The sequence below is a fragment of the Rhodococcus sp. CH91 genome (assembly GCF_022554085.1).
Classification (GTDB): Bacteria; Actinomycetota; Actinomycetes; order Mycobacteriales; family Mycobacteriaceae; genus Rhodococcus.
The window spans coordinates 1-417,221 of the sequence record NZ_JAKFYR010000004.1; the positions used below are offsets into that span (position 1 = coordinate 1).

General features: G+C 68.5%; 379 protein-coding genes, 3 tRNA genes and 3 pseudogenes. 167 read left to right on the forward strand and 218 right to left on the reverse strand.

Going from position 1 to position 417,221, the window contains the following annotated elements; genetic code table 11:
- Positions 1 to 1,006, reverse strand: a 1,006-nt coding sequence (locus MOM01_RS09275; protein WP_241385138.1) for a cbb3-type cytochrome c oxidase subunit I, incomplete at its 3' end; no start/stop codon positions are given.
- 293 nt (positions 1,007 to 1,299) lie between these two features.
- Here MOM01_RS09275 and MOM01_RS09280 point away from each other — a divergent pair.
- Genes MOM01_RS09280 through fadD1 form a run of 3 tightly spaced genes read left to right on the forward strand, consistent with a single transcriptional unit; the run spans position 1,300 to position 5,187 of the window.
- Entirely contained in the window at positions 1,300 to 2,643 is a 1,344-nt protein-coding gene (locus MOM01_RS09280; protein WP_241385139.1) for a flavin-containing monooxygenase, read from the forward strand.
- Positions 2,640 to 3,575, forward strand: a complete 936-nt coding sequence (locus MOM01_RS09285) for an alpha/beta hydrolase (RefSeq protein WP_241385140.1) — start codon at positions 2,640 to 2,642, stop codon at positions 3,573 to 3,575. Before MOM01_RS09280 ends, MOM01_RS09285 begins: the two co-directional genes overlap by 4 nt.
- A 43-nt stretch (positions 3,576 to 3,618) precedes the next feature.
- Positions 3,619 to 5,187 carry a fatty-acid--CoA ligase FadD1 gene (fadD1, locus tag MOM01_RS09290; protein WP_241385141.1) on the forward strand — a complete coding sequence of 523 codons (1,569 nt, stop codon included), beginning with the start codon at positions 3,619 to 3,621 and terminating at the stop codon, positions 5,185 to 5,187.
- A 57-nt stretch (positions 5,188 to 5,244) separates the two neighbouring features.
- Here fadD1 and MOM01_RS09295 read toward each other — a convergent pair whose 3' ends face one another.
- From MOM01_RS09295 to MOM01_RS09320, 6 genes are all read right to left on the reverse strand, one after another.
- Positions 5,245 to 6,228 (reverse strand): TauD/TfdA dioxygenase family protein, encoded by a 984-nt coding sequence (locus tag MOM01_RS09295; protein ID WP_241385142.1) that lies wholly within the window; start codon positions 6,226 to 6,228, stop codon positions 5,245 to 5,247.
- Positions 6,229 to 6,369: 141 nt separating this feature from the next.
- Positions 6,370 to 7,092 (reverse strand): hypothetical protein, encoded by a 723-nt coding sequence (locus MOM01_RS09300; RefSeq protein ID WP_241385143.1) that lies wholly within the window; start codon positions 7,090 to 7,092, stop codon positions 6,370 to 6,372.
- Positions 7,093 to 7,209: 117 nt separating this feature from the next.
- Entirely contained in the window at positions 7,210 to 7,731 is a 522-nt protein-coding gene (locus tag MOM01_RS09305; RefSeq protein WP_241385144.1) for a hypothetical protein, read from the reverse strand.
- Positions 7,728 to 8,585, reverse strand: a complete 858-nt coding sequence (locus tag MOM01_RS09310) for a ParA family protein (RefSeq protein WP_241385145.1) — start codon at positions 8,583 to 8,585, stop codon at positions 7,728 to 7,730. The genes MOM01_RS09305 and MOM01_RS09310 overlap by 4 nt, the downstream gene beginning before the upstream one ends.
- Before the next feature lie 79 nt (positions 8,586 to 8,664).
- Entirely contained in the window at positions 8,665 to 9,039 is a 375-nt protein-coding gene (locus MOM01_RS09315) for a hypothetical protein (protein ID WP_241385146.1), read from the reverse strand.
- Positions 9,040 to 9,283: 244 nt separating this feature from the next.
- A complete protein-coding gene (locus tag MOM01_RS09320) occupies positions 9,284 to 10,468 on the reverse strand; it encodes a hypothetical protein (RefSeq protein ID WP_241385147.1) in 1,185 nt (394 codons plus the stop codon).
- A 787-nt stretch (positions 10,469 to 11,255) separates the two neighbouring features.
- On the opposite strand from MOM01_RS09320, the gene MOM01_RS09325 reads away from it, so the two are divergent.
- The 3 genes from MOM01_RS09325 (at position 11,256) to MOM01_RS09335 (ending at position 17,939) form a co-directional block, all read left to right on the forward strand.
- Positions 11,256 to 16,733 carry an ATP-binding protein gene (locus MOM01_RS09325; RefSeq protein WP_241385485.1) on the forward strand — a complete coding sequence of 1,826 codons (5,478 nt, stop codon included), beginning with the start codon at positions 11,256 to 11,258 and terminating at the stop codon, positions 16,731 to 16,733.
- A gap of 187 nt (positions 16,734 to 16,920) precedes the next feature.
- Entirely contained in the window at positions 16,921 to 17,376 is a 456-nt protein-coding gene (locus MOM01_RS09330; RefSeq protein WP_241385148.1) for a hypothetical protein, read from the forward strand.
- Between the two features lie 182 nt (positions 17,377 to 17,558).
- Positions 17,559 to 17,939 carry an excalibur calcium-binding domain-containing protein gene (locus MOM01_RS09335; RefSeq protein WP_241385149.1) on the forward strand — a complete coding sequence of 127 codons (381 nt, stop codon included), beginning with the start codon at positions 17,559 to 17,561 and terminating at the stop codon, positions 17,937 to 17,939.
- Between the two features lie 200 nt (positions 17,940 to 18,139).
- On the opposite strand, the gene MOM01_RS09340 is transcribed toward MOM01_RS09335, so the two are convergent.
- From MOM01_RS09340 to MOM01_RS09355, 4 genes are read right to left on the reverse strand one after another with little or no spacing between them, the layout of a single operon-like run.
- A complete protein-coding gene (locus MOM01_RS09340; protein WP_241385150.1) occupies positions 18,140 to 18,853 on the reverse strand; it encodes a maleylpyruvate isomerase family mycothiol-dependent enzyme in 714 nt (237 codons plus the stop codon).
- A 13-nt stretch (positions 18,854 to 18,866) separates the two neighbouring features.
- Positions 18,867 to 19,688 (reverse strand): fumarylacetoacetate hydrolase family protein, encoded by an 822-nt coding sequence (locus tag MOM01_RS09345; RefSeq protein WP_241385151.1) that lies wholly within the window; start codon positions 19,686 to 19,688, stop codon positions 18,867 to 18,869.
- Between the two features lie 2 nt (positions 19,689 to 19,690).
- Positions 19,691 to 20,761, reverse strand: coding sequence for a cupin domain-containing protein (locus MOM01_RS09350; protein WP_241385152.1), 1,071 nt, complete (start codon positions 20,759 to 20,761; stop codon positions 19,691 to 19,693).
- Positions 20,762 to 20,820: 59 nt separating this feature from the next.
- Positions 20,821 to 21,678 carry an IclR family transcriptional regulator gene (locus MOM01_RS09355; RefSeq protein WP_241385153.1) on the reverse strand — a complete coding sequence of 286 codons (858 nt, stop codon included), beginning with the start codon at positions 21,676 to 21,678 and terminating at the stop codon, positions 20,821 to 20,823.
- 48 nt (positions 21,679 to 21,726) lie between these two features.
- Here MOM01_RS09355 and MOM01_RS09360 point away from each other — a divergent pair, with 48 nt between their 5' ends.
- The 6 genes from MOM01_RS09360 to MOM01_RS09385 all read left to right on the forward strand — a co-directional run bounded on the left by MOM01_RS09360 (position 21,727) and on the right by MOM01_RS09385 (position 27,566).
- A complete protein-coding gene (locus MOM01_RS09360; protein WP_241385154.1) occupies positions 21,727 to 22,986 on the forward strand; it encodes an MFS transporter in 1,260 nt (419 codons plus the stop codon).
- 91 nt (positions 22,987 to 23,077) lie between these two features.
- The gene (locus MOM01_RS09365) at positions 23,078 to 24,274 is read left to right on the forward strand and encodes an FAD-dependent monooxygenase (protein WP_241385155.1); all 1,197 of its coding nucleotides are present in this window, start codon (positions 23,078 to 23,080) and stop codon (positions 24,272 to 24,274) included.
- 152 nt (positions 24,275 to 24,426) lie between these two features.
- Complete coding sequence (locus MOM01_RS09370; RefSeq protein WP_241385156.1) at positions 24,427 to 25,086, forward strand: SDR family oxidoreductase; 660 nt, start codon at positions 24,427 to 24,429, stop codon at positions 25,084 to 25,086.
- Between the two features lie 80 nt (positions 25,087 to 25,166).
- On the forward strand, positions 25,167 to 25,736 hold the full coding sequence (locus MOM01_RS09375; RefSeq protein WP_241385157.1) for a DUF1772 domain-containing protein: 570 nt from the start codon (positions 25,167 to 25,169) through the stop codon (positions 25,734 to 25,736).
- A 10-nt stretch (positions 25,737 to 25,746) separates the two neighbouring features.
- Complete coding sequence (locus MOM01_RS23320) at positions 25,747 to 26,910, forward strand: sensor histidine kinase (protein WP_241385158.1); 1,164 nt, start codon at positions 25,747 to 25,749, stop codon at positions 26,908 to 26,910.
- Entirely contained in the window at positions 26,907 to 27,566 is a 660-nt protein-coding gene (locus MOM01_RS09385) for a response regulator transcription factor (protein WP_308196976.1), read from the forward strand. The genes MOM01_RS23320 and MOM01_RS09385 overlap by 4 nt, the downstream gene beginning before the upstream one ends.
- 59 nt (positions 27,567 to 27,625) lie before the next feature.
- On the opposite strand, the gene MOM01_RS09390 is transcribed toward MOM01_RS09385, so the two are convergent.
- The 6 genes from MOM01_RS09390 to MOM01_RS09415 all read right to left on the reverse strand — a co-directional run bounded on the left by MOM01_RS09390 (position 27,626) and on the right by MOM01_RS09415 (position 35,388).
- On the reverse strand, positions 27,626 to 29,524 hold the full coding sequence (locus MOM01_RS09390; RefSeq protein WP_241385487.1) for an FAD-dependent monooxygenase: 1,899 nt from the start codon (positions 29,522 to 29,524) through the stop codon (positions 27,626 to 27,628).
- A 2-nt stretch (positions 29,525 to 29,526) separates the two neighbouring features.
- A complete protein-coding gene (locus tag MOM01_RS09395; RefSeq protein WP_241385159.1) occupies positions 29,527 to 30,870 on the reverse strand; it encodes an MFS transporter in 1,344 nt (447 codons plus the stop codon).
- 151 nt (positions 30,871 to 31,021) lie between these two features.
- A complete protein-coding gene (locus tag MOM01_RS09400) occupies positions 31,022 to 31,954 on the reverse strand; it encodes a LysR family transcriptional regulator (protein ID WP_241385160.1) in 933 nt (310 codons plus the stop codon).
- A 56-nt stretch (positions 31,955 to 32,010) separates the two neighbouring features.
- Positions 32,011 to 32,901 carry a hypothetical protein gene (locus tag MOM01_RS09405; protein ID WP_241385161.1) on the reverse strand — a complete coding sequence of 297 codons (891 nt, stop codon included), beginning with the start codon at positions 32,899 to 32,901 and terminating at the stop codon, positions 32,011 to 32,013.
- Between the two features lie 60 nt (positions 32,902 to 32,961).
- On the reverse strand, positions 32,962 to 35,037 hold the full coding sequence (locus MOM01_RS09410) for a hypothetical protein (protein WP_241385162.1): 2,076 nt from the start codon (positions 35,035 to 35,037) through the stop codon (positions 32,962 to 32,964).
- A 153-nt stretch (positions 35,038 to 35,190) separates the two neighbouring features.
- Positions 35,191 to 35,388 carry a hypothetical protein gene (locus MOM01_RS09415; RefSeq protein ID WP_241385163.1) on the reverse strand — a complete coding sequence of 66 codons (198 nt, stop codon included), beginning with the start codon at positions 35,386 to 35,388 and terminating at the stop codon, positions 35,191 to 35,193.
- Between the two features lie 184 nt (positions 35,389 to 35,572).
- Here MOM01_RS09415 and MOM01_RS09420 point away from each other — a divergent pair, with 184 nt between their 5' ends.
- Both MOM01_RS09420 and MOM01_RS09425 read left to right on the forward strand, forming a co-directional pair.
- Positions 35,573 to 36,514, forward strand: a complete 942-nt coding sequence (locus MOM01_RS09420; protein ID WP_241385164.1) for a hydroxymethylglutaryl-CoA lyase — start codon at positions 35,573 to 35,575, stop codon at positions 36,512 to 36,514.
- On the forward strand, positions 36,511 to 37,470 hold the full coding sequence (locus MOM01_RS09425; RefSeq protein WP_241385165.1) for a glycerate kinase: 960 nt from the start codon (positions 36,511 to 36,513) through the stop codon (positions 37,468 to 37,470). Before MOM01_RS09420 ends, MOM01_RS09425 begins: the two co-directional genes overlap by 4 nt.
- 26 nt (positions 37,471 to 37,496) lie before the next feature.
- Here MOM01_RS09425 and MOM01_RS09430 read toward each other — a convergent pair whose 3' ends face one another.
- From MOM01_RS09430 to MOM01_RS09455, 6 genes are all read right to left on the reverse strand, one after another.
- Positions 37,497 to 38,507: a hypothetical protein gene (locus tag MOM01_RS09430; protein ID WP_241385166.1), complete on the reverse strand. Its 1,011-nt coding sequence runs from the start codon at positions 38,505 to 38,507 to the stop codon at positions 37,497 to 37,499.
- 83 nt (positions 38,508 to 38,590) lie between these two features.
- Entirely contained in the window at positions 38,591 to 39,073 is a 483-nt protein-coding gene (locus MOM01_RS09435; protein ID WP_241385488.1) for an LppA family lipoprotein, read from the reverse strand.
- A 5-nt stretch (positions 39,074 to 39,078) separates the two neighbouring features.
- Positions 39,079 to 40,698, reverse strand: coding sequence for an alpha/beta hydrolase (locus tag MOM01_RS09440; RefSeq protein ID WP_241385167.1), 1,620 nt, complete (start codon positions 40,696 to 40,698; stop codon positions 39,079 to 39,081).
- A 104-nt stretch (positions 40,699 to 40,802) separates the two neighbouring features.
- Positions 40,803 to 43,322, reverse strand: a complete 2,520-nt coding sequence (locus tag MOM01_RS09445) for an ABC transporter permease (RefSeq protein ID WP_241385168.1) — start codon at positions 43,320 to 43,322, stop codon at positions 40,803 to 40,805.
- Between the two features lie 11 nt (positions 43,323 to 43,333).
- Positions 43,334 to 44,095, reverse strand: coding sequence for an ABC transporter ATP-binding protein (locus MOM01_RS09450; RefSeq protein WP_241385169.1), 762 nt, complete (start codon positions 44,093 to 44,095; stop codon positions 43,334 to 43,336).
- A 145-nt stretch (positions 44,096 to 44,240) separates the two neighbouring features.
- Positions 44,241 to 45,002 carry an SDR family NAD(P)-dependent oxidoreductase gene (locus MOM01_RS09455; RefSeq protein ID WP_241385170.1) on the reverse strand — a complete coding sequence of 254 codons (762 nt, stop codon included), beginning with the start codon at positions 45,000 to 45,002 and terminating at the stop codon, positions 44,241 to 44,243.
- 134 nt (positions 45,003 to 45,136) lie between these two features.
- Between MOM01_RS09455 and MOM01_RS09460 the strand changes: the two genes are divergently transcribed.
- A complete protein-coding gene (locus MOM01_RS09460; protein WP_241385171.1) occupies positions 45,137 to 45,907 on the forward strand; it encodes a deoxyribonuclease IV in 771 nt (256 codons plus the stop codon).
- Between the two features lie 14 nt (positions 45,908 to 45,921).
- Here MOM01_RS09460 and MOM01_RS09465 read toward each other — a convergent pair whose 3' ends face one another.
- The 3 genes from MOM01_RS09465 to MOM01_RS09475 are packed head-to-tail and all read right to left on the reverse strand — an operon-like array spanning position 45,922 to position 48,016.
- Complete coding sequence (locus tag MOM01_RS09465; RefSeq protein WP_241385172.1) at positions 45,922 to 46,533, reverse strand: TetR/AcrR family transcriptional regulator; 612 nt, start codon at positions 46,531 to 46,533, stop codon at positions 45,922 to 45,924.
- On the reverse strand, positions 46,530 to 47,285 hold the full coding sequence (locus MOM01_RS09470; RefSeq protein WP_241385489.1) for an ABC transporter permease: 756 nt from the start codon (positions 47,283 to 47,285) through the stop codon (positions 46,530 to 46,532). Before MOM01_RS09470 ends, MOM01_RS09465 begins: the two co-directional genes overlap by 4 nt.
- 2 nt (positions 47,286 to 47,287) lie before the next feature.
- Entirely contained in the window at positions 47,288 to 48,016 is a 729-nt protein-coding gene (locus MOM01_RS09475; RefSeq protein WP_241385173.1) for an ABC transporter ATP-binding protein, read from the reverse strand.
- A 124-nt stretch (positions 48,017 to 48,140) separates the two neighbouring features.
- Here MOM01_RS09475 and MOM01_RS09480 point away from each other — a divergent pair, with 124 nt between their 5' ends.
- Both MOM01_RS09480 and MOM01_RS09485 read left to right on the forward strand, forming a co-directional pair.
- The gene (locus MOM01_RS09480; protein ID WP_241385174.1) at positions 48,141 to 48,731 is read left to right on the forward strand and encodes an AMIN-like domain-containing (lipo)protein; all 591 of its coding nucleotides are present in this window, start codon (positions 48,141 to 48,143) and stop codon (positions 48,729 to 48,731) included.
- Positions 48,732 to 48,817: 86 nt separating this feature from the next.
- Entirely contained in the window at positions 48,818 to 50,719 is a 1,902-nt protein-coding gene (locus MOM01_RS09485; protein WP_241385175.1) for an ABC transporter ATP-binding protein, read from the forward strand.
- A 90-nt stretch (positions 50,720 to 50,809) separates the two neighbouring features.
- Here the strand turns inward: MOM01_RS09485 and MOM01_RS09490 are convergent, their stop codons facing one another.
- Positions 50,810 to 52,687, reverse strand: coding sequence for a DEAD/DEAH box helicase (locus MOM01_RS09490; protein ID WP_241385176.1), 1,878 nt, complete (start codon positions 52,685 to 52,687; stop codon positions 50,810 to 50,812).
- Positions 52,688 to 52,844: 157 nt separating this feature from the next.
- Between MOM01_RS09490 and MOM01_RS09495 the strand changes: the two genes are divergently transcribed.
- The 3 genes from MOM01_RS09495 to MOM01_RS09505 all read left to right on the forward strand — a co-directional run bounded on the left by MOM01_RS09495 (position 52,845) and on the right by MOM01_RS09505 (position 56,881).
- Entirely contained in the window at positions 52,845 to 54,161 is a 1,317-nt protein-coding gene (locus MOM01_RS09495; protein ID WP_241385177.1) for a TrpB-like pyridoxal phosphate-dependent enzyme, read from the forward strand.
- A gap of 66 nt (positions 54,162 to 54,227) precedes the next feature.
- Positions 54,228 to 54,926 carry a phosphoribosyltransferase gene (locus MOM01_RS09500; protein WP_241385178.1) on the forward strand — a complete coding sequence of 233 codons (699 nt, stop codon included), beginning with the start codon at positions 54,228 to 54,230 and terminating at the stop codon, positions 54,924 to 54,926.
- A 152-nt stretch (positions 54,927 to 55,078) separates the two neighbouring features.
- Positions 55,079 to 56,881 carry an AMP-dependent synthetase/ligase gene (locus MOM01_RS09505; protein WP_241385179.1) on the forward strand — a complete coding sequence of 601 codons (1,803 nt, stop codon included), beginning with the start codon at positions 55,079 to 55,081 and terminating at the stop codon, positions 56,879 to 56,881.
- 70 nt (positions 56,882 to 56,951) lie between these two features.
- Here MOM01_RS09505 and MOM01_RS09510 read toward each other — a convergent pair whose 3' ends face one another.
- From MOM01_RS09510 to MOM01_RS09520, 3 genes are read right to left on the reverse strand one after another with little or no spacing between them, the layout of a single operon-like run.
- A complete protein-coding gene (locus MOM01_RS09510) occupies positions 56,952 to 57,575 on the reverse strand; it encodes an alpha/beta hydrolase (RefSeq protein WP_241385180.1) in 624 nt (207 codons plus the stop codon).
- A 27-nt stretch (positions 57,576 to 57,602) separates the two neighbouring features.
- Positions 57,603 to 58,796: an amino acid deaminase/aldolase gene (locus MOM01_RS09515; RefSeq protein ID WP_241385181.1), complete on the reverse strand. Its 1,194-nt coding sequence runs from the start codon at positions 58,794 to 58,796 to the stop codon at positions 57,603 to 57,605.
- Positions 58,797 to 58,822: 26 nt separating this feature from the next.
- Positions 58,823 to 59,467, reverse strand: a complete 645-nt coding sequence (locus tag MOM01_RS09520) for a TetR/AcrR family transcriptional regulator (protein WP_241385182.1) — start codon at positions 59,465 to 59,467, stop codon at positions 58,823 to 58,825.
- 76 nt (positions 59,468 to 59,543) lie between these two features.
- Here MOM01_RS09520 and MOM01_RS09525 point away from each other — a divergent pair, with 76 nt between their 5' ends.
- Positions 59,544 to 60,851 (forward strand): D-arabinono-1,4-lactone oxidase, encoded by a 1,308-nt coding sequence (locus tag MOM01_RS09525; protein ID WP_241385183.1) that lies wholly within the window; start codon positions 59,544 to 59,546, stop codon positions 60,849 to 60,851.
- A 12-nt stretch (positions 60,852 to 60,863) separates the two neighbouring features.
- On the opposite strand, the gene MOM01_RS09530 is transcribed toward MOM01_RS09525, so the two are convergent.
- The 4 genes from MOM01_RS09530 to MOM01_RS09545 form a co-directional block, all read right to left on the reverse strand.
- A complete protein-coding gene (locus tag MOM01_RS09530) occupies positions 60,864 to 61,796 on the reverse strand; it encodes an adenosine deaminase (protein ID WP_241385184.1) in 933 nt (310 codons plus the stop codon).
- Positions 61,797 to 61,890: 94 nt separating this feature from the next.
- Positions 61,891 to 62,652, reverse strand: a complete 762-nt coding sequence (locus MOM01_RS09535) for a crotonase/enoyl-CoA hydratase family protein (RefSeq protein ID WP_241385185.1) — start codon at positions 62,650 to 62,652, stop codon at positions 61,891 to 61,893.
- A gap of 75 nt (positions 62,653 to 62,727) precedes the next feature.
- A complete protein-coding gene (locus tag MOM01_RS09540; protein WP_241385186.1) occupies positions 62,728 to 63,786 on the reverse strand; it encodes a class I adenylate-forming enzyme family protein in 1,059 nt (352 codons plus the stop codon).
- 121 nt (positions 63,787 to 63,907) lie between these two features.
- Positions 63,908 to 65,374 (reverse strand): DHA2 family efflux MFS transporter permease subunit, encoded by a 1,467-nt coding sequence (locus MOM01_RS09545; RefSeq protein WP_241385490.1) that lies wholly within the window; start codon positions 65,372 to 65,374, stop codon positions 63,908 to 63,910.
- A gap of 98 nt (positions 65,375 to 65,472) precedes the next feature.
- Here MOM01_RS09545 and MOM01_RS09550 point away from each other — a divergent pair, with 98 nt between their 5' ends.
- Both MOM01_RS09550 and MOM01_RS09555 read left to right on the forward strand, forming a co-directional pair.
- A complete protein-coding gene (locus tag MOM01_RS09550) occupies positions 65,473 to 66,174 on the forward strand; it encodes a GNAT family N-acetyltransferase (protein WP_241385187.1) in 702 nt (233 codons plus the stop codon).
- 55 nt (positions 66,175 to 66,229) lie between these two features.
- Positions 66,230 to 67,255 (forward strand): glutathione S-transferase family protein, encoded by a 1,026-nt coding sequence (locus MOM01_RS09555; RefSeq protein WP_241385188.1) that lies wholly within the window; start codon positions 66,230 to 66,232, stop codon positions 67,253 to 67,255.
- Positions 67,256 to 67,260: 5 nt separating this feature from the next.
- Here MOM01_RS09555 and MOM01_RS09560 read toward each other — a convergent pair whose 3' ends face one another.
- Together MOM01_RS09560 and MOM01_RS09565 are read right to left on the reverse strand one after the other, a co-directional pair.
- Complete coding sequence (locus tag MOM01_RS09560) at positions 67,261 to 67,725, reverse strand: VOC family protein (RefSeq protein ID WP_241385189.1); 465 nt, start codon at positions 67,723 to 67,725, stop codon at positions 67,261 to 67,263.
- Positions 67,726 to 67,750: 25 nt separating this feature from the next.
- Entirely contained in the window at positions 67,751 to 68,581 is an 831-nt protein-coding gene (locus MOM01_RS09565; protein ID WP_241385190.1) for a helix-turn-helix domain-containing protein, read from the reverse strand.
- A 57-nt stretch (positions 68,582 to 68,638) separates the two neighbouring features.
- Between MOM01_RS09565 and MOM01_RS09570 the strand changes: the two genes are divergently transcribed.
- From MOM01_RS09570 to MOM01_RS09600, 7 genes are all read left to right on the forward strand, one after another.
- Positions 68,639 to 69,373 carry a hypothetical protein gene (locus MOM01_RS09570; protein ID WP_241385191.1) on the forward strand — a complete coding sequence of 245 codons (735 nt, stop codon included), beginning with the start codon at positions 68,639 to 68,641 and terminating at the stop codon, positions 69,371 to 69,373.
- Positions 69,374 to 69,375: 2 nt separating this feature from the next.
- Entirely contained in the window at positions 69,376 to 70,182 is an 807-nt protein-coding gene (locus tag MOM01_RS09575) for an alpha/beta fold hydrolase (protein WP_241385192.1), read from the forward strand.
- Between the two features lie 232 nt (positions 70,183 to 70,414).
- Complete coding sequence (locus tag MOM01_RS09580; RefSeq protein WP_441347289.1) at positions 70,415 to 71,461, forward strand: ATP-binding cassette domain-containing protein; 1,047 nt, start codon at positions 70,415 to 70,417, stop codon at positions 71,459 to 71,461.
- Positions 71,458 to 72,237, forward strand: a complete 780-nt coding sequence (locus MOM01_RS09585) for an ABC transporter permease (protein WP_241385193.1) — start codon at positions 71,458 to 71,460, stop codon at positions 72,235 to 72,237. Before MOM01_RS09580 ends, MOM01_RS09585 begins: the two co-directional genes overlap by 4 nt.
- A gap of 75 nt (positions 72,238 to 72,312) precedes the next feature.
- Positions 72,313 to 76,137: an ABC transporter ATP-binding protein gene (locus tag MOM01_RS09590; RefSeq protein ID WP_241385194.1), complete on the forward strand. Its 3,825-nt coding sequence runs from the start codon at positions 72,313 to 72,315 to the stop codon at positions 76,135 to 76,137.
- 257 nt (positions 76,138 to 76,394) lie between these two features.
- The gene (locus MOM01_RS09595) at positions 76,395 to 80,126 is read left to right on the forward strand and encodes a multifunctional oxoglutarate decarboxylase/oxoglutarate dehydrogenase thiamine pyrophosphate-binding subunit/dihydrolipoyllysine-residue succinyltransferase subunit (RefSeq protein WP_441347290.1); all 3,732 of its coding nucleotides are present in this window, start codon (positions 76,395 to 76,397) and stop codon (positions 80,124 to 80,126) included.
- 180 nt (positions 80,127 to 80,306) lie between these two features.
- On the forward strand, positions 80,307 to 82,100 hold the full coding sequence (locus MOM01_RS09600; protein WP_241385196.1) for a thiamine pyrophosphate-requiring protein: 1,794 nt from the start codon (positions 80,307 to 80,309) through the stop codon (positions 82,098 to 82,100).
- Here MOM01_RS09600 and MOM01_RS09605 read toward each other — a convergent pair.
- Positions 82,057 to 82,719: a TetR/AcrR family transcriptional regulator gene (locus MOM01_RS09605; protein WP_241385197.1), complete on the reverse strand. Its 663-nt coding sequence runs from the start codon at positions 82,717 to 82,719 to the stop codon at positions 82,057 to 82,059. The two genes, MOM01_RS09600 and MOM01_RS09605, sit on opposite strands and share 44 nt — an antisense overlap.
- Positions 82,720 to 82,797: 78 nt before the next feature.
- Between MOM01_RS09605 and MOM01_RS09610 the strand changes: the two genes are divergently transcribed.
- Genes MOM01_RS09610 through MOM01_RS09620 form a run of 3 tightly spaced genes read left to right on the forward strand, consistent with a single transcriptional unit; the run spans position 82,798 to position 86,126 of the window.
- Positions 82,798 to 84,360: a flavin-containing monooxygenase gene (locus MOM01_RS09610; protein ID WP_241385198.1), complete on the forward strand. Its 1,563-nt coding sequence runs from the start codon at positions 82,798 to 82,800 to the stop codon at positions 84,358 to 84,360.
- The gene (locus MOM01_RS09615) at positions 84,357 to 85,190 is read left to right on the forward strand and encodes an SDR family NAD(P)-dependent oxidoreductase (protein ID WP_241385199.1); all 834 of its coding nucleotides are present in this window, start codon (positions 84,357 to 84,359) and stop codon (positions 85,188 to 85,190) included. The genes MOM01_RS09610 and MOM01_RS09615 overlap by 4 nt, the downstream gene beginning before the upstream one ends.
- Before the next feature lie 18 nt (positions 85,191 to 85,208).
- On the forward strand, positions 85,209 to 86,126 hold the full coding sequence (locus MOM01_RS09620) for an alpha/beta hydrolase (protein WP_241385200.1): 918 nt from the start codon (positions 85,209 to 85,211) through the stop codon (positions 86,124 to 86,126).
- Between the two features lie 21 nt (positions 86,127 to 86,147).
- Here the strand turns inward: MOM01_RS09620 and MOM01_RS09625 are convergent, their stop codons facing one another.
- The 4 genes from MOM01_RS09625 to MOM01_RS09640 form a co-directional block, all read right to left on the reverse strand.
- Positions 86,148 to 87,098: a glycine betaine ABC transporter substrate-binding protein gene (locus MOM01_RS09625; RefSeq protein ID WP_241385201.1), complete on the reverse strand. Its 951-nt coding sequence runs from the start codon at positions 87,096 to 87,098 to the stop codon at positions 86,148 to 86,150.
- A gap of 122 nt (positions 87,099 to 87,220) precedes the next feature.
- Entirely contained in the window at positions 87,221 to 88,414 is a 1,194-nt protein-coding gene (locus MOM01_RS09630) for an NAD(P)-dependent malic enzyme (RefSeq protein ID WP_241385202.1), read from the reverse strand.
- A 465-nt stretch (positions 88,415 to 88,879) separates the two neighbouring features.
- Positions 88,880 to 89,302 carry a hypothetical protein gene (locus MOM01_RS09635; RefSeq protein ID WP_241385203.1) on the reverse strand — a complete coding sequence of 141 codons (423 nt, stop codon included), beginning with the start codon at positions 89,300 to 89,302 and terminating at the stop codon, positions 88,880 to 88,882.
- Positions 89,299 to 90,153, reverse strand: a complete 855-nt coding sequence (locus MOM01_RS09640) for a PHP domain-containing protein (RefSeq protein WP_241385204.1) — start codon at positions 90,151 to 90,153, stop codon at positions 89,299 to 89,301. The genes MOM01_RS09635 and MOM01_RS09640 overlap by 4 nt, the downstream gene beginning before the upstream one ends.
- A gap of 70 nt (positions 90,154 to 90,223) precedes the next feature.
- Between MOM01_RS09640 and MOM01_RS09645 the strand changes: the two genes are divergently transcribed.
- Together MOM01_RS09645 and MOM01_RS09650 are read left to right on the forward strand one after the other, a co-directional pair.
- Positions 90,224 to 91,309: a magnesium and cobalt transport protein CorA gene (locus MOM01_RS09645; protein ID WP_241385205.1), complete on the forward strand. Its 1,086-nt coding sequence runs from the start codon at positions 90,224 to 90,226 to the stop codon at positions 91,307 to 91,309.
- Complete coding sequence (locus tag MOM01_RS09650) at positions 91,306 to 93,114, forward strand: hypothetical protein (RefSeq protein WP_241385206.1); 1,809 nt, start codon at positions 91,306 to 91,308, stop codon at positions 93,112 to 93,114. Before MOM01_RS09645 ends, MOM01_RS09650 begins: the two co-directional genes overlap by 4 nt.
- Before the next feature lie 16 nt (positions 93,115 to 93,130).
- On the opposite strand, the gene MOM01_RS09655 is transcribed toward MOM01_RS09650, so the two are convergent.
- Positions 93,131 to 94,243, reverse strand: a complete 1,113-nt coding sequence (locus MOM01_RS09655) for a winged helix DNA-binding domain-containing protein (protein ID WP_241385207.1) — start codon at positions 94,241 to 94,243, stop codon at positions 93,131 to 93,133.
- Between the two features lie 31 nt (positions 94,244 to 94,274).
- Positions 94,275 to 94,865, reverse strand: coding sequence for a suppressor of fused domain protein (locus MOM01_RS09660; protein ID WP_241385208.1), 591 nt, complete (start codon positions 94,863 to 94,865; stop codon positions 94,275 to 94,277).
- A gap of 73 nt (positions 94,866 to 94,938) precedes the next feature.
- Between MOM01_RS09660 and MOM01_RS09665 the strand changes: the two genes are divergently transcribed.
- Positions 94,939 to 95,784, forward strand: coding sequence for a chromosome partitioning protein ParB (locus tag MOM01_RS09665; protein WP_241385209.1), 846 nt, complete (start codon positions 94,939 to 94,941; stop codon positions 95,782 to 95,784).
- 14 nt (positions 95,785 to 95,798) lie between these two features.
- On the opposite strand, the gene MOM01_RS09670 is transcribed toward MOM01_RS09665, so the two are convergent.
- From MOM01_RS09670 to MOM01_RS09690, 5 genes are all read right to left on the reverse strand, one after another.
- Positions 95,799 to 96,965, reverse strand: coding sequence for an ABC transporter ATP-binding protein (locus MOM01_RS09670; protein ID WP_241385492.1), 1,167 nt, complete (start codon positions 96,963 to 96,965; stop codon positions 95,799 to 95,801).
- A 5-nt stretch (positions 96,966 to 96,970) separates the two neighbouring features.
- Complete coding sequence (locus MOM01_RS09675; RefSeq protein WP_241385210.1) at positions 96,971 to 97,801, reverse strand: carbohydrate ABC transporter permease; 831 nt, start codon at positions 97,799 to 97,801, stop codon at positions 96,971 to 96,973.
- A complete protein-coding gene (locus MOM01_RS09680; protein ID WP_374112287.1) occupies positions 97,801 to 98,748 on the reverse strand; it encodes a carbohydrate ABC transporter permease in 948 nt (315 codons plus the stop codon). Before MOM01_RS09680 ends, MOM01_RS09675 begins: the two co-directional genes overlap by 1 nt.
- Positions 98,745 to 100,088, reverse strand: a complete 1,344-nt coding sequence (locus tag MOM01_RS09685; protein WP_374112288.1) for an ABC transporter substrate-binding protein — start codon at positions 100,086 to 100,088, stop codon at positions 98,745 to 98,747. The genes MOM01_RS09680 and MOM01_RS09685 overlap by 4 nt, the downstream gene beginning before the upstream one ends.
- Before the next feature lie 129 nt (positions 100,089 to 100,217).
- Complete coding sequence (locus MOM01_RS09690) at positions 100,218 to 101,447, reverse strand: GNAT family N-acetyltransferase (RefSeq protein ID WP_241385211.1); 1,230 nt, start codon at positions 101,445 to 101,447, stop codon at positions 100,218 to 100,220.
- 89 nt (positions 101,448 to 101,536) lie between these two features.
- Between MOM01_RS09690 and MOM01_RS09695 the strand changes: the two genes are divergently transcribed.
- Entirely contained in the window at positions 101,537 to 101,968 is a 432-nt protein-coding gene (locus tag MOM01_RS09695; protein WP_241385212.1) for a protein-tyrosine phosphatase family protein, read from the forward strand.
- 4 nt (positions 101,969 to 101,972) lie between these two features.
- On the opposite strand, the gene MOM01_RS09700 is transcribed toward MOM01_RS09695, so the two are convergent.
- The 3 genes from MOM01_RS09700 to MOM01_RS09710 form a co-directional block, all read right to left on the reverse strand.
- Positions 101,973 to 102,869: a hypothetical protein gene (locus MOM01_RS09700; protein WP_241385213.1), complete on the reverse strand. Its 897-nt coding sequence runs from the start codon at positions 102,867 to 102,869 to the stop codon at positions 101,973 to 101,975.
- Positions 102,870 to 102,955: 86 nt separating this feature from the next.
- Complete coding sequence (locus MOM01_RS09705; protein ID WP_241385214.1) at positions 102,956 to 103,441, reverse strand: general stress protein; 486 nt, start codon at positions 103,439 to 103,441, stop codon at positions 102,956 to 102,958.
- Between the two features lie 122 nt (positions 103,442 to 103,563).
- A complete protein-coding gene (locus MOM01_RS09710; protein ID WP_241385215.1) occupies positions 103,564 to 104,523 on the reverse strand; it encodes an HpcH/HpaI aldolase/citrate lyase family protein in 960 nt (319 codons plus the stop codon).
- 58 nt (positions 104,524 to 104,581) lie between these two features.
- On the opposite strand from MOM01_RS09710, the gene MOM01_RS09715 reads away from it, so the two are divergent.
- The 5 genes from MOM01_RS09715 (at position 104,582) to MOM01_RS09735 (ending at position 109,647) form a co-directional block, all read left to right on the forward strand.
- Positions 104,582 to 105,856 carry a magnesium transporter MgtE N-terminal domain-containing protein gene (locus MOM01_RS09715; RefSeq protein ID WP_241385216.1) on the forward strand — a complete coding sequence of 425 codons (1,275 nt, stop codon included), beginning with the start codon at positions 104,582 to 104,584 and terminating at the stop codon, positions 105,854 to 105,856.
- Positions 105,849 to 106,370 carry a DUF1003 domain-containing protein gene (locus tag MOM01_RS09720; protein ID WP_241385217.1) on the forward strand — a complete coding sequence of 174 codons (522 nt, stop codon included), beginning with the start codon at positions 105,849 to 105,851 and terminating at the stop codon, positions 106,368 to 106,370. Before MOM01_RS09715 ends, MOM01_RS09720 begins: the two co-directional genes overlap by 8 nt.
- A 104-nt stretch (positions 106,371 to 106,474) precedes the next feature.
- Entirely contained in the window at positions 106,475 to 107,398 is a 924-nt protein-coding gene (locus MOM01_RS09725; RefSeq protein ID WP_241385218.1) for a lytic transglycosylase domain-containing protein, read from the forward strand.
- A gap of 219 nt (positions 107,399 to 107,617) precedes the next feature.
- Complete coding sequence (locus MOM01_RS09730; RefSeq protein WP_241385219.1) at positions 107,618 to 108,484, forward strand: lytic transglycosylase domain-containing protein; 867 nt, start codon at positions 107,618 to 107,620, stop codon at positions 108,482 to 108,484.
- Between the two features lie 29 nt (positions 108,485 to 108,513).
- The gene (locus tag MOM01_RS09735; protein ID WP_374112289.1) at positions 108,514 to 109,647 is read left to right on the forward strand and encodes an Mrp/NBP35 family ATP-binding protein; all 1,134 of its coding nucleotides are present in this window, start codon (positions 108,514 to 108,516) and stop codon (positions 109,645 to 109,647) included.
- A gap of 75 nt (positions 109,648 to 109,722) precedes the next feature.
- Here MOM01_RS09735 and tatB read toward each other — a convergent pair whose 3' ends face one another.
- From tatB to sigE, 4 genes are all read right to left on the reverse strand, one after another.
- Positions 109,723 to 110,127, reverse strand: coding sequence for a Sec-independent protein translocase protein TatB (gene tatB, locus MOM01_RS09740; RefSeq protein ID WP_241385221.1), 405 nt, complete (start codon positions 110,125 to 110,127; stop codon positions 109,723 to 109,725).
- Between the two features lie 69 nt (positions 110,128 to 110,196).
- Entirely contained in the window at positions 110,197 to 111,762 is a 1,566-nt protein-coding gene (locus MOM01_RS09745) for a S1C family serine protease (protein ID WP_374112290.1), read from the reverse strand.
- Between the two features lie 82 nt (positions 111,763 to 111,844).
- On the reverse strand, positions 111,845 to 112,174 hold the full coding sequence (locus MOM01_RS09750; protein ID WP_241385222.1) for an anti-sigma factor family protein: 330 nt from the start codon (positions 112,172 to 112,174) through the stop codon (positions 111,845 to 111,847).
- Between the two features lie 16 nt (positions 112,175 to 112,190).
- Positions 112,191 to 112,826, reverse strand: coding sequence for an RNA polymerase sigma factor SigE (gene sigE, locus MOM01_RS09755; protein WP_241385223.1), 636 nt, complete (start codon positions 112,824 to 112,826; stop codon positions 112,191 to 112,193).
- Between the two features lie 316 nt (positions 112,827 to 113,142).
- On the opposite strand from sigE, the gene MOM01_RS09760 reads away from it, so the two are divergent.
- Positions 113,143 to 113,778: an O-methyltransferase gene (locus MOM01_RS09760; protein WP_241385224.1), complete on the forward strand. Its 636-nt coding sequence runs from the start codon at positions 113,143 to 113,145 to the stop codon at positions 113,776 to 113,778.
- 27 nt (positions 113,779 to 113,805) lie between these two features.
- On the opposite strand, the gene glgC is transcribed toward MOM01_RS09760, so the two are convergent.
- Positions 113,806 to 115,020, reverse strand: coding sequence for a glucose-1-phosphate adenylyltransferase (gene glgC, locus MOM01_RS09765; RefSeq protein ID WP_241385225.1), 1,215 nt, complete (start codon positions 115,018 to 115,020; stop codon positions 113,806 to 113,808).
- A 113-nt stretch (positions 115,021 to 115,133) separates the two neighbouring features.
- Between glgC and glgA the strand changes: the two genes are divergently transcribed.
- Positions 115,134 to 116,306, forward strand: coding sequence for a glycogen synthase (gene glgA / locus MOM01_RS09770; protein WP_241385226.1), 1,173 nt, complete (start codon positions 115,134 to 115,136; stop codon positions 116,304 to 116,306).
- Between the two features lie 6 nt (positions 116,307 to 116,312).
- On the opposite strand, the gene MOM01_RS09775 is transcribed toward glgA, so the two are convergent.
- From MOM01_RS09775 to dapE, 10 genes are all read right to left on the reverse strand, one after another.
- Positions 116,313 to 117,185: a putative RNA methyltransferase gene (locus MOM01_RS09775; protein WP_241385227.1), complete on the reverse strand. Its 873-nt coding sequence runs from the start codon at positions 117,183 to 117,185 to the stop codon at positions 116,313 to 116,315.
- A gap of 114 nt (positions 117,186 to 117,299) precedes the next feature.
- Positions 117,300 to 117,467 carry a DUF3117 domain-containing protein gene (locus MOM01_RS09780; RefSeq protein WP_006554284.1) on the reverse strand — a complete coding sequence of 56 codons (168 nt, stop codon included), beginning with the start codon at positions 117,465 to 117,467 and terminating at the stop codon, positions 117,300 to 117,302.
- A 106-nt stretch (positions 117,468 to 117,573) separates the two neighbouring features.
- Positions 117,574 to 118,188 carry a DNA-3-methyladenine glycosylase I gene (locus MOM01_RS09785; RefSeq protein WP_241385228.1) on the reverse strand — a complete coding sequence of 205 codons (615 nt, stop codon included), beginning with the start codon at positions 118,186 to 118,188 and terminating at the stop codon, positions 117,574 to 117,576.
- Positions 118,185 to 118,619, reverse strand: a complete 435-nt coding sequence (locus tag MOM01_RS09790; protein ID WP_241385229.1) for a DivIVA domain-containing protein — start codon at positions 118,617 to 118,619, stop codon at positions 118,185 to 118,187. The genes MOM01_RS09785 and MOM01_RS09790 overlap by 4 nt, the downstream gene beginning before the upstream one ends.
- Before the next feature lie 47 nt (positions 118,620 to 118,666).
- Positions 118,667 to 119,584, reverse strand: coding sequence for a glucosyl-3-phosphoglycerate synthase (locus MOM01_RS09795; protein WP_241385230.1), 918 nt, complete (start codon positions 119,582 to 119,584; stop codon positions 118,667 to 118,669).
- Positions 119,581 to 120,501 carry a dihydropteroate synthase gene (gene folP / locus MOM01_RS09800; RefSeq protein ID WP_241385231.1) on the reverse strand — a complete coding sequence of 307 codons (921 nt, stop codon included), beginning with the start codon at positions 120,499 to 120,501 and terminating at the stop codon, positions 119,581 to 119,583. Before folP ends, MOM01_RS09795 begins: the two co-directional genes overlap by 4 nt.
- 18 nt (positions 120,502 to 120,519) lie before the next feature.
- On the reverse strand, positions 120,520 to 122,271 hold the full coding sequence (locus tag MOM01_RS09805; RefSeq protein ID WP_308196982.1) for a long-chain-acyl-CoA synthetase: 1,752 nt from the start codon (positions 122,269 to 122,271) through the stop codon (positions 120,520 to 120,522).
- A gap of 142 nt (positions 122,272 to 122,413) precedes the next feature.
- Entirely contained in the window at positions 122,414 to 122,974 is a 561-nt protein-coding gene (locus MOM01_RS09810; RefSeq protein ID WP_241385232.1) for a TIGR00730 family Rossman fold protein, read from the reverse strand.
- Positions 122,968 to 123,768 (reverse strand): TIGR00730 family Rossman fold protein, encoded by an 801-nt coding sequence (locus tag MOM01_RS09815; protein WP_241385233.1) that lies wholly within the window; start codon positions 123,766 to 123,768, stop codon positions 122,968 to 122,970. The genes MOM01_RS09810 and MOM01_RS09815 overlap by 7 nt, the downstream gene beginning before the upstream one ends.
- A gap of 10 nt (positions 123,769 to 123,778) precedes the next feature.
- Positions 123,779 to 124,855 carry a succinyl-diaminopimelate desuccinylase gene (gene dapE / locus MOM01_RS09820; RefSeq protein ID WP_241385234.1) on the reverse strand — a complete coding sequence of 359 codons (1,077 nt, stop codon included), beginning with the start codon at positions 124,853 to 124,855 and terminating at the stop codon, positions 123,779 to 123,781.
- A gap of 98 nt (positions 124,856 to 124,953) precedes the next feature.
- Between dapE and dapD the strand changes: the two genes are divergently transcribed.
- The gene (dapD, locus tag MOM01_RS09825) at positions 124,954 to 125,907 is read left to right on the forward strand and encodes a 2,3,4,5-tetrahydropyridine-2,6-dicarboxylate N-succinyltransferase (RefSeq protein ID WP_241385235.1); all 954 of its coding nucleotides are present in this window, start codon (positions 124,954 to 124,956) and stop codon (positions 125,905 to 125,907) included.
- A 107-nt stretch (positions 125,908 to 126,014) separates the two neighbouring features.
- The gene (locus tag MOM01_RS09830; protein WP_241385497.1) at positions 126,015 to 127,346 is read left to right on the forward strand and encodes an amino acid permease; all 1,332 of its coding nucleotides are present in this window, start codon (positions 126,015 to 126,017) and stop codon (positions 127,344 to 127,346) included.
- On the opposite strand, the gene MOM01_RS09835 is transcribed toward MOM01_RS09830, so the two are convergent.
- The 8 genes from MOM01_RS09835 to MOM01_RS09870 all read right to left on the reverse strand — a co-directional run bounded on the left by MOM01_RS09835 (position 127,315) and on the right by MOM01_RS09870 (position 137,188).
- The gene (locus MOM01_RS09835) at positions 127,315 to 128,967 is read right to left on the reverse strand and encodes a substrate-binding domain-containing protein (protein ID WP_241385236.1); all 1,653 of its coding nucleotides are present in this window, start codon (positions 128,965 to 128,967) and stop codon (positions 127,315 to 127,317) included. The genes MOM01_RS09830 and MOM01_RS09835 overlap by 32 nt on opposite strands.
- 96 nt (positions 128,968 to 129,063) lie before the next feature.
- Positions 129,064 to 130,341, reverse strand: a complete 1,278-nt coding sequence (locus MOM01_RS09840) for a PucR family transcriptional regulator (protein WP_241385237.1) — start codon at positions 130,339 to 130,341, stop codon at positions 129,064 to 129,066.
- A gap of 146 nt (positions 130,342 to 130,487) precedes the next feature.
- Positions 130,488 to 131,918, reverse strand: coding sequence for an acyl-CoA synthetase (locus MOM01_RS09845; RefSeq protein ID WP_241385238.1), 1,431 nt, complete (start codon positions 131,916 to 131,918; stop codon positions 130,488 to 130,490).
- 43 nt (positions 131,919 to 131,961) lie between these two features.
- The gene (locus MOM01_RS09850; RefSeq protein WP_241385239.1) at positions 131,962 to 132,666 is read right to left on the reverse strand and encodes a rhomboid family intramembrane serine protease; all 705 of its coding nucleotides are present in this window, start codon (positions 132,664 to 132,666) and stop codon (positions 131,962 to 131,964) included.
- A 52-nt stretch (positions 132,667 to 132,718) separates the two neighbouring features.
- Complete coding sequence (gene dapC / locus MOM01_RS09855) at positions 132,719 to 133,828, reverse strand: succinyldiaminopimelate transaminase (RefSeq protein WP_241385240.1); 1,110 nt, start codon at positions 133,826 to 133,828, stop codon at positions 132,719 to 132,721.
- A gap of 32 nt (positions 133,829 to 133,860) precedes the next feature.
- On the reverse strand, positions 133,861 to 134,184 hold the full coding sequence (fdxA, locus tag MOM01_RS09860; protein WP_006550573.1) for a ferredoxin: 324 nt from the start codon (positions 134,182 to 134,184) through the stop codon (positions 133,861 to 133,863).
- 151 nt (positions 134,185 to 134,335) lie between these two features.
- Positions 134,336 to 136,945: a bifunctional FO biosynthesis protein CofGH gene (locus MOM01_RS09865; RefSeq protein WP_241385241.1), complete on the reverse strand. Its 2,610-nt coding sequence runs from the start codon at positions 136,943 to 136,945 to the stop codon at positions 134,336 to 134,338.
- A 45-nt stretch (positions 136,946 to 136,990) separates the two neighbouring features.
- Positions 136,991 to 137,188 (reverse strand): hypothetical protein, encoded by a 198-nt coding sequence (locus tag MOM01_RS09870; RefSeq protein WP_241385242.1) that lies wholly within the window; start codon positions 137,186 to 137,188, stop codon positions 136,991 to 136,993.
- A gap of 118 nt (positions 137,189 to 137,306) precedes the next feature.
- Between MOM01_RS09870 and MOM01_RS09875 the strand changes: the two genes are divergently transcribed.
- The 3 genes from MOM01_RS09875 to MOM01_RS09885 are packed head-to-tail and all read left to right on the forward strand — an operon-like array spanning position 137,307 to position 140,142.
- Positions 137,307 to 137,840, forward strand: coding sequence for a PH domain-containing protein (locus tag MOM01_RS09875; protein WP_241385243.1), 534 nt, complete (start codon positions 137,307 to 137,309; stop codon positions 137,838 to 137,840).
- Positions 137,837 to 139,348 carry a PH domain-containing protein gene (locus MOM01_RS09880; protein WP_241385244.1) on the forward strand — a complete coding sequence of 504 codons (1,512 nt, stop codon included), beginning with the start codon at positions 137,837 to 137,839 and terminating at the stop codon, positions 139,346 to 139,348. Before MOM01_RS09875 ends, MOM01_RS09880 begins: the two co-directional genes overlap by 4 nt.
- A complete protein-coding gene (locus MOM01_RS09885) occupies positions 139,345 to 140,142 on the forward strand; it encodes a uracil-DNA glycosylase (RefSeq protein ID WP_241385245.1) in 798 nt (265 codons plus the stop codon). Before MOM01_RS09880 ends, MOM01_RS09885 begins: the two co-directional genes overlap by 4 nt.
- On the opposite strand, the gene MOM01_RS09890 is transcribed toward MOM01_RS09885, so the two are convergent.
- From MOM01_RS09890 to typA, 5 genes are all read right to left on the reverse strand, one after another.
- The gene (locus MOM01_RS09890; RefSeq protein ID WP_241385246.1) at positions 140,075 to 140,539 is read right to left on the reverse strand and encodes a hypothetical protein; all 465 of its coding nucleotides are present in this window, start codon (positions 140,537 to 140,539) and stop codon (positions 140,075 to 140,077) included. The genes MOM01_RS09885 and MOM01_RS09890 overlap by 68 nt on opposite strands.
- Positions 140,540 to 140,640: 101 nt before the next feature.
- Entirely contained in the window at positions 140,641 to 140,799 is a 159-nt protein-coding gene (locus MOM01_RS09895; RefSeq protein WP_241385247.1) for a hypothetical protein, read from the reverse strand.
- Positions 140,800 to 140,856: 57 nt separating this feature from the next.
- On the reverse strand, positions 140,857 to 141,780 hold the full coding sequence (gene mshB, locus MOM01_RS09900; RefSeq protein WP_308196978.1) for an N-acetyl-1-D-myo-inositol-2-amino-2-deoxy-alpha-D-glucopyranoside deacetylase: 924 nt from the start codon (positions 141,778 to 141,780) through the stop codon (positions 140,857 to 140,859).
- The gene (locus tag MOM01_RS09905; RefSeq protein WP_241385249.1) at positions 141,759 to 143,726 is read right to left on the reverse strand and encodes an ABC transporter family substrate-binding protein; all 1,968 of its coding nucleotides are present in this window, start codon (positions 143,724 to 143,726) and stop codon (positions 141,759 to 141,761) included. Before MOM01_RS09905 ends, mshB begins: the two co-directional genes overlap by 22 nt.
- A 79-nt stretch (positions 143,727 to 143,805) precedes the next feature.
- Positions 143,806 to 145,692 (reverse strand): translational GTPase TypA, encoded by a 1,887-nt coding sequence (typA, locus tag MOM01_RS09910; protein ID WP_241385250.1) that lies wholly within the window; start codon positions 145,690 to 145,692, stop codon positions 143,806 to 143,808.
- Between the two features lie 360 nt (positions 145,693 to 146,052).
- On the opposite strand from typA, the gene MOM01_RS09915 reads away from it, so the two are divergent.
- Positions 146,053 to 146,229 carry a hypothetical protein gene (locus MOM01_RS09915; protein WP_241385251.1) on the forward strand — a complete coding sequence of 59 codons (177 nt, stop codon included), beginning with the start codon at positions 146,053 to 146,055 and terminating at the stop codon, positions 146,227 to 146,229.
- An 8-nt stretch (positions 146,230 to 146,237) separates the two neighbouring features.
- Here the strand turns inward: MOM01_RS09915 and MOM01_RS09920 are convergent, their stop codons facing one another.
- Positions 146,238 to 146,660: a (deoxy)nucleoside triphosphate pyrophosphohydrolase gene (locus MOM01_RS09920; protein ID WP_241385252.1), complete on the reverse strand. Its 423-nt coding sequence runs from the start codon at positions 146,658 to 146,660 to the stop codon at positions 146,238 to 146,240.
- Between the two features lie 25 nt (positions 146,661 to 146,685).
- On the opposite strand from MOM01_RS09920, the gene MOM01_RS09925 reads away from it, so the two are divergent.
- Positions 146,686 to 146,982, forward strand: coding sequence for a 4a-hydroxytetrahydrobiopterin dehydratase (locus MOM01_RS09925; protein WP_241385253.1), 297 nt, complete (start codon positions 146,686 to 146,688; stop codon positions 146,980 to 146,982).
- Here the strand turns inward: MOM01_RS09925 and MOM01_RS09930 are convergent.
- Positions 146,918 to 148,165, reverse strand: a complete 1,248-nt coding sequence (locus MOM01_RS09930; protein WP_241385254.1) for a mannosyltransferase — start codon at positions 148,163 to 148,165, stop codon at positions 146,918 to 146,920. The genes MOM01_RS09925 and MOM01_RS09930 overlap by 65 nt on opposite strands.
- Positions 148,166 to 148,543: 378 nt before the next feature.
- Here MOM01_RS09930 and MOM01_RS09935 point away from each other — a divergent pair, with 378 nt between their 5' ends.
- From MOM01_RS09935 to MOM01_RS09945, 3 genes are all read left to right on the forward strand, one after another.
- Positions 148,544 to 149,377 (forward strand): Rv1157c family protein, encoded by an 834-nt coding sequence (locus MOM01_RS09935; RefSeq protein ID WP_241385498.1) that lies wholly within the window; start codon positions 148,544 to 148,546, stop codon positions 149,375 to 149,377.
- A 101-nt stretch (positions 149,378 to 149,478) separates the two neighbouring features.
- A complete protein-coding gene (locus MOM01_RS09940; protein ID WP_241385255.1) occupies positions 149,479 to 149,811 on the forward strand; it encodes a hypothetical protein in 333 nt (110 codons plus the stop codon).
- A 154-nt stretch (positions 149,812 to 149,965) separates the two neighbouring features.
- On the forward strand, positions 149,966 to 151,420 hold the full coding sequence (locus tag MOM01_RS09945) for an MFS transporter (protein ID WP_241385256.1): 1,455 nt from the start codon (positions 149,966 to 149,968) through the stop codon (positions 151,418 to 151,420).
- On the opposite strand, the gene MOM01_RS09950 is transcribed toward MOM01_RS09945, so the two are convergent.
- Both MOM01_RS09950 and MOM01_RS09955 read right to left on the reverse strand, forming a co-directional pair.
- The gene (locus MOM01_RS09950) at positions 151,417 to 152,145 is read right to left on the reverse strand and encodes a DUF1906 domain-containing protein (protein WP_241385257.1); all 729 of its coding nucleotides are present in this window, start codon (positions 152,143 to 152,145) and stop codon (positions 151,417 to 151,419) included. The two genes, MOM01_RS09945 and MOM01_RS09950, sit on opposite strands and share 4 nt — an antisense overlap.
- A 133-nt stretch (positions 152,146 to 152,278) precedes the next feature.
- A complete protein-coding gene (locus MOM01_RS09955; RefSeq protein ID WP_241385258.1) occupies positions 152,279 to 153,217 on the reverse strand; it encodes a winged helix-turn-helix domain-containing protein in 939 nt (312 codons plus the stop codon).
- A 189-nt stretch (positions 153,218 to 153,406) separates the two neighbouring features.
- Here MOM01_RS09955 and MOM01_RS09960 point away from each other — a divergent pair, with 189 nt between their 5' ends.
- Both MOM01_RS09960 and mug read left to right on the forward strand, forming a co-directional pair.
- Positions 153,407 to 154,792, forward strand: a complete 1,386-nt coding sequence (locus MOM01_RS09960) for a carotenoid oxygenase family protein (protein WP_241385259.1) — start codon at positions 153,407 to 153,409, stop codon at positions 154,790 to 154,792.
- Between the two features lie 25 nt (positions 154,793 to 154,817).
- Positions 154,818 to 155,384, forward strand: a complete 567-nt coding sequence (gene mug / locus MOM01_RS09965; protein WP_241385260.1) for a G/U mismatch-specific DNA glycosylase — start codon at positions 154,818 to 154,820, stop codon at positions 155,382 to 155,384.
- A 4-nt stretch (positions 155,385 to 155,388) separates the two neighbouring features.
- On the opposite strand, the gene MOM01_RS09970 is transcribed toward mug, so the two are convergent.
- The gene (locus MOM01_RS09970; RefSeq protein ID WP_241385261.1) at positions 155,389 to 155,730 is read right to left on the reverse strand and encodes a DUF1330 domain-containing protein; all 342 of its coding nucleotides are present in this window, start codon (positions 155,728 to 155,730) and stop codon (positions 155,389 to 155,391) included.
- An 86-nt stretch (positions 155,731 to 155,816) separates the two neighbouring features.
- Between MOM01_RS09970 and MOM01_RS09975 the strand changes: the two genes are divergently transcribed.
- Together MOM01_RS09975 and MOM01_RS09980 are read left to right on the forward strand one after the other, a co-directional pair.
- Entirely contained in the window at positions 155,817 to 156,635 is an 819-nt protein-coding gene (locus MOM01_RS09975) for a helix-turn-helix domain-containing protein (protein ID WP_241385262.1), read from the forward strand.
- A gap of 47 nt (positions 156,636 to 156,682) precedes the next feature.
- Positions 156,683 to 156,898, forward strand: a complete 216-nt coding sequence (locus MOM01_RS09980) for a maltose regulon activator MalT (RefSeq protein WP_241385263.1) — start codon at positions 156,683 to 156,685, stop codon at positions 156,896 to 156,898.
- 16 nt (positions 156,899 to 156,914) lie between these two features.
- Here the strand turns inward: MOM01_RS09980 and MOM01_RS09985 are convergent, their stop codons facing one another.
- Together MOM01_RS09985 and MOM01_RS09990 are read right to left on the reverse strand one after the other, a co-directional pair.
- Positions 156,915 to 157,439, reverse strand: coding sequence for a 2'-5' RNA ligase family protein (locus MOM01_RS09985; protein WP_241385264.1), 525 nt, complete (start codon positions 157,437 to 157,439; stop codon positions 156,915 to 156,917).
- Entirely contained in the window at positions 157,439 to 158,155 is a 717-nt protein-coding gene (locus MOM01_RS09990; RefSeq protein ID WP_241385499.1) for a CPBP family intramembrane glutamic endopeptidase, read from the reverse strand. Before MOM01_RS09990 ends, MOM01_RS09985 begins: the two co-directional genes overlap by 1 nt.
- A gap of 318 nt (positions 158,156 to 158,473) precedes the next feature.
- Here MOM01_RS09990 and MOM01_RS09995 point away from each other — a divergent pair, with 318 nt between their 5' ends.
- A complete protein-coding gene (locus MOM01_RS09995; protein WP_241385265.1) occupies positions 158,474 to 160,171 on the forward strand; it encodes a fumarate hydratase in 1,698 nt (565 codons plus the stop codon).
- Positions 160,172 to 160,238: 67 nt separating this feature from the next.
- Here MOM01_RS09995 and MOM01_RS10000 read toward each other — a convergent pair whose 3' ends face one another.
- Positions 160,239 to 160,700, reverse strand: a complete 462-nt coding sequence (locus MOM01_RS10000) for a carboxymuconolactone decarboxylase family protein (protein ID WP_241385266.1) — start codon at positions 160,698 to 160,700, stop codon at positions 160,239 to 160,241.
- A 75-nt stretch (positions 160,701 to 160,775) separates the two neighbouring features.
- Here MOM01_RS10000 and MOM01_RS10005 point away from each other — a divergent pair, with 75 nt between their 5' ends.
- Complete coding sequence (locus MOM01_RS10005; protein ID WP_241385267.1) at positions 160,776 to 161,675, forward strand: sigma-70 family RNA polymerase sigma factor; 900 nt, start codon at positions 160,776 to 160,778, stop codon at positions 161,673 to 161,675.
- A 60-nt stretch (positions 161,676 to 161,735) separates the two neighbouring features.
- Here MOM01_RS10005 and MOM01_RS10010 read toward each other — a convergent pair whose 3' ends face one another.
- Positions 161,736 to 162,128, reverse strand: a complete 393-nt coding sequence (locus tag MOM01_RS10010) for a hypothetical protein (protein ID WP_241385268.1) — start codon at positions 162,126 to 162,128, stop codon at positions 161,736 to 161,738.
- Positions 162,129 to 162,273: 145 nt separating this feature from the next.
- On the opposite strand from MOM01_RS10010, the gene MOM01_RS10015 reads away from it, so the two are divergent.
- From MOM01_RS10015 to pucL, 6 genes are all read left to right on the forward strand, one after another.
- Positions 162,274 to 163,557 (forward strand): competence/damage-inducible protein A, encoded by a 1,284-nt coding sequence (locus MOM01_RS10015; protein ID WP_241385269.1) that lies wholly within the window; start codon positions 162,274 to 162,276, stop codon positions 163,555 to 163,557.
- A gap of 86 nt (positions 163,558 to 163,643) precedes the next feature.
- Positions 163,644 to 164,402, forward strand: a complete 759-nt coding sequence (locus tag MOM01_RS10020) for a cutinase family protein (RefSeq protein WP_241385270.1) — start codon at positions 163,644 to 163,646, stop codon at positions 164,400 to 164,402.
- A 116-nt stretch (positions 164,403 to 164,518) separates the two neighbouring features.
- Complete coding sequence (locus tag MOM01_RS10025) at positions 164,519 to 166,726, forward strand: molybdopterin-dependent oxidoreductase (protein ID WP_241385271.1); 2,208 nt, start codon at positions 164,519 to 164,521, stop codon at positions 166,724 to 166,726.
- Between the two features lie 157 nt (positions 166,727 to 166,883).
- Positions 166,884 to 167,381, forward strand: coding sequence for a 2-oxo-4-hydroxy-4-carboxy-5-ureidoimidazoline decarboxylase (gene uraD, locus MOM01_RS10030; RefSeq protein ID WP_241385272.1), 498 nt, complete (start codon positions 166,884 to 166,886; stop codon positions 167,379 to 167,381).
- Positions 167,378 to 167,701 (forward strand): hydroxyisourate hydrolase, encoded by a 324-nt coding sequence (gene uraH / locus MOM01_RS10035; protein WP_241385273.1) that lies wholly within the window; start codon positions 167,378 to 167,380, stop codon positions 167,699 to 167,701. Before uraD ends, uraH begins: the two co-directional genes overlap by 4 nt.
- A 4-nt stretch (positions 167,702 to 167,705) precedes the next feature.
- Positions 167,706 to 168,626: a factor-independent urate hydroxylase gene (pucL, locus tag MOM01_RS10040; RefSeq protein ID WP_241385274.1), complete on the forward strand. Its 921-nt coding sequence runs from the start codon at positions 167,706 to 167,708 to the stop codon at positions 168,624 to 168,626.
- Positions 168,627 to 168,630: 4 nt separating this feature from the next.
- Here the strand turns inward: pucL and MOM01_RS10045 are convergent, their stop codons facing one another.
- Positions 168,631 to 170,112, reverse strand: coding sequence for a PucR family transcriptional regulator (locus MOM01_RS10045; RefSeq protein WP_241385275.1), 1,482 nt, complete (start codon positions 170,110 to 170,112; stop codon positions 168,631 to 168,633).
- A 142-nt stretch (positions 170,113 to 170,254) separates the two neighbouring features.
- Here MOM01_RS10045 and MOM01_RS10050 point away from each other — a divergent pair, with 142 nt between their 5' ends.
- From MOM01_RS10050 to MOM01_RS10095, 11 genes are all read left to right on the forward strand, one after another.
- Entirely contained in the window at positions 170,255 to 171,628 is a 1,374-nt protein-coding gene (locus MOM01_RS10050) for an 8-oxoguanine deaminase (protein WP_241385276.1), read from the forward strand.
- Positions 171,629 to 171,631: 3 nt separating this feature from the next.
- Complete coding sequence (locus MOM01_RS10055; protein WP_241385277.1) at positions 171,632 to 172,474, forward strand: FAD binding domain-containing protein; 843 nt, start codon at positions 171,632 to 171,634, stop codon at positions 172,472 to 172,474.
- Entirely contained in the window at positions 172,471 to 175,170 is a 2,700-nt protein-coding gene (locus MOM01_RS10060) for a molybdopterin-dependent oxidoreductase (RefSeq protein WP_241385278.1), read from the forward strand. Before MOM01_RS10055 ends, MOM01_RS10060 begins: the two co-directional genes overlap by 4 nt.
- A gap of 292 nt (positions 175,171 to 175,462) precedes the next feature.
- Positions 175,463 to 175,594, forward strand: a complete 132-nt coding sequence (locus tag MOM01_RS23075) for a hypothetical protein (RefSeq protein ID WP_277609495.1) — start codon at positions 175,463 to 175,465, stop codon at positions 175,592 to 175,594.
- The gene (locus MOM01_RS10065) at positions 175,591 to 176,232 is read left to right on the forward strand and encodes a Rieske (2Fe-2S) protein (RefSeq protein ID WP_241385279.1); all 642 of its coding nucleotides are present in this window, start codon (positions 175,591 to 175,593) and stop codon (positions 176,230 to 176,232) included. The genes MOM01_RS23075 and MOM01_RS10065 overlap by 4 nt, the downstream gene beginning before the upstream one ends.
- Positions 176,229 to 176,816: a glutathione S-transferase family protein gene (locus MOM01_RS10070; protein WP_241385280.1), complete on the forward strand. Its 588-nt coding sequence runs from the start codon at positions 176,229 to 176,231 to the stop codon at positions 176,814 to 176,816. Before MOM01_RS10065 ends, MOM01_RS10070 begins: the two co-directional genes overlap by 4 nt.
- A gap of 33 nt (positions 176,817 to 176,849) precedes the next feature.
- Positions 176,850 to 177,350: a thiamine pyrophosphate-binding protein gene (locus tag MOM01_RS10075; RefSeq protein ID WP_241385281.1), complete on the forward strand. Its 501-nt coding sequence runs from the start codon at positions 176,850 to 176,852 to the stop codon at positions 177,348 to 177,350.
- Between the two features lie 5 nt (positions 177,351 to 177,355).
- The gene (locus MOM01_RS10080; protein ID WP_241385500.1) at positions 177,356 to 177,970 is read left to right on the forward strand and encodes a thiamine pyrophosphate-dependent enzyme; all 615 of its coding nucleotides are present in this window, start codon (positions 177,356 to 177,358) and stop codon (positions 177,968 to 177,970) included.
- Positions 177,957 to 179,522 carry a GMC family oxidoreductase gene (locus tag MOM01_RS23325; RefSeq protein WP_241385282.1) on the forward strand — a complete coding sequence of 522 codons (1,566 nt, stop codon included), beginning with the start codon at positions 177,957 to 177,959 and terminating at the stop codon, positions 179,520 to 179,522. The genes MOM01_RS10080 and MOM01_RS23325 overlap by 14 nt, the downstream gene beginning before the upstream one ends.
- A complete protein-coding gene (locus MOM01_RS10090; protein ID WP_241385283.1) occupies positions 179,519 to 180,406 on the forward strand; it encodes an aromatic ring-hydroxylating oxygenase subunit alpha in 888 nt (295 codons plus the stop codon). The genes MOM01_RS23325 and MOM01_RS10090 overlap by 4 nt, the downstream gene beginning before the upstream one ends.
- On the forward strand, positions 180,403 to 181,896 hold the full coding sequence (locus tag MOM01_RS10095; RefSeq protein ID WP_241385284.1) for an aldehyde dehydrogenase family protein: 1,494 nt from the start codon (positions 180,403 to 180,405) through the stop codon (positions 181,894 to 181,896). The genes MOM01_RS10090 and MOM01_RS10095 overlap by 4 nt, the downstream gene beginning before the upstream one ends.
- Here the strand turns inward: MOM01_RS10095 and MOM01_RS10100 are convergent.
- Positions 181,860 to 182,852, reverse strand: coding sequence for an isopenicillin N synthase family dioxygenase (locus MOM01_RS10100; RefSeq protein ID WP_241385285.1), 993 nt, complete (start codon positions 182,850 to 182,852; stop codon positions 181,860 to 181,862). The two genes, MOM01_RS10095 and MOM01_RS10100, sit on opposite strands and share 37 nt — an antisense overlap.
- 103 nt (positions 182,853 to 182,955) lie before the next feature.
- The gene (locus tag MOM01_RS10105) at positions 182,956 to 183,540 is read right to left on the reverse strand and encodes a helix-turn-helix domain-containing protein (protein WP_241385286.1); all 585 of its coding nucleotides are present in this window, start codon (positions 183,538 to 183,540) and stop codon (positions 182,956 to 182,958) included.
- A gap of 269 nt (positions 183,541 to 183,809) precedes the next feature.
- Here MOM01_RS10105 and MOM01_RS23510 point away from each other — a divergent pair.
- The 5 genes and pseudogenes from MOM01_RS23510 to MOM01_RS10125 all read left to right on the forward strand — a co-directional run.
- Positions 183,810 to 184,220 (forward strand): annotated as a pseudogene (locus MOM01_RS23510) (ATP-binding cassette domain-containing protein); the annotation flags it as partial.
- Entirely contained in the window at positions 184,194 to 185,249 is a 1,056-nt protein-coding gene (locus MOM01_RS10110) for an ATP-binding cassette domain-containing protein (protein WP_441347291.1), read from the forward strand. The pseudogene MOM01_RS23510 and the gene MOM01_RS10110, both read left to right, overlap by 27 nt.
- Positions 185,246 to 186,319 carry an ABC transporter permease gene (locus MOM01_RS10115; RefSeq protein ID WP_241385288.1) on the forward strand — a complete coding sequence of 358 codons (1,074 nt, stop codon included), beginning with the start codon at positions 185,246 to 185,248 and terminating at the stop codon, positions 186,317 to 186,319. Before MOM01_RS10110 ends, MOM01_RS10115 begins: the two co-directional genes overlap by 4 nt.
- Positions 186,316 to 187,278, forward strand: a complete 963-nt coding sequence (locus tag MOM01_RS10120; RefSeq protein ID WP_241385289.1) for an ABC transporter permease — start codon at positions 186,316 to 186,318, stop codon at positions 187,276 to 187,278. The genes MOM01_RS10115 and MOM01_RS10120 overlap by 4 nt, the downstream gene beginning before the upstream one ends.
- A 52-nt stretch (positions 187,279 to 187,330) precedes the next feature.
- The gene (locus MOM01_RS10125; RefSeq protein WP_241385290.1) at positions 187,331 to 188,356 is read left to right on the forward strand and encodes a BMP family protein; all 1,026 of its coding nucleotides are present in this window, start codon (positions 187,331 to 187,333) and stop codon (positions 188,354 to 188,356) included.
- A gap of 99 nt (positions 188,357 to 188,455) precedes the next feature.
- On the opposite strand, the gene MOM01_RS10130 is transcribed toward MOM01_RS10125, so the two are convergent.
- The 6 genes from MOM01_RS10130 to MOM01_RS10155 all read right to left on the reverse strand — a co-directional run bounded on the left by MOM01_RS10130 (position 188,456) and on the right by MOM01_RS10155 (position 195,377).
- Positions 188,456 to 189,202 (reverse strand): alpha/beta fold hydrolase, encoded by a 747-nt coding sequence (locus MOM01_RS10130; RefSeq protein ID WP_241385291.1) that lies wholly within the window; start codon positions 189,200 to 189,202, stop codon positions 188,456 to 188,458.
- On the reverse strand, positions 189,199 to 190,254 hold the full coding sequence (locus MOM01_RS10135) for an isopenicillin N synthase family dioxygenase (protein WP_241385292.1): 1,056 nt from the start codon (positions 190,252 to 190,254) through the stop codon (positions 189,199 to 189,201). The genes MOM01_RS10130 and MOM01_RS10135 overlap by 4 nt, the downstream gene beginning before the upstream one ends.
- Entirely contained in the window at positions 190,235 to 191,632 is a 1,398-nt protein-coding gene (locus MOM01_RS10140; RefSeq protein ID WP_241385293.1) for a uracil-xanthine permease family protein, read from the reverse strand. Before MOM01_RS10140 ends, MOM01_RS10135 begins: the two co-directional genes overlap by 20 nt.
- 126 nt (positions 191,633 to 191,758) lie before the next feature.
- Entirely contained in the window at positions 191,759 to 192,727 is a 969-nt protein-coding gene (gene alc, locus MOM01_RS10145; protein WP_241385294.1) for an allantoicase, read from the reverse strand.
- Positions 192,724 to 194,106, reverse strand: coding sequence for an allantoinase AllB (gene allB / locus MOM01_RS10150; protein WP_241385295.1), 1,383 nt, complete (start codon positions 194,104 to 194,106; stop codon positions 192,724 to 192,726). Before allB ends, alc begins: the two co-directional genes overlap by 4 nt.
- Entirely contained in the window at positions 194,103 to 195,377 is a 1,275-nt protein-coding gene (locus MOM01_RS10155) for a DUF6986 family protein (RefSeq protein ID WP_241385296.1), read from the reverse strand. The genes allB and MOM01_RS10155 overlap by 4 nt, the downstream gene beginning before the upstream one ends.
- 166 nt (positions 195,378 to 195,543) lie before the next feature.
- On the opposite strand from MOM01_RS10155, the gene MOM01_RS10160 reads away from it, so the two are divergent.
- On the forward strand, positions 195,544 to 195,927 hold the full coding sequence (locus MOM01_RS10160) for a helix-turn-helix domain-containing protein (RefSeq protein ID WP_241385297.1): 384 nt from the start codon (positions 195,544 to 195,546) through the stop codon (positions 195,925 to 195,927).
- Between the two features lie 3 nt (positions 195,928 to 195,930).
- On the opposite strand, the gene MOM01_RS10165 is transcribed toward MOM01_RS10160, so the two are convergent.
- The 3 genes from MOM01_RS10165 to MOM01_RS10175 all read right to left on the reverse strand — a co-directional run bounded on the left by MOM01_RS10165 (position 195,931) and on the right by MOM01_RS10175 (position 197,627).
- Entirely contained in the window at positions 195,931 to 196,524 is a 594-nt protein-coding gene (locus MOM01_RS10165; RefSeq protein WP_241385298.1) for an ATP-dependent Clp protease proteolytic subunit, read from the reverse strand.
- Positions 196,521 to 197,129 (reverse strand): ClpP family protease, encoded by a 609-nt coding sequence (locus MOM01_RS10170; protein WP_241385299.1) that lies wholly within the window; start codon positions 197,127 to 197,129, stop codon positions 196,521 to 196,523. The genes MOM01_RS10165 and MOM01_RS10170 overlap by 4 nt, the downstream gene beginning before the upstream one ends.
- Positions 197,130 to 197,207: 78 nt before the next feature.
- Positions 197,208 to 197,627, reverse strand: coding sequence for a hypothetical protein (locus tag MOM01_RS10175; protein ID WP_241385300.1), 420 nt, complete (start codon positions 197,625 to 197,627; stop codon positions 197,208 to 197,210).
- Positions 197,628 to 198,150: 523 nt separating this feature from the next.
- On the opposite strand from MOM01_RS10175, the gene MOM01_RS10180 reads away from it, so the two are divergent.
- Positions 198,151 to 199,677: an acyl--CoA ligase family protein gene (locus MOM01_RS10180; protein WP_241385301.1), complete on the forward strand. Its 1,527-nt coding sequence runs from the start codon at positions 198,151 to 198,153 to the stop codon at positions 199,675 to 199,677.
- Between the two features lie 24 nt (positions 199,678 to 199,701).
- Here MOM01_RS10180 and MOM01_RS10185 read toward each other — a convergent pair whose 3' ends face one another.
- Positions 199,702 to 201,018: an MFS transporter gene (locus MOM01_RS10185; protein WP_241385302.1), complete on the reverse strand. Its 1,317-nt coding sequence runs from the start codon at positions 201,016 to 201,018 to the stop codon at positions 199,702 to 199,704.
- A 34-nt stretch (positions 201,019 to 201,052) separates the two neighbouring features.
- The gene (locus MOM01_RS10190) at positions 201,053 to 201,526 is read right to left on the reverse strand and encodes a VOC family protein (protein ID WP_241385303.1); all 474 of its coding nucleotides are present in this window, start codon (positions 201,524 to 201,526) and stop codon (positions 201,053 to 201,055) included.
- Positions 201,527 to 201,617: 91 nt separating this feature from the next.
- Between MOM01_RS10190 and MOM01_RS10195 the strand changes: the two genes are divergently transcribed.
- The 3 genes from MOM01_RS10195 (at position 201,618) to MOM01_RS10205 (ending at position 203,745) form a co-directional block, all read left to right on the forward strand.
- On the forward strand, positions 201,618 to 202,136 hold the full coding sequence (locus tag MOM01_RS10195) for a phosphatase domain-containing protein (RefSeq protein ID WP_241385304.1): 519 nt from the start codon (positions 201,618 to 201,620) through the stop codon (positions 202,134 to 202,136).
- 277 nt (positions 202,137 to 202,413) lie between these two features.
- On the forward strand, positions 202,414 to 202,974 hold the full coding sequence (locus tag MOM01_RS10200) for a CGNR zinc finger domain-containing protein (RefSeq protein WP_241385305.1): 561 nt from the start codon (positions 202,414 to 202,416) through the stop codon (positions 202,972 to 202,974).
- Positions 202,975 to 203,076: 102 nt separating this feature from the next.
- On the forward strand, positions 203,077 to 203,745 hold the full coding sequence (locus MOM01_RS10205) for a pentapeptide repeat-containing protein (protein ID WP_241385306.1): 669 nt from the start codon (positions 203,077 to 203,079) through the stop codon (positions 203,743 to 203,745).
- Positions 203,746 to 203,760: 15 nt separating this feature from the next.
- Here MOM01_RS10205 and MOM01_RS10210 read toward each other — a convergent pair whose 3' ends face one another.
- Together MOM01_RS10210 and MOM01_RS10215 are read right to left on the reverse strand one after the other, a co-directional pair.
- Positions 203,761 to 205,248: a flavin-containing monooxygenase gene (locus tag MOM01_RS10210; RefSeq protein WP_241385307.1), complete on the reverse strand. Its 1,488-nt coding sequence runs from the start codon at positions 205,246 to 205,248 to the stop codon at positions 203,761 to 203,763.
- 32 nt (positions 205,249 to 205,280) lie between these two features.
- Complete coding sequence (locus MOM01_RS10215) at positions 205,281 to 206,459, reverse strand: MFS transporter (RefSeq protein ID WP_241385308.1); 1,179 nt, start codon at positions 206,457 to 206,459, stop codon at positions 205,281 to 205,283.
- Between the two features lie 105 nt (positions 206,460 to 206,564).
- On the opposite strand from MOM01_RS10215, the gene MOM01_RS10220 reads away from it, so the two are divergent.
- The 3 genes from MOM01_RS10220 to MOM01_RS10230 all read left to right on the forward strand — a co-directional run bounded on the left by MOM01_RS10220 (position 206,565) and on the right by MOM01_RS10230 (position 208,848).
- Positions 206,565 to 207,443, forward strand: a complete 879-nt coding sequence (locus tag MOM01_RS10220) for a LysR family transcriptional regulator (RefSeq protein ID WP_241385309.1) — start codon at positions 206,565 to 206,567, stop codon at positions 207,441 to 207,443.
- Between the two features lie 205 nt (positions 207,444 to 207,648).
- Positions 207,649 to 208,203: a sugar O-acetyltransferase gene (locus MOM01_RS10225; protein WP_241385310.1), complete on the forward strand. Its 555-nt coding sequence runs from the start codon at positions 207,649 to 207,651 to the stop codon at positions 208,201 to 208,203.
- A gap of 51 nt (positions 208,204 to 208,254) precedes the next feature.
- Positions 208,255 to 208,848 (forward strand): hypothetical protein, encoded by a 594-nt coding sequence (locus MOM01_RS10230; RefSeq protein WP_241385311.1) that lies wholly within the window; start codon positions 208,255 to 208,257, stop codon positions 208,846 to 208,848.
- 19 nt (positions 208,849 to 208,867) lie between these two features.
- On the opposite strand, the gene MOM01_RS10235 is transcribed toward MOM01_RS10230, so the two are convergent.
- The 5 genes from MOM01_RS10235 to MOM01_RS10255 form a co-directional block, all read right to left on the reverse strand.
- Positions 208,868 to 210,301, reverse strand: coding sequence for a lipase maturation factor family protein (locus MOM01_RS10235; protein WP_241385312.1), 1,434 nt, complete (start codon positions 210,299 to 210,301; stop codon positions 208,868 to 208,870).
- A gap of 78 nt (positions 210,302 to 210,379) precedes the next feature.
- Positions 210,380 to 212,269: an exodeoxyribonuclease V subunit alpha gene (gene recD / locus MOM01_RS10240; RefSeq protein WP_241385313.1), complete on the reverse strand. Its 1,890-nt coding sequence runs from the start codon at positions 212,267 to 212,269 to the stop codon at positions 210,380 to 210,382.
- Positions 212,266 to 215,598 carry a UvrD-helicase domain-containing protein gene (locus tag MOM01_RS10245; RefSeq protein ID WP_241385314.1) on the reverse strand — a complete coding sequence of 1,111 codons (3,333 nt, stop codon included), beginning with the start codon at positions 215,596 to 215,598 and terminating at the stop codon, positions 212,266 to 212,268. Before MOM01_RS10245 ends, recD begins: the two co-directional genes overlap by 4 nt.
- 14 nt (positions 215,599 to 215,612) lie before the next feature.
- Complete coding sequence (recC, locus tag MOM01_RS10250) at positions 215,613 to 218,906, reverse strand: exodeoxyribonuclease V subunit gamma (protein WP_241385315.1); 3,294 nt, start codon at positions 218,904 to 218,906, stop codon at positions 215,613 to 215,615.
- Between the two features lie 116 nt (positions 218,907 to 219,022).
- Positions 219,023 to 219,382, reverse strand: a complete 360-nt coding sequence (locus MOM01_RS10255) for a hypothetical protein (protein WP_241385316.1) — start codon at positions 219,380 to 219,382, stop codon at positions 219,023 to 219,025.
- Between the two features lie 339 nt (positions 219,383 to 219,721).
- Here MOM01_RS10255 and MOM01_RS10260 point away from each other — a divergent pair, with 339 nt between their 5' ends.
- On the forward strand, positions 219,722 to 220,681 hold the full coding sequence (locus MOM01_RS10260; RefSeq protein WP_241385317.1) for a ferritin-like domain-containing protein: 960 nt from the start codon (positions 219,722 to 219,724) through the stop codon (positions 220,679 to 220,681).
- A gap of 138 nt (positions 220,682 to 220,819) precedes the next feature.
- Positions 220,820 to 221,533: a type 1 glutamine amidotransferase domain-containing protein gene (locus MOM01_RS10265; protein ID WP_241385318.1), complete on the forward strand. Its 714-nt coding sequence runs from the start codon at positions 220,820 to 220,822 to the stop codon at positions 221,531 to 221,533.
- On the opposite strand, the gene MOM01_RS10270 is transcribed toward MOM01_RS10265, so the two are convergent.
- The 4 genes and pseudogenes from MOM01_RS10270 to MOM01_RS10280 form a co-directional block, all read right to left on the reverse strand.
- Positions 221,523 to 222,542, reverse strand: coding sequence for an alpha/beta hydrolase (locus MOM01_RS10270; protein ID WP_241385319.1), 1,020 nt, complete (start codon positions 222,540 to 222,542; stop codon positions 221,523 to 221,525). The two genes, MOM01_RS10265 and MOM01_RS10270, sit on opposite strands and share 11 nt — an antisense overlap.
- Positions 222,543 to 222,628: 86 nt before the next feature.
- The gene (locus MOM01_RS23090) at positions 222,629 to 223,807 is read right to left on the reverse strand and encodes a cation:proton antiporter domain-containing protein (RefSeq protein ID WP_308196979.1); all 1,179 of its coding nucleotides are present in this window, start codon (positions 223,805 to 223,807) and stop codon (positions 222,629 to 222,631) included.
- 23 nt (positions 223,808 to 223,830) lie between these two features.
- A pseudogene (locus tag MOM01_RS23095) lies at positions 223,831 to 224,337 on the reverse strand (cation:proton antiporter domain-containing protein); the annotation flags it as partial.
- A 225-nt stretch (positions 224,338 to 224,562) separates the two neighbouring features.
- Positions 224,563 to 225,453 (reverse strand): class I SAM-dependent methyltransferase, encoded by an 891-nt coding sequence (locus tag MOM01_RS10280; protein WP_241385320.1) that lies wholly within the window; start codon positions 225,451 to 225,453, stop codon positions 224,563 to 224,565.
- A gap of 48 nt (positions 225,454 to 225,501) precedes the next feature.
- Between MOM01_RS10280 and MOM01_RS10285 the strand changes: the two genes are divergently transcribed.
- A complete protein-coding gene (locus MOM01_RS10285; RefSeq protein WP_241385321.1) occupies positions 225,502 to 226,086 on the forward strand; it encodes a helix-turn-helix domain-containing protein in 585 nt (194 codons plus the stop codon).
- 14 nt (positions 226,087 to 226,100) lie between these two features.
- Here MOM01_RS10285 and MOM01_RS10290 read toward each other — a convergent pair whose 3' ends face one another.
- The 4 genes from MOM01_RS10290 to map form a co-directional block, all read right to left on the reverse strand.
- Positions 226,101 to 226,589: an FBP domain-containing protein gene (locus MOM01_RS10290; protein ID WP_241385322.1), complete on the reverse strand. Its 489-nt coding sequence runs from the start codon at positions 226,587 to 226,589 to the stop codon at positions 226,101 to 226,103.
- A gap of 87 nt (positions 226,590 to 226,676) precedes the next feature.
- On the reverse strand, positions 226,677 to 227,930 hold the full coding sequence (fmdA, locus tag MOM01_RS10295) for a formamidase (RefSeq protein ID WP_241385323.1): 1,254 nt from the start codon (positions 227,928 to 227,930) through the stop codon (positions 226,677 to 226,679).
- A gap of 25 nt (positions 227,931 to 227,955) precedes the next feature.
- The gene (locus MOM01_RS10300) at positions 227,956 to 228,252 is read right to left on the reverse strand and encodes an FmdB family zinc ribbon protein (RefSeq protein WP_308196980.1); all 297 of its coding nucleotides are present in this window, start codon (positions 228,250 to 228,252) and stop codon (positions 227,956 to 227,958) included.
- Positions 228,253 to 228,311: 59 nt separating this feature from the next.
- Positions 228,312 to 229,091, reverse strand: a complete 780-nt coding sequence (map, locus tag MOM01_RS10305; RefSeq protein ID WP_241385324.1) for a type I methionyl aminopeptidase — start codon at positions 229,089 to 229,091, stop codon at positions 228,312 to 228,314.
- Between the two features lie 93 nt (positions 229,092 to 229,184).
- Here map and MOM01_RS10310 point away from each other — a divergent pair, with 93 nt between their 5' ends.
- Together MOM01_RS10310 and MOM01_RS10315 are read left to right on the forward strand one after the other, a co-directional pair.
- The gene (locus tag MOM01_RS10310) at positions 229,185 to 229,451 is read left to right on the forward strand and encodes a helix-turn-helix domain-containing protein (protein ID WP_241385325.1); all 267 of its coding nucleotides are present in this window, start codon (positions 229,185 to 229,187) and stop codon (positions 229,449 to 229,451) included.
- Positions 229,452 to 229,529: 78 nt separating this feature from the next.
- The gene (locus MOM01_RS10315) at positions 229,530 to 230,408 is read left to right on the forward strand and encodes a hypothetical protein (RefSeq protein WP_241385326.1); all 879 of its coding nucleotides are present in this window, start codon (positions 229,530 to 229,532) and stop codon (positions 230,406 to 230,408) included.
- 9 nt (positions 230,409 to 230,417) lie between these two features.
- Here MOM01_RS10315 and MOM01_RS10320 read toward each other — a convergent pair whose 3' ends face one another.
- Complete coding sequence (locus tag MOM01_RS10320) at positions 230,418 to 231,683, reverse strand: MFS transporter (RefSeq protein WP_241385327.1); 1,266 nt, start codon at positions 231,681 to 231,683, stop codon at positions 230,418 to 230,420.
- A gap of 69 nt (positions 231,684 to 231,752) precedes the next feature.
- On the opposite strand from MOM01_RS10320, the gene MOM01_RS10325 reads away from it, so the two are divergent.
- A complete protein-coding gene (locus MOM01_RS10325; protein WP_241385328.1) occupies positions 231,753 to 232,757 on the forward strand; it encodes a pseudouridine synthase in 1,005 nt (334 codons plus the stop codon).
- A gap of 75 nt (positions 232,758 to 232,832) precedes the next feature.
- Entirely contained in the window at positions 232,833 to 233,633 is an 801-nt protein-coding gene (locus MOM01_RS10330) for a hypothetical protein (protein WP_241385329.1), read from the forward strand.
- 168 nt (positions 233,634 to 233,801) lie between these two features.
- Here the strand turns inward: MOM01_RS10330 and MOM01_RS10335 are convergent, their stop codons facing one another.
- Complete coding sequence (locus MOM01_RS10335; RefSeq protein WP_241385330.1) at positions 233,802 to 234,812, reverse strand: ABC transporter permease; 1,011 nt, start codon at positions 234,810 to 234,812, stop codon at positions 233,802 to 233,804.
- Between the two features lie 215 nt (positions 234,813 to 235,027).
- Between MOM01_RS10335 and MOM01_RS10340 the strand changes: the two genes are divergently transcribed.
- Both MOM01_RS10340 and MOM01_RS10345 read left to right on the forward strand, forming a co-directional pair.
- Entirely contained in the window at positions 235,028 to 235,585 is a 558-nt protein-coding gene (locus tag MOM01_RS10340) for a TetR/AcrR family transcriptional regulator (protein WP_241385331.1), read from the forward strand.
- Positions 235,586 to 235,645: 60 nt separating this feature from the next.
- A complete protein-coding gene (locus MOM01_RS10345; RefSeq protein WP_241385332.1) occupies positions 235,646 to 236,029 on the forward strand; it encodes a hypothetical protein in 384 nt (127 codons plus the stop codon).
- Between the two features lie 14 nt (positions 236,030 to 236,043).
- On the opposite strand, the gene MOM01_RS10350 is transcribed toward MOM01_RS10345, so the two are convergent.
- The 4 genes from MOM01_RS10350 to MOM01_RS10365 all read right to left on the reverse strand — a co-directional run bounded on the left by MOM01_RS10350 (position 236,044) and on the right by MOM01_RS10365 (position 239,678).
- Positions 236,044 to 237,309: an alpha/beta hydrolase gene (locus MOM01_RS10350; protein WP_241385333.1), complete on the reverse strand. Its 1,266-nt coding sequence runs from the start codon at positions 237,307 to 237,309 to the stop codon at positions 236,044 to 236,046.
- A gap of 136 nt (positions 237,310 to 237,445) precedes the next feature.
- On the reverse strand, positions 237,446 to 237,799 hold the full coding sequence (locus MOM01_RS10355; protein WP_241385334.1) for a DUF1801 domain-containing protein: 354 nt from the start codon (positions 237,797 to 237,799) through the stop codon (positions 237,446 to 237,448).
- A 289-nt stretch (positions 237,800 to 238,088) separates the two neighbouring features.
- Positions 238,089 to 239,168, reverse strand: a complete 1,080-nt coding sequence (gene ychF, locus MOM01_RS10360) for a redox-regulated ATPase YchF (RefSeq protein ID WP_241385335.1) — start codon at positions 239,166 to 239,168, stop codon at positions 238,089 to 238,091.
- A gap of 36 nt (positions 239,169 to 239,204) precedes the next feature.
- Positions 239,205 to 239,678: a hypothetical protein gene (locus MOM01_RS10365; RefSeq protein WP_241385336.1), complete on the reverse strand. Its 474-nt coding sequence runs from the start codon at positions 239,676 to 239,678 to the stop codon at positions 239,205 to 239,207.
- Positions 239,679 to 239,813: 135 nt separating this feature from the next.
- On the opposite strand from MOM01_RS10365, the gene MOM01_RS10370 reads away from it, so the two are divergent.
- Entirely contained in the window at positions 239,814 to 241,040 is a 1,227-nt protein-coding gene (locus MOM01_RS10370) for an AI-2E family transporter (protein WP_374112291.1), read from the forward strand.
- A gap of 7 nt (positions 241,041 to 241,047) precedes the next feature.
- Here the strand turns inward: MOM01_RS10370 and MOM01_RS10375 are convergent, their stop codons facing one another.
- Positions 241,048 to 244,026, reverse strand: a complete 2,979-nt coding sequence (locus MOM01_RS10375) for an AAA family ATPase (protein WP_241385338.1) — start codon at positions 244,024 to 244,026, stop codon at positions 241,048 to 241,050.
- Positions 244,023 to 245,207 carry an exonuclease SbcCD subunit D gene (locus tag MOM01_RS10380; RefSeq protein ID WP_241385339.1) on the reverse strand — a complete coding sequence of 395 codons (1,185 nt, stop codon included), beginning with the start codon at positions 245,205 to 245,207 and terminating at the stop codon, positions 244,023 to 244,025. Before MOM01_RS10380 ends, MOM01_RS10375 begins: the two co-directional genes overlap by 4 nt.
- A gap of 77 nt (positions 245,208 to 245,284) precedes the next feature.
- Between MOM01_RS10380 and MOM01_RS10385 the strand changes: the two genes are divergently transcribed.
- Together MOM01_RS10385 and MOM01_RS10390 are read left to right on the forward strand one after the other, a co-directional pair.
- Positions 245,285 to 246,448 (forward strand): DNA recombination protein RmuC, encoded by a 1,164-nt coding sequence (locus MOM01_RS10385; protein ID WP_241385340.1) that lies wholly within the window; start codon positions 245,285 to 245,287, stop codon positions 246,446 to 246,448.
- A 24-nt stretch (positions 246,449 to 246,472) separates the two neighbouring features.
- Positions 246,473 to 247,336, forward strand: coding sequence for a DUF6542 domain-containing protein (locus MOM01_RS10390; protein ID WP_441347288.1), 864 nt, complete (start codon positions 246,473 to 246,475; stop codon positions 247,334 to 247,336).
- 24 nt (positions 247,337 to 247,360) lie between these two features.
- On the opposite strand, the gene MOM01_RS10395 is transcribed toward MOM01_RS10390, so the two are convergent.
- Positions 247,361 to 248,362, reverse strand: coding sequence for a 4-hydroxy-3-methylbut-2-enyl diphosphate reductase (locus MOM01_RS10395; RefSeq protein ID WP_241385341.1), 1,002 nt, complete (start codon positions 248,360 to 248,362; stop codon positions 247,361 to 247,363).
- Between the two features lie 100 nt (positions 248,363 to 248,462).
- On the opposite strand from MOM01_RS10395, the gene MOM01_RS10400 reads away from it, so the two are divergent.
- Genes MOM01_RS10400 through MOM01_RS10410 form a run of 3 tightly spaced genes read left to right on the forward strand, consistent with a single transcriptional unit; the run spans position 248,463 to position 250,617 of the window.
- Positions 248,463 to 249,104, forward strand: a complete 642-nt coding sequence (locus tag MOM01_RS10400) for a lipid droplet-associated protein (protein ID WP_241385342.1) — start codon at positions 248,463 to 248,465, stop codon at positions 249,102 to 249,104.
- Positions 249,101 to 250,348 carry an exodeoxyribonuclease VII large subunit gene (xseA, locus tag MOM01_RS10405; protein WP_241385343.1) on the forward strand — a complete coding sequence of 416 codons (1,248 nt, stop codon included), beginning with the start codon at positions 249,101 to 249,103 and terminating at the stop codon, positions 250,346 to 250,348. The genes MOM01_RS10400 and xseA overlap by 4 nt, the downstream gene beginning before the upstream one ends.
- An 11-nt stretch (positions 250,349 to 250,359) precedes the next feature.
- Positions 250,360 to 250,617, forward strand: coding sequence for an exodeoxyribonuclease VII small subunit (locus MOM01_RS10410; protein ID WP_241385344.1), 258 nt, complete (start codon positions 250,360 to 250,362; stop codon positions 250,615 to 250,617).
- A 6-nt stretch (positions 250,618 to 250,623) separates the two neighbouring features.
- Here the strand turns inward: MOM01_RS10410 and MOM01_RS10415 are convergent, their stop codons facing one another.
- Positions 250,624 to 251,193: a DUF4245 domain-containing protein gene (locus tag MOM01_RS10415; RefSeq protein WP_241385345.1), complete on the reverse strand. Its 570-nt coding sequence runs from the start codon at positions 251,191 to 251,193 to the stop codon at positions 250,624 to 250,626.
- A 181-nt stretch (positions 251,194 to 251,374) separates the two neighbouring features.
- Between MOM01_RS10415 and glpX the strand changes: the two genes are divergently transcribed.
- Both glpX and MOM01_RS10425 read left to right on the forward strand, forming a co-directional pair.
- Positions 251,375 to 252,409: a class II fructose-bisphosphatase gene (glpX, locus tag MOM01_RS10420; RefSeq protein WP_241385346.1), complete on the forward strand. Its 1,035-nt coding sequence runs from the start codon at positions 251,375 to 251,377 to the stop codon at positions 252,407 to 252,409.
- 89 nt (positions 252,410 to 252,498) lie between these two features.
- Entirely contained in the window at positions 252,499 to 253,914 is a 1,416-nt protein-coding gene (locus tag MOM01_RS10425) for a class II fumarate hydratase (RefSeq protein WP_241385347.1), read from the forward strand.
- 39 nt (positions 253,915 to 253,953) lie between these two features.
- On the opposite strand, the gene MOM01_RS10430 is transcribed toward MOM01_RS10425, so the two are convergent.
- Complete coding sequence (locus MOM01_RS10430) at positions 253,954 to 254,544, reverse strand: LGFP repeat-containing protein (protein ID WP_241385348.1); 591 nt, start codon at positions 254,542 to 254,544, stop codon at positions 253,954 to 253,956.
- 161 nt (positions 254,545 to 254,705) lie between these two features.
- On the opposite strand from MOM01_RS10430, the gene MOM01_RS10435 reads away from it, so the two are divergent.
- Positions 254,706 to 255,128: a limonene-1,2-epoxide hydrolase family protein gene (locus MOM01_RS10435; protein WP_241385349.1), complete on the forward strand. Its 423-nt coding sequence runs from the start codon at positions 254,706 to 254,708 to the stop codon at positions 255,126 to 255,128.
- Between the two features lie 75 nt (positions 255,129 to 255,203).
- Positions 255,204 to 255,623, forward strand: coding sequence for a carboxymuconolactone decarboxylase family protein (locus MOM01_RS10440; RefSeq protein ID WP_241385350.1), 420 nt, complete (start codon positions 255,204 to 255,206; stop codon positions 255,621 to 255,623).
- Between the two features lie 57 nt (positions 255,624 to 255,680).
- On the opposite strand, the gene MOM01_RS10445 is transcribed toward MOM01_RS10440, so the two are convergent.
- From MOM01_RS10445 to MOM01_RS10460, 4 genes are all read right to left on the reverse strand, one after another.
- Positions 255,681 to 257,033, reverse strand: a complete 1,353-nt coding sequence (locus tag MOM01_RS10445) for a PhoH family protein (RefSeq protein ID WP_241385351.1) — start codon at positions 257,031 to 257,033, stop codon at positions 255,681 to 255,683.
- 284 nt (positions 257,034 to 257,317) lie between these two features.
- Positions 257,318 to 258,004, reverse strand: a complete 687-nt coding sequence (locus MOM01_RS10450) for an isochorismatase family protein (protein WP_241385352.1) — start codon at positions 258,002 to 258,004, stop codon at positions 257,318 to 257,320.
- 166 nt (positions 258,005 to 258,170) lie between these two features.
- Positions 258,171 to 259,466 (reverse strand): serine hydroxymethyltransferase, encoded by a 1,296-nt coding sequence (gene glyA, locus MOM01_RS10455; RefSeq protein ID WP_241385353.1) that lies wholly within the window; start codon positions 259,464 to 259,466, stop codon positions 258,171 to 258,173.
- A 108-nt stretch (positions 259,467 to 259,574) separates the two neighbouring features.
- Complete coding sequence (locus MOM01_RS10460) at positions 259,575 to 260,765, reverse strand: DUF885 domain-containing protein (protein WP_241385354.1); 1,191 nt, start codon at positions 260,763 to 260,765, stop codon at positions 259,575 to 259,577.
- A gap of 198 nt (positions 260,766 to 260,963) precedes the next feature.
- Between MOM01_RS10460 and coaA the strand changes: the two genes are divergently transcribed.
- The gene (gene coaA, locus MOM01_RS10465; RefSeq protein WP_241385355.1) at positions 260,964 to 261,896 is read left to right on the forward strand and encodes a type I pantothenate kinase; all 933 of its coding nucleotides are present in this window, start codon (positions 260,964 to 260,966) and stop codon (positions 261,894 to 261,896) included.
- Between the two features lie 68 nt (positions 261,897 to 261,964).
- On the opposite strand, the gene MOM01_RS10470 is transcribed toward coaA, so the two are convergent.
- Positions 261,965 to 262,732, reverse strand: coding sequence for an isoprenyl transferase (locus tag MOM01_RS10470; protein ID WP_241385356.1), 768 nt, complete (start codon positions 262,730 to 262,732; stop codon positions 261,965 to 261,967).
- 159 nt (positions 262,733 to 262,891) lie between these two features.
- Here MOM01_RS10470 and trhA point away from each other — a divergent pair, with 159 nt between their 5' ends.
- Both trhA and MOM01_RS10480 read left to right on the forward strand, forming a co-directional pair.
- A complete protein-coding gene (trhA, locus tag MOM01_RS10475; protein WP_241385357.1) occupies positions 262,892 to 263,560 on the forward strand; it encodes a PAQR family membrane homeostasis protein TrhA in 669 nt (222 codons plus the stop codon).
- Positions 263,561 to 263,634: 74 nt separating this feature from the next.
- A complete protein-coding gene (locus tag MOM01_RS10480) occupies positions 263,635 to 264,552 on the forward strand; it encodes a mechanosensitive ion channel family protein (protein ID WP_241385358.1) in 918 nt (305 codons plus the stop codon).
- On the opposite strand, the gene MOM01_RS10485 is transcribed toward MOM01_RS10480, so the two are convergent.
- Positions 264,549 to 266,642: an ABC transporter permease gene (locus MOM01_RS10485; protein WP_241385359.1), complete on the reverse strand. Its 2,094-nt coding sequence runs from the start codon at positions 266,640 to 266,642 to the stop codon at positions 264,549 to 264,551. The genes MOM01_RS10480 and MOM01_RS10485 overlap by 4 nt on opposite strands.
- 197 nt (positions 266,643 to 266,839) lie before the next feature.
- On the opposite strand from MOM01_RS10485, the gene MOM01_RS10490 reads away from it, so the two are divergent.
- Positions 266,840 to 267,502, forward strand: a complete 663-nt coding sequence (locus tag MOM01_RS10490; protein WP_241385360.1) for a TetR/AcrR family transcriptional regulator — start codon at positions 266,840 to 266,842, stop codon at positions 267,500 to 267,502.
- A gap of 4 nt (positions 267,503 to 267,506) precedes the next feature.
- Here MOM01_RS10490 and MOM01_RS10495 read toward each other — a convergent pair whose 3' ends face one another.
- The 3 genes from MOM01_RS10495 to mca are packed head-to-tail and all read right to left on the reverse strand — an operon-like array spanning position 267,507 to position 270,716.
- Positions 267,507 to 269,501 carry a thioredoxin domain-containing protein gene (locus MOM01_RS10495; RefSeq protein WP_241385361.1) on the reverse strand — a complete coding sequence of 665 codons (1,995 nt, stop codon included), beginning with the start codon at positions 269,499 to 269,501 and terminating at the stop codon, positions 267,507 to 267,509.
- Between the two features lie 43 nt (positions 269,502 to 269,544).
- Positions 269,545 to 269,859, reverse strand: coding sequence for a hypothetical protein (locus tag MOM01_RS10500; protein WP_241385362.1), 315 nt, complete (start codon positions 269,857 to 269,859; stop codon positions 269,545 to 269,547).
- Entirely contained in the window at positions 269,856 to 270,716 is an 861-nt protein-coding gene (mca, locus tag MOM01_RS10505) for a mycothiol conjugate amidase Mca (protein WP_241385503.1), read from the reverse strand. Before mca ends, MOM01_RS10500 begins: the two co-directional genes overlap by 4 nt.
- Before the next feature lie 180 nt (positions 270,717 to 270,896).
- On the opposite strand from mca, the gene MOM01_RS10510 reads away from it, so the two are divergent.
- Positions 270,897 to 271,325, forward strand: a complete 429-nt coding sequence (locus tag MOM01_RS10510) for a DUF4307 domain-containing protein (protein WP_241385363.1) — start codon at positions 270,897 to 270,899, stop codon at positions 271,323 to 271,325.
- Positions 271,326 to 271,570: 245 nt separating this feature from the next.
- On the forward strand, positions 271,571 to 272,065 hold the full coding sequence (gene greA, locus MOM01_RS10515) for a transcription elongation factor GreA (protein ID WP_241385364.1): 495 nt from the start codon (positions 271,571 to 271,573) through the stop codon (positions 272,063 to 272,065).
- A gap of 135 nt (positions 272,066 to 272,200) precedes the next feature.
- On the opposite strand, the gene MOM01_RS10520 is transcribed toward greA, so the two are convergent.
- The 8 genes from MOM01_RS10520 to MOM01_RS10555 all read right to left on the reverse strand — a co-directional run bounded on the left by MOM01_RS10520 (position 272,201) and on the right by MOM01_RS10555 (position 281,756).
- Positions 272,201 to 273,571 carry a bifunctional lytic transglycosylase/C40 family peptidase gene (locus MOM01_RS10520; RefSeq protein ID WP_241385365.1) on the reverse strand — a complete coding sequence of 457 codons (1,371 nt, stop codon included), beginning with the start codon at positions 273,569 to 273,571 and terminating at the stop codon, positions 272,201 to 272,203.
- Between the two features lie 149 nt (positions 273,572 to 273,720).
- Entirely contained in the window at positions 273,721 to 275,628 is a 1,908-nt protein-coding gene (locus MOM01_RS10525; RefSeq protein WP_241385366.1) for an SEC-C domain-containing protein, read from the reverse strand.
- Between the two features lie 48 nt (positions 275,629 to 275,676).
- On the reverse strand, positions 275,677 to 276,552 hold the full coding sequence (locus MOM01_RS10530; protein WP_241385367.1) for an NAD(P)H-binding protein: 876 nt from the start codon (positions 276,550 to 276,552) through the stop codon (positions 275,677 to 275,679).
- Positions 276,553 to 276,666: 114 nt separating this feature from the next.
- The gene (locus MOM01_RS10535) at positions 276,667 to 277,818 is read right to left on the reverse strand and encodes a cystathionine gamma-synthase (protein ID WP_241385368.1); all 1,152 of its coding nucleotides are present in this window, start codon (positions 277,816 to 277,818) and stop codon (positions 276,667 to 276,669) included.
- A 12-nt stretch (positions 277,819 to 277,830) separates the two neighbouring features.
- Positions 277,831 to 279,216: a cystathionine beta-synthase gene (locus tag MOM01_RS10540; protein WP_241385369.1), complete on the reverse strand. Its 1,386-nt coding sequence runs from the start codon at positions 279,214 to 279,216 to the stop codon at positions 277,831 to 277,833.
- 109 nt (positions 279,217 to 279,325) lie between these two features.
- Positions 279,326 to 280,168, reverse strand: coding sequence for a Bax inhibitor-1/YccA family protein (locus MOM01_RS10545; protein WP_241385370.1), 843 nt, complete (start codon positions 280,166 to 280,168; stop codon positions 279,326 to 279,328).
- A 96-nt stretch (positions 280,169 to 280,264) separates the two neighbouring features.
- Entirely contained in the window at positions 280,265 to 281,386 is a 1,122-nt protein-coding gene (locus MOM01_RS10550) for a class I SAM-dependent methyltransferase (protein ID WP_241385371.1), read from the reverse strand.
- A gap of 13 nt (positions 281,387 to 281,399) precedes the next feature.
- Entirely contained in the window at positions 281,400 to 281,756 is a 357-nt protein-coding gene (locus tag MOM01_RS10555) for a hypothetical protein (RefSeq protein ID WP_241385372.1), read from the reverse strand.
- A 155-nt stretch (positions 281,757 to 281,911) separates the two neighbouring features.
- Here MOM01_RS10555 and MOM01_RS10560 point away from each other — a divergent pair, with 155 nt between their 5' ends.
- Together MOM01_RS10560 and MOM01_RS10565 are read left to right on the forward strand one after the other, a co-directional pair.
- Positions 281,912 to 285,394, forward strand: a complete 3,483-nt coding sequence (locus tag MOM01_RS10560; RefSeq protein ID WP_241385373.1) for a serine/threonine-protein kinase — start codon at positions 281,912 to 281,914, stop codon at positions 285,392 to 285,394.
- Positions 285,395 to 285,423: 29 nt separating this feature from the next.
- Positions 285,424 to 286,446 (forward strand): magnesium transporter CorA family protein, encoded by a 1,023-nt coding sequence (locus MOM01_RS10565; RefSeq protein ID WP_241385374.1) that lies wholly within the window; start codon positions 285,424 to 285,426, stop codon positions 286,444 to 286,446.
- A gap of 15 nt (positions 286,447 to 286,461) precedes the next feature.
- Here the strand turns inward: MOM01_RS10565 and MOM01_RS10570 are convergent, their stop codons facing one another.
- Positions 286,462 to 286,638, reverse strand: a complete 177-nt coding sequence (locus tag MOM01_RS10570) for a hypothetical protein (protein WP_241385375.1) — start codon at positions 286,636 to 286,638, stop codon at positions 286,462 to 286,464.
- A gap of 126 nt (positions 286,639 to 286,764) precedes the next feature.
- Between MOM01_RS10570 and MOM01_RS10575 the strand changes: the two genes are divergently transcribed.
- Positions 286,765 to 286,962, forward strand: coding sequence for a CsbD family protein (locus tag MOM01_RS10575; protein ID WP_241385376.1), 198 nt, complete (start codon positions 286,765 to 286,767; stop codon positions 286,960 to 286,962).
- Positions 286,963 to 287,019: 57 nt separating this feature from the next.
- On the opposite strand, the gene MOM01_RS10580 is transcribed toward MOM01_RS10575, so the two are convergent.
- Complete coding sequence (locus MOM01_RS10580) at positions 287,020 to 287,214, reverse strand: hypothetical protein (protein ID WP_241385377.1); 195 nt, start codon at positions 287,212 to 287,214, stop codon at positions 287,020 to 287,022.
- Between the two features lie 224 nt (positions 287,215 to 287,438).
- On the opposite strand from MOM01_RS10580, the gene MOM01_RS10585 reads away from it, so the two are divergent.
- Positions 287,439 to 287,585 carry a hypothetical protein gene (locus MOM01_RS10585; protein WP_241385378.1) on the forward strand — a complete coding sequence of 49 codons (147 nt, stop codon included), beginning with the start codon at positions 287,439 to 287,441 and terminating at the stop codon, positions 287,583 to 287,585.
- 21 nt (positions 287,586 to 287,606) lie between these two features.
- Here MOM01_RS10585 and MOM01_RS10590 read toward each other — a convergent pair whose 3' ends face one another.
- The gene (locus MOM01_RS10590) at positions 287,607 to 289,292 is read right to left on the reverse strand and encodes a hypothetical protein (RefSeq protein ID WP_241385379.1); all 1,686 of its coding nucleotides are present in this window, start codon (positions 289,290 to 289,292) and stop codon (positions 287,607 to 287,609) included.
- 88 nt (positions 289,293 to 289,380) lie between these two features.
- Positions 289,381 to 289,454 (reverse strand) — tRNA-Leu (locus MOM01_RS10595).
- Positions 289,455 to 289,658: 204 nt separating this feature from the next.
- Between MOM01_RS10595 and MOM01_RS10600 the strand changes: the two genes are divergently transcribed.
- Positions 289,659 to 290,912 carry a lipase family protein gene (locus MOM01_RS10600; RefSeq protein WP_241385380.1) on the forward strand — a complete coding sequence of 418 codons (1,254 nt, stop codon included), beginning with the start codon at positions 289,659 to 289,661 and terminating at the stop codon, positions 290,910 to 290,912.
- A 122-nt stretch (positions 290,913 to 291,034) separates the two neighbouring features.
- On the opposite strand, the gene MOM01_RS10605 is transcribed toward MOM01_RS10600, so the two are convergent.
- From MOM01_RS10605 to MOM01_RS10645, 9 genes are all read right to left on the reverse strand, one after another.
- Positions 291,035 to 291,238, reverse strand: coding sequence for a cold-shock protein (locus MOM01_RS10605; RefSeq protein WP_241385381.1), 204 nt, complete (start codon positions 291,236 to 291,238; stop codon positions 291,035 to 291,037).
- A 269-nt stretch (positions 291,239 to 291,507) separates the two neighbouring features.
- A complete protein-coding gene (locus MOM01_RS10610; protein WP_241385382.1) occupies positions 291,508 to 292,452 on the reverse strand; it encodes a Ppx/GppA phosphatase family protein in 945 nt (314 codons plus the stop codon).
- Positions 292,449 to 292,976, reverse strand: coding sequence for a DUF501 domain-containing protein (locus MOM01_RS10615; RefSeq protein ID WP_241385383.1), 528 nt, complete (start codon positions 292,974 to 292,976; stop codon positions 292,449 to 292,451). The genes MOM01_RS10610 and MOM01_RS10615 overlap by 4 nt, the downstream gene beginning before the upstream one ends.
- Entirely contained in the window at positions 292,973 to 293,458 is a 486-nt protein-coding gene (locus MOM01_RS10620; RefSeq protein WP_241385384.1) for an FtsB family cell division protein, read from the reverse strand. Before MOM01_RS10620 ends, MOM01_RS10615 begins: the two co-directional genes overlap by 4 nt.
- A 230-nt stretch (positions 293,459 to 293,688) precedes the next feature.
- Positions 293,689 to 294,975 carry a phosphopyruvate hydratase gene (eno, locus tag MOM01_RS10625; protein WP_241385385.1) on the reverse strand — a complete coding sequence of 429 codons (1,287 nt, stop codon included), beginning with the start codon at positions 294,973 to 294,975 and terminating at the stop codon, positions 293,689 to 293,691.
- A 128-nt stretch (positions 294,976 to 295,103) separates the two neighbouring features.
- Positions 295,104 to 295,865: a lytic transglycosylase domain-containing protein gene (locus MOM01_RS10630; protein WP_241385386.1), complete on the reverse strand. Its 762-nt coding sequence runs from the start codon at positions 295,863 to 295,865 to the stop codon at positions 295,104 to 295,106.
- 81 nt (positions 295,866 to 295,946) lie between these two features.
- The gene (locus tag MOM01_RS10635; RefSeq protein WP_241385387.1) at positions 295,947 to 297,800 is read right to left on the reverse strand and encodes a putative bifunctional diguanylate cyclase/phosphodiesterase; all 1,854 of its coding nucleotides are present in this window, start codon (positions 297,798 to 297,800) and stop codon (positions 295,947 to 295,949) included.
- Positions 297,801 to 298,010: 210 nt separating this feature from the next.
- The gene (locus MOM01_RS10640) at positions 298,011 to 298,439 is read right to left on the reverse strand and encodes a hypothetical protein (protein ID WP_241385388.1); all 429 of its coding nucleotides are present in this window, start codon (positions 298,437 to 298,439) and stop codon (positions 298,011 to 298,013) included.
- Positions 298,439 to 298,915: a GyrI-like domain-containing protein gene (locus MOM01_RS10645; protein WP_241385389.1), complete on the reverse strand. Its 477-nt coding sequence runs from the start codon at positions 298,913 to 298,915 to the stop codon at positions 298,439 to 298,441. The genes MOM01_RS10640 and MOM01_RS10645 overlap by 1 nt, the downstream gene beginning before the upstream one ends.
- A 233-nt stretch (positions 298,916 to 299,148) precedes the next feature.
- Here MOM01_RS10645 and MOM01_RS10650 point away from each other — a divergent pair, with 233 nt between their 5' ends.
- From MOM01_RS10650 to MOM01_RS10705, 12 genes are all read left to right on the forward strand, one after another.
- Positions 299,149 to 300,360, forward strand: coding sequence for a class I SAM-dependent methyltransferase (locus MOM01_RS10650; RefSeq protein ID WP_241385390.1), 1,212 nt, complete (start codon positions 299,149 to 299,151; stop codon positions 300,358 to 300,360).
- Between the two features lie 145 nt (positions 300,361 to 300,505).
- Positions 300,506 to 301,300, forward strand: coding sequence for a glycosyltransferase family 2 protein (locus MOM01_RS10655; RefSeq protein ID WP_241385504.1), 795 nt, complete (start codon positions 300,506 to 300,508; stop codon positions 301,298 to 301,300).
- Positions 301,297 to 302,688, forward strand: a complete 1,392-nt coding sequence (locus MOM01_RS10660; RefSeq protein ID WP_241385391.1) for a glycosyltransferase — start codon at positions 301,297 to 301,299, stop codon at positions 302,686 to 302,688. Before MOM01_RS10655 ends, MOM01_RS10660 begins: the two co-directional genes overlap by 4 nt.
- Complete coding sequence (locus MOM01_RS10665; RefSeq protein ID WP_241385392.1) at positions 302,685 to 307,934, forward strand: glycosyltransferase; 5,250 nt, start codon at positions 302,685 to 302,687, stop codon at positions 307,932 to 307,934. The genes MOM01_RS10660 and MOM01_RS10665 overlap by 4 nt, the downstream gene beginning before the upstream one ends.
- Positions 307,931 to 308,371 (forward strand): DUF1616 domain-containing protein, encoded by a 441-nt coding sequence (locus MOM01_RS10670; protein ID WP_241385393.1) that lies wholly within the window; start codon positions 307,931 to 307,933, stop codon positions 308,369 to 308,371. Before MOM01_RS10665 ends, MOM01_RS10670 begins: the two co-directional genes overlap by 4 nt.
- Positions 308,368 to 309,213, forward strand: a complete 846-nt coding sequence (locus MOM01_RS10675) for a polysaccharide deacetylase family protein (RefSeq protein ID WP_241385394.1) — start codon at positions 308,368 to 308,370, stop codon at positions 309,211 to 309,213. The genes MOM01_RS10670 and MOM01_RS10675 overlap by 4 nt, the downstream gene beginning before the upstream one ends.
- Before the next feature lie 2 nt (positions 309,214 to 309,215).
- Positions 309,216 to 310,211 carry an NAD-dependent epimerase/dehydratase family protein gene (locus MOM01_RS10680; protein ID WP_241385505.1) on the forward strand — a complete coding sequence of 332 codons (996 nt, stop codon included), beginning with the start codon at positions 309,216 to 309,218 and terminating at the stop codon, positions 310,209 to 310,211.
- Positions 310,208 to 311,290 carry a GNAT family N-acetyltransferase gene (locus tag MOM01_RS23330; protein ID WP_241385395.1) on the forward strand — a complete coding sequence of 361 codons (1,083 nt, stop codon included), beginning with the start codon at positions 310,208 to 310,210 and terminating at the stop codon, positions 311,288 to 311,290. The genes MOM01_RS10680 and MOM01_RS23330 overlap by 4 nt, the downstream gene beginning before the upstream one ends.
- Positions 311,280 to 312,290, forward strand: a complete 1,011-nt coding sequence (locus MOM01_RS10690; RefSeq protein ID WP_241385396.1) for a YncE family protein — start codon at positions 311,280 to 311,282, stop codon at positions 312,288 to 312,290. Before MOM01_RS23330 ends, MOM01_RS10690 begins: the two co-directional genes overlap by 11 nt.
- Positions 312,291 to 312,301: 11 nt before the next feature.
- Positions 312,302 to 313,225, forward strand: coding sequence for a glycoside hydrolase family 16 protein (locus tag MOM01_RS10695; protein WP_241385397.1), 924 nt, complete (start codon positions 312,302 to 312,304; stop codon positions 313,223 to 313,225).
- Entirely contained in the window at positions 313,222 to 314,424 is a 1,203-nt protein-coding gene (locus MOM01_RS23335; RefSeq protein WP_241385398.1) for a GNAT family N-acetyltransferase, read from the forward strand. The genes MOM01_RS10695 and MOM01_RS23335 overlap by 4 nt, the downstream gene beginning before the upstream one ends.
- Positions 314,414 to 317,116 carry an HAD hydrolase family protein gene (locus tag MOM01_RS10705; RefSeq protein WP_241385399.1) on the forward strand — a complete coding sequence of 901 codons (2,703 nt, stop codon included), beginning with the start codon at positions 314,414 to 314,416 and terminating at the stop codon, positions 317,114 to 317,116. The genes MOM01_RS23335 and MOM01_RS10705 overlap by 11 nt, the downstream gene beginning before the upstream one ends.
- On the opposite strand, the gene MOM01_RS10710 is transcribed toward MOM01_RS10705, so the two are convergent.
- The 6 genes from MOM01_RS10710 to MOM01_RS10735 all read right to left on the reverse strand — a co-directional run bounded on the left by MOM01_RS10710 (position 317,105) and on the right by MOM01_RS10735 (position 323,811).
- Complete coding sequence (locus MOM01_RS10710) at positions 317,105 to 317,773, reverse strand: MazG family protein (RefSeq protein WP_241385400.1); 669 nt, start codon at positions 317,771 to 317,773, stop codon at positions 317,105 to 317,107. The genes MOM01_RS10705 and MOM01_RS10710 overlap by 12 nt on opposite strands.
- Entirely contained in the window at positions 317,770 to 321,423 is a 3,654-nt protein-coding gene (mfd, locus tag MOM01_RS10715; protein ID WP_241385401.1) for a transcription-repair coupling factor, read from the reverse strand. Before mfd ends, MOM01_RS10710 begins: the two co-directional genes overlap by 4 nt.
- A 112-nt stretch (positions 321,424 to 321,535) precedes the next feature.
- Positions 321,536 to 322,114: a PIN domain-containing protein gene (locus MOM01_RS10720; RefSeq protein WP_241385402.1), complete on the reverse strand. Its 579-nt coding sequence runs from the start codon at positions 322,112 to 322,114 to the stop codon at positions 321,536 to 321,538.
- A gap of 39 nt (positions 322,115 to 322,153) precedes the next feature.
- Positions 322,154 to 322,483, reverse strand: coding sequence for a helix-turn-helix domain-containing protein (locus MOM01_RS10725; RefSeq protein WP_241385403.1), 330 nt, complete (start codon positions 322,481 to 322,483; stop codon positions 322,154 to 322,156).
- Entirely contained in the window at positions 322,480 to 323,121 is a 642-nt protein-coding gene (locus tag MOM01_RS10730) for a ScbR family autoregulator-binding transcription factor (protein WP_308196983.1), read from the reverse strand. The genes MOM01_RS10725 and MOM01_RS10730 overlap by 4 nt, the downstream gene beginning before the upstream one ends.
- Before the next feature lie 84 nt (positions 323,122 to 323,205).
- Positions 323,206 to 323,811 carry a TetR/AcrR family transcriptional regulator gene (locus tag MOM01_RS10735; RefSeq protein ID WP_241385507.1) on the reverse strand — a complete coding sequence of 202 codons (606 nt, stop codon included), beginning with the start codon at positions 323,809 to 323,811 and terminating at the stop codon, positions 323,206 to 323,208.
- 214 nt (positions 323,812 to 324,025) lie between these two features.
- Here MOM01_RS10735 and MOM01_RS10740 point away from each other — a divergent pair.
- The 6 genes from MOM01_RS10740 to MOM01_RS10765 all read left to right on the forward strand — a co-directional run bounded on the left by MOM01_RS10740 (position 324,026) and on the right by MOM01_RS10765 (position 330,919).
- A tRNA-Gln gene (locus tag MOM01_RS10740) sits at positions 324,026 to 324,097 on the forward strand.
- 83 nt (positions 324,098 to 324,180) lie between these two features.
- Positions 324,181 to 325,656 (forward strand): bifunctional UDP-N-acetylglucosamine diphosphorylase/glucosamine-1-phosphate N-acetyltransferase GlmU, encoded by a 1,476-nt coding sequence (gene glmU / locus MOM01_RS10745; protein WP_241385404.1) that lies wholly within the window; start codon positions 324,181 to 324,183, stop codon positions 325,654 to 325,656.
- The gene (locus MOM01_RS10750; RefSeq protein ID WP_308196981.1) at positions 325,653 to 326,630 is read left to right on the forward strand and encodes a ribose-phosphate diphosphokinase; all 978 of its coding nucleotides are present in this window, start codon (positions 325,653 to 325,655) and stop codon (positions 326,628 to 326,630) included. Before glmU ends, MOM01_RS10750 begins: the two co-directional genes overlap by 4 nt.
- 32 nt (positions 326,631 to 326,662) lie before the next feature.
- Complete coding sequence (locus MOM01_RS10755; RefSeq protein ID WP_241385405.1) at positions 326,663 to 327,292, forward strand: DUF2461 domain-containing protein; 630 nt, start codon at positions 326,663 to 326,665, stop codon at positions 327,290 to 327,292.
- Between the two features lie 158 nt (positions 327,293 to 327,450).
- Positions 327,451 to 328,134 carry a hypothetical protein gene (locus MOM01_RS10760; RefSeq protein ID WP_241385406.1) on the forward strand — a complete coding sequence of 228 codons (684 nt, stop codon included), beginning with the start codon at positions 327,451 to 327,453 and terminating at the stop codon, positions 328,132 to 328,134.
- Between the two features lie 205 nt (positions 328,135 to 328,339).
- Positions 328,340 to 330,919 carry a helix-turn-helix transcriptional regulator gene (locus MOM01_RS10765; protein ID WP_241385407.1) on the forward strand — a complete coding sequence of 860 codons (2,580 nt, stop codon included), beginning with the start codon at positions 328,340 to 328,342 and terminating at the stop codon, positions 330,917 to 330,919.
- Here MOM01_RS10765 and MOM01_RS10770 read toward each other — a convergent pair.
- From MOM01_RS10770 to egtA, 5 genes are all read right to left on the reverse strand, one after another.
- On the reverse strand, positions 330,888 to 332,114 hold the full coding sequence (locus MOM01_RS10770; RefSeq protein ID WP_241385408.1) for an MFS transporter: 1,227 nt from the start codon (positions 332,112 to 332,114) through the stop codon (positions 330,888 to 330,890). The two genes, MOM01_RS10765 and MOM01_RS10770, sit on opposite strands and share 32 nt — an antisense overlap.
- Positions 332,115 to 332,259: 145 nt before the next feature.
- The gene (gene egtD, locus MOM01_RS10775) at positions 332,260 to 333,216 is read right to left on the reverse strand and encodes an L-histidine N(alpha)-methyltransferase (RefSeq protein ID WP_241385409.1); all 957 of its coding nucleotides are present in this window, start codon (positions 333,214 to 333,216) and stop codon (positions 332,260 to 332,262) included.
- Positions 333,213 to 333,962 carry an ergothioneine biosynthesis protein EgtC gene (egtC, locus tag MOM01_RS10780; RefSeq protein ID WP_241385410.1) on the reverse strand — a complete coding sequence of 250 codons (750 nt, stop codon included), beginning with the start codon at positions 333,960 to 333,962 and terminating at the stop codon, positions 333,213 to 333,215. Before egtC ends, egtD begins: the two co-directional genes overlap by 4 nt.
- Positions 333,955 to 335,286, reverse strand: a complete 1,332-nt coding sequence (gene egtB, locus MOM01_RS10785) for an ergothioneine biosynthesis protein EgtB (RefSeq protein ID WP_277609502.1) — start codon at positions 335,284 to 335,286, stop codon at positions 333,955 to 333,957. The genes egtC and egtB overlap by 8 nt, the downstream gene beginning before the upstream one ends.
- The gene (gene egtA, locus MOM01_RS10790) at positions 335,247 to 336,476 is read right to left on the reverse strand and encodes an ergothioneine biosynthesis glutamate--cysteine ligase EgtA (RefSeq protein ID WP_241385412.1); all 1,230 of its coding nucleotides are present in this window, start codon (positions 336,474 to 336,476) and stop codon (positions 335,247 to 335,249) included. The genes egtB and egtA overlap by 40 nt, the downstream gene beginning before the upstream one ends.
- A 151-nt stretch (positions 336,477 to 336,627) precedes the next feature.
- Between egtA and MOM01_RS10795 the strand changes: the two genes are divergently transcribed.
- The 3 genes from MOM01_RS10795 to pth all read left to right on the forward strand — a co-directional run bounded on the left by MOM01_RS10795 (position 336,628) and on the right by pth (position 339,327).
- Complete coding sequence (locus MOM01_RS10795) at positions 336,628 to 337,806, forward strand: aminotransferase class V-fold PLP-dependent enzyme (RefSeq protein ID WP_241385413.1); 1,179 nt, start codon at positions 336,628 to 336,630, stop codon at positions 337,804 to 337,806.
- 229 nt (positions 337,807 to 338,035) lie between these two features.
- The gene (locus MOM01_RS10800; RefSeq protein WP_241385414.1) at positions 338,036 to 338,641 is read left to right on the forward strand and encodes a 50S ribosomal protein L25/general stress protein Ctc; all 606 of its coding nucleotides are present in this window, start codon (positions 338,036 to 338,038) and stop codon (positions 338,639 to 338,641) included.
- A gap of 113 nt (positions 338,642 to 338,754) precedes the next feature.
- Complete coding sequence (gene pth, locus MOM01_RS10805; RefSeq protein ID WP_241385415.1) at positions 338,755 to 339,327, forward strand: aminoacyl-tRNA hydrolase; 573 nt, start codon at positions 338,755 to 338,757, stop codon at positions 339,325 to 339,327.
- A gap of 11 nt (positions 339,328 to 339,338) precedes the next feature.
- Here pth and MOM01_RS10810 read toward each other — a convergent pair whose 3' ends face one another.
- The gene (locus MOM01_RS10810) at positions 339,339 to 340,976 is read right to left on the reverse strand and encodes a fatty acyl-AMP ligase (protein ID WP_241385416.1); all 1,638 of its coding nucleotides are present in this window, start codon (positions 340,974 to 340,976) and stop codon (positions 339,339 to 339,341) included.
- 191 nt (positions 340,977 to 341,167) lie between these two features.
- On the opposite strand from MOM01_RS10810, the gene MOM01_RS10815 reads away from it, so the two are divergent.
- A complete protein-coding gene (locus MOM01_RS10815) occupies positions 341,168 to 342,877 on the forward strand; it encodes a peptide chain release factor 3 (RefSeq protein WP_277609503.1) in 1,710 nt (569 codons plus the stop codon).
- A gap of 101 nt (positions 342,878 to 342,978) precedes the next feature.
- Positions 342,979 to 343,596 carry a hypothetical protein gene (locus tag MOM01_RS10820; RefSeq protein WP_277609504.1) on the forward strand — a complete coding sequence of 206 codons (618 nt, stop codon included), beginning with the start codon at positions 342,979 to 342,981 and terminating at the stop codon, positions 343,594 to 343,596.
- Positions 343,597 to 343,636: 40 nt separating this feature from the next.
- Here the strand turns inward: MOM01_RS10820 and MOM01_RS10825 are convergent, their stop codons facing one another.
- From MOM01_RS10825 to MOM01_RS10845, 5 genes are all read right to left on the reverse strand, one after another.
- Positions 343,637 to 344,674, reverse strand: a complete 1,038-nt coding sequence (locus MOM01_RS10825) for an enoyl-CoA hydratase/isomerase family protein (protein ID WP_241385418.1) — start codon at positions 344,672 to 344,674, stop codon at positions 343,637 to 343,639.
- A gap of 48 nt (positions 344,675 to 344,722) precedes the next feature.
- Positions 344,723 to 345,394 (reverse strand): pyridoxine/pyridoxamine 5'-phosphate oxidase, encoded by a 672-nt coding sequence (locus tag MOM01_RS10830; RefSeq protein WP_241385419.1) that lies wholly within the window; start codon positions 345,392 to 345,394, stop codon positions 344,723 to 344,725.
- A 36-nt stretch (positions 345,395 to 345,430) separates the two neighbouring features.
- A complete protein-coding gene (locus MOM01_RS10835) occupies positions 345,431 to 345,862 on the reverse strand; it encodes a VOC family protein (RefSeq protein WP_241385420.1) in 432 nt (143 codons plus the stop codon).
- Between the two features lie 15 nt (positions 345,863 to 345,877).
- On the reverse strand, positions 345,878 to 346,360 hold the full coding sequence (locus MOM01_RS10840) for a nuclear transport factor 2 family protein (protein WP_241385421.1): 483 nt from the start codon (positions 346,358 to 346,360) through the stop codon (positions 345,878 to 345,880).
- 113 nt (positions 346,361 to 346,473) lie between these two features.
- A complete protein-coding gene (locus tag MOM01_RS10845) occupies positions 346,474 to 347,076 on the reverse strand; it encodes a TetR-like C-terminal domain-containing protein (RefSeq protein WP_241385422.1) in 603 nt (200 codons plus the stop codon).
- Between the two features lie 100 nt (positions 347,077 to 347,176).
- Between MOM01_RS10845 and MOM01_RS10850 the strand changes: the two genes are divergently transcribed.
- The 3 genes from MOM01_RS10850 to MOM01_RS10860 are packed head-to-tail and all read left to right on the forward strand — an operon-like array spanning position 347,177 to position 350,639.
- Positions 347,177 to 348,691 carry an acetyl-CoA acetyltransferase gene (locus MOM01_RS10850; protein ID WP_241385423.1) on the forward strand — a complete coding sequence of 505 codons (1,515 nt, stop codon included), beginning with the start codon at positions 347,177 to 347,179 and terminating at the stop codon, positions 348,689 to 348,691.
- Positions 348,688 to 349,482, forward strand: a complete 795-nt coding sequence (locus tag MOM01_RS10855) for an enoyl-CoA hydratase-related protein (protein ID WP_241385424.1) — start codon at positions 348,688 to 348,690, stop codon at positions 349,480 to 349,482. The genes MOM01_RS10850 and MOM01_RS10855 overlap by 4 nt, the downstream gene beginning before the upstream one ends.
- Positions 349,483 to 349,484: 2 nt before the next feature.
- Complete coding sequence (locus MOM01_RS10860) at positions 349,485 to 350,639, forward strand: acyl-CoA dehydrogenase family protein (protein WP_241385425.1); 1,155 nt, start codon at positions 349,485 to 349,487, stop codon at positions 350,637 to 350,639.
- Positions 350,640 to 350,715: 76 nt separating this feature from the next.
- On the opposite strand, the gene MOM01_RS10865 is transcribed toward MOM01_RS10860, so the two are convergent.
- From MOM01_RS10865 to MOM01_RS10900, 8 genes are all read right to left on the reverse strand, one after another.
- Entirely contained in the window at positions 350,716 to 351,153 is a 438-nt protein-coding gene (locus MOM01_RS10865) for a DUF6069 family protein (protein WP_241385426.1), read from the reverse strand.
- A gap of 73 nt (positions 351,154 to 351,226) precedes the next feature.
- Complete coding sequence (locus tag MOM01_RS10870) at positions 351,227 to 353,020, reverse strand: ABC-F family ATP-binding cassette domain-containing protein (protein ID WP_241385427.1); 1,794 nt, start codon at positions 353,018 to 353,020, stop codon at positions 351,227 to 351,229.
- A gap of 52 nt (positions 353,021 to 353,072) precedes the next feature.
- A complete protein-coding gene (locus MOM01_RS10875) occupies positions 353,073 to 354,008 on the reverse strand; it encodes a 4-(cytidine 5'-diphospho)-2-C-methyl-D-erythritol kinase (protein WP_241385428.1) in 936 nt (311 codons plus the stop codon).
- A gap of 136 nt (positions 354,009 to 354,144) precedes the next feature.
- Positions 354,145 to 354,351 (reverse strand): cold-shock protein, encoded by a 207-nt coding sequence (locus MOM01_RS10880; RefSeq protein ID WP_006553820.1) that lies wholly within the window; start codon positions 354,349 to 354,351, stop codon positions 354,145 to 354,147.
- A 226-nt stretch (positions 354,352 to 354,577) separates the two neighbouring features.
- Entirely contained in the window at positions 354,578 to 355,486 is a 909-nt protein-coding gene (gene rsmA / locus MOM01_RS10885; RefSeq protein ID WP_241385429.1) for a 16S rRNA (adenine(1518)-N(6)/adenine(1519)-N(6))-dimethyltransferase RsmA, read from the reverse strand.
- A gap of 53 nt (positions 355,487 to 355,539) precedes the next feature.
- A complete protein-coding gene (locus MOM01_RS10890; protein WP_241385430.1) occupies positions 355,540 to 356,667 on the reverse strand; it encodes a transglycosylase family protein in 1,128 nt (375 codons plus the stop codon).
- Between the two features lie 316 nt (positions 356,668 to 356,983).
- Positions 356,984 to 358,060, reverse strand: a complete 1,077-nt coding sequence (locus MOM01_RS10895) for a maleylacetate reductase (RefSeq protein WP_241385431.1) — start codon at positions 358,058 to 358,060, stop codon at positions 356,984 to 356,986.
- Positions 358,061 to 358,100: 40 nt separating this feature from the next.
- Entirely contained in the window at positions 358,101 to 358,931 is an 831-nt protein-coding gene (locus MOM01_RS10900) for a TatD family hydrolase (protein ID WP_241385432.1), read from the reverse strand.
- A 22-nt stretch (positions 358,932 to 358,953) separates the two neighbouring features.
- Here MOM01_RS10900 and metG point away from each other — a divergent pair, with 22 nt between their 5' ends.
- The 5 genes from metG (at position 358,954) to MOM01_RS10925 (ending at position 365,160) form a co-directional block, all read left to right on the forward strand.
- Positions 358,954 to 360,510, forward strand: a complete 1,557-nt coding sequence (gene metG / locus MOM01_RS10905; RefSeq protein ID WP_241385433.1) for a methionine--tRNA ligase — start codon at positions 358,954 to 358,956, stop codon at positions 360,508 to 360,510.
- 80 nt (positions 360,511 to 360,590) lie between these two features.
- Positions 360,591 to 361,730: a DUF2786 domain-containing protein gene (locus MOM01_RS10910; protein ID WP_241385434.1), complete on the forward strand. Its 1,140-nt coding sequence runs from the start codon at positions 360,591 to 360,593 to the stop codon at positions 361,728 to 361,730.
- An 89-nt stretch (positions 361,731 to 361,819) separates the two neighbouring features.
- Complete coding sequence (locus tag MOM01_RS10915) at positions 361,820 to 362,971, forward strand: NAD(P)/FAD-dependent oxidoreductase (protein ID WP_241385435.1); 1,152 nt, start codon at positions 361,820 to 361,822, stop codon at positions 362,969 to 362,971.
- On the forward strand, positions 362,968 to 363,849 hold the full coding sequence (locus MOM01_RS10920) for an RNA polymerase sigma-70 factor (RefSeq protein WP_241385436.1): 882 nt from the start codon (positions 362,968 to 362,970) through the stop codon (positions 363,847 to 363,849). Before MOM01_RS10915 ends, MOM01_RS10920 begins: the two co-directional genes overlap by 4 nt.
- 12 nt (positions 363,850 to 363,861) lie before the next feature.
- The gene (locus MOM01_RS10925; protein WP_241385437.1) at positions 363,862 to 365,160 is read left to right on the forward strand and encodes an aminodeoxychorismate synthase component I; all 1,299 of its coding nucleotides are present in this window, start codon (positions 363,862 to 363,864) and stop codon (positions 365,158 to 365,160) included.
- Here the strand turns inward: MOM01_RS10925 and MOM01_RS10930 are convergent.
- The 3 genes from MOM01_RS10930 to rsmI form a co-directional block, all read right to left on the reverse strand.
- Complete coding sequence (locus MOM01_RS10930; RefSeq protein WP_241385438.1) at positions 365,124 to 369,098, reverse strand: WD40 repeat domain-containing protein; 3,975 nt, start codon at positions 369,096 to 369,098, stop codon at positions 365,124 to 365,126. The genes MOM01_RS10925 and MOM01_RS10930 overlap by 37 nt on opposite strands.
- Before the next feature lie 293 nt (positions 369,099 to 369,391).
- Positions 369,392 to 370,801 carry an alanine/glycine:cation symporter family protein gene (locus tag MOM01_RS10935; protein ID WP_241385439.1) on the reverse strand — a complete coding sequence of 470 codons (1,410 nt, stop codon included), beginning with the start codon at positions 370,799 to 370,801 and terminating at the stop codon, positions 369,392 to 369,394.
- Between the two features lie 145 nt (positions 370,802 to 370,946).
- The gene (rsmI, locus tag MOM01_RS10940; RefSeq protein ID WP_241385440.1) at positions 370,947 to 371,834 is read right to left on the reverse strand and encodes a 16S rRNA (cytidine(1402)-2'-O)-methyltransferase; all 888 of its coding nucleotides are present in this window, start codon (positions 371,832 to 371,834) and stop codon (positions 370,947 to 370,949) included.
- Positions 371,835 to 371,857: 23 nt separating this feature from the next.
- Here rsmI and MOM01_RS10945 point away from each other — a divergent pair, with 23 nt between their 5' ends.
- Positions 371,858 to 373,411 carry a dolichyl-phosphate-mannose--protein mannosyltransferase gene (locus MOM01_RS10945; RefSeq protein WP_241385441.1) on the forward strand — a complete coding sequence of 518 codons (1,554 nt, stop codon included), beginning with the start codon at positions 371,858 to 371,860 and terminating at the stop codon, positions 373,409 to 373,411.
- Positions 373,412 to 373,418: 7 nt separating this feature from the next.
- Here MOM01_RS10945 and MOM01_RS10950 read toward each other — a convergent pair whose 3' ends face one another.
- From MOM01_RS10950 to mscL, 5 genes are all read right to left on the reverse strand, one after another.
- Positions 373,419 to 374,243, reverse strand: a complete 825-nt coding sequence (locus MOM01_RS10950; protein ID WP_241385442.1) for a T3SS (YopN, CesT) and YbjN peptide-binding chaperone 1 — start codon at positions 374,241 to 374,243, stop codon at positions 373,419 to 373,421.
- Positions 374,244 to 374,305: 62 nt separating this feature from the next.
- On the reverse strand, positions 374,306 to 374,770 hold the full coding sequence (locus MOM01_RS10955; protein ID WP_241385443.1) for a hypothetical protein: 465 nt from the start codon (positions 374,768 to 374,770) through the stop codon (positions 374,306 to 374,308).
- Positions 374,767 to 376,368, reverse strand: coding sequence for a BCCT family transporter (locus MOM01_RS10960; RefSeq protein ID WP_241385444.1), 1,602 nt, complete (start codon positions 376,366 to 376,368; stop codon positions 374,767 to 374,769). The genes MOM01_RS10955 and MOM01_RS10960 overlap by 4 nt, the downstream gene beginning before the upstream one ends.
- Positions 376,369 to 376,493: 125 nt before the next feature.
- Entirely contained in the window at positions 376,494 to 376,856 is a 363-nt protein-coding gene (locus tag MOM01_RS10965) for a GntR family transcriptional regulator (protein ID WP_241385445.1), read from the reverse strand.
- A gap of 12 nt (positions 376,857 to 376,868) precedes the next feature.
- A complete protein-coding gene (gene mscL, locus MOM01_RS10970; protein WP_241385446.1) occupies positions 376,869 to 377,321 on the reverse strand; it encodes a large conductance mechanosensitive channel protein MscL in 453 nt (150 codons plus the stop codon).
- Positions 377,322 to 377,466: 145 nt separating this feature from the next.
- On the opposite strand from mscL, the gene arsC reads away from it, so the two are divergent.
- Positions 377,467 to 377,814: an arsenate reductase (glutaredoxin) gene (gene arsC / locus MOM01_RS10975; protein ID WP_241385447.1), complete on the forward strand. Its 348-nt coding sequence runs from the start codon at positions 377,467 to 377,469 to the stop codon at positions 377,812 to 377,814.
- 14 nt (positions 377,815 to 377,828) lie between these two features.
- On the opposite strand, the gene arcA is transcribed toward arsC, so the two are convergent.
- Positions 377,829 to 379,040: an arginine deiminase gene (arcA, locus tag MOM01_RS10980; protein WP_241385448.1), complete on the reverse strand. Its 1,212-nt coding sequence runs from the start codon at positions 379,038 to 379,040 to the stop codon at positions 377,829 to 377,831.
- A gap of 108 nt (positions 379,041 to 379,148) precedes the next feature.
- On the opposite strand from arcA, the gene MOM01_RS10985 reads away from it, so the two are divergent.
- On the forward strand, positions 379,149 to 379,616 hold the full coding sequence (locus tag MOM01_RS10985) for an FABP family protein (RefSeq protein WP_241385449.1): 468 nt from the start codon (positions 379,149 to 379,151) through the stop codon (positions 379,614 to 379,616).
- Here the strand turns inward: MOM01_RS10985 and MOM01_RS10990 are convergent.
- The 7 genes from MOM01_RS10990 to MOM01_RS11020 form a co-directional block, all read right to left on the reverse strand.
- Complete coding sequence (locus tag MOM01_RS10990) at positions 379,613 to 380,464, reverse strand: SDR family oxidoreductase (protein WP_241385450.1); 852 nt, start codon at positions 380,462 to 380,464, stop codon at positions 379,613 to 379,615. The genes MOM01_RS10985 and MOM01_RS10990 overlap by 4 nt on opposite strands.
- Positions 380,465 to 380,574: 110 nt before the next feature.
- Positions 380,575 to 380,718 (reverse strand): hypothetical protein, encoded by a 144-nt coding sequence (locus tag MOM01_RS10995; RefSeq protein ID WP_241385451.1) that lies wholly within the window; start codon positions 380,716 to 380,718, stop codon positions 380,575 to 380,577.
- Positions 380,719 to 380,848: 130 nt separating this feature from the next.
- Positions 380,849 to 380,921, reverse strand: a tRNA-Ala gene (locus MOM01_RS11000).
- 174 nt (positions 380,922 to 381,095) lie between these two features.
- Positions 381,096 to 381,911 (reverse strand): divisome protein SepX/GlpR, encoded by an 816-nt coding sequence (gene sepX, locus MOM01_RS11005; protein ID WP_241385452.1) that lies wholly within the window; start codon positions 381,909 to 381,911, stop codon positions 381,096 to 381,098.
- Between the two features lie 255 nt (positions 381,912 to 382,166).
- On the reverse strand, positions 382,167 to 382,802 hold the full coding sequence (locus MOM01_RS11010; RefSeq protein ID WP_241385453.1) for a GNAT family N-acetyltransferase: 636 nt from the start codon (positions 382,800 to 382,802) through the stop codon (positions 382,167 to 382,169).
- Positions 382,802 to 384,067 carry a molybdotransferase-like divisome protein Glp gene (gene glp, locus MOM01_RS11015; RefSeq protein WP_241385454.1) on the reverse strand — a complete coding sequence of 422 codons (1,266 nt, stop codon included), beginning with the start codon at positions 384,065 to 384,067 and terminating at the stop codon, positions 382,802 to 382,804. Before glp ends, MOM01_RS11010 begins: the two co-directional genes overlap by 1 nt.
- Before the next feature lie 30 nt (positions 384,068 to 384,097).
- Positions 384,098 to 385,009: a UTP--glucose-1-phosphate uridylyltransferase gene (locus MOM01_RS11020; protein WP_241385455.1), complete on the reverse strand. Its 912-nt coding sequence runs from the start codon at positions 385,007 to 385,009 to the stop codon at positions 384,098 to 384,100.
- Positions 385,010 to 385,069: 60 nt separating this feature from the next.
- Between MOM01_RS11020 and MOM01_RS11025 the strand changes: the two genes are divergently transcribed.
- The 3 genes from MOM01_RS11025 (at position 385,070) to cpaB (ending at position 386,961) form a co-directional block, all read left to right on the forward strand.
- Positions 385,070 to 385,672, forward strand: a complete 603-nt coding sequence (locus MOM01_RS11025) for a 5-formyltetrahydrofolate cyclo-ligase (RefSeq protein WP_241385456.1) — start codon at positions 385,070 to 385,072, stop codon at positions 385,670 to 385,672.
- An 83-nt stretch (positions 385,673 to 385,755) separates the two neighbouring features.
- Complete coding sequence (locus MOM01_RS11030) at positions 385,756 to 386,052, forward strand: FmdB family zinc ribbon protein (protein ID WP_241385457.1); 297 nt, start codon at positions 385,756 to 385,758, stop codon at positions 386,050 to 386,052.
- Positions 386,053 to 386,154: 102 nt separating this feature from the next.
- The gene (gene cpaB, locus MOM01_RS11035) at positions 386,155 to 386,961 is read left to right on the forward strand and encodes a Flp pilus assembly protein CpaB (RefSeq protein ID WP_241385458.1); all 807 of its coding nucleotides are present in this window, start codon (positions 386,155 to 386,157) and stop codon (positions 386,959 to 386,961) included.
- A gap of 211 nt (positions 386,962 to 387,172) precedes the next feature.
- On the opposite strand, the gene MOM01_RS11040 is transcribed toward cpaB, so the two are convergent.
- The 7 genes from MOM01_RS11040 to MOM01_RS11070 all read right to left on the reverse strand — a co-directional run bounded on the left by MOM01_RS11040 (position 387,173) and on the right by MOM01_RS11070 (position 393,445).
- Complete coding sequence (locus MOM01_RS11040) at positions 387,173 to 387,805, reverse strand: MspA family porin (RefSeq protein ID WP_241385459.1); 633 nt, start codon at positions 387,803 to 387,805, stop codon at positions 387,173 to 387,175.
- Positions 387,806 to 387,857: 52 nt separating this feature from the next.
- The gene (locus MOM01_RS11045; protein WP_241385460.1) at positions 387,858 to 388,571 is read right to left on the reverse strand and encodes an MspA family porin; all 714 of its coding nucleotides are present in this window, start codon (positions 388,569 to 388,571) and stop codon (positions 387,858 to 387,860) included.
- Between the two features lie 575 nt (positions 388,572 to 389,146).
- Positions 389,147 to 389,353, reverse strand: a complete 207-nt coding sequence (locus MOM01_RS11050; protein WP_241385461.1) for a hypothetical protein — start codon at positions 389,351 to 389,353, stop codon at positions 389,147 to 389,149.
- 4 nt (positions 389,354 to 389,357) lie between these two features.
- A complete protein-coding gene (locus MOM01_RS11055; RefSeq protein ID WP_241385462.1) occupies positions 389,358 to 389,855 on the reverse strand; it encodes a MogA/MoaB family molybdenum cofactor biosynthesis protein in 498 nt (165 codons plus the stop codon).
- 74 nt (positions 389,856 to 389,929) lie between these two features.
- Positions 389,930 to 391,147: a S1C family serine protease gene (locus MOM01_RS11060; RefSeq protein WP_241385463.1), complete on the reverse strand. Its 1,218-nt coding sequence runs from the start codon at positions 391,145 to 391,147 to the stop codon at positions 389,930 to 389,932.
- A gap of 197 nt (positions 391,148 to 391,344) precedes the next feature.
- Complete coding sequence (locus tag MOM01_RS11065; protein ID WP_241385464.1) at positions 391,345 to 392,748, reverse strand: HAMP domain-containing sensor histidine kinase; 1,404 nt, start codon at positions 392,746 to 392,748, stop codon at positions 391,345 to 391,347.
- 7 nt (positions 392,749 to 392,755) lie between these two features.
- Positions 392,756 to 393,445, reverse strand: coding sequence for a response regulator transcription factor (locus MOM01_RS11070; RefSeq protein WP_241385465.1), 690 nt, complete (start codon positions 393,443 to 393,445; stop codon positions 392,756 to 392,758).
- A 39-nt stretch (positions 393,446 to 393,484) separates the two neighbouring features.
- On the opposite strand from MOM01_RS11070, the pseudogene MOM01_RS11075 reads away from it, so the two are divergent.
- The 5 genes and pseudogenes from MOM01_RS11075 to MOM01_RS11095 all read left to right on the forward strand — a co-directional run.
- Positions 393,485 to 393,657: pseudogene (locus tag MOM01_RS11075) on the forward strand (30S ribosomal protein S14); the annotation flags it as partial.
- A gap of 10 nt (positions 393,658 to 393,667) precedes the next feature.
- The gene (gene rpsR, locus MOM01_RS11080; protein ID WP_006553776.1) at positions 393,668 to 393,925 is read left to right on the forward strand and encodes a 30S ribosomal protein S18; all 258 of its coding nucleotides are present in this window, start codon (positions 393,668 to 393,670) and stop codon (positions 393,923 to 393,925) included.
- 108 nt (positions 393,926 to 394,033) lie between these two features.
- Positions 394,034 to 394,963: an AEC family transporter gene (locus MOM01_RS11085; protein ID WP_241385466.1), complete on the forward strand. Its 930-nt coding sequence runs from the start codon at positions 394,034 to 394,036 to the stop codon at positions 394,961 to 394,963.
- Between the two features lie 32 nt (positions 394,964 to 394,995).
- Positions 394,996 to 395,412 carry a hypothetical protein gene (locus MOM01_RS11090; protein WP_241385467.1) on the forward strand — a complete coding sequence of 139 codons (417 nt, stop codon included), beginning with the start codon at positions 394,996 to 394,998 and terminating at the stop codon, positions 395,410 to 395,412.
- A 3-nt stretch (positions 395,413 to 395,415) separates the two neighbouring features.
- Positions 395,416 to 396,588, forward strand: a complete 1,173-nt coding sequence (locus MOM01_RS11095; RefSeq protein ID WP_241385468.1) for an MFS transporter — start codon at positions 395,416 to 395,418, stop codon at positions 396,586 to 396,588.
- Here MOM01_RS11095 and MOM01_RS11100 read toward each other — a convergent pair.
- Positions 396,585 to 398,522 carry a vWA domain-containing protein gene (locus MOM01_RS11100; RefSeq protein ID WP_241385469.1) on the reverse strand — a complete coding sequence of 646 codons (1,938 nt, stop codon included), beginning with the start codon at positions 398,520 to 398,522 and terminating at the stop codon, positions 396,585 to 396,587. The two genes, MOM01_RS11095 and MOM01_RS11100, sit on opposite strands and share 4 nt — an antisense overlap.
- Positions 398,519 to 399,907, reverse strand: a complete 1,389-nt coding sequence (locus MOM01_RS11105; protein ID WP_241385470.1) for an ATP-binding protein — start codon at positions 399,905 to 399,907, stop codon at positions 398,519 to 398,521. The genes MOM01_RS11100 and MOM01_RS11105 overlap by 4 nt, the downstream gene beginning before the upstream one ends.
- Positions 399,908 to 400,060: 153 nt before the next feature.
- Between MOM01_RS11105 and MOM01_RS11110 the strand changes: the two genes are divergently transcribed.
- Positions 400,061 to 401,026: an alpha/beta hydrolase gene (locus MOM01_RS11110; RefSeq protein ID WP_241385471.1), complete on the forward strand. Its 966-nt coding sequence runs from the start codon at positions 400,061 to 400,063 to the stop codon at positions 401,024 to 401,026.
- Here MOM01_RS11110 and MOM01_RS11115 read toward each other — a convergent pair.
- Positions 400,951 to 401,682 (reverse strand): hypothetical protein, encoded by a 732-nt coding sequence (locus MOM01_RS11115; protein ID WP_241385472.1) that lies wholly within the window; start codon positions 401,680 to 401,682, stop codon positions 400,951 to 400,953. The genes MOM01_RS11110 and MOM01_RS11115 overlap by 76 nt on opposite strands.
- Entirely contained in the window at positions 401,679 to 402,494 is an 816-nt protein-coding gene (locus MOM01_RS11120; protein WP_241385473.1) for a MerR family transcriptional regulator, read from the reverse strand. The genes MOM01_RS11115 and MOM01_RS11120 overlap by 4 nt, the downstream gene beginning before the upstream one ends.
- A gap of 356 nt (positions 402,495 to 402,850) precedes the next feature.
- Here MOM01_RS11120 and MOM01_RS11125 point away from each other — a divergent pair, with 356 nt between their 5' ends.
- A complete protein-coding gene (locus MOM01_RS11125; RefSeq protein ID WP_241385474.1) occupies positions 402,851 to 403,093 on the forward strand; it encodes a DUF1186 family protein in 243 nt (80 codons plus the stop codon).
- Between the two features lie 57 nt (positions 403,094 to 403,150).
- Here MOM01_RS11125 and purH read toward each other — a convergent pair whose 3' ends face one another.
- The 4 genes from purH to MOM01_RS11145 are packed head-to-tail and all read right to left on the reverse strand — an operon-like array spanning position 403,151 to position 408,229.
- Positions 403,151 to 404,713, reverse strand: coding sequence for a bifunctional phosphoribosylaminoimidazolecarboxamide formyltransferase/IMP cyclohydrolase (gene purH / locus MOM01_RS11130; RefSeq protein WP_241385475.1), 1,563 nt, complete (start codon positions 404,711 to 404,713; stop codon positions 403,151 to 403,153).
- Positions 404,700 to 405,347 (reverse strand): phosphoribosylglycinamide formyltransferase, encoded by a 648-nt coding sequence (purN, locus tag MOM01_RS11135; RefSeq protein ID WP_241385510.1) that lies wholly within the window; start codon positions 405,345 to 405,347, stop codon positions 404,700 to 404,702. The genes purH and purN overlap by 14 nt, the downstream gene beginning before the upstream one ends.
- Positions 405,348 to 405,402: 55 nt before the next feature.
- Positions 405,403 to 407,079, reverse strand: coding sequence for a cell division protein PerM (locus MOM01_RS11140; RefSeq protein WP_241385476.1), 1,677 nt, complete (start codon positions 407,077 to 407,079; stop codon positions 405,403 to 405,405).
- 49 nt (positions 407,080 to 407,128) lie between these two features.
- Positions 407,129 to 408,229, reverse strand: a complete 1,101-nt coding sequence (locus tag MOM01_RS11145) for a DUF5336 domain-containing protein (RefSeq protein ID WP_241385477.1) — start codon at positions 408,227 to 408,229, stop codon at positions 407,129 to 407,131.
- 86 nt (positions 408,230 to 408,315) lie between these two features.
- Here MOM01_RS11145 and MOM01_RS11150 point away from each other — a divergent pair, with 86 nt between their 5' ends.
- Positions 408,316 to 408,939, forward strand: coding sequence for an IMPACT family protein (locus MOM01_RS11150; RefSeq protein WP_241385478.1), 624 nt, complete (start codon positions 408,316 to 408,318; stop codon positions 408,937 to 408,939).
- A gap of 63 nt (positions 408,940 to 409,002) precedes the next feature.
- Here MOM01_RS11150 and sucD read toward each other — a convergent pair whose 3' ends face one another.
- Positions 409,003 to 409,905, reverse strand: a complete 903-nt coding sequence (gene sucD / locus MOM01_RS11155; protein WP_241385479.1) for a succinate--CoA ligase subunit alpha — start codon at positions 409,903 to 409,905, stop codon at positions 409,003 to 409,005.
- 16 nt (positions 409,906 to 409,921) lie between these two features.
- Entirely contained in the window at positions 409,922 to 411,091 is a 1,170-nt protein-coding gene (gene sucC, locus MOM01_RS11160) for an ADP-forming succinate--CoA ligase subunit beta (protein WP_241385480.1), read from the reverse strand.
- A 451-nt stretch (positions 411,092 to 411,542) separates the two neighbouring features.
- Between sucC and MOM01_RS11165 the strand changes: the two genes are divergently transcribed.
- Positions 411,543 to 412,523, forward strand: a complete 981-nt coding sequence (locus tag MOM01_RS11165) for a M23 family metallopeptidase (RefSeq protein WP_241385481.1) — start codon at positions 411,543 to 411,545, stop codon at positions 412,521 to 412,523.
- 88 nt (positions 412,524 to 412,611) lie between these two features.
- Here MOM01_RS11165 and pcrA read toward each other — a convergent pair whose 3' ends face one another.
- Positions 412,612 to 414,999 (reverse strand): DNA helicase PcrA, encoded by a 2,388-nt coding sequence (pcrA, locus tag MOM01_RS11170; RefSeq protein ID WP_241385482.1) that lies wholly within the window; start codon positions 414,997 to 414,999, stop codon positions 412,612 to 412,614.
- 231 nt (positions 415,000 to 415,230) lie between these two features.
- On the opposite strand from pcrA, the gene MOM01_RS11175 reads away from it, so the two are divergent.
- Positions 415,231 to 415,539, forward strand: coding sequence for a chorismate mutase (locus MOM01_RS11175; protein ID WP_241385483.1), 309 nt, complete (start codon positions 415,231 to 415,233; stop codon positions 415,537 to 415,539).
- A gap of 60 nt (positions 415,540 to 415,599) precedes the next feature.
- On the opposite strand, the gene MOM01_RS11180 is transcribed toward MOM01_RS11175, so the two are convergent.
- Positions 415,600 to 417,051, reverse strand: coding sequence for an NAD-dependent succinate-semialdehyde dehydrogenase (locus tag MOM01_RS11180; protein WP_241385484.1), 1,452 nt, complete (start codon positions 417,049 to 417,051; stop codon positions 415,600 to 415,602).
- Positions 417,052 to 417,221: the final 170 nt, after the last annotated feature.

Sequence of the window (417,221 nt, forward strand, 5' to 3'; positions counted from 1 at the left end):
CACCGGTCGGGACCGCGATCAGGAAGGTCATGAAGGCGAAGAAGGGCAGCAGCACGGCGCCGGTGGCGTACATGTGGTGCGCCCATACCGCGATCGACAGCGCCGCGATGGCGATGGTGGCGTAGACCAGACCGCTGTAACCGAAGATCGGCTTCCGGGAGAAGACCGGGAAGATCTCCGAGACGATGCCGAAGAACGGCAGCGCGATGATGTAGACCTCGGGGTGACCGAAGAACCAGAACAGGTGCTGCCACAGGAGCTCACCACCGGTGGCCGGATCGTAGATGTTGCCGTTGAGCACGCGGTCGACGATGGCGCCCATGAACGCCGCTGCGAGTAGCGGGAACACGAGCAGCACGAGGATCATCGTGATGAAGATGTTCCACGTGAAGATGGGCATCCGGAACATCGTCATGCCCGGTGCGCGCATGCACACCACGGTCGTGATCATGTTGACGGCACCGAGGATGGTGCCCAGACCCATGATGGCCAGACCGAGGAACCACAGATTGCCGCCCACACCGGGAGAGTGGATTTCGTCGGAGAGAGGCATGTAGGACGTCCACCCGAAGTCCGCGGGCCCACCGGGCGTGATGAAACCGTAGGCGACCACGAGAGCGCCGAACAGGAACAGCCAGTAACTGAAGGCGTTCAGACGCGGGAACGCGACATCGGGAGCACCGATCTGCAGCGGCAGGATGTAGTTCGCGAAACCGAAGACGACCGGCGTCGCGTACATCAGCAGCATGATGCCGCCGTGATTCGTGAACAGCTGGTTGTACTGCTCGTTCGACAGGAACTGCAGTCCGGGGCGGGCGAGCTCGGCGCGGATGAGCAGTGCCAGCAGACCGCCGAAGAGGAAGAACGAGAAGGACGTGAAGATGTACATCAACCCGAGCTTCTTCGGGTCGGTGGTGGTGATCAGGTCGTGGATCACCGCGCCTTTGGACTTGCGCCGCGGCGGATAGGGGCGCGTGGCCTTGACGGGAGCGACAACCGCGTTCATCGGTCCTCCTCGAGCCGCCCGAGGCGGCAACGGCGCGGTGCGGACGGGAGTCGATGTCCGTGCGAGGCACGGCGATCACCACCCGCGATGCATGCAGGTGCACCCAGACTAGGCGCTCGACTTCGCCCGTGCACCCGACTTCGGGGGCCGATTTCGGAGCTTCTCGTGCGCGCCGGCGGATCGCCGGTATCCGACATGTACAGAGAGGAGAACGTGTTCTACATTGTGACGGTCATCACTGCCCGGCGTGCGCCCCGAGCCCATCCCGTGGCCACACCTCCGAAAGGACGTACATGTCGTCGGCACCCACCACCGCGGTCATCGGCGCAGGTATCAGCGGGTTGACCGCCTCGAAGATGCTCTGCGACTACGGGGTGCCCTACGTCTGCTTCGAGAGCTCCGACCGAGTGGGAGGGAACTGGGCCTTCGGCAATCCCAACGGCCACAGCAGTGCTTATCGCTCCCTGCACATCGACACGTCCAAGCACCAGCTGTCGTTCAAGGACTATCCGATGCCGGAGTCCTATCCCGACTTTCCGCACCACACGCAGATCAAGCAGTATCTCGACGGCTACACCGACGCCTTCGGCCTGCGCGAGAACATCGAGTTCCGCAACGGGGTGCGGCACGCGCAGCGCCGTCCCGAGGGCGGATGGCAACTCGACCTCGAGGACGGGAGCACCCGCGAATTCGAGTTCCTCGTCGTCGCCAACGGGCACCACTGGGACCCGCGCATCCCCGAGTTCCCGGGGCGATTCGCCGGCGAGTCGCTCCACTCCCACCACTACATCGACCCTCGCACCCCGATCGAGTTCGCGGGCAGACGCATCCTCGTGGTGGGCATCGGCAACAGCGCCGCCGACATCGCCGTGGAACTGTCGTCGAAGTCGCTGCAGACGGAGGTGACGCTCTCCACGCGCTCGAGCGCGTGGATCGTCCCGAAGTACATCGCCGGCCGGCCCGCCGACAAGTTCTACCGCACCCTCCCCTACATCCCCATGTCGTGGCAACGGAAGGTCGCTCAGATGGGTCAGCCACTGTTGTCGGGGCGCCCCGAGCGGTACGGACTGCCCACACCGAACCACAAGTTCTTCGAAGCGCACCCCACGCAGTCCGTCGAACTCCCGCTGCGGCTCGGTTCGGGCGACATCGTGCCGAAACCCGACATCGAGCGGTTCGACGATCGCACCGTCCACTTCGTCGACGGAACGTCGAGCGAGTTCGACGTGGTCATCTACGCGACCGGCTACAACATCACCTTCCCGTTCTTCGACCCGGAGTTCATCAGCGCTCCCGACAATCACATCTCTCTGTACAAGCGGATCTTCGCCCCGGGCGTCCCGGATCTCGCATTCGCGGGGTTCGCGCAGGCCACGCCCACACTCTTCCCCTTCGTCGAATGCCAGGCACGACTGATCGCCACCTACGCGATCGGCCGTTATGCCCTTCCACCGGAAGACGAGATGCGACGGACCATCGTCGAGGATCAGCGCCGGTACACCGGGCACATGCTCGACCGCCCCCGGCACACGCAGCAACTGGACTACTTCGCCTACGAGTTCGACATCCGGACCCGGGAGCTGCCGAACGGGATCGCACGAGCCACCGCCCCGGCGTCCGAGGCAGTCGGGCGATGACGGGCGGCAGGGACGGCGACATCGCGCCTGGGCGTTCTCTGATCTTCCGATCGGGTGGCGAGACCGTGCACGCCTGGCATTTCTCCCCCGGCAGCGATGCCCTCGACGTCGACGGGACGGCACCGGTCGTGGTTATGGCCCACGGGCTGGGCGGTACCAAGGACTCCGGGCTCGCCCCCTTCGCCGAGTGTTTCGCGGCTGCCGGCATGCACGTACTGGCCTTCGACTACCGCGGGTTCGGCGAGTCTGGGGGCACCGTCCGCCAGCGTGTCGACATCGACGGGCAGATCTCCGACTACCGGGCCGCGCTGGAGGCCGCACGACATCTCGACGGCGTGGATCCTCGCCGGACGGCCCTGTGGGGAGCCTCGTTGTCCGGCGGACACGTCCTGACGGTGGCGGCCGGGGAACGAGAGGTCGCGGCCGTCGTATCGCTGACCCCGATCACCGACGGCCTCGCCGCAGGTGCCCTGGCTCTCCGGCAGCACCCACCGTCGACCCTCCTGCGATCGACGGCCGCGGGCGTCCGCAGCCGGATAGGGTCTGCGGCACGGCGCGATCCCACCACCATTCCGATCGTGGGACCACCCGGAAGTGTGGCCGCACTGTCGCTCGACGGCTATCACGAGGACTATCTCTCCCTGGCCGGACCGACCTGGCGCAACGAGATCGACGCCGACATCGTCCTGTCACTCGGCGCCTACCGCCCGTCCCGGTATGCCTCGTCGATCGAGTGCCCCGTCCTCGTGCAGATCGCGGATTTCGATCGGAGCGCTCCGCCGCACTCCGCCGCGCGGGCGGCCTTCCGCGCCCGCGCCGAAGTACGGCACTATCCGTGCGACCACTTCGACGTCTGGCCGGGCAAGGACTGGTTCGATCCTGCCGTACGACATCAGATCTCTTTCCTGACACGGCATCTCGACCATCGCTGAGCCCACTTCGAACCCGCTCACCCTTCGAGACCGCGAGGTGTACATGGCAGATACAGTCCAGCAGGCGCTACGCGAACTGGTCGAGAACGACACCACCGCCATCGTTCACGACAGCGGCACCTGGACCTGGCGCGAGCACCTGGCGGAGGCGTCCGCTCAGGCCTCCGCGCTGTTGTCCGCGATGGACCACGCCGAACCGGTGCACGTGGGCACACTCCTCGGCAACACACCCGCGATGCTGCACGCGATCGCCGCGGCCGGGCTCGCAGGCTTCCCCTTGGTCGGCATCAACGACACCCGCCGCGGCGACGGGCTCGCGCAGGACATCCTCCGGGCGGACTGCCGGATCCTGCTGACCGACGCCGAGCACGCTCCCCTGCTCGAGGGCCTGGACCTCGACGGTGTCACCGTCTTCGACGTCACGAGCCCGCACTGGCGCGCCCTGGTCGACGGCGCCGGACCACTCGAGCCCTATCGCGAAGCCGGTCCGGCCGATCCGTTCATGTTGATCTTCACCTCGGGCACCAGCGGGGACCCCAAGCCCGTGATGCTCGCGCACATGATGGTGCTGTTCTCCGGCAGCACCCTCGTCCCGCGATTCTCGATCACGAGTGACGACGTCGTCTACCTGTCGATGCCGCTGTTCCACTCCAACGCGATCCTCGGCGGGTGGTGCGTGTCGCTGTGCAGTGGCGCGGCGATGGCTCCCGCGAGTTTCTCTGCCTCGCGCTTTCTCGACGACGTGCGCCGCTACGGTGCGACCTACATGAACTACGTGGGCAAGCCCCTCGCGTACATCCTCGCGACGGTGGAGCGCCCCGACGACACCGACAACCCGTTACGCGTGGCGTTCGGCAACGAGGCCACCGATCGGGATATCGAGGAGTTCGGACGGCGCTTCGACTGCACCGTGTGGGACGGTTTCGGGTCGACGGAGGCCGCGGTGATCATCACCCGCGACGAGGGCACCCCACCGGGATCCATCGGCCGGGGCCTGCCGGGTGTGGACGTCTACGATCCCGACACGGTGACGCCCTGCCCGGCAGCAGAATTCGACGCCCATGGTGCATTGGTCAACGCCGACAAGGCCATCGGGGAACTGGTGAACACCCAGGGAGCCGGGTTCTTCACCGGCTACTACAACGACCCGGTGGCGACGGACGAGCGCCTGCGGGCCGGCATGTTCTGGTCGGGCGATCTCGCCTACAGGGATGCCGACGGCTGGATCTACCTCGCCGGTCGCACCGCCGACTGGATGCGGGTGGACGGTGAGAACTTCGCCGCCGCTCCCCTCGAGCGGATCCTGCAGCGACTGCCCCAGGCGAGCCGGGTCGCCGTGTACGGCGTACCGGACGAACATGTCGGCGACCAGATCATGACCGCCGTGGTGTTGCGGGACGAAACATCACTTGCACCGGAGGAATTCGCAGAATTCCTCTCGAAGCAGGCCGACCTCTCGCCGAAGGCGTGGCCGAAGTTCGTGCGGGTCGCCGCGGACCTGCCGTCGACCGCGACCAACAAGATCCTCAAACGCGCCCTGAAGAACGAAGGCGCCACCGCAGGCGACGGGGTGCTGTGGGTGCGTGAGGGACGGAGGTACGTCGCGGCCTGAGACGAGCGCGAACGGCCGGCGGATCGAACCTCCCCCCGGCCGTTTCGCGCACCGCCGTCAGGCGGCGCCGAAACCCGGCAACCGTGAAGGGGTCTCCACCACCGAGTACTCGCTCGCATCGCCCTGCACGACCCGGCTCGACGCGCCGTCCACACCGACGGGGATGTCACCGGCGAGGGTGATGCGGTGCAGGCGACGGGTGTGCGCACCGAAGTCGGCGATCCCGTAATGCTGCGTCGCCCTGTTGTCCCAGATGGCAACGTCCCCGTCGGCCCAGGACCACCGGAAAGTGTTCTCCAGTTTGGTGATTCTGTTCTGGAGCAGCTGGAACAGGGCAGAGGTCTCCGACGTCTTCAGCCCGACGAACTCCTTCACGAAGTGACCGAGCAGCAGGGAACGATCCCCCGTCTCCGGGTGCACGCGCACGACGGGATGGACCGTCTCGTAGGTATTGCGGCGGAACTCTTCCTGGTACAGCCGCCGCTCCTCGGTCAGAGCCGGATCGGAATCGCCGGCGTCGAGCTTCTCGGCGTAGTCGTAGAGGTTGGTGTGCACTGCCCACAGCGTGTCGACGAGCGCCCGGAGCGCGTCCGGCAGCTGCTCGTACGCGGCGGTGGTGGACGCCCACGTCGTCGCACCGCCGTAGGGAGGCAACGTCACCGCACGCAGGATCGAGGCCTTCGGAATGCGATCGACGAAGCTGACATCGGTGTGCCAGCTGTTGGCGGCACCTTCGATGGGCAACAGCCGCTTACCCTTCGAATGGACGGTGGGGTGCGACTGGGTCGGCGTGCCGAGCAGAGCCGCGAACGCCCACTGCTCCTCGTCGTCGAGATGTTCCTGTCCCCGGAACACGATCACCTTGTGCACCGCGAGTGCGTAGCGGACGGCCTCGATCGTCTCGGTGGACGACGATCCCGACAGGCGCACCCCGTCGATGCGGGCACCGATGTGTTCCCCCAGCCTGGTGACCGCGAGTCCCCCGGCAGCATAGATGTTCTCGGCGACGGCCGTGTCACGTTCGATGTCGATGATGGTCATGCGACTTCCCTTCGATGATCCGGATCGGGCGGTGGTTCCTGCGCCTGATCAGTTCATCGCCATCCGTCGTCCGAGTCGACGGTTGCGGTCACCGAGATCGGAATCGGGCGGGGGCCTCGTCTCCTCCGGGATCCCGTGCGCTCAACCGAGGACTTCGCTCCGCCAGAAGGTGTCGCAGTCGGGCTCGGTCTCGTGGTCGTCGAAGAAGGTGACGAGGGCGCGCGCCGCCGCTGTGGGGTCGGGAAAACGTCTCCCCTCCATCGGACCTCGGGTGATCTCGAGTGTGCCGGTCACGGGATCGACGCGCCCCTGCACCCGATACCCGCCGATGTCGGCCGTCACAACGAGGCGGTCGTCGACGATCTCGGGGGCGGTGGTCCGCGCGACCGGGCGCCCCACCCGCGTAGCCACGACCGGCGTCGCCGTCGTGCCGTGCGCCGGATCCCTGACCGCGTCGAGTGCGAGCAGATCCCACCGGTCGTGCCCGTGGACGACGTTGCTGCGGGCGATCGGGTGGCTGCCCGTCGGTGTCCGTCCCGGACGGTCGGCGAGCCAGAGCGCGACCTCCTCCTCGATCCCCGCTTCGATCTCAGCCGAGTCGACCACGTAGAACTCCGGCGAGGTCGGTGCGAGGTCGACGAACACCCAGTACGCGACCCCTGCTCCGTCGGCGGAGGGAACCCCGTCCTGACGCCTCGCGAGCCAGCCGTCGTTCATCGTCGGACACACGCGTACCACCCGTTCGGACCCGTCGGACCCGCACACCCGCACGTCCCGTCGTCCGGGGATCGGCTCGGCGCGACCACCACGCGACCGCACCTCGGCCACGAACGCCGCTACACCCTGCCGGGCGATGTCACCCATGTCGACTCCTCCTTCTCCGTGCACACATCGAGCGGTGGAGCGAGGATCGCAGCACGACTCCGAGGTCTCAAGCGACCATACGTGGATACAGCCGGAAGAGAAATGGATTGTGATGCGTCACCGGAAGGCATCACCCTTGGTGGTGAGGGCCTTGACCCGTTCGACGATGCGATCGTGCAGTTTGGACGGAGTCCTCCAGCGCATCGCGAGCTTGTCGTAGTCCATGGCGTGCTCGGCGATGATGTCCTTGAGCTGTTCGACCTCGAGAGCCGACAGTTTCTCCCGCAGGGCTACCTCTCCGTGTTCGCGATACACCGCGAACGGATCGAATGCGCCGGCGGCGCGCCGGCTCCGGCGTACCGCCGGCTTCCGCACCCCGGGCAGCACAGGCGAGAGCGCGGGGGTGTCGGCAACCGGAGCGGGCGGGGTCGCCGGGGTGGTGTCCAGCGCGGCGCCCAGCGCCTTCGCGAAACGTGGCGTGCGGGCGGCCTCGTCGGCGATCACCTGGACGAGCGCCACGAGCGTGCTCGCGGTCCCCGGCGCCGCCTCGTCGAGCCGGAACAGCGCCGCACTCGCCTCGCCGATACGCACGCGCAGACGCGCCCGTGCCATGTCCACGTCGGTCTCCGGGCCCGTCACAGGTACACCTGCGCATTCATCATGATCGTCTCGGTGAGGATGCGGAGCGCGTCGTACTGACCGGTGTTGCCGTACTTGCGCTTGAGCGTGCCGTAGGGCACGAATTCGGCGGACGCCGCGATCTGGTTGGCCTCGGGCACCCAGGCGGGGACGACGTTCGCGATCCGTTCGTCGCGCTGCAACTGCTCGATGATGCTGCGGTGGAGATTCGAGGCACTGCGGTACTTCGTGATGACGAGACCGATCTCGCGCACCGCATGCCCGGATCGCTGCGCGAACTCCTGAACCTTCTTCTGCAGCTGCGGAATCCCGTAGGTGGACAGGATGTCGGGAATCGTGGGGACGAGATATCCGTCGGCGAGTCGCAAGCCGTTGAGGGTGAGCATGCCGAGATTGGGCGGGCAGTCGACGAGGATGTAATCGTATCGATCGGCGACCGGCTCGACCGCCGAGAGAAGAACTTCGACGGGACGGTGCGAACCCGGGTCGGCGTACTGCTGATGACTCAGACCTTCCTGGATCTCCATGAGATCCAGGGACGAGGCGAGCAGATCGAGACCGCGCACCGCGCGCACAGGCGAGACATCGTGCTGGATCGCCTTCTCGATGTCGAAGTCGCCGGCATCGGGATCGATCGCTGTGCGGAACAGCGCCGCGAGAGTGCGGTCGAGCTCGTTGAGTTCCTTCCACCGCTCCTCACCGACCATCATCGTGGTGAGATTGGTCTGCGGGTCGAGGTCTATCAGGAGGACCCGCTGCCCGAACTCCGCCGCCATGAATTCGCCCAGGGCGGCCGTCGTCGTGGTCTTGCCGACGCCACCTTTCAGGTTGATCGTCGCGATTACCCGTGCCACCCCACACCTCTTCGGGAAAGAACTCGTCACTCGTTTCCCGAGCAAAACTACCCGAAGGTGGACATTCAGGGCATCCGGGTCAGCGACCCATGGATTCGACGGCGAGACGGGGAATGCCGGCGAGCGAATCCGCGGTCACGCTCGAGTCGGATGTCGCGAAGCCACTCAGGTACAGCGGCGGTTCACGGTCGGCGACCGCACGGACGACCTCCCCCTCCGAGAGGAACACGATCAGCCCTTCGGCGTCGGATCCCGGCAGATTACGCCAGGTCACGCCCGGGGTCTGCATCATCCGGTTGAGTTCGCTCATCAGCACCGGCACCCGGAAGTAGTACATCCTGTCCCACGATTCGACTCCGGCCGCAGCGGCGATCTCGCCGAGCGTGCGAGCCTCACCGGAGACGAGGACGGATTCGAACTCCGCTTCGAGACGAGGGTCGTCGATGACCGACACGTTCGTCCCACCGCCGCACCCTGACGCACCGAGAACTGCTGCGAAACCCAGCGCAACGCCCACTCGCACAAGCCGCGATGCCACGGCGCCCCCCTGTAGATCGACCCCCGACCGGACCCGAGGAAGCTACCACCGGATCGGACAAATGCACCAGTGAAGCCGGTCACATTTTCGGGAACTCGGGCCACCCTCTCGTTCGCGGGGCCCGCCGATGTGAGGGATGACAGGTACCGCACCTCGTTCCTTATTCCTTCGAGGTGAGTTCCGCGATATCCGCCCCGAGATCGCCCCGGAGAGCACTCATGAGCGCGGCCGCGGCGCCGAACTGGTCTCCGACGAGATCCGTGTTCTCGGTGGACAATTCGCGCGCACCCGACCTTCCGATGAGATCGTCGATCCGCCGGTCGAGACTCGCTGTGCGCTCGGCGATCCGAGCGAGATGCAGGTGCTCCTCGGCCCGGGTGAGCAGGTCGCCGATGCGGGCGAGCGCGGTGACCCGCGCGAGGATCTGATCCCAGACCGGTCCGAGTGCCGACACCCGGGCTTCGAGACTCGACCGCGCTCCCGGCGCTGTCCGGATCGCCGCGTGCAGTTCGTCGAGCAGGCCGCGCAACGCCACGGCGTCCACCGCGATCTGCGTGACCTCCTCCGCGAGATCCAGCTGGGAGCGCTGGACCTCGAAGTACTCCGACCGCCACGCAGCCGAGGCCTCGATGCGGTCGTAGAGCGATCCTGCGAGGAACATCAGGGTGTCGTAACGGTCGACGAAGTGATCGTCGCCGTCCGGCGCCTCGCGGGCGATGCGCTGCGCCACGCGACGACCCGTCTCGGCGAGCGGGGTGCGTTCCGACCAGCGCGTCACGCGGTCGACCGCGACATCGACCAGCGCGCCTCGCGCCTGGTCGACCGGAGCAACGGGAAGGGGCGCGGGGGTGTGCTGCAGGGCGGCGAACAGCGCTTCGCGCTGCTCGATCTCGAGGTGCAGTCCGTCGCGCCGGTCGCGGCGTACAGCGCGGACCCCCTGCGCATAATGCATCGACGAGTGGACGAAGGCCTGCCGGGCGTCCCGGATGCGTTTGGCCAGTTCGTTGGCCCGGTACTCGAGGGCGAGTCGTGCGGCACCGGGGCGCTGACCGGCTGCGCGCTCCCGCAGGCGGGCGTATTCGTCGGAGAGCAACCGCAGCTCGCCGAAACCGCCGGCTGCGGGCAACCGCCGCCCGGCCCGCCGGCGATTCGCCAGCACCGCCCGCGCGGGTTCGTCGAGTCGGCCTGCGGCGAGCGCGACCGCCGCAGCGTCCGAGAGCGGGGCATGCCTGCCCTCGATGCTCCGGTTCTCGCACCACCGGCGCACCCGTTCGGCGATACGCGTCCGCCGCTCCGCCGTCACCTCGTCTTCGTGCTGCGTGTGGGGTCGATCGGGTTCGGGCACGGGTCCTCCTCGCAGCTCGTCCACGGTGCTCTTTCCACTGTTCCAGATCCCGCGATCGTCCGGAGACCTGCGCAGGCACCGGCGGGCGCGGCACCCTTCTTCCCCCGGAGCCGGTCGCCGTGCGGACGCCGCCGTCCGGTTCGGTTGAGACCTTCGCGTTTTCGCACTTCGTGATGGATGTCACAGAAGATCGACACCGGCTGCCGGGCTTGTCCGGATCCCTCGACGCGCCTGCGAACATCACCGTGAAAACCGGTGCGTACCAGCGAAAACTGGACCCGGACCGAGGGGCGTACGAGGGGCCTCCTCAAGTTACCGATGGGTGTTACTGCGCAGTACCCGGCCCGCACCCCCGGTGGACCCACCGCCGGTGGACGCGCCTCCGGGCGAAAATTGCTGGGCGCGAGAGACACTCGGACGAGAGGCAGTCGCGAGGTGCACGCCGATGCCACTCACGGGAACGAAACGTGACAAAGCCTCATGTTTCGTCCATGCTGTAATCCGAACGGAGCCTTCGCCCTGGGGGACGTGCCCGTCGGGAACGGCGGTCGTATCTGCGGAGACCTGTTCGAACGGTCCTTCGGACACCGCGGACGTTGCCCGGTGGACCGATGGCGAACACGCATGCCCATACCAACCACGAGGAGCCGACCGCTACATGTTCCCGCTCGCGTCACCATCACGAGACGTGGGACGTACGACCGGTTAGTTTTGTCCTCCTCATTGGGGTGGAGCTTCGAGACGCGCGCGACGCGCGCACAAACCATGGAGAACGGTGGCAACGAGTATGTTCAAGCGGATCGCAGTGGTCAATCGAGGTGAGGCGGCGGTCCGTCTCATCCGGGCAGTCCGGGAGCTCAACTCCGAGCACGGCTACGACATCAGGACGATCGCTCTGCACACCGAGGCCGAACGACGGGCGATGTTCGTCCGGCAGGCCGACGAAGGAGTGACCCTCCGCCCGTCGACCACGGCGGCGACCCCCTATCTCGACCACGCCGAACTCGAGCGCGCACTTCTCGAAGCCGAGGCGGACGCCGTATGGGTCGGCTGGGGATTCGTCGCCGAGGACCCTGCCTTCGCCGAGCTGTGCGCCCGCCTGGGCATCACCTTCATCGGCCCCTCCGCCGACGCCATGCGTCTGCTCGGCGACAAGGTCGAGGCGAAGATCCTCGCGGAGAAGGTCGGTGTCCCGGTCGCTCCGTGGTCCGGCGGTCCGGTCGACTCCCGGGCCGATGCCCGCCGTCACGCGCAGGCGATCGGCTACCCGCTCATCATCAAGGCCCGCTCCGGGGGCGGCGGCCGGGGTATCCGCAAGGTCTACGCGGAGGACGAACTCGAACTCGCCCTCGAACGCACCCAGGGCGAAGCCGAACGCTCCTTCGGCGATCCCGTGGTCTTCATCGAACGGCTCGTCACCGATGCTCGCCATGTCGAGGTCCAGGTCATCGCCGACACGCACGGTAACGTCTGGGCTCCGGGCGTGCGCGACTGCTCCATCCAGCGCAAGAACCAGAAGGTCATCGAGGAGTCCGCCTCTCCCCTGCTCACCCGGGAGCAGGCCGATGAGCTCCGCAAGGTGTCGGCCGATCTCGTCCGCGCAGCGGGCTATGCCGGTGCCGGCACCGTCGAGTATCTCTACCAGCCGGACCTGAAGATCTTCACCTTCCTCGAAGTGAACACCCGACTGCAGGTCGAGCACCCCATCACCGAGGCCACCACCGGCATCGATCTCGTGAAGCTGCAGATCCTCGTCGCCTCCGGGGAGAAACTGCCCGGCGAGTGCCCCGGTGAATTCGGTCATGCCGTCGAGGCGCGCCTGAACGCCGAGGACGCCGCGAACGGTTTCGCGCCGGCCCCCGGCACCGTGGAACTGCTGAAGTTCCCCCTCGGATCCGGGCTGCGCGTCGACACCGGCATCGCCCAGGGCGACGTCATCCCGCCCGATTACGACTCGATGGTCGCCAAGATCATCGCGTGGGGCCGCGACCGTGACGAGGCACTCGCCCGTCTGCGGACCGCCCTGCGGGAAACCACCGTCGTGCTCGACGGCGGCACCACCACCAAATCGTTCCTGCTCGACCTGCTCGACCGCCCCGAGGTGATCGACGCCTCCGCCGACACCGGCTGGCTCGACCGCACCGGCGCCGGAACCGAGACCGGGCCGTCGAAGGTCGCCGACATCGCTCTCATCGCGACGGCCGTGGACGTCTACGACACCGACGAGGCCCGCGAACGCGCGGCATTCCTCCTCGCGGCCCGTGGCGGGCGCCCGCGCGCCCGGCACGCCGTCGGCCGCAAGGTCGAGCTGAGTTATCAGGGCCAGTCGTACGAACTGCTCGTCGGGCAGGTCGGCCCGCATCGCTACCGGGTCGACACCGGTACCGCCGAATTCGACGTCGAGATCGAGCGGCTGAGCGACTACGAGTCGCGCCTGACCCTCGACGGCCGCCGCCACAACGTGGTCTCGATCGCCGGGCCGGCGCATTTCCTCGTCGAGGTCGACGGCATCAGCCACCAGATCAGCCAGGACGAGGCCGGCGTGGTGCGCACACCCGCCCCGGCCGTGGTCGTCGCGGTTCCCGTCGCCGTGGGCGACGAGGTCGAGGCAGGCCAGACACTCGTCGTGCTCGAGTCGATGAAGATGGAGACCGCGGTCCGCGCTCCCTTCGCCGGCAAGGTCCGCGAGATTCTCGCCGTCGTCAACGCGCAGGTCGACGCAGGTGCGCCGCTCCTGCGTGTGGACCGGATCGCCGAGGAGGTCGTGACCGAGACGGTCGAGCGCGTGGAGTTCGTCGCACCGGCACCCTCGGTCAGCGACGACGTCGCGGTCGACGCGCTCGCGCGGCTCGACTCGCTCGCGGCCCTGGTCACCGGTTACGACGTATCCGCCAAGCGCACGGCGGCCCTGCTCGCCGAGTACGAAAGCCTTTCCGCCGCAGTCGACTCGTGCGCGCTCGTACGTGCCGAACTCGCCCTGCTCACCACCTTCGCGGACGTGTGCGAGCTCTCCCGCAACCGTCCCACCGAGGACGAGAAGAACAGCGACGACCGGGTGCACAGCCCCCGCGAGTTCTTCCACGGCTATCTGCAGTCGCTCGACGTCGAGGTGGGCGGCCTGCCCGACAGCTTCCGAGCCCGGCTCGCGCGCGCCCTGAGGCACTACGACGTCCTCGAACTCGATCGCACACCGGAACTCGAGGAAGCCGTCTACCGCTTGTTCCTCGCACTCGAACGCATCGAGGCCCACGTCCCGGTGGTGACCTCGCTGCTCGACCGATGGGTCGAGCGCGACGACACCGAGGTGGGGATCTCCCACGAGCTCAACGAGGTTCTCGACCGTTTGATCGTCGCGACCCAGGTGCGCTTCCCCGTCATCGGCGATACCGCGCGCAATCTGCGCTACCGCTACTTCGAGGAGCCGGTGATCCGCAAGGCCCGGGAACAGGCGTACGACGGGGTCCGCGGCTCCCTCGCCTACCTCGCCGAGCACCCGCAGGCCGCCGACTACACGCAGCGCATCGATTCGCTCGTCGCCACGCCCGAACCGCTGATCGACCTTCTCGCGCAGCAGATCACGCGTCCCGAGACGGTTCCGGGCCCGCTGCTCGAGGTGATCACGCGGCGTGCCTACAAGATCCGCACGCTCGAGGACGTCCGTTCGTGCACGGTCGGCGGCCACCAGTTCGTGACCGGCAACTTCGATCTCCGCGGTACGCGTCTGTACCTGATCTCCGCCGAAGCGCCGCACGCGGAGTTCGCCTCGCTGCTCGACGCGGTGGAGGAGTCCGCCCGCACCGTTCCGGACACCGCCGAGCTGGTGATCGACCTGTACCTCGCGTGGGACGATGCTCCCGCCGATGCGGACGCACAGGCCGAGTCGCTGCGGCAGGTACTCGCCGACAGAACGGTGACGGGCACCGCCCGTCGCGTCACCGTGACGGTGTGCCACACGGACACGGCCGAGGAGCACGTGTTCACCTTCCGGCCGCACGAGACCGGATGCGCGGAGGAGGCCAACATCCGCGACATCCATCCGCTCACCGGTCAGCGCCTGGACCTGTGGCGGCTGAAGAACTTCGACGGCACCCGCCTGCCCGCGAATCCGGATACCTACCTGTATCACCTCGTCTCACAGGACAATCCGTCCGACGAGCGGTTCATCGCGCTCGCCGAGGTGCGGGACCTGACGCCGCAGCGCGACGAGTCCGGCAGGATCGTCGGGCTCCCGGCCTTCGAACGGGCCCTTGCCGGTTCGCTCGACGGCATGCGCCGGGCCCAGGCCGCACGCGGCGGGCGTCGCCTCGACGCGAACCGCGTGGTGCTGTATGTCTGGCCGGTCGTGGATCTCGGTATGGAGGATCTGCGTCGCATCGGCCGCAATGCCGCGCCGCTCACCGTGGGAGCGGGACTCGAGGAGATCACCGTCATCGGTTCGTGGCGCGACGATCCGGACGCTCCCCCTCGCGAGGTGGCTCTGCGCTTCTCGTACCGGTCGGGCGCCGGCGTCATCGTGCGGGCCACCGAGCCTCCGAAGGAGCCGCTGCAGCCGCTCGACGAGTACACCCAGAAGGTCCAGCGTTCTCGATCCCGCGGCACCGTCTACCCCTACGAACTGATCCCGTTGCTCACGGGCAGCGAGGGCACCTTCGTCGAGTACGACCTCGACGAGCAGGGCGCGCTCGTGCCCGTCGACCGTCCGTACGGCCGTAACACCGCGGGTGTGATCGTCGGCGTCGTCGACACCCCGACTTCCCGATACCCCGAGGGCATGAAGCGCGTCGCGTTGTTCGGCGATCCGACCAAGGCGCTCGGCACCGTGGCCGAGGCGGAATGCTCCCGCCTGGTCGCCGCGATCGATCTCGCCGAGAGCCTCGGTGCGCCGGTCGAGTGGTTCGCACTGTCGTCGGGTGCAACGATCTCGATGGACTCGGGTACCGAGAACATGGACTGGGTGTCGCGAGGCCTGCGCCGCATCATCACGTTCACCCAGAGCGGCGGGGAGATCAACGTGGTGGTCACCGGCATCAATGTCGGCGCTCAGCCGTACTGGAACGCCGAGGCGACGATGCTCATGCACACCAAGGGCATTCTCGTCATGACCCCGGACAGCGCCATGGTGCTCACGGGCAAGCAGTCGCTCGACTATTCGGGCGGCGTGTCGGCCGAGGACAACTTCGGTATCGGTGGCTACGACCGCGTGATGGGCCCCAACGGCCAGGCGCAGTACTGGGCACCGAATCTCAGCGCAGCCATCGAGACCCTGTTCGCCCACTACGCCCACGCCTATGTGGCGCCGGGAGAACGATTCCCGCGCACGGCCGAATCGGCCGACCCGGTGGACCGGGACGTGCGCGTGTACCCGCACATGCATCCGTCCAGCGACTTCACCACGGTCGGTGACATCTTCTCGCCCGAGACCAACCCGGATCGCAAGAAGCCGTTCGACATCCGCACGGTGATGCGCGCCGTGGTCGATCAGGACCACGCGGTCCTCGAGCGCTGGGCCGACATGGCCGACGCGGACACCTCGGTCGTGTTCGACGCGCACCTGGGCGGGAACCCGGTGACGGTGATCGGCATCGAATCCCGCGCGATCCCGCGGAAGGGCTGGTTCCCGACCGACGGCCCGGACCAGTGGACGTCGGGCACGCTGTTCCCGAAGTCGTCGAAGAAGACGGCGCGGGCGATCAACGCGGCGAGCGGCAACCGTCCGCTCGTGGTGCTGGCCAATCTGTCCGGCTTCGACGGGTCGCCGGAGTCGTTGCGCAATCTGCAGCTCGAATACGGGGCCGAGATCGGCCGGGCCATCGTCAATTTCGACGGTCCCATCGTGTTCGTCGTGGTCTCGCGCTATCACGGCGGCGCCTTCGTGGTGTTCTCCGGAGCGTTGAACGAGAACATGGAAGTTCTCGCGGTCGAGGGTTCGTTCGCCTCGGTGCTCGGTGGCGCCCCCGCCGCCGCGGTGGTCTTCACCCGGGACGTCAACAAGCGCACCGCGAGCGATCCGCGGGTGGTGGAACTCGAGACGCAGATGCGGGCGGCCGAGGACGGTGAGAAGGCGCGTCTCGGTGTCGAACTCACCGCTCTGCGTACCGCGGTACGGTCGGAGAAACTCGGTGAGGTGGCGGCGGAGTTCGAAGCGATCCACAACATCCAGCGCGCCCAGCGGGTGGGCTCGGTGCATCGGATCGTTCCGGCCGCCGAACTGCGACCGCAGATCATCGCTGCCGTGCAGCGCGGGATGGCCAGGTCGCTCGCATAACTCCGGCCCGGACACGAGGCCCGCACCGACCGGTGCGGGCCTCGCCCCGTTGTGGCACCGGACACAGAAGCGATGCGGCAGAACCGATCCGAAATACACGCTGATTCCTCACTCCGTTCTCAGGAAGGTTTCATCGGCGGCTCCTACCGTCGGTAGTGCGGATCGGTAAGGAAAGGGGTGCGGAACAATGCGCATCGACAAGCGCTGGCTCATCGCGGGTGTCGCGGCAGCGGCCGTGACGGCCGGTTCGGTGGGAATCGCAACCGCAGTGGCCACGAACGAGCCCGCAGGACCGGACGAGGTGGTCGCACACAGCCAGGACGACACACAGGAAGCAGAAGACGGCCGGGAGACCGACGACTTCACCGAGCGGAGGCACGAGCGCCCCGACTCGGTGACGGCTCCGGACGCGCAGCACGACGGCGAACACGGGCCGGGCGAGCCTCCGGGCGACCGCGGAAGTGACGCCGACGATCCACGCGGACCACGTACGGACGGTGAGACCGAGGAAGGCGACATGCCCATGCCACCCCGGGACGCGCGCGGGCCGGGCATCCACCATCGTGACAGCGACCGGCAGCATCACGCTCCGCAGGACACCGGGGAGCAGAACTCCCAGGAGCAGGACGGAACCGGCATCTGATCCGCCGCCCCTCCGGCCGAGGGCCCTTTCCGCACCGCGGGAGGGGCCCTCCGCTGTGGAGGAATGCTCACGACGGTTGCCTCTCGACGCACTCGCCGGGCCTGTAACGCAGGAGGGTCGTGGAGCGACACGGTTGACGAGTCCGGACATTTCGGGCGATCGAGTTCACCGGAAAGGCAACCATGAAGATTCGTCGTCTCACTGCCGCTGTTCTGAGCTGCGCGGCATTGACCGTGGCGGCTCCGGCCACAGCCAACGCGTTCACTCCGACCGAACTGCTCCCGGTGGGGATCGCGGATCTCGTCCCCAGCGGTTCATGGAATCCGTTCGCTCCCCCCGCCCCGCCCGCACCCGCGCCCCCGCAGTCGGCGCCCGCGCCTCGACCCGCGCCCCCGCAGTCGGCCCCTGCTCCCGCACCTCGTCCCGCACCCAGCGGAGGCTTCGCGAACTGCACCGAGGCATGGAACGCCGGGGCCGCACCCGTGCACCGGGGCGATCCCGGCTACGCGCCGCGCCTCGACCGCGACAACGACGGTATCGGTTGCGAGCAGGATCCTCGCTGATCTCGTTCCCGATACGACGAAGGCTCTTCCGTCCTCGGACGGAAGAGCCTTCGTGTTCATCGTGCAGATTTCACAGCCGGCACGACGGCGGAGACGTCACAGCCACCACGACGGCGGAGACGTCACAGCCATCACGACGGCGGAGACGTCACAGCCATCACGACGGCGGAGACGTCACAGCCATCACGACGGCGGAGACGTCATAGCCATCGTGGAGGTGCCGTCTCGCCGCCGGTGACCCCGACGGCTCCGCGGCCGGCTGCCCAGCGGACGACTCCGGGCAGGTCGCCCCGCACCACCTGGGTGGTCTCGGCGTCGTCCTTCACGAGGATCGGGTCGCGTCCCTCGACCTCGAGGGCGAGTCCCGCGCCGAGATCCTTCTTGCGCCACATGCCGACGATGTCGTCGAGCAGCGACTCGAGCACGACCGCCGGGAAGTCCCCGAACCGGCCGCCGTTGTCGAGATCGACTGCGTGGATCCACACTTCGCGCGTGCGCATCCATGCGGTCTCCTCGGCGGGGACGAGTCGTCCCTGTGCCGTGCGGACCTGCGCCTGCCAGGCCGACGCCGGGAGATGACGCCACTTCTCGTCGAGTCGGGCAACGGTGTGGGAGAACAGGTTCCGCAGTGCGGCAGGATTCAGAGTCGCGCCTTCGGCGATCTCCTGCGCCCGCTGCTCGGTGGACGAGTACATCGGTGTCTCGACACCGGTCGCCGCCCAGTCCATGAGCCGGCACAGCGCGGCGGCGTTGTATCCGATGTGCGCGACCAGATGCCGCCGCGTCCACCCTTCGAGCAGGGTGGGACCGTCGAGTTCGTCGTCGGTCAGCTCGGCGAGGCGCTGCGAGAGGTACGCGGTGCCCCGCCGGGCGATCAGGAGACGCTCGGACAGGTCGAGATCGTTGAATCCCACGGTTCGGCTTCTCCTACTTGATGATCGTCTTGTTCTTGACGGTGCCGAGACCCTCGATTGTGACCTCGCAGACCTCGCCGTTCTGGATGTAGCGCGCGGGCTTGCGGGCGTGGCCGACGCCACCGGTGGTGCCGGTGATGATGACGTCGCCGGGCTGCAGGGTGACGATGTGCGAGATGTAGTCGACGAGCTTGGCGGGCGTGAACACGAGGTCGCTGGTGTTCGACGACTGCATGACCTCACCCTCGAGACGCGTCTCGATGGCGGTGCCGAGCTGGTAGTCGGTGTCGAGGAAGGGACCGAAACCGCTGGTCTTCTCGAAGGTCTTGCCCTGATCCCACTGCAGCGTGCGGTACTGGTAGTCGCGCATCGTGTAGTCGTTGATGACCGAGTAACCGGCGATGTACTCGGCGGCGTCGGCCTCGGAGACCTGGTAGGCCTGCTTGCCGATGACGACGGCGAGCTCGGCTTCCCAGTCGAGCTGCGATCCGGCGTAGGCGGGGACGACGACGTCGTCGTAGGGGCCGGTGAGGGCTTCCTTGAACTTCGAGAACAGCGTCGGGTACTCGGGGAGGTCGCGGCCCATCTCCTTGATGTGGGTCGCGTAGTTCAGCCCGACGCACACGATCTTGCCCGGCGACGGGACGACGGGTGCGTAGTCGGCGGAAGCGAGGTCGACGGTCTTGCCCGAAGCCTGCTCGGCCACGGACTTCCAGTTCGGGTCGGCGAGCAGCGCGGACAGGTCGTCGTAGCCGTCGATGACGGTGGCACTGGCATCGCTGTCTACTCGCACGGCGGCGGTGCCGCCGTCGAGACGGAGAGTGGCGAGACGCATGGTCAGGCTCCTTCGGAGATCATGGTGCGGTTGAAATGCAGACGTTCGACGATCGGCGCGTCGGAGAAGGCGAACAGGTCGATCCCGTTGTCGGTCTCCAGGGACCACTCGATCCAGGACGGCACGACGATCATGTCGCCCTTGCCGACGTCGTGGCTCTTGTCCGCGAGGTGGAAGCGCCCCTCCCCCTCGAAGACCTGGAAGACGACGGATCCGACGTCCCGGCGTGCCCGGGTGTGCGCTCCGGCACGGAGACGGTGGAACTCGGCACGGATCGTCGGCATGACGTCCCCACCGGTGGTGGGGTTGGTGTAGCGGACGGCGGCGTGCCCCGGCTCCGGGGTGGCCGCGTAGCCCTCGTCCTCGAGGGCGAGCTGCTCGTTCAGCGCGCGATCGGTGTGCACCCAGCGGTAGCACGCGATCGGCGAGCTGGTCTTGCGGTCGAGGCCGACGAGCGGCCGCAGGCCCGGGTGTACCCACAGTCGCTCGGAACGGGAGAGGTCCGGGGTGCTCTCGTCGGTGACGCCGTCCGAACCGAACTCGAAGAAGCCGGTGTCGGTGTAGTGCACGAACGGGATGTCGAGGCCGTCGATCCAGGCCATCGGCTGGTCGGTCTCGTTGTGGTGGCCGTGGAAGTTCCAGCCCGGGGTGAGCAGGAAGTCGCCGCGGCGCATGGCGACCGGGTCGCCGTTGACCACGGTCCACACGCCCTCACCCTCGACGACGAAGCGGAAGGCGTTCTGCGAGTGCCGGTGTTCGGGCGCGGTTTCCTTGGGGCCGAGGTACTGGATGGCCGCCCACAGCGTGGGGGTGACGTACGGGACACCGCCCAGGCCCGGATTGGCGAGGGCGATGGCACGACGCTCACCGCCGCGGCCGACCGGCACGAGGTCGCCGGCGCGCTGTGCCAGCGGGTACAGGGTCGACCACTTCCAGACGAAGGGCACCGCCTTGGAGGTCGGGACCATCGGCATCAGGTCGCCGAGCTGGGTCCACAACGGGTTGAGGTGCTCCGTCTCGAAGTCGTCGTACAGCTTCTGGAGCTCGGGATCGACGGGCTCGGTGGCAGTCATGAAATCTCCTTGTCCGGCGTTGCCCTCCAACCTAGGGGCGCCGGATCTCCGGAGGCCAACTATTTCTGCTGGGTGGAATTCGGCGCGTCCGAACCGTCGATATGAGCGATATCGACCTCGATGCCGCGCACCGCGGCCTGCATCTGCGCGACGAGACGCCCGCGCAGATGCTGGCGGTAGCGCGTCACCGGCACCGCCGCGGTGAGGGCACCGATCGCGGTACCGCGTCCGTTGCGGATCGCCACTCCGATCGCTGCCACCCCTTCCTCCGTCTGCTCGACGTTGACCGCGAAGCCCAGCTTCCGCGCGGCCTCGAGTTCGTGGGCGAACTCCTCGAACTCTCCGACGGCCATACGGCGGTCGGTCTCGTAGGCCGGGGTGGGCCCCTGCGCGATGTTGGGTTCGTCCGCGGGGCGCAGATACAACTGTTCGAGCACCGCCCGCGGGAGTTCGGCGAGCAGGATCCGTCCACCCGCTGTGAGCTCGGCAGGAAGCACCTGACCTCGGCGATCACCCACACGCAGGATCGAGGCCGCCTCCGCGGACCACAGGAATCGAGCCTGTGATCCCACCCGGATCACGAGGTTGATCGTCTCGTCGGCGAGCGCCGCGAGTGCTTCCATGTGGGGGCGGCAGAGATCGGTGAAATCCCGCGTCCAGCCCTGCCGGGCCGGACCGACACCCAGCGCCGGGCCCGGGTGGTACATGCGTTTCTCGTCCTGCACCGCGAACCCGCGGTAGACGAGCATGGCGAGCAAACGGTGCGCCGTCGACGGCGCGGTGCCGAGTTCGGCGGCCGCGTCCTTGAGCCGGATGGCGCCCGCGTCGCGGAGCAATTGGAGCAACCGCAGCGCGTTGTCGACCGACTCGAGCATGTAGGTCGGCTTCCGGATCGTACCTCTCGGCTTGTTCTGCATAGCAGAACTTTATTGCATCGCAGCGTGGTGCGCACCCACCGTTGAAGAATGCACTCCCCGAACGAGGTCTCACCGGCGCGGGCAGGGCGCAGCATTTCCCTGCCCCGTGCGCACGTCATCGCGGTGATCGTCTGCTGGCTCTTCGTCGTCTTCGACGGCTACGACCTCATCGTCTACGGCAATGTGATCTCGAGCCTGCAGGACGAGTGGGGTATCAGCTCGTCCACGGCAGGCACCCTGGGAAGCCTGGCGTTCGTCGGCATGATGATCGGCGCGGTACTCGCCGGCAGGATGTCCGATGCGATCGGACGGAAGAACGCCGTCATCGGTTGTGTGGTCGTCCTCTCGGTCTTCACCACCCTGTGCGCGGTGGCACCCGGACCCGTGATCTTCGGCATCTTCCGGCTGATCGCGGGCATCGGACTCGGCGGGCTCGTGCCGACCTCGAACGCGCTGGCCGCAGAGCTCGTGCCGGACAGGTGGCGTGCCGCCGTCGCGACCATGATGATGTCGGGCGTTCCGATCGGTGGCTCGATCGCGGCCCTGGTCGGCATCCCCGTGATTCCCAACTGGGGATGGCGTCCGATGTTCGCCTTCGCCCTGATCCCCCTCGTGGTCCTCGTTCCGCTGGCCTTCAAAGTCCTGCCGAACCACTCCGCGCTGAGCAGCCATCCGGACAACTCCGCGGGTGGCTTCAAGGAACTGCTCGGTGATCGCTTCCGCACCATCAGCATCATGTTCGCCGCCGTCACCGTCGTGACACTGCTGGCCTGGTACGGCCTCGGCACGTGGCTGCCCAAGCTCATGCAGGGCGAAGGAACCGATCTGGGCAACGCCCTGACCTTCTCGCTCGCCCTGAATCTCGGCGCGGTCGCCGGCTCGTTCATCACCGCGTGGGGCGGTGTGCGCTGGGGTTCGGTTCCGACCAGCATCGTCGCTGCGCTGCTCGCCGGCGTCGCACTGCTGACCCTGCTGCTCGACCCGCCGGTCGCCGCGGTGTACCTGATCTTCGTGCTCGCCGGCGTCGGTACCCACGGCACCCAGGCCCTGATCATCGCCGCGGTCGCCTCGTACTATCCCGACCACCTGCGCGGCACCGCGCTCGGCTGGGCACTCGGCGTCGGACGCATCGGTGCCGTCGCCGCCCCGCAAATCGGCGGCTGGCTGCTCGCCGCCGGTCTCGGTGCCGACTCGAACTTCGTCCTCTTCGGTATCAGCGCACTGATCTCGTCTCTGCTGCTGATGGTGATCTGGAAGAAGTTCCCCGCACGCCACGACTCCCTCCGCGGGCCGGTCTCGGCGCAGTGATCCACAGGCGCACCGATCCGCACCCGCGGTGCCGGCGCCGACAGCCCACCCGGCCCTCCCGGCCCCGCTTCACACGATTCGAAGGAGTGTCATGTCCGACCTGAAGGACGCACGAGTTCTCATTGCCGGTGGCGGCATCGGCGGTGTCGCCAACGCCCTCGCTCTCGCGCAGAAGGGTGCTCAGGTCACGCTCTTCGAGCGCGCCGCCGAGTTCGGCGAGGTGGGCGCGGGCCTCCAGATCGGCCCGCACGGATCGCGCATCCTGCAGTCGCTCGGTGTCTACGACGAGGTCATCGCCAAGGGCGTGCTGCCGAAGAATCTCGTCTTCCGTGACGCCGTGACCGCCGAGGTCCTCACGAAGGTCGATCTCGGGCGCGACTACCAGCAGCATTACGGTGGCGTGTACTTCGTGGTGCACCGCTCCGATCTGCACTCCGTGCTCGTCGACGCGGCCCGGCGGGCCGGCGCCGACCTGCGTACGAACTCCACGGTCACCGATGTGATCACCGAGGGCGACACCGTCCGGGTCGTGCTCGAGAACGGCGAGGAGCACGTCGGTGACGTCGCGCTCGGCATGGACGGATTGCACTCGCGCCTGCGTCCGAAGCTCTCCGACGACAAGCCGGTCGGATCGGGTTATGTCGCCTTCCGCGGCACCTTCCCGATGAACGAGGTCCCGCTCGAGGAGGACATCGAGGACGTCGTCGGGTACATCGGGCCGCGCTGCCACTTCATCCAGTACCCGTTGCGCCAGGGCGAGATGCTCAACCAGGTTGCCGTCTTCCAGTCGCCCGCCTTCCTGCGCGGCGAGGAGAAGTGGGGAAGCCCCGAAGAGCTCGAGCACGCCTACGAGCACTGCCACGAGAGCGTCCGCTCGGCTCTGAAGTACCTGTGGACCGACCGCTGGTGGCCCATGTTCGACCGCAACCCGATCGACAACTGGGTCGACGGCCGCATGATCCTGCTCGGTGACGCCGCCCATCCGCCGCTGCAGTACCTCGCCTCCGGCGCCGTCATGGCGCTCGAGGACGCCAAGTGCCTCGCCGATTATGCCGCCGAGGACCTGCGGGGAGACACGAAGAACTGGCCGAAGATCCTGCAGGACGTCAACGCCGAACGGGCACCGCGCTGCAACCGGATCCTCACCACCGGCCGGATGTGGGGCGATCTGTGGCATCTCGACGGTGCCGGCCGTGAGGCCCGCAACGAACTGTTCCGCATCCGCGACACCTCGAGCTACAAGTACACCGACTGGCTGTGGGGCTACAGCTCCGACCGCAACCGCTGAGGTCGTCTCCTCCGCACCGAATGCCGCCCCCGATCACGCCGATCGGGGGCGGCATTCGCCGTATGCGGGTCGCGCCCCTCGCGGCGCACGGTTCACCGCCGGTCGTTCGGGGCATGCTGCAGGGGTACCGCACATCATCGTCAGGAGGGCCCATGGCACGAATCGCACTCTTCGGAGGACACGGCAAGGTCGCCTTGCATCTCGAGCGGTTGCTGGCCGACGCCGGTCACGAGACCAGTGCGTTCATCCGCAATCCCGACCACGCCGACGACATACGCGCAGCCGGCGCCACACCCGTGGTGGCCGATGTCGAGAAACTCGGCATCGCCGAGATCACCGATCTGGTACGCGGCCACGACGCGGTCGTCTGGTCGGCAGGAGCGGGTGGAGGGGATCCGGCTCGCACCTACGCGGTCGACCGCGATGCGGCGATAGCATCGATGACCGCAGCGCAGGAGGCCGGTGTACGCCGGTACGTGATGGTGTCGTATTTCGGATCCCGTCCCGATCACGGAGTCCCCGAGGACAACCCCTTCCATGCCTACGCCGAAGCGAAGGCTGCCGCGGACACCCATCTGCGCGGGACCGATCTCGAGTGGACGATCCTCGGCCCCAGCGCGCTGACCCTCGACCCGCCCACCGGCCGGATCGAGATCGAGGGATACGGGGCGAGCGAGGGGAGCCAGGTCTCGCGCGCCGATGTCGCCGCCGTCATCGCGGCCGTGCTCGAGCGCCCGGAAACGGCAGGTCGCACGATCGAGTTCAACAACGGGGACGTCCCCATCGACGACGCGCTCGATGCCCTCCGGTAGAGCGGATACGTCGGAAGTCGTACACCGATCACGATCTCGGGTGGACGACCGCGACCCGCTCGGCTCCTAGCGTCGATCCCATGACCACACTTCCCGCGGTGAACCCCCGTATCGCGCTGAGCGCAGCCTATTCCTGCGTCGCGCTCATCGCGTTCGGGGGCATTCTCGCCGAGACGATCATCCTGTATCCCAACATCTTCCACGACCCGCCGGGATCTCTCGATCAGGCGGTCCGGTTCTTCTCGCAGACCGGCCCGGCCGATTTCTTCCCACCCATGGGGGCGCTCACCGTCGGCCTCGGTCTGGCCGCCCTCGTCGCCGTCCGCCGCGACCGGGTGGCACGCAGATGGATCACGGCGAGCGTGACCGTCCTGCTGCTGGGGGAATTCGCCTTCTCCGCCCTCTACTTCTGGCCCCGCAACACGATCATGTTCGACGAGGGAATCGCGGTGCATTCCGCGGAGACACTGCGCCGGGTGGCGGTCGAGTTCGAAACCGGACACCTGGTCCGGCTCGCGATGAGCGGGGTCACCGCCGCGCTCGCGTTCGGCGGCCTGTACCGGGTGCTCACCTCCGCTGCACCCGCCGGCACCGGAAAGCCGGCCACCGGAGGCGGCGTTCGGATCGCCCGTCCCACTGCCGAGCGGTAACGTCGCCGACGTGAGGTCTGCGCACGCGCAGGATCGTGGAGCGGCGGCGGTGGTCGACGCGCTCCTCGCAGCAGCGGTCTTCGTCGTCCTCGTCGGTGCGATCGTCGCCGATCTCGGAGGCGATCCCACCGCACCGGTGCCGCTCGCCTACGGCCTCGCCGCACTCGTCGCCGGTGCGATCCTGTTCCGCCGGAGGTATCCGGTCGCGGTGCTGCTCTTCACCGCCGTCGTGCTCGTCGGGTATTACAGCCTGTCGCTGCCACCCATCGGTCTGGCCGTTCCGCTCGCGGTGGCGTTGTACTCCGCCGCGGAACGGGAACACGTGCGCTGGGCCGTGGCGGTCGCCGTCACGCTGATCGTGCTGTCGACGAGTGTGCGGTGGGCGCAGGGCGACGACCCCGCCTATCTCCTCGGCTTCGAGGTGGGAGGACAGGCCGGTCTGATGGTCGCGGTGATCGCACTGGGCGACGGTGTCCGCGCGCGACGGGCCCTCCGCGCGGAGATGGTGCGGCGGGAACACGCGGCACGACTCGAACGCGAGCACGAGACCGCGCGGCGGGTCGAGCGGGAGCGGGTGGAGATCGCCCGCGACCTGCACGACCTGCTGGCACACACGGTCTCGGTGATCTCGCTGCACGCCGGTGTCGCGGCGGAGGCGATGGAGGACGATCCGCTTCTGGCCCGGCGGTCGCTGGTCGCGGTACGCACCTGTTGTTCGCGTGCCGTGGACGAACTCCACGCCACGGTCGAGGCTCTCCGCTCCCCCGACGATTCCCGTCGCACCCCGACGCCTTCGCTCGCACAACTTCCCCACCTTCTCGACACGGTGGCCGCTGCGGGGGTCGATGTGCGCCTCGAACGCGACCACCCGGCCGACGACCTTCCCTCGGTCGTCGCCGCGACCGCCTATCGTGTGGTGCAGGAAGCGCTGAGCAACGTCCTCAGACATGCCGATGCCACGAAAGCTGTTGTAGGACTGTCTCTTCGGGACGACGTTCTCACCGTGAGCGTGGAGGACGACGGTCGCGGACCGGGTGAGGACGGCTCGACCGGCTGGGGACTCGCCGGTATGCGGGAACGCGTCGGCCTGCTCGGCGGGACGATCGAGACCGGACGGGCCGACCGCGGGGGTTTTCTCGTGGCCGCGCGGATCCCGGCGGGGGGCCGGTCGTGATCAGGGTGGTGATCGTCGACGATCAGGCCCTCGTCCGGGAAGGGCTGCGTGCGCTGCTCGATCGCGCCGCCGATATCGAGGTGGTGGGTGAGGCTGCCGACGGGGACGACGCGGTGCGGGTGGTCGCGCGTACGGCACCGGATGTGGTGCTCATGGACATCCGGATGCCGGGAGCCGACGGGATCACCGCCACGCGGCGGATCGTCGGCGCCGCCTCGTCGGCCGGGACACGAGTGGTCGTGCTGACCACCTTCGACAGCGAGGACAACATTCTCGACGCGATCGGCGCGGGTGCCGTCGGATTCCTCGTGAAGAACTCCGCCCCCGAGGAACTCCGCGCCGCGGTCCGCACCGTCGCGGACGGCGACGCGATGCTCTCCCCGACGGTCACCCGCCGGGTCATGCAGGCGGCTGCGCGCAGTCCCCGGGTACGGGACACGCGGGCACTGGACGTGCTCACCGAGCGTGAACGCGAGATCCTCGCGGAGATCGGCTCGGGTCTGTCGAACGACGAGATCGGGCGCAAGTTGTTCATCAGTCCTGCGACCGTGCGGACCCATGTCACCCGGATCCTCGCGAAACTCCGGGCACGGGACCGGGCCAATCTCGTCGCACTCGCCTTCCGCACCGGGCTGGTCTCCCCGACCGATCCGTGAGAGCCGTTCGCCCCGGCGGCCAGTGGCCGCCGGGGCGAACGATCGGGACGAACGGCCGGTCAGGCCTGCGGCGCGAGTTCCTCCACGCGCAGCGGCGAGGTGTCGGCAGCGGCCGCAATGGCCTCCTCGAACTGCCGGCGGTCCACCTGCGAGCCGAGCACCAGAGCGAGTCGCGTCAGGAAACCCTCACGGTCGTTCTCCGCGGCCTGGTCCAGGGCTGTGGACAGGCCGAGCCACACGTTCTCGCGACGCTGTTCGTCCGCCGTGACCTGCTCGGCCGGCCTGGCCGGCAGCTGCGCTCCGGCCGGGGCGGAACCGGACCGCAGGGAGTCGGCGACCCCGCGCAGGTCCACGACCGGCACGCGGCACAGCAGCAGACCGTCGGGGCGGATGACGAAGGCTTCACCGGCCGTCGCACCCAGCGCGTCGGCGAGATCGGGCGCCTCGAGAAGAGTCACGCCGTCCACGGCAGCACTGCCGACGGCGAGAGCTCGCACGCCCTCGGGTGCGAGCGCGTGCGCCAGTTCGGTCGCGGCGGCGGCGAGTGCGGCGCTGCCTGCCTCGTCGAGGCCCACGCCGAGCACGGCGAATCCGGTGCCGCGAGCGTTGTTCAGCGAGGTCTCCTCCCCCGCGATGCGGATCCGGCGGTCCTCGACGGGGTCGCCGGGCAGCACACCCTCGGTCCCGGGGGCGACCGACCAGGTGAGCGGGGACAGCCGGGCGTGCGTGGCACTCGACTGGCGCGGATTGATCAGGTGCCCGAACTCGGGGCGGCCCACGGCGAGCGCAAGGATCGCGTCGCGCGTGGTGCGGTAGCCGTGGCTGCCGGGGCTCATGATGAGGGTCGACTTCCCGGCGTTGGCGACGTTCTGCTCCCACGCGTTGTGGCGTTCGAACGAGTAGGCCTGCAGGAGAGCCGGTTCGGCATTGCCGTTCACGACCGCGGCGAGCTGCCACGCGAGGGTCTCGGCGTCCTCCATGCCCGAATTGAGCCCGCGCACACCGAAGATCGGCACGAGATGCGCTGCGTCACCGGCGAAGAGCAGGCGATCGTGGGTGAACTCGTCGAGGGCGAGCGCGCGGGCGCTGTAGAAGCCCTTCCACTCCAGGGTCCACGGCAGGTCGTTCTGCAGCCAGTCGAGATGCTTGGCGATCCGGGCGCGGATCGCGTCCTCCTGCGTCTCGATCTCGGCGTCCTCCGAGGGATCGAGCTGGTAGTCGATCCGCCAGATGTTGCCGGGCTGCTTGTGCATGATGATCGTCGAGCCGGGGTTGCTCGGCGGGTCGAACCAGACCATGCGCTCCGCGGGGAGATCGGACTCCCAGTGGATGTCGGCGATGACGTAGCGGCCCTCGTAGCTGGTGCCCTGCAGACGCAGTCCGGCCAGTTCACGCATGCGGCTGCGGCCACCGTCGGCGGCGACGACCCACTGCGCGCGCAGATGGCGCTTGCCCGCTGCGGTGTCGACTTCGAGGGTGACCTCGTCGTCGCCACGCAGGATTCCGGCGATCGGCGCCTGCCAGTGCAGCGTGATGAGCGGGTTCTGCTCGATCGTGTCGACCATGATCTGCTCGAACTCCGACTGGGAGACGTTGATCATGGGCGGGCGGACGTCGAAATCACGGTGCGGCATCTCGAAGTGCAGCACCTGCCGGTCGCGGTAGAAGCTGCGGCCACCGACCCACGGCAGCACGATCTTCTCGAGTTCCTCACCGAAACCGAGTCGCGCTGCGGCTTCCAGGCTGTGCCGGGAGATACAGATTGCACGCGAACCGAAGGACACCTGATCCGCGGCCTCGAGGATCGTGACGGGCACGCCGCGCTGGGCCAGGCCGAGTGCGACGGCCATACCGACCGGACCGGCACCGACCACGACGACGGGCAGTGCCTCGTCGGTGGGTGCCATCGAGTCGAACTCCGACGCGGGGTACTTCGGCGGCTGGTAGTAGGTCGACATGCTCATGCACCTTCCTCGGGAGAGCGGCGGGAATCGGCGGTATCGGCGGTGTGCCCGGCGGAGGGCACGCGCAGCAGGAGGATGCTCGCGAGGCTGACGAGTGCGATCAGCACGAAGTAGCCCGTGATGGACATCGAGGTGCCGGTGGCGGCGAACAGGGAGGTCGCGATCATCGGTGCGAGACCGCCACCGAGGATGGCGCCGATCTGGTAACCGAGCGAGGCACCGCTGTAGCGGATCTTGGCCGGGAACAGTTCGGCGAACAGTGCGGACTGCGGACCGGCGCAGCAGCCGAGGGTGAACCCGAGACCCACCATCGCGACGAACATGACCGGAAGGAGCGCGGTGTCCATCAGCGGGAAGAACAGTGCCGCCGCGACCACGAGTGCCGCCGACGACCTGATGTAGATGGTGCGGCGTCCCACGAGGTCGGAGCGCCAGGCCGCGAAAGCCATGCCGGCCATCCAGAACGGGCAGGAGGCGATGAGCAGCGCGAGCATCGTGGTCTTGCTGAAGCCGAGCGTGGTTTCGCCGTACTTGAGGACGTAGACCATGTAGGCGTAGGCGATGCCGTTCGTGGCGATGAAGGTTCCGCCGGCCAGCAGCACCGTCTTCCAGTGCTTCGTGACGACCTCGAGGATCGGCAGCTTCTCGTCGGCGGGAGCCGGGGCGTCCTTCGCCGCGGTGAACTCCGCGCTCTCCTCGAGACCCAGACGGATCCACATGGCGACGAAGACGAGCACCGCCGAGGCGAGGAACGGGATACGCCAGCCCCACGAGGAGAACGCCTCTTCGCTGAGGAAGGCGGTCAGCGGCAGGTACACCAGATTCGCGAGGAGGACACCCGCCGGAACACCCAGCTGCGGTGCCGCACCGTAGAGGCCGCGCTTACCGGCCGGGGCGTTCTCGGTGGCGACGAGAACGGCGCCACCCCATTCGCCGCCCACGCCGAGTCCCTGCACGAAGCGCAGGGCGACGAGCAGGATCGGGGCCGCGACACCGATGGACGCGTAGTTCGGGAGCAGACCGATGGCCACGGTCGCGAAGCCCATCAGCAGCAGCGAGACGACCAGCATGGACTTGCGGCCGACCCGGTCACCGAAGTGCCCCATCACGATGCCGCCGATGGGCCGGGCGATGAACCCGACCGCGAGGGTGGCGAAGGCCGCCAGGGTGCCGGCCACATCGGACGACCCGGGGAAGAACTGGGGTCCGAGCACGAGCGCTGCAGCCGTGCCGTAGATGAAGAAGTCGTACCACTCGATGGCGGTGCCGACGAAACTGCCGAGCGCAGCTTTGCGCGCGGCTCTTGCCGACGACTTCGGCGTCGCGTCAAGGACGGTCATGTTCGTGCCCTCCGGCGGTCGATCTGAGGACGTCCGATTAACGAGCGTTCGGACGCAGTGGACCAATAATGAGAGGGGTCACATCGTTTGGAAAGCGCACAAAGCCGGTGAATATTCGCGGAAAAACCGTGAATTGGGACGTTCGGCCATGTCAGAGGGCTCGAGTGGTCCTCGCCACGTCGATCACGAAGTCCGTGAAAGTTTGGGCAACCCGGCTCGGGAGGGCGTCCTTACGCCATGCGAGCACGACCCGAACGGGTTCCGGCGAGGGGTCGACGACGGGAAGCAGGACGAGTGTGCGGCCCTCGTAGGTGACGTCCACCGCCGGCCGCTGCACGAGAAGCGTCCACCCCAGCCCGCGGCCCACGAAGGAGCGCGCCGTCTCGAACGTCTGGGTGCGGTAGGCGACGGCAGGGGTGAAGCCCGCCTCGGCGCACACCCGCAGGGCATGCCCCGAACTCGGCGGAGCATCGAGCAGGACCATCGGTTCGTCGGCGAGATCACGCAAGCGGATCTGCGAGGCACCCGCGAGAGGGTGTTCTGCCGAGATCAGCACCATCGGTTCCCGCTTGTCGAGAGTAACCGTCTCGAGGCCCGGTTCGAGATCCAGGTCGTAGAGGAACGCCACGTCGAGCTCGTGGGAGTCGAGCAGCATCCGCAGACGATTCTGCGTGTCCTCGCGGAAATCCACATCGGCGCGGGGATGGGCGCGCGTGAAGTCGGCGATGATCGCGGGCAGCAGCGTCGGCGCCAGCGAGAGGTAGCATCCCACCGCCACCGGCCCGACGACGTCTCCCGCCTCCGAGCGCGCATCACTTTCGAGTTCACTCGCGTGATGGAGCAACATCTTGGCCCGCTCGAGCACCGCGTGACCGGTCGGTGTCAATTTGACCCCGCGCGCCCGTTGCCGGACCAGGAGCTTGACCGCGAGCGCCTTCTCCAGGTCGGTGATCGCGGACGACAGTGCCGAGTGCGACATGTGCATGGCGTCGGCCGCCGCGGTGATCGTTCCCCACTCGGCGACGGCGACGAACGCCGCGAGTTGCCTGATCGTGTAGGTGGGCACCGAGTCCGTCCTCGCCATGCTCCTACCGTAGCCCCGGGCCGGACACGCTCATACGCACCGGAGGAGCGGCACGATCACCGTTCGTCGGCTGCCGGGCGAGGTTCCGGATCGTCCGAACGAGCCCACGTCTCCGTCACCCGCGCCCGCCCACGTTCGAATACCTCACCGAGCGCGCCCCCGACCGCCTTGAGCGGGCTGTCCATCGAGTCCAGCGCCTCGGCGACCACCGGATCCTCGTCCGCGAGCCAGCCGGCCTCGTCGGCACGGCACGCCCAGCGGAAGTCCTCGAAATCCTGTCGCAGTCCGGTGAGCACCTTCGTCGTCCGCCCCGACGACAGCCGGCGTACGACCTCGATCGGGGTGCCCTCCGCGAATCGGGCCAGCGCGGCCCGTGCACGTCGCAACAGGGAGGCGTCCTGGACGAAATGGTCGGCGAGCGCCTGCCGCGCCGCTGCGAGCGCCGCCGCGGCCTCGTCCTCGCGGGCGCGCGCCAGACGGACGCGATGCCAGAGGAACAGGCAGTCCTCGACGATCACGAGCAGCTGCAGGGTCTCCCCCAGCGCGCCGTCGACCGCGACCTTCTGCAGTAGTTCGACGTGCTCCCCCACCGTCACGTCGCGACCGAGACCGTCGAGAGACGACGAGGCGTGCTCGCGAAGCAGTGTCACCGTCTCGGTGAAGGCCGGCCCGGACCCGGCGATCGGCACCCACTCCCGATCGGGCAGGCCGCCGGTGTGCTCGACGATGGAGGCGGCTCGCGTCAGCGAGTTGTGGGTCGCGACGATGTCGCCCGCCCGGGGCGCACCGGCGAGGTCGAGAACGCGATCGACCGTGCCCGGGGCCGCCTCCTCGCCTTCGAGCCGCACCACGGCGGCCTCCACCGACGCGATCGCTCCTCGCAACGCCTCGACGACCGCGTCGGGGGCGAGGGGGACTGCGGCGGTGCGCTTCGGCATGTCGACCATCCCTCAATCGTGCTACGTCCGGGAGCGGGGTGCACCACCTCCCGCCGAAAGCCGGCCGGCTCAGTTCGGTACGCGGACCCAAGCCTGTTCGAGCAGCGCCACCACCTCGGTCTCACGGCGGGCACGGTACGCCGAGAGGATCCGGCGCGGTCGCGATTCCCCGTCGAGACCGAGAGCCGACGCGAGCGCCGACGCGATCCGCTCCTCGGGGACGGTCTCCGGCTCGGTGTGGCCGATGAGCGAGAGCGCCTTGCGCAAGGGTTCGGCGTTGTCGGCGACGGTGCGCAGCGGCAGAACGTCGAAGCGACCGTCCGCACGCACCTCGAGCAGCAACTCGTTGTCCTCCTCGACACCGATGTCCTCGAGGAACCGGCGGACGGAGGAGAGCCGGGGAACCGGGCCCGTCCACCGCAGGGTGTGCCCGCCCAGCCGTGACGGGAACACCACCGTTCCTCCGGGCGCGCACCCGGCGATCGTCGCGACCGCGGAAGGAACGGTGAACTCGGCGCCGCGCAGATGGTCGCGCGTCGCGGGAAGGCGCAACCGCCAGGCATCCCCCAGCCGGTACAGGCGACGGGTGCGTTCCGGTGCGGCGACCGGCACGTGCGAACGCGGACGGCGCCGCACGCGGCCGTCGACGACCTCGAATTCGCCTCCCGCCGCGAATGTTCGGGCCGAGTCCTCGGAGATGCCGAATCGGGCGACCAGCGCGGGAACCACCACCGCCAGATCGGCACTTCCCCCGCGGGCGTCGACCAATCGCGCGATGCGGTTGCGAACGGCGGTGACCACATCCGCTTCCCAGTCGGCCAGCGCCCATCGGTCACCGTCGAGGGTGAAGCGCTCGTCGTCACCCAGCTCGGCGACGAGCGTGTGGACGTCGGCGTTGACACCCATGCGGGCGACGAGGGTGTCGGCGGTCAGCGGGTCGCCGAGCACCTCGAGGACCTGGGCCGCTCGCCCCGCGAGCCCGTCGGGCGGAGACAGCAGACGACCCTCGAAGATCGTGGTTCCGCAATACTGCGTCCATGCCTCGAACTCACCGTCGGGCAGGGACCACACCGCCTTCACGGCGGCGGGTTCGACCACCCCGTTTGGCGATTCGAATTCCGAGAGCAGGCCGCGCATCTGTTTCTCGGCGTCGGGAAGATCGGGTACCGCGACCCATCCGTCCGCGACCTCGAAGCGATCGTCGAGCCGGTGCAGTACGCGCCAGAGGGGCACGTCGAAACCCGGCACGGTCCGGTTCAGCACCGGATACGCACGCGCGATCCGGTCGAAGGCCGCGACAGGACACACCTCGGCGCGCAGCGATGCGAGCAGGTCACCCACGGCCGTCCCGAAGGGAAAGCTGGACGGACCGGCGGGATCGCCGAGGTCGTCGCGCACCCGGCGTCGCAGTTCCTCCCGCTCCGCATCGGGGAGGCCCTGGAGGTAACCGGCGAGTTCGGCGATCGGGTCGGCGGGCGCGGGCAGCGGCAGATCCCGTGCCGTGAGGGCGCGCAGCCGGGCCGCGGCGTCCTGGATCTCCTCGGGAGCGCCGTCACCCGGCTCGGCCTGCAGTAACGGCGCGTCGTCCCGGCCGCACACCCGGCGCCATCGCGCCAGCGCCGCGAGGTCCTCGAGGAGCAACGCCACGGCCGGCACCCGTGCGGCACGCGGCTCGGCCTCCAGGGTGGACGGTTCGCGCAGGGCCGTCGCGACCAGCGCGGCACAGACGATCTCCTCCACGGACTCGCGGTCGGCTCCGCGCACCCCGAGCAGGTCGGCCGGACTGCGGCTGAACAGCTCGGCGGTGGTGGGCGCGTGCGGAAGCCGCGCGACGACGGTCGCGGCCGCCGGACCGAGATCGAGTGCGACGACGGGCACTTCACCTTCACGCAGCAGACCGTCCGCGAACCGGAGTTCCGGATGATCGGTGACGTAGATGTGGGCGAGTTCGGCGCACAGCCCCGCGATGTCGGTGTGCGCACCGGTATCGGCCGGAGACTCGTTCTCCCACCACCTGGGAGCCGACACCAGCGCGCCGAGAGCAGCGGTGCGCGCCGAACCGTACCGGTCGAGCCAGGGCATCAGATCCACCCAACGGCGGGTGTCGAGTTCGTCCACCGACAAGGCACGAGACCACAGCGACACTGACCGTTGCTCCTCTTCCACGCCCGGCGGGCGGCCCGCGGGCCCCTCTCCGGCGCCGATGCCGCGCTCGTGCGGCGCGTATGCGCCCGGCGCCCGATTCGGACGCCGTTTCTCACCCTACAGTCCGGGCGAGGCGCCGGCAGGTCAGGCAGCTCAGGTCAGAGCGATGTCGGCATCGGTCCCCTCACGCGACTCCGGCCGCAGCCGCAGTAACACCAGCCCCGCCACCGACGCGACGATGAGCGACGCCACCGCCCCGTTCACGTGAAGGGAGTACACGGCGATCACCGCCCCGGCGAGTCCCCCCAGCAGAGCGATCCAGAGCAGTACTTTTCCCAGGACCGAAGCCATTTCTCCGCACCTTCCGGCAAGTCACGATTCGAACGCCGAGAATAGTGTCATCTGTCACAGTCCCACCGAAAGCCCTCCGGTGTGTCGACGGATCGTGTGGGTTCGTTGCCCCAGGCATACTGGTGCGGTTCGCGTCGGGCGAACGGCGCAACTGGGTACCGCGAGGCACCGGGGAGGCGGAGAAATGACGGAACCGGCGAGCGACACGGCAGGCACGGATGTGATCCTGCGGGACGTGACCCTGCGCGACGGACTGCAGTTGACCAGCAAACTGCTGCCCACCGAGCGCAAGGTGGAGATCGTGCGGAGCCTGCTCGCGGCAGGAGTTCCCGAACTCGAGATCGGATCCCTGGCCCGCGCCGACCTGGTGCCCCCGATGGCGAACAGCCTCGACCTCGTCGCGGCGCTGACCGAGGAAGAACTCGACCGGTGCTGGATCTGGGTGGCCACCCCCCGCCACGTGGAGAAGGCGATCGCGGCCGGCGCCCGCCGGTTCCAGTACTGCTTCTCGGTCTCGGACGCCCACAACCGTGCCAACATCGGCCGCGACACCGAGGACAGCCTCGCGGCGATGCCGTCGGCGATCGAACGCGCCCACGCCGCGGGCGGCAGTATCCAGTTGTGCCTGGCGACCTCCTTCACGTGCCCGTTCGACGGGCCGGTCGATCCCGACCGGGTCGTGGAGATCGCGAACGATCCGCGGACCGACGGGGCCGCGGACATCGTCGTCGCCGACACCCTGGGCCAGGCCGTGCCGGGGCAGGTGTCCTCGCTGGTCGCGCGGCTGGCGGCCGAGTCCCCCGCTCGGCGGATCGTGTACCACGGGCACGACACCTGGGGGCTGGGGGTCTCCGACAGCCTCGCCGCGATCGCCGCCGGGGCGAGCGTCGTCGACGGCGCGCTCGCCGGCCTCGGCGGATGCCCGTTCGCCCCCGGGGCGAGCGGCAACACCGCGAGCGAGGACCTGCTGTTCGCGACGCGCCCGTCCTGGCTCGACCCGGACGTCTTCGGAGCTCTCGTCCGCCTCGGCGAGGACATCGTGACCGAACTGGGCGAACCGAACCGGTCGCGCGCCCGTCAGGGCGCCCGGTCCGAAGCCGACGCCTTCGACTGGGTGCTGCGGTGACGCGGATCCTGATCGCCCCGGACAGTTTCAAAGGCACCTATTCGGCCACGGAGGTCGCCGACGCGATCGCCGCCGGCGCCGAGAGCGCCGGGCACACCGCGATCCGGATGCCCGTCGCGGACGGCGGCGAGGGCACTCTCGAGGCGCTCACCGAACCTCTCGGACTCGATCGGATCGAGGTCGACGCCGTGAATCCGTGGCGCGCACCGTGTCGCGGCCTGCTCGGCATGTCCCCGGACGGGACGGCGGTCGTCGAACTCGCCACCGCGAGCGGCATCACCACCCCGCACGCCGGTCCCCGCGACGCCGTCACGGCCGACACCTACGGCACCGGCCTCGTCATGGCGGAAGCCGTCCGGCGCGGCGCACGGCACATCGTCGTCGCCGCGGGTGGATCGGCGACGACCGACGGCGGTGCGGGTGCGATCGCCGCGATCGAGGAACGAGGCGGGCTCGGCGACGCGCGGGTCACCGTGCTCTCCGACGTCACGACCCGCTACACCGATGCGGCACGGATCTTCGGGCCACAGAAGGGTGCCGATCCTGCTGCCGTCGACCTGCTCACGCGGCGGCTCGAAGCGACGGCGCGGACCCTGCCGCGTGATCCACGACAGGTGGACGGCACGGGTGCGGCCGGTGGGTTCTCCGGCGGCATGTGGTCGAGGTTCGGTGCCGAACTGCGTTCGGGTGCCGACTTCGTGCTCGACGCAGTGGGATTCGACGACGCCGTGCGCACCGCCGATCTCGTGGTCGTCGGCGAAGGACGCCTCGACGGCCAGTCGCGGGCGGGCAAGATCGTCTCGGCGATCCTCGCGCGGTGCGACGACCTACCGGTGGTGGCGGTGGTCGGCTCGGTCGGCGAGGATCTCGGCGATTTCCGCGCTCGCTTCACGGATGTCGTCGTGGCCTCCGATGCCGCGGCCCTGACCCGTGCAGGGCACGAGCTGCGGGTGTGACCCTCACGACCGCAGTGATGCTGCGGTCACGGCGTGCTGGGTGGCGTGCCCTCGCACGGCGGCGCCGCCGGCACCGTCTCCTCCGGGGACGGCACCTGTCCGGCATCCGGATCGGAGGCGCGGGCCGGCCACGAGGCCGGCCGCACGTCGGAACACGGATCCTCGACGAGCGGGCGATCGGGCTGGGGAACCGGCGAAGGCGGTGGTGCGACCGCGGTTTGCAGACCCGGAGCGGATCGGCCCGGCTGCGTGCCACCGCCCACCGCGACGGCCAGTCCCCCACCCAGCAGAGCGACGAGGAGGACGAGCGTGGCCAGCAGGACGGTTCCGCGACGACGCCCGGCGGGCGCCGCGGCGACGGGCGGGACGCGACGTTCGGCGGCGACGAGCGCCGCCCCGGTCGCGCGGTGCCACGGCACTCCGTGCGGAGTGACGAAGGGAACGCCGAGAACGGTCGAGAGCTCTCGTGCGGGCGCGGCGTCGCCGGGCCGAAGATCGAGGAAGACCACGGCGGCAGGGGACGTCCCGGCGCGGGCGATCGCCTCGTCCATCGCCTCGGGCAGCGACTGTGTGTGGGGGCCGAATTCGTCGCCCTCGGGGCTGACCGTGGACAGCACCGTCCGTGACGGGACGTCGACGACGGAGGCGGATTCCACCCCGAAAGTGCGGGTGTGCAAGGCCAGTACCGGCAGGTCCGACAACTCCGGCGCCCCGGCGAGGAAGGCCAGACGCGCGTCGTCGAGCACGACGACGTCGACGTCGAGGCCGAGGACGGCCCGCACCGCCTCGGCGACCGGCTCCGCGTCCTGATCGTTCTCCTGACCCGTCACCACCGCTGCCGCGACGAGATTCAGAGATGCCGACGCCGCACGTTCGGCCATGACGGTGGCGGCGGCAGCGGCCGCGTCCGCCGGGTCGGCTCCGGGTGCGCCGAAGCCCCGCTGGGAGTCGAACGGGCCGAGAGCCGGCACGTCGGCGTCCACGAGGACCGCGCACACCTCACCGTCGTCCAAAGAGATGCCGAGCATCGGGCGCATCTGTCCGTCCCTCCACGGCTGCCTGCACGATTCGCGACGCCCTGCACGGCGGTCGCCCGAACGAGCCTAACCGACACGTGCGGTCACTTCCGGTAACAACCGACCGTGAGTCCGACGACCGCGGCGGTGTAACTCCCGAAGGTGATGTACGAACCGTCGGCCGCGAACATCCGCAGCGTGAAGCCGGTGTCGGGCGGGAGCACGAGGCGACCGTGGAAACCCGCCCGCGATGCGGTCTCCTCGAAGAGTTCAGCGGCGCGGTCGAGTTCGTCCACCGGCACCGGACGGCTCGATCCGTGGATCGGAAGGTGCACCGTCACACCGCGCGTACCGTCGCGCAGGACACATCCGGCGGTCGTGCCGTCGTATCTCGGTTCGAATCGAACTCCGGGGAACTCGGCGGACAGCACCGTCAGGACGTCGCGCTGGACAGCGGTGTAGAACTCCACGGCACCCGCGCTGGTCGTGGCGACCGGTTCGGGCATCGGAACGGGCGTCACCGTGGTCGTGCACGCCGCGACGAAGGGGAACAGCAGGGCGACGAGCACACGGGCGAGCCGCGGCATGGCGGTCACGACGTACTCCGTTCTGCGGTGCCGGTGACGACGCCCGCGATGTGATGGGAACTCGACGTTCCGGGATCGAGATAGGAACTGTGGCCGGTGATGCCGGCGAGCGGGACACCCGTCGCGGTCGTGCCCGGCCCGGTAGGAAGATGGGTGAGCCCGTCGAGGAAACTCGGGTCGCCGCCGAAGGTGCCGGCGTCGGCGACGAAGTCGCGGTCGGCCTCTGCGAGATAGGCGGATCCGGGTGGGATCCGCAACTCACCGATGTCGTCGGTCCCGATTCCCGGGGCACCGAGGAAGACGGCGGCATCGGCCGCGCCGGTGTCCTTCAGCGCCATGCCCGTGACGAGCGCGCCGTACGAGTGCCCGACCGCGGTGACCCGCGGATCGTCGGGGCGGGAGGCGGCGATCCCGTCGAGGAAATCCGTGAGCCGAGGCGCGGCGATCTGCGCGGCGAGATCGGAGACGGGGCTGCGCTCGGTGAAGGCGAGCCCCCACCCCCAATGGGGCGCTTGATAGTTCATCCAGGTGACGGCGGCCACCGAGGTTTCGCTCTCGGGGCCACCGAGGTGGAGCCGGGCAGTCTCGCGCAGTGCCGCGACCTGGGTGTCGTAACCCTCGAGATTGCCCTGCACGGTCGACCCCGCACCCGGAACGAAGACGGCCACGTGGGCGGCGGTGTCGACGTCCCCGACCGCCACGGCCGCCATCGCTTCACGCCCGGACAGATCGAGGGCGAGAAGGTGCCGGTCGCTGTGGGCGAGAGTCGCCTCGATCGCGTCGAGCGCCTCGAGTTTCTTCCGCGTCTGTTCCAGATCCGCGTCGGCGTCGGTGAACAGACCGGTGACTCCGCTCCGGCCGAGTGCCGTCCCGCCCAGGAACATCGCATCGAGCCGGTCCTGCAGATGTGCCGCCGCCGCCTCGAGGCGGTGGCGTTCACTGTCGAGCAGTGCACGATTGGCGAGATCTCGGGTGGCAGCGGGAATTCCGTCGAGTGCGCCGATGCGCTCGGGACGCTCGGCCGCCAGCGCGGTCCGGGTCGTGTCGTCGAGTCCGCTCCACCATCGCGCGACCTCGCCGGGATCGGCGCCCGCATCCGGGAGAACGGGCAGCGGTGACGGGCCGGAGCGTGGGAATGCCGCGTACATCCGGCCGCCGTCGGCGAACGCTGCTGCGGCCGAGTCGGGTTCACCGGACAGGTGAACCCACGCCTCACGGTCGAGAGCGTCCGCACGGGCGAGCACGGAGTCCAGCGGCACCTTCAGCAGATCGTCGTCCTGGACGGCGAAACCACGTTCCGCGGCCCGGGCACGCAGCTCGTCCAGCTCGGTCCGCAGCGCCCGCAGGCGCGGCGCGACGAATCGCGCGCACCGCGCCACCCGCCGGAACGAATCCGACTGCGCGTCGAGATCGACACTGTGCGAGGACAACCCGGCGAAGGCTCCGTCGTACGCCGCGCCTCGCCAGGTGCTGCCGAAGGAAGCCCGCCGCAGCACATCGCCTGCGACGACGTCGAGCGCGTCGGCGCACCGCCCCAGTTCGGCCCCCACCTGCTCGAGCGCATCGGGATCCCAGCCCGCCAGTTCGTCCACCCGCACGACCACCACCCCCTGCCGCGGGAGCATAGGGGGCAGATACGGCTACCGGCCCGCGGAATACTCCGACGGGCCGGCAACTGTGGACAACTTTCCTCGCTGTGGAATCTCCATGACGCCACGGTGGTGGAGAACTACATGTCACTGATCGCTTCGAGAGGCGGTGTCTTCGCCGCACGCTGGCCCGGCCACAACGCCGCGATCACACCGATGATCCCGGATGCGACGAGCATGCCCACGACCTGCGACCACGGCACGGAGATGATGTCGAGCCCCTGATCGGCGAGCGTGCGGACGAACGCCCACCCGAAGGCGAGACCGAGCACGACACCCACCACGGCACCGAAGACCGCGATGAGCAGCGATTCGAGATAGATCGTGCGGCGCACCTGCGACCGCTGCATGCCGACCGCACGGAGCATGCCGATCTCCCGTCGCCGCTCCACCACGGACAGGGCGAGAGTGTTGACGATGCCGAGGATGGCGATGACCACCGCGAGCGCGAGCAGGCCGTACAGGATCGCGAGCAGCATGTCGATCTGCTGGGCCTGCTGCCCCTTGAACTGTTCGCGGTCGAGGACCTGGACGACGACGAATTCCTTGACGGCATCCTGGATCGACGTGCGCACGGCCTCGGACTCGTCGACGGTGTTCATGAGAACCACGAGCGCGGTGCGGGAGGTGGGCGGGGTGAACTGCTCGAACAACTGCTGCGAGATCACCCACGGACCGATCAGCTGGTTGTCCTCGAAGATTCCGGCGACGGTGGTCTCGACGGTGTCCCCGTCCCGGCTGGTGAGCGGCACGGTGGCCCCCACCTCCCAGCCACGCTCGGCGGCCGCACTCGCCGAGACCAGGATCTGATCGCCCGTCACGTCGACCGTGCCCGCGGTGATCGCGAGGTCCAGAACGTCCTGCAGCGGCCCACCGGCAGCAGCGCCGAACTCGAAGTCCTGGTCGATCTTGGCCTGCACCCCGTAGACCGGTACGACCTCCTCGACACCGTCGACGGTGCGCACGGCCTCCGCAGCCGGAGCGGGGACGCCGAACATCTGGGGTCCGGTCAGCATGAAGTCCGCCTCGACGCCGTTGTCGACGAGCGCGTCGACACTGGCCTTCGCCGACGACCCGAACACGCCGATCACGGAGACGAGCATCAACCCCAGCGTGAGGGCGAAGGCGGTCGCCGCGGTCCGGCGGGGATTGCGGGTCGCGTTGGTGCGGGCGAGCCGTCCGATCGCCCCGAAGGGACGGGCGAACACCGCACCGAGGGCATTGACGACGGGCCGGGAGAGCGCCGGGGCGGCGAACAGGACCGCGAGGATCAGCAGGAGCGCACCGATCCCGACGGTGGCAGCGGCACCGCCACCGACTCCCTGTGCGCCGACCACGACGAGGACCACACCGGCGACCGCGCAGAGCACACCGACGATCGTGCGGACACGCAGAGAGTCGACGGTCGCGGTCGACTCCTCACGCATCGCGGCGACCGGCGGAACGCGGGTCGCCCGGCGGGCCGGAGCGTAGGCACTGATCATCGTCACGATCACACCCACGAGCAGCGCCACGATCACGGTGCGCGGGGACAACTGCAGCGGCCCGGACGGCAGTCCCAGGTCTGCGGCGTTGAGGGCTGCGCGCAGACCGTACGCGAGGGCGACACCCGCGGCGATGCCGAGAATGCTGCCGATCAGACCGACGACGAAGGCCTCGAGCGTGACCGACCGGCCGACCTGCTTACGGCTCGCGCCGATCGCGCGGAGCAGGGCGAGTTCGCGAAGACGCTGGGCGACGATCATCGAGAAGGTGTTGTAGATGATGAAGGTGCCGACGAGCAGAGCGATCGCGCCGAACGCGAGCAGGAAGTAGTTGAGGAAGTTCAGCGCCTCCGAAACCTGCGATTTGGTCTCCTCGGTGACTTCGGCACCGGTCTGGACCTTCAGGTCCGGGAGCGCTGCGGCGATCTCGTCGCGCAACTGGTCGGGCGAGAGCGAGCCGTCGCTTGCGACGTCGAGGAAATTGACGTGCCGGCCGTCGGTGAACAGCTGGGAGGCCTGCTGTTCGGTGAACATCGCCCCGAGATAGCCGCCGGTGTCGGTCTCGAGCTGATAGACCCCGCTGATCGTCACGGGCATCGTGCCCTGGGTGACGGTCAGTACCGTCGTCCGGTCACCGACGGCGAGCGAGCCACGTTCGGCCGCGCTCTCGTTGAGGGCGATCTGTCCGCTCTCCGCGGGCGGGCCGCCGGTCACGAAGGTCTGGGGGTCACCGACGAGCTGGTCCGGTGGGATGTAGGCGAAGCCCTCGGCGGGCGCGCCGCCGGTCTGGATGGCGGCTCCCGCGGAGTCGAGGACGATGACTCCTCCGGCGATCGACGGGGAGACCCGTTCGACGCCGGGAAGTGCGGTCACCGTGTCGATGTCCTCGACCGGCACGCCGCTGGTGCCGTTCTCGGCGGTGCTGACCCGGACATCGACACCTTTCGCGACATCACCGAAGATTCCGTCGAAGGTGCGCTGCAGCGTGTCGGTGAACACGAACGAACCGGTGATGAAGGCCGTGCCGAGCACCACCGAGAGCACGGTCAGGGCGAGCCGCACCTTGTGGGCGGCGAGGTTGCGCAGGGCAACTCTGCGGATGGGATTTCCACTCATCGCGGCGTCTCCTATTCCGCTACGGGCGCCGCGGAGGCGGGATCGAACTGCTTCATCCGGTCGAGCACGCGGTCGGCCGTGGGTTCGCGCATCTCGTCGACGATGCGGCCGTCGGCGAGGAAGACCACGCGGTCGGCGTAACCGGCGGCCCGCGGGTCGTGGGTGACGATCACGACGGTCTGGTCGAACTCGTCCACGGCGGCCCGGAGGATGGACAGCACCTCACCCGAGGAGCGGGAGTCGAGATTGCCCGTCGGCTCGTCGCCGAAGATGATCTCGGGCCGTCCCGCGAGCGCACGCGCACACGCGACGCGCTGCTGCTGGCCACCGGACAGTTCGCCGGGACGGTGCCCGAGGCGATCGGTGAGACCGAGGCGCGTGACGACGGTGTCGATCCATTCCTGGTCGACCTTGCGACCCGCGATGTCCACCGGGAGGGTGATGTTCTCGAGCGCGGTGAGTGTCGGGACGAGGTTGAAGGCCTGGAAGACGAAGCCGATGCGGTCGCGCCGCAACTGCGTCATCGCCTTGTCGGACAGGGTGGTCAGGTCGGTGTCGCCGATGAAGACCGCTCCGGACGTCGCGCTGTCGAGACCCGCGAGGCAGTGCATGAGGGTCGACTTGCCCGATCCGGAGGGGCCCATGATCGCGGTGAACTCACCGGCGGCGAAGTCCGCGGTCACGCCGTCGAGGGCGTGCACCGCGGTTTCTCCGGTTCCGTAGATCTTCTTCAGGTCCTGGGCGCGGGCTGCTGGGGCCGTATGCGATCGCATGGAACCCATCTTCCCGGTGCGGCGCCTCCGGCACCATCGGGGAGTTCCCCGATCTTCGATCCGGGGCTGCGGAGGACTCGCCACCGCGGCTCCTCCCCTGCGGCGAGCAGGTGTTCCGGGCGGGCCGGTCCCACCCGGCCGGACCTCATGCCCAGCGTGCCTGCCCTCCGTCCAGAGGAATCGTCGCGCCGGTCAGATACCGCGCGTCGTCGCTCACGATCCACGCCACGGCACGTCCGATGTCCTGTTCGGGGTCTCCGATGCGCCGGAGCGGGATCGACTTCACGAACGCGTCGGCCTCGTCGGGGTTGGTCTCGGTCCACCACTTCAGTCCGGGCGACAGGGCGTGCGGGGCGACGGCGTTGACCCGGATGCCGTCGACACCCCACTCGGATGCCGCGGTGCGGGTCAGCGAGCGCAGGGCCTCCTTCGTCGAGGCGTATCCGCCGTACCCGCTCGTGTCCCAGCGCACCGCGGCGGAGGTGACCATGTTGACGATCGAACCACCCCCGCGAGCCTTCATGATCGGATGGACGAGTTGCATCGCGTGCAGTGCGGACAGCGGACCGGAACGGTACGCCTTCTCCAGGACCGCGGGTTTCAGGTCGAGCAGCGGCCCGAGCGGGTTGAAGCTCGCGTTGTTGACGAGGATGTCGACGCCGCCGAGCAGCTCGACCGTCCGTTCCACGGCTGCGGTGACCTCTGCCGGATCGGCGATGTCGCACACGATCGGCTCCGCGGTGCCTCCGAGAGCGCGGATCTGCTCGACGGTGTCCACCAGTTTCGATTCGGTCCGGCCGGTGACCGCGATCGCCGCGCCGTCACGGGCGAGCGCGAAGGCGACACCCTGACCGATTCCCTGCCCCGCTCCGGTGATCAACGCGATCCTGCCGTCGAGTGTGCCCATGCGTCGTCCGTCCCTCGTTGTTCGTCGATACTGCCGACCCGTCGTTTCCCTCGAACGCGACGAGTCGAGCAGATTCCGGGCAGGCCCGTGCGTCGAGGTCCCGGTCGCCGGGACACTCCCCTACCCTGTGGGGTATGCGGATAGGTGCACACGTCCGGCAGGACGACGATCCCGTCGGACAGGCCGGGCGGCTGGGCGCCGATCTGGTCCAGGTGTTCCTGTCGGACCCCCAGAAGTGGACGAAACCCGGCGTGCATCCGCGCACCGACCAGATTCTCGCGTCGGACGTCGAGGTGGTGGTGCACTCGCCGTACGTGATCAATGTGGCGAGCCTGAACAACCGGGTGCGGATGCCGTCACGGAAGGCCGTGGCCGATCACGCCGAGGCAGCCGCCCGGATCGGCGCGTTCGGACTGGTCGTCCACGGCGGCCATGTACGGGAGGGCGAGGACGTGGCCGCCGGAGTCGAGAACTGGCGCAAGCTGTTCGAACGCCAGGAGGACAAGGGTGGTTTCGGAGTGCCGATCCTCGTGGAGAACACGGCGGGCGGCGACTTCGCGATGGCGCGTTACATCGACGCGATCGGGCGTCTGTGGGATGCGATCGGAGACTACGGGCCGGGCTTCTGTCTCGACACCTGCCATGCCTGGGCCGCCGGGGAGGACCTCGTCGATGTCGTCGAACGCGTGCGGGCCGTCACGGGCCGCATCGATCTGGTGCATCTGAACAATTCCCGCGACGAGTTCGATTCGGCTCGCGACCGGCACGCCAATCTCACCGACGGACGGATCGATCCGCAGTTGCTGGTGGAGATCGCCGGCGAGGCCGACGCCCCGATCGTGCTCGAGACACCGGCCGACGGGCTCGCCGACGACATCGCCTTCCTCCGTGAGCACGCGAGCTGACGACGCCCGAGCGGTCAGTGCCCGGGCAGCTCGCCGGTGAGATAGCGCTGCAGGGTGGGTGCGACGATGTCGACGAGTTGCTCCGACGACAGCGACGCGAGCGGTTCGAAGCCGAGAATGTAACGCACGAGCATGATTCCGGTCATCTGCGTCGCCACGAGTTCGGCGCGCAGGCGGCCGGTTCCCGCAGGCCGATCGATCCGGTCGAGCATCGGTTCGAGTGCGACCTCGAGCAGGAAGGTACGGATCAGCCCACTGTCGCCGGCCGCGATCTGTGCCCGGAACATCGCGACCGCCGCATCCCGGTGCTCGGAATCCCAGACGCCGAGCAGAGCGGTCGCGAGGGCGCGACCGAGATCTTCGTCGGACGCCGTGTAGACGGGCGCGAGGACGTCACGGGGATCGACGGGCAGCGCGATCGCCTCGGTGAACAACCGCGTCTTGTTCCCGAAGTAGTGATGTACGAGCGCCGCGTCCACCTCGGCGGCGGCCGCGACCGCCCGCATGGTCGTCCGATCGAATCCGTTGGCCGCGAACGACTCCCGTGCGCATGCCAGGATCCGATCCCGCGCGCCCGAGGTTCCCGGGCGCCGGCCGGGCCGGCGCGCGCCGGGGACGGCGGTCACGGGGTGCGCCGACGCAGTGTCGCCGCGCCGAGCGCGAGAGCCGCGGCGGCGAATGCCGCGACGACGAGGAGGTCGCGCACCATGAGCGCCGTGGTCCCCGGATCGTGGGTGATCTGCTGCAGGGCCTCGACGGCGTAGCTGAGCGGCAGCGCATTGCTGATCCAGCGCAACCAGTCGGGCAGTTGCTCCCGCGGGACGAGCAGGCCGCACAGCAGGAACTGCGGTATGACCAGGACCGGCATGAACTGCACAGCCTGGAATTCGGTGCGCGCGAAGGCGCTGCACAGCAGTCCGAGCGAGACGCCGAGCACGGCGACGAGCACCGCCACGACGAGCACCCAGAGCACCGAACCCTCGCTGGTGACGCCGAGCAGCCCGAAGGAGACCGCGCATGCGAGCGCGGCCTGGACCGCGGCGGCGAGGGAGAACGCACTGCCGTAGCCACCGAGCAGGGCGGTCTTCGTGAGGGGGGTGGTGAGCAGTCGTTCGAGGGTGCCCGAGCTGCGTTCGCGCTGCATCGCGATGGAGGTCACGAGGAACATGACGACGAACGGCAGGATGCCGAGCATCGTGACGGCGATGCGGTCGAAGAGCGAGACCCCACCCGGCCCGGTGGGCGTGTTCTGGTACATGAAGTACAGCAATGTCATCAGCAGGCTGGGGACCAGCACGATCATCGCGACCGTGCGGTGATCTGCACGCAGCTGCCGCAGGACGCGGGTGGTCGTGGCGGTGTAGGCGACGGCGTTCATCGTCATGCTCCTGCGGGCGTACGGATCAGGTGGAGGAAGGCGTTCTCGAGTCCGTCCTCTCCGGTGCGTTCACGCAGTTCGGACGGGGTCGTCCGGGCGACCAGCCGGCCTTCGCGCAGCAGGACGAGCCCGTCGCACCGGTCGGCCTCGTCCATGACGTGACTCGACACGACGAGCGTGGTGCCCCGGGCGGCCAGCGACCGGAAGTGTTCCCACAGTTCGGTGCGCAGAACGGGATCCAGGCCGACCGTCGGCTCGTCGAGAACCAGCAGTTCGGGATCGCTCACGAGTGCGCATGCGAGCGAGAGCCTTCCGAGTTGCCCACCCGAGAGGGCGTTCGACCGGTTGCGGGCGTGGTCCGTGAGCCCGACGGCCGCGATCGTCTCGGCGACCGCGCGGCCCTTCTTTCCGTAGAGGGACGCGAAATAGGAGACGTTGTCGGTGACGGTCAGATCGGGATACACGCTCGGCGCTTGGGTGACGTACCCGACCCGGCGGCGCAGGGCTGCGGAGCCCGCCGGTTCGCCGAGCACCGTCACACTGCCGGAACCGATGATCTGGGTGCCGACGATCGCACGCATCAGCGTGGTCTTGCCGCATCCGGACGGTCCGAGCAGGCCGGTGATCGAGCCGTAGGGGATCTGCACGCTCACGTCGTCGAGCGCTCGGTGGGAACCGCGCCGGACGTGCAGGTTGCGGATGTCGACGGCGTCGGAAGAGGTTGGGGACATGATGCACCCGATTCGTCGAGTGAAGAACTCATCGTCTGTTGAATTGTGCGCCCGACGTCTCGATCCGGTCAACCCCCTCGCGCGTCACGGAGACCTCCTCCGTCCGCGACGTACCATGAGCCCCATGGTTCGCACCCGTATCGCCCTGGCCGTCACCGCTACCGCGCTGGTTCTCGGGGGGTGCTCGGCCGGCGCCGACGAACCCGCGCCGTCGCCCGCCGCCTCCGTCGACACCCCGACGTCCTCCGCCGCGCCCACCACGACCTCCGCGAACACTCCCCGCGATGCGAGGGACAAGGTCTCGGCGGCCGAGGCCGACGCGAAACTCACCGTCGTCGACATCCGCACCGGACGTCACGACGGCTTCGACCGCGTCGTCTACGAACTCGGCGGAGAAGGAATGCCGGGATGGCGCGTCGGATACGTCGACGAGGCGATCCAGGACGGCAGCGGCAATCCGGTCGCCGTCGCCGGCGATGCCGTTCTGCAGGTCCTCATCGACGGTTCGGCCTATCCGTTCGACAGCGGCGTCGAGCAGTACGACGGCCCGAACCCGGTCCTCGCCGAGCCCGGCGGATCGGTCGTGGAGGTCAACGGGTCCGGGGTCTTCGAAGGCGTCACCCAGTCGTTCGTCGGCATCGCCGAGGCCGGCACCCCGTTCTCGGTGTACTCGCTCACCGGCCCGACGCGAGTCGTGATCGACGTGGCGCGCTGAGCGTTCGGGTCGGTCCCCGGTCCTAGGCTTGACCTCGAGCACACTCGAGGTCCTAACCTCGGCTGCGACCCCGAGGAGGCCGACCCATGAGCATGGAAGTCACGGCGTGGAACGCGATGTACAACGCGATGCACGCCGAGAGCGATCGCCGACCGTTCTCCCGCGCGAGTCTGCGGCGGATCGCCGTGTTCGCCCGCCCGCACCGCCGGAACATCACGTTCTACCTCGTTCTGAGCGTGATCATCGCAGCACTCGGAGTCGCCACACCGGTCCTCGCGGGCCGGGTGATCGACGCGATCGTCGACGACGACGCAGTGTCGGTCGTCGTCCTGCTCGCGGTGGTGATCGCCGCGATCGCGCTGATCGAGGCCGGGCTCGCGATCGTCAACCGCTGGCTGTCCGCGAGCATCGGTGAGGATCTCATCCTCGACCTGCGCACCACGGTGTTCGATCACGTCCAGCGCATGCCCGTCGCCTTCTTCACCAGGACCCGCACCGGCGCACTCGTCTCGCGATTGAACAACGATGTGATCGGTGCGCAGCGCGCGTTCAGCGACACCCTCTCCGGTGTGGTCGGCAACATCGTCACGCTCGCCATCACGTTGGTCGTGATGATCGGGATCTCCTGGCAGATCACCCTTCTCGCTCTGCTGCTGCTCCCGATCTTCGTGATCCCCGCACGACACATGGGAGCCCGGCTCGCACAGCTCAGCCGTGAAGCCGCCAACCACAATTCGGTGATGAACACCCAGATGACCGAGCGGTTCTCCGCGCCGGGCGCCACCCTCGTCAAGCTGTTCGGCCGTCCCGCGCAGGAGTCGAGGGAATTCGCCGTGCGGGCCCGGCGGGTCCGCGACATCGGGGTGCGCACCGCGATGCTCCAGAGCGTGTTCGTCACCGCCCTGACCCTCGTGTCGGCGCTGGCGCTCGCCCTGGTCTACGGACTCGGCGGCTTCTACGCACTGCGCGACCGGCTCGATCCCGGTTCGGTGGTCGCGATGGCGATGCTCCTGACGCGGCTCTACTCACCGCTGACGGCGCTGGCCAGCGCGAGAATGGACGTGATGAGCGCGATGGTGAGCTTCGAGCGGGTGTTCGAGATCCTCGATCTGAAGCCGCTGATCGCCGAGGCCCCGGACGCCGGGCCCGTCCCGGCCGGGCCGGTGTCGGTGGAGTTCCGTGATGCCGGTTTCGCATATCCGTCCGCGGACAAGGTCTCACTCGCCTCGCTCGAGGAGGTCGCGGTACTCGACTCCCGGGGCGGCGAGACCGTCCTGCACGACGTGTCGTTCCGCGTCGAACCGGGGCGGATGGTCGCGCTGGTCGGCTCGTCCGGCGCCGGAAAATCGACCATCGCCCAACTGATTCCGAGACTGTACGACGTCGACTCCGGCGCCGTGCTGCTCGGTGGGGTGGACGTCCGGAAGCTGACCACCGACTCGATCCGGGAAACGGTCGGGCTCGTCACCCAGGACGGGCACCTGTTCCACGAGACGGTCCGCGCCAACCTGCTGCTCGCCCGTCCGGATGCTTCCGAGGCCGACCTGTGGGACGCCCTGCGGCGCGCACGCCTCGACGAGCTGATCGAATCGCTGCCGAACGGGCTCGAGACCGTCGTCGGTGAGCGTGGCTACCGGCTCTCCGGTGGCGAACGTCAGCGGCTGACGATCGCCCGCCTGCTACTGGCCCAGCCGCGGGTGGTGATCCTGGACGAAGCCACCGCGCACCTGGATTCGACGTCGGAAGCCGCCGTGCAGGAGGCGTTGACCGAGGCCCTCGCCGGCCGCACGTCGGTGGTCATCGCACACCGGCTGTCGACGATCCGCGCGGCCGACGAGATCCTGGTGGTCGAAGGCGGGCGCATCGTCGAACGCGGAAGCCACGACGAACTGCTCGCGACCGGCGGCCGCTACGCGGAGCTCTACCGCACGCAGTTCGCCGATTCGGGGCCGAGGATGCCGGCAGGAGTGCCCGCACTCGAGGCATGAGCGCCCCGGATGCGGACTGCCGGCATCATCCGCGAATCGGTCGCCGGCGTCACCGCCGACGACCCGACCGAACGGACGAACCGACGGAGATCAGTCCCGGTAACCGCCGCGACCACCGCGGTCGCTGCGCTCACTGCGATGCGTGAAGTCGCCGGACCGGCCACGGCTGTCGCCGTACTCCCGCCGGCTTCCGCGATCACGCTTGCCCTGATCGCGCCGGTCTCCCCCACGGCGATCGTCACCTCGGCGGTCGTCGCGCCCACGGTACGAGCTGGGACGGCCGGAGGGCGCACCGGAATCGGGCTGCAGCTGGATCAGCACGCCGGAGATCCGCGTGGCCCGCAGCGCCTCGAGGGTCTGCGGCGACAGATCCTTCGGCAGCTCCACGAGGCTGTGATCGGCCCGGATGCTGATGTGACCGAAATCGCCGCGACGCAGTCCGCCCTCGTTGGCGATGGCACCGACGATCGCGCCGGGCTGCACGCGGTGACGCTTGCCGACGGCGATGCGGTAGGTGGTCATCTCCTGGCCGTCGCGCCCGACCTTCGGCCCCTCGTCGAAGCGACGCGGGGGCCGCTCGCGCGGTTCGCGATCGCGGCGCGGGGGCGCGACCGGCTCCGGTTCGGCCTCCATCAGGAACGACTCGCCGTCGCGCGAGAGCACCGCCAGCGCAGCGGCGATGTCCGCGAGCGGCACGTCGTGCTCACGCTCGTAGTCCTCGATGAACGTGCGGAAGAGCTGCAGATGATCGGAAGCGAGCGCTTCGGTGATCGAGTCGTTGAACTTCGAGACACGCTGAGCGTTGACGTCGTCGACCGTGGGCAGCTGCATCTCGGCGAGCGGCTGACGGGTGGCCCGTTCGATCGCCTTGAGCAGGTGCCGTTCCCGCGGTGCCACGAACAGCAGCGCATCGCCGGTGCGGCCGGCCCGGCCCGTACGGCCGATGCGGTGCACGTAGGACTCGGTGTCGTGCGGGATGTCGTAGTTCACGACATGGCTGATGCGCTCGACGTCGAGACCACGCGCGGCGACGTCGGTCGCGACGAGGATGTCGAGCGTGCCGTTCTTGAGCTGGTTGATGGTGCGCTCGCGCTGAGCCTGCACGATGTCGCCGTTGATCGCGGCAGCGGAGAAGCCGCGTGCCCGCAGTCGCTCGGCCAGATCCTCGGTGGCCTGCTTCGTGCGCACGAAGATGATCATCGCCTCGAAGGTCTCGACCTCGAGGATGCGGGTGAGGGCGTCGAGCTTGCGCTGATGGGACACGAGGACCCAACGCTGGGAGATGTTCGCCGACGTCGTCGTCTTCGACTTGACGGTGATCTCCTGCGGATCCTTGAGGTACTGCTTCGACAGCCGGCGGATCGCGCCCGGCATGGTCGCCGAGAACAGCGCGACCTGCTTGGTGTCGGGGGTGTCGGCGAGGATGCGCTCGACGTCCTCCTGGAAGCCCATGGTGAGCATCTCGTCGGCCTCGTCGAGGACGAGGAACTCGAGCTCGGAGATGTCGAGGGTGCCCTTGGCGAGGTGATCGATCACACGTCCGGGGGTGCCGACGATCACCTGGGCGCCGCGACGGAGGCCGGCCAGCTGCACGCCGTATGCCTGGCCGCCGTAGATGGGCAGAACGCTCAGGCCCGGGATGTGCACGGAGTACTTACCGAAAGCCTCCGCGACCTGCAGTGCGAGTTCGCGGGTGGGCGCCAGCACCAGCGCCTGGGGCCGCTTCACGGAGGTGTCGATGCGCGAGAGGATCGGCACCGCGAAGGCGGCGGTCTTGCCGGTGCCGGTCTGAGCGAGACCGACAACGTCCCGTCCCTCCAGCAGCGGTGGGATGGTCGCCGCCTGAATCGGCGACGGGGACTCGTAACCCACGTCCGAAAGAGCTTGCAGCACACGGGAGTCGATGTCGAGATCGGCAAACGTGAGAGCTGCGGTCTCCTGATCGGGGGCGTCTTGAATTTCACTCATTTGACCAGCAGTTTATCGGATGGACCTGTCCCTTCGCGCCCGACCCGTCTCCGACCTGGGCTCGAGGGCCCGGATGATGACACACCCCACCTCCTCGCGAACCGCCGGGGCGCGTCACACTGGGCGAGTCTCCGTCCACGATTCGAAGGATTCCACAGTGACCGCCTCCCCCTCCGCGCGCGGTTCCGAAGCACCCGCGCCCGTCTCGGATTCCGGGATCCCGACGCACTGGTACAACATCGTCGGCGACCTCGAGATCGCCCCGCCCCCGCACCTGCATCCCGGCACCCGTGAGCCGATCACCGCAGAGGATCTCGCACCGCTGTTCGCCTCGGGGCTGATCGAGCAGGAGCTGTCGACCGAGACCGACATCGAGATCCCGGAGGCCGTGCGCGAGGTCTACGCCGGTTACCGCACCACGCCCCTCTTCCGTGCCCGTTCGTTCGAGAAGGCACTCGGGACCCCCGCCCGTATCTACGTCAAGTACGAGGGCGTGAGCCCGGTCGGCAGCCACAAGGTGAACTCGGCCGTCGCGCAGGCCTACTACAACTCGCTCGACGGAGTCACCCGCCTCACCACCGAGACGGGAGCCGGGCAGTGGGGCTCGGCACTGTCGTTCGCATGCGCCAAGTTCGGGATCGACCTCGAGGTCTGGCAGGTCCGCTCCTCCTACGATTCGAAGCCGTATCGTCGCTTCCTCATCGAGACCTACGGAGGCACCGTCCATCCGAGCCCGTCGGATCTGACCGACGCCGGTCGCGACGTCCTGGCCCGGTATCCCGACACTCCGGGTTCCCTCGGTATCGCGGTGTCCGAGGCCGTGGAGGTCGCGGTGAAGGATCCGCTGGCCCGCTACACGCTGGGCAGCGTGCTCAACCACGTGGTGCTGCACCAGACGGTCATCGGACTCGAGGCCGTGCAGCAGTTGCACGCGGCGGGCGAGGACGAGGCCGACGTGGTCTTCGGCTGCGCCGGCGGCGGGTCGAATCTCGCCGGCCTGGCCTTCCCCTTCCTGCGCGAGGTGCTGCACGACCGGGCGAAGACGCGCATCGTCGCCGTCGAGCCCGCGGCCTGCCCGTCCATCACCCGCGGCGAATACCGCTACGACCACGGCGACATCGCGAGTCTGACGCCGCTGCTGAAGATGCACACCCTGGGTCAGGACTTCATCCCGGACCCCATCCACGCCGGTGGACTGCGGTACCACGGGATGGCACCCCTGCTCAGCCACACCGTCGAACTCGGTTACGTCGAGGGCCGGGCCGTGGGTCAGACGGACGCCTTCGCCGCAGCGGTGCTCTTCGCCCGCAACGAGGGCATCGTGCCGACACCCGAGTCGTCGCACGCGATCGCGGCGGCCGCGGAGTACGCGCGCGGGCTGACCGAACCCGAGGTGATCGTGATCGGACTGTCCGGCCACGGCCAGCTCGACCTGCCGGCCTACCACGCCTACCTGTCGGGCGAACTGGACTGAGCCCCACCGGCCCGGCCGGGTGGGGAATGCCCGCCCGGACGGACGGACCGGTTCCATACTGGAAGCGTGCGCTACGCCACGCGCGAGGAGGCAGGCCGGCACCTCGCTCGGTCTGCCGGGCACCTGCGTGACACCGATCCGGTGGTGCTCGCGCTGCCACGGGGCGGCATTCCCGTCGCCCGTGAGCTCGCCGTCGCGCTCGGCGCGCCGCTGGACGTCCTCGTCGTCCGCAAGCTGGGCGTGCCCTGGCATCCCGAACTCGCGATGGGAGCGATCGCGGAGGGCTCTGCCGGCGAGGACGGTCCCGACCAGGCCGTCTACCGCATCCTCAACGAGGATGTGATCCGCCGGGGGCGGATATCCCCCGAATCGGTGGCGAGCATCGAGGAGCGTGAACGCGCCGAACTCGCCCGCCGCGCCGAGTTCCTGCGCGCCGGTCGCGCGCGCGTATCCCTGACGGGCCGCACCGCGGTCGTCGTCGACGACGGCGTGGCGACGGGCGCGACGGCCACGGTGGCCTGCCTCGCGGCACGTGCGTCCGGAGCCGCGCGTGTGGTGCTGGCGGTTCCGGTGGCGTCGCCGGAGGCACTGCGCCGGGTGGCCCGGGCGGCCGACGAGGTGATCTGCCCGTGGGTGCCGACGGATACGGACAGCGTCGGGGCGGCCTACACGGACTTCCATCAGCTCGGCGATGCGGAGGCGGTGACGCTTCTCCGCGATCCCGGTACCTCGGGTACCGGTAAATCCGGTGAGCCTATCGAATGATGGTAATCCACGTTACCAACGGGTAGCATTGTTACGTAGATCACTACTTATCGGACTGTAAAAACTACGCAAACCGCCCGGAGGGGTAATGCAATCCCCAACGAGATGTGATGCAATGCACATCGACAGTATCTAACGATGGAGGGGTCACAGTGAGTGAGATTGCCGTGCCACAGTCGTTCTCGATCCCCGAGAACACGTCGATGGCCGACAGCGTCTTCCGGCACGAGAAGGAATCGCCGGAGTTCGTGCCGTTCGAGCGACTGGTCGACGGCAAGTGGGTTCCGGTCACCGCGCGTCAGTTCGCGTCCGAGGTCCGCGCCGTGGCCAAGGGCCTGATCGCCTCCGGTATCGAGCTGGGCGACCGCGTGGCCGTCCTGTCCGCCACCCGCTACGAATGGGTCCTGCTGGACTACGCGATCTGGACCGCGGGCGGCGCCACCGTCGCGATCTACGAGACGTCCTCGGCCGACCAGGCCCAGTGGATCCTCGAGGACTCCGGCACCAAGCTCCTCATCGTCGAGAACTCCGATCACGTCGAGACCGTGCGCGAGGTCGCCGAGGGCGCCCCCACCGTGCGCGAGGTGCTGCAGATCGAGCCCGCACCCGGCGGCAAGAGCGCCGTCGACGAGCTCGTCGCGCGCGGCGCCGCCGTGACCGACGAGCAGGTCGAGGAACGCCGGCACCAGGTCACGGCCGAATCCGCAGCGACCCTCATCTACACCTCCGGCACCACGGGACGGCCGAAGGGTGTGCAGCTCAAGCACCGCCACTTCGCGTCCGAGTCCGCGGCCTGCGCCCTCGCACTGCCCGATTCGATGCACGAGGGTCAGCGCACGCTGCTGTTCATCCCGATGGCGCACGTCTTCGCGCGCCTGATCTCGTTCGCCGCCTTCGACAGCAAGGTCACGGTGGGTCACACCTCCGACCTCACGACGCTGCTCGATCAGTTCGCGGTCTTCAAGCCGAACTTCATCCTGTCGGTGCCCCGCGTGTTCGAGAAGGTCTACAACTCGGCCAAGCAGAAGGCCTACGACGGCGGCAAGGGCAAGATCTTCGAGAAGGCCTCCGACGTCGCGATCGAGTACAGCAAGGCGCTCGAGAACGGCGGCCCCGGGCTGGGCCTGAAGATCAAGCACTTCGTGTTCGACAAGCTCGTCTACGGCAAGCTCAAGGCAGCGCTCGGCGGCAACGTCACCAAGGCCGTGTCCGGCGGCGCCGCACTCGGCGCACGTCTCGGCCACTTCTTCCGCGGTGTCGGCGTCACCATCTACGAGGGCTACGGCCTCACGGAGACCACCGGCGGCATCATCATGAACACCCCGGCCGCCCAGAAGATCGGCACCGTCGGCACGCCGTTCAACGGGTGCGCGGCGAAGATCGCCGAGGACGGCGAGCTGCTCCTCAAGGGTCCCCAGGTGTTCGACGGCTACTGGCAGAACGAGAAGGCCACCGAGGAAGCCATCCGCGACGGCTGGTTCCACACCGGCGACATCGGCACGATCGACGAGGACGGTTTCATCTCGATCACCGGCCGCAAGAAGGAACTCATCGTCACTGCGGGCGGTAAGAACGTGGCTCCGGCGATCCTCGAGGATTCGCTGCGTGCCCACCCGTTGATCAGCCAGGTCATCGTCGTCGGCGATTCCAAGCCGTTCATCGGCGCCCTGATCACCCTCGACCCGGAGGCCCTGCCGGGCTGGCTCGACCGCCACGGCCTGCCGGCCGGTACCACGGTCGCGGAACTGATCAAGAACCCCGACCTGATCGCCGAGATCGACACCGCGGTCGAGGAGACCAACAAGAAGGTCTCGAAGGCCGAGTCGATCCGGAAGTACCGCATCCTCGACACCGACTTCAGCATCGAGAGCGGCGAGCTCACCCCGACGCTCAAGCTCAAGCGCAACATCATCCACGAGAAGCACGGCGCCGAGATCGCCGCGATCTACAACTGACGCCCGGCACACGGCCGCGCCCCTCGCCGACGTGAGGGGCGCGGCCGTCGTCGTTCCCGGGGGTGGAAGGTCAGCCGCGCGGATCGAGCACGAAGTCGGCGACGTCCGAGGTCACCCGGCGGTGCACGGGTTCGTGCAGCAGGTCGTGCCCGGCATCCTCGTACTCGTTCAGGCGCGCCCGCGGTACCGACGCCGCCCACCGGCGTACCGGATCGAGAGGGGCGAGCCGGTCGTCGACACCGTGGACCAGCAGAACCGGCAGGTCGGCCGCGCGGAGCGAGTCGGCCGTCGCGGGGAGGGCCGCGGTGCGCGGTGTGCCGCACAGTACGACACCACCGAACGGACGGCCGCCGGTCTGCAGCGTGGCCAGGACCGTCGCCGCCCCCAGCGAGTGCCCCATCGCCACGAGGGGAAGTCCGGATCCGGCTGCCAGTCCGGTGAGTGCGGCGAAGTCCTCCGCATGGTCCGTCACCTGCCCCGGGGTGCCGGGCTCTCCCTCGGAGAGACCGTGCCCGGCGAGGTCGAGCCCCCACAACGCGATGCCGTGGGCGGCGAGACCGGCGGCGAAGCGGTGGTAGTGCCCGGTGTGCTGATTGAACCCGTGGGCGAAGACCACCGCGGCGCGCGCGTCGTCGACGGGCCAGCAGCGCCAATGGACCCGGCCCACGGCACCCGGGAAGAAGGTCAACGGCATGGGATCATTCTCGCGGGAAGCCGGAGGTCACCAGCATCCGCCTTCCCCGCGGTAGGTGGGCACCTCGGTTCGACCGTTCTCGTCCACGAGATACACCCGGTCGAATCGTTCGCACAGTTCGCCGGCCTTCGCATGCCGGAACCAGACCCGCCCGCCGATCCCGATGCCGGCAGCAGCCCGTCCCGTGACGGGGGTCTGGACCTCTCCGGCGCCTTCGGTGCGCAACAACGTCAGTCCCGCGGGGCGCACGGGCCGCGGTATCCGGGACGCACCCGCCGGGCCGGAGGCGATGTATCCCCCGCCGAACAGCGTCGTGACGGACGGCGTGGGTTTCCGGACCGCCGGAAGCGCGAAGAACATCGCCGGATGCGGAGTGAAGGCGCGGTAGCCGTCGAAGAGGGTCGGGACGTACAGGCCCGACCCCGCGGTGGCCTCGGTGACGACAGGATCGGCGGTGGTCACCTCGAGCGACCCGGTTCCGCCGCCGTTGACGAGTTCGAGATCTCCCACGACCGAACGCACGGCGTCGACCACGGCACGACGCCGCGACGCGAGTTCCCGCGCCGACGCGCGCTTGACCAGACGGACCGGAAACGACGAGTCCGCGAGGCCCGCGATCTGCGCCTCGTAGAACATCACGCCCACGACGGCGAAGCCGTCCTCGTCCGCTCGTCTCGCCAGGAGGGCGGCATCCTCGGGCGAGCGCACGGGAGAGCGCCGCACGCCCACATGGACCGGGCCGATCCGGAGCGAGGCGTCGACATCCAGGCAGACTCGCGGACGGATGTCGCTGCCGCCCGTCGCCTCCCGCACGATCCGCAGTTGCTCCGGTGAATCCACCATGAGGGTCACCGCTGCGAGTGCCTCCGGACGGGCACCGAACTCGGCGAGGGCGGCGCGATCGACCGTCGGATAGCCCAGGAGGATGTCGCGCGCATCGTGGTCGAGGAGCCACAGCGCTTCGCGCAGCGAATACGCCATGATGCCGCGAAAGCCTTCGCGCGCAGTCAGTTCCGAGCCGAGCACCTCCTCGAGCACGGCGCGGCAGCGCACCGACTTGCTCGCGACGCGCACCGGTACACCCGCTGCACGACGGATCAGGTCGTCGGCGTTGCGCCGCAGGGTGGGCAGATCCAGTGCGGCGAACGGCGGGTCCAGATCGGCGGTCGCGGCGTCCACCCGGTCGAGGGCGTCGTCGTGGGTGGAGGCGGCACGGAGCACGGTCGATTCCTTCGTGAGCGGTCGGTTCAGGAACGTTCTACGGCACGGTCCGCGATGATGTCGGCGACGACTCCCAGTTCCGCTGCCACGGCGTCGCTGTCGCGGTCCACGAGCCATCGCAGCACGAGGCCGTCGAGCAATGCCAGCGACAGTCGCGCGAGCGTCGCGGTGGGCAACGTCCATTCGACGCCGCACCGAGCGGCGCAACTGTCGAGGAACAGGTGGGCCTGCTCGTCCATCAGCGTGTACTGCTGCACGGCGATGTCGCCGCTGGTGGGAGCACCGCTCGTCCGTTGCCGCACAGAGTAGGTCGTGATCTCGTAGGTGAGGGTCTGGAGTCCGGGGGTGGACTCGATCGCGGACCACACGGCGTGCAGACCGGCTCGGAGCATGGAGCGCAGGCAGTCGACACCGCCGGACTGCTGCTCGCCCACCGGTACGTCGAACGCCCCGTGCATGGCACCGGCGAGTTGTTCGACGACGGAGTTCGCCATCGCCACGACGAGGGCTTCCTTGCTGTCGAAACAGTAGTGGACCACGCCCAGCGACACCCCGGCCTTCTCGGCGACGGCGCGCACCGTGACGGCTCCGACTCCCCCGCCTGCGGCGAGTTCCAGTGCGGCGGCCACGAGTTGCGTGCGGCGCTCGTCGGCAGGCAACCGATTCGACATGCCCCGATGGTAGAGGCCCGGCACGATTCCGGGACAGGTGTTGACCTGGACGCTCGTCCAGGTCGATGATGGGGCCATGGCCACCTGGCACAACTGGGCGCGTACCGAGGTCGCGTCACCCCGGCACTTCGATACCCCGGGGACGGTCGACGACCTCGCGCGCGTCGTCGCGGCAGCCTCCGACCGCGGCGAACGCGTCAAAGCCGTCGGCGCCGGGCACTCCTTCACCGGCGTGGCCGTCACCGACGGCACGCTGATCTCCCTCGACCGCATGTCGGGGATCGCGGCCGTGGAGCCGACACCGACCGGCGCCCGGGTCGCCGTGCAGGCCGGAACACGTCTCCGCGATCTGGGCGACATGCTGTGGGCGCAGGGCCTCGCCGTACCCAACCTCGGGGACATCGACGTCCAGTCGCTCGCCGGGGCGATCTCCACCGGCACCCACGGCACCGGCGGGGCGTTCCCCGGACTGGCCGGCGCGGTGTGCGCGACGACGATCGTGCTCGCGGACGGCCGGGTCGTCGACTGCTCCCCCGATCACGAATCCGAGCTGTTCGAGGCGTCGCGGCTCGGGCTCGGCGCCCTCGGCGTCCTTGCGACCGTGACGCTCGAGTGCGTTCCGGCATTCCGGTTGCGCGCCGAGGAAGCACCCTCGTCGCTGCAGACGACCCTCGATGCTCTCGACGAACTACGCAGCGGGACAGACCATTTCGAATTCTACTGGTTTCCGCACACGGACGGGGTCCTCGTCAAGCGCAACACCCGGCTTCCGGGCACGACACCGGTGCGGCCCGTCGGGCGGATCCGCGGCCTCGTCGACGACGAGGTGCTCTCCAACGGGGTGTTCGCGCTCTTCCAGGAAGCCGGAACGCGCCGCCCCGGCACCATCCCGGCACTCAACCGCGTGGCGTCGCGGGCGTTGTCGCCGCGCACCTTCGTCGACCGCAGCTACCGGGTCTTCGCGTCCGCGCGCCGGGTGCGGTTCCGCGAGATGGAGTACGCGCTCCCCGTCGAGCACCTTCCGGAAGTCCTCCGCGAGATCGACGAATGGTTGCAGCGCAACGACACACGCGTCGGTTTCCCGGTCGAGGTGCGATTCGCGCCGGCCGACGACGTGTGGCTGTCCACCGCGCACGGCCGTGATACCGCGTACGTGGCGGTGCACCAATACCATCGGCGCGACCACCGCCCGTTCTTCGACGGTGTGGAGCCGATCCTGCGTGCCGCGCAAGGCCGTCCGCACTGGGGCAAACTCCATTCCCTCACCGCCCTCGAACTGCGGGAGATCTACCCGCGATTCGACGACTTCCTCGCCGTGCGCGATCGCGTGGATCCGGGCCGCACCTTCGGCAATCCGTACCTGCGCAGGGTTCTGGGAGACTGACGAAACGTCGACTCAGAGGAAGGCGGCGTCCCACGAATTACGCCGCAGCACCTCACGCTCGGCTTCGGTGAGACCGAGCGCGTCTGTCAGGCCCACGAGATTGTCGTCGACGTATCCGCCGAAATAGGCGGGATCGTCCGAGTGCACACTCACCGCCAGGCCCTCCGCGAGCATCCGGCGGAGAGGGTGTTCGGCGAGCGAATCCACCGCGCGCAGGCGGACATTCGAGAACGGGCACACCGTGAGGGGGATGCGTTCGTCGACCAGGCGGGCGACCAGTGCGGGATCCTCCAGCGAGCGGATCCCGTGGTCGATACGTTCGGCGCCCAGCAGGTCGAGTGCCTGCCACACGTACTCCGGCGGCCCCTCCTCCCCCGCATGGGCCGTCACGTGCAGACCCTCGGCCCGCGCCCGGGCGAAGACGTCCTCGAACAGCGAGGGGGGATAACCGACCTCCGCGGAGTCCAGACCGAGACCGATGATCGGCGCACCGAGCCGCAACAGTTCGCCGAACACCTCGTGAGCCTCGGGTACGGGACGATCACGCACGATCGACGCGATCATCGCCGCATCGATACCGAACTCGCGGCGGGCACCGGCGACCGCATCCGACAGCCCCGCCACCACCTCGTGCACGGCGACACCGCGCGCGGTGTGGGCCTGAGGGTCGAAGAAGAATTCCGCACGGGTGACTCCCGCCCGCGCCGCGCGAGCGAAATAGGCGCGGGCGAGGTCCGCGAAATCTTCGGCCGTGCGGAGGACCGCCATGTTGGCGTAGTAGAGATCGAGGAACGACTGCAGGTCGTCGAATGCGTAACGACTGCGCAGGTCGTCGAGATCGCGATAGGGCAGTGCGATCCCGTTGCGTTCGGCGAGGATGAATATCAGTTCGGGTTCGAGCGTGCCCTCGATGTGCACGTGCAGTTCTGCGAGGCCCTCGGGCACCTGATCTTCACCTGTTCCTTCGTCGCGGGTCGCGACCGTCCATTGCGGCCGCGGGTCGCGACCGTCCGTCACGGTCGCGGGGCGCGACCGTCGCTCAGCGGCCCTTCCACACGGGAGGCCGCTTCTCGGCGAAAGCAGTGGCTCCCTCGCGCGCGTCCTCCGACGTGAAGATGGGCGCCATGATCTCCATCTGCTTCGCGAACGCCTCCTCGCGCGACCAATCACCGGATCGGACGATGATCTCCTTGGTCGCCGCGACAGCGAGCGGACCGTTCGCAGTGATGCGCTCGGCCAGCTCGAAGGCGCCCTCGAGCGCCCCGCCGGGTTCGGTGAGGCTGTTGACGAAACCATAGCCGTAGGCTTCTTCGGCGGTGAAGGCGTCCCCGGTGAGCGCCAGCTCGAGCGCCTTCTGATAGGGAATTCGCGAGGGCAGCCGCAGCAGGCCGCCGGCACCGGCGACCAGACCCCGCTTGACCTCCGGAATACCGAACTTCGCGTTCTTCGCCGCGACCACGAGGTCCGTGGCGAGTACGAGTTCGGTTCCTCCTGCGAGAGCGAATCCCTCGACGGCGGAGATCAACGGCTTACGGGGCGGTGCCTCGGTGAATCCGAGACCCTTGCCCGGAACCACCACGTTCTCTCCCGCGACGAACGCCTTCAGGTCCATGCCGGCACAGAAGGTGCCGCCGGCACCCGTGAGCACACCCACGGAGAGCGAATCGTCGGCGTCGAGTTCGTCGACGGCGTCGGCGAGCGCGTGGCTGACCGCGGCGTTGACCGCGTTGCGCGCCTCGGGCCGGTTGATCGTGATGACGAGAACACGATCGCGGCGTTCGAGCAGGACTTCGTCGGACATGGACACACCTCTCCGCTTCGGATGGCCGGGCTCCCGGCTACAGGCTGTATACCCGATGGGAACCTGTTCCAGGAGTCACGACACCCGAACGGCGATCTGATCGACGAAGCCGTCGCCGTCGATGCGTACCTGATCCCCCGTGCGGAACCAGCCCTCGTCCGTGAAGGCACCTGCGGTGGCGGACGGATCGCGCCAGTACCGCCTGGCCACACTCGGGCCGCGGCACAGCAATTCACCGACGCCCTGCTCGGCGTCGGGTCCGAGCAGGGCGACCTCGATCCCCCCGAACGGCACCCCGACGCTGCGTGGATGGCGGGGACGATGCTCCGAGGGCAACAGCAGACCGATTCCCCCGGTTTCGGCGACGCCCCACCCCCGCACACATCGCGATGCGGGGAAGGCGGCCCGGAGATGGCGCCAGGGTGCGCGGATCACCCGCGAGCCCGCGACGGCCACCGTCCCCCCGAACGCGAGGGTGGGCAGCAACTGCACACTGCATCCGACCGCGGTGGCCAGCGGGGCCGTCAGCACCGTGCGAACACCCCCGCCCTCGAGGTCCATCGCGTGGGCGACGGCTTCGATGGTGGACAGCACGTTGGTATTGGTGAGTTCGACTCCGCGCAGGCCACCACCGGCGACACGCACGTAGTAGAGCAGTGCGAGTTCGTCCGGAGCGGCCCCACCGTCGAGGAAGGCCACGCCATCGGGCAGGTCACCGTCGAGGGTCAGTACGGCGCCGCTGTGGGCCTCGACCTCCGCGACCTCCTCGGGTGTGCAGCTCGGATCGGGTAGCACCGGGACCCCGCCGGCCAGCACGATTCCCAGGAACCCGACGAGCCAGAGGAAGCCGTTGGGGCGATCGAGCACGACACGGTCGGCGGGGCCGACTCCCTGATCGAGCAGCCCACCGGCGACGCGTGCGGCGGAGGCCCACAATTCGCGGTAGGTCAGCACACGCCCGGAGCGGTCGACCACCGCGGCACGATTGGCGAAGCGCAACGCGCTGCGGTCGAGAAGCTCGGCGAGACAGGGTTCCAGACAGTCGTACTCCAGGAGGCCGTCCTCACGGCGGATGACTCTGTCGTCCTTGAGCCACCGACCCCCCACAGGGACTTTCACCACAGCCAACGACATGCCACCTCCCACCCGGCGCGCGTGCCTGAACTATATGGTGTGGATCACAACCCTGTGAGCAAAACTCCGCGTCACGGGTACTTCCGGAACGGAAGGATGTGCGCGGATCAGCGTCGGCGGATCAGGCCGTCGACGCCGGTGAGCGGACTCCTGTGCTGCGCAGGCCTTCCTGGCTCGCGGGTCGTTCGAACGCCAGTACGGCCACGAGCCCGATCGTCAGGACCGCGACGGGCAACCACAGTGATTCCGCCATGGCGGCAGCGAACGGCGCACGCAGCGCGTCCGGCAGTACGGTCGCGTCCATCTCCGACGAACCCCCGGCGGTGATTCCGTTCGCCGACAGCCGGGTGGCCATCATCGCTCCGAGAGCGGCGCTGCCGAGTACCGCGCCCACCTGGCGCATCGTGTTGTACACACCGGAACCCGCTCCGGCCCGGTTCAGGGCGAGCCGGTCGGTCGCGGTGGCGGACAGAGGGGACCAGATCCCGGCGTTCGCGATACCGATCAGGGCGATCGGCAGCAGCAACTGCCAGACCTCCGTGTCCGGGGTCATCACGAGCGCGAGCCATCCCAATCCCACGATGAGCAAGGTGAATCCGGTACCGGCGATCACCCGCGGGTGGATACGGTCGACGAGTCTTCCGACCACGGGTGCCAGTGCCCCGCTGAAGACCGCCATGGGAACCATGAGCATCGCGGCGCCGGTCGGGCTCAGACCGCGCACCGACTGGGCGTAGAACATGATCGGCAACATCACGCCGGTGATGGCGAAGCCCATCGTCGCGATCCCGATGTTGGCCAGACCGAAATTGCGGTCCCGGAACAGGGACAACGGTACGAGCGGTTCCCCGCGGGTGCGCGCCTGCTGCACGACGAAGACGCCCAGCAGCGCGGCGCCGGTGACGATGAGCACCCACACGCGGGTCGTCCACTGGAACGAATTGCCTTCCTGGATGCCGAAAACGAGACAGAACATGCCCGCGCCGCTGAGCAGCATCCCGAGCATGTCGAAACGGTGGGGGTTCGTGGACAACACGGGTACGTACTTGACGGCCAGCGCGAACCCGATCACCCCCACGGGCACGTTCACGAAGAAGATCCACTCCCAGCCCAGGCCGTCCACCAGCACGCCACCGGCCAGCGGACCGACCAGCGTCGCGACACCGGCCACCGCACCCCACAGACCCATGGCGACCCCCCGGCGCTCACGAGGGAAGATGCGAGTGACCACGGCCATCGTCTGCGGCGACATGAGCGCCGCGCCGAAGCCCTGGAACACCCTCGCGACGATGAGCATCTCGATCGTGGACGACATCCCGCACCACAGCGATGCGATCGTGAACAGCACCAGTCCGACGAGATAGACCCTCCGCTGGCCGAATCGGTCGCCGAGACGGCCTGTCACCAGCAGCGGCACGGCATACGCGAGCAGATACGCGCTCGTGACCCACACGACCGCGTTGATCTCCGCGCCGAAGGTCCGCATGATCGCAGGATTGGCGACCGCGACGATCGTGCTGTCCACCAGGATCATGAAGAAGCCGAGGCACAACGCTCCCAGCGCCGCCCATCGGGCACTCTCCGGCATCTCGCTCGCCGCCGCGTCGGACCCGCGCACGGTCGTGTCCCCCCTACTGCTGTCGCTCACCAAGATCACTCCCCTCGTAGGGGGTCTACGGTAATCGGGTGGACCCACATATCTCGAGCATCGCCGCGCTCGGCTGGTGTCGCGCTCTGGGCCTACCCGACGACGCCCTCACCGAGCCCGGCCGCGTCACACGGATCGACGACTCCGTTCGCGACGTCCGGCTGCTCACCGTCGGCCGCAGCACGGCGATCGTGGGGCCGGCCGAGGCGGTCTCGCGTCTCGAGGGCGAACCGGAGCCGGCGGAACTCGACGCACCCCGCCTCGAAACAGTCGTCGCAGGTCACGCGGGACGCACCGAGATCCTCGGTCTGTGCACCGACTGGATCGATGCGACACGCGTGGAGAATCCGCTGGTCTCCCACGACCCGGCGGATCTGGAGGAGCTGCTGCGGCGCTGCCCGCCCGACGACGTCGCCGAGGCCGAACTGGCCCCGGCCGGATCGTCCGGGCTGTTCGTCCTGCTCGACGACGATCACCGTCCGTTCGCCGGGGCGGCGTACCGGGAAGTCGGGTCGTTGCTGGCCGACATCCGGGTGATGACGGCACCCGAGACGCGCCGACGGGGCATGGCCTCGACGGCCGCGACTCTCGCCACCCACGACGCGCTCGACGCCGGGCTCGTTCCGCTCGCCCGGACCCGCCGCGACAACCGTGGAGCCCGCACCGTCGCGGCGGTGTCGGGTTACGAGATGTGGGGAACCCTGGTCACGGTCCGGGTCCCGCCGGGCGGCCGGCCGTGAAATCCGGGAGACCGCGCACTCGGGAAGACAGGAAACACCGGGAAGGGATGCACAGGTGACCGAGAACAAGTACGTCGAGCCGGGCGCGGAGTTCACGCGCGACACCCACTACATCGCGACCCGCATCACCGCCGACGGACGTGACGGTTATCCCGTCGAGGCGGGCCGCTACCGGCTCGTGGCTGCCCGGGCGTGCCCGTGGGCGAACCGTGCCCTGATCGTGCGGCGGCTGCTGGGACTCGAGGACGCACTGTCGCTCGGACTGTGCGGACCGACACACGACGAACGCAGCTGGACGTTCGATCTCGACCCCGGCGGAATCGATCCGGTCCTGAGGATCCCGAGACTGCAGGACGCCTATTTCGCCCGCTTCCCCGGATACGACCGCGGTATCACGGTTCCGGCCGTCGTCGACGTCCCGACCGGGCAGGTCGTGACGAACGACTACGCACAGATGACCCTCGACTTCTCGACCGAGTGGACTCGGTTCCATCGCGAGGGCGCGCCGGACCTGTATCCCGAACCGCTGCGGGACGAGATCGACGAGGTGGCCGAGGTCGTCTACCGGGACGTCAACAACGGGGTGTACCGGTGCGGTTTCGCCGGCTCACAGGAGTCCTACGACACCGCCTTCGACCGGCTCTTCGCACGCCTCGACTGGCTCGAGGAACGCCTCGGAGCGAGGCGCTATCTCGTGGGCGAGACGATCACCGAGGCGGACGTGCGCCTGTTCACCACGCTCGTGCGTTTCGATCCCGTCTACCACGGCCACTTCAAGTGCAACCGGAACCAGTTGTCGGCCTTCCCCGCACTGTGGGCCTACGCGCGCGATCTGTTCCAGACACCCGGCTTCGGGGACACCGTCGACTTCGTCCAGATCAAACAGCACTACTACCTGGTGCACACCGACATCAACCCGACGGGAATCGTGCCGAAGGGACCGGGACTGTCGAACTGGCTCGAACCGCACGGGCGCGAGGCGCTCGGCGGGCGGCCGTTCGGGGACGGCACACCACCGCCCCCGCCGCCCGCCGGCGAGATCGTCCCCGAATCGCACGGCCCCGTGACCCGGTCCCGGTAGACCCCCTATACCCGGCTGGGCCGGTAGGTGCCGATACTCCAGTACACGCCCTGCGGGTCGCGGCAGGTGAAGCCGTGCGATCCGTAGTCCTCGTCACGGAGTTCGATCGTCACGCTCGCGCGGCGGGCCGCATCCTCGTCGTCGGCGGACGCGAGGACCCTCTCGTACAGGGCGTCGACGGCCTTCTCGTCGGAGAGCACGAGATAGACCGTGCCCTTGTCGGCGTGCTGGTCGAGCGGTGACTCGCGGCCGGCCGAACCGAGCATGACGCCACCCCCGTACGGCCAGTGCAGGGCTGCGTGGTCGACGCGGTCTCCCTCCCCGTAGATCTCCGAGGCGACGAACCCGAGAGTGTCCAACAGGAAGCGGATCGCACCGCGGGCGTCGGTGTAGGCGAGGCACGGCCACACGGTGTCGGCAGTGGGCGTGCCGGTCACGGACTGTTGCGTGAAGTTCGCTGTGTTCGTCATGGCTTCGAGTGTCGCGACCGTTGTCTCAGTCGTCTTGGACGAATGGGAACACTTCGTCCTCGAGCCAGCGGGAGGGCGGCAGGCCGGCCAGATCACGCCAGTCGCGGGCGAGATGCGCCTGGTCGTAGAAGCCGCAGTCCGCCGCGATGTCCGACAGGCGCCGACGTGGGTCGGCCCGCAGCATCTTCCGCGACCGGTCGAATCTGGCCACCCGTGCCACGTCCTTGGGTGACAGACCGAACTCGGCTGCACATCGGCCGGCGAGATACCGCCGGCTCCACCCGAGTTCGTCGGCGACGGCGCGCACCGGGAGGGTGGGATCGGACACCAGCAGGCGCCAGGCGTGAGCGAGGCTCCGCTCCGGTCCCGTCGAGCGCGCCGCGATCAGCCGCCGGGTGAGAATCCGGTCGAGGACGGAGAAGCGTTCCTGCCAGGAGCCGGCCGCGGCGATCCGGTCGGACAACTCGCGAGTGTCCGCGCCGATGACGTCCTCCAGATCGACCGCCCACGGGCCGAGCGCGGCGGCCGGCACGCCCAGCAGGGCACGCGCGCCCGCCGGGCTGAGCGCGAGCTGGATTCCGTGCTGGCGGCCGTGGTGGACCACCGGCACCGGCCGGGTCGACAGTCCGCCCGCGAGAGAGTCGAATCGGTCGGGAGACCGTCCGTCCTCGCGACCGAGTTCGACGGGTTCGGAGATCGTGAGGATTACGGTGACGTCCGGAGAGGGCATACCCAGATGGGTCCCTGCCGGGAAACCGTCGAGCCGGTACCCCTCGTACGAGCGTACGTAGGGTGTCAGCAAGGGCAGCGGACGCCCTCGGGCGCCGTCCGACACTCCGCTTGCGGACTCGGTCATGGACCCAGCGTAGTGAGAGCGGACCGGATGACAAGAGCACCGGAGAACAGGGGCATGATGAGCAGGAAAGCAGGCGTCGCGGAGGCTTTTGTCGTCAAGATGCTGGACAACGGCTCGAGGCTGCAGGGGCCTGCCGTGGCGAAGTACGTCGAGCTCCTCCGCCGGGCGAATCCCGACGAGTCCCCGGCGCAGATCATCGAGAGGCTCGAGAAACAGTTCCTCCTCAGCGTCACCGGGAGCGGGTCGGCGGCCGGGGCGACCGCGGCTCTGCCCGGGGTCGGGACCATCGCCGCGATCGGGGCGGTGGGCGCCGAGACGGCCTTCTTCTTCGAAGCCTCCGCACTGCTCACCCTGGCCATCGCGTCGGTGCACGGAATCGAGCCCCACGATCACGAGCAGCGCCGGGCCCTGGTCCTCGCGGTCTCGCTCGGCGATGCGGGCCGGGAGATCGTCGCGGCCGCGACGGGTACGTCCTTGCGCAACTGGCCGAAGGCCCTGACCACCCAGGCGGGCGGCAGTCAGCTGAAGACGCTGAACAACTCGCTGCTCAAGCGGTTCATCCGCCGATATCTCGCCAAGCGCAGCCCGCTGTTGATCGGCAAACTGGTGCCCGCCGGTATCGGCGCCGCGATCGGCGGTGTGGGCAACCGTGCTCTGGGCAAACGCACGATCCAGAACGCCCGCGACGCCTTCGGCCCGCCCCCGGCGGCATGGCCGTCCACGACTCCCGTCCTCCCGCAGAACGGAGTGGCGCCCGTCGTCGAGACCGGCGTCCCGGTATCGAAGGACTGATCGTGCCCGCGTCCGGGAAGGTCCACGTGCACGAGTCCGGCGCCGGAGATCGCACCGTCCTGTTGCTGCACGGGTTCTCCGATCACGGCGGCACATGGTGCAAGGTCGCCCCCGGCATCGCCGAGCACCACCGGGTGCTCACGGTGGACCTTCCCGGTTTCGGACGTAGCGCGCAGCACTGGCGGACGCCCGTACTGGACCACTACGTCGACGTCGTGGCCGATCTCGTCGCCGATCTCTCCCAGCCGGTGTCCCTGGTGGGGAACTCGCTCGGCGCGGTGACGGCACTCGTGTTCGCGTCGGTTCATCCCTCGCGCGTCGACCGGGTGGTGCTCGCCGACATGCCGGGACTGGCGGGGATCCCGCGGCTCTGGACACGGGGAGCCCGGGTGCCCGTCGAACTGTCGCGGGCGCTGTTGCGTCCGCTTCCCGCCCCGGTCGTGCAGCGGGCCGTGGGCGCCCTGTACGCGCGGGCGGCGGTGCACCGACGCGGCACCTTCGACCCGGCGGTGCGTACGGCTTTCGCTGCGAACTACGCGACGCGCGGCCAGGTCGACACGCTGCTGTCGGTGGGCCGGCATGCGATCGGGGAGCTCGGCCGCCTCCCCATCCCGGAGATGGTGCACGCACTGGACATGCCCGCTCTGTTGCTGTGGGGCGCACGGGACCGCCTGACACCCGCTCGTGCAGCACGACGGGTGAACGTCGGCGATCGGCGGCGCGTGGTGATCCTTCCCGATGCCGGACACTGCCCCCAGCTCGACGCGCCGCGCGAATTCCTCGACGCCGTCCTGCCCTTCCTGGCGTGACCCGTAAGCTCACGGCGACCGCGGCACGAGGTCGCGGCAGATCTCGACGAAGCGGGGGTTCGCATCTGTGACTGCACCGTCAGCGCCACCGCCCTACGGCACATCCGACCCGCGCTCCCTCCGGACGGTGCCGACCCGCGCCTCCCAGTCGGTGTCGCCCACGGGTATCGCCGTGGACGGACTGACCAAGACCTTCGGCGAGCACACGGTCGTGGCCGACATGCGGTTCACCGTGCCGCCGGGGTCGATCACCGCCTTCCTCGGTCCCAACGGGTCGGGCAAGACCACCACACTCGGCATGATGCTGGGGCTGATCCGGCCGAGCGCCGGGGATGCCTTCGTCGACGGTGTGAGGTTCACGGAACTGCAGCATCCGGCCCAGGTCGTCGGGGCGGTACTGGACGCTCGCAGCGCCCACCCGAGGCACACGGCACTGACACACCTGCAGGTCTACTGCGCCGCGATCGGCGTGCCCGACGAGCGCGCGATGCGGATGCTCGACCTCGTCGGCCTGGGGTCGGTCGCGAAACGTCGCCTGGGTGAGTTCTCCCTCGGGATGCGTCAACGACTCGCCCTGGCCACGGCACTGATCGGGCAACCGCGTTATCTGGTGCTGGACGAACCCGCGAACGGACTCGTCCCCGAAGGCATGGCCTGGTTGCGCGACTTCCTGCGCGCCTTCGCCCACAACGGCGGGACGGTGCTGATCTCGAGCCACATCCTGCGGGAGATCGAACAGATGGCCGACCGCCTCGTCGTCATCGCGAACGGAAGCCTGGTCATGGAGAGCACCATGGCCGCCCTCCGTGCGGCCTACCGGTCGCGGGTGTTCGTCGCATGCTCGGCTCCGGCGCGGCTCGCGACCGCGCTGGCCGCCGCGGGACATCCCGATGCGCAGATCCAGCAGGACGGGCGTCTCGCCGTGGCCGGTGTCGACCCCGACCGCATCGCCGAGATCGCGGCGGCGGTGGGTGTGGAGTTGTTCGGTACGAGTGTCGAGCACGTCGATCTGGAGCAGGTCTATCTGGCGATGACGGCCGGTCGCTACGCCGCGGCGCCGGTCTCGCAGTATCCGCACGATCCCGGTGCCCAGCAGTACCCGCACGCCCAGCAGTACCCGCAGGCCCAGCAGTACCCGCAGCCACACTGGGGGCAGCAGCAGTGGGAACAGCACCGACAGTGGGGGCAGCCTTCCCACGGCTCCCCGGCCGCCGGTCCTCCCCCGCAACCTCCGTCACCGAACCGTCCACCGACCACACCCGGAGAGCCGACCCCGTGACCGCGCTTCTGACCGCCGAATTCCGCAAGGTCGTGAGTCTGCGCTACTGGTGGATCCTCGGCCTCGCTCCCCTGCTCGTCGGCCTGTTCTGCGGCGCACTGACCCTGCCGGTCGCGCGCCGGCTCGAATTCGGCTTCGGTGACGGATTCGCCGAAGCCGTCGCCGCCGCGGTGGGCATCTCGCTGGCCCTGTCGCTGGTGTTCCTGTTCGCGGCGGTCTTCGGCGCAGTCGAGACCAGCAGTGAGTTCACGCACCGGACGATCGTGACGACCTTTCTCACCACGCGCGGACGCGATCGGGTGCTCGCCGCGAAGTTCGCGATCGTCGCCGCGATCGGACTGCTCTACTGCATCGTCGCGGAAGTCGCCGCAGCCGCGACGCTCGTGTTGTTCGGGGGAGGATTCGACGGTGCCGACCTCGGTTCGGTCGCCAAGGTCCTGGCCATCGGGTTGTTCTGCGCCCTGATGTGGTCGCTGATCGGGGCAGGCCTCGGATTGCTCACCCGGTCCACGGCGGGAAGCGTCCTCGCGATCTGCGCCTGGGTACCGTTCGGTGAGTCCGTGGTCTCGCTGGTTCTGCACGGCCTCGGTCTCGGCGCGCTCGCGTCGTATCTGCCGGCACAGGCCACCTGGTACACCCTGTTCTCGTCCGTGTCGATGCCCGACGACGTCGTGCTGGAGATGACCTGGCCGCAGGCCCCGCTCGTGCTGGTCTTCTGGACGGTGCTGCTGTGCGGACTCGGATGGTGGCGGACCCGCAGCCGGGACATCACCTGACCGTTCGCCCAGGCACGGGCGGGTGCCTCGCCGCACGACTCCGGTCTGTCGTCTCACGGCGCTAGTGTCGATTCGGTGGCACACGACCCGACTCCACACGCGCAGGGATGGATTTCCCGGCTCGTCGCCGAAGCTCTGCGTCACCGCACCACGGCGCTCGGGGCGCTCGCCGTCACCGTCGTCGCCGCCCTGATCGACATCACGTTCCCGCTGTTGACGAAGGTCGCGGTGGACAGTGCGACCGGTCAGGGAAGTGTGCCCGCGGACGATCTGCGTCTGATCGGTCTCGCAGCCGGTGCGATCGCGTTCGGCGCGGTGGTCCGGTTCGGGTGCCAGTACGGCCGGCGCATGCTCGCCGGCCGCCTGTCGCTCGACGTACAGCACGGCCTGCGGCTGCGTCTGCTCGGCTCGTTGCAACGTCTCGACGGGCCCGGACAGGACCGGATCCGAACCGGTCAGGTGGTCTCTCGCTCGATCACCGACCTGCAGCTCCTCCAGGGACTACTGGCGATGGTGCCGATGTCCGCGGGGGCATTGCTGCAGTTCGTGCTCGCGCTGGTGATCATGACGACGCTCTCTCCGCTGCTCACGCTCGTCGCGGTGGCCACGGTCCCGATCATCGTCGTGATCGTCCGGGTGGTGCGTCCGAAACTGTTCGCCGCGACCTGGTCGGCGCAGCAACGGGCAGCCGACCTCGCCCAGCACGTCGAGGAGACGGTCACCGGGGTCCGTGTGGTCAAGGGATTCGGCCAGGAATCCCACGCCGTCGACCAGCTCGAGGAGCACGGTCGCAGGCTGTACGCCGAGCGTCTGCGCGCGGCCCGGATCAACTCGTGGTTCTCGGCACCGCTGGGCGCGGTGCCGCAGTTCGGGCTCGTCGCCACCATCGCTGTCGGAGGGCTGCTCGCGCTGGACAGCAGGATCACCGTCGGAACGTTCGTGGCCTTCACGGCCTATGTGGCCACGATGACCGCCACCACCCGCACGCTCTCGCAGGTCGTGATCATGGCCCAGTTGTCGCGGGCGGCGGTCGAGCGGGTGTACGAGGTGATCGACACCGAGCCCGAGGTCGCCGATCCGCCGAACCCCGCTCCGCTGCCCGACGGCCCACTCGGCGTCCACTTCCGGGACGTGACGTTCGGCTTCGACGACCGGGATGTGCTGCGCGGACTCGACCTCGAGATCGCGCCGGGCGAGACCGTCGCGATCGTCGGGCCTGCGGGTTCGGGCAAGACCGTCCTGTCGCTGCTGCTTCCCCGGTTCTACGCGCCGCACAGCGGTGCGGTGTGCCTGACCTCGGACGGCCAGGACATCGATATCGCCTCGCTCCGGGCCGACGACCTGCGCGGAGCGGTCGGTCTCGTCTTCGACGAGCCGTTCCTGTTCTCCGATACGGTCGCGGCCAACATCGCGCTCGGCAGGCCCGATGCGACGGACGACCGGATCCGGGCCGCAGCGGTAGCGGCACGTGCGGACGAGTTCGTCGACGCGCTCCCCGAGGGCTACGACACCGTCGTCGGCGAACGGGGGCTGACCCTGTCCGGTGGACAGCGCCAGCGCGTCGCGCTGGCACGGGCTCTGCTCGTCGATCCGCGAGTGTTGATCCTCGACGACGCCACATCCGCGGTCGACGCCGAGACGGAGGCCGCGATCTACGGCGCCCTGCGGGCGGGCCGGCGCCGCACGACGCTCGTGCTCGCCCATCGCCGCTCGACGCTCGCGCTCGCCGACCGGGTAGCCGTCCTCGACGAGGGCCGCATCGTCGACATCGGGACGGTCGACGAACTCGACGAGCGCAGTCCCGTCTTCCGGCGCCTGCTGTCGGCCGACGACGAGGACGCCCCCGGCCCGCAGCGACCTGCCGTGGCCGGGGAATTGTGGCCGGAGGAACCCGATGACGACGCGGTCGACAGCGCCCGTGGTGTGCCGGCGGCTGCCGGTGGACCGCGCGGGGGCGGTCACGGCGGGCCGATGTCCGGTGCGTTCGGTGAGGTGGCTCCGACTCCGGAACTACGCGCCGCCGTCGCCGCCCTTCCACCTGCCACCGAGACTCCGGGACACGCCCCGGCGCTGCAGTCCGCCGCCTTGCGTCTGCCCGACCCGCACTTCCGCCTGCGGACGACGCTGCGGCCGGTACGGCTGTTGCTCGCTGCCGTCGTGCTGTGTCTGGCGGTGGAGTCGTTGACGAACATCGCCTTCCCGTCGCTCGTACGGTTCGCCGTGGACCGCGGCGTCACGCCGGGCGATCCGGCCCGGCTGTGGCAGGCCGCGGCCGCCGGCGTCGCCCTCGCGCTGCTGGGGTGGATCGCGGTCGCGGTGCTGACCGTGCTCACCGCACGGGCCGGAGAGCGGGTGCTGTTCGCGTTGCGGGTGCGCTCCTACGCGCACCTGCAACGCCTCGGTCTCGACTACTACGAGCGCGAACTGTCGGGCCGGATCATGACCCGGATGACGACCGACGTCGACGCGCTGTCGCAGTTCATCCAGACCGGACTGTCCACTGCGGTGGTGGCGGTACTGACCCTCACCGGGATCTCGGTGGCGCTGATCGTGACGGACGTGTCGCTGGCTCTGGTGGTGCTCGCCGTGCTGCCGGTGCTGGCGATCGCGACGCTGTGGTTCCGCAAGGTGTCGGGGAGGGTGTACGCGCAGTCGCGGGAGCGCATCTCCCTGGTGAACGCGGATTTCCAGGAGAACGTCACGGGCCTGCGCGCCGCGCAGGCGTACCGCCGGGAGGAGGTGGCAGCGCGACGTTTCGCCGAGCGCGCGGAGGCCTATCGGCGCAGCCGCCTGCGGTCGCAGCGGGCGATCTCGCTGTACTTCCCGTTCATCACCTTCCTGTCCGACCTGGCGCTCGCCGCTGTCGTCTTCGCCGGCGCGCGGGAGGTCGCGTCGGGGGCGATCGGTCCGGGTGTGCTCATCGCGTTCGTGCTGTACCTGAACCTGCTGTTCGCTCCCATCCAGCAGTTGTCGCAGGTCTTCGACGGTTACCAGCAGGCCCGTGTGGGACTGCGGCGGATCGGTGAGCTGCTGCGCACGCCGAGTTCGCTCGAATCGGGTGCCGAGGGAACGGTCACCGTCGAGGGGCACCTCCGGGGCGAGGTGGAACTGCGCGGGGTGAGCTTCCGGTACCGCGAGGCCGAACGCGAGGCGCTGTCGGATGTGGATCTGACGATCCCGGCGGGTTCGACGGTCGCGCTGGTCGGCCGCACCGGTGCCGGGAAGTCGACCGTCGTCAAACTGCTCGCCCGGTTCTACGACCCGACCTCGGGTTCGGTGCGGGTGGACGACACCGACCTGCGGCAGTACCGCCTGCGCGACTATCGCGGCCGGCTCGGTGTGGTGCCGCAGGAAGCGCATCTGTTCACCGGGACGGTGGCGACCAACATCGCGTACGGCCGGCCCGACGCGTCGCGCGAGCAGATCGAGTCGGCCGCGCGGGCAGTCGGGGCCCTGGACATGATCGCCGGTCTGTCCGGCGGGATGAACCATCCCGTCGGCGAGCGCGGTCAGGGCCTGTCCGCGGGTCAGCGCCAGCTCATCGCGCTCGCGCGCGCCGAACTGGTGGACCCCGACCTGCTGTTGCTCGACGAGGCCACCGCGACGCTCGATCCGGCGACGGAGCGGGCGGTGCTCGAAGCGGGGGCGACCGTCACCCGTGCCCGGACCGCGGTGATCGTCGCTCACCGGCTCGCGACTGCCGCCCGCGCAGACCTCGTGGTGGTCGTCGACGACGGCCGGATCGTCGAGTGCGGACCGCACGAAGAGCTTCGCCGGGCAGGCGGTCTGTACACCACTTTGTGGCAACTCGCCACCGGCGGTCTCGTTCCCGAAACGACCGAAGCCCTGCTCGTCGCCGTTCCGGCAGAATCGAATATGAGACCGTCCTCACGTTTGTAACGGGGCGCGCGCTGCACCGATGCCCCATAGAGGGAATAATCGGCTGTCGAGAACCGTCATCGATGGAGACCCCATCGCACCAGATTGTGAGGTAGCCCACCGTCATGCGCGGCCGGTTCGGATCGTCACATGCTACGGGCTAGCCTCATATTCACAGGCGCTCCGATCGGGTACCGAAGAAAGAAACGAGGCGAACAACTGCCGTGAGCAGCAGCTCTACATCACAGTTCGGACAAAACCAGTGGTTGGTTGACGAGATGTACCAGCGCTTCCAGGACGACCCTTCGTCCGTGGACGCCAGCTGGCACGAATTCCTCACCGACTATTCGCCGGAAGCCGCGGTGGCCGGAGGTACCAACGGCTCCGGCACCGCCACGACCGAGAAGCCCGCGCCGAGCTCGAAGCCTGCGCCGAGTTCCTCCGCTTCTTCCGCCCCCGCGACGAAGGCTGCACCTTCCAGTACTGCGTCGAAGGCCACCCCCTCCACCCCCGCAGCGAAGGCCGCGCCCTCCGCCCCCGCAGCCAAGGCTGCGCCGAAGGCCGCACCCCAGCCCAAGGCCGAGTCCGCACCCGCGAAGCCGGCCCCGAAGCCCGCAGCCTCCCCGACGGGTCAGGCCACCGAGGAGAAGAAGGTTCTGCGCGGCGCCGCTGCTGCCGTTGCGAAGAACATGAACGCCTCGCTGTCGATCCCGACGGCAACCAGTGTTCGCGCGGTGCCCGCGAAGTTGATGTTCGACAACCGCATCGTCATCAACAACCATCTCGCCCGCACCCGGGGCGGCAAGGTCTCGTTCACCCACATCCTCGGTTACGCGATCGTCCAGGCGGTCAAGTCGTACCCGAATATGAACAACCACTTCGCCGAGATCGACGGCAAGCCGAACCTCGTGGTTCCGCAGCACACCAATCTCGGTCTCGCGATCGATCTGCCGGGCAAGAACGGGCAGCGCTCGCTGGTCGTGGCGGCCATCAAGAACTGCGAGACGATGAACTTCGCGCAGTTCTACTCCGCCTACGAGGACATCGTGCGCCGTGCCCGCGACGGCAAGCTCACCGGCGAGGACTTCTCCGGCGTCACCATCTCGCTGACGAATCCGGGCGGCATCGGCACCGTGCATTCGGTCCCGCGCCTGATGCAGGGCCAGGGCGCCATCATCGGCGCCGGCGCGATGGAGTACCCCGCGGAGTTCCAGGGCGCGTCCGACGAGCGGATCGCCGAGATGGGCATCGGCAAGCTGCTGACGCTCACGTCCACCTACGACCACCGTGTGATCCAGGGTGCGGAGTCGGGTGAGTTCCTCAAGCGGATCCACGAGCTGCTCATCAGCGACGACTTCTACGACGGCATCTTCCACACCCTGCACATCCCCTACGAGCCGGTCCGCTGGCGCAAGGACGTGCCGGAAGGCCTCGTCGACAAGCACACCCGTGTGCTCGAGCTCATCGCCGCCTACCGCAGCCGCGGCCACCTCATGGCCGACACCGATCCGTTGCAGTTCGTGCGCGACAAGTTCCGTTCGCACCCCGACCTCGACGTGACGACCCACGACCTGACGCTGTGGGATCTCGACCGCGAGTTCAACGTCGGCGGCTTCCACGGCCGGCAGAAGATGAAGCTGCGCGACGTGCTGTCGGTGCTGCGCGACGCCTACTGCCGCCACGTCGGTGTCGAGTACACCCACATCCTCGAGCCGGAGCAGCAGCAGTGGCTGCAGGAGCGGGTCGAGGCCCACCACGTCAAGCCGACTGTCGCCCAGCAGAAGTACATCCTGAGCCGCCTCAACGCCGCCGAGGCGTTCGAGACGTTCCTGCAGACCAAGTACGTGGGCCAGAAGCGCTTCTCGCTCGAGGGTGCCGAGTCGGTCATCCCGATGATGGACGCGATCATCGACCAGGCCGCCGAGCACGCGCTCGACGAGGTCGCGATCGCGATGCCGCACCGTGGCCGTCTCAACGTGCTCGCGAACATCGTGGGCAAGCCGTACTCGCAGATCTTCTCCGAGTTCGAGGGCAACCTGAACCCGTCCGCCGCTCACGGTTCCGGCGACGTGAAGTACCACCTCGGCGCCGAGGGCACCTACATCCAGATGTTCGGCGACAACGACATCAAGGTCTCGCTCACCGCGAACCCCTCGCACCTCGAGGCGGTCAACCCGGTGCTCGAGGGCCTCGTCCGCGCCAAGCAGGACATCCTGGACAAGGGCGAGGACGGCTTCACCGTCCTTCCTCTGCTGCTGCACGGCGATGCGGCCTTCGCCGGTCAGGGCGTCGTGGCGGAGACCCTCAACCTCGCGCTGCTGCGTGGCTACCGCACCGGTGGCACCGTGCACATCGTCGTCAACAACCAGGTCGGTTTCACCACCGCGCCGGAGCACTCGCGTTCGTCCGAGTACTGCACCGACGTGGCGAAGATGATCGGTGCGCCGATCTTCCACGTCAACGGTGACGATCCCGAGGCCTGCGTGTGGGTCGCGCAGCTGGCCGTGGACTTCCGCGAGAAGTTCCACAAGGACGTCGTGATCGACATGATCTGCTACCGCCGCCGCGGTCACAACGAGGGCGACGACCCGTCGATGACCCAGCCGGCCATGTACGACGTGATCGACACCAAGCGCAGCGTACGCAAGAGTTACACCGAGGCCCTGATCGGTCGCGGCGACATCTCGCTCAAGGAAGCGGAAGACGCCCTGCGCGATTACCAGGGCCAGCTCGAGCGTGTCTTCAACGAAGTGCGTGAACTCGAGAAGTACCCGCCGGAGCCGTCGGAGTCGGTCGAGCTCGACCAGACCCCGCCGAAGCGCCTCGACACCTCGGTCGACCGTTCGGTACTCGAGCGGATCGGTGATGCCTTCGCCGAGGCTCCCGAGGGCTTCACGGTCCACCCGCGCGTCAAGCCGGTGCTCGAGAAGCGGCGCGAGATGTCCCGCAACGGCAAGATCGACTGGGCCTTCGCGGAGCTGCTCGCGTTCGGTTCGCTGGCCGAGGAGGGCGCCCTGGTGCGTCTGGCCGGTCAGGACTCGCGTCGCGGCACGTTCACGCAGCGTCACTCGGTCATCATCGACCGCAAGACCGGCGACGAGTACAACCCGATCGCGACGCTGGCCACGCAGGCCGGCAACGGCGGCCGCTTCATGGTCTACGACTCGGCACTGACCGAGTTCGCGGGTCTGGGCTTCGAGTACGGCTACTCAGTGGGCAACCCCGACGCGCTGGTGCTGTGGGAGGCGCAGTTCGGCGACTTCGTCAACGGTGCGCAGTCGATCATCGACGAATTCATCTCGTCGGGTGAGGCCAAGTGGGGTCAGCTCTCCGACGTCGTGCTGCTGCTGCCGCACGGCCACGAGGGCCAGGGTCCCGACCACACCTCGGGCCGTATCGAGCGCTGGCTGCAGCTGTGCGCCGAGGGCTCGATGACGGTCGCGGTTCCGTCGACCCCGGCGAGCTACTTCCACCTGCTGCGTCGCCACCACCTCGACGGCATCCGCCGCCCGCTCGTGGTGTTCACGCCGAAGTCGATGCTGCGCAACAAGGCCGCGGTCAGCAATGTCGAGGACTTCACGCAGGGCAAGTTCCGCTCGCTGCTCGAAGAGGTTCCCTACGAGGAGGGCACGGCCGACCGGTCGAAGGCCACTCGTGTGCTGCTGACCTCCGGCAAGATCTACTGGGAACTGCTGGCGAAGAAGCAGAAGGAAGGTCGTGACGACGTCGCGATCGTGCGCATCGAGCAGCTGTACCCGGTGCCGCGTCGTCGCATCGCCGAGACCCTCGAGCAGTACCCGAACGCCACCGAGTTCTTCTGGGTCCAGGAGGAGCCGGCGAACCAGGGTGCGTGGCCGTTCCTCGGCCTCGCGCTGCCGGAACTGCTGCCCGAGAAGCTCAGCGGGATCAAGCGCGTGTCGCGTCGTGCGATGTCGGCACCGTCGTCCGGTTCGAGCAAGGTCCATGCTGTCGAGCAGCAGGAGATCATCGAGAAGGCCTTCGGTCGCTAGAAGCTCCGTTTCGGACCCTTCGGGCCCTTGACGGTTCTCATGTGAGCCGGGTCGGTTCGTCCCACGAGGACGATCGACCCGGCTCACGCCTTTTCACGGCCCGCAGGTTCGCGGGTGTTTCGGGTCCGACCTGACGGGCACCCTCCGGACGACACCCGAGCCGTCCTGCGAGGAGATCCGATGGCGAATCCGACAGTGGCCGACTTCCTGTTGCAGCGTCTGCGTGCATGGGAGGTCGACTACGTCTTCGGCTATCCCGGTGACGGCATCAACGGGATCCTCGCGGCCTGGACACGCGCGGGCAACGATCCGGTCTTCGTGCAGTCGCGTCACGAGGAGATGAGCGCGTTCGAGGCCGTCGGCTACGCGAAGTTCACGGGAAAGCCGGGGGTGTGCACGGCGACGTCCGGCCCCGGCGCGATCCATCTGCTCAACGGCCTGTACGACGCGAAACTCGATCACGTCCCGGTGGTCGCGATCGTGGGCCAGACCGACAGGTCGGCGATGGGCGGGTCGTATCAGCAGGAAGTGGACCTGCACACGCTGTACAAGGACGTCGCGTCGGCGTTCGTGGAGACCGTCACGGTGCCCGAACAGTTGCCGAACGTCCTCGACCGGGCGATGCGCACCGCGATCGCGTATCGCACGCCGACGGCGGTGATCATCCACGGCGACGTGCAGGAACTCGAATACTCACCGCCCGCCCACGAGTTCAAGATGGTGCCGTCGAGCATCGGTTTCGATCGTCCCCGCATCGCTCCCGACGACGAGGCGATCGCACGCGCCGCCGACGTACTCAACGCGGGGAACAAGGTCGCGATGCTCGTCGGCAGCGGTGCTCGCGGCGCCCGGCCGCAACTCGAGCAGGTCGCGGATCTGCTCGGCGCCGGGGCCGCGAAGGCGTTGCTGGGCAAGGACGTGCTGCCCGACGACCTGCCCTGGGTCACCGGATCGATCGGGCTGCTGGGAACCCGCCCCACCCACGAGATGATGACGGAGTGCGACACGCTGCTGATCGTCGGCTCGAGTCTCCCCTACAGCCAGTTCCTTCCGGAATACGAGCAGGCACGCAGCGTGCAGATCGACATCGACGCGCGCATGATCGGGATGCGCTATCCGAACGAGGTCAACCTCATGGCGGACGCCGCTGCGGCGCTCGACGCGCTCATCCCCCTGCTGCAACGCAAGCAGGACCGCTCGTGGCGGGAGGGCATCGAGAAGAACGTCGAACGCTGGTGGCGGACCATGCAGCAGCAGGCCGAGGTGGAGACGGAGTTCGTCAACCCCCTGCGGATGTTCGCAGAGGCATCGCCGCGTCTTCCCGAGGACGCGATCGTCACCGCCGATTCGGGGTCGGCTGCCAACTGGTACGCGCGGCAACTGCGGTTCCGCGGGGATATGCGCGGTTCCCTGTCGGGCACTCTCGCCACGATGGGGCCGGCCGTGCCGTACGGGATCGGTGCGAAGTTCGGGAATCCGGGTCGTCCGGTGATCGCCTTCGCCGGTGACGGCGCGATGCAGATGAACGGGATGGCCGAACTCATCACGATCCAGCGGTACTGGCAGCACTGGGCCGATCCCCGGCTGGTGGTCGCGATCCTCCACAACAACGACCTCAACCAGGTGACCTGGGAGATGCGCGCGATGGGTGGAGCCCCGAAGTTCGCCGAATCCCAGACACTTCCGGACGTCGACTACGCCGCCTTCGCGCGGAGCCTCGGACTCGGAGGCGAAACGGTCCGGGACACCGGAGAATTGGGGCCCGCCTGGGAGCGCGCCTTGGCGGCGGATCGGCCGACGGTGCTGGACGTGTACACCGACCCGGACATGCCGCCGATTCCCCCGCACGCGACCTGGGAACAATTCACCGATGTCGCCAAGGCCGTACTCGCAGGCGACGAGAACCGTTGGGGCTTCGTGAAACAGGGCGTCAAGACGAAACTGCAGGAATATCTGCCGGGCGACCGCCGGTGACGTCCTCGCCCGCGGCGAGGGAATGCGCCGCCGTCGCGACGCCGGACAGTGCCGCGACCGCGAGGTCGATGAACTCGTCGCGGGTGAGTTCCGGTGCGCGCAGCCAGGCGATCGTGGTGTCCTCCACGAACGCGATCCATCCACGCACCGCGAGGCGGACGGCCGGGGTGGGCTCGATACCGATGGCGGGCAGGTGCGCGACCGTGCGTTCGACCATGGCCGTGCGCGTGTCCTCGAAGACGGCGCGCATGTCGGGGTCGCCGCTGGTCGCGCCGCGCAGGATCGACACGTACATGTCGCGGCGTTGCGTGACGTAGTCGACGTACGCGACGAGCGTGCCCCGTAGCATCTCGAACGGCTCGAGGTCCTCGTCCGGCTCGGTGTACTCGACGAGATCCCGGCCGACGCACCGCACCAGTTCGACGTGATAGTCGTGCTTCGAGGCGAAGTAGTGGAACAGCAGCCCCCGCGAGACACCGGCACGTTCGGCGACCTCCTCCACGGAGATCTGTTCCAGCGGACGATCGGTGAGCAGGTCGAGTCCGCGATCGATCAGCTGGGCTCGGCGCTGCTCGGGATCGAGGCGGGTCCGGCGGGGTTCGGAACTGTCGTCTGCCACGACCCCATGCAAACACTCCTATTGAATTAGGGTCAACAACTGTTGACCAGGTCACGATGAGGCTCTAGCCTCAAATACATGAGTCTTCCGGTTACAGATACCGTCGCCGACGCGGAGATCCGTCAGGTCGACACCCTGATCATCGGCAGCGGGTTCGCCGGACTCGGCGCCGCCATCCGCCTGTCGCAGGAGGGAAAGGACTTCCTCGTCCTCGAACGCGCGTCCGAGGTGGGCGGCACCTGGCGCGACAACACCTATCCCGGCGCCGCGTGCGACGTGCCGTCCAACCTGTACTCGTACTCCTTCGCCCTCAATCCGGGGTGGACACGCTCGTTCTCCCCGCAACCCGAGATCCAGGCGTACATCCGCTCGGTGGCCGACCGGTACGACGTGCGACGCCGCACCGTCTTCGGCTGCGACGTGCAGTCCGCCCGATGGAACACCACGACCCATCGCTGGGACGTGACCGGCACGCGCGGCAGCTACAGTGCCCGCATCCTGATCTCGGCGGTCGGGGCCCTGTGCGAGCCGTCGTTGCCCGACATCGAGGGCATCACCGGATTCGAAGGCGAGATATTCCACTCCGCACGGTGGAACCACGACGCCGATCTCGCCGGCAAGCGGGTCGCCGTGATCGGCACCGGCGCCTCGGCCATCCAGATCGTGCCCGCCATCGCCGGCACCGTCGGCCGTCTCGACGTCTACCAGCGCACGGCACCGTGGGTGCTCCCCCGCTTCGATCGCGAGTACACCGCCGTCGAGAAGTTCGCCTTCCGCTACATCCCGGGCTTCCAGCGACTCTCGCGCGCCCTGCAGTACACCGCCCGTGAGACGCAGGTCGTCGGCCTCGCCAAGGCGCAGATCTTCATGAAGCCTCTCGAACTCGCGGCACGCTTCCAGGTGCGCCGGCAGATCTCCGACAAGGCCCTGCGGCGCAAGGTCACCCCGAACTACGGAATCGGCTGCAAGCGCATGCTGATCTCGAACAACTACTATCCGGCGCTGGACCGGCCGAACGTCGATCTCGTCACGGACGGCATCGCCCGGGTCACGCCGCGCGGCATCGTCACGAAGGACGGCACCGAGCGTGAGGTCGACGCGATCGTCGTCGCGACCGGCTTCCACGTCACCGACTCGCCCACCTTCGCCGGCATCTTCGGCAAGGACGGCCGCTCGCTGGCAGAGGTCTTCGACGAGACGGGCATGCAGGGTTACAAGGGCAGCACCGTCGCAGGATTCCCGAACCTGTTCTTCCTCGTGGGACCGAACACCGGGCTCGGCCACACCTCGATGGTGTACATGATCGAGTCGCAACTCGAATACGTCGTCGACGCGATCCGCACGATCGACCGCAACCGCATCGGCACGGTCGAGATCCGCGAGGACGTCCAGGACGAGTACAACCGCACCCTGCAGCGCGCCCTGCGTTCGAGTGTGTGGAGCAACGGTGGCTGCGCGAGTTGGTATCTCGACAAGCACGGCAACAACACCACGCTCTGGCCGGGTTTCACCTTCGAATTCCGCCGCATCACCCGGAACTTCGACCTCGACGCATACCGTAGCGTCGCCGAAGCGGATCTCCCCGTGACCACCGAACTTCCCGCGCACGAGCGCACCTCCCGAGAGGCAGCAGTCCGATGAGTGATGTCACTGGCCGAGTCGTCGTCGTCACGGGCGCGGGTTCCGGTATCGGGCGGGCTCTCGTGCTCGCCCTCGCGGCCGCGGGAGCCCGCCTGGCGATCTCGGATGTCGACACGGCCGGTCTCGAGGAGACGGCACGTCGTGCACGGGATCTCGGCGCCGAGGTGAGGGCCGATCATCTCGACGTCACCCAGCGCGAGAAGGTCCTCGAGTACGCCGAACAGATCGCCACCCACTTCGGTGCCGTCCACCAGGTGTACAACAACGCGGGTATCGCCTATCACGGCGACCTCGAACGCACCGAGTTCAAGGACATCGAACGGGTCATGGACGTCGACTTCTGGGGAGTCGTCAACGGCACCAAGGCGTTTCTGCCCTATCTCATCGCGTCCGGCGACGGTCACCTGATCAACGTCTCGAGTCTGTTCGGGCTGCTCAGCATCCCGGGTCAGGCCGCCTACAACTCGGCGAAGTTCGCGGTGCGCGGTTTCACCGAGGCCGTGCGCCAGGAGATGCTCGTCGCAGGGCATCCCGTGCAGGTCACCTGCGTCCACCCCGGGGGAATCAAGACCGCGATCGCCCGCAACGCCGCCGTTCCCGACGGGGAGGATCAGGCCACCTTCGCGGAGTTCTTCGACCGCAAGCTCGCGCGCACGACCCCGGAGAACGCGGCGAAGACCATCCTCACCGGTGTCCGCAAGAACAAGCCGCGGGTCCTGATCGGTGCCGATGCGAAACTGCTCGATGCCTTCGTGCGCATCGCCGGCCCGGCCTATCAGGGCGTCGTGGCGCGGGTGACCGGCCGCATCGTGCCCCGGAGCCGGGGATGACATGGGTTAGGCTGCGGCATGCCTGAGCTTCCGACCCCGCAGTTGTCGCCGCGGGTGGCGCGAACCGCCCTGCGTCCGCTCTTCCGCGTCATCCTGTCACCCCGATGGCCGTACACGACGCAGCGCCGCCTGCTCGAACTCGCCGCTCCGCTGCAGCGCCTCCCGAAGGACACGGTTGTACGCGACGTCCGTCTCGCGGGGCGGCCCGCCGAACGGGTCACCGTGGGAGCCACCGAACGGTCCACCGCGATCCTGTACCTGCACGGCGGTGCGTACACCGCCGGATCGCCGGCCACGCACCGTTCGCTCGCGGCCTATCTCGCCGCGGCAGCGGAATCCGTCGTGTACGTCCTCGACTATCGCCTCGCCCCGGAGCATCCCTATCCGGCGGCGCTCGACGACGCCGAGGCCGCCTATCTCGAACTCGTGAGCGAGCACGGATTCGAGGTCGGCGGCACCGCGATCGCCGGCGACTCGGCCGGTGGCGGGCTCACCGCCGCGACCGCGCACCGGCTCCGCACCCGACACGCGATCACCCCGCCCGCCCTCGGGCTACTGTCTCCGTGGACCGATCCGGCCTCCCGCGAGCTGCCCGACGTGAACGACGTCGTCATCAACAAGGGATGGGTCTACTCGTCGGCCGAGGCGTATCGGGGTCGGGCCGACCCCGCCGATCCCGGTTACGCACCCATGCACGCCGATCCCACCGGCCTGCCGCCGACCCTGATCCAGGTGGGTACCGAGGAGATGCTCTACCCGCAGGTGCGGCAGTACGCCGGGAAACTCCGAGCTGCGGGCGTGGATGTCACGCTCGTGGAGCAACCCGAACTGTGGCATGTCGCGCCGCTGCAGGCCTCCCTCGTTCCCGAGGCCGCGGCGGCGATCGACGACTTCGGTGGCTTCCTCCGGGCACACATGGGTGCCCACGCGGACTGAGTGAGGCCTCCCGGTCTCCGGTCAGGCGTGTTCGTCGATCCAGTCGCGAGCCACGGATCCGGGATCCTCACCCTCGTCGAGGCGTACCCGCAGTTCGGCGAGGTCGCTCGTGGTCAGTTCGCCCGCGATCGTCCGCAGGGCGTCGAGTTGAGCGTCGCCGAGCACGTTCTTGCGGAAGACCGGCACGACGTTCTGGGCCGGCAACACCGGCGCCGCCCGCTCGTCCCCGGCCTCCTCGTCCCGCTCGGTCCGGTCGGGAGCGTCCGCCACGGGGCTCACCGGCGATTGCGCGTCGGGATCCGCCAGTGCGGGGGAAGTCGTGGTGGCCCCGACGACGGTGCCGGGCTCCGATGCGGTGGCCGTGGCCCGCGCGTCGTCGATGCGCCGCACCTCGCGGGGACGGCAATCGGCGCGCTCGAGTGCGTCGAGCCCACCGGCGGATTCGAAACCGGGTGTGACTGCGACCGTGAGGTCGGCACAGTGCGGTACGAGATCGTCGACCTGCGTCGCCGACCACTCGTCGAGCAGGCTGCGGTCGGCGAGCAGCACAGCGCGGTTCTGCGCGGAGGCGTAGTCGGAGATGGTCAGCTCGTCGGGCAGCGCCCGCGCCAGAGCCGCGAAGACGTCCCCGGCGTCGGTCTGCTCGGCACCCGGGTCGTAGTACGCGAGGAGCCGGCCTGTGAAGCCGGGGATCAGGGTGACCTCGGCGGCGTCGAGGGCTGCGGACGGGTCGGCGATGCCGGACCGGACCTGCACGTCGATACCGGTGCCGCGCAGGACCTCCGCGTACAACCGGGCGAGCAGTTCCTCCTCGGGCTGCACCCCCGCCCCCACGACCACCGCCGACGACGGCGCCGCGTCGTCGAGGACCGGTGACGCACAGGCCTGGAGCAGACCCGAGGCCACGCATACGGTGAACACTGCCGCCACGACCGACCGGTTCCGTCCTGCTTCGTTCACCACGGCGGTCATTGTCGCCTACCCCTCGCGACAGCGGGCACCCGCCCACCACCGACATGCCGAACGCCCCGATCCGGAACCCTCGTGCGGTTCGGAGCGGGGCGCTCGGTGCGATCTCGCCGGGAGATACCTCCCTATGCCGTGACACCTTCCGCCCTCGCCGCGGCCGCGACGGCCTCGGCGACAGCAGGTGCGACGCGCGGATCGAGCGGGCTCGGGACGATCCTGTCCGCGGCCAATTCGTCACCGACGACCGAGAGGATGGCCTCGGCGGCGGCGAGTTTCATGCCCTCGGTGATCCGGCGGGCACCGGCATCGAGTGCCCCCTTGAACACACCGGGGAACGCCAGCACGTTGTTGATCTGGTTCGGGAAGTCGCTGCGGCCGGTCGCGACGATCGCGGCGTGCTTGTGGGCGATATCGGGGTGGATCTCCGGATCCGGGTTGGACATCGCGAAAATGACGGCGTTGTCGGCCATGGTCGCCACGATCTCCTCGGGAACGGTGCCCGAGGACACGCCGAGATAGACGTCGGCACCGTCGAGGGCTTCGGCGATGCCGCCCTTGCGCCCTGCGGGATTGGTGCGGGCCGCGAGGTCGGACTTGATGTCGCCGAGATCGGAACGGTCGGCGGAGATGATGCCCTTGGAATCGAGCACCACCACGTCCTGTGCGCCCGCGGCGAGCAGGATGTTAGTGCAGGCCACGCCCGCGGCGCCCGCACCGGAGATCACGATGCGGAGGTCGGCGATCTCACGCTGCTGCACCTTCAGCGCGCCCTTGAGCGCGGCGAGGGCGACGATGGCGGTGCCGTGCTGGTCGTCGTGCATGACGGGGCAGTCGAGCGCCTCGACGACCCGCTTCTCGATCTCGAAGCAGCGCGGGGCGGAGATGTCCTCGAGGTTGACCGCGCCGAAGGAGGGGCGCAGCCGGATCAGGGTCTCGACGATCTCGTCGGGATCGGTGGTGTCGAGGACCAGCGGAATGGAGTTCAGGCCCGCGAACTTCTTGAACAGCGCGGACTTGCCTTCCATGACCGGAAGCGAGGCGCGCGGCCCGATGTCGCCGAGGCCGAGCACGGCCGTTCCGTCGGACACCACGACGACGAGGCGGTTGGTCCAGGTGTAGCGATCGACGAGGGTCTCGTCGGAGGCGATGGCACGGCAGACCTGGGCGACGCCGGGGGTGTACGCGATGGACAGATCACGCTGGGTCTCGAGCGGGGACGTGAGCTCTACGGACAGCTTGCCGTCCTGATGGCTCTGGAAGATCTCCTCGTCCGTCAACTCGACCTTCTGAGGGGTAGGTGCATCAGACACAATTGACACGATGACACTCCTGCGTGTTCCGAGCCGGCATTCGGACTCGGTTGCTGCGAAGTGACTGCAGTTCAATAACTTTCGTACGCACGCGTATCGATCTGCAGCGCTTCGCCAAGGACATTGGGGTGAAGCTTCCGGGCGCGATCACGGTTACCGCTGTACTACGTTGTACGACTTCCGGAACGTGATGGAGCCGGGGCGGGTGGCCCTGGCGTCGAGCCCTGGGTGATCGAGCCCTGGGTGGGTCTGCCATCCTTCGTCCGACCCGGGGGTACTCCGGCTTCGGATTGCCGCAAGTTTGCCACCTTCGCAGACGAACAATCAAATCGGTATCGATTGCGAAGGTCTCACCGTTTTGTTGCCTCACCTGTGAGTTTACGTGTCACGACCGGTGCACGATCGTGTCGTCCGCGGAATCTCTGCAGTTACACGACGGCTACCGACGGGTAGCCCCGGCGTCGCCCGGGACCGTCATCCCCACCACTGCGTGAGCATCAGAATCGATGCAGTGAAGATCACCACAGTGCTCGACAGGAGCGCGGTGGCGCCGTACCGGCGATCGGCGGTGATCTGGGCGGCCACCGCCACGAGCGCCGCCACCACGTGCGAGGCCACCGAGGTCGTGCCCGGCCCGGGAAAGCCCCGATCTCCCGCGAGATACTGGGCGACGCACACCACGACCGTCAGGACGATCACCGCCGCGCAGACGACCCCCGAGACCGCCCGGCCGATCCGTACCGTCACACCCGCACGACGCGGTGCGGAGGCGTGCGGATCCGTGTAGTAGTAGTCCTCGTCGTCGTACGATGCGTCGTAGTACTCACTGCTGTAGTAGCTTTCGCCGTTCCGGGGTCCGTACTGCCCATCCGGATACTGCGCTCCCCACCGCCTCATCCCGCGACCACCTCCACGCCGGTCGCCCGGTCGAGCAGCGCCTCGTAGGCCGACGGAGCGGTGGTGAACCGGCCGAGCGGCACGTCCTTGTTGCCACCGTGATAGTCGGAGGACCCCGTGACGATCACCCCGAGACTCAATGCGAGATCCTTCATCGTCCGCGCGTCCTCCTCGCTGTGGTCGGGGTGATCGGCCTCGACTCCCCCGAGCCCGAGCTCGGCGAGCTCCTCGATGTGATCGAGGGCGAGGATCCGGCCACGTGCCCGCGCCCGGGCGTGCGCCACCACCGTCACGCCTCCGGCGGCCGTCACCATCTTCACGGCATCGGCGAGCGGCGTGTCGGCCTTCGGAACGTAGTAGCGGCCACGTGGGGACAACAGGTCCGTGAAGGCATCACCCACCGTGGGGACCACCCCGGCCGTGACGAGCGCCCGCGCCAGGTGCGGGCGTCCCGCGGCCGGGCCCGCCGAAGCGAGCACCGCGTCGACGTCGATGGGCAGACCGTCCTCGGCCATCCGCCGGCCCATCGCGCGGATCCGGGACACCCGTTCGCCCCGCAGACGCTCGAGTTCGGCGACGAAGACCGGATCGTGCGGATCGAACAGATAGGCCAGCAGGTGCACCGCCACCGGCGCTCCGTCCTCGCCGCGCCCGGTGCAGGACATCTCCATCCCTCGCACGAGCCGCAAGCCGGACGGCAGGGCGGCGACGGCCTCGCCCCATCCCGCGGTCGTGTCGTGGTCGGTCAGGGCCACCACGTCCAGACCTGCCGCGGCGGCGGCACGGACGAGTTCCGCAGGGCCGTCGGTACCGTCCGATGCGGTCGAATGGGTGTGGAGATCGATGCGCACGCTCCCCAGTCTGTCAGGTCGACGGGCTAGCATGGCGAAGCTACCCGGGGCGTCTCGAGGAAGGGAGAACATGCCGCATATGCCCTCCCGAGCCACCCGTCGCGCGTCCGCGGCAGGTCGCCCGGATGCTGCTCCTCCGATCCGCCCGTCCTCGGCCGAGAGTGCCGTCGTCGATTGCGCGGTCTACGTCGACGGGCGGCGACTTCCCGGCCCGTTCACCCACGAGGACGCCCTCGCCGAGGTACGCCGGCGTGGCTCCGGTTTCGTGTGGCTCGGCCTGCACCACCCCGACGAGCACCAGATGGCGAGCGTCGCACGCACCTTCGGCCTGCACGAATTGATGGTCGAGGACGCCGTCCACGCCCACCAGCGCCCGAAACTCGAACGCTACGACAACGTGCTGTTCCTGGTGCTGCGGACCGTCAGCTATGTCGAGCACGAGTCGGTCACCACCACCAAGGACATCGTCGAGACCGGCGAGATCATGTTGTTCACCGGCCCCGACTTCGTCGTCAGCGTGCGCCACGGCGATCACTCCGCCCTGGCGGAGGTCCGCAAGCGCCTCGAGGACGACCCGGAGCACCTCGTGCGAGGGCCCGCCACGGTGCTCCACGCGATCGCCGACCACGTCGTCGACTCGTATCTCGCGGTCACCACGGCCGTCCAGCCGGACGTCGACGATCTGGAAGAGCTCGTGTTCACACCGAGCACCCGTATCGCGGTCGAGCAGATCTACATGCTCAAGCGGGAGATCGTGGAACTGCGCCGCGCGGTGCTGCCGCTCGCCGAGCCGTTGCAGCAGTTGATCCGCTCCCCCGGCAACCCGGTCCCCAAGGACATCCGGCGCTACTTCCGCGACGTCGCGGACCACCACACGACGGTCTCCGATCGCATCGCCGCCTTCGACGAGACGCTCAGCACGCTCCTCGACGCCGCGATCGCGAAGATCACCGTGCAGCAGAACACCGACATGCGCCGGATCTCGGCGTGGGTCGCCATCGCCGCGGTCCCCACGATGATCGCCGGCATCTACGGCATGAACTTCGAGCGCATGCCGGAACTGCAATGGGAATACGGCTATTACGTCGTGATCGGCGCCATCCTGGCGATCACCGTCGCGCTGTTCGTCACCTTCCGTCGCAACAAGTGGCTGTGACCACCGGACTCGCAGAACACCTCTCCTCGACCGCGCCCTCGGCCCGGGCGCGCCGTCGCGTGCTCGTCGTGGCCCTCGTCCTCGTGCTGATCCAGACGGCCGTCCGTGCAGCAGTGGTCTTCACGGGCGAGTTCTACTGGGACGATCTCATTCTCGCCGGACGCGCGGGATCGTACCCGTTGTTCTCGGACGCCTTCCTGCGCTACGACCACGACGGGCACTTCATGCCCGCGGCCTTCCTCGTGGCGGGCATCGCCACGGCGATCGCGCCGCTGGAGTGGTGGCCCGCCGCGATCTCGCTCGTGCTCGGGCAGCTGCTGGCATCGCTCGCGGTGGTGCGGGTGCTGTGGTTGCTGCTCGGACCACGCCGCGCCCTGTGGGGTCCGTTGCTGTTCTACCTCCTCACCCCGCTGACGCTGCCCGCCTTCGCGTGGTGGGCGGCCGGCCTGAACGCCCTGCCGCTGCAGGCGGCACTGGCCTGGGTCGCCGGGGATGCCCTGCAGTACGGCCGGACCGGGCGCCGGCGTCACCTCGTGAGCGCGGTCGTCGTCACGGCGGTGGCACTGGCGTTCTTCGAGAAGTCGGTCGTCGTACCGTTCGTGGCGTTCGCGACGGTCGCGCTCGTCTCCCACGTCGACGGCATCCGACGTCCGATCCGTCACGCATGGAGGCAGGCCCGCCCGCTGTGGATCTCCTCGGCGGCGGTACTGCTCGTGTGGGCGGCCGGGTACGCAGCGGTGGTCACGTCGCGGTTCGGGGTGCCGCCGTGGTCCATGGTGGCCGGGCTGACGCACCACGGTCTGTCCTACGGCTTCGTCCCCTCCCTCCTGGGCGGACCGTGGCTGTGGGAGCGCTGGAACCCCAGCCCGCCGTGGGCCGACCCCCCGCTCGTACTCGTCGTCGTCTCCTGGCTCGTCCTGGTGCTCGCGGCGGTGTGGACCCTGCGCCGCAGGGAACGCACCGGGCCGGTGTGGATCGCGATGAGCGCGTACGTGCTGGCCTCGCTCGTAGCGATGATCAGCACCCGTTTCGGCCCGGACACCACCTACGAACTCGCCCGGACGCTGCGGTACTTCGCCGACTCGGCCGTCGTCGTCGCGATCGCGGCCGCCGTGGTGCTGCGCGCCCCGGAACGCGGAGCGCCGTTGCGTGCCCGGCACGTCCGCGCAGCGGCGACGCTGACGTGTACGGCGATCTTCACCGCCGGCTCGCTGTGGTCGACGCTGACGTTCGCGCGCAGCTGGTCGGACAACCCGACCGGCGACTATCTGGCAGCGGCGAAGACGGCACTCACCGCGCGACCCGACGACGCCGTGCTCGACCATCCGGTATCGGTGTGGGTGCTGCTGCCGGTCACCTACCCGCACAATCTGGTGGGATCGGTCTTCTCGGCGCTGCCCGGCCGCTCCGAGATCGGTGATCACACCACCGACCTGTGGGTGCTCGACGATCACGGAGACCGGGCGGACGCCGCTCTTCTGCCGTTGCGGGCCGTACTGCCGGGAACGGTCCCGGACTGTGGTCACCGCGTCACGAGCGAGAGCGTCACCGCCCTTCCACTCGACTCCCCGGCGGGCGACTGGGAGTGGACCGTCCAGGTGAACTACCGGTCCTCCGCGGACGACACCCTCGAGATCGGTTTCCCCGGCCACGAGAGCGCCACCGTCCCCGTCACGGAGGGACTGGGCACGGTGTACGTCCGGCTCTCGGGCGACGGACCGGCCCTGCAGGCCCGTGCGTCCACGGCTGGCACCACCGTATGTCTCGGGGGCGGAGCACTCGGGGTCGTCGTACCCGAGGGCTGATCACCGTCGGATTCCGTCAGGAAGGCGGAGCGAAGTGGACGCGGTGGTCCCCGGCCCCGGGCGCGGCAAAGTCCAGCAGCCGCATTCCCTCGGCTTCGAGCGCCGAGCGATCGGACGCGATGATCGTCCGCCAGGATGTCACCTCGACGGTGCCGGTCTTCTCGTCGGTGGTCACTCGTGCGCTGCCGGCGACCGTCCCGTCGACGAGAACCGCCGCCGGGACGATACCGTTCTTCGACACGATGCGCGTGCGGTGTTCCTCGGCGACGAATCGGGTGCGGTCGGCATGCGAGAGCAAGACGTTGTCGAACGGTGCGAGGATCCGCACGGGTGCGGGAGTCGACGGGTCGGGGCGCGGGGCGTCCGGCAGGTCGAACAGTTCCACACCGCGTTCGTCACGGAAGGTCGCCAGTCGCGGCCGGAGACGCTCGAAGATCTCCGTGAGCCGGGTCAGGCCGCACCAGGCCTGCGCGTCCCGGACGCTCGCAGGACCGAACGCCGCGAGGTACCGCAGGACGAACGTCTCGGGAGTGACGAGACCGTCCGGTGGCGGACCCACCCACACGTCGAGGTGAGCCAGACGTGGCCGGCCCGAGCGACCCCACAGGCCTCGCGGGGGCACCTGCACGAGGGGAAGCAGGCATCGCGCCGCGCGGGCGAGCGCTGCGGGATCGTGCCCGGGAAATCGCTCGGCGAGCAGTCGTCCGAGGTCTGCCGGACTCTCCGCTCGCGCCGCGAGGATCTCACCCACGCTCGCCTCGAACTCGGCGCGATCGAGGCCCCGCTCACCGGAAGAACCGGCCGGGCCGGTGCCGGCATAGCGGTCGAGCACCGGTTGCACCCACGATCGCAGTGCGTGAGCATCGGCCGCGGACACCGCGAAGACGGTGCCGCGCATCAGTGCGATCCGGACGACGGCGCGCGATTCCACCAGCGCGGCGAGCATGTCCGGACGGAAGTCGCGAAGGCGGGTCCACAGCGCGTAGTAGGGCGGCAGTGGTGCCTGTGCCTGAAGGCCCACCAGGTGCTCGATCATGGTGGAGGGGTCCACGTCGCTGCGGCGCAACAGGTGCTGGCGCGCGAGCGTCGCGCGTCCGAGTGCGCGATCCGTCAGGCTCCCGGTGGTCACACCGCACGATCGCACGATGCGCGTGAGATCGCTACAGCCGCGCCTGCGCCCGTCGCGGGTCGGACAGGTCGATGCCCGCTTCCTGCCAGGCCTCCCGCAGCGCGTCGGTGCCCTTCAGTCTCTTCCACGCCGCCTCGGTGCCGGTGATCGGGCGGGCCTCGAAGAAGCGCACCGGATCGGACGGCTCGGGCAACTCCAGCTCCGGGACCTCGGCCGCTTCGAGCAGTACCGCGGTGAACGGGGCGCCGTCCCACAGCGGTTCACCGAGATCGAGCAGGGCGTCGTCGGTGAGGACGACACCCTCCACCGCGGGCAACGCCGCGAGCACCGCGAGAGTGCGGTGGACGCCGGCCGTGATGCCCTCGTTGTCGCGCAGGCTCAGAAGCAGTTCCGCCCGCGGTCCCCGCGTCGGATCCGCGACCATGTCCGTCGGATCACCCATCGGATGCCGCGAACACCCGAGCGTCGCGTACCGCAGGAACTCGCCTCCGCGGAAGCGGAGGACCTCGATCGGTTCGAGGCCGAGGAAAGTCACCGAGGCAGACTCCGGATCCGGACCACCCGGCACGGACAGGTGTTCGGTGAGGTGGGCGCGAACTGCGGACAGGACTGCATCGGTCACCCCTGCAATGTAGCGCCCGGCTCCCACATGCGGTTCCCACCCGGACGTCCGCGGCGCCCGGTACCGTCGAAGCGTGGTTCGTGACACCGGTTTTCCGGTCTCCGACGCCGGCGACGATTTCGCCCGACAGCGCCGGCGCGCCGAATACGCCCGGCTGATCGCGTGGCTGCGCCGCGAACCCTCCGACGTCAACACCGTGCTGCCCTTCGACGACGTCGTCGCCGCACTCGGCCGGGTCGGGGAACGCCGTCTCGGGCTCCGGATCATCGAGGTCGCCTCGATCGTCGGCAGCGTCGACCGCAGCGAGGACTTCGACCGGCGGTTCCGGCCCACCTCCTCCCGTCTGCGCGCACGGTGGGAGCGCATCGCTACCGCGCGTCGCCGCGGTGAGCCGATGCCTCCGATCTCCGTGTACCGGGTCGGGTCGATGCACTTCGTGCAGGACGGGCACCACCGGGTCTCGATCGCATACGCGCAGGGCGACCGCACCATCGACGCGTACGTCACCGAGATCGTCACGAAGGTACCGGCAGAGGGCATCACCGGCCGGCCGGATCTCGTGCACAAGGACCACTTCCGGATGTTCCTCGCCAGGGTTCCCCTGCACGGCCCCGCTCAGGACGCGATCCGTGTCTCCGACCCGTGGGGATACGCCGAACTGGCCGAGGCCGTCGAGGCGTGGGGTTTCCGGCTCATCCAGGAACTCGGGGTCCATCTCACCCGCGAGGACGTCGCGCGCCGCTGGTACGAGGAGGAGTTCGTCCCCGTCGTCGCCATGGCACGCACCGCCGGCATACTGCCCTCGCGCACCGACGCCGAGGTGTATCTGTGGATCGCCGGCGAACGGTACCGTCTGGTGCGGCGCCACGTGTGGAACGAGGAGATCGTCGACGAACTCCGGGGGCGCGCGCCCCGCTGAGGCGTACCGGCCGATCAGAGTGTCACGTTCGTACCCGTCTCCTGATCGAAGATCGCGACCTTCGCGGGGTCGAACCACAACTGCACGGTTGCGCCCTGGGCCGCCTTCGACTCCACCGGCAACCTGGCGACCAGGGAATCGGCCGACAGGTCGGCGCCCGAGTCTGCGGCGAGTTCGTCGAGATCCTTGGACTGCACGCCGGGCCCCTCGGCCGTGAAGTACGCGAACTTGTCCGATCCCATCGACTCGAGCACGTCCACCACTGCGGAGAACGTCACACCCGCTTCGCGCTGCGCGGGATCGAGCAGGTCGGCGTCCTCGAGGTGCTCCGGGCGGATACCGACGACGACCTCCCGTGAAGGATTGTGGCGGCGTACCACCTCCCAGCGATCGTCGGGCAGCCGGAACTCCCCGAAGGGAGCGCGTATCGCACCGTTCTCGAGGTGCGCGGGGACGAAGTTCATCGACGGTGAGCCGATGAAACCTGCGACGAACAGATTGCGCGGATGATCGTAGAGTTCCTGCGGGGCGCCGACCTGCTGGACGAACCCGCCCCGCATCACGACCACACGGTCGCCGAGCGTCATCGCTTCGGTCTGATCGTGGGTGACATAGACCGTCGTGGTGCCGAGCCGCTTCTGCAGTCTCGCGATCTCGGTCCGCATCTGTACCCGCAGCTTGGCATCGAGGTTGGACAGCGGTTCGTCCATCAGGAATGCCTTGGGGCTGCGCACGATTGCGCGGCCCATCGCCACGCGCTGCCGCTGACCGCCGGACAGATTGCCCGGCTTGCGGTCGAGATGCTGTGTCAGGTCGAGGATTCGGGCCGCCTCCTCCACCTTCCGCGCGATCTCGTCCTTGGGCATCTTCGCGAGCGTCAAGGGGAACGCGATGTTGTCGCGCACCGACATGTGCGGATACAGGGCATACGACTGGAACACCATCGCGATGTCGCGATCCTTGGGAGCACGTTCGTTGACGCGCTCGCCTCCGATACGCAGTTCTCCGTCGGAGATGTCCTCGAGACCGGCGATCATGTTGAGAGTCGTGGACTTTCCACAGCCCGACGGGCCGACGAGGATGACGAACTCGCCGTCGGCGATCTCGAGGTCCACGTCGCTGACGGCCTTCGCCCCGTCGGGATATTCCTTGGTCACCCTGTCGAGCACGATCTCTGCCACGACACTCACCCCTTCACTGCACCGGAGGTCAGACCGGCGACGATTCGACGTTGGAAGATCAGGACGAACACGATGATGGGGATCGTGATGACCACTGCGGCGGCCGCGATCGATCCGGTCGGTTCCTCGAACTGCGAGGCACCCGTGAAGTTCGCGATCGCCGCGGGTGCAGTGATGGACCGTTCCGTGGACGTGAGGGAGATCGCGAACAGCAGGTCGTTCCAGCAGAAGATGAACACGAGGATGGCGGCGGTGATGATGCCGGGAGCGGCGAGCGGAGCGACGACCTTGCGGAATGCCTGCCCTGGTGTGGCCCCGTCCATCTTCGCGGCCTTCTCGAGTTCCCAGGGGATCTCCTTGAAGAAGGCCGAGAGCGTGTAGATCGCGAGCGGCAGCGAGAACGTGATGTAGGGAATGATCAGTGCCGCCCAGGTATCGAACAACCCGAGCCCGCGCATGATCTCGAACAGCGGGCTCACGAGCGAGATCTGGGGGAACATCGCGATGAGCAGGGCCACCCCCACCAAAATCTTCTTACCCGGGAAGTCGAGCCTGGCGATCGCGTAGGCCGCCATCGTGCCGAGAACCACCGCGATGAAGGTCGCGATCAGCCCGATACCGATCGAATTGAACAGGGCGCTGGTGAAGGCATCGGTGCGGAAGATCCCGCGATAGTTGTCCAGCGTCCACTGCTGCGGGATGAAGTTGCCGTCCTGGATGGTGCCCGGTGGCTTGAACGACAGGCTGGCGATCCACAGCACCGGCACGAGCGCGTAGAGCAGCACGAGCAGGTTCACCGCCGACCACGAGAGGGTCCGTTTCCTGGTCTCGGCCATCACCGTCCCCCTTCCGAGCCGGGCGCGGACGCACCGAACAACTTGATGAACACGAACGCGATGATCGCCACGCACAGGAAGATCAGGACACTGATCGCCGATCCGATACCGAGATTGAAGGCGCGGAACAGATTGTCGTAGCCGAGGATCGACAACGATGCGGTGCCGTTGGAACCACGCGTGAGGACGTAGATGTTGTCGAAGATGCGGAACGCGTCGAGGGTGCGGAAGAGCAACGCGACGAGGATCGCCGGCTTCATCAGCGGCACGATGATACGTATCAGCCGCGTCCAGGCGCCGGCGCCGTCCACCTGTGCCGCCTTGAGCAGGTCGTCGGGGACGAGTGCGAGACCGGCGAGCAGCAGCAGAGCCATGAAGGGCGTGGTCTTCCAGACCTCGGCGAGCACGATGATCGCGAGGGACGGGAGCTGGTCGGTGAGCGGGGCACTGCCCTGGGGCAGAAGGTTCGCCAGATACCCGGTGCCGGGCGTCCACGCGTAGTACCAGCTGTACGCGGCGGCGACGGTGACGATGCCGTAGGGAATCAGCACCACCGTCCGCACGATCCCCTTGCCGACGATGGTGCGATGCATGACCAGCGCGATCGCCAGTCCGAGCACGAACTCGATCGCGACGGAGACCACCGTGATGATCGAGGTGACGAAGAATGCCTGCCACCAGAATCCGTCCGTGAGCACCGCGACGTAGTTGGACAGCCCGACGAACCGCCGCTCGTCGGGGAACCGCAGATCGTAGCGTTGCAGGCTCAGCCAGACGGCATATCCCACCGGATATGCCGTCACCGCGAGCATCACGAAGGCTGCGGGTGCGATGAGCAGCAGACCCAATCGCCTTTCGGCCTTCTTGCCTTCGGACAGCGCCACTTTCGCCCTGCCCGACGACTCCGGCGGTGTCCGGTCGGTACTTTTCGGTTCGACGGCGGTCACGGGATCAGTCCTTCCGAGTTGACCGCCTTACGGACCTGTTCGGCGAGTTCCTCGACCGTGCGAGGCGGATCGATCCGATCGACCGGGTTGAGGGTGGCGGTCACCAGAGTCGAAATACTCTGATAAGCAGGCGAAGCGGGTCGTACGGCGGCATTCTCGAGCCCGGCGCGCACTTCACGCCAGGCCGGATAGGCCTCCTGGAAGGCGGGATCGTCGTACAACGACGCGAGTGTGGGCGGTACGCCCCCGCCGATGGCATTGTTGCGCTGGTTCTCCTCGTTGCGCAGGCACTGCATCGCCTCGAACGCGAGGTCCGGATACTTGCTCGTGCGGGCCACTCCGATGTTGAAACCGCCGATGGTGACCTGGGCCGGCTCTCCCGGTATCACCGAAGGATACGGTGCAGGAAGGAAGTTCTGCTCACCGTCGACGGTCAGGACCGTGTTCCCGGTGTTCTCGGAGGTGACGTTCCCGTTCTCGTCGATGAAGGGAAGAGCGGCCTCGTTCTCGAGGATGCCCGGGAGCACGAACGGCCAATTGACCTGGAATGCGGTGCGCCCGCTCTCCATCCCGAGTCGCACGGCGGCTTCGTCGGCCTGGTTCAGGGAAGGATCGGCACCCGGTGCCGTGGCGACGCTCTTCATGATGTCGAGGGCGGTCACCGCCGCGTCGCCGTCGGTAAGGGTGACGGTGACGCCGTCCTCACCGACGACGGAACCTCCGGCACTCGCGAGAAGGGTGTTGAACCACACCATCAATCCCTCGTACTGCCGTCCCTGCACACCGATCCACGACGGCCGGCCCTCCTCGGCCAGAGCACTCGCGATCTCGATCATCTCGTCCCAGGTCTGTGGGGGCCGACCATCCGGCATGAGATCTGCTCGATACCACAGCAATTGGGTGTTCGTGTTGAGCGGCGCGGCGTACAACCGGTCCTGCCAGGTCGCGGATTCGAGCGGCCCTTCGAGGGTGCCCTCGGACACCGCGGCGGCCACATCGTCGGGCAGCGGCAACGCCCATCCCGCCTCCGCGAACTCCGCGGTCCACACCACGTCGAGGGTCATGAGGTCGAGTCCCGGATCGCCTCCGGTCAACCGTCTGGCCAACTGCAGTCGCTGGTCGTCGGCGTTCTTCGGCAACGTCTGCTGCACCACCCGGTATCGGCCTCCGGCCTCCTCGGTGCACACTTCGGCGGCCTGCGCGTACTGCTCGGCGCCATCGGCTGCGGTGTAGAAATTGAGGACGATGCCCTCGTCGCCGCTACCGCACGCGGCCAGACCCGACGCCAGGAGCACCGCGGCCGCGGACGCCGCGACCCCGTGACTCATCCTCCGTCTCATGCGTCCCTCCGCTCGAACCGGGGACCTCGTGTGATCCGACGATAACGCCCGTACCGGCCAGGCGGAGCAAAACGAGCAGGGCATCCCGGCGCAGGCCTGCCGGGGCGACGGCACCGACGGATCGTCGCCTCAGAAGGACGTTCCCGCGAAAGGAACACACGGCCAGGAGAAGAGGAGATCGGCCGTGTCCACCGCCTCGGGGCGGTGCACGCGGACACGCCCCGCGGCGGCCATACGCTGCCAGCTCACCCCTCCGAGCAGGAGCGCGCCGAGGTCGGCGACGTCGACCGAGAGGTCTGCTTCCGTGCCGGCGGAGCACCGTCTCACCCCGTCCGGCGAGATCTCGAACGTCCCCGAATTGTCGCGGAACAGGGAGTCCGTGACCTCCACCCCGACGGAGCCCGATCCGCGCCAGGTGCGTGCCGCGAGTGCGCGCTCGAGGTCCAGGATGCGCAACCACGTCTCGTCGGAGACCGAGCGGATCTCCGCGGCCCGCGGGTCGCGCAGCAACAGGGCGAGCGTGTCGTCCTCCGGCAGCGCCGCGAACCGCAACTTCTCGACCAGGTCGAGACCGAGCAGGAACCGCAGGAGACCCGCGTGTGCCTCGGGCGACGGGGCGAAGAAGTCGTCGACGGCGACCGTGCGACCGGTGAACCACCGCTGGGTGTCGAGGGGGCGGTAGCAGGCGAAACCGTTCTCCTGTCCCGGTTCGCCGTGCACCACGACGTACATCGGTTCCGTGATCGAGTCCGCGCGCCGCCGCTGCGAGTTCCACCAGTAGCCGGACCGGTCGATCGTGCCCGGACGCGACGGCAGATGGCGGGAATGGATCTCGGCCAGTACCTCCCACCTGTCGGGGCGTGTCAGCAACCGCACCGGCCCGGACTCGGGGACGTCGGGACGCAGCGCAGCTCGGCGCACGTCGACCTCGACGGACACGGAGGTGGACGCGACGCCGTAACCGAACCGGCCGTAGATCGTCGCTTCGGACGCGCGCAGGGTCGCGACGAGCTCACCGCGATCCCGGGCATCACTCAGCTGCCGCCGCACGAGCCCGGAGACCACTCCGCGCCGCGTGTGCGTCGGCAGCACGCCGACGTGGGTGACCGCAGCATGAGGTATCCGTGCGCCGCCCGGCAGGGTCAACCTTCCGCTCGTCGCGTCGACGGTGCCGACGAGCATGCCGTCGAGGAAGGAACCCCACGTGCGACCGGGCTCGAGAAACCGGCTCGCGGCCCCCTCCGGGAGCTCCCACCACGACGGCAGAGCCACCATCGCCGTGCGGAACAGCGCCGCCGCCTCCCCCAGTTCGGCCTCCGATTCGAGGATCCTGATCTCCGGCTCCACGCGCTCACCCATGGCGGCGACACTATCGGCACCCGAACTCGGCTCACGGACGAACGGCCACGCCGTTCGATGCGGAGCCGCCGGGCGGGTAGGTTGCCACCGTGCGACGCGAGTGGGATCCAGCAGATACCGGGGTGTTGCAGCTGCCGTCCGGCCGGCTGGTGCGGGGACGCGGGATGCACCGGGACGCACCGGACGAACCGCTTCCCGATTTCGGGGTGTACCTGCTGTCGCGCCCGCCGCTTCCGTTCGAGTGGGAGTCGCGCTGGATCCGCTGGCCCGATTTCCGGACGCCGCACGATCCCGAGGACGCGCACGCCGTTCTGTACGAGGCCTGGGTCCGGTCGGGGCGGCAACGGGTGGAGATCGCCTGCGGTCGGGGACGTGGCCGGACGGGAACCGCGCTCGCGTGCCTCGCCGTCCTCGATGGGCTCTCCCCCGATGAAGCCGTCGAGTTCGTGCGGCGGCACTATCATCCGCGCGCGGTCGAGACACCCTGGCAACGCCGGTTCGTCGCGCGATCGCAGACCTGACCGGTCAGTTCTTCGTGCGCGCCAGATGCGCCTCGGCCGCCGAGACGGCACGTTCGGCTGCCACCGCCCGCTTCTTCGCCTCGGCGGCGGCGCGCCGCGCGAAGGTGCGCTGGTGCTCGGCGTGTTCGAGAGCGGCTCGCAGGTCGGCGACCTCGGCCTCGTGACGGTCGAGCTCCCGTTCCGCTGTCGTCGCGGCTTCGCGGGCCTCCTGCGCCGCGTCGTGTGCGGAGTCCAGTGCGGCGGCAGCCTCGTCGATCGCTGCTTCGCGCGCCGCGCGCGCGGTCGCGGCGCGGGCCGATTCGGTGCGTTGATTCCTGCTCGGCGCTGCGCCGGTGGTGCCCGCCCGCTCGGCGACGCATCCGTGCTTCTCCGGTTCCGCCGCGTCGTCCTCCGCATCGGGCACGACGGTGAGCGGCATCGCGGACAGATCCCCGAAGCCGTCGGCCTCGACGACCGCATCGAGGTGCCCTCGGCGTACCCGCTCACCGATCTCGGGATCGGCGAGCGCGGCATTGAGGGTGCGTCCCACCTCGCGCACTGCGCCCTCCGAGACGGTGCGCCCGCGTTCGGCGGCGAGCGCGCCCGCTTCGCGCTCGAGCGCGGCCACCACCCGGCGACGCTGTTCCGAGAGCTTCCGCAGGTCGCTGCCCGACAGTCGGCGTTGGGCGGTCCGCAGCGCGGAACCGATGTCGAACAGCGCCGCGAGTTCGTCGCCCCGCTCGCGGGCGAGGAGGTTGACCATCCAGGCCGCGACCGTCGGCTTGCGCAGCCGGCCGATGGCCGCCGTCAGTTCCCGGTCCCCCGCGTCACGGGCCCGGGCCGCGAACTCGGATCGGGCAGCCACGAAGTCGCCTGGGTCGAGGCCGTAGAGCGTGTCGGCCACCGAATCGAGGTCGGGCATGTCCTCGACACTAGTGGCGCGAGGCGCCTCGCGACGAGTGACGACTCACGAGGTCTGCCCCCGGCGGTCGCCGCGCCGCCGGACGATCAGATCGCGAGCTTGGCGAGGATGTCGCGTGCCTGTTCGGCGTTACGCGGCTGGCACAGCACGTCGTACCTGCCCGCGACCAGCTGCATGGTCGACGAGAAGTCGCGCTGACCACGGGTCGCGGCATAGGGAATGGTGGCGGAGATGAGGCCGAAGACGATGCCGCCGACGAGACCGACGAGCAGCGGGCCCAGGAAGTCGGTCGAGAAGATCCCGAGCAGCAGGCCGAAGAACACGCCGAGCCACGCACCGGAGACGATGCCGCCACCGATCACCTTGGGCCATGTGAGCCGGCCGGTGACCCTCTCGACCTGCATGAGATCGACACCGACGATCGTCACGTCCTCGACGGCGAAGTTCTGGTCGGCCAGATGGTCCACCGCGCGCTGCGCTTCGGCGTAGGTCGGGTACGAACCGACCGGCCAGCCCGTGGGAGGAGTCGGCAGACCGGGTACCTGACGACCGGGTCCGAGGGGATTCGTCATCTGATGTTCGGCTCCTTCGCGATACGCGCCGACCGTCGCGGCGTGTCGTTCCCCATTCTGCCCCGAAGTACGGCACCGCCGCCGCGACTACCCGTCCGATATGTACTCTTCTTCTCTCCTCGCTACCGCGTCGGCGGTTCGAAGGTCTGCGTTCGCTGCAGTCCGGCCGCGCGGCCCTTCGCCGAGATCACCAGAGCCATCTTCCGACTCGCCTCGTCGATCATCTCGTCGCCGAGCATGGCCGCGCCACGGGCGCCGCCCTCCGCCGAGGTGTGCCATTCGTAGGCGTCGAGGATGAGTTCGGCCTTGTCGTAGTCCTCCTGGCGGGGACTGAAGACCTCGTTCGCCGCGTCGATCTGGCTGGGATGCAGGACCCACTTGCCGTCGAAGCCGAGAGCCGCGGTGCGCTGCGCCGACCGGCGGAAGGCGTCGACGTCGCGGATCTGGAGATAGGGCCCGTCGATGGCCTGCAGGCCGTGCGCCCGCGCCGCCATCAGGATCGTCATGAGGATGTGGTGGTAGGCGTCGCCGCGGTCGTACCCCTCGGGCTGCTCGCCGACGACGAGAGTGCGCATGTTGATGCTGGCCATGAAGTCCGCGGGACCGAAGACGAGCGTCTGCACCCGCGGACTCGCGGTCGCGATCTCGTCGATCCTGGTCAGCCCCATCGCGTTCTCGATCTGAGGTTCGATACCGATGCGTCCCACCTCGAGACCGTGTGCCTTCTCGACCTGCGTGAGGAGCAGATCGAGCGCCTTCACGTGACTCGCGTCGGGGACCTTCGGCAGCAGGACGGCGTCGAGGTTCGCCCCCGCACCCCCGACCACCGTCGCCACGTCGAGATAGGTCGCGTCCGTGGTCCAGTCGTTGACCCGCACGACCTTGATCTGGTCGCCCCAGCCGTCCTCGTTCAGCGCTTCGACGATCGTCGTGCGCGCCTGCTCCTTCGCCAGCGGTGAGACGGCGTCCTCGAGATCGAGGAAGATCTCGTCGGCGGGAAGGCCCTTGGCCTTGTCGATCATCTTCCGGCTGCTGCCGGGAACCGCGAGCACCGACCGCCGTGGCCTGAACGAAAACGACATGACCTGACCAGACCTCCGAGTTCCGGGAACAGCGTGGGCACGCTCTAGCCTGGCAATCATGGCAGCAGTGAGCAAGGTCTTCGTCGCGCGGCTCGCCGGACTGGTCGTACTCGGCCCCGACGGTGAGTCCGTCGGACGTGTCCGCGACGTCGTGCTGACCATCCGGGTCGGACGTCAGGCACCCCGCGCGCTGGGGCTCGTCGTCGAACTACCGACCCGCAAGCGGATCTTCGTGCCGATGCTGCGGGTGACGGCGATCGAACCGGGTGCGGTCACCCTCGTCACCGGCAACGTGAGTCTGCGCCGGTTCACTCAGCGGCCGTCGGAGGTACTCGCTCTCGGCCAGGTCCTCGATTCCCGCGTGCGCGTCGACGATCCGGAGCTTCCCGACCTGATGGGTGTCGATTCGGTGGTCGTGGATCTGGGGCTCGAGCTGATGCGCACGCGCGACTGGGTGGTCGCCCGCGTCGCGGTGCGCCGTCATCGCGGCCGGCTCGCACGCCGCTCCCCCATCCACATCGTGGAATGGCCGCACGTACACGGACTGACCCAGCAGGCCCTGTCGATGCCGGGACAGGGTGTCGCGCAATTGCTCCTGCAGTTCGAGGACATGCGACCGGCCGACGTCGCAAACGCGCTGCGGGATCTGCCGGTGAAGAGGCGCACGGAGGTCGCCGTGGCCCTCGACGACGAACGTCTCGCAGACATCGTGCAGGAGTTGCCTTCCGACGATCAGACCGAGCTGCTCACCCGGCTCGGCCTCGATCGCGCGGTCGCGGTGCTCGAGGCGATGGATCCCGACGATGCCGCCGACCTACTCGGTGAGTTGCCCGCCACGGATGCGGAATCGTTCCTGCAGCGGATGGATCCCGAGGATTCCGAGCCGGTCCGACGCCTGCTCGAACACTCCCCCGACACCGCCGGTGGTCTGATGACGCCCGAGCCGGTCGTCCTGACTCCGGCTACCACGGTTGCGGAAGCCCTTGCGCGGGCGCGCAATCCGGATCTGAGTCCGGCCCTGGCGTCGATGGTGTTCGTCGTCCGGCCGCCCACCGCGACACCCACCGGCAAGTACCTCGGCTGCGTCCATCTGCAACGATTACTGCGGGAACCGCCCGCAAGCCTGGTGGGTGGGGTCGTCGACGACGATCTGCCGCGCCTGGCTCCCGACGACGCGCTGACCACCGTCACCCGCTATTTCGCGACCTACAACCTGGTCTGCGGTCCGGTGGTGGACGACGAAGGACACCTGCTCGGCGCGGTGAGTGTCGACGACGTGCTCGACCATCTGCTGCCCGAGGACTGGCGCGAGGAGGACATCGAGGATGAGTGACCGCAGCACGCAGGGCCGCTCGCGCCTCGAGACCCCTCAGGCGTCGCGGTTCCGGTTCAACTTCGACGCCGAGGCGGTCGGGCGCGTCAGCGAATCGATCGCCCGGTTCCTCGGGACGGGCCGGTATCTCGCCATCCAGACGATCGTCGTGATCGTCTGGATCCTGCTCAACGTCGCCGCGGTCGGGCTCCAGTGGGATCCCTATCCGTTCATCCTTCTCAACCTGGCCTTCTCCACGCAGGCGGCCTATGCGGCACCGCTGATCCTGCTGGCGCAGAACCGGCAGGAGAACCGGGACCGGGTGTCGCTCGAGGAGGACCGTGCCCGCGCCGAGCAGACCAAGGCGGACACCGAATTCCTGGCACGGGAGCTGGCGGCCCTGCGGCTTGCGGTGGGCGAGGTCGCCACACGCGACTATCTGCGCCGTGAACTCGACGACCTGCGTGCGCTGCTGGTGGACGACGAGACCGAGGACGATCCCGCGAGCCCTCGCCCGCGCGCGCCCCGGCGGTGATCCGGACAATCCGGCCGCCTCGGGACCACGCCTGCACACCCGCGCGCATTCTTCTGTAACCTTCGTCACAGCACCCGGACGGTGGAGAGAAGGATGGTGATCGCGTGCGGTGGAGGGTCGTGCTGACGATGCCGATGATCGTCGCTGCGGGACTCGCGGCGACCGCGTCCTCGGTTACTGTCGTCGCGGAGACCTCGGCCACCGAGCCGGCCCCGGCTGTCGGCGCGACCGGCGTCGGCCTGCTTCCCGGCGAAGTGCGTGAGAGACAACCCTTCCGCAGCCCGGCCGGCGAACCGAGCGAGCCGCTCGCCCAGCTTCCCCCCGCGATCGGAGTGCCCGCCGGCGACCAGGGGGTCCTCGGGGAAGGCCCCCTCGCGATCCCCGAACTCGTGTTCTACGCCTACCGCGCCGCCGAGATGCAGCTGGCCATCGACGCCCCCGAGTGCGGCCTGCCCTGGAATCTGCTCGCCGCGATCGGGCGCCTGAGTTCCGGACACGCCGACGGGGGACGCACCGACATCCTGGGGACGCTGACGACACCGGTGGTCACGCCCGAGGGATCGCTCGGCCCGATGCGCCTCGCTCCGGCGACCTGGGAACGGTATTCCGCCGACGGTAACGCCGACGGCACCGCCGATCCTCAGAACGTCTTCGACGCGACGCTCGCGGCAGGAGCACGGATGTGCGCCGAGGGCGGGAACCTGCGCGAACCCGACGGTGTGGCACGTGCCGTGGCCCTGTTCGATCCGTCTCCGGACTATCTGGCGAACGTGCGGACGTGGTCCGATTCCTACGCGAAGGCCGCCGAGGTCGCCCCTGCCGATCTCGCTCCCGTCCCGGCGCGTCCGGTTCCCGGCGCGGCAGATGTGGCCGCACCCGTGCCGGCTCAGGCGGTCACGGCCCCGACGACCGGGCCGGTGGATCCTCCGGCCGGTGAAAGCATCATCGACATTCCGGATCTTCCGGCGCTGCCTCCCCTGCCGGAGCTGCCCGAAATCCCCTGTCTCGTGCCCGCATTCTGCGAGTAGCCGAGTAGCGAGACCTTCCGCCGACACGCGCGACGCGCGGGTCGGCGGATTTTCGCCGGAACCGAACCGGCGGCCGCCGACCAGCACCGACGTGTCACGTCCGTGCCCGCACTCCCGCGTTACATCACGTTTGAGTAACGGAACAGCATCGAATGCTGTAGCCTCAGCCCGGCATGTAACGAAGGTGTCTCATCAAAGGCACCCGAGGGAGGTTAACCATTGGGCCGGCACGCCAAACCGTCGGATTCGAAGCTTCGGCGTAATTCCGTGATCGCGATGACCGGACTGGTTCCGGTGGGACTGGTCGCCGCAGCGGCGACCACCGCGGGAGCGTCACCGCGGGCCCTGATGGGGGCCGCACAGCACGAGGCCGAACCGACGGCCGCCTCCGCAGGTAGCGCCGGGCTCGCCGAGGCCGTCCCCGCAGGGGTCGCAGCGGTGCAGACCATCATGCTCGAGCCGGAACCCGCGCCCGTGCGCACGTTCAAGGCGGCTCCCGAGCCGGCACCGGAACCCGAGGTCCTCCGCGAAGGCCCCCTGGGCATCCCCGGCATCAACTTCGCCGCCTACCGCAATGCCGAGCGCATCCTCTCCGAGGAGAACCCCTCCTGCGGCATGCACTGGACCCTTCTCGCCGGCATCGGCCGCGTCGAGTCCGGGCACGCCAACGGCGGACGCGCCGACGACAAGGGCAACCTGCTCGAACCCGTCATCGGTCTGCCGCTCGACGGCAGCCTGCCGGGCCAGGCCACGATCTACGACACCGACGGCGGCGCGCTCGACGGCGACACCGTCTACGACCGGGCCGTCGGGCCGATGCAGTTCATCCCCACCACATGGACGCAGTACGCGGGCGACGGCAACGGCGACGGCGTCGCCGATCCGCAGAATCTCTACGATTCGACGCTCACCACCGCGAAGTACCTGTGCGACGGCGGCCTCGACATGCGCAATCTGGCGCACTCGACGAAGGCGATCCACCGCTACAACAACTCCATGGCCTACGTGGCGAACGTCCTCGCCTGGTCGACCGCCTACTCCACCGGCGTCGACCCGAGCCCGGCCGACCTGCCCCGTATCCACTGACGACCGGCCGGGCACCTACCATGGGCCTCATGGCAGTCAGTGAATCCGACGTCCGCAGTGCGCTCGCACGGGTACAGGACCCGGAGATCCGCAAGCCCATCACCGATCTCGGGATGGTCAAGAGCATCGAGATCGGCACCGACGGCAGTGTCGACGTCGCCATCTACCTGACCACCGCCGGGTGCCCCATGCGCACCGAGATCTCCGATCGCGTGACCAAGGCCGTCGCCGACGTCGCCGGAGTCGGCGAAGTTCGCGTGACGCTCGACGTCATGAGCGACGAGCAGCGCACCGAGCTGCGCAAGTCGCTGCGCGGCGACTCCACCGAACCCGTCATCCCCTTCGCCCAGCCGGGTTCGCTGACGCGCGTGTACGCCGTCGCGTCCGGTAAGGGTGGCGTCGGCAAATCGTCGGTGACGGTCAACCTCGCCGCGGCGTTGGCCGCCCGCGGACTGTCCGTGGGTGTTCTCGACGCCGACATCTACGGCCATTCCATCCCCCGGATGCTCGGTACATCGGCGAAACCCACGCAGGTCGAGCGGATGATCATGCCGCCGGTCGCGCACGACGTGAAGATGATCTCGATCGCCCAGTTCACCGAGGGCAACACCCCTGTGGTCTGGCGCGGCCCGATGCTGCACCGTGCCCTGCAGCAGTTCCTCGCCGACGTCTTCTGGGGCGATCTCGACGTTCTGCTGCTCGACCTCCCGCCGGGCACGGGCGACGTCGCGATCTCCGTGGCGCAGTTGATTCCCAACGCGGAGATCCTCGTCGTGACCACGCCGCAGCAGGCGGCGGCCGAGGTCGCCGAGCGTGCCGGTTCGATCGCGCTGCAGACCCGTCAGCGCATCGCCGGCGTGGTCGAGAACATGTCGTGGCTCGAATTGCCCGACGGCACCCGCATGGACGTCTTCGGCACCGGTGGCGGCCAGGCCGTCGCCGAACGCCTCACGCGGGCGGTGGGCGCCACGGTGCCTCTGCTGGGCCAGATCCCGCTCGACCCGGCCATCCGGGAGGCGGGCGACGCAGGCATTCCGATCGTGCTCGGTTCTCCCGACTCGCCACCGGCGGTCGCGATGAAGGAGATCGCGGACAAGCTCGCGGTGCGCAAGCGCGGTCTCGCCGGCATGTCCCTCGGCATCGACACGACGCGCCATCTCTAGGACGGTCCCGATACGACGACGTCCCCGCCGTGCAGCGGGGACGTGTCGTCGAGGATCGGCGGGGCGCCGGAACGATCAGGTGGCGTCGGGGTCGATCGGGGGCTTCTCGTCGGGCGCGAGCGGTTTCGACAGATTCGGCCGTGCGGAGCCGTTCACCGGGGTGCCCGGCTGCGAGGCGGACGCCTTGTCGAAATCACCCGTGAAGATCGAGTCGTCGCCGTCCAGCAGATGCTTGGTGATGACGGCCTTGGGTGTCATGCCGCGCAGTTCGTTGAGTTCGGACAGCGGCTGACGCAGGTCGTCGAACTCGGGGCCGAGTTCCTGCTTGAGCTGGTCGCGCGCACCCGAGGCGTAGTCGCGCACCTGACGCAGCGACTTGGCCACCCACGAGACGGCACCGGGCAGCCTCTCCGGACCGAGCACCACGAGGGCCGCCACGATGAGTACCAGGAACTCGCCCCAACCGATGTTGCCGAACACGCATCCAGGGTACGTGCTCACGCGCGAAATGCAGCACCTACCGGAAAGGTCACATCAGGGGGTGGATGCTCAATCCGAGACGGGCGTGACCTCGACATCCACGAGACGACCGCTGCGCACCAGCTGAACGGTCACCGGTTCGTCGATCTGCTGCTGCTGAACCGCCACGACGAGTTCGTCGGCGCTGGTGACTTCCCGGTCCCCCACCTTGACGATCACGTCGCCCTCGACGATCCCCGCGCGCTGCGCGGGGCTGTCCTGCCGGACATTGGCGACCTCCGCACCGCTCGCGACGTCGTTGACGACCGAACGGGCATTGACCCCGATGTCCGGATGCCGCATCTCGCCGTTGCGGATCAGCTCCTGCGCGACCGCGGTGACGTCGTCGATGGGAATCGCGAAGCCCAGACCCACCGAACCGCCGGTCTCGGACTTGATCGCGGAGTTGATACCGATCACCCGGCCCTCCATGTCGATGAGAGGTCCACCGGAATTACCCGGGTTGATCGAGGCGTCGGTCTGCACGGCGTCGATCACCGCATCGGTGTCGGTGCCCTGCCCGCTCAACCGCATCGGCCGGTTCAGAGCACTGACGATGCCACGCGTGACCGTCTTGCTGAGTCCGAGCGGCGAGCCCACCGCGACGACGTCCTCGCCGACCTGGACGTCCTCGGAGCGGCCCAGCTCCGCGACGACCAGATTGTCGACGTCCTCCACCGCGAGCACGGCCAGATCGGTCTTGATGTCGCGGCCGACGATCGAGGCGGGCACCTTGGTGCCGTCGTCGAAGGTGACCTGCACCTTGGCATCGGGGTTTCCGGCGGCCATCGAGATCACGTGGTTGTTGGTGACGATGTAACCGGCGCCGTCGATCACGACACCCGATCCCGTCCCCGCGTCTCCCCCGACGGTGACCTGGATCGACACGACCGCAGGTAGGACCGTGTCGGCGACCCGCGCGACCGCCCCGCTCGGGAGCTCCTCGTCGTCTCCGGACTGGCTCAGCGTCACCCCCCGACTGGTCAGCGACCCGTTGTCGGCGGTTGCCAGAGCCACCACGAGTCCGCCGACCATGCCGATGACGACGGCGACTGCGGCGAGGGTCGCGAGCGCGCGCGGTTGCACGCGACGATCGAACAACACCTCACGCACGGTGAGTCCGGGCGCCGGCGGAAGCTGCTGCTCCTGCGTCTGCCCGGACAGCGGCGGACCGAGCCGCACCGCGGATTCGGGATCGCGCCACGGATCGGCTTCGATGTCGTCCTCCGGTTCGGCCACCTGCTCGGTGGGAGGACGCTGCAGTGTCTCCTCGGCGTGGGCGGGCCGTCCGTAGGCCTCAGCGAGTATCGCGTCGGTCGGAGGTACGTGCCGGATGCTCGGGTCGGTGACGCGCGGATGGTCCACGGAGCCGAAGGGGCCCTCGGCACCCTCGGGGCGCCCGAAGACGCGAGCCGAAGCAGGATCGACCGCGGGGCGGTAGACCGGCCGGGGTTCGAGACGGGGAGCGTCCGCAGGACGGGTGATCGCTTCGCCGGCAGTCCCGGGACGGCCCGACGACGCGTCCGGCGACTCGCCGTCGCGACGAGGTTCGTTGCCTTCCCCTCGTCCGGTGTGCTGCGCAGATTCCGCCGTCACGCGTGCCCGTCTCCCCCGTGTAGGTCCGTCACGCAGCCCAGTATCACCGATGGCATCGGATCACTCGTTACCGACCGTCCGGTCACCGGCGACGGAGAATCGACCACCGCCGCGCGGCCCACCGATCGTCCGCCTGCGTCTGCGGGGGATCGCAGAGATGCGAGGGAATGTTGCTCAACGTCCCCAGCAGCGAACTCGGCATGCGGGGCACGTGATCGGCAGCGGAACGGAGTGCGTGCCGGGCCTGCTGCTGGGCTTCGACCTCTGCGGCACACTCGGGGCAGATCGACAGATGCTGGGCGGCCCTCAGATATGCCGCCATGCGCAGTTCGCCGTCGACGAATGCGGCAACTGCCTCGCTGGCGAGGTGTTCGGTGGAACCGAACCTGCGAGGTGGTTGCACCATCGTCATCACTACCTCCCGGCGGCTACTCCGCATCGACGCGACCGTCTTCGACCTTTCCATGCTCGCGCAGGTACTCGCGGAGTGCCTGGCGGCCTCGGTGGATACGACTACGCACCGTACCGAGTTTCACCCCCAGTGTGGCACCGATCTCCTCGTAGGACAGACCTTCGATGTCACAGAGCACCACTGCGGCACGATACTCGGGCCCCAGCGAGTCCAGGGCGGACTGCAGGTCGGGGCCGAGACGCGCGTCGTGGTAGATCTGCTCGGGGTTCGGCCCGGGGGCCGGTACCCGATCGTAGTCCTCGGGCAGCGCTTCCATCCGGATGCGGTTCCGGCGGCGCACCATGTCGAGGAACAGATTCGTGGTGATGCGGTGCAGCCAGCCCTCGAAAGTGCCCGGCTGGTAGTTCTGCAACGACCGGAAGACGCGGATGAAGGTTTCCTGGGTGAGGTCCTCGGCGTCCTGGGCGTTGCCGGACAGGCGATAGGCCAGGCGATAGACGCGGTCGCCGTGTTCACGGACGAGTTCGTCCCATGACGGCATGACCGCGCGGTCCCCGGTTGCATCGAACGCTGCGGTGCCGCTCTGATCCGCCTCGAAGGCGTCGTCGAGCACCGGGGCGTCGAGTACGGGAACTGTCTGGGGTCGGGTCATGTGGATCGCTCGATCCTCCTCGTCGGGACCGCTGTGGACTCGTGCTTCGGATACAACAGCCGACCTGCGGGGAAATGTTCCTCGGAGGAACCTTCCGCGAGGCGGGGGCCGTTCCCGAAGCCGGGAACCGGGGCGATCGTCTACTTCGTCGTCTGTGAGTCTTCCCTGCGGCGATGTGGTCGTCGTATGAGTAACCTGAAACGACGCTGAGAAAACCGGTGCGGAGTCGACCGCTCGCCGGGATCCCGCGACTCTCGGAGGCGTTGCTGTGCGCGCCTGCCTGCGCGAAGTTATCCCTGAGGATAGCCTCATTGAGGTGCAGACCAACGCCGATCGCATATTGACCCACGCGGAGACCGTCGTCGTCGAAGACGAGGAACTCGCCGCTGCGCGTGACCGTGCCGAAGATCTGGGCGCAGACCCGGTATCTCCCTCCGTCGGGGCCGTCCTGGCGATGTTCGCCCGCATGCTCGATGCCAGGACGGTGGTGGAGATCGGCACGGGCGCGGGTGTGAGCGGCCTGTGGTTGCTGCACGGCCTGCGTGAGGACGGCGTCCTCACCACGATCGACAGCGAGCCCGAACATCAGCGGGCGGCGAAGATCGCCTTCCGCGAGGCCGGAATCGTGGCCTCGCGCACACGGCTCATCAACGGCCGGGCGCTGGATGTCCTGCCGCGGCTCGCGGACTCCGGATACGACATGGTGTTCGTCGACGCGACCCCGGCCGACCACCCGCACTTCGTGCGCGAAGGGGTGCGCCTGCTCCGGCCGGGTGGCGTGATCGTGCTGCACAACGCACTGCTCGACGGGCGGGTCGCCGATCCTGCCGCTCGCGACGCGACGGTGCTCGCCGTCCGCGACGCCACGCGTGCCGTGTCCTCCGACGAACGTCTCGCACCGGTGGTCCTGCCGCTCGGGGACGGCCTTCTCTGCGCGGTGCGCCTCAGCTGAGAGCGGGCCGTCGGCGGGCGCGTCTCCTCAGATCCAGATGCCCTTGCCGATGGCGACGACACCACCGTTGCTGACCGCGAACCGGTGCCGGTCGCGCTCGAGGTCCACGCCGATGATCTCGCCGTCGCCGACCACGACGTTCTTGTCGAGGATGGCGCGGCGTACGACCGCCCCCTTGCCGATCCGGACACCGGGCATGAGCACACTGCCCTCGACGGTCGCCCCGTCCTCGACCATGACGTTGGAGCTCAGCACCGAGTTCCGGACGGTCGCGGCGGACAGGATGCTGCCGGCCCCGACGATCGATTCCTGAGCCAGGCCGCCCTGCACGAATTTCGCGGGCGGGAGGTTCTCGGCCGCGCCGCGGATGGGCCACCGGCGGTTGTAGAGGTTGAAGATCGGGTGGACCGAGACGAGATCCATGTGGGCGTCGTAGAAGGCGTCGAGGGTGCCCACGTCGCGCCAGTACGCGCGGTCGCGTTCGGTCGCGCCGGGCACCACGTTGTCGTTGAAGTCGTAGACGTGCGCTTCGCCCTGCTCGACGAGCGCGGGAATGATGTCGCCACCCATGTCGTGATCGGAGTCGGGATTCTCCGAGTCGGCCCGCAGTGCCTCGACCAGGACCTTGGTCGTGAACACGTAGTTGCCCATGGAGGCGAAGGTGACATTGGGGTCGTCGGGGGTGCCGGGTGGGTGCGCGGGCTTCTCGAGGAACTGTGTGATCCGGCCGCTCTCGTCGCTGTCTATGCACCCGAACGCGAACGCCTCGCTGCGCGGGACGCGGATACCGGCCACCGTGACGCCGGCTCCCGACTCGATGTGCTGCCGCACCATCTGCTCGGGATCCATGCGGTACACGTGATCGGCGCCGAAGACCACGATGTACTCGGGGTCCTCGTCGTAGACGAGATTGAGGGACTGCAGGATCGCGTCGGCGCTGCCGGTGTACCAGCGTGGCCCGAGGCGCTGCTGGGCCGGTACGGGCGTGATGTACTCGCCCGTGAAACCGGACAACCGCCAGGTCTGCGAGATGTGGCGGTCCAGAGAATGCGACTTGTACTGCGTGAGAACGCAGATACGCAGGTAGCCGGCGTTCACCAGATTGCTGAGTACGAAGTCGATCAGGCGGTATGCGCCCCCGAACGGCACTGCCGGCTTGGCTCTGTCCGCCGTCAGCGGATACAGACGTTTGCCCTCGCCGCCGGCGAGAACGATTCCAAGCACATGGGGCTGGCTCCTCACACGCTCAACCTATCCCCCGCCCCAGGCTGCCGCCAGTGAAGTGCGATCTCGATACCGGATCGCCGCCCGCGGGCCGGGTGGCCGGAACCTCGGCGGACCGCTAGTTTGAGGCGGTGAGGGTGGCAATGATGACGCGGGAGTACCCGCCCGAGGTTTACGGCGGTGCCGGCGTCCACGTCACCGAACTCGTCGAGCAGCTCCGCCGGCTGGTCGAGGTCGACGTGCACTGCACGGGCACGCCGCGCGACACGGCGTTCGTCCACTCCCCCGATCCCGCACTGCGCGACGCCAACCCCGCCCTGACGACCCTGTCCGCCGGGCTGCGCATGGCGCACGCCGCGGCCGGAGTCGACGTGGTGCACTCCCACACCTGGTACACGGGTCTGGCCGGCCATCTCGCGGCCGAACTGCACGACATCCCGCACGTCCTCACCGCGCATTCCCTCGAACCGCGACGACCCTGGAAGGCCGAGCAACTCGGGGGTGGCTACCGCATCTCGTCCTGGTCCGAACGCAACGCGGTCCGGTACGCCGACGCGATCATCGCGGTCAGCGACGGAATGCGCCTCGATGTGCTCGACGCCTATCCCTTCGTCGACCCGGCCCGGGTACATGTGGTGCGCAACGGTATCGACACCGCCGTCTGGCATCCGGGGCCGGCAGCGGACGGGCACGACTCCGTCGTCACACGGATCGGTCTCGACCCGGACCGCCCGATCGTCGTGTTCGTCGGCCGCATCACCCGCCAGAAGGGCGTGGGCCATCTCATCGCCGCGGCACATCACCTCGATCCCGACATTCAGCTCGTGCTGTGCGCGGGCGCGCCCGACACACCCGAGATCGCGGCCGAGACCGAGCGCGCGGTGGCCGCTCTCCAGGACGCACGCGACGGTGTGCACTGGGTACGGGAGATGCTGCCCACCGAGTCGATTCGTGAGCTGCTCTCGGCAGCAACGGTGTTCGTGTGTCCTTCGATCTACGAGCCGCTGGGGATCGTCAACCTCGAGGCCATGGCGTGCGAAACGGCGGTCGTGGCGTCGGACGTGGGCGGAATCCCGGAGGTCGTCCAGGACGGGGTGACCGGTCGTCTCGTCCACTACGACGCCTTCGACTCCGAGGCCTACGAACGCGCCCTCGCCGAGGCGATCGACGAAGTCGCCAAGGATGTCGAACGGGCCGCGCGCTGGGGTCGCGCCGGTCGCGACCGCGCGATCTCCGAGTTCTCGTGGGCGCAGATCGCCCGGCAGACCGTAGCCGTCTACCAGGGCGTCATCACGGGGCACTGACCCGCGTCATCCCTCGTCGGGTGCGTGCGCAGAGACCGTGTCGTCGCGTTTCCAGACCGAGACCGACACCGAGACCGTCACCTCGAACGGATCCGGCAGGTCGGCGAGCAACTGCGCCCGCCGGTCGGACGCCAGGTGATGGGCCGACGGACCCATCCCGGCGACGAGAGCCAGCGCGTCGCGCGGCAGCACTGCCGTGTACCGCACATCCGCCCTTCCGGCGCGGTCGAACCGGCCGGACAGCGCCGAGGACAGACGTTCGGTCTTCCGGTCGTCCACGCTCACCATTCCGGGCAGCGAGACCAGCTCCCGGAGATGCTCCTGACCGGGTGTGACGACGACGAGCACACCTCCCGGCACGAGGACGCGGTGACTCTCGGCCGCGTTGCGGGGCGCGAAGACCGACAGCACATGCGTCAGGGACCCCGAGCGCACGGGCAGTCGCTGCCACGCATCGGCGAGGATCGCGCCCGCACGGGGATGACTGCGAGCGATACGGCGCACCGCCGGTTTGGAGACGTCGAGACCGATGCCCCGCGCCGCCGGGATCGCGTCGAGCACGGAGGCGAGATACTGCCCGGTGCCCGCACCGACTTCGAGAATGCGCGCGGACGGACCGGAGACGGTGTCCGCACACGCGTCGGCCACGGCACGGCGGATGGGGTCGTAGTGTCCGGCACCGAGGAATTCGGCGCGGGCAGCGATCATCTCGGCGGTGTCCCCGGTGAACGGGGTCGAACCGCCGGCGAGCAGTGAGACATAACCCTGGCGTGCGACGTCGAAGCTGTGCCCGCGGTCGCACATCACGACCCGGTCGTCGAGGTCGAGGGAGGACTCGCAATGAGGGCACGCGAGCAGATCGATCACGTCCGCGAGCATCGCGCCTCCCCCGGAGTATGTGGCAGGCGGTGTCCGGGCCGCTGCGCACTCAGGACGGCACCGGGCCCCGCGCACCGGAGAGCGCGGGGCCCGGAGTGCCCTGAGAGGGGCCGATCAGCTGGTGACACTCTTGAGTTCGTCGCCGAGTGCCGCAGCCTCTTCCGGCGTGAGCTCGACGACCAGACGTCCGCCGCCCTCGAGTGGAACCCTCATGACGATTCCTCGTCCCTCTTTGGTTGCTTCGAGGGGACCGTCCCCGGTCCGGGGCTTCATGGCCGCCATCCTCTGCTCCCTCCAAATCTGCACCCGACCGCCGGGCGCGTGGGTTACCGTGTGGTTGCATCGCCGTTCGCGGCGACGCGCACCGTCTCATTCTTCCCTATCCGGATTACGGCCGCGTAGCTGACTCCTGGGTAAGGGCCTGCTCCGGGCCGTCCGACACGGGCGGAACCCAGCACGAGGCCAGGTGATCGTCGACCATTCCGGTGGCCTGCATCAGCGCATATGCAGTGGTAGGGCCCACAAATCGGAAGCCGAGCCGCTTGAGCTCACGTGCCATCGACGTGGACTCCTGCGTCACCGCAGGAACCGACTCGACGGTCTCCCGGCGTTGCGCGCGTCGTGGGGGTGCGAACGACCACAACAGGCTGTCGAGGTCGGTGGGGAGCGCGAGCACGGCCCGCGCGTTCGCGATCACCGCGTCGATCTTGCGGCGGTTGCGCACGATGCCGGCGTCGGTGAGCAAACGCTCGACGTCGGCCTCCGTGAAGCGGGCCACCGCGTCCACGTCGAACCCGCGGAAGGCTGCCCGGAAGGCGTCCCGCTTGCGCAGGATCGTCAGCCACGACAGGCCCGACTGGAATGCTTCGAGGGACAGTCGCTCGAACATCTCGTCGCGCCCGTGCAGCGGGCGCCCCCACTCGTAATCGTGATAGCCGCGGTAGAGCGACGAGCCGGGACCGTCCACCGCCCACGGGCACCGCACACGGCCGTCGTCGGTCATCGGGGCTCCCCACCGGTGCCGGACGGATCCGCCGAGGCGGGGCCCGGGACGTCCCGCGTCTCGAATCTCTCGGTCGGCGGCTCACCGGCGGGGTGCGCTCCCGCCGGATCTCCGGCGGCCCGCGCCGCGGCCGGCTCGCCGGTGGCCTGAGCTTCGGCCTCGGCGAGCCGGCCGCGCAGATCGTCGACCTCGCGAGCGAGACGATCGAGCGCCCAGTCGACCTCGCTCATCTTGTAACCCCGCCAGGTCTGCTGGAATCGCAGGTCGCGGATGTCCGTTCCCGTGACGTCCGAGGCGGGCAACACCGTGACCGTGGTCCCCGGCGGCAGCGGTGCCAAGGTCTCACCACGTCCGAAGACGGCGCTCGCGACGAAGAACAGCACGGCGGCGACAGCCGCCATCACGAGCACGTACAGCAGAACCGTGAGCATGCTCCGATCTTGGCACGGATCACCGACACCGGGGCCGGTGAGCAGCCTCAGCCGGTGACGGTCACCATCGGCGGACGGTCCGTGAGGTCGACGGCGGTGTCGAACGGAACGAACGCATCGCCGTCCACCAGGAACTGGGTCAGCGGGGCCCCGGAATCGGGAATCCCGCAGCGGGCCAGCATCGTGCCCACGATCTGCCGGCTCATGGCACCGAGTTCGGACAGCGGGCGGTTGCGATGCTTGCGGACACCGAGATTGACCTGAGCGATCGCATGGAGACCGAACCGCTCGTAGGTGTCGAGCAGCAAGCCGATCTCCACCCCGTAACCGGGAGCGAACGGAACGGACTGCAGCAGTTCCCGGGTACCCGCGTACTCACCGCCGAGCGGTTGCAGAACGCACGTCAACTCCGGTCGCAACGCCGCGAGCAGAGGGCGCGCGACGAGTTCGGTGACCCGTCCGCCGCCGTGCGCGTCCTCGCTGCCGGCGGTACGCAACGGACGGCGGTAGTAACCCTTGACGAGGTGGACCCCGTCGCCGAGCAGCAACGGCCCGAGCAGTTTCGGCACGAATGCCGGATCCGGGTCGATGAGATCGGAGTCGACGAACGCGATGAGGTCTCCGGAGGTCGCCGCGAGCGACCGCCACAGCACCTCCCCCTTGCCGGGGACCGGCTCGATCCCCGGGACCGCCTCCTCACGGGAGAGGACACGCGCCCCGGCCGCATGCGCCCGCGCCGCGGTGTCGTCGGTCGATCCCGAGTCGAGCACCACGAGTTCGTCCACGAGACCACCGAGCAGGGGCCGGATCGTGTCGATCACTCCCGCGACGGTGCCCTCCTCGTTCAGGGCGGGAAGCACGACGGTCACGGTGCGACCGGCCTTCGCCCGCTCGAGTTCGCCGATCGTCCAGGACGGCCGATCCCAGCTGTTCGCCTCGCTCCAGGTGCGGGCCGGTGCGCTCATGCCAGCCCCCTCACGGTGCGGGCGGGCGGGCGGGTGCCCGCGATCGCCGCCACCATGTCGACCACCCGACGAGTGGCCGCCACCTCGTGTACCCGGAACATCCGTGCGCCCGCCGCTGCGGCCAATGCTGTCGCTGCCAATGTGCCCTCCAACCGGTCGGCGAGTTCGACCCCCAGAGTCTCACCCACGAAGTCCTTGTTGCTCAGCGCCATCAGCACAGGCCACCCGCTTTTTACAAGAACGTCCACGTGCCGCAACAGAGCGAGCCCGTGATGGGTGTTCTTTCCGAAATCGTGGGTCGGATCGATGAGGATCGAGTCGCTCGCCACCCCGGCGCGCGCCGCGGCATCGGCAGCCGCGACGACCTCCTCCACGACGTCGTCGACGATGTTCCGGTAGCGCACCCGATGCGGCCGGGTACGGGGGACGGCACCTCCGGTGTGGGAGCAGACGATGCCCGCGCCGAGTTCGGCGGCGACCGCGACGAGGCCGGGATCGGCACCGGCCCACGTGTCGTTGATCAGATCGGCGCCTTCACCCACCGCGCGCCGGGCGACCTCGCTGCGCCAGGTGTCCACGCTGACGAGAACGTCCGGATACCGCTCCCGGATGGCCGCGACGAACGGCACGACACGGCGGATCTCCTCGTCACTGTCGACCACCTCGCCGGGACCGGCCTTCACCCCGCCGATGTCCACGATGTCCGCACCCTCGGCCACCGCACGGTCGACCGCGGCGAGTGCGGCGGCGTCCTCGAAGGTCGCGCCCCGGTCGTAGAACGAGTCGGGTGTGCGGTTGACGATGGCCATGACGAGCGCCCGGTCGGTCGCGACGGGACGTCCGCACAGCGTGGACGGTGCCGGACCCGGACGGGTCACAGGGGTGGGCTCGTGGACGTCGGTCGCGGGGCCGCTCATGGTCCCATCCTGACATGTTCAGCGGCCGGGCAATTCACCCCGCGCGACGCCGTCGACGTATCCGTCGAAGATCGGCCGGTAACCTTCGCCGCGACTCGCGAGTACGTACAGGTCGTCCTCACCGGTCTCGGAGTATCCCTGCTTGCGCAGTTCGACTTTCCGGCTCTTGAAGGTCGTCGTGTACTCGAGCTCCTCGACGATGCGGACGAAGAGCGGTACGGCGTAGTCGGGCAACGCGCTGTGCAGGGTCTTCGCCAGTGCCGCGCCGTCGAGTTCGACACCCTCCTTCAGCGTGACCGCGGCCATCCCGGCACGCCCGTCGGCGCCCTCGATCTCGACGCCGTAGACGACGACCTCGGCGACCGTCTCGTGCGACGAGACAGCGGCCTCGACCTGCGTGGTGGCGACGTTTTCTCCCTTCCAGCGGAAGGTGTCGCCGAGACGGTCGACGAAGGCGACATGCATGTAGCCCTGGTGGCGGACGAGGTCGCCGGTGTCGAACCACACGTCCCCGTCGGAGAACGCATCGCGCAGCAACTTCTTCTCCGTCGCCTCGGGATCTGTGTAACCGTCGAAGGGCGCGCGGGAGGTGACCTTCGCGAGCAGCAGGCCCACCTCGCCGCGACGGACCTTGCGCAATCGGCCGTCCTCGCCCCGGACGGCCTGCCCGGAGTCCGGGTCGTATTCGACGACGGCGTAGGGCAGCGGGCAGATCCCGGCCGTGCGCTTCTGGTCGAGCGCGTTGATGAAGGCGATGTTGCACTCGCTGGCGCCGTAGAACTCCGCGACGCGGTCGATACCGAAACGTTCGGTGAATTCGTCCCACAGTTCGGCGCGCAGACCGTTGCCCACGGCGAGACGGATGCCGCGGCGGTCGTCGTCCTCGCGTACCGGCTGGTTGAGCAGATAACGGCAGATCTCGCCGATGTAGATGAATGCGGTCGCGCCGTTGTTCTGCGCATCGTCCCAGAAGTTGGATGCCGAGAACTTCCGGCCGAGCGCGAAGCCGGCGCCCGCGGCGAGCACGGACGACAACGCGACCGTGAGGGCGTTGTTGTGGTAGAGCGGCAGGCAGCAGTACAGGACGTCGTCGCGACGTAGGCGCACGCCGAGGCTGCCGAGTCCCGACATGGACTTCAGCCACCGGAAGTGGGTCATCCGGCTGGCCTTCGGCAGGCCCGTCGTGCCGGACGTGAAGATGTAGTAGGCGGTCTCGGAGGCCCGCAGTTCCGCAGTGACGGCGGGATCCGACGAGTCGGCGTCACGGGCGAGGGCGTCGAGTTCCTCGAGGCGCAGTACCGTTCCCGCCTGCGGTTCTCCACCGAGGGATCGGACCGCGTCCTCGCATTCCTCCCCGACCACCAGAACGGTGCTGTCCAGCAGCGACAGGCTGTGTTCGAGTACCTCGCCGCGCTGGTTGACGTTGAGCATTCCGGCTGCCGCGCCGAGTTTGACCGTTGCCAGTGCGAGCAGCAGCGTCTCGGGCCTGTTGCCCATGAGGATGCCGACGACGTCGCCGGTCCGCACGCCCCGATCGGCGAGCACCGAGGCGTACCGGTTGACCCGGGCGTTGGCCTCGCCGTAACTCAGGGAATCGCCGTCGAAGCGCAGGAAGAGCCGCTCGGGATGCCGTTCGGCGAGCTTTTGGAAGACCGATCCGATCGTCTCGCGAGCGTGCGGCTTCCTGGTCATCCCGGCCGCACCGCGCAGCACGATGGGGAGGTCGGCAGCCATCCGGGGCAGTTTCGACACGAGCCCGGGCAGGGACACGACGGGGGCACTGTCTCGAGTGGATCGAGTGGTCACTTCGGCTTCCTCACGGCGACGTCGGGGAACGGCGGGTTCGGCGAAACCCACGGTGTTCCCCCGAACTTACCGAAGAGTAGATAAGACTGCGGTAAAAGCGGAACCCTCAGACCTTTGCATACGGCGCGGCGCAGCGGTCGAGTGCGGCGCCGAGCTCGGTGGTGACCGCGAGACCGTCGAGCGCGCGGCGCGCCACGAAGCCCGTGTCGACCATCGACTCGAGCCACGCGAGCAGACCGTCGAAGTGACCGACCGGGTCGAGCAGCACGACGGGCTTCTCATGCATACCGAGATACCCCGCGGTCCACGTCTCGAACAACTCCTCGAGAGTTCCGATTCCACCGGGCAGTGTGAGGAACGCGTCGGCGCGATCCTCCATGATGCGCTTGCGCTCGCGCATGGTCTCCGTGACGATCAGCTCGTCGGCGTCGACGTCCGCGACCTCCCGGTGCACGAGTGCCTTGGGGATGACACCGATCGTGCGCGCGCCGGCCGCCCGGGCCGCCTCGGCGATCGCACCCATCATCGACACGTTGCCGCCACCGGAGACCAGCTGCCAGCCCCGTCGGCCGATCTCGGTGCCCACCGCGGACGCGAGTTCGAGGAACTGTGCCTCCACAGGACCCGACGCGCAGTACACACACACCGTCAGCGGTTCGGTCACCATCCACCCTCCTGGCCGTACAGTTCGTTCTCGTCTTCGCCCCGATGAGCCTCGAGGATGATGTCCACGGTCTCCTCGACGCTGTCGGTGACGAACAGCAGATCCAGATCGCCGGGCGAGATCTTGCCGCCCCGGACGAGGGTGTCGCGCAGCCATCCCACCAGGCCGCTCCAGTACTCGGAACCGAACAGCACGATCGGGAACTGCGTGATCTTCCGGGTCTGCACGAGGGTCAAGGCTTCGAACAACTCGTCGAGAGTACCGAAACCACCCGGCAGGCAGACGAACGCCTGCGAGTACTTCACGAACATCGTCTTGCGCGCGAAGAAGTACCGGAAGTTGAGTCCCAGATCGACCCACTCGTTGAGCCCCTGTTCGAGCGGCAGCTCGATCCCCAGACCCACCGAGAATCCCCCGGCCTCGCTCGCGCCCCGGTTCGCCGCCTCCATCGCGCCCGGACCACCACCGGTGACGACGGCATAACCGGCGGCGACGAGCGCGGCCCCGAGTTCGCGGCCGATCTCGTATTCGGGATCACCGGCCGGAGTGCGCGCCGACCCGAAGACCGCCACCGCGCGGGGCATCTCGGCGAGAGCACCGAAACCTTCGACGAACTCGCTCTGGATCCGGAGGACCCGCCACGGATCGGTGTGCACCCAGTCGGACGGCCCACGACGATCGAGCAACCGCTGATCCATCGTCGTCACCTCACGGGCCAGCTCACCGCGCAGCTGCACCGGTCCGCGCTGCACGATCTCGCGGCGGGAACCGCCGTCGGAGGACTTCTCGCCGGACATGGCGGTCAGGCTAGCGGGTGAGATAGGTGCGCAGGACGGAGGTCACCTCGGTGATACGCCCGACCTCGACGTGCTCGTCACGCTTGTGGGCGAGATTCGGATCACCCGGTCCGTAATTGACCGCCGGAATACCCAGGGCCGCGAATCGCGAGACGTCGGTCCAGCCGTACTTGGCGCGGAATCGCCCGCCTGCGGCCTCGACGAGCGCGGCCGCCGCCGGGTTGGACAGTCCCGGGAGCGCGCCCGGCGACATGTCGGTGAGCTCCATCGAGATCCCGAGCCCGTCGAAGACCTCCCGGACGTGTGCGAGCGCCTCGTCGGGACTGCGATCGGGAGCGAACCGGAAGTTCACGTCGATCGCCGCCGCGTCCGGCACGACGTTCCCCGCGATGCCACCCTCGATGCGGACGGCGGACAGGCCTTCCCGATAGACACAGCCGTCGATGTCGACCGATCGGGCCTCGTACCGCGACAGTCGTTCGAGGACCGGTGCGAGTTTGTGGATCGCGTTGTCGCCGAGCCAGGAGCGCGCCGAGTGTGCCCGCACCCCGTCGGTGGTGATCCGTACCCGCAGCGTGCCCTGGCATCCCGCTTCGATCTCGCCCGCGGTGGGCTCGCCCAGGATCGCGACGTCCGCGTCGAGCCAGTCGCGCAGCTCGGTCTCGATACGTCCGAGCCCGTTGAACGACGCGGCGATCTCCTCGCAGTCGTACATCACGATCGTCAGATCGTGGGCCGGGTCGGTGACGGTCGCGGCGAGGTGGAGGAACACCGCGTCGCCGGCCTTCATGTCGGAGGTACCGCACCCCCACAGCAGGTCGCCCTCGCGCCGGGAGGGCACATTGTCGGCGATCGGCACCGTGTCGAGATGCCCGGCGAGCAGTACGCGGCTGCCGAGGCCCCGGTTCGTCCGCGCGAGGACACAGTTGCCGGAGCGCACGATCTCGAAACCGTCGGTCTGCTCCCGCAAGGCAGTTTCCACGGCGTCGGCGATGAGCGCCTCGTCCTGGGACACACTCGGGATGTCGACGAGCGCGGCGGTCAGTTCGACGGGGTCGGCGTGCAGGTCCAGCTGCGGTACGGGCATATGTGCACGATACGAAACCGGTGGCCACCGCAGACCGCACCCACGATTTTTTCAGGGCGGAGACAGGCTCGAGAGCGGCTCGCGTACGCTTCTCACCCGTGAGTGCACACGGAGCATCGGCAGTAGGCATCGCGAACATCACGGAGGACGGCACCGTCCTCGACACGTGGTATCCCGCCCCCACCCTCGGCGACCGGAGCGAGACCGGAACGACCCGCCTCGAGGGCACCGACATCCCGTCCGACCTGGCCCTCCTCGCCGGCACCGACGAAGCCCGTGAGGTCGAGCAGGTCGTGGTCCGCACCGACATCGCCGACCTGTCGAAGCCCCCGGTCGACACCCACGACGCGTACCTGCGCCTCCACCTGCTGTCGCACCGGCTCGTCCGCCCGCACGGCCTCAACCTGGACGGCATCTTCGGCCTGCTCGCCAATGTCGTGTGGACCAACTACGGCCCGTGCGCGGTCGACAACTTCGAGACCGTGCGCTCGCGTCTGCGCATCCGCGGGCCGGTCACCGTCTTCGGGGTCGACAAGTTCCCGCGCATGGTCGACTACGTCGTCCCCTCGGGTGTCCGCATCGCCGACGCCGACCGGGTGCGGCTCGGCGCGCACCTCGCATCCGGCACCACCGTGATGCACGAGGGCTTCGTCAACTTCAATGCCGGCACGCTCGGCAGCTCGATGGTCGAGGGCCGCATCTCTGCAGGTGTCGTCGTCGACGACGGCTCCGACGTCGGTGGTGGCGCATCCATCATGGGCACCCTGTCCGGTGGCGGCAAGGAGGTCATCTCCGTGGGCAAGCGCTGCCTGCTCGGCGCGAACGCCGGCGTGGGGATCTCCCTCGGCGACGACTGCATCGTCGAGGCCGGCCTGTACGTGACCGCAGGCACCAAGGTCACCGGCCCGGACGGCACGGTGGTCAAGGCCGCGACCCTCAGCGGAGCCTCCAACCTGCTGCTGCGCCGTAATTCCGTGAGCGGCGCGGTCGAGGTCGTGCCGAACAAGGGCAGCGGAGTCGAGCTGAACGCGGCTCTGCACGCCAACGACTAGACCCCACGCCGACGACTGGAAACCGAGAACCCGTGAGTGAAGCCCAGCAGCCCGCCCCCGACGTCGAGCACCTCGGGAGCGGCCTGAAGGTACGCCATCTGACCATGATGGGACTCGGGTCCGCCATCGGCGCGGGCCTGTTCCTCGGTTCCGGTGTGGGTATCGCCGCGGCCGGTCCGGCGATCATCGTGTCGTATCTGCTCGCCGGCGTCATGATCATCTTCGTCATGCGCATGCTCGGCGAGATGGGCGCGGCGCTGCCGGTCAGCGGGTCGTTCTCGCACTACGCGCGCATCGGCATCGGGCGCTGGGCCGGCTTCTCGATGGGCTGGCTCTACTGGTTCATGCTGATCATGGTGCTCGGTGTCGAGATCACCGGCGCCTCCGCGATCGTCCAGTCGTGGCTACCGGGCGTACCGCAATGGGTGGTCGCGCTGGTCTTCGTCACCTTCTTCGCGATCGTCAACCTGGCGCGGGTGGCCAATTTCGGCGAGTTCGAATTCTGGTTCGCGGCCCTGAAGGTCGCGGTCATCGTCGCCTTCCTGGTGATCGGCGTCCTGCTCGTCTTCGGCCTGCTGCCCGGAACCGAACCCGTCGGCACCACCCATCTGCTCGGTGACGGCGACGGATTCGCTCCCAACGGCCTCGCCGGCATCGCGGCGGGCCTGCTCGCGGTGGCCTTCGCGTTCGGTGGCATCGAGATCGTCACGATCGCCGCGGCCGAATCGAAGGATCCGGAACGGTCCATCGCCACCGCGGTGCGCAGCGTCGTCTGGCGCATCTCGATCTTCTACCTCGGCTCGATCTCGATCATGGTGCTCGTGCTGCCGTGGACCGCAGCGAGCGGAGACACGTCACCCTTCGTCTCGGTTCTCGACATCGCCGGCCTCCCCTATGTCTCCGGCTTCATGGAACTCGTCGTGGTGATCGCGCTGCTGTCGGCGTTCAACGCCAACGTCTACGGCACCTCGCGCATGGCCTATTCACTGGCACGCGGGGGCGACGGCCCCGCATGGCTGAGCAAGCTCACACACCACGGTGTGCCCCGCAACGCCGTGCTCGTCTCGGTGTTCTTCGGCTTCGTGAGCGTGTGGCTCAACTGGCTGCTGCCCGACACGATCCTCGGCATCCTGCTCAATGCCGTCGGTTCCGCGCTGATCGCGATCTGGCTGTTCATCGTCGTCTCGCACCTGCGGCTGCGCCGCAGATTCGAGCAGGAGGGCACCCTGCGCCTGCGCATGTGGCTGTTCCCCTATCTCAGCTGGTTCACGCTCGCGCTGCTCATCGGTTTCATCGCCTTGATGCTCTCCGACAGCGCGGCCCGGGTACAGCTCGCCTCGACCTTCGTGTTGTTCGTGATCATCACTCTGCTGGGGGTGCTCTGGCACCGGACCCACGATCCGGTCGTCAGCGGCCGGTCCGGTCAGCAAGTGCCGTGAGCACGAGATTCGTGATGTCGAGCGGGTCGCTCGTCCGGTAGGCGGTCCCTCCGGTCACCGCTGCGATCTGCTCGAGTGTCGCGGAGTCGACGTTCTCACCGAGCGCGATCGTGACCACCCGTACCGGCCGGGACGGGTCCGCCTCGGTCCTCAGCGTCTCGAGCAGTTCTTCCTTCGAGATCTCCGAGCCGGTGTCGGTACCGTCCGTCACCACGACCACGCTGTGGGCCGCCCGCGGGTCGTAACCGTTCTGTACGTGCCGGAAGGCGGCCAGGGTCGTGTCGTAGAGCTCCGTGTTCTCGTCGTTCGTCCCGGCCGTGCTCGCGAGCAGCGAAGTGAGTTCGTTGCGGTGGGTGCGCCCCTCGGCCGTCGAGTCGAAGCGTCGTATCGGTGCCGCCTCGACATGCTCCTCGCCACCCACTCCCCCGCCGAAGAACCACAGGCCGGCCGCCATGCTCTCCGGGAGAACGTCGTTGGCGGCCAGCGTGGCGCGCCGGACCAGGTCGATACGGCTCGCATCCCCGACGTCGCGGTTCATCGACGCAGAGACGTCCACCGCGAAGAGGGTGCGGACGGACAGCGCCTGCAGGGCCCACACATCCATCGCCTCCCTGTGGACACTCTCGTCCTGCAGGGCCAGGACGGGGACGGGACCCACGCCGCGATCGTCGGGGAGCGCCCGCCCGCCCCCGTCCCGGAATCCGTGCCGCGCCAGCCGGTCGAGTCCCCGGCCGGCGTGCAGAGCCTCCGTGAGGACCGCCGCAGCGGCGGACGCCTGATCGTGCCGCTCCCCTCGGGCCGTCACGACGAGTGGATAGTCCACGAGCAGCGTGCCGGTGGCGGGCACTGCGGTACCGAGATCGTCCTCGCGGATCCGGCGGAAGGTGTCGACCTGCTGTTCTGTGCTCACGGCCGTCCCGCCACTCGCGGAGATCTGTTCGAGCAAGTGTGAACCGACCGGCACTTCCTCCTCCCGGAGCCGCTCCTGTTCGGCCAGGGGTGCCATGATCGGGCGCACCGTGCCGATCGCGACGGGGTCGTCGGCAGCCTCGGCCAGGACGGCCCGGATGGCGCCTGCCGGAGGACCGGATCTGAGGGGATTCCCGAAGACGAGATCGGGGACGGACAGCGCCGCCCGCCAGTCGGACACCGGTTCGACATCTCCCGACACGCCCGCGAGCACGAGCGGCGTCGTGGCGAGAGGCGTCGACACCGTGCGGACGGGACCGGTCGCGGTCCTGCCCGCCCACGAAGCCCACCAGCCACCAGCGGGGATCCAGAGATCCGGCACGTGGTCGGCTCCGAGCCGTGCCGACACCTCCCCCGGTTCCTGTTCGACCACCTCGAAGGCGACACATCCGATGCCGCCGGCGATCTCCGAGATCACCGGTGCGAAATCGGAGGACACCGCCACGGTGTAGCGCTCGACTCCGTCGCAGTCGTTCCGCTCTTCCATGACGAGAAAAACGGCCGACGCCGATGCGAGAACGAGAACGAGAACGGCCGCCGCGACGAACCAGCGCGCGACGCGGCCCTGTTGCACACCGGACGGTTCGCCCCGCCGGGCCGCCCCCTCACGGTTCGGCGGACCCGATTCGGACGTCCCGGACTCCCCCGCCATGCGCCGGTCCCCTCGCACTCGCCCTGGTGACGCCGTCGACGCCCACGACCGATGATATCGGCCGCGTGCCCGACGGAGGACGAATCCGCCGTGATGTCAGGCGTGTTCGACGCTCTCCTGCTCGAGCCGGCGTGCGATGAGCGCGGCTTGCAGTTGCCGCAGTCCCGACGGCCGGGTCGGATCGAATCCGGTGAGCTGCGCGACCCGCTTGAGCCGGTAGTCGACCGTGTTCGCGTGGACGTGCAGGGTGCGGGCCGTGAGCTGACGGCTGAGGTCGTGGGCGATGTGGGTTTCGAGCGTCTCGACGAGTTCGGGCGAATCGTCGAGCGGATCGAGCACGCGCGCGAGATGACGACGAGCAGGTCCGGGGCGGGTGAGCTGGTATTCGAGCGCGAGGTCCTGCATACCGTACGCACCGACCGGGCGGCCGAGGCGCCGCACGAGATCGAGCAGCTCGTGGGCCTGCTTCGCCGCGGCGGGCACCTCCCGCACGGGAGCGTGCACGAGTGCGATCGCGAGGGAGACCCCCGCGACGGTCTCGAGACGCTGCCGGAAGTTCTCGATCGCCTCCGTGCCGGGCGAGTCGGGCAGCAGCACGGTCCCCCCTTCGGGCCCGAGCATCGCGAGGTGGCGTCCCTCGCAGATCGCCTCGAGTTCGGTCTCGACGCGGCGAAGCGTACGACGCGCGACGACCTCCGGACGCACGTGTGGGTTGCGTTCGTCGGGGTGACGCGTCAGCGAGACCGCGAGCACCGTGTACGTGTCGGCGAGTACGAGACCCGAGCGTTGCGCGACCGCGGCCGCGTCGTGGCCGCTGAGCATCGCGGTGACCAGTTCCTGCGCCGCGACGTCGCGTTCGCGCCGGATGGCATCGAGTTCGGCGACGAAACCGGTGGTCGCGGCGACGGTGACCTTCTCGAGCAGGGCCATCCACAGACGTGAGGCGTCGGAGACGGAGACGACGTCGCCCTCGCGGGCCCGGTCGGTGACGAGTTCCCAGCCGAGTCTGATGCCCTCGTGGTAGATGCGGAGCATGTACTCGAGGCGGAAGCCCGCGCGGGCCCACTGGGCGGCGCTGCTGCGCAGGTCGGCGAGTTCGGCGTCGGAGGGCAGTTCCCCCGAATCGAGAAGATGGATCGCGATGCGCAGGCATCGCACGGTCACCTCGGTGACGTCACCGCGCAGCGACTCCCCCGGCCGGAGCGAGCACGGAGCCACGTTGTCGGCGAAATGCGCGACGAGTTTACGAGCGACTGCCGGCAGGTCCCGCAGCGGAACGGACGCGGGTTTCCCGTCCACGAGGAACAGCGGTGCGCGATCACCGTCCCCCCGGCGATCGTGCCCGGCTACCCGGATCTGATCCGTTACAGACATCCCTCGAACCCCCATCGAAGTAAGTAGATCTACACGCAGTGCTGTAGAGAATCCGCCTCGCAGTGTGACACATGCAACCCCTCCGGCCGATTTTCCGTGAAGTTCGCGTAACACGAACCCGTCGCCGGCGGTCGCAGCCCGTCCCGTCAGCTCAGCTGCTTCTTCTGCACCTTGCCCATCGCGTTGCGCGGGAGAGCCCCCACCACACGCACCTCCCGGGGGCGCTTGTGCACCGACAGTTGTTGCGCGACAAGATTGATCAACTCGTCCTCGTCGATCCGCAGATCGGCCGCAGACGGCACCACGAAGGCTGCGATCCGCTGCCCGAGATCGTCGTCCGGCAGGCCCACCACGGCCACCTCCCGCACCGAGGGATGTCCGAGCAGCACGGTTTCGATCTCTCCCGCACCCACCCGGAAGCCGCCCGTCTTGATCAGATCGGTCGATTCCCGGCCCACGATGCGGTGGAATCCGTCCTCGTCGATCACGGCCACGTCGCCGGTGACGAACCACCCGTCCTCCGTCCACGCCGCAGCGGTCGCCTCCGGCCTGTTCAGATATCCGTCGAACAACATCGGCCCGCGGACCTGCAACACCCCGATGCTCTCCCCGTCGTGGGGTACCTCGCGTCCCTGCTCGTCGCGCAACCGGGTCTCGACTCCCGCCACAGGCGTGCCGACCCAGCCGGGCCGGCGCTCACCGTCGACCCTGGTACTGAGGGTGAGCATCGTCTCGCTCATGCCGTAGCGCTCGATCGGCACCAGGCCCGTCAGTTCACGCAACCGCTCGAAGACCGGCACGGGCAGCGGTGCACTGCCCGAGACGAGCAACCTCGCGCCGCTCAGTGCGCGCGCCGACTCCTCGTCCTCGGCGATGCGGGCCCACACGGTCGGCACCCCGAAGTACAGAGAGCCCCCGGCTTCCGCATATGCCTGCGGCGTCGGCCTGCCGGTGTGGACCAGCCTGCTCCCGACCCGCAGCGCGCCGACCACCCCGAGCACCAGCCCGTGGACGTGGAAGAGCGGAAGACCATGCACCAGCGTGTCGCGCGAGGTCCACTCCCACGCCTCGGCGAGGGCATCGATACCTGCGGCGATCGCCCGCCGGCTGAGCAACACCCCCTTGGGAGCCCCGGTGGTGCCGGAGGTGTAGAGCACGAACGCGATGCCCGACGGATGCGGTTCGGGCAGATGGTGCCAGTCGCGGGCGTGCAACCGGACCGGAATGCTCGGCAGCTCGGGCACATCGGGATGCTGCACCCCGGGAATCGGGCCGAGCCAGGCCTGCGCACCCGAATCCTTCAGGATGTGGGCGAGTTCGGCGGGTCCCGAGTCGGGCGGCACCGGCACCACCGTCGTCCCGGCCAGCAGTGCGCCCACCACGGCCACGAGGGTGGTCGCGCTCGGCGTCGCGAGGACGGCCACCCGATCCGCCCGCGCCACCCGCGCCGCGACCGCGGTGGCAGCGCCGAGCAGATCGCTGCAGGAGAGGGTCCGGCCGTCGATGCGGACGGCGTCCGGGAGATCGTCACCACGGGCGACGGCCAGCGGGTTCAGCGAACGAAGCAGTGCAGACACAGCAGACACGATCCCATATCGCCGTCGCACCGCTGACGAGGCGTCAGGTCCGGATGTCGCTGGGCGCTGCGGATCCCGCCGTTCGTGCGAGTCCCGCCGGGGGGAGCACGGTGGCCAGAACCGCGCCGAGCAGCATGCCGATCAGGATCGCCACACCGTGTGCGTCGTCGAGGACCACGAGCACCACGCCGAGGACGAATGTCGCGGCGGCCGCGACGAGCGACCCTCGTGACGCTCCGACCACCGGCCACAATCCCGCGAGGGTCGCGGCGGCCGCGAGTGTCGCCCCCGTCGTCCCCGCTCCGGTCGACGGGAAGACGAAGGTCGTGAACAGTCCCCAGAGAATCTGACCGAGCACGAACAGCCCGATCGCGCGGTGCCACCCCCACACCCGGACGATCGCCACGGCGACCACCGCGAGCAGGACGAGATTCACCGCGGTGAGCAGCACCCCGCCGTCCTCGATCAAGCCGGCGGTGAGGACGCGCCACCACTCCCCCGCGTCGCGCGTGCGCACCGGTTGCCGCCGGAAGGTATCGAGCAGGCCGGGGAAGATCAGCCGGGCCAGCGACGCCGTCGCGACCACCGCCCACAGCACGGTCGCCGCGACGGGCGGAGGCCACCAGAACGACCGGGCCGCCGCACGCGTACCGCTCCCTGCGTACGAGCGCGACGCGCTCACCGCGGCGATCGCCACCGCGGCGACGTAGAGCACCCACAGACGCGGATCCTCACCGGACGAACTCACGGGGCCAATCTACCGGCGTGGGGGCCGGAGATCGGCCCGACCGCGCATGCGATCAGGTCAACCGTGCGGCGGCAGCAGCGATGTCGGCGTCGCTCGCGGTGAGCGCGATCCGGACGTGCTGGACTCCACCGGGACCGTAGAACTCACCGGGAGCCACGAGGATCCCGCGGTCGGCGAACCAGTCGACGGTCGCCCGGCACTCCTCGCCGCGCGTCGCCCACAGATAGAGCCCCGCTCCCGAATGGTCGACGGTGAAGCCCGCTCCGCGGACCGCTGCGAGCAGCACCTCACGCCGCTTGCGGTATTTCTCCCGCTGGGCGTTCTCGTGCTCGTCGTCGTTCAGGGCCGCGGTCATCGCCGCCTGGATCGGCAACGGCAGCATCATGCCGGCATGCTTGCGGACCTCGAGCAGGTCGGTCACGAGGTCGGCATCGCCGGTGACGAAACCGGCCCGGTAGCTCGCCAGGTTCGAGGTCTTCGACAACGAGTGCACGGCGAGCAGGTTGGTGTGGTCGCCGTCGCACACGCTCGGGTGCAGGATCGACAGCGCCTCACCTTCCCAGGTGAGACCGAGATAGCACTCGTCGGAGACGACGATCGTGTCCCGGCTGCGGGCCCACTCGACGACCTTGCGCAGGTGGTCGAGCCCGAGCACCTTGCCGGTCGGATTGGACGGCGAGTTCACGAAGACCAGAGCGGCGCCCTCCGGTCCGAGGCGGGTGAGCCCGTCGGCGCGGATGATGCGGGTACCGGCGAGCAGGCCGCCCACCTCGTAGGTGGGGTACGCGAGTTCGGGGATGACGACGAGATCGTCGGCACCGAGACCGAGCAGAGACGGCAGCCAGGCGACCATCTCCTTCGTGCCGATGGCCGGCAGGATCGCCGATTCGTCCAGCCCGGTGATGCCGTAGCGGCGCTCGAGCGCACCGACTGCTGCACGCCGGAGTTCGACGGTTCCGTGCGTGGCCGGGTAACCGGGTTCCTCGGCGACCGACACGAGCGCCTCGCGGATGACGGGCGCGACCGGGTCGACCGGGGTGCCCACCGAGAGGTTGACGAGTCCGTCGGGATGCGCCGCGGCCTTGGCCTTGGCGGCGGTCAGGGAATCCCACGGGAAGTCCGGCAGGTTCTTCGCCACCGAACGGCGAACACGTGTGGTCACGACTGCTCCACCAGTCCCATCGCCACCGGTGTCTATTCCTCGCCCATCGGCGGGAGGTTCTTGACGAAGGGCGGGTCGTAGTCGACCTTGCCGAGCTTCGCGGCACCGCCGGGCGAGCCGAGATCGTTGAAGAAGTCGACGTTCGCCTTGACGTACTCGGACCACTCGTCCGGAACGTCGTCCTCGTAGAAGATCGCTTCGACGGGGCACACGGGCTCGCACGCACCGCAGTCGACGCACTCGTCGGGGTGGATGTACAGCATGCGACCGCCCTCGTAGATGCAGTCGACGGGGCATTCCTCGATGCATGCCTTGTCCAACACGTCCACGCACGGTTCCGCAATCGTGTACGTCACTGCTGTTCTCCCTGCCTCTCTGTCAGCCCGCCGACCTGCGCGGCCTCGCCGAAGGGACGTTCTCGACGCCCACGGTCCTCCAGTATCCCCCGACCCTCCGCAACGCTTCGGAGTAAGGGTCCCCTACCACGCTCGGGTTCGTGGCCCGAGGTCAGCGCGAGGTCAACGGGATCTCCATGGGTGTGTACGCCGTGGTCCGCTGACGGGCGGGCCGGCCGATGCCCTCGGCGATCGCGACGAGTTCGGCGACGGTCTTCTCCGATCCGTGCTGCGAACCGGCCATCCGCGAGATGGTCTCCTCCATCAGGGTGCCACCGAGGTCGTTGGCCCCGCCCTCGAGCATGGCCCGCGTACCCGCGACACCCAGCTTGACCCAGCTGGTCTGGATGTTGTCGATCCGGCCGTGCAGCATGACCCGGGCGAGCGCGTGCGCGGCACGGTTGTCGCGCATGGTCGGCCCCGGACGCGACGCACCGGCGAGATACAGCGGCGACGACTGGTGGACGAACGGCAGCAGCACGAACTCGGTGAAACCGCCCGTACGATCCTGGATCCCCCGGAGCACGTTCAGATGACCGACCCAGTGGTGCGGCTGATCGACGTGCCCGTACATCATCGTCGAACTCGACCGCACACCCACTTCGTGCGCCGTGGTGATCACCTCGACCCACTCCGCGGTGGGAAGTTTGCCCTTGGTCAGTACCCAGCGCACCTCGTCGTCGAGGATCTCGGCCGCGGTGCCGGGAATCGTGTCCAGTCCTGCCGCACGGAGTTCGACGAGCCAGTCGCGGATGGACGTCCCGCTGCGTGCCACGCCGTTGACGATCTCCATCGGGGAGAAGGCGTGGACGTGCATGGACGGCACCCGGGCCTTGACCGCACGCACGAGGTCGGCATAACCCGTCACCGGCAGTTCCGGATCGATACCGCCCTGCATGCACACCTCGGTCGCGCCGGCCACATGGGCCTCCCACGCCCGGTCGGCGACTTCGCTCGTCGACAGCGTGAACGCGTCGGCGTCGCCCTTGCGCTGCGCGAATGCGCAGAACCGGCAGCCGGTGTAACAGATGTTGGTGAAGTTGATGTTCCGATTGACGACGTAGGTGACGTCGTCGCCGACGGTGTCGCGGCGCAACTGGTCGGCGAGCGCCACGAGGGCTTCGAGTCCGGCACCGTCGGCGTTCGCGAGCGCGATGTACTCGGCATCGGAGCACCCCCCGGGATCGCGTTCGGCGGATCGCAGCGCCGAGAGCACGTCGCTGTCGAGTCGCACCGGCGCGGAGGTACCGAGCGCGAGCACCTGTTCGCGCACGGTCTCCCAGTCGCCGAAGGCACTTCCCAGATCGGACCGGTGGGCGGTGTTCCGCCCGGTCACGTCGATCTCGGAGTTCAGGTCGATGCGGCCCGAGGACTCCCAGTCGATGTCGGGTTCCTGCCAGGGCAGCCCGGACGGGATCACCTCCCGCGCGAGACCGGTCTGCGGGTCCGCGAGAGCGTGCACGTGGGCGGTGATGCGCGGATCGATCCACGGCTGCCCGGCCAGCACGTATTTCGGCTGCGCCGCGATACGTTCGGTGAGTTCGAAACCGGCCTCCGCGCTCAGGCGCGCGAGCGTGTCGAGATTCGGCCAGGGGCGTTCGGGGTTGACGTGATCGGGTGTCAGCGGCGAGACGCCGCCCCAATCGTCGACGCCGGCGCCGAGCAGAGCACGGCACTCGTCGAGCGAGACGAGGTTCGGCGGGGCCTGGATGCGCATGTCGGGTCCGAGGATCAGCCGGGCGACGGCGATCGTCGCGAGGAACTCGTCGAGATCCGCGTCGTCGACGTCGCGCATCGCGGTGTCGTCCTTCGCCCGGAAGTTCTGGACGATCACTTCCTGGATGTGACCGAATGCCTTGTGCGACTTGCGGATCGCATGAATCGATTCGGCACGCTCGGTGACGTTCTCGCCGATCCCGACGAGGATCCCCGTGGTGAACGGCACCGCGAGACGGCCTGCGTCGGTGAGCACCCGCAGGCGCACCGACGGCTCCTTGTCGGGGCTGCCGTGATGGCACTGCCCCTTCTCGGTGAACAGTCGCTCGGAGGTCGTCTCCAGCATCATGCCCATCGACGGCGCCACCGGCTTCAACCGGGAGATCTCGGCCCAGCTCATCACCCCGGGATTGAGATGCGGCAGCAGGCCGGTCTCTTCGAGGACACGGATCGCCATCGCGCGCACATAGTCGAGCGTCGAGTCGTATCCGCGCTCGGTGAGCCACTGCCGGGCTTCCGGCCAGCGATCCTCGGGCCGGTCGCCGAGCGTGAACAAGGCCTCCTTGCAACCGAGTTCCGCTCCCTGCCGGGCGATGTCGAGGATCTCGTCCGGTTCGAGATACATGCCGCGCCCCTCGGCACGGAGCTTGCCCGGCACGGTCACGAAGGTGCAGTAGTGGCAGCGGTCCCGGCACAGCCGGGTGATCGGAACGAAGACCTTCCGCGAGTAGGTGACCGTGCCGGGGCGCCCCTCGGCGGCCAGTCCGGCATCACGTACCCGCGCTGCCGACGCGCAGAGATCCTCGAGATCGGCCCCCCGCGCCTGCAACAGGACCGCTGCCTCGTCGACGTTCAGAGAAACTCCGTCGCGAGCACGACGCAGCGCACGACGCATGCCCGAAGGTGTCGCCGGGACCGGTGCCGCGGAGCGCGAGGCGGTCCCGGGACGGACGGCGGGGGTCGGGAGCATCGCGGACTGCGGGGTGTCGTCTGCGGGATCGGTCATGCGCCCGATCATGCGCCTAACCCCACCCCCATGCCACCTCGGGGTCTATTCGTGCGGGTAGTCGTCGTCGACGGGGATTTCGCGGTGCTGCTCGTAGGCGTCGGCGGGGTCGGCCTCGAGCGGCACGTCCGCCGGCAGGGCATCGGCAGGATCGTCGTAGACGGGGATGGCCTGTTCGAGCCGGTCGGCCTCGGAATCGTTGTCGGACTGGATCTCGATGTCGAGTGCATTCGACTCCGTCATGGCGATCTCCTCCTGTGGACGGTCCGATCCGAACCCTCGGAAGCGACGAGTCCGGCCGAGCTTACGGGACCAGCCTAGCGTGGAACCGGACGTGGGTCCGTGTCGAGCAGGAGGTGCGGTGGAAGGCGACGAAGTGACGGTCGGTGGCGGGCCTGCGACGAGGCCGGTCGTGACGGTGCGGGAGCCTGCCTGGCGCCCGAGCCCGAAGGCACGGCTGCTGTGGGCCGCGAGCGCGGCCCTGGCGTGGATCCCGCCGATCGTCGCGCAGGGGGTGTGGGTGCTCGTCGCGCCCGGCGCACCCCTGTGGCACATCGCTGCGGCAGCAGCCACCCTCGTTCTCGGTGGGCTGCACGTCGTGGTGGTACCGATCTGGCGGTTCCGCGTGCATCGCTGGGAAATGGACGACACCGCGGTCTACACCCGTTCGGGCTGGTGGACGCAGGAACGCCGGGTCGCGCCGATCTCCCGGATCCAGACCGTCGACACCGAACGTGGGCCCCTGGATCGCCGGCTCGGTCTCGCCACCGTCACCGTCACCACCGCCTCCGCGGCGGGAGCGGTGGAGATCGCCGCGCTCGACAGCACCGTGGCCGACGAGACGGTCGCTCGCCTGACCGCTCTCGCGGCCGGTACCGAGACGGACGCGACATGAGCGAGACGACCACCTCCGACGCCCCGGCGGACGAACAGCTGCCGTGGTCGCGCCTCGACCGCCGCATGCTGCTGATCCACCCGATCGAGGAGATCCTGCGACTGCTGCCGGTCCTCGCGGGATCCTTGATCATCGGTACCACCAGCGGAAACCCGGTCTGGGGATTTGCCACGGCCGCCGCACTCGTCCTCGTCGGCATGCTGCGCTGGTTCACCACCACCTACCGGGTCGGGCCCGTCCACGTGGAACTGCGCCGCGGCCTGCTGCACCGTCGCGAACTGTCGATCCCCCGCAGCCGCATCCGCTCGGTGGACGTCGAACAGCGAGTTCTGCACCGCCTGCTCGGGCTCGCCGTCGTGAAGATCGGCACGGGTCAGAGCTCGGGAGGCGACCGCAATCGCTTCGAGCTCAACGGCCTGCCGATGACCGCGGTCCCCGACCTGAGGGCAGCGCTCCTCGCGACCGGGCAGCACCCCACATCCTCCGAGAGGGAGCCGGCCTCTCCCGTCCCGAGCGCGCGAGAAGTGGCGCGATTCGATGTGAGCTGGGTGCGCTATGCGCCGTTCTCCACGACCGGTCTGCTCGCCGTCGCGGCCGTCGTCGGTGCCGCATTCCAGTTCGGCATCGGCCGGCAGATCGCCGACACGCACCTCGTCCGCCGGGCGGTCGAGACCGCGGAGGATCTCGGCCTGCTCGTGGCACTGGCGGCCCTCGTGCTGGCCCTTCTCCTCCTTGCGAGCGCCGCCGCGTGCGTGCGGTACCTGCTGGTCTACGGCGACCTGCGAGTGACCGACGACCACCGGGTCCTGCGCATCGCGCACGGGCTGCTCACGACACGCCACACCACCCTCGACCGGGCGAGATTGCGCGGCGTCGCCGTGCGCGAGCCGCTCGCGCTGCGGCTCGTCGGCGCCGCGCGTCTCGATGCGGTCATGACGGGCGTGACGGCACAACAGGGCGGTTCGTCCCTCGTCATGCCTTCGGCACCCGCCGAGGAGGTACGGCGGGTCGCGGCGGAGGTGCTCACCGACCCGCGACCACTGGACGTACCGCTGCGGCCGCACGGCCCCCGGGACCGTCGCCGGCGTTACGTGCGGACCCTCGTACCGGCGGGGACCGTCGTCGTCGCAGCCCTCGTCGCACTCGTCGTCACGGACCGGCAGATGCCGGTGCCGGCACTCGCCGCGGTGAGCGCGGTGGCCGTCGTGGGAGCCTGCACGCTGGCCGAGGACCGATATCGAGGCCTCGGGCACGCGGTCGTGGCGGGCCATCTCGTCACCCGCAGCGGATCGATCGACCGGCAGCGCATCTGCCTCGATGCCGACGGTGTGATCGGATGGACGGTGAAGCAGAGTTTCTTCCAGCGCCGGGCCGGACTCGCGACCGTCGTCGCGGCCACACCGGCCGGATCGGGACACTACGAGGTGACCGACCTCCCCGCGGACGACGCGTGGGCACTCGTCGCGGAGGTCACCCCGGACATGGCAGGCAGGTGGTTGCAGGAATGACGGATCCGCAGCGGACGGGACGCACCGGGCGGGGCCCGCTCCCGGGCACTCCTCCCGCGAGTACGGCCGAACTCGACGAGGCGCTCGTCGATTGTCGTGCGTGCCCCCGCCTGGTGGCGTGGAGGGAACAGGTCGCGCGGGAGAAGCGCGCTGCCTTCCGGGACGAGGAGTACTGGGGCCGGCCCGTCCCGGGTTTCGGTCCACCCGATGCGGCACTGCTGATCGTCGGGCTGGCGCCCGCGGCGCACGGCGGGAACCGCACGGGGCGCATGTTCACGGGCGACCGGTCGGGGGACGTGCTGTATGCCGCCCTCTACGAGGCGGGTCTGGCGTCGCAGCCGACCGCAACGCACATCGGGGACGGGCTCGAGCTGTACGGCACGCGCATCACCTCACCGGTGCACTGCGCACCACCGGCCAATCGCCCCACCGTCGCCGAACGCGATACCTGCCGCCGGTGGCTCGAACAGGAGCTGGACCTGCTCGCCCCCACCCTGCGTTCGGTCGTCGTGCTCGGCGGATTCGGCTGGCAGGCGCTACTACCCGTCCTGTCGGCCGCGGGGTGGACGATTCCCGTGCCGCGCCCGAAATTCGGGCACGGCGCGCACACCGTGCTCGAACCCGGCCCGACGCGGAAACATCCGCTGCATCTCTTCGGCTGCTATCACGTCAGCCAGCAGAACACCTTCACCGGGCGGCTGACACGCCAGATGGTGACCGCGGTACTCACGGACGCGGCCCGGGCAGCGGGCCTGCCGGCGGAGCCTGCCCCGCCCCGGCGCCCGCCTGAGTGATCTCCTTGATGCGGGCCGAGAACAGGTAACCACCGGCCGGCGCGAGAGCCGCGATCGGCAGCAGGAGGGTGCGCCAGTCGCCGAGTACGAGCTGGTCGCCGCCCGGGCCGCCGACGAGACAGACGAGGAACACGACGACCCAGGCCAGCAGCGGCAGGGTCGCCGTCCGCATCGACCCGGTCTCGGCACGCACGGCCATCACCAGGAGCAGGTTGGCGGCGCCGGCCAGGATGATCGTGACGGGGAAGGGCACCCCGGCGATGTACACACCCAGGAAGAAGACCGACAGCAGGGCACACAGTCCACCGTCGAGCACGAGCAGCGCGACGAGACCGCGGCGCGGTGGCGCCTCGGCCTGCGACGCGGCGGGTTCGGCGGTTGCTGGATCGACCGTCATGATTCGATGGTGCGCTACCGGGCTCGGGACGGCGCAACCGGGGGTCCGCGGGATCCTCCCCCCCGGGGCCTCCGAGCGGCTGCGGCGGTCCGGGCGCCCTCTCAGGGCACCGGCGGGTATCCCAGCATGGTGAGCAGCGCGCTCTGCTGATCGGCGAAGGCGTACAGCGCGTGCCAGTAGTCGACCCGGATCTGGTCGGCATACGGTCTCAACGAATCCACGAACGCCACGATCTGGTTCTGGACGGACCAGTTGTACATCGGCAACCCCCTGCGTGACGCACGCCACTCGCACGCGCCCGGATGATGCAGATCACATTATCCGATACCGGAGAAGAGGTCGTCCTCTCGTCCCGCCGAATCCGTCAGGCCGAGTCTGCCCCGCACGAGCACGAAGTGTTCGTGGTCGAAGACGGGCTGTGCAACGAAGTTGGACAGAGCGAACTGTTCGCCACCCGGAGCAACGAGCACCTGGGTCGCGTGCGCCGCCATCGCGGTGCGCTTCGCGTCGATGACCGAGCGGACGTCGACGGTAGTGGTCACCTCGCCGTCCGGCACGCTCGGCAACTCGCCCGCCTCCGGGCGACGCCATCCCTCGGGCAGTCCGTCCATCTCGGCGATCCCCCGCTCGAGTGCGGATCGTTCGGTGACGGTCCAGTACACCTTCGCGGGTGTCCAGGCGGCGCCGGCCGCCGGGTACTCCTCGGTTCCGGCCGCTTCCACCGCTGCGGTCACCCGATCGTGCACCGCGATGTGATCGGGGTGGCCGTAGCCGCCGTAGGGATCGTAGGTGACGACCACGTGAGGACGCGTCTCGCGGATCACGGCGACGAGCGCCTCGACGGCCTCATCGCGGTCGGCGTTGACCCAGGCCCGGGGATTCTCCGCGGACGGAGTGCCGGCCATTCCCGAATCACGCCAGTGCCCGGCACCACCGAGGAACCTCGGTCCGTCGATACCGAGCGCCCGCAGCGCGCGTGTGAGTTCGAGGATGCGATAGCCCCCGAGCTGGTCGGCGCGATCCGCGGCGAGCTGCGCCCACTCGTCGCCGATGACCTCGCCTTCCTCACCGAGGGTGCAGGTCACGACCGTGACCTCGGCGCCTTCGGAGACATATCGCGCGATGGTTCCGCCGGTGGTGAGACTCTCGTCGTCCGGATGCGCGTGGACGAGCAGCAGTCGGCGATCCGCAACGTTGGGGACGGCCCCGGGAGTGTCGGTCACGGTGTGGTCCTTCCCCACAGATGGGCGTCGCCCAGGATACCGGTGGTCACAGGGGCTGTCAGCGAGACGTTCTCGACTCCCGGCCCCGCGGCGACGACGGCTCTGTCCTGCATGATCGGCAGATTCACGGCGAGGTCCCAGAGCCGCGGCTGCGCACCGGCGAGCACCTCCTTCGCATCGGCGCTCCCACCGAGAGCGGCCAGCAGTTCCGGTTCGAGACCCGGATCGCACGCGCCCGACAGGTTGCTCGGAGCTTCGAGTTGTGCCGCGGCGGCGTCCTCCCGTTCCTCCACCTCGTCTTCGTCGAGGGTGGTCGTCGCAGGATCGGTGGGTCGGTCGACTGCCGTGTCCGGGGAGGCGGATTCGGGCGATTGCGGGGCGGAAGTCGCCGGCACGTCCTCTCCGCCGACCGCGGGTTCGACCGCCACCGGCACACATCCGAATCGGGACAACGCTGCGGTGGCCGGATCGCCGCCGGCACGCATCCAGCCCACGATCGCATGCACGGTGCCCTCCACCAGCGCTTCGCCGTACAGCTCGTCGGGAGGCAGTTCGTCGACCGAGGCGTCGATTCCGGCTCCACGCCACAGGTCGACGGCGGTGCGCGCGACGGCCCGGGCGATGTCGTCTCCTTCCGGCACGGCAAGCACCAGAGCCAGCGGCTCCCCGTCGCGGGCGAGTGTGCCCTCGGGCAGCACCGGGCCGTCGGTGGCGGGCGTATCGGGAGCGTCGGTCGTCGTCGGGCTCTCGATCTCCGAGCCGGGGGCAGGGGTGCCGGCCTCCGGGGGCGTGGGAGGCACGGGACCGGGCACCGCCGTGTATCCGGCCTCGGCGAGAAGTCCGAGCGCTTCCTCGCGGGGCAGACGCGGCGGCATCGTGTCCGTGTATCCCGGATCGGACGGTGCGAGCACCTGGGCCCGGGCGGGCACGAGCCCGGTGCGGCTTCCGGTGGCGACCAGCGCCAGCAGGTCGGGATCGAGCAGGGCGAGCGCTGCTCTCCGGATGCGGGGATCCGCGAGTTCGGGCGTGCGCGAATTGAGGGTCAGCTCGAGTGTGCGCGGCTGGAGCTGGACACCGGTACGCAGCCCCGGAACGGCGGCGAGCTGCGCTTCGAGCGCGACCCCACCTGCACTCTGCACCACCTGGGCGTCGTCGCTGCGCATGGATTCGGCCACCTGCGCATTCGTGCCTCCGCGGCGCATCAGCAGCTCGTCGGGCCCGGCCGGGGTGCCCCAGAATCTGTCGTTGCGTTCGAGCAGCACCTCCGCGCGCCCGCGGTCGACGCTGTCGACGTGGAACCGCCCACCGGAGACGGGGATGGTCTCGGACAGCCCGGTCGAGAAACCACCCGGAGTGTCCTTGATCAGGTGTGCGGGCAGGAGGTCGGTGAACAATTCCCGCCACGCGGGGTAGGGCTCGCGCAGGGTGACCGTGACGGTCTTGCCGCCGCCGGACGAGCGGACATCGTCGATGAGCCGATAGCCGGCGGGATCGACCACACCGGGCTGGGTGACCATCTGCCGCCAGAGGTACCGGAAGTCCTCCGCCGCGATCGGCGCTCCGTCGGACCACTGCGCCTCGTCGCGCAACCGATAGGTGATCGTGAACGGGCTCTCGTCGGTGACTTCGGCGGAGAGCAACAGCGCATCGTCGGGAACCCACAGGGTGACAGCGGGGTTCCCGGGGTCGGGGACGGCCCGGAAGGCGCTCGGGAGCACGAGTTCGGCGACCGCGTTGGCGACCGGCGACTGGTCCGCGAGCAGATGCGGATTGAACCCCGAGCCGACGTCGTCGATCGCGACGACCACCGTGCTGCGCTGCGGTGTCGGTGCGGGAGTCGTGGTCGGCTCGGCCTGTTCGATCGGCGGAGGCGGGTCGGCGGTGCAGGCGGTCAGGACCAGCGCAGCCACGGCCAGGCCGGCCGTCGCCCCGATCAGTCGGCGGCGAGCGCGCGTACGCGACACTCGGGCTCCTTCCGTAAGGCAGGTGGTACGTGGGTGGCCCCGGCCAGCACGCGCTCGCCGGGGCCACCCCACACCTGGACTACTTGTTGCGGGCCTTCTCCCGCGACCGCGCCCGCGCACGGTCGGTCTGCGACAGGTGCAGCTTCCGCACACGCACGATCTCGGGCGTGACCTCGACGCATTCGTCGGCCGCACAGAACTCCATGGCCGCCTCGAGGGTGAGCTCGATGGGCTTGGCGAGCGTCTCCATCACGTCGGCGGTGGAGGAGCGCATGTTGGTGAGCTTCTTCTCGCGGGTGACGTTGATGTCGAGGTCCTCGGCGCGGGGGTTGATCCCGACGACGTGTCCCTCGTAGGTGTCGCTGCCCGGCTCGACGAAGAAGGTGCCGCGGTCGGCGAGCTGGATCATCGCGAACGGCGTGACCGTGCCCGACCGGTCGGACACCAGCGAACCGGTGTGGCGGGCGCGGATCTCACCGGCCCACGGGGCGTACCCGTGGAAGACGGCGTTGGCGATGCCGGTGCCGCGGGTCTCGGTGAGGAAGTCGGTGCGGAAACCGATCAGGCCACGCGACGGCACGATGAACTCCATACGGACCCAGCCGGTGCCGTGGTTGGTCATCTGGACCATCTTGCCCTTGCGGGCGGCGAGCAGCTGCGTGATCGCCCCGAGGTACTCCTCGGGCGAGTCGATCGTGAGCTCCTCGTAGGGCTCGTGCACCTTGCCGTCGACCTGCTTGGTGACCACCTGCGGCTTGCCCACGGTGAGCTCGAAACCTTCGCGGCGCATCTGCTCGACGAGGATCGCGAGCGCGAGCTCGCCTCGGCCCTGGACCTCCCACGCGTCGGGACGGCCGATGTCGAGCACGCGCAGCGACACGTTGCCGATGAGCTCGGAGTCGAGGCGGGACTTGACCATGCGAGCGGTGAGCTTGTGGCCCTGCACGCGGCCCACGAGCGGCGAGGTGTTGGTGCCGATGGTCACCGAGATCGCCGGCTCGTCGACGGTGATGCGCGGGAGCGCGACCGGGTTCTCCGGATCGGCAAGGGTGTCGCCGATCATGATCTCCGGGATACCGGCGACGGCGACGATGTCACCGGCCACCGCGACGTCGCCGGGCTGCCGCTCGACACCGACGGTCTTGAGCAGCTCGGTGATCTTGACGTTCTTGACGCCGTCGGCGTGCATCCACGCGACGGTCTGACCCTTGCGCAGCTCACCCTGATGGATGCGCAGCAGGGCGAGGCGGCCGAGGAACTCGGATGCGTCGAGGTTGGTGACGTGGGCCTGCAGCGGCGCCGAGGCGTCACCCTTGGGTGCGGGGATGCACTCCATGAGGACCTCGAAGAGCTCGTCGAGGTTCTCGGCGTCGGGAACCTGCCCGTTCTCGGGCTGCTTCCGCGATGCCTTGCCCTCGCGCCCGGAGGCGTAGAGGACCGGCAGTTCGAGTGCGAGCTCGGCGGCCTCGGCGGCCTCGTCGTCGAGGTCGGACGCGAGGTCGAGCAGCAGGGTCTGGCTCTCCTCGACGACCTCGGCGATCCGGGCGTCGGGACGGTCGGTCTTGTTGACCACGAGGATCACCGGCAGCGACGCGGCGAGGGCCTTGCGCAGCACGAAACGGGTCTGCGGCAGCGGCCCCTCGGAGGAGTCGATGAGCAGGACGACACCGTCGACCATCGACAGGCCGCGCTCGACCTCACCACCGAAGTCGGCGTGGCCGGGGGTGTCGATGACGTTGATGACCGTGACGGTGCCGTCGGCGTTGTGACGATGTACAGCGGTGTTCTTCGCGAGAATGGTGATGCCCTTCTCGCGTTCGAGGTCTCCCGAGTCCATGACACGGTCGACGAGTTCCGCACGTTCGGCGAACGCGCCCGACTGGCGCAACATGGCGTCGACGAGAGTGGTCTTTCCGTGGTCGACGTGCGCCACGATGGCGACGTTCCGAAAATCAGCGGTGCTCACGCGATAGCTCTCCTGGCTGTAGTCCGGCCACACGGCACTGGACCCGGTCGGCACCTCGCCCGTACGGCGTTCGTCTCGATGGCCGCGACGCGAGATTGCGAGCTACCTGCCATGACCGATTCCGGCCCGCGCAGGTACTGCGGCCACAAGTACTTTACAGGTCGACCGTCGGGTGCCGCGTGTCCCTCGTCCGATCATCGCAGGTCGGCGACATCCGGGGTGACGTTCGACACTCCACGAACCCTCCCGGCCGCCGAAACGAGCGCGGGACGACCCCTTGGCCGGCAAGTAAGGGAATGCTAACCTCCATCGCGCGGGCGATCGTGCTCGGCACAGGTCCGGGGAAGGCAGGCGGGACGTATGGGGAAGGTCAAGGCGCGCGAGGTCGCAGGCCTGAAACCGAAGAAGAAGTGCTGCCGCAAGAAGACGCGGTGCCTCAAATGCCCCGTGGTCGTCATGCGCATGAAGAAGGTCGAGAACGACGGCCTGAGCAAGAAGGAACTGCGCAAATATCTCGACAAGGCCCGCGCCGCCTGACGTCTCCCTCAGCGCCGCAACTGTCGCCGGAGATCGGGAATCCACGCGCGATCCGCCGGCACCAGATCCATCTCGTCGAGTTCGTCGGCGGTCACCCACCGCAACGCTGCGTGGTCGAGCGGCTCGGGTACGCCCGAGACGAGTTCGACACGGTACGCACACAATTCCAGGCCGCCGGCCAGCGGCACGGCCGGACCGATCCGCTCCGCCCCTCTGACCTCGACGCCGAGTTCTTCCCTCAGTTCCCGCACCAGCGCGGCTTCCGCGCTCTCCCCCGTTTCGACCTTGCCGCCGGGCAGCTCCCACAGACCCGCGAGATCGGCCGGCCGGGTGCGCTGAGCGAGCAGCACGCGCCCCTCCCGGATGACAGCGCCCGCCACGACGTGGCCCGGGGGCGCCGGTGTGTTCGGGGCCGGTGTGCTTGCAGACATGGCCTGCATCGTCTCAGAATGGAGCATGCCCCCACTGCTGACCGACGGTGAGATCGACGCGGCACTGGCCGAGCTGCCACATTGGCGGCGCACCGGGCAATCCCTGGTCCGCACGATCGAAGCGCCGACCTTTCCCGACGCGATCGCTCTCGTGGACAGGGTCGCCGTCGTCGCCGAAGAGGCGGATCACCATCCCGACATCGACATCAGATGGCGCAAGGTGATCTTTGCCGCGAGCACGCATTCCGCCGGCGGGATCACGGAGTCGGATCTGGTGCTTGCGCGCCGGATCGACGAGGAGGCTCGACGCGCCGGTCTGTAACCGGGCCCGCGAGGCGCTCCCGGCGTCCGACGACGATCACGAGAACGTAGACGACCAGTACGCCCACGACGTTGACCGCGCCCAGCCAGGCGAGCGGGGCCGGCCGTTCCACCTCCCAGATGGAGTCCTGAGCCGTACTGAGCAACCACGGGACCCCGACGAGGGTGACCGCGGCCCAGCACCCGGCGACCAGCCGCGCGCCGAGATTCCGTGCCAGGGGTCCGTAGACCAGCCACAGCAGCAACGGAATCACCCATACCCAGTGGTGGACCCACGAGATCGGTGACATCAGCAGGCCGAACAACTGGACGATCAGGAGCGTGCCGAGCCGGTCGTCGGTGCCGTCCGGGAGGGGCACGAGCGACCGCCACGCCGCGAACGCGAGGACGGCGCACACCGCGCCGGCGAGCAGCCACACCGGGCCGAGGCCGACATCTTCACCCATGATCCGGCTCAACGCTCCGCGCAACGACTGGTTCCACACCGAGACGACGGGGCCGATCCGGTCGGCGTCCCCGAAGAGCGACGTGAAGTAGGTGGCCGCCTGCGGTCCGAGTGCCAGCAGGCTCACCAGGACGGTCGCGGCGAACGCGATCGCGGAGAAGACCGCCTCCCGCCATCGCCGCTGCGCGAGGAAGTACAGCCCGCTGATCGCCGGCGTGAGCTTGATTCCGGCGAGCACCCCGACGATTCCGCCCGACCACCACCATCGGGTGCTGCGTACCGCGAGCATGACGCCGAGGACGAGGAAGACGTTGATCTGCCCGTAGTCGAGGGTGGTGCGTACCGGTTCCGTCCAGATCCCCACCGCCGTCCACACCATGGCGACACCGGTCCACGAGCGACTCCGGGCCCGCGGACCGACGACGAATTCGAGGCCGATCCGCACCACGGCGAAGAGCGCCGCGACGGTGAGCAGCTGCCACACCACGCCCAGGAGATCGAACGGCAACAGGTGCAGCGGAAGGAAGACGAGCGCGGCGAAGGGTGGATACGTGAAGGGCAGGGGGAAGTCCGGGGTGTCCTCCGAGTACGTGAAGTCGTACAGCTTTCCCTGCAACAGCGAGGCCGAGCCGTCCACGTAGACGTGCAGATCGACGAGATTCATGCCGTTGGGGGTGAGAAGGCCCCACGCGAGTCGCGCGAGGACGGACAGCACCAGCAACGCCGCGCACCACCACATCCGGTGCGAAGGAAACCCTCGTGGCACTGCGGTGCGGCCTCTCCCGTCGTCGTCCGTCCGGAAGAACCGGACCCGGCGAAAGAGATTACCGCTCCGAGGCGGAACCGGCCGAACCGGAGTTCACTGCTGTAACGATTTCATCTAGAGTCACAATCTTCTCACCTCGGGCGCGTTATCTTCGACAGGATCCGAAGAACGGGACATCCGCTGGCTACACTCCCGAGCGAACGACAGGCACGCCGTTCCGGAACGGCAGGCTTGTCCTGCGCACGGGGGCTCCATAGAGTGTCACCTCGAGCCGTCAGCGCCCGCCCGTTCGTCCAGAACGGGCGGGTGCTTCAACGACAAGGATGGGGAACAGTGCTTCGTACTCGAGGAATGCGACGGGCGCTCACGCTGTGCGCACTCGCCGCCACCGCGGGACTGGCCGTGCCTACGCACGCCGTCGCGCAACCGGCACCACCCGCGTTGCCCGAGCTGGCAGGACTTGTCGAGCTGCCTCAGTTCGAGATTCCCGCGGATCTGTCCGTCGAGTCGTTGACGGATCTGCTCGCCGGCGTCCGCGCCGACACCGAGCAGGTCGAGGCACTGGCTTCCCTCGCCCCCGCGATCATCGGTGCTGCGGCCGGGCCTGCCGATGTCGCCGACGGCAAGAACGATCTCCTCGCCCAGGCGAAGGAGCTGCTGGCGAACTCCGAGCTTCCCGAGTCGGTGAAGGGCACGCTCCAGCGGGTCATCACCTTCCTCGACGGCAGCGGTGGCGGCGGACCGGCCATCCCGGAGCCCGGCGCCGTGGCGATCTCGCAGTTCCTGTACCCGACGATCGGTCAGGACTGCATCGGCGACGGCCAGGATTCGGTGGGTACCGCTCTTGCGGTCGCGGGCCCGTCCAAGCTTCCCCCGCCCGGGCCGGCCGCAGGCCAGACCGGCTTCGTGTTCACCGCGCTCGGCACCGCTCCCGCAGCAGCCGATCAGGAGCGGCCGCTCACCCTGAGCTGGATCAACGTGTCCAACGGCCGCACCGGATCGCAGCCGCTCACCAACGACGCGAAGATCAACCCCGACGGCCCGACCACGTTGAGCGCGATCGCCGACACGGGTTCGGGCCAGGTCGTCGCCGTGATCTCCGGCGGAGTCACGACGCAGGAGGAAGGCGCCGAGGCACGCTCGTGCACTTTCCTCCCCACCGTGGGTCTCGTCGCCGTTCCCTGATCCACCGAGAACATGTCGTAGAAGGCCGCCGGGAAGGCATCCCGGCGGCCTTCGCCGTCCGGTCACTTCCCTCCTCACCGTCGCTCGTGATAGACCGGATCATGGCCTTCCCCGCGTCTCGCACCTCGTCGAAGTCCGTGCTGTCCCATCGCTCGATCCTCTCGATCGCGTCCGAACGCTCGATCCTGTCGATCGGTTCCTCGTATTCCGTTCTGTCGATCGGCAGTTGCGGGTCGATCCTGTCGATCGGTTCGGTGGGGTCGGCCGGTTCCGCACTGTCCTCTCTCTCCTTCGCCAGCCTCGGTTCCGCCCTGTCGGGGTTGTCACGGTGGTCGCTGCTGTCGTGGCGCGGTGTCCATTCCGCCCCGGACGAACGTCCGCCGTTCTCGATCGCCGTCGACGAATCCGAACCCGAGCGACGCTGCCAGTGCTGAAGTGGAGAGCGCGCTGAAGTAGGAGGAGGCGTCCGACCGAGCGGAATGCGTTAGGCGTCAACGGCCTTGCCGTGTTAGACACGAGAGCAACGTCGTTCGTATTGCGCACAAATTTTCGTCGGCCGCGTCATCCGGCCCCGGACCGAGGAGCCGCATGGCCGTCGAGACCCCCATCTCCACTCGCGAGGCCTCCGCCCCGCGCGGCCTGGTACCGGTGCTCGCGACCGTCGGCATCAGTGTCGCCCTCATGCAGACCCTGATCGTGCCGATCCTCCCCCAGCTCCCGGTACTGGTCGGAGCGACACCGCAGAACACGTCCTGGGCGGTCACCGCGACCCTGCTCACCGGCGCAGTCGTCACCCCCATCAGCGGTCGTCTCGGCGACATGTTCGGCAAACGCAGGATGCTGCTCGTCTCGCTCGCCATGATGGTGATCGGCTCGGCGGTCTGCGCTCTCTCGTCGACCCTGATCCCACTCGTACTCGGCCGCGCGCTTCAGGGCGCAGCGATGGGCGCCATCCCCCTGGGCATCGCGATTCTGCGCGACGAACTACCACCTCGCCGACTGCCGAGCGCCATGGCCACGATCAGCGCGACCATGGGAGTCGGCGGTGCGATCGGACTGCCGGTCGCGGCCTTCGTTGCGCAGGCGACCGACTGGCACATGCTGTTCGGCGCTTCCCTCCTGCTCGGCTGTGTCGGGATCGCGGCCGTGCTGCTGATCGTCCCCGAGTCGCCGAGAGGCAATCCGGGCCGCTTCGACTTCGCCGGTGCGGCACTGCTCTCCGTCGCCCTCGTACTGCTGCTGCTTCCGATCACCAAGGGCAACGAGTGGGGCTGGACGTCCCCGAGCACACTCGGCATGTTCGCCGGCACGGTCCTGATCTTCCTCGGCTGGGGCCTGTACGAACTCCGTGTGCCCCGGCCTCTCGTGGATCTGCGCGTGTCCGCACGCCGTCCTGTGCTCACGACCAACCTCGCGTCGGTGGCTCTGGGGTTCGCGATGTACTCGAACGTGCTGGCCTTCCCGCAACTGCTCATGGCACCGCCGGAGACGGGCTACGGGTTCGGGCAGACGATGGTCGCCGCCGGTATCGCCCTCGCGCCGTCGGGCCTGGTGATGATGGCACTGTCCCCCGTCTCGGCGCGTATCACGACGCGCTTCGGTGCACGGGTCACGCTGGCCTGCGGTGCCACCCTCGTCGGACTCGGCTACCTCATGGCCTATCTGCTCCATCAGGAGCTCTGGCACATCATCGGCGCCTCCATGTTCATCGGCGCCGGAGTCGGATTGGCCTACGCCGCGATGCCCGCCCTCATCATGGGCGCCGTGCCGCTGCACCAGTCGGCCGCGGCCAACAGCCTGAACGCCCTGATGCGGTCGATCGGCACCACGAGTGCCGCCGCGGTGGTCGGGGTCATGCTCGCCGCGATGACGCAGCGCGTCGGCGACTCCGTCGTGCCCGCCCTCGAAGGATTCCGGGCCAGCTTCCTGGTCGCCGTCGGCGCCGCGGTCGTGGCGCTGGTGTTCACCGCACTCATCCCCTCGCCGGGCCGGACCCTCCGGCGCGCGGACCCGGACACGTCCGCTGACGCCGCGGACCGTTAAGCCGCACCCGCAACCAGGGACCACTGGCCGTAATCGGCGGTGAGCACATGGTTGACGTCGATGCCGATTCCGTCGATCTCTCCACCGCTCACCTGGTGCAGGTCGGCGCGCGGATGCACATGTCCCTTGGGAGTCCCCCAGTTGTGCTGCCAGTAGAAGGCGCCCAGTGAGATCGCCGACGCCCAGTCGAGGGTCGGCGAGTTCGCGTACACACCCAGATTCGCGGGACCGATCACTTCTTGCCAGCCGAGCAGATACGGCACGATGCGGGTCGTGAACTGCTCGAATGTCGGATTGTCGTCGATCGAGGCGTAGATGGGCCGGTTCTCCGGCCCGCCCGCGGCCCGGTGCAGTTCGAGACCCCGCCGGGCATGGTTCAGACCCGCCTCGTACCCGCCGAGCCAGTCGGCGGTCTCGGCCCTGCCGAACTGGTAGCACGAGACGACCTCGAGACCGCTGTCGATCAGCGCATCGGCCTCCGGGCCGGTGAGCGGCTTGGCGCGCATCCATGCGGCGTCGGGTCGCGGATCGGAGACGTACCGGATGGCACCGATGTGGCCGGCGGCACGGATCGAGGCAGGTGAGGGCACGGCAGCCGAGTAGTCGACGATGGTGCCGAGCACCTCGCGGCCCTGCGCCACGCCGGGTGCCCCGAGCGCAGAAACCAGCGCGACACCCGATCCGAGCGCCGCGTACCGCAACATGTCCCGCCGTGAGTGGGTCATCGGAACCTGTCCTCCGTGTCGCCGTAAGTGCAGTGTCGCCGTAAGTGCATCTGCCGTATTGCACCACACACACAGGCGTCCCACCGGCCACACGGGAAACTCGGGTGGGCCTGTCGGCAGGTCCGCCAGGTGCTCAGCGGCCGGAGAGTTCGGCGAAGAAGGCGGGAACCAGAGCGACGTCCTCGACGGTCCGCACGGTCGAGCGGACCCCGAGTCCGTGTTCCTTGAGCAGGTCGCACAATCCGTCGCCGTCGACGAGATCGATCGGCGGGGCACCGTGCCGGTGTGCTTCGGCCCGAGCGTCGTCGGTGAACGATCCCGTGGCGACGAGCAGACCCTTCTCCCCCCGTCCGACCATCGCCGCGCGGAACTCGCGGACCACGTCGGCACCGGCCCGCTCGGGTGCTCGTACGAAACGGAAGAAGACCGAGAAGCTCAGCAGCGACACGCGCAGGACACCCGTGCCCTCGACGTGGCCGGCGCCCTCGGGAGTGTGGGATCCGCCTGGTGCGGGGATCGTCAGCGTCGTGAATCCGGCCGCGCGCAGTACCGCTGTGACGAGGCGTTCGAAACCGTCCTCCGGCAGGTCGGCGACGGCACCGAGGACCGGCTCGCGCCACAGCTCGGGATCCTCGGGTGCTGCTGCGAGCGGCACGACCTGCGCGCCCTGCGAGACGTTGCGCACCAGCCGCTTGCGGCGCTTCTCCGCCGTGTACGCGACCTGCATGGGTTTGATCTCCGACTCGCGTACGGCGCGGCCACGATCGGTCACGCTCCACACACCCCGGCGGGTGTTCGACAGCAGTCCCATGCCCTTGAGATAGGTGCGGGCCCAGGCCAGGCGATATTCGATCTCCGTGCCGGGACCGTCACCGTGGAGCACGGCCTGCGCCGCCTCGGACAGTCCCGTCCTGGTGATGACGGCGGAATCGATCTCCTCGATGACCCCGGATCCGCCGAGCTCGATCACCGCCTGCACGGTCGGCCAGAGGAGATCCGTGTACGGGGGCAACGTGGCCTCGCCACCTCCGGTGTTCCGGACGGAATTTCCGATCGCGTTCCGGCGCTGCACACCTTCCCCTAACGTCGCGGCCGTACGCCGCGGTGTCGGTCCTACACGTAGGCAACAACCCTATCCGATGTGCCGAAGCTGCCGGTGAGCGCCGGATCGTGTCGTCCGCGCGGAAATCGCGGACCGAGTGCGCGCCGGAGATCTACGATTCCCCCACGGAGCTTTTCCGCATCACCGAAACGAGTCGCCATGCATCCTCCGGCGCCCGTCGACCCGGCACACAACCCGCATCTCACCGGCCTGTTCGCACCTCAGCGCGAAGAGGTCGACGTCCACGATCTCGAAGTCCACGGGGAACTGCCCGCCGACCTGCACGGCAGTTACCTCCGCAACGGACCCAATCCCCGCTTCGACCCGATCGGCCATTACGTCTACCCGATCGACGGGGACGGCATGGTGCATCGTGTCGAGATCACCGAGGGCGGCGCCCGCTACACGAATCGTTTCGTGCGGACGCCGCAGGTGGTCGCCGAGGAGAAGGCCGGTCGCGCCCTGTGGGCGGGCATCACCGATCCGTATTTCCCTCCGGAGAAGGAGGTCGGGCCGGATCTGGCGAACACCATGCGCGAGCTGCCCGACATCAACATCGTCCGGCACGGCGGCCGGTTGCTGGCGATGGCCGAAGCGGCACCGCCCTACGCGCTGGGATCCGAGTTGGAGACGCTCGGCCGCGAGACCTTCGGCGGAACCCTCCCGGCAGGGTTGACCGCACATCCGAAGATCGATCCGCACAGCGGGGAGATGATCGCGTTCTGCTATGTGCTCGACGCGCCGTATCTGACCTGGTCGGTGATCGCACCGGACGGAAGGGTGACGCGCGCGGCGACGCCTGTCGACGGGGCCGACCGGCCGTTGATGATCCACGACATGGCGCTGACCCCGACGTACATCGTCCTGATCCTCGCTCCGCTCGTGTTCGACCTCTCGCAGATCTTCTCCGGTGGGTCTCCTCTCGACTGGAAGCCGGATCTCGGGGTGCGGGTCGCGCTCATCCCGCGTGACGGCAGCGCGGTGCGCTGGTTCTCGACCGACGCCTTCTGGATGTGGCACACCGCGAACGCGTTCGACCTGCCCGGCGGGGACGTCGCCCTCGACTACGTGGAATGGCGTTATCCGGGGGCGTTGACCGAGAAGAGCGGCCCGAATCGGTCCGCGCTGCGTCGTGCCGTGATCGGGCGGAACGGCGTGACCCGGACGACCCTGTACGAACGCGACATCGAGTTCCCCCGCATCGACGACAGGACGACGACCCTCGCTCACCGTGTCGTCGCGACCATCGGACGCAGCGGATCACAGAAACTTCCCACGGGAGCTGCGGATTCGCTGTTCTGGTTCGATGTGGCGTCCGGGACGGAATCGGTCTGGGCACACGAGACCCTCGCTCCCGGGGAGCCGGTCCATCTGACCGGCGACTCGGCGGGTTACTGGGGCGCGATCGCGACCGACCGTGCCGACCTGACGAGCTGGTTCCTCGTCTTTCCCGAGGCCGATCCGGCATCGGGCCCGCTCGCGCGGGTACGTCTGCCCATCCGGGTACCGGCCGGCCTGCACGGAGCGTGGCTCACGTCGACGTGAGTGCCGTTCCGGCTAGTTTGGGAGGATGGGTTTCACACGAGCCGAACTCGAGTCCTTCCGCGGCGCGGTGATCCCCGATCTCGTCGCACCGGGCTGCCGCCTGCTGTTCGTCGGGATCAATCCGGGTCTGTGGACCGCAGCGACGGGAGCCCATTTCGCCCGTCCCGGGAACCGCTTCTATCCCGCCCTGTTCGAGGCGGGCATCGTCGACCGGCTCATCGACGCCTCGTCCGGCATGAGTGAGGCCGACCGCGATCACCTGCTCGAACGGGGGGTCGGCATCACGAATCTGGCACCGCGAGCGACGGCCCGCGCCGACGAACTCACCGACGAGGAACTCCGCGAGGGTGGACGACATCTGGCGAAGGTGGTGGCCGAATACCGTCCGCACGCGCTCGCGGTCGCGGGAATCACCGCCTACCGCGCGGCCTTCGGCCGGCGCAAGGCGAAGGCCGGGCGGCAGGAGGAGAGCATCGAGGACGTGCCGGTGTGGGTGGTGCCCAATCCGAGCGGACTGAACGCCCACGAGACCGTCGGGTCGTTGGCGCGGGCCTATGCCGAACCGGCGCGCGCGGCCGGCATCCTGCCCTGAGCGGTCACGAGCGGGTGCCGAACACCTTGGCCAGGAAGTCCGTCGCGCGGTAGCCGGGTGGGGTGCCCTGTACGAGGATCGCCGATCCGTCCGAGTTCTCGGTGCGGAGCGGAAGGATCGCCTGGTATTCGGCACTGTGGTACCAGGCTCGTGCTCGTTCCATGTCGGGGAATTCGACGACGACGAGGTTGCCGGGGAACGGCCCTTCCATCACCTCGGGCTCGACGCCGTGGACGAGGAATCTCCCGCCGTACGGCACGAGCGTATCGTCGATCGTTTCGATGTACCGGACGATGTCGTCGCCCAGGTCGACGGTGCGAAGGTGGGCCACTGCGTATGCGTTCACGGACACGACGGTGCTCTCTCCCCCGCCGGGAGTCGATTACCCGGGAAGTAATGGTGGCCGTTCCGTCTTCGCTCTACGGTCGGGGCATGACCACGACAGCTGTACCCCGCGCAGGTGCCTTGCTGCGGACCTGGCGCGAACGGCGCGGATGGAGCCAGCTCGCCCTGGCCGGGGCCGCGGGGATCTCGGCGCGGCATCTGAGCTTCGTCGAGACGGGCCGGTCCCGACCGTCCCGCAGAACGGTGCTCACGTTGAGCGAACAGCTGGAGATCCCGCTGCGGGAGCGCAATGCGATTCTGATGGCGGCAGGTCTGGCACCGGCTTATCCCGAACACGGTCTCGGCGATCTTCCGATGGCTGCCGTCTCCGATGCGATCACCCGGATTCTCACTCTGCACAATCCTTTTCCGGCGCTGGTCGTCGACCGGCACTGGACGATGATCGATGCGAACGACGCTGTACTCGGCCTCGTGGAAGGGTGTGCGCCGGAATTGCTCGAACCTCCCGTGAACGTGCTGCGGCTGACATTGCATCCCGGCGGGCTCGCACCGCGGATCGCCGATTCGGGGCAGTGGCGTGCCCATCTTCTGGCCCGGTTGCAGCATCAGATCGGTGCGACCGGCGACCCGGAACTGAAGCGGCTCTTCGACGAGCTCACCGGTTATCCCTGCGACGATCCGGTTCCTGCGGATGTCCCGCACGCCCTCGTGGTGCCGTTCCGGCTGCGAACCGAGCGCGGCGAGTTGTCCTTCCTCAGTACGACCACACTGTTCGGCACGCCCCTGGATGTCACGGTCTCGGAACTGGCGATCGAAGCCTTCTATCCCGCCGACGCCGCCACCTCGGAGGCGCTCGTCCGCGGTTCGCACCTCGATCCGTCCTCGTACGTGAAGGTTCCGCGCTAACGTGAAAGGTGCGCTTCTGCCGAGCGGATCATGCGGAGGACACCGACATGAGCACTTCGAAATGGTGGGTTCTCGACGAGCGGGACTCGGGCTTCGCCCTCGAACATCGCCCCACCGGAGACGTCGTCCTGACGAACAGCGGAACCTCGGAAGAACACATCCTGCACGGCTACGTGTGGAAGCACTCTCCGCATTTCGGCCTGCAGATCCGGAGCGAGGGTCCCCCGCCCTACGGCCCGTGGGTCCCGAACCCGGAGGATTGAATCCGTCCCTCCCCTGTCACGGCATCGTGCGCAAGGGCGTGCGTTCGCCGGTCGTGGTCTCGATCAGCACGGCTCGGGTGAGAGTCGCTTCGATCGGCAGCACGTCGTACACGACGGCGCCGAGACGATCGAGTTCCTCCCGCTTGGTTCGCGGACTGAGCGAACAGTGCGGAGTCCAGCGCCCGGGGCGGTAGTAGCGGTGCAGTTCCGACCCCGCCGCCTCGAGGGCGCGCGCGACGCCCGCCTGGCGCTGCACGAGATCCACCGACGGGGCGGGGACGAGCGATGCGCGCCCGCGGCGGAACAGTCCGAGCGAGTCGATGTAGACCGGCACGGGGCCGGCGTCCGGCATCGATTCGAGAGCGGAGACGATCGCCGGCGTCCGGCAGGTCCGCAGCACTGCATACGACAGGTGCGGGACGTGCCTGCGATGTGTATGGGTGAGCAGAGTGGCGATGCCGGTGTCCTCGAGCCTGCCCCACAATCGCCGGATCACGCGATCGCTGCCGGGGTCGAACAGGAGGCAGACGGCCAGCGCCATCAGGTGAGGGTCACCTGCCAGACGAGTGCGGCCGCGAGTGCCCCGGCGCCGTTGATCGACCAGTGCAGGGCGATCGGCGCGAGAATGCTGCCGCTGCGACGGCGCAACCACGTGAAGACGAAACCGGCCGCAGCCGTAGCGATCACCGCGCCGACGATGCCGGCGATCTGCGCGAGCAGGCCGGCGCCGAGAAAGGCACTCAACCCGGCATTGCCCGCGGTCAGCCCGAACGACGAGGCGATGTGCCAGAGGCCGAACAGCAAGGATCCCGCCGCGAAGACGCCGCGCGCTCCCCACACCCTCTCGAGGGTTCCGTGGAGCACTCCCCGGAAGGCCAGTTCCTCCGGGATCACCGTCTGCAACGGGATGATGATCATGGATGCGACGAGGGCGCCGGAGAGCGTGGCATAACGTTCCGAAAGGAAGAACTGCCTGGTGAAGGGCAGCGCGATTCCGATCGCGACCACCAGCAGGACCAGCCCGACCGCGGCCACCGAGTACAGCGTGCCCCGCTTCCAGTGCCGCGGCGACAGGCCCAGTTCCGACCAGCGCATCCCTCGCCTGCGCATCATCACGACGAGCACGCAGGCCGCGATCGGCACGGTCGCGATGGACGCCCACGTGGTGGTGAAGTGGGCGATGAGATTGGTGGCGACGAGCACTGTGACGACCACGGCGAGGTCGATCCAGGCGTGGAAGCGGGACAGCCATCCCATCGAGGGCAGACGTGCGGCTTCCGGCGAGGGCAACCGTTCGATGTCCACGGTCACGGGCGTTCCCTCCGGCAATTCTCGAGCATCCGGTCAAGTGTACGGATCGGGGTCCACCCGAGCCATGACGACGCTCACGTCGACCTCGATCCTCTCCGGAGGGATTCCCGCCGCCGGCCGCGATGAACACATCACCCAGGAAATCTGCGAGACACAGGTCACAGACCGGGCACAGGACGAGTCCGTCACACGCCCCGTTGTCAAGCCCTTGCGTCCTCGCCGCTAACGTGTACGACGATCATCAGCCCTCTTCCAGGAGACACAATGGCCGACTTCCTCTACGAGGACCTGCTGCCGATCGGGGAAGACCCCACCGAGTATCGGCTGCTGACCACCGAGGGGGTGTCCACCGTCGAAGGACCCGACGGCCGCACCTTCCTGAAGGTGGAACCCGAGGCCCTGCGCCTGCTCACCGAGACCGCGCTGCACGACATCTCCCATTACCTGCGCACGGATCACCTGAAGCAGCTCGCGAGCATCCTCGACGACCCCGAGGCGTCGAACAACGACAAGTTCGTCGCGCTCGATCTCCTGAAGAACGCGAACATCTCGGCTGCGGGCGTCCTGCCCATGTGCCAGGACACCGGCACAGCCATCGTCATGGGCAAGCGCGGCCAGCAGGTCCTCACCCCCGGTGACGACGAGGAGTCGATCGCGCGTGGCGTCTACGACGCGTACACCCGCCTGAATCTGCGCTACTCGCAGAACGCTCCGCTCACCATGTGGGAGGAGAAGAACACCGGCAACAATCTGCCCGCACAGATCGAGCTCTACGCCGACACCGCGAAGGGCCACGAGAACTCCTACAAGTTCCTCTTCATGGCGAAGGGTGGCGGATCGGCCAACAAGTCGTTCCTGTACCAGGAGACCAAGGCCATCCTGAACCCGGACTCGATGATGCAGTTCCTCGAGGCCAAGATCCGCTCGCTCGGCACCGCGGCATGCCCGCCCTACCACCTCGCCATCGTCGTCGGCGGCACCTCGGCGGAGTTCGCCCTCAAGACGGCCAAGTACGCATCGGCGCACTACCTCGACGAGCTGCCCACCGAGGGTGCGATGACCGGTCGCGGCTTCCGCGATCACGAGCTCGAGAAGAAGGTCTTCGAGCTGACCCAGAAGATCGGCATCGGCGCGCAGTTCGGCGGCAAGTACTTCTGCCACGACGTCCGCGTGATCCGGCTGCCCCGTCACGGCGCCTCGCTGCCGGTCGCGATCGCCGTCTCGTGCTCGGCCGACCGCCAGGCCAAGGCCAAGATCACCCCCGAGGGCGTCTTCCTCGAGCAGCTCGAGTTCGAGCCCGGTCGTTTCCTGCCCGAGGTCACCGACTCCCAGCTCGACGCCGAGACCGACGGCATCTCCGGCACCGGCAAGGGCGCGGCGGTCAAGATCGACCTCACCCGCCCGATGCCGGAGATCCTCGCGGAGCTGTCCAAGCATCCCGTCAAGACCCGCCTGTCGCTCACCGGCCCGCTGGTCGTCGCCCGCGACATCGCGCACGCGAAGATCAAGGAGCGCCTCGACGCCGGCGAGGAGATGCCCCAGTATCTGAAGGATCACCCCGTCTACTACGCCGGACCGGCGAAGACCCCCGAAGGCCTCGCCTCGGGTTCGTTCGGCCCGACGACGGCCGGCCGCATGGACTCCTACGTCGACCAGTTCCAGGCGGCCGGTGGCTCGATGGTGATGCTCGCGAAGGGCAACCGTTCCAAGCAGGTCACCGACGCATGCCACAAGTACGGCGGCTTCTACCTGGGTTCGATCGGCGGCCCGGCTGCGCGCCTGGCGCTCGACTGCATCAAGAACGTCGAGGTCGTCGAGTACGAGGAACTCGGTATGGAAGCGGTGTGGAAGATCGAGGTCGAGGACTTCCCCGCCTTCATCGTCGTCGACGACAAGGGCAACGACTTCTTCGCCCACACCGGCGAGGTCACGCTCACGGTCGGCAAGCGCCCGGGCCTGTAGATCCGGTCTGCTGAAGACCCGACACTCCGAACGGCCCGGCAGGATTCCTGCCGGGCCGTTCGCCGTCTCAGCTCCGGGGCGCCGCTCCGGCCGGCTGCCGGACAGTGGCGTTGATCCGGTTCCACATGTTGATCGTCGCGATCTGCATGACCAGCGCGGCGAGCTGCTTCTCGTCGTAGCAGCCGGCGGCGGCGTCCCACACGTCGTCGGGGACGGCGTCGGGCCGGTCGGCCAGACGGGTGACGGCCTCGGTGAGCGCGAGGGCGGCGCGCTCGGCATCGGTGAACCGCCGCGACTCGCGCCAGGCCGCGACCGCAGTGAGCCGCTCGACGCTCTCCCCGTCGTCCAGCGCTTCGCGGGTGTGCATCTCCACGCAGAAGCTGCAGCCGTTGATCTGGCTCGCACGCAGGTGCACCAGGTGCACCGTGAGGGCCGGGAGCCCGGTGTTCTCCAGGGTCCGCCCCACGGCCTGCAGGGCGTCGAGGGTCCCCGGCAGCACCATCACGGGATTGTTCATTCGTGCCTTCATCGTCTGCTCCTGTCACATCGGTTCTTCCGTATCCGTCATCCTCATGACGGATCCCGGCGGAAGAATGTGACGGCGATGAACGAGGAATTTCTGGCGAGGGAGTTCGATGCGCACCGCGAGCGCTTGCGCGCCGTCGGTTTCCGGATGCTGGGTTCGGCTGCGGAAGCGGACGACGCGGTGCAGGAGACGTGGTTGAAGGCCGCTCGCGCCGACACCGGCGCCGTGGAGAATCTCGGCGGCTGGCTGACCACCGTGATGAGCCGCGTGTGCCTCGACATGCTGCGCGCACGGATGGCGCGTCACGAGGTCTCCCTCGGCGAACCCGTCGAACCGCCGCGACGGGACGACGACTCCGGCACTCCGGAAGACCAAGCTGTACTTGCGGATTCGATCGGTATCGCGATGATGGTGGTCCTCGACGCGCTCGGCCCCGCCGAACGGCTCGCCTTCGTGCTGCACGACATGTTCGGTATGCCCTTCGGCGAGATCGCGCCCCTCGTGGGGCGCTCCCCCGCAGCGACACGTCAGCTCACCAGCCGTGCCCGCAGACGGGTACGCGGTGCGCGAGCGGACTCATCGGGCACCGGGGATCCGCGCCGGGTCGTCGACGCATTCCTCGTCGCCGCCCGCGAAGGCCGATTCGAGGATCTGCTCGAGGTGCTCGATCCCGAGGTCGTGCTGCATGCCGATCCGGTGGCGGCAGCGAACGCCGAGACGGGCCGGCTGCACGGGGGCCCCGCGCTCGAGCCCGAATTGCGCGGCGCAGAGGCGGTCGCGCGGGCCTTCCACGGGCGCGCGCGGGGCGCGGTGGCCGCCACGATCGACGGACGCCCCGGGGCGGCGTGGGCGCCGGGCGGTGTCGTACGGTCGGTGTTCCGCTTCGCCGTCGAGAACGGCCGCATCACGACGCTCGAGGTGATCGCGGACCCGGCCGTGATCGCCACGCTCGGGACAGCCCTTCTCCGGCACCCCTGACCCGGCACGGGCCGGGCCCGGCGGGAGTGATCCCGCCGGGCCCGGACTGCCGACTTCCCGTCAGGCGGCGCAGGTATGCGTCCGCGCGAGCACCGCAGGCGACTGCACGACGACCTGCTGCAGGAATTCGAGGACGAGAGCCGGCGAGGGTTCCGCACCGGGGGCAAGCACCGCGCACAGGGCCCGGATCTGGGCGTCGCTCATCACGGGCGCGATCCGGAAGTGCGTCGTCATCGAGAGGGTGAAATCGATCCCGAAGCCGTCGGCGCGGACCTGCAGTTCCGGGCCGTGCTCGCCCGCGATCAGGCAGATGTCGAAGACGGCACGTCCGGCCGCGTGCCGGAAGGATGCAGCAGGCACGCGGTTGCGGACCATCTGACGGTAGAGAGGCCGCAGCCCGCCGAGCACGACCGGCGGCAGCGTCACGGCCCGAGAACGGTCGGCGGTGAACATTCGATCACTCCTTCAACCCGGCGGTCCCGTCCGGGCCGCTCTCTTTTCTGGAACAGTTCTAATAATTGGAACTATTCCAGAAAAAGGATCACCGTGCAACCGTCTCTCCCTGCCCGGAGAGGGGCTGCCGACTAGGCTCGACGCCGTGAGCGTGCGCGCAGGAATCATCGTGACCGGAACCGAGGTACTCACGGGCAGGATCGCCGATCGGAACGGACCGTGGTTGTCCGGTCGGCTCGTGGAACTGGGGGTCGACGTCGCCCACATCACGATCTGCGGGGACCGGCCCGCCGACCTGCTCGCACAACTGCGCTTCCTCACCGACCAGGGCGTCGACCTCGTCGTCACCAGCGGTGGTCTCGGCCCCACCGCCGACGACCTCACCGTCGCGACCGTCGCCGAGTTCTGCCGTCGCGAACTGCTGCTCGATCCCGAACTCGAAGAACACATCGCAGGCATCATCCGCCGCTACCGCCCCGGCACCCCCGACCTCGACGCCGGACCGACGCGTATCGGGATCCGCAAGCAGGCACAGGTCCCCGCCGGCGCCACCGTTCTCCCGCCGAGCGGCACGGCACCGGGCGTGGTCATCCCCGCGGTAGCCGGCGACCGGCAGGTCCCGACCGTCGTCATCCTCCCCGGGCCGCCCGGAGAGCTGCAGGCGATGTGGCCCAGCGCGATCAGCTCCCCCGCGGTCGCCGAGGTGCTGGCCCGCGCCGACGACCTGCAGCAGGAAACCGTGCGCGCCTACGGATTGCACGAGGCGCAACTCGCCGAGACCCTGCGCCGGGCCGAAGCAGAGATCCCCGGTCTCGACCGACTCGAGATCACGACCTGTCTTCGGCACGGTGAACTCGACATGGTCACCCGATTCGTCTCCGGTGACGCGGACGTCTATCGACGTCTTCTCGATGTCCTCACCGAACATCATGGACACCAGATCTTCTCGACCGACGGCTCCACCATCGACGACCAGCTGATCGGCGCCCTCGACGGCAGGTCGATCGCGACCGCGGAATCGTGCACCGGCGGGCTCGTCGCCGCGCGCCTCACCGACCGCCCGGGGTCGTCGGCCTATGTCACGGGCGGCGTCGTCTCGTACTCCAACGATGCGAAGTCCGATCTGATCGACGTACCGGCCGAGATGATCGCCGCACACGGTGCGGTCAGCGAACAGGTCGCCGCGGCGATGGCCGAAGGCGCCCGGCGCCGGCTCGGAGCCGACGTCGCGGTCTCCACCACCGGGATCGCCGGTCCCGGTGGTGGCACCGAGGCCAAACCGGTGGGCACCGTCTGCTTCGGCGTCGCTGTCGACGGCCGGCCGACGTACACCGTTACCCGCCGCTTCCCCGGGGACCGTGAACGGGTCCGAACCCTCGCCACCACGGCTGCCCTGCATCTGGTTGTGGCGCAACTCGAACGAGGGTGACCGAAAGTACACATCGTGAACGAACAGAACATGGGTAACATCTGCTTCGATCACCGCCTGTCGGGGGCTCACGAGGAGAATCGCGCATGCCCCGAATCACGCGCCGGCACCCCCGCACCGGCTGCCTGCTCGCCGCAGCTATGCTCACCGCAGGACTGAGCGTCACCGGGACGGTCGGCACCGCATCCGCCGACCCGGTCCGCACCTGCCCCGAACGCTACATCCTCGCCGTCGACGGCACCCGCGGCTTCGCCACCCTCGACTCGATCGACCCGGACTCTCCCCTGGCGAAGATCTCCGCTCGCTATCGGGGCCCCGGCACCGTCGTCGAGCACATCCGTTATCCCGCAGTGGTCGTACCGATGCCCGGCACCGGATCGCACGACGACGGCGACGGCATCGCCGACGACGGCGCCATCGCATACGACAGATCGAAACAGATCGGGCATCAGCGGCTCCGCCAGACCATCACCGTCCGTCACAGCACATGCCCCGACGCCGATCTGGTGGTTCTCGGCTACTCGCAGGGCGCCTCGATCGCGGGCGATGTTCTCGCCGAGATCGCAGCCGACGGCTCCGTTCCCCCCGAGCGGATCAGCGGCATTCTCTATTCGGATCCCCGCGACACCAGCGGCGTCGAGACCCTGTTCCCAGGCCCCGTCCTTCCCGGCGTGACGCTCGACGGTGCCCGCGACGAATTCGGCCGGATCCCGGTCGAACGAATCTGCATCGAAGGCGACGCGGTCTGCGACGGGCGCACTCCCGCCGACGGCAAGAACTGGCTCCGGGAGAGCGTGCGGGGATATCTCGAACTGCACACGAAGTACCCCGACTATCACCCCTGAGCGAACGGCGCCGGAGAGCGCTGCGCCCCGAGTGGGAAGACCGGCACGTCAGCGGGACGGTCCGACCTCGGCTGCGATCGCGCACGAGCGGCTCGCGACAGTGCTAGGTTGCGCACATGACCGCGGAGGGGGCCGCCGTGTCCACACGAACCGTCGCTCGCCAGTGCACCCTGTGCGAGGCGCACTGCGGAATCCTCGTCACCGTCGACCACGACAAGGTCACCCATATCCAGGGGGATCCCGAGGACGTGCTCTCGCACGGCTACATCTGCCCGAAAGCCACCGCCCTCGCCGGTCTGCATCACGACCCGGAGCGGCTGCGCCGCCCGATGCGGCGTGTCGGCGACAGCTTCGAGGAGATCGGCTGGGACGAGGCATTCGCCCTCGCCGGGACCCGGCTGCGCGCCGTCCGGCGACGGCACGGTCGCGACGCGATCGCGATGTACCTGGGCAACCCGGCCGCACACAGCTCCTCGGTCGTGTACGGCATCGCGCTGCGTCTCGCCCTCCTCACCCGGAAGTTCTACTCGGCGTCCTCGATCGATCAGTTCCCGCAGGAATTCGCGGCGTGGAAGATGTTCGGCTCGAACGTGCTGATGCCGATCGCGGACATCGACCGCACCGACCGGCTGCTGATCCTCGGAGCCAATCCCGCCGTGTCCAACGGCTCGGTCACCACGATGCCCGACGCCCGCAGACGCATCACCGCGATCCGTCGCCGCGGCGGCTCGGTGGTCGTCGTCGACCCGCGGCGCACCGAGACGGCGCGGCTGGCGGACGAACACGTCGCGGTGCGTCCGGGTGGCGATCCGTACCTGCTGCTCGGCATGCTGCACACCATCCTCGCCGAGGGCGTTCGCCGGGCGCCCGGAAGCATCCCTCTGGCCGGCACGGAGGAGCTCGCCGGCGTGGTCGCGGCCTGCACACCGGAGGAGATGGCGCCGCGCGCCGGGGTGGACGCGGACACGATCCGGCGACTGGCGCGCGACCACGCCGCAGCACGATCCGCGGTCGCGTATGCCCGCATCGGGGTCTGCCATCAGGTCACCGGCACCCTCACCCACTGGCTGGTGAACACTCTCAACGCCGTGACCGGCAATCTCGACCGGCCGGGCGGCCAGATGTTCTCGACGCCCCCGATCGACGCGGCCCGTCTCCTGCGGCGACTCGGTTCCGGATACGGCATGTGGAGCAGCCGCACCGGCGAGCACGCCTCGTTCCGCACGGAACTGCCGGTGGTGGGGATGGCAGACGAGATTCTCGGCGACGGAAAGGGTTCCGTCGGCCCGGTCCGTGCGCTGATCACCTATGCCGGTAACCCGGTGCTGTCCACCCCGCAGAGCGGCCGTCTCGACGACGCCCTCGACAGCCTCGACTTCTTCGTCGCGGTCGACATGTACATCACCGAGACGTCCCGGCACGCCGACCTCATCCTTCCGCCGGTCTCCCACCTCGAACGGGAGGAATTCGATTTCCTGTTCCCGGTCTTCTCCGTTCGTAACAACGCACGGTTCAACGCCCGCGTGTTCGAGCCTGCGGCCGGTGCGCTCGAGGACTGGCAGATCATGTCGCGCCTGACCCTCGAGGTACTTCCACTTCCGTTCCGGAGACAGTCGACAGGTCTTTTCCGCGCCCTGCTCGATCGGCTCGGCCCACTGCGGCTGGCCGCGCTCGGCGTCCTCATCGGACCACACGGAGCACTGCGCCGCGGACGTCGAGGATTGACACTCGGACGGATCCGTCGCACGCGTGGGGGAATCGACCTCGGGCCACTGCGGCCGCGGCTGCAATCCCTGGTGGCCACCCGTGATCGCCGCGTGCACCTGGCGCCGCCGGAGTTCGTCGAGGAGACCCGTCGTCTGCTCACCGAGACCGAGAACGACACCGGAGAGCAGGAATTCGATCTCCGGCTGATCGGACGCCGCCATCTGCGTTCGAACAACTCGTGGCTGCACAACATCCCGACCATGGTCAAGGGCCGGGACCGGTGCACGGTCCTGATGCATCCCGACGACGCGGCGGCCCGCTCACTCGTGCACGGCCGGCCGGTGACCGTACGCTCCCGAATCGGCAGCATCGTGGTGCCCGTCGAGGTCAGCGACGAGATCCGGGCCGGCACCGTCGCGATCCCGCACGGCTGGGGTCACGACGAGAAGGGGGTCGGCTGGTCCACCGCAGCCGCGCATCCCGGCGCCAACGTCAACCTGCTGCACGATCCGGCGGTCACCGACACCTTCACCGGCAATGCCGCGGTGAATGCGACGATGGTGAACGTGGCCGCGACGAGCGAGCCGTCCATGCCCGAGGCCACGATCACCCGGTAGCCCGCAGGGTTCGCCCTGCTGTGCCCGGTTCCCCGCGAACGTGTTGGCCGATCCTCCAAACGCCCGGCGCCGCCGAGCAGCGAACGCTGTAGTCGCTGTGCCTCCCGGCCCGAGCGGCCCCCGGACAGGATGGTGGATACCGACGAAGGGAGATCCCGTGCAGTGCACGACGGACCGGTTCGACGCGATGTCCGAGAAGGACGCGGTCGCGCTGTTGCTCGAATGCTGTTCGAGTCGGGCATGGGCGTATTCCGTCGCGGCCGCTCGTCCCTTCGGCACACGCACCGCTCTGCTCGCCACGGCCGAGGCCGCTGCCGAGAACCTCGACGGCGACGATCTCGCCGAGGCCCTCGCCGGCCATCCCCGCATCGGGGAACGCGCCGAGCATCCCGCGTCTCGGCGCGAGCAGGCTTCGGTCGCGGAGGCCGACGCCGACGTCCTGGCCCGGCTCGCAGCGGGCAATCGGATGTACGAGGAGAAATTCGGGCACGTCTATCTCGTGCGCGCTGCCGGGCGCACCGCAACGGAACTCCTCGACATCCTGGAACGACGACTCGGCAACGATCCGCTCACCGAGGAGCGCGACATGCGTTCCGCGCTCGCCGAGATCACTCGGCTCCGACTGGAACGCCTGATCATCGAGGACGGCGAATGAACAGTCTGAGCACCCACGTACTCGACGCCACCTCCGGCTCCCCCGCCGCGGGGATGAGGATCACGCTCAGCGACACGGACGGCACGAGCCTGGGCGCCGGCGTCACCGACAGGGACGGGCGGCTGCGCGACATCACCGGTCCGCTGCCCGAGGGTGTCTACCGCCTCGTCTTCGCGACCGCCGAGTGGTTCGCGTCCCGCGCGATCGAGTCGTTCTACCCGGAGGTGACCGTGACCTTCCGAATCCCTCCGGGAGACGGCCATTTCCACGTCCCCCTCCTCTTGTCCCCCTATGCGTACTCCACCTACCGCGGGAGCTGAAGCCATGACCGAACTGACCGGCAAGATCGTCCTCGGACCACACCGCTACGGCAAGGCGGAGAACCGCGTCGTACGTATCGTGCGCGACACCGACCGGCACGAGATCCGGGACCTCAACGTCTCGACTTGTCTACGAGGAGATTTCGACGCCGCGCACCTCGAGGGCGATCAGGGAACCGTGCTGCCGACCGACAGCCAGAAGCAGACCGTCTACTCGTACGCGAAGGAGAAGGGCGTCGAGTTCGTGGAGGACTACGGGCTCGCCCTCGCCCGCCACTTCGTCGACGACATCGAACCCGTGCGCTCTGCGCGCGTGGAGATCGAGGAGTACGCCTGGGAGCGTGTCGTGATCGACGGTACCGCCCACGACCACACCTGGACCCGTAAAGGATCCGAGATCCGTACCGCTGCGATCACCGTCTCCGGGCGCGGATCCGATCGGCGCGAGTGGGTGATCGGTGGCCTGAAGGATCTCGTGGTGCTCAAATCCACCGGTTCGGAGTTCCAGGGTTTCCTCACCGACCCCTACACCGTCCTCGAACCCGCGACCGACCGCATCATGGCCACAAGCCTGGTCGCGCAGTGGCGGTTCACCACCGCGGACGTCGACTGGGACGCCACCTACACGGGCATCAGATCCACCCTCCTCGAGGTCTTCGCGGAGCTGCACTCGAAAGCACTGCAGCAGAGCCTGTTCGAGATGGGAAAGGCGGTCCTCGAACGCTATCCGTTCGTCGCGGAGATCCGGTTGTCCGCTCCCAACAAGCATCACTTCGCCTACGATCTCGCCCGGTTCGGTGTCGAGAACGCCGGTGAGGTCTTCCACGCCGACGACCGGCCCTACGGGCTGATCCAGGCGAGTGTGCTGCGTGAGGACGCACCGGACGCCGGTATCGCGTGGGAGCCTTACACCGGGGCGATGTAGTCGCTCACGACGCGAGCCGATCCAGGGACCGGAGTGCCAGATACAGGTCGAGGCGGTCGCCGGTGCGGCCGAGGCTGCGCCCGGTGAGCGCCTCGACCCGCCCGATCCGGTACCGCACCGTGTTCAGGTGCACGTGCAGCCGGTCGGCGGTGCGTCGCCAGGAGCCGTCGCAGTCCAGGAACGTCTCGAGGGTCGTGATGAGACCGGCCTCGGTGCGCCGATCGTGTTCGACCACGTCGCCGAGCAACCGGTCGGCATACGAACGGCGCAGCTCGTCGGGCAGCGCTGCCAGTAGCCCTATCGCGGAGTCGAGTTCGGCTCGGCGCACGCAGACAGCTCCCCGGTCGTTGCGCGCCGCCGCGGCGGCCGCCGTCGCCGAGCGCACCGCACCTTCGAGGTTGTCGTCGGTGCATCCACCACCGACACCGACGAACAGGCGGCTCCGTCGCAGCACCGGGCGCAACCGGCTCAGACGACGTCGCAGACGATCGGTGATCTCCGCGTCCTCGCCGGGGGTCACCGCCACGATCCGCCCTTCCGCATCGACGGAGGTGACGGCCTCGCCCAGGACGTCGGCGACGACGGCGCGGAGCACATCGGTCGCAACATCCCCGTCCGCTTCTGCGACCACCACCACACCCGCGTCGACGTGGGCGCGTCCCAGTGGTCCGGTCCGGTCGGTGATCTCCCAGCCCGCACTGCGCCGCTCGTCGCGCCGGACGCGGTCCAGGGCGACGACCGCGGCCAGTTCGTCGAATGCCTCCACACACTCCGCGCTCACCGCACCGGTCTCGCCGGCACGACCGAGCACCAGATACCAGCAGTCGAGGCGCCCACCGAGACCGCTGCCCACCGACAGGACGGTGTAGCCGCCGGACGCCTCGACGGGAAACCGGGCCGTGCTCGCGGCGGCAGCCGTGATCCGGTCGAGCGCATCCTCGTCGGGGGCGGACGAACCCGCCACGAGCACGCCGGTCGCGGTGGTCAACCACGCCCGCACCCCGAACTGCTGCGCGAGTCCCTCGAGCAGATCGTCGATTCTGCGACCGTCCGCGACCGCGGCGAGCCATTGCCGCTGGCGTGCGAGTCCCGTCTGCAGCCGGTCCACGCGCGCACTCGCCATCGCGCCCGTCATGTACTCGATGACCCGGCTGAAGGGCACGTCGTCGGGGACCACCAGCAGCGGCAGACGGTGCCGGACACACGCTTCGATCACGTCCTCGGGCACGCGGCCGTACAGTGCCTCCCCCGCTGCGAGGGCGGATACACCGACCCCGGCGAGCCGTTTGACGAACAGATCGGAATCCTCCGCGGAGCGCCTCCACACCAGACCCGAGAACACCAGCGAACCCGCCGATACATAGCGGGTGGGGTCGGGCATGTCGGTCGTGCAGGCTCGGAGCACGGGGCGGGCGAGAGCTTCCGCATCGCCGTGCAACACCCGGATTCCGAGTTCCCGGACGTCCACAACATCGGAAAGAAGCACGATGTTCACCTCCTGGTGATCGCATTGGACGATCGCACAGTAGGAGGCCGGTATTTCCGGCGCGTTTCGTGCGTGCTGCCTTGGAGTTGTACTTTTCCGACGCAGTTGACTGGAGGCTCCGACGAATCCCGAGGAGCCGCCGATGTCCCCGCAGCCCGATGCCCTGCCCCTCGTGATCCGCGGCGCGCATGTGGTGACCATGGACGGCACCCGGTCCGAGCACCGCGACGGGCACGTCGTCGTCGAGGGCAACCGGATCGTGACGGTCGGCGACGGGATGCCGGCCGGATACGACGACGCCCGCGTCGTGGACGGAACCGGCTGTGTGCTCACCCCCGGCCTCATCAACACCCACCACCACCTGTACCAGTGGATCACCCGCGGACTCGCCGTCGACCACACTCTGTTCGAATGGCTCACCACGCTGTACCCGATCTGGGGTGGGATCGACGCCGACGCGGTGCACGTCGCGGCAAAGGGCGGACTGGCGCATCTCGCCCGCACCGGCTGCACGACCACCACCGATCATCATTACGTCGTGCCCCGCGAGGGAGGCGACGTGTTCGGCGCCGAGATCGCCGCCGCGGTGGAGGTCGGCATGCGGTTCCATCCGTGCCGGGGTTCGATGGATCTCGGGGCGAGCGCCGGCGGGCTGCCACCCGATCACATCGTCGAGGACCTCGACGCGATCCTCGACGGCAGTCGCGAGGCGGTCGAGCGCTGGCACGATCCCTCGTTCGATTCGATGCTGCGTATCGCGCTCGCACCGTGCTCCCCCTTCTCGGTGACCGGTGAGCTCCTGAAGCAGTCGGCCCTGCTGGCCCGCGATCTCGGGGTGCGGATGCACACGCACCTCGCCGAGACCCTCGACGAGGAGGAGTTCTGCCTCGAGAAGTTCGGATGCAAACCGGTGCAGTACATGGAGTCGCTGGGCTGGACCGGACCGGACGTCTGGTACGCGCACGCCGTGCATCTCGACGATCGTGACATCGGGGTGCTCGCCGCATCGGGCACCGGTGCGGCGCACTGCCCGACGTCCAACGCCCGGCTGGGCGCCGGGATCGCGCGAGCCGCCGACCTCTATGCCGCGGGCGTACCACTCGGGCTCGGGGTCGACGGGGCCGCGAGCAACGAGTCGTGCTGCATGCTCGAAGAGGCGCACCACGCAGCGCTGTTCGCGCGGGCACGCAGCGGACCCCGTGCCATGACGGTGCGTCAGAGCCTCGAACTCGCCACCATCGGAGGCGCACGAGTGCTCGGCCGCGAGAACGAGATCGGTTCCATCGAGACCGGCAAGCTCGCCGACCTCGCATTGTGGCGGATCGACGGCCTCGCCCACTCCGGCATCACCGATCCGGTCGCCGCACTCGTCCTCGGCAGCATGCCTCCGCTCGAACTGTTGCTGATCGACGGACGCCGAGTGGTCGAGTCCGGTGAGGTGCGGACCGTCGACGAGGAGGTCGTGGCCCGGCAGGTCGCCGCGGAACACGCCACGCTCGTCGCGAAAGCGGGGTGACCCGTGGATCTGCACACCGTCACCGCCTACGACATCGCCTACAGCCGCGCCGATCTCGCACTCGGGCCCGGTGACGCCCTCGTAGGCGGCGGAACCTGGCTGTTCTCCGAACCACAGCCGCACCTGCACCGCCTGGTGGATCTGTCCGGACTGGGCTGGGATCCGATCACCCTGGGGCCGGACACCGTCGACATCTCGGCCACGTGCACGATCGAACGACTCTCCTGGCTGTCCGACCGCCACGACTGGGCATCGGCACCGCTGTTCCGGCAGTGCGCCGAGGCACTGGCGGCATCGTGGAAGATCTGGAAGCGCGCGACGGTCGGCGGGAACATCTGTCTGTCCTTCCCCGCCGGATCGATGATCTCGCTCGCCGTCGCTCTCGAGGCGGAGGCCGTGATCTGGACACCCGACGGCGACGAACGGCACCTGCCCGTCGCCGACTTCGTCACCGGAGTCGCGTCGAACCTTCTGGTGGCCGGTGAAGTGCTGCGCAGCATCCGGATTCCGGTGGAGGCCCTGCACTGCCGCACGGCCTTCCGGAAGATCGCCCTGTCACCCCTGGGCCGGTCCGGCAGCGTCGTCATCGGTCGCTGCGACGGCAATGCGAGTTTCACCCTCTCGGTGACCGCCGCGACCACGCGTCCCCACGTGCTGCGCTTCGCCCGGTTCCCCACGGCACGCGCGTTGTCCTCCGCCCTGGACGAGCTCGTCCCCGCCGAGGACTTCCACACCGACGCGCACGGCGCGGCGGACTGGCGCCGCGCGGTCACCGCAGTGCTCGCGGAGGAGGTACGGGCCGAACTGTCGGCCGGGGAAGCGTCCGAGAAGGAGGGCCGACCGTGAAACTCGTCGTCAACGGTAGTGAACTCGACACCGAACCCCGCCCCGGCCAGTGCCTGCGCACCCTGCTGCGCGAGCACGAGCACTTCGAGGTCAAGAAGGGGTGCGACGCCGGCGACTGCGGTGCCTGTTCGGTGTTGCTCGACGGCGAGCCGGTGCATTCCTGCGTGGTTCCCGCCGTTCGCGCAGCCGGACGGCAGGTCACGACGGTGGCGGGATTCGGCACACCGTCCGATCTCCACCCCCTGCAACGACGATTCGTCGACGCGGCCGGATTCCAATGCGGATTTTGCACCGCCGGCATGATCGTCACCGCCTCGACGTTCACCGACGACGACCTCGACGAGCTGCCGAACCGGCTGAAGGGCAATCTGTGCCGGTGTACCGGTTACCGGTCGATCGAGGACGCCGTGCACGGGCGGGTCAACGTGTCGGATGCGCACGGCCCGTCGTGCGGGCACTCGCAGCGTGCTCCCGCCGCGACCCGGGTGGTGACCGGCACCGAACCGTACACACTCGACACCTCGATCGACGGACTGCTGCACATCGCCGTACTCGGCAGCCCGTACCCGCATGCACGCATCGTGTCCGTCGATGTCTCCGAGGCCGAGGCGCTGCCCGGCGTCCATGCGGTGCTCTACCACCGCGATGCCCCCGGCATCGCGTATTCGACGGCGCGCCACGAGAACCGCACCGACGACCCCGACGACACCCGTCTGTTCGACCGGGTCGTGCGGTTCCGCGGACAGCGGGTTGCGGCGGTCGTCGCCGAAAGCCCTGCGCTCGCGCAACGGGCACTCGGGTCGATCCGCGTCGAGTACGAGGAGTTGCCCTTCGTCCTCGATCCGGATCGGGCCCGGCGGCCGGGTGCTCCGCTGCTGCACTCCGACAAGACCGCCGAGGCGCGCATCGCAGATCCGTACCGCAACGTCGTCGCCGAACTCCACGGCGGCAGCGGTGACGTCGACGCCGCGGTCGCGTCCGCCGCAGCGGTCGTGCGGGGCCGCTGGCAGACGCAACGCGTCCAGCACGCACATCTCGAAACCCATGGCGCCATCGGCCTTCTCGATGACACCGGGCGCCTCGTCATCCGCAGTTCCACGCAGGTTCCCTTTCTCGTGCGCGACGAGTTGTGCCACATCTTCGGACTCGATCGGGACCGCGTCCGGGTCCACGCCGCACGCGTCGGCGGCGGATTCGGCGCCAAGCAGGAGATGCTGGTCGAGGACGTGGTCGCGGCAGCGGTCCTGAAGACCGGACGTCCTGTGCAATGGGAGTTCAGCCGTTCCGACCAGCTGACGGTCGCGCCGTGCCGGCATCCCATGCGGGTCGACGTGACACTCGCCGCCGACGCAGACGGCATCCTCACCGCACTGGCGATCGATGTGCTCGCCGATGCCGGCGCCTACGGCAACCACAGTCCCGGCGTCATGTTCCACGGCTGCACCGAATCGATCGCGGTGTACCGGTGCCCGAACAAACGCGTCGACGCCGAATCCGTGTACACCAACAACCGGCCGTCCGGTGCCTTCCGCGGCTACGGTCTCGGCCAGGTGATCTTCGCCGTCGAATCCGCGATGGACGAACTCGCCGTCGAGCTCGGTCTCGATCCCTACGAATTCCGCAGGCGCAATGTCGTGGTACCGGGCGACCCACTGGTCGCCGCGCATCCCGAAGGTGCCGACCTGATGTACGGCAGCTACGGCCTCGACCAGTGCCTCGGCCTGGCGCAACGGGCGATGTCCCGCAGCGGCGGGCGTCCCGCGCCGGCCGGCGACCACTGGCGCGTCGGTGAGGGCATGGCGCTGGCGATGATCGCCACCAATCCCCCGAACGGCCACATCTCCGACGCGTCGATCGAACTGTGTGCTGACGGGCGGTATCTCGCCCGCGTCGGCACCGCAGAGTTCGGCAACGGCACCACCACCGTGCACACCCAGATCGCCGCGACCGCACTCGGCACCACGCCCGACCGTGTCGTCGTGCACCAGTCCGACACGGACGTCACGACACACGACACCGGCGCGTTCGGCTCCTCGGGCACGGTGGTCGCGTCGAAGGCATTGCTGGCCGCATCGCAGGAGTTGCGAAGCAGGATGGCGAAGGTCGCCGCGGAGATCACCGGGACGGATCCCGATCGAGCGGAACTGAGGCCTGACGGTGTCCGATGCGGTGATCGCCTCGTCTCCGCGGCCGAGCTGCTGGAGGCCGGTGGTGGCGGGCGGTTACGTGCCGAAGGCAGGCATGGTGGCCTGCCGCGTTCGCTGTCGTTCAACGTGCAGGCTTTCCGTGTCGCCGTCGACATCCGCACAGGTGAGGTGCAGATCCTCCGGTCGATCCAGGCCGCCGACGCCGGTACCGTCCTCAATCCCGAACAGTGCCGCGGGCAGATCGAAGGAGGCGCGGCACAGGCACTCGGGGCATCGATGTACGAGGAGATCCTCACCGACGACGAAGGCCGCGTGACGACGGATGTGCTGCGCAACTATCACATTCCGCAGTACGCCGACGTGCCGCGCACCGAGGTCTATTTCGCCGACACCTACGACGAACTCGGTCCGATGGGAGCGAAGTCGATGAGTGAGGCACCGTTCAACCCCGTCGCCCCGGCCCTCGCGAACGCGGTCCGCAACGCGATCGGTGCGCGGCCGCACGAGTTGCCGCTCTCGCGCGACCGCATCTGGCGTCTGCTGCAGTAGACCGTGGCCGCCGGGAGCCGTGCGGCCTGCAACGCAGTCGTTACGCGAAGTTGATGCGGGAGAATCGCATCCGTCCGTGCGATGTGTACAGTACTGAACCACATCGGGAATCGAACCGATGATGTCCGCCCGGCTCTGCCGGTGAACGATCCGGAGCTCCCCTCCGGAGGAGGACCCTCCGGTGACGGGCGCGAGGGCCGTCGCAGACGAAGCACCCCACGTCCCCGGAGGTTTGCCATGCGATGTTCCCCGATACCGAACACCTTCCACGGCCGGCGCACCCGCTGCTGACATGAGCGGCACGATCTCGTCCACCCTCACGCTGGTAGGACGATTCGATCCGGGAGCCGTGGCGCACTTCGTCTCCCCCGGCTCCGACGTCGTCCTCGATCTCACTTCGACCGAGAGGAACCCGGACCGATGACCGTCTGGACTCCCGTCGCCCTCGCCCGCGACATCGAAACCGGCACCGCGAGCGGCACCACCGTCGACGGGCAATCCGTCGCACTGTGGCGCGGGACCGACGACGCCGTGCACGCGTGGGCCGACCGGTGCCCGCACCGCGGCATGCGCCTGTCCTTCGGATTCGTCCGCGAGGATCGCCTCGTATGCCTCTATCACGGTTGGCAATTCGACGGTGCCGGTGCGTGCCGGCACGTCCCCGCCCACCCGCGAATGGAACCGCCGAAAACTGTGACACCGCACCGGTATCGAGCCGTCGAGAGCGCCGGGCTCGTGTGGGTGGCATCCACCGATGCCGAGGGCGCACCCGACGTTCCCGATACGGCGATCACCCCGGTGCGATCGGTGTGGATCGACGGCGATCGGGACACCGCCTTCTCCCTCCTCGGCCCGGACGGAATCGACGCGGGCGCAGTCGTCACCGGCACGCTCGACGGAACCGACGTGATCGCCGGAATCCAGACGATCGACGCACAGACCACGGCCGTGCACGTCGTCGCCGCCGGCGTCGTGCCGGCCGCCACCGTGAACGCCCTCGTCCTCCGACTGCACGAACTCCGTGACTCCGTGTCGCCCACACGAGAGGTGACGACCGCGTGAACGTTCCCGTCCTGCACGACTTCCCGCTCGACCCACGGTGCTACTCGGTGCGGCTGGCCCTGGCACTGCTCCACATCGAGCACGAGGTACGACCGGTCGACGTGATGCCGGGCCGCGAGCATCTCACCGGCATCTACCGTGACCTCACCCCGACCGGGTCGCTTCCTGTCTTCGAGACCGGAACGACGGCACTCGTCGGATCGGTCGACGTTCTCGTCCATCTCGCCGACGGAACCGAATGGGCAGCACCGACCACAGACTGGATCGACTTCGCGACCGGACCGCTCGAGGAGTTCTACTCCTGCCGGGAACAAGCGCTGTACACAACGGATCCCGTCGATGTCACGGCTGCTCGCGCAGCGATGCGAACTCTCGACGACCTGCTCGCCTGCCGCACGACGGACGAAGCGTGGGTGGCCACCGACCGGCCGACCGTCGCCGATCTCGCGCTGTTCCCCGCCGCCGCTCTGAGCCGGGACATCGGGATCGACCACGACCGCTACCCGGCTCTGCGCAGCTGGATCCGGCGCATCAAGCAGCGTTCCGGCTTCGTGGAGATGCCCGGTATCCCCGTCTTTCCCTGATCTTTCCGACTGCCCGTTCCGAAAGGACGCACCATGCAACAGTCCACCGTCGACGCGGTGATCCGTGGCCTCGAGAAGGCCGGCGTCACCACCGTGTGCTACCTGCCCGACTCCTTGTTCAAGGAGCTCTACCCCGCCCTCGACGCCCACCCCACGATCCGCACCATCCAGGTCACCAACGAGGGTGAGGGCGCCGCGATCTGCGGCGGAATCTTCCTGTCCGGCACGCGCGCCGCGCTCATCATGGAGAACTCCGGTCTGCGCGCCTCCGTCGAACCCCTCGCCCGCATGGGCCTGGGAGCAGGCATCCCGGTGATCATGCTCATGAGCTATCGCGGCGAACTCGGTGAGAACAACTGGTGGGCCGTGCCGCACGGCATCACGATGGAGCCGATCCTCGACGCTCTGCGCATCCCGTACCGCATCGTGCGGGAGGAGGACGCGATCGAACGCGCCATCCGCGACGCCTTCGCGTGGTCCTACTCCGCCTACCACCATTCCGCCATCGCCCTCGGAGGAGGACTCGTCCGTTGACCACCATGCGCATGACCCGATTCGAGTGCATGCAGGCACTCGCCGCCCGGCTCGAGAACGAACTCGTCATCCTCTCCCTCGGCGCGAGCGTCGACGAGTGGTACAACGCCGCCCCGCACATGCGTGAGGCCAGCCTGTTCCAGCAGCAACTCGGCTGCGTGACCCCGCAGGCGTTCGGCCTCGCGGTGGGCCTGCCGCACCGCCGCATCGTCTCGCTCGACACCGACGGCGGCATGCTGTTCAACCTCGGCATCCTCGCGACCCTCGCCAACGAGCAGCCCCGCAACCTGTTCACGGTGGTGTGGGACAACGAGTGCTATCAGTCCATCGGCGGCCCGCCGACCCACACCGCGAAGGGCAAGGTCGACATCGCCGCGATCGCCCGCGGCGCCGGAATCGAGAAGGCCTACACCGCAGAAACCCTCGAGGAGTTCGACAAGCACTGCGTGGCGGGACTGTCCGCCGACGAACCGTACGTACTCGTCGCGAAGGTCTCGAGTGTCGTGCAGCCGGGCATCAAGCGCAAGCACAGCGACGGCCGGGAAGACAAGTACATCTTCGTTCGCCACGTGGAGGCGACGGAGGGCATCACCATCATGGGGCCCAGTGAACACAACTGACGGATTCGACTACGTCGTCGTCGGTGGCGGGTCGGCGGGGTGTGTCCTCGCCGCCCGTCTGACCGAGAATCCCGACACGTCCGTGCTGCTCCTCGAGGCAGGGCCGGACCACGCCGGCCTCCCGCCGATCGACGCGCCCGCGACCTGGGCGGGACTGCTCGGCGGCGACTACGACTGGGGGCACAGCTACGCCCCCAGCCCGTTGCTCGGCGGTCGCGCCGTGCCGATCCCGCGGGGCCGGGTTCTCGGCGGATCGAGCAGCATCAACGCGATGCTCTGGTATCGCGGGCACCCGTCGGACTACGACGCGTGGGAGACCGCCGGGGCGAAGGGCTGGAACTTCGCGTCGCTGCTCCCCTACTTCCGCCGCGCCGAGGACTGGGAGGGCGGCGCCACCGCCTTCCGCGGTGCCGGAGGTCCGGTGCGCATCACCCGGCCCACCGACCCGCACCCGATCGCCACCGGATTGCTCGACGCCGCATCCGAACTCGGCATGCCGGTACTCGACGACTGCAACGGGCCGGAGATCGAGGGCGCCGCCCTGGCGAACCTCACGATCGACGACGGTCACCGCGTCAGCACGGCTCGCGCCTATCTCGATCCGGCGCGGACCCGGCCCAACCTCACGGTCCGCACCGACGTCACCGTGTCGGAGTTGATCTTCGACGGCCACCGGTGCGTGGGTGTGCGGTACCGCCGCCCCGGCACGGACAGCGCAGGCACGGACATCGTGGTCCGTGCCGACGCCGAGGTGCTGCTCTGCGCCGGTGCGATCTCGAGCCCGCACCTGCTGCTGCTCTCGGGGATCGGCGACCCTGCACACCTGCGGGAACACGGCCTCCCCGTGCACACCGCGCTGCCCGGCGTCGGACGCAACCTCCAGGACCACCCCCTCCTCATGGGCGTGAACTTCCGGTCCCGCGGCCCACTCGGCCCGGTACGCGACAACGGCGGTGGCGCGATCCTGAACTGGCGTTCGGACCCCTCACTGGATATGCCCGACCTGCACGCCTTCGTCGTCCAGGGTGCGCACGCCACCCCGGAGGTCGCCGCACGCTACGACGTCACCGGCGACGTCTTCGCGATCTCCCCCGGTCTCATGCGTTCGTACAGCGTCGGACAGCTGACCCTGCGATCCGCGGATCCGGGCACGGCACCGATCGTCGACCCACGCTATCTGTCCGATCCTCGCGACCTCGACGCTCTCGTCGCCGGCCTCGGCCGCATCTTCGACCTCGCAACGACGTCCGCTCTGCAACGCCTCGTGGAGGCACCCGCCGCGCCCGACCGCCGGCCGACGCGCACCGAAGCCGAAGCCTTCGTCCGCACGAGCTGCGCGACCTTCTTCCACACCGCCGGCACCTGCGCGATGGGCGTGGGCCCGGATTCGGTCGTCGACCCGGACCTGCGTGTGTACGGCGTGGACGGGCTCCGCGTGGTGGACGCGTCCGTCATCCCCGTGCTCCCGTCGTGCAACACCAACGCCCCCGTGATCGCGCTGGCCGAACGCGCGGCCGCGTCGATCACCGGAACCGAGAGGAAACTGCCGTGACGACCAGCACCACCACACGCTGCGACGACCCCGTCGTGCTGAACCAGTGGTATCCGGTCTGTTCCGAACAGGAGGTCGCCGAGGCGGCCGTGTACACCCGCCTCCTCGGCGCCGACGTCGAATGCACCGTCGACGCCGACGGTGTGCCGACGGTGCGCGACGGGGACGACACTCTTCCGGTGCGACGCAGATACGGTTTCGTGTGGACCACTCTCGGCACTCCCGAGAAGGACGTCTTCACCATCGACGAGGCCGACGAGGCCGACCGGCGCTACGTGCCGTGCGGATGGATGACGCTCCGCTCGTCTCCCGGCCGGGTGGTGGAGAACTTCCTGGACATGGCGCACTTCCCGTTCGTGCACACAGGAATTCTCGGCGGCGAGGCGGCCACGGAGGTCGCGCGGTACACATGGGAGATCCGGCGGGAGACCGACGAGGTGTGGGCCACCGACTGCACCTTCTTCCAGCCGCAGATGTCCGCAGCCTCCGAGGGGTCGTTCGCGCACCTGACCTATCGGGTTCCGAACCCGTATCAGGTGATGCTGTACCGGATTTCGCCTGCAGACCCCACCCGTCTCGACGCGATCGCCCTGTTCGTCCAGCCGATCGACGAAACAGTTTGCCGCGCACAGCCGGTGATGTATCTCGTCGACCCGGATTCCTCGCACACCGAGCTGGTCCAGTTCGAGCAGGTGATCTTCCTGCAGGACCGCATCATCGTCGAGAATCAGCGGCCGCTGCTGCTCCCCCTCGATCCGCGCGACGAGATCCCGACCCGCGCCGACGCCTCCTCGGTCACCTACCGACGCTGGCTCAAGGCCAAAGGCCTGCGCTGGGGCGCCGTGCCGCTCCTGCCCGCCGGTACCCGAGGAGCAGACGCGTGACCACCGCAGCACTCCCCCGCCACTGCGCCGGCTTCCTCCGCACCGGGACGAAATCCCTGCTCGTCGACGGCCGCTGGATCCCCGGCTCGGGAGTCCCCTTCGAGACGGTCGATCCGGCGACCGACCTGCCGCTCGCCACACTCGCCTCGGCGGGACCGGACGAGGTGGATGCCGCTGTCACCGCGGCCCGCGGGGCCCTGCGGCAGGAGTGGGCGTCGTGCACTCCCGCGGCCCGGGCACGCGTGTTGTGGCGGATCGCGGAGGTGATCGACGCACACGCCGACGAACTCGCCGAACTCGAGAGCCTCGACCAGGGCAAGACCTGGGCCACCGCACGATTCGCGGAAATACCCTCGGCAGCAGAGCAGTTCCGCTACTACGCGGGCTGGGCGACGAAGATCACCGGCATCACCGTGACACCGTCGATCACCTACGCGCCACCCGGGAAGAAGGTCCTCGCGCACACTGTCCGGGAACCGGTCGGTGTGGTGGCGGCGATCGTGCCCTGGAACTCCCCGTTGCTCATGGCGGCGATGAAGCTCGCCCCGGCACTCGCCGCCGGATGCACCGTCGTCCTCAAACCGGCCGAGGACACCTCCCTCACCGCGCTTCGGCTCGGTGAACTGCTCGCGGAGACCGGGATCCCCGCCGGGGTCGTGAACATCGTGACCGGCGGCGGTGCGGTCGGACGCATGCTGGCCGAGCATCCCGGCGTGGACAAGGTGACGTTCACCGGATCCACGGAGGTCGGCAGGAAGCTCGTCGCGTCGGCGGGAGCGGGCCGTCTCGCGCGACTGACCCTCGAACTCGGCGGAAAGTCACCGGCCGTCGTGTTCGGCGACACCGATCTGCCCACGACGATCCCCGGCCTGGCCCGCGGCATCTTCGCCAACTGCGGACAGGTGTGCGTCGCCGGTTCGCGTGTCTATGCCGAGCGGCGCGTCTACGAGCAGGTGGTGGACGGCCTGGCCGCGGCGGCGAAGTCCTTGCGGCTCGGGCACGGTCTGGACGAGGACACCGATCAAGGTCCGCTGGTGAGCCGAAGGCACCGAGCGAGAGTGGCGTCCTACGTCGACGACGGTGCACGAGCGGGTGCGAGCATCGTGACCGGGGGCCGCATGGTGGGCGAGACGGGTAGCTTCTACGAGCCGACCGTCGTGGTCGACGCGGCGCCCGATCTGCCTCTGATGCGCGAGGAGATCTTCGGCCCGGTCGTGACCGTGACTCCCTTCGACGACCCCGGCGAAGTGATCGCGTGGGCGAACGACACCGACTACGGTCTCGCCGCGAGCGTGTGGACGTCGGATCTGTCGCGGGCCCACCGGGTGTCCGGCGCGATCCGCGCCGGCACCGTGTGGATCAACTGCCACTCGTACTTTTCTCCGGAGTTGGTCAAGGGTGGCCACAAGCAGTCGGGCTGGGGATACGAGAACGGTGCTGCGGGCCTGGAGAACTATCTCGAGACCAAGACCGTGTGCATGTCGGTCTGAGGGCCGGTGGGTGCCCCCAGATAGGCGTGCGTCGCACCGAACCGCGAGAGCATGTACTCCCCGGCACCGATCGGCGGGTAGATCGCATCCGTACCCGGCTCGACACAGCTGGGGATCGCCTCGATCACCGCACGGAAATTCGGGGCGACGAAGTACGGCAGCGAATATCTGTGTCCGGAGGTGGGATTGAGAACCCGGTGACGAGTGGAGACGTACCGGTGGTTGGTCCAGCGGGCGATCATGTCCCCGAGATTGACGACCAGGGCGTCGGGCGGGGTCACGACATCGATCCATCCGCCCTGCCGCGCGGCGACCTGCAACCCACCGATGTCGTCCTGGGCGAGCAACGTCAACGAGCCGTAATCGGTGTGGGCCGCGGCGCCCGGTGTGGTGTCGCCCTCGGGAACAGGCGGATAGTGCAGCATGCGCAGTGACGCGAGCGGGTCGGTGAACATCGGCACGAAGGCGTCGTCCTCGAGGCAGAGCGCACGCGCGAGACCGCGCATGATGTGGGCGTTGATGTCCAGGCATGCTCTCGCGTAGTCGTCGGCAACGCTCCGGAAGTCGGGCATGAGCGAGGCCGGCCACTGCGTCGGGCCGTGCAGCGGGGTGCCCGCGACGACCTCGGGGTGATCGGCGGCACGGTCTCGGGTGATGTCGAGGGCCTCCTTGCCGTCCGCGCCTGCGGTGGGGTCGAGGATTTCGGTCTTCGGCGGCACGTAACCGCTGTGACAGGACGACTTCGCGATGGCGATCTCCATCTTCTCCTCGAAGGGGAGGGCGAAGAACCGGCGGGCCTGCTCCATCGTCGCGGCACGGAGATCGGGATCGAGCCCGTGCCCGGTCACGACGAAGAAACCGAGGTCGGTACAGGCGGCGTCGAGCGCGTCGGCGACCGTGCGGGGATCGCTTCCGTCGCGCAACGGACGCAGATCGATGAGGGGCAGGGATTCCATGCTGACTCCTGGGCGAGACGGGCGATGTGATCGCTATAAGTTCATTCCTGCGATGCTGCCCGTCCGTCTCGATCACATGAGAACCGTGTTACGGGTTCGCCGGTCACCTGTTCTCCGGGCCCCGTTCCGTGCGCGCACCGACGCACAGCACCAGGCGCGCCGGATCCGGACCACGATGGCACCACTGCATCTCGGTTCCTGCGGCCGCGAACAGGCAGTCGCCCTCCCCGAGGCCGATCGGGGCCCGGCCCCGCACCTGCACCTCGAGGCGGCCGCCGATCATCACCATCACGAGATCGTCGGACCGCCGGAACCACCCGCCGACATCGTCGCCGGCTTCGATGACGTACTGGTACACCTCGGTGATCGCACCGTTCCCCCGAGCCATCCACGTCACCGGAGCAGCCGGAGTCCCCGTCACCGCCCGCGCGACGCGCCCTTCCGCACGCACCACGAGTACGTCGGCCTCCGGCGCCGGATCCAGGAAATCGGAGGGTGAGCACCCGAGCGCATCCGCGATCTTGTACAGCGTCGCGAGCGAGGGCGCGTTGAGCCCGCGCTCGACCTGGCTCAGAAACGCCTGGCTGACCCCGGATCGCATCGCCAGCGATCGGGCGGTGAGCCCCTGCTGCCGCCGGACGTCGCGAATGGCACGGCCCACTCGCGCGACCCGATCCTGTTCCGGCACTGCATTCTCCGTCCGCATCTCGGATCCCATCCCTCCTGCCCGGCCCGAAACACAAACGTCACGGATCCGACACGGCCGCTCAATTATGACCCTGGATCGTCTCGCGTTAACACATAGCGATTACTCGGAAGGTCCACCGTATGGTGACAGCAACTTCGCACACGGGCAGCACCATCGGCTCGGCATCCGCAACACACGGCCCCGCCGAGGGCGTCGTGATGCGCGGTATCCACCGGTCGTTCGGAGACAACCACGTCCTCCGCGACGTCTCGCTGCACGTCCGGCCCGGCGAGGTCTACGCCCTGCTCGGAGAGAACGGTGCCGGCAAGTCGACGCTGATGCGCATCCTCACCGGCCTGCTCCCCCCGGACTCCGGCTCCGTGGAGGTCGACGGGAATACGCTCGCCGAGGGGGGAAACGACCGGATCGCCATGGTTCATCAGCATTTCATGCTCGTGCCCGGCATGACGGTCGCCGAGAACTTCCTGCTGGGTCGCACTCGCGGAGTCGTCGGGCGAAAGCAATTGCGGCGCACCGAATCGGAAATCTCCGCGCTTGCGGACGAGACCGGGCTCGCGTGCGATCCGGCAGCACGGGTGGAGACTCTGTCGGTGGGCGAGCAACAGCGGGTCGAGATCCTGCGCGCCCTGCATCTGGGCGCCGGATATCTACTGCTCGACGAACCCACCGCGAACCTCGCTCCCGCAGAGGTCCACTCCCTCCTCGCGCGGATCCGCAGCCTCGCCGCGGACCGCGGCGTCGGAATCGTGCTCATCACCCACCACCTCGAGGAGGTCCTCGAAGCCGCCGACCGGGTCGGTGTGCTGCGAGGCGGACAGCTCGTCGCCGAGAAGCCGATCCGGGACAGCGGAACCCCCGTCACCACTGCCGAACTCGCGCGCGACATGGTCGGACGCGATGTGGGACTGGGAATCCGCCGGGCCGCAACCGAACCACCCGGCGCCCGCATGCTCGAACTCGTCGGGGTGTCGGTACCCGGACAACTGCACGATGTGACCTTGCGCGTCGCAGCCGGGCAGCTCGTCGCGGTCGCCGGCGTGGAGGGCAACGGCCAGTCCGCGCTCGAGGACGTGCTCTCCGGCCTCGCCCCCGACGCCACCGGCGCGGTCTGCGTGGCCGAACGCGAGATCGACGCCTCCACACCGCGCGCCGTGCGGGAGGTGGGGGTCGGCATCGTCCCTGCGGATCGCTATTCCCGCGGACTCGTCAAGTCGCTGGCGATCGACACCAATCTCGCCGTCGACAGCTACACCACCGCGCCGCTGGCACGCCGCTGGGGACGTTTGTCACGCAGCGCGATCCGCGCACGTGCCGAACGCATCATCGAGGCCCTTGCGGTGAAGGCACAGAGTCCGCGCACGCTCGCCGGAACCCTGTCCGGAGGTCATGCCCAGCGCGTGGTCCTCGGCCGTGTGCTCGACGGTGCCCCCCGCGTCCTCGTCGTCGCACAACCGACCCGCGGTCTCGACATCGGTGCGACCGAGTTCGTGTGGGACACCCTCGTCGAACACCGCTCACGGGGCGCCGCGATCCTGCTCGTCTCGTCCGATCTCGACGAGATCTGCAGTCTCGCCGACCGGGTCGTGGTGCTCTACCGCGGGCGTGTCGTCGCCGAGTTCGACGAGGGCCCGTTCGACCGGGAAGCCATCGGTTCTGCGATGGGTGGATTCCAGGAGGCCGCGGCATGAGCACGGGCACCCTCATGCCCGCGACCACACCGGCCCCCGACCCCGTCGCACCGCCGAGGTTGCGGCACGCCGCCGCCCTGGGAGTTCCCCTGCTCGCGGTGTTCGTCGGCCTCGCTGTCGGCGCCGTACTCATCCTGCTGGCCGGAGGCGATCCCGGACAGGCGTACGCGACCATGCTGAACGCCGCTCTCGGCGGCGACACGCAACTCGGACGGCTGCTCACCGGGATGACCCCCCTGGTGCTCATGGGTCTGGGCTACGCGATCGCGTACCGGACCGGCTTCATCACCATCGGCGCGCAGGGGCACTACGACGTCGGCGCGATCACGGCCGCCGCCGTCGTGCTCAGCATGCCGCTGGGAACCGGCTGGGTCGCGATACCGGTCGTGGCGGTGACCGCCGCCGCGGCCGGCGCCTGCATCGGTGGCATCGCGGGTGTGCTGAAGGCACGGCTCGGGGTGAACGAGATCATCTCCTCGTTGATGCTCAACTACCTCGTCTTCTACGCACTGGCGTGGGCCGTGCGCAAACCCCTCGCCAATCCCAACGGCTTCACCCCGGAATCCGAGCGGATTCCGGACTGGGCCGTGCTCGCGACGATCCCCGGCACCCGCATCCACATCGGTGTGTTCGTGGCCGTTGCCGCCGTGCCGCTCGTCTGGTGGCTCATGCGCTCCACCCGGTTCGGCTTCGCCTCGCAGATCGTCGGGGAAAGCCCCACCGTCGCAGCGGCGAACGGCATCTCCGTCGGCCGCACCATCGTCACCTCGGCGCTCGTCAGCGGTGCCCTGGGCGGCATCGCCGGTGCCATCATGCTGGTGGGCAGTGAGTTCCGCCTCTCCCTCGCGGTGTCCTCCGGGATCGGCTTCACCGCCATCGTGGTGGCACTGCTCGGGAGGCGTAATCCGTTCGGCATCGTGCTCGCCGCAGCCCTGGTCTCCGGTCTGACGCTCGGCAGCCAGGCCGTCCAGCGCACCCAGGAGATCCCCGCATCCATCGGCACCGTCGTGCAGGCCGTGATGATCCTGACGGTGCTGCTCGCCAACCGATTCGTGGAGCGTGCGCGATGAACTGGTCCGACGTCCTGGGCGTGAGCGCACTCGTTCCCTTGCTCACCGCAGCCCTTCGCCTCGCCGTTCCGATCATCCTCGCCGCGGCCGGCGCCTGCCTCGCCGAACGATCCGGTCTGATGAACCTCGGCATCGAGGGCCAGATGATGGTGGGCGCGGTCACGGCGTTCGTGACCGTCCACGCCACCGGGCAACCGATGCTCGGCGCGCTCGCCGGCGCCGCTGCGGGCCTGGCGACCGCCGCCGTCGTCGGCTACCTGACGATCACGATGGCCGTCGATCAGATCATCACCGGAATCTCGGTGGTCATCCTCGGCACCGGTCTCGCATCCTTCCTGTATCTGCAGGTCTTCGGCCTGACCGGGACTCCTCCGCGAATCCAGGGCAGTACGCCGCTCGACATCCCGGTGCTGTCCGACATCCCGGTGCTGGGACCGATCCTGTTCTCCCAGTCCCCACTCGTCTATCTGGCCCTGGCATCGGTCGTCGCCCTGTGGTGGATCCTGTCCCGCACGGCCTTCGGCCTGTCGATCCGGGCGGCCGGCGAGAGCCCGGACGCCGCCGACTCCGTCGGCGTCTCCGTTCCCCGGACCCGGTGGCTCACCCTGCTGATCTCCGGCGCCGCGGCCGGTGCGGCCGGTGCGCTCGTCATCGACGGTCTGGGCTTCTTCCAGGACGGCATCACCGGGGGTCGCGGTTGGATCGCGCTCGGCGTCGTGATCCTGGCACGCTGGAATCCTCTCGGCGCCGTGGCCGGTGGTTTCATGTTCGGACTCGTCGACGCCTTCCAGCTGCGCGTGCAGGCGGCCTCGGGCGGCCAGGCCACCTCGGTGCCGTACGAGCTGTTCCAGGCGATGCCCTACGTCGTGACCCTGCTCGCCGTGGTCGCGACCACCGTGTGGTTCTCCCGCAACACCGCCCCCACGGCGCTGGGCGTCCCCTTCGTTCCCGCCAAATAGCTGTTCCCACTCGGGGCTCGCACGTGCGAGCCGTCTCTCGGAGGAGAAATACGTGAAGAAATCGGTTACCGCTGTCGCAGCAGCCGCAGTCGTGGGTGTCGCACTCACGGGGTGTTCGAGCTCCGGCTCCGACGGGGACCCGTCGTCCGACGGCGTGGTCAAGGCCGCGATCGTCACCTCGGGCCCGGTCAACGACCTCGGCTGGAACCAGGGCATGGTCGAGGGCGCCGAGAAACTCGAGGCCGAGGGCCTGATCGACCTCACGGTGGTGCAACAGGATTCCGGTGCGACCTCGGAGCAGATCGCCCAGATCGTGACCGACCTCGCGGAGGACGGCAACCAGCTCATCGTGGGGCACTCGTTCAACTACGGCGAACCGATCAAGGGCGTCATCGCGGACTATCCCGACGTGCTGTTCGCCTATGCCGGCGGCTTCGGCGACATCACCGCCAACCTCGCCGACTACAGTCAGCCCTTCTACCAGGGTTCCTTCCTCACCGGAATCCTCGCCGGCGACCTCACCGAGACCGGAATCCTCGCCGGCACCGCCGGATTCGAGATCCCGGTGTGCAAGGCACAGATCGAGGCCTTCGCCGACGGGGCGCGCCTGACCTACAAGGGCCCCGGCGAGATCCAGTTGCGCCCGGCCTACATCGGCGGATGGTCCGACGCTGCTGCCCAGACCCTCGAGGCCGTCAACGCGCTCGTCGACCAGGGCGCCGACCAGTTCTCCACCTGCGGCGTCGACGCGGCCACCATCGAAGGCGCCAAACAGCGCGGAGTAGGAGTCGCGGGCTACACCATGGATCAGACCCCTCTCGCCCCCGAGAACGTCGTGTCCTCCGTGGTGTGGAATCTCGACGAGGTGCTCCGCGCCATGGTCGCCGACGTGGAGGCCGGGACGATCGACCCGGCGAAGTACTACGAGGTGGACTTCACCGAAGGCGGTCTCGACGTCGTCGTCAATCCGGCGTTCGCCGACAAGATCTCCCCCGAGGCGATGGCACTGTTCGAGGAATACCGCGAGAAGATCGAATCGGGCGAGTTCGAGGTCCAGTACAAGGGCGGCAGCGAGTAACCCCGGCGGATCGAACCCCGGCGAGGCCGGTGCGGTGCGCGGATCCGGAAGGATCGCACGCCGCACCGGCCTCGTTCGTTCGGTTGCCGAGGTGCGCGCCTATCCGGCCCGCGCCCGGTTCCGTTCCGAGCACCACGGCACCAATGCCGCTGCGAGTGCATCAGGGGCGGACAACTGCGGGGCGTGATCGGCGATCAGCGAGACGACCGCCGCGCCCGGCGTCAGCTGCTGCATCCGCCGCTGCGCCGCGAGCGGAATCGAACGGTCCAGCGTCGCTTCGATGTACAACCTCGGAACGCGTCCGAAACGCTCCGGCGTCCAGACGGGAGCCATGAGACGGGCCGTCTCCAGTTGCGGCGCGAGTCTGCGCGCGGCACCGATCGCGTGCGCGGCGTCCGCTTCGTGGAAGAACACCGCTGCAGCAGCTTCCGGCGGTACGACCGTGCCGCGACCGTCCGGAGTGGAGAGCAGCCACCGCGAGATACCCACCGGTTGTTCGAGACCGATACCGTCGCAGAGCATTCCGAAATCGACCCCGGACGGGAGCATCATCCCCGCCGGATAGGCGACCCCGGCGACACACTCCGGGAGCATCTCCGCGACCTGCGTGACGACGATGCCCCCACCGGAGTGTCCGACGAGGATCACCGGACCGTCGAGTCCGGCGATGTGATCGGCCACGAGTACGGCGACGTCGTCGAGCGTGACATCACCTGCGCCCCACGCTCCCACCCCCGGCAGGGAGAGTGCATGCGGGGTGTGGCCCGCCTGCCGGAGAGGTTCGAGCATCGTGTCCCACACCCAGTTTCCGGCCCATGCGCCGTGTACGAGTACGACGTGACTCACCCTCGGAGTTCCTCCGCGGCGGCCAGCACACGGGCTGCTTCGCGCACTGCGGCGGTGTTCACCTTGCCGTGGCGGGAGCCGGCGAGTTTCGCCTTGATGTGGTCCCGAACGACGATCGGCTCGTACGGTTCCGGCCCCGCGTACCCGGGCAGTGTGGAGATCACGGCGTCGACATTGCCGTCGTGGAAGAACGCCACGGAACGACGGCGGCGGATCCGCCCGTCGACGATCGGTGGCTTGACCCGGTGCAGAGTGGACATCCACCGATCGTCCGTGATGCGGGCGGTGAGATCGCCGAGGTTGACCAGCAGGGCGCCGGGCAGAGGTTCGACGTCGTGCCACACCCCGTCGGATCCGAGCACCTGCAGACCCGCGACCCGGTCGGCCCACAGGACCGTGACGATTCCGAAGTCGGTGTGCTCCCCCATACCGGTGAGATCGCCGTCCAGATCGACGGTGCCCTCGGGCAATGCGTAGTTGTTCATGCGCAGTACATCGATCGAGTGGTCGGTGAGCCGCTCGAAGTAGTCCGGATCCTGACCGAGCGCGTCGGCGAAGATCCGGGTGAGAGTGCGTGCCACCCGCGCGGCCTCCGCGTAGTAGGCCTGCACCCTCTCCTCGAAGTTCGGGACGTCGGGCCAGAGGTTGAGCCCGTAATCGTCCTCGGACAGCTCCACGTGTGTGAACGACCGCGCTTCCACACCGATGTTGAACGCTTCGAAGAAGTCGTTCATGCGACTCGCGGCTTCGACCCCGAGACTCAGGCTCAGCGACTCGCTCTTCGGCGGGCTGTATCCGCGGTTGGCGCCGTCGACGCGGTAACGCACCTTGTCCTCCAGCGGCAGACCGAAGAAGTCGTCGAGTGCGGAGGCGAGCCCGTCGACCACCTCCCCGGGGACACCGTGACCGAGAATCTGGACGAACCCCACCCGGGTGCAGGCATCGTCGATCTCCCTCGCCACGCGGGCACGTTCGGTGTCGCCCTCGCCCCGCACGTACGGACCGATGTCGACGGCGGGAACGACGAAGGTGTCAGACGACGGCAGGTTCATGAACGGCTCCTGGAGTAACGGGCGCGGCGGAGGAGGTGGCCGGGGCCGGTGTGCTCGGCCGCGAGGCAGCCCGCGCCACGGCGCCGAGCTTGGTGTGGTTGAACAGCAGGTTCAAGGAGAACGCCGTGATCGCGGCGAGAGTGATCCCGCTGCCGAGCAGGATCTGTGCGGAGGACGGGAACTTCTCGAACATCCCCTCGGCGAGTTCGGGCAGCAGGCCCACGCCGACGGCGACAGCCGCGATCGTGGAGTTGATGCGGTCGGACAGGTCCACCGAGCGCAGCGTGTTGATGCCCACCAGCGCGACCGTCGCGAACAGGATCAGGCCCACACCACCGACCACCGGTTTCGGCAACGTCGCGACCACCGCGCTCACCTTGGGAAGGGCACCGAGAACCACGAGTATCGCGCCCGAGGTGGCGGTGACGTACCGGCTGTACACACGGGTGGTGGCGACGGCACCGACGTTCTGCGTGAAGACGGTGTCGACGAAGGCGTTGAAGACGCCGCCGAGCACGGCCGAGGCACCGTCACCGGCGAGCCCACGCGCGATGTCGCCCTTGGTGACGCGCTTTCCGGTGATCTCGGAGACAGCGAGCATGCTCGCGGTCGATTCGGCGAACACCACGGCCATCACGATGCTCATGGCGACCACGGCGGTGACCGGGAACTCGGGTGCACCGAAGTGGAAGGGTGCGGGCAGGCCCACCCACGACGAACCGGCGACCCCGCCGAGATCGATCAGGCCGAGCGGTATCGCGACGACCGTGCCGGCGGCAAGGGCGATCAGGACGCCGAGCTGTGCCCAGATTCCGCGTCCGAGGCACAGGAAACCGATGGCCACGAGGATGACGAGCACCGCCAACCCGATGTCGACGGGGGAGGCGAAGGAGGGCGAGGTGGGGTCGTTGCCGACGATCAGTCCACCGGCCACGCCGATGAGGGAGATGCCGACGACGGTGAGCACCGCGCCGGTGACGAGTGGTGGGAAGAACCGGATGATCCTGGCGAACGGCCACGCCAGCGCCAGACCGATGATGCCGCCCACCAGCATGGACCCGTAGACGGCCTGCAGCCCGTATTCGTTCGCGATGAGGATCATCGGCGTGAGACCGGCGAAGGTCGCACCGCACACGATGGGCAGACGGACACCGGCGAGTTTGCCGACGCCGAGGCTCTGGACGATCGTGATCAGACCGGCGATCAGCAGGTCGGCGCTGATGAGCATGGCGATGGTGTCGCGGTCGAGCCCTACGGCCGCGCCGAACACCAGCGGAACGGTGATGCATCCGGTGTACATGATCAGGACGTGCTGGAGGCCGAACGCGAACTGCCGGGCGAACGGCAGTCTCGTGTCGACGGGGTGCGGTGAGGTCATGTGATCGCTCCCATTCGGATGCGCGGCTGTATACGGTGCGGAATACAGCTTGGTATCCGAAGTTTTCGCGCTCGAGTCATCGTGTTTCGCGCGGGTAAGGAACAACTCACCGACCCCGCGTCCGCCCTATTCCAGCCGTCCGTGCACGCGCAGACGGGCGATCCCCCCGTCGGGGTAGACATCGAGCCGCACGAACTCCACGGGGATCGGAGAGTCCACCCGGAAGCGGTGGCGGCAGTCCGGCAGCAGAGTGGTGCGCGGCACCAGTTCGACCCACGACGATTCGTCGGAAATCCCTTCCGCCGTCGATATTCCGATCAATCGCGCTGCGCCCGGTGCATTGCCGACGAAATAGGAGGTGTCGATCTCGACATGATCGACGCACCCCCGCCCCGCCAGGCGGATCACGACGTGATCGTTGCCGTCGTCGCGTCGGCGGGCGTTCTCCCAACCCTCTCCCATGTGACGGGAACGGCCGGGAGCGATGATGTTGCGCGGCGACGAATAGAACCGGTTCGAACATGCGACGACGTCACCACCGTTCTCGAGGGCCGCGAGGTCGATCGTTCCGGTGAGGAAGGCCGGATCCGGGCGCGGATGCCCGTGCACGCGGAACCGCGCCACGCCTCCGTCCGGAAAGATGTTCAGACGCAGGTGCGTCCAGCGCCTGCCCCCGTCCACTACGAAGGTGTTCGCGGAATCGCCCCGTAGAGCGACCCGGTCGATTATCGGTTCCCAGGGCGCGTCCAGCAGCTCCTCCTCCGACGGATGACCGTCGATGTCCACTCCGTCGACGGACGCGAAGGGCGGGTAGTTCCCGGTGAACCAGGCCGTATCGATCACGATCCCCTCGACGACACCGGGAACCCCGAGCCGGACCAGCGCGACATCGTGTCCGGACTCGCGTCGACGCCGAGTCTCCCAGCCGTCGTAGACCTTTCCCTTGTGACCGAACTCCGCGGGGTCGAAGGCCGGAGCACCGGGTGAGATCAGGTTCTCCCGGCTCGCGAAGAACTCGTCGTTCGCGTACACCACGGCGCCGCCCAGCGTGCGAAGAGCGAGATCGGGCAGTTGCGTGAAATCCGCCTCGGTCAAAGGCTTTCCTTTCGGCGTAGGAGCGCACCGCGAGGTGCGGGATCGCGAGCGGCATCGAGAGTCACTGCGAGGGGACGGCCCGCGAGCCAGGTCTGCCGGACGACTCCGGCCAGCGCTCGCTCCGCGTAGGGCGTGACGGCGTTGCGATGGTGCAGTCGTTCCGGGAACACCACGAAGGCGTCGTCGGGAGCGAAGACGGACAGATCGGCGACGTTGCCCACTGCGATGGATCCCCGGTCCCCGAGTCCCACGAGTTCGGCGGTGCGCCCGGCCATCCAGCGCACCATGTCGACGAGTCCGTGGCCCCGCTTGCGCGCCTCGGACCACACGACGGGCAGGCCCAGTTGCAACGAGGAGATGCCACCCCACGCCTCTCCGAAATCCCCGCTGGAGAACTTCTTCAGCTCGGGCAGGCAGGGCGAGTGGTCGGAGACGATGCAGTCGAGGGTGCCGTCGGCGAGTCCGCGCCACAGCGCTTCGCGGTTGCGGGCCTCGCGTATCGGCGGGCAGCACTTGAAATGGGTGGAACCGTCGAGGATCTCCTCGCTGAACAGTGACAGATAGTGCGGGCAGGTCTCGGCGGTGAGAGGCAGTCCCTCGGCCTTCGCCTCCGCGACGAGCGCCAGGCTCTCCGCGTCCGACAGGTGCAGGATGTGCGCGCGGCAACCGGTTCTGCGTACACCGTCGACGACCTGAGCGACTGCACGAGACTCCGCGACCGGTGGCCGGGAGTGCAGGAAGTCGTCGTATCGCGGCCCTGCGGGCCGGGTGCGCGCATCGAGGGTCGGCCCGTCCTCTGCGTGCACGATCAGCAGGCCGCCGAATCCGGCGATCGTCCGCATCGCGTCGACCATCTGTTCCCGGTCGAGCGGTGGGTACTCGTCGAGACCCGAATGTGCCAGGAAGCACTTGAATCCGAACACTCCGTCGTTCCAGAGCGGTTCGAGCTCTGCGAGATTCCCGGGTATCGCACCGCCCCAGAATCCGACGTCGACCGTGACCTGCTCCGACGCGACCTTCCGTTTCACCTCGAGCGCCGCGACGTCGACGGTGGACGGGATGGAGTTGAGCGGCATGTCGACGATCGTGGTCACCCCACCCGCTGCGGCGGCCCGGGTGGCGGTCGCGAATCCCTCCCACTGGGTACGGCCGGGCTCGTTGACGTGCACATGGGTGTCCACCAGCCCCGGAAGAAGGACTTCGTCGGCGGCGAGGACGACCTCGCGTGCCCCCTCCGGAGCCGACGCGTCGTAGTTCTCGACAGCGGAGATGCGACCGTCGCGCAGAAACACCGCGCACGCCCGCTCACGCTCACCCACGACCGCACGGAGTGCGCGGATCACGATATCGGACAGCTCGTCTCCGTTCGGGACGGTCACAGGGTCACCTCCGTCGGACGGCCGGCGAGCCGGGCCAGATGGTCGAGGTCCGTGCCGGTACGCTCGCGCACTTCGTCCTCGGTGAGGGCGCCACAGCTCACTCCGCGCAGGAGGAAGGACGCGAGGGCGCGTGCGGTGGCCGGTTCGTCGAGATAGCCGGACGACAGTCCCGGATCGATGTACGCCGCGAGACGTGACGCGGCGGTGGGCAGCGACCTCCGGTAGAAGGCGAAGGTCGCGGCGTAGCGGGTCGGCAGTTGTGCAGGGTGCAGATCCCAGCCCTGGTAGAAGCCGCGCCGCAACGACCGGTCGACCAGGCGGGCGTGTACCGCCCACGCTTCGCGGATCTCGTCCCGCGTCCCGACGGGAAGGCGATTGGTCGAGCCGTCGGACAGCCGGACCCCGGTACCGGCCGCCGCGACCTGCATGGTGGCCTTGGCGTGGTCGGCGACAGGATGATCCATCGCCTGGTATTCGGCGGCGATATCGCAGGCGGCCGAATAGTCGTAGGTGCCGTAGTGCAGTCCCGAACAGCGTCCCTGCGCCGCCCTGATCATGGCGGCGACCGCGGCGGTTCCGTCGGGTCCACAGATCGCCTGCGGCGTCTCGATCTGGATCTCGAAGCGCAGCGGCGCCGGAAGCGAGTAGGCCTCCTCGAGATACTCGCAGGTGCGCACCATGGCTGCGACCTGTTCGGGCGCAACCACCTTGGGAAGAGTGACGACGAATCCGTCAGGGAACGCGCCCTTCCCGGAGAGCGCGGCAACGAATCCGTCGAGCGTGCGCACACCGCGGTGCCGACTGCCGGCCTCGAAGGACTTGAACCGCAGGCCGACGAAGGGCGTGGCCGCAGGGTCGGCGGCGAGCACGGCGGCAGCGCGAGCGACGTGGAAGTCCTCGTCCGCGTCGCGCTCGCGTTCCGGCACGCCGGGGCGGGTGAACCCGTCCTCGAAGTCGATGCGCAGATCCTCGATCGGCTCGCGCCGCAGTTTGTCGTGCACGAGCGGGAGGACGGCCTCTGCCAGGGCGGGCTCGATACCGGTGACCGCGGCCAGGTCGGCAGGACCGTCGATATGGGATCCGAGGACCTCGAGGGCCTGAGCGCCCCAGTTCGGCACCGTATCGGCCTCGTATCGATCGGCCGGAAGGTAGACGGTGTGCACAGGCTGCCTGGCACCGTCGTTCCCCGGATAGGTCGCGGCATATGCGGTGTCGATCTCCGCGAGATCCTCGTCGAGAGCGGCGATGAGCCTGTCCAGTCCTGGCGGCACCCGAACTCCTGTCCTGTATCCACGCCCGTATACGTCGTGACTGCGGCGACGTTATCGGCGTCAGGTCATGCGCTCGGTTAACTGCGGTTACAGGCCCGTTACATATGCACCGGGCAGTGTTCGTCCTGGGCTGAATCCGACGCGCAAGCCTCGGAGCACCGGCACAATGGCCGGCATGGAGCCGAAGCAGGGCCGCGTGATCGATATCGCCGCCGCCGCAGGCGCGCGGAGGCCGCGAGCCTCCCTGGGTAAGGCCGAGGAGACCCCACCCAGGTTGCTACGCCAGATCTACGGGGAGGTCCTGCGGGACGAACGTCGCGATCAGGACCGCAGCCTCGAGGACGTCGCCCGTACCGTCGGGATGTCGAAGCAGTATCTGTCGGAGATCGAACGTGGACGCAAGGAGCCGTCCTCCGAGATCCTGCGCTCCGTGTGCGAGGCACTGGAACTTCCGATGGAGCACCTGCTGGCCCGAGGGATCCGCCGGATGACCGCGCACCGCACCGTGCGGACCATCGGAAGTCCCGGCGTCGAGTTGCGCGCGGCGTGACTCTCATCCGTCCCGGTCGACGATGACATGGTCGGCGAGGCCGTAGGACACCGCCTCGGCCGGCGAGAAGATCCTGTCCCGGTCGGTGTCGCGGCGCAGTTGCCCGATGTCGCGTCCGGTGTGCGCGGCCAGGATCTCCTCGGTCTGGGCCCGCACCCTCATCACCTCCGCCGCCTGCAGTGCCAGATCGGAAATGGTGCCCTGCCCCTGCGCCGACGGCTGGTGCAGCAGCACTCGCGAATGCGCGAGCACGTGCCGGCGCCCCGGCGCCCCGGCCGCGAGCAGGACCGCGGCCGCCGAGGCGGCCTGCCCCATGCAGTAGGTCGCAACCTTCGCCCGGAGGAACTGCATGGTGTCGTAGATCGCGAGCATCGCGGTGGACGATCCACCGGGTGAGTTGATGTAGAGACCGACCTCCTGATCGGGAGATTCGGCCTCGAGGTGCAGCATCTGGGCCATGACGACGTTGGCGACCCCGTCGTCGATCTCGGTTCCGAGGAAGATGATGCGTTCGTTCAGCAGGCGGCTGAAGACGTCGAACGACCGCTCCCCCGCCGGTGTGCGTTCGATGACGTTGGGAATCGTGTAGGTGCTCATCGTCCCAGTCCCATCTGTCGTCCCGAGGCGAACGGCGCCAGTTCGGCAAGTGACCCGACGACGGCGTCGACGATGCCGTATTCGCGTGCCTGGCCGGGGGTGAACCAGCGGTCGCGGTCACTGTCGCGTTCGATATCGTCGAGCGATCGTCCGGTGGCGGCCGCGAGAATCTGCTGCGACTGCAATTTCATGTACTCGAGATTCTCGGCCTGGATGGCGATGTCGACGGCCGTCCCGGCGAATCCGGCCGACGGTTGGTGCATCATGATCCGGCTGTGCTCGAGGCTCGCGCGTTTACCCTTGGTTCCGGCCGCGAGCAGGACCTGCCCCATACTGGCAGCGAATCCGACTGCGACGGTGACGATGTCGTTGGGGACGAGTTGCATGGTGTCGTAGATCGCGAGACCCGCGAGTACGGATCCGCCGGGCGAGTTGATGTGCAGGACGATGTCGCGCCGGTCGTCGGCGGAGGCGAGCAGAACGAGTTCCGAGCACACACGCTCGGCCATCTCGTCGTCCACCTCCCCGGTCAGTCGCAGGATGCGTTGACGGAAGAGTCTGTCGGCCAATTGGTCCCGGTACGAAAGCGATTCGGTGGTCGTCATGCGTCGAGCGTGATCGAGAACGGGCACGAACGGGCGCTCCGTCTGCTCACGGCAGACGGAACCGAACCTCACGCCGGGTCAGTCGCCGGATCGGATCGCGCCGATCACCGCGGCCACCAGGAGCGCCAGCAGCAGGACCACGAGCAGCACCGGTCCGAGAAGAAGCGTCAGCGCGATCAGGACGGCGAGACCGATCTTGACCTTGGTGCTCAGTCCGGAGATCAGTCCTCCGAGTGCGGCGAGGACGGGATTACGGCCCTTCAGTGCTGCCCGGATGCCGGAGAGTACCGCTCGCCGGCCGGCACTGCCCCGGGTGGCGTCTTCGAGGAGCGAATCCACCCATCCTCGAATCCGCCGGCTCAGCCTGTCACCGAGACCACCGAGAGCGTCCACACCCCTGTCCACGCAGGTTTTCAGCAGTTTCTCGGCGGCGGCGCCGAGCAATGCCGTGGGCGAGGGTGCGGACGGGTCGGCCTTGTGGGTCCGAGTGTCGTGCACGGGACGCCGGGAGCGATGTGTGTCCTTCGACGGAGTGGCTTTCACCCGCGAACGCGGCGGCGCGTCGGCCCGGGGAGATCTCCGGGTTGCGGTCCGGGTGCTCGATCGGTGATCCCGCGACGCGCTCGATCGCGTCCGGGTCCGTCGTGTCGCTGCGCCCGTGTCCGCAGATCGCCGACCGCGCGAGCGCGTCGGTTCCGCCGGGGCCCGCGCCTTCGTCCGCGTCGCAGTCGAGCGTCTCGTCGGCCGAGAGGTTCGGCGGGCTTCGTTCTGCGGAGCACTCATACCGCTCGCCTTCTCTCGTGGAGGGGCACGATATCCATCAGTCAACGCCGGATTCCGTCTTCGGTCAACGCGCCGGCGGTCCCCCGCACCGAATCGCCGGACGGAGCGGACCCTGTTCAAGATCGGCAAGAACTCTTGGGAGAATGGTCGTTGCCCTCACAGCACACGGGGAGGTGTGCGCTGCATCGTTCGCGATGCGGAGTGCGCGCGCGACGAATTCCGAAGGAGCACCGACAACGTGACCGAGCAATTCAGTTACGAAACACTCACCCCCACAGCTTTTCTCGATCGTTCTGCCCGGGTCTTCCGTGACGACCTCGCGGTGGTGGACGGAGATGTGCGCCGCACCTATGCCGAGCTACGGGACCGGTGCCTGCGACAGTCCGGCATGCTGCACGAGCTCGGCATCGAGCCCGGCGATCGCGTCGCAGTGCTCTCGCCGAACACGTCGCTGATGCTCGAAGCGCACTACGGTGTGCTCTACGCGGGCGCAGTCCTGGTCTCTCTCAACACTCGCCTGACCGCCCCGGAGCTCCGGTTCATCCTCGAGCACTCGGGCAGCCGCATCCTGCTCGTCGAGGAGTCGCTGGCCGACCTCGCACGCGAAGCGACGGCCGACCTGCCGTCGATCACCGTCGTCGGAGACGACTACGAGGACAAGCTCGCCGCTGCCCGCCATCGATACGTGCCGCTCACCGACGAGCGCTCGATGATCGCCCTGAACTACACCTCCGGCACCACGGGTGATCCCAAGGGCGTGATGTACCACGCACGCGGCGCCTATCTGCAGGCACTGGCGATGGTCGCGCACTTCGGGCTGACGAGCAGTTCCACCTATCTGTGGACGCTGCCGATGTTCCATTGCAACGGCTGGACGTTCACCTGGGCGGTCACTGCGGCCGGCGGCACCCACGTGTGCCTGCCCAAGGTCGACCCCGAACGGATCTGGGATCTGGTGCGCACGGAGAACGTCACGCACCTGTGCGGAGCGCCGACCGTGCTCGCGTCCCTGGTCGATGCACCGAACGCCGGCGGTATCGACCATCGCGTCGTCGCCGCCATCGGTGGCGCACCGCCGGCGCCTGCCCTCATCGAGCGATGCACCGCCCTGGGCCTCGACATCACGCACCTGTACGGCCTCACCGAGACGTACGGCCCGGCGGCGATCTGCGAGTGGCGTTCCGAGTGGGACGCCCTCCCCGACGACGAGAAGGCACGCCTGCGATCCCGGCAGGGGGTGGGCAACGTCGTGGCCGGTGAGCTGCGCATCGTCGACGCCATGGGATCCGATGTTCCGGCCGACGGTGAGACGACCGGCGAGATCGCACTTCGCGGGAACAACGTGATGCTCGGTTACTACAACAATCCGGACGCGACCTCGCGCGCGGTGCCGGACGGCTGGTTCCGTACCGGCGACATCGGTGTCATGCACCCGGACGGCTACATCGAGATCCGCGACCGTGCGAAGGATGTCATCATCTCCGGTGGCGAGAACATCTCGTCGGTCGAGGTCGAGTCGGCGTTGATCAGCCATCCGGCCGTGCTCGAGGCCGCCGTCGTCGCGGCGCCGAGCGAGAAGTGGGGCGAACGTCCCGTCGCGTATGTGGCACTGCGCAGCGGTGCGAGTGCCGACGAGGCGGAGTTGCGGGCGCACGTGCGTTCGCAGCTGGCCGGTTTCAAGGTTCCCGACAGCATCGTCTTCGGTGCGCTGCCGAAGACGGCTTCCGGCAAGATCCGCAAGGTCGAACTGCGCGAGCGGCTCTGAGCGTCCGCCGGGACGGTTCCGGCCTCACTTCTCGTCGAGGACCGTCCCGGCCCGCTCGGGCAGGGTGAACGCCGCGAGCGCGGCGACCACGAACGCCGCTGCGAACGCCCCGAAGACGAGGCCGTTGCCGCCCCCGTCGAGGAGGATCGGTACCAGCAGGGGCGCGATGATGGACGCGAGCCGGCCGAAGGCGGCCGCCGAGCCGGTGCCGGTGCCACGGACCGGCGTGGGATACAGCTCGGGGCCGATCGCGTACAGCGCGCCCCATGCTCCGAGATTGAAGAACGACAGCGCCATGCCCGCCGCGACGATCGTTCCCGGGGACTCGGCGAGACCGAACAATCCCGCCGACACCGCCGAACCCGCCAGGAAGACCCCCAGGGTGAGGCGGCGTCCCCACACCTCGATCAGCCAGGCGGCGACGCCGTAGCCGGGTAGCTGGGCGAGTGTGATGACCAGGGTGTATCCGAACGAGGTCACCAGGTCGAAGCCTTGGGCGACGAGCAGGCTCGGCAACCAGATGAACGCACCGTAGTACGAGAAGTTGATGCCGAACCACACGATCCACAGTGCGGCGGTGCGCTTGCGCAGGTGCGGCGCCCACACCGAGCCCGGCGGTGTGGGCTCGGCCGCGGCCACGGTGTCGTCGTCGCCATCCGGGACGTAGGCGACTCCGGCCGATCGTTCGTAGTCGCGCACGATCGATTCGGCTTCGGCGTACCGGCCCCGGCTTTCGAGAAAGCGCACCGATTCGGGCAGACCGAACCGCACGACGAGCGCGTAGGCCGCCGGGACGAGGCCGACGGCCAGCGCCCACCGCCATCCGTCGTCACCCGACGGTACGACGAAGTAGCCGATCAATGCCGCGAGCAGCCAGCCGACGGCCCAGAAGGCTTCGAGTGCCACGACCACGCGGCCGCGCACCTTGCGCGGCGCGAACTCGCTGACCAAGGTCGAGGCCACCGGAAGTTCCGCACCGAGACCGAGGCCGACGACGAACCGCAGGACGATCAGCATCGCCACCGAGGTCGACAGTGCGGCCGCACCCGTGGCGAGCCCGTAGACCAGCAGGGTCGCGGCGAACACCTGGCGGCGTCCGATGCGGTCGGCGAGCAGACCACCGAGCGAGGCACCGATCGCCATGCCGACGAAGCCGATCGACCCGATCCAGGACAGCTGCGTCGACGACAGATCCCACTGCACGGCCAGCGCCGCCATGACGAACGAGATCAACCCGACGTCCATGGCGTCGAGTGCCCAGCCCACGCCGGAGCCGGTCAGCAGGCGGCGGTGTCTGCCGGTGAACGGCAGCTCGTCGAGCCGCTGGGTACGAGTGGTCATGCACCGAAACGTACCCGCAGCGGTCGGGCGCCGATCAGCCGCGTGCAGCCGCCTCGAGCGCAGCCGTGTCGATCTTCTGCATGGTCATAAGCGCGTCGCTCGCACGACTCGCGGCCTCGCGATCGGGTCCTTCGAGCAGTTCGATGAGCCTGCGCGGCACGACCTGCCAGGACAGCCCGTACCGGTCCTTCATCCAGCCGCACTGCGACTCTTCCCCACCGTCGGCGAGAAGTGCGTCCCAGTAGTAGTCCACCTCGTCCTGATCGCCGCAGTCGATCTGCAACGACACCGCCTCGGTGAAGGGGAACTGCGGGCCGCCGTTGAGGGCGATGAAACGGCGGCCGTCGAGTTCGAACTCGACGGTCAGGACAGTTCCTGCAGGCACGGGAGCGTTCTCGGGATAGTAGGAGGTGTCGAGGACCTTCGAATTCGGGAAGACCTTCGTGTAGAACTCCACTGCTTCCTGGGCATTCATGTCGTACCACAGGCAGGGCGTGATCTCGGGCATCGCCGGACTCCTCACATGTCGTATTCCGGGGTCACCATGACTGACCCGGGCCCACGCACGGAGTCATCGCACACCGGGTATACGAGCCTTCGTGACGAAGAAGACGCACCACCGCGGGAACCGATCGCGAGGCCGGCACCGGCCACCGAGTACCGCCCCCGCACCGCCGGCGCGGTACGTCGAGGATCCGGGCCTGCCCGCGGCATGGCTCGTCGATATCGACGGCACCCTCGCGCACATGAGCGACCGGAGCCCGTACCACTGGCAGCGGGTGGGTGAAGACGCCGTCTCCCCGGCCGTCCTGGCTGCGGTGAAGGCGTTCGCCGCGGCACCCGACGACGCCGCGATCGTGCTGCTGTCCGGGCGTGACAGCGTCTGCCGACCGGAAACCGAGGAGTGGCTCGCGAGACACGAGGTGCCGTACGACGAGCTCTACATGCGTCCGGAGGGTGACAACCGGAAGGACTCGATCGTCAAGACCGAGCTGTTCGACCGTCATATCCGGCACCGCTACCGCATCCTCGCCGTGCTCGACGACCGCGATCAGGTGGTGCGCATGTGGCGGCGGATGGGATTGGTGTGTTTCCAGGTCGCCGAGGGTGATTTCTGAACGGGAACCGCGTTTCCGGCCGGGCGCTGCACACGGCTCGCCCGTTCGGAAGGCAGCTCCGTACTCAGCGAGCTCGGTGGAACGAACGGGGCCACCCCGAGATCGACACGTCGTGTCCCGCATCCGACGCAGCGCACGTACAGCACCTGTCCGATCGAGGTGGCATGGCTCGACTCCACGCTCCACGCATGTTCGTGGGGGGATACCCGAACGGGGCGGGCTCGAGGGTCCTGCGCTTCGGTGGTGGTCATACCCACCACGATGATGTAATGCCCTTATGCATCTCAACCCTTACGGAGAATATGCGGTCCTCCTCGCGGCATCGCTCGCCGGAGACTGGCCCGCCGATCGCTCCGGCATCGTGTCGCGCACCCGCGAAGTGGGGATGACCATGGACTTTCCGTCCGCGCCCGACGACCACCTGCGCACCCGTGAGGTCATCGACGACTGGCTGGCGATCGTCGACGCCTCCGATCCTCGGCAACGCGCTCGCCTGCTCAATGCGCAGATGGCCACCGCCGCGGCGTATCCCCGGCTGACCGACCACGACGGTGAGGGATGGCACCTGCACTATCGCGACGAGGTCCAGCCGCTCCCCGACGTCATGCGTGCGGTGATCAGCGTCGGCACAGCACTGCACCTCACCACGCGCGGAATGCACCGCCTGCACCGGTGTGCCGCGATGGACATGCCGAGCAATCCGTGTTCGGCCGTGGTTGTCGATGTCACCCGCAACGGCCGGCAGCAATACTGCTCCGTGCGGTGCGCGAATCGCGCCGCGGTCCGCCGGCACCGGGAGAGAGCGGCTCGGCATCGCCTACCCGCACAGCGCGAGTAGCACATCACCGCACACTCGATTCGCCCTCCCCGCGTCCCCCCGAGCCGGGCGGGTTGGGAAGCTGGACGGGCGATATCCCACCGACCCGGAGGCTCGACACCCATGGCTGCTCGCTCCACCACCCACCCGCCGAAGGTAGAGGCCCCGAAACTCGGTGGGCTCACCGACTCCGACGACGGCGAGCTGCACGCGCACGGAACGTTCGAGAACACCTCCTACACGAACACCGACCTGTCCGGACAGGATCTGACAGGGATCGTTGTCGCCGAATGCGCTTTCACCGCACCTGTTGTCGCCGACAGCGACCTCACGAGTGCCCGATTTCGCGACACCCGGCTCGACCGCATGCAAGCACCGAACTTCTTCGCGCCCCGCAGCAGCCTTCACCGTGTGGGCATCCGCGACAGCCGGATCGGCGCCCTGGATCTCTTCGATGCGGACCTGCGCAGTGTCACTGTCGCCGAGTCGAAACTGGGACTGGTCAATCTTCGCGCCGCCACCGTCCGTGACGTGATCTTCCGTGATTGCATCCTCGACGAATTGGATCTGGGAGACGGCACTTTCACGCGCGTCGCCTTCGAGAACTGCTCCGTCGGCGTTCTCGATGTCCACCGCGCGAAGCTCGACCACGTCGACCTCCGCGGTCTACGGATCGACTCGATCCGCAACATGGGCGGATTGAAGGGCGCGACGATCAGCGCTCACCAGGTCGTCACTCTGGCAGGACAGTTCGCCGCCCATCTCGGCCTCCGCATCGAGGATCCCTCATGAGGACCACACCGCCGGTCACACTCGCGTGGGCGGGAGTTGTGAGACGTCGAAGGCCGTCTCCTCGAAACTCGACAACTCGCGCAGCATCCGATCCGTGGACCACGGCCAGTTGAAACTGTTGCGGCCGTTGACATCGAAAAAGTAGCTGCGGCAACCACCGGAGTTGTACACCGTTCCACCCAGCGCTTCCTGGACCCGCTCGTTGAACGAATCCTGCACGGCACGAAGCGGTTCCATCCGTGTCCATCCCTGCTGCCGGGCGCGGGCCAACGCCTGCATCACGTATCCCAGTTGCGCTTCCAGGATCGTGAAGGCGGAAGTGTGCCCGGTACCGAGCGAGGGGCCGAGCAGAACGAAGGCATTCGGGAATCCGGCAACCGCGGTTCCGAGATACGCCTGGGGGCTGCCGTTCCAGTGCTCGCCGAGGCTGCGCCCCTGTGCGTCGAAGATCCGCTCGGCAATCGGCATGTCCAGGATGTGGAAGCCGGTACCGAAGACGATGGCATCCACCTCACGTTCGACACCGTCGGCGCCGGTCACCACATTCCCCCGCACGGACGCCACCGCGGCCGGATGCACCTCGACGTTCGACCGGGTCAGCGACCGGTAATAGGTGTTGGAGAACAGCAGGCGCTTACACCCCAGGATGTACGTCGGGGTGAGGATGTCGCGGAGTCGCCGGTCGGGCACCTGCAGACGCAACCACGCCCGGCCGACCTGCTGAAGAACCTTCATGAACGCCGGTTTCCGGAAGCCCAGCCCCAGTGTTTCCATGATCGCGTACTCGGATCGCCGTAACGCTTCGTGCGCCCACGGCACGCGATGCAGGACGGCGCGTTCGAGACGCCGGAGCGGGTAGTCGGGTTTGGGCAGCACCCACTGGGCGGTGCGCTGGTACAGATGCAGCTCAGCGACGTCCGGTTGGATCTCGGGAACGAACTGCACGGCGGACGCGCCTGTTCCGACCACCGCGACACGCTTTCCGGTCAGGTCGTAACGGTGGTTCCATCGCGAGGAATGGAACACTTCGCCGGGGAAGGTGTCGAGCCCGGGGATGTCGGGGACGAGCGGTTCGTTCCAGGGACCCGCGGCCGCGACGATGAAACCCGCCGTGACCACACCGGTGGATGTCTCCAGGATCCACCGGTGTGCCTGTTCGTCCCACCGCGCGCGCTGCATCTCGGTGCCGAACCGGATGTGCGGGAGCACTCCGTTCGTCTCGGCCACCTCTTCGATGTAGCGCCGGATCTCCGCTTGCCCGGCGAACAAGCGGGACCACTCCCGATTGGGTGCGAACGAATAGGAATAGAGCGCCGACGGCACATCGCACGCACAACCGGGATAGGTGTTGTCCCGCCATGTTCCCGCGACGGCGTCGGCCTTCTCGAGGACGACGAAGTTGTCGATCCCGTGCCGGAGCACTTGGACGGCGGCACCGAGACCGGAGATGCCGGCGCCGACGATCACCACATCGTAGTGGAAATACGTGTTACCCGTCGTCATATCAACACGCTAACAGGTGATCCGCCCGGAAATCACCCTTCGCTCTCGTTCACCGACTCCGCTCGGGCCCGCCACATCTCCCGGATCCAGAGCACGACACCGCACGCGGGAAAGACGGCACCCAGCGCACACACCGCCGTCCAGCCTCCACCGAAGTACACGAGAGTGGACAGCACACTCCCGAGCGATCCTGCAAGGAAATAGCAGGTCATGTAGGCGGTGTTGAGACGGCTCCGAGCGTCGGACCGAAGCGGATAGATCAGACTCTGGTTGCTGATGTGCGTTCCCTGGATCCCCAGATCCAGCAGGGCGACCCCGATCGCCAGCGCGACAACATGACTCTCCCCTACGGCGAGCAGGGCGAAACTGGCTGCGGTAACGGCGACGAAGAATCCGGTCTGGCGACGTGCATACCCCCGGTCGGCGAGAGCACCCGCCACCCGCGCCGCCAACGCACCGGCGACGCCGAAGAGGGTGAAGATCCCGATACGCGCGTCGGACCATCCGTATCCCGGACCGGCGAGGAGGAAGCCCACACTCGTCCAGAAGACCCCGAACGACGCATAGGTCAGGGCGCCGTACGCAATTCGTTGCCGCAGCACCGATTCGGTGGCCACCAAGCGGATCACCGAGGCCAGCACGGCACGGTATCCCGCATCGGTGGTGGGGACCGACACGGGCAGGGTGCGGATCAACAGCACGGTGATCAGCATCAACGCCGCTGCGCACACGAACACCGCCCGCCAGCCCGCCACCTCGGCGATCAGCCCTGCCACTACGCGGGACAGCAGAATGCCCAGCAACAGCCCGGTCATCACATTGCCGATGACCCGTCCGCGTTCGTCGTCACGGGCAAGACTCGCCGCGAAAGGCACCAGAACCTGACCCACGACCGACCCCGTGCCGACCAGGACCGCACACGCCGCCAGGATGCACCAGTCCGGCGCCCACGCCATGACCAGCAACCCCGCGGCGGTGACGAGAAGCATCCAGCGCAGGAGAGTCCGCCGTTCGACCATGTCCCCGGCCGGGACGAGGAAGGCCAGCCCGAGTGCGTACCCGACCTGTCCGGCCGTGACGACGAGACCGACCTCTGCAGTGGAGGCGTCGAAGGTGTCGGCGATGGCGCCGACCAGCGGCTGCGCGTAGTAGCTGTTGGCCACCACCAACCCCGAGGCGAGGGCCATCACCGCCACGAGGCGGCGATCCATGCGAGGCGGCGAAACATCCGTGCGCGACATGGATTCGATCGTCGGATGCCCGAACTGATCTGTCCAATGGGATAAATCGATCGAGTCGAGAAGTAGAATCGATCAATGGAGCTTCGTCAACTCCGCCACTTCATGGCGGTCGTCGAGCACGGCCACTTCACCCGTGCCGCCGAATCCGTGCACCTGTCCCAGTCGGCGCTCAGCGCCTCGGTTCGCGCCTTGGAAAACGAACTGGGAACAGCATTGTTCGAACGCACCACACGCTCCGTGATTCCGACGGACGCGGGCACAGTGCTCTACCCCTACGCACAGAGGATGCTCGGCGAAGCACAGGACGCCGTGGCCGCGGTAGGGCGCGTACGAACCGGAGAACTGGGCACATTGGCGCTGGGGACGGTGCAGACCTTCACCGCAGTGGACCTCCCTGCGTTGCTCGCGCACCTTCACGGGAGATATCCGGGAATCGGAGTGACCCTGAAGGAGGCGACCACGGACGAACTCTTCGATGCCGTGACCACAGCCGAACTCGACCTGGCGTTCGTCGCGCTCGATGCACGCCCGCTCCCCGCGGGGCTGATTGCGCTCCGGACCTACCGTGAGGAACTGACCGTGGTCGTGGCCCCGGACCATCCGCTCGCAGCCGTGACGGAAATCGACATGCACGCCCTGCAGTCCTGTTCGTTCGTCGACTTCCAGGCGGGCACCGGTCTGCAGACCACGATCGAGTCGTTGTTCGCGGCTGCGGGAGTACACCGGCACATCACGTTCCGGGTCGGCGACATGGACCGCGTGCTCGATCTGGTGCGTTACGGTCTCGGCGTGGCGGTCGTGCCCGAACCCATCGCAGAACGCAGCGGCCTCCGGAAGATTCGCATGCGGCCGGGGAACCCCTCGCGCACCCTCGCACTCGTCGGACGCACCCACGCATTCCACAGCAAGGCCGCGGGGCTCTTCCTCGACCTGCTCACCGAGACGACCGCATGACGTCGCACACGACGACCCGGCCGGATGTTCGGGGTCGAGCCTCACTGTCGAGATCTTCTACTGCCGGGCAACGGATTCCGAAACCGGATCCCGGTCGGTCCCGAGCACAGTGGTGATGCACCACGTGTGCACGAGCAGGTACGGTGCCCTTGTGCCCACCGGCAGTGGAGAGCCGAGTGCGTGACCGACGACCGAAGGGACCCCCGTGGGCGAGCAGAAGGAACGGATGCTGGCCGGCGAGCTGTACATCGCCGACGACCCCGAACTCGCCGCCGACGCGCTGCGTGCAGCCCTGCTGACCGAGAAGTACAACGCCTCGAGCGCAGCCGACCCCGGCGCCCGGCGAACGATCCTGCACGAACTGTTCGGGGCGGTCGGCGACGCCGTCGAGGTCCGCCCACCGCTGCAGGTGGACTACGGATACCGGATCACCGTGGGTGCGGGGACATTCGTCAACTTCGGCGCGATCATGCTCGATGTCGCGCCCATCACGATCGGGTCCGACGTGCAGATGGGCCCGAACGTCCAGCTCCTCACTCCGACCCATCCCCTCGATCCCGAACTGCGCCGCGCCAAGTGGGAGTCGGCCGAACCGATCACCATCGGCGACAACGTCTGGCTGGGCGGCGGGGTGATCGTCGGCCCGGGAGTGACGATCGGTGAGAACACGGTCGTCGGGGCCGGCGCCGTGGTCACCCGCGACTTGCCTGCGAACGTCCTGGCGATGGGCGTTCCGGCACGGGTGACGCGCCGCATCTGAGCGGGCGGAGCCACGCTTGCGTCGATCTTGGTCCTCGCTATGCTGCCCCGCATGATCAGTCGCCGGGAAACCCTCTCCGTAACCGTCCTCACCGCGTGCGCGGCGCTTCTCACGGCTGCCTGCTCGAACACCGTCGAGGGCGAAGCGACCGCGGCCGGGACGTCCGGCGCTCCCACTCCGTCGTCCGCGTCCACGTCGACCTCGGCACCGGCGACCACCACGACCACGACCACCCCTGCCGTATCACCGGCCGACCCCGACGAGTACGCCGGCAACGCCGAGGGTGTGTACTACTTCGCCTCGGTGAGCGGCGGGCTCGGGTGCGCGATCCTGGTCCATACCACTCCGCTCGTGGGATGCCAGGGCGATCTGCCGCCGGACGCTCCGCAGGTGCCCGGCAACGGCGCGTCACAGGCCCTCGTGCCCGCCAACGCACTGATGCTCGAGGCCGACGGCCCCGGAGAATGGGTCAGCATCGGCGACATCGCGTTCATGGATCTCGGTGGCGCCCCGAAGACCCTGCCCTACGGCCGCACATTGACCGTCGAACCGTTCACCTGTGTCATCGACGAGGCGACCGGCATCACATGCAAAACGGACGAGCACGGCTTCACGGTGTCGGATACCGACGGTGAGGTGTGGTGAGCGACGACCGGACCGGCCGTCAGGGCAGATCCTGCCGCGACATCGGCAGCATGAAATCTCCGATCTCCTCCCGCATCCACCACTGCCCCGTCGCCCGCCGTTCCGTCCGGCTCGCGAAACGGTAGCGGAACAACCTGGCCCGCACCAGCCGCGGCGGATCGTCCGGAAAAGGATTGTGCCGGAGGAGTTTCACCGTGTCCGGATCGTTCTCCAGCAGCTTTCCCACGAACCGCGGGAACCACCCCGCGGCGTAGTCCCGGGAGATCGCCGCGAACCACATCAACCAGTCCAGGCGCAGGTGGTACGGCGCGTACTGGGGAGGGCGACGCCGCACGTCGCCCGGTTTGCCCTTGAACTCGTACTCGTACTCGTGCCACACCGTCGCCGACGTCTCGACCGCATCGGTCGTCCCCTCGACGATCACTTCCCGCCGCGTGCGGGTGACGGCGCCGAACGCACCGTAGGTGTTCACGAAATGCCATCTGTTGAAGGAGGCGTTCATCGCCTGCCGACGTGACAGCATGTTCGCCACCGGCCAGTAGCTGAGCACGGCGACCACCGCGGTCACGGCGATCACCGCGGCCGTGAACACCACCGGGACCGGCCCGTAGGCCGCGACCGGCTCGCCCAGCGGTGCGTAGAAGCTGTCGGGCACCACGGACAGCGCGATGACGATGGTGATCCAGTTGAGCCACGCGAAGTTCCCGCTGGCGACGAGCCACAGCTGTGTCACGATCATGATCAGTGCGGCGGCACCCGCGACCGGCTGCGGCAGGAACAACCCGAACGGCACGACGAGCTGGGTGACATGGTTCCCCGCGACCTCCACCCGGTGCAGTGGTCGCGGCAGCAGATGGAAGGCGCGGCTGAGCGGGCCGGGCATCGGTTGCGTTTCGTGGTGGTAGTACAGGCACGTCAGATCGCGCCAGCACCTGTCGCCCCGCATCTTGATCAGCCCGGCCCCGAATTCGAGCCGGAACAGCAGCCAGCGCAGCAGGATCAGCACGAGAAGCGGCGGCGCGGTCTCGGCGTTGCCGAGGAAGATCGCGAGCGCGCCCGCCTCGAGGAGCAGCGACTCCCAGCCGAACGAATACCAGACCTGCCCCACATTGACGATCGACAGGTACAGCAACCACATCACGAACCACACGACCATGCACGCCACCAGCGGCAGCCGTTCGGTGACACCGAGAAGTGTCAGGGCCGCCGGCACCGCCCCACCGATCGCGACCGCCGCGAACAGGCGGTCGGACCACCGCAGGTGGAACAGGCTCGGCGACCGGCGGAACGACGTCCGCGCGAGGAACTGCGGGGCGGGCAGGATCCCGTGCTCCCCGATCAGCGCCCGGAACTGCATCAGCGCGGCGAGGAAGGCCACGAGATACAGGGCGGCGAGGCCGCGGGTGACCAGCAGCCGTCCGATCGTGTATCCGTCCGCGTCCCACCAGTCCATGCCCGGCCGATTCCGTCGCGCTTCACGTTCCGGGGTCGAGCATGACACGTCCGGAGCGGGAAGATCCGGTGGTTCGGTTCAGGACCGGATGTTCCGCCGCAACCCGCTCGCCCGGAGCACCTGGCGGGCTACGCCGGAGCGCACCGCGTCCTCGGTACCGATGATGCGCACGTGCGACCGTGCCCGGGTGATCGCCGTGTACAGCAGTTCCCGGGTGAGCAACGCAGACCCTGCGTCGGGAAGCACCACTGAGACGGTGCCGTACTGACTGCCCTGACTGCGGTGGATCGTCATCGCGTAGACCGTGCTCACCGCAGGCAACTGACTCGGCCGCAGCTCGAAGGGCGTCTCGCCCCGGGCGAAGGCCGCGACGAGTTCGTCGCCGCGCCGTACCACCACACCGGTGTCACCGTTGTAGATCTGCATGTCGTGATCGTTCGCGGTGACCAGCAGGGGCTGACCGGGATACCACCCCTCGGGGTCGAGTCGCCGGCCCGCCGTCTCCCCGATCCACTCGGCGGCCTGCCGCGCCCACCACTGCACACCGGCCGGACCGTCGCGGTGCGCACACAGCAAGCGGTGGGCTTCGAACCGCTCGAGAGCCGTCTCGACGTCGCCCGCCTCGGCGGCCTTGGTCACCTCTTCGGCGGATCGGACGACGTCCTCGCGCAGCGCCCCGAGGTCGTGCGGTCCCACGAACGAGACCTGCGGATCACCACTGCGCAGGATCTCGAGCACGTCGTCGCCGTCGCCCTTCCTGACGGCCACTGCCAGATTCGCGATGGCACCGCCGAAGCGCCGGCCCCGGCTGAGGCGGACGACGCCACCACCGAGCCGGGCACGTTCGCCCTCGCTGAAGGCGGCCTCCGCGGGATCGCCGGCGGCTGCGAGATCGCGCGCGACCACCCTCTCGAGGAGCGGATCGACCGTGCCACTCACGGGACGTCCCACCAGATCCGCCAGCACCGCGCCCGCGTCGACCGAGGCGAGCTGATCGGGATCGCCCACGAGCACCAGTCGCGTGTCGGGCCGAAGTGCCTCGAGCAGCCGGCACATCATGGTCAGCGACACCATCGACGTCTCGTCGACCACGATCACGTCGTACGGCAGGTGATTGCCCGAGTGGTAGCGGAAGCGCGTGCGGCCGCGCTGCCAGCCGAGCATCCGGTGCAAGGTCATGGCGACGAGGTTCGCCGGCAGCCCCAGGGTGGTCTCCTGTTCGCGCACCGACTCCTGCAGACGCGCGGCGGCCTTCCCGGTGGGAGCGGCGAGCCCGATGCGCAGGTCGTGTCCGTACAGGCTCGTCAGCAACGCCAGAATCCGCGCGACCGTGTGCGTCTTGCCCGTGCCCGGCCCGCCCGCGATCACCGTCGTCGGGCGTGTGGCGGCGAGCGCCGCCGCGACACGCTGGCGGTCGGGCGCCGACGAGGGGCGGCCGGGGTCGTCCGGATCCCGGAACAGCCGGTCGAGAGCGGCGACGAGTTGCTGCTCGTCGAGTTCGGGGAAGCCACCCGTTCGCTCGGCGAGCACCCTGCGGATCGTCTGTTCCTGCCGGAAGTAGCGGTCGAGATACAGCAGCGGGCCTTCGTCGGTGTCGACGAGACGCAGGGGACGCAGCGGACCGCGGTCGCCACCGACCACGAGCGGGCTGCGCCGCAAGGCGGCGAGCACGTCCTCGTCGCGGGGCCACGGCAGTTCCGCCGGGTCGACGACGGGATGCCCGTCCTCGTCCTCCTCTACGGTGACCTCGCGAATCCGCGTGAGATCGAGACACACCGATCCCGACCGCACCGCACGGACGGCGAGCGCGGTCGCCAGATGCACGTCGGGGTCGTCCTCTCCGCCGAGCGTCGCGAGTCGCAACGCCACATGCACGTCGGCGGCACTCAGGGCGCCCACCTCGTTGAATTCGCGGAGAGCACCCTTGCCGCGCTGGGCGATCCGGACGTCCGTCGTCGAATCGATCACGAGATCACGGCCTTTCCGGCGAGAAGATCGGACAGGTCCGTCACGAGATCGGCCGGAGGGTTCCAATCGAACACTCCGCTACCGGGCGGGCTGTCCGGACCGGCCATACCGCGCACGAACAGGTACTGCACACCGCCGAGATGACGGTGCGGATCGTATCCGGGCATCCGCCAGCGCAGGTAGCGGTGCAGCGCAACCGAATACAACAGCGCCTGCATCGGATAGTGGGCCCGGAGCATCTCCGCCGCCATCGCCTCACGGGTGTAGTGGGCCGTGGTCAGCTCGTCGACGGGTGCGAGCCTGTTGGTCTTGTAGTCGACGACGACGAATGCCGGTCCCTCCGTGCGCAGTACCGCGTCGATACTGCCGGTGAGATAGCCGCGCAAGGGGACGGGTTCGAGGATGCGGACGAGATCGGCGTAAGGCAGCATCGGATCGTCCGGCGGCAGGTGCCGGCGCAGCAGCGCGCCGACCGCGTCGAGAGTGACGGTCACGGGCACCGGCGTGTCGCCTCCGGTCAGCGGCAATTCGAAGTCGAGTTCGGACAGGCGGTCGGCCGGTGCGAAGTCGGCGAGCGTCCGGCCGAGAGGCCCGAGCGGGGTGCGCAGCACCGGGAGCAGGGCCGCTGCGAGTTGTTCCGGGTCGATGGGAGACAGCTGCCGGGCCACCACGTCGCGGCAGCACTCGAGCAACTCGGCACCGAGATCGGCGGCGGAGGTGTCGACGACTTCGAGCACGGCGTGCACGAGGGTCCCGAACACCGTGCCGCCGGGGAGCCCGTTCATCGGTGACGGTATGCCCTCGCGCACCGGCTCCACGCTGCTCATCGGCGGTTCGTCCGGTTCGTCGTCCGTCGTGGTGTCCTCCACCTCGCTGCCCACTCCGGGGCTGTCGTGCACCGAGGCGGTGAGGGCCGAATACGACGTCCGGCGCCAGTTCTCGTCGACGACCCGGTCGAATCGGGCGGCGGCGAGCGGTCCGTTCTCCCCGCGGGGGCGGGTCCACCGCACTACCGGGATCCGGTGGGCTCCCACGGCTTCGGCGGCGATGACCCCGCCCGCTCGCGCGGCCCACCTGGCGAACTCCTCGGCCATCGCCTCGTCGTGGGAGATCCGTCCTTCCGGCGCGACCTCCGCCGAACCGGGTTCCCGGGCGAACAGCAACCGGTGCAGTGGCGAGCGGGAGGTGGGTGTGGACGGCGCCCACCACAGGGTGAGTGCGCACTGCGCACGGGTCACCGCCACGTACAGCAGCCGCAGTTCCTCCCCCGCCTCCTCGAGTTCGTGCTGCCGCCGGCGCGCCACGTAACCCGGACCGTTCTTGCCACCGACGTCGAGGATGCGCCGCCCGTCCTCGTGCAGCAGCAGTTTGTCCGGCTCCGGATTCTTCGCGGCATCCCATCCGTACGGAACGTGGACGACGGGGAATTCGAGCCCTTTGCTGCCGTGGACGGTGAGGATCTGCACTGCCGCAGCATCACTGTCGAGACGGCGGATCCGTTCGGCCCCACCGCGATCGGGGTCGGCGATACGGTCCTCGAGCCAGCGGGTGAGGGCCGCCGGGCCCAGCGACTGCGCCGACGAGACGTCCTCGAGCAGCTGCGCGACGTGCCGGAGATCGGTGAGCGTGCGCTCCCCCGACGGCTCGTCGAGGAGCCGGGCCTCGAGCGAACCGTAGGAGGCGAGACGTTCGAAGACCGCGGCGAAACCGGTGCGCGCGTACACGGAGGTCAGGTCGCGCAGCAGCCCACCGATCTCCACGACGAGTGCTTCACCGTCCGTATCGATGTCGGTGATCGTGCGACCGAGCAGAGGCGTCAGTGCCGCGAGCCGAACCCGATCGGCCCGATGGGGTTGTTCCAGCGCGTGGAGCACCCGGAGCCAGTCCTGCGCGGACGGAGTGGCGAACACGCTCGTGCCGCCCGCGACGACAGAGGGCACGTTCGCCTTCGTCAATGCGTCGTGGACGAGGGCCACCTGCTTGTGCTTGCGGACGAGGACGGCGATGTGCCCCGGCTGCACGCGTTCGGGACCGTCGCCGAGATCGACGGTGACGTTCTCGTCGTCGAGCAAGCGCACGATGTCCGCCGCGACATCCCGGGCGACGCGGGCACGCAGACCGTCGAGATTCTGCGGGAAACCCCAGTCGTTGAGCGGCCCCGCGCCGGCGCGGGGCAGGTGACGCAGGCGCAACGGCGCGACACCCGTCAGCCGGGACTCCGCCGCGGCGGGGTTCACCGGGTTCACCACGATCCGCGGATCGCCGAGTGCGGCACCGAGATGGACATGTTCGAGGGCCCGGACCAGATTCCCGTCGCTGCGCCAGTTCGTGGTCAGTTCGCAGTAGGTGTCGGATTCGGAGACCGCGTCGAGGTAACTGAGCACCTCTGCGCCGCGGAACGCGTAGATGGCCTGCTTCGGGTCGCCGACGAGCACGAGTGTGGTGTGCCCGTGGAACGCCCGGCGCAGAATCTCCCACTGCTTCGGATCGGTGTCCTGGAACTCGTCGACCAGTACGACGGAGAAACGAGCGCGCACCCGGCGGCATGCGTCGTCGCCGTGCTCGGGATCGCCGAGCACGGCGTGCAGCAGGGAGAGCTGGTCGTCGAAGTCGCGCAGGCCCAGTCGCCGCTTGCGTCGTTCGACCTCCTCGCGGACCGCGCGCGCGAACTCCACCCGTTCGCCGGCCGCGGTGCCGGCTGCATCGTTCGGAGCGAGGTCGGCCTGCGGATCGAAGACGGCTTCCTTGGCGGCCACGGCCGCTTCGGCGTACGTGATGGGCGCGTCTCCCCTCCCGTACCGGCGCAAGTAGAGATCGTCGACGACTTCCGCCCGCAGATCGTCGACATTCTCCACGACGGTCACGTCCGGTTCACGCTCCCCGGCGATGCCGAGTTCGTCGAGCATGCGACGACAGAAGCCGTGGGTGGTGGAGATGGTGCCGGAATCGAAGTCCGACAAGGCCTGCCGCAACCGGGTCCGGCGCGCTTCGACGTCGTCGCTTGCGAGGTGACGGATCAGATCGTCGCTGCTGCTGCGTGCGCTGCCGGGATCGGCGAGGGCCGTGGCGACCTGGGCGAACCGGTTGCGGGTACGTTCGCGTAGTTCCTGCGTCGCAGCGCGGCTGAAGGTGACGAGCAGCAGATCCGACAGGCGGGCATGCCCTTCGGCGACGAATCGGGTGGCGAGCCCGACGATCGCGTACGTCTTCCCCGTCCCGGCGCTCGCCTCGAGCACTGTCGTGCCGGTCGGGAGCGGTGCGAGCAGATCGAATCCTGCCGGAGGCGAACCGGTGACGGCCCGCGGATCGGTGGTGGCGGTGTCGGGCACGCTGTGTCCTTCTCTCACGGGCGGCCCTGACTCTCGGCGGCGAGCAGGGGTTCCCACAACCGGCGCGCGAGCACACCGAACCGACTCGGGTCGTCGAACCAGGAGGCCTCGGCACTCTGCGGGGTGTCGGCGGTGAGCCACCCGAACGTGACGCCCTGCCCGTACAGGTACGTCACGTGCCGGTCCTTCCCGTCGCCGAACGAGCCCCCGAACGCTTTCGCGGCGGCAGACAGCGCCATCTCCACCGAATCTCCGCGGTAGCGCCGGTCTGCGTACTCGGCCGATGCTCCCGTGACCAGCGGCAACGGGCGGCACAACCCTCGGTCGCGCAGATCGACGAGTGCGGCGAGCACACCGGCGGCGTCGGCCGGGGGTTTCAGGGTCGAGCGCCAGGCCGGCAAGGACCGCGAGCGGCTGCGCCCCGTGGTCACCGCACGCCATTCACCCGGATGGCCCGAGGCAGCAACGGCGAGCAATCGCACCCACGCCTCGAGGCGATGTTTCGGTGACAACCGGGAGTAGGTGCTCCGGGCCAGTACCTCCCCGTACACGCCTCCCACGGTGCCGGTGAGCCGGCGTCCGCCTCCGAGATCCACCCGGATGTCGACGGTGCGGGCCCGGCCCACATGAACCCCGGCGCAGGCGTGCACCAGACGTTCGACGTTGTCGCTCACGGCGTCGAGCGCCTTCCTGCCGAGCGCGAACGGCGGAAGCGTGCCGCGACGCCATTCCGCGTCCTGGAAGGCGCCCGCGGACATTCCCGCCAGGCGTGCTTCGAGCATGCGGTCGCCGAGCTGCCACTGGGCGAGACCGTCGAGTTCGATGTCGAGCGCGTCGGAGATGCCTTCATCGGTGTCGGGGATACGCAATCCGAGACGCTGCCGGAGGAATCCCTGGGTCGGATGCGTCAGGAAGGCGACGAGTTCGTCGAGATCGACATCCTTGCGCTCCGGATCCGGAAGATCCTCCGTGACGAGCAGGCGCGATCGTTCACTTTTCGCCGAGCCCGCCTGCCCCGCACGGGCTCCCGCGAGCGCGGCGGTATCGAAGCCGAACGGAGCGTCGGCACGGAAGTTGCGAGGGTCGAACGGCTGTAACGGATGTCGCCGTACGATCCGGTCGTCGGCGACGTCGGCGCCGGTCATCGTCGCCACCACGTCGCGCACCTCGGTGAGCGGGATCGCAGGGGGGCGCGCCGCGCCGGTGACGGTATCGGCGCCGGTGTAGAACAACAGCACCCGCTCCTCCGCCGCCATCAGGGCATCGAGAAGTAGCTGTCGGTCCTCGCTGCGCGGATCCCTCTCGCCCACACAGGGATTCTGCGTCAGGACGTCGTCGCCGTCGACGTGCGCGGTACGCGGGAAGACATCGTCGTCCAGCCCGAGGAGCACCACCACACGGTGCGGCACCGACCGCATCGGCACCATGGTGGACACCGTGAGTTCTCCGGTCCGGAAGTTCGATCGCGTGGGGCGCCCGGCGAGCCTCGAGGCGAGCATGGAACGGACATCGCTCAGGGACAACCGGGTGTCGCCACCGTGCTCCACCGCCTCTCCGATCTCCCGGCGTGCACGGGTGAGCTGCCAGGCGTCCGCCGGGGCGACATCGGTGAGCAGGTCGATTCCGTAGGCGAGTTCGTCCGACCACCGCGCGGCGGGGAGCGGTCCGCGCAGTCTGAGCAGAACGACCGTCAGGCGGTCGATGTACTCGGCGAATCGGCCGGCGAGGTCGATGTCGTTGCTGTCGACGTCGTCGAGCGGCAGCGACAAGGACAGCCATTCACCGTCCGTTCCGTCGGCGGCCACGCCGAGCAGGATGCGGTCGAGCGCCGCACCGAAGGTGTTCTGCATGAAGTCGCCGAGGCCGAAGTTCTTCCGCTGCCACGAACCGAGTCCCCAGCGCGCACCCGTCTCCGCCGTCCACTCCTGCAGGCGTTCGAGGGCGTCGTCGTCGAATCCGAACTTCCGGCGCACCGGTGCGGAGGCGGCAAGATCGAGTACCTCGCTGGCAGTGACCCGCCCGTCGGCGAGAGCGAGCAACTCGGCGACCACCGCGAGCACCGGGTCGGTGCGACGCAGGCCGCGATCGGCGAGGCGGACGCGGAGAGTGTGCCCCGGGTGCGTGCCTACCTCGGCTCCGAAGGCTGCATGCACGAGCGGGGCGTAGGCCTCGATGTCCGGGCACATGACGATGACATCGCGGGGCTCGAGGGTCGGATCGTCGCGGAACAGGTGCAGCAGGCATTCGCGGAGGACCTCGACCTGCCGGGTGGGGCCGTGGCACGCGTGGATCTCGACGGTCCCGTCCGGTTCGGCCGATGCCGGCTCCGGTGCCCGGTCGTCGCGCAGATCCGCCTGCAACCGGCCGAGGAGGGTCTCCGGTGTCTGCGGCGACGAGTGGACGACGTCCGTGTACTCGAGCCCGGAGAGCCGGATCTGGAGTTCGCGTACGTCGCGGCCGAGCGCGGCGAGCAGCGGATGCCGCACGGCGAGTGCGCTGTGATCGTCGGCGCGTCGCGGCGACGCGGGGGGTTCGGCCAGGTCGCGCCACATCGCCGGACTCGGATGCGGAAGCCAGATGTGCACGTCGCGGTGGTGCGCGAGCGCGGAGAGCACCTCGAGGCGGACGGTGGCGAGGCGGGTGGGGCCGAAGACCGAAAACCGCTCGGGCAGGTCGACGACGTCCGGATCACTCCGCAGGCGGGCGCACAACTCCCCGAGTCGCTGGGAGGGGCCGTCGACGCCGATACGTGCCCGCAGGCGCCGCCACAATTCCGCCTGCCAGCGCAGATGACCGGCGAGTGGCGCCCCGGTACCGTCTGCGTCGTCGCCCGCAGCCCAGCGAGCGATCATCCCGGGACGTTCGAGTCCGTAACGACGCAGCAGTTCGGTGAGATGCGCCGCCGTGGCGTATCGGCGACCCACCCGGTGATCATCGACTCCGTGCCCGAGATGCCGGGCCAGAGTCGCGCACCAGGGTTCGCCCACACTCTCGTCGATCACCTCGAGCAGCGTCCACAGCATCCGGGAGGGATGCCAGGGGTCGTCTTCGGGGGTGATTCCCGAGGCAGCGGCGAGCGCCTCGTCGACGAGGCGGGAGGGAGACGGGAAATCGATGTTCGCTGCCACCCCGTCGCCCGCGGCGGAGCCGAGCATCCCCGACAACCGCTGGGTCAGCCATCGTTCGATGCCTCGTGCGGGCACCGCGACGACCTCCCGCGCGAAGGGATCGTCGAGGGGTTTCGAGAGCACCTCGGCAAGCGCATCCGCCAGGATGCCGGTGCGCTCGGCACGGTGCAGTATCAGCACGCGTCGATCTCCCTCGTCGTCGCTCGTTTCGTCCGGTACGGCTTATCACACCGTCCGGACAGGCGACTGCACCGCAGGTCGCGAGCGTTCCGGGAGCGTCCGCGTGAACAAGGGGGCTAGAGGGCAGCGACGAGAACGGCCGTCACTCCCCCGACCACCCCGGCAAGTGCGAGGCCTGCCACGAACGAGCCGGCGACCGCTCCCGCGACGACGCAACCGAGCAGGGCGAGGACGACGAACACCACCGTGCCCGCGACAGGATGCTCGAGCAGAGCAGGAATCTCCACATCGGCCGGGGCGGAACTCTCGTCCACCGCCGGGACGGCGGGCGCCCGAACGGTGGGGGCCGGGGCGGCGGTGGCCACTGCCGGGGGCGGAGTAGGTGCTGGGGTGGGAGTGGGTACGGATACCGGGGCCGGAGGCGCCACCGGTGCGGAAGTCACTGTCGGGGCCATGACGGGTGCTGCCGTGGTCATCGTGTCGTCCCCGCTTTCGTCTTGCTGATGAACGGCCGTCTCCTGGTCGCGGATCCCGGGGAATACCCGCGGACCGCACGCCTCGGCCTCGATCTCTCACAGTCGATGTGTGCTCCGAATGTTTCCCCGTGAGTAACCGGTCCAAACCGGTACCGAAGGGACTGGTGTGCGTCGGGTGATCACTACAGCATCGAACCCGACCGACTAGTGTGTTGTGAGTCACATCAACGTTAGCAGCTCCGGGGGCCGGGTAGCCGACAGTTGTCACGTCGTCTTCCGATCGATGTGCATTCGTCGGTAGATCACCGACTCTTCCAGTGCGAAGGAGGCGAACGCACGATGACCGAGAACCGTACGCCCGCGTTGCTCACCCAGTTGCGCACACTCCACGAACTGACCCACGCCGAGACCCAGGTCGCCGAGACCCGCGTCGCTCAGGCACGCACCGAAGCGGTGCGGAAGGAGCTGACCGAGAACGCCGAGAACTGCCGCATCCGTGCGGTCGCCATCGAGGAAGCGATCCGCGAACTCGGCGGGCTACCCGATGTCGTCGGGCCGTTCATCGGCCGAGCGGCAATCATGGTGAAGACCCTCACCGAGCAGGCACAGCCGTTCGACGAAGCACTGCTGTCCGATCTGGCCCTCGAGCACCAGCTGCTCGACCGTGCCCGATATGTGAAGGCACTGGCCACCGCGGGCGGGCACAAGTCCGTCGTGTCGCTGGCGGACCGCTTGATCACCGCGCACACCGCCACGGTGGAATGGCTCACCACCGTCATCGCGGAGGAAGCCCTCGGGGGCCCCGCCGCACTGCGCCGGACACCGCTGCAGGCCGCAGCCGGCGCTGCGGTGCGACTGGTCAACACGCCCGTCACCTGGTCGACGCGCGGAATCGACCGTGCGATCGATGTCGCCCGGTCAACGCGTCCCCGGATCGAATCGTTGCTCTCGCGCGGCGCCCACGCCGGTGATGTGGCGGCCAAGACGATCGGTGCCTCGCGCGACGCGGCACTCGAGACCGCCGAACGTGTGACCCGCCGCGAAGGTGCGGACGGCGCTGCCGAGGCCCTGCACAAGGCGCGCAGCGCCTCGGGGATCCTCACCTCGGAGGAACTGCCGATCCGCGATTACGACGAGCTCACCGTCCCGAAGGCCGTGGCGGCGGTCAAGGACCTGACCGAACCGGCGGACATCCGCGCGATCGTCGCCTACGAGGAGGCGCACAAGGCACGGCACGGCGTGATCTCCGCCGCCCAGACCCGTCTGGCGGCCATCGCCCAGGATGTGGTCGGCGTCTGACAGGCCGTCCGGTCACCGATACATCCGTCACATGATCGCCGGGTCCGTCACAGGGCCCGGCGATCGTCGTCCGAACACCCGTGTCGGCCCTACCCCTAACGGGTACGCGATCCGTACGTTCCCCGGAAGGAGACATCCATGACCCGTGTCCTGTTCGTCGTCAGCGCCGCCGACCATTGGACGCTGCAGGACGGAACCCGCCATCCCACCGGATTCTGGGCGGAGGAGCTCGTCGAGCCCTACACCGTCTTCGACGAGGCCGGCTACGAGATCACCGTCGCCAGTCCCGGCGGCCGTACGCCTGTGGTGGATCAGGCCAGCCTCGAACCGGATGCCGCAGGGGGCGAGGACCGCGCAGCCGCTCTGAAGGATTCCCTCGAGAAGCTGCAGCCGGTACTGGCCGGAGCCGCAGTCCTCGAAGACCAGCGCGCCGACGATTTCGACCTGCTGTTCACCCCCGGTGGCCACGCCCCGATGGAGGATCTCGCCGTCGACGAACGTTTCGGTGAGCTCGTCCGGCACTTCGTCGAGGCCGGTAAGCCGGTCGCGATGGTGTGCCACGCCCCCGCGGCGCTGCTGCCGGCCTTCGACTCCGGTGGTCGCTGGTTGTTCGAGGGGTACCGGCTGACGGCCTTCACGAACATCGAGGAGGTACAGGCAGGACTGGCCGACAAGGCTCCCTGGCTGCTGCAGGACCGCCTCCAGGAGGCGGGAGCGGTCTTCCTGTCCGCCGACGCCTGGGAACCCCACGTGGTGTCCGACCGCGTCCTGTACACGGGCCAGAATCCGGCGTCCTCCCGTCCACTGGCCGAACTCGTCGTCGCCGAACTGCCTGCGAGTTCTACGTCGTGACCTTGCGGACGAAGTCGATCGTCCGGTCGAGGGCGGCCCGCGCAGCGACGGTCGACAGGTCGAACTGGTACTCGTGTCCCAGTTCGGGTTCGTAGTCGTCCGGATAGAAGATCAGGTCCACGTCCACCCCGAGACCCACCAGCTTCTGTGCCAGGCGCCGCGACTGGGTGGCCGTCAGTGGGTCGCCGTTACCTCCGGTGATGCACGTGGCGGGAAAGTTCTCGGTGACCGAATGCAGGACCGACATCTGCCGGGCAGCCTCGGAGGCGGCGTAGTTCCGGGCACCGGTGTACGCCCACATGGCCTGCTCGATACCCCAGCCGATCAAACCCTGCCCACCTTCGAGGGCCGCGACGTCGTACAGCCCGCAGTCGAGAACCACCCCGCGGACCTGCTGCGCGTCCAGCGGCGGGTCGATCCCGATCGCCGACGCGTAATCCGCATCGGTGATCGCGAGGGCCATCTGTGCGGTCAGCTGCGCACCGGCCGAATCACCGGCGAGCACGATCCGCCCGGGATCGATGTGCAGCTCTTCGGCGTGTTCGAGCAGAAAGGCGTGGGCGGCGGCACTCTGCTGCACCGGAGTCGGGTATCGGCGGCCGGGCGCGAGCGAGTAGCCCAGGGAGACCACGGTGAATCCCGCCGATGCCAGCCGGCGGTAGTAGCCCGCATAGTTCGTGCGGTGACCCGACAGCCAGGCACCGCCGTGGGTCCACACGATCGTCGGCAGGGCCCCGGTCGTACCGGGCGGGGTGTACACGTCGAGGAAGGCATCGCGGTCTCCGGGCCGGTACGGGATATCTGCGACGAGGTCGGTCCGGGGCGCGTGCGCGGCGAGTTCCTTCGTCTGCCGTCGCGCGTCGCGGTCGAACACCCGTCGCACCACCAGTGCCCCGGGCACCGGCGTGAAGACGAACGCGGCCACCTCCACGACGATCCCGACGGCGAAGGCCAGTAGGCCCCACCGTCGGATGCGCAGTCGCGGCTTGTCCGTATCGCGCTCCGACACCTTCGACTCCTACCCGCTCACGTACCCGATGAGTCCGGATCGGACGATCATGTCAGACGACACCGCAGGATGTGGCCCGTCGGACCTCACCGCTCCTCGCTCAGTGCCTGAAATCTGGCCTCCTCCAGATCCAGGCGTCGCTGAGCCGCACCGAGGGTCTGCGAACTGTAGGTACCGCGTGACCGTGCGTCGAGCAGCGCCTCGCGTTCGGCGGCGATGGTGAGCAAGCGCAACCGGATGTACTGCTCGCGTTGTTCGTCGTGTTCCGGATCCGGCGACGACCCGATCTCCTCGTGCGTGCCGATCAGGCTGTCCGACCGGACACGCTCCACCACGTCGGGTTCCGCCTCCGGGGCCGCAGCGGTGAGGGCCTTGTCCCCCGATTCGGCCAGCACCGAAAGCAGATTGCCGTATTCGGAACGCAGGCGCTCCTCGTCGTCACCGGGGATCCTCACGAGTCGGATCACCATCGGCAGGGTCGCCCCCTGAAGAACGAGGGTGGTCATGGCCACGACGAACGCGATGAGGATCAGCTCGGCGCGATAGGGAGTGTCGACCGGCAGGGATTGGGCTGCTGCGAGGGTGATGGCACCGCGCATACCGGACCACGCGAGCACCACTCCCCCGCGCCATCCGAGGGTCTCCGTGACCAGGAAATCGGCGTCTGCAGCGGCCCGGTCGAACCGCCGGCGGATGTGTGCCCTGCGTCGGTGAGAAACCTTCACGTGGGCGTAGTGCCGCGCGAGCTTCTCCCTGCGGCGCGCGAGCACGGGCCGTATCTCGGCCGCTCTCCGTTCGTCCCGCTCGAGGACGGCGACGAGCGGCACCACGAACAGCATGCGCACCACGATGACGAACGCGCTTGCCATGAGGCCGATCGCCAGACCGTGCCCGCTCGGGAGCCCTGCCTCGTCGACCTCGTCGAGCAGGTGTTCGAGGCTCAACCCCATGAGCAGGAAGATGGCGGATTCGAGCAGGAAGGACACAGTCCGCCAGTTGAGTGCTTCGGTGACACGATCGACGGCACGCAGATGTCTCGGACTGAGATGCCCGGTGACCACGCCGGTGACCACGCCGGTGACCACCACGGCCAGCACGCCGGACGCTCCGAACTCCTCCGCCGGTACGAAAGCGACGAACGGGAGAATGAACGAGACTGCGGTGTTGAACACGCTGTCCTCGAACAATCCTCGAATCCGGACGTTGACGATGCCGATGACGGTGGCACCACCACCGAGAAGAGGAAGTCGCCGGCCACGTGCCACAGCGATACCGCTCCCGCCATCGCAGCGATCGCCGAGCGCAGCAGGACCAGCGCCGACGCATCGTTGACGAGCCCTTCACCCTCGAGCACGGTCAGCAACCGTGACGGCAGACCGAGCCTACGGCCCACCGAGGTGGCCGCGACGGCATCGGTCGGGCTGACGACGGCACCGAGCGCGAAACAGGCGGCCCATCCCAGATCGGGGATGAGCAGGTGGAACAGGGCGGCCGCGCCGGCCGTGGTCACCACGACGAGAAGGACCGCGAGTCCGCCGATGGCTTTGACGTTCCGCCGGAAATCCTGGGCGGGCATGTTCAGGGCCGCCGAGTACAGCAGTGGCGGGAGGATGACGGTCAGGATCAGCTCCGGCTCGATCTCGACATCGGGGACACTCGGGACGAAACTCAGTGCCGCTCCGACCACTACGAGGCCGAGCGGTGCCGCCAATCCGAGTCGTTGCGAGAACGCCGCCACGCTCACGATGCCCGCGATACCGACCACTGCCACGAGAGTCGGATCCATTCGGGTCATTGTGCTCGCTCGGCGCCGTCCTATCCGGTGAAGGCGAGTCCCCGCTCGGCGAGTACTTCCTCCAGGATGCGCACTGTTTTCGGGCCGACCCCGTGCAACGCCGCGACCTCCCGTTTCGTCCGCCGGGCAAGCTCGTCGAGTGTCTCGATCCCTCACCGTGCAGCGCGCGTGTCGCGGGTGCACCGATGGATGCGGGCAGATCGCCCGGTGCCGGAGACGAGGAGGTCATGGTCGGATCACAGAGCCGTGTGTCATCACAGAGCCGTGTGTCTTCGCCGCTCGTGCGATCCACACCGTGCGGTCTCCGCGGACCACCAGATCCGTTCGGTGCAGCACCGATTCGGGTCCGTGACCGGTGAGCAGGTCCAGCGTGTCGCGGTCTTCGCCGGACAGCGCCGGTTCGAACCCGGCGCGCATCCGGCCCAGTACCGCGTGGGCGTAACGCCGTGCGGTGTCGTCCACGTCGACACCGAGCTCGTCGTGTCGCTTCTCCACCATCTCGAAGCCGGCGCGGAGAAGGGTGTCGCTCCAGTCCGGGTAGCGGTTCCATCCGCGCGAAGCGGCGGCAGCGTGACACCTCGCTTCCAGGCCCGGTGTGCCGATCCCGATGTCGTCCGGCAGGAATCGTGGCTGCGACTCCATCTCGGTGATCACCACCGTCCCGCCGGGTTCCATCACCTCGAACAACTGCCGCAGCAGGGCATCGGGATCCTCGACGTGGTGCAGCGACAGCGCCGCCCAGGCGAGGTCGATCGGATCGACGGTCGGCAGCCCCGCGTCGAGATCGGCCTCGACGGTGTGCACGCGGTCGCCGAAACCGTTGCGCTCGGACGCCTTCCGGATCCGGGCGAGCATCTCGGGCGCTCGGTCGACGGCAACGACCTCCGCGTGGGGGAACCGGCGTGCCAGAGCGAGTGTGCCCGCCCCCGTCCCGGCACCGATGTCGAGGACGGTGCGCGGTTCCCGCGCGAGTTGCCGGGCGATCCCGCCCAGCAACTGTTCGACATAACCCTTGTGCATCTCCGCGTCGAGGTCCAGCACCTCCGCCATCGATTCGCCGTCCGGTCGATGGTCGTGAGGGTGGTGGCGCGGGGCGTGGTGAGTGTGATGGTGCATGCTTCCACGCTAAGCGCGATCATTCGATTCCGGCATATACTTTTGCCTATGGAGCAAGAATCGTCGGATCTCGACCAGCTCATCCGGCAACGCATCCGCAGCCTGCGCCTCGCGCGGGGCTGGACTCTCGACGCCCTCGCCGCCCGGTGCCACATCAGCCCGTCCAATCTGAGCCGCATCGAGACGGGCCGGCGCAGGATCGCCCTCGACCAGCTCGTCCCCATCGCGAGGGCGCTCGACACGACGATCGACCAGCTGGTCGAATCCGGCGGCGATCAGGACGTGGTGATCCGGCCGCAAGCGTGCGACACGCCGGGTTACACGACCTGGCTGCTGTCGAGGGAGCGCTCACTGGGTGGCGTCACCATCGCCAAGATGCGGATCGCACGGCAGGACGCGATGCCGGCAGACGCGCTCCCCGTCCACCCGGGGCACGAATGGTTCACCGTGCTCTCCGGAACGGCGCGACTCCAGCTCGGCGAGCGCACGATCCTCATCCACGAGGGCAATGCCGCGGAGTTCTCGACGATGACGCCGCACGCGATCACCGCACACGAGGGCGTGGTGGAGATCCTCACGATTCTCGACCACAACGGAGAGCGCGCCCACCTGCGCAACACCGGCGCGCGCTGACCTCCCCGAATCGCTCAGGCGTACAACCGGTCGACGAAGGCACCGAGATTGACACGGACGCGTTCGGCCTTCCCGTCGGCGTCGAGATCCTCGCGGTACCGGCTTCCCAGCGCGGGTTTCTTCTTGCCGCGCGCGTACAGCGAACAGGCCAGGTCGATGCACATGTAGGTCCCGACCGCGTTGCCGGCTCGCCCCGATTCGCCCACCTTGTTCGCCGTCATCAGTGCGATGCCGCCCTTGGTGTGCGTGGTCAGACAGACCGTGCACATCTGCGACTTTCCGGAGCCCTGCTGCTCGAATCGCAGGGCGATACCCACGAGGTCGTCGCCGCGCGGGACGACGATGTAGCCGCGGCCCGGGAAGGACGGGTCGGTCCAGCCGAGGAAGTCGAGATCGTCCCAGGGCCGCTCGTCGAGGTCGCGAGGAACCGGCAACCGCTTCGCGTCACCCTTGGAGCAGTTGACGAACGACGCTCTGATATCCCGTTCGGTGATGGGGTCCATGTCCGGGCGACCTTTCGTGAGCACATGCAACAGACTCACGGACAGTACGCCCACCCGCCGCATCGGACAATCGATTTTCCCCGGTGCTCACGCCGAGGAGCGCGGTGCTCCGATACCCGGATCGATCTGCACCGGACCGGCCGCGGTGGGTGTGACGGGGAAATCGAAGATCGCCGTCGGAAGATACACCGTGGCACAGGAATTCGGGATGTCGACGACGCCGGACAGCCGGCCCTCGATCGGCGCGGCACCGAGCAGGAGATAGGCCTGCTCGGGGCTGTAACCGAATTTCGTCAGATAATCGATGGCGTGCAGGCAGGCCCGCTGGTACGCCAATTGCGAATCCAGATAACGCTGTTCGCCGTCGAGCGTCACCGAGGTACCCGAGAACGCGAGCCACTCGGAGTACTGCGGGTCGGTGTTGCCGGGCATGAAGATCGCGTTCTCGGTGACTCCGTAGGTCTCCATCCCGCCGGGGATCAACTCGACCCGCAGATCGATGAAACCGCCCATCTCGATGGCGCCGCAGAAGGTGATCTCACCGTCGCCCTGGGAGAAGTGCAGGTCGCCGACCGACAGGTTCGCCCCGTCGACGAAGACCGGATAGAAGATGCGGCTGCCCTTGGTGAGATTCTTGATGTCCTGGTTGCCACCGTTCTCCCGCGGTGGGGCGGTTCGCGCGCCCTCGGCGGCGACCCGGTCGAAATCGGGCCCGGACAGACTGCCGAGAATGGCACCGTTCGGTTCGGGCGGCAGGGCGAGCGCCGGCTCGCGATCGGGGTCGGTCGCGATCAGGGCGGCCTCGCGCGTGTTCCAGGTGGACAGCAACCGGTGCGACGGCGCCGTGCCCATCAGCCCGGGATGCACGATCCCTGTGAACGAGACGTGCGGAACGTGCCGGCTCGTCGCCTTCTGACCGGAGAAGTCCCAGATCGCCTTGTAGGCGTCGGGGAACTGGTCGGTGAGGAAGCCCCCGCCGTTCGTCTTCGCGAAGATGCCCGTATATCCCCATCCCTGCCCGGCGAGCGGACCGGAATCCTCCTGCGGGATCGCGCCGATGTCGAGGATGTCGACGATCAGCAGATCGCCGGGCTTGGCTCCCTCCACCGCGAACGGTCCCGACAGCGCGTGCACGATGTGCAACGGGGCGTTGCGGATGTCGTCGGCGGAATCGTCGTTGTGGATCTCTCCGTCGAACCATTCGCGGCAGTGGACCCGGAACGAGTCACCCGGTTTCACGGTCGCGACGGGCGGGATGTCGGGATGCCAGCGGTTGTGCCCGATCTTCTCCTGATCGGTGAACCGGCGGGTCGAATCGAGGGGGAACACGACGTCGGGCACGGAGGACCTCCTGGGAAGCGTCGGATCAGGGTCGGGGTAACGATCGGTGCCGAGGGTCGGTCGTGACGGGCCGCGACGGGCGTCGCGGCGCACCGGGCAGGGCACCCGAGACGAGGCCGGGCTCGGAGGCGGTACGTGCCGTCGCGTCGTGCAGGCGCGCCGCCGTCGAACCGCCCCGTCCGAGGCGGGGCGGAGTGAGTGCCCGGCGGGCCGGCTGCGCGCAGCTCGGGCACGGTGCCGCGGCGGAGACCTCGCTCATGGGCAGGGAGACGTCGAAGGGACCGCATTCGTCACACCGGAACTCGTACAGCGGCATCGGCATCGCCCTTCACGCGTCGGTGTCTCGACCCTAACCGACCTTCGCACGCTCCGTGGGGTGAGTCATGCGGTCACGCGCTCCCGGCTCGTCAGCACCAGTGGTGCGTCCTCGGTGATCGCGATCGTGTGTTCGCTGTGCGCCGTACGTGATCCGTCCGCCGAACGGATGGTCCAGCCGTCTGGGTCGTAGACGATCCTGTCCGTTCCCGCCGCGAGCCACGGTTCGAGTGCGAGCGTCAGTCCGGGGCGCAGCACGAGGCCCCGGCCCGCGCGCCCCGTGTTCGGCACGTGCGGGTCCTCGTGCATGGTGCGGCCGAGCCCGTGCCCTCCGAACTCGGTGTTGACGGGATAGCCGTAGTCGTGCGCGACAGCACCGATCGCCGCGGAGATGTCGCCCAGCCGGTTGCCGGGAAGAGCCGCGGCGATACCTGCCGCCAGCGCGACTTCGGTCGCTTCGACGAGACGCCTGTCCTCGGGACGTTCGGCGCCGACGATGATGCTGCGGGCCGAGTCCGCGACCCATCCGTCGATCGAGACGGCGATGTCCATGCTGAGCAGATCTCCGTCGCGGAGCACGTAGTCGTGCGGGAGTCCGTGCAGCACCGCATCGTTGACCGACAGGCAGATGACGTTGCGGAACGGGCCGCGCCCGAAGGAGGGTGCGTAGTCCAGATAGCACGACACGGCACCGCGCTCGGCGATCAGCTCCCGCGCGCGCCCCTCCAGGTCGAGCAGATTCACGCCCGGCCGGGCGCGACCGGCGAGGTCGTCGAGCAGTTCCGCGACGAACGTGCCGGTCACGTCCATCGCCGCGATCTCCGAGCGGGTCTTCAGTTCCAGCACAGGTGCACTCCTACGAATCATCGAACGGTATTTAAATACCACCCTAACGCAGAGGTCGGTATTTTCATACCGAGACCGGATAGACTGCTCGTCATGGTGCGACTCCCCCTGACCCCCGAACAGCTCGCTGCCGGAAAGCGCCTCGGACGACGGCTGCGCGAGGCGCGAGGAAGCCGCACGCTCGCCGAAGTGGCGCAGGCGGCGGAGATCTCACCCGAAACCCTCCGCAAGATCGAGACCGGGCGCCTGGCGACCCCGGCATTCACGATCGTCGCCGCCCTCGCACGAGTACTGCCCGTCTCTCTCGACGAACTCGCCGAGCTGTCCCTCCCCCGGACGGACCTACAGCACACCGGGTAGCCGACCCGCACGTGCCGTAACGGCCGGAGGCGCCGACAGCGATATCCCTTCGAAATGCCGCGACAGGAAGGGACCGGGATGTCCATGCAGCCCCCGCCGGGCGGATACGGTCCCGGCACTCCGCCCCCGTGGCCCGCCCCTCCGCCGCGCCGGCCGTTATGGCCGTGGCTCGTGGGAGGCGCACTTCTCGTGGCCGTCCTCGCCGCAGTCGCCGCTCTGATCATCGTCCTGACCCGTTCGTCCGATCCGGGCCCGGGGGACCCCGTCGCTGCGAGCCCCTCCGCGTCGACCGTCACCGTCACCGCGACACCTCCCGGATCTGCGGCACCGCAACCGCAGACGAGCGCTCCGGCAGCTCCGAGCGGATTCCCGACCGACGGGACCCTGAAGGTCGGCGTGGACATCGACCCCGGCGAGTACGCGATACGTCCGACGAGTTCGGTCGGTGGATACTGGGAACGCTTGTCGTGCCTGACAGGCGACTTCGCGTGCATCATCGCCAACAGCGTCGTGCAAGGCACCGGCTACGTGACGATCCTGCCCGGCGATGTGGCACTGCGGATCGAGGATCTCGAACTGACGGCCACCGGCAATCCTGCACCGGCCCCACCGGCAAGACCCGCACCGACCACGCCGGTCTCCGGCGACACGGACGCCCAGGGTTTCGTCGGCGTGCCCGCGGCGCGCTGCAACCACACGAACCCGGCGGTCGTCATCGGACGGACCACCGCGTCGCTCGTCGTGGTGTGCGAGACCGGAGCCGGACGGTATTACTACAAGGGCGTGCGCCCCGAGGACGGAGCGGCGATCGAGATCGACGACCCCGCACCCTCGGGCGACGGCTTCGCTGCGACGAACGCGGGAGTGCAGTACCGCATTTCGCCGAGCTCGCTCGTCATCACCGAGGGGTCCACGCTGCTCGCCGAGGAGCCGATGCTGCAGTACTGGTCGCGCTGAGCGCCGGGATCATCCGGCCTGGAGTTCTCGTCCGGGTGTGGCCCAGACCGTGCGGACACCACTCGGTCCGGCTCCGCGATCGACAACCGCCAGCAGTACGGCACATCCGATGCCCGACAACACGAGGCTCGTGCCGAACAGCGCGGGATAACCGAACACCTCGCCGACGACCCCCGCAGTGAACCCGGCCACCCCCTGCACCACGACGATCGCGCACGCGAGCAGGGTGTAATCGCTGCCCGCATGGTCCTTGTCCGCGGCATCCATCATGAGGGTGAACACCGCGACGGTCGCGGCACCACCGAGGACGTGTTCGGCGAGACTCGCGGAGACGATGAGCCCGAATCCGCCGTATCCGAGCGAGGCGATCACGTACAGCGCGAGGCTCGCGGTCTGGGTGGCGCCGCCGATCAGCAGGGCCTGGCGACGGCCGCGACGAAAGCACAGCCACCCGCCCAGCGCCGCTCCCCCCAGTGCGCCCACCGAGGACAGCACCCCCTTGACGAGCGCGATCTGCCCGAGGGTGAGCCCCGAGTCGGACATGAACGGGCCCACCATCGACGACGCCATCGAATCGCCGAACTTGAATCCGCCGATGAGCAGGATGAACGCGAGCATCCCGGGCCGGCGCAGACGCACCCACCATCCCGCCGCCATCCGCGCCGCCTTCCGCGGCGCCCGCGGCGGCGCATCCCGCCTCTCCGTTCGCGGCAGCCACCACACCGGAATCGTGGTCAGCACCAGCAAGATCGCCATCGCGAGGAACAGGCTGCGCCAACCGGCGAGGGAGAAGACCCACAGCAATGCTCCACCACCGACGATCATCCCGATGCGGTAGGCGCCGACCTGGATACCGTTGCCCAGCCCGCGCTGCTTCGGTGAGAGCAGCTGCACGGCCAGACCGTCGGTCGCGACGTCCTGGGTCGCAGACAATGCATTGATCACTGCGATGCCGACGAGCAACCACCGCAGTGTCGACGACAGGTCGAGACACGCCAGCCCCAGCGACACCGCCGATGCCGCGAGTTGGAGCGAGAGCAACCATCGCCGCCTGGTCCCGTAGTGATCGACATAGGGCGCCCACAGGAACTTCAGGGCCCACGGTGCGAAGAGCACACCCGTCGCGCTGATCGCGATCAACGAGAAACCGGACTCGCGGAGCACCACCGGAAGTGCTTGGGTGAAGAACCCGTACGGCAGACCCTGGGCGAAGTACAAGGCCGTCAGCAAGGCCAGGGTGCCGGACGGGATGCCCAACCGGGCGGCGACGCTCATGCGGACATCGTGGCAGACCACCTGCCTGCCGGCTCACCCCGCGGGGCGGCGCCGAGGACGGCCGATGGGATGATGGTGCCCGTGCCGATGCCCTCACCGTTGCCCGTGAAGAACGGGGTCGGACCCACGCGACTGCGCGTTCCGACGTCCGGTCCGTGGGCCACGATCGCCGAGTTCGTCGTCGCGAGGTTCGACCATCTGGATTCCGACGATCTCTACCGCCGGTTCGACGACGGAGAGATCGTGGATATCGACGGCCGGCCGGTCGGCCGCGGCACCGCGCTCGGCGCGCACACCTTCGTCTGGTACTACCGCGATCTGCCGGTGGAGGAACCGGTGCCCTTCCACGAGGAGATCCTGTACGTCGACGACGATCTCGTCGTGATCGACAAACCGCACTTCCTCCCCACGACCCCGGGCGGACGATATCTGCGCGAGTCCGCCCTCGTCCGGTTGCGGACGCGCCTCGACAATCCTGATCTGACGCCGATCCATCGGCTCGATCGCGCGACCGCCGGCCTGGTGATGTTCTCGGCCCGTCCCGCGACGCGGGGTGCATACCAGTCGCTGTTCGAGAAGCGTCGGGTCACCAAGGTGTACGAGGCGGTATCGGCACGGCCGCCCGAGTGGGACCCGGCGGCACCGGAACTCGCCGGACACCCGGTGCCCGTCCGCTACCGCAATCACATCGAGGCGCGACGCGGTGAGTTGCGTGTGGTCGTCGACGACACCCGAGAACCCAACTCCGAGACGGAGGTCGAGGTCCTCGGTGCCGGCGTGAGCGGATCCGGACGTGCCGTGCTGCACACCCTGCTGCGTCCGCACACCGGACGAATGCACCAGCTGCGAGTACACCTGGCAGCGCTCGGTATCGGGATCCTCGGCGACCGCTGGTATCCCGAGCTGCTCCCCGAGGCACCGGACGACCACTCCCTCCCCCTGCAACTACTGGCGCGGCAACTGGAATTCACCGATCCGTTGTCGGGACGGACACGGCGGTTCACCACCCGCCGGATCCTGTCCGAGGCGCCTGTCCCGGACGTCCTCACGTCCGGTGAAAGAACCTCGCAATAGCGCGTTTTCACGCTGGAACCACGAGTTCGGCCACCGAATCCGTACAACCCCCGTCGCGCGCAATACGCTGGGTGAATGAGGAAAGTCGTCGACGGCTACCTCCGGTCGCCGTTTTCGGGCATCGCGCCGTGGATCCTCATGTCCGTTCTGTCGTCACCGGGACGATTCGAGGAAGCGGTGTGCTTCGCGCTCGGTCTGGTCCTCATGACGATGTGGGTGGGTTCGCGTCGCGGCATCACGATCCACGTCCTGGACATCTTCGGCGCATCCTTCTTCGTCGTACTGGCAGGAGTGGGATTGTTCGCCCCCGACGGTGTCATCGCCTGGATGGAGACCTGGGCCGGTGAACTCACCAATATCGCTCTGGCGTTGTTCGTCGTCGGCACGTTGATCGCCCGCAGGCCGTTCACGCTTCCGTATGCGAAGGAGGACACCCCCGAGGAGTACTGGACGTCGTCTCTGTTCATGAAGATCAACTACGTGATTTCCGCAGTCTGGGCGGGGGCGTTCACATTTTCTGCGATCGTCGGCGCGATCGGTATCGCCGTGACGGACGACCCGAACGATTTCTGGACCGGTTGGATCCTCCAGCTGGCCGCGATCTTCTTCGCGGTCGCCTTCACCGAGTTCTACCCCGACTACGCCCCCGCGAAGGAATCTGCAGCGCAGGGCAGTCCCGAGGCCGGCCCGTCGTTTCTGGAACTCGTCGACTGGCTGCCCACCTTCGTCCTGGTCGTCGGAATCTTCGGGTGGGTCACCGATGCACTACCCGCCGGCCTCGGAGTCGGAATGATCGCCGCGGGCATCCTCGGGAACGCAGTGATGCACAATCTCACACCGAGCGCCCGCGAGGGCCCCGTCGTGAACGAGGGGTGACGGCGGGGTACCGACGGCGGATACTGCGGGGCATGACTACCGAGGATCACGACCGGCCACAGCACGGATCCGACGCAGGTGGGACGGGCGACGCACCGGTGAACCGGCGAGAACACAAGACGCGTGTCGCGGCTGCGGCGAAACGGGTCGCGGCAGCTTCCGCCGAACTCAATCGGCGGCTCGCTGCCGAACATCACCGGTGACCGGAAGCGTCGTCGGGGTCGAGGCATCTCGGTCGGACGAGGGATCGTCCGTTGTGCCCGCCGCTCGCGCACGTCGCATACCGACCGCGTACAGCAGGAGCCCGACGACGATCCAGGTGACGAGCGTCAGCAGCGCGACGAGTCCGCCTGCGCCGTCGAAGTAGGCGGCCGAACGCACGAGGGTTCCTGCCGCACCGGGGGGAAGGATCTGCCCGAACACGCCGAGCCCGGACGGAAGCCATGCCGATGTCGTGGAGATACCGGCGAGAGGATTACCGAGGAACATCATGGCCATCGCGCCGAGGGTGAAGCCCTTGGTGCCGAAGGCCTTCTGGAGACCGGCGAGGGGAAGGGCCAGCGCCGCGATCCCCAGGGCCATCGCCGCCGCGACCGGCAGGAAGGCCGATTCGATACTGCCGAAGACGAACATGAGGACCGAAGCCACCACGAGCCCCCCGACCGCAGCGAAGACGAGCAGTCCGGTCAGGTATCCGGCGTCACTGCGCGGCAGCACCTTACGGAAGGCGACGACCGGCACGATCCCGCCGAACACCAGGGGGAAGGCCAGCCCTCCGATACCGATGCCCGTGGGGTCGGATTCCGGCAGCGGTACGACGTCCTCGACCGACACCCCCGCCCCGATCACCCGGCCGACGGCCTCGGCGGTCCCGGTGAGCGCGCCGGAGATGGCGGTCGAGCCGGCCCCGGCGACCAGCGTGCGAATGCCCGTCTCGTCGACGACGAACCCTCCGACGACGTCGCGGTCGCCGATCGCCTCCTTCAGTTCCTCTTCCGAGCCGAAGCGCTGCGGCGTGTAGGAATCGGGCGCAGCCGACTCGAGTTCGTCCTCGAATCCGTCTGCTGCCGAACCGATTCCGACGACTCCCACCGCCAGATCGTGTGGTCCGCTCTTCAGCGACGGCATGATGAAGACCAACAGCAACAGGACCAGGATCACCCCCAACCCCAAGGTCATCCCGGCCACCGAGAGTGCGGGATGAAGCGGGCGAGCGGTGGCCCGCCCACTCGCGTCGGGAATTGCCGTTCTACTGGCGCCTGCCATCGATACTGTCCTTATCCGAATCGACTAAATGGATAATTTTCCTCCACTTATACCGGAGTATATTCCTCCGGTTAATATGATGGTGTCAAGCGAAGTTCCTCACACCCGCGACCGGAAGGAGGCGACCGATGCGCTCCGATGCCGCGAAACGTCGTCAGCTGATCATTCAGGAGGCACGTCGGCTGTTCGCCGCTCACGGAAGCAACGTCGCGCTCGAAGCCGTCGCCGAGGCCGCCGGGGTGGGGATCGCGACCCTCTACCGGAACTTCGACTCCCGAGCCGCACTGGCGGACGAGGTCGCGCTGGCCATCCTCGCCGACATGCGACGTGCGTGCGCCGACGCACTGGACACCGTGGGGTCGTCGCCCGAAGCCGCATGGGCGGGCTACGTGCAGCGACTGGTCGACCTCGATCTGGGTGCCCTGTCCGCCACCCTCGCAGAGTTCGTGACGGACGAGATCTCCGGGACGGTGCGAGATGCCCAAGCCCGGACGCTCGCCGGTGTCGAAGAGCTGCTCGACGCGGTTCGGTCCGCCGGAATCGTGCGCGCCGACATCGACGCGCTGGAACTGATCCTCACGATCGGATTGATCACCCGCCCCCTCCCGGACGCGATCCGCGCAGCTACCCCGCATCTGGTCCCGCGAATGGTGTCGATCGTCCTGGCGGGGATGCGCCCTGCGTGATCCGAACACGTGAGCGGGACAGCCTTGCGGACCTACCCGGCGCGTGTTCGAATCGGCGCCGTGAACACCGTCGCGCGCCTCTCACCGCTCCTACTCGTCACGATGTCGGCGTTCCAGGCGGCGCTGGCCGCCGGCGCGCCGTGGGGGCGCGCGTCGTACAGCGGCAAGCACAGCGGTACGTTGCCGGGACGGTTGCGCGTCGCGAGCGCAGCAGCGTCGCTCACGTACGCCGCCGGCGCCGCGACCCTCGCCTCACACCGCACCCACCCTCGCGTCAGGCGAGCGATCGGCCGCGGGTGCGTCGCGATCGGCATCCTCGGAACCGCAGCGAATGCACTCTCACCGTCGCGCCCCGAGCGGATGTGGAGCGCCTGGTCGTTCGCACTTGCCGTGAGCGCGTGGCAGGACCTCGCCGCCGCCTCGGAAAAGCCCGACCGGACGTAGATCGCACCACCGCGTCACGCGTGTTCGCGAAACGGAAGCCGGGACACCACTGCGGCAGCCCACCGTCCGAGGAGGACCGCCGCGACGATCGCCCGTCGCATGATGTTGGCGACTCCCCGGCGGGGTAGCTCGGCGATATGGGGCTCCGCGATCTCCGGAGGGCAGAAACCGTTGTGCACCATCATTTTCACCACGTACACCGCCGCGAGCTGATGAGCGTCGAGCACACTGTGCCCCATCCTGTGGACGGAGATCAGCACCGCGTCCGGGATGAGATCCACGATCTTCTCTGCGATGGGGGGCGGCGTCCGTAGATCGCGATCACCGGAGATCACCGCGGTGGGCCACGAGAATTGCGTTATCTGCGAGGGAAAGTCGAACGGTTCCGCCACGAAGTCCGGATTACGTGCAGCGGCCTCCACGAACAACTCCTGCGGGTCGAGCAACCCGCCATCGGGCGGCAGCCCGTATCCGAGCTCGCGGAACGCGATTCGCGCAACGAGATCGGGTTCGAAGAAGAAGGGTGTCCCCCCATCGTCCGTCACGACCGCGCCCGACTTCGCGAGCTTGTTCCAGATCCGCCGTAACCGTCCGTTGCTCCGGCCGACGAGCAACTGTCGGAGAACGTCGGCACCCGCATACTCGTATGCGATCTGCACGACCGCGCCGACCTCCCTCGACGGCACACCGCGTGCGAGCGCGGTACGCACGGCATCGGCGACCGGTGCCAGCTCACGATCGGTACCGTCGAGGAACAGACCCCGCCGGTATGCGCGCGACAACTCGTGATCGTCCCGGACGGACAGCATCGGCGAATCGAGGATCATGCCCGCGACCCGATGCGGATGACGCACCCCGAAGGCCTGCGCGAGATAGGTCCCGTAGGACGACCCGAAGACGACCACACGCTCGATACCGGCATCGTCGAGAACCGCGACGAGATCGTCGACGACCTTGCCGATCGTGAAGGCTTCGCTCGGCAGATCGTCACCGTGCTCGTCGCGGCGCGACAATCCGACACCGCGATGCTCCACCATCACGATGTCGAGCCCCTCACGGCTCGTGCGACGCCGCAGGTCGACATAGGGCAGCACGGAAGCAAGGCCCGGACCGCCCGGCAGGACGAGAACAGGCACTCCCCCGCGTGGCCCGGTCCGGACATAGGTGAGGAGGAACTGTCCGCCGGTGTCGTCACCGATGGGTCGCCTCACCGCGTGACCGTGACGGCCTGCGGCCCGGCGCGCCACCACCCGGAACCCGGCTGCCAGGAGCGAAGCCATACCTCCACTCAACCACGACAGACCGTCGTGGGAGCAGCTGTGCCGGGAATCGAGACTCGGCACGTCCGACGCGGCGCGGAAGCCGAGCCGACCCTCCGGAACATCCGCCTGCGGGTCAAGGAGGGGCGCGACCGAACTACTCGACCACCGAACGAACGATCTCGGCGATGCGTTTCTCGGTGTCGTCGTCGACGGTCTCGAGGTACCACGCCGCGGGCATCAGTGCCCCGTCCGCCCCGCCTGCAGGTCGGAAATCGGCCTTCTCGGTGATCGCGAGGTTCACGCGTTCGTCGTTGCGCAGCGTCAGGAGCGCGGGGGCACCGGCGGACTTCGCGTAGGCGGGCATTCCGTACCAGATCCGCGGCTTCAGGGTGGGCGCCGCAGCCATGATGATGTCGTGCACACGCTGCATGATCGCCCGCCGCGGCTCGTCCGTCTTCGAAATCTTGTCGAGCACCTGCGCCAGGTTCTTCTCGTCCTTCGACGGCATGTCATGTCCTTTCCTCGGCCGATGCCGGGCATCAGCGGAATGAAGTGGCGTATCGAAACGCCGCACTCCATCGGGACATGTCCTGACTGCTCAGGCCTCTCCGCAATGATTCACGTGGTCGTCACGTGGAAGCGCAGTCGGTGGCGTGTACCACCGCAATCAGGATACCTGTCGCACAGGCGGATACCGCCGAAACCGCAGATTCCCGCCACACGGAGCCGACCCGAACGATTCCGGAAACGCTCGGTGCACGGGTCCCGAATGACACGCAGGTCCGAGGGATCGGTCACTACACGTTGAAGCGGAACTCCACCACGTCGCCGTCGGCCATGACGTAGTCCTTGCCCTCCATGCGGACCTTGCCCCGGGCCTTCGCCTCGGCCATGGAACCGGCCGCGTCGAGATCCTCGAACGACACGATCTCGGCCTTGATGAAGCCGCGCTCGAAGTCGGTGTGGATCACGCCGGCCGCCTTGGGTGCGGTGTCGCCCTTGCGGATCGTCCACGCGCGGGATTCCTTCGGACCTGCCGTGAGGTAGGTCTGCAGGCCGAGGGTGTGGAAGCCGGCGCGCGCGAGCTGCTCGAGACCGGCTTCGGTCTGGCCGATGGATTCGAGCAGTTCCATCGCCTCGTCCTTGTCGAGTTCGAGAAGCTCCGATTCGACCTTGGCATCGAGGAAGACGGCGTCCGCAGGAGCGACGGCCTGACGCAGTTCCTCCTTGCGCTCCTCGTTCGTCAGAACCGCCTCGTCGGAGTTGAACACGTAGAGGAACGGCTTGGCGGTGAGCAGGTGCAGGTCGCGCAACAGTTCACCCTTGACCTCGGCCTGGGCGGAGAAGATGGTGCGGCCGTCCTCGAGGATCGCCTGCGCCTTCTTGGTCTCTTCGAGCTGCGCGACGAGCTCCTTGTTCTTCCGGGACTCCTTCTCGAGTCGCGGCAGGGCCCGCTCGATGGTCTCCAGGTCGGCGAGAATCAGCTCGGTCGCGATGACCTCGATGTCGGCCATCGGATCGACCTTGCCCTCGACGTGGACGACGTCCGGGTCGTCGAACACGCGCACGACCTGGCAGATGGCGTCGGCCTCGCGGATGTTGGCGAGGAACTTGTTGCCCATGCCCTCCCCGGCGGACGCGCCCTTCACGATGCCGGCGATGTCGACGAAGGAGACGGTCGCCGGGAGGATGCGCTCGGAACCGAAGATCTCGGCGAGCCGGTTCAGCCGCGGATCGGGCAGTTCGACGACACCGACGTTGGGCTCGATGGTGGCGAACGGATAGTTCGCGGCCAGCACATCGTTCTTGGTCAGCGCATTGAACAGCGTCGACTTGCCGACGTTGGGAAGACCGACGATTCCGAGGGTAAGGCTCACGGAATCGGTAGTCTACGCGGCCACTGCGGGCTCACTTCATCCGCACGCCACGCGCACCAGTTGGGCGATGCGCGCAGCCTGATCCTCGTCCGGCACGGTCGACCCGTTGGCCGCCACTTCCGCCACCTTCGCGTTCACTTCCCGATCGCTCGCGTCCCCGTCGATCAACGGGCACGTCTCGCTGACGATGGCCTCGATCGACTGCGTTTCCCGGTCGGCCGACAGCGAGGGGAAGCCGGCACGGAAGGCAGCGACGAAGACGTCGATCTTCGCCTCGTCGAAGATGTCGCCGGCCCGATCGGCGGCGCTCGAGGCGATGCTCTGCACGGACGAGGCCGCGCCCTCCGCCTGGTCCTGGACGCTCGTGACGGCGACGTCCGCCGACGACCGCACATCCTCCTCGCTCGGGGTGTCCTCGGCGCTGCACGCGGCGAGGACGACGGCGGCCGCGATCGCCGTCGCAGCCGAGAGAAGACGCACACGTCCGGTCGCACTCGTTCGATTCGTCACGTTTCGAGAATGCCACGAAAGGGGACTCTTCACCGCCGTACCCGCGTGTCGTCGGGACCACGCACGGCGCTCGGTCACCGTAGATTGACGACTATCGATCGGTATCGAGCTCGATACATGTCGGAAGGACCGTCGTTGACCGAATCGAAGACCGCGCCCGGTGGCGGCAGCGGCGACAAGCCGGGGAGACCCGACCGGGCGAAGCTGCTGGGTGCCGGCGGGATATGGCTCGCCAAGTGGTCGGCCTGCCTCGTCGTCATCGCTGCCGGTGCCGTGGTGCTCGGCTGGATCATCGCGAAGATGTGGGTGATCGTCCTCCCGGTCGCCCTCGCCATCGTGGTCTCGACCATCCTGTGGCCACCGACCCGGGGCATGACCAAGCGCGGGGTACCACCGGCAGCCGCTGCCGGACTCACCCTGGTCATGTTCTTCGCCGTCGTCGGTGGCATCATCGCCGGAATCGTGCCGTCGGTGATCGATCAGGTACCAGATCTGGCCAACAAGGCGACCCAGGGCATCAACACCGTGCAGGAATGGGTGAAGGGGCCGCCGATCAATCTGCGCGACGAGCAACTCGACAACGCGGTCAACGCTGTCGTCGAACGGGTGCAGGGTAGTGCCGCGACCATCGCCGGTGGTGTCTTCACCGGAGTGAGCACAGCGGGTTCACTGCTCGTGACGCTCGGTCTGGTGCTCGTGCTGACGTTCTTCTTCATCAAGGACGGTCCGCGATTCCTCCCGTGGCTGCACCGTGTCAGTGGTGGCCGCGCCGGACGTCACCTCGAAGCGGTGCTCGGCCGCATGTGGGACACGCTGGGCGGGTTCATCCGTACTCAGGCCCTGGTGAGTTTCATCGACGCCCTCTTCATCGGTATCGGCCTGCTGATCCTCGGAGTCCCGCTCGCACCCGTGCTGGCGATCCTCACCTTCATCGGCGGGTTCATTCCCATCGTCGGTGCGTTCGTCGCAGGTGCGCTGGCCGTCCTGGTGGCGTTGGTCGCCAACGGCTTCACGACCGCGCTCATCGTCCTGGTCCTCATCATCGCGGTTCAGCAGATCGAGGGGAACGTGCTGCAGCCCGTGCTGCAGTCGCGTTCGATGAATCTGCACGCGGCCGTGGTGCTGCTCGCCGTCACCGCGGGAGCGTCGTTGTTCGGCATCGTCGGCGCGTTCCTGGCCGTGCCCGTCGCAGCAGTGGCTGCGGTCGCCATCCGTTACATCGGTGAGCAGATCGACGAGCGCGCCAGCGAAGGCCAGGAGGAGACGAAGGCGCTCCCGGCCCCGGGCGACACCTCGGTCCCCGACCCGAAGACCTCCTCACCGCAGCCCTCCTCGCCGGAGGCTTCTCCCCCGGAAGAGTGAGGGCAGCTCAGCTCGCCATGCGAACGGTGGATCCCGAGCGGCCACGGATCACGTGCAGCCTGCTCGGAATCCGCTGTCGCATCTCGTCGACGTGACTGACCACGCCCACCACGCGACCGCCCGCCCGCAGTTCGTCGAGCACACCCATCACGGCTTCGAGTGAGTCGGCGTCGAGCGTGCCGAAGCCCTCGTCGATGAACATCGTGTCGAGCACGAGCCCCCCGGCTTCGGCGGCGACGACGTCGGCGAGGCCCAGGGCGAGGGCGAGGGACGCCTGAAAGGACTCCCCTCCCGAGAGGGTCTTGGTGGAGCGCACGACCCCGGTGTACTCGTCGTGGATGTCGAGTCCGAGACCACCGCGGCGTCCCCTGCTCTCCGCAGCGTCGGAGTGCACGAATTCGTATCGCCCGCCGGACATTCTGCGGAGCCGCACCGACGCCGCGTCGGCGACCTCCTCGAGTCGCGCGGCGAGCACGTACGAGCGCAGCGACATCTTCTTGGCGTTCGAGCCCATGCCGGCCACGACGTCGGCGAGCGCGGACAGTTCGGCGTGTTCGTCGAGCAGCGGAGCAAGTTCGGCGCAGGCCTCCTCGAGGCGCTTCGTATAGGCCTCGATATCGAGATGGCGGCGTTCGGCCTCGGTGGCCGCGCTCAGGGCCGTCTCGACTGCGGCGGCACTCTCCTCCACCACGGCACGGGCCGCCGCCTCGTCGGCGACCTCGTTCCCGGTGAGGGCGGCGACCGCGGGGTCCTCGAGGGTGGAGGTCGCTACCGCTCGCCGGTCGTCGGCCTCGCGCAGGACACGGTCGATCTCGGCGAGCCGCTCGGGTGACCGGACAGCGGCACGAGCACTGTCGAGGTCGGTGAAGCCGGCCTCGACGGCCGCGGACCGGGCGTCGGCGGCACGTTCCTCGGCGACCGTCCGGGCGTTCAGGGCAGCCGAACGGGCGTCGAGCAGTGCGGTCCCGGCGGCGGACAGGGCAGCGACCTGCGCGCGTCGCGGCGCGAGCCTGTCGAGGTCGCCGACGGCGTCGACGATGCGATTGCGGATCTCGGTGATCTCCGCCGCACGTACCGCGTCCTCGCGTGCGAGTTCGGTCAGTTCGGCGTCGAGTCGCTTCTCCTGCTCCTCGAAGACCGTGTCGAGCTTGCGGAGATCTTCGACCACTGCACGGAGCCGGTCGAGACGTCCGGCGGTCGCGGCGGCCCGGTCGTGGATGCGAACAGCCTCGGCGTGGGCCACAGCGAGGTCGTCCGCCTCCGCTCCCCCGCACCGCTGCCGGAGAACGGCGACGGTACCGGAGAGATCGGTGACGGCCTCGCGGGCCTGCGCCAGTGCAGCGGCGGCGCGTTCCTCGACGAGGCGAGCACGTTCTTCGTCGGCCTCGGTCGCGGTGCCGGGGGCCGGGCGGGCGGGGGCAGGGTGTTCGGTGGCTCCGCACACCACGCAGGGATCCCCGTCGACGAGCCGCGCCGCGAGTTCGGCCGCCATTCCGTCGATGCGCCTCTGCCGGACATCGAGATGGGCTTCGCGCGCATCGTTGAACTCGGAATGCAGCTGCACGACGCGACCTTCGAGACGATCGAGTTCGGTTCGGTGAGAAGCAAGCTCGTTAGCGGCATCGAGCGCGTCGGCGGCCCGGTCGCGAGCCTCCGACAGGCCGGGCAGCGTCGCTGCCGCTCGCTCGGCCTCGGCGACCGCAGCGACGGCGGCGGCCGAGCGCTCGGGGAGCGCTGCGCGGTCGTCGATCACCTGCTGCCGCTCGTCGGTGAGAGCGCGCCGGCGAGCGGCGAGGCGGTCGCGGTCGGCCTCGAGTTCGGCCAGTCGCCGACGACGGTCGAGCAGGACGTCGAGACGCGCTGCCTCCGAAGACCATTCCTCGCATCGCGGACGGATGATGTCGCGGTCGGATCCGGCGGGCGTCGGCCCGATCCCGGCGAGCAGTGCGCGGCCTTCGTCGTCGCCTTCGAGCGGCGCCGTGGCCGCTGCTGCCCGGGCGGCCGCGGTGTCGGCATCCTGCGCGAGGCGGTTCGCCTCCCGGTCGAGCACGGCCACGCCGACCGCACGATGCGCGGCGTCGCGTTCGGCCCTCATGACGGCGCGGCGGGCCTGCGTCTGCTCGAGCTCGGCGAGGACGTCCAGAGCATCGCGACGGCGGCGGAGCCGGTCGGCGAGAGCCGTGGTCTCGTCGAGCTTGCGCCGAGTGGCCTCGTCCACCCTGCGGGCACGCCCGAGGGCCGCCGCAGCGGCCTCGCGGTTCTCCGCGGCATCGGCGAGCAGCCGATGTGCCCACTCGACGGGGTCGGCGTCGGCACCGGCCTCGATACCTGCGGACGCTGCCACCTTCGCCGCGAGCACCTCGACCTTCTTCTGCTGCTCGGCAAGGAGTTTCGTGCCCGCCCCGCGGCGGTCGCGGAACCACTGCTCGACGTCACCGAAGCGGGTGGTGTCGAACAGTCGCTCGAGCAACCTGCCCCGTTCTTCGCTACCGGCGCGCAGGAATCGGGCGAAATCACCCTGCGGAAGAAGGACCACCTGGAAGAACTGTTCGGCACTCATCCCGAGCAGCGACTTGACGACGTCGCCGATGTCGGGGATGCGTGACAGGTTCTCCCCCGACCCGTCGAGCCAGATCAGATTCGCCTTCGCCTGCTGTTTGACGGTGCCCGTGCCGCGCAGCTTCGGACGCTCGAATTCGGGGCTGCGCTCGATGCGCAGGCGACGACCGGCGATGGTCGCCTCGAGCCGGACCCTCGGCACCGCACCGGCGGGCGCGTGGTCGGACAACAACCGGCGACCGTCGGCGCGCGCGCCGGGCACGGTGCCGTAGAGCGCGAATGCCACGGCGTCGAGGATCGAGGTCTTGCCCGCACCCGTCTGCCCGTGCAGCAGGAACAGTCCGTCGGCTCCGAGTTCGTCGAAGTCGATCTCGACCGTGTCGGCGAACGGCCCGAAAGCAATGATCTCGAGGGAATGCAGTCTCATGCCGGCACATCCGATCGCCACGGCAGGTCGGTCTCCGTCACCTCACCGATCCCGCGCCGGCGGTCGACTTCCCGCAGGGCTTCGTCGACCCAGCCGACCTCACGCTCCGACGGTTCGGAGCGCACGTCGGCGAGGAACGCAGATGCGATGTCGCGGTCGCTGCGCCCGCGCACCTTGTCGCGGTAGCTGCCCTCCGTGCTCCCGGCCGGGCGCTGCCATTCGACGTGCACGGCGAAGGCGAAACGTTCCTGCAGCCGGCGCATGGCTTCGAGCGGACGGACCGCGTCGGTCAGGATCGCGGAGACGTAGTGATCCTCGACCGCGGCGTGTGCGGGATCGGCCAGCAGGTCGTCGAGATCGCCTTCGAGCCGGGTGAGTTCGCGGACCACCGGTAGGTCGACACGCTCGATCTCCGCAACGCCGGACTCATCGAGATCGACCACGAACACCGCCTTGCGATGCGTGCGCTCACCGAAGGAATAGGGCAACGGCGAACCCGAATAGCGGACCGTCTCGCTCACCGTCTGCGGTGAGTGCAGATGCCCCAGCGCGACGTAGTGCGCACCCTCGAAGGACGTCGCGGCGACCGTCTCGACACCTCCGACCGAGATGGATCGTTCGGAGTCGCTGGCCTGGCCTCCGACGACGAAGGCGTGCGCGAGGACGACGGTGCGGGCGCCGCGGCCCGCGGCATCGGCCCGCACCCTCTCCATGGCGGCGTCGAGGATCTGCTGGTGCGAGCGCGCCTCGGGCACACCGAGCGCGGCCCGGGTGATCTCCGGTTCGAGGTACGGGATGCCGTAGAAGCAGACCTCGCCGTGCTCGTCGTGCAGGACGACAGGAGTGTCGATCTGCGACACGCGGGTGATCAGATGCAGACCGCCGTGCGCCGCGAAGGCTGCACCGGCACCGAGCCGGACCGGGGAATCGTGATTACCCGAGGTGGCCACGATGACCGCTCCGGCCTCGCGGATGGCCTCGAGCCCGGCGTTGCAGACGGCCACGGCATCGGAACTCGGGATGGACCGGTCGTACACGTCGCCCGGCACCACCACCACGTCGATCCCGCGTTCGGCCACCAGGTCCGCGATCGCGCGAAGGGCACGCGCCTGGTCGGCGAGCAGGTCGACCCCGTGGAAAGTGCGGCCGATATGCCAATCGGAGGTGTGCAGGATCCGCATGGGACAGACGGTAGAGGAACAGGCCGACATCTCCGGATGCCGGGTGAATGTCGGATCGATGGGGCACGATCGGCCCCATGACGGCACTCACGGCCCTCGGCTTGCTCGTTGCGCTCGCTCTCGGCGTGGCGCTCGGCTGGCTGTTGCGCGCCTCCCGGGACGGTGAACGGGCAGCCCACGCCGAGGCCCGGCTCGCGGCCCTGCGCGACAACGAGGAGCAGTTGCGTCAGTCGCTCGCGGCGGTGAGCGAGGATGCCGCCCGCCGGCAGTCCGGTGCCATCGGAGACCAGGTGTCGCGGCTCGTCGGGCCGTTGAACGAGGCCGTGGGGGCGCTCGCACGGCAGGTCGAGCACGTCGAACGTAGCCGTGTCCATGCCTACGCGGGTCTGAGCGAACAGGTCGAGGGCATGCACCGCGCATCCCAGCTGCTGTCCACCCGCACCCAGCAGCTGGTCACGGCTCTGCGCGCGCCCCAGATCCGCGGTCGCTGGGGCGAGATCCAGCTCGAGCGCGTCGTCGAGCTCGCCGGGATGGTGCGCCACTGCGATTTCGACACCCAGGTCGGCAAGGACGGCGTGAGGCCGGATCTGCTGGTCTACCTCGCCGGCGGCAAACAGATCGTCGTCGACGCGAAGGTGCCCTTCGCCGCGTACCTGGACGCCGCCGAGGCCGAGGATCCCGTCGAGCGCGACCGCCATCTGACCCGCCACGCACGGCAGCTGCGCACCCACGTCGACCAGTTGTCCGCGAAGGCCTATTGGGAGTCCTTCGATCCGACGCCGGAGTTCGTCGTGCTGTTCGTGCCGGGCGATCCGTTCCTCGACGCCGCGCTGGGCGCCGACCCCGACCTGCTCGAGCACGCTTTCGCCCGCAATGTCATCCTGGCGACCCCGACCACGCTCGTGGCGCTGTTGCGCACCATCGCCCACACCTGGCGGCAGGAGGCGCTCTCCCGGGACGCCGCGACCATCCATCGGCTCGGCCGTGAGCTGTATCAACGGCTCGGGGTCGTCGGTTCGCATCTCGACCGGCTCGGCAACCGGCTCGGCCAGGCCGTCGATTCGTTCAACCTCACGGTCTCGTCGATGGACACCCGGGTGGGGGTAACGGCCCGCAAGCTCCACGACCTGGAGATCTTCGACGGTGAGGTGCCGGAGGTGCATCGGGTGGACACGTGGCCGCGGCGCAGCACTCTCGCGGAAAGGTCACCGGCGGACGGTCCTGTCGACGAAGCCGGCTGACATCCTCACGCTAATGTCTAGGTTGTGTCTGCAACCCAACGTGCACGCTCGGCGGTGCCGCTCGACATGCGGTCGTTGGTACCCACAGTGCCCGGCGTGCCCTGGTGGGCTGCCGTCGCGATCGCAGCGGGAACCACGCTCGTCGGTGTGTTGCTCGACAGCGCACGAGGGAACGAGCTGACCGCCGCGTTCACCGCGTTCTACGTGCTCGGCTGCGTCGCAGCGGTGGTGGCGGTGCGTTATCGCGGACTGTTCACCGCGATGGCCCAGCCGCCTCTGCTGCTGTTCGTGGCCGTTCCGATCGGTCAGCAGTTCGTCTCCTCCGAGAGCATGAGCGGCCTCCAGGATCTCGCGCTGAACATCGCCTATCCGCTGGTCAACCGATTCCCGGCGATGCTGCTGGCGACGGTGCTGGCGCTCGCCGTCGGCGGCTTCCGGATCTACGTGGCCCGGCAGGCGACCGGAGTGCGAGCCGCCCGGGCCCCGCGCGAGCGTGCGCGCCCCCGCGCGGCGAAGGCGAAGACCGCGGCGCCGGGCGACCGTCCGGCGCGGCGCGCGGCCCGGGGGCGGCCGTCGGCCGCGACTGCCACCCGCGGCGGCACCGCCGTGCGGACGCCGAGCGAGAAGGCCTCGGTCCGCGACGTCACCGATACCCGCCCGCGGCGGCGTGTCCGCGCCGAGCGCGCGGTGGACGAGCATCCCGTTCCGCGGCGTACGCGCGCTCCCCGCCCCGCCGACCCCGTGCCGGCGGAAGATCGCCGCCCACGGCGTCGCCCGGTGGCGCCGGAGCCGGAGGTCGGGCGTCCGGCCGCAGCCCCGACACAGGCCGCCCCGACACAGGCCTACGACGCGCCGCGCGTGCGCTATCGCGACCGCTACGAGGACTGAGCCCGCGTCCCGGGCCGGGGACGATCAGGGACGACGCGAGGGCCGCAGTTCGCGCGGCAGCGCAAACACGAGTGTCTCGTTGGCGGTCGTCACCGGCCGGACGTCGTGGAAGCCGTGCTCGTCGAGGAACTCGACGACACCCTGCACGAGGATCTCGGGCACCGATGCGCCCGAGGTGATACCGACGGTCTCGACCCCCTCGAGCCATGCCGGATCGATCTCCCGCGCGTAGTCCACGAGGTGCGCTGCCCTCGCGCCCGCACCCAGGGCGACCTCGACGAGCCGCACCGAGTTCGACGAGTTCCGCGACCCCACGACGATCACCAGGTCGCATTCCGGTGCCATCGCCTTCACCGCGACCTGGCGGTTCTGGGTGGCGTAGCAGATGTCGTCGCTCGGCGGATCCTGCAGTTGCGGGAACTTCTCGCGGAGCCGTTCCACCGTCTGCATGGTCTCGTCGACGCTGAGCGTGGTCTGCGACAGCCAGATGACCTTGGACGGATCGCGCACGGTCACCGAGTCGACGGCGCCGGGGCCGTCGACGAGCTGCACGTGGTCGGGGGCCTCACCGGCCGTCCCTTCCACCTCTTCGTGGCCTTCGTGACCGATGAGCAGGATGTCGTAGTCGTCGCGCGCGAATCGCTTGGCCTCCTGGTGGACCTTCGTCACCAGCGGGCAGGTGGCGTCGATGGTGCGGAGCTGCCGGGCTGCGGCGGATTCGTGGACCGCGGGAGACACACCGTGCGCCGAGAAGACGAGGACGGCGCCTTCGGGCGCTTCGTCGGTCTCGTCCACGAACACCACACCGCGTTCGGCGAGGGTGTCGACGACGTGGCGGTTGTGCACGATCTCCTTGCGGACGTAGACCGGCGCACCGTACTTCTCGAGCGCTTTCTCGACCGTCTCGACCGCACGATCGACACCGGCGCAGTAACCGCGCGGCTCGGCGAGCAGGACACGCTTTCCGGAGGCGGAGGAACCGGCGGACCTGGTGATCCCGACTTCGAGTGGAACAGGCGCAGACATGCCTCCAGGGTACGGGGCGCATCCGCGAGGGGCTTCCCAGCTCGGGGGCGGGGCCGTCACCGGCTACCAATCACGCCGATCATCGGGCAGTCTTGGGGGCATGATCCGTCCACCGTTCCTGGCACGTGTGGCTGCCGGCGTTGCTGTCACCGCCTACGAAGAGACCCTCAAGCTGCCCAGCACAGCCGTTTCGTTGCCGATGACGACGGTGAGCCAGATCCTGCAGACGACGATGCGGTTGCAGCAGGTGATGACCTCGCTGGCGATCAAGGGCGATCAGGTCTTCGAGCTCTTCGGAGGAGAACCTGCCGAGACCGCCCAGTGGGCGACCTTCGACGAGGACGACGCCGCCCCCACCGACGGTGCCGGACCTTCGGCGGGCACCACCGCGAACGGCGCGCCCGGGCGATTCGCCCTGTACTCGATCCCTCCGGAAGCCGAGGCCGCCGCCGCGAGCGAGACGACCGGCCCGGCGGAGACCACCGCGGCGACGCCCGATGCCGCAGAGAACACGGCGGCGGCCACCGAGGAGAAGTCCACCGATACGAAGGTCGCCGACCGGCCCGAGATCGTCGAAGACCTCGATTACGACTCGCTGACCCTCGCTCAGCTGCGTGCCCGCCTGCGCGCACTGTCGGTGGAGGAACTGACGGATCTGCTCGACTACGAGAACGCTCATGCGGCCCGTCCACCCTTCGTGACGATGCTGTCCAACCGGATCACGAGCGCACGTAACCGGTGACGACCGGACAGAACACCGGACGGCCGAACTCCGCGGATCATCCCTGGCCCGTCCGCACCGTGGCCCAGAAGGTGGCGGGCTGGATCGACAAGCTCGGCACCATCTGGGTCGAGGGTCAGGTCACCCAGATCAACGCCCGTCCCGGCACCCGGACGGCGTTCCTGACGCTGCGCGATCCGTCGGTGGACATGTCCCTGCAGGTGACCTGTTCCCCCCAGTTGCTGCAGCAGTCGGCGGTGCCGCTCACCGAGGGCAGCCGCGTGATCATGTTCGGCAAGATGACCTTCTGGCCCGGGCGTGGAAGCCTGGCATTGCGGGTCACCGAGATCCGGGCCGTCGGCATCGGGGAACTGCTCGCCCGGCTCGAGCGCCTGCGCGCCCTGCTCGCGGCCGAAGGACTGTTCGATCCGCGGCTCAAACGTCCGCTGCCCTTCCTGCCGCGGCGCATCGGCCTGATCACCAGCCGCGGCAGCGCGGCCGAACGCGACGTGCTGACGGTCGCACAGCGACGCTGGCCGGCCGTGCACTTCGACGTCCGCCACGCCACCGTGCAGGGCCCCACCGCGGTGACACAGATCCTCGAAGCGCTCGAATCCCTCGACGCGGACCCCGAGGTCGACGTGATCGTCCTGGCCCGGGGCGGCGGCAGTGTCGAGGATCTGCTTCCCTTCTCCGACGAGGCGCTGTGCCGGGCGATCGCGGCGTGCACGACTCCCGTGGTCAGCGCGATCGGCCACGAACCCGACAGCCCCCTGTGCGACCACGTCGCCGATCTCCGGGCCGCGACTCCCACCGACGCCGCCAAACGGGTGGTGCCGGACGCCGTCGCCGAACTCGATCTCGTCGACGAATTGCGTGCGCGGTCCGCGGCTGCCCTGCGCAACTGGGTACGACGGGAGGAGCACGTCATCGCGCAACTGCGCGACCGGCCCGTCCTGGCCGATCCGTTCCGCGATCTCGACCGGCGGCACGAGGAGATCGACCGGTTGCAGCACACGGCGCGGCGCGACGTCGCACGCCTGATCGCCTCGGAGGCGTCGACGCTGGAACACCTGCGGGCACGTCTGGCGACCCTCGGTCCGGCGGCGACGCTGGCGCGCGGTTATGCGGTGGTGCAGCGGGTCGTGCCGGGCGGCGACCCCGAGGTGGTACGCACACTCGACGAGATACCCATCGGCACCCAGCTCCGGGTGCGGGTGGCGGACGGTGCGGCTCGCGCAGCCGTCATGGGACACGAACGGTAGAAGGGCGGGAATTGACGAACGTGGGAACCGACGACCCCAACGCCGACGTGCGGGAGTTCGGCTACGAGCGTGCTCGTGACGAACTCGTCAACGTCGTGAAGATGCTCGAGCAAGGCGGCCTCGATCTCGACGAGTCACTGCAGCTGTGGGAGCGCGGCGAGGCCTTGGCCAAGCGCTGCGAGGAACACCTCGCCGGTGCTCGCGAACGGGTCGAACAGGCACTCGCGTACGAGGAGGACGACGACGAGGAATACGACGAGGACGAATGACCTCGGTCAGGGTTCGAGCGGTTCGGCCTTACCCGCGGCGGTGGCCAGAGCGGTGAACTCGGCCTCGTCGCCGGAACCGCCGATGAGGATCCGCACGTCCCCGAAGTCGGAGACCCAGATGGCCTCGACGCCTTCGCCGCCGTAGACCACCCAGTCTCGGTCCTCGATCGCGCGGACGTCGGTGACGGCCCGGTAGTCCCCGGCGACGAACCGGACCAGTTCGTCCTCACCGGCGTTCGACTGGGTGAAGCGCACGTAGCGGCCTGCCGGAGTGATGAAGCCGACGGTGCTCGAATCGCCGCCCTGGTTACCGGCGATGATGTTGCGGCTTCCGGAGTTGGGCTGCCAGTCCTCGGGCACGTCGGGATGGCGGATCGGGAAACCGAGTTCCTTCGCGTCGTACGCCAGTCCGGCATCGATGTCGAAGCTCGGCACCGGACCCGCGGTCGGCCCGCCCGGCTTGAACTCGCACTGACTTGCAATCGCAGCGATGAACAAGCACAGAACGACGAGCGGGATGAGCGACCACGCCATGTCGCGCGTGTCCTGAAGAATGCGAGGTTTCGAGGAAGCCACGCCTCCAGTCTGACAGCCCCGCAACCGTGGCGTTCAGGGCGGTCGGGTCCGACAGTCCACACGGTCGGCCGTGATGAGACAATAGCCACGCGACACACACGGATCGTGCGGACGCCTCCGGCGGCCGCTCCCTCTGCCGGCGCGTCCGCGTCGGCCGAAAATCTTCAGGAGGCAGTAGCCCATGACGGCCAGCACCCCACGCCGCGAAGCTCCGGATCGCAACCTCGCTCTCGAACTGGTCCGCGTCACAGAGGCCGCGGCGATGGCGGCCGGCCGGTGGGTCGGGCGCGGCGACAAGGAGGGTGGCGACGGTGCCGCGGTCGACGCGATGCGGCACATGGTGAGCTCCGTGTCGATGCAGGGTGTCGTCGTGATCGGCGAAGGCGAGAAGGACGAAGCGCCGATGCTGTACAACGGCGAGGAGGTCGGCAACGGCGACGGGCCGCTCTGCGACGTCGCAGTCGATCCGATCGACGGTACGACGCTCATGTCCAAGGGGGCACCCGGTGCGATCGCGGTGCTCGCGGTGGCCGAGCGCGGAGCGATGTTCGACCCGTCCGCCGTGTTCTACATGGAGAAGATCGCCGTCGGTCCCGAGGCTGCGGGCGTCATCGACATCACCGCGCCCGTCGCGGAGAACGTCCGCCGCGTCGCCAAGGCGAAGAGCGTCGCGATCTCCGACCTCACTGTGACGATCCTCGATCGTCCCCGTCACGCGCGCATCATCGAGGAGGTGCGGGAGGCGGGCGCCCGCATCCGCCTGATCTCCGACGGCGACGTCGCCGGTGCGATCGCTGCGGCACGGCCGGGCTCGGGCGTCGACATGCTGCTCGGTATCGGTGGCACCCCCGAGGGCATCATCGCGGCAGCAGCGATGCGGTGCATGGGCGGTGAGATCCAGGGCCGGCTCGCCCCGACCGACGACGCGGAGCGCCAGAAGGCGCTCGACGCCGGGCACGATCTCGATCGGGTGCTCACCACGACCGATCTCGTCACCGGTGAGAACATCTTCTTCTGCGCGACGGGCGTCACCGACGGTGAACTGCTGCGCGGTGTGCGCTACTCGGGCGGTGGCGCCGAGACGCAATCGATCGTGATGCGCAGCAAGTCGGGCACGGTCCGCATGGTCGAGGCCTTCCACCGTCTGCAGAAGCTCAGCGAGTTCTCGTCGATCGACTTCCACGGTGTCGCCGGCGCGCATCCTCCCATGCCCTGATCCTCCGGATCGATTCCCGGCAGGGGCGCTGACACGAGTTCTCGTGTCAGCGCCCCTGCCGTCTGTTCCCGCGGCCTAACGTGGGAGTCATGACCGACACCGAACAGTCTTCTCAGCAGTTCCGTATCGAACGCGACACGATGGGCGAGGTCCGGGTTCCGGTCGACGCCCTGTGGCGTGCCCAGACCCAGCGGGCCGTCGAGAACTTCCCGATCTCGGGGCGCGGGCTCGAGCGTGCGCAGATCCGCGCGCTCGGTCTGCTCAAGAGTGCCTGTGCCCGGGTGAACAAGGATCTCGGTCTGCTCGAGCCCGACAAGGCCGAGGCGATCATCGCGGCCGCCGATGCCATCGCGGCAGGTGAACACGACGACCAGTTCCCCATCGATGTCTTCCAGACCGGTTCCGGCACGAGTTCGAACATGAACGCCAACGAGGTCATCGCGTCCCTTGCCGCGAAAGCCGGGGTGACGATCCACCCCAACGACGACGTGAACATGTCGCAGTCGTCGAACGACACCTTCCCGACAGCGACGCACGTCGCCGCGACCGAGGCCACGGTCAAGGATCTGATTCCCGCGCTCGAACACCTGCACGGTGCGCTCGCCGAGAAGGCACGCGAATGGCGCACGGTCGTCAAGTCCGGGCGCACTCACCTCATGGATGCGGTGCCGGTGACGCTCGGACAGGAGTTCGGCGGTTACGCCCGCCAGATCGAGGCCGGAATCGAACGACTGCGCGCGACGCTGCCCCGGCTCGGTGAGCTGCCGATCGGCGGCACCGCGGTCGGAACGGGGCTCAATGCACCCGTGGATTTCGGACCCCGGGTCGTGGCGGTCCTCGTCGAGAGCACCGGCCTCGAGGAGTTGCGACCTGCCAGGAACAGCTTCGAGGCGCAGGCGGCGCGGGACGGCCTGGTCGAGGTCTCAGGGGCACTCCGCACGATCGCGGTGTCGCTGACGAAGATCGCCAACGACATCCGCTGGATGGGTTCGGGGCCGCTCACCGGGCTCGCCGAGATCCAGCTGCCCGATCTGCAACCGGGTAGCTCGATCATGCCGGGTAAGGTCAATCCCGTTCTGCCCGAGGCTGTCACGCAGGTGGCCGCCCAGGTCGTCGGGAACGATGCCGCGGTGGCGTGGGGTGGCGCGGCCGGCGCGTTCGAGCTCAACGTCTACATCCCGATGATGGCCCGGAACGTCCTCGAGTCGATTCGTCTGCTGGCCAATTCGTCCCGCTTGTTCGCCGATCGCTGTGTCGTCGGGCTCGTCGCGAACGTCGAACGTCTGCGCCTGCTGGCCGAGTCGTCGCCGTCCATCGTGACCCCGCTCAATTCCGCGATCGGTTACGAGGAGGCGGCAGCCGTCGCCAAGGAGGCGCTGAAGGAGGAGAAGACCATCCGTCAGGCGGTACTCGATCGCGGTCTGATCGACGAGATCCTGACCGAGGAGGAACTGGCGCTCCGGCTCGACGTGCTCGCCATGACGCGGATGGACCCCGAGGAATGACCGCCCGGGCCCGGCCCGTCGTGGGCCGGGCCCGCCGGGTCACTCCTGGAACACCTCGGTCTGCCCGTCGATGTAGGTGATGTAGCCGAACTGGAAGTTGCTGCGGAGTCCCTCGGGGGTCTGTTCCTCGTCGCTGATCGGGAATCCGAGAACACCGCCGGCACCGCCTTCCGCCTCCCAGGCCGTCCGGATCTCACCCCACACGATGTGGGCGTCCGTGTCGGGACTCCAGGCGATGATGCCGCCTTCGAACTCGGCGATCATGCCGTCGCCGATGTCCTCCTGCTGGCCGGTCGGCGCGCCGAGCGGGCTGGATGCCCCGCCGACCTCGTCGTATTTCTGCAGGATCGGCCCACTGAGTTCGACGTCCTCGCCGCCCGCGCCGGGGACCGCGCTGGACTGGTCCGCCGCGGGTTCGGAGGGCTCGGGCTCGTCGTTGCCCTGGGTGATCGATTCGACGGCACTCTGGGCCTGGGAGCCCACACTCTCCGCAGCGGACTGGACCGCGCTGGTCGCGCTGCCCACCACGTCCTGCGCGGAATTGCCGCTGTCGCCGCAGCCCGCGACGGCCAGTCCGACCACGGCAGCCGCCGCCGCCACCAGCGCCCTGCGTCGGGGATCTCGCTTCATCGCTCCACTCCTGTCGCCGATGAGCACGGGTACCTGATTTCAGGGTGCCCGACTCTCCCGCGGCACGATCCGGTTTCCGGCGATTCCGTGACCTGTGGGAATCCGTCCCCACCGCCGACCTGCGAGCTATACGATGCGACGCATCGACGTCGAGGAGAGCGATGAGCACAACCGCCACCACCGGGCAGGATGCGATCGGCACGGTCAGGAATTTCCTGGACGCGATGGTCGCAGAGGATCCGAGCCGGGCGAGCTCACTGATCACGGACGACATCGCGTGGCACAACACGTGGCTACCGACGATCCGCGGCGCGTCCCGGGTGCACCGGATACTCGCCGGGCTGACACGACCCTCACTGGGTTTCGATGTCGTCGTCCACCACATCGCCGCCGAGGGCGACGTCGTCCTCACCGAACGCACCGACATCCTGCGGTTCGGCCCCGTCCGCATCGAATTCTGGGTGTGCGGGACGTTCGAGCTGCGAGACGGCCGAATTGCCGTCTGGGACGATCACTTCGACGTACTCACATTCCTCCGCGGGACGCTCGTCGGAGTACTGCGGGCCGCTCTGCGTCGCTCCTGACCGTCTCCTCCCCGGTCGGGCATAGAATCCGGTCGTCGTCGAACGGTTCGGCGACGATCGAACAGGGAGCGATGGATGTCCGACGCCGAGCACACTCCGGGATTCACGACGGGACTCGGAATCCGCCGCGAAGTGATGGGTGACGATTTCGTCGAGCGGGCGTTCGAGCGTGCCCGCGGTACCGACTCCGAGACCATGCAGGAGTTCGTCACCGAGCACGCCTGGGGGGCGGTGTGGTCCCGGCCGGGCCTGGACCGTCGCAGTCGCAGCCTGCTCAACCTGGGCATGCTCATCGCTCTGCGCGCCGAGAACGAGCTTCGCGGACACGTCCGGGGCGCACTGCGCAATGGGCTCGGCCGCACCGAGATCGTCGAATCCGTCGTCCACTGCACGGCATACTGCGGCGCTCCCGCGGGACTCGCCGCGATGCGGATCGTCCAGGAGGTCCTCGAGGCCGAACTCGGCCCCCTGCCCGACGAGACCGAGAAGGACTGACGACGACGGCGCGCCCGGCGGAATGCCGGACGCGCCGCTCGTATTTTCCCTTCGCCGTCACGCCCCGGGCGCGAACTCCTCGAGCATTTCCGTCACGAGGGCCGCGATCGGCGACCGCTCGCTTCGCGTGAGCGTCACGTGTGCGAACAGCGGGTGTCCCTTGAGTTTCTCGATGACCGCCGCGACCCCGTCGTGCCGGCCGACGCGCAGGTTGTCGCGCTGAGCGACGTCGTGGGTGAGTACGACGCGGGAACCCGTTCCGAGCCTCGACAACACGGTGAGCAGCACGTTGCGCTCGAGCGACTGCGCCTCGTCGACGATCACGAACGAATCGTGCAGCGACCGGCCGCGAATGTGCGTGAGCGGCAGGACTTCCAGCATCCCCCGGCTGAGCACCTCCTCCAACACCGCGGGGCTGGCGAGCCCTTCGAGGGTGTCGAAGACGGCCTGACCCCAGGGGTTCATCTTCTCCGCCTCGGTGCCCGGCAGGTAACCGAGTTCCTGGCCGCCCACCGCGTAGAGTGGGCGGAAGACGACCACCTTGCGGTGGGTTCGCCGTTCCAGCACGGCCTCGAGGCCGGCGGTCAGCGCGAGCGCGGACTTCCCGGTCCCGGCCTTGCCGCCGAGCGAGACGATCCCCACGGATTCGTCCAGCAGCAGGTCCAGCGCGACGCGCTGTTCGGCCGAGCGGCCGTGCAGCCCGAACGCTTCCCGGTCGCCACGCACGAGCTGGACGCGCTTGTCTGCGGTGACCCGGCCGAGTGCACTCGACGAACCCCCGAGCAACTTGATTCCGGTGTGGCACGGCAGATCCCGGGCCTCGTCGAGGTCCACGACACCTTCGGTGAACAATTCGTCGATCGCGGCTCGATCGACGTCGAGTTCGGTCATGCCCGTCCATCCCGAGACGACCACGTCCTGGGCGTGATATTCGTCCGCGTCGAGGCCGACGGCACCGGCCTTGACCCGCAAGGGGATGTCCTTGCTGACGAGCACCACGTCGCGCCCCTCGGTGGCCAGGTTCAGAGCGCACGCGAGAATCCGGGCGTCGTTGGTGTCCGTACGGAAACCCGCGGGCAGCACCATCTGGTCGGTGTGGTTGAGCTCCACGTGGAGGGTGCCACCCTCGTCCCCGATGGGGACGGGCTCGTCGAGGCGTCCGTGCCGCTGCCGCAGGTCGTCGAGCAATCTCAACGATTCGCGGGCGAACCAGCCGAGTTCGTGGTGGTGACGCTTGCCCTCGAGTTCACCGATCACCACCAACGGAAGGACGACTTCGTGCTCGGCGAACCGGGTGACCGCCCAAGGATCGGACAGCAACACGGAGGTGTCCAGCACGTAGGTACGTACAGCAGGTTCTGTCGCCTCGGTGGCGCCGGGGCGAGTGGGGACGGAGCGTGTTGCGTTCACGTGAGGCTCCTCGGCCCGAACGGCACCGTCCGGACGTTGTTCGGTGGGCCGGCGGTCCCCGGTGTCGTCACGACCACGGAGGCCCGGTGCCGGCCCCCTCGTTCGGACTGTGTCAGCCACACGATCAGGGACCTCCCGCGTAGTCGGCACCTGCGCCGCCTACGCCCCCGACGCTAGACCCGCCGCAGCCGATTCGCTGGTTGGCCGACAGTGCGTGTCGGTGAAAATTGGGTAAACGACGACCCACGTGCCCCTTGGGATATCAGGAGTGAGCACCGGACCCGTCAGCGCATCGACGCCGCGAGCTGTTCGGTCTCCCGGTCGCGGCGGCGAGCCGTCTCGGTGATCGCCTCGATCACGGCGTCGGTCGTCTCCACCCGCCCGACACGCTTGGCCACGTAGTCGAGGGCCATGACGTGCTCGTCGCGGGAGAAATCGGCGGTGCCGTCGAGGACCATGAACGGGGCAACGTCGCTCATGAAGGCGTCGGCGGCACTGAGCATGCATCCCATGTGGGCGTAGACGCCGGTCACGATCAGCTGGTCGCGGCCGTTGTGTGCGAGCAACTGACGGAAGTCCGTGCGCTGGAAGGCGGAATAGCGCCATTTGGTGACCTGGATGTCGCCCGGTCCGGGCACGAGTTCGTCGATGACCTCGGTGTCACGGCCGGAGCTCAGGCCGGTCCCCCAGAAGTCGGCGAGGATGCCGCGACGTGAGGGGTGCTGGTCGCCGGGTTGCATCGTGTAGACGACAGGAACGCCTGCGGCCAGGCAGGCTTCACGCAGCCGGACGATGTTCGGCACCACCGTCGCGAGCGGCTCGGCGTCGCGCCGGTAGGCGTCGATGAAGTACTTCTGCATGTCGTGGATGAGCAGTGCACAGCGGGACGCATCGAGCGTCCAGTCCACCCGAGCAGCGGGAATCTCGTCACCGGTGGGCAACTCGTACGGATCGATGCTCGGAATGGCCATGCGACTTCCTTCTGGTTCAAGGGTGTTCGTGACATCGCCGACAGTGTCAGCATGCGTAGGCTACCCTAACCAAGCCGCGCGGTGGGGACTACCGCAACACCCGCAGAAAGACCGCCGGCCCGCACCGCACATCGGGGCGGGCCGGCGGCCGGGGTCGTGTGGACCGTCAGATCAGGCGCCAGTCCTCGAGGCCCTCGTACAGCGGCACGGACTGCGCGAGGGCGCTCACCCGCGTACGCAGCGATTCGGCATCGGCAGCTCCGGTCAGGGTGGCAGCGATGATGTCTGCGACCTCGGTGAACTGCTCGTCGCCGAAACCGCGGGTCGCGAGAGCCGGGGTACCGATACGCAGACCGGAGGTGACCATCGGCGGGCGCGGGTCGAACGGCACCGCGTTGCGGTTGACGGTGATGCCCACCTCGTGCAGCGCGTCCTCACCCTGCTGGCCGTCGAGCTCCGAGTTGCGCAGGTCCACCAGGACCAGATGCACGTCGGTGCCGCCGGTGAGCACGGAGATGCCCTTGTCCGCGACGTCCGGCTGCGACAGCCGCTCGGCGATGATCTTGGCACCGGAGAGAGTGCGCTGCTGACGATCCTTGAACTCGTCGCCCGCGGCGATCTTCAGCGCGACGGCCTTCGCGGCGATCGCGTGCATGAGCGGGCCGCCCTGCTGGCCGGGGAAGACCGCGGAGTTGATCTTCTTCGCCCACTCCTGCTTGGCGAGGATCAGGCCCGAGCGGGGGCCGCCGAGGGTCTTGTGCACGGTGGTGGACACGACGTCGGCGTAGGGCACGGGCGAGGGGTGCAGACCTGCAGCGACCAGGCCCGCGAAGTGCGCCATGTCGACCCACAGGTACGCCCCGACCTCGTCGGCGATGGAGCGGAAGGCCGCGAAGTCCTCGTGGCGCGGGTACGCCGACCAGCCGGCGACGATGACCTTCGGCTTCTCCCGCACCGCGATGTCGCGCACCTCGTCCATGTCGATGCGGTGGTCGTCCTTGCTGACCCCGTAGGACGCGACGTCGTAGAGCTTGCCGGAGAAGTTGAGCTTCATACCGTGCGTGAGGTGGCCACCGTGCGCGAGGTCGAGGCCGAGCAGCTTCTCGCCCGGCGTCATGAGCGCCATCAGCACGGCGGCGTTGGCCTGCGCACCCGAATGCGGCTGGACGTTGGCGAACTCGGCGCCGAACAGTTCCTTCGCGCGGTTGCGGGCGAGGTCCTCGACGATGTCGACGTTCTCGCACCCGCCGTAGTAGCGACGGCCGGGGTAACCCTCGGCGTACTTGTTCGTCAGGACGCTGCCCTGCGCCTGGAGCACGGCGCGCGGCACGAAGTTCTCCGACGCGATCATCTCGAGAGTGTCGCGCTGACGCGACAACTCGCCGGCCATGGCCTGGGCGACCTCGGGATCGAGATCGTTCAGTGCAGCAGTATTCACGTCGGCGCCGGGCGCAGCGGTCATCGAAGCTTCTCCAAGCAGAGGGCGGCAGGATACGTCTTCCAGTCTACGAACCTCACCCGACGCGCCGGAAGGCGGGACCCGGACGCAGCCGATCCGGTCCCGGCCACCTCATCGCAGGCTGCTCGGCACGAGGGGCTCGTCGAGCAGACGCCGAAAGCGATCGGCTCGCTCGGCCCCTGCCGGAACCTGGCCGAGCCAGCCGCCGAGCAGCCGGTACCCCTCGACGTAGGTGCTGATGTAGGCGCGCCACAACGGCGACGACAGGAATCGCAGCGACTGGCGAGCCCGATCGGGGCTCGACAGCGACCAGCGCTGCAGGAACTCGGCCACTTCGTCGTGACTGCGTCCCCGGTCGTGGAGAAGGAGCGCGGCATCCTGACGCACCGGGAGCAACTGCTCCGACGCCCCGGACAACTGCTCGGCGAGTTCGCCGTCGAAACGGAGACCGAGATCGGCGTAGATCTCCTGCGCCCACCTCCCCCAGCCCGGGCCCACCACGGCCTCGAGTGCCAGATCGGCGAGCCCCTCCGCCATGAGGCACTGCGGCGTGTTGACGAGGAACAGCGTCTGCTCCGCCTGCCCTCCGGCCACGAGACCTGCCTCCTTCCGGCAGTGCTCGGTGTGATGCCCGGGATACGCCTCGTGGGCGATCAGCCGCGGCAGGTGCGACATGGTCTGTTCCACGTCGGAGTTGATCGCCACCCGCGAGCGGTAGTCGCCGAGGTAGTAGTTGAAACCCGACCACGGCTTGTCGCCGACCACCTCGTATTCCACCCGTTCGGTGTCGGGCAGCGGATAGACCGCCCGCACCTTCTCGCGCAGCGCACTCGAGAACGCCTCCACGCACTCGGCGAGCCGGTCCGCGGGAATCACCTCGGACTTGCGGTGGGCCTGCATCCGTTCGGTGAGCGAGCCCGAGCCCGGCAGCACCGCGTCGAGACGGCGGTGCGCGTCGCGATACTCGTCCTCGTCGCCCGGGGCGATGCGGACGTCGAAATACGCCTCGACCTCGTCGACGAAACCGATGTCCTCACCCGCGAACGTGCGAGCCGAACAGTCGAGTGCACGCAGGTGCACATCGAGGAAACGGGCGCGCTCCTCGGCCAGGCCCACCCCCGGAAGCTCGTCCCGGAGACGGCGCGCGATGTGTGATAGATCACGAGGATCCGGCTTCGGCGCATTCTCCACCCGGCGACGCAGGGCGGGGTCTCCCGTGTAGGCGTCGACGAAGCCCTCCTCGAGCCGGTCGAAAGCCAGGCCCAGCAACAGATATTCGTCCACGAAGTCCTCGGCTCCCATACCCACCGAGCCTAGTCGGTCCCCTGCGGGCCCTCACGCGGACACTCGACACGGAGGGACCCCGACGAGGCATCCCGGTGTGTCAGCGCGCACAATCCGATACATGGACATGCAATGCCGCATCCGCGCTGCGGGACGCGCCGATCACCCGTGCGATCCGGTCGACGCCGCACCGCGCATCGCCGGGAAGACGTGCCGATGGGCCGTCTGAACGAACCGAGCCCGTACGTCGAGTTCGACCGCAAGCAGTGGCGCACGCTCCGGAAGTCGACTCCGCTCGTGCTCACCGAGGACGAACTCGTCGGACTCCGGGGGCTCGGTGAGCAGATCGACCTCGCAGAGGTCGCGGAGGTCTACCTGCCTCTCGCCAGGTTGATCCACCTGCAGGTCGCGGCCAGGCAACGACTGTTCGCAGCGACGGCCACCTTCCTCGGCGAGAAGCATCCGGACCAGCAGGTGCCCTTCGTGATCGGGGTGGCCGGCTCGGTCGCCGTCGGCAAGTCCACCACCGCACGCGTGCTCCAGGCACTGCTGGCACGGTGGGACCACCATCCCAGCGTGGACCTCGTGACCACCGACGGATTCCTCTATCCGACCAAGGAACTCGTGCGACGCAACATCATGCACCGCAAGGGTTTTCCCGAGAGCTACGACCGGCGCAAGTTGCTGCGGTTCGTCACCGAGGTCAAATCGGGCGCGAAAGAGGTTGCGGCGCCCATCTATTCCCACATCTCGTACGACATCATCCCCGGCCAGTACCACATCGTCCGGCAGCCGGACATCCTCATCATCGAGGGTCTGAACGTGCTGCAGACCGGACCGCGGCTGATGGTCTCCGATCTGTTCGACTTCTCGATCTACGTCGACGCACGCATCGAGGACATCGAGAAGTGGTATGTAGAGCGATTTCTCGCGCTGCGGAAGACGTCTTTCGCCGATCCGGAGGCCCACTTCCATCACTACGCGAACCTGTCGGACCGGGACGCGGTGAGCGCGGCGAAGGAGATCTGGCACTCGATCAATCTGCCGAACCTGGTGGAGAACATCCTGCCCACCCGTCCGCGAGCGACCCTGGTGCTCCGCAAGGACTCGGATCACGCCATCAACCGGCTCCGACTGCGCAAGCTCTGAACGGCACCGACAGCACCGCCCTCGATCGCCCGAGGGCGGTGCTGTCGGGCGCCGAAACGGCGGTGCCGTCAGGCGCCGAAACGGCGGTGCCGCGCCGCGTAGTCGCGGAGCGCACGCAGGAAGTCGACCCGGCGGAACTCGGGCCAGTAGGCCTCGGTGAACCAGATCTCCGAGTAGGCGGACTGCCACAGCAGGAATCCCGACAGCCTCTGCTCCCCGGACGTGCGGATGACGAGATCCGGGTCGGGCTGGCCCGAGGTGTAGAGATGGTCGTCGACGCCCTCGACGGTGACCGCCTCGACGAGATCCTCGCCGCGCAACCCCTGCGCATACCGCACGCGAAGAAGCGACTGGACGGCGTCGACGATCTCCTGGCGGCCGCCGTATCCGACGGCCACGTTGACGTGTGTCCCCGTGCGGCCGGCGGTTCCGGCCGCGGCCTCGTGCAGTCTCTTGGCATGGTCGGCCGGGAGGAGGTCGGTGGTACCGACGATCTTCACGCTCCAGTTCTGACCGGGGGCCGAGATCTCCTCCACGACGTCGGAGATGATCTCGAGCAGAGCGTCGAGTTCTTCCGGATCGCGCCGCAGATTCTCGGTGGAGAGCAGGTAGATCGTGGCCCTCTCGATGCCCGCAGCATCACACCAGCTCAGCAACTCGGCGATCTTCTTCGCACCCTCGCGATGACCGTGACTGACATCGGTGAAGCCGTTCTCGCGCGCCCAGCGCCGATTGCCGTCGCACATCACCGCCACATGCCGCGGATGCTGCGCTCCGTCGAGTTCTCTCAGCAGCCGGCGCTCGTAGAGCCGGTACAGCAGTCCGCGGACACTCACCCCGTCATCACCACCCGCGCCACATTACGCGCAGCCGTACGGGCTCTCGCGGCGGTGGTCACACAGCCTCCTGTTGCACAGTTGCAGACTGTAACGTGACGACGGAACATCAACCTACGCATTCGTAGGTTACCGACCGGTACACGGAAGGGTGTGCGCATGACGGCTTTCGGCCTCGACGAACTACCCGCCAAACCCCGGATGCGCGGATGGATCCACGCCTGGGCCTTCGGTGTCGCGCTCCTCGCCGGCATCGCGCTCGTCACGACCGCCGCACTCTTCGCCGACCGGCCGGGCGCAGTGGTCCCCGCTGCGATCTACAGCCTCACGGTGTGCGGCGTCTTCGGCGTCAGCGCGCTCTACCACCGCGGGCGGTGGAGTCCCCGGACGCGAATGTGGATGAAGCGGGCCGACCATTCGATGATCTTCGTGTTCATCGCCGGCAGTTACACGCCGTTCGCGACGCTCGCACTCCCTCCTGAGACCGGGCGGATCCTGCTGATCGTGGTGTGGTCGGGAGCGCTGGCCGGGGTGGCACTCAAGATGCTCTGGCCCACCGCCCCGAGATGGGTCGGTGTTCCTCTCTATCTCCTGCTGGGATGGGCGATCGTCCCCGTCGCGGGTCAGCTGGTCACCGAGGCCGGCCTCACGCCCATGATCCTGTTGCTGATCGGGGGGCTCTTCTACAGCGGCGGTGCCGTTCTCTACGCCACCAGATGGCCCGATCCCTGGCCGGCGACCTTCGGGCATCACGAGTTCTTCCACGCGGGCACAGTGATCGCGGCCGTGTGCCACGCGGTGGCAGTGTGGCTGGTGGTTCTCGCTTGAAACCTCATGAGTCCCAACGTGCAACATCTCACACCGTCTGACCCTGCTGTCACCCGTTTGTAGACTCGCCAGGGATGTCTATTCCGCTACTGGCCTTCGAACTGACCGACACCAACCGCGACTGGCTGATCCACCGGCCATTGGCGATCGTGAGCTACATCGTCGTTGCGGTAGTGCTCCGCTACGTCCTGCACCGGTTGATCGACCGGATGACGAGGCCGCGAGTGAAGTCCACGAAGCAGCGCAGATCGCTCCTCGCGCCGCTGCAGGAACGCGCTGGACGGACCATGGGGGATCCCCATACCCGCGAACGACGGGCCCAGCGGGCTCAGACGATCGGCTCGGTGTTCAAGTCCGGTGTGTCGATCATCGTCCTCGTCTGGGTGGTGCTGCAGACACTCGACACCCTCGGCTTCAACGTCGCCCCCTTCATCGCGTCCGCCGGCATCGCCGGCGTCGCACTCGGCTTCGGTGCGCAGAACCTCGTCCGGGACTTCATCTCGGGGATGTTCATGCTGCTCGAGGATCAGTACGGAGTGGGCGACGTCGTGGACGTGGGCGACGCGGTGGGCACCGTCGAGTCGGTCGGCCTGCGCGTGACGACCATCCGCGACATCGACGGAACCCTGTGGTTCTGCCGCAACGGCGAGATCCTGCGGGTCGGCAACATGAGTCAGGGACACGCCGTCGCGGTGCTCGACGTGCCGATCGCTCCCTCCGCCAACGTCGACCGCGCCTGCCAGGTCGCGCTCCGGGCCGTTCTCGACGGAGTCGAGCGCGAGGACATCGCGCCCGACATCCTCGAGAAGCCCGAACTGCTGGGCGTCAACGCCGTCACTGCGGGCTCGGTGACCCTGCGCCTGACCGTGCGCGTCCGCGCCGGCAAGCAGTGGGGCATCCGCCGGAGCCTGACCCGCGCGGTGCTCGAGGCCTTCGAAGCGAACGACATCGAGACCCCGAACCTCGCGCTGGCCACCGTCCCCTACACCTAGACGCTCACCAGGGCCTCGGCCTCGTCGGGACGTCGCGCCGCCCGCACGCGGTCGAGGACGAGCACGCACACGAGCGAGACGGCGCCCCAGATCACGAAGGTGATCAAGTGTCCTCCCACCGTGTCTCCCCCGAAGTACAGGATCGACCGGACGGACTCCACCGCCGCCGGCATCGGCAGCACGCCGTGCAGGAAGGTGAAGACCTCCGGCGTCATGTACATCGACATCGCGCCGTTCGACGCAGGCACCCCGAGGAACATGAGGATGCCGACGGCAGGGACGACCGCGAGCAGACCGAACAGCCTCGAGAGCACCAGCGTGAACAACGAGGTGGTGAAGATCGCGACGATGCCCGTCCCCCACAACGACAGGAAGTGCCCGTCGACAGCTCCGACGATCGGGTCGGCGATCACCCAGAGCACGGCGGACATGAACACGGCCCATCCGGCCGCGATCGGCAGGAACCGCTTCAGGACCATGGCAGCAGGCTGTGCGCTGCCCGCGACGACGACCACCATGAAGCCGGCCATGATCCAGCCCATGGCGACGTACAGCGTCACCGTGCCCATCGAATCGGATTCCGGCAGCGGGGCGAGATTCTCGACCGCGAGCGGGACCTGCATTCCTGCGGAGACCTGGTCGAAGACGTTCTGCACGACCTGCTGCTGGCTCGTCCCGGCCGCTTCGCTGGTGACGAGGGTCGCTGTAGGCGATTCCGCGGACGGCAGCAGGTAGGCCGCGACGATCGTGCGGTCCTGCACCTGGGCGCGGACGTCGTCGATCGAGGTCGAGACCTGCAGGTCGAACAGTCCGGACATGCTCTGTTCGAGCCCGGCGACCGTCTGTTCCGCCTGTTCGGTGGTCGCGGCGACCACGGTCACGGGCATGTCCCGCGGGGTGGGCTGGTACATCGCTCCCAGCATGATCGAGAGCATCAGCACGACCATCGCGAACGGGAAGAACGCGAGGGTGAGATAGCGGACCCGCTTGCTCGCGGGACGCGGCCCCGCCGTGAGGGACGGCAGGGTCACTTCGGGGTCCCCCGCGGCGGGATTACGACGGCGCTTCAGCGCGTCGACACCGCAGGTCGCGGCGAGTGCGACGAGGGCACCGACGACCAGAACCAGCAGGTGCCCGCCGAGCCCGTCACCCCCGAAGTACAGGACCGACCTCAGGGATTCGCCCGCCGCCGCGGTGGGAAGGAAGCCGTGCAGCGGGACGTAGATCGACGGTAGAGCGTGGATCGACATCCCGAGATTCGAGGCGGGAACACCGAGGACCATCACGAAGAGCATGCCCACGAGGACGGCCATCGGCCCGAAGATCCGCGTGAGGAACAACTGGACCGAACCGACGGCGAAGATCGAGAGCCAGGAGATTCCCAGCAGCGTCGCGGTGTTGCCTTCGACGACGCCGAGGATCGGACCGGCGACGAGCCACACGAGCGTGCCGATCAGGACGGACCATCCGGCGAGCAGGGGCACGACGCGCCGGAATCGCAGCAGCTCCGGGGAGTTGGACAGCATGATGCTCAGCGGCATGTAACCGGCGAGCATGAGGGCCTGGGCCATGAACATCGCGCCCAGTCCGGCCATGTCGTGATCCGGGAGCGGAGCCAGGTCGTCGACCGTCAGATCCAGACCCTGTCCGAGCACCTGAGGTGCGAGCAGGCCGACGACCATCGACGACTGGGACGCCCCGGCCGCACCTGCCGTGTACACGGTCGCGTCCCCGGAAGCCGACAGCGAGACCGCACCCGCGACCTCCCGCCCGAACACGAGGTCGCGGGCCTGCTCGTCGGTTCCGACGACGCGGACGTCGACCGCCTCGGGATCGGCGGCCTCGAGTGCGCGGGCGAAATCGTAGGCCTGCTGCGACGAACCGGCGACAGCGATCGGCATGTCGTTCGGCGCCGGCGAGTGCATCGCGTACAGATAGCCGGTGATCATCATGCCCACCATCAGGAGGGGAAGCATGATGATCGCCACGTAGCGGCCGATGTTCTCCTTCCGCGCCCGGGCGAGTTCGGCCTCGGTGGGGCCGTCGCCTCCCGGCGGTTCGTTCTTCTCGGTCGTCACGGTGTCGGTCACAGATGAACTCCTCGGGATCCGGCATGGGATCGATCGGGCGGGGGCCGGTGTCGACCCCTCGGAAATACGCTGATTGACTTAAAAATCTACGCCAGGTGTCTTAAGAGGGCCAAACTGAGACACTGGTGACGTCCGTCCCGTTCGAACCACCTCGGGGGTCCGATCCGGACACATACACAGAAAGCGACAGATGCAGAGTGGGTAACTACGGCGATCAGGCGCGCCAGGCGCTGCTCGACTCGGCCGAGGAGCTGTTCGCCACCTTCGGCGTGGACGGGGTGTCGAACCGGCGCATCGCCGAGCACGCCGGAAATGCGAACCATTCCGCGGTGAGCTACCACTTCGGTGGCCGAGAAGAACTCGTCCGCGCGATGCTCACACGGTATGCCGACGAGACCCGGCGCCGGCGCGGGCAACTCGTGGCGATGCTCGGCCCCGAACCGTCGCTACGGGACGTGCTGAGCTGCCTCGTCCTTCCGTTCACGGATCAGCTCGCATCGATGCCGGTCCCGAGCTGGCGGGCACGTTTCCTCCGGCAGTTGAGGGCCGTGCCGTCGATGGTCGACGTCGTCACCGGAGCGACCGTCGAGGACACCTACATCGACGACCTCATCAAGCGAGCCCGCGTGTGCGTCGCCCACATCCCCGACGGGGTCCTCACCGGCCGGTCGTGGCTACTGGGAAAGCTGGTGGTCGACGCCTGCGCCGACTACGAGGCGCGGCTCCAGCGCGAAGCCGTCGAACCGGACTGGACCGGTTTTGCGCGCTTTCTCGTCGACGCGGCCGCCGGAATGCTCGAAGCCCCGGTGACGTGCGAAGGAGACTTCCTCGGATCGCGCACCGTCTCCGCCTGGCCATGACCGCTCAGACAACCGAGAGGGCCTCGCGGAGTTCCTCGACCGTCGTCACCGGGCGATCGCACACGAAACCGCGGCAGACGTAGGCCGTGGGGGCGCCCTCGACGCGGGGCCGGCCGACGAGCAGCGGTGAGGAGTCGGACTCGCCGCCCACCACGAGCGCGCCGCCGGGTGCGAACCGGCGTGCGGCGTCGAGGAGTTCCCCACCGCCCACGACGCCGACCTGGACGGGGCCGCGCACCGCCGCCTCGGCGACCGTCAGCCAGTGCCCGGCCGCGCGCGGTACCCGATCGAGCAGAATCGCCGACGCCGACAACGACATCGCCGCCGCATCGGCGTAGCGCGAATCGTCGTGCACCAGCGCGGACAGCCCGAGCAGCGCCTCGGTGATCAGGGACGCCCCGGACGGCGTGGCGCCGTCGATCGGGTCGCGAGGTCGCGCGACCAGCGACTCGGCGTCGTGCGCGGTGTCGAACCAGCTGCCGGGGCGTTCCGGGTCGGCGAACTGCTCGAGCGCGACGTCCGCCAGCGCCCTGGCATGGGCGACCCAGCTCACCTCACCCGTCGCCTGGTGCACCGCGAGCAAGGCGGTGACGAGCGCACCGTAATCCTCGAGGACCCCTGCCGGTGCTCCCACCACACCGCCGAGGGATGCGCGGCGCAGACGGCCGCCGACGAGGTGCCGGTCCAGCAGGACCTGCGCGCAGTCGGTCGCCGCGTCGATCCAGGCGGGCTCGCCGAGTGCGGCGCCGGCCTCGGCGAGCGCGGTGATCGCGAAGGCGTTCCACGCGGTGACGACCTTGCCGTCGCGTCCGGGCTGGGGGCGTTCCGTGCGCGCCGCGAACAGGCGGGCCCGCACGTCGGCGAGCCGGGCGGAATCCTCTGCGTCGCCCGGCAACTGCAGCACCGACGCGCCGTGCTCGAAGGTGCCCTCCTCGGTGACCGCGAAGACCGTCGCCGCCCACCGGCCGTCGTCCGTGCCCAGAATCTCCTCGAGCTGCTCGGGAGTCCACACATAGGTCAGCCCCTCCACCCCACCGGTGTCGGCATCGAGGGCCGAGGTGAAGCCGCCTTCCTCGGCGAGCAGATCGCGGAGGAGAAACTCCGCGGTCTCCTCCGCAACGCGACGCGGGAGTTCTGCACCCGTGACCCGCGCGAGGTGCGCATACATCCGCAGGAGCAGGGCGTTGTCGTAGAGCATCTTCTCGAAGTGCGGGACGACCCATCCGGCGTCGACGCTGTACCGGGCGAAACCACCGCCGAGCTGGTCGTAGATCCCGCCGCGCGCCATGGCCCAGGCCGTACGTTCGACGAGACCGAGCGTGTCGGCGGAGCGGGTGCGCTCGTATCCGCGCAGCAGTCCCTCGAGCAGGTTCGACGGCGGGAACTTCGGAGCCCCACCGAACCCGCCGTGATCGCGGTCCTCGTCGCGGGCGATGGTGTCGGCAGCGGCATCGAGAAGTGCCGCGTCGACGGATCCACCCCCGGCCGGGAGTCCGCCGCTGCTGCGCTGCAGTTCGGTGACCACGCCCGCGGCCGCCTGCGCGACCTCGTCCCGTCGCGTGCGCCACGTCTCGGCGATCGCCTCGAGGAGCTGGACGAACGAGGGCATGCCACCCCGCGGGGTGTTCGGATAGTAGGTGCCGCAGTAGAAGGGGGCACCTTCCGGGGTGAGGAAACAGGTCATCGGCCACCCGCCGTGACCTGCCATCGCGACGGTCGCATTCATGTAGATCGCGTCGATGTCCGGTCGTTCCTCACGGTCGACCTTGATGCACACGAAGTTCTCGTTCATGACGGCAGCCGTGGCGTCGTCCTCGAACGACTCGTGCGCCATGACGTGACACCAGTGGCAGGCCGCGTAGCCGACCGACAACAGGATCGGCACGTCCCGCTCGCGCGCCTCCGCGAGCGCCTCCTCGCCCCACTCCCGCCAGTGCACCGGATTGTCCGCGTGCTGGCGGAGATACGGGCTCAGCGCGTCGGCCAGTCGATTCGCCATGTCCCCACGCTACGTACGCGCAGGGTGCCGCGTCGGCGTGTCGTCAGATTCCCGCAGTGGGTTCGGGGCGCTCCTGATCGGTGCTCTTCCTCGTCCCGTCGGTCTTCTGCAGGCCCGGTGCGCCCTCGGAGAGGGTGCCCGGCAGCGTTCCGTCGTCCACTGCCTGGTCGGGCTCCGGATTCTCCGGATGGAAGGTCTCGGGCAACTTCCTGAGCCGCTTGTTCATGTTCCAGATCAGCAGAGCGGTCGCGACCAGCAGGACGACCACGATGGCCAGTCCCAGCGGGGACGCCTTGCCGAACTCGGGGCCGGTCGGCTCCTGGGCCAGAACCTGGACAGCGAGCGTGCCTATCGTCATTTGTCCTGTCCGTCCTCGATGCCCGCGAACAGATCCTTCTCGGGAATCTCCGTGCTCACGCGGGTCTTGGCCAACTCGAACTCCTCGGTCGGCCACACCTTCTGCTGGATGTCCAACGGCACTGCGAAGAACGAACCGTTGGGGTCGATCTGGGTGGCGTGCGCCCGCAGTGCATCGTCACGCTGGGGGAAGTAGTCGCCACAGGTCACCTGCGTGGTCACGCGCCCCATGAGGTCGCCCTGCTCCGTCCGCCACTTGTTGAGCCACTGCTCCATGGGGAACGGCTCTCCGCGACGCTCGTACTCGTCGCGGAACAGCTCGAGACGCTTACGGATGAAACCGTGCGAATAGTACAACTTACGCACCGCCCAGGGTTCACCCAGCTCGGGATGGAAATCCGGATCGGCGGCCGCATCGTAGGCCGCGACCGAGACCTCGTGGCACCGGATGTGGTCGGGATGCGGATATCCGCCGTTCTCGTCGTAGGTGGTCATGACGTGGGGACGGAACTCGCGCACCACCTGCACGAGCCGGCGGACCGGTTCGTCGAGCGGGATCGCCGCGAAACACCCCTCCGGCAGCGGGGGCTTCGGATCGCCCTCGGGCAGGCCGGAGTCGACGAAGCCCAGCCACGTCTGCTTCACGCCCAGGATGCGCGCGGCCTCCGCCATCTCCTCCTTACGCACCTCGCTCATGCGATCACGAATGCCCGGCACGTCCATCGCGGGGTTCAGGATGTCTCCACGCTCGCCGCCCGTGAGCGTGACCACCAGGACCTCGTGCCCTTCGGCCGAGTACCGGGCCATCGTGGCCGCGCCCTTGCTCGACTCGTCGTCGGGATGGGCGTGCACGGCCATGAGCCGTAGTCCGCTCACGTGTTTTCCTCCACCTCGCGTCGTCTGCATCGACGGAACCGTCACTGTGCCCGCCTCGCGGTCGTCACGGCTCCGTCCTCTATAGTTCCACCTGATAATTCCGTCGTCAGCCGTGACCCTGCGGCGACGCCCGATCCATCTTCCGGGTCTGAAGGCAAAGTGATGAGCAACACCTCCCTCACCGACCGGTACCCGTCCTCCCGGTACCCCGGCCCCCGCGTGTCGACACGCGGCAGACGCTGGGGTTTCACCGTGCTCGGCCTCCTCGCGGGCCTCGTCGTCGCCTTCGTCCTGGCCCAGAACAACTCGGCGCCGATCGAGTCGGAGGTCGTCGCCTTCGACGTCGTGGACGACAGCACCATCGACATCCAGCTCAAGGTCACACGCGACGATCCGTCCCAGGATGCGGTGTGCATCATCCGTGCACGCTCGAAGGACGGAAGCGAGACGGGAAGGCGCGAGGTGCTCATCCCGGCGTCGGATTCGCAGACCGTCGTGTTCACCTCCACAGTGAAGACGTCGCAGCGCCCCGGCATGGGCGACACCTACGGGTGCAGCACCGACGCCCCCGACTACCTTCGGGCGCCCTGACCCCTTCCCAGGGGCCTCTTCCTGCGGTTTTTCGAAGCCGGGACCGCGGAGATGCTAAAATAGCCGGATACACGGTTCCACCCTTTGGGGCCGTGTATTGCTGCATAAGAGCATCAAGAGACAGTACGACTCCGTTCAGCCTGAGAACACGAGGGGGGACGACGGCGGTCGTGCTGTCGCAGTCGTTGCATCTGCACGACTTGTCCACGGAGCCGGGGGCTCCAAGCCGAAGGAAGTGATCGAGGATGACCGAGACCCAGGTGACCTGGCTGACGCAGGAGTCGTACGACCGACTCAAGGCCGAGCTGGACCAGCTCATCGCGAATCGTCCTGTCATCGCCGCCGAGATCAACGAGCGCCGTGAAGAAGGCGACCTCAAGGAGAACGGTGGCTACCACGCGGCCCGCGAAGAGCAGGGCCAGCAGGAAGCCCGCATCCGTCAGCTTCAGGAGCTGTTGGGAACCGCCAAGGTCGGCGTCGCTCCGACCGAGTCGGGTGTCGCCCTCCCGGGCTCCGTCGTGACCGTCTACTACGAAGGTGACGAGACCGACACGGAGACCTTCCTCATCGCGACCCGCGAAGAAGGTGCGCGTAACAGTGAACTCGAGACATACTCGCCCAGCTCGCCGCTCGGCGGTGCGCTCATCGACGCGAAGGTCGGCGAGACCCGCGAGTACAACCTGCCCAACGGCAAGACCATGAAGGTGACCCTGGTCAGCGCAGAGCCGTACCACGGCTGATCGCCGAGTGCCGTACCACGGCTGATCGCCGAGTGCCGGACCACGGCTGATCGCCGAGTGCCGTACCACGGCTGATCTCTACGCCGCGAGGGCCCGACCGGAATCTCCGGTCGGGCCCTCGCGTGTTGCTGCGGATCAGATGATCCGGCGTGCCTTCATGTCGGGGAACACCGGCCCGACACGCACGACGTCGCCGGTCGTGGGTGCGTGCACCATCTGGCCGCCACCGATGTAGATGGCGACGTGGCCGGGACCGCCGGCCTGCCAGTTCCCGAACAGCAGGTCGCCGGGGCGCGCGGCGACCAGCGGTACCTCGGTGCCGATATGCCACTGGGTCTCGGACGTGCGCGGCAACGTGACACCCGTCGCGGCGTAGACCGCGTGGGAGGTCAGGCCGGAGCAGTCGAAGCCGCCTCCGGACGGGCCGTGGATGTTGCCTCCACCCCAGACGTACGGCAGGCCGAGGAACTTGAACGCGAGATCGACGATGCGGTTGCCGACATCGCTCGACCCCCCGATACCCAGCCCGAGGAACGGGGAGAGCATGCGCGCGAAGACGTGTTCGGTGGCCCGGATCTTCGCGACATAGGGCTTGGTCTGGTTCTCGTAGTCGGGGTGACCGGACGGCATACCGCCGGACCTGCGTACGGCACCCACGCCCGCGTTGTAGGCGGCGAGGGTGAGGTCCAGGGTGTCGCCCTCGACGAGCCCTCGGCGCTTCCAGTCGTCGATGAGCTTGTAGTTGTCGCACAGAAGGTTGCCGGAGGCCATCACCGGATCGGCGATACCCAGCACGTCGGCACGGCCGTCCCCGTCCGCATCCTTGCCGTACTGATCCCAGGTGCCGGGCATGAACTGCCCCGGTCCTCGCGCGCCGACCGGGGACACCGGTGCTGTCGGCCCGTACCGGAACCCGTTCTCGGCCGAGTAGAGGGCGGCGAGCACCGGAGCCGAGATGCCGTCGCACAAGGCGCCGGCCTTCTTCAGCCACGGCGCGAACACCGCGATCGCACCGATGGGCGCGAGCCTCGTACCGGGGAGGATCGCCGGAACCGGCGGCAACGCGATCGCCGATCCGGGAACCGTGGGAACCGTCGCCCCGGTCTGCGGAGGTGCGACCGCCCCGACCGCCGGCGGCTGGGCCGGCGCGCCGAAGAAGCCCGGTCGCGGAGCGGGAGGTTCGGGAACCAGCGCGGGAGGCGGAGGCAATTCGGCCTCTGCGGCGCGCAGCGCTGCTGCGGCCTCCTCGGGAAGATGAGGCTCGATCGCCGATGCGACTGCCGTCGTCGCATCCTCGACCGCCTGCTGCGCGCCCTGCTGCATCGGCTCGGGCAACGTCTCGACGAGATCCGACATCCCGGTGTCGGCGTTCTCCGCAGTTGCCTGGAACGATTCGATCGCTCCGGTGACCTGGTTCTCGATCTCCGCCGGGAGACCCGCTCCCTGCACAAGTGCACCTGCTGCCGTGGCCACTGCCACGATGACCGCAGACGGATCGACCGACATCCGCTACCCCCACATCCATCCTGAGACCACACTCACCGTAGCTGTGAGTTCGATCACGAGTACGGCTTCCGGATGTTCTTATCACATATATTAAGGAACACGTTCTAGTTTTGGGGATAGTGGGATCAGTGGTGCCCGAGAGGCCCGAGTTACGGTTCCGGATAGAATTCGGCAGCGTCGGGCCGGGTCAGGATCTCCATGAGCTCGACGGGATCGAGCGGGTCCTCCGCGAGCAACTCGAGCACCCTGTCACGCTGCTCCGCGGTCACCGGCTCACATGCGCCCGGCATGATCCATCGCCCCTCGTCCACCGGCAGTGCGAGTGCGCACAGGAGCGTTCCTGCCGCCACGTCATCCGAGAGCCAGGGCGCGGCGACCTCCACGACGTCACCGCTGCGAACGTCGCGTAGCGTCAGCGTCCCACCGGGTTCGCTCGACTCCACTTCGAACACCGAGCGCTCGACTCCGAGCCAGCTACGGGCCAAGTCCGCCTCGTCCTCGGGCAACAGTTCGCCGCGGCGTTCGACGAACTCCGCGAGGGCTCCGGCATCGAACAGCAGAACGTCCTCGACGAGGGGATCGGCGACCGCCTCGGCCACCGCGTCGTCGTCCCCGTAACCCGACCGCGCTTCGGCCAGCGCGACCCGCAGCTCCGCCCAGGCCGGTTCCAGGGCGTGCATGGCCGCCTTCATGTACAACCAGTCCGCACGCTCCTCGAGCGAATGCTCGGCACGCCCGAGATGGCACGCCTTGTACTTGCGGCCCGACCCGCACCAGCACCGGTCGTTGCGGCCGAGGCCCGGAACCTCCGACGGCTGATAGCGCTCGAGCAGTTCGTAGAGGGGATGTTCGTCCCCACCCGGTACGCGAGCGAGCAGCGAGAGCCCGCGCACCGCCTCTCCGCGGTCGGAGGCGAAGCGCGCCAGGTCGAACAGGGGCAGATCGAAGGCCGCGTCGAGATCGGCGGACCGTTCGTAATGCCGCTCCGCTTCGGCGATCCGGCCGGTCGACTCGGCCGCACGGCCCGCGAACCAGTGCGCTGCGCCGGCCACCCGCCGCGGCGCGTGGTCGAGCAACCAGAGGGCGGCCTGTTCGATCGCCCGGGGTGCGAGGTTCTCCCCCGCGAGTTCGTCGTAGACGGTCTCGGCGATCTCGGGCTCGGACAGGACCGAGTACAGACCCGACTTCCCTTCGGCGAAGCGGTGTTCGAGTGCAGTCTCGTCGCCCCGATCGAGCGATTCGACCAGTGAGGCGAACAGCGCCACACCCGGCACCGCATCGAGCGGGATCCCGAGCTGGTCGGCATAGGACTCGAACATCGCGCGGTCGGAATATCCCTCGAAGTCGAACCCCTCGGGTGCCACCAGATCTCCGCGCCGTTGCAGGCCCGCCTCTGCGAGAAGCTCCCCGAGCGGCAGCGCCGGTGCGGTGAACGCGTCCGCCGAATCGGCCAGCACGTCGAAGAACGCGCTCTCCAGGCTCGCCACCTGTTCACCGGCGATATCCCGTTCGAGCACATGCACGAACTCGGCCGCACTGTGTACTTCACCCTCTACCGGCACGAACGACAGCCGGCCGTCGCGTACGACGAGGGCGAGAAGGTCCCCCGGCGCGTAGCCCGACAGAGCATCCTCGGCGAAGACCACCCACTCCCCCGATTGCCCGGACCGTTTGTCTGGGTCCTCTTGTGCGAGATCATTTTCCGGATCCCCATCGTGCGCGAGGCCGAACTCGTCGTCCTCCGACACGAGGGCCAGGAGCGGCGCGAGGTCGTCCACCGGGACCGAATTGCCGGTGATGTCGTCGGCCGTGAGGCGGTGCGTGAGCATCCTGCCCTCGAGCAACACATCCGTGGCGGCAACACGATCGTCCGACAGCCACAGCAGCAGCGGATGCGGCGGAAACTGCTCGAGAACGAGCGGGAGTTCGTCGGCGGAGCCGAATCCCTTCTCCTCGAGATGGTCGACCAGTTCGTCGATCGTCAGGGGTCCGCGGAGACGTACTGCATCGAGCACGGCGTCCCACAGGGCGGATTCGGGATATTCACTGTCCGTCACCACGTGATCGTACGGCGCACGGCGCCGCGACAGGATGGGACGACGGCCTCACACCTCGCAGACGGCCTTCACTCGCGTCCGGGCCCAGCCGGCCAGTGTGGTCGGGGTCGTGGTGGTGTAGTCCCGCGGATTCTCCGGTACGAAACCGTCCCGGACACCGGCCGTCATGTCCACGATGGAGGCGATCTGCGCCGGGGACATCCCGAAGCCTTCGAGTTCGGCACGGACGTCGTCGTCGGAGACCTGCCGGACCACGACAGTGCGGTCGAGGGCCTCGCTGAGCACCTGCCCGACTTCACGGAACGACAGGTCCTCCGGACCGTGCAGCGCCTGGACGTGACGCCCGCACCATGCCGAGCCGAGCAACCGGGCGGTCGCGACGGCGGCGATGTCCTCGGGAGCCACCCAGGGAAGCTTGCGATCGATGTCCATGGCCGTCGTGATCGTGCCGCCGAGGATCGAATCGAGATCGAACAGCAGATTGGTGAAGAAGTACCCGCAGCGCAGATGGACGACGTCGACGCCGAGAGCATCGAGCGCGGTCTCGGTCAGTGCGAGGCCGTCGATGTCGCCCATCCCGTGCCGGCATTCCGCTCCGACACTCGACTGGAAGACGACCTTGCCGATGCCGTTCGCGCGGACCGCCGCCACGAGACTCTCGGTGACCTGCCGATATCCCTCGAGCGGATCGGGCAGGGAGGTCGGCGGATCCACCCAGTAGAGGGCGTCGACGCCCACTGTCGCCTCGACCACGGTCTCCGGGACGAGCTGGTCGACCATCACCGCGTCCACCCGGGACCGGACGCCTGGAGGCAACGCCGAGGGATGACGGAGCAGCACGCGGGGACGCACCCCCGCCTGGAGTACGAGCCGGAGTACGTGGCGCCCTACATTTCCGGTGGGAGTGGTGATCGCAACGTTCATACATCCGACACTCGCAAAAAGGGCAGCTGCGTGTCGGCGATTCGGGCAATATCGACGAAAGGAGGCGCTCCGGAAGAGCGCCTCCCTTTCGTGCGGGCTGTCCGGCAGGTCGTGTCAGCCGAGCGCCTGCTCGATGTCGGCGAGCAGATCGGCGGCATCCTCGATACCCACCGACAACCGGACGAGATCCTCGGGAACCTCGAGTACGGATCCGGCGGTCGACGCGTGCGTCATCGCACCGGGATGCTCGATGAGCGACTCCACCCCGCCGAGCGACTCGGCGAGCGTGAAGATCTCGGTGCGCTTGCAGAAGTCGAGCGCAGCTTCCCGGCCTCCCGCGAGACGCAGGGAGATCATGCCGCCGAAGCGACGCATCTGCTTGGCCGCGTACTCGTGACCCGGATGCGAGTCGAGGCCCGGGTACAGCACCTTCGCGACGGCCGGATGGCTCGACAGGAAGTCGACGATCTTCTCGGCGTTGTCGCAGTGCCGTTCCATCCGCACCGCGAGAGTCTTGATGCCGCGCAGGGTGAGGAAGGCGTCGAACGGGCCCGGGACTGCACCCGCGCCGTTCTGCAGGAACGCGAACGCGGTGTCGAGTTCCTCGTCGTCGGTCACCAGTGCGCCGCCGACCACGTCGGAATGCCCGCCGATGTACTTGGTGGTCGAGTGCAACACGACGTCGGCGCCGAGAGTGAGCGGCTGCTGCAGATAGGGCGAGGCGAAGGTGTTGTCGACGACGAGCTTGGCGCCGCCCTGGTGTGCGATCTCGGCGATCGCGGAGATGTCACCGATGTTGAGCAGCGGGTTGGTGGGCGTCTCGACCCACACCAGCTTGGTGTTCGGGCGCACCGCGGCACGGACCTCGTCCGCGTCGTTGATCGCGGCCGGGGTGTACTCGATGCCCCACTGGGTGAACACCTTGTCGATGAGGCGGAAGGTGCCACCGTAGGCATCGTTGGGGATGACGAGATGATCGCCGGGCCGCAGCACCGAGCGGAGCAGGCAATCGGTCGCGGCCATACCCGAACCGAAAGCCCGGCCGTAGGTGCCGTTCTCGAGCGCTGCGAGGTTCGCCTCGAGGGGGCGGCGGGTGGGGTTTCCGGTGCGCGCGTACTCGAAGCCGTTGCGCATCCCGCCCACGCCGTCCTGCGCGAAGGTCGACGACGCATAGATCGGCACGTTGACGGCGCCGGTCTGGGGGTCCGGCTCGTACCCGGCATGGATGGCGCGGGTCGCGAAACCGTGCTGGTTCTGATCGGTCATGAAATATGTGTCCTATCGGCCTTGGGAGATGAATCCGAGCAGGTCGTGGCGGGTGATCACTCCGACGGGCTTGCCGTCGTCGATCACCATGAGCGCGTCGGTGTCGCCGAACGCCTTGGTGGCGGCGTCGATGGACTCGCCCACGCCGATGTTCGGCAGCGGGGGGCTCATGTGCTTCTCGACCGGATCGGCGAGGTTCGCGCGACCCTCGAAGACCGCGCTGAGCAGTTCGCGTTCGCTGACCGAGCCGGCGACCTCACCTGCGGTGACGGGCGGCTCCGCACCCACGACCGGCATCTGCGACACGCCGTACTCGCGGAGGATCTCGATGGCGTCGCGCACCGTCTCCGAGGGGTGGGTGTGTACGAGATCGGGCAGATCGCCGCTCTTGCCACGCAGCACGTCGCCGACGGTCGAGTCGTCGGGCTTGCCGTCGAGCGGCGCGCGGAGGAAGCCGTAGCTGGCCATCCACTTGTCGTTGAAAATCTTCGACATGTAGCCGCGGCCACCATCGGGGAGCAGGACGACCACGACGGCGTCGGGGCCTTCACGTTCGGCGACCTGCAGGGCAGCGACGACCGCCATGCCGCACGAGCCGCCGACGAGCAGGCCCTCCTCGCGAGCGAGGCGCCGCGTCATCTCGAAGGAATCGGCGTCGGAGACGGCGATGATCTCGTCGGGGACGGAGGGATCGTAGGCGGAGGGCCAGAAGTCCTCGCCGACGCCTTCGACGAGATAGGGGCGGCCCGTGCCGCCGGAGTAGACCGAGCCCTCGGGGTCGACGCCGATGACCTTGACCGCTCCTCCGGAGACCTCCTTGAGGTACCGGCCGGTGCCCGAGATGGTGCCACCGGTACCGACCCCGGCGACGAAGTGCGTGATCTTGCCGTCGGTGTCCTTCCAGATCTCCGGACCGGTGCTCTCGTAGTGGCTGGCCGGGCCGCCCGGGTTGGAGTACTGGTTGGGCTTCCAGCCACCCGGCAGTTCGCGGGCAAGGCGGTCGGAGACGGTGTAGTAGCTGTCGGGGTGCTCCGGCGGAACAGCGGTCGGGCACACGACGACCTCGGCACCGTAGGCCCGCAGCACGTTGCGCTTGTCCTCGCTGACCTTGTCGGGGCACACGAACACGCACTTGTAGCCGCGCTGCTGGGCGACGAGGGCCAGGCCGATGCCGGTATTGCCGGACGTGGGCTCGACGATGGTCCCACCGGGTTTCAGCTCGCCCGACGCCTCGGCGGCGTCGATCATCTTCACCGCGATGCGGTCCTTGGAGCTGCCACCGGGGTTGAGGTACTCGACCTTCGCGGCCACGAGGCCCGAACCCGGTTTCACCACCGAGTTGAGTTTGACGAGGGGTGTGTTTCCGATGAGGTCGACGACGGAATCCGCAATGCGCATGTCTCCATGTTCCCACGTCGCGCGTCGCGGGTCGGTGACGGTGCATGCGTGCCGGTAAACGACGACGGACCCCGGGCTGTACGCCCGGGGTCCGTCGTGCTGCGAACGACTAGTCGTTCTGGAAGTAGCTGAGCAGTCGCAGGATCTCGACGTACAGCCACACCAGGGTGACGGTCAGGCCGAGGGCGACACCCCACGCGGCCTTCTCGGGGGCCTGTGCGCGGATGAGCTGGTCGGCGGAATCGAAGTCCAGCAGGAAGCTGAACGCCGCGATGCCGATGCACACGAGGCTGAAGATGATGGCGAGCGGGCCACCGTCGCGCAGGCCGAGCCCACCGTCGATGAAGAAGCTCGCGATGATGTTGCCCAGCGCGAGGATGAGGACACCGACGAGGGCGCCGACGATCATGCGGGTCAGCCGCGGGGTGACACGGATCGCTCCGGTGCGGTAGACGACGAGCATGCCGAAGAACACGCCGAAGGTGCCGAGGATCGCCTGAGCGATCAGGGTCGCGCCGCCTGCACCACCGAAGGTGATGTCGGTGAACATGAACGACAGGGCACCGAGGAAGACGCCCTCGGCCACGGCGTACGCGAGAACGATCGCCGGGTTGTCCATCTTGCGGCCGAACGTCGCGACCAGCACGAGGACCAGGCCGATCAGGCCACCGCCGATGACGAACGGAGCGGCCAGGCCGACATTGGAGTTGACCAGCACGTAGGAGATGAGCGCGGAGACGGCGAGCACGCCGAGCGTGATGCCCGTCTTGGTGACGACGTCGTCGATGGTCATCGTCCGCTGGTCGGTCGGCCGCGCCCACGGATCGACCTGCGGCTGTCCGAATTGCTGCGTGGCCTGCGCGGCGCCCGCCGTCGCAGAGCCGAACGTGGCGTATCCGCCGCCCTCTTGCTTGGGCAGGTTGCGGAACACCGGGTTACTGGTGGTGCGCACCGTGCACTTCCCTTCTTGTGGTCGCTTCTGTCCGTTCAACGAGGAGGCAACCTCACGAGTTCCCGAATCGTCGAGAAACCTCGGACGAATCGGACTCTACCGGTTACGCACCGAGCGGGTCACGGTGAACTTGCGGTTCCGGCCCTCGACTCGGGTGGTACCGACGACCCCGGACAACGCCGGACGGTAGTCGAGATGACGGTTGTATACCGTCCACATCTCCCCTCCCGGGCGCAGGATCCGGGCGGCAGCGGCGAACATCCTGTGTGCTGCGCCGGTGTGCACGGTCGCGCCGACGTGGAAGGGCGGGTTGCACACGACGAGGTCGACCGACCCCGAGGGAATCGCCGCTGCGGCGTCGTCGCGGAGCGTCTCGATGCGATCGGACAGGCCGTTCGCGGCAGCCGTCTCCGCGGCGGAGGTCACGGCCGCGGCCGACTGGTCGGTGGCGATCACCCTGGCGGTCGGGAGCTGCCGGGCGACCATCGCGGCAAGGATGCCGGTGCCGCAGCCGAGATCGACTGCGAGCTGCGCACCACGATCGATGCGGGGAAGGAAGTCGAGGAGGAAACGGGTGCCGATGTCCAGACGTGGGCCGGCGAAGACGGACCCGTGCGCGACGACGGTCAGGTCGAGTTCGGGGAGACTCTCGCGAACGGGAAACGAGGCGGGCCCGGGCCGGGCACCGCGCGCCGTGAGCACGCGTGACTTCTGCCGGCCCCGCGAGGCACGGACGTCGGCGAAGGACGCACCGAGTACGTCGTTCATCGCGCGGCTGATGTGCTTGTCCCGTCCGCCGGCGAACACGACGACCCCGGGGTCGGCACTGCGTGCGACGATCTCGGCGATCTCGGTGAGCGCGGACAGCGAGCGCGGGAGGCGCAACAGGACGACGCGCGCCCCGGCGAGCAACTCCTCGTCGAGGGCACAGGACCGGTAACGATCGGTGAGCCCTTCCCGCTCGGCGTTGGCCGCGAGGGACCGCTCACCCACGATCGAGTCCTGATGGACACGCAGGAGGCCGACGTCGTGTCGCACCGCGGTCCCGAGCGTGAGGGCTCCGTACCTGTCGTCGACGACGACCACGGTCCCGGGAGCCGCGGCGTCGAGCGCGGGAGCGGCCTCGTCGAGGATCAACCGGTCGGCACCGTCTACTGCGAACAGATTGGGCGCTTCCACGTCCGGGAAGCGCCGCAACCTGTCGAACAACTCATCCATCAGCACTCGGCTGTCAGCACTTCCCCTGGCCGGCGTTCTCGATGGCACGCAGGGTGTCGGCCTGCTCGTCTTCCCCGAGATCCTGCCACGCCGGGAGCTGCTGCTGGGCGTCCGCGACGGCCTGGGCGGCTGCCGCACGGTCCTGGCCCCACTCCTCGAGCTCGTCGAGGTAGGGCAGCAACGCCTCGCAGTTCTCCTCGTAGCTCTTGCCGAGCTCGACGGTGGTGCCCGTGCTGCCGGCTTCGGCGGCTGCCGAGGTACTCGTGGTGGTGGTGGTCTCCTCGGCCGAGTCGGATCCGTCGGAGGATCCGCACGCCGCCGCCAGCAGGACCACACCTGCACCGAACAGCGCCGCGAGAGTCTTCTTCATCTATGTCCCACTTCTGGTCGCAGTGTCGTTTGACCGTTCCCGGTGATACACCGTGGTCCGGCCGGACCACGGTAGACCAGGGGCGACGCAGGATATTCAGCGGGCGTGCAGATCCGGGGACTATTGTGGGGAAACCGCTTCCCGAGGTGGCGCCGATGTCCGACAACGATCCGGCCACCCGACGATCACCGACCGTCGACGTGACAGAGACCGACATCGTCCGCGCGCTCCACGACGCGGGCTTCACCGATGCCGAGGTGATCGGCCGTGGCGGCTTCGGCGTGGTCTACCGCTGCAGGCAGGAATCACTCGACCGTGATGTCGCTGTGAAGGTGCTCCGGCGGAGTCCCGACCCGACGAATCTCGAGCGGTTCCTGCGTGAACAGCGGGCGATGGGACGTGTGTCGGGGCATCCGCACATCGTCACCGTGCTGCAGACGGGTGTCACGGACGACGGTCTTCCGTACCTGGTGATGCCCTATCACCCTCACGACTCGCTGGACACCCGTGTCCGCCGGCACGGCACCCTCTCGTGGGCCGAAGCGGTCCGGTTGGGCGTCAAGCTGGCCGGCGCGCTGGAGACGGCCCACCGATCCGACGTCCTGCACCGCGACGTCAAACCCGCGAACATCCTCCTCACCGAATACGGAGAGCCGCAACTCACCGATTTCGGCATCGCGCGGATCGGCGACGGATTCCGCACCTCGGACGGTGAGATCACCGGATCCCCGGCGTTCACGGCCCCGGAAGTGCTGCGAGGCCGGGCCCCCACACCCGCAGCCGACGTCTACGGCCTCGCCGCCACCCTGTTCGCCGCGATCACCGGGCACGCAGCCTTCGAGCGGAAGAAAGGCGAGAAGGTCGTCGCGCAGTTCCTGCGCATCACCTCCGAGCCTGTTCCCGATCTGCGGGGTGAAGGTGTTCCCGACGACCTGTGCGATGCACTCGAGCGCGGTATGGCCCCCGAGCCCGAGGACCGGCCGCAGACCGCCGCCGCCTTCGGGGACGTCCTCCGGAACATCCAGCGGGCGCACGGCCTGCCGGTCGACACCATGGCGCTGCCGGGGCCTCCCCCGCCGGATCCGCCCGCGGCCCCGCCGGATCTTCCTGCCACCGATCACAGGTCGGGAGCACTGCCCGATCGCGCGGACGGATCCGTCACACCGTCGACCCGGTTCCGTCCGCCCTCGACCACACGGCCCCTCGTCGAACGCAGCCGGCTGATCTCACAGCTGCGCGCCGGACGGCGCCGCCGCCTGACCGCCATCCACGCCCCCACCGGCTTCGGGAAGTCCACCCTGGCCTCGCAGTGGCGCGATGCACTCGCGGCGGACGGGGTGCCCGTCGCCTGGTTGACGGTCGACAGTGACGACGACAACGTGCTGTGGTTCCTCACGCATCTGGTCGAGGCGATGAAGGAGGTCGGTTCCTCGTCGACACGCGAACTCTCCAGGATCCTCGACGCGCACGGACAGGACGCAGAACGCTACGTGTTGTACACGTTGATCGACGATCTCCACCGCACCGACACCGCGGCAACACTGTTCATCGACGACTGGCACCGCGTCACCTCACCCGGGACGATCGCCGCGCTGGACTTCCTGCTCGAGAAGGGCTGCCACCATCTGCACCTCGTCGTGATGAGCCGCAACCGTTCCGGTCTCCCCGCGAGTCGTATGCGCGTCAAGGACGAGCTGGTCGAAATCGATTCGGAAGCATTGCGATTCGACGTGGACGAGTCGAGCTCTTTCCTGCGCGGCGTGAGTGGCATCGATCTCGCCCCGGCGGACGTCCACGAACTGAACAGGACCACCGACGGCTGGGTGGCAGCCCTGCAACTCGCGTCGTTGTCGTTGCGCACCAGCGACGATCCGTCGTGGATGATCGAGAACATCACCGGCCGGCACCACGCGATCGAGGAATTCCTCGCCGACAACGTGCTCTCGACGCTCGAACCGCGAATGTACGAATTCCTGTTGTCCACGTGCATCACCGAATCCGTCAGTGGCAGTCTGGCCGCAGCATTGACCGGTGATCCACGCAGCCAGGCGATGCTCGAGGAAGCGGAGGCACGCGATCTCTTCGTCCGCCACGTCGACGACGAACGTATCTGGTTCCGGTACCACCAGATGTTCCTCGACTTCCTGCGGCGACGACTCGAACGAGATCATCCCGAGAGGATCGCCGGCCTGCACCGCACGGCCGCAACCTGGTTCGCAGACCATCGCATGCTGCCCGAAGCGGTGGATCACGCCTTGGAGCTCGGCGACACCGACTTCGCGGTGGACCTGCTCGCCTCGGACGGCATGTACCTGATGGAGCACGGCCACATCGCTCCCCTGCTCGCGCTGATCGAGCGTTTGCCGCCCCGCTCCGTGGCCCGTGAGCCCCGACTCCTGTTGGCGCAGGCATGGGCGAACACCGCAGCGCAACGACTGGATCGCGCCCGCAACGCGCTCGCCGCCGTACGCGAACTCCTGGATCGCGGCGTCACCGCCGGGCAGGACCCCCACGCTCTGCGTGTGGAGGCCGACGCCGCCGAAGCGGCGGTCCTCATGAACGCCGACATTCTGCAGGGGATCGACGAACTCGTCGCGCCGTGCCTCGACGATCCGGGGGCTGTGCATCCCTGGGTCGTCGCGGCGGCCGCGGTCTTCGCCTCCTACGCCGATATCTTCCGGTTCGACTTCGACGAGGCCGTCCGCATGCAGGAATGGGCGGCGCCCTTCCACCACGAGACCCGAGGCCCGTTCGCGTCGATCTACGGGCAATGCCTGTGCGGGATCGCGGTCGGTGAACAACTCGACGTCGCCCGCGCGGAAGAGTACTTCCGCTCGGCCTTGCTGCGGGCACGGCGCACCGGCGGCATCCATACGCATTCGGGCCGCCTCGCGGCAGCGATGCTCGGCGAACTGCTCTACGAGCAGGGCCGGATCGACGAAGCCGAGACCCTGATCGACGAGAGCAACAGACTGGGCATCGAAGGTGGGGCAACCGATTTCATGATTGCCCGGGTGGTCACCTCGGCGCGCCTGAAGGTGCTGCGGCACGACCGGGAATCCGCGAGGCAACTCCTGGAGGAGGGACTGCGCGCAGCAGCGATCAACGAACTTCCCCGGTTGCGGGCACGGATCGAGAACGAGCGCCTGAGACTGGGGCTCGGCACGGTTCCCGTACCGGCACGTCGTGTGCCCGAGTCCGACCGTCCCGATCCGGACGGCACGGTGGAGATCACCCGTCAGCTCGAGGACGCGACGGCGATCCGCCTGCTCTGCGAGAGCGATGCGCCGGAGGCGGTGGAACGCGCGGTCGAATGGGCACAGCGGTGGGTACGTCGCACCGAGGGAGTGCGTCCCCGCGCACACCTGCAGGCGAGAGGACTGCTCGTGTGCTGCCTGCATGCCGCCGGACGCACGGAGGATGCCGAGCGCACGCTCGCCGCGGTGGTCGGCGAGTGCGCATCACGCGGGATGGTGCGGTTTCCGGTGGACGGAGGTCCGCGGACGGCACGCGTCCTCGCCGCTCTCCACCGTCGGATGAGGGAGAACGACCGGCCGGACGAGTGGCCCCCCGTCGACGAGCAGTTCCTCGCGCGCGTCACCCGGCTCGCAGAGTCGGAGAACGGGCCCGTGGTGTGAAGAACTCGGATTTCGGGGACACTCGCGGCGTGACGGACCTCGAGGAAATTCCCATCCGGACCCGGCGATGGACCGACGGCAAACTCGTCGACGACGGCTTTCCGCTCTCCGACGTCGCGGGATATCTCGCCGACGAGGACTCCCTGGTGTGGGTGGACCTGTGGAACCCCGAGCAAGCACATCTGCTCGAACTCGCCGGCGAATGGAATCTCGATCCGCTCGCGGTCGAGGACTCCCTTGCTCAGGGTGAACGGACGAAGGCGACCCGATACTCCACCCACACCTTCCTCACGGTGTACGCCACCCACCTGTCCTGGGACGGGGACGACGACATCGAGCGGGGCCACGAATCCCGCTTGCGCACCACGAGAATCTCGGCGTTCGTCCTGCCTCGCGGTGTCGTCACGGTGCGACGGGGAACCCCCCACGACATCGACGAAGTGGTACGTCGCTGGGACGAGCACTCGGATCTGCTGCAGTACGGTCCCGGAGCACTGGTGCACGGGCTGCTGGACACCGTCGTCGACGGACAGTTCGAGACGATCCAGATACTCGACGATGCGGCGGAAGGGGTCGAGGACTACCTGTTCGACGACCAGGTCTCCACACGGATGATCCAGCGCCGGGTCTACCGCCTCCGGAAGGAACTCGTGCAGTTGCGGCGCGTCGTGCTCCCGATGCGGGAGATCGTCAACGCCGTGGCCCGGACCCGCGCCGAACAGAACCGCCACCCCGAACTCGACAGCTGGTACAACGACCTCTACGACCACGTGATGCGAGCGGCGGAATGGACCGATTCGCTCCGCGACATGGTCGATTCCATCTTCGAGACGAATCTGTCCTTGCAGGACTCCCACCTGAACATCGTGATGAAGAAGCTGACCGGATGGGCGGCGATCATCGCGGTGCCCACCGCCATCACCGGGTGGTACGGCATGAACGTGCCCTATCCGGGTTTCGGTCAGGTCTGGGGCATGGTGACCGGGGCCGTGATCATCGCCGTCTCGGCGATCGTGCTGTACGTCCAGTTCAAACGACGCGACTGGCTCTGACTTCGCACCGGGCGCTCAGAGCAGGACGACGAGCAGCACCAGAACCAGGACGACCGCCAGTATCGCGACGATCACCCCGCCGGCGGATCGTCGGCGCTGCACCGAGCCGTCACGTACGAGTTCGGGATCGGCGTCGGGAGCGTCGCCGATCGGATCGTCGTCCTCGGGGCCGGGGCTGGTGGGATGCGACATCGATCTCCTCCTGGCTCTCTGTTTTCGCAGTCTGGCACGCCGTGGTCGTTTTCGCTCGGTTCGGGGCGGGTACTCCGTTCAGGCAACGTTCGACGACCGAGAACGTTCGATGACAGAGGAGGACCGATGGCCGACTTCGTCGACAAGGCAAAGCACAAGGCAGAAGAAGCAGGCGGCAAGATCAAGGAGAACACCGGTCAGGCGACCGGCGACCGTGATCTCGAAGCCGAAGGCCGGGGCGATCAGGCCTCGAGCGGTCTGAAGCAGGCCGGCGACAAGGTTTCGGACGCCGTGGACGACGTCAAGAACGCCTTCAAGAAGTAGTCCGACCCACGCGGTGCCGGTAGTCACGACTACCGGCACCGCGCGTGTGTGGATGCCCTACTGCGTGGTGCCCTCGGTGTCGTCGAAGAAGTGCCAGGTGCCGTCCTGCTCGTTCTGCGCCTCCATGCGCCAACCGAGTTCGCTGTTGTCCGCGCGCTGGTCGACGAACCAGGCGTGCGCGTCGTCCGCACTCTCGATTTCCTTGGTGTCCACGACGTTACCGGTGGGGTCGATCACTCGATAGGTAGCCATGACGTGGGGCTTCCCGTCCGACTCGCCGATCAAACGTTGCCGGAGCGCTCTGGTGTAGGGTGGGACCAACGCTCGGCTCGCACTCCGTGAGCTACCTCGCACCGACAGTGCCCGAAGGTTACGAGCCGAACGTGAGAGTCTTCTCGCCGCGTGTACCGCGGCCCCTCTTCTTCGCACTGCCCTCGATGGTCGGGGTCTACCCGACCGCACCCGAAAGGACGGCCATGAGCCAGAACAAAGAATTCGACGGTCCCATCTTCCTCGCCCCCACGAGCCCCGAGGCAGAGATCGAGCGCGAACCCGTCGCCGTCGTCGCCGAGAACACCGGTCCCCACGACTACACCTCCATCTTCTCGGCCCGCGGCGCCTGATCCGGACGACCGGCACCGGGATCAGCCGACTGCGAAGTCGGCCAGCGCCTGGGACACCTGCTCGGGTCGCCCGTCGTTCTGAACCGCCGATGCGGTGAGCACGTCGATGTGGTTGTAGCCCGGAAGCGTCACCCTGCGTTCGTTCGGATGATTCGTCTCCGGAACCGTGATCCCACCTCCCGCGAGCAGTGTCACGACGGGATTCCGGGTGACGCCGTCGCGGTGGAGATGCCCCTCGAAACGGGTTGCGGACGCGAGGTCGAACGGCAGCTTCGACGGGAAGTACCACTCGGTGAAATCCAGTGGCGGCTCCGACAGATTCCGCGCCAGCTCCGCGATCGAGGTCACCTCGCTCCCCCGATCGGTGTACCGCGCCTCGTCGGGTGACGACGCCGCCGTGCCCACCTCGTCGTAGTCGAGCCAGCGGTAGACGACCGCCGGATCGGCGAAGACTTCCGGCGACGCCTTGGGTGCGTCGCCGAACATCCCCGAACCGAGCACCTCCGGGGTGCTGGGAACAGGAAACAGCTTGTCGCGCACGGGAGCCCCCGTGATGAAGCCGACGCTCGCCTGCAGGAATCCCAGCGGTTGCGAATTGTCGTCGAGGATCGCCCCGAGAACGGCCTCGTTGGTGGCGTTCAGCGTCCGCACGTCCGGCTCACCGGTCGCGAACATCGCGTAATCCCTCGCCAGCAGCGTCCGCAACGTCCAATCGACGTTCGGGTTGTCCGGCATGCGCGGGACGATGCCGTCGATGCCGTCCGGGTCGAGCCGCGCCGCGAGACCGGTGAGTGCCAGCAGATTCGTCGTCTCGGGGTTGATGACCGCGGGGAGCGCGAGCACAGGCGACACCGTGGAGATCGAACCGGACAACGCATCGAGCGGAGCGGACACCGTGTCGGGCAGATCCGGGAGCGCGCCCCGGCCGGGGAACGGCGCTCCGGCTCTGATCACCGTGTCGAGCGCGAAGTACCCACCGCACTGGTTGTAGCCGGCGTCGTCGGTGGTCGCCGGATTTCCGTCGAAATCCCACTCCGCGAAGTAGCCGGTGACGAAACCACCGAGAGAATGCCCGCCGCACAACACTTTCTGTTTCCGCAGTGCCGGGTCCGGAAGTTCGTGACGTAGCAGGTCGTACTGATCGCGCAGTGTCTGTTCCAGTCCGACGGAGGCGAGCCACGCGACGTCGGGGCCGGTCGCGTGACCGCCGAACCGCTGCCCGTCGACCTCGGCACCGTGGAAGTAGTAGTCGGTCGCGGTGTCGAGCGAACCGGTCCGCAGGGCGGCCCGGGTACCGGTGTGATCCTCGAGGCAGTTCGATCGCCGGTCCAGCGCCCAGAACTCGATGCGGGAACCGCGCGTCGCGGCAGCAGCGACGGTGTTGCGCGCGACGCTCTCGAACGCGCCCGCCCCCTCGAAGATGCCGGGCTGGGCGACGAGGATCCGGTCGGCGTCGGCGGAATGCTCCGGCCCGTCCGCCGATCGCCACCGCAGATACGACAACCGATCACAGGCCGGTGGACGTGGGCCGGCCTCCGGCGGTAGCGGGGCGGGAACGGACACCACCGATCCGAGCACCTCACCGGCCAGCGGCGCCGACGACACGTACGGCATCTCGGTGCGTCCGGCCGGTTGCGCCGACACCGCCGATGCCGTCAGCACACTTCCCACCACCACGACCACCGCGGCCCCCACCATCACGCGCATCGCATCCCCCGATCGGTTTCGGTGTATTGAACACCGCCCAGCGGGGCCGGATCCACAGAAACGTCCGAAATACGGGACCGGAAGTGAGTGCCCCCAGTGGGACTCGAACCCACACTCGGCGGATTTTAAGTCCGCTGCCTCTGCCAATTGGGCTATAGGGGCGTGGGCATCACATTAGCGCGCGAATCCGGGTGGGACAGCGCCGGGTCGCGAGCGTGGCCCCTCGCGACGGGCGGTGCGCTGCACCTGCCGGCACCACGCCGCGTGATGCGACCGGATTCGTGTGTTGTCACGCCCCGCGCGACAGGGTAGACATCTGCGCGAGGTGTACAAAACGGACAGCCGTCACGACGAGAAGGACGATGGATGCGTTTCACGACCGCGTGGTGCCGGACCCGGCGACTCGGCATCGCGACAGCAGTGGCGACGCTCGCAGCGATACCGGCCCTGGCGACGACGTCTGCCGCGCATGCGGAGAGCATCGTCTACCCCGCAGCCCTGCACGATTCCTTCTACGGCACACCGGCAGACATCGCCGATCGGCAGCCCGGCGATATCCTCGCCGTGCGTGCTGTGCCGCCCCCGCTGGGCTTCCCCGGCACCGACGCGGTGCAGTTGAAATTCCGGTCGACGAACTCCGCCGGTGAGCCGATCTCCGCCGTGACGACCGTGCTGTCGCCGCAGGGCGGGGCACCGGGCCGTCCGCTCGTCTCGTATCAGGCGATCATCAACGCTCTCGGGCTCGAATGCGCGCCGTCCACCGCGCTGTACGCGGAGAACCCGCTCCGCGGCATCCGGGAATCACCGGGCCTGCTCGTCGCGATCCAGCGCGGCTGGTCGCTGGCGATCCCCGATCATCTCGGACCGAACAGCGCATACGGCGCCGCGAAGGTGGGCGGGCAGATCACCCTCGACGGCATCCGGGCCGCTCAGCGACACGCCCCGCTCGGGCTCTCCGACAGCCCGGTGGGGATCGCCGGTTATTCCGGTGGTGGAATGGCGACGGCGATGGCTGCCGCACTGGCCCCGTCCTACGCACCGGAGATCCCGATCGTGGGCAGCGCCTACGGCGGGGTCCCCATGGATATCGGCAAGATGGCGGAGGCCCTCGGCGAATCGGCCCATCCCGCCTTCGGATTGGCTATGGCGGCCGCCCTCGGGCTCGAGCGTGAGTACCCGGATCGCATGCCGATCACCGATCAGCTCAACGCTTCGGGCCGGGAACTGCGCGACCGGATCGCGAACGCGTGCACCAACGAGATCCTGCTCGCCGGCGCAGGAAGGAGCATTGCCGACGTCGCCGACCCCGAGGTGGGCATGACCCTGCTCGACAGTCCACCCGTGAGAGCGGTGCTGGACGAGAACAGCGTCGAGAAGATTGCGGCGGTACCGAACGCCCCGGTCTACGAATGGCATTCACCGACCGATGGACTGATTCCACTCCAGTCGATCACCACGACTCTGCGTAGATACTGCGAGGCGGGTGTGTCCGTGCAGACCGAACCGACTCCGGATGCGGATCACATCACCGCCGCGGTGATCGGTCTTCCCGGCGCACTGGACTTTCTCGACGGCAGGTTCGCCGGGCTGGCACCGTCGTCGAACTGCCGGACGTCATGACCGGCGCTCGGGCGGTACAGGACCGCTGAACGACCTGCTCGAGACATGCATCGGGCCCGCCTCGACGTGGCGAGGCGGGCCCGATGCATGTCTCGAATCCCCTGAGGGGACGGGAGATCGAATCAGATCACGGTGATTCCGGTGGCCTGGGGGCCCTTGGCGCCCTGGCCGATCTCGAACTTCACACGCTGGTTCTCCTCGAGGCTGCGGTAGCCGCCGGACTGGATCTCCGAGAAGTGCGCGAACACGTCAGCGCTGCCGTCCTCGGGGGCGATGAAACCGAAACCCTTGTCGGAGTTGAACCATTTCACGATGCCCTCAGCCATGTCTGTCTCCTTCTGTCATGTACCGGAACTCCGCCGAAAGTTCGGCAGAGCCAGGCCGTCATCACATGCGGTGACTTCCGAAAGGAGAACCATCCGCTCGCAATCAGGATTTGCGAGCGTGGCAAGACGCGAACAAAAACTACGACCGGGACACAGTCAACCACACATTCGCCGAGAAGTCTCCCCCGCACCGCCCGGAGCCGCGCGCGCTCGGGATCCGTGTGGATCGAGCCCCGGAATCCGGGGTCGACACCACACGGATCCGGAAACTAGCGTGCGACCGACATGGCGATTCCGTCGAGGATGTCGTGTTCGCTCACGACGAGTTCCGTGATGCCCGCGCGGCGTTCGAGTTCGTCGGCGAGGACGGTGGTGACGATGGCACCGCCGCCGATGACGTCGACGCGGCCCGGATGCATGGGGCCGAGCGCAGCACGCCTCTCGCGGGTCGCGGAGACGAGTCCGTCGCACACCTCACGCAGACGATCGAAGGGCACCGACGACAGATGGATCTTCTCCGAGTCGTATTCGTCGAGTTCGAGAGCGAGGGCGGCGAGAGTGGTCATCGTGCCGGCGACGCCCACCCAGGTGCGGGCCTGCTCGACCGGCACCCGCTCGAGCGCCTCGCCGATCTTCTCTCCCGCGACCTGCCGGGCCTGCGCGACCTGCTCGCCGGTGGGCGGATCGTCGTGCAGGCACCGCTCGGTCAGGCGCACACACCCGATGTCCGTCGAATAGGCCGCGTGCACTCCGGTGGCATCGCCGACCACCACTTCGGTGGATCCGCCTCCGAGGTCGACGACGACGAACGGCCCACGGGCGGAGTCGAGTTCACCGACCGCGCCGGCGAAGGACAGACGCGCTTCCTCGTCGCCGGTGATGACCTCGGCCTCGGCGCCGGGGATCACCGCTCCGAGCACCTCGCGGGTCATCGAGAAGAAATCCTCGCGGTTGCTCGCGTCGCGGGTCGCCGAGGTGGCCACCATGCGGACCGCGGTGGCTCCGGTCTCGCGGATCAGATCGGCGTACTCCACCAGCGCGACCCGCGTGCGTTCGATCGCTTCCGGGGCGAGTCGTCCGGTGGCGTCCACACCCTGACCGAGCCGCACGACCTTCATGAGCCGGGTGACGTCGGTGAGCGTGCCGTCGTCTCCCACGTCGGCGATCAGCAGACGGATCGAATTGGTACCGCAGTCGACTGCCGCGACTCTCACTGCTCTTCTCCGCGCAGTTCCGCGTAGGTGGGCCAGTCTGCGGGAACCGCGGTGCCGCGCAGACCGGCATCGGCTGCGAGAGCGACGGATTCGTCGCCGAGAGGGTTGACACCGGGCCCCTTGGCCAGCGAGTGCGCGATCAGCACGTGCAGGCACTTGACGCGCTCGGGCATGCCGCCACCGGTGAAATCGGTACCGAGGGATTCGATCGCGTCGCGTTCGGCGAGATACGACTCATGGGCCCGCAGGTAGGCCGCGGCGAGTTCGGAATCGGTGCCGAGACGGTCGGTCATCTCCTTCATGACACCCGCGGATTCCTGCCGGCTCGCCTCGGCCGTGAGGCGGGGGTCGGTCAGGTAGTAGAGCGTCGGGAAGGGGGTGCCGTCGGGCAGCTTGGGCGCGGTCTTCACCACTCCGGGTGCACCGTCGGGGCAACGGTAGGCGATGGCCAGGACTCCGCGTGGTTCGCGCCCGAGCTGGGCGGCGACGGCGTCGAGGTCTTCTTGCGTGACTGGATCGGTCACCCGGGAACATCTCCTGGTTCTGGGGGCACCACAGGCATCTGCTGCGGCACGGGTTCGGGCTCTGGTTCGGCCGCCGGTTCGGACACCGACAACCACAGGTCGCTGTACCAGGCACCGGTCGTCGGCCGCTCGGGTTCGACTTCTTCGCGTTCGGGGGGACCGTCGCCGGGGAGCTGGACCTGGTAGGGAATGTCGCCGGGGACGACGAAGCGCAGTCGCTCACGGGCCTGGGCGCGGACCCAGGCGGGGTCCTCCATCCGGGCCTTCTGCTCCTCGAGCGCCGCGATCTCCTGTTCGAGCTGCACGCGTTCGGCCGCGAGCTGTTCGGCTTCGGAACGCTGGCTCACATAGGTGCGCAGCGGCACCGCGAGGGTGAGGGCGAGACCGCACACGACGAGCGCGAGGACCACGGCGCGTCCGGTGGACAGACCGAGGACGGTGCGTTCGGTGCGGTTACGGCGGGAATCGCGGGAGGCACCCACCCGGGTGGGACGGGCGCGCCCCGATCCCCCCGGCCGTCCACGGCCCGGGGACGAGTGGACGGGGTCCTCACGCCGGGCGGGACGCGCGCCCGCATTGTCGGCCGAGTGCTCGGCCGGGGCGGTAGATCCCGTGGGCCGGACCCGACCGGGACGCCGAGCGGCGGCCGCATTCTCGATGCGGGTCCGCCTGGCGCCGGGACGGGATCTACCGCGCTGACTCATGCCGGTGGTCAGCCCTCGACGGCGAACCGCGGGAAGGCGAGCTCGCCGGCGTAGCGAGCGACGTCACCGAGGGACTCCTCGATGCGCAGCAGCTGGTTGTACTTGGCCACGCGCTCCGAGCGAGCGGGTGCACCGGTCTTGATCTGGCCGCTGCCGACGGCGACGGCGAGGTCGGCGATGGTGGTGTCCTCGGTCTCGCCGGACCGGTGGCTCATCATCGTCTTGTAGCCGTTGCGGTGCGCGAGGTCGACCGCGTCGAGCGTCTCGGTGAGGGTGCCGATCTGGTTGACCTTCACGAGCAGCGCATTCGCGGCACCCCGGACGATGCCGTCCTCGAGACGCTCGGGGTTGGTGACGAACAGGTCGTCGCCGACGAGCTGCAGCTGGTTGCCGAGCCGCTCGGTGAGGGCGACCCAGCCCTCCCAGTCGTCCTCGCTGAGGGGGTCCTCGACGGAGACGAGCGGGTAGGCGGCGAGAAGCTCCTCGTAGAAGTCGGCGAGCTCGTCAGCGGTGCGGTTCTTGCCTTCGAACGCGTAGCCGGTGCCCTCGGTGTAGAACTCGGTGGCGGCGACGTCGAGGGCCAGCGCGATGTCGCTGCCCAGCTTCAGGCCGGTCTTGCCGATGGCCTCGCTGATGAGATCGAGAGCCTGCTTCGTGCCGGCGACGTCGGGGGCGAAGCCGCCCTCGTCGCCGAGACCGGTGGCCAGGCCCTTGCTCTTGAGCACGGACTTGAGGGAGTGGTAGACCTCGGCACCCCAGCGGAGGGATTCCTTGAAGGTCGGGGCTCCGATCGGCGCGACCATGAACTCCTGCACATCGACACCCGTGTCGGCGTGGGCGCCACCGTTGAGGATGTTCATCATCGGGACCGGGAGGATGTGAGCGTTCGGTCCGCCGATGTAGCGGAAGAGCTCGAGTCCGGACGACTCCGCGCCGGCCTTCGCGACGGCGAGCGACGCGCCGAGGAGAGCGTTCGCGCCGAGACGGCCCTTGTCGGGGGTGCCGTCGGCGTCGAGAAGCGCCTGGTCGACGGTGCGCTGTTCGGTGGCGTCGAGGCCGATGATGGCCGGCCCGATCTCGGCGAGGACCGCCTCGACGGCCTTCTCGACGCCCTTGCCGAGGTACCGCTCGCCGCCGTCACGCAGCTCGACGGCCTCGTGCTCGCCGGTGGAGGCACCCGACGGCACTGCAGCGCGGGCGAAACTTCCGTCCTCGAGCAGCACCTCGACCTCGACCGTGGGGTTGCCACGGGAGTCGAGGATCTCGCGGGCTCCTACCTGCTCAATGATGGCCACTGGCTGATTCTCCTTCGATGGACTGTCACGCTGCGGTGTCTGCACGCTGGGGACAGCCTAACGGGCACGACCTGCACGTGAGGCACAGGCGCGCCTGTGGCGATCTCCCGGCTCCGGAGCAGGCGCGATCAGGGGCGTACCCCTACACCGTAGGCGGAAGCGCGGTCGCGCACGAGCATCATGTACTCGGTCGACCGGTTGTACGCCATGAGGGCACGCGTCCACCCTTCCGCGCCGGTCAGATCGCCCCCTCGGTCGCACAGATAGCGAGCCGCGCCGAGCGCGGCGTCGTCGATGTTGTCGGGATCGGCGATGCCGTCCCCGTTGGCGTCGACTCCCCACCGGCTCCACGTCTCGGGGATGAACTGCATGGGACCCATCGCCCGGTCGAGGACGGGGTCGCCGTCGAGGCGGCCACCGTCGGTGTCGCGGATCTCGGCAACCCCGGGACGGCCGTCCAGGGGGATGCCTCGGATCGGAGGGTTCGCGGTGCCATCGGGTGCGAGGGTCGCTCCTGCGTGCTGTCCGTGGCGGCTCTCGACGCTGCCGATACCGGCGAGCGTGGTCCAGGCGAGCCCGCACCCCGGGTCGTCGACGGCGATCACCGCGGCCGCGTTGCCGTAGGCCTCGAGAGCCGTGACCGGGATGCCCAGCCGGTCCGCCTGTGGTTCGGCCCAGTCGCGCAGGAGATCGGCGGTGCGGCCGGGCCCGTCGAGGGCGATCGCCGGGACGGGCGGCCCGGGTGCCGGCGGGACCCCCTCGGGGATCGGGATCTCCGGTTCCTCCGGTGCCCATACCGCGATCACCACCGCGACGAGTACTGCAGCGAGCATGGACCCGAGCAGGACACGAGCGAATGCGTTCGGGGCGGAGGAGGAAGCGGGCGCCATGACATCCATGATCCACGCCGGTCCCGCCGGGCCCGGACACGAGCGCGAGGCGCCACCACGGTCGTGCCCGGGCCGAAGAGGTCACGGAGCGTCGGAGGCGGGGGGCCCGCAGGGCGGATCGATCTGCCTCCGGCGGAGGATCTCCTCGAGTTCGGCCGCAGGTTTCGGTGTGCTCAGCAGGAATCCCTGCGCGCGGTGGCAGCCGAGTCCGAGCAGCGTCCGGGCAGCCGCCGCCGATTCGAGTCCCTCGGCGATGACGTCGAGCCCGAACGCGGAGGCCAGGCCGACGATCGATTCGACGATGACGCGGTCGCCCGGGCTGCGCTGGAGATTGAGTACGAACGCCTTGTCGATCTTGAGAGCGTGGACGGGAAGCGATTTGAGATGCGCGAGGGAGCTGTATCCCGTGCCGAAGTCGTCGATCGCACAGGACACCCCGAGCCTGTCCAGTTGCCGCAGGGTTGCGTGGGTCCGTTCGAGGTCGCTCACCACCACGTACTCGGTGATCTCCAGGCACAGCGACGAGTGGCCGAGCCCGAACTCCTCGAGGATGCCCTCCACCATGTCCACGAACTCGATGCTCACCAGCTGGGCCGGCGAGACGTTGACGCTCATGCGTAGATCGAGTCCGGGTGTCCGTCGCTGCCAATCCGCCAGCTGTGCACAGGCGGTCCGGAGCACCCAGCGGCCGAGCTCGCCGGCGAGGTTGGTCGCTTCGGCCACCTCGATGAATTCCGCCGGCTGCAGGCGGCCGAGCACCGGATGATCCCAGCGCACGAGGGCTTCGACGCCCAGGATGCGGCCGTTGCGCAGATCGAACTCGGGTTGGTATTCGAGCGTGAGGTGCTCGTCGTCGATCGAGTCCCGCAGGCTCAGTTCGATGATGGTGCGACGCTCGCTGGCGCCGTGCATGTCGTCGGTGTACGCCTCCACACCGTTTCCGCCCTTGCTCTTGGCCCGCATCATCGCCTCGTCGACCCGGCCGAGCAGCGCCACCGGTTCCACCCGGCCCGGTTCACCGACGGCGACGCCCAGGCTGGCGCCGCGACCCACCACCTGGCTACCGAGCTGTACGGACAATCCGACGACCCAGCGGAGTTCCTCCGCCCGTTCGCGCGCCTTCTCGAGCGTCAGCGGGCCGTCGAAGACGACGACGAACTCGTCACCACCGAGCCTCGCGACCATGTCCGCGGGATCGCACACCCGCGACAGGCGCCGCGCGGTCCGGCACAGGAAGGTGTCCACCGCGGTGTGCCCGAGGAAGTCGTTGAGGGGCTTGAGCCTGTCCAGATCGATGAACACGGCGGCCACCGGTCCGGGTTGCCCGGGTTGCAGTCGCCTGTCGAGATATTCCAGCAGGGCTCGTCTGCTGGCCAGGCCGGTGAGATCGTCGTGATAGGCCGCTTCCCGCAGTTCGCGTTCGGCACGGACACGCGCCTGCACCTGCGCCAGCATCGCCGCGATCATCGTGAGGGTGTAGATCTCGTCCTCGCCCCAGCAGCGGTCGCCGGCCTTGACGAAGCCCAGGGCGCCCGTGGTGATCTGCCCCGAGATCAGAGGAACCGCCACGACCGACACTGTGGGACCTCCCGAGCCGCCGACCGTGTCGGCATATCCGCTGCCCGTCCACTCGGTCTTGACGACCGCCGGTTCCCGCATCTTCTCGGTGAGCGCGAAGATCGGAGCCGCGTTACCGAAGAACACCACGCCCAGTGGATCCGGATCGGGAACGGACGACCGCGGTGGCCATTCCGCGACGAGAACGCTCGCGTGGATGTCGTGGTCGTTGTACCTCAGGAACGCCGCATCGACGTCGAAATACTCCACGAGTTCGCGCAGCACGATCTCCGTCACCCCGCGATGCGACACCGAATCCACCGGCATCAGTTGCCCCGCCACCGCCGCGACGAGACTTTCGAGACTCCCCAACCCCATGTCCGTCTCCCCCCTACGGCATCGATACTGCCGACGGGCACGACGATCCGTCGACGAATCCCCCGAAAACGACGGAGCGGCGCGCACTTCGTCGTGCGCGGTCGTCGGGCCGTACTCCGTCGCCATTCCCGCTCGTCCCTCGCTCGCCGGGTCCGTCCCCCTAGGCGGACACCGTCATGCTCGGGCACCGGGCAGGTGCGCCCCGCCGCCTCACGGCGGCCCCGCCAACGATATGTACAGACCGGTCGTACCTCGCGGATTCGTCACCGCTATGTCACCTCGATAGGACCGCTCGATCCGCTGTTCCTTCTCCGCCTTCTCCACCTGGGCCCAGCAGTCGGCGGCATCGCCACCGTTCTCGGGGACGACGTGCGCGAAGAAGCCTGCGGGGACCCGGAACAGCGAATCCCCCGGTAGCAGGTCGTCGAGGCCTTCGCAGCGGGTCCCCACGAGCGCCGTCCATCCCATCGCCGGATGGCAGACGTACAGGACGAGGACCTCCTGGACTCCGCGGGCACGGACGCGTTCCTGGGTGAACATCAGAAGGTCGGCCTTGTCGTCGCCGTCGTTCGGTTCCACACCGGGCAGAACGAGGCCTCCGACGTAGTGTTCGTCCAGCTTGACGATGTCGAACGGCATCAGGCACCGGCCTTGTCGGTTTCGGGAGCGGAGTCGGTTTCGAGAACGGACACGTAGAGATCGATCCGGAAGGCGTTGGGATAGAACTCGAAGTCGCCCACGAACGAGCGGACGATGCTGCCGGATTCCTCGGCGTCATGGACCTGACTCCACAGCTCCGCCACCACTTCGGGGAAATCACCCGTCGAACTGAACTTCGCGTAGGAGCCGGCAGGCAGCCACGCGACGAAATGACCGTCGGTGACCTCGTCGAGCGAGGTGCACTCGTAGCCGACCGTCTGCGTGTAGTACGCGCCGATCTCCTCGGCGTGGTCGGTGTACGCGGACGCCAGAGGACCACCGAGTTCGTCGTTGAGGACAGCGTGCCAGGCACGTTCGAGCGCGGGATCCCGTAAGCGGCCCACCGCTCTCTTCGGGCTGCGGACCGGCAGACCGGCTACGAGCGTCCGCTCGCGACGGACGATGACGAACGACATCGGGCGACCTCCGGAAGATTCCTGTCACCTCGGTACGCCCGACTCGAATCCGATAGCTGTGACTCCGAAAAGTCTAGAACCAGCAGCGCACACGTTCCAACCCGTGAATAAACAAATTTGTAGTTTGTTTAGACCCTATAGTTGCCGACTAGAAGTATGATTCCATCGTTCTTACATACCTTATGCAGCCGATAGGCCATCGACACCCATACGACGTCCGGGGGATCTCATCGATGAATTGCCGACTGTGCGCTTCCCCGAGGATGCGCAGCGTCCTCGACCTCGGCGTCCTGCCGTCGAGCGAGAGGTTCCTGTGCCCGGACGAACTCGATCTGCCCGAAATCGGATACCCGCTGCATCTGCGCCTGTGCGAGGACTGCCTGCTCCTGCAGGTGCCGGAATCCGCTCTCCACACCGTCCCCGCCGACCGGCCGCCGCCCGTCGCTCGCAGCAAGCGGGGAGCCGAAGCCCGCGACTTCCTGGACCGGGCCATCGGCCGCCTCGGTCTCGGGTCCTACTCCCAGATCGTGCAGGTCTCGAGCCACGACGGATATCTGCTGCGTCACGCCGTCGAAGCCGGCATCCCCTGCCTGGGAGTCGAGGCCTCGGCACGCGCGGGAACGACCGCCCGCGGACTCGGCGTACCCACCGTCACGGCATTCTTCGACGAGGCGGTCGCCGAGGATCTCTACCGGGAGTACGGGCCGGCCGACCTCGTCGTCGCCGACCACATCTTCTCCCAGGTCCAGGACATCCACTCCTTCGTTCGCGGACTGCGCACCCTGGTAGCCGACCACGGCACGATCTCGCTCGAAATACACAACGCTCTTCATCTGGTGCGCGACAAGCGATTCGACAGCATCGACCACGGCCGGCTCCAGTACTTCACCGTCCTGACCGCGATGCGCGCGCTCGCCGGGGGCGGCCTGATGGTCGTCGACGTCGAACCGGTCGACACCGCCGGCGGAACACTCCGGATCTGGGCCCGCCCCGAGGAGACCGCACCCGCGCAGGGTCCGCGCGTCGAGGACGCACTCGCAGAGGAGCGCAATTCCGGTATACATTCCGCGGCCGGTTATTCCGTCCTCGAGAACCACGCCCGAGCGACCCGCGCCGCCACTCTCCGACTCCTCCTCGACTACCGCGACCGCGATCTGTCGGTGATCGGCTACGGCGCAGAGGGATACAGCACCGTCCTCAACTACTGCGGCATCCGGCCCGACCTGATGAGATACACGATCGACACCGATCCGCTGCGCCAGGGCACCTACACCCCCGGCACGCGTGTACCCGTGCGCGCGCCCGAGCAACTCCACGAGGACCACCCCGATGTCGTGATGGTCCTGCCCTGGAGTCACCCACCGGATCCCATCGAGCATCTGCAGTACATCGACTCGTGGGGCGGGCGACTCGTCTTTCCCCCACCCACCGCACCGGGAGCGTGACGACATGAGCAGGAACGAGCACCGAGCGCATCCCCCGGCCATCCGCCCGCACCACGACACGAACGGACTCATCATGTCTTCCAGCCACGTGGGGGCCTCCCCCGACGCGACCCCTTCCGACACCGCTCCCGCGCCGGACGCCTCGATGTCCCGGCTCCCCCGACGCGGTCACGTCTCTCCCCTGGTGAAACCGACCGCCAGCCTGGTCATTCCGGTCCGGAACGAGGCCAGGAACATCGCGTGGGTACTCGGGCAGATACCCGAGGAGATCACCGAGATCATCATCGTCGACGGCGCCTCCACCGACGTGACGATTCTGACGGCCCGGAGCGTACGGCCGGACATCCGCGTCGTACAGCAGGAAGGCGTCGGCAAGGGCAGCGCGCTACGGACGGGTTTCCTCGCGGCCGAGGGCGACCTGATCGTCATGATGGACGCGGACGGAAGTATGGCACCGCAGGAGATCCCGCACTATCTCCATTTCCTCAACAACGGTTACGACTTCGTCAAAGGATCCCGCTTCGTCGCCGGTGGTGGATCCCTCGACATCACCCGACTCCGGACTCTCGGAAACCGTTTCCTCCTCGGCGTTTTCAATTCGCTCTACGATACCCACCTCACCGACCTGTGCTACGGATTCTGCGCGTTCCACCGTCGCTATCTCGACCATCTGAAGCTGTCGGCGACGGGTTTCGAGATCGAGGCGGAGATGGTCGCCGCGGCGATGCGAGCGGGTCTGCGGATCGCGGAGGTACCGAGCATGGAGATGCCCCGCCGTAGCGGAAAGTCCAACCTGCGCGCGGTGCGCGACGGAACGCGGGTGCTGCAGGCGGTGCTCGATGCCCACAGCAGCGAGAAGTCCGGCCTGCTGGCGCGGGTGGCCCATCCGCGCCGACGCACCGCGCCGCCGGCCACCTCCCGCGCACTGGGGCCGGCGTGAGAGCCACCTCGCGCACGGGGGCGGCGTCTGCTGCGGAACGCCCCGCAGCCGCCCGGATGATCACCCTCGAAGACCTGCCGGTACCGCGGACCGACGTCGAGTTGAGTTCACCCCCACAGGTTCTCGATCTCGTCGGCGACCGTACGTCCTCGACGAAGATCATGGCTCTGGTGCGTCTGCACGGACACCCGGTGGGGCTGGTCGTGCTCGACGGCAGGCACGGCCTGCACTGGCACGACCATCGTGATGCCGTGTGGTCCGCCGTCGGCGAGGGGGTGAACACGCATCTCTCGTCCGACGGTCTCTCCGCGGTGTCCCGCCCGGAGGCACTGTGCTCGTCCACCGCCGGCGCCGACGCGACGCCCCGATGCCGGATCGTCCGCGACGAGACACTCGAACACGCTCCGTTCGTCACCGTCGTCGTGGCGACGAGGGACCGGACCGACAGCGCCCGTATCTGCCTGGACGCCCTCACGGCGATGGACTATCCCGCCTTCGAGGTACTCGTCGTCGACAACGACCCGCCCGACGACGAGACCGCGCGGATGGTCGCCTCCTACGGCGATCCCCGCGTACGGTATCTCCGCGAGGACCGTCGGGGTCTGTCCTCGGCGCACAATTGCGGTCTCGACGCCGCACGCGGCCCGATCATCGCGTTCGTCGACGACGATGTCGTCGTCGACCGGCACTGGCTCACCGCTGTCGCCGAGGCCTTCGCGTCCACCGACGGCGTCGGATGCGTGACCGGGTTGATTCTTCCGGCCCAGCTCGAGACCCCCGCCCAGCTTCTGCTCGAACAGCACGGCGGATTCGACAAGGGCTTCGAGATGCGCGTCTTCGACCGCCGTGAGCGTTCCTCCGACCCTCTCTTCCCCTTCACGGCAGGGCAATTCGGATCCGGGGCGAACATGGCGTTCGACACCGCCATCCTGCGGGAACTCGGCGGATTCGATCCCGCCATCGGCGCCGGTACGTTCGCGCGCGGCGGCGACGACCTCGCCGGGTTCTTCCGTGTCGTCACCGCCGGGCACAGGCTGGTCTACCAGCCCGGAGCCGTCGTCTGGCACCGGCATCACCGTGACATGAGCGCGCTGCGCAATCAGGCCTACGGATACGGCGTCGGACTCGGGGCGTTCGTCGCCAGTTCGATCGCCCGTGACCCCAGGGCACTGTTCGGCTTGCTCCGCCGCCTGCCACGCGCCGCGGACCGCATCCTGCGCACCTCGTCGGAACACAACCGTGCCCGCTACGACAAGCTGCCCGGCGGCCTGGCGACTCTCGAGCGACGCGGCGTGTTGTTCGGCCCTGCCGCCTATCTGGTGAGCCGCTGGCGGACACGCGGCCAGGACGGCCGGCGAGCGGTCACAGGGACGAGAGGTGGCCGGTGAACGACATCTCGTCCGGACGGCGGATGGTCACGGCCTTCCACGTCCCTCTCCCCGGATTCGCCGTGCCCCGCTCCTTCCTCCGAGATCTGCAGAATCCGTTGCTGCGCAACGGGATGCTCTTGACGCTCAGCGCGGTGCTGTCCGCGGCCATCGGATTCGTGTACTGGGCGATCGTCGCCCGTTACTACGACGCGGCGACCGTGGGTACGAACTCGGCCGCGATCTCCATGGCCATGCTCACGGCGGCGATCGCACAGCTGAATCTTGCGGGGGCGATGTCGCGGTTCGTCCCGGCCGCAGGTCGCAGCACCCGGCGTCTGGTGGGTGGGGCATATCTCGTGACCCTCACGACCGCACTCGTGGTCGCGGTGGTCACGGTAGTGCTCGTCCCGATCGTCTCACCGGAGACCTCGTTCCTCGATCATCCCGGCACCCAGTTGCTCTTCGTCGTCGGCACGGTCGGATCCGCCCTGTTCGTGCTGCAGGACGGCGTGCTGACCGGACTCCGGCGCGCGGCCCTGGTCCCGGTGGAGAACGTCACTGTCGCCGTGGTCAAGATCGGCATGGTCGTGGCGTTCGCCGCGCTGGTCCCGGCGACGGGCATCTTCCTGTCGTGGACGGCCTCGCTTCTGTTGTCCGTACCGATCCTGGCCGGGTACATCTTCTTCCGGGCGATCCCCCGGCACGCCGCCGCGGCCGACGGCACCGAACAACTCCCGCCGATCGGGCAGCTCTCCCGATTCGTGACGGTGGACTACATCGGGGCCGTGTGTTCGATCGGTGCCACCGCCCTCATGCCGATCCTGGTTCTCTGGCAGCTCGGCTCCGTCGAGACCGCCTATTTCTCCATCGCCTGGGCGATCGCGAACGCCCTGCACCTGATCAACGTCAATCTCGGGATGTCGCTCGTCGTCGAGACCGCCTCCGATCAGTCGCACTTCGCGCGCAAGGCCCGCCAGGTGATGGTCCACAGCGCCCGCCTGGTGATCCCCGCCGTGATCGGTCTGCTCGTGTTCGCGCCGCTCGTCCTCCACATCTTCGGCGCCGAGTATCGGGCCGGCGACGAGGTACTCCGGTTGCTGGCTCTGGCGGCCGTCCCCAACATCGTGGTCGCCACCGCGATCAGTTCCGCCCGGGCACATCGCAGGCTGCGACTGCTGCTGTCGATCCAGATCACCAACATGGTCCTCACTCTCGGCCTGGCCGCGATCCTGCTGGAACCGTTCGGACTGGCCGGCGCGGGTATCGCTTTCCTGACGAGCCAGACGACCATCGCCCTGGCCCTCGTATTCCGTCGCGACCTGTGGTTGAACGTCGACGCCGCGCACCTTCACCGGCCGCGTGCCCGCCACAACCCCCTCGTGCGAGCACTTCCCGAATCGGCCGTCCGCGCGGGCGCCGCGGTCCGCAGGTCCCGGCTCGCGGAACGAGTGTCACGTCGACTCGCCTCGCTCGCCGGACTCCGGCGCCCCCGTACCACACGATCGCGGGGCAGCGAGGAAGACCCGAGCGGCCTGACGGCGGAGTGGCCGTACCGCTGGTCCGTCCCGACCGAGACCGACCTCCGGGTCGAGTTCCTGGGCCGGACGCCTCATCGTGCCGACGCCGTCCTCAAGACCGCACGTACCGAGCCTGCCGCTGCGGACCTCCGGGCACAGCGTGCCGTCCTCGCCGAGTTGCACTGCGACCACCGGCTCCGGGGATGGCAGGACCGCCTACCGCAGATCCTGTCCTTCCACACCGACGCCACCACCACCTCCTCGGTCGAGACGTTCCTGCCCGACAGGGATCTGGCGGCCGTGGTCGCGGGCGATCCGGGCCTCCGCGACCGCGCGATCACCACCGCGATCTCCACGATCGACGAGATGCACACCGCCACCGGAGAACTCGTGGTGGTCGACGACGACGCCCTGGCCGTGTGGGTGGACGAGCCGTTGCGTGAGGTGTCCGAGATGTGCCGCGTGCACTCACCTTCCTACCTGCCGGTGACGGAGGAACTCGGATCCTTCCTGCGCCGAGTGCTCGACGGACGGGTGATGACGGTCGGCTGGACACACGGCGACTTCCATCCCGGGAACGTGCGTGTGACCGAGGGCGGCGCCGTCCGCGGCATCGTGGACTGGGGCGGAGCGCGCCGCGACCTGCCGGTCGTACTCGACGACTGTTTCATGCTGCTGACCTCCTCCGCCCTCGCCGAACGCGGCGAGTTCGGTGACGTCGTCGGTCGCCGGCTGCGCGCCGGCGGGCTCACCGAGGCCGAACGCGGGATCCGCGCCGCCGCACACGAGGCCCGTCCCGATCCGCTGCGGGGTGAGGAGCCCCGCGACGAAGCGCTGATCCTGCTCGTCTGGATCCATCACGTCGCCGGTCTCTGCCGTACGAACACCGGGCACCGCGACGATCGGATCTGGTGGATTCTGAACGGCCTGCCCGTGATGCGCGCACTCCGCGAGATCGGTACCGACCTCGAGGACACCGCCCCGGACGGCACCGATTCCGTCGACCTCGTGACGGCAGCGCCCACCGTGACGGCAGCGCCCACTTCCCGCCTCGAGCAGACGATCACCGCCTCCGTGGTGATCTGCGCCTATACCGACCGTCGCTGGGACTCGCTCTCGCGCGCCGTCGACTCCGTCCGGGCACAGATCCGGTCCGTCGACGAGATCATCGTCGTCATCGACCACAACGAGCCGCTGCTCACCCGTGCGCGGCACCATCTGCACGGCGTCACGGTGATTCCCAACGTCTACGAGGCCGGACTGTCCGGCGCCCGCAACACCGGCGTGGCGTCGGCCACCGGCGAGATCGTGGTGTTCCTCGACGACGACGCTGCCGCGGAAGACGGTTGGCTCGACCGGATGACGGCTCCCTACTCCGATCCCGACGTCCTGGGGGTCGGAGGGTGGGTGGCGGCCGACTGGGCGGTGGCGCGCCCGAGCTGGTTCCCTCCGGAGTTCGACTGGGTGGTCGGCTGCAGTTACCGGGGCCTGCCCACCGAGCGCGCACAGGTCCGGAACATGATCGGCGCGAGCATGTCGCTGCGCCGGGAACCGGTGGTCGCGGCCGGAGGGTTCGCCACCGAACTGGGCCGAATCGGCACCCGGCCACTCGGATGCGAGGAGACCGAGCTGTGCATCCGTCTCGCCGAGAGCCGCCCGGGCGGGGTACACATCCACGAACCGTCCGCGCGTGTGCGCCACAGCGTCAGCGAGGACCGCGCGACCTGGTCGTACTTCCGATCCCGCTGTTACGCCGAAGGCCTGTCGAAGGCCGCGGTGAGCGCGCGCACGGGAGCCGGCCGGGCGTTGTCCAGTGAACAGCGCTATCTGACCTCCACGATCCCGAAGGGGGTGGCGCGTGAACTCCGAGGGGTGGCGCGTGGCCGGTTCTCCGGTATCGGCGCTGCCCTGGCGATGATCGCCGGCGTGGCGACCACCACGGCGGGCTATGCGGTCGGCCGCACGGCGGGAATGCTCCGCACCACATCCACTGCCCAGCAACGCACTCCGCGGAAGTTCCGGTGGCATCCCGCCTACGGCGTCCTGATCGCCGCAGCGCTGTGGCTGGTCTCCCTGCCTCGCATCGACACCGGGAGGATGGGCGACTACGGATTGCTGCCCCTGCTCCCCGCCACCTTCTGGGCGGCGCTCGCGGTCCTGCTGGTGAACTTCGGCCTGTCGATCCGCCGGGCGGCGACGCCGACCTGGGTGTACGCGGCCCACGTTCTCGTGCTGATCGCCGTCCTCCACGCCACGCCCACGCTCGTCTACGAGACGCTGCGGTATTCCTGGGCGTGGAAGCACGTCGGCATCGTGGACTTCTTCCTGCGCCACGGCGCCATCGATCCCGGTCTCGGCGAATTGTCGGCGTATCAGTTCTGGCCTGCCTTCTTCAACGCCAACGCGACCCTCGTCCGAGCGGGCGGACTCGATTCGGCTCTCGGTTACGCCGCGTGGGCCCCGCCCTTCTTCAATCTGCTGCTCCTCGGCCCCCTGTTCCTGATCTTCCGGACGTTCACCGAGGACAGGCGGCTGATCTGGACGGCACTCGTCGTCTTCTATCTCGGCGCCTGGGTCGGCCAGGACTACTTCGCGCCGCAGGCGGTCGCTTTCTTCCTCTACCTGACGGTTCTCGCCCTGGTCCTGCGTTACCAGCGCCCCGAGGTCCCGGCCGCGATCCGCCGGCCGATCGCCGCATTCGCCGTCGTCCCGCTCATGGCCGCGATGGTGCCCACACATCAGCTGACCCCCTTGATGATGGTCGGTGCACTCGGGTTGCTCGCCGTCTTCCGTGTCCGGAAGACGGCGGTGCTCACACTCGTGATGCTCGGGATGACACTCGCCTGGGACATCGTCATCGCCGGCCCGTGGCTCGCCGCCGATATCGCCGGCATGTTCGAGGCCCTCGGAGATGCGAGCGGTAATGCCGGATCGGGATTCGTCGATCTGGATGCGGGAAGCCGCAGCCAGATGGTTGTCGCCCAGGCCGATCGAGCCCTCTCGGCGGGCATCTGGCTTCTGGCCGTGACCGGTCTCGTCCGGCGTCTCCGGAGACAGCGAGGATCGTTCGGGCGCCGGGAGCTGGCTCTGCCGTTGCTCGCCGTCGCTCCGCTGCCGTTGATCGTGAGCAACGACTACGGCGGAGAGATGATCTTCCGTGTCTACCTGCTCGGGCTGCCCTTCGTCGCCTTCTACGCGGCGGCCGCGTTCTTCCCGGACCGTCTCGCCGGCCGGATCGGCCGCAGCCCGAGAAGCCGCGTGCGGCCGGCCGTTCTCCCGGTGGTTCTGGTGCTCCTCGTGACGGGCTTCGCCTTCGGCTACTACGGCAAGGAGCAGACCGCCCATTTCACCGCCGACGAAAAGGCCGCTTCCGAGTTCCTCTACGGCGTGGCTCCACGCGGTTCGCTCGTGGTCGGGGCGTCGAGTGGATTCCCATGGGCCTTCGAGAACTTCGAGTTCTACGACCACATGTGGTTCGCGAGCTTCGAAGTCCAGGACCGCGAGGAGATCCTGGCCGATCCGGCGGACACGCTCGCCGACATGATGAATCCGGTCGACCACCATCACGCCTACCTGATCATCACCCGCAGTCAGCAGGAAGGCATGGTGCTGTCCGGTGATCTGCCCGACGACGCACTGCCGAACATCGAGACGACGCTGGCGGATTCGCCGCGATTCACACTCGTCTATCGCAACCCCGACGCCGTCATCTTCACGCTGACCCAACCCCGGCCGGAGGACTCATGAAGCACCGCATCGAGCCCGGGCCCGCGCCCCTTTCGGAACGGCTCTCGGCGCTCGCACGCCGTGCCCGGAAGGTGTCGCCGGCACTGTGGATCATCGCCCTGTCGGGATGCCTCGCCCTAGTGTGTACGGCGACCGTCGATCCCGGTTCGGCCTGGACCGTGGTGCGCGCGATCGTCGTGTTCTCTTTCGTCCTGTTCGCACCGGGCTGGGCTGTCGTACTGCATCTTCCGTTGCAGTACGCGCTCGAGAAGGTGGTGACGGCGGTAGGGCTGAGCATCTTCTCGCTCCTGCTCGTCTCCGTGGGTTTCACCCTCGCGCACAACCCCTCGACCGAGGCGCGCCTGGTGACACTGGCGGCACTGACGACCCTCGTGTCCACCGCGGCCGCGTACCGGCAGATCCGGACATCGGCACCGCAGGAGGTGGTGCTGCGATGACCGTCGTTCCGATTCTGCTCTACCACTCGGTCTCGTCCGATCCGGCGTCGTGGATCGCGCCCTACACCGTCACTCCGGAGACCTTCCGGACACACGTCGAAGCGATGCTGGCGAGCGAACGCACGCCCATGACGGTCAGCGAGTTCGTCGCGGCGGCGAACGGATATCGCGTTCTTCCCGAACGGCCGCTGATCGTGACCTTCGACGACGGCTTCGAGGACTTCCTGTCCGCGGCGGGCGTCCTGTCGTCGGCACGCCTTTCCAGCACCCTCTACGTCACCACCGGAGCGCTGCGCGGACGGCCGCCCACCTCGCTGCACATCCCTCCCGCACCGATGCTGTCCTGGTCCCAGCTGACCGACCTGCACGAATTCGGTGTCGAGATCGGCGCTCACACGCATACCCACCCGCAGCTCGACATCCTGCCCCCTCCGGCCGTGGCCGACGAGATCCGCCGCAGCAAAGGGCTTCTCGAAGAGCATCTGGGCAGGTCGGTCCCCAGCTTCGCGTATCCCCACGGATTCCACTCCGCACGGGTGCGCACCGCGGTCGCACGAGCGGGCCACAATTCCGCCTGCGCCGTGGGCAACGCGCTCAGTTCCACGACGGATCGTTCACTGAGCCTCGCACGGCTCACCGTCCGCTCCGACACCAGCGCGGCCGATCTCTCCCGATGGCTGTCCGGGCGCGGCGCACCGATCGCGCCTTTTCCCGAGCGGTGGCGGACGGGTCTGTGGCGCACCTACCGGCGTCTCCGCGGCACTCGATCCTCGCGCGGAGTTCTCCTCCACCAACCCGGCGAGCCGTCACCGCCCGCCGTGTCCCAGAACAGGAGTCGATGACCATGCGTACTCTCGTGACCGGTGCAGCCGGTTTCATCGGATCGAACCTCGTCGATCGTCTCCTGACCGAGGGGCACCACGTCGTCGGGGTCGACAATCTGTCCACCGGGCGGGCGTCGAACCTCGACTCCGCCGCCGAGTCGAACCGGTTCACCTTCGTCGAGACGGACGTCTCGCTGCCCGATCTGCAGGCGGTGGTCGCCGGGACGCGGCCCGACGTCGTCTTCCACCTGGCCGCCCAGGTCGACGTCCGCCGCTCGGTGACCGACCCGTACCACGACGCGGCGACGAACGTCCTGGGGACCATCAACATCGCGGAGGCGTGCCGGAAGGCGGGCACCCGCCGGATCGTCTTCGCCGCTTCCGGTGGCTCCCGATACGGCGAGCCGATCACACTGCCGGTGCGGGAGGAGGTTCCGGCATGCCCACTGTCCCCCTACGCCGCCGGTAAGGTCGCAGCGGAACTGTATCTGGGGTGCTATGCGGGCATGTACGGTCTCGCGCCCGTCAATCTCGCGCTGTCGAACGTCTACGGCCCGAGGCAGGATCCGCACGGTGAAGCCGGCGTGGTCGCGATCTTCGGATCGGCGATGCTCGCGGGGCGTCCCGCCGTGATCTACGGAGACGGCTGTGCGACACGCGATTACGTCTACGTCGGCGACGTGGTCGACGCCTTCGCCCGTGCCGCGACGGCCCCGACGTCGGTGACCGGCACCTTCAATATCGGGACCGGAATCCAGACGTCCACCGCGGATCTGCATCGATTGATGAGCGAGGTGGTGGGCAGCACCGAACCCCCTCGGCTCGAAGGCGGCCGCACCGGTGAGATCCGGGCGATCGCGCTGGACCGCAGCGCGGCGCGCGCGGCACTGCAGTGGGATCCGCGCACGAGCATTCGCGAGGGACTGCAGCTGACGGTCGAGTGGCTCCGCCGGACGACCGACGACGTGGTACCGGCCGGCACCGCAGTCACCGTGTCCGAGGGGAGCTCACGGTGACGGCCACCGCCGACCGACCGGCACAGCGACTCGCCTCCGGCCGCGAGATCTCCCGGAGCCTGTGGCACGAACTGCACCGGGCCGATCCGTACGCACTCCCCACCCAGTCACCCGAATGGATGGACGCGCTGACGCACAGCGGCGGATACCAGGATGCGGGACGGTTGTACACGAACCAGCAGGGCACACACGCACTCCTCCCCCTGGTACGGCGCACCTATCCCACCGGGGGTCCGGCGATATTGCAGTCGATGCCGAGCAGCTGGGGCTTCGGCGGCCTGATCGCCCCCTCGGGGGTCACGCCGGAGCTGGTGAGCGGTGTACTCGACGATCTCGAGCACTCCTCCGCTCTGCGGGTGCGGATACGCCCCAATCCCGTGCACGCGGCCGCCTGGGAGGAGGCGGCCGCGGGCCGTGCCGGGGTCACGGCGATCCCGGCACGCGCGCACGTCCTCGATCTCGAGGGCGGTTTCGAGAAGGTGTGGACGGAACGTATGGCGGGCTCCACGCGCACCTCGGTGCGGCGCGCGGAGAAGCGCGGGGTCGTCGTCGAGACCGACGACACCGGACGCTTCGTGCCGGTCTTCTACGAACTGCTGCTGCGGTCCTTCGACCGCTGGGCTCGCGCCCAGCACGAACCTCTCTGGCTGGCACGCTTCCGGGGACGTCACCGCGACCCTCGGACCAAGTTCCGTGTGATCGCGGAACGGATGGGTCCGCGATGCCGGATCACCGTCGCGTGGGTGGAGGGCCGGCCCGCTGCTGCCATCCTGGTTCTCCGGGACGGCGCGAACGCGCACTACACCCGCGGAGCGATGGACAAGGAACTCGCCGCCCCCGTCCGCGCCAACGTCCTCCTGCACCGCATCGCCATCGAGGACGCGTGCCGATCCGGCTGCCGCACCTATCACATGGGTGAGTCCGGCTCGTCGCACACGCTCTCCCGCTTCAAGGCCCAGTTCGGTGCGGTTCCGGTGGACTACGCCGAGTACTGGATCGAACGCGTCCCCGTCCACCGGGCCGACCGGGCGCTGCGCGGATACGTCAAACGAGCGATCGGATTCGTCGATGCGCGGTGACAGACTCGTCCGACTGGTCGCACCGATCGTGCTGCTGACGACGCTCGCCGCGTGCACGACCGAGTCCCGCCCGCCCGATCGGGCACCCCTGGCCGAGGGCGAATACGTTCTCGTCGTGAATGCGCAGTCGAGTGATCTCCGCATCCACACTGCCGACGGTCTCGAACCTGCGGGCGACCCGATCGGCGTGGGGACCGCACCGTCCGACGTCGCGGTGAGCGCCGACGGCCGCCGGGCCTACGTGTCGAGTCCCCTCTCGAACGATGTGACGGTCGTCGACACGGCCGCGGGGCGCGCGATCGGTGACCCGATCCGGGTGAGCACCTATCCGGCCGGACTCGCCGTCTCACCCGACGGCAGCCGCCTCTACGTCGCCGGCGGCGAGACCGACGACGTGCGCGCCTACGACACCGGCACCGGCGAGCAGGTCGGTGTTCCGCTGCCGGTCGGGGACGCACCCGGTGGCCTGGCTCTCTCCCGCGATGGGGGACGACTCTATGTGTCGAGCATCTACCAGAACGACGTGCGTGTGATCGACACGGCCGCCTGGGCCGTGGTCGGCAATCCGATCGGGGTCGGCCGGGCACCCGCCCAGCTGGCCGTGAGCCCCGACGGCACCCGAGTGTTCGTGGCCGGACAGGATGCGGGGGACGTGACGGTCGTCGACACGCGGACGCGGACGACGATCGGTGATCCGATACCTGTCGGGGACTTTCCCAGTGCCGTTCTCGTGAGCGGCGACGGAAGGAGGGTCTACGTGGCATCGCAGAACTCGAACGACGTCCGCATCGTCGACGCGCGGACCCGGAAGGTGGTCGGGAGACCGATCCCCACCGGGGAAGCACCGGACGGACTGGCCGCGAACGCCGACGGATCCCGCATCTACGTCACCAACATGTATTCGAACGACGTCACCGTGATCGACACCTCCACCCTGCTTCCGGTGCGCTCCGACAGTTTTGCCGCCACACCGCGTGGCATTGCCGTGGCGCGGATATGAGGGGGCCGGGAATGCACGAATCACGCAGGCTTGCTCGTCGCCGAAGTGGGCGCCACCGCGCCGGCCGGCGGCCCGTCCGGGCGGCCCGGGCACTCGTCCTGCTCGTCGCTCTCACGGCCTGCGGGCCGACCACCGCCTCGACGAGGATCGGGGAGGCTCCCCCGGCGACCTCCGTCTCGACCGAGGGGTGGGCACAGACCTTCGGCGACGAGTTCGACGGTCCGGCGGGAGCACCACCGGACCCGTCCGTGTGGGTCCCGGACGACGGTGGAACAGGCTGGGGGAACGACGAACTGCAGTACTACACGGACGGTGACAACACCTTCCTCGACGGAGACGGGCACCTCGTGATCGAAGCCAGGGAAGGATCGGAGGGCCACACCTGCTGGTACGGCCGCTGCCGGTACACCAGCGGCAAGCTGACCTCCCGCAGGTCCGACGAAGTGATCGAATTCGACCAGCAGTACGGACGATTCGACGCCAGGATGAAGCTGCCTGTCGGAACCGGACTGTGGCCTGCCTTCTGGCTGCTGGGCCGGAACATCGACGAGGTGGGCCATCCCGAAGCCGGGGAGATCGACGTGGTGGAGGTCGTGGGACGCCGCGACGACGAGGTCGAGCAGCACGCCCACGGACCCGGACTGCATTTCGGAGCCGAACACATCCTGCCGCCCGGGCAGTCCGTGACGGACTGGCACACCTACGGAATCGAATGGTCACCGGATCGCATCGCCTGGCAGGTCGACGGGGAGACGACCCGAGTCCTCACACGTGAGGAGGCCGGTTCCGGATGGGTCTTCGATCAACCCTTCTTCCTCCTGATCAACCTGGCCGTGGGCGGTGAGTGGCCCGGCTCGCCCGATTCGGATACCGAGTTCCCGGCACGGATGCTCGTGGACCACATCCGTGTCTACCAACCGGAAGGTGCATCGTGACCGGATCGATCCTCGACTCCGAATCCCCCGCCGTCCCCTACCGGACGCGGACGTTCTCCGGTCTCCACGGCCCTGTCCGGGTCACCACTCCGGCACCGCGGGATGCCTGGCGGGAAATCGCACGCGCGGATCCGTCCACCGGGCCGTCCCAGATCCCGGAATGGCTCGAGTGCGCCTGCGCCTCCGAAGGATGGATCGACGCGAGCCGTCTGTACGAGACCCGGGAGGGCCGGCGGATGGTCGTTCCACTCGTGCGGCGACCGGCCGTGCGGTTCCCCAGCCTGCCCGCGCGCCTCGACATCTACGCGTCGATGCCGCACGGGTGGTCCGTGGGCGGGATCCTCGCGCCCGGTGGCGTCACCGTCGAGGACATCGAGGCGGTGGCCCCGGATCTCGCGGCGACCTCCGGCGCGCGCATCATGATCAGGCCCGGCTTTTCGGCCGTGCCCTCCTGGTCGGAAGCCATGTCCCGCCACGGCGCCCGGCTCCCTCGCCGATGCGACACCGGAACTTCGGCAACGTACATCCTCGATCTGGACGGCGGCTTCGACGCCGTCTGGGAGACGCGCTTCTCGCCGAAGGCACGATCGGGAATCCGCAATGCCCGGCGCAAGGCGGCCGAGGCGGGACTGGTGATCGAGTGCGGCAGTTCACCACAGTCGGTCGCCGACTTCTACGACGTCTATCTGCGCTGGCTGGATCGGCGGGCGGTCGAACGGAACATGCCGCTCGCGCTCGCGCGCCGACTGGGCAGGCGACGCGAACCGCTGCGCCGATTCGAGACGGTCGCACGGGTCTTCGGGGAGCAGAGCCGGATCTGGGTCGCCTCTCTCGACGGTGTTCCCGTCGCCGCCGCGTATGCGGTCTACCACGAGGGGGTCGGCATGGGCTGGCGCGCCTACAGCGACCGGGATCTCGCCGGGAATCTGCGCGCACACGAACTGCTGCAGGTCAGCGCGATCGAGCACGCCTGCCGGCTCGGGTGCCGCATCTTCGACATGGGCCAGACGGGGGGTGTCTCCGGCCTCGAACACGTCAAACGCCGGTTCGGCGGCGTCGTCCACCCCACTCCCGAAGTGGCATGGGAAGGACTCCCCCTGTCGAGTCTCGGACGCGGTTTCGTCGCCCTGCGGCGCACCGTCGAACGCGGTTCCCTCGCCCTGCACCAACGGCGGGCAGGCAACGGTCATGAGCTGTGAACTGTCCTCGCTCACATCCGTCACTCCTCCCCCCGACCGGCTGACCGCCGTCGACCTGCTCTTCACGGCCCCCGAACTCGCCCGGCTGTTGCGGCACGCCCTGCGGGACGAGGACTGGCTGGACGCCTACCTGCTCGCCGTCGGACTGACACAGATGGTCGAGGACGGTCTGCAACCCGACCCTATGCAGCTCTTCCGGGCAGCAGAGCATCTGCGGCACACCGAGTCTCCTGCGATCAGGGCCGCCGGTCGCGTCGCGCACGCCGCGGCAGCCGGCATGTCCGCACCGGTGGCCGCGATGCGCCGGCAACGGGTACGACGACTCCGGACGCACCTTGCAACCGCAACGCTCGCCCTGGCACACACCGTGGTCGACCACCTCCACCGCCCGCCTTCCCTGCCGGCCGAACTCGATCGCTCCCTCGACGAGGTCGTGCACCTCGCACCCGACGTGCTGCGGGTACCTTCGTGTTTCCGCAGCTTCGACCAGCATCCCGACGACATGGTCGAACTCGCACGACGGTTCCTCGAGCGATCCGATTCCTCGCCCCGGGTGTGTGTCGTCGGAGTCCGGACCTCGGGTAGCTATCTCGCACCGCTGCTCGCCGCGAGCCTCGAGCAGAGAGGTGGGCCCGACGTCGACGTGACGAGCCATCGCCCAGGACGGCCGTGGGAGCGCACGGAAGCCTCCACCCTGAGGAAGGCCGCCGCCGAGGGAGCCACGATCCTCGTCGTCGACGATCCTCCCGTCACCGGTGGTGCGATCTCGGAGACGGTGCGGGCGGTGCTGGCACTCGGCGTCCCGAGACACCGGGTGGTCGTCGCAGCCGCTCTCGCCGGTGCGATGCCTCCCCCGGCGCTGGCGAGCCTGCCCGGGGTGTACCTGCCGTGGACACGATGGTCGGTGCACCATCGCCTGACTCGCCGCGCGGTCGCGGACGCCCTCGCGGAGATGCTCGGTCCCGGACATCACGTCGTCGCATCGGGGCCACGCCGTCTGCCCGGCGACAACCGGGCCCGGGTACGCGCCCGCTTCTCGGTCACCGTCTCCACGGAGTCGGGGACGTCACGACGCGAACTCCTCGTGGAAGGAGCCGGCCTGGGTTATTTCGGCCGCCATGCGGTCGCCGTCGCCACTCCTCTGGGAAGTCACGTCCCGCGAATCTACGGGGTCGTGGACGGTTTGCTCTATCGCGACTGGGCTCCCGGATCCGAGATCTCCGGGGATGCGCTCGCACTCGCCGAGTCGGTCGCCGGATACGTCGCCGATCGCGCTCGCGCCCTGCGGGTTCCGCACGACCGCAGCGCACACCTGAGAGGTCGCGGCACCTCGGCGTCGGCTGCGGCGCTCCTGCTCGGCAGCATGTTCGGGCGACTCGCTCCCCTCGGTCGATACGTGCTGCTCGACCGGATCACCCGTGGCCTTCTCCGAACCGAGAGCCCGAGCGTCCCCGACGGTCAGACGCACACGCGGTACTGGCGCCGCTCGTCGCCGACGGGGCCTGCGCACAAGGTGCATTTCCACCAGCAGTCCTTCAGCAATCTCGAGATGACCTGTTACGACTCGGTGTTCGATCTGGCCGGTGCTGCCCTCGACTGCCGGGACGACGAGTTCGAGCGCACCCTCCGCCGGTCCTACACCGCGCGCACCGGAGAAGTGGTCGACGACGAGAGGTGGCTCCTCTACCGGCTGGCCCTGCTCTGGCGGCTGGGCCGTACCGGTGAGATCGCTCCCTCCGTCACCGCCGTCCGTTCCGCCGCGGCCGTGCACAGCTATCTCTCGGCCGTCGTCCCTGCGCCGCGCTCGGCGGTCCGTCCTGCCGGTCCGCTGTGCGCCGTCGACCTCGACGGCGTACTCGAGACGTCCCCTCTGGGTTATCCGTGCACGACGCCACTCGGAGCCGTCTGCCTGAGGGCACTCACCGCGCACGGCTACCGGCCGGTGCCGGTGACGGGCAGGTGCCTCGACGACGTGATCGATCTCTGCCGCCGTTTCGGACTGGCGGGCGGTGTCGCCGAGTACGGCACCGTCGTCTACGACGCGACGGGTGATCGGTGGACGGATCTGCGTTCGGCCGCAGCGGTCGCAGCGGTGGACCGTGCCCGCGCCTTCCTCCGCGAGTTCGGCGGGGTCGAGATCGACGAACGGTACCGGTTCGCCGTCCGTGCCCGCTCCGCACATGGTCCGCTTCCCGCCGATCTCACCGCCGGCGTGACCGCCGCGACCGACGGGGCGGTTCGCGCAGTCCGGGGACAGAGCCAGACGGATTTCGTGCCGCGCGAGATCGGCAAGGCCTCGGGATTGAGGCGACTGACGGATTCGCTCGAAACGAGAGTTGCTCTTGCCGTGGGTGATTCGGACGAAGACCTGAGCATGCTGGCGCTGGCGGAAGTACGCCGGGCACCACGCAACGCGAGCGACTCCGTCCGCCGTTCGGGGGTTGCGATCAGCCGCTACGCATATCAGGCCGGACTCGCGGACGCCTGCACCGATCTGCTGGGTCACCGCCCCGGTGCGTGCCGGGTCTGCGCCCCCGCGCGGATTCCCGCACGCACCGTGGTGTTGTGCCGCGTACTCGGCCTGCGCGAGAACGGGCTGCGCGGGCTGGCACCCCGCACAGGCCGCCTCGCCCTCACCCTCGCACTCCGGCGATGGGATTCCCCGGGCGGCGGGTCGACGTCATCCCGGTGACGACTCCGTCCAGTACCGACGCCACGCCTCCGCCGTCAGCGCGTCCCCGCCCGTGCCGTCCGCAGCCGCCGCACGTTCGGTAGCCCGGACACGATCGGCGAAGGACAGGACCACGGCGCGCAGCGACGCCTCGGCATCGGCCGCACCGAGGACACGCACGGTGCGCATCTCGTCGGGTACGAGATCGTCCGGCAACCCGGCGCGGGTGGCCCGCTCGTACACCTTCTGTGCGAGTGCGAGAGCCGGTTGCGCCCTGGCGATCCCGTCGAGACACGACGCGCGGGCCTTCTCCGCCTTCTTCGCGACCTCCCAGGCGGCTTCCTGTTCCGCGACGTCGACCGGGCCGGTGTGACCGTTGGTCAGGTGCGGATTCCGGGCGGCGAGCTTCGCCACGAGCGTGGCGGCCACGTCGTCGACGGTGAACCGGCCGTCCGCCTCGGCGATACGCGAGTGGAACAGGACCTGGAGCAACAGGTCGCCGAGCTCCTCACGGAGTTCGTCCGGATCCCCCGACTCGATGGCGTCGAGTACCTCGTAGGTCTCCTCGACGAGATAGCGACGGAGACTCTCGTGGGTCTGGGTGACCTCCCAGCCGCCGAAGGACCAGAGCCGGTCCATCACAACCGCGGCGTCGCGAAGAGCGGTGTAGTCGCTCATGCATGCACCGAGACCGCGCTGGTCAGATCCACCGAGCCCTGCGGTTTTCCGTCGAGTGCGAGCAGGAAGTCCGCGATGTACTGCAGGAGCGCCACGTCCCGGACCCGATCGGATCCGACGCCGCCCGTCCTCGGGATCGGGAGCTGCACGAGGCCGCTCGTCGCACGGTACTGGGCGCGGGGGTAGAGGCGCTTGAGCCGCATCTGCTTCGAATCGGGCAGGTCCATCGGAGAGATCCGGATCTGCGTCCCGGTGACCGCGACCTCCTCCAGGCCGTACTCGCGGCACAGCAACCGCAACCGGCCGACGGAGACCAGGCGCTGCACCTCGTCGGGAAGCGGACCGTACCGGTCGACGAGTTCGTCGACGACCGCGGCGATCGCCGCCTCGTCGTTCGCGGCGGCGAGCTTGCGGTAGGCCTCGAGCCGCAGCCGATCGGATGCGACGTAGTCGGCGGGGATGTGCGCGTCGACCGGAAGATCGATCCGCACCTCCTTGGGCGCTTCGTCCGTCGTGACGGTCCGGCCGTCCGCCGCGGCCCGGTACGCCTCGACGGCCTCACCGACGAGCCGCACGTACAGGTCGAATCCGACTCCCGCCACATGCCCGGACTGTTCGGCGCCGAGAACGTTACCGGCGCCACGGATCTCGAGGTCCTTCATCGCGACGGCCATACCGGCACCGAGGTCGGAGTTCTGGGAGATCGTGGCGAGCCGGTCGTATGCCGTCTCGGTGAGCGGCTTCTCGGCCGGGTACAGGAAGTACGCGTATCCGCGCTCGCGCGAGCGCCCGACGCGCCCACGCAACTGGTGCAGCTGCGACAGGCCGAGCGCGTCCGCCCGCTCGACGATGAGTGTGTTCGCGTTCGAGATGTCGAGACCGGTCTCGACGATCGTGGTGCACACGAGAACGTCGAATTCCCGCTGCCAGAATCCCTGGACGGTCTTCTCGAGGGTGTCCTCGTTCATCTGGCCGTGCGCCACGGCGATCCGCGCCTCGGGGACGAGATCGCGAAGCCGCTTGGCGGCCTTGTCGATCGAGCTCACCCGATTGTGCACGTAGAAGACCTGACCGTCACGCAACAACTCGCGGCGGATCGCAGCGGCGACCTGCTTGTCGTTGTAGGCGCCGACATAGGTGAGGATCGGATGCCTCTCCTCGGGCGGGGTGAGGATGGTCGACATCTCGCGAATCCCGGCCATGCTCATCTCGAGTGTGCGCGGGATCGGTGTCGCAGACATGGTGAGCACGTCGACGTGCGTACGCAGCGCCTTGATGTGTTCCTTGTGTTCGACGCCGAAGCGCTGTTCCTCGTCGACGATCACCAGACCGAGGTCCTTCCAGCGGATCCCGGTCTGCAGCAGCCGATGGGTACCGACCACGATGTCGACCGTGCCGTCCGCCATGCCCTCGACGATCGCCCGCGACTCGGCCGGATCGGTGAACCGGCTCAGTCCCTTCACCGTCACGGGGAAGGCCGCCATCCGCTCGGTGAAGGTCTGCAGGTGCTGCTGCGCGAGCAGAGTCGTCGGGACGAGGACCGCGACCTGCTTGCCGTCCTGTACTGCCTTGAAGGCGGCACGCACGGCGATCTCGGTCTTGCCGTAACCCACGTCGCCGATCACGACGCGGTCCATCGGAACCGGCTTCTCCATGTCCGCCTTGACCTCGGAGATCACCGTGAGCTGGTCCTGGGTCTCGGTGAAGGGGAAGGCGTCCTCCATCTCCTTCTGCCACGGCGAGTCGGGAGCGAAGGCGTGTCCGGGCGAGGCCTGCCGCGCCGCGTAGAGCCGCACGAGCTCACCGGCGATCTCGCGAACCGCCTTGCGTGCCTTGCGCTTGGTGTTCGCCCAGTCGGATCCGCCGAGCTTGCTCACCGACGGGAGTTCGCCTCCGACATAGCGGGAGAGCTGGTCGAGCTGTTCCATCGGGACGAACAGCTTGTCGCCGGGCTGGCCGCGCTTGCCCGGTGCGTATTCGATGACCAGATATTCGCGCCGGGCACCGCCGACCGTCCGCTCGACCATCTCCACGAACTTGCCGATGCCGTGCTGGTCGTGGACGACGAAGTCGCCCGCGTTCAGTGCGAGCGGGTCGACCTGGTTGCGGCGTTTGACGGGAGTCTTGCGTCCCTCGGTGACGACGCGGTTGCCCGTGAGGTCGGCTTCGGTGACGATCACCAGTCCCGGCACCACATTGTCGTCGTTGCCGGGCAGTACCAGACCGTCGTGCAGGGATCCACGGATGACACCGACCTGCCCGCGAACCGGCTCCGCACCCGGCTCGAGTTTCGCGGCGGGAACGTCGTTCTCCTTCAGCCGCTCGAGGATCCGCTGCCCGGTACCCGATCCGGCGACCACGATCGCCGCACGCCCGCCCGCGGTGACGTGCGCACGCAGGTTCACGAACAGCATCGACAGCAGATCTTCGGAACCGCGGACCTCGGGCGCCGGCTGCACGTCGAGCACAAGCTCGGTCTCGGAACCCGACGCGAGGGGACTCAACGTCCACCACGGGGTTCCGGACGCCTGCGCGGCCTCGCGCACCTGACGCAACGACCGGTACGCCGACGCCCCGAGATCGAGCTTCCTGCCGTCCACGTCGTTGAGATTCGAGGTGTCGAGCGGCGCCGCACCGCCGAGCGAAGCGGCGGTCCACGACGCCTCGAGGAATTCCTGTCCGGTGCGTGCGAGATCGCTCGCCCGGGTGCGGACCTTCTCGGGATCGCAGACGAGCACGTGCGTCCCGGCCGGCACGACCTCGGTGAGCAATTGCAGCTCTCCCGGCTGCAGTACCGGCAGCAGCGCTTCCATACCCTCGACGGGGATACCGTCGGCCATCTTGTCGAGCATCTCGACGAGCGCCGCGTCGGCCGGGTTGTCCTGGGCGAGCTGCGCGGCCCGGGCCTTGACCTCGTCGCTGAGCAGCAGTTCGCGGCAGGGCGGCGCCACGAGCACCGGCACGTCCACTTCGGAGATCGAACGCTGGTCGGCGACGGAGAACGGCCGCAGTTCGGTGACCTCGTCGCCCCAGAACTCGACGCGAACCGGATGATCGGCGGTCGGAGGGAAGACGTCGAGGATGCCGCCGCGCACGGCGAACTCACCACGCTTGCCGACCATGTCGACGCGGGTGTACGCGAGCTCGACGAGCCGCGCGACGAGCTCGTCGAAGTCGTGTTCGGTACCGACCTTCAACGTGACGGGATCGATCTCGCCGAGTCCGGGGGCCATCGGCTGCACCAGCGAACGCACGGTGGCGACGACGACCCTCAGTTCGGGTCCGAGATCGCGGTCGTCGGGACGGGCGAGGCGGCGCAGGACGTGCAGTCGCCGCCCGACGGTGTCGGCACTCGGCGACAACCGTTCGTGCGGCAGGGTCTCCCACGACGGGAACTGCGTGACGGCATCGCCGAGCATCTCGGCGAGCTCCGCGGTGAGATCGTCGGCCTCGCGCCCGGTCGCAGTGACCACGAGCAAGGGCGCTTTCTCGGCCAGGGCGGCTGCGACGAACGGACGCACGGCCGGCGGCGCGACGATCTCCTGTTCGGCGGAACCGGCGAGCTCACCGATCCTGCGCAGTCGGTCGTCGGCCAGCGCGATCCGCGCCAATCCGGACAGTGGGACAGCGGCCGGGGGCACAGCAGACAAGGAATGCGCTCCTGAGTGTGAGACGAGAACCGTGTCGAGTCTATTCCGGTGTCCCCCGTGCGTCACCGCGCCGGGGCGCGACGAGTGTCACCGCGCCGGGGCGCGAGCGTCGTCACCGCGCCGGGGGTGCGAGGAGATCTGCGCTGCTGTCGCCGAGCTCACGCTTCGCCCAGGCCGCCAGTCGCACGAGCAGTTCGTCGTCGCCGGGTTCGCGGCGCGCGTCCTCGGGAGTGAGCCAGCGTCGCCGGACCATTCTCAGGAGTGCCCGGCGGGCGCGAGCGGGATCCGCGTCGAGGGCGAAGGTGACGAACGCGTCGGGGGTCCACGCTTCGATCTCGGAGCGTTCGAGGGCTCGGGTGAGCGCCGGGTCGGCGGTGATCACGGCGTCGGCGTCGCACAACAGTGCCACCGATGTCACGTGTGCCTCTCTCGGTCCCGTCACGTGCGGTACTTCGCGCAGCACGGTGGTGGGCCAGACGACCCTGGCTTCGGGGAAGGCGCGGTCGAGTTCGGCGAAGAGGAAGTCGCGGGCGGGGCGGAGCAGCTCCTCGGGTAGCCGCCGGTCGACCTCCGCGATGATCCCGTCACTCCAATAGGGTTGGTACAGGCCGTCTTCGGCCAAAGCGAGGGCCACATCCCGCAGCCGGGGACGGGCGAGCACCGTCGCGCCGAGCACCACTCGCACCGGCATCGTCACCCCTCGTCGAATCGTCGGCCCCTCGGGCGGTGGTCAGAACGGGTCGTACAGTCCCTCGCGGCGGGTGAGGTCGGCAAGTCCGTCGAGCACCGCCGTGACCACCTGCGCCTGTTGCGCCGCGAGTGCGAGAACGTCGGGCCGGGACACCCTGCGGTGCAGCCCGTGGAAGTCCGCGGCGAGGGCACCGGTGTCCACGAGGCGGGCGACATATCGGCGGGAGCGACCGAGTACGTCGGCGGCCTGAGCGATCGTCAGCAGCGGCGGCACTGCACCGATCGTCACCGCGGTGTCGGGACCGCACTCGTCGAGCAGTCGTGCCAGCGCCGCGGGGGCCTCGTCGGCGGAAAACGGGCCGAACCTCACGACTGCAACCGCAGCCGGCGCTCCACGAACTGTTTGAAGTATTCGAGTTTGCCCTCCGGCACCAGGGCGGGCAGGGTCATGCGCCACATCGCACCGGTCTGTTCCGCGAGACGTTCGGTCGTCTCGAGGGCGTTCGCGACGATCCGGGCGCCCATCGCCTGCTCGAGCATCAGCAAGGAGACGGCGCGCGGCGAGATACTCTCCACCAGGTCGCCCTCCTCGGCCGCTCTGCGCCCCAGATCCTCGAGCGTCTGCTGCCACACCTCGAACGGCCGGTGCTCGGTGCCCCGGTAATCCCCGATCTCGAAGAGGAGACGGAACATCGCGCGCACCACCGGGTCGGACTCGGACATGTCGACGTGCAGCACGGACAGATCGATCATGGTCTCGAAGGCGGGTGAACGACGGTCCATCCTCGATGCGGCGGCGGCGGCGAATCGCAGGTGACCGGCGTCGATGACACCGCGCGCCAGTTCTTCCTTGGAGCCGAAGTGGAAGTACAGCGCCCCCTTGGTGACGCCGGCCTCCTCGATGATGGCCCCGAGGTTCGCGTCCGCGTACCCGTCGCGCACGAACACTGTCGCTGCGCCCTGCAACACCGATTCGCGCGTCACCTCGGCGCGTACTTGTCGTCCCACCACTGCCTGCCTTCTCACGGGATTACCCAAACGATAACGCGACTTACCCGCGGGTAGAGGGAAGACCGCCGTGAAACGAAACAACTAGTCGGAATTGGGCGGTTCACCGAGCTTCGGGTCCGCTTCCAGCGCCATCAGCCCGTTCCAGCACAGATTTACCAGGTGAGCCGCGACATCCTCCTTGGACGGAGTGCGGCGATCGAGCCACCACGTCGCGGTGGTGGCGACCATGCCCACGAGCGCCTGCGCGTACAGCGGGGCGAAATCGGGGTTCAGGCCCCGGCGCGAGAAATCGCCGGACAACAGCTCGCCCACCTGTCGCATCGCTTCGTTGAGCAGGCTGGAATAGGTGCCCTCCTCCGCGGACATCGGCGAGTCGCGGACGAGGATCCGGAAACCGTCGGTGCGTTCCTCGATGTAGGTGAGCAGGGCGAGGGCCGCGCGCTCGACCCGGATACGCGAACGGTTACGGGTGAGGCTCTCGGTGACCATCGACATCAGGATGGTCATCTCGCGGTCCACGACGACCGCGTACAGCCCTTCCTTCCCGCCGAAGTGCTCGTAGACGACCGGCTTGGAGACCTGGGCACGCTGGGCGATCTCCTCGATGGATGCACCCTCGTAACCCCGCTCGGCGAAGAGCGCACGGCCGATCTCGATGAGCTGTTCGCGACGTTGCGTTCCCGTCATCCGGATCCGCGGAGAGCGTTCCGACCGCTTCTGCGGTGCCTGCGACACGTGTCCTCCTTCTACCCGAGGCCGTGGTCGATGGGGCCGGTGACCGGGTCGATCGTCCGCCAGCCTATCGACTCCCACTCGCGCGACCCCCAGGTTCGACGTGGAGACCGTCTCGTGCGAGGATCGGGGGCGCACGCCCGCCGGTCCCGCCGCGGGGGTGTGGCAGTCCGCCGTGGTGTAATCGGCAGCACCTCTGATTTTGGTTCAGATAGTTCAGGTTCGAGTCCTGGCGGCGGAGCGGGAACCGTCCCGGGGAGCCGCCGCGCTCCCCCCGGTACACGCAGGGGGCCGGGCGTGCCGGAAACGTGTCGAGGGAGCTACATGCAGGTGCAGACCGCGATCGTCGTGCTGGCAGCCGGAGCAGGAACAAGGATGCGGTCGAAGACGCCGAAGGTTCTGCACGCCCTCGGCGGGCGCACGATGCTCTCGCATTCCCTGCACGCCGCCGCCGAACTCGCCCCCGATCACCTCGTCGTGGTGGTCGGTCACGAACGCGAACAGGTCGCGGGTGCCGTCACGGAGATCGCGCGCGAACTCGGACGCGACATCGACATCGCGGTCCAGGAGGAACAGAAGGGCACCGGTCACGCCGTCGAGTGCGGCCTCGAGGCCCTGCCCGCAGGCTTCTCGGGAACCGTCGTGGTCACCGCAGCCGACGTCCCCCTCCTCGCACCCTCCACATTGCGGTCCCTGCTCGACGCCCACACGCAGCCCGCACCTGCCGCAGTGACCGTGCTCAGCACGATCGTGCCCCGGCCGACCGGATACGGCCGCATCATCCGCACCGAGGCCGGCGACGTCGCACAGATCGTCGAGGAGAAGGACGCCACCGACGAGCAGCGTGCCGTCACCGAGATCAACACCGGGGTCTACGCCTTCGAAGCCGAGCATCTGCGCACCGCCATCGGCCGGCTCGACAGCGCGAACGCCCAGGGAGAGCTGTACCTGACCGATGTGGTCGGCATCGCCCGTGAGGACGGCCTGGTGGTGCGCGGTCTGCAGGTCGACGACGCCGTGCAGGTGTCCGGCGTCAACGACCGCGTCCAGCTCGCAGCACTGAGCACCGAACTCAACCGGCGCCTGCTCGAGCACTGGATGCGCGAGGGTGTGACGGTGGTCGACCCCGCCTCGACGCGCATCGACGTCGACGTCGTGCTGGGCCGCGACGTCGTCCTCCATCCCGGCGTGCAGTTGCACGGCCGCACGATCGTCGCCGACGACTCGGAGATCGGACCCGACACGACCCTCACCGATGTGAAGGTCGGCGCCGGGGCGACCGTCGTGCGCACGCACGGCTCCGACTCGGTGATCGGCGCGCAGGCGTCGGTGGGTCCGTTCACCTATCTGCGTCCCGGCACCGAACTCGGCGCGTGCGGCAAACTCGGCACCTTCGTCGAGACGAAGAACGCGCAGATCGGCGCGCACTCGAAGGTTCCCCATCTCACCTATGTGGGAGACGCCGAGATCGGCGATCATTCCAACATCGGAGCGTCGAGTGTGTTCGTCAACTACGACGGGGTGAAGAAGTACCGCACCGTGGTGGGATCCCACGTCCGGACGGGATCGGACACGATGTTCGTCGCGCCCGTCACGGTGGGCGACGGTGCCTACACGGGAGCCGGAACGGTGCTCCGCCGCGACGTTCCTCCGGGGGCGCTGGCGGTGTCGGGCACGCCACAGCGCAATATTGAGGGATGGGTCCAGCGAAACCGCGCCGGCACCCCGGCTGCCGAGGCAGCATCGAAAGCACAGCAGCAGCACGACCACGATCGGCAGAAGGACGGCCAGAACCAGTGACCAATTGGATCGACAACCAGAAGAACTTGATGCTCTTCGCCGGCCGGGCCCATCCCGAGCTGGCAGAGCAGGTCGCGAAGGAACTGGGCGTCCCTCTCACTCCGCAGACGGCCCGGGATTTCGCGAACGGTGAGACGTTCGTGCGGTTCGAGGAGTCGGTGCGCGGTTCGGACGCCTTCGTGCTGCAGAGCCATCCCTACCCGCTGAACCAGTGGGTCATGGAACAGCTCATCATGATCGATGCGCTCAAGCGTGGCTCCGCGAAGCGGATCACCGCGATCCTGCCGTTCTACCCCTACGCCCGTCAGGACAAGAAGCACCGCGGCCGCGAGCCGATCTCGGCCCGCCTGATCGCCGATCTGCTCAAGACCGCCGGCGCGGACCGCATCATCACCGTCGACCTGCACACCGATCAGATCCAGGGCTTCTTCGACGGCCCGGTCGATCACATGCACGCACAGGGCCAGCTCGCCGAGTGCATCCGCGGCAAGTACGGCGTGGAGAACATCGCCGTGGTCTCCCCCGACTCCGGTCGTGTGCGTGTGGCCGAGAAGTGGGCCGACACCCTCGGCGGCGCACCCCTCGCGTTCATCCACAAGACCCGCGACCCGCTCGTGCCCAACCAGGTCAAGTCGAACCGGGTGGTCGGTGAGGTCGAAGGCCGCACCTGCATCCTCATCGACGACATGATCGACACCGGCGGCACCATCGCCGGCGCGGTGAAGATCCTGAAGGAGGCCGGTGCGGGCGACGTCATCATCGCGGCCACCCACGGCGTGCTCTCCGACCCGGCCGCCGAGCGCCTCGCCGCCTGCGGTGCCAAGGAGGTCATCGTCACCAACACGCTGCCGATCCCACCGGAGAAGCAGTTCGACACCCTCACCGTGCTGTCGATCGCTCCGCTGCTCGCGCAGACCATTCGCGAGGTGTTCGAGAACGGTTCGGTGACCTCGCTGTTCAACGGGGTCGCCTGACCCTCCGCTCCACGGCGGGGCAGACTGTCGGGGTGTTCACCGGATTCCCCGTCGCGGCACTCGACTTCTACGACGATCTCGAGGCCGACAACAGCAAAGCATTCTGGGCCGCGCACAAGGCCGTCTACGACGACTGCGTGCGCGGCCCCATGCTTGCCCTGCTCGCCGACCTCGAAGACGAGTTCGGTGAAGGCAAGGCCTTCCGCCCGTACCGCGACGTGCGGTTCAGCAAGGACAAACTGCCGTACAAGACCCATCAGGGTGGATTCGTCTCCGTCGCACAGAGCGTCGGCTACTACGTCGAGATCGACGCCGCGGGCCTACGGGTGTCCGGCGGCCTGTTCCGCGGGTCGTCCGCACAGATCGCCGGCTACCGGGCGGCCGTCGACGACGAGCGTCGCGGACGGGAGCTCGGCCGGATCGTGCGTCGTCTCGAACGGTCCGGATACGAGATCGGTGGTGATCGTCTCGCGTCCCGTCCCCGCGGTGTGGACAGCGACCATCCCCGCATCGAACTGATGCGGCACCGGTCCCTCTGGGCGGGCCGCAGCGAGATCTCACCGCCCTGGATAGACACCCCGCGCACCCTCGACGAAGTGCGTTCGGCATGGCGGGAGTTCCGGCCGTTGGTGCGGTGGCTCGCCGCAGCCACAGCACCCTGACACGACAAACCGGGTGGTATGGAAATGCAGTGCGGCGCAAAGGTTTGAGGGCGCCCCGAACCGGGAAATGATCTTCGTCACTGTAACGCGAAATCACCGCAGGTCGCAGAAGACCCCCCTCCCCGGCGTAACAACACTTTCCCCTAAAGTGGCACCTCGTGACCGACGCGCAAACTCTCGAAACCCCTATGGAAAACGCGACGATTCGAACGGTCCGACGATGGTCGCCGGGTGCGTGCGTCTGGTGCGGTGACACCGATTCGGTCGAACTCTTCCGCAACGAACCTCGCTGCGCCACTTGCCGTAAGCATGAAGCCGTCATCGACGAGGCCCGAAAGTTCATGGGCATGTACGGACTGCGTCCCATCGGCGGCACCCTGCAATCCGACGACGAGGAGGAGTACGAGCACCGCCTCGCCGCTCGTGAGGCCCGTCGTGCACTCAACGACATCCGCCTCGCGGAGCAACCCGACCCGGCGCTCGTCCGCAAGGCGCTGCGTCCCCGCGCCGCCGCCGTCACCGAGCGCCACGCGGGCGCCGCGCCCTCGCAGAGCCCGGCGCGTTCCGCATCGGCGACCACCCGGACTTCCTCGTCCGCCTCGTCCCAGTCCGCGAAAGCGGCTCCGGTCAAGACGGATGCCGTCGACGTGGAGGAGATCCAGACCCGCGCGCTCGCGCTGCTCGATCAACTCTCCGCGATCGATGCGCAGCTCACCCTCGTCGCCGAACAGAGCGGCCTCGCCGCTCGCGCTCGGCGCAGCGACCTCGAGAAGCAGAAGGCGACCATCCTGCGCACCCTCGCCGCCCTCGAGAAGGCACGCCTGAGCGCTACTGTCCGGTAGGCACCGGACCACGCACTTTCCACCGCAGCCCCGCCTCCGAATCCGGCGACTCCAGTCGCCGGTTCGAGGGCGGGGCTGCGGTCGTTACCGCCCCTCAGAACAACGGACCAGGTAGTCTGTCTTCGACCAAGGGCCTGTCGGGGGTGTTGCTCGGGCGTCGATGCCTGTGCAGAAACAGGGGCTTCCACCTGCCGAAGGAGTGCGCGTGAGTGTTTCCGACACCCCTCGCGTCGGCGCACCCGCATGGCGTTCCCTGGCCTCGGCATTGGTCCGTCCCAGATTGTTCACATGCCTCGACCGGGGTTCCACACTGACCGTGATCGACGCTCCTCCGGGTTTCGGCAAGCGCACGCTCGTCGCGGGATGGCTTCATCAGGGAGGTGCGCCGGACCGCACGATCGTATGGGTTCCCTCGCTCACCGGAGCCGAGGACGGCGACCTGGCGGCATGCGTACTCGAGGTGCTCGTCGGTCATCCCGCGATCGACGTCTCGCCCGGTGGTTCCCCGTTCGACCGGGTGGTCCGGACGTTCCGTGATCCGGGAGCACCGGCGCTGCTCGTTCTCGCGTCGGTACCGGCCCCGAGCACGGCTGCGGTCCTCTCCGGCGTCCTGCGGCTGCTCGATCACTGCCCCCGGCTCGATGCGATCGTCTGTCTCCCGGGCAACAACACCGACATGACAGAGGTCGTCATCCGGGGAATCGACTGCACCTACGTCCCGGCCGCCGACCTCACGTTCACCGTCGAGGAGACGGCCTCGCTGCTGCGCGCCGCCGGACCGGATCGCTCCGACGGCGAGTGCGAGGCGGTGTGTCATCTCCTCGGAGGTGTGCCGGCGCTGGTCTCGGCCGCCACGGCGGTGGCTCGCAGCCGGCCGCAGCGATTGATCGACACCCGCGGCCTGCCCGTCCCCGCACTCGAACGTCTCGTGCGGACATATGTCGAAAGTCGCCTCGGCGAACTCGACGGTGCGAGCCGCGAATTCGCCGAATCGGTCGTCGCGGCCCACAGTGTCACCGCGGCCGAAGCGGCGGAACTGACGGGCGTGACGGATGCCGAGGCGGCATTGGCCACGCTCGCCGCGGCCGGGTTGGTGATGGATTCACCCTTCCACGATCCCCGCGTCTGGCGATGGCCCGATGCCGTTCGTTCGTGCGTATTGGAGATCACCCGGCGGACGCGGCCCGGTCACGCCGACGCCCTGCTCCTCGAGCTCTCCCGCACCCATCGTGCGGCCGGGAACATGGCCGAGGCGGCGATCTACGCGGTCGAGGCCCGTGACTGGAAGGCCGCGGTAGCGATCGTCGAGGAAGCCTGGGCCGTCATGGTGGACCGGTCCTTCGACGTGCTCGTCAAGGTACTGAGGCAGATCCCCGATCACGCACTCGAGGATCATCCCTCGGTCCAGGCCGGGCGCGCATTGTTCACGCAGATGCTCGACGAACACGCGATTCTGCATGCTTCGCTGCCCACGGACACCGAGGAACTCGTCGAACTCGGGAAGACCTCCCGCGCCGCGCAGGCGGTGTATGTGGCGACGGTGCAGTCGCTGACCCTGCGGGTCTCCGGTGAGTTCGGTGAGGCCGCGCGGCTGACCCAGCTGCTGCGTCCACTCGTCCACTCGATCCTCGAGCACCGGCCCGACGATCTCGGCCCGCAGCTTCCCCTCCTCCGGGTGCAGTGGGCCATCACACTCCAGCTCGCAGGGCACCTCGGCGAATCCACCGCCGTCTTCCGGCGCGCCTACCGGGGTGCCTACGCCGCGAACATCGCGTTCGTCGTCCAGAACGCCGCGGGAAGTTCCGCCCTGAACTGGGCTGTCACCGGCGACAATCCACGGGCACGGGAATGGCTGCGCATCGAGAGCCACGCGGAGCCCACCGAGGGACGCTGGGGTGAGATGGTGAAGGTGGGCGGCCGGGCAGCATCCGTGCTCGTGCATCTCGACGCGCTGCAACTCGACCACGCGGCCGCGCGTCTCGAGGAACTCGGGGTGCCCCGCGTCTCGGAGGAGCTCTGGGGATTCGTCACCTACGGCCGGGCCTACCACCACCTCCTGACGGGCAACGCCTACGACGGGCTCACCGAACTGCACCGGTTGATCGCATCCCACCGCGACCTGCACCGCCACGGCGCCTTCTGCCGCATACTCCTCGACGCCGCCGAGATCGATCTGAATCTCGCGCTCGGAAACGGCAATCTCGCGCGCGCCCTCGCCGACGAGAGCCGCGGAGACCATCCGCTACTCGTCGTGGCGAGCGGTCGCGTCGAACTGTTCACCGGTCACCCCGACGTCGCACTGAAGAAGCTCAAGCGGATCTCGTGGACGGAATGCGGATTCCCCCGCGCGCACCTCGAGTCGCTGCTCGTCACGGCGCACGCCCATCTCGACCGCGGCGACGACGACGCGGCACTACGGAGCTGGCAGCGGGCCTGCACGCTCGCCGAGTCGCTCGGCAACCGCCGTGCGTTCACCACCCTTCCGGACGGTGTGGCCGATCGTCTGGTGGCTCTCGGCGGTCCTGCGATCCCGGGCGGGCCGGTCGAGTCGGTGTTCACCGAGCCGGTGACCCACGTCGAACTGTCCCCGCGCGAGACGGACGTCCTCGAGCTGCTGGCGCTCGGATCGACCCACGCCGACATCGCCAAGAAACTGTTCGTCTCGCACAACACGATCAAGACCCAGCTGCGCAGCATCTACCGCAAACTCGGAGTCCACAACCGAGTGGAGGCGGTCGGACGCGCACGGGAACTCAGGCTGCTGCCCGTCCGCCGGCCGCGCTAGCCGAACTCACCCGCATCCGGGCCGCGATCCGCAGATCGAACGCCCACACCACGCCGGCGAGCAGCGCCAGTCCGACACCCAACACACACACGCCGGACCAGCCTCCGGCGGTCCACGCCGCCGTGCCGAGCGCCGATCCCGATGCCGCGCCGACGAAATAGGCGGTCATGTAGACCGAGTTCACCCGGGATCGGGCGTCGGGGTCGAGGGCGTACACGATGTTCTGGTTGGTGATGTGCACGAGGTTCAGGGCCAGATCCACAACGACCATTCCCACGACGAACCACACCAGCGACGTCCCGCCCGCGGCGAGCGCCGCCCACGAGGCGACGAGTGTGAAGACCCCCACGGCCGTCGCCCGCGGTCCGTACCCGCGATCGACGAGCCGTCCCGCGGCGGTCGCGCCGAGCGCGCCGGCCACCCCGGCGAGGCCCACGAGCCCGATCTGCAGGTCGTCGAGCCCGAACGGCGGATCGGACAGCAGGAACGCCATCGTCGAGAACAATGCACTCACCGATGCAAAACTCAGGGCTCCGAGAATCGATCGGGTCCGCAACCGCGGATGCGCGAGGGTGAGCGTGACGAGGGACCGCAGAGTGCTGCCGTATCCCTGCCGCACCGTCGGCGGCGTGGCCGGCAGCACCCGCCACAACGCGAGGGCCACGACCACCATGGCGACCGCACTCACCCGGTAGACCGTCGTCCAGCTGTTGCCGATCTCGGCGAGGATGCCCGCGACGCTGCGGGCGACGAGGATCCCGACGAGCAGACCGCTCATCACGGTGCCGACCGCTCGTCCGCGGTGCTCAGGCGTCGCGAGGGTCGCGGCGAACGGCACCAGCACCTGCGCTGCGACGGAGAACAACCCGGCGATCGCGGTACCTGCCACGAGTACCCCGATGCCGGGTGCGAATCCACTCAGTCCCTGGCCTGCCGCGGCGACCAGCATGAGCATCACCGCCAGTCGCCGCTGCGGGAACATGTCCCCGAGCGGGACGAGGAAGAGCAGTCCCAGGGCGTAGGCGACCTGCGCGACCGTCACGGTGGAAGCGGCAGCAGACCGCGAGGTACCCAGCGCTTCGGCGATGGAGTCGAGCAGCGGCTGGTTGAAATAGTTGCCGCCGACACACAGACCGGTCGCGACCGCCATGAGCAGCAGGACCGGGGTCGTGAGTACAGGACGCGGCGAGGTCATGGCTTCCAGCGTCCCGCGCGGGCGCGGCGGATGTCGAATCACACCGTCTTCACCCGGGCGGTGCGCCGCAATGTCACCGGCGCGGTGCGCCGCAATGTCACCGGCGCGGTGCGCCGCAATGTCACCGGCGCGGTGCGCCGCAAGGTCACCGGCGTGAGGCGCCGAGCAGGACGAACCGGCCTGCGGGATCCACCCATTCGTGCCGGACGGAGAATCCGGCGTCCTCGAGTTCCTGTGCCAGGCCGGAGAGCCGGAACTTGGCGGAGATCTCGGTGCGGATCTGTTCCCCTTCGTCGAAGGTGATGTCGAGGTCGAGCCCCGGGATCCGGACGACCATCGCCTCGGTCGCCTCGAGGCGCATCTCGATCCACTCGTTCTCGGCGTCCCAGACCGCGCGGTGGACGAAGCGGTCCGGGTCGAAGTCCGCGTCGAGACGGTCGTTGAGGACCCGCAGCACGTTCTTGTCGAACTCCGCGGTCACCCCGGCGGCGTCGTCGTAGGCCGCGAGCAGGGCGTCGAGGTCGGTGACGAGTCCCGCCCCGAGGAGCAGCCACTCGCCGGTGCGGAGGATCCCGGCGGTTCCGGCGAGGAATTCCGCGCGCTCGCTCGGAACGAGATTGCCGATCGTGCCGCCGAGGAACGCGATCGCGCGTTTTCCCCCGGAGGGAAGGCGGGCGAGGGAATCGGTGAAGTCGCCGACCACACCGTGCACCGTCAGATTCGGATACTCCACCGACAACCGGGCGACCGCCGAGCGCAGTGCCGGTTCGGAGACGTCCTGCGGTACGTATGTATGGAGATGTGATTCCAGGGCATCGAGCAGCACGTGGGTCTTCTCCGACGAACCGGAGCCGAGTTCGACGAGCATCTCCGGCCGGGCCGCTTCGGCGAAATCTGCGGCCCGCTGCTGCAGCAGGGCGAACTCGGTGCGAGTGGGGTAGTACTCGGGCAGGCGCGTGATCTCCTCGAACAGTGCGCTGCCTTGCGCGTCGTACAGCCAGGTGGGCGACAGATACTTCGGGGCCGAGGTGAGACCGCGCCTGGCGTCCTCGCGCAACTTCTCGTCGAGCTCCTCGGGACGTAGATGCACATCGACGATCACAGTGAGCCGACCTCCAGTGGTGAGACGATGAGTTTGCCCGGGACTGCGGCGACGAGATGGCGATCGGGAACGGGCTGCCAGCGAGTGTCGTCGTCGAACGGTTCGGAGGCCACGATCGCGACGTGTTCGTCCACGAACGTCCACAGGGAGTGATACCAGGTGGTGGCCCAGATTCCGGATTCGTTGCACAACAACATGTTCAGCCGGGATCCGGGCGCCAGGGCGAGAATATCGTGAGTGAGCGAGATCAGCGCCGGTTCCGGCTCGGCCGAGCGCAACCGCGACTGCAGGAGCAGCCATACGGTCGCGGCGTCCGTCGGGGACTCGAGCCGCAGGAGTTCGGCGACGGGCAGTGCTCCGGCGAGGGTGACGAGCGATCCCGGCCATCCCCGCACGACGCCGTTGAGGCTGAACGCCCAGCGGTCGTCGGCGAAGGGGGCCGCAGCGGACCGTTCGACCGGCATCCCCTCCGTCGCCGAGCGTGCCGCCGCGATCACCGTGCGCGATCGCACCGAGGCCAGTCCCCCGCCGACGAAGGGATCCGACCAGAGGGGCGAGGCGGAACGATAGCGCCCGAAAGATCCTTCCGCCGTCCACCAGCCGACTCCGAAGCCGTCGGCGTTGATCGTTCCGCCACCACGCATGTCGGTGGGTGTCCAGGACTGGCGGATCAGGGAGTTCGTACCGGTCGACAGCAGCGTCGCCACATTCGTCTCCGGCCCGAGATACGCCAGATGCCTACACATCGCCCGTCCCGTAGGCGACGCGGAATCCCGCGAAGATCTGCCGGCGGACCGGCAGATCCCAGTTGCGGAAGGTGCCGCGGCACGCGACCTCGTCGGTTCCGAACGATCCTCCGCGCAGGACCCGGTACTCGCCGCCGAAGAAGACCTCCGAGTACTCGCGGTACGGGAAGGCGCGGAAACCCGGATAGCCCACGAACGGTGAGGAGGTCCACTCCCACACGTCGCCGATCAACTGGTGGACCCCCAGCGGAGACGCCCCGCGTGGATACGCACCGACCACTGCGGGGCCGAGATGGCGCTGGCCGAGGTTGGCGTGTTCGGGTCCGGGCTCCTCGTCTCCCCAGGGATGTCGACGACTCCGCCCGGTGGCCGGATCCCACCGCGCCGCCTTCTCCCACTCGGCCTCCGTGGGAAGACGCCCACCGGCCCACCGCGCGAACGCCTCGGCCTCGTGGAAACACACGTGCAGCACGGGCTCGTCCGGATGCAACTCCCGAGCCCTGCCGAAAGACGTTCTCACCCAACCGGAACCGGGATTCCTGTGCCAGAACTGCGGAGCTTCGAGACCGGCCTCGACACGATGTGCCCAGCCTGCCTCGCTCCACAGGTCCGGCCGCGCGTAACCACCGTCGTCGACGAACTCGAGATAACGCCCGTTGGTGACGGGCACCGTGTCGAGTTCGAACTCGGGAACGAAGACCGCGTGCGCCGGACGCTCGTTGTCGAGCGCCCACGGCTCGGTGGACGTGCCCATCTCGAATTCGCCCGCAGGAATCCGGACCCGCGCGACGTCCGGTGAAGCGCCCGTACGGGGTGCTTCCGGAGCGTCGAGCAGGGGTGTCCCCTGCCGCAGTTGATGTGTCGCGAGCATCGTCTCGTCGTGCTGTTGCTCGTGCTGCGCGAGCATCGCGAAGACGAACCCCCGGCGGGTCAGTTCGTCGTCGAATGCACTGCGCTCGAGCACGTCCCATGTGAGATCACGGACCTCGCGCGCATACTTTCGCGCGGTCTCGACATCGAGCAGCGGCAGCCGGGTGCGGGTCGATCGGGGGTGCCGGAAGGCGTCGTAGAGGTCGTCGATGTCGCCGCGCACCGCCGCTCGCCCGCCGGCGAGCCGCACGAGCCACCGGTCCTCCTGATTGGCGATGTGGGCGAGATCCCAGACCAGAGGACTCATCAGCGGTGAATGCTGGGCGACGAGAACGTCTTCCGGCACGGTGGTGAGGTCCTCCGTGCGGGCACGCGCCCGCTCGAGATGATGCCTGAGCGCAGCACGGGTGGGGGTCACCGCACCTCCTCGCCCGGAGCCCGCCCACGCAGACATCGAGCCGCGGCCGCGTCGAGAGCCGCAGTGAACCGCATGTCGGGCGAGGACTCCGCCGCGAGCGAGAGCAGACTCGCCGCGGCAGCGCGCAATTCGAACGAATCGAGCCCGACGCGGGCTGCCTCGAGCCACATGTCGCGCACCGGCGAGGCGATCGCGCACGCCTCGTCGGCGACGGCAGGAGTGGACAGCAACGCCTCGAACGCCGCGACCGGCACCTGCCACGATTCGCCGGGCTGGGCGTCGATGTACCGCACCTCGAGATGGCCGCACGGGCGAACGGGTGGGAACAGTGTCGTCATGTGATAGTCGAGATCCGCCACGGTGGGCCGGCGGCGGATGTCGGCATCGAGGTCTCCCGCCAGCCACGCGGCGAAGGTGGCTCCGGGCGGGGCATGCCATTCGGGCAGGTCCGAGCGCACGCATGTGAGCGGAGCGTCGAGAACCCAGGCCGGATAGTCGGTGGGAGACGAGACGTGGGCGAGCGCCGGATCGAGCTCGAGCCAGGCACGCATCCGCTGCGAGACCCAGTCGCCTTCGGGAGCACCCCGCAGCCGGGGCGAGCACGCGAACGCGGCGATCATCGCCGGTCCGACGGCGTGCAGAAGCTCCCAGCGGCGCGCCACTTCGGCATAGTCCTCCCCCGCGTCGACGCAGACCTGCACCGACGCGGTGCTGTTCATCATCAACCTGCCCATGGGCCCGATGCGGTCGTAGCGCAGTTCCATCGCGCTGTAGCGGGGAGTGCGCAGCAGGCGGTGCGGCGGCCGCACCTCGTCGGCGGCGCGGTCGAGCATGGTCACCGACCGCCGGGCGAGCAGCGCCCGGAGCATGCGCAGGTCGGCGGTGAGCCGGTCGCACACCTGTCGCGCAGAGGTGCACGGAACGCTCGACAGCTCGACCTGCCCGCCCGGTTCGAGGGTGACCGCGCTGCCGGAAGGCAGAGGACGAGCGGACGACGAGGGCGCCACCGTCCGCGGAGCGTGCGGCCCCAGTGCTTCGACGAGGGTCACGAGTTCCGGGCGGGACGCGGTGCCGTCGGCCCGCGCGGTGAGCCATTCGAGTTCGACGCCGATCAGCCTGGGAGTTCCCAGCCGGAACGCCTTCGTCCGCACGTGATGTTCGGCCTCCGCGCGGGAGACGAGTTCCTTGCGGTCTCGTGCCGCAGCGGCATCGACAGCCATCGCCATTCGTCCACCCCCTCGACAGTCGGCCAGGTCTGCGGTCGAGACTATCGCGCCCGACGGCCCGATGCGGGGATTACGCACCGGCACGACGCGCGCCCGGTAGCCGGGCCGGTCGTCGCAGTAATGTCCTCGGGGGAACGAGGAGGTGGCGGCCATGATCGACCTGCAGACGGTGCGCAGGGACACCCCGGGTTGCTCCGATCGGGTGTTCCTCGACAGTGCGGGCTCGTCGTTACCGCCGGCGCCGGTACTCGACACGACGATCGGGCACCTGCGCCGCGAGGCGGAGGTGGGCGGGTACGTCGCTGCGAACGAGCGACTCGACGATCTCGCAGCGGTGAAGACCTCACTCGGCCGTCTCTTCGGGGTGCCCGACGACTCGATCGCCCTCACCGACGGCGCGTCGCGGGCATGGACGTCCTTCTTCTACGCGGTACCCCTGGGGCCGGGCGACCGCATCCTGCTCTCACAGGCCGAGTACGCCGCGAACGCGATCGCGGCGCTGCAGCGGGCCCGGACGACGGGCGCGGTCGTCGAGACGATCCCGTCCGATTCGTCCGGTCGCATCGACGTCGAGGCCCTCGAGCGCATGCTCGACGAACGGGTGCGGCTCGTGTCCGTCGTCCACGCTCCCACCAACGGTGGACTCGTCAATCCCGTGCGGGCCGTGGCCGACGCCGCGCATTCGGTCGGCGCGCTCGTCCTGCTCGACGCGTGCCAGTCGGTGGGACAACTGCCGGTGAACGTGCCCGAACTCGACGTCGACGCCCTGTCCGGGACGGGGCGCAAGTGGCTGCGCGGGCCTCGCGGCACCGGCTTCCTCCACGTCCGCCCCCGGCTGATCGCCGAATTCGAACCGGCCGCGCTCGACCTGCACAGCGCCGAGTGGACCTCCCCCGGCAGCTACGAACTCGCGCCCGACGCGCGTCGCTTCGAGATGTGGGAGGCCGACATCGCCGCGCGTCTCGGCCTCGGAGCAGCCGTGGACTATCTCCTCGCGCTCGGTGTGGATGCGGTGGCCGCCGCGGTCGCCGCGCGCGCGGAGCAGATGCGGAACGGACTCTCCGATATCGCCGGAGTCACCGTCACCGATCTCGGTGAACAGCGCAGCGGAATCGTCTCGTTCACCGTGGAAGGGTGGGAGCCGGCCGCGGTGCGCGACGCACTCGCGCGGCAGTCGGTGACCGTCACGGTCAGCGGCCGCAGTTCCACACTGCTCGACATGTCGTCGCGGAATCTGGACTCGGTGGTGCGCGCGTCACCGCACTATTTCGTCTCCCCCGCGGATATCGACGCCTTCCTCGCCTCGGTGCGCGATCTCACCCGGCCGTGACGGTGCCCGGCCGCCCCCCCGGTGCACGGTGCAGGGGCGTTTGTCACTGCCCGAATCCGTCCGGTAAAGTGGTTCGAGTTGTCTCGGCGAGGGTGAACCGCAATTTCGCTGGATCACCGTGATCGACGCGGCTGCGACGGATGAGCTCGTGCTCCTGGTCGCGCGTGTCGGCTCCGTTCGTTCGAGAACACCCGACCACGAAGTGCCACCAGCGTAGGAGCCCCAAGCCATGTCCGACGAGAATCGTCTCGTAGCCAGCGTCCGCACCGAGTTCGGCAAGGGTGCCGCACGCCGCGCCCGTCGCGCCGGCCAGGTCCCCGCCGTCCTCTACGGCCACGGCACCGAGCCCCGGCACCTCGCCCTCCCCGATCTCGAGTTCGCAGCCGTGCTGCGTGCCCACGGCACCAACGCCATCCTCACCCTCGACATCGACGGTGACGAGCAGCTCGCACTGACCAAGTCGGTCGTCGTGCACCCGATCCGCCGCTACATCGAGCACGCCGACCTGCTCGTCGTGAAGAAGGGCGAGAAGGTCACGGTCGAGGTTCCCGTCGTCCTCCAGGGCGAGCCCGCGTCGGCGACCCTCGTGGTCAACGAGGTCAACACCATCAAGATCGAAGCCGATGCCCTCAACCTTCCCGAGGAGATCACCGTCTCCATCGAGGGCGCCGAGGCCGGCACCCAGATCCTGGCCGGTGGCGTCGAGCTGCCCGCCGGCTCGACCCTGCAGGACGATCCCGAGCTGCTCCTCGTGAACATCGTCGAGGCCCCGTCCGCCGGCGCCATGGGTGCCGAGGACGAGGAAGCTGCCGAAGGTGAGACCGAGGAGGCCTGAGCCTCCCCCGACTCTCTCGAGAAGTCGGACTCCCTGTGAAGTCGTTCGTGCGGCGCGTCATCCCTTCGGGGTGGCGCGCCGCACGTCGTTCGAATGCACGGAAGGATCTGCACGTGGGTGACGACACCGCACTCGTGGTGGGCCTGGGCAATCCCGGACCGAAATACGAGAACACCCGGCACAACATCGGATTCATGGTGGCCGACGTGCTGGCCGGGCGCGTCGGCGGCAGGTTCTCCGCGCACAAGCGCAGCAACGCCGACATCGTGCAGGCCCGGCTCGACGGGCGGCAGGTGATCGTCGCCAAGCCGCGGACCTACATGAACCTGTCGGGTGGGCCGGTCGCCGCACTGGCGAAGTTCTTCTCCGTCGAACCGGCGAACGTGATCGTCGTGCACGACGAACTCGATCTGGATTTCGGGACGATCCGGCTCAAGCTCGGTGGTGGAGAGAACGGCCACAACGGTCTGCGCTCGACGTCCTCGGCCCTCGGCACGAAGGACTATCTGCGTGTGCGGATGGGCATCGGCCGTCCGCCCGGCCGGCAGGATCCGGCCGATTTCGTGCTCAAGCCGTTCTCGGCGCCCGAACGCAAGGAACTCGACGTGTGGTGCGAAGAGGGCGCCGACGCCGTCGAACTGCTCCTGAAGCTCGGCCTCGAAGGCGCCCAGAACCGCGTCCACTGACGCGTGCGGTGTCAGCCGTGTGAGAGCAACGCCAGCGACGTCCCCCGCCGCAGTTTGCCCGAGGAGGTCTTCGGGATGCTGCCGGGGCCGAGTACCGCCACCGTGCGGGGCCGGACCCCCACCTCCGCGACCACCGCGTGCACGACGTCGTGTTCGATGCGGCGTACCTCCTCGGGATCCTCGAAGAGTTTGGTCTCCACGGCCACCGCGAACGACTCGCGTTTCTCTCCGGCATCGAGCCGGATGGCGACGGCGTTGCCGGGCCGTACTCCGTCGACGCTTCCCGCCGCTCGTTCGATGTCGGTGGGATAGACGTTGCGGCCACCCATGATGATGACGTCCTTGATCCGCCCGCACACCACGACGAGCCCGTCCTCGGTGAAGTAACCGACGTCACCGGTGTCGAGCCAGCCGTGCTCGTCCTGCGCCGGCACGGGCCCGTCCACCGTGATGTAGCCACGGGTCACGGATGCACCGCGCAACTGGATGATGCCCACTCCGCGCGGCGGCAGCGACTGTCCGTCGCGGTCGACGACGCGGCCTTCGAGACCGGCCACGAGTCGTCCGAGGGTGGGCATCCTGCGGGCGTGCGGCCTGGCGGTGGGCACCGCCATCCCTCCCGCTTCGAGCAGGTCGGGGTCCACCACGTCGAGCACCATCCCCCGTCCCGGATCGGGCACCGACACCGCGAGCGTCGTCTCGGCCATGCCGTAGGAGGGCGCCAGAGCAGCGGGATCGAGGCCGAATCGCTCGCCGGCTGCCGCGAGCGTCTCCATCGTGTCGGGATCGACGGGTTCGGCACCGTTCCACATCCAGCGCATCGACGACAGGTCCACAGCTCCGTCGGGTGCCTGCGACAATTTCCGCGCCAGCAGCGAGTACGCGAAATTCGGTGCTGCCGTGAGAGTTCCCCGGTACTTGCTGATGAGTTCCGCCCACAGGATCGGCGAGCGCAGGAAGTCGAGCGGGGTGACCGAGACGACTTCGGCACCCACCTGCATGGGGACACTGAGGAAGGCCACCATGCCCATGTCGTGGAAGAGCGGTAGCCAGCTGACCATCACGTCGCCGTCGAGCGAGAACTTGACGCGATCCATCATCGCGGCGGCGTTGGCGTGGAAGTTCGCGTGGGTGATCTGCACGGCCTTCGGCGAACCCGTCGACCCCGACGTGAGCTGCTGCAGCACGATGTCCGACTCCGCGGTGTCGACGGGATCGACGGGTTCGCCCTCCCGCATCCGCTCCACCGTGAGGACCGAGACGCCGCGCTCGCGCAGCAGGGGTTCCGCGATCTCGAAGGGGGCACCGAGCACGACGGCCCGCGCGTCGATCATCCTCAGGACGACCTCGGTGTCGCGTGACCACAACTGCAGGTCGGTGCGCGGAGTCGGCTGGTGCAGCATCGTCACGCTCGCTCCGCGCATCCACACCGCCTGGCAGACCGGCGCGATGTCCACCGGCTGCCCGGCGAGGACCCCCACGGCGTCGCCCGGGCCGATGCCTGCGGCGGCCAGCGCACCGGCCATGCTCCGGGCCTGCCGGTGGATCACGCCCCAGCTCTGCCGCAGCGGGACATCCGGTTCTCCGGTGACGAGTGCACCGGTATCCGCTTCCGCCGCCGCATACATCTCCTCGGTGAACCTGCTCACAAGCACTCCCTCGTCCGGTGATGCACGATCGGGTAGTTGCACATCAGTGTGAGCCCGGGAGCGGCCGGGACGGGCGGCCTCCGGCAAACGTGACCGAATCTGGCGGAAATCGACACCGAATCGCCGAGTAACATGGACGAGTTGGCGGCGATAGTGCCCCACCCCCTGCCCCCTTCGAGAGGTTTTCCGCGTTGAGCACCCCGCCTGCTTCGGCCGACATCCGATCCCACGGCACGACGGAGCCTGCGCAGTCCTCCGGCGCCGCGAAGCCCGCGTCCGCGAAGGAGGTCCGCGCCGAAGCCGAGCGCAGGCGTACCTTCGCCGTCATCTCCCATCCCGACGCCGGTAAGTCCACGCTCACCGAGGCACTCGCCCTGCATGCGAAGGTGATCTCGGAGGCCGGAGCGGTCCACGGCAAGGCCGGGCGCAAATCGACCGTCTCCGACTGGATGGAGATGGAGAAGGCGCGCGGGATCTCCGTGAGCTCCACGGCGCTCCAGTTCAACTACACACGATCGGACCTTGCGGGCACCGAGGACGAGATCGTCAACGTGGTCAATCTCGTCGACACCCCGGGCCACTCCGACTTCTCCGAGGACACCTACCGGGTCCTCACCGCGGTCGACGCCGCTGTCATGCTCATCGACGCGGCCAAGGGTCTCGAGCCCCAGACCCTCAAGCTGTTCCAGGTGTGTCGTCACCGCGGCATTCCCGTGGTCACCGTCATCAACAAGTGGGACCGTCCCGGCCGGGCACCGCTGGAACTGCTCGACGAGATCGACGAGCGCATCGGGCTGACACCGACCCCGCTGTTCTGGCCGGTGGGTATCGCCGGCGACTTCCGTGGCCTGCTGCGCCGTGGCGAGGACGGTGCCGCGGTCGAGTACATCAAGTTCACCCGCACCGCGGGCGGCGCGAAGATCGCGCCCGAGGAGCATCTGTCCCCCGAGGAGGCGCTCGACCGCGAAGACGACGCCTGGGTGGAAGCGGTGGAGGAGTCCGAACTGCTCTCCGCCAGCGGCCAGGACCACGACCAGGAGATGTTCCTCGCCGGACAGACCTCCCCGGTGATCTTCGCCTCCGCGATGCTGAACTTCGGTGTCCGCCAGATCCTCGACACCCTCGTCACGCTCGCCCCACCGCCGCGTGCCCGGCTCGCCGTCGACGGCACTCCCCGGGAAGTGGACGATCCGTTCAGTGCCGTCGTGTTCAAGGTGCAGGCAGGCATGGACACCGCCCACCGCGACCGGCTCGCGTTCATGCGGGTCGTCTCCGGGGTCTTCGAGCGGGGAATGGTCGTCACGCACGCCCAGACCGGGAAACCCTTCGCCACCAAGTACGCGCTGACGGTCTTCGGCCGCGAACGCTCCACAGTGGAGAACGCCTATCCCGGCGACGTCGTCGGCCTGGTCAACGCCACCGCGCTGGCGCCGGGCCACACCCTCTACGTCGACAAGAAGGTGGAGTTCCCGCCCATCCCGTCGTTCGCGCCCGAGCACTTCGCGATCCTGCGGGCCGAGAGCGCCTCGAAGTACAAGCAGTTCCGCAAGGCCGTGGACCAGCTCGACTCCGAGGGCGTCGTGCAGATCCTCCGCAACGACGTCCGCGGCGACGCGTCGCCGGTGATGGCGGCCGTGGGGCCGATGCAGTTCGAGGTGGTCGCGGCGCGGATGAAGGCCGAGTACAGCGTCGACCCGAAGATCGAGCCTCTCGGCTACTCGCTCGCGCGTCGCACCGATGCGGCCTCGGCCGACGAACTGAACCGCCAGCGCGGCGTCGAGGTGTTCACCCGGTCGGACGGCGTGCTCCTCGCGCTCGTCAGCGACAAGTGGCGGCTGCAGTACATCCTCAAGGAACTGCCGGAGCTGACTCTCGAACCGCTCGTCGCGGCGACCGACTGAGCGTCCCGACGACGCCGGACGGGTAGTGCGTCCAGCGGATTTTACTGATACTTTCCCTTTCGTCGATCCGGCGTATTCGGGTGGAATCAGGAGTTGTGTCGATGAACGACGACGAACCGGCCACGGCCGGCGAAGGCCTGTCGTCCGATGGGACGGCGGATGCGAGCAGACGGTCCGGACGCGCGAAGCGTTCGGGAACCTTCGTCTATCCGCTGCCGAGCACTCCTCTTCCGAGCAGTACCCCACTGACGAGCGCGTCGGATCCCGGAACACACCGTGCGCGAGCGGCCGACCCGTCGCCGCTCCTCGGTGACCCGGCCGGCGGGGTGGGCGCCGGCAATTCCGAGGAAGGAACGATCCTGGTGAGCAGCACCGGCACGAACGGCTCCACGAGCGGGCCCGCCACCACGGCGACGGCAACGGCGACCGAGAGTCTCGGCACGATCACGACGACTCCGAGCCCGGTCCCGTCCCGCCGGAACTCGATGGGCGTGGCGTCGGTGCGGATCGCCGCGCGGCTCGCCCAGAACGAACTGACCTCCCGCGAATCGCGCACCGCAGGTACTCACGGCGATCCGATGGCGGACAACGACGAACTGCTCACACTGCTCGGCGAATACCTGCTCGCCGGCGGGCTCGAGAAGCCGGAGATCCACGCGACCCTCGGTGGACAGCCGATCGTCGTCGACCTCCAGGTACCGCAGCGCCACGCCCGGTAGGCGGGCAGCACGCAGCCGTCCGGTCCGCGCTCCTGCGCGATCAGTCGCCGAACAGCTCCGAGATCCCGGCCGGATCGACGTCTTCGAGCGCCGCCGGCGACCAGCGTGGGTCGCGGGTCTTGTCGACCAGAACGGCACGCACCCCTTCGGCGAAGTCCGGTGTCGCAGCGACACGCACCGCCAGGTCGAGTTCGCGGGCGAAGCACTCGCCGAGGGTGCTCTCGGCCCCGCGGCGCATCAGTTCGGCGGTCGCCCACACGCTCGTCGGCGACAGCGCGCGCACGGCCGCGCGGGTCTGCTCGGCCCACGACGCGTCGATGTCGGGGAGCTCGTCGAGGCGGGTCATCATGTCGAGCACCGTCCCGTCTCCGAACACCGTCTCGATGTCGGGGAAACGGTGTGCCAGGGAGGATTCGGGTGACGGTTCGACGAACTCGTCGAGAGCGTCGCGCCACTGCCCGGCACGGATGCGATCGGCGAAATCGTCGATGCGCGCACTGGGCACGTAGTGCGTGGCCAGGCCCACCGCCAGCGCGTCGCCCGCCTCGCTGCGGGCACCGGTGAGCCCGAGATACATCCCCACCGCGTCGCAGCGCGCCGTGGTACCGCGCAGACGCGGCAGGAAGTGACTCGACCCGACGTCCGGAACGAAGCCGATGGCCGTCTCGGGCATCGCCATCGTCGTCTTCTCGGTGGTCACGCGCACCGCGCCGTGTACCGAGATCCCGAGACCGCCGCCCAGGGTGACGCCGTCGAGCACCGCGAGATAGGGCTTCGGATAAGTGGCGACGAGTTCGTCGAGGCGGTACTCGTCGGAGAAGTACTCCCGGACGGCGTCGAATCGTCCTTCGAGGGCCACTTCGCGGACCGGCTTGACGTCGCCCCCGGCGCAGAACGCACGCTCGGACGAGCTGGTGACGAGCACGGCCGTGACGGCCGGGTCGTCGCGCCACGCGAGAAGCGACGAGTAGACGTCGCGGATCATCGACCGGTCGAGCGCGTTGAGCGCGTCGGGCCGGTCGAGCTGCACTTCGCCGACTCCGTTGGCGACGCGTGTGCGGATGAAGGACTCGTTCACGGGCCGGAGCCTACCGGTCGCGCCCCCGATGTCCCGCCACGCGCCACGTCACGGATGTAGTTCGTCGGTGAGCCAGCGGTCACCGGACCGGCGGTAGCGGTAACGCAGATGCCGTCGTCCGGGATCGGACTGCCAGAACTCGACCGTCTCGGCGGCGACGCACCACGCGGTCCAGTGCTCCGGCACGAGGGCCGGATCCGCCTCGAGGGCGGTGAGACGTTCCCGCAGGAGTCGCTCGTACTCACCGGGATCGGCGAGGACGTCGCTCTGTCTTCCCGTCGATGCGACTGCGCGGGCGAAGACGGACCGCTCCCGGAAGTCGCGTGCGCGCACCTCGGGACCTCCGACCAGGACCGGGCCGCGCACGCGGACCTGGCGGCCGAGTTCGCGCCAGTAGACGGTGAGCGCGGCGGCGGGTGTCGCCGCGAGTTGGCGGCCCTTCGGGGAACGGTCGTCGCCGGAGAACCACCAGCCCTCGTCGGTGACATCTTTGATCAGCAGCGTCCGGGCGTCGGGCATCCCGGCCGGGTCGACGGTCGACAGTGTCGCCGCGTGCGGCTCGGCGATCCCGGCTTCGGCGGCTTGGGTGAGCCAGCCGACGAACGTCTCCTGGGGGCTCGGCGCGGGCTCGAATCGTGGGGCGGGGGCAGACGATGCGGGCAGTGCCCGGATCCAGCCGCGGGTATCGGGAAACTCACCGCGGCGCGCGATCTCGCTCATCGCCGCATGGTACCGCCGCGGGGCGGATGAGGCCTGTCATCGGGACGGGGGCAGCTTGCCCGTCGACGGGCCGACGAGCATCCAGCGATGACCGAAGGGGTCGAGCAGGGTGGCGTTGCGATGGCCGTGGGCGTCGTTGATCCATCGTTCGACCGAACCACCGGCCAGACGGGCAGCGGTGAGCACCGTATCGGTGTCCGCCACCTCGAGCATCAAGCTCACCGAGACCGCTCCCTCCCGGGGTGCGATGAGGCCGAGTTCCGGGAATTCGTCTGCGAGATAGACCATTCCACTCGGGAAACGGAGCTCCGCGTGACCCACCCGTCCGTCGTCCACCACCACCGGCGTGGCGGTGAGGGAGGCGCCGAACACCCGCGTGTACCACTCGATCGCCTCGTGCGCCCGGGGCACGGTGAGATAGGGCAGCGCACCCGGGCGGGGAAAATCCGAGAACCCTCCGGTGGCCATCGTCGCGGACCTCCCTCAGGAGGCCCTCGGCTGTTGCAGCATCGCCCACCGGTTGGTGGTCAGTCTCACCGACCCGGATTCGCCCATCGGGGTGACGGTTTCCCAGTTCCTCCGGTAACCCGTGCGGCTGATGCGCCAGCATCCGTCCTCGCCGAGGCTGTACCGATCGTGGTAGTAGGCCGAGCCTCGCAGGAGCATTCCGTCCTCGGGGATGATCACGGTGTCCGACAGGAGCCATACGCCGGTCGCACTGCGACCGTCCTCGGAGAATTCGATCTCGGGATGGGAGCATCTGTGCTCCGTGATCAGGCGGGTGGCGAGCGTGTTCTCGAGGAAACCGATGAAGGCGTCGCGCGAGTCGAAGACGAGATGTTCTCCGTAGACGGCGTCGACGTCCGGCGTCAGAGTGCTCGCGAGTTCGTTCCAGTCCTTCGTGTCGAGTGCACGCGCGTAGCGGTACTTCAGCCGCATGATCTCCGCTACCGCCTGCAGATCCATCGTCGGCCTCCCATAGCCACCCCCTGCGAGTACTCGCATCCAGGCTAGCCCGGATCAGTGCCCCGGGCGGCCGGAATCACACTCTCACCAGGGCGCATCCGGTCGCGATTCGGTCACGGACGCCGCAGTGCACGGATGGTCGCGTCGACGACGAGTCCGGCGTATTCGTCGTCGGCATCCTCGTCCGGCGTCGTCAGCGCGAACAGGGCATGGCTGAGCACGGTGCCGGTGACCATCTCGAGCACCAGGGTCGCCGAGGTATCGGCGGGGAGCTCGCCACGCTCGACCGCACGGTGCACGATCGTGCGGGCAGCGAGCACGCGGCTGCGATTGAGGGTGTCGGTGAGCCGGGCGAGCAGTTCGGGATTCGCGCGGGCGTCCAAGGCGACGCGCAGACTCACCAGACCCGGTGCGGTCCGGTAACCACGCAGCAGTTGCCGGGCGAGTTCGACGAGGTCCGATCGGAGGGCTCCGGTGTCGATGGGCACGGGCAGCGGACTGCGCGCCTCGAGCGCCTGTACCAGCAGATCGTTCTTGTCCGTCCAGCGTCGGTACAGCGCGGCCCGTCCCACGCGAGCACGCCGGCCCACCGCATCGAGGGTGAACCCGCGCCAGCTCGTCTCGGAATACACCTCGAGCACGGCGTCGAACACGCGATCCTCGAGGTCGGCGTCGCGGGGGCGGCCGCGGCGTCGCGGGGTGGGTACTTCGCTCACGTCAGGCAAGTGTGCCAGACCGTCGATGATTTACAGACTGAAACAGTCCGTATTAAGCTGGCGGCGTCCTCCTCTCCCAGAGCACGACCGAAGGAACACCATGACCGACCCCACCCGGGTGCCCGTCGTGATCGGCGTCGGCGACCTGCGATCGGGCCGCGCCGGTGCGCCCGCCGACCCGCGTGAACCGCTCGACCTCGTCCACGAGGCCGCGTTGGCCGCGATCGCCGACGCAGGCGTCGACCTCGCCACGCGCATCGACACCATCCGCGCGATCAAGACCGCGAGCTGGAATTACGACGACCTGCCGGGACTGCTCGCCGAACGCCTCGGCGCGACTGCCGAACACACGTCGACGACCCCCATCGGCGGCCACTGGCCCGCGGCCGTGCTCGACCGCATCGCCCACGACATCGCCGCGGGCACCAGCACCGTCGCACTGCTCGTCGGCGGTGAGGCACAGGCCTCGGTGACCAACTCGTACAAGGCCGGAACCGATCCGGCCACCCTCGGCTGGACCACCGCCCCCGGCGGTCCGGCACCGATCAGCAACGAGGACCTCGGCAGCCCCGCGATGCAGCGCTCCGGCATGGTCGCGCCCACCCGGGTCTACCCGCTGTTCGAGAACCGGCTCAGCCACGATCTCGGGCACTCGCGCGAACAGTCGCTCGACTGGTCGGCGACGCTGTACGCGGCCTTCTCGGAATTCGCCGCCGACAATCCTGCCTCCTGGAACCCCGAGCGCCGCACCGCCGAGGAGATCCGCACCGTCGCCGGGAAGAACCGGCTGGTCACCGATCCCTACCCGCTGCTGCTCAACGCGATGCCGTTCGTCGACCAGGCCGCGGCCGTGGTCGTCACCTCGCTCGCCGTCGCCCGCGAGCTCGGGGTCGCCGAGGACCGCCTGCTCTACGTGTGGGGTGGAGCGGGAGCGACCGAACCCGGAGACGTGCTCGCGCGCGGCGACTTCGGACGTTCCGCAGCATTGGACGACGCGCTGCGCCGGACCCTCTCGGCCACCGATCTGCGGCCCACGGACTTCGACATCATCGATGCCTACAGCTGCTTCCCCGTGGTGCCGAAGCTGCTGATCGAACAACTCGGCCTCCCCCGCGACACCGTGCCGTCGGTGACCGGCGGCCACTCGTTCTTCGGCGGCCCGCTCAACAGCTACACCCTGCACTCGGTCGTCGCGGTCGCCAAGCGCCTGCGCGAGGACGGTGAGCTCGCCCTCGTACACGGCAACGGCGGTTATCTGACCTACCAGCACGTCGTGGTCCTCGGCTGTGCTCCCCACACCGACGGATATGTGGGCGATCCCGAGCACGTCGTGCTCGAACCCTCCGCGCCGGAAGCCGCACCCGACTACACCGGAGACGTTCGGATCGTCACCGCCACCGCAGAATTCGGACGCGACGGTAACCCGTCGATCGGTTTCCTCGTCGGCCTGACCCCCGACGGCCGACGGGTCTCCGGCCGGACCGATGCCGCCGGCGCGGCGATCCTCGCCGCCGGAGCCGACATCGTCGGCGAGACCGTGCACGTCGCCGACGACGGCGGCCACCTCACCGTCACCCGCACCGAGAACCCGTCCCCCGAGGAGTCCCTGTCGTGAGCGAACCCGTCGTTCTCGTCGAACAGCGCGAGCACGTCCTGCTCGTCACCATCAACCGCCCCAAGGCGGCCAACAGCATCAATGCCGAGGTGCACCAGGCCCTCGGTGAGGCATGGGAACGCGCCGAATCCGAACGCGAGGTGCGTGTCGTGGTGCTCACCGGCGCCGGCGACGCCGTCTTCTGTGGCGGCGCGGATCTCAAGGCACTCGGCACCAAAGGACCGGAGGGGGTCACTCCACCCGATACCGCCCACTGGGGTTTCGCGGGTGTCGTCAAGCACCACATCTCCAAACCCGTCATCGCGGCGGTCAACGGCACCGCGCTCGGCGGCGGTACCGAACTCGCCCTCGCGAGCGATCTCGTCGTCGCCTCCGACACTGCGGAATTCGGGCTGCCCGAGGTCCACCGCGGCCTGATCGCCGGAGCCGGCGGGGTGTTCCGCATCGGCCAGGCGATCCCCCGCGCCGTGGCGATGGAACTCGTCCTGACCGGCAAGCCCATGCCGGCTGCCGACGCCCTGCGCTGGGGACTGGTCAACCGGGTCGTCCCGCAGCCCGAGGTCCTCGACACAGCCCTGGCTCTCGCGGCCGACATCGCGGCCGGCGCACCGCTCGCCGTGCAGGCGAGCAAGACCGTCGCCCGTGGCATCATCGACGGCAACGTTCCCGCCGAGGACCAGGCATGGGACCTGACCGACAAGGCGCTCGCGCGCTTGACCACCAGCGCCGACACCCTCGAAGGCGTCATGGCCTTCATGCAGAAGCGCGCACCCGTCTGGAAGGGCGAATAGTCGTGACCACCACCGAAGTGATCCGCTGGGACACCGACGAGCAGAAGGCACTGCGTCGGCTCGCGGCCGATTTCACCCGCAAGGAGATCGTCCCCCACCTCGACGAGTGGGAACGCGCCGGTGAGATCCCTCGCGAACTCCACCGCAAGGCCGCCGATGCAGGTCTGCTCGGCGCCTCGGTCGCCGAGGAACACGGCGGCTCGGGCGGCACCGCGCTCGACATGCTCGCGATCCTCGAGGAGATCATCCTCGCGGGCGGCTCCTCGGGGCTGATCTCGGCGCTGTTCAGCCACGGCATCGCGACCCCGCACATCGTCGCGTCCGGCAACGCCGATCTCATCGAGCGTTTCGCGCGACCGGCACTCGAGGGCCGGATGATCGGCTCGCTCGCGATCTCCGAACCGAGCGGCGGATCCGACGTCGCGAACATCCGGACCACCGCGCGCCGCGAGGGCGACGACTACGTCATCAACGGCGCGAAGCTCTACATCACCTCGGGGACCCGTGCCGACTTCGTGACCACCGCGGTGCGCACGGGCGACGCCGGTGCCGGAGGTATCTCCCTCGTCGTCGTCCCCACGGACACACCCGGATTCACGGTCTCCCGCAAGCTCGACAAGATGGGCTGGCTGTGTTCGGACACCGCGGAGTTGTTCTACGACGACGTGCGGGTGCCGGTCACCAACCTCGTCGGCGCCGAGAACTCGGCGTTCGCGCAGATCGCCCAGCAGTTCCAGGGCGAGCGGCTGTCGCTCGCGTTCCAGGCCGTCGCCACCGCGCAGCGCAGTTTCGATCTGACTGTCGAGTGGGTCAAGTCCCGCGAGACGATGGGCCGGCCGTTGTCGAAGCGCCAGGTCGTGCGTCATCGGCTTGCCGAACTCGCCACCGAGATCACCGCGGCGAAGACGTTCTGCCGCTCCGTCGCCGAGCGGTGGGTCAACGGTGAGGGCATGCTGCTCGAAACCTCGATGGCGAAGAACAACGCCGTCAAGGTCTGCGATCATGCCGTCATGGAAGCCGTGCAGCTCGCGGGTGGCATCGGCCTGATGCGCGAGAGCGAGGTCGAGCGCCACTTCCGTGACGCCCGCGTTCTCGGCATCGGCGGCGGCACCAACGAGATCATGAACGAGATCATCGGCAAGCTGCTCGGCCTGTAGGTCGCCTTCGTCAGCGAAGGGGAGGAAATGTGCATTCCCACAGGGAAATTCGCACATCTCCTCCCCTTCGCCGCTCTCAGTCGTGTCGGCGCAGCATGTCGAGTGCCACGACCACCACGACGGCGATCACCACGTGCATCAGTACCAGCGCGACGGTGCTCGGCGTGTCGAAATCCGCGGTGATCGTGCCCTGGATCGTCGCGAGGGGCAGCAGCGCCCCGACGACCTGCGCGATCCGGGCGAAGCCGTTCCACCACAGGGTCAGCACCGCTGCGAGCGCGAGACCCACCGTGAGCGGAAGCACGGTCATGAGCACGACGCCGCCGGGCGCCGAACTCACCGTTCGGCCGGCATCGGTGTGCTCGAACGAGCCACCCGCGGCGAGACCGACCGCCCACAGCACGAGATTGGTCACGAGTGCCACCACGACGGCCGCGACGACCACGATCGCCGACCGGGCCGGCCGGGAGCGCGGGAGAAGCGCAGAGGTTCGGGATGTTTCGGTGACGGACATGGATCCTCCTGACGGACGTTCCTACTGACGACGCCCATCGTCCGACCTCGAGTCGGCTCGAGGTCAAGAGAATTCAGTCCAGATCTTCGGCGAGCTCCATCCACTGCTCCTCGGCGGCTTCCTTCTCGGCGACCACCTCGCGCAGCTGCGCATCGAGTTTCTGCAGCCTCTCGGGATCGGTGGCCGCCTCCGCGAGTCCGTGGTGCAGCTTCTCCTCCTTCTCGGTCAGCTTCGCGACGAGACGCTCGAGGCGGGACAGTTCCTTGCGCGCAGCCCGTTCGGCGGCGCCGTCGCGCTTCTTCGGCTGCTCTTCGGCATCAGCGGACCTGGCTACGGTCGACGCCACGGACGGCACGTCCCCGTCGCCCATCGCGGCTCGCCGGCGCAGATACTCCTCGATGCCACCGGGCAGATTCGTGAGCTTGCCGTCGCCGAACAGAGCCCACGTCGAATCACAGATACGTTCGACGAGATACCGATCGTGGCTGATCACGACCAGGGTTCCGGCCCAGCCGTCGAGCAGGTCCTCGAGCTGCTGGAGGGTGTCGATGTCGAGGTCGTTGGTGGGCTCGTCGAGGAGCAGCACGTTGGGCTCGGCCATGAGCACGCGGGTCAGCTGCAGACGACGGCGTTCGCCACCGGACAGGTCGCCCACGGGGGTGCGCTGCCTGGCGGGGGTGAATCCGAGCCGTTCGGCGAGCTGACCGGCGGAGATCTCCTTGTCGCCCAGCGTGATCCGCTCGGCCACATCCTTGACGGCCTCGAGCACCCGCATGTCGGTCGGAAGATCGTCGAGTTCCTGCCGGAGCCAGCCGATCTCGACGGTCGCACCCTGGACACGGCGTCCCTGCGCCGGTTCGAGTTCACCCGCGAGCGTGCGCAGCAGGGTCGTCTTACCCGAGCCGTTCACACCGACGAGACCGATCCGCTCGCCCGGACCGAGACGCCAGGTGAGATCGCGGACGAGTTCGCGTCCGTCCGGGGCGGTGAGGGTCGCGTCCTCGAGTTCGATCACGATACGGCCCAGGCGCCGCTTCGCGAACGAGGCCAGCGCCACCGAATCGCGCGGCGGCGGCACGTTCGCGATCAGCGCCTCGGCGGCCTCGATCCGGTACTTCGGCTTCGACGTTCGGGCCGGAGCACCGCGGCGCAGCCACGCCAGTTCCTTGCGCGCGAGATTGCGGCGCCGCTCCTCCATCGCGTCGGCCTGCCGGGCGCGTTCGGCCCGCGCGAAGATCCAGTCGTTGTAGCCACCCTCGTAGCTCTCGACCCGACCACCCACGACTTCCCAGGTACGAGTCGCGACGGTGTCGAGGAACCAGCGGTCGTGGGTGACGACGACGAGCGCGTTGCGGCGCGACACCAGGTGCTCGGCGAGCCACTGCACGCCTTCGACGTCGAGATGGTTGGTGGGCTCGTCGAGAACCAGCAGATCGAGATCGCGGACGAGCGCCGCGGCGAGGGCGACCCTGCGGCGCTCACCACCGGACAGACCGTCGACGACCGCGTCGAGACCGAGTTTGTCGATACCGATTCCGGTCAGCACCGAGCGGATGCGGGCATCACCCGCCCATTCGTGTTCGGCCACCCCGAGAGGGCCGAGCACGACCTCCCCGATCGTCGAGCCCTCCGGCAGGACACCGCGCTGCGTCACCACAGCCATCCGCAGACCGCCGACGCGGCTCACCCGGCCCGAATCGGGCTCCTCGATCCCGGCGAGCACCTCGAGCATCGTCGTCTTGCCACCGCCGTTGAGGCCGACGACACCGATCCGCTCCCCCTCGTTCACGCCGAGGGACACCGAGTCGAGCAGCGGCTTGACGCCGAAGGACTTCGAGACCTGTTCCAGGTTGATCAGATTCGCCACGTGGAGCAACGCCTTCCGAGAATTGCGGGGATGTACTGCGGGAGCACGGGGATCAGTGATGTGCGGGATCGGCGTCGCCGACGACACGGGCGCCGGAGACCGGACCGGACGCGACCCGCACCGTGCGGCACACCCCCGCTCCTGCCAGCTCGGCACTCACCGTGACGGCGGCGTGCTGATCCTCGACGAGGAACGCACAGGTCGGCCCGGAGCCGGAGACGATTCCTGCGAGAGCTCCGGCTTCGATTCCGGCCCGGAGTGTGCGGCGCAGCATGGGATCGAGCGACAGGGCCGCGGCCTGCAGGTCGTTGCCGAGCAGCGGTGCGAGTTCGTGGGGATCACCGGAACCGAGGGCGGACAGGACCGCGTCGGCATCCCCGATGCGGTGCGGTTCCCCCTCGGCACGCAGGCGGTCGAGCTCGCGGAAGACCACGGGAGTCGACAGGCCGCCTTTCGCCAGGGCGAGCACCCAGTGGAAGGTGCCCCGGGTGAGGACCGGGACGAGCTGCTCCCCCCGCCCGGTTCCGATGGCCGTTCCGCCGTGCAAGCAGAACGGCACGTCGCTCCCGAGCTGAGCGGCGAGATCTGCGAGGTCCTCCCGCGACGCCCCGATCCTCCAGAGGGCATCCAGTGCGACGAGGGTCGCGGCGGCATCGGCGCTGCCGCCGGCCATCCCGCCGGCGACAGGGATGCCCTTGTCGATGGTGATGGCCACGTCGGGCGTACGCGCCGCCCGTTCCGCCATCAGCTCGGCGGCGCGCCACGCGAGGTTGGTGGAGTCGGTGGGCACCGTGTCGGCACCGATGCCGCGCACCTGGACGCCGAGAGTGTCCGCCGGGACCACCGAGACCTCGTCGTACAGGGACAGAGCCTGGAAGACCGTGTGCAGGTCGTGGTAGCCGTCGGGACGAAGGTCTCCGACCGCCAGATGCAGGTTGACCTTCGACGGGGCCCGTACTGTCACGGGGGTCGGAACGACGGAAAGCACGAGAACAGAGCTTACTCGCGTGTGCCCGAACGGCTCACACGCGACGTGGGGGTCACGAGCGAGCACGAGGCCTTCGGCGACATACGGAACGGGCCGGCACCCTGAGGGTGCCGGCCCGTTCCGGAGATTCTGGGTGTCAGCCGATGACGTTGACGCCGGTGGCCTGCGGGCCCTTCTGGCCCTGGCCGATCTCGAAGCTCACGCGCTGGTTCTCCTCGAGGGTGCGGAAGCCGCGGCCCTGGATCTCGGAGAAGTGCACGAACACGTCAGCGGAGCCGTCCGACGGAGCGATGAAGCCGAAGCCCTTTTCGCCGTTGAACCACTTCACAGTACCTTCAGCCATGTTGCTGTCCTTCACTTGCAGGCAGAACGGATATAGACGTTCTGTCTCGTCGGGAGACGGTTTCGACTCCCGGGTCTGTCACTACACGGCTGAAACGATTCCATCGTGGCTATCGCATCCGCTCGCAACCAGAAATGTGCGAGGGGTAAACCACGAACACACTACCTAACGACCGAGAACTACTTAACCACACGAGACCGCCGACCGCCAGAGGCAGTGACCGGGATCACTCCACCGATGCCAGTCGCACGAAGGCTGCGGCGTCGAGCTTCTCCCCACGCGTCGACGGTTCGATACCGGCCGCGAGCAGGCGTCTCTCCGCCTCCGCCGGCGAGCCCGCCCATCCGCTGAGGGCTGCACGCAAGGTCTTACGGCGTTGCGCGAAGGCCGCGTCCACGACCGCGAAGACCCGGGCACGCGTGGCCGCATCGGTGGGCCACGGCGGTTCGGCGTAGCGGTCGACACGCACGAGACCGGATTCCACCTGCGGGACCGGCCAGAACACTGCGCGCCCCACGGCTCCCGCCCTCCGGACGTCGCCGAAGAAGCGGGCCTTCACGCTGGGCACGCCGTAGATCTTGCCACCGGGCTCGGCCGCGAGGCGATCCGCGACCTCGGCCTGGACCATCACGAGAGCCGTTCGGAGCGTGGGGAATTCAGAGAAGAGATGTAGCAGCACCGGCACGGCCACGTTGTAGGGCAGGTTCGCCACCAACGCGGTCGGCGCTGCCGGGAGATCTTTCGGCAGCACCTTCATCGCATCCATGTGCACGACGTCGAAACGGTCCGCGAGCTCCGGTGCGCGCTCCTGCACTGTCTGAGGAATACGCTGCGCGAGAACAGGATCCAGCTCGACCGCCACGACGCGATCGACCACGTCGAGCAGCGCCAGGGTGAGAGAACCGAGACCGGGCCCCACCTCGAGCACGATGTCGTCGGCGCCGACTCCGGCCACCTGGACGATGCGGCGCACCGTGTTCGCGTCGTGCACGAAGTTCTGGCCGAGCTGCTTCGTCGGGCGCACCCCGAACTCCTCCGCGAGTGCCCGGACCTCGGCGGGTCCGAGCAGCGCGGCGAGGCCGCGCGGAGAAGCCGGGGTGGCCCTCGGAGTGGTTTCGGGATCGTCTGCTGACACGAAGTGAACCTAGCGCACTCGTCGGCACGTCACGCCGTGCACACCCGGGGTGGTCAGCGCAGACCGAGCTTGCTGGTGCAGGACGGCCACGCCCCCCAGCCCTGAACGGCCTGGACCTTCTCCGCGACGGCGATCTGCTGCTCACGAGTGGCGAGGTCGGCGCGCGGCGCGTACTGGGTGCCGCCGAAACCGGCCCATGTCTGCTGCGTGAACTGCAGGCCGCCGTAGAAGCCGTTGCCGGTGTTGATCGCCCAGTTGCCGGTCGCCTCGCACTGCGCGAGCGCGTCCCAGGTGGAGGCCCGGCTCGAGGCGGGCACGGCGGGCTTCGCCTTGGTACCGACACGCACGACCACAGGCCGCGGCTCGGCGAGCACCGCCGACGCGGTCTCGGTGCGCCCGACCTCGACACCGTTGACGGTACGGACGTCGAAGGTGACCGAACGCTCTCCCGGAGCACCGGGGTCGCCGAGGGCGCTCTCGCCCTGGAAGAGGTTCGGATCGTCCACCCGGTGCTCCGGCGGCGCGATCGGATGGGTCTCGGTACGCGGCTCGATCCGGTCGCGGGTGACCACCACCTCCACACCCTCCTCGAGGCGCGCGTCCAGGGCCGGAGTGACGGTGTCGGCCTGCTCGAGCTCGACGCCCTGGGCTTCGAGGAATTCGGCGACCGTGATTGCCGCGATCCGCACCTCGGTCGCGGGCGCACCGTTGTCGGCGAAGCGCACGGTCCGGGGGTTGACGACCTCGAGATCGGCGCCCTCGAGCGGAAGGCGCTGCGAACGGGAGGCGGAGACGTATACGTCGTCCGCGAGCCGGAGCTGGTCGAGTGCCTCGTCGACGGTCAGCGCGGTGGTCCACACCGAGCGTTCCTCGCCGTCGACGGTGAGCCGCACCTCCCGGGCCTGCCGGAGCACGATCGTGTCGCCGTCCGAGACCGAGGAATCGACGGCCGGAGCCACGACGTCGTTCTCGTCGATCGTGTAGCCGGCGGCGGCGAGGATGTCGCCGACAGTGGAGTTCATGGTGCCGAAGGCACGCTGCTCACCGTCGACGTCGAGGACCACGTCCTTGTGCTGAACCACAGCCGTGGCGCCGCCCGCGCCGAGGGTGACGAACATGGCGGCGACCACCGAGTAGAACACCGGCGATTTGACACGATTGATCTTGGTGAAAGGGGACACGATTTATTCCAGACAGACGAGGATGATGATCACAGCACGGTAACGAAGCGAAATTCATATCGCAACTTCATGCTCGCCAACTGGGATGATCTTGATTTCGCTCAGATCACGGCCCTGCGGAGAACTATTTCGTAGTATTACCGGACCAATTAGGAATGCCCGAAAGGCCATGACGGGGAAATATTCGATAATTTGAGAACCGCGTGAATCGGACATTCGTTACGGGCATTGCCCTCTGTGACCGAAGACTGCCGAAATCTGTGCTGTGTCCCATACCGCATCGCCGACTTCCCGGCCGACAGGGCACGGGTGGGGGTCAACCGAGCAGATGTGCCGGTTCCGGGCGCGTGCCTGCGAACGCCTCTCCCAGCAACCGCCGCACCCCACCCCGGGTCACTTCGCGCGGATTCGGGTAGGCCTCGGCCGTGGCCAGTCGCGCCGCCTCGTCCAGATCCGACCCGGCCATCCCCAGCTCCTCGAGAGCGGACGGCCCGCCCGCGGCAGCGACGAGATCGTAGACACCCGCAGGCGCCGTGTCGGTACCCAGCGCCTGCGCGATCCGCACCATGACGTGCGGCACCGACGGTGCGTTGTATGCGAGGACGTGCGGCAGGAGGACGGTGTGCGTGGCCGCGTGCGGGAGCTCGAAGGTGCCGCCCAGCACATGGCACAACTTGTGGTGCAGACCCATTCCCGCCGAAGCCAGGCACGTACCGGCCAGCCATGCGGCGAGCAGCAGATCCGAGCGTCCCTCCGGATCCGCGAGGTCCGCCCCGAGCGCCGGCAGACCCCGCGCCGTCGCAGCGATCGCTTCGAGCGCGAGCGCGTCGACGAGCGGGTTCGTGTGTTCGGAGTAGAGCGCCTCGACCGCGTGCGCCATCGCGTTGATCGCACTGGTCACCGCCATCGGAATCGGCATCGTGGTGGTGAACGCCACGTCGTAGATCACGGTCTCCGGAAGGATCTCGGGCGACGAACGGGTCGTCTTCACCCCGTCCACCGTCTCACCGAGGACGGGCGTGACCTCCGAGCCCGCATAGGTCGTCGGCAGAATCACCTGATCGATCCCGGTACGGACCGCGAGCGCCTTCGCCAGTCCCGTCGTCGATCCGCCGCCGACCGCGACGACGACATCGACGTCCTGCTCGGTGACGTAGCCGAGCACCTTCTCGGTGACCGCGACCGGCGTGTGCGCGACCGCGCCGTCGAACCGCGCGACCTGCAGCGCCCCGAGTGCGTTCTCGACCAGTTCTGCCTGCGACCGGACATGCTCGCCCGCGAGCAGGAGAACCCTCGACCGGCCGAGACGGCGCACCTCGTCCGCGACCCTCGACGCGGTCCCCGGCCCGAAGATCACACGTGCCGGTTGCGAGTGGTGGACGAAGGAACGCATGCCCGTATTCTCACGAGACCCGCGCCGATAGGGGCGCGCTTCACGAAAGTCCGTACACCCGTTCCGCGTTCGCGGTGGTGACGGCGGCCAGTTCGTCGGCGTCCTCACCCCGCACCTCCGCGAGCGCACGCACCGTGTACGGCAGGCAGTACGACTCGTTGGGCGCGCCCCGATAGGGATGCGGTGTCAGATACGGAGCATCGGTCTCGACGAGCACCAGATCGCGGGGTACCAGCGGAGCCGCCTCCCGCAGCGCCTTCGCGTTCCGGAAACTCACGGTGCCCGAGAAGCTCAGCAGGTATCCCGCGTCCACGCACCGACGGGCCATCTCGGCGTCGGACGAGAAGCAGTGGAAGATCACGCGCTCGGGCGCACCCTCGTCGTGCAGGACACGCAGCAGGTCGGCGTCGGCCTCGCGGTTGTGGATCATCAGGGGCTTGCCGAGCCGCTTGGCGAGATCGATGTGCCAGCGGAAACCCTCCTCCTGCTCGGAAGGGTCGGCGCAGCCCTCGAGCTTGCCCGGCCAGTAGAGATCGAGGCCGGTCTCCCCGACCGCGACACAGCGCGGGTCCGCGGCGAGGCGTTCGATCTCGGCTCGCGTCGCGTCGTCGAGAGCATTCGCGCGGGTGGGGTGGATCGCGACCGCCGCGTACACGCGTTCGTCCCAGTGCGCGGCACGAACCGCGAAGCGGGCCGCCTCGAGATCGTCGGCCACGGTGACGATGCGTCCGACCCCCACCGCGGCGGCACGATCGACGATCGCAGCGGTCGTTTCGGCGTCCTCGGCACCGCACGCGTCGAGGTGCGTGTGGGCGTCGACGAGCGGCGTCAGCGGCTGCGGAGGTTCGGGGGCGGGGCGGGCTGCACTCACGCCCTATAAACTACTGGCCACCATGACTGCGCCTGATTCCTCCCGCCCGCCGTTCTACGTCACCACCGCGATCGCGTACCCGAACGGCGCCCCGCACATCGGGCACGCCTACGAGTACATCTCGACCGACGCGATCGCCCGGTTCAAGCGGCTCGACGGCTTCGACGTGCGCTTCCTGACCGGCACCGACGAGCACGGTCTGAAGATGCAGCAGACCGCCGCGAAGGAAGGAATCCCGGTCACCGAACTCGCGTCCCGCAACTCGGACGTGTTCGAGGCCATGGACAAGGCGCTGAACATCTCGTACGACCGGTTCATCCGCACCACCGATGCCGATCACCTCGAGGCGAGCAAGGCGATCTGGCAGCGCATGGTCGATGCGGGCGACATCTATCTCGACACCTACTCGGGGTGGTACTCGGTCCGGGACGAGGCCTTCTACACCGACGCCGAGACCACCGTGCAGGAGGACGGATCGCGGATCTCCACCGACACCGGTACCCCGGTGGAATGGACGGAGGAATCGACCTACTTCTTCCGGCTGTCCGCCTACCAGGACAAGCTGCTGAAGCTGTACGAAGAGCAGCCCGGTTTCATCGCACCGTCCACCCGCCGCAACGAGATCGTCAGCTTCGTCTCCGGTGGCCTGAAGGACCTGTCGATCTCGCGCACGACCTTCGACTGGGGTGTCCCGGTTCCCGATCACCCCGATCACGTGATGTACGTCTGGGTGGACGCCCTGACCAACTACCTCACCGGCGCCGGCTTCCCCGATACCGACTCGGAGTCCTACCGCAAGTACTGGCCCGCCGACCTGCACATCATCGGCAAGGACATCACGCGCTTCCACACCGTCTACTGGCCGGCCTTCCTCATGTCGGCCGGCCTCGAACTGCCCCGGCGGGTGTTCGTGCACGGCTTCCTGTTCAACAAGGGCGAGAAGATGTCGAAGTCGGTCGGCAACGTCGTCGACCCGCTCGAGATGGTCGAGCGATACGGTCTCGATCAGCTGCGGTTCTTCCTGCTCCGCGAGATCTCCTACGGCCAGGACGGCAGCTACAGCCACGAGGCGATCGTCACCCGCATCAACGCCGATCTGGCCAACGATCTCGGCAACCTCGCCCAGCGTTCGCTGACGATGGTCGCGAAGAACCTCGAGGGCACCGTTCCGACGCCGGGCGACTTCACCGCCGACGACGAGGCGCTCCTCGCCCAGGCCGACGCCCTGCTCGACAAGGTTCGTGCGGAGTTCGACGTGCAGTCACTGCACCTCGGTCTCGAAGCGATCTGGCACGTGCTCGGGGAGACGAACCGCTACTTCTCCGCTCAGCAGCCGTGGGTACTGCGCAAGACCGACCCCGAGCGCATGGCGACGGTCCTGTACGTCACTCTCGAGGTCGTGCGGATCGTGGGGCTGCTCGTCCAGCCGGTCATGCCCGACGCAGCGACCCGCATCCTCGACCTGCTCGGCCAGGAGCCCGGCAGCCGGCAGTTCGACGCCGTGGGGACCCGTCTGGCTCCGGGAACGCAGCTGCCCGCACCCGCGCCGGTCTTCCCGCGGTACGTCGACGAGGACTGATCGACGAGCGGCGGAGCGCTCACCTGGGAGTTCTCCGTCACAGAACAAACCTGTCGGTACCCTGCGCCACACTTCGGCACATGCGGAACGATAGAACATACGTTCGAGCCGGCAGCCTGAGCGAACACGTCCTGCTCGCCGAACTGCGCGCTGCCTACGAGCGGGGATGGCAGCCGGCAGATGTCCTGCACGTCGCGGGACGTTCCGGTGCCGCGCTGGATGTCGCGCTCGCGGCCACCGCGGTGCTGTTCGACGCACGACTCGGCCGCGCGGCCGAACGAGCCCCCGCAGACTGGGCGCAGCAGATCGACGAGATCAGCGCTCGCCATCCCCGGCCCGCCCACGCGGCCGGGGCACCTGCGCTCGCCGACGGCCTCCGCGGCGCCTGCCCCGGGGTCACGCGCTTCGACATCGAGGGCCTCGCCTTCACGTGGAAGTACCTGCCGACGGTCGCGATCCTCGCTCCGCCACCCTCGCGCTGGCCGTCGGTGCGCTCCGCCGACACGCACCGGCCGCCGGCGCACGACCCCCGGATCCTCGATCGCATCAGGGCGTTGCTGTCGAAGGCCGAATCGACGAACTTCCCCGACGAAGCGGAAGCGCTCACCGCGAAAGCCCAGGAGCTCGTCACCCGGCACGCGGTGGGCGCCGCGCTGCTCGCCGATCGCGGCTCCGGCACCGATGCCGTCGTCGGCCGCCGCATCCGACTCGACGGGCCGTACATCCGGGAGAAGGTCCTTCTGCTGACCGCCATCGGCGACGCGAACCGCGTACGGACCGTGTGGTTCACGCGCCTGCAGATCGCGACGGCGGTCGGCACCGCAACCGACCTGCACCAGACCACGCTGCTGTTCTCCTCGCTGCTGGTGCAGGCGGGCCGGGCCGTGCAGGCGGCCGGAACCGCCGGGCGACGAGGGGCATCGGCGGCCACCTTCCGCCGCGCCTTTCTCACCGGTTACGCCCACCGGATCGGTGAGCGCCTCCGCGAGGCCGACATCCGGGCCACCGCGGAGGCCGCAGCCGACGCCCGGATACCGATCACCTCGCTCGCACCGATCCTCGCCCGACGCTCCGACGCCGTCGATTCCGAATTCCGGCGGTTGTTTCCCGTCACGCGCGACTCGCGCACCCGCGGCGTCGACGCGGACGGCTTCCACGCCGGTCGCGATGCGGCAGAAACCGCTTCGCTGGCACCGGAAGCGCGCCCGGTCGACCGGTGATGCGACCGGCATCACATCCGGAGCTGTCACAGAAACACCGCGAGCGGTGTCCCATCAGCGACACAACTCCGGCAGCGAAGGGCACAGCGATGGCAACACAGTTCCACGTGGTCGTGGTGGGAGCAGGCTACGCAGGGGTGATGACCGCGAACCGGTTGCTCGCGGAACATCCCGAGGTAGCGGTCACGGTGGTCAATCCCCGGCGGGTGTTCGTCGAGCGCGTTCGGCTCCACCAGGTGGCCGCAGGTTCCGGGACGGCCACGCACGATCTCTCCGACCTCCTCCACCCGAGAGCGATCCTGCTCGTGGACTCGGTGGTCGGGATCGAGCCGAACTCCGTCTCGCTCACCGACGGAACGACACTGCAGTGCGACGCAGTCGTCTATGCGGTGGGCAGCACGTCGGCATCGGGCACGATCGCCGGCGACGAGAGAGCCTTCTCCGTGTCCGACCTCGAATCGGCCACGGTCTTGCGCGAGGCGCTCCTGGCTGCGAACGACGGCACACCCGTCGTCGTGATCGGCGGTGGTCTCACCGGGCTCGAGACCGTCACCGAACTCGCCCAGGCGCATCCGCGGCACTCCCTTCTGCTGGTGGGTGATCCGGGCGCGGAACTTCCCCCCGGCACCCGGCGGTACATCCGTCGCAGACTCGATGACCTGGGCGTCCGGGTCCGCGCGGGAGCGCGGGTCACGCGCATCGACGACCACTCGGTGCGACTCGACGACGGCAGCGAGGTGCCCGCGGCACTCGCGATCCGGACGGCAGGCTTCTCCGTCCCCGACCTGGCCCGGCGCAGCGGACTGCCGGTGGACGCCGACGGTCGCCTGCGGGTGCGCCGCACACTCCAGGCGGCCGACGGCACGTCGCTCGTCGGAGTGGGCGACGCGGTGACGGTCGAGGACAACGACCACGTGCGCATGAGCTGCCAGGCCGCGCTACCGCTCGGCGCGCACGGCGCCGACACGGTGTGGAATCTCCTCCAGGGGCACGAACCGGAACCGCTGTCGCTCGGCTTCGTCTCCCGCTGCATCTCGCTGGGGCGGGATCGTGGGGTGGTCCAGTTCTCCGCCCGCGACGACACACCGTCGAAGTGGGCCGTCCGCGGCCGGCTCGCGGCCCCGGTGAAGGAGGCCGTCGTCCGTGGAACCATCCGCACCATGCAACTTCAGGCGCGTGGCCTCGCGTTCCCGGCCCGGCGGGGGCCGGACGCTCCCGCACGAGACGACGTTCTCGCATGACCGGCGACGACGTCTTCACCGAGCATCGGGGCTTGTTGTTCTCGATCGCCTACGAGATCACCGGCAGCGTCGCCGACAGCGAAGACGTTTTGCAGGAGAGTTTCCTCCGCTGGGCACGCGCCGATACCGATTCCGTGGACAACCCGCGCGCCTACGCGGCGCAGATCGTCACGCGTCAGGCGCTGAACTCGCTGCGTTCGGCACAGCGCCGGCGCGAGGACTATGTGGGGCCCTGGTTGCCCGAACAGATCCTCACCTCTCCCGACGCCGCGCACGACATCGAACTCGCGGACTCACTGTCCACCGCGATGCTGCTCGTGCTGGAGACGTTGACGCCGGTCGAGCGTGCCGTCTTCGTGATGCGGGAGGTGTTCGGATTCGACTACGAACGCATCGCGGCGGCCGTCGACCGCACCGAAGGCACCGTCCGGCAGATCGCGCACCGGGCCCGCGACCACGTCCGCGCCCGGCACCGCAGGTTCACACCGGCCGGGGGCGAGGCGGACCGGGTGGTCGCCGCGTTCGTCACCGCCGCCGCCACCGGCGATCTCGACGGACTGCTGGGTCTCCTCGCTCCCGATGTGCTCTATCTCGCCGACGGAGGAGGCAAGGTGGGCGCGGCCCGGGTTCCGGTCATCGGTTCCGCGAAGGTCGCCCGGCTCTTCCTGGGGCTGGTGCGGCGTCCACTTCCGGAGATGACGCTCGAGAGCGCAGCAGTGAACTCGATGCCCGGGGTGCTGGTCTACTCGGGTGGAGTGCTTGATCTGGTGGCGCACTTCGAGATCGACGACGGCGTGGTCACCGGCGTCTACGTGGTGCGGAATCCGGACAAGCTCGCCCATCTCGGGGCTCGTCCGGGCCACCCCGATCAGGCATGACAAGCTGACGCCATGCGGATGGAACGACTCGGCCGCGGCGGCACCCCCGATCGCGTTCTCGGTGCACTGGCAGAACGCGCCGGAATCCTGAAGATTCCCCCTCCCGCGGCGCTGACGGGTGAGTGGTTCGGTGCCGCAGCCGTGCTCGTCCCCTCCGTGTCCGTGGAATCCGTTCCGCCGGAGGAGGTCTTCTCCCTCCCTCCGGGTGCCGCCGAATGCGGCGATGCCGGCCGTCCCCGTATCGGAGGCGGGCGCATCGGCTACCTCGCCTACCCGGACCGCATCCCCGAACGCCCCGCTCTCCCGCTGGCAGCCGGTGGGTGGACCGACACCGTCCTGCGTCTCGATGCCGACGGCTGCTGGTGGTACGAGACCCTCGGTGCCGCGCCCTGCCCCGACGATCTCGCCGCGGCAGTCCTCGACGCGAAGACGACGGACTCGGGCTGGCACATCGACTGGATACGACCGCACCGCGACGAGCACCGCCGCGGCGTCGAACGATGCCTCGACGCGATCCGCGCCGGTGAGGTCTACCAGGCATGCGTGTGTACCCGCTTCACCGGACGGTGGGACGGAGATCCGCTCGCGTTCTTCGCAGAAGGAGTCGCGCGGACGGCTCCGGCACGGGCCGCCTACCTGCAGGGCTCCTGGGGCGCGGTGGCCTCCCTGTCGCCCGAACTGTTCGTCTCCCTCGACGGCGACACGCTGCGCTCGAGCCCCATCAAGGGCACGCTCCCCCTCGCCGCCGACCCCGCTGCACTACGGGCCTCGGTCAAGGATGTGGCGGAGAACGTGATGATCGTGGATCTCGTCCGCAACGATCTCGGACGGGTCGCCGAGACCGGTTCCGTGAGGGTCGAGGAGTTGCTCACGGTCCGGCCCGCTCCGGGAGTGTGGCATCTGGTGTCCACCGTCGCGGCCACCCGGCAGCCCGGTGCGACGATCGCGGACGTCCTCGATGCGGCCTTTCCGCCGGCCTCGGTGACGGGATGCCCGAAGATCCGCGCTCGCGAACTGCTCACCCGCTGGGAAGGCGCCCCGCGCGGCGTCTACTGCGGAACCGTGGGCATGACGAGCCCGCTCGCGGGCACCGAACTGAACGTCGCGATCCGCACGGTCGAGTTCGGATACAACGATGCCGGCGGCGGAGTGTGCGGACTCGGGGTCGGCGGGGGCATCACGATCGATTCCGATCCCGATGCCGAATGGCAGGAATGCCTCGACAAGGCCGCGAGCATTCTCGCGCTGGGCGACACGGCGGGCGTCACCGCCGCTCAGCACACCTCGCGCGCGGGTGTCGGCAACTCGTAGCGGTCGAGCACGTCCGGAAGCTGCACCGAGGTGGACCGGCAGATCCGCGCGACGACGTCGTCCGCGTCGAGCCCCCACGTGCGGAGCACCCCGTCGCCACCGCCTCCGACGATCGTGCCCTCGGGGGTGAAGGCCACCTGCCATCTTCCCCTTCCGATGTCGGTGACCGGACCGCCGATCTCGTACATCCCGTCCGGGTCGCTCACGTCCCACAACCGGATCGTCCCGTCGTCGCTGCCGCTGACCGCGCGCGTGCCGTCGGGCGTGATCGCCACCGAGTAGACCGTCCCGCTGTGGCCGCTCAATCGTTGCTCGCGGGCGGCGAAGTTACCGGACTCGTCGCGATCCCAGACCACCACCTGATGATCGTCGCCCCCGGTGACCAGGACATCGCTTCCCCCGCCGAAAGCGGCGCCGTTGACGCCGGTGGTGTGCCCCTCGGTGACGTTCACGCGCCGCGGCATGCGGGGATCGGTGACGTCCCACGCGTAGATCTCGCTGTCGGCGCTCGTGACCACCAGGCTGCGGCCGTCGGGGCTGATCGCGGCACTGCGCACGAGATTCTTCGGGCCGGTCAGCGGCTCTCCCCAGGGCACGGGCTCCGCCGGATCCGCGATGTCCCACAACTGCACGGAGAAGTCGTCCGATCCGGTCACGAGGGTCGTGCCGTCGGGTCCGAACGCCACCGCCGAGGTGAAGCGGGTGCCGATCCGGACCGGATCACCGAAGGGACGCGGGGTCGACGGGTCGCGCACGTCCCACAACTGCACACTGCCGCCGGAGGTCGGCGCCGTGGCCAGGATCGTCCCCGAGGGTGACAGCGCACAGATGTACGCCCCTCCGAGCGGGCGGGGCAGGGCGATGCCACCCGCGCGACTCCACTCCCCGCCGGCGCCGACACGCCACAGCGCGACATCCGGGCCGTAACTGCCGGTCGCGACCAGGGAGCCGGCGCGGTCGATCGCCGGACGGGTCAGCGCGGCATCCGCGACCGCGATCCGGGTCTGCGGCATGGTCCACACGCGGACGTTGGCATCCTGTCCCCCGGTGACGAGCGTGTCCCCTGCCGGGCTCACCGCGAGGGTCGGTACGCCACCGCCGTGACCGGTGAGCGGCGGGCCGATCTCCTCGAGCGTGCGCACGGCGGGGTCGACATCCCACAGTTTCGCGGTGCCGTCCCACGACGCGCTCGCCAGTGTGCGGCCGTCGGGCAGGAACGAGATGTTCCAGACACCGCCGGTATGGGCGTTCTTCGGTACCCCCAGCCGCCGGGCGGCACGCGGATCGGTGGTGTCGAACAGGTGCAGCATGCCGTCGTCGCTGCTCGCCGCGAGGATCGTTCCGTCCCCGTTGAAGCTCACCGAATGTGCGACGTCCCCGAATCCTCCGAGGGGTTCACCGAGCGGCACCGGTTTCGAGGGCGTGGCGACGTCCCACAGCCGGACGGTGCGGTCGTCGCTGGACGTGGCGAGCACCTGACCGCCAGGGCCGAAGGCCGCCGTCCTCACGCCGCCTCCGTGCCCACCGATCAAGGTGGCCGGGAACTGCCCCGACGCGGGATCCGCCGTATCCACGAGCGCGACCTGTCCGTCGTCGTAGGGAACGGCGAGAACGCGGCCCGTCGGTGAGTACCGCACGTTGTGTACGGCGCCATCGGCGTAGACCTGCCGGTCGAGCACCACGCGCGGAGCGGCACGATCGGCGACGTCGTAGATCCAGACCCCGCCGTCACCTGCACCGATCGCGAGGAACCGCCCGTCCGGGCTGAACGACACCGAGGCCATGTACTTCGATGACAACCCGAGTGGTTCTCCCACCGCGACCGGTTCGTCACCTTCGAGCGACCACAGGCGCACCGTGCCGTCGTCGCTGGCGGAAGCGAGGGTCGAACCGTCGGGCGAGACCACCACTCCGTAGACCGGACCACTGTGTCCGGTCAGCGTGTAGGCGAGCGGGACGGCCTGGCTGGCGATGAGCCGGGAGTACGCCACCGGGCTGTCCGGCCGGAGTTCGGCGGCGGCGAGTGCCAGATGCGCCGAGGTGGTGGGGTCGTCGTCCCGGAGCGAATCGGACAACGCGACGATCTGCTGGAACTGCGCCGCGCCTCGTTCCGTCTCGGCCCGGCTCTTGGCGTCCCATGCCAGACCTGTCGTGACGAACGCGATGATCGTGGACAGGGCGAGTGTGGCGATGGCGACGTGTCGCACTCTCGTCTGACGGGCGATCTGCCGCTGGGAGGCATCGAGGAAGGCCACCGCGGTGGGACTCAGTGCCACGGGCCCGCGCCGATCGCCGGAGACCAGAGCCGAGACCAGGTTCGGATTCTGCTCGGCCACGACATCCATGCGTCCGCGCTGGTAGAGCAGTTCCCTGTTCCGCCCCGATTCCAACCAGGTCAGCGCGTCGGCCTCGATCTGCTGCCGCAACGCGGCGCCGGCGCGGTCCTGCTGGATCCACGACTTGAGCCGGGGCCAGGCGTCGATCACCGCGTCGTGGATGAGTTCGACACTCCCCGCGTCGACCACGAGGACCCGGGCCGAGACGAAGTGGTCGAGCACACGACTCGCCGTCGCACGATCCTCGCCTCCGACGGCGAGCAGTTCGGTCAGCGACCGGGCGATCTTCACATCCGTGCCGGTCGCGGTGACGTACACCAGGTGGACGAGCATGGCCCGCGCGCAGGCGCGGTCGGCGTCGTCGGCGAGGCTCTCCCAGGCCCGTTCGGCGCTCGCGGCGACGGATCCGCGTACACCACCGGTCGCGCGGTACGCGGCGACCGTCAGCGCTCCACCGCTGCGCTTGTCCCACAGCGAGTCGAGCAGATGCGAGAGCAGGGGAAGTTCGGTTCCGCTGATCTCCCCGTGTGCGAGACCGGTCAGGTCGTGGAGGATCAGGTCGACGAGGCCCGATTCGAGTCGCAGACCCACGAGTTTGGCGGGGGCCGTGATCACCTCGACGAGATCGTCGCGGTCGAGCGGCTGGACCGTCTTGGTCCGCCTTTCCAGTGCCCGGGCGAGGACGGGGCAGGCCACCGCCCGGTCGTAGAAGTCCGAACGCATCGTCGCCACGACGAGCGCGGGAGCATCACCGTCACCGCCGGTCGAGGCGGCCTCGAGGAGAGTGAGGAACTCGGCGCGGCGGACAGGATCGGTGCAGTGGGTGAACAGTTCCTCGATCTGGTCGACCACGATGACGAGCAGGGACGATCCCGTCCGCGCGCAGCCGGCCCGCAGGGCTGCGTGCACCGCGTCGTGATCGGTGGCGCGCTCGATCTCGGCGAGTTCGGGAAGAGCGTCGACGAGCCGCGCGACGGGGTCCGCGCCCGGGGTGAGGACCACCGGGTGGCAGTCCGTTCCGGCACACAGCTGGGGAATCAGCCCGGCCTGCACGAGCGAGGACTTTCCGACGCCGGACGCACCCGTGACGACGACCGGCCCCTGACCGTGGGAGGCGGTCACCACGTCGACGAGGCTGCGCACGCTCTGGGTCCGGCCGAAGAACAGGCGGGCATCGCTCTGGCGGTACGACGCGAGGCCCTTGTAGGGGCGGATCCCGGGCGGTACGGAGACGACCGTCTTCTCGGTGCGCGGAGCGCTGTTCGTCTGACCCCGTGCGGCCCTCCACCAGTTCTCCCACTGTTTGAGGGAGTACAGGCCGGGGGTGGGCGGCTCGGCGTTGAGATTCCGCGCGGCACGGATCAGGACGACGAGCACCGGATGGACGGACTCGAAGTTCGCCGGCAGCCGGGTACCGCTGCGCCAGTCGCTCACCCGCTGGACGGAGACCGTCCGGTCGCTGCCGACCGTCCGGGCGATGGCCGTGGCTTCCGAGACGACCTTCTTGAGGGCGGGTCGCCCGGCTGCGGCGAACAGCATCCGAAGCTGGTCGGCGAAGAACTGCCGCTGCGTCGACGCAGGCTTTCCGCCTTGGTCTCCCATCCGTTCCGCGCCCCTCACACTCCCGTTCCCCACACGAAAACATCCGCTGCGGAAAAATTCCTCACCACGCCTGAGCAGGGATGATACCGGTTCCGCGCCGATCGGTATTTTTCGTCTCCCGGCGTGGCACGGAAAAGTGGGGACCACGCAAGGTTCGACCTTGCAGCGTGGGGCGGGGGCCTCCACGCCGATAGGGACTGACGAGGGGTAGTTCCGGGTCGGCGTGGAGGCATGCTCCGCTCTCCTCCCGGGCTCCGCATCGCGGAGCCCTTTCGCGTATCCGAGGGTCCCGGCTACTTCACCACGCCCGAGTCCGGATCGTCGGTAGCGACAGGCGCTCCCAACAGGTACGGATCGCGGTCGAGATAGGCCTTCGTCTCCCGCGCGATCAGACCCGACAGCACCAGCAGACCGATCAGGTTCGGCAATGCCATGAGGCCGTTCATCACGTCGGAGAAATTCCACACCACTTCGAGCTGGGTGGTGGCGCCGATGAACACGACCACCACGAAGATCGCGCGGTAGGGCACCACACCGCGACGGCCGACGAGCCGCTCGACGCAGCGCTCGCCGTAGTAGGACCAGCCGAGGATCGTCGAGAACGCGAAGAACACGACGGAGACGGCAACGATCCAGCTGCCCCACTCTCCGCCGAGACCGTCGGAGAATGCCGTCGACGTCATCGTCGCGCCCTGCTCGCCCGACTTCCAGGCACCGGTGGTGATGATGACCAGGCCGGTGAAGGTGACCACGATGATCGTGTCGATGAACGTCTGGGTCATCGACACGAGCCCCTGGCGGACGGGATGGGTGGTCCGCGCGGCCGCAGCGGCGATCGCGGCGCTGCCCATACCCGACTCGTTCGAGAAGATGCCGCGGGCGACGCCGTACCGCAGAGCGATCATGAAGACCGAGCCGATGAAACCGCCGGTCGCGGCGGTGCCGGTGAAGGCGTCGGAGAAGACGAGGGCGAACGCTCCCGGAACCTCACCGATGTTCAGGGCGAGGACGAGAGTGCCGGCCCCGACGTACAGCAGGATCATGGCGGGCACGAAACTCGCGGTGACCTTGCCGATGGACTTGATGCCGCCGAGCAGGACCGCCGCGGCCAGTACCGTCATGATCGCGCCGCTGACCCAGGTCGGCACACCGAAGGTGCCGTCGAGCTGCGTGGCGACGGTGTTGGCCTGGGTCATGTTGCCGATACCGAAACTGGCGAGGACGGCGAAGACCGCGAACATCAGGCTCAGGACCAGGCCGAACCGGTTGGGGATGGCGCGAGCGAGGTAGTACTGCGGACCACCGCTCTGCTCGCCCTTGGCGTCGGTGGTGCGGTACTTCACGCCGAGGAACGCTTCGGCGTACTTGCTGGCCATACCGACCAGACCGGTGATCCACATCCAGAACAGCGCACCGGGACCACCGAAGTAGATGGCCGTGGCAACACCGGCGATGTTGCCCACGCCGACGGTCGCGGCCAGTGCGGTGGTCAACGCCTGGTACTGGGAGATGTCGCCTTCGGTGGCGCCCGCGTCGTTGCGGGTGATCAGACCGAGCCGCAGCGCGGGCCACAGCTTCCGGAACTGCACACCCCGCAACCGGATGGTGAGCACCAGGCCCGTACCCAGCAGCAATGGGATGAGCATGTAGGGACCCCACACCACCCCCGCCACTTCGACGAGGAAATCGTTGACCGAACCCATCGGCGTCCTCCTGATCGATCGAATGCCACCGGCAGCAACCGACCGATCGGTATCGGCAGCATCTGTGCCCGGGACCCGGCAGAGTCTAGGCTTCCGTGGCACGGGGTGTCGCCCGACCCCGCCGCAGGTCCGGAATGCGGCTTTCTCAGGCGCGACGTGCGTCGAGCACCGCGTCGTACAGTTCTCGTTTCGACACCGCGGCACCGGACGACCTCGTCGCCGACTCGGCGACGGAAGCGCAGGCGTCCTTCAGACGCATCCCGTCCGCGACCATCCGCTCGACCTCGTCGACGAGATCGACAGGGTCTGCGGCGACTGCGACCGCACCTTCGAGCACGACGGTGATCTCCCCGCGCACGCCCTCGACGGCCCACTCGGCGAGTTCGGCGAGGGTCCCGCGCCGGACCTCCTCGTAGGTCTTCGTCAGTTCCCGGCACACGGCTGCTCGACGGTCGCCACCGAGCATGTCGACGGCGTCGGCCAGACACGCCGCGAGCCGGTGCGGGGCCTCGAAGAAGACGACGGCGCGGGGCTCGTGGACGAGAGTGGAGAGCCAGGCGCGTCGCTGGCCACCCTTACGCGGGGGGAAACCGTCGAAGCAGAACCTCTCGACGGGCAGACCCGACAGGGCCAGGGCGGTGGTGACGGCGGACGGTCCGGGCAGGCAGGTCACCGATAATCCGGCCTCGACGCACGCGGCGACCAGCCGGTAGCCGGGATCGCTCACCGACGGCATGCCCGCATCGGTCACGAGCAGGACCGTGCGTCCTTCCTCGATATCGGTGACCAGCCCCGGCAGCCTCGACACTTCCACCTGGTCGTAGAAACTGACCACGCGGCCGGTGATGGCGACGCCGAGCGCTGCGGCGAGCGCCTTGGTCCGGCGGGTGTCCTCCGCGGCGATCACGTCGGCGGTACCGAGGGCTTCCCGGAGGCGCGCCGATGCGTCACCCACGTCGCCCATCGGCGTTGCGGCCAGCACGAGCCGGCCCTGTCCCGGCTGTGCGCCCTGTACCGATTTGGCTGCCTGCATACGGCTCAGCCTACGATCGGGAGGTGACCGTGACGGACCGCAGCCCTTCGGAGGCCCCGGACCGCCGCCTCATCGGTCCCGGCCCGCTCGTGCCCGGACCCGAGCCACTTCCCGGCGACCGGGCGCGCGGCTGGATCGTGACGGCTTTCGTCACGGCTCTCGCCGCGATCACGCGGTTCACGATGCTCAACTACCCCACCGACGCGAAGACGCCGGTCTTCGACGAGAAGCATTACGCACCGCAGGGCTGGCAGGTCCTCACCGGTGGATGGATCGAGGACAACCCGGGCTACGGGCTCGTCGTGCATCCGCCCGTCGGAAAGCAGATGATCGCGCTCGGGGAAGCGCTGTTCGGGTACAACGCCTGGGGTTGGCGGTTCTCGGCCGCGATGGCCGGTGTCGTACTGGTGTTGCTGGTCGTGCGCATCGTCCGGCGGATGACCCGGTCGACGATGCTCGGCGCCCTCGCGGGCCTGTTGCTCGTCGTCGACGGGGTGACCTTCGTGTCGTCCCGCCTGGGCATGCTCGACATCTTCCAGGCGGTATTCGTCGTCGCGGCGTTCGGTTGCCTCATCGTCGACCGCGACGACGTGCGCGCCCGGATGGCCCGTGTCCACGCCGAGGGGCGGGTGTTCGACAGCATCTGGGGCCCGCGATTCGGTGTGCGCTGGTGGCGTTTCGGGGCGGGTGTCCTGCTCGGTCTGGCGGTGGGCACCAAGTGGTCGGGCCTGTATTTCATCGCCTTCTTCGGCCTGATGTCGGTGGCCTTCGACCTTGCGGCGCGACGCGCCTACGGGGTGCAGCGACCGTGGCTGGGGACGGCCCTGCGCGACATCGGGCCGGCGCTGTACGCCCTCGTCGTGGTGCCGATCGGTGTGTATCTGTCGACCTACTGGGCGTGGTTCGCGAGCGAGACCGGCGTCTACCGTCACGCGGTCGGCACCCACATCGGGCACGACGGGATGTTCTCCTTCGTCCCCGACGCGCTGCGGTCGCTGTGGTACTACAGCGCGAGTGTCCTCGAGTTCCACTCCGGCCTGACGAATTCGGCGGGCAATCAGCATCCGTGGGAGTCGAAGCCGTGGACGTGGCCCATGGGGTTGCGTCCGATGCTGTACTACTTCGCCGAAGGCGAGCAGATCAGCGGCTGCGGCGCCGATCAGTGCGTCAAGGCCGTCATGCTCATCGGGACACCGGCCCTGTGGTGGGTGTCGCTGCCCGTCCTCGGGTGGGGGTTGTGGCAGGTACTGGTCCGCCGCGACTGGCGCTGGGCCGCGGTGCTCACCGGCTACGGCGCGGGGATCCTGCCGTGGTTCGCGAACCTCGACCGGCAGATGTACTACTTCTACGCGGTGCCGATGGCGCCTTTCCTCGTGATGGGTCTTGCGCTCGTGCTCGGCGACATCCTCGGGTCGCCGCATGCCTCGCGGGAGCGCCGCACGACCGGCCTGCTCGTGGTGTGCCTCTACGTCGGCCTCGTCGTGGCGAACTTCGTGTGGCTGTGGCCGGTCCTCACAGCGCTGCCGATCACCCCGGAGCAGTGGAACGACCAGTTGTGGCTGCCGAGCTGGCGGTGACCGGTCGTCAGGTCGGCTCGTCGAAGACGGTGCCCTCCGTCAGGCCGGCGCCGGGCAGGTCGGCATCGGAGTCGGTCTCGGAGCCGTAGCGCATCCCGTCGAATCGCCGGGCGAACCGCTCGTCGACGACTGCGATGAATCCCCTCAGACGCTCGAGCAATTCCGACAGGTGTCGCGGCACGAAGGGATCGCCGAGCAGGTCGACGGTCGCGACCAGCCGATCCTCGACGAGCACCACCTTGATGTGCGGCCACCCCCGGTTGAGTTCGGTGAGCTCGGCCAGCGCCCGGGTACGCGGGCCGCCCGGTGAAGCGTGCGCCCGCGAGGTGCCGTCCTCGGGGATGCCGTGCAGCAGCGGCGCCCACAACTTGATGCTGTCGTCCTCGGCGTCGACCACGACGAAGACCACCTGGGAGTCGAGGACGACGACGAAATCTCCGTCGGCGTCGACCGGCACGGGGCGTCCCAGGATGTGCGAGAGCGCGTCGCTCACACGCTCTCGCAGGTCGGCGATGGCGAACGGCGGGTGCGCCTGCAGGAAGGCCGGGTGCGGCACCCTCCCGCGACCGCGCAGCAGCGACACGATGTGCCGGGCGAGCATGTCGGCCTCGGAGATCGGCCGGGTGACGGCCTCGCCTCCGGAGACCTCGAGTGCGACGCGGGCTTCGGGGCAGGACCGTACCCGCACGCACGTCGCGGATCCGGTCGCGGTGTCGGCGAGCAGTTCGAAGCCGTCGGACCCTGTGAGACCGGTGATGCGCCGCGCGAGGTGCGACGCGTAGCGAGCCCAGTCGCGGTCGAGCGCCTCGTCGAATCGGTCGGGGTCGGTCACGCGCACTCCTCTCGAAGAGCAACTGCCGGGCAGGCGACACCGTACTCGCGGCGAACGACAACTCACCGCAGGCTCGCGGCGCCGTGTGTCACCCGTGATCCCGCCGCCCACACCGCGACCAGCGACCCTCGTTCGAGGATGTCCACGATGGCGTATCCCGCCTGTGCGAGAAGGGTGCTCACCGTCATGGACACCGTCCCGGTGCCGTCCGCCGGGCCGGCCTCGGCGAGCACCCACAGTTGCCCCGCCTCGGCGAGGAGGGGTGCGAGCGCGGCCACCGGTGCGGGGTCGGCGAGGAGGTCGGGCACCCGCACCGCACAGATGCGGTCGAACGGGCCGTGCCGGCCGAACTGCTCGTGTGCCCGGGCCGGATCGGATGCGACGCACACACGACCGCGCGGACCGACCTGCCCGGTGACGGCACCGGACACCGTCCCCCGGTCGATCACGAGGACGGACATGCCTGGGCGCAGATCGAGGACGTCGAGCAGGAACCCGACGTCCTCGCTGCGGCGTGGCCCGTTCATTCGACCTTGCGCAGGGTCCGTTTCGGGCGTCCGCCGGTGATGAGCGGGTCGCGTTGCAGATCCCGGTACAGCGACACGCACAGGCCGATCATGACGAGGACGAAGGGCGCGGCGGCGATGATCGTCATCGTCTGCAGGGCGTTGAGGGCTTCGGTGCCACCGCTCCACAGCAACAGCGCCGCGACCCCGCCCGTGAGTGCGCCCCAGAAGACCACCACCGCGCGCCGTGGGGCGAGGGTGCCGCGCTGGCTGAGACTGCCCATCACCATGGAGGCGGAGTCGGCTCCGGAGACGAAGAAGATGGCGACGAGCAGCATCGCGACGACCGTCGAGATTCCGGTGAGGGGAAGATTGCCCAGCACCCCGAACAGCTGGCCTTCGACGCTGTCGGCGCCCGCGATGTCCGAGCCCTCCTGCTGCTGGGCGATGCCGGTGCCGCCGAAGATCGAGAACCACACCAGGCTCACCAGGCTCGGCACGAAGATGACGCCCACGACGAATTCGCGAATGGTGCGGCCGCGGCTGATCCGTGCCAGGAACATTCCCACGAAAGGCGCCCACGACACCCACCAGGCCCAGTAGAAGATCGTCCAGCTCGACAGCCATTCACCTGCGGTCTCACCGGACGCCGCGGTCCGGGCGGACATGCGGGCGAATTCGGAGGCGTAGGCACCGAGGGTGGTGGGCACGAGGTTGAGGATGAACACCGTCGGCCCGAGCACGAAGACGAACACCGCCAGCACCAGGGCGAGCACCATGTTGATGTTCGACAACCACTGGATGCCCTTCGCGACTCCCGAGACCGCGGAGGCGATGAACGCGAGGGTGAGGATCGCGACGATCGCGACCAACAACATCACACCGGCCGATTCGAGCCGGCCGGTGACCTCGAGACCCGACCCGATCTGCAGGGCGCCGAGACCGAGGGACGCCGCGGTGCCGAACAGTGTCGCGAACAGGGCGAGGATGTCGATGACCTTGCCGATCGGCCCCTCGGCGCGGCGCCCGAGGAGCGGGATGAACGCGGAGCTGACGAGCTGCCTGCGTCCCTTCCGGAAGGTCCCGTACGCGATGGCCAGCCCGACGACGGCATAGATGGCCCAGGGATGCAGGCTCCAGTGGAACATCGCGGTCGCCATGGCGGTGCCGGTGCCGCCGTCGGTACCCGGCGGCGGGTCGGCGTAGTGCGAGAGCGGCTCGGCGACACCGAAGAACATCAGCCCGATGCCCATCCCGGCGGCGAACATCATCGCGATCCAGCTGACGGTGCGGAATTCCGGCCGTTCCCCGTCCTTGCCCAGCGGGATCCGGCCGTATCGGCTCAGCGCGAGCCAGATCGCGAAGAACACGAACCCACTTGCCGTGAGCACGAACAACCAGCCGAATTCGACCACGATCCAGTCGAGGACGTTCCCGGTGACGGTGCCGAAATTCTCGGTCGCGGCCAGACCCCACACCACGATCGCCGCGACCAGTACGGCGGCGACTCCGAACACTACTTTGTCGATCTGCGACGACGGGGCCGCGGCTTCGGACACCGCGGTAGCACCGGCGTCCGGAGTTCGTCCGGACCCGGGCCGATCACCAGGGACACTCATGCGACAAACCTTGCAATTTTCGACCGCCTTCGGAGCCGAATCGCCGAACCCGACCATTCGGTACCCGACGAGTACGCGAGGTTCCTGCGAGTTCGACTGTCCCTGTGACGAAGACGATACCCTCGTCAGCCTGCGCGCAGAGCCGCCGATACGAAGTCCAGGATCTCGTCGTCGGACATTCCCAGTGCCCTCACCTCGGCGACGAACTCGTTGGTCGCCCGCTGGGCGCGGGTGCGCGTCGGATCGCCGGTGTCGGCGACGAACGTCCCGGCCCGGCCGCGTGCCTCGAGCACTCCGAGCTTCTCGAGCTCCCGGTAGGTCTTGGCGACGGTGTTGGGTGCGAGGCCGAGTGTGTCGGCGAGTCCCCGGACGGTGGGCAGTTTGGAACCTGCGATGAGCTCACCACCGTGCACGAGGTCGACGATCCGTCGGCGCAGTTGCTCGAACGGCGGTACGGACGAGTCGGGATCGATGGCGAGGTCGAGCATTCTCGCAGGTTATCAGCGCTCGCGTGAGGTGACCGACGCTTCGGCCGATGCGGCGGGTTCGGCCGGGGCGGTGGTGTAGCTGCCCTTCTCGAGCAGATCGCGGATCTGGATGAGCAGGTCGGTCTCGCTCAGCGGTTCGTCCTCGGGCTCCTTCTCCGGTGCGAAGCGGGCCTTGGCCGCGTTGACCGGCACGATGAGCACGAAGTAGACGACGCCGGCGATGATGAAGAAGTTGATGCCCGCCGAGATCACCGCGCCGAGGTCGATGAAGGTCGCATCGTTCGAAGACAGGAGGCGGAAACCGAAACCCATGTCGTTGTCGCCGCCCACCGCGGCGACGAGCGGGTTCACGATGTGGTCCGTGAACGCGGTGACGATCGAGGTGAAGGCCGCACCGACCACGACGGCGACCGCGAGTTCGACGACGTTGCCGCGCAGCAGGAAATCCTTGAAACCTCTGAACATGGGTGTTCGCGCCTCTTCTTCCGAGCATGGGTGCCAGACGACTGCAGAATACTGATCGGCAGCGACGAGACCCCGCTCCGGGCGTTTCGCCGACACGTCCGGTCCGGGCGCGGATACGCACCCCTCGGCAGGGCACAATCGGGCCATGGCGAAGACAGCGACGATCTATCACAACCCGCGGTGCAGCACCTCCCGCAACACTCTGGCCCTGCTCGAGGAGAACGGCATCGAGCCGACCGTCGTCCGGTATCTCGACACGCCGCCCTCGCTCGACGAGTTGCGCGCGTTGCTCGACGCGGCCGGCCTCGCCCCGAGCCAGGCGATCCGGAAGAAGGAATCGCTCTACAAGGAACTGAATCTCGGCGAGGCCTCGGAGGACGAACTGCTCGAGGCGATGGTGGTGAATCCGATCCTCATCGAGCGTCCGCTGGTGGTCACGGACAAGGGCACCGTCCTCGCTCGTCCCGTCGACAAGGTGCGCGAAATCCTCTGACGAGGATCCGGGAACTACAGGACCGCCCGCGAGAGCGGGCACGACATGCATCGCGGGCCGCCGCGGCCGGAACCGAGTTCCGCCCCGGCGATCCGCAGCACCTCGATGCCGGAATCCTCGAGCCGGGTGTTCGTCTCCACGTTGCGTTCGTAGGCGACGACGACGCCGGGGGCCACCGCCAGGGTGTTGTTCCCGTCGTCCCACTGTTCGCGTTCGGCCACCACCGAATCCAGCCCGGTGTCGATCACACGCAGTTTCTCGATGCCCATCGCCTCGGCGGCGGCCTCGAGGAAGGGCTGCGGTCCCGAGATCCGGACCGCACCGTCTTCCCGGCGGATCGTGAACGCCTGCAGGCTGTCCCGGATCGCCGGGTACATCACCACCGCGTCGACGTCGACCATCGTGCACACCGTGTCGAGATGCATCGACGCTCGTTGCTGCTCGATGGGGACGGCCAGCACGGTGTGGGCGAGACCGTCGTCGAACACACTGCGCGCCAACGCCTCCGCTCCGGCAGGGCTCGTTCTCTCCCCCACGCCGACCGCGACGACCCCGCGCGCGAGCAGCAGCACGTCGCCGCCCTCGACGGGTGCGGTGTGCGATTCGTATGCGCGCCGCACATCGAGGAACTGCGGATGGAAGGCGTAGATGAGATCGGTCAGGCTCGTCTCGCGGCGACGTGCCGGCAGCGCCAGGTTCGGAATCGCGACTCGCGAACCGATCCAGAACGACGAATCGCGGGTGAACAGCAGGTTCGGCAAGGGTGCGATGACGAAATCGGAGCCGTGATGCATCATGCGCACGAGGGAGGGCGCCACTCCGCTGCCCACCGCGGGCAGTTCGTCGAAGGTCATTCCCGCGATGAGGATCCGTGCGAGCTCCGGAGCGGGGAGAGTGCGCAGATGGCCCGACAGCTCCTCCGCGAGGGCGTATCCGAGTCGCTGCGCGTCGACGGCGGACGACACGCTCTGCACGCGGGCGGCACCGCTTACCTCGAGGGTCTCGGTGAGAAGGTCGGCCAGCAGGTACACCTCGACACCACGGCCCCGCAGCAGCTCGGCGAACGCATCGTGCTCTTCCTGGGCACGCGCCACCCACGGCAACGCGTCGAAGAGCAGCTGGTCGTTGTTCCGGGGAGTGAGGCGCTCGAGTTCGGCGCCGGGCCGATGCAGCATCACTGCGCGGAGTTCACCGACTTCGGACTCGACACCCCACCGATCGCTCATATGCTCACGGTAACGCGCGCCGTCGTGGCATCCGGTTCAGGCGCGTCGAGCAGGCCGACAACGAAGCGAAGAACACACGGATGCGACGAACCCACGGAGGAACTGTTCATGACCGATGATCCGCTCGGCTGCCTGGCGCCCTTCGCCGGACGCTGGACCGGAGGTGGCGACGGACACTATCCGACCATCGACGACTTCTCGTACGACGAGACGGTCGAATTCGCCACCGTCCCGGACAAACCGTTCCTGATGTACGTGAGCCGCACCCGGCACCGGACCGAAGGCCGCCCCCTGCACACCGAGAACGGTTACCTGCGCCGCAGCGGAGACGACGTCGAGCTGCTCGTCTCGCAACCCACCGGTTTCGTGGAGATCCAGCGGGCCCGCCCGGATGGCGGGGTGCTCGACTTCACGCCCGTCACCCTCGAGCGCTCCCCCGATGCCAAACCCGTGCACGAGCTCCGGCGGCGTTTCGTTCTCGAGGGTGACGTGCTCGTCTACGACCTGTGGATGGCACACGCGGACACCCCGCTCACGCATCATCTGCACGCCGAACTCCGGCGTGCGGACGGCTAGCGCTTCGTACCGACGACGCGGCGGAAGTAGTCGTTGGCCGCCTGCATGACGAGGTTGTAGGGAGGGGCGAACTTGCGGGCCCACCAGTAACCGAATCGGGTGTCGAAAGAGGTGTAGACCATGAAGCGGTTCTTCAGGATTCCGGCGACGATGCGCTCGGCCACCTGTTCGGGACTCGCGGCGTGCCGGACGAACCGGTCGGTGAGGGTGCGGACCTCCGGGCGCTCACGGTCGACACCGACGATCTGCACGGTGTCCACCAGCGGCGTGCGCACGGCCCCCGGCACGACGAGCGAGACACCGATGCCGTCACGCTTCAGGTCGAAGCGCAGCACCTCCGACACCCCGCGAAGGCCGAACTTGCTCGCGCTGTAGGCGGCGTGCCAGGGCAGTGCGAGAAGTCCGGCCGCCGACGAGACGTTGACGAGGTGCCCACCGCGACCCGCCTCGATCATGGCCGGCACGAAATTCTCGATCACGTGGATCGGACCCATGAGATTGACGTCGACCATGAGTTTCCAGTGTTCGTGCCGGAGGCGGTCCACCGTGCCCCACACCGACACCCCGGCGACGTTCGCGACGACGTCGAGCGATCCGCACCTCTCGTGCACGTCGCGGGCGAAGGCGGTGACAGCGTCGTAGTCGGAGATGTCGAGCGCCGCCGAGTGCAGGACCGTGCCGCCGCGTTCGCGGATGCGGCGGACGACGTCGTCGAGGGGCTCCGCGTGCAGGTCGGTGAGTACCAGGCGGGCGCCGCGGTCGGAAGCGGCGAATGCCAGAGCACGGCCGATGCCGCTGGCCGCGCCGGTCACGAGGAATGCGGTGCCGCGCAGGTCGGTGATCGACATGGCGACACACTAGCGCCGGCGACACGGCCCCGTGCTTCGGCGCGCCCGAGATCCCCGCTCCTACAGGGGACGGAATCGTCCTGCGGCGGAACGGGCGGCACCCGGCGGGCTCACAGACGCTGCGCCATCTCCTCCTGGTAGTCGCGCACGGTGCGCTCGATCATGTCCGCATCGTCGTCGCGACCATCGGCACGGGCGAGGTCGGCACGCTCACGCAGCACCCGGATCGCGCGGCGGAGTTCTTCGTCACTCATCCTGTGGTCCATGACACAAGTCTGCCGGGTCGGGCACGGACCCGCCAGCACTTGCCCCCGGAAAAGGCCGGTACCGACACGAGGGGCACCGAAACGACGAAAGCCTCGCCGGAGGCGAGGCTTTCGGGGGTGGAGCTGAGGGGAATCGAACCCCTGACCTCTTCGATGCGAACGAAGCGCGCTACCAACTGCGCCACAGCCCCGTAGGTTCCGATGGAACCGACTCGCAAACTCTAGCAAACCATCGCGGCCATCACGAAATCGGTGCGTCGACGCAGGTGACATGCCGTTTCCGGCAGCTTCGGCCCTGCACGGAAGAGGCCCGCACCGATCCGGTGCGGGCCTCCGACATCCGGTCGGCGTCTACGGGGAGACGATCATTCGCCTGCCGCGCGAGGAACGACGTACTCGTCGGGCTCGTCGTATCCACCGTGCGCACGGACGTCGTAACCGTGATCGCTGCCGTAGTCGTCCTCGTACCGATCGAGATGCTCGAATTCCGGATCCTCGTCGTCGGCCTCGAGAACCACGGCGCCGGGACGGCGCAGGCGGCCGGGAACCTCGGAGCCGTCGTGAGCCTCGCCGGCGCGGGAGCGCTGCAGCCGGGCGAGCCGGCGTCGCCGGATCTCCTGTTCGAGGCGCACCTGGCGGCGGAGATAGAACAGATACCCCACGAGCGCCGTCACCGCGAGGCCTGCGAGCCACCACATCGCCGACGACACGATGATCGCGAGAGCAGCCGTCATGATCGCGGTGATCAGCAGACCGAGGACGGTCCGCTGCCGGAATTCGTAACGCGCCGCGCTGGCGACCGCGTCGGCGTGGGGGTCGAAACCACCGCGGCCACGTCGCCGCGGTTCGTAGTCGCGCACCCGCGCGCGCTGAGGTCTCTCCTCGTCGCGGTAGGTGTCGTCGGAGTCGAGGTCGGGCCTGTCGTCGAGTTCTGTGTTCATGCGGTCCTCCGCTGGACGGCGGTGCGTGCGGTCGCGACTCGGACGCCAATGAGGGTCGCTGCGGTGTCCGGCGGCCGGTCCCCGTGAGGTAATCGGCTCGTCGTCTCCGCGGTGCAGAACTCGCGTTGCGAGAGCGGCGTCGGTCGTCTGCCGGATTCGAGGACGCTTCGTGACCAGCATGGGGACCAGAACGAACAACCACACGGCTACGAGCCCGATCCACAGAAGCGAATTCGGCATCCGGTGGTCCTCCCTCCAGTCGTCGCCCTACCAGCCCGTCGACGCCACCGACCTACACGAGGCTAGCGGCATCATCGCGTTTACCCGTACAGAAACGCCGACTCGTTCGACTACAGACGTCACTCGAGTCACGCGAAACCATCTGACACATTCTTCACTCTAATCACAGAGATCCCACGCTCGCTGGGGATTGTTACTCGAGTTGCACGTAACCTGCGTTACATATCGGGCGAAGCGGACTCGAGACGGAAACGGTCAGGACCAGGTCGCGCGACCGGCGCGAACGAGACGGTCCGACACCGTGCCGGGCACCTCCTCGACCGTCATCGCGACGAGCAGATGGTCGCGGAATCGGCCCTGGACATCGAGATAGCGCTTCAGCAGACCTTCCTCGCGGAAACCCACATTGCGCAGCACCGCGCGGCTCGCCTCGTTCTCGGGACGGACCGTCGCCTCCACACGGTGCAGACCGACCGGGCCGAAGCAGTGGTCGAGGCCGAGGGCGACGGCGGCGGTCGCGACCCCGAGGCCGTTGACCTCCTTCTCCACCCAGTAGCCGATCCATGCCGACCGCAGTGCACCGCGCACGACGTTGCCCACCGTCAACTGACCGCAAAATCGTCCGTCCAGTTCGATGGCCATCGGCAGCATCATTCCCTTGTGGGCCTCCGACCGCAGGCTCCGGTACAGGCCCGGCCACACGGACACGTGGTGGCGCATGTCCCATGGTGCTTCGCCCGTCGGCTCCCACGGCTCGAGATGCGCGCGGTCACGCACCCGCAGACGACTCCACGCGGCGGCGTCGCGCAGCCGCACCGACCTGACGGTCACCACTCCCCCCGCCGCCCGCAGTGGACCGAGCCGGGCGGGCCATCCCGGATGACGGGACATCAACCACGCTGCCCGAGGAACGCCACGTCCACCGGGTCACCCGTCCGGATCTCGGAGACCTCGGGGTCGACGATGACGAGACAGTTGGCCTCGGCGAGGGTCGCGAGCAGATGCGAGGACGCACCCGTCGCACCCCCGAGCGCCTTGACGAGATACTCGCCCGTGGCCTCGTCGCGCATGAGCTGCCCGCGCAGGAAACCTTTGCGCCCCGGGATGGAGGTGATCGGAGCGACCGTACGGGCAGAGACGATCCGGCGCATCGGCTGACGCCGCCCGAGGGCGATGCGGATCAGCGGCCGCACCATCACCTCGAAGACGACCAGCGCACTCACGGGATTCGCGGGGAGCAGGAAGGTCGGCACCTCGTCGCGGCCGAGGCGGCCGAAGCCCTGGACCGAACCGGGATGCATGGCGATCCGTTCGACTCCCAGATCGCCGAGATCGGCCAGCGCCTCCCGCACTTCTTCGAGCGCACCTCCGCCCACCGCACCGGCGATCACGACGATCTCGGCGCGGATCAACTGACCCTCGACGACCTCGCGCAGCCGTTTCGCATCCGTGCTCGCGATGCCGACCCGATTGACGTCGGCTCCCGCATCCCGTGCGGCCGCGGCCAGTGCGTAGGAGTTCACGTCGTAGACCTGCCCCGGACCGGGTGTGCGGTCGACGTCGACGAGTTCACCACCCACCGAGATGACGGACAGTCGCGGGCGCGGATGGACGAGCACCTTGTCGCGCCCGACCGCGGCGAGCAGCCCGACCTGGGCGGCGCCGATGATCGTGCCCGCCCGCACCGCCACATCGCCGGGCTGGACGTCGTCGCCGGTGCGACGCACGTAATCACCGGACCGCACCGGTTCGAGCACCTTGATGCGCGCGGCCCCGCGGTCGGTGTTGTCGAGGGGCAGCACCGCGTCGGCGAGGGTCGGCAGGGGTGCCCCGGTGTCGACGCGTACCGCCTGCCGTGGCTGGAGGCGAATCGGCTGCCGCGAACCGGCACGCACCTCCCCCACCACGGGAAGGGTGACGTCCGCAGGTTCGGGACTCTCCTCGCCGGACTCCCGGCTCTCGGGCGCGGCCTGCAGGTCGACGCTGCGGACGGCATATCCGTCGATGGCGGCCTGGTCGAATCCGGGTAGGGGCCGCTCGGTGACCACTTCCTCTGCGCACAACAGCCCTTGTGCCTCGGAGATGGCCACCCGGACCGGCCTGGGTGCGACAGCCGCCGCCGTGACCCGGGCCTGCTGATCCTCAACCGACCGCATACCGCTTCTCGTCCTCCAGCCCGTCCGCAGTCAGCGCTTCAGGCGCTCGACGAGCCACTCGCGCAGCGAGGGCCCGTACTCTTCCGTGTTCAACGCAGAGTCAACCGCAGCGCGGAGGTACCCCCCGGGATTTCCGAGATCGTGTCGGGTGCCGCGGTGCACCACCACGTGCACCGGATGTCCCTCGGAGATGAGCAGGGCGATGGCGTCGGTGAGCTGCAATTCACCCCCGGTTCCGGGCTCGATGCGGCGCAGTGCGTCGAAGATCGCGCGGTCGAGCAGATAACGGCCGGCCGCGGCGAAGGTCGACGGTGCATCCTCGACCGCCGGCTTCTCGACCATGCCGAGCACCTTGAGCACGTCCGGATTGACGGCGTCGGGCACGACCTCGACATCGAACACGCCGTACGCGCTGATCTGCTCCTTCGGCACGTCGATCGCGCACAGCACCGAACCGCCGCGCTTGGCGCGGACCCGCTGCATCGTCTCGAGCACACCGACCGGCAGTACCAGGTCGTCGGGGAGCAGCACCGCGATCGCGTCCTCGTCGGGATGCAGCGCGGCTTCGGCACACGCCACGGCATGCCCCAGGCCGAGCGGCTGCTCCTGGATCACGGACTCCACCTCGAGGAGCCTGTGCGCCTTGCGGACCTTCGCGAGGAGCTCGTACTTGCCCTTCTCCTCGAGCTTGGACTCGAGGACGAGGTCCTCGACGAAGTGCGCGACCACGCCGTCCTTGCCCGGCGAGGTCACGATGAGAAGGCGCTCGGCGCCCGAGTCGGCGGCCTCGCCCGCAACGAGCTCGATGCCGGGCGTGTCGACCACCGGAAGGAGTTCCTTCGGAACCGTCTTGGTCGCGGGAAGGAATCGCGTCCCCATGCCTGCTGCGGGGACAACCGCGGTCCTGAAATACCGCGTGCCTCCGGTCGTACTGTTCGTCATAGACTCCCACCCTAACTTCGACCACCTGGGACGGTGGTTCAGCGATCGTAAGGCGCAGACATGCCCCCACCCCCGAAAGCGGTCTGGCGTGACCGCATTCTTGCAGCTCGTCGCGGGACGAGTGTCGCGAGGCGCAGAATCGAGGACACGGCGCTGGCCACGGTGGCCGCGACACTGGCTCCGCCGGGGTCCGTGGTGTGCGCGTACGTGCCGGTGGGTTCGGAGCCGGGATCGATCGCGCTTCTCGACGCTCTGAGCGAAGCCGGGGTCACGGTGCTCGTCCCGGTGACCAGGACGGGTGAGCCCTTGTCGTGGGCTCGCTATCTCGGGGAAAGCACCCTGGTGGCAGCGAATTTCGGGCTGCGCGAGCCCGGCGGCGAGATCCTGCCGCCCGAGACCGTGACCGAGGCCCACACCGTGCTCGTCCCGGCGCTGGCGGTGGACGTGCGGGGTGTGCGGCTCGGCCGGGGCGCCGGCTTCTACGACCGCAGCCTGCACCTCGCCTCACCCACCGCCGCGATCATCGCCGTGGTGCGCGACGACGAGCTCGTCGAGGAGCTGCCCGAGGACCCCCACGACATCCGCATGGGCTGGGCCCTGACTCCCGGGAAAGGACTGGTCCGGCTCGGTAGCGACGACCGTGCGGAAGAACACACTCCCTAGCGGGGTTGGCACTGTCGACGGTAGAGTGCTAACACTGCTCGTGACGAATGCTGCAGTACCACGAACTGGCGGAGGATCAACCGGTGCCCACCTACTCATATGCCTGCACGGCCTGCGACAACAAGTTCGACATCGTGCAGTCCTTCAGTGACGATTCGCTCACCGAGTGCCCGCAGTGCAGCGGCAAGCTGCGCAAGCTCTTCAACTCGGTCGGCATCGTGTTCAAGGGCAGCGGCTTCTACCGCACCGATTCCCGCAGCGGCAGCACCGCGAGCGAATCCGCGTCGACGAGTTCGAGCACGTCCTCCTCGTCGAGCGACAGCTCGTCGTCCTCGTCGAGCAGCACCTCGTCGTCGGCGCCCGCCACCGCCGCGAGCTGATCTTCCGAGAGCTGTCCACAGGCGATCGATTCATCCACAGATCGCCGGCTCCCACGCATGTCGAGGGGTCGGCGGGCCGCTCCGGCCTTCTAGTTTCGGAGCATGCCCGCCGGCCCCTTCTCGCGTCTCCAGCGTGAGCGCGCGCACCCGCATCACAGCGCCGCGCACGCCCCGCTGCAGCCGACCCTCCCCGACCGGGTCACAGAATTCCTCCGGCCCGGCTGGTCACGCATGGTCCGGGCGCGCCGGATCGCCGCAGCCCTGCTCGCCGCCCTCGCGGTGCTCCTCGCATTTCGCGGCGACCCGGCCGGCGATCGCGCGGTGGTNATCGCCGCAGCCCTGCTCGCCGCCCTCGCGGTGCTCCTCGCATTTCGCGGCGACCCGGCCGGCGATCGCGCGGTGGTCGTCACCGCCGCGCGCGATCTCGCACCCGGGCACGTCCTCACCGCCGACGACGTCGTTCTCGCAGATTGCGACAGCTCCACCCTCGCCGCCGGAACGCTGCACGAGGCCGACGACGCGGTCGGGCACATCCTCGCCGGTCCCGTCCCGGCCGGGGAGCCACTCGTCGACGTGCGACTGCTCGGCCCCCGACTCGCCGCCGCGGCGACGGGGTTTCCCGACGCGCGGGTGGTCCCCATCCGGCTCGCCGACGCAGGGGTGAGCGAACTGCTCCGCGAAGGCGACCGCGTCGATGTACTCACCGTGACCGGCGACGCGCCGGGTCCCGGCGAACCACTGCCCGGAGCGCACGTTCTCGCGCGCGGCGCCGTGGTGGTGCTGGCCGAGTCCGGCGGTTCTACGCGGGAGCGCGGCGAACGGGTGGTGATGGTCGCGCTGGAACCCGAGCCGGCCACCACGGTGGCCGCGGCCTCCCTCGTCGGCGCACTGACGGTGACCTTGCACTGAGGACCTGCGCCATCGCCCACACAGACCGACCTCGCGGTTTATCGTGTGGGAGTCCGTGAGGCCTCGTCACCCGCTCAGGGAGCACACGCCAAGCCCACCCCGCGCGTGGAGTAGACGGAAACTCGGGAGACGACGAGACCGGGCCCGCTCGATTCGAGCGGGCCCGGTCTTGTGGTGCGTGTGTTCGGCGTGAGCCGGACGTACTACCCGATCAGACGGTCCAGGGAGCGCCGTAGGTGGTGACGTTGTCGCCGTTGGCCGTGATGGCGCGGACGAACGGACGGACCTGGACAGCGCCGATCACGCCGGAGGCGGTGCCGTGGACGTTGGCGAACTGAACGGACTTGAAATCACCGTCGAACTCGCCCTCGGCGACGACGAGCTCCTCGATGCCCGGAGCCGGGGTCAGCTCGAGCTCGGCGTAGGCCTGCGGGAGGATGTCGGTGACGGTGGCTTCGATCGAGTCACTGATGCCCAGCTCGAGGCCCGGGGTGGAGTAGGTGACGCCGATGGCGCCGTCGATGCTGGCCGCCCACGCGAACTGGTAGCCGAACTGGAAGGTCGTGCCCTCGGCGTCGGCTGCGCCGTCGCCGACCAGGTTCACGGTGCCGCGGCCGTTGTGGAAGAACTCGCGGTTGAACGGGCTGCCACCGAGCGCCGGAACACCGTTGATGTGGGTGTCCTCCTGGGTCACGACGACCTCGAGGCCGTCGGAGACGATGCGGTTCTGGTCGTTGACCTCGGCCGAAGCGGCACCCGAGGCACCGAGGACCAGGCCGAGGACGGCAGCACCGGCGACGGCGGCGTTACGAGCGGCCTTGAAGCCACGCGACTTGATTCCCATGATTACTCCGTATGTGGTGGTGGGATTTACTGCGGGATGGCGCGGAGCAGGACTAGAGGGTCCAGACCTGGCCGTAGGTGGTGACGTTGTCGCCGTTGGCGGTGATCACACGGACGAACGGGCGGAGCGAGACCGGGCCGATGACGCCGGTGGCTGCACCGGACACGTTGGCGATCTGAACTTCCTTGAAATCACCGTCGAACTCACCTTCGGCGACGACGATCTCCTCGATACCGGGCGCCTGCGAGAGCTCGATCGCAGCGGTGGCCTGAGGGAGAATGCTCTTGACGGTGCTGGTCACAGGGCCGGGCTCGGGCCGGAACACCGGGGCACCGTCCACCAGGACCGGGTTGCCCTCTTCGTCCTCGACGGGCACGAAGTTCGTCGTGCTCTTGACAGTGAGATCCGGGCTCGTCCAACCGAAGCCGACCGAACCGTCGACCGATGCGGTCCATGCGACCTGGTAGCCGAACTGGAACGTCGAGCCCTCGAAGTCCGCCGCCTCGGGACCGACGATGTTGGCGAGGCCGCGTCCGTTGTGGAACCACTGACGGCTCAGCGGGCTGCCACCGAGCGGGGGCACACCCTCGATGAAGGTGTCTTCCTGCGTGACGATGACCTCGTGGCCGTTGGAGACGATCCGGTTCTGGTCGTTGACCTCGGCACCTGCGGCGCCGGCCGATCCGAGAACCAGACCGGCCACAGCAGCTGCTGCCACCGTGGCGTTGCGGGCGGCCCGAAAGCCGCGTCGCGTCTGAATCTTCATGAATGCCTCATCCGTTCTCTGCGTGCCGGGTTGCGCACCGCGTCCGACAACAAGTGGTCGCCTGTCGCCCGCGGGTCGCTGTCCACAGCGAACACACCGGCGGATCGGCCGTCGGTGTGTCGGTACGTCCATCGTCCGCACGGTTTTGCTTTACCGATTCGTGACCGAGCCCAGGCCGTGAAGCCTGGGCTCGACGTGTTTGAACCTGAGAGGGAGATTAGACCGTGACCATTCCCTGGGCAACGGCTAGCTTTCGTAACGCTCCGGTATAGAGGGCTTCCCGATCAAGAGCCGATCCTCTCCTGAAAAAGCGCAAAACGGACGGCATTCGACAGGAATACGTAACTTCGGTTCACATGCACCGGAGTAGACCTACAGCATGTCGGCGCAGGTAGAGGGCACAATCTAGTTGCACTCACGGTGCAACGTTCAAACCCTCACGTGAGCGGAAACACAGATCGGAAACATAGAGTGCATCATGCGAAGGTGAACGGATCGTTGCGGAGACGTTTCGTTGCAGTCGACAACAGGTTCAAATTTCAGCCAGGATAGCCTAAGTAACGTGACGTAGATCACTATCCGCCATGGTGCGGAGGCACCTGCCGCCGTAGCCATTCCTCCGCCCCGCCGCCCGCGGAGTCGCCCTCACCCCGCTCGTCGCGGGTGGTGTCCGGAAGAACGTCGCCGAAAATGCGCGCCAGCCGTGCCCGGTCGATCCGGGCACGGCTCGCCTTCTGTTCGTCGGTCACCTCGTCGCGCGGACGCGCACGATCACCGGACATGCCGTCATTCCTCCACCCACGACAACTCTTCGATCACGTGCGCAGCCAGCGGCAGCAGTATGGCCATTCCGTCCCGGATCGCAGGACGCGACGACGCGAGGTTCACGACGAGCGTCGAACCGGACACGCCCACCAGCCCACGCGACAGCCCGGCGTCCATGGCACCCGAAGCGAGTCCCGAGGAGCGCAATGCCTCCGCGATTCCGCGGATCTCGTGATCGAGTACGTCCTCGGTCGCGTCGGGGGTCACGTCGCGCGGGGTGACCCCGGTGCCGCCCACCGAGATCACCAGATCGACGCCACCGATCACCGCGGTGTTGAGTGCGTTGCGGATCTCGACCTCGTCGGCTGCGACGGTGACGACACCGTCGACGGCGAAACCACCCTCGACGAGAAGCTCCGTGACCAGCGGACCGGCCGAGTCGGGGCTGTCTCCGTGGGAGACGCGGTCGTCGACGATGACCACGAGCGCGCGGCCTTTACGAGGAGCTTCGAGTTCCATGAGGTCCACGGTAGTTTGCGGCTCGAAGGCACGCGCTTCTTGCGCCGGAATGTGAGCTATGTCCATGTCGTTCCTCATCGTCCGGCCGAATCTGCGGTGGTGACGACGTCGACGGTGGTCTCGTTGCCGTCGGACGTCCGGTAGGTGATCTTCACGGTGTCGCCGGGTGCGCGCGAGCGGATCGCCGCGATGAGCGCATCGCCGTCGGTGACCACTCGATCGTCCACCCGGACGATGAGCGCGTTGCCGGGGATACCGGCGCGGTCTGCCGGCCCGTCGGGCACGACCTCCACGACGCGCGCACCGTAGGAATTGTCCTGCGACGGGACCTGCACCCCGATGATCGCGTGTGTGGCCTTACCGGTGTCGACGAGTTCCTGCGCGACACGTCGCGCTTGTTCGACGGGAATCGCGAATCCGAGACCGATGGATCCGGACTGCCCGCCGGCCGTGGCGATCGCGGTGTTGATGCCGACGAGGCGGCCTTCCATGTCGACCAGCGCACCCCCGGAGTTGCCGGGATTGATCGCCGCGTCCGTCTGGATCGCGTCGATCACGGAGGACTGGTTGGCGCTGTCACCGCTCGTGGAGACGGGCCGGTTCAGTGCGGAGACGATGCCCGCCGTCACCGTGCTCTGCAGGCCCAGAGGCGAGCCCACGGCGACGACCTCCTGTCCCACAGCGAGGTTCTCGGAGTTGCCGAGTTCGATGGGTGCGAGGTCGGTGCGCCCCTCCACCTTGATCACGGCGATGTCGGAGACCGCGTCCGCTCCGATGATCGTGGCGGGCGCCGTGGAACCGTCCGAGAAGAAGACCGTCAGATTCGAGCCCTCGCCCCCACCGGCCACGACGTGGTTGTTGGTCAGGATGAGCCCGTCCGACGAGAGCACCACACCCGAACCCTCACCCGCACCGGTCCGGCCGAGGACCTCGATCCGCACGACGCTCGGTACGACCTTGTCGGCGACGGCCTGCACACTGCCCTCGGGCGCGGCGGCGACCGTGGTGGTCTCCGGCTTCGGAGCATCGAGGGAATTGACGACCGGACCGGACGAGTCACTCACCGACCACGCGCCTACCGCGCCACCGATACCGCCGCTGACCAGCGCCAATGCGACCGCACCGACAGCGAGTGCGGTGCGACCCGGCGCCCTGCGGGATCCCGTCGGCGGCGGAGGCGCCGGCTGCTGTGGCACGTGCGCATACGGGCCGGCGTATCCGCTCGGGCCGTAGGGCTGATGCTGGGGTTGGGGCTGCGGCGCTCCGGCGCCGCGGGTGGGGTCCTCACTCATTCGTCACTTCGCCTTCGTCCGCCAGGGCCACCGCGTGCAGGAAGGTCGATCCCGGCAGGCGGTGTCCGATCACTCGGGATACCCGGAGGCATCCCGTTCTTCTCCGTCCAGCATGGACCGAACAGCTGAGAGTCACCTCAGAAGTCGCCGCGATTTCGCTGTCGAATTCGCGCGGCCGAGATCGCATCACGGGCGGGTCACATCGGCTCGACGGGGTGCGCGTCCCCGTCGAGGCTCGGTGTACCGGGCAGCACGATGCGGATCAGCGCACCACCACGCTCGGAACGTTCGACGGCGATGGTGCCGCCGTGCTTCATCACGATCTGCCGCACGATCGCCAGTCCCAGGCCGGAACCCGGCATCGACCGCGCCGTCGTCGCGCGATAGAACCGCTCGAACACGAGCTCACGTTCCTCTTCGGGGATCCCCGGACCGGCATCGTCCACGCTCAGCTCCATCAGCCCGGCGCCGATCTGCCGCATGTGCACCACGACGTCCTGCCCGGCGGGGCTCCACTTCGCGGCGTTGTCGAGGACGTTGACGACCGCGCGGGTGAGCCCCGCCTGGTCTCCGAAGACGAACCACGGTTCGGTGGTCGCCCGGAATTCGATGTCGGTGCGGCGGCGACGCGCGCGTTCGAGACTGCGGTCCACCACCTCGGCGACATCCACGACCTCGAAGACCGTCTCCGGCGCATCCTCGCGCGCGAGGTCCACGAGATCGCCGACGAGCGTCGACAGCTCCTCGATCTGACCGACGACATCGGCCCGCAGCTCGGCCATGTCCTCGTCGGGCAGGCTCGGCGCACCCGGGCGGCTCGCCGCGATGAGCAGTTCCATGTTGGTCCGCAAGGAGGTCAAGGGCGTCTTCAGTTCGTGCCCCGCGTCGGCGACCAGCCGGCTCTGCCGCTCCCGCGACTCGGCGAGCGCCCGCAACATCATGTTGAAGCTCTCTGTGAGCCGGGCGAGTTCGTCGTGCCCGGTGACCCGGATGGGCCGCAGGTCGTCGGTCCGCGCGACCCGCTCGGCGGCGGCGGTGAGCCGGGCGACGGGACGCAGGCCCGTGCGGCCGACGGTCGCACCCACGGCCGCAGCGAGCACCACCCCGCACCCACCTACGACGAACAGCACGCTCGCCAGTCTGTTGAGGATCTCGACGGTGGGACGCAGTCGCTGTGCGATCACGACCGTACTGCCGTCCGGCATGCGCTGGGCCAGCACCCGCTGCTGAGCGACGGTACGCAGCGACGACTCGCGTTCTCCCTCCGCCACGGCCAGCTCGGGTTCGCCGATGGGCACCGACGAACCGGGCGGCACGTACCGGCCGAGATCGCTGTAGATCAGGGCCACGCTGATGTCCGAGCTGTAGAGCTGGGCACCGCCGATGTACCGCGGGTCGTACGTGATGAGAGTGCTCGACTCGACGAGCGCGGCGGCCCGCGCCCGCAACTGCGTGTCGACCTCCGAGTAGAGCGCCCGGGACACCACGGCGTAGGCCGCGATGGACGTCACCGCGACGGCGAGCGCCACCGCGCCGGCGGCGAGCAGGGTGACCCGGGTGCGCAACGGCACCGAACGGGTGAGCAACATCGGTGGTCTCATGAGTGGCTCACGGCGGGGTCTCGCGGAGTACGTATCCGACACCACGCACCGTGTGGATCAAGCGCGGTTCTCCGCCTGCCTCGGTCTTGCGCCGCAGATAGCCCACGTACACCTCGAGCGCGTTCCCCGAGGTCGGGAAGTCGTAACCCCACACCTCCTCGAGGATGCGGCTGCGGGTGAGCACCCTCCTCGGATTCGCCATGAGCATCTCCATCAGGGCGAACTCGGTGCGGGTGAGGCTGATCTGCCGATCACCGCGGGTGACCTCGCGGGTCGCCGGGTCGAGGCTCAGATCCTCGAACCGCAGCACCTCGTCCGCGGAGGCGTCGGGATCGGGGACGGCCCGGCGCAGCAGCGCCCGCAACCGCGCGAGCAGCTCTTCGAGCGCGAACGGTTTGGGCAGGTAGTCGTCGGCCCCCGCATCGAGACCTGCGACCCGCTCGGAAACCGAGTCACGCGCGGTGAGCACGAGGATCGGCAGGTCGTCACCCGTGCTGCGCAAGCGGCGGCACACCTCGAGCCCGTCGACGCGCGGCATCATGACATCGAGCACCATGGCGTCCGGCCGGGACGCGGCGACCTGCTCGAGTGCATCCTGCCCGTCGGTTGCAAGGTCGACGGTGTATCCGTTGAAGCTCAGGGACCGGCGCAGTGACTCCCGCACCGCACGGTCGTCGTCGACCACCAGAATGCGCATGATCACCATTGTGGCCCGCCACTACTGAGAGCGCGCTGAGAACCGCGCCGGGTACTGCAGCGTCCACCCCACCGCGCCGGTCCGGTAGCATTACCCAATCGAGACGCTGCGGACGGCCGCCCGCGCGGCCACCTGCGAAAGTTCGGGCTCTCACGAGTGCGTGACTCGCCCACCGCGGGGAACTACCCGGCGTCCACAAGTCGAGTTGGTGAGGAGCGAGATATGGCAGTCAAGCGAGGACCGTCGAAGAAGTCGCGTGCCGTCGAAGGACGCAAGCCCAAGAAGAACCCGCTCTTCGCGGCGAAGATCGAGTACGTCGACTACAAGGACGTCAACCTGCTCCGCACCTTCATCTCCGATCGCGGCAAGATCCGCAGCCGCCGCGTCACCGGCCTCACGCCGCAGCAGCAGCGTCAGGTGGCCGTCGCGGTGAAGAACGCGCGCGAGATGGCTCTGCTCCCCTACGTCTCCAGCAAGTAGGCCGACGCTTCCGACGCCGCCCCCTCCCACCCGGAGGGGGCGGCGTCGTCGTGTGCGCCCGGCGCCTGGTGACGGGAGCCGTCCACGGGATCCTTAGACTGAGCAACCGTGTCGGGCGTGATCGCGGGGTTCAGTGTCATCTTCGTGATCATCGCCATCGGTTTCACGCTGGGACGTCTGGGCACTCTCGGCCACGAAGCGCAGACGGTGCTCAGCCGACTCGTCTTCTTCGTCGCCACTCCCGCGCTGCTGTTCGACGTGCTCGCGACGTCCGACCTGTCGGTCGTCTTCTCACCCAACCTCTACATCGCGGCACTCACGGCGTTCGCCGTCGCGATCGTGTACTTCGTCGCCGCCAGGGCGTGGCTGCGCCGCGCGGTCCCGGAGGCGACCGTCGGGGCACTGTGCGCCGGCTACGTCAACTCCGCGAATCTCGGTATCCCGATCGCGGTGTTCGTGCTCGGCGACGCCTCCATCGTCGCCCCGCTGCTGCTGTTCCAGATCGTCGTGCTCTCCCCCATCGCGCTGACGATGCTCGACCTGTCGACGATGCGAGCCGGGGTGTCGCGGCGGCTCGACACCCTGCTCGCCCCGTTCAAGAACCCCATCGTCCTGGCCGCCGCGGCCGGACTGGCGATCGCGATCAGTGGATGGACCCCACCGGAAGCGCTGCTGCAGCCGTTCCACCTGCTCGGCGGGGCATCGGTGCCCGGCGCGCTGCTCGCGTTCGGGTTGTCGCTGCAGGGGGTCCGGGTCCTGAAGAAGGGGACGAGTCCCCGGCGCGACATCGCGCTCGCGTCGGTGCTCAAGGTCCTCGTCCAGCCCGTACTCGCCTACCTGCTGGGGCGTTTCGCGTTCGGCCTCGACGACCATGCCCTGTTCGCGGTGGTCGTGGTCGCGGCGCTGCCCACCGCACAGAACGTGTTCGTCTATGCGAGCGCCTACGGCCGGGGCACGGTTCTCGCCCGCGACGCCGCACTCGTCACCACCCTCGCGTCCGTCCCCGCAATCGGGGTGATCGCCGCACTGCTGGCGTGATGGACCCCGGAGACAGGAATACCGTGGGATACATGGGTTCGATCGTCGGAGTTGCCCGGGGATTGTGCGTCCTCGCGATGTGCCTCGTGCTCGCGGCGTGCGGGTCGGACGACCCGGACGTCCCGTCGCTGCCCGAAGCACCTGCTCCGACGGGTGCGACGAAGTTCTGGCCGCGCGCGGACATCGTCGACCCGCGTCCGCTGCCCGTCACGTCGTGGTCACGTCTGAGCGACGACCGGATCGCAGTGCACTTCGAGACGGGAACCCCCGAATGTTTCGGGGTGGACGCGACCGTCACCGAAACGGAGGACGCCGTGACGGTGACGCTGCTCGGCGGCACGCTGCCCGAGATGCAGGACCGCATGTGCGTCATGATCGCCGTCGCCGGCACCCTCGAGGTGCCCTTGCCGTCACCGCTCGGCGAGCGGGCCGTGATCGTCGGCGCCTGAGGCATGCACCGTCCTCCTCGTCACTGGCTGCTGTATCTGTGCCTGGCCACCGCTCTGCTGCACGCTGCCTTCCAGTCGATCCGTGTGCTGGTCTCCTACCGGATCCTCGCGCTGGGTGGTGATGCGACGACGATCGGCGCCGTCACCGCGCTCTACGCGCTCGTGCCCCTGGTGGCCGCGGTGCGTCTCGGTCGCGCCGTCGATCGCGGCCACGCGACGATCGTCCTGCGTGCGGGCATCGTGGTCACCACGGCCGGCGCGGCCCTGATCGCCCTCAGTTCGGGATTGGTGGTGCTCGCAGCCGGCAACATCGTGCTCGGCCTGGGGCAGCTGCTCGTCACGGTGTCCGGGCAGGCGTTCGTATCGATCCTCTCGCCTCCGGGCACGCTGGATCGCGGCTTCGCCGGCATCACGCTGGGCGTGTCGCTCGGGCAGGCCGTGGGTGTGCCGGTCGCCGGCGTGATCGCCGCGGCCACCGGCGACGGGAACGGAACCGTCGAGACCACCGGGGCGTTGCTGGTGATGACAGCGGTTTCGCTGCTCGCTCTGCCGCTGGTGCTGACACTGCGCGAGCCGCCCGGATCGGGCCGCACGGCAGAGGACGGCGCACCTCAGTCGATCCGGTCGATGCTCGCGACGAAGGGCATGAAACCGGCGATGCTGTCGAGTCTGGTGGTCCTCGCGTCCGTCGATCTCGTCGTCGCCTACCTGCCGCTGCTCGGCGAGCAGTTCGGTTTCGGTGTTCTCCTGGTGTCGATCCTGCTCACCGCCCGCACCGCGGCCTCGATCCTCTCGCGTGCCCTGCTGCCCTGGGCCCTGCGACACATTCCACGCAGGTGGCTCCTCGTCTCCGCGACCGCCGGCACGATCGTGCCCGTCGCGCTGATTCCACTGGTTCCGAATCCGTGGGTGATCGGTGCGCTGCTCGCGCTGTGCGGGACGTTCTGGGGTGTCGGCCAGCCCTTGACGATGACGTGGGTGGTCGAGCTCGTCGCTCCGTCCGACCGGGCATCGGCGCTGGCGGTGCGATTGACCGGCAACCGTCTCGGGCAGGTCGCGGTGCCGCTCGCTGCCGGCGCGATCGCGGGAATCGCCGGAGTCGCCTCGATCTTCTGGGTCACCGCGGTGCTGCTGTCCGCTGCCGCGACCTCCACGTGGAGGGCGGTGAGAAGCTAGGACCGTCGCCGGGCGCGAACGTAGTCGGCGACGACCGCCGCTCCGAGCCCGTCGACGTCCGGCGCGACGACCCGTCCCCCCACGCGGCGCGCGAGCACGTCGACGATCCGCGCCAGTCCGGGATCGCTGCCGAGCCGGAAGATCGTCACCTGGGCGCCGAGCCGTGCGATGTGGTCGAATTCGCGCACCGTCAGTCCCAGGGTGCGGGCACTCGGTGGGTAATCGAACGCCGCGAAGCCGTCCGGTTCGAGATGCGCCGTGGGCTCCCCGTCGGTGACGACGAAGACCACCGGCTGCGCCTCGGGATGACGGCGGAGATGCCTGCCGGCGAGCAGCAGGGCGTGGTGCAGATTGGTGCCCTGCTCGTAGACGCCGTCGAGCCCGGCGAGTTCGGTCGCCGACACCACACGCGCGTGCCGCCCGAATGCGATCAGTTGCAGGGCGTCCCCACGGAAGCGGGTGGACACCAGGTGGTTCAGCGCGAGGGCGGTGCGCTTCATCGGCACCCAGCGACCGTCCATGACCATCGAAAACGACGTGTCGACGAGCAGGGCGACCGCTGCCTGCGTCCGCTGCTCGGTCTCGATCACCTCGACGTCCTGCACCGACAACCGCACGGGCAGACCCGGACTGCGCAGGGTCGCGTTGGTGAGGGTACGCACCACATCCCACGGTTCCGTGTCGCCGAACTCCCAGGTCTTCGACGCCCCGGTGGGCTCACCGAGCACCCCGGCCCTACGCGATTCCCGTTGCCCGGCGCGGGACGAGATGCGGTTCACCACGTCACGCAGCGCCGCCTCCCCGAGTCGCCGCATCGCCTTGGGCGACAGCCGCCACTGCCCGTCGGCGCCCCGGTCGAAGAATCCCTGCCGCTGCAGTTCCTTCTCGAGTTCGGCGAGCGTGCGGGCATCGGCTGCGGCTTCGGGACCGAGATGGCGTGCGAGAGCGTCGAGGTCGATGTCGTCGAGGGACGCACCTGCATACTGTTGCGACAACTGTTCTGCGAGCTGGTCGAGTTCCGAGATCTCCTGCAGGGCGGCCGTGGCCTCGCCGAGGCCCATCCCCTCTTCGCCCCGCACCTGCTCCGAACCCGTCCAGTCCTCACCGGGGCGTGTCGCGCGCAGGTGACCGTCGAGACGATCGAGCTGGTTCGTCAGCGACGGCGATCCGAAGGCCTGCTGCGCGAGAGCGTCGAGTTCGTCGCGCTGTTCCGGGGTGAGCGAATTGCGCAGACGCTGCGCGGCCGCCGCGCGTTGCGCGAGAGAATCGAGCAGTTCCTCCACGTTCTGCGGATTCTCGGGGAAGAACTCCCCGTGCTCGGCCATGAACTGCTCGAAGTCCTCGTCGGTGTCCTCGCCGCGCGCATGCTTGTCGAGCAGGTCGTTGAGGTCGTCGAGCATGTCGGTGATGCGTTGACGGTCCTCGTCGGTGGCACCCTCGAGTGCCTGCTTCATCCCGGCGAAGCGCTGATCGAGCATCTCGCGGCCGAGCAGGTCGCGGATCTTCTCGTAGTCCTGTCGCGCCTGCGGACTGCGCCAGTCGTAGTCGGCGAGTTCCTGCACCGCCTGCGCCGTCGAGGTCGGCAGTTCCTCGATCTGCATCTCCGCGAACCGCGCGTCGTCGTCGAGCGCGCGGGCGAGTTCCTTGCGTTCCTCGAGCACCGCCCGGTCGAGCAGTTCGCGTACCTCGCGGAGCGTGCCGTCGAGGTTGGTCCGGTCGATCAGCTCCCGGCGACGCCGATTGGCCTGGGCGGCAATCTTGTCCAGACCCCGCATGTCGCCCTGCCCGCGGCGCAGCAACTCCCGCAGCGCGCGCTGCGGTGACGCGCCCGCCATCACGTCGTCGCCGATCGCGGCGAGCGCGTCGCGCAGGTCCACCGGCGGGGCGAGCGGGTCGCCCCCGGCGTACGGACCGTAGCGGGCCGACCTGCTCATCGGGAGTACACCGCCGAACCGTCGTCACCGGTGTCCTTGGCGATCCGCCGCGCCAGATACAGCCCTTCGAGGGCGAGTTCCACCGCCGCGGCGCGACTTCCGGTGTCGGTGGCACCGAGGCGGTCGGCGACGACGTCGAGGACCGGCAGTTCCGGGAGTTCGTCGAGCAACGCCTTCGCGGTGATCCGCTCACCGGTGATCACCGGATCTCCTCCCTCGACAGCGGAGACGAGGGGCGCCAGGTCGACACCCGCGAGCCGCGAGCGGGCGGTCTCGGCCGTGGCGCGACGCAGGAGATGATCGAGAATCTCGAATTCTCTTCCCTCTTCGCCCGATTCGAACTCCACCTTGCCGCGGAGCACCTCGACGACGGTGGCCAGATCCACCGGCCGCGCGACGGGATCGTCCTCGCCCAGGACCGCACCGCGGTGCAGAGCCGCGGCGGAAACGGTTTCGGCACCGGCGACGGCGAATCGCGCGGAGACACCCGACCGCTGGTCGACGGATGTCGACTCCCGCAGCAGCCGCGTGAACCGTGCCAGGATCTCGAGCAGATAGTCGGGCACGCGGGCCTGCAGGTGCGCCTCCTGCTCGATGACGGCGACCTCGTCCTCGAGCCTGGTCGGATAGTGCGTGCGGATCTCCGCTCCGAAACGGTCCTTGAGCGGAGTGATGATGCGTCCGCGGTTGGTGTAGTCCTCGGGGTTCGCGCTCGCGACGAGCAACACGTCCAGCGGCAGCCGCAGGGTGTAGCCGCGGACCTGGATATCGCGCTCCTCCATGACGTTGAGCAGCGCAACCTGAATACGTTCGGCGAGGTCGGGCAGTTCGTTGACCGCGACGATCCCGCGGTGTGCCCGGGGTACGAGACCGAAGTGGATCGTCTCGGGATCGCCGAGGCTGCGGCCCTCGGCCACCTTCACGGGGTCGACGTCACCGACCAGATCGGCGACCGAGGTGTCGGGGGTCGCGAGCTTCTCCGCGTACCGCTCGCTGCGGTGACGCCACGCGATCGGCAGATCGTCGCCGAGTTCTGCCGCGCGTCGCACCGAGGCCGGCGTGATGGGCTCGTAGGGATGCTCGCCGAGTTCCGAACCGGCGATGACCGGAGTCCACTCGTCGAGCATCAGCGGCAGGGTGCGCAGGAGCCGGGTCTTGCCCTGACCGCGTTCGCCGAGGAGAACCACGTCGTGGCCGGCGATGAGGGCGCGTTCGAGTTGGGGAACGACGGTGTCCTCGAATCCGAGGATGCCGGGCCAGGGATCGGTCCCGTCGCGCAGCGCGGCGAGCAGGTTGTGGCGGATCTCGTCCTTGACGGACCGGTGCACGTGGCCGGAGGCGCGGAGCTCTCCGAGGGTGGAGGGGCGCGATGTGGGTGACGTCACCTCACCCAAGGTACGACCGAACCGCCGTTTCGGCATCCACAACCTGGGGTGAATCCTCCGCCCCGTCCGCCGCGCGGGCCCGCCCGCGGTCGTGGACGGACCGGGGCGCCCTCGCTACCGGCAGGACCGGCGGCTTCTGATAGACACATGTGCATGTCGGACTCCGAGATCACCTTTTCCAGCGGCGACGTCACCTTGCACGGCAGTGTGCGGGTACCCGTCTCCATGAGGGGTCCGGTGCCGGGGGTCCTGTTGCTCGCCGGTAGCGGCCCCACCGACCGCAACGGCGACAGCGCACTGCTGCCGGGATCGATCGGCACGCTGCGTCACCTCGCCGACGTCCTCGAACGCAAGGGATTCGCGAGCCTGCGATACGACAAGCTCGGCAGCGGCGTCACCGCCCTCGGCCCGTACAGCGTCGAGGACGTCGCCGATCTCGGGTTCTCGACCTTCATCGATGCCGCTTCGGACGCACTCGCGTTTCTCGGTTCCCAGCGCGGTGTCGACGCGCAGCGCCTGTACGTCGTCGGGCACAGCGAGGGTGCGCTCATCGCGCTGTCGCTCGCCCAGGACAACGATTCGATCGCCGGCCTCGGGCTGCTCGAACCGCTCGCCGTGCGACTGCTCGACCTGCTGACCGCGCAGATCGACGCCCAGCTCGATGCCGTGGTCGCCGCGCGGCAGCTTCCCATCCAGATCGCCGACGAACTGCGGGTCGCGCTCACCGGTGCCGTCGAGTCGTTGCGCGCCGACGGCACCCTCAGCGACAACCTGCCCGAGCCGCTGCGCAACGCCGGGCTGGTCTCGGCGAATGCGAAGGCCCTCGCAGAAGAGGACGCGCTCGATCCGCGGATGCTCGCCGCGCAGGTCGCCGGCGACCTGCCGGTCCTGTCCAGCGTCTCCACCAAGGACATCCAGGTGCGGGTCGAGGACGTCGACGCGCTCGAGGCGGCGCTGGTGCACACCCGGTTGACGTCCCTGCGCATGACGCACACCAACCACGTGCTCAAGGACATCGGCGACCAGCAGTCGACCGGAGCCGACTACGTCGCGGATCTGCCCTTCTCGAAGGAGTTCACGTCCGGTTTCGAAGCGTGGCTCGACGAGCTGAAGGGCTGAGACCCGAAGGGCTGTGTGCCGAGCCCCCGAGGCCTGTCAGCGGGGCCGGCGAGAACCGCTCGGGCGGCCGAGGGATCGTCGACGTGGAGCGCGAGCCGGCGCACGACCGCGGGCCGGCGGCGACGCTCGAAGAGCGCGGGTGGGAGCACCTCGATCGGCCGATCGAGCACGATGTCGACCTCGGTGCCGTCGGGGCCGGGCAGGAACAGCACGTCGTCGACAACGCCGGCTTCGGTGGGCTGGAACCTCTTCCGTGGCACGCACTGTCGCAGGTCGCCGCGATCGATACGTGCGACGATCCGGTGACCGTCGCGGATCGTGACGGTGTCTCGCGTGACCAGATGCGGGTGGACGACGCGGTCCGCGAGCCAAGCCGCCATGAGAAACAGGGAGTACAGCGAGAGCACCAGGAGCGTCCAGCGCAGCCACGGCCACGGCACCAGCAGATGAACGATGCCGATCTCGACGAGGGAGGCCACGGCGAACGCGATCGGCACGGCCGTCGTTCCGCGGGTGTATCCGATCGTCTCGACACCGGGGCCCGCTCCCACCCTGCGCCGGGTGCCCCAGCACCACAGTGCCCGGAGGGTGCGCCCCTTCGCTCGCATCAGTGTGACGGGGATCCGGCCGACGAGGTGGACTGCGGGGGCGTTCATCGCGGACCCGGAGCGGCGAGCCGGCGGAGAATGCCCCGTGCCGCGGCCTGCTGGGCGGGATCGGGCAGCATCTCGGCGATCGCTTCGTGATTCGACTCGATCGCAGGCGCGGCTTCCGTGGCCCAGGCTTCGAGTGTGTCGACCAGGCCCGGAACGGCGCGGAACAGAGCGACCAGGCCGTCGGCGACGGCGGCGATCTCGTCCGCGGCGTCACGCGGGTCACGGCCGGCGAGGACACCGAAACGGCGATAGGCGGCCACGACTTCGTGCCTGCGCGGCGGATCGTCGAGGAGTGCGTGCAGCGCGTCGAAGAATGTCCCGGGGGCCTGGCCGGTCAGCGCGAGCATCTCGCAGCTGTCGCGTTCGGTCTCGAACAACGCCCGGACGCGGGGATCGTGTTCGCCGGCGATGAGTTCGTCGAATGCCTCGGCGATCGGTTTCGGTAAGGGCGAGAGCGGTTCACCGTTGCGGTGACGGCGCAGCATTTCCGCCAGAGAATTGCGCTTGACCTGCAAGGTCCGGATCTCGGCATCGGCCACGGCCAGCAGGGACTCGAGGTCCGCGGTCAGATCCGACGCCGATTCGGCGTCCTGTGAGCCGGGGCGTCCGCCGAGCACCGTGGCCACCGAGCCGAGGGGCACACCCGACTGGGCCAGCCAGCGAATGCGGAGCAGCCGCACGAGGTCCGCGAAGGTGTAGACACGATACCCACCGGGGGTCCGTTCCGGCTCCGGCATGAGGCCGAGCCGATGGTAGTGCCGAACGGCACGAACCGTGGTGTCCGCAGCGTGGGCGAGTTCTCCGATTCTCATGCGCTCAGCATCGACCCTGACGCTACGTCAGGGTCAAGCCCGGCGCTGCGTGCCGAAATGTTCCGGTCGCCGCGGAAACAACAAATGTCCATTCCGCGTTGTTCGTGTATGGTGATCCGTTAACCCGCTGGTTCACACGAGAAAGGTACGGTCCGATGCGATACAAGCAGATGTATGTAGCCGGTTGCCCCGTACCGTTCTCGCACCTTTTCTTCCACGTCGCGGCGGAGCGATCCCGAGAATAGAAGTCACACGACGACTCTTTCTCGGGCACTCGGGGCACATACGCCCCGGGTGCCCTTTCTCATCCCCCACCGCGTCCCCACACACAAGATCACGTTCGACAGGAGAACATCATGAAACTACGGATCGAATCCGGCGGCACCGTGCCGACCGATCTGCCCGACGACCTGACCGGTCACGCGATCACCATCGATCTCAGCCGCGTGGGTGGCACCGACTGCGGTGCCGCCTCGGCCGATCTGATCCGCGAACTGCTCGACCGCGGTGCGGCCAAGCTGGTCATCTCGGAAGGTCGCGGTCAGCGGCCCGCCGACACCACCCCGCACGACGGCGGCACCCACGCACACGCCGCCTGAGCGGAGCGCGCGCGGGTGCCGCTGTGTCGTCCGATGCGCGGATACCGCGCTGCTCGCCTAGTGCGCGAAGTGCCGTGCGCCGGTGAGGTACAGCGTCACACCGGCTTCACGAGCGGCCTCGACCACCTCGTTGTCGCGCACCGAGCCGCCGGGCTGAACGATGGCCTTCACGCCGGCCTCGGTGAGAACCTGCAGACCGTCGGCGAACGGGAAGAAGGCGTCCGACGCGGCCACCGAGCCCACCACACGCTCACCCGCACGGGCGACCGCCAGCCGCGAGGAGTCCACCCGGTTGACCTGACCCATGCCGACACCGACCGTCGCGCCGCCGGAGACGAGCAGAATCGCGTTGGATTTCACGGCACGCACCGTGCGCCAGGCGAATTCGAGGTCGCGCAGGGTCGCGGCGTCGGCAGGTTCGCCGCATGCGAGCTGCCAGGCGGCCGGCGAGTCACCCTCGGCGTCGAGAGCGTCGCGCTCCTGCACGAGCAGGCCACCCGAGATCTGTCGGATCTCGAGCTGGGCCGACGCGGGTGAATCGGCGCGCAGGATACGGATGTTCTTCTTGCGGGAGAGCACCTCGACGGCACCGTCGGCATACGCGGGGGCGATGATCACCTCGGTGAAGATCTCCGCGACCTGCTCGGCCATCTCCACGCTCACCTCACGGTTCGCGGCGATGACGCCACCGAAGGCCGACACCGGGTCGCACTCGTGGGCGTTGCGGTGCGCGGTCGCGATGTCGTCGGCGATCGCGATGCCACACGGGTTGGCGTGCTTGATGATTGCGACGCACGGCTCGCTGTGGTCGTGCGCGGCACGCCATGCGGCGTCGGCGTCCTGATAGTTGTTGTAGGACATCTCCTTGCCGTGGAGCTGCTCGGCCTGCGCCAGACCCGGCTCACCGGCGCCCTCCACGTACAGCGCGGCGGCCTGATGCGGATTCTCGCCGTAGCGAAGCACATTCGCGCGAGTCCAGGTCGCGCCCGTCCATGCCGGGAACTGCGATTCGTCGCCCTCGGGCTTCGCGTAGTCACCGTTCATCCAGCTCGCCACCGCGACGTCGTAGGCGGCGGTGTGCTGGAAAGCCTGTGCCGCAAGACGCTTGCGCTGTGCGAGAGTGAAACCTCCGCCCTCGACGGCCGCGAGGACGTCACCGTAGGCTGCGGGGTCGACGACGACCGCGACGGACGGGTGGTTCTTCGCTGCGGCCCGCACCATCGACGGACCGCCGATGTCGATCTGCTCGACGCACTCGTCGGGGCTCGCCCCCGAGGCGACCGTCTCGGTGAACGGGTAGAGATTCACGACGACGAGCTCGAACGCCTCGATGCCCAGATCGGCGATCTGGTCGAGGTGGTCCTGCTTGCGGGTGTCGGCGAGGATTCCGGCGTGCACACGCGGATGCAGTGTCTTCACACGGCCTTCGAGACACTCGGGGAAGCCGGTCAATTCCTCGACCTTCGTCACCGGCACTCCTGCGTCGGCGATCGTCTTGGCCGTGGAGCCGGTGGAGACCAGCTCGACTCCCGCCGCGTGGAGCCCTGTCGCCAGCTCCACCAGTCCGCTCTTGTCGTACACGCTGACCAGCGCGCGGCGCACAGTCTTACGTTCGGTCACCGGGGATCACGGCCTTTCGTCCATCGGAAACAACTCCACGGGTGGCGACGGCGGCGACCACCTCGGCCAGTAGCCGTCGCTCCACAACCTTGATGCGTTCGTGCAGGCTCTCCTCGTCGTCACCGTCGAGGACCGGCACGGGTTCCTGCGCGAGAATCGGGCCCGTGTCGACACCGCCGTCGACGAGATGCACCGTCGAACCGGTGACCTTGACGCCGTAGGCCAGGGCGTCGGGAACCGCGTGCGCGCCGGGGAAGGACGGCAGCAGCGCGGGATGCGTGTTGATGATGCGGCCGGCGAACCGCTCGAGAAATGCCGGACCGAGGATCTTCATGAACCCCGCGGTCACGACGATGTCCGGATGGTGAGCGGCGACCGCCTCCGTGAGCGCTCGATCCCACGCCGCGCGGTCCTCGTAGTCCCGCAACGCGACGCGGAAGGAGGGGATCTCGTCGGCGGCCGCATGCCCTTCGGCCGGACACTCGCGGTCGACACCGACGGCGACGACGGTCGCGGGGTATCCGTCCGCACGGGCGGCGTCGAGCAGAGAGTGCAGCAGGCTGCCGGTTCCCGAGGCGAGGACGACGAGCCGCGCCGGCGCTGTGGGCGGCAGCTGGTCACGCGAGGCAGTCAGGGTCCACTCCTGTGAGGTCGAGGTGGGTCGGCCGCTGGTCCGACCGAAGGAGAGCCTAGTCGGCGCCCTTCTCGGCCTTGCTCGCGACCTCCGTGTCCGCCTCGTCCGGGACGTCCTCGCCTGTCCGGGTCCGGGACTTCTCCTCGGCCGTGGCGGGCTCGTCCTCGATCTCGACGATCTCCGCGTCGATGACGTCGTCGGTCGTCGGTTTCTCGCCCGTAGAGCGCGCGGAATCCGCCTCGGCCGCACCCGTGCTGCCTCCGACGTCGTCGTCGGCATCGCCGGCAGCAGTGCCGGTGTCCTTCTCCCGGGCGGTGTCCTTGCCCCCCGCGTCCTGCTCGTCCGCGGGGCCCTGCTCGTCCTCGGGGTCCGTTCCGTCTCCGGGAGCCTCGATCGCGAGGGTCTCGGACTCCTCGACAGCAGGAGAATCCTCCGTCTCCGTCTCGTCCTCGGAAAGGTCGGAGGTCTCGTCGGAGACCGTCTCAGCCGCGGCTTCGGCCCGCAGCGCGGCCGCGGCCAACCGGCCTTCGCGCCACATGAGCAACTGGGCGGTGATGATGCCGAGCAGACCGGCCCAGGAGAAGACCAGGACGCCCGCCAGCCACCAGGTGGCGCCGACGGTGCCGAACACTCCGAGCGGACCACCGGCCACCCAGGTCGCCGCTGCCGTGACCACGCCGGCACCGGCCGCAGCAGCGAGCACCGTCCACGCCGCATCCGTGCTGCCCACGGCAGCACCGTCCGCCTGCGCCTGCAAGGTGCGCTGCGCGGCGAAACGGCCGAGCAGAGCGCCGATCGTCGCCGGAACGGCCAGCAGCACCGGCCAGAACGGCGCGGCCGGGCCGGACGGGATCGCCGCGAGCACCGGCAACACCGGCAGGTCGCCTCCGGTCGCCTCGAACAGGCTCAGATGCATCTCGCCGAAATGCACGGTGCTACCGGCCAGCACTGCCGCGGCCCCGATGACGACGTTGGGCAGATACAGGATCGACAGCACGGTCAACCCCAGCACACCCGTCCAATGGTCCCCGCGTGCCAGCAGTTCACCGACGACCTCCCACGACCACAGCAGGCCCGCGACCACCACGATCCCACCGAGAGCGAACAGCCCGAGCAACACCCTCAGGGCCGGCCGGAAGGCCAGTACGAGCCATTCCGGGACCGCGTAGTACCGCACCAGCGGCCTCCACACGCGCGACCCGATCCCGATGACGGACGCCAGCAGGTACGTCCCGGTCACCCATCCCAGGGCTGCAGCCGGGTTCGGGGGCGTCACCGGCAGCACACTCGCCGCGTCCTGCAGCACGATCAGCGCCGCGGACGTCACCACCAGAGGGCCGGCGAGGGTCGCCGCGGTGATGCGTGAGACGTCCTGCCGGTCGAGGGCGTAGCCGCTGTTCTCGACGATCGCATCGGCCGCCGAGGCAGCTCCGCGTGCCGCCTGCCACACCAGTACCGCAGTAGGCAGCAGAGGCAGCACCCCGAGCGAGGTGCCGTCGATCGTGAGGGTCACCTGGTGCAGCGCGAGCCAGGTTCCCGCGATCGCGGCATAGATCCCGGTGAGATCGCTGTTGGCGACGACCATCGTCGTCACCACGAGGGTGGCGACGACGGCGAGCGTCACCGCGGGCACCCGCGCTGCGGTACCGAGCAGAATGCGGAACCGCTCCGGATCCAGGTGGTCGTCGTCGGGTGGAGCGTGCCGGTCGGACCGGCCGAGCGTCGAAGTCATCGCGTCGAGGGTGTCACCCACACGGCGTCAGTGGTGTCAGGCGCGCCGATCACCGCTGGTCGTCCGGTGCGCGGAAGGCTTGCGTGGCGTCCTGGTCACCGGTCGCGGTCGTGGACGTACCGGTGTCCTCACCCCGTTCCGTTCCGGTGGACTCGGCGTCGCTGCCGGACCGTTCGGTTGCGCTGTCGGTGCTGTCGGTGCGGGACGTCTCCTGCACCCCGGACGGCTGCTGCACGGGATACTGCTCGGTCGGCTGGGCACCCGGGTACTGCTGGGAGCCCGGATACTGCTGCGACCCGCCGGACTGCTGCATCCCACCGAACTGCTGGGAGCCGCCGTACTGCTGAGAACCCGGATACTGCTGTGCCCCACCGGACTGCTGTGCCCCACCGGACTGCTGCGACCCACCGTACTGCTGGGACCCGGAGTACTCCCCCGATGCCTGCTGCCCCGGATAGGCCTGATGACCCGGATGCTGTCCCCCCTGCTGGGACTGTCCCGCCGCCGAACCCGGCTGCTGGGGACCGTAGCCCTGAGGCTGGCCGTAACCCTGCTGCGGACCGTAGCCCTGCGGGGAACCGTAGCCCTGGGGCTGGCCGTAACCCTGCTGCGGACCGTAACCCTGCTGCGGACCGTAGCCCTGGGGCTGGCCGGATCCCGGGGCGCTCCCGAACTGCTGGTACTGCCCGGCCCCCTGGGGAGGGCCGTATCCGTTCCGCGGCTCCGACCGTCCCGAGACGAGGATCCCGAGCCCGAACAGCAACGCCAGGAGTGCGAGCGCGAACTGCAGGAAGCCGAGGACGAGGATCGTCACTCCGCCCCAGGCGATTCCGGTGTCCTCGGGCAGATGGAACAACTGGAACAGGGAGGTCACGAAACCCACGCCCGAGGCCGCCGCGGCCACCGCCCGCAGATCCTGGCCGGGCAACAGCGACAATGCCGCGCTCACGCCACCGAAGAGGAGAAAGGCCAGCGGCACGACGGCAAAACCGAAGTCGAACGAGGTCAGCGCCACCTGGGAACCGAATGTGATGGTCACGAACGGGGTGAGGCCGAGCAGGAAGTTCAGCGCGCCGAGCGCAGCCACCGCGAGTGGCAACAGCAACGGCACCACCTTGCTCTGAGTGGATGTGCTTCCGGGGAATGTCATCGAGCCTCCTGCTGCCGTCGGGTCCGTGTCGGTTCGTCGCTGTCCTGCACTCATCAGCCTAGGGACTACCCGAGAGAATGGGACCCATGCCGCACACTCTCGCTCCGGGTCCCGACGTCGTGGTCGAGACGGAAGTCAAGCACTCACGCTTCCGTGCGGCAGTTCGCCGTGTCGACACCGCCGACGCCGCGCTCGCCTTCGTCGACGAACAACGCCGACTGTATCCCGATGCCCGTCACCATTGCTGGGCGTTCGTGGTGGGAGACGACCCCGCGGCACGCGCGGAGCGGTCGAGCGACGACGGTGAGCCGGGTGGTACAGCGGGTGTGCCGATGCTGCAGGTGCTCCACCATCGGGATCTGGTGAACGTCGCGGTGGTCGTCACGCGATGGTTCGGCGGGATCAAACTCGGTGCGGGCGGGCTGGTACGCGCGTATTCGGGTGCCGTCTCCGTTGCCCTCGATGCCGCACCCCTCGTGATGCGCCGCCGGCAGGCGAAGTTCACCCTGTCCGTGGGGCACGCCGACGCGGGGCGCGTGGAAGCGGAGCTGCGAGGTCGCGGGGTTCCGGTGCTCGACGTCGAGTACGCCGACACCGCCGTGTTCACCATCGCTGCCGGTGAGCACGCCGATGTCGCCTCGCTGGTGGCGTCGCTGACCTCCGGCACGGGCGAACTCGAAGCGGCGGGTGTGGAGTGGGTCGACGCGTGAGACCCTCACGAACGACCGTGCGCGCCTCCGGAAGGACCGGAGGCGCGCACGAATGTCGTTCTACTACAGCGACTTCAGGATCTCGCGTGCGAGCGCAGCGGTCTCGGACGGCGTCTTGCCGACCTTCACACCGGCCGCCTCGAGAGCGTCCTTCTTGGCCTGAGCGGTGCCCGAGGAGCCCGAGACGATGGCGCCGGCATGGCCCATGGTCTTGCCCTCGGGAGCGGTGAAGCCCGCCACGTAGCCGACGACCGGCTTGGTGACGTTGGCCTTGATGTAGTCGGCGGCACGCTCTTCCGCGTCGCCACCGATCTCACCGATCATCACGATGACCTTGGTCTCGGGATCGTTCTCGAACGCCTCGATGGCGTCGATGTGCGTGGTGCCGATGACCGGGTCGCCACCGATGCCGATGGCAGTGGAGAAGCCGTACTCACGCAGCTCGTACATCATCTGGTAGGTCAGCGTGCCGGACTTCGAGACGAGGCCGATGGGGCCCTTGCCCGCGATGTTGGCCGGGGTGATGCCGACCAGCGCCTCTCCCGGCGTGATGATGCCGGGGCAGTTGGGGCCGATGATCCGGGTCTTGTTGCCCTTCTCGACGTTGTAGGCCCAGGCGTAGGCGCTGTCCTGCACCGGGATGCCCTCGGTGATGACGACGAGCAGCGGGATCTCCGCGTCGATCGCCTCGACGATGGCGTCCTTCGAGAAGGCCGGGGGGACGAACGCGATGGAGACGTCCGCGCCGGTCTCTTTCATGGCCTCGGCGACCGAAGCGAAGACGGGCAGCTCGACCGGGTTGCCGTCCTTGTCGGTGTGCGAAACCGTGGTGCCGGCCTTGCGTGCGTTCACGCCACCGACGACCTGGGTGCCGGCCTTGAGCATGAGCGCGGTGTGCTTGGTGCCCTCGCCGCCGGTGATGCCCTGGACGATGACCTTGGAATCCTTGGTAAGGAAGATTGCCATTGTTCTGTGTGTCCCTTTACTTCGCTGCGAAGGCGAGTTCGGCCGCCTTGTCGGCAGCCTCGTCCATGGTGGCGACGACGGTGACCAGCGGGTGGTCGGCCTCGGCGAGGATGCGGCGTCCCTCGTCGACGTTGTTTCCGTCGAGACGGACGACCAGCGGCTTGTTGGCCTCGTCGCCGAGGATCTCGAGCGCCTTGACGATGCCGTTGGCGACCGCGTCACAGGCGGTGATGCCACCGAACACGTTGACGAACACGCTCTTGACCTGCGCGTCGTTCAGGATGACGTCGAGGCCGGCAGCCATGACGGCAGCGGAGGCGCCGCCACCGATGTCGAGGAAGTTGGCGGGCTTGACGCCACCGTGCTTCTCGCCCGCGTAGGCGACGACGTCGAGGGTCGACATGACCAGGCCGGCGCCGTTACCGATGATGCCGACCTCGCCGTCGAGCTTGACGTAGTTGAGGTCGTTCTCCTTGGCCTTGAGCTCGAGGGGATCCGTTGCGTCCTTGTCCTCGAACTCGGCGTGGCCCGGCTGACGGAAGTCGGCGTTGGCGTCCAGGGTGACCTTGCCGTCGAGGGCGAGGATCTGGTCGTCGGGCGTACGAACGAGGGGGTTGACCTCCACGAGGAGAGCGTCTTCCTTGACGAAGACCTCCCACAGCTTCTGGATGGTCACGGCTGCGGCGTCGAGAACCTCGGCAGGCAGGTGGCCCTTCTCGGCGATCTCACGCGCGAACGCGAGGTCGACACCCTTGACGGCGTCGACGGGGACCTTGGCGAGGCGGTCGGGCTTGGTCGCCGCGACCTCTTCGATCTCCATGCCGCCCTCGACCGAGCACATGGCCAGGTAGGTGCGGTTGGTGCGGTCGAGCAGGAAGGAGATGTAGTACTCCTCCGCGATGTCGCTCGCCTCGGCGACGAGAAGCTTCTTGACGATATGACCCTTGATGTCGAGGCCGAGGATGTTCTCGGCGTGGGTCTGAGCGTCATCGGCGGTGGCGGCGTACTTCACGCCACCGGCCTTGCCGCGGCCACCGACCTTGACCTGCGCCTTGACCATCACCGGCTTGCCGATTTCCTCCGCGATCTCGCGGGCACCGGCGACAGTGTCGGTAACACGGCCGGCCGACGTCGGCACGTCATGCTTGGCGAAGAGTTCCTTCGCCTGGTATTCGAAGAGATCCATCTGCTCACCGTCTCGTCTGCGTTCACGCCCGCTCCGGGGTATCGAGCGGGTCGTTGTCGGACTCTAGTTTCTCGGCCGGGCCGCGGATCACGCGTGGTAGTCCCATGTGGCACAGGTCACGCGCGCGTAGGTCCCGGAAACGACTCCACAGTTCCCCTCCCGGAGCGAGCCCACGGCCACGACCAAGAGGAGCACCTCGTTCAGAATGACAGGTGGCCCTTTTTCGTCGCGCACCGGATCCCGTCGCACTCGCCCCGCAACGAGTTCGCGACATTTCCCGGAATTCGTGTTTCGAGTCCGTTCCGCTGGGCATGTCCCAATTTGCCCCGGTTTCAACTGTGATGCCGCTCACATAACGTCCTCCGGCTCGGCTACGGCTTGCCACTGCCGCGATCGCTTCGTTACCGTCGCCTGGTCGAAGTAACGATGAGGTCACGAACGGAGGACGGCGATGCGCTCAGGCAGTCCGAGTGCCGACAGCCGGAACCGCCCCGACTCGGCCCCCGACGACTGGAACGCCTGGGAAGCCGCCACCATGGACTTCCGCAACACCGGCCCCGGCCTCGAACCGACCTACTACTCCGACTCCTACCGCCACGATCCCCGTGACGGCCGCTCTCCCGGACACCGCTCCGAGGAGATCACCGATGTCACCGCTCCCGCTCTGCGCGGTGGAGCCCACCGACTTCCCACTCCCCCCACCGCGCTCAAGGGTCGCGCCGCCGTCTTCGCGGTCGCCGCAGGCGCCGTGGTGGCAGCAGGCCAAGCCGCCGCCAACGGAGGCCCGGGACAGAACGCCGAACACTCCGAGGTCGCCCTCGCCGCCGGCGAAGCGGATTCGTCCGTCATCACCGCCACCGCGGTGCCCCAGGCAGCACAGTTCGCGCCGAGCGCCGACGCCGAACCGTCGCAGGCTCCGCAGGTCCTCAACATCGCCGACCCGAACGACCTGTCGCAGTTCTCGAATCTTCTGGCCAAGGGGCAGCGTTTCAGCGAGGAGCGTGCCGCTCGCGAGGCCGCGGCCCGCAGGCCCCTGTTCGTTCTTCCCGCCGTCGGTTCGTTCACCTCGCACTACGGCGCCCGCTGGGGAACGCTCCATGCCGGTATCGACATCGCCGGCCCGATCGGTACGCCCATCTACGCGGTGGCCGACGGCGAAGTGATCGACTCCGGCCCGGCCTCCGGCTTCGGCATGTGGATCCGGCTCCTCCACGACGACGGCACCGTCACCGTGTACGGGCACATCGACCAGTCGCTCGTCAGCGTGGGCCAGCGGGTCATGGCCGGCGACCAGATCGCCACCATGGGCAACCGCGGCTTCTCCACCGGCCCCCACCTGCACTTCGAGGTACATCTCAACGGCGTCGACAAGATCGACCCCGTCCCGTGGCTCGCCACCCGCGGTATCGCACTCGGCGTCCAGCGGGACTGATCTCCGGAGAAACGCCCTCCCGCCGACGCTACCGGCGGGACCGCGCAGCGTCGCTACGAAAGAGCCTGCGCGGCAGGGCTGAACAACATCACAGCTTCACCATCGGCACCCCGCCGACCAGCATGAGCCGAACCTTTCCGGCGCTTCCGAAATCGATCACCACGGTCGCCGTGGGCCCCGACCCGCGGGTCTCGAGCACCGTCCCCAGGCCGTACTTGTCGTGGCTGACGCGATCGCCGACGTCGAGCACGAGATGATTGTTGCGGCCACGCGCGGCACCGAAGCCCGCCGAGCCCGACCCCGGTGCACCACGCCGGCCCTCCGCCGCACCGAATCGGGAACCCGTCCCCGAGCCGATCGCCTGCCCCCGCGCAGGGGTGGGCTCGAGCCGCCGCCAATCGATGAGATGTTGTGGAATCTCTTGCAGGAAGCGAGATTCCGGATTCGTGAGCGGCTGCCCCCAGGACGAACGCAGGACGGCGCGCGTGAGGTAGAGCCGATGCCTGGCGCGGGTGATGCCCACATAGGCCAGTCGCCGCTCCTCGGACAGTTCGGCAGGGTCGCCCAGGGCACGCATGTGCGGGAACTGGCCGTCCTCCCAGCCCGTGACGAAGACGACCGGGAATTCGAGCCCCTTCGCCGTGTGCAGTGTCATCAGCGTGACCAGGCCGGCCTCGTTCTCCGGGATCTGATCGGCGTCGGCGACGAGCGAGACCTTCTCGAGGAAGGCCGCAAGGGAACCGGGGTCGGGATCACCCTCCTCGCGCTCGTCCTCGACGATCCCGGCGGCATTGCGCACATCCGCGCTGAATTCGCGTGCCACACTGACCAATTCGTGCAGATTGTCGAGACGGGCACCGTCCTGCGGATCGTCGCTCGCCGACAGTTCGGCGCTGTATCCGGTGCGGTCGAGGATCGCTTCGACGACGTCGCCGATATCCACCATGTCGTTACCGTCACCGTCGTTCACGACGAGCATCGCGCGCAACTCGTCCATCATCTCGACGAATCCGGCGATCGCCTTCTGCGCGCGGCTGTTCAGCAGCGCGACCTTACCGGCGGCCGCGTCGACGAGAGCCTGCCCGAAACTCACCCCGAGGCGCTCGGCGTGGACCGCCACGCACGCCTCCGCACGATCGCCGATACCTCGCCGCGGCGTGTTGAGAATTCGCCGCACACTCACCGTGTCGTCGGGATTGTCGAGGACCTTCAGGTACGCGACGACGTCGCGCACCTCCTTGCGCTCGTAGAACCGCACCCCTCCGACGACCTTGTAGGGCACACCGTGCCTGATGAAGACGTCTTCGAACGCCCGGGAGGCGTTGTTCGTGCGGTAGAAGACCGCGATGTCGGAATATCTGATGTCGCCGCTGTCGACGAGACGATCGATCTCGGCCGCGACGAAGCGGGCCTCGTCGTGCTCGTTGTCGGCGACGTAACCGGTGATGAGTTCACCCTCACCCGAATCCGTCCACAGCCGCTTCTCGCGCCGGCCCGTATTCCGGGAGATGACGGAGTTCGCCGCGGACAGAATGTTCTGGGTGGAGCGGTAGTTCTGTTCGAGCAGGATCGTCCGGGCCTGCGGGTAGTCGCGTTCGAACTCCTCGATGTTGCGGATCGTCGCGCCACGGAAGGCGTAGATGGACTGGTCCGCGTCGCCCACCACGCACAGTTCGCTCGGCGGGACCGCAGCGTTCTCGTCCGGATCACCGACGAGGGTCCGCACCAGCACGTACTGCGCATGGTTGGTGTCCTGGTATTCGTCGACCAGGACGTGACGGAAGCGGCGCCGGTAGTACTCGGCCACCTGGGGGTGCGCCTGAAGCAGTGCGACCGTCTCCCCGATGAGGTCGTCGAAGTCGAAGGCGTTCGCCGTCCGCAGCCTCTGCTGGTAGTGCGCGTAGACCCGCGCGACGACGCGAGTGAGTTCGGTCGCGGCCGGGTTCGACTCCGCGTCGTGCGCGGCCTCCTCCGGCCCGATGAGCTCGTTCTTCAGATTGGAGATCTGCGTCGACAGCAACCGGGCCGAGTACTTCTTGGTGTCGAGGTCGAGATCCTTCGCGATCATGGTGAGCAGGCGACGGGAATCGTCCGCATCGTAGATCGTGAAGTTGGAGTTCATGCCCGCGAGCAGGCCCGCCTGCGCCCGGAGGATTCGCACACAGCTCGAGTGGAAGGTGGACACCCACATCGCGTTCGCGCGCGGACCGACCAGGGCGGCCACACGTTCGCGCATCTCGGCCGCGGCCTTGTTGGTGAACGTGATCGCGAGCACCTGCCCGGGTGCGACACCTCGTTCTGCCAGCAGATACGCGATGCGCCGGGTGAGCACGGCCGTCTTGCCGGAGCCGGCACCCGCGACGATCAGCAGGGGTGCCCCTTGGTGGGTGACCGCTTCCCTCTGCTGCGGATTGAGCCCTTCGAGGAGGGCGTCGGATCCGGGACGGGAATGTGCGAGCGCGACGGGAGTGTTCATCGTTCTACCAAACTACCGGACCACTCGGACAGCGGATCCCGACTCGGCCCGCCGGGCCGGGTGGCAAGGCCGACAGGGTGAGTGGCAAACTGGTCGCCATGTCATCTGTCCTCCTGAGGCTCGGACCGAGTCCCGGATGTCCCTGTCGGATTCCGACCGGCGACCCATCCCGATTCCGGTAACGGCCATTCCCGGACGGGCGATTCTTCAGAGCAGATGCGAGGAGACGACATGAGCACGCACATCGACGCTTCCCTTTCCGGCGAGCCCGCCGAGGCGGACGCCGCCGTTCCCACGGAGGCCGAGATCGAGGAACTCCGCAAGGAGATCGATCGCCTCGATGCCGAGATCCTTGCTGCGGTCAAGCGGCGCACCGAGGTGTCCCGCATGATCGGACGTACCCGCATGGCCTCCGGCGGAACCCGCCTCGTGCACAGCCGCGAGATGAAGGTCCTCGAGCGGTTCAGCGAACTGGGCCAGGAAGGCCACACCCTGGCGATGCTCCTGCTCCGCCTCGGGCGTGGCCGTCTGGGTCACTGATCCTCCGCCCCCTGCTGCCGCCGGGTCACCGGCACTTCGCCGGTCCCGCCTGATTCGCGGTCACTGCAACGCGATGTACTTGGTCTCGAGATATTCCTCGATGCCCTCGGTGCCGCCTTCACGCCCGAGTCCCGAATCCTTGATACCGCCGAACGGCGCCGCGACGTCCGAGACGACACCGCGGTTCACCCCGACGATCCCCGATTCGAGTGCATGCGACACGCGCAGGGCCCGGTCGAGGTCGCGCGTGAAGATGTAGGCCGCGAGGCCGTAGCGGGTGTCGTTCGCCGCGGCGAGCGCCTCCTCCTCGGTGTCGAAACCGGTGATGGCGGCGACCGGTCCGAACACCTCCTCCTTCAGGATGCGGGCCTGGCGCGGCACGTCGTCGAGCACGGTGGCGGGATAGAACCATCCGGGTCCCTCGACGGAGTCCCCACCCAGACGCACCCTCGCACCGGCAGACACCGCGTCCTGCACGAGTTCGATCACGGTCTTCTGCTGGTTCTCGTTGACGAGCGGGCCGAGAGTCGCGTCGGGATCGGTGCCCGGACCGAGCCGGTACGACGCCATGCGTTCGACGAGCTTGGCGACGAACTCCTCCCGGATCGAATTGGCGACGTGGAAGCGGTTCGCCGCGGTGCAGGCCTCTCCCCCGTTGCGCAGTTTGGCTGCCACCGCGCCCTCGACCGCGGCGTCGAGATCGGCGTCGTCGAAGACGACGAAGGGCGCGTTGCCGCCCAGTTCCAGTGAGGTCCGCAGCAACGAGTGTCCGGCCTTCTCGGCGAGCATGCGCCCGACCTCGGTAGAACCGGTGAAGGTCAGTTTGCGCAGTCGCGGGTCCTCGAGGAGCGGACCGGTGACCTCGCTCGCGTGCGAGGTCGGCAGTACCGACAGCACCCCGGCCGGCAAGCCGGCCTCGTCGAAGAGCTGCGCGAGCAGCTGAAGGGTCAGCGGGGTCTCGGATGCGGGTTTGACGATGATCGTGCATCCTGCGGCGAGCGCGGGGCCGATCTTGCGGGTTCCCATGGCGAGCGGGAAGTTCCAGGGTGTGATGGCCAAGCAGGGACCGACGGGCTGCTTGGTGACGAGGACACGGCCGGTGCCGGCAGGTGCGGGCGTGTAGCGACCGGCGATGCGGACCGCCTCCTCGGAGAACCAGCGCAGGAATTCCGCACCGTAAGCCACTTCGGCTTTGCTCTCGGGTAGCGCCTTGCCCATCTCGAGCGTCATGAGCAACGCGAAGTCGTCGGCGCGATCGGTGATCCTCTGCCATACCTCCCGCAGGAGTTCGGCGCGTTCGCGCGGTGGGGTCGCTGCCCACTGCGGGCCGGCAGCGACGGCCGCATCGAGGGCGCGCATCGCGTCACCGGGTCCGGCGTCCGCGACACGGGCGAGTTCGTCACCGGTCGCGGGATCGTGGACTCCGAAGGTGGCTCCGTTCTCGGCCGCAACCCATTCACCGCCGAGATAGAGGTCGGTGGGGACGGACCGGATCAGCTCTGCAGTGTTCATGTGCCCATCATGCGCGTCACCGCCTTCTCCCGCCGGTAACCCTGCGATCTCCGTTGTCACGAACCGGGCGATCCGTGCCGGGGCGCACTACTGTCGATCACATGAGCAGCGACGTAACCGCAACGGCACCGTGGAAAGCTCTGGAAAACCATCGTGACCGGCTCCGGTCG

Bases quoted from the DNA above. Each gene is read 5' to 3' on its own strand.
- MOM01_RS09715 (WP_241385216.1), top strand. From the start codon at position 104,582: ATGGCAGCAGTGAGCAAGGTCTTCGTCGCGCGGCTCGCCGGACTGGTC.
- MOM01_RS10025 (WP_241385271.1), top strand. From the start codon at position 164,519: ATGACCGCGGAGGGGGCCGCCGTGTCCACACGAACCGTCGCTCGCCAG.
- MOM01_RS10895 (WP_241385431.1), bottom strand. From the start codon at position 358,060: ATGCGTTCCTTCGTCCACCACTCGCAACCGGCACGTGTGATCTTCGGG.
- MOM01_RS10075 (WP_241385281.1), top strand. From the start codon at position 176,850: ATGCAACAGTCCACCGTCGACGCGGTGATCCGTGGCCTCGAGAAGGCC.
- MOM01_RS09620 (WP_241385200.1), top strand. From the start codon at position 85,209: ATGCCTGAGCTTCCGACCCCGCAGTTGTCGCCGCGGGTGGCGCGAACC.
- MOM01_RS10820 (WP_277609504.1), top strand. From the start codon at position 342,979: ATGAACGACGACGAACCGGCCACGGCCGGCGAAGGCCTGTCGTCCGAT.
- pcrA (WP_241385482.1), bottom strand. From the start codon at position 414,999: ATGAACACTCCCGTCGCGCTCGCACATTCCCGTCCCGGATCCGACGCC.
- MOM01_RS10255 (WP_241385316.1), bottom strand. From the start codon at position 219,382: ATGACCACGGCAGCACCCGTCATGGCCCCGACAGTGACTTCCGCACCG.
- MOM01_RS10865 (WP_241385426.1), bottom strand. From the start codon at position 351,153: ATGTCCGTCACCGAAACATCCCGAACCTCTGCGCTTCTCCCGCGCTCC.
- MOM01_RS11025 (WP_241385456.1), top strand. From the start codon at position 385,070: ATGCCCCCACCCCCGAAAGCGGTCTGGCGTGACCGCATTCTTGCAGCT.
- MOM01_RS10580 (WP_241385377.1), bottom strand. From the start codon at position 287,214: ATGGCTACCTATCGAGTGATCGACCCCACCGGTAACGTCGTGGACACC.
- MOM01_RS09990 (WP_241385499.1), bottom strand. From the start codon at position 158,155: ATGGGATGGCTGTCCCGCTTCCACGCCTGGATCGACCTCGCCGTGGTC.
- MOM01_RS10300 (WP_308196980.1), bottom strand. From the start codon at position 228,252: ATGCCGATGCCGCTGTACGAGTTCCGGTGTGACGAATGCGGTCCCTTC.
- MOM01_RS10170 (WP_241385299.1), bottom strand. From the start codon at position 197,129: ATGACGACCACCGAATCGCTTTCGTACCGGGACCAATTGGCCGACAGA.
- MOM01_RS09940 (WP_241385255.1), top strand. From the start codon at position 149,479: ATGGCCTTCCCCGCGTCTCGCACCTCGTCGAAGTCCGTGCTGTCCCAT.
- MOM01_RS09635 (WP_241385203.1), bottom strand. From the start codon at position 89,302: ATGAGGCGGTGGGGAGCGCAGTATCCGGATGGGCAGTACGGACCCCGG.
- sucD (WP_241385479.1), bottom strand. From the start codon at position 409,905: ATGGCAATCTTCCTTACCAAGGATTCCAAGGTCATCGTCCAGGGCATC.
- dapE (WP_241385234.1), bottom strand. From the start codon at position 124,855: ATGCCCGTACCGCAGCTGGACCTGCACGCCGACCCCGTCGAACTGACC.
- MOM01_RS09735 (WP_374112289.1), top strand. From the start codon at position 108,514: ATGGCAGTCAGTGAATCCGACGTCCGCAGTGCGCTCGCACGGGTACAG.
- MOM01_RS09395 (WP_241385159.1), bottom strand. From the start codon at position 30,870: ATGACCGTCCTTGACGCGACGCCGAAGTCGTCGGCAAGAGCCGCGCGC.
- MOM01_RS11140 (WP_241385476.1), bottom strand. From the start codon at position 407,079: ATGACTTCGACGCTCGGCCGGTCCGACCGGCACGCTCCACCCGACGAC.
- trhA (WP_241385357.1), top strand. From the start codon at position 262,892: ATGACGGCTTTCGGCCTCGACGAACTACCCGCCAAACCCCGGATGCGC.
- MOM01_RS10920 (WP_241385436.1), top strand. From the start codon at position 362,968: ATGACCGGCGACGACGTCTTCACCGAGCATCGGGGCTTGTTGTTCTCG.
- MOM01_RS10430 (WP_241385348.1), bottom strand. From the start codon at position 254,544: ATGAAGCGAGATCCCCGACGCAGGGCGCTGGTGGCGGCGGCGGCTGCC.
- MOM01_RS10265 (WP_241385318.1), top strand. From the start codon at position 220,820: ATGACCCGTGTCCTGTTCGTCGTCAGCGCCGCCGACCATTGGACGCTG.
- egtC (WP_241385410.1), bottom strand. From the start codon at position 333,962: ATGTGTAGGCATCTGGCGTATCTCGGGCCGGAGACGAATGTGGCGACG.
- MOM01_RS09405 (WP_241385161.1), bottom strand. From the start codon at position 32,901: ATGGTCGACATGCCGAAGCGCACCGCCGCAGTCCCCCTCGCCCCCGAC.
- MOM01_RS10050 (WP_241385276.1), top strand. From the start codon at position 170,255: ATGTCCCCGCAGCCCGATGCCCTGCCCCTCGTGATCCGCGGCGCGCAT.
- MOM01_RS09890 (WP_241385246.1), bottom strand. From the start codon at position 140,539: ATGACGGTCGATCCAGCAACCGCCGAACCCGCCGCGTCGCAGGCCGAG.
- MOM01_RS10880 (WP_006553820.1), bottom strand. From the start codon at position 354,351: ATGGCTGAAGGTACTGTGAAGTGGTTCAACGGCGAAAAGGGCTTCGGC.
- MOM01_RS10340 (WP_241385331.1), top strand. From the start codon at position 235,028: ATGCGCTCCGATGCCGCGAAACGTCGTCAGCTGATCATTCAGGAGGCA.
- MOM01_RS23075 (WP_277609495.1), top strand. From the start codon at position 175,463: ATGAGCGGCACGATCTCGTCCACCCTCACGCTGGTAGGACGATTCGAT.
- MOM01_RS09840 (WP_241385237.1), bottom strand. From the start codon at position 130,341: ATGTCTGTAACGGATCAGATCCGGGTAGCCGGGCACGATCGCCGGGGG.
- MOM01_RS09625 (WP_241385201.1), bottom strand. From the start codon at position 87,098: ATGACCGCCGTGGTGAACGAAGCAGGACGGAACCGGTCGGTCGTGGCG.
- MOM01_RS10315 (WP_241385326.1), top strand. From the start codon at position 229,530: ATGTCCATGCAGCCCCCGCCGGGCGGATACGGTCCCGGCACTCCGCCC.
- MOM01_RS11150 (WP_241385478.1), top strand. From the start codon at position 408,316: ATGCCGCACACTCTCGCTCCGGGTCCCGACGTCGTGGTCGAGACGGAA.
- MOM01_RS11125 (WP_241385474.1), top strand. From the start codon at position 402,851: ATGAAACTACGGATCGAATCCGGCGGCACCGTGCCGACCGATCTGCCC.
- MOM01_RS10630 (WP_241385386.1), bottom strand. From the start codon at position 295,865: ATGGCGCCCGCTTCCTCCTCCGCCCCGAACGCATTCGCTCGTGTCCTG.
- MOM01_RS09785 (WP_241385228.1), bottom strand. From the start codon at position 118,188: ATGACCGACGACGGCCGTGTGCGGTGCCCGTGGGCGGTGGACGGTCCC.
- MOM01_RS10160 (WP_241385297.1), top strand. From the start codon at position 195,544: ATGGCCGGCATGGAGCCGAAGCAGGGCCGCGTGATCGATATCGCCGCC.
- MOM01_RS10205 (WP_241385306.1), top strand. From the start codon at position 203,077: ATGGCTGCTCGCTCCACCACCCACCCGCCGAAGGTAGAGGCCCCGAAA.
- MOM01_RS10115 (WP_241385288.1), top strand. From the start codon at position 185,246: ATGAGCACGGGCACCCTCATGCCCGCGACCACACCGGCCCCCGACCCC.
- MOM01_RS10210 (WP_241385307.1), bottom strand. From the start codon at position 205,248: ATGACGACGGGTAACACGTATTTCCACTACGATGTGGTGATCGTCGGC.
- MOM01_RS09400 (WP_241385160.1), bottom strand. From the start codon at position 31,954: ATGGCGAGGACGGACTCGGTGCCCACCTACACGATCAGGCAACTCGCG.
- MOM01_RS09445 (WP_241385168.1), bottom strand. From the start codon at position 43,322: ATGAGTGGAAATCCCATCCGCAGAGTTGCCCTGCGCAACCTCGCCGCC.
- MOM01_RS09870 (WP_241385242.1), bottom strand. From the start codon at position 137,188: ATGACGGAGTCGAATGCACTCGACATCGAGATCCAGTCCGACAACGAT.
- sepX (WP_241385452.1), bottom strand. From the start codon at position 381,911: ATGCCGAATTCGCTTCTGTGGATCGGGCTCGTAGCCGTGTGGTTGTTC.
- MOM01_RS10020 (WP_241385270.1), top strand. From the start codon at position 163,644: ATGCCCCGAATCACGCGCCGGCACCCCCGCACCGGCTGCCTGCTCGCC.
- MOM01_RS09705 (WP_241385214.1), bottom strand. From the start codon at position 103,441: ATGACGAATCCCCTCGGACCCGGTCGTCAGGTACCCGGTCTGCCGACT.
- MOM01_RS10320 (WP_241385327.1), bottom strand. From the start codon at position 231,683: ATGAGCGTCGCCGCCCGGTTGGGCATCCCGTCCGGCACCCTGGCCTTG.
- MOM01_RS10235 (WP_241385312.1), bottom strand. From the start codon at position 210,301: ATGGACTGGTGGGACGCGGACGGATACACGATCGGACGGCTGCTGGTC.
- MOM01_RS10840 (WP_241385421.1), bottom strand. From the start codon at position 346,360: ATGGATCTGCAGGCGGTAGCGGAGATCATGCGGCTGAAGTACCGCTAC.
- MOM01_RS11065 (WP_241385464.1), bottom strand. From the start codon at position 392,748: ATGAGACCACCGATGTTGCTCACCCGTTCGGTGCCGTTGCGCACCCGG.
- MOM01_RS10500 (WP_241385362.1), bottom strand. From the start codon at position 269,859: ATGACGATAGGCACGCTCGCTGTCCAGGTTCTGGCCCAGGAGCCGACC.
- MOM01_RS09710 (WP_241385215.1), bottom strand. From the start codon at position 104,523: ATGTCGTTTTCGTTCAGGCCACGGCGGTCGGTGCTCGCGGTTCCCGGC.
- greA (WP_241385364.1), top strand. From the start codon at position 271,571: ATGACCGAGACCCAGGTGACCTGGCTGACGCAGGAGTCGTACGACCGA.
- egtB (WP_277609502.1), bottom strand. From the start codon at position 335,286: ATGTCTGCGTGGGCGGGCTCCGGGCGAGGAGGTGCGGTGACCCCCACC.
- MOM01_RS10425 (WP_241385347.1), top strand. From the start codon at position 252,499: ATGACCGACACCGAACAGTCTTCTCAGCAGTTCCGTATCGAACGCGAC.
- MOM01_RS09980 (WP_241385263.1), top strand. From the start codon at position 156,683: ATGAGCACTTCGAAATGGTGGGTTCTCGACGAGCGGGACTCGGGCTTC.
- MOM01_RS09775 (WP_241385227.1), bottom strand. From the start codon at position 117,185: ATGCTCGCGGACGTGATCGATCTGCTCGCGTGCCCTCATTGCGAGTCC.
- MOM01_RS10280 (WP_241385320.1), bottom strand. From the start codon at position 225,453: ATGCACCATCACACTCACCACGCCCCGCGCCACCACCCTCACGACCAT.
- MOM01_RS10005 (WP_241385267.1), top strand. From the start codon at position 160,776: ATGAACGAGGAATTTCTGGCGAGGGAGTTCGATGCGCACCGCGAGCGC.
- MOM01_RS11050 (WP_241385461.1), bottom strand. From the start codon at position 389,353: ATGTCCGGTGATCGTGCGCGTCCGCGCGACGAGGTGACCGACGAACAG.
- MOM01_RS09370 (WP_241385156.1), top strand. From the start codon at position 24,427: ATGGCACGAATCGCACTCTTCGGAGGACACGGCAAGGTCGCCTTGCAT.
- MOM01_RS10330 (WP_241385329.1), top strand. From the start codon at position 232,833: ATGAGGAAAGTCGTCGACGGCTACCTCCGGTCGCCGTTTTCGGGCATC.
- MOM01_RS10925 (WP_241385437.1), top strand. From the start codon at position 363,862: ATGCGGATGGAACGACTCGGCCGCGGCGGCACCCCCGATCGCGTTCTC.
- MOM01_RS09415 (WP_241385163.1), bottom strand. From the start codon at position 35,388: ATGGCTTCGGTCCTGGGAAAAGTACTGCTCTGGATCGCTCTGCTGGGG.
- MOM01_RS10590 (WP_241385379.1), bottom strand. From the start codon at position 289,292: ATGCGCGTGATGGTGGGGGCCGCGGTGGTCGTGGTGGTGGGAAGTGTG.
- MOM01_RS10310 (WP_241385325.1), top strand. From the start codon at position 229,185: ATGGTGCGACTCCCCCTGACCCCCGAACAGCTCGCTGCCGGAAAGCGC.
- MOM01_RS11100 (WP_241385469.1), bottom strand. From the start codon at position 398,522: ATGAGCAGGTCGGCCCGCTACGGTCCGTACGCCGGGGGCGACCCGCTC.
- MOM01_RS09450 (WP_241385169.1), bottom strand. From the start codon at position 44,095: ATGCGATCGCATACGGCCCCAGCAGCCCGCGCCCAGGACCTGAAGAAG.
- MOM01_RS10585 (WP_241385378.1), top strand. From the start codon at position 287,439: ATGAGCCAGAACAAAGAATTCGACGGTCCCATCTTCCTCGCCCCCACG.
- MOM01_RS10535 (WP_241385368.1), bottom strand. From the start codon at position 277,818: ATGACCGATCAGAACCAGCACGGTTTCGCGACCCGCGCCATCCATGCC.
- MOM01_RS10375 (WP_241385338.1), bottom strand. From the start codon at position 244,026: ATGAGACTGCATTCCCTCGAGATCATTGCTTTCGGGCCGTTCGCCGAC.
- MOM01_RS09570 (WP_241385191.1), top strand. From the start codon at position 68,639: ATGAGCAGGAAAGCAGGCGTCGCGGAGGCTTTTGTCGTCAAGATGCTG.
- MOM01_RS10550 (WP_241385371.1), bottom strand. From the start codon at position 281,386: ATGGATGAGTTGTTCGACAGGTTGCGGCGCTTCCCGGACGTGGAAGCG.
- MOM01_RS09600 (WP_241385196.1), top strand. From the start codon at position 80,307: ATGGCGAATCCGACAGTGGCCGACTTCCTGTTGCAGCGTCTGCGTGCA.
- MOM01_RS09950 (WP_241385257.1), bottom strand. From the start codon at position 152,145: ATGACCCACTCACGGCGGGACATGTTGCGGTACGCGGCGCTCGGATCG.
- MOM01_RS09830 (WP_241385497.1), top strand. From the start codon at position 126,015: ATGGGACTCGGGTCCGCCATCGGCGCGGGCCTGTTCCTCGGTTCCGGT.
- MOM01_RS10190 (WP_241385303.1), bottom strand. From the start codon at position 201,526: ATGCCCGAGATCACGCCCTGCCTGTGGTACGACATGAATGCCCAGGAA.
- MOM01_RS10635 (WP_241385387.1), bottom strand. From the start codon at position 297,800: ATGGGGTTGGGGAGTCTCGAAAGTCTCGTCGCGGCGGTGGCGGGGCAA.
- glmU (WP_241385404.1), top strand. From the start codon at position 324,181: ATGCAGGTGCAGACCGCGATCGTCGTGCTGGCAGCCGGAGCAGGAACA.
- MOM01_RS10385 (WP_241385340.1), top strand. From the start codon at position 245,285: ATGACGGCACTCACGGCCCTCGGCTTGCTCGTTGCGCTCGCTCTCGGC.
- MOM01_RS10795 (WP_241385413.1), top strand. From the start codon at position 336,628: ATGATCGACCTGCAGACGGTGCGCAGGGACACCCCGGGTTGCTCCGAT.
- MOM01_RS09285 (WP_241385140.1), top strand. From the start codon at position 2,640: ATGACGGGCGGCAGGGACGGCGACATCGCGCCTGGGCGTTCTCTGATC.
- MOM01_RS09280 (WP_241385139.1), top strand. From the start codon at position 1,300: ATGTCGTCGGCACCCACCACCGCGGTCATCGGCGCAGGTATCAGCGGG.
- MOM01_RS10675 (WP_241385394.1), top strand. From the start codon at position 308,368: ATGACCGTCGTTCCGATTCTGCTCTACCACTCGGTCTCGTCCGATCCG.
- MOM01_RS11115 (WP_241385472.1), bottom strand. From the start codon at position 401,682: ATGAACGCCCCCGCAGTCCACCTCGTCGGCCGGATCCCCGTCACACTG.
- MOM01_RS10770 (WP_241385408.1), bottom strand. From the start codon at position 332,114: ATGACCTCGCCGCGTCCTGTACTCACGACCCCGGTCCTGCTGCTCATG.
- MOM01_RS11175 (WP_241385483.1), top strand. From the start codon at position 415,231: ATGAGCACGCACATCGACGCTTCCCTTTCCGGCGAGCCCGCCGAGGCG.
- metG (WP_241385433.1), top strand. From the start codon at position 358,954: ATGACTGCGCCTGATTCCTCCCGCCCGCCGTTCTACGTCACCACCGCG.
- MOM01_RS10695 (WP_241385397.1), top strand. From the start codon at position 312,302: ATGCACGAATCACGCAGGCTTGCTCGTCGCCGAAGTGGGCGCCACCGC.
- MOM01_RS10435 (WP_241385349.1), top strand. From the start codon at position 254,706: ATGAGCACAACCGCCACCACCGGGCAGGATGCGATCGGCACGGTCAGG.
- MOM01_RS11070 (WP_241385465.1), bottom strand. From the start codon at position 393,445: ATGCGCATTCTGGTGGTCGACGACGACCGTGCGGTGCGGGAGTCACTG.
- MOM01_RS09435 (WP_241385488.1), bottom strand. From the start codon at position 39,073: ATGCCGCGGCTCGCCCGTGTGCTCGTCGCCCTGCTGTTCCCCTTCGTC.
- glp (WP_241385454.1), bottom strand. From the start codon at position 384,067: ATGCGGTCGGTTGAGGATCAGCAGGCCCGGGTCACGGCGGCGGCTGTC.
- MOM01_RS09985 (WP_241385264.1), bottom strand. From the start codon at position 157,439: ATGGCGCTGGCCGTCTGCCTCCTGTTCGACCCCGGCAGCGATCGCGTG.
- MOM01_RS09685 (WP_374112288.1), bottom strand. From the start codon at position 100,088: ATGAGACGGAGGATGAGTCACGGGGTCGCGGCGTCCGCGGCCGCGGTG.
- MOM01_RS09460 (WP_241385171.1), top strand. From the start codon at position 45,137: ATGCGGATAGGTGCACACGTCCGGCAGGACGACGATCCCGTCGGACAG.
- MOM01_RS10220 (WP_241385309.1), top strand. From the start codon at position 206,565: ATGGAGCTTCGTCAACTCCGCCACTTCATGGCGGTCGTCGAGCACGGC.
- MOM01_RS11040 (WP_241385459.1), bottom strand. From the start codon at position 387,805: ATGGGAATCAAGTCGCGTGGCTTCAAGGCCGCTCGTAACGCCGCCGTC.
- MOM01_RS10065 (WP_241385279.1), top strand. From the start codon at position 175,591: ATGACCGTCTGGACTCCCGTCGCCCTCGCCCGCGACATCGAAACCGGC.
- MOM01_RS10960 (WP_241385444.1), bottom strand. From the start codon at position 376,368: ATGAGTGTCCCTGGTGATCGGCCCGGGTCCGGACGAACTCCGGACGCC.
- MOM01_RS09795 (WP_241385230.1), bottom strand. From the start codon at position 119,584: ATGAGCGCACCGGCCCGCACCTGGAGCGAGGCGAACAGCTGGGATCGG.
- mug (WP_241385260.1), top strand. From the start codon at position 154,818: ATGGGTTTCACACGAGCCGAACTCGAGTCCTTCCGCGGCGCGGTGATC.
- MOM01_RS11095 (WP_241385468.1), top strand. From the start codon at position 395,416: ATGCACCGTCCTCCTCGTCACTGGCTGCTGTATCTGTGCCTGGCCACC.
- MOM01_RS10450 (WP_241385352.1), bottom strand. From the start codon at position 258,004: ATGGCCATTCCGAGCATCGATCCGTACGAGTTGCCCACCGGTGACGAG.
- MOM01_RS10165 (WP_241385298.1), bottom strand. From the start codon at position 196,524: ATGAGCACCTACACGATTCCCAACGTCATCGAACGCACACCGGCGGGG.
- MOM01_RS09960 (WP_241385259.1), top strand. From the start codon at position 153,407: ATGCATCCTCCGGCGCCCGTCGACCCGGCACACAACCCGCATCTCACC.
- MOM01_RS09540 (WP_241385186.1), bottom strand. From the start codon at position 63,786: ATGTCGTTGGCTGTGGTGAAAGTCCCTGTGGGGGGTCGGTGGCTCAAG.
- MOM01_RS09565 (WP_241385190.1), bottom strand. From the start codon at position 68,581: ATGACCGAGTCCGCAAGCGGAGTGTCGGACGGCGCCCGAGGGCGTCCG.
- MOM01_RS10400 (WP_241385342.1), top strand. From the start codon at position 248,463: ATGATCCGTCCACCGTTCCTGGCACGTGTGGCTGCCGGCGTTGCTGTC.
- pucL (WP_241385274.1), top strand. From the start codon at position 167,706: ATGACCGAACTGACCGGCAAGATCGTCCTCGGACCACACCGCTACGGC.
- MOM01_RS09920 (WP_241385252.1), bottom strand. From the start codon at position 146,660: ATGTCTGCAAGCACACCGGCCCCGAACACACCGGCGCCCCCGGGCCAC.
- MOM01_RS09375 (WP_241385157.1), top strand. From the start codon at position 25,167: ATGACCACACTTCCCGCGGTGAACCCCCGTATCGCGCTGAGCGCAGCC.
- MOM01_RS10655 (WP_241385504.1), top strand. From the start codon at position 300,506: ATGTCCCGGCTCCCCCGACGCGGTCACGTCTCTCCCCTGGTGAAACCG.
- MOM01_RS10010 (WP_241385268.1), bottom strand. From the start codon at position 162,128: ATGTTCACCGCCGACCGTTCTCGGGCCGTGACGCTGCCGCCGGTCGTG.
- MOM01_RS10735 (WP_241385507.1), bottom strand. From the start codon at position 323,811: ATGACGGGAACGCAACGTCGCGAACAGCTCATCGAGATCGGCCGTGCG.
- MOM01_RS10350 (WP_241385333.1), bottom strand. From the start codon at position 237,309: ATGGCTTCGCTCCTGGCAGCCGGGTTCCGGGTGGTGGCGCGCCGGGCC.
- MOM01_RS09365 (WP_241385155.1), top strand. From the start codon at position 23,078: ATGTCCGACCTGAAGGACGCACGAGTTCTCATTGCCGGTGGCGGCATC.
- MOM01_RS11180 (WP_241385484.1), bottom strand. From the start codon at position 417,051: ATGAACACTGCAGAGCTGATCCGGTCCGTCCCCACCGACCTCTATCTC.
- MOM01_RS10645 (WP_241385389.1), bottom strand. From the start codon at position 298,915: ATGTCGTTCGTCATCGTCCGTCGCGAGCGGACGCTCGTAGCCGGTCTG.
- MOM01_RS09490 (WP_241385176.1), bottom strand. From the start codon at position 52,687: ATGAGTGAAATTCAAGACGCCCCCGATCAGGAGACCGCAGCTCTCACG.
- mca (WP_241385503.1), bottom strand. From the start codon at position 270,716: ATGGCCGTGCACGCCCATCCCGACGACGAGTCGAGCAAGGGCGCGGCC.
- MOM01_RS09675 (WP_241385210.1), bottom strand. From the start codon at position 97,801: ATGGCCGAGACCAGGAAACGGACCCTCTCGTGGTCGGCGGTGAACCTG.
- MOM01_RS09330 (WP_241385148.1), top strand. From the start codon at position 16,921: ATGCGCATCGACAAGCGCTGGCTCATCGCGGGTGTCGCGGCAGCGGCC.
- MOM01_RS09300 (WP_241385143.1), bottom strand. From the start codon at position 7,092: ATGGGTGACATCGCCCGGCAGGGTGTAGCGGCGTTCGTGGCCGAGGTG.
- MOM01_RS09690 (WP_241385211.1), bottom strand. From the start codon at position 101,447: ATGGGTGAGCGCGTGGAGCCGGAGATCAGGATCCTCGAATCGGAGGCC.
- MOM01_RS09335 (WP_241385149.1), top strand. From the start codon at position 17,559: ATGAAGATTCGTCGTCTCACTGCCGCTGTTCTGAGCTGCGCGGCATTG.
- MOM01_RS09485 (WP_241385175.1), top strand. From the start codon at position 48,818: ATGAGCATGGAAGTCACGGCGTGGAACGCGATGTACAACGCGATGCAC.
- MOM01_RS10555 (WP_241385372.1), bottom strand. From the start codon at position 281,756: ATGAAGAAGACTCTCGCGGCGCTGTTCGGTGCAGGTGTGGTCCTGCTG.
- MOM01_RS10640 (WP_241385388.1), bottom strand. From the start codon at position 298,439: ATGCCGTTCGACATCGTCAAGCTGGACGAACACTACGTCGGAGGCCTC.
- MOM01_RS10935 (WP_241385439.1), bottom strand. From the start codon at position 370,801: ATGGGTTCGGTCAACGATTTCCTCGTCGAAGTGGCGGGGGTGGTGTGG.
- MOM01_RS11010 (WP_241385453.1), bottom strand. From the start codon at position 382,802: ATGTCCCGTCATCCGGGATGGCCCGCCCGGCTCGGTCCACTGCGGGCG.
- MOM01_RS09480 (WP_241385174.1), top strand. From the start codon at position 48,141: ATGGTTCGCACCCGTATCGCCCTGGCCGTCACCGCTACCGCGCTGGTT.
- MOM01_RS09525 (WP_241385183.1), top strand. From the start codon at position 59,544: ATGGCCACCTGGCACAACTGGGCGCGTACCGAGGTCGCGTCACCCCGG.
- MOM01_RS10965 (WP_241385445.1), bottom strand. From the start codon at position 376,856: ATGCTCGACCTCGCCATCGATCCCGACTCGTCCGTACCGCCGTTCGAG.
- MOM01_RS09995 (WP_241385265.1), top strand. From the start codon at position 158,474: ATGGCCGACTTCCTCTACGAGGACCTGCTGCCGATCGGGGAAGACCCC.
- MOM01_RS09470 (WP_241385489.1), bottom strand. From the start codon at position 47,285: ATGAACGCCGTCGCCTACACCGCCACGACCACCCGCGTCCTGCGGCAG.
- MOM01_RS09895 (WP_241385247.1), bottom strand. From the start codon at position 140,799: ATGTACAACTGGTCCGTCCAGAACCAGATCGTGGCGTTCGTGGATTCG.
- MOM01_RS10600 (WP_241385380.1), top strand. From the start codon at position 289,659: ATGCGTTTCACGACCGCGTGGTGCCGGACCCGGCGACTCGGCATCGCG.
- MOM01_RS09975 (WP_241385262.1), top strand. From the start codon at position 155,817: ATGACCACGACAGCTGTACCCCGCGCAGGTGCCTTGCTGCGGACCTGG.
- MOM01_RS10830 (WP_241385419.1), bottom strand. From the start codon at position 345,394: ATGAGCGAGATCGCGCGCCGCGGTGAGTTTCCCGATACCCGCGGCTGG.
- MOM01_RS10520 (WP_241385365.1), bottom strand. From the start codon at position 273,571: ATGTCGGTCGATCCGTCTGCGGTCATCGTGGCAGTGGCCACGGCAGCA.
- MOM01_RS09430 (WP_241385166.1), bottom strand. From the start codon at position 38,507: ATGCGCCCGATGCTCGGCATCTCTTTGGACGACGGTGAGGTGTGCGCG.
- MOM01_RS10380 (WP_241385339.1), bottom strand. From the start codon at position 245,207: ATGCGGATCCTGCACACCTCCGATTGGCATATCGGCCGCACTTTCCAC.
- MOM01_RS09720 (WP_241385217.1), top strand. From the start codon at position 105,849: ATGAGTGACCGCAGCACGCAGGGCCGCTCGCGCCTCGAGACCCCTCAG.
- MOM01_RS09645 (WP_241385205.1), top strand. From the start codon at position 90,224: ATGCCGCATATGCCCTCCCGAGCCACCCGTCGCGCGTCCGCGGCAGGT.
- MOM01_RS09595 (WP_441347290.1), top strand. From the start codon at position 76,395: ATGTACCAGCGCTTCCAGGACGACCCTTCGTCCGTGGACGCCAGCTGG.
- MOM01_RS10605 (WP_241385381.1), bottom strand. From the start codon at position 291,238: ATGGCTGAGGGCATCGTGAAATGGTTCAACTCCGACAAGGGTTTCGGT.
- MOM01_RS09350 (WP_241385152.1), bottom strand. From the start codon at position 20,761: ATGACTGCCACCGAGCCCGTCGATCCCGAGCTCCAGAAGCTGTACGAC.
- rpsR (WP_006553776.1), top strand. From the start codon at position 393,668: ATGGCAGTCAAGCGAGGACCGTCGAAGAAGTCGCGTGCCGTCGAAGGA.
- MOM01_RS10720 (WP_241385402.1), bottom strand. From the start codon at position 322,114: ATGCCGGTGCGAGTGGTGCTCGGCGCGACGGTGCTCGCCCGTCCCCGG.
- MOM01_RS11145 (WP_241385477.1), bottom strand. From the start codon at position 408,229: ATGACATTCCCCGGAAGCACATCCACTCAGAGCAAGGTGGTGCCGTTG.
- MOM01_RS09815 (WP_241385233.1), bottom strand. From the start codon at position 123,768: ATGTCCGGCGAGAAGTCCTCCGACGGCGGTTCCCGCCGCGAGATCGTG.
- MOM01_RS09535 (WP_241385185.1), bottom strand. From the start codon at position 62,652: ATGTCCGACGAAGTCCTGCTCGAACGCCGCGATCGTGTTCTCGTCATC.
- MOM01_RS10140 (WP_241385293.1), bottom strand. From the start codon at position 191,632: ATGACCTCACCGCACCCCGTCGACACGAGACTGCCGTTCGCCCGGCAG.
- arsC (WP_241385447.1), top strand. From the start codon at position 377,467: ATGGCGAAGACAGCGACGATCTATCACAACCCGCGGTGCAGCACCTCC.
- MOM01_RS10705 (WP_241385399.1), top strand. From the start codon at position 314,414: ATGAGCTGTGAACTGTCCTCGCTCACATCCGTCACTCCTCCCCCCGAC.
- MOM01_RS11020 (WP_241385455.1), bottom strand. From the start codon at position 385,009: ATGACGAACAGTACGACCGGAGGCACGCGGTATTTCAGGACCGCGGTT.
- MOM01_RS09915 (WP_241385251.1), top strand. From the start codon at position 146,053: ATGGGGAAGGTCAAGGCGCGCGAGGTCGCAGGCCTGAAACCGAAGAAG.
- MOM01_RS09700 (WP_241385213.1), bottom strand. From the start codon at position 102,869: ATGCCCGACCTCGATTCGGTGGCCGACACGCTCTACGGCCTCGACCCA.
- egtA (WP_241385412.1), bottom strand. From the start codon at position 336,476: ATGGCGATGGCTGTCGATGCCGCTGCGGCACGAGACCGCAAGGAACTC.
- MOM01_RS09610 (WP_241385198.1), top strand. From the start codon at position 82,798: ATGAGTCTTCCGGTTACAGATACCGTCGCCGACGCGGAGATCCGTCAG.
- MOM01_RS09440 (WP_241385167.1), bottom strand. From the start codon at position 40,698: ATGCTCCCGCGGCAGGGGGTGGTGGTCGTGCGGGTGGACGAACTGGCG.
- MOM01_RS09925 (WP_241385253.1), top strand. From the start codon at position 146,686: ATGCCCCCACTGCTGACCGACGGTGAGATCGACGCGGCACTGGCCGAG.
- MOM01_RS10710 (WP_241385400.1), bottom strand. From the start codon at position 317,773: ATGAGCGACTACACCGCTCTTCGCGACGCCGCGGTTGTGATGGACCGG.
- MOM01_RS09360 (WP_241385154.1), top strand. From the start codon at position 21,727: ATGCACTCCCCGAACGAGGTCTCACCGGCGCGGGCAGGGCGCAGCATT.
- MOM01_RS09560 (WP_241385189.1), bottom strand. From the start codon at position 67,725: ATGACGAACACAGCGAACTTCACGCAACAGTCCGTGACCGGCACGCCC.
- MOM01_RS09930 (WP_241385254.1), bottom strand. From the start codon at position 148,165: ATGTGGTGGTGCGCGGCGTTGCTGGTGCTGTCCGTCCTCGCGCGACTC.
- MOM01_RS09880 (WP_241385244.1), top strand. From the start codon at position 137,837: ATGAGCGAGACGACCACCTCCGACGCCCCGGCGGACGAACAGCTGCCG.
- MOM01_RS10560 (WP_241385373.1), top strand. From the start codon at position 281,912: ATGTCCGACAACGATCCGGCCACCCGACGATCACCGACCGTCGACGTG.
- MOM01_RS10670 (WP_241385393.1), top strand. From the start codon at position 307,931: ATGAAGCACCGCATCGAGCCCGGGCCCGCGCCCCTTTCGGAACGGCTC.
- MOM01_RS10335 (WP_241385330.1), bottom strand. From the start codon at position 234,812: ATGACCTTGGGGTTGGGGGTGATCCTGGTCCTGTTGCTGTTGGTCTTC.
- MOM01_RS10440 (WP_241385350.1), top strand. From the start codon at position 255,204: ATGTCCGACGCCGAGCACACTCCGGGATTCACGACGGGACTCGGAATC.
- MOM01_RS09295 (WP_241385142.1), bottom strand. From the start codon at position 6,228: ATGACCATCATCGACATCGAACGTGACACGGCCGTCGCCGAGAACATC.
- MOM01_RS10800 (WP_241385414.1), top strand. From the start codon at position 338,036: ATGTCCGACGAGAATCGTCTCGTAGCCAGCGTCCGCACCGAGTTCGGC.
- MOM01_RS10355 (WP_241385334.1), bottom strand. From the start codon at position 237,799: ATGCCGTCGAAGGACGAGAAGAACCTGGCGCAGGTGCTCGACAAGATT.
- MOM01_RS09810 (WP_241385232.1), bottom strand. From the start codon at position 122,974: ATGGTGACCGAACCGCTGACGGTGTGTGTGTACTGCGCGTCGGGTCCT.
- MOM01_RS10495 (WP_241385361.1), bottom strand. From the start codon at position 269,501: ATGGCGAATCGACTGGCCGACGCGCTGAGCCCGTATCTCCGCCAGCAC.
- MOM01_RS10985 (WP_241385449.1), top strand. From the start codon at position 379,149: ATGACCGATGATCCGCTCGGCTGCCTGGCGCCCTTCGCCGGACGCTGG.
- MOM01_RS09475 (WP_241385173.1), bottom strand. From the start codon at position 48,016: ATGTCCCCAACCTCTTCCGACGCCGTCGACATCCGCAACCTGCACGTC.
- MOM01_RS09510 (WP_241385180.1), bottom strand. From the start codon at position 57,575: ATGCCGTTGACCTTCTTCCCGGGTGCCGTGGGCCGGGTCCATTGGCGC.
- arcA (WP_241385448.1), bottom strand. From the start codon at position 379,040: ATGAGCGATCGGTGGGGTGTCGAGTCCGAAGTCGGTGAACTCCGCGCA.
- MOM01_RS10135 (WP_241385292.1), bottom strand. From the start codon at position 190,254: ATGAACCTGCCGTCGTCTGACACCTTCGTCGTTCCCGCCGTCGACATC.
- MOM01_RS10530 (WP_241385367.1), bottom strand. From the start codon at position 276,552: ATGAACGTTGCGATCACCACTCCCACCGGAAATGTAGGGCGCCACGTA.
- MOM01_RS09420 (WP_241385164.1), top strand. From the start codon at position 35,573: ATGACGGAACCGGCGAGCGACACGGCAGGCACGGATGTGATCCTGCGG.
- MOM01_RS10080 (WP_241385500.1), top strand. From the start codon at position 177,356: ATGCGCATGACCCGATTCGAGTGCATGCAGGCACTCGCCGCCCGGCTC.
- MOM01_RS10325 (WP_241385328.1), top strand. From the start codon at position 231,753: ATGATGGTGCCCGTGCCGATGCCCTCACCGTTGCCCGTGAAGAACGGG.
- uraH (WP_241385273.1), top strand. From the start codon at position 167,378: ATGAACAGTCTGAGCACCCACGTACTCGACGCCACCTCCGGCTCCCCC.
- MOM01_RS10910 (WP_241385434.1), top strand. From the start codon at position 360,591: ATGCGGAACGATAGAACATACGTTCGAGCCGGCAGCCTGAGCGAACAC.
- MOM01_RS09615 (WP_241385199.1), top strand. From the start codon at position 84,357: ATGAGTGATGTCACTGGCCGAGTCGTCGTCGTCACGGGCGCGGGTTCC.
- sigE (WP_241385223.1), bottom strand. From the start codon at position 112,826: ATGACCCGACCCCAGACAGTTCCCGTACTCGACGCCCCGGTGCTCGAC.
- coaA (WP_241385355.1), top strand. From the start codon at position 260,964: ATGGGCCGTCTGAACGAACCGAGCCCGTACGTCGAGTTCGACCGCAAG.
- MOM01_RS10285 (WP_241385321.1), top strand. From the start codon at position 225,502: ATGGAGCAAGAATCGTCGGATCTCGACCAGCTCATCCGGCAACGCATC.
- MOM01_RS11090 (WP_241385467.1), top strand. From the start codon at position 394,996: ATGGGTTCGATCGTCGGAGTTGCCCGGGGATTGTGCGTCCTCGCGATG.
- MOM01_RS09780 (WP_006554284.1), bottom strand. From the start codon at position 117,467: ATGGCGGCCATGAAGCCCCGGACCGGGGACGGTCCCCTCGAAGCAACC.
- MOM01_RS11060 (WP_241385463.1), bottom strand. From the start codon at position 391,147: ATGAGTGAGGACCCCACCCGCGGCGCCGGAGCGCCGCAGCCCCAACCC.
- MOM01_RS10650 (WP_241385390.1), top strand. From the start codon at position 299,149: ATGAATTGCCGACTGTGCGCTTCCCCGAGGATGCGCAGCGTCCTCGAC.
- MOM01_RS10185 (WP_241385302.1), bottom strand. From the start codon at position 201,018: ATGACCACTCGTACCCAGCGGCTCGACGAGCTGCCGTTCACCGGCAGA.
- MOM01_RS11120 (WP_241385473.1), bottom strand. From the start codon at position 402,494: ATGAGAATCGGAGAACTCGCCCACGCTGCGGACACCACGGTTCGTGCC.
- MOM01_RS10995 (WP_241385451.1), bottom strand. From the start codon at position 380,718: ATGAGTGACGAAGAACTCCGCCGCGCGATCCGGGTGCTGCGTGAGCGT.
- rsmI (WP_241385440.1), bottom strand. From the start codon at position 371,834: ATGCAGGCAGCCAAATCGGTACAGGGCGCACAGCCGGGACAGGGCCGG.
- MOM01_RS09750 (WP_241385222.1), bottom strand. From the start codon at position 112,174: ATGACGATGGTGCAACCACCTCGCAGGTTCGGTTCCACCGAACACCTC.
- MOM01_RS09885 (WP_241385245.1), top strand. From the start codon at position 139,345: ATGACGGATCCGCAGCGGACGGGACGCACCGGGCGGGGCCCGCTCCCG.
- MOM01_RS10955 (WP_241385443.1), bottom strand. From the start codon at position 374,770: ATGAACGGGCCACGCCGCAGCGAGGACGTCGGGTTCCTGCTCGACGTC.
- sucC (WP_241385480.1), bottom strand. From the start codon at position 411,091: ATGGATCTCTTCGAATACCAGGCGAAGGAACTCTTCGCCAAGCATGAC.
- MOM01_RS10540 (WP_241385369.1), bottom strand. From the start codon at position 279,216: ATGCGCATTGCGGATTCCGTCGTCGACCTCATCGGAAACACACCCCTC.
- MOM01_RS11165 (WP_241385481.1), top strand. From the start codon at position 411,543: ATGCGCTCAGGCAGTCCGAGTGCCGACAGCCGGAACCGCCCCGACTCG.
- MOM01_RS11055 (WP_241385462.1), bottom strand. From the start codon at position 389,855: ATGGAACTCGAAGCTCCTCGTAAAGGCCGCGCGCTCGTGGTCATCGTC.
- MOM01_RS10290 (WP_241385322.1), bottom strand. From the start codon at position 226,589: ATGGACCCCATCACCGAACGGGATATCAGAGCGTCGTTCGTCAACTGC.
- MOM01_RS10850 (WP_241385423.1), top strand. From the start codon at position 347,177: ATGACCGACCCCACCCGGGTGCCCGTCGTGATCGGCGTCGGCGACCTG.
- MOM01_RS09935 (WP_241385498.1), top strand. From the start codon at position 148,544: ATGCGACGGGCGCTCACGCTGTGCGCACTCGCCGCCACCGCGGGACTG.
- MOM01_RS09355 (WP_241385153.1), bottom strand. From the start codon at position 21,678: ATGCAGAACAAGCCGAGAGGTACGATCCGGAAGCCGACCTACATGCTC.
- MOM01_RS10100 (WP_241385285.1), bottom strand. From the start codon at position 182,852: ATGGAATCCCTGCCCCTCATCGATCTGCGTCCGTTGCGCGACGGAAGC.
- MOM01_RS09325 (WP_241385485.1), top strand. From the start codon at position 11,256: ATGTTCAAGCGGATCGCAGTGGTCAATCGAGGTGAGGCGGCGGTCCGT.
- MOM01_RS10510 (WP_241385363.1), top strand. From the start codon at position 270,897: ATGAGCAACACCTCCCTCACCGACCGGTACCCGTCCTCCCGGTACCCC.
- MOM01_RS09865 (WP_241385241.1), bottom strand. From the start codon at position 136,945: ATGACCGATCCCGCAGACGACACCCCGCAGTCCGCGATGCTCCCGACC.
- MOM01_RS10680 (WP_241385505.1), top strand. From the start codon at position 309,216: ATGCGTACTCTCGTGACCGGTGCAGCCGGTTTCATCGGATCGAACCTC.
- MOM01_RS10000 (WP_241385266.1), bottom strand. From the start codon at position 160,700: ATGAAGGCACGAATGAACAATCCCGTGATGGTGCTGCCGGGGACCCTC.
- MOM01_RS10915 (WP_241385435.1), top strand. From the start codon at position 361,820: ATGGCAACACAGTTCCACGTGGTCGTGGTGGGAGCAGGCTACGCAGGG.
- MOM01_RS09545 (WP_241385490.1), bottom strand. From the start codon at position 65,374: ATGCCGGAGAGTGCCCGATGGGCGGCGCTGGGAGCGTTGTGCCTCGGC.
- MOM01_RS10930 (WP_241385438.1), bottom strand. From the start codon at position 369,098: ATGGGAGACCAAGGCGGAAAGCCTGCGTCGACGCAGCGGCAGTTCTTC.
- glpX (WP_241385346.1), top strand. From the start codon at position 251,375: ATGACGGCCAGCACCCCACGCCGCGAAGCTCCGGATCGCAACCTCGCT.
- MOM01_RS11045 (WP_241385460.1), bottom strand. From the start codon at position 388,571: ATGAAGATTCAGACGCGACGCGGCTTTCGGGCCGCCCGCAACGCCACG.
- MOM01_RS10835 (WP_241385420.1), bottom strand. From the start codon at position 345,862: ATGGCCACCGGAGGGTTCTCGGATTTTCCCCGCCCGGGTGCGCTGCCC.
- MOM01_RS10990 (WP_241385450.1), bottom strand. From the start codon at position 380,464: ATGTCGATCACCGACCTGCGCGGCACCGCATTCCTCGTGACCGGCGCG.
- MOM01_RS09835 (WP_241385236.1), bottom strand. From the start codon at position 128,967: ATGGCGGGGGAGTCCGGGACGTCCGAATCGGGTCCGCCGAACCGTGAG.
- mscL (WP_241385446.1), bottom strand. From the start codon at position 377,321: ATGTTCAGAGGTTTCAAGGATTTCCTGCTGCGCGGCAACGTCGTCGAA.
- MOM01_RS11110 (WP_241385471.1), top strand. From the start codon at position 400,061: ATGTCGGACTCCGAGATCACCTTTTCCAGCGGCGACGTCACCTTGCAC.
- fadD1 (WP_241385141.1), top strand. From the start codon at position 3,619: ATGGCAGATACAGTCCAGCAGGCGCTACGCGAACTGGTCGAGAACGAC.
- MOM01_RS09390 (WP_241385487.1), bottom strand. From the start codon at position 29,524: ATGTCGACCTACTACCAGCCGCCGAAGTACCCCGCGTCGGAGTTCGAC.
- MOM01_RS09790 (WP_241385229.1), bottom strand. From the start codon at position 118,619: ATGCTCACGGTTCTGCTGTACGTGCTCGTGATGGCGGCTGTCGCCGCC.
- folP (WP_241385231.1), bottom strand. From the start codon at position 120,501: ATGAGCGGCCCCGCGACCGACGTCCACGAGCCCACCCCTGTGACCCGT.
- MOM01_RS10215 (WP_241385308.1), bottom strand. From the start codon at position 206,459: ATGGATCGCCGCCTCGTGGCGGTGATGGCCCTCGCCTCGGGGTTGGTG.
- MOM01_RS10200 (WP_241385305.1), top strand. From the start codon at position 202,414: ATGCATCTCAACCCTTACGGAGAATATGCGGTCCTCCTCGCGGCATCG.
- MOM01_RS09945 (WP_241385256.1), top strand. From the start codon at position 149,966: ATGGCCGTCGAGACCCCCATCTCCACTCGCGAGGCCTCCGCCCCGCGC.
- MOM01_RS10690 (WP_241385396.1), top strand. From the start codon at position 311,280: ATGCGCGGTGACAGACTCGTCCGACTGGTCGCACCGATCGTGCTGCTG.
- MOM01_RS10575 (WP_241385376.1), top strand. From the start codon at position 286,765: ATGGCCGACTTCGTCGACAAGGCAAAGCACAAGGCAGAAGAAGCAGGC.
- MOM01_RS10570 (WP_241385375.1), bottom strand. From the start codon at position 286,638: ATGTCGCATCCCACCAGCCCCGGCCCCGAGGACGACGATCCGATCGGC.
- MOM01_RS09520 (WP_241385182.1), bottom strand. From the start codon at position 59,467: ATGTCGAATCGGTTGCCTGCCGACGAGCGCCGCACGCAACTCGTGGCC.
- MOM01_RS10460 (WP_241385354.1), bottom strand. From the start codon at position 260,765: ATGGGAGCCGAGGACTTCGTGGACGAATATCTGTTGCTGGGCCTGGCT.
- MOM01_RS09345 (WP_241385151.1), bottom strand. From the start codon at position 19,688: ATGCGTCTCGCCACTCTCCGTCTCGACGGCGGCACCGCCGCCGTGCGA.
- MOM01_RS10120 (WP_241385289.1), top strand. From the start codon at position 186,316: ATGAACTGGTCCGACGTCCTGGGCGTGAGCGCACTCGTTCCCTTGCTC.
- glyA (WP_241385353.1), bottom strand. From the start codon at position 259,466: ATGACCGCTGCGCCCGGCGCCGACGTGAATACTGCTGCACTGAACGAT.
- MOM01_RS10230 (WP_241385311.1), top strand. From the start codon at position 208,255: ATGATCAGTCGCCGGGAAACCCTCTCCGTAACCGTCCTCACCGCGTGC.
- MOM01_RS10480 (WP_241385358.1), top strand. From the start codon at position 263,635: ATGTCTATTCCGCTACTGGCCTTCGAACTGACCGACACCAACCGCGAC.
- MOM01_RS10395 (WP_241385341.1), bottom strand. From the start codon at position 248,362: ATGTCTGCGCCTGTTCCACTCGAAGTCGGGATCACCAGGTCCGCCGGT.
- MOM01_RS10260 (WP_241385317.1), top strand. From the start codon at position 219,722: ATGACCGAGAACCGTACGCCCGCGTTGCTCACCCAGTTGCGCACACTC.
- MOM01_RS09455 (WP_241385170.1), bottom strand. From the start codon at position 45,002: ATGGGCACACTCGACGGCAGGATCGCGTTGATCACCGGAGCGGGGCAG.